Genomic DNA, 459,905 nt, shown 5'->3' with positions numbered 1-459,905 from the left:
CGTCGGCCCCGCGAGATGCTGCTCGTTGTCGCCTCGGTGCGTCAGCTGGCGACAACGAGCAGCATCTGGGTGGGGGCGTGGCCTGGGAGGTTCCGCGCGCTCGACCACGAGGTTGAGGTCGCGAACGGCGTCAGAACGACCACAACCTCGTGTTCGGCACCGGGGGGATGCCAGGCCGCCTTCCTGGGTGCGGGAGAATCTGAGCGTGCAGATCATCCACGTGACCGACCCCGCCGACCCGCGCCTCGCCGACTACACGAACCTCACGGACGTCGAGCTCCGCTCGAAGAACGAGCCGGAGAAGGGCATGTACATCGCGGAGAGCACCACGGTGATCCACCGGGCGCTCGCGGCAGGGCACCGGCCACGCTCCTTCCTCATGGCGGAGAAGTGGCTCCCCGGGCTCGAGGAGGCGATCTCCGCCGTCGGGCTGGACGACGGGCCGGGCGGGACCGGGGAACCCGTGCCCGTGTACATCGCCGAACCGGCCGTCCTGGAGTCGATCACCGGGTTCAACCTGCACCGCGGCGCGCTGTCCGCGATGCACCGGCCGGTCCTGCCGAGCGTGCACGAGCTGCTCACGACCGCTCGCGACGGACAGGGTGCGCGGCGCGTGGCGGTGCTGGAGGACATCGTCGACCACACGAACGTCGGCGCGATCTTCCGCGGGGCGGCCGGGCTCGGGGTGGACGCGGTGCTCGTGTCGCCGCGGTGCTCGGACCCGCTGTACCGGCGCAGCGTCCGCGTCTCGATGGGGACCGTTTTCCAGGTGCCGTGGACGCGGCTCGAGTCGTGGCCGGGCGGCGTCGAGGAGCTGCGCGAGCACGGGTTCACCGTCGCGGCGCTCGCGCTGTCGGACGACTCGCTGACCCTCGACGAGTACGTCGCGCGGGGCGACGAGAAGTCGGCCTTCGTGTTCGGGACCGAGGGGCACGGGCTGCACCGCTCGACGCTCGCGGCCGTCGACCACGTCGTGAAGATCCCGATGGCCGGGGGAGTGGACTCGCTCAACGTCGCGGCGAGCGCTGCGGTGGTGTTCTGGGCGACGCGGTGACGCTGCCGCGCCGGCAGGTCCAGGACGGGGCCGACGTGCCGGGACCCGCCTCGAGGATCGAGTCAGGACCGCGCGCCCTGTCGGTCGCTGAGGCGCTCACCGCAGTCCACAGCGCCGACTACACGGAGCGCGCGGCCGCCGGAGTCGTCCTGGCGGCCGTGCCCGACCTGGCGAGGCTCACGGAGACGTTGCACACGCTGCTGCTCGACCCCGAGGACACATGGGTCACGCTGACGACCGCCGAGGCGCTCGTAGCCCGTGGTGACACGAGTGGGATGCGCGTCGTGGCCGGTGCGATCGCCCGCGCCGACGCGTCGTGTGCGGACTGGATCGGCGACGTCGTGCTCTACCCGCAGCGCACGAACGAGCGGGACCGGCGGCGTTCAGCGCTCGAGGAACTGCGTCTGGACCCAGATCCGGACGTGGCAGCGGGGGCTGCACAACTGCTCGCCTAGACCAGGAAGCGGTGCCGAGGTGTGGTCCCGCACGCCCTCCTGACCTCGCAGGTCGTCGATTGTGATAGAAAGCACAAAGTCGGGAGGCGGGGCGCCTCGCGCACGATCGCCCCCCGTTCTTCGGGCGAAACGACCCGCACCCGCCGCCGCCCGCGCGCCTGGCGCGGCCCGCCGTCGGGCACCACGGGGCCACGGGGGGCGAGCTCGCCCGAGTTGATCCGAAACAACGCCTGCGGCCTGCAAAGCAGCAGGTCAACGGCCCTTCCCGGCCCGTGTCCCGGTTCGGGACCAACGACGCTGCGACGGGACCTAGGTCCCGGTACGCACGAGTGAACTCGTCCATATGTTGTGGGTGCCCCCCGCCCCCACCTCTCGGACGGAGACCCCCGGTGGTCACAGCCGACGTATCCCCCAGACCCGCACACCAGGTGAGCGCCGACGCCCGTCGCGACCTCCTCGACTGGGACCCCAACGACCCGCAGCGCTGGGACTCGAAGGTCGCCTGGCGCACGCTCTGGGTCACGACGTTCAACCTCATGCTCGCGTTCATCATCTGGTACCTGCCGGGCGCCCTCATCCCGACGCTCGGCACGATCACCGGGTGGGACCTCACCGAGAGCCAGTCGTACTGGCTGCTCGCGATGCCGGGCCTGACGGGCGGCCTGCTGCGCATCGTCTGGATGATGCTCCCGCCCATGCTCGGGACCCGGAAGATGCTCACGCTGTCCGCGCTCCTGATGATCATCCCGTTCGTCGGGTGGACCTGGGTCGTGATGCTCCCGACGCAGCCCTCGTACGCGCTGCTCGTCGCCCTGGCCCTCGCCGCCGGGCTCGGTGGTGGTGTCTTCTCGGGCTACATGCCCTCGACCTCGTACTTCTTCCCCAAGAGCAAGCAGGGCACGGCCCTGGGCCTGCAGGCCGGGATCGGGAACTTCGGCGTCTCGGTCGTCCAGTTCGTCGTGCCGTGGGCCATCGGGTTCGGGATGTTCGGCCTCGCGGGCCAGCTCGCGCACCCGCAGAACGCCGAGCCACGCCAGGTCTGGCTGCAGAACCCCGGGCTGATCTTCATCCCGTTCGCCGTGGTCGGCGTCGTGCTCGCCTGGACCCTGCTGAAGTCGGTGCCCGTCAAGGCCAACCTCAAGCAGCAGTTCGACATCTTCCAGAACAAGCACACGTGGCTCATGACCATGGAGTACGTCCTGACGTTCGGGATCTTCTCCGGGCTCGCCGGCACGTTCGGCATGCTGCTCAAGCAGCAGTTCGGGCCCGAGTACCTGACCTGGGTCTTCCTCGGCGCGCTCGTCGGCTCGCTCGCCCGCATGTGCTGGGGGCCGTTGTGCGACCGCTTCGGCGGCGGTGTCTGGACGGTGGTGTCCGGGGTGGGCGTCGCGGCCTCGGCCGCGCTCGTCCTGTTCGGTCAGGTCACCGCGACCGACGGTGAGACCCCGAGCCTGCCGATCTTCATGACCGGCATGGTCCTCATCTTCTTCTTCTGCGGGATCGGCAACGCTGCGACGTTCAAGCAGATGCCCATGATCTTCCCGGCCCGCCAGGCAGGCGGAGTGATCGGCTGGACCGCCGCGATCGCCGCGTTCGGACCGTTCCTGTTCTCGATGCTGTTCAACTACCTGCCGAGGACGGCCGTGTTCGGCGGGATCATCGCCTACGCCCTGCTGTGCGCAGGCGTCGCCTGGCACTTCTACGCACGGCCCGGCGCCGAGGCCAAGAGCTGACCGTGAGACCGCCCGCAGCACCCGCGGTCGCCTCGGTGCCCGCCGCCGGCTCCCGGGCCCGACGTTCAGCAGACGTCGGGCGCGGGACCCAGTGCCCCCGTGCCCGGCGCCCCGGACACGACGATCGGGATCGGGGCGGCCTCGTCGTGGCTTCCCCGGTCGACGGTCTCGAGCCGCGCGACGCAGTGGTGCTGACCGAAGTTCGGCACGAGCGCCGTGGCACGCAGGTCAGAGCCCAGCTCGGCCAGGGTGCCGTTGATGAAGCCCGCGTGCAGGGAGCACACGACCTGCGGGGTGCTGCGGGCGGTCGCCACGAACGGGCAGTTGTTGAGCACGAGCGCGTCCATGCCGTTGCCGGGTGCGGAGACGTGCGCGGACGGCTCGCCGCGCGGGGTCGGCGCGAACCACAGCGCGTCGAGCTTGGACACGAGCCGGGTCGAGACCTCGTCCTCGCTGAGGACCTCGCCCGGATCGGGGCACTCGGCGAGCTTGTGCCCCCACGTGCGCCCCACGGTGTACGTGAGGGTCGCGGCCTCGGGCACGTTGGCGGCGACCGCGGTCGTGAGCGCCTCGGCCAGGAGCCGGTAGGCCTGCGCGCGCTCGTGCGTCTGGTTGGGCAGGGTGCCGCGGTAGAGCACCTTGGGCCGGCCGGGCGTCGTCCGGGTCTGCTGGGTGCGCTCGGCGAGCCCGGCGTCGACGAGCGACTCCAGGTGGAAGCGCGCCGTGTTCTGGTGGATGCCGACCTCGTCGGCGATGTCCTGGACGGACACCGGCGCCTTGGAGTCGCGCAGCAGCTGGATGACGTGCGTGCGCCTGCCGCCGTGGTCGCTGCGACCCGTCGTGCCGTCGAAACCCCCGTAGACCTGCTGCCTGGGCACCTGCTCGCCCCACTTCTTCCCGCTCGTGGACCACTGACGTCGAGGCGTCCGGCTGCCCCCGGCCGACGTCCTCACCACGACAACCATCGCACGAACGCCCCCCACGCCGTTCCCGAGGAGCACTCGCCATGACCATCGACGACCAGGCGGCCATGTCGCCCCTGATGAAGAAGCTGCTCAGGACGCGCAGCCACTTCCCGCAGACGGAGGTGTTCGACTCGGCGCACGCCATGATCGAGACGGACCCCTCGGAGTGGGACCGGTTCTACCGCGACCGGTGGGCGCACGACAAGGTCGTGCGCTCGACGCACGGTGTGAACTGCACGGGGTCGTGCGCGTGGGACGTGTACGTCAAGGACGGCCTCATCACCTGGGAGCACCAGGGCACGGACTACCCGACGACGGGGCTCGACAGCCCCGAGTACGAGCCGCGCGGCTGCCCGCGCGGGGCCTCGTTCTCCTGGTACACGTACTCGCCGTCGCGCGTGCGGTATCCCTATGTGCGCGGCGTCCTGCTCGACATGTACCTCGACGCGCGCTGCCGGCTGGGCGACCCGGTGCTCGCATGGGCCGAGGTCGTCGAGAGCCCGCTCAAGGCGACGCTGTACAAGCGTGCCCGCGGCAAGGGTGGCCTGGTCCGCGCGGACTGGGAGCTCGCGACCGAGATCATGGCCGCGGCCCACGTCTACACGATCAAGGCGTACGGGCCGGACCGGTGCGTGGGCTTCACACCGATCCCGGCCATGTCGATGGCGAGCTTCGGCGTCGGGACGCGCTTCCTGTCGATGATCGGCGGGACGCTGCTGAGCTTCTACGACTGGTACGCGGACCTGCCGCCCGCGAGCCCGCAGATCTGGGGAGACCAGACCGATGTCCCCGAGTCGGGCGACTGGTGGAACTCGAGCTACATCATGATGTGGGGCTCGAACGTCCCCGTGACGCGCACGCCCGACGCCCACTTCCTGGCCGAGGCCCGCTACAAGGGGACCAAGGTCGTCGCGATCAGCCCCGACTACGCGGACAACGTGAAGTTCGCGGACGACTGGCTCGCGCCCGCCCCGGGCACGGACGGCGCGCTCGCGCAGGCCATGGGCCACGTGCTGCTCACCGAGTTCTACCGCGACCGTCAGGTGCCGTACTTCGAGGCGTACTCGCGCACGTACACGGACGCGCCGTTCCTGGTCACGCTCGACGAGGCTCCCGGCCAGGGCGCAGGCCAGGAGGGCACGCTGCCCGACGGCGGAGCCGCCCCGGTCTTCCGGCCCGCCAAGTTCCTCACGGCAGCCGACCTGGACGGGCTGCCCGTCGCGGGGGCGACGGGGCAGCGCCCCGAGTTCCGTCCGGTCTTCCTCGACACGGCGGCCGACGCGCTCACCGTGCCGAACGGCACGCTCGCGGACCGCTGGACCGAGGACGGCGTGGGCCGCTGGAACCTCGACCTCGAGGACCACGACCCCGCGCTGAGCCTTCTGGGCCTCACGCACGCGGGCGCGCAGGCCCAGGGCGTCGTCGTCGAGCTGCCGCGCTTCGACGTCGGCGCGACCGAGGGCGGCACGTCGGTCCTGCGCGGCGTCCCGGCGATCCGCGTGGGCGACCGCCTCGTGACGACCGTGTTCGACCTGCTCATGGCGCAGTACGGCGTGGGGCGCGACGGGCTGCCCGGCACGTGGCCCACGGGCTACGACGACGCCGAGTCTCCCGGGACCCCGGCCTGGCAGGAGGCCCTGACCGGGGTGCCGGCCGAGCAGTGCACCCGGATCGCGCGCGAGTTCACGCGCAACGCCGAGGTGAGCAAGGGCAGGTCCATGATCATCATGGGCGCGGGCACCAACCACTGGTACCACGCGGACACCATCTACCGGACGTTCATCGCGCTCCTGACCCTCACCGGGTGCCAGGGCGTCAACGGCGGCGGCTGGGCCCACTACGTCGGGCAGGAGAAGGCGCGGCCCGTGACGGGGCAGCAGCACATGGGCTTCGCGCTCGACTGGCAGCGGCCGACCCGCCACATGGCCGGCACGGCGTTCTGGTACACCGCGACGGACCAGTGGCGCTACGAGGGCTTCGGCGCGGACGAGCTCGCCTCGCCGACCGGTCCGGGCACCCTCAAGGACCGCAGCATGATGGACTGCCTGACCCAGGCCGCCCGCATGGGCTGGACACCCTCGCACCCCGGGTTCGACCGCAACCCGCTCGACCTGTGCGACGAGGCCGCGGCCGCCGGCGTGCCGGTCGCGGACCACGTCGTGTCCGAGCTGCGCAGCGGGAACCTCAAGTTCGCGGTCGAGGACCCCGACGACCCGCAGAACTTCCCGCGCGTCCTGACGGTCTGGCGCGCGAACCTCATCGGGAACTCGGCCAAGGGCAACGAGTACTTCCTCAAGCACCTGCTCGGCGCGGACTCGTCGCTGCGCGCGCACGAGACGCCGCCCGAGCGACGCCCGGAGGAGGTCGTCTGGCGCGACGAGGCCCCCGAGGGCAAGCTCGACCTGCTGACCAACATCGACTTCCGCATGACCTCGACCTCGCTGTTCGCCGACGTCGTGCTCCCGGCAGCGACCTGGTACGAGAAGCAGGACATCTCGACCACGGACATGCACCCGTTCGTGCACGCCCTCAACGCGGCGATCGCACCGCCGTGGCAGGCCCGGACCGACTACGACGCGTTCCTGGGGCTCGCCGACAAGGTCTCCGAGCTCGCCAAGATCCACCTGGGCACGCGCACCGACGTCATCGCGGCGCCGCTCACGCACGACACCCCGGACGAGATGGCCCAGCCCGGAGGCGTCGTCCTCGACTGGCGCAAGGGCGAGTGCGAGCCCGTCCCGGGCGTGACCATGCCGCGCCTCGTGGTGATCGAGCGCGACTACACCCAGATCGCCGAGAAGATGCGCGCCGTCGGGCCGCTGATCTCGACGGTCGGGACCACGACCAAGGGCGTCACGGTCGTGCCCGAGCAGGCCGTCGAGTTCCTCGCGAAGGCCAACGGCGTGCGCAAGGATGGCGTCGCGAAGGGCCGCCCCTCGCTCGAGACCGCGGCGCACATGTGCGAGGCGATCCTCGCGCTGTCCGGCACGACCAACGGCGCGGTCTCGGTCGCGGGCTTCACGGCCCTCGAGAAGCGGGTCGGCAAGCCGCTCGCGGACCTGGCCCAGGAGAACCACGACCGCCAGGTCACGTTCGCCCAGACCCTCACGGGCCCGCAGAACGTCTTCACGAGCTACGAGTGGTCGGGCTCCGAGCAGGGCGGCCGGCGGTACTCGCCCTTCGTGGTCAACGTCGAGCGGCTCAAGCCGTGGCACACGCTCACGGGGCGCCAGCACTTCTTCGTCGACCACGACTGGATGACCGAGCTCGGCGAGCAGCTCCCGGTCTACCGGCCGCCGCTCGACATGGCGCGCCACTTCGGCCACCAGGGATTCAGCGAGCCGGGCTCGACCGAGGTCACGGTGCGCTACCTGACGCCGCACTCCAAGTGGTCCATGCACTCGCAGTTCCAGGACAACCCGTACATGCTCGCGCTCTCGCGCGGGGGCCCCACGATCTGGATCTCGGAGGAGGACGCGCAGACCGCGGGGATCGCGGACAACGACTGGATCGAGGCGGTCAACCGCAACGGCGTGGTCGTGGCCCGCGCCGTGGTCTCGCACCGCATGCCCACGGGAACGGTCTACATGTACCACTCGAAGGACCGCAACATCGACGTGCCCAAGGCCGAGGCGTCGGGCAAGCGCGGGGGCATCCACAACGCGCTGACGATGATCATGATGAAGCCCACGCACCTCCTGGGCGGGTACGGCCAGCTCACCTACGCCTTCAACTACTACGGGCCGACCGGCAACCAGCGCGACGAGTACACGGTCATCCGTCGGCGCAACCAGGAAGTGGAGTACTGAGATGCGGGTCATGTCGCAGGTCGCGATGGTCATGAACCTCGACAAGTGCATCGGGTGCCACACGTGCTCGGTCACGTGCAAGCAGACGTGGACGAACCGCGACGGCGTCGAGTACGTCTGGTTCAACAACGTGGAGACCAAGCCGGGCACGGGGTACCCGCGCGGGTACGAGGACCAGGACCGGTGGCACGGCGGCTGGGAGCTCGACCGCAAGGGCCGGCTCCGGCTCCGCTCGGGCGGGCGGCTGAGGCGCCTCGCGTCGATCTTCGCGAACCCCGACCTGCCGGGGCTCGACGACTACTACGAGCCCGCGACGTACGACTTCGACCAGCTCATCTCCGCGCCGGCGAACTCGCCGCACATCCCCGTGGCCCGGCCCAAGAGCGCGATCACGGGCAAGAACATGAAGATCACCTGGGGCCCCAACTGGGACGACGACCTGGGCGGCTCGCCGCAGATCGCGTCGAAGGACCCCAACCTCGCGTCGATGGTCGACAAGGTCCAGCTCTCGTTCGAGCAGACGTTCATGTTCCACCTGCCCCGGATCTGCGAGCACTGCCTCAACCCGGCGTGCGTCTCGGCCTGCCCGTCGTCGGCCATGTACAAGCGCGTCGAGGACGGCATCGTGCTCGTCGACCAGGACGCGTGCCGCGGCTGGCGCATGTGCGTCTCGGCCTGCCCGTACAAGAAGGTCTACGTCAACCACCAGACGGGCAAGGCCGAGAAGTGCACGTTCTGCTTCCCGCGCATCGAGGCGGGGCAGCCGACCGTGTGCGCCGAGACGTGCGTGGGCCGGCTGCGGTACATCGGCCTCGTGCTCTACGACGCCGACGCGGTCGAGGCCGCGGCGTCCGTCGAGGACCCGAAGGACCTGCTCGACGCCCAGCGCGACGTCTTCCTCGACCCCACGGACCCCGAGGTGATCGCGGCGGCGCGGGCGGCCGGCATCGCCGAGGACTGGATCGGCGCGGCGCAGCGCTCGCCCATCTGGAAGCTCATCCAGAAGTTCAAGGTCGCGCTGCCGCTGCACCCCGAGTACCGGACCATGCCCATGGTCTGGTACGTGCCGCCGCTCTCGCCCGTCCTGGACGTCACGACCGAGCTCGGCAAGGACGACGCCGACGCCGACGACGTGTTCCACACCATCGCGTCGCTGCGCATCCCGCTCGAGTACCTCGCGAGCCTCTTCTCGGCCGGGGACGTCGACGTCGTCGCAGGGGTCCTCATGAAGCTCGCCGCGATGCGCAGCCACATGCGTCGGCGCACGCTCGACGGCGACGTCGACCAGGACCTGCTCGACCAGGTCGGGTACACGGCCGAGGACGTCGAGGAGCTCTACCGCCTGCTGGCCATCGCCAAGATGGAGGACCGCTACGTGATCCCCGCGGCGCACAAGGAGGACGCGGCCGAGATGGCCTCGTGGGCCTCGGGCTGCTCGCTCGACACCCCGGGCGGACCCGGCATGAGCGCGGCCTCCACGCGCGGCGGGCCCGTCTCGGTGCCCCTGCAGGTCCGGAGGCCGTCATGACGACCCAGGCTCCGCCGTCGGGCAGGAGGGCGATCGTCCCGCTCCTGCGGCGCTCGCGGCGCAAGGACCTCGTCGAGGTCCCCGCCCGGTCCGACGTCCTCGCGCTCGCCAGCCTCCTGCTGGCTTACCCCGACGACGCCTGGTACGCCGACGTGAACGAGCTCGCCGCGGCCGTCGCGGCCCTGCCCGACTCGGCCCCGGCCGCGCACCTGCGCGCGTTCTGGGACCAGCACGCGCGGATGGAACCGCGCGCCGCGCGGGCCCACTACGTCGAGACGTTCGACCTGCGCCGCAAGTCGTCGCTGTTCCTCAGCTACTACCTGCACGGCGACACGCGCCAGCGCGGCATGGCGCTCCTCGCGCTCAAGCAGCGCTACCGCGCGTGCGGGTTCGCGCCCGACGACGCCGAGCTGCCCGACTACCTGCCCATGGTGCTCGAGTTCGCCTCGCGCGCCGGGACCGGGGCGGGCGAGGCGCCGCTGCGCACCCACCGCGGCGGGATCGAGCTCATCCGCCGCTCGCTCGCGGACCGCGGCTCGCACTACCGCGAGATCCTCGAGGCGATCGGTGACCTGCTCGGCCCCGTGACGGACCGGCAGCGCGGCGAGGTCGACCAGCTCGCGCTCACCGGACCGCCCACCGACGACGCGGGGCTCGAGATCGCCTCGATGCCCTACGGCGGAGCGAGCTGGACCGACACGCCCGGCGCGCCCTTCGGCCCCCCGGAATTCACCTGCGCCCCGGAAGGACGCTGACTCATGTGGGACACCCTCCTCTTCGTGGTGCTGCCGTACGTCTGCCTCGCGATCTTCGTCGTGGGGCACGTGTGGAGGTACCGCAGCGACCAGTTCGGCTGGACGACCCGCACGAGCCAGGTGCTCGAGAAGCGCTGGCTCGCGTGGGGCTCGCCCCTGTTCCACTTCGGGGCGCTGTTCGCGATCCTCGGCCACGCCGCGGGGCTCCTGATCCCGACGTCGTGGACCCGGGCCCTCGGGATCTCCGACCACGCGTACCACGTCGTCGCGGTCGCGGCTGGGACCGTCGCGGGGGTCGTGCTGTGCGCGGGCCTCGTGATCCTGCTGCTGCGCCGGTTCTACGTCTCGGACCGCATCCGCGTCGTCACGACCCCCATGGACCGGGTCCTGTACCTCCTGCTCACGGTCGAGATCGGGGTCGGCATGTGGCAGACCGTCGCGATCAACGTGTTCGGCTCGGGCTACGAGTACCGGGGGACCGTCTCGGTCTGGTTCCGCCAGCTCTTCGTCCTGCAGCCCGACCCGTCGCTCATCACCGCGGCGCCCGCGGTCTACGGCTGGCACGCGGTGCTCGCGTGCCTGCTCCTCGCGATCTGGCCGTTCACGCGGCTCGTGCACGTGTGGTCCGTGCCCGTGGCGTACCTCGCCCGGCCGTACGTGGTCTACCGGCAGCGTTCCGCGTCGCCGGGGCGCGGCAAGGTGCGGGCATGAGTGCGGACCGTGCCGACGCCGTCCCGGTCGCACGGGTCGTCCTCGCGGGCGTGGGGGAGTCCGTCCTCGACGTGGCCGCGCACGAGCGCGCGGTGGCCTCGGCCTACGCCGGGGCGGTCGTGACGTTCGCGGGCGTCGTGCGCGACCACGACGGCGGGCGGTCCGTGGCCACCCTCACGTACGAGGCGCACCCCGACGCCGACCGGATCCTGGGCGAGATCGCGGAACGGGTCGCGGCCCGCTCGGGCGCGGTCCGGGTCGCGGTGTCCCACCGCGTCGGGGACCTCGCGATCGGGGACGTCGCGCTCGTCGCGGCCGTGTCCTCGGCGCACCGCGCCCTGGCCTTCGCGGCGTGCGCCGAGCTGGTCGAGGAGGTCAAGGCGTCGCTGCCCGTGTGGAAGCGGCAGGTCTTCGCCGACGGCACGCACGAGTGGGTCGGGGCGCTGTGAGCCTCGCGCCCGCGGTCGAGCGCAGGGTCGGGGACCTCCTGCCCGACGGCGCTGCACCCGCCGAGCACGTCACGTCCGGTCGTGCGGTCCCTGGGGGCGCGACGCCGTCGGGAGCCCTCGTGCCCGGGCCCGCGACGCCGTCGGACGCGGACCGACGGGACGCTCCCGGGCTCGTCGACCGGTTCGGGCGCCGCCACCGCGACCTGCGGATCTCCCTGACCGACCGCTGCTCCCTGAGGTGCACCTACTGCATGCCCGCCGAGGGCATGCCCTGGCTCGCGTCGGACGACCTCCTGACCCTCGCCGAGATGACGCGGGTCGCGGCCGTGGCGGTGCGCCACGGGGTCGAGGAGATCCGGCTCACGGGCGGCGAACCGCTCCTGCGGCCCGACATCGTCGAGATCGTCGCGGGGCTCGCCACGCTCCCTGGCGCCCCCGAGGTCTCCATGACCACCAACGGGCTGCGCCTGCCGGCGCTCGCGGGCCGCCTGCGCGACGCGGGCCTGCGTCGTCTCAACGTCTCGCTCGACACCCTGCAGCGCGAGCGGTATGCGCGGCTGACCCGGCGCGACCGGCTGGGGCAGGCCCTCGACGGGCTCGCGGCAGCCGACAGGGCCGGGTTCACCGGGACCAAGCTCAACGCCGTGCTCGTGCGAGGCGTCAACGACGACGAGCCCGCGGACCTCCTGCGCTTCGCGCTCGACCGCGGCTACGAGCTGAGGTTCATCGAGCAGATGCCGCTCGACGCGGGTCGGACCTGGACCCACGACGGCATGGTCACGGCCGACGAGGTGCTCGCCTCGCTCGGCGGTGAGTTCGACCTGGTCCCCGTGCCGACGCGCGGGGCCGCCCCCGCCGAGAGATGGACCGTGGACGGCACGAGCGCGGTCGTCGGGATCGTCGCGTCCGTGACCCGGCCCTTCTGCGGAGCGTGCGACCGGATCCGCCTCACGGCCGACGGTCAGCTCCGCAACTGCCTGTTCGCGCGCGAGGAGACCGACCTGCGCACGCTCCTGCGGACCGGGGCGGACGACGACCGGCTCGCCGCGGCCCTCGGACTCTCGGTCCAGGCCAAGGCCGCCGGGCACACCGTCGGGAGCCCTGAGTTCCGACAACCCGACCGCGGCATGTCCGCGATCGGGGGCTGACCCCACCCCCACGACCGAACCCCGCACGAGAAGGAGTGACGAGATGCCCGCCATCACCCTGCGCTACTACGCCGCGGCCCGTGCCGCGGCGAACGGCCTCGACGAGGAGGTGATCGAGACCGAGAGCCCCGCAGCCGCCCTCCGGGCCAGCGCCCGCCGTCACGGCGAACCCATGCGCCGCGTGCAGGTCGTCTGCTCCTACCTGCAGGACGGGCGCGCGCTGCGCCCCGAGGCCGCGGCGGCTCCCGTCGCCGGTCCGGTCACGATCGACGTGCTCCCACCCTTCGCGGGCGGGTGAACGTGATGGCACGGTCCCCGGCGCGTGAGGTCTACCCGCCCCTGGACGCGGACGAGCCGCCCCACGCCCCTGGTCGACGCCGCCGGGCCGGGCTCCACGGCCCCGTCACCAGCGGGTGGCTCCTGGTGGCGAGCGTGAGCCAGCTCGGGGCCTTCATCGTCGTCCTGTGGTCCGGGCTGCGAGCGTTCCCCGTCATGACGCTGCCCGTGGCCGCTCTGCTCGTCGGCGCAGTGCTCCTGGCCCACTGGTCGACCTCGCTCGCCGTGTTCGCGGTGGGACGCGCACGGTTCCGGTGCCTCGAACGGCGGTACGTCACGTGGCTCGACGGACTGTCCGCCGACCAGCGGGCCGAGCACTGCCGCCGCGCGCAGCACCGGCTCGAGGAGCACCGGACGGCGCCCCGGCACTGGGTCGTGCCGGCCGACTGGTAGCAGCGAGACCCGGTGCCGCAGCGCGGGCACCGTGTCGCGGGACGTCCTGGCGCTGCGGCGAGCAGAACCCCGGGCGACGCATCGGAGGGCCTACGAGCGGCCCCCGGTGAGCTCGACGACGAGCCGGGCCGTGAGCGGCACGGCCACGTGGTGCCGCTCGGCGGCCCGCACGACCGCGCCGCCGATCGCGTCGACCTCGAGCGGCCGGCCCGCCTGCGCATCACGCTCCATCGAGGAGCGGGCGTCCGCGGGGAACCGGTCGTACAGCGCGAGCGAGGTGGCCGGGTCCGCCGGCGCGCCCGACGCCGTGGCCACCGACGCGACCTCGGTCACGAGGGCCTCGAGCTCGGCCCTGTGCACCGTACGGACCTCGCCGATCGTCGCGCGGTGCCGCGTGGTGAGCAGGGCCAGCGGTGCGAGGAACGACAGCTTGGCCCACACGAGCGCGGCCTCGTCGGCCCGGACCGTCGTCGTGATACCGGCGTGCGCGAGGAGGTCGCGCACGGCGTCGACCCGACCTCGCGGCGCATCGCCCGCCGCGAGGTCGATCTCGACGAACGGGCTCCCGTGCACGATCTGCCCCGGCGCGACACGCGTCGACTCGACCCGGATCACCGCGGGGACGACCCGCTCGGACCCGAACCGGTCCCGCAGCACGTCCAGGTGCTCGACGCCGTTGAGCAGCGGCACGACCACCGCGTCCCCGACCGCCTCGGACGAGACGAGGTCGAGGGCGTCCGCCAGGCCGGTCGCCTTGACCGCGACGATCAGGACGTCGACGGGGGAGACGAGGTGCGTCGCCGACCGGGCCTCGACGTGGAAGTCGCCGAGCTGGACGCTGCGGACGAACAACCCGCCCTCGTGCATCGCCGCGGCCGTGGCATCGCGTGCCACGAACGACACCCTCACGTCTCCGGTGCGGGCGAGCATCGCGCCCACGAGCCCGCCGACCCCACCGGCGCCCAGGATCGCGATGCTCGGACTCCTGGGGGGCAATCCCACTTTGAACTGTGGCAATTTCTCTCCTCTTCGCTCCGTCTCCCGACACAGGATCGGTCGTGAGGGGCGGCGTGTTGCTTGTCTTCCGCATGCACCATGCATCATGCTTGTGTGCGTGGCCAACCTATCAGCTTGTAGACGAATCTCGCTTTCCATGGAGACGAAAAGACGCCTTTGGAGTGAGAGTGGCGGATTTTGTCAGAATCCAACTTGTCGCACTAGGCGGCTTTTTGCCGATGAGGGCGATACTGATTTCGCTGAAATGGCGCACATAATTGCCGCGTCGAGTGGCGGGCCGCGCGACGATGATATGCCCACAATGACGCCGGAAGAAAGGGCGCATCACTCGAACATCGCCGTGCTCTGTGCGAACTGCCATACAATCGTCGACAAGGATGAATCCGGTTACCCGGCCGAACTGCTGCGGGGTTGGAAGCGGCGTCATCGGGACGCGATCGAGACCGTGCTCGGTTCGCCTGAGTTTGATAGCCGGGATTTGTTGCGTGAGTACATCAGCTCGAAGTTGGAGCAGAACTTGGCAATTCACGAGACGTATGGACCGGACGGCAGTCGGCTCGACGAGGCGCGTGCAGCACAGTGGCGTCGCCACGTCGTTGCAACAATTGTTCCCAACAATGCAGATATTTGCCGTGTCCTCAGCGCTAATCGCAGACTCTTGACCGCGGCCGAGAGGGGCATTGTGAGCCGCTATAAGCTTCATGTGGACGAGTTTGAACGGCGACATGTGCTGGATGACTTTACCGCGGGAGGGATGCGCTTTCCAAAAGAAATGCACCTTCTGCTTGAGGGGGGCGCGTGAGCATTCGAGGCTGGATAGTTCGGAAGCTTGATTCGTACAGCATTGATCTGCATCAAGACCACGGCATCGTCGTTCGTCGAGATGGATCGCCGGATGCTTTCGCGTATTGTATTGAGCCGAGTCCTACGTCGGTGTTTGACGAGGCTGATTTTGCAAGTGCGCTCGATGAGATGCCAGAGTTGCAGTTCCTCATTCTCGTGCGGCGAGACGCGACCGATCGTGCATACGAACTTGCGGCCGAGACGGGTGTTTGCCTAGACGGTTTCGGAGAGTTTCAGACGGCGCTGCGACTTCTGGACGACGTTTCTGAACATCGAAGTCGCGAGATTGAATATTTGCTCAATCGCTTGGAGGGGAATCGTGCAACCGTCCGAGTTGTGCGACGAGGAAAAGCGATCTTTGAGATCCACCGAAGCGCTCCGGCTCGTCCTGTCATAATAGTTGCGATCGATCATTACGAGGTCACTTCCGACGGCGTTTATGCGCTCATCAATTCGCGAGACGGTCTCAAGATTGACGCGATTGTATCGACTAATCCGTATGCCCGCGGATTTGCCCCCGAGGCGGTTCGTGCGGCGAGCAATGCAGGGGTTGACATTCTCCCTTTGAACGAGTTTTTGAGTCTGCTGGGCTCCAGGTGGAATTGATCAACAAGTGGCCAGTCCTCGTGGATTTGTGCAATGCCGCCCGCGACGCGGGAAGGGTCGATGTTTGGATTTTCGGCTCTTCCCTCTACTCAGAGTTTCCTCGCGACCTGGATTTACTGCTCGTCTATGAAAGTCGCGACGCGCTCTGCTTCATCCGGAGTGCCAGAGCATGGCATCTTGAGGAGCCGCCTGTGGAGATCATCGCGATGACTCGGGGTGAGGTTCGACACTATGATTTTCTCGCTCGTACTGGGGCGGTGTGTCTTCTTGATTGCGGTGTTGCGCAATGATGGTTTGGTTTGACGGGAACGAACGCGGTAGGACGTTCGTTGGTGTTTCACGACAGCCCTTTGAGCGCGGGCCGGCGAACGACGCCGGTGCGCTGGGACGAACGAGGGTGCGCTCGGCGCACAGCAAGGACGACACGATGCCGACGCGGCTGACGGAGACCACCTGCCCCTGGGTGTTCGACACGAAAACCGGCGTCGTCTACGGCCTCACGACTGCCGCGTGGTACACGGTCCCGGACATCGTCCGCCGGAGGGGCACGAGGGCGCTGCTCAAGACCGCGTGCGGTGTCGCCGGACTGGCTGTGCTGCTACGGACCGACGAGGGGCGCCAGGCGATCGAGGCTGTACGCTCGCTGCGCGACGCGGTGCGGGACGCCACGTCAGAGATCGACGGCGCCGACCGTTCGCCCGTCTGGGACGACCCAGTTCGTGATGCCACCCAAGGTCTCGACATCGACGAGGTCCCCGACGACACCGTGCACAGCCTGACGTCCATCGAAATCTCTCCTGCGGGCAAGGCGGTGATCGTGAGCGGCGCGGCCGTCGTCCTCGGGGTCACGACCATGTTTGCCGTCTTCGGGGAAAAGGCCGCCTACCGGTGGGGCGAGCGCATGCGCGCCCGCGGGGTGCGCGCGCCCCACCTGCGCGTGGGGCTGACCATCGGTGCCGCGACGGTGCTTCTGGGCGGTTTGGACCTTTGGACAGACGACGAGGCGGACGCCCCGGCGCACTGAGCACCGCGGCCGACGGGCCGCCCGCTGGCCTGGTCTACGGAGTCCTGCGAGCCCGCGACCGCAGACCGGAGAGGTCCGCGGTCAGCCGAAGAGCGCCGCGAGCCGGGGGAGCCGACGGCGGTTCTCGTCCTCGTCGTCGAAGTCCCAGCTCTCGCCCGCCGGGTCGGTCGAGGCCCCGACCGACGTCTCGCCGTCGCCGGCGTCCGGGACCGCCCGTGCCGAGGCGGCGGTGTCTCGCGCCTCGTAGTACTCCTCGTCGCCGTGCCCGGTGGCCCGCGTCCAGGCGTCGCCCACGAGCGAGCTGAGCGACTCGTACCCGAACCAGCCCTTGTCGCTCGCCATGGCTGCGACGACGGGGTGCTCCGCGAGCGAGTCCGGGTCCGCGACCGTCCGGGTGAACACGTCACGCCCGGCGAGGACGAGCCCGTCGCGGAAGTCCATGAACCCGTCGTCGCTGCAGCCGCCCTCGATCAGGTACGCCGCGCCCCACACGGGCCAGGCGTAGGCCGTCGCGCTCACCTCGTCGGACACGGCGGCGAACGCGAGGATCTCGTCGGGGGACAGCCGCTCGACGAGCACGGCGGTCAGGGCGGCCGGGAGGGGGTCGTCCTCGGCGCCGCGGTCGTCGGCCCCTCGGCCTGCCCGGGTGCGTGCGTCGTCGAGGATCTGCCAGAAGGTGTCGTGGTCCATGCCGGGAAACCTAGGGACACCCACTGACACCCACTGACACCCACTGACACCTGCGCACCCGGGGCGCGGCCCGTCGAGGTCAGAGCGCTCCGCTCGCGGCGGTCTCGACCACGCCACCCACGCCGTCGAACGTCAGCAGACGGTCGGCGATCTTGTCGATGAAGTAGCGGTCGTGGCTCACGACGACCACGGCGCCGGGGAAGTGCGCGAGCGCGCGCTCCATGACCTGTGCGCTCGTGAGGTCGAGGTGGTTGGTCGGCTCGTCGAGCACGATGACCGAGGCGCCCGACAGCAGGCACTGCGCGATCGCGACGCGGGCGCGCTGACCGCCCGAGAGCGTGCCGATCTTCTGCTTGAGCTCCATCTCGGAGAACTGCAGCATCGTCAGGAATCGGTTGACGTTCTTCTTGGTCGCCGAGTAGGCGAGGGTCCCGGGGGCTGCGCTGACGGCGTGCGCGACCGTGTCGTCCAGGTCGAGGTCGGCCACGACCTGGTTGTAGGAGACGAACGTCGAGTTCTTCTTCCACGTGATCTGCCCGGCGTCGGGCGGCGTGATCTCGGTGAGCACGTCGAGGAGCGTCGACTTGCCGGACCCGTTCGCGCCGACGACGGCGACGCGGTCACCGCGGTGCAGCGCGAACGTCAGGTCGCTGAACAGCGGGTCGCCCCCGAACCCCTTGGTGAGCCCCTCGACCTCGACGAGGCGCTCGCTCACGTGCAGGTCCGCGTAGATGGTCGTGATGATCTGGTCGACGGGGCGCGGAGCCTGCCGCTTCTTGATGTCGGCGAGCTTGCGCTTGAGGCCACGGCTCTTGTCCTTCGCGGCCTGCTTGCGGGCGTCGCTGGCCTCGACCTCGTACGCGAGCAGCTCCTCCTCGTGCGCGAACTGACGCTCGATGGTCTTGATCCGCGACTGCTTGGCGTGCACGTAGTCGGAGTAGCCGCCCTCGTACTCGTGCAGGCGTCGGTTCTCGATCTCGACGATCCGGGTGACCGCGCCGTCGAGGAACTGACGGTCGTGCGAGACCACGAGCACCGCGCCCGGGTACGTCTGGAGCCAGTTCTCGATCCAGCGCACGCCGTCGAGGTCGAGGAAGTTCGTGGGCTCGTCGAGCAGCAGCACGTCGGGGCGCTGCACGAGGATCCGCGCGAGCGCCGCACGGTTGCGCCAACCGCCCGAGAGCTGGTCGACCGGGAGGTCGCGGCGTGCGGCGTCGAACCCGAGGCGCGTGAGGACCGTGTCGATCGTGTTCTCGTACGACCACCCGTCGAGCGCGTCCATGCGCTCGAAGAGGTCGGCCTGCTCGGTGAGAAGCCTGGTCATCTCGTCGCCCCCGTCGTCCATCAGGTCCGGCTCGGCGAGGCGCTCGCCGATCGCGTCGAGACGCGCCTGCGTCGAGTGGACGTCGGCGAACAGCTCGCTGAGCTCCTCGGCCGCGCTACGGTGCCCCGCGAGCTCGGAGAACTGCGAGAAGTACCCGATGCTCACGCCGAGGTTGACGTCGACCGTCCCCGACGTGGGTTCCTTGCGGCCCAGGATGAGCTCGAGGAACGTCGTCTTGCCCGTGCCGTTACGGCCCACGAGCCCGACGCGCTCGCCCTCGCGGAGCTTGAGGAAGGCGTCGCGCAGCACGACCTTGTCGTCGAACTGCATGCTCACGGCGTTCAGGCGGATCAGGCTCACAGGGGTCCTCTCGGGCACCGTGCCGGAGGTCGGCACGACGGGAGAACACTACGCGGAGCGCCCGTCCGGACGGTCGTCGGTCACCGTTCGACGACCGTTCGTCGCACGGCACCTACCGCTCGTCGCACACCTCGACCGTCCGTCGACGTGACCTGGATCACGGCACGTCGACGTCCCTAGCCTTTCCCGGTCGGACGCAACGACGCGACCTTGGGAGAGAGAACAGATGACGACAGACATCCGATCGACGGCGGACACCGCCCCGGACGACGGGCTCTCGCCCGACCCGACGCTCCCGCCGACCGCGGTCCCGGAGGCTGCCCTGAAGCCCCGCTGGACCTGGCAGAAGGTCGCGCTCTGGACCGGCATCGCGCTGCTCGGCGGCGTGGCCTGGGTCATGCTCGCGCTCGTGCGCGGCGAGACCGTCAACGCGATCTGGTTCGTGTTCGCCGCGGTCTGCAGCTACCTCATCGGGTACCGCTTCTACTCCAAGGTCATCGAGCGGTACATCACGCGCCCCGACGACCGCCGCGCGACCCCCGCCGAGGTGCGCTCGGACGGCAAGGACTACGTCCCGACCGACCGCCGCGTGCTGTTCGGGCACCACTTCGCCGCGATCGCGGGCGCCGGCCCGCTCGTCGGACCGGTCCTGGCCGCCCAGATGGGCTACCTGCCCGGCACGGTCTGGATCATCGTCGGCGTCATCTTCGCGGGCGCCGTGCAGGACTACGTCGTCCTGTTCTTCTCGATGCGCCGCGGCGGCCGCACGATCGGCCAGATGGCCCGCCAGGAGCTCGGCCGCATCGGCGGCACGGCCGCGATCGTCGCGTCCCTGCTCATCATGCTGATCATCGTCGCGATCCTCGCGCTCGTCGTCGTGAACTCCCTGGGCGAGAGCCCCTGGGGAGTCTTCAGCGTCGCGATGACCATCCCCATCGCACTCTTCATGGGCGTCTACCTGCGCTACCTGCGCCCCGGGCGCATCACCGAGGTCTCGATCATCGGCTTCGTGCTGCTCATGGCCGCGATCGTCGGTGGCGGCTGGGTCGCGAACACCTCGTGGGGTGCCGACCTGTTCCACCTCGACCGCACGACCATCGCGATCGGCATCATCGTCTACGGCTTCGTCGCGGCCGTCCTGCCCGTGTGGCTGCTCCTGGCCCCGCGCGACTACCTGTCGACCTTCATGAAGGTCGGCGTGATCGTGATGCTCGCGGGGGCCATCGTGATCGTGCGCCCCGAGATCTCTGTCCCCGCGGTCAGCGAGTTCGCGAGCGGCGAGACCGGACCGGTGTTCTCCGGGTCGCTCTTCCCGTTCCTCTTCGTGACGATCGCGTGCGGCGCCCTGTCCGGCTTCCACGCCCTCATCGCCTCGGGCACGACGCCCAAGCTGCTCGAGAAGGAGCGCCAGACGCGCTTCATCGGGTACGGCGGCATGCTCATGGAGTCCTTCGTCGCGATCATGGCGCTCGTCGCCGCGATCTCGCTCGACCGCGGCATCTACTTCGCCATGAACGCCTCCGCGGCCGCGACCGGCGGGACCATCGAGGGTGCGGTCGCGTTCGTCAACTCGCTCGGCCTGGCCGGCGTGAACCTCACGCCCGACATGCTGTCCTCGACCGCGGCGGCTGTCGGCGAGGAGTCGATCGTCTCGCGCACGGGTGGTGCCCCCACCCTGGCGCTGGGCCTGGCGCACATCATGCAGCAGCTCTTCGGCGGCGCCGCGATGATGGGCTTCTGGTACCACTTCGCGATCATGTTCGAGGCGCTGTTCATCCTCACGGCCGTCGACGCCGGGACGCGCGTCGCGCGCTTCATGCTCCAGGACTCGCTCGGCAACGTCGCCCCGAAGTTCCGGGACGTGACCTGGCGACCCGGGGTGTGGTTCTGCACCCTGGTCATGGTCGCCGGGTGGGGCAGCATCCTCTACCTCGGCGTGACCGACCCCCTCGGCGGGATCAACACGTTCTTCCCCCTGTTCGGCATCGCCAACCAGCTCCTGGCGGCCATCGCGCTCGCGGTCGTCCTGGCGATCGTGGCCAAGCGCGGTCGCTCGTACTTCCGCTGGCTGTGGATCGTGGCCGTGCCGCTGGCCTTCACCGCGGTCGTGACGATCACGGCGTCGTTCGAGAAGATCTTCTCGCCCGTCCCCGCCGTCGGGTACTGGGCCAACCACAACGCGTTCAAGGCCGCCCTGGCCGCCGGGGAGACCTCGTTCGGCACCGCGACGTCGGTCGAGGCCATGGAGGCGGTCGTGCGCAACACGTTCGTCCAGGGCACGCTGTCGATCATCTTCGTGGTCCTCGCGATCGTCGTGATGGTCGCGGCCCTCGTGACGACCGTGAAGGCGCTGCGTGCGGGGGGAGGCGAGAACCACGAGGACGAGCCCGTGGCCTCGCGCCGGTTCGCTCCCGCCGGGCTCCTGACGACCGCGACCGAGAAGGAGATCGAGGCCGAGTGGGCCCAGCTCCCGCCCGAGAAGCGGCCCGTGTCCTCGGGCGCGGGGCACTGACGTGGGGCCCGTGCGCGACGCGCTCGCCCGCGCGGCGAGGGGTACGGCCTGGTACGTCCGCCAGCTCATGGGCGACGACGCGTACCGGGTGTACGTGGAGCACCGCCGCGCCGCGCACGGGCCCGACGTCCCCGTCCTGACCGAGCGCCAGTTCTGGCGCCAGCGCATGGACGACCAGGACCGCAACCCGGGCGCCCGCTGCTGCTGAGCGCGGGGTGCCGCGGGGGACGCGCCGGGCGCGCGGCCCCCGCCGTCCGACGGCGTCAGCATCGGGTCGCTCGCGGCGCCAGTCCGTCACCCTCGGCGAATAGGATCGCGACATGTCCGGACCCGTGTTCACCGGGGCCGTCGTCGGCCTGGTCGTCGGCGTCCTGCTCACCGCCGCGCTGGTCCTCGCGTGGCGGCTGGCACGCGGCACGCGCGAGCTCGGCAGCGACTCCGAGCGTGCGACGTTCAGCACGCTGCACCTCGCGTCGCGCGCGGCTAAGCACCTGCGGGACGGCCTCGAGGGCGACGACGTCGGACGCGCCGCCCGTCACCTGCGCACCCTGCTCGGCTGCGAGGGGCTCGCGGTCGTGACGGCCGACGGCGTCGTGGCCCTCGACGGCCCGGCCGCCCTCCGGGCCGAGGCGCAGCGCGTGGGCGCCCGGACGATCGAGACCGGGAGGCGACAGGTCTACGCGGGCGGCGAGCCGTCGTCGGGCACGGTGGAAGCCGTGGGGGCGCCCGTGCTCGCGGGCGGTGCCGTGGCCGGGGCCGTCGTCGCGTTCGCGACGCGCGTACGCCCGCCGCTCGTGCGGGCCACGGGCGAGGTCGCGCAGTGGTGCTCGGCCCAGCTCGAGCTGGGCGAGCTCGAGACCTCGCGCACCGCGCTCGCCCAGGCCGAGCTGCGCGCCCTGCGCGCCCAGATCAGCCCGCACTTCATCTACAACTCGCTGGGCGCTATCGCGTCCTTCATCAGCACCGACCCCGAGCGGGCGCGCGACCTCGTGCTCGACTTCGCGGACTTCACGCGCTACTCGTTCCGGGGCCGTGGCGACTTCACGACGCTCGCCGACGAGCTGGGCAGCATCCACTCGTACGTCGAGCTCGAACGTGCGCGGTTCGGGGACCGCCTGACCGTGACGCTCCAGATCGCGCCCGAGTCCCTGTCGACCGTCATCCCGTTCCTGTCGGTCCAGCCGCTCGTCGAGAACGCGGTCCGGCACGGCCTCGAACCGCGCGAGCGGGGTGGGCGGATCGTCATCAGCGCGCGCGACGAGGGCACCCAGACCGAGATCACGGTCGAGGACGACGGCGTCGGCATGTCTCCCGAGACGCTGCGGACCCTGCTCGCGACGGGCTCTCGCGCGACGAACGTCGGGCTGCGCAACGTCGACACGCGCGTGCGCCAGCTCTACGGCGACCAGCACGCGCTCGAGATCGAGACGAACGAGGGCGCGGGTACCCTCGTGCGGATGCGCGTCCCGAAGTCCCAGCCCCAGCACGAGACCGAGGTGAGCAGGCCGTGAGCGACGACCCGCCCCGCCTCGCCCCGGCCGCCCCGCCCGTCGACAGCCCGGCGCAGGGCGCCACGCCCCGGCCCGACGGCGTCGACGTCCTCGTGGCCGACGACGAGCGCCCGGCCCTCGACGAGCTGACCGCGCTGCTGCGCCGCGACCCGCACGTGCGCTCGGTGCACGGTGTCGCGTCGGGCGCCGAGGCCCTGCGCTGGCTGTCCGAGCATCCCGTGCACGTCGCGTTCCTCGACATCCACATGCCGGGCCTGACGGGGCTCGACCTCGCCCGGGCGCTGTCGCGGTTCTCGGTCCGGCCCGCGGTGGTGTTCGTGACGGCCGACGAGGCCCGGGCCACCGAGGCGTTCGACGTCGAGGCCGTCGACTACGTGCTCAAGCCCGTGCGGCGTGAGCGGCTCGCCCGCGCGGTCGAGCGGGCCGTCGCGGTCCAGGCGGCCGCGTCCCGTGCCGTCGAGGGCGCGCCGCCCCGAGGCACGAGCGGCACGGGCGGCACCGGTGGCACGGTCGCCCGCGACGGCGAGCGGTCCGGCCCGACGACGCAGGTCCCCCCGGCCGACGAGACCATCGCCGTCACGGTCGGCACGACGACGCGCGTCGTGCTGCGCTCGGCCGTGCGCTGGGTCCAGGCCCAGGGCGACTACTCGCGCCTGGTCACGGACTCCGACAGCTATCTGGTGCGCGAGCCCCTCTCCGACCTCGAGGAGCGCTGGACCCCGGCGGGCTTCCTGCGCGTGCACCGCTCGTACCTCGTCGACCGTGCCGCCGTGACCGCGGTCCGCCTCGGTGGCGCGCACCCGGTCGTGGTCGTCGCCGGGCAGGAGGTTCCCGTGAGCCGGCGCATGGCGCCGTCCGTGCGCGACGCGCTCCTGCGCCGCCCAGGGGGTCGTCCGTGAGCTCGCAGGAGCCGCTGCCGCGGGTCGTCGTCCGCTCGACCGACCCCCTGCCGCCCAGCCCGCCGGACGCCCCACCGGCCGCGCCGGGCGCGGGGGAGGAGGCGCCGTCGGGCGGGGTGCCCGGGGGCCCTGGTGACACGCCCGGGCCCGACGGCGGGAGCGAACCCGCGGCCGTCTACGCCCGCAGCCTCGCGCGCACCCAGCTCCGGCTCGCGCTCGCGTGCGTCGTGTCGTTCCTGGTCGTGGTCGCGCTGCTCACGGTCGCGATGAGCGCGGTGCCGACGCTGGGCGACGTGCACGTGCTCGGCGTGCCCCTGCCGTGGCTGCTGCACGCGTACGGCTTCTACCCGGTCATCGGGGCGTTCGCGCTCGTGTTCGCGCTGGCCGCCGCCCGCAACGAGCGGCGCTTCCGCGCGCTGGTGGACGACGAGTGAGCTCGGCCCTGCCGCTCGTCGCGGTCGGTCTGCTGCTGCTCGCGACCGGGCTCATCGGCTTCTACGGGCTGCGGATCTCGCGGACCACGAGCGACTTCTTCGTCGCGTCCCGGACGGTGCAGCCCGTGTGGAACGCGTCGGCCATCAGCGGCGAGTACCTGTCGGCCGGGACGTTCCTGGGACTGTCGGGGCTCGTCCTGCTCTCGGGGGCAGAGGCATTCTGGTTCCCCGTCGGGTACGCCGCGGGCTACCTGCTCGTGCTGCTGTTCGTGGCCGGGCCCCTGCGGCGCAGCGGGGCCTACACGATCCCCGACTTCGTCCAGGCGCGGCTCGACTCGCTCGCGGCCCGGCGCGTCACGAGCGTCCTGGTGCTCGTCATCGGGTGGTTGTACGTCGTGCCGCAGCTCCACGGCGCGGCGCTCGTCATCACGACCGTGGCCCCCGTGCCGCCATGGGTCGGGTCGGTCGGGGTGGCCGCGGTCGTGAGCGCCGTGGTCGCCGCGGGCGGCATGCGCTCGGTCACGTTCGTCCAGGCGTTCCAGTTCTGGGTCAAGCTCACGGCGCTCGCGGTCCCCGTGGTCTTCCTGCTCGTCGTGCTCGGCGGGCAGGACCTGACGCTCGACCCGGCGCAGGTCTTCCCGCCCGAGGCCGGGCCGCGCGCGTACGACACCTACACGACGGCCTCGCTGCTGCTCGCACTGCTGCTCGGCACGATCGGCCTGCCGCACGTCCTCGTGCGCTTCTACACGAGCCCCGACGGCGTCTCGGCCCGGTGGACCACGGTCGTGGTGATCGGCATGATCAGCGTCTTCTACATGGTCTCGAGCACCATGGGACTGATCGCCCGCGTCGTCGCCCCCGACCTCGCCGAGCCCGGCGTCGCGGACACCGTGGCGCTCGTGCTGCCGTCGCGGCTCGTGCCGGGCCTGGGCGGCGAGCTGCTCTCGGCGCTCGTGATCGCCGGGGCGTTCGCGGCGTTCCTCGGGACGTCCTCAGGGCTCGTGGTCTCGCTCGCGGGCGTCGTGAGTCAGGACCTGTTCGGCGGCACGGTCCGCTCGTTCCGCTGGTCCGCGGTCGCGTGCACGATCGTGCCCCTCGCGTTCGCGCTCGTGACCATCCCGCAGGGGCTCGTGACGAGCGTCGGGACCGTGTTCGTGTTCGCGGCTTCCGCGCTGTCCCCGACGATCCTGCTGGGCGTGTGGTGGCGGCGCCTGACCGCGCGCGGGGCGATCGCGGGCATGGTCGTCGGCAGCGCGCTGTGCGCCGCGGCGCTCCTCGTCACCTCGGCGCTCGGGCCCGGCGACGGGCTCGCACGCAGCCTCCTGGCCCAGCCCGCGGCCTGGACGATCCCGCTCGCGACCGCCACGACCGTCGTCGTGTCCCTGCGCGACCGGCGCGGGCCGCAGCCCCGCACGGACCGTTTCCTGCGGCGGCTGCACGTGCCCGAGCGCGCTCCCGAGCGCTGAGTGCATGGTTCGGCGGCGACACGCCCGGCGAGTCGCCGCCGAACCACGCACTCAGCGCTCGGCTCCGGAAATCCCCGCGACGCCTTCGCCGTCCGTGGGTATCGTCGGAACCGGTGGACGTGAGGCGTGACGACCCTCGGCCCGGACCTCGTGGCCCGGGCACGCGACCCCCGCGCGTCCGGCGGACCGACGAGAGGCCGGGACCTCCCGGCGAAGGAGTGGTGGCACCGCGACCTAGCCCCCGCCCGCTCCTCCAGGGCCTTCGCCTGCTGGAGGAACCATGAGACCACCGACCCCGCCCGTCCCTCCGACGCCGACCCCGGCAGCCCCGTCCGCGGCGCACCGGACCCTCGCCGCCGACCTGCCCGCCCTCCCACCCGGCACGCCCGTCACGCTCCGTGGCTGGGTGCACCGGCGTCGCGCCCTCGCGACCGTCACCTTCCTCGTGCTGCGCGACCGGTCGGGGTCGGCCCAGGTCGTCGTGCGCGCGGGCGACGGGCAGGTCGTGCCGCCCGAGGAGACCGTGGTCGAGGTCACGGGCCTGACGACGGCGAACGTGCAGGCTCCGGGCGGGGTCGAGGTGACCTCGCCGGCCGTCGTGCTCCTCACCGACCCTGCCGTGACCCCGCCCGTCGAGCTGTGGCGTCCCTCGCTCGACGTGGGGCTCTCCACGATGCTCGACCATGCCGCGGTCGCCTGGCGGCACCCCGCGCAGCGCGCACGCTGGGAGGTAGCGGCCGCGTCCTTGCGCGGGTTCCGCGAGGCCCTCGACGCCCGGGGGTTCACCGAGGTGCAGTCGCCCAAGATCGTCGGGTCGGCGACCGAGTCGGGGGCCGAGGTGTTCGCGCTCGACTACTTCGGACGCCCGGCCTTCCTGGCGCAGAGCCCGCAGTTCTTCAAGCAGCAGCTCGTCGGGGTCTTCGAGCGCGTGTACGAGGTGGGGCCGGTCTTCCGGGCCGAGCCGCACGACACCGTGCGGCACCTCGCCGAGTACGTCTCGCTCGACGTCGAGCTCGGTTTCGTCCGCGACCACCGCGACGTGCTCGGAGTCCTGCGCGACGTCCTGGCCGGCATGGCAGCCGCGGTCCACGAGCACGCCGGGGCCGCCGTCGCGACGCAGGGCTTCGCCGTGCCGGTCGTCCCCGACGAGATCCCCGTGATCCACTTCGCCGAGGCGCTGGCCCTCGTCGGGGCCTCCGCCGACGAGCCCGACCTGGCGCCCGAGCACGAGCGCGCGCTGGGACGGTGGGCGCTCGCGGAGCACGGCAGCGACCTCCTCGCGGTCGAGGGCTACCCGATGGCCAAGCGCCCGTTCTACACGCACCCGCAGCCGGGCGACGCGCGGTGGAGCAACAGCTTCGACCTGCTCTTCCGAGGCGTCGAGCTCGTCACGGGTGGTCAACGCCTGCACCGGTACGCGGACTACGTCGCGGCGATCACGGCCCGTGGCGAGGACCCGGCCGCGTACGCGACGTACCTCGAGGCGTTCGAGCACGGGATGCCGCCCCACGGGGGATTCGCGATCGGGCTCGAACGGTGGACCGCGCGCCTGACGGGCGCGGCGAACGTCCGCGAGGTCACGCTGTTCCCGCGCGACCTGCACCGGCTCGCGCCCTAGCGGGCGGGAGCGGGGGCGGGAGCCGTGGCGACCGGTGCCCGCAACCCGGCACGGGGGACAACCCCACCCCGTTCGGGGGACTGGCCGGATGGTCCGGTTCGTCCCCCGCTCGTTACGTTCGAGGCTCGCACCACGACGGGGGTTTCGAGTTGAGGACGACGACGACCAGGCGGACCGCCGGGGCATCCACCGAGGATGCCCTGGCGGTCTCGCCGTTCGCCCTGCAGGTCGCAGGGATCACCAGGACGTACACGGTGGGCAAGCGGTCGGTGCACGCGCTGCGAGGGGTGTCCCTGGCTCTGCCCAGGGGCAGCTTCACGGCCGTGATGGGGCCGTCGGGCTCGGGCAAGAGCACGTTGCTGCACTGTGCCGCGGGCCTCGACCGACCGACGGGCGGCTCGGTCCACCTGGGCGGCGTGGACCTGTCCACGCTGACCGAGGACGAGCTCACGGCTCTGCGCCGGGGGCGCATCGGGTTCGTCTTCCAGGCCTACAACCTCCTGGGGTCGTTGACGGTCGCGGAGAACGTCGGGCTGCCGCTGCGGCTCGCGGGCGAACGGGCGGACCCGGCGTGGCTGCGTGAGATCGCGGCCCGGGTGGGGATCGAGGACCGCCTCGACCACCGTCCGAGCGAGCTCTCGGGCGGGCAGCAGCAGCGCGTGGCGATCGCGCGGGCGCTCGTGACGCGCCCCGACGTCGTGGTCGCGGACGAGCCGACCGGGGCGCTCGACACGCGGACGAGCAAGCAGGTCCTCGAGCTGCTGCGGTTCCTGGTCGACACGCTCGGCCAGAGCGTCTTCATGGTCACGCACGACCCGGTCGCGGCATCGTTCGCGGACCGCGTCGTGTTCCTGGCCGACGGGCAGGTCGCGGGCGAGCTCGAACGGCCCACCCCGGAGCAGGTCGCGGACCGCATGACGCACCTCGGGGAGTGGTGAGCGTGCTGGGTCTCGCGCTGAGCACGCTGCGCGCGCGCCGCAGGAGCTTCGTCGGCCCGTTCGTCGCGCTGTTCCTGAGCGCGATGCTCGTCGCGGCGTGCGGGCTGCTCATGGAGTCGGGCATCCGGCAGGGCATCGGCCCCGAGCGCTACGCGGGCGCGGACCTGGTCGTGACCGCGAAGCAGTCGCTCGCGGTCGACGTGGACTACGACGAGCCCTTCGGCGGGCGGGTCCCCCTGCCCGCGTCCGCGGTCGACGAGCTCGCCGCGATCCCAGGGGTCGAGCGCGCGGTGGGCGACGTCGGGGTCGCGCTGAGCGCCGTCGGGCCGTCGGGGGACCCGGCCGGGACGATCGACGGGCGCCCGCCCGTGGGTCACGCGTGGTCCACCGCGGACCTGGGGCCGTTCGTCCTCGCGCGAGGCGAGCGCCCGACGGCGCCGGGCCAGGTCGTGCTCGACGACGCGCTCGCCGGGCGGCTCGCCGTGGACGTGGGCGACGACGTCACCCTGGCCGTGGGCTCGACGCCGGGGGAGTACCGGGTGACCGGGATCGTCTCCCCGCCCGCGGGGGCCGGAGCCCTGCGCCAGGGCGTGGCGTTCCTCACCGACGAGCAGGTCGCGGACCTGGCCGCCGCGCGCTCGGCCCCCGGTGAGGCAGGCGCACGCGACGAGGTCGACGCCGTGGGGATCGTGGCCGCGGAGGGGACGGACGTGCGGGCGCTCGCCGCGGACGTCCGGGAGCGGACCGGGCTGACCGTGCGCACGGGCGCCGCCCGCGGCTCGGTCGAGTTCGCCGACGCCTCCGGGTCGGCGACCACGCTGATCGCGATCGCCGGGAGCTTCGGCGGGATCATGCTCCTGGTCGTCGTGTTCGTCGTCGCGAGCGCCCTGGGCCTCGTGGTGCAGCAGCGGCGGCGCGAGCTCGCGCTGCTGCGCGCGGTCGGCGCGACCCCGCGGCAGGTCCGTCGGATGATCTCGGCCGAGATGCTCGTCCTGTCGACGACGGCGGCCGTCCCGGGGGCGCTCCTGGGCATCGTCGCGGTCCGGGGCCTGCATGCCCTGTTCGTCCGCGCGGGGGTCGTCTCGGTGGACTACCCGGTCGCGGTGGGCCCGCTGCCGGTCGTGATCGCCGTGGTGCTCACGGTGGGCGTGGCCTGGGTCGCGGGGCGGATGTCCGCGCGTCGCGCGATCAGGGTCAAGCCGGTCGAGGCGCTGGGCGAGGCCGCCGTGGAGACCCCGCGGTTGGGCGTCACGCGTACCGTGATCGGCGTGGTCCTGCTCGCCGGCGGGGTGTTCCTGTCGATGCTGCCCGCGTTCGTCGCGGGCGAGGACACGCTCGCGGGAGCCGCGGTGTCGGGCATGGTGCTCGTGATCGCGGTCGCGCTCCTGGGCCCGCGGATCGTGCACGCCCTCGTGCTGCTCGTCGAGCCGTTCCTGCGGCGCAGCCCGCACGCGAGCACCTATCTCGCGGGCCGCAACACCCGCGCGAGCTCGCGGCGGCTCGCGGGGGCCGTCGTACCGCTCGTGCTCGCGATCACCATCACGGTCGTGCAGGTCTCGCTCGGGGCCGCGCAGGTGGCCGAGACCGAGCGTCAGGTGGCCGACGGGCTGCGCGCCGACCTCGTGCTCGCGAGCAGCGGCACGGGACTCTCTCCCGACCTCGCGGGCCAGGTCGCGGACGTCCCGGGCGTCGCCTCGGTGACCCCGACCGTGCGGAGCCAGGCCCTCGTGCGCTTCCCCGAGTCGGACGGGACGCTCACGGCCGAGGCCTTGAGCACGCAGGGGGTCGATCCGTCGGACCTGGCCGCCGCGATCGACCTGGACGTGCGCGAGGGGTCGACCGACGCCCTGCGCGGGCAGTCGGTCGCGCTCAGCGTCACGGGGGCGAGCAAGGCGCGGGCCGGGCTCGGGGACACGATCGAGCTCTACCTCGCGGACGGCACCCGGACCGAGCCCGTCGTCGTCGCGATCTACGGCCGGGGCCTGGGGTTCGGTGACGCCCTGCTCCCGCACGACCTGGTGCTGGGCAGCACGGGCGACGGGCTCGACGGCTCGCTGTTCGTGGTGGCCGAGGAGGGGGTCGACGTCGCCGGGCTCGCGGCCTCGCTCGACGACGTGGTGGACGCGCACGCGGGCGTCGTGCTCGCCGACCGGGCCTCGCTGGTCGCCGCCGAGAAGGCGGCGCTCGAGGCCAGCACGTGGACCTCGATGATCCTGCTCGTCGTGCTTTTCGGGTACGTCGCGCTCAACGTGGCGAACTCGCTCGTCATGTCGACGGCCGACCGGCGGCGCGAGCTCGCGCTGCTGCGCCTGGTCGGGACGCGGGACCGGCAGGTCCTGCGGATGATGCGGGTCGAGGCCGGCGTGGTGGTCGGCATCGCGGTGCTCGTCGCGACCGTGATCCTCCTGCCGCCGCTCACGGGCATCAGCCTCGGGCTGAGCGAGGGGCAGCGTGCGGTACCGGCGTTGTCACCCGTGGCGTACCTCGCGACGGTCGCGGGGGCGGCGCTCGTCGGCTACCTCTCGATGATCCTGCCGACCCGCGCCGCTCTGCGGGGCAGCCCGGTCGAGAGCATCGGGCTGCGGGAGTGACGTGAGGGCCTGGTCCGGCCGTGACGCGCGGGATCCCGGCCGCACCACGCGCCTGCGGCCGGGACCCCGCCCTCGCGCCGGACCGCCGACGGGGTGACGATGGACACATGTCCACCGTCGGACCGGTCGTTGTCGGGTATGACGGGTCGCCCTCGGCGACCTCCGCAGTGCGCTGGGCCGTGCGCGAGGCCCGACGCCGAGGTGCCCGCCTGGAGGTCGTCTACGCACGCGACGCGCACGACACTCACCTCGAGCCCTCGTTGCCCGGTGGCGGGGAGAACGCGCAGGCAGGCGCGCGGGCGCTCGCCGAGCGCGGCCGGGTCCAGGCGCTCGAGGTCGAGCCCGACGTCGAGGTCGAGGCGACCGTGGAGTACACGACCGCCGCGGCCACGCTCGTCGGCACCTCGCTCGACGCCTCGATGGTGGTCGTCGGGTCGGGGGACCACGGGCGGGTCCGCGGCGAGCTCGGCGGCTCGGTGGCGCTCGCGGTCGCCGCGCACGCGCACTGCCCGGTCGTCGTGGTCCACGGGGACGTCGAGGCTCTGCGAGACGTGAACCTGCCCGTGGTCGTGGGGGTCGACGGCTCGACGCACGCGACCGGCGCGCTCAGCCACGCGGCCGAGGTCGCGGTCTCGCGCGGTGCGTCCCTGCGGGTCGTGGTCGCGTGGTGGACGCGCGCCTCGGCGCACCTCGAGAGCTACATGGCCGCGGAGTTCCCGCGCGAGCGCGCCGAGAACGGGGCCGAGCGACTGCTCGCAGCGGCGCTCGCGCAGGTGCACGAGGAGTACCCGGACCTGGAGGTCGAGGGGTCGACCGTGGAGGCGCAGCCGGCTCCCGCGCTGGTCAGGGCCTCGGAGGGGGCCGAGCGGCTCGTGGTCGGCTCGCGCGGGCGGGGAGGGTTCGCGGCGCTCGTCCTGGGGTCGGTGAGCCACTCGCTCGTGCGTGACGCGCACTGTCCCGTGACGATCGTGCGCTGAGCGGCGTTCCCGGCGGTCGGCGTGATCCCGACCACATCTTCGGTTCTGAGGGTTTCACCCGGTCGGGATGTTTGGTTAGGCTCACCTGTGTGAGCCACACCTTATCGGGAGCCGACGACGCCACGGCCACCCAGGACGACGCCCGACCGGCCATTGCCGGGACCGGCCTGAGCCTCGGGTACGACGGGACCGCCGTCGTGCACGACGCCTCCCTGCGCCTGCTCCCCGGCCAGGTCACCGCGCTCATCGGGCCCAACGGGAGCGGCAAGTCGACGCTCCTGCGCTCGCTCGCCCGGCTCCACAAGCCCGTCCAGGGGACCGTGAGCCTGCCCGACGTCCCGGACGCCCTCGCGCTGCACCCCAAGGACTTCGCGCGCCGCGTGACCCTGCTCTCGCAGAGCCGGCCCACGCCCAACGGCGTGAGCGTGCGCGACGTCGTCGGGTACGGGCGCCACCCGCACCGGGCGCGCTTCCGCTCCACGGACCCCGACGGCGCCCGCGCGATCGCCTGGGCCATGGACGTCACCGGCGTCGCGGCGATGGCCGGGCGCGGCGTCGACGAGCTGTCGGGCGGCGAGCTCCAGCGCGTGTGGCTCGCGACCTGCCTCGCGCAGGACACGGGCGTGCTGCTGCTCGACGAGCCCACGACCTACCTGGACCTGCGCTACCAGGTCGAGATCCTCGACCTCATGCGCGACCTCGCGGACGACCACGGCGTGGCCGTGGGCGTCGTGCTGCACGACCTCAACCAGGCGGCCGCGGTCGCGGACCACGTCGTCCTGCTCCAGCGCGGCGTCGTCCGTGCCGCGGGCGAGGCCGCCGACGTCCTGACCGCCGACGCCCTGAGCGAGACCTACGGCATCCGCATCGAGGTCACGCACGACCCGCTGACGGGCACGGTGCAGACCGCGCCCGTCGGGCGGCACACGACCCGCAGGCTCGTCGCCGTCCCCTGACGCCCCGAGCCAACTCACCGTGCTGCCGCGCACCCCGGCGCGGCAGCCCACCGAGCCCCGCCTCCCGGCGCGGGCAGCACCCTGAAGGACACAGGACCCCCATGCGAAAGACCCTCCGGACCGGCCTGCCCGCCGTCCTGCTCGTGACAGCGCTCACCCTCACCGCGTGCGGCACCACGGAGGAGGCCGACGCCGGTGGCGCGTCCAAGGCCCCCGCCGCCGACGCGGGCCCCGTCACCTTCACCGACGAGCGCGGCGAGCAGACGCTCGACGCCCCCGCGACCGAGGTCGTCTCGCTCGAGTGGGGCCTGACCGAGAACCTGCTGGCGCTCGGCGTGGACGTCGTGGGCCAGGCCGACGTCGAGGGCTACAACACGTGGGACACCTCGGTCGCGCTCGATGCCTCGACGCCCGACGTCGGGATGCGCGGCGAGCCCAGCCTCGACGCCATCTCCGCGCTCGAGCCCGAGCTCATCGCCGTCACCACGGACACCCCCGACAACGTGATCGACCAGCTCGCGGACATCGCGCCCGTCGTGACCCTGCGCGGCTCCGACGGCACCGACCCGATCGGGTACATGCGCCAGACCGTCGAGACCCTCGCGACCGCCACGGGCACCGAGGACAAGGGCACCGAGCTGCTCGAAGGGTTCGACGCGAAGATCGCCGAGGGCAAGAAGGCCCTCGAGGAGGCCGGCGTCGCGGGCGCCTCGTACGTCATGGCCGACGGCTGGGTCAACAACGGCACCGTCTCGGTGCGCATGTACACGCCCGGCTCGTTCCTCGGCGCGGTCGGTGCCGAGCTCGGCCTGGCGAACGCGTGGACCGGCGAGGGCGACCCCGACTACGGGCTCGCACAGACCGACGTCGAGGGCCTGACGGCGCTGAGCGACGTCCAGTTCGTCTACGCCGCGAGCGACTCCGAGGCCGACCCGTTCGCCGACGGCCTGGCGGGCAACGCGATCTGGGAGCAGCTCCCGTTCGTCGTGGCCGGTGACGTGCACCGCATCCCCGACGGCATCTGGATGTTCGGCGGGCCCGCGTCCGCGAACGCCTACGTCGACGCGCTCGTCGCGGCACTGACCCAGTGAGCACGAGCGCCCCGGGGGGACTCTCGACGGCCCGGCACGAGGTCCCGGACGACAGCACCGGACTCCTCGCCCCGCCGGTCCCGCCGGTTCCCCCGGGGCGCTCGCGCCTCCGGTTCCGCCTGACGGTCGCCTCGGCGTTCGTCGTCGGGATCCTCGCGGTCCTGGTGCTGGCCGGGGTCCACCTCACGCAGGGGACGGCCGACGTCGGGCTCGGCGACCTGCTGCGTCTCGTGACCGGCGGCGACGCCGACGCCGACCGGACCGCCGCGGCCGTCCTGGTCGCCTCGCGCCTGCCGCGCCTGCTCGCGGGCCTCCTCGTGGGCGTCTCGCTCGGCGCGGCGGGCGCCGCGCTGCAGTCCGTGGCGCGCAACCCGCTCGCCTCGCCCGACACGCTCGCGGTCAACGCGGGCGCCTACGTCGCGGTCGTGGGCGCGGCCGTGATCGGCGTGACCCTGCCGTTCTACCTCTCCGGGACGCTCGCGCTGATCGGTGGGCTCGCGGCGTCCGGCCTCGTGCTGGTCCTGGCCCGCGGCGGCGCCGCCGGGCCGACCCGGCTCATCCTCGCGGGCTCGGCCATCACGCTCGCGCTGCACTCCCTGACGACCGTGCTGCTCGTGCTGTTCCAGCAGGAGACCATGGGGCTGTTCGCGTGGGGGAGCGGCTCGATCGTCCAGTCCGGCACGTCGCAGGTCGTGCTCGCGGCCCCGCTCGTGGTCGTCGGCCTCGGTGGCCTGATCCTCGTGGCCCACCGCCTGGACCTGCTGGCGCTCGGCGACGACACCGCGACGGTCCTCGGGATCGACGTGCGCGCGACGCGCGTCGTGACCATCCTGCTCGCGGTGCTGCTCTCGGCCACGGCCGTCACGGTCGCGGGCCCGGTCGGCTTCGTCGGCCTGTGCGCCCCCGTGGTCGTGCGCCTCGTGGCCCGCAGGGTCCCCGGGCTCAACCGGCACCGCGTGCTCATCCCGCTGGCGGGGATCGCGGGCGTGATCGTGGTCCTCGGTGCCGACGTCCTGCTGCGCCTCGTCCTGCCCGGCACGTACGGCGTGGCGGTCCCGACGGGCGTCATCACGACCGTGTTCGGTGCAGTGGTGCTCGTGTGGCTCGCGCGCCGGCTCAAGGACTCCGGTCCCGCCGCCGGGACCCGCGCCGCGCACGTCCGGCCGCGCGGCGCCCGCCGCGCCCTGGTCGTGATGACCGTCCTCGTCGCGCTCCTGGTCGCGGCGACGGTCGTCGCGCTCCTGCTGGGCGACCGGCTCCTGCTCACGGGGGACGTCCTCAACTGGGCTGCGGACCAGGCGGGCAAGCAGGTGAGCTTCGTGCTCGACCAGCGCGTCCCGCGCGTGCTCGCCGCGATCCTCGCGGGGGCGGCGCTGGGCCTGGCCGGGACGGTCGTGCAGGCCGTGTGCCGCAACCCGCTGGCCGAGCCCGGCCTGCTCGGCGTGACGGCGGGCGCGGGCCTGGGCGCCGTCGGGGTCGTGCTGCTGGTTCCCGGCGTCGGCATCATGGGCATGTCCCTCGCCGCGGTCGTCGGCGCGCTCGGCACGTTCGCGATCGTGTACCGCCTCGCGTACCGGGGAGGGTTGAGCTCGGACCGGCTCGTGCTCATCGGCATCGGCATGAGCACGGGCGCCACGGCCCTGACGACGCTCGTGATCGTGGTCGTCGCGCCCTGGAACCTCAACGTCGCGCTCACCTGGCTGTCCGGGTCGACGTACGGACGGACCTTCGACCATCTGATCCCCGTCGTCCTGGCGCTGCTCGTGGTCGTGCCCGTCGCGGTGCTCCACCGGCGCGAGATGGACGTCCTGGCTCTCGACGAGGACACCCCGCGCGTCCTGGGCCTGCGCCTGGACCGCACGCGCCTGCTGCTCCTGGGGGCCAGCGCGGTCCTGACCGCCGCCGCGGTGTGCGCGGTCGGGGTCGTGGGGTTCGTGGGGCTCGTCGCCCCGCACGCCGCGCGTGCCCTGGTCGGTTCGCGCAACGGCCGGGTGATCCCGGTCGCGATGCTGCTCGGGGCCGTCCTGGTGAGCGTGGCCGACACCGTGGGGCGGACGGTCATCGCGCCGGCCCAGATCCCCGCCGGACTGACGACCGCGCTCATCGGCGCCCCGTACTTCGTGTGGCTGCTGTGGCGCAGCCGCGGCCGCGAGGCGTGAGAGTGATCCCGACCACACGTTCGGCTTCAGGGGTTCACCCGGCCCCGATGTTTGGTTAGGCTCGCCTACGTGACCCAGACCAGTGTCGTGACCGCTCAGGAGATCTCCCCGTTCCGCATGTTCGACGTGCAGGTGCGACGGGTCGAGAAGCTCTCGCCGAGCTTCCTGCGCGTGACCTTCACGGGTCACGACCTCCACGAGTTTGCCGACAACGGCCTCGACCAGCGCATCAAGCTCGTCTTCCCCGCGCCCGACGGCGGCTACGAGCACCTCGTCCGCACGGGCGAGTGGTACGCGGCGTGGCGCGCGCAGCCCGAGGAGCGCCGCAACCCGCTGCGCACCTACACCGTGCGGGCCGTGCGCCCCGAGACCTCCGAGGTCGACATCGACCTCGTCCTGCACGGCGACGCGGGTCCCGCGTCCCGGTGGGCGCTGGCTGCGCGCCCCGGCAGCGAGATCGTGCTGCTCGGCCCCAACGGCCTGTGGACGGGCGCGCACGGCGGCGTCGAGTTCTCCCGCCCCGTGCGCAGCCACGCGCTGCTGCTCGCGGGCGACGAGACCGCGGTCCCCGCGATCGCCTCGATCCTGGGCTCCCTGCCCGCCGACGAGGTCGGCGAGGTCTTCCTCGAGGTCCCGTACGAGGGCGACGTCCTGCCCGTCACGGCTCCTGCGGGCGTCAACGTCACGTGGCTCGCCCGTGAGGGGCGCGCGCACGGCGACCTGCTGGTCCCCGCGGTCCGCGAGGCCGCCGACCGCCTGCTCGAGCGCAACGTCTGCGCCGCGACGCACTCGCTCACGTGCGCGGCCCGCGGGCTCGGCCCGCGCACCGGTGGGGCGGCCGAGCTCGAGGACGTCGACATCGACACGGACATCCTCTGGGAGGTCCCCGTGGACGAGGACGGCACGCCGCTCGTCGCGTGCGCCGAGCTCTACGCGTGGCTCGCGGGCGAGGCGTCGGTCATCAAGACCCTGCGCCGTCACCTCGTGTCCGAGCGTGGCGTCGACCGCCGGTCGGTCGCGTTCATGGGCTACTGGCGTGAGGGCCGCGCCGAGGGCTGAGGGCCGCGCGACGGGCTGACGCCCGCGAGGGCCACGCGGGTGGCCGTGCCGTTCGCGCTCACCCCACCGGCACGCCCAGCTCCTCGACCAGCTCGACCCCGGGCAGCCGCGCGAGCAGCGCGCCAGGCAGCAGCAGCTTGGACCGGCGCAGCCCGCTGCCGATGAGCGCGGGCTCGCCGTCGGTCGCGATGCGGGCGTCGAGCAGCACGCGCCACCCGTCGGGGAGCCCGATCGGGGTGATCCCGCCGTACTCCATGCCGGACTCGGCCACGGCCCGGTCCGTGGGCAGGAACGACGCCTTGCGCACGTCGAGCAGCGACCGGACGCGCGAGTTCACGTCGGCCCGGGTCGTGGCACGCACCACGGCCGCCGCGATGCGCTCGTCGCCGCCGCGCCGTCCGGCGACCAGGACGCAGTTCGCCGAGACGGCGGGCGGTAGGTCGTGGGCGGCGTTGAGCGTCGCGGTGTCCGCGAGGTCGGGGTCGATCTCGACGACCGCGACCTGGTCCACGACGCCCGGTTCTCGCGAGGCCCAGCGGGACAGGGCCTCGTCGACGGGTCGTGCGAGCAGGTCCGGTCTGCTCGTGGCCGGGACCCAGGCGAGGTCGCCGAGCGTCGGGAGGGTGAGGCGGCCGCTCCGCTCGTGGCTCATGCGGTGACCAGGGCCTGGTAGGTGGGCGTGAGGGTCGCCCGCGCGATCGTGTGGGACAGGGCGGCCATGGCGACCGCGGTCGGGGGCGTCTCGGGGGTCACGTCGAGCCGTTCGACGTCGAGCGCGTGCACCGCGAACACGTACCGGTGCGGCCGGTCCCCGGGCGGGGGCGCGGCGCCCAGGTAGCCGGGGCCTCCGCCGTCGTGCCGGGTCTGGAACGCGCCCGGCGGGAGGTTGCCGCCGCCGGGGGAGCCTGCGCCCTGCGCGAGGACCACGGTCGCCACGGGCACGTTCACCACGGTCCAGTGCCAGTACCCCGCCGGGGTCGGCGCGTCGGGGTCGAAGCAGTTCACGAGGAACGAGCGCGTGGCTGCGGGGAAGTGGTTCCAGGCGAGCTCGGGCGAGCGGTTGTCGCCGTCGGCCGCGTGCGCACGTGCCAGGGGCTCGCCGTGCCCGATGTCGTCGCTCGTCACCGTGAAGCGCGGCACCGGGGGGAGCAGCGAGTAGGGGTCGGGGGCGATCGGGCGGTCGGCGAGGTTCATCGGTCCATCGTGCCCGGTGCGTCCTGGAGGGGCCAGAGGAGACGGGGGAGCGGTGCTGGCAGCACCGCCGAAGGCCGTCAGACCGTGCGGGAGCGGCCTCGCACCAGCACACCCGCGACGCCGGCGCCCAGGACGAGGCCTCCGATGGCGAGCAGGGACGCCACCGACGCTCCCGTCGACGCCAGGCGGCCGAGCGAGGGGGCCGACGAGCCCGGGACGGCCTGGCGGTCGCTCGGGATCGCGCCCGGTTCGGCGCCCGGGTTCAGCGCGGTCAGGGTGAGGCCGGGGGACGCGTCGGTCGAAGGGGGCGCGGGGGGCGCGAGCTCGCCGTAGACGTCGATGGTCACCGACGCCTCGGCCGTGCGGCCCCAGGCGTCACGGGCACGGACCGTGAGCCGGTCCGGCCCCAGGTAGCCGAGGTCGGGGGAGTAGACGAGGGTGCTGTCCTCGCCCTGCGTGACGGTGCCGTGCTGGGGTTCGCCGACGGCGTCGAGCACCAGCTCCGGCTGGTAGGCGGCGTCGGAGACGGGGAGGAGCGGCTCGAAGACGACCGCCGTGTTGCGCGGAGTGCGGTGGTGCTGGTCCGCGATCGCCGGTGTACCGAGCACCTGGATCCGGACGGTGGCCCGCGCCGGCTGACCGTGGGCATCGACCCCCTCGTACGTGAACGAGTCCTCGCCCACGAAGCCCTCGTGCGGGTGGTAGGTGCCCGTGGCGCTGCTCAGGTCGGCTGCCCCGGCGAGGGGCGCACCTACCCCGGTGATCGTCAGGGTGTCGCCGAAGGAGCCGGCCAGCAGGTCGACCCCGACGGCGACCCCTGCGGGCGTCGTCAGTGCGTGGTCGGCCAGTGTGGGCAGGTTGCGGACGGTCACGGTGGCGCGCGCCGACGACTCCTGACCGAGGTCGTCGATCCAGGCGAAGGTGAAGGTGTCCGTCCCGGCGAAGGTCTCGGCGGCCGGGAAGCCGTCGTCGGGCGTGTAGCGGACCTGACCGTCACCGGTCACGGAGACCGTCCCGTGCTGGGGCCCCTCGCGCACCTCGAAGGTGGAGGCCGCCCAGGGCAGCGTGGCCGGGGCGCGCAGGTCCAGTGCCACCGCCTGCCCCGGGTTCGTCGACGCCGCGACGTCCGCGGCCTGCGGAGGCGCCTGGACGTCGATGTACATGGTGTTGTACCTGGCGTCGGTGGCAGGGCCCGTGGAGCCGCTGAACGTCCACGGGTTCACCAGGGTGTAGGCCCAGGTGAACCGTGTCCCCACGGAGTCGTTCGAGGTCCCGACGAAGCCCGCGTTCGGCATGACGACGATGTCCTGCGCGTGCGCACCGGTGGTGAAGGTGCCGCGCCACGTGTTGATCGTCGAGGAGAAGTAGCCGTTGGTGAAGTTCGCGAAGCTGGTGCCTGCCACGATCTCCCGGAGGTCGACACGGGCGCTCTGGCCGATGCCCACCTTGGTGCGCAGGCTGGAGACGGCGGCCCGCTCGACCCAGCTCACGCCGGCCTTGTGGTGCACGCTGCGGCCCCACGTGTCGGTGAGCTCCAGGGTGACGACGTCGTTGCCGACGTAGTCCCGCGGGCTCGCCTGCAGCTCGATGCCGCCGGCCGTCGGCACCGCCGTCGCGTGCTCCGCGTCGACCAGTCCGGTGACCCTGACCCCGTGGCCCGGGACGGCGCTCTTGGAGGTGGTGCTGGTCTGCGGGTAGGTGCGCAGGTCGAGCTGGGTGAGGTTCGTGACCGCCTTCACGCCCGTGCTGGGATCGTTGACGATCCACGAGCTGATCGTCGGGCTCACCGGCTTGCCGGCCACGGTGACCGTCAGCGTGGCGCCGGTGGTGCTGCCGTCCGTGTCCGTGACCGTGTACGGCACGGTGAACTCCGCGGTCTTGAAGACGCGCGCGGTGGACGAGTTCGGGTGGTCCGGGTTCTTGTTCGCGAAGGTGATGCGGAAGTCGTCTCCGACCTCGACGGTGCTGGCGTCGGTCCCGGTGACGGCCCCGACGTGCACGGAGGCCACCGTTCCGTCGACCTGGTCGTTGGCCAGGACGTCGACGGTGACCGGGACGCCAGAACCGGTGAGGGCGGTGTCGTCCGTCGCTGTGATCTCACCCGCCTGGGCGGGGGAGGCGCCTGCGCCCAGCACGGTGGCGGCCAGGGCGAGTGCGCCGCAGGCGGCGACCGCCTGGTGGCGCCGGTGTGCAGGCCGGGTCGTGGGTGCGGGGTGCAAGGTTCCTCCTTGGTCGGACCGACGGGACGTCGGAGCGTGGTGGGATGCTTCTCATCCTTCCTGCTTGTGAAGACTTTCACATGCACGGAGCAGGGAGGAGGAGTGCAGGGTTGAGGCGAGGGTGTGGGGTCCGGGCAATTGGGGTGCTCTCGTGGGGCGTCGGTCGCGTGTCGAGGGTTTGCGAGCCGCCCCTGCGGCCACTTCGAGGGGCATGATCGTTGACATTCCGCCCCTCCCGGCTCAAGCCTGAGGCGCTGCTTGAGGCTTCCGGAATGCCTGCACCCGAGGTTAATTGTTGCTCAGTCGCGCAACTCTCGACCGCGTATCGACCCCTTGGGTCGACCGGGTGAGACGAGTTGACACCTCCTCGGCGAGCGCGTGTACTGGAAGTGTTCGAACACCTGTTCGAAGAACTTTCGAGCGTGCAGGAGGTGTCATGACCCTGGTCGACGACACCCTCCGGGAGACCCTGGGCAGCCCTGCGGCCGCCGTCACGTCCGCCGAGTCCACGCACGCCCAGCGGGCGCTCCTGGCCCGGTCGGTGCTGCGCCGCGCGGAGCTCTCGGCCCGGCGCGCACCGGGGAGCACGGGGGAGGAGAAGCTCCTCCCGGTCCCCGACGAGCTGGCCGACCTGCTCCCGTTCGGCGGCCTTCAGCGAGGCACCGCCGTGGTGGTCGACGGCTCGACCTCGCTCCTGCTCGCGCTGCTGTCCGAGGCCTCACGCACGGGGGCCTGGACCGCGATGGTCGGCTTCCCACGCCTCGGGGTCCTCGCCGCCGCCGAGGCCGGGATCGACCTGGGCCGCGTCGCCCTGGTCCCGTCCCCCGGACCGGACGCCGCGGCCGCCGTCGCGGCCCTGCTCGACGGGATCGACGTCGTCGTGGTCGGGCCGCAGGCCGCGCTGACCGACGCCGACCGTCGCCGCCTGACCTCCCGGGCCCGCGAGCGCGGCAACCTCCTCGTCGCAGCGCAGCCCTGGGCCGGGGCGCACGTGGTCCTCACGGTCCGCGAGGGCACGTGGTCGGGCACCGACCACGGCGCCGGGTACCTGCGCAGGCGGCGGCTCACGGTCCAGCGCGGTGGGCGGGCCGGCGCCTCGCGCGGCATCGAGCGCCAGGTCGAGCTGCCGTTGCGCGGAGGCGTCGTGAAGAACCCGCGGCAGGTCGAGAAGACCCCGCCCGGCCTCCGGCTCGTCGGATGAGCATCGAGAGCACGGCCACCCGCACCGCGGTCCTGTGGGTGCCGGACTGGCCCGTCGTCGCCGCGATGGACGCGGCCCAGGTCCCCGCGCACGTGCCCGCGGCCACGCACGACGGTCGCCGCGTCCTCGCGGTCTCGGCCACCGCGCGGGCGCAGGGCGTGCGCCGGGGGATGCGACGTCGTCGGGCGCAGGAGTGCTGCCCCGAGCTCGCGCTGCTCGACGCCGACGACGCACGCGACGCGCGCGAGTTCGAGCCCGTCGCGCTCGCCGCCGAGACCGTGGTCGCGGGCATCGAGGTCGCGCGCCCGGGCCTGCTGCTCCTGCCCTCGGGCGGCCCCGCGCGCTACCACGGCACCGAGGAGCGCCTCGCACAGGTGCTCGTCGAACGCGTCGCCGCGGACACCGGCCACGAGAGCCAGGTCGGCGTCGCGGACGGGATCCTCGCCGCGGTGCTGGGCGCGCGGGCCTCGCTCGTCGTGCCCGCGGGCACCTCCCGGGCCTACCTCGCCCCGCGCTCGCTGGGCGAGCTCGCGCACGTCGTGGTGGGCGACGCCCAGCCCGTCGCGCAGCTCGTCGACCTCCTGGGCCGCCTGGGCGTGCGGACCTTCGCGGACCTCGCGGCGCTGCCCGCAGCGAGCGTCCTGTCCCGCTTCGGCGACCTGGGCGCATGGGCCCAGCGTCTTGCCCAGGGCGAGGACCTGCGCCCGCCCGCGAGGCGCCGCATCGAGGCCGACGTCGCCGTCGAGTGCGATCTCGACCCGCCCGCCGAGCGCGTCGACGTCGCGACCTTCGCGGCCCGCCGCCTCGCCGAGGACCTGCACGCCCAGCTCGTCGAGCGGTCGTCGTCGTGCGGGCGGCTGCGCATCACGGCCCGCACCGAGGACGGGCGCGAGCTCGAACGGACCTGGCGCTGCGACGACGGCGCCATGGGCGGGCTCACCGCGGCCCGGATCACCGACCGCGTGCGCTGGCAGCTCGAGGGGTGGCTCACGGCGTCGCGCGTCGCGCTGGGGCAGCGGCAGCGGCAGGGGCGTGGGACACGCCGGGACGAGCACGCACAGACCACCCACGACGACCTGCCGGACCTGCCCGAGGACCGGCCCTCGCCGCTCGTGCGGCTCGCGATCACCGCGGAGGAGGTCGTGGCCGCGGGCGCCGAGCAGCCGCGGCTGTGGGGCGCGTCGAGCGGCGAGGACGCCCGCGCCCAGCGCGCCCTGGGGCGTGTCCAGGGCCTCCTGGGCGGGGACGGCGTCCTGAGCGTCGTCACGCAGGGCGGGCGCGACGTCCACGACCAGGTGCACCTCGCGCCCTGGGGGGACGCGGCCCCCGCGCCGCGGCGCGCGGACCTGCCGTGGCCGGGGCGCCTGCCCGAGCCCGCGCCCGCCCTCGTGCTGGACGTCCCGGAGGACGTCGCCGTCCTGGACGACGCCGGCGCGCCCGTCCGCGTCGACGCGCGCCTCGCGATGAGCGCACCGCCCGCGACCGTGCGGTGGCTCGCGCCGCGAGCCGGGACGAGCAGACGCGTGCTGGGCTGGGCCGGGCCGTGGCCGCTCGCCGAACGCTGGTGGAGCGAGACGCCGCGCCGTCGGGCATACCTCCAGGTCCTGCTCGACGACGGGCGCGGCGTGCTGCTCGCGAGCGCCCAGGGGCGCTGGACCGTGGAGGCCGTCTATGACTAGGGCCGCCCCGCCGGGCACCGGGGCGCGCCGGACGCCCCGCTACGCCGAGCTGCACGCGCACTCCGCGTTCAGCTTCCTCGACGGCGCGAGCCACCCCGAGGAGCTCGCGGCCGAGGCCGCGCACCTGGGACTGTCCGCGCTCGCCGTGACGGATCACGACGGCCTGTACGGGGTCGTGCGCTTCGCGACCGCGGCGCGCGCGGTGTCCCTGCCGACCGTGTTCGGCGCCGAGCTGCACCTGCCCGTCGCGCCCGCCCCCGGCGCGGCCCCCGTCCTCGACGCGCCCACGGGCGTGCCGGACCCGCGCGCGTCCCACCTGCTCGTCCTGGCCCGCGGCCCGGACGGGTACCGCAACCTGTCGAGCGCGATCGCGACCGCGCACCTCGCGACGGGCACCAAGGGCGCGGCCGACTACCGGCTCGAACGGCTCGGTGAGCAGTCGGACGGCCAGTGGCTCGTCCTCACGGGCTGCCGCAAGGGGGCCGTGCGCTCGGCGCTGCTCACCGAGGGGCCGCGGGCCGCCCGGCGCGAGCTCGACCGGCTCGTGCAGGTCTTCGGCGCCGACAACGTGGCCGTGGAGATCACCGACGCGGGCGACCCCCGCGACAGCGACCTGTGCGACGCGCTCGCCGGGCTCGCCGCCGATGCGCACCTGCCGCTCGTCGCGACCGGCAACGTGCACTACGCGCGCCCCCGCGACGCGGCCCTCGCGGGGGCGCTCGCGGCCGTCCGTGCGCGCTCGTCGCTCGACGACATGGACGGCTGGCTGCCCGGCGCCCCCACCGCACACCTGCGCTCGGCGGCCGAGATGGCGGACCGGCACCGCCGCCACCCGCAGGCCGTGGCGACCGCGGCCGAGCTGGGTGCCGAGTGCCAGTTCGACCTGCGCCTCGTGGCCCCCGAGCTGCCGCCGTACCCGGTGCCCGCGGGGCACGACGAGAGGTCGTGGCTGCGCGTGCTCGTGGAGCGCGGCGGCACCGACCGCTACGGTCCCCGGGGGGCAGAGCGCGAGCCCGGGGCGTGGCGGCAGATCGACCACGAGCTCGCGATCATCGAGCAGCTCGGCTTCCCGGGGTACTTCCTCATCGTGTACGACCTCGTCGAGTTCTGCCGCGCGCGCGGCATCCTCGCGCAGGGGCGCGGCTCGGCCGCGAACTCGGCCGTCTGCTACGCGCTGGGCATCACGGCCGTGGACGCCGTCAAGCACGGTCTGCTGTTCGAGCGCTTCCTCGCGCCCGAGCGCGACGGCCCCCCGGACATCGACGTCGACATCGAGTCGGTGCGCCGCGAGGAGGTCATCCAGTACGTGTACGAGCGGTTCGGGCGCACGCACGCGGCGCAGGTCGCCAACGTCATCTCCTACCGGCCCAAGTCCGCGGTGCGCGACGCCGCACGGGCCCTCGGGCACGACGTCGGGCAGCAGGACGCGTGGAGCAAGTCGATCGAGCGGTGGGGGTCGCTGCGCGGGCCCGATCCGTCGTCGCCCGCGGCGGACCGGGCCGTCCGCGACCGGGCGATCGCCGCGCGCGGGGCGCACGGGTCGGCCCCTGGGGCTGTCGGGCCCGCGGTGGCAGGGGCGTCTGCGGCAGGGGGCACGGCGGGCGCCGACGCGCCGCCCGCCGTCGTGACCCGCACCGCGGCCAAGGACGCCCGCGCGGCCGAGGTCTGGGGGACCGGCGCACCGCGGCAGGGCAAGCAGGGCCGGCAGGGCCCGTCACAGCGACGCCCCGACCGCCCGCACACGGGCCACGCCGACTGGACCCCGGACCTGTCGGGTCGCGTCGTCGACCCGCTGGCCCACGACGACGCCGATCGGCGGGACGACCCCACGCTGCGCTCCGACGACCCGCACGACGTCGTGCCCGCGCGCCGCCCGCCGTCGGCCGCCGAGGAGGGGGAGATCCCGGCCCCCGTGCTCGAGCTGGCCGAGCGCCTCCTGAGGCTCCCGAGGCACCTCGGCATCCACTCGGGCGGCATGGTCATGTGCGACCGACCCGTGATCGAGGTGTGCCCGGTCGAGTGGGCGCGCATGGAGGGGCGCACGGTCCTGCAGTGGGACAAGGAGGACTGCGCGGACGCGGGGCTCGTGAAGTTCGACCTGCTGGGCCTGGGGATGCTCACGGCGATCCGGGTCGCGTTCGAGCTGATCGCCGAGCACGAGGGCCTGGGCCTCGAGCTGCACTCGCTGCCCGACGACGACCCGGCGGTGTACGACCTGCTGTGCGCGGCGGACACGGTCGGGGTGTTCCAGGTCGAGTCGCGCGCCCAGATGGCGACGCTGCCGTGCCTGCGGCCGCGCACGTTCTACGACATCGTGATCGAGGTCGCGCTCATCCGTCCCGGTCCCATCCAGGGCGGCTCGGTGCACCCGTACATCAACCGGGCGCGCGGCCGGGAGCCGGTCACGTTCCTGCACCCGTTGCTCGAGAAGTCGCTCGCCAAGACGCTGGGCGTGCCGCTCTTCCAGGAGCAGCTCATGCAGATGGCGATCGACGTCGCGGGGTTCAGCGCGGCCGAGGCGGACCAGCTGCGCCGTGCGATGGGGTCCAAGCGGTCGGTCGAGCGCATGGAGGCGCTGCACGGGCGGCTCCTGGACGGCATGGCGAAGAACGGCGTCGCGCCCGACGTCGCCGAGCAGATCTACGACAAGCTCAAGGCGTTCGCGGACTTCGGGTTCCCCGAGTCGCACGCCTACTCGTTCGCGTACCTCGTGTACGCGAGCGCGTGGCTCAAGGTGCACCACCCGGCCGCGTTCTACGCGGGCCTGCTCGCGGCCCAGCCCATGGGGTTCTACTCGCCGCAGTCGCTCGTCGCGGACGCGCGCCGGCACGGGGTCACGGCGTTGCGCCCGGACGTCAACGCGTCGGGCGTCAAGGCGGGGGTCGAGCGGCTGCCCGCCTCGGCGAGCCGGGGGGCGGGGGCGCCGTCGGGCAGGGACGTGCGGCCCGACGGCGCCGCGCCCCACCGCGGTCCCGTCACCCCGCGTTCTCCCGCCACGCCCGACGGCGCCGCGCACCCCGACCTGTCCCTCGCGGTGCGCATGGGGCTGGGCAGCGTGCGCGGGGTGGGGGACCCGGTCGCGGAGGCGGTCGTCGCGGCGCGTGCTGCCGGTCCGTTCACGGACCTGCGCGACCTGGTGCGACGCGTCGACCTGACCACGGCCCAGCTCGAGGCGCTCGCGACGGGCGGCGCGCTCGAGTCCCTGGGCGTGGCGCGGCGCGAGGCGCTGTGGGCCGCGGGGGCGCTCGCCCAGGAGGGTCCGGGCACCCTGCCGGGGGTCTCGGTCGGGGTCGAGGCGCCGACGTTGCCGGGCATGAGCGAGGTCGAGACCGCGGTCGCGGACGTGTGGGCCACGGGCGTCTCGACCGACTCCTACCCGACCCAGTACGTGCGTCCCGGGCTGACCGCGGCCGGAGTGCTCACCGTCGCCGGCGCGGTCGCGGTGTCCCAGGAGATCGAGCGCGCCCGGGAGGCCGAGCGTGCGGCGGGCGAGGCGCCAGGCTCCAGGTCGCACCCACCGTCGCGCGTGGCCGTGGGCGGCGTCGTCACGCACCGGCAGCGCCCCGGGACCGCCGGGGGTGTGACGTTCCTGTCGATCGAGGACGAGACGGGGCTGCTCAACGTCATCTGCACGCCCGGCCTGTGGCAACGGTTCCGGCGGGTCGCGCGGTCCTCGCCCGCGCTCGTGGTGCGGGGCCGTCTCGAACGCGCCGACGGCGCCACGAACCTGCTCGCGGAGCACCTCGCGCCGTTGTCGTTGCAGGTCGCGTCGCGATCGCGGGACTTCCAGTAGGGCTCCGCTGGCATACTCGGGCCGCCCGCCGAGATGCGGCCAGCTGGGGTCCTCTCGCCGGAGGAACCCCAGCTGGCCGCATCTCGCGCTGGCCGTGGGCCCGCCTATCCCTGCTTGGCGCCGATCTCCAGCGCCCGGCCGTGGATGCCGCCCAGGACGTCTGCCCCGGCGAAGCCCTCCCAGACGGAGGTCGACACCTCGAGCGAGACCGCGAGGCCGAGCACGTAGTCCACGCCCCAGCTCTCGTCGACCACCTCGAAGCGCCAGGGGCGCGGACGAGGCCCCGGCCACGGCGGCAGCTTGGGGCGGCGCGGGGGAGTGGGGCACCAGTCGTCGACGTCGATGTCGAACCCGACGTGCAGGTGGTGCGCCGTGAACGCGAGCTGGACGAGCGCGGCGCCCGCGTGGAACCCGGTGCGCATCCCGTCCGGAGGTCCGGGGGGCAGCGGCTGCGGGTTGAGGGAGGCCTCGGCCCCTCGGGAACCGGTGAAGGGGCCGTACGGGTTGCCCAGCAGGTCGAAGATCGCTGGGTGCCGTCGGCCGATGAGTGTCAGCGCGCTGGTCGTGAGTGCCATGGTGCCCCCTCCTTCGGTGGGCGGGCGCGGATGCACCCGCTACCTGGAAGGAGACCGCCCGGACCGACGGTGATGCATCGCGAGGCGGTCAGACGAGCGGCTTGCGCATGCTGAAGTTGGTCAGCGACACGCCCCGGAGCACGGGCTGGCGTTCCTCGACCACGACGAACCCGTGCTTCTCGAAGAAGGGGCGGGCCGTGAGGCTTGCGTACGTGGTGAGCTCGACGGCGCCGCGATCCCGGGCGGTGCGCGCCACGTGGGCGAGCAGTGCCGAGGCGACGCCGCGCCGGGTCACCGCGGGATCGACGAACATCATGTCGATGTACCCGCGCTCGTCGACGTCGCTGAACCCGAGGACCTCGTCGCCCTCGACCGCGACGACCGTGCCGGTCTGCAGCCGCTTGACCGCCCAGACGTCGAGCGGGATGTCGTCCGACCCCCAGGCCGCGATCTGCTCGGGCGAGTAGTCCTTGCTCGCCGTGACCCGCACGGCGCGCAGGAACACGCGGAGCGTCGCTTCCGCGTCGGACTCGTCGTAGGCACGCAAGATCATGCGGTCGAGCCTAGTCCGCGACGGGCGCGGCCCTGCGACGCCGCGGGTGCCGGGGCTCGTCGCCCGGGAGGTCGGGCAGGGGGCGACGCGGCCCGCGGACGGTCGCGACCGCGCGGTGGGCGTGCTCGCGCGCCTGCGCCACGGTCGGAGCGGGGACGAGGCCGAGCAGGCGTCGCCGGTGCGCCTCGCCGAGGAGGAGCGTGTACAGGGCCTCGGCGAGCGCGCGGGTGGCGTCGTCGACCGGGTCGCTCGGGGCGGCGCCGAGGTGCACGGCGAGGTGGTGGGCGAGCGCCTCGGTCGAGCTCGCGGGGCCGTGGGTGTAGAACGCCGCGGCCAGGTCGGGGAACTGCAGCGCCTCCGCGATGACGAGCCGGTGCAGGGTGACCGCCTGGTCGCCGTGCAGGGTGTGGACGATCCGGGTGGCGAGCGACTCGAGGTCCTCCCCGGCGATCGTGTGCTCGTGCGCGTGCTGGCTCTCGACCGCGGCGACGAAGAGCCCGGCCTTGTCCGTGAAGTGCTGGTAGATCGTGCGCTTGGTGACGCCCGCCTCGCTCGCGACGGCCTCGATCGTGGTCGCGCCGTACCCGCGCGCGCCGAAGATCCGGATCGCGACGTCGAGCAGCCCCGCCCGACGCGCCGCGCGCTCTGTGGTGCGTGGCCGCCCAGGGCGTCGCGCCGCCGTCGGGCCCGTCGATCCGTCTGCTGTCGTCGTCATGCATTAATGATACGGTCGCGTTTCATTTCCTGCGAACGAGGAGATCACCCGTGGGTGGACACAGAGTGCTGCACGTGGCCTTCAGTGACGACTGGGAGGCCTGCGAGCGGTTCGGCGAGTACGACGTCGCCACGCGCAACACGTTGTACGAGGTCGAAGGGTTCGTCCATGCGACGACCCTGGCGGGGCTGCCGTCGGTGCTCGACGGCCGGTACGCCGACGCCTCGATCCCGCTGGTCCTCGCCGTGATCGACGAGGACTCCCTCGCCGCCGAGGGCATCGAGGTCGCGTGGGAGCCGCACGACGGGGTCCCCGGTGGCCTGGCCCCGCGGATCCTGGGCGCGTTCCCCATGGACGGCCGGACGGTCGCGGCCGTCGTCGAGCTCGACCGCGTCGACGACCGCTGGGTGGTCCCGGACCTGTCGGGGCTCTCGGTCCGCCCCTGACCGTGCCCCCGACCGCCTCACGTCCGGGTGACGACGTTGACCACCCGCGGTGCCCGCACGACCACCCGGACCACCGGGCGCCCGGCGACGGCGCGCCGGACCGCCTCGCGCGCCAGCGCGGTCTCCCGGAGCTCGTCCTCGCCGACCGACGTGTCCACCGTGACCCGGTCCCGCACGCGGCCGTCGACCTGCACCACGGCCTCGACCGTCGACTCTGCCCGCAGGGCGGGGTCGACCCGCGGCCATCCGGCCACCGCGACCGAGGGGTCGTGCCCGAGCGCGGCCCACATCTCCTCGGCCGTGTACGGGGCGAACAGGCTCAGCAGGATCGCGAGGGACTCGGCGGCCTCCCGCACGGCGGGGTCGGCGGGCCCAGGCCCGGTGTCGATCGCCCGCCGTGCCGCGTTCGTGAGCTCCATGACGCGCGCCACCGCCACGTTGAACCGGGACGTGTCGAGCAACCCGGTGACGTCGTGGACGGTCCGGTGCGTCACCCGGCGCAGTGCGGCGTGGCCGCTCGCCGCCGCGGGGCTGGCCGTCGACCATGCGTGGGCGACGGCCGGGCTCGTCACGTCCTGGGCCACGCGCAGCACCCGGCCCAGGAACCGCTGCATGCTCCCGGGGGACAGGTCCGCCCAGTCGACGTCGTCCTCGGGCGGCCCGGCGAAGACCATCGTGAGCCGCACCGCGTCGACCCCGTACGCGTCGAGCTGGGCCCCGAGGTCCACGCCGTTGCCGAGCGACTTGCTCATGGCCCGGCCCTGGTTGATCACCTGCCCCTGGTTGAGCAGGGTGCGAACGGTTCGACGACGTCGACCAGGCCCATGTCGTGCAGCACCTTGGTCACGAAGCGGCTGTAGAGCAGGTGCAGGACGGCGTGCTCGACGCCCCCGACGTACTGCGCCACGGGCATCCATCGACGCACGGCCTCGGGGTCGAACGGCCCGTCGGTGTGTCCCGGGGAGCAGTAGCGCAGGAAGTACCAGGACGAGTCGACGAACGTGTCGAGCGTGTCGGTGTCCCGTCGGGCCTCGCGCCCGCAGCGCGGGCAGGTGGTCCGTACCCAGTCCTCGGCACCGGCCAGGGGCGAGACCCCGCGGGGGGCGAGGGCCTCGCCCCGCAGGTCGGGCAGACGGACGGGCAGCTCGTCGTCGGGCACGGGGACCTCCCCGCACGCGGCGCAGTGCACGATCGGGACGGGGGCTCCCCAGAAGCGCTGGCGCGAGACCAGCCAGTCGCGCAGGCGGTGCACGACCTGCGGCCCGCCGCGCCCCTGGGCCGACAGCCACGTCGTGGCGCGCGCGGCGGCCTCGGCGGGGGACAGGCCGTCGAGCGTCAGCCCACCTCCGTCCGAGTGCACGACGACGTCGCGCGCCGGCGAGGTCCCGTCGCCCGGCGCGGTGGTCAGGACCGGGCGCACGGCCAGGCCATGGCGGTCGGCGAACGCCTGGTCGCGCTCGTCGTGCGCGGGGACCCCCATGACGATCCCCGACGCGTACCCGGGCAGCACGTGGTCGGCGGCCCACACGGGCAGCGGTTCGCCTGTCGCCGGGTGCTCGACCCAGGCCCCCAGGAAGACGCCGGTCTTCTCTCGTGAGGTGGCCTGGCGGTCGATGTCGCTCAGGGTCAGGCTCGCGGCGCGGTACGCCTCGAGCGCCTCGGCGTGCTCGGGGGCGCAGAGCTCGCGGGCGACGTCGGCGTCGGGCGCCACGGCCAGGAACGTCACGCCGAACAGGGTCTCGGGCCGCGTGGTGAACGCCGACACGGTGCGCGGGCCCCCACGCGGCGGCGTCCGGGATCCGCGGGCGTCCGCCCCGTCGACGACCGCGAAGTCGACCTGCGCCCCCGCGCTGCGGCCGATCCAGTGGCGTTGCATGGCCAGGACCTTCTGGGGCCAGTGCCCTTCGAGCGCGTCCATGTCGTCGACGAGCCGGTCGGCGTAGTCGGTGATGCGCAGGAACCACTGGGTCAGGTCGCGCCGGACGACCGGTGTGCCGCACCGTTCGCACACCCCACCGACGACCTGCTCGTGCGCGAGCACGGTCCCGTCCTGCGGGCACCAGTTGACGGGGGCAGTGGCGCGGTACGCCAGCCCACGCTCGACCAGGCGCACGAACAGCCACTGCGGCCACCGCATGAACGCGGGGTCCGAGGTCTGCAGGCGGCGCGACCAGTCGAACGACACCCCGTAGCGCCGGATCGAGCGGGCCTGGGTCGCGATGTTGGTCTCGGTGAAGACCTCGGGGTGCTCGTCCCGGCGGATCGCGGCGTTCTCGGCGGGCAGCCCGAACGAGTCCCACCCGATGGGGTTCAGGACGTCGTGGCCGAGCTGGCGCCAGTAGCGCGCGACGACGTCCTCGAGCGCGAAGACCTCGGCGTGCCCCATGTGCAGGTCGCCCGACGGGTACGGGAACATCGTCAGCAGGTAGCGACGTTCGCCGGAGCCGTCGTCGCGGGCGCGGAAGACCCCGAGCGTCTCCCAGACCTCCTGCCAGTGCTCCTCGACCTCGGCGTGCCGGGCCCGGCCCGCAGTGGTCGGCGGGGCGGGCGCTGTCGTCCCGGTGGTGTCCTGCTCCTGCGTCATGGCGTCTCCTCGGCGGTGCTCCGTCCTGTGCGTGGGCACAAAAAAACCCCTCGGGGTACGAGGGGCTGCCGCGCTGATCGTGCCTTGTCAGCGCGGCGGTGTAAGCAGGAGCGAGGAACGCATGGCGGGGAGCCTAGCAGCCGCCCCGTCTCACGCCAACGGGTCGACGGGCACCACGACGCAGATCTGGAACGTGTCGCGCCCGCGCCGCAGCAGGTAGCGGAAGCTCTCGGTGTCGGCCTCGCCCGCCCACTCGTCGCGGTAGCTCCAGCGCACGTCGGCCCACACGAGGCCCGCGCTCGTGGTCCCGAGCGACCGGATCTGCGCGACGGCCCCGACGAGCCCGCGCTCGCGGTACGTCTCGGCCGCGCCCCGGAAGGACTCGCGCACGACGTCGGGGTCGCTGATGAGCAGCGAGGTCTCGTCGGTCACCACGAGCGCAGGGAAGGCGTACGTCTCGGCGATCGTGTCGAGGTCGCCCGCGGCGAGCGCCACGCCGTACGAGTTGAGGAACGTCTGGACGTCGTCGTGGTCGTAGGCGGTCGCGTCGGTGCCGGGGGTCGTCATCCGTTCACGCTAGGCCGAGCGCGCCGACCCTGCACGAGATGGAGCCTGGACTGCCGCCTGGACCGCGGCCAGGAGCGCGACCGGCCCCACGAGCTGGGCGCGCGTGTCGGCGGCGAGCGTCCCGGCGACCTGGTCGAGGAAGTGCGCCAGCACGGGCTCGAGGTAGTCCGGACCGACGTCGAGCGTCCCGTCGACGGTCCCGCCCGTGGTGGTCAGGGCTGCGTGGAAGGGGTGGGTGGGGTGCTGGGCGGGGTCCACGAGGCGCAGCCGCACGACGACGTCGCGTCCGCCCGTCGTCGCGGTCACGGTCGCTGTCACGGCGTCGTTCTCAGGCCCGACGGCGGGTTCCCCCCACGTGAGGTCGGCGTCGCCTCCGAGGAGCGAGCGGGCCGCCTCGACCAGGTGGATGCCGAGGAAGTGCAGGCCGTCGTGGGGCGAGCCCGGGTCGGCGGGCCCGGACAGGGTCAGCGTCGTGATCCGGCCGTGCGCGAGGGCCGTGGCCCGCAGCGGTGCGACGTCGGGCACGAAGCGCAGCGCCGAGCACGAGGTCAGCACGGACCCGCTCGCGCGGGCCGCGGTCACGAGGTCCTCGGCGTCGGCGACCGCTGCGGTGAACGGCTTGTCGACCAGCACGGGCAGCCCGGCCCGCACGAAGGGCAGGGCTGCCGCGTGGTGGAGGCGGCCAGCGCGGTGGGCGACGACGACCGCGTCGACGGACGCGACGTCGTCGGGCCCACCCGCCCGGACCGGGACGCCCGCCGCCGCGCTCCGGGCGGCGAGCTCCGCGACGCGCCCCGGGTCGCCGTCCGCGAGGACCGTGACCCGCACGCCCGGGAAGCGCTGCTCGACGTTCAGCAGGCGCACGTACTGGTCGGCGTGCGAGGAGTCGAGCCCCACGAGCGCGAGGCGGACGGTCCGGGTCATCCGGTCATTCTGCCGGACCGCACGACCTCACCACGCCTGCGCGATGAGCTCGGCGAACAGCTCGCCCTCGTCGACGTCGAGCCCCCGGGAGCGGAACCACGCGCACATGGTCCGGCAGTCGCGCATCAGCAGGTCGGTGCCGTGCGGGTTCGCGACGAGGTCGAGCACCTGCGGCAGGTCGATGATCACGATGCGCCCACCCTGGGCCAGCACGTTGTAGGGCGACAGGTCGCCGTGCGCGTACCCGTGCGCGGCGAGGATCCCCATCGCGTGCCGGAGCTGGTCCCAGTACGCCTCGACCGTGCCGGCGTCGGGTCGGACGCGGGCCAGGCGTGGGGCCGCGACGCGGCTCGCGGGCGACCCGTCGACCTCGCCGCTGCTCGCGTGCTCCCCGACGAACTCCATGAGGATCTCGGTCCCGTCGATCTGGACCGGGTACGGGACCGGGGCCCCGGCGGACCACAGCATCGTCAGCGCCGCGAACTCGGCGTTGGCCCACTGCGCGGCCGCGGCCTCGCGCCCGTACGAGGACTTGCGCTCGATCGCGCGCCGGTCGCGCGAGCGCCGCACCTGGCGACCCTCGACGTACGCCGAGTCACGGTGGAACGCGCGGTGCTGGGAGCTGCGGTAGCGCTTGGCGGCGAGCAGCGAGAACTGGTCGGGGTCGTCGGGCACGGCGCGTTCGAGCAGGAAGACGTCGGCCTCCTTGCCCGTCTTGAGGACGCCGAGGTCGGTGTCGATCGCGGCGTCGGCGGTCACGACCCAGCCGGGTCGGGGCTCGGGTCCGCGCATGCCCTTCTCGACGCTCGACCACGTGGACCAGCGCTGGTCGGGGTCGAGCCCGGGGTCGTCGTCCTCGACGGCATCGCCCGGGAAGGAGGTGCGTCCCAGGGCGCGGTCGGGCGAGCCGTCGTGGAAGGCGGCGAGAGCCTCGGCGTCGAACGTGCCGGACGCGGGGGTGGAGCGGGGGAGTGCGGGAAGGTCGATGTGCTCGTGCACGGGTGGGGCTCCTCGGGTGAGGTGAGGAGCCGGCGTCAGCGGCCGGGGCTCCTCGGGAAGGTGGAGGCGTGGGGAACGACGACGACGGTCATCACGACACCTCTCCTTCTCGCGGCCCCTGGCCGCGCGCTCGTGCCGGACCTTCTCCGGCGGACGTGCCCACCCTCGCACCTGGCGGCGGGGGTGGGCAACGGAATATCCGACTCTCAAGCAGACCCGCCCGGGCGTGTCAGAACGAGCGAGCACCCCGGTCCACGCTGGTTCTGACACGAACGTCGGATCTGCCCGTCAGCCTCCGAACGAGGACACGAGCAGCGTGTACGTGCCGCTCGTGTCGAGGCCCATCTGGGTCAGCAGCGACCACACCACGCCCGCGACGGCGTACGCGGTGACGGGGATCAGGAACAGCCACTCGCGCACCGAGCCGGCGTTGCCCAGGACGGGCAGCGCGAAGTTGCCGCCGGGGCGCCAGATGTCGTTGAGCACGTTGGTCCTGCGCACCCAGCGCGGCGCCTTGAACGTGATGGGCCACAGCAGCGGGCACCCGCCCGTGGTCATGACGTCGCCGATGATGTGGACCGTGACACCGAGCCCGACCGCCACGGGGAGCCAGTTCCACTCCTCGGGGGCCAGGAGAGCGATGAGGATCGCGATCGTGATCGACCCGATCCACGGTCCGAGCTTGCCCCCGCGCGTGAGCTTGAGGGCCTTGAGCGCGAACGCGACGAGCAGGATCGCGACGACGCCGGCCCCGACCGCGATGGTCCCGAACGTGTCCGACTCGTACGTCACGAGTCCCGCGAGCCACGCTAGCGCGGTGAAGACTGCGATCCCCAGGATCGAGTGCGTCCCGCGCCGGTGCCCGCCGGAGATGGTCTCGACGAGGTTCGCGACGCCTTCCGAGACGGGGGGCAGCGAGTGCGCGATCGTGCCCGAGTGGTGGTCGGCGTCGGGCAGCAGGGCCGCGCCCGCGCACACGATCGCGCCCGTGATGACGCCCACGTCCGAGACGGGGTAGATGCCGAGCGTGTACGGGGCGGTCGAGGTGACCGCCACCCATGCGGCCGCGCCGCAGGCGGCGTGGTGGCCACCCATCATGATGTGTTCGTCCCGTCGGTCGTGTTCGTCCAGCAAGTGTGGTTCGCGCGGTCTGTCCGACGCGACAGCACACCCTACCCGCGAGGGACCGACACCGGACCTCACGTCTTGTCGGACCCTGGCGTCTACAGTGCATGGGACACATCGACGACACGCAGCGCACGACCAGGACGGGAGACGTCACCGTGCTCGAGCCCCCCGATCGGCAGGACCTGCCGGCCCCGCCGCGCACCGTGCGCCACGCGCTGATCGCCTCGCCCGTGGGCGATCTCACGGCGGTCGGCACGAGCGACGGGCTGCGCGCGCTGTACTTCGACGCCCACCGGCGACGCCCCACGGGCGAGACCTTCGGCGAGCGGGACGACGACGCGTTCGAGGAGGTCCGCGTCCAGGTCGGGGAGTACTTCGCGGGGACGCGGCGCGACTTCGACCTCGACCTCGCGCCGGTCGGGGACGGCTTCCAGAAGAAGGTCTGGGCGTTGCTCGCCCAGATCCCGTACGGCGAGACGCGGTCCTACGGCGACCTCGCGCTCGCGCTCGGCGACCGGAACCTGGCGCGCGCGGTCGGGGCGGCCAACGGCCAGAACCCGCTGAGCATCGTCGTGCCGTGCCACCGCGTGGTCGGCGCCGACGGGTCCCTCACGGGGTACGCGGGCGGGCTCGAGCGCAAGCGGTTCCTGCTGGCCCTCGAGGAGTCCGACGAGACGCGCGCGACCAGGCTCTTCTGATGGTCACCGCCGTGCCGTGCCGTCGCCCGGCACCTCACGTTCTGCGCCCCGGCGGCGTCTACCCGACGTGAAGCCCTTCGAACGCGTCGTCGCCGAGCACGGTGCCACGGTCCTGCGGGTGTGCCGCGCGGTCCTCGGTCCCGTCGACGCCGAGGACGCCTGGTCCGAGACGTTCCTGTCGGCCCTCGTGGCGTACCCGCGCCTCGACGAGGGGGCCAACGTCGAGGCGTGGCTCGTGACGATCGCGCACCGCAAGGCGATCGACGTGACCCGCGTGCGCGCCCGGGCCCCGATCGCGGTGCCCGACGTCGCCGAGATCACCCACCGGCCCAGCCGCGACGGGCTTCCCGAACGGCGCATCGACCAGAGCGACGACGACCTGTGGCGGGCGCTCGCGGCCCTGCCGCCCAAGCAGCGCCAGGCCGTGGCCTACCACCACGTCGCGGGCCTGCCCTACCTGGAGGTGGCAGCGATCCTCGGTGGCAGCGCCGAGGCCGCGCGCCGCGCCGCGTCCGACGGCATGGCGGCGCTGCGGCGGACGTACCCACCCGCCCGCTCCTCGTCTTCTGCCCGGTCGGCGGCCCCCTCGCCCACTCCTCCCTCGAAGGGAAGTGCCTCATGAGTGACACCTCGTCCGACGACGTCGCCTTCCTCGCGGCCCTCGGGACCGCGCTCGACCGCGGCGCCGCGCCCGCCGACGACTCCCGGGCCACGCTCTCGCGGCTGCACGAGCGCCTCGCGGCGGGCGCTGCGTCGTCGGGCCTGCTCGACGTCGCCTACCGCACGCTCGACACCCCCGTGGGCACGCTGCTGCTCGCCGCGACCGACGTGGGCGTCGTGCGCATCGCGTTCGACGTCGAGGGGCACGACGCCGTGCTCGACCGCATCGCCCGCACCGTGAGCCCCCGTGTCCTGCGCTCCCCGGGGCGCCTCGATCGGCTCGCGACCGAGATCGACGAGTACTTCGCGGGCGAGCGCCGCGCGTTCGACCTGCCGCTCGACCTGACCATGGCCTCCGGCCCGTTCCGGCGCGAGGTGCTGACCCACCTGCGCGACATCGGGTACGGCCGCACCGCGTCCTACGCCCAGGTCGCGGTCGCCGCGGGCAGCCCGCGCGCCGTGCGGGCCGTGGGGACCGCGTGCGCCAAGAACCCGCTGCCGCTCGTCGTGCCGTGCCACCGCGTCGTGCGCTCGGACGGCACGAGCGGCAGCTACGCGGGCGGCCCGGAGGCCAAGCGCCTCCTGCTCGCCCTGGAGCACGCGGCATGACGCTGCCCGACGGCGCCGCGACCCTCCCGGGAGCCGGCGCGCCCGAGGCGGTGGCCTGGACGCGGCGCGTGGCCGTGGCCCAGCCCTTCGACGCGGCCTCGGCGCTCGCGACGCTCGTCGCGCACGCCGTGCCCGGCGTCGACCGGGTCGACCGCTCCGACGCCGCGCACGGCGAGGTGACGCGGCTCGTCGAGACGCGCTCGGGCACGGCGGCAGTGACCGTGCGGCTGACGCCCGAGGAGATCGAGGTCCGGGGGAGCGGGCCGGACGCCGACGAGGTCTGTGCCGTGGTCGCTCGTTGGTTCGACGCCGACGCCGACCTCGCGACCGTGCACACCGTCCTCGGCGCCGACCCCGTGCTCGCGCCCCTGCTCGCCGCACGTCCCGGTCTGCGCGTCGTCGGGCACCCCTCCGGGTTCGAGGCCGCGGTCACGACGGTCCTGGGTCAGCAGGTCTCGCTCGCCGCGTGCCGGACCTTCGCGGGACGGCTCGCGGCCGCGTACGGGCGCGACGCGGACGTCGCCGGTTCGGACGGCCTGCGGCTCTTCCCCGACCCGGACACGCTCGCCGGCGCGCAGGCCGCGGAGCTGCAGTCCGCCGTCGGGATCACGGGCGCCCGGACCCGGACGCTGCTCGCGCTCGCCACGGCCTGCGCGGACGGGCTGACGCTCGGGCCGGGCACGGCAGGCGACCCGGCGACGCTCGCGGACACGCGCGCCCGGCTGCTGGCCCTGCCGGGGATCGGGCCCTGGACCGTCGACTACCTGTCGGTCAAGGTGCTGGGGGACCGGGACGGGTTCGTGCCCGGGGACCTCGTGCTGCGCAAGGCCCTGGGCGGGATCGACGCCCGCGCCGCGGCGCGCGCGTCCGAGGTCTGGTCGCCCGTGCGGGCCTACGCGCTGTTCCACCTCTGGACGCACACGGCCTACTGACCCGCCCGGCCCCGAGCCATACTGGAAGAGGACCACCGACCGAGAGGCAGGACATGAGCATGTCGACGACCACGACCACGACCACCCGCACAGCGGGGTCCACCGGTGCGGTCGGGGTGGGGGACCCCGACGACGTCCGCGAACAGATCGAGGCAGGGGTCCTGTTCGCCAACGGGCGCCTCGCCGGACGCCGCTTCGCCTCGCTCGCCGAGGCGCAGGCGTGGGCCCACCCCGAGCTCGGCGACGAGGTCGTCCAGTTCAACCCGGTCTGCGACTGCTCGGTCTGACGCGCTGGGGCGTGCGTCGCCCGGGCGACGGCCCGGGCCCTCGCCCGGCCTGAACCCGCCGCGCGACCTAGGGTGGGAGCGTGACCCGCGAGAGCGCGCCCGACGCCGCCCGCAGCACCGCTGCGCGCGTCGACGTGCCCGCGGGCGGGCCCGCCGAGACCGTCGCCGCGCCAGCCGGCCTGTCTGCCGGCCCGTCTGCCGGCCCGTCTGCCGAGCCGACCCGGCGGGGCGGCCTGAGCCGCCGGCTCGTCGAGCTGGGCGACGGGTTCTTCTTCGTCTTCGCGGGTCTCGCGGCCGTGTGGCTCGCGTGGCTCGTGCTGAGCGAGTCGATCCACCTCGGCTGGTTCGCGATCCTCTACGTCGTCGCGGTGTGGCTCGTCATCGCCTATCTCGCGCTGCCGCGCCTGCACCGCATCCTCACGACGCTCTACGTGCCCGAGTACTTCATCGGCCGCACGCGCACCGCGAACGGACTGCTGGGCGACCCCGTCAACCTCGCGCTGCTGGGCGAGGAGGAACAGGTCCGCGCCGCGATGGCGGCCGCCGGATGGACGCTCGCCGACGACGTCACGCTCGCCTCGAGCGGACGCATCGTCGCCGCGACGCTCGGGCGCCGCAGCTACGACCAGGCGCCCGTGAGCCCGCTGTTCCTGTTCGGGCGCCAGCAGGACTTCGCGTACCAGCAGGAGGTCGAGGGCAACCCGTCACGTCGCCACCACATCCGGTTCTGGCGCTGCCCGCCGGGCTGGCCGCTGCCGGGCGGGCGCCGCGTCGACTGGCTCGCGGCCGGGACCTACGACCGGTCGGTGGGCATCTCCCTGTTCACGCTCCAGGTCACTCACAAGATCGAGGCCGACACCGACGAGGAGCGTGACCACGTCGTGGCCACCCTGCGCCGGGCGGACGTCGGCGTCGAGGTCGAGGTCATCGAGGACTTCTCGACGGGCTACCACGCGCGCAACGGCGGAGGTGACGCGATCCGGACCGACGGCGACCTCCCGATCGCGGACGTCCGAGGTGTCGCGGTCCCCGCGTCGAGCGCTGCCGTACCGGACGACACCGGGACCGCGACGCGGCCGGTGCACCGGCCCGCGGCCACCACGGTCGGGGCGCTGCTCGTCGTGCTGGGCGTCGTGGCCGACCTGGTCTGGCTCGCGAACCTCGCGCTGCACTGGGACCAGACGCTGCGCTCTCTCTTCCTGGGCGACGGTGTGACCCAGGCCGACATCGACGAGGCGTCGGGTCCGCTGCTGGTCCTCGTCGTGGTGCTGCTCTCGCTCGTCGCGCTCTTCCAGCTCTTCCTGGCCTGGCGCGTCCTCAGGGGCCGCAACTGGGCGCGGGACCTCGTCATGGTGCTCGCCGCGATCAGCACGACGTCGTCGTTCGTGGGGTGGGCCGTGTCCGGGAACCAGATCACGTTCCGCACGACCCTGCTCACCGTGGCGCTCGACATCCTGGTCCTGCTCACGCTGTCCAGCCGCGACGCCGCGGCGTACGCGCGGGACGAGCGTGCCGAGCGTCGGCTCCGGCACGCTCGGCGACGCGCCGCTCGTCGCGCCTCGTCGTAGCCGCTCAGTCGAAGTTCGGGTCGCCGTTGATGTTGAACGTGTCGGCGACCCACGGGAAGACCCAGGTGAACAGGACGGCCACGACCGCCGCCACCAGGACGAGCGACTGCAGCACCTGCCAGAAGCGGTTGCCCGGCAGGTGCCGGAAGATCCACCCGTACATCACTGCACTCCCGGGTCGTTGAGGACTTGCTCGGGCATACCGTCGGCGCGGTCCATCCAGCCGACGAACTTCGCGTAGGTGATCCACCGGTGGGAGTTGCCGAACTCCCCGAGCGTGGGGGAGTGGCACGTCGTGAGGGTCAGGATCCGCTCGGTCGGCTCGACGCCCGGCTGGTTGGGCACGGGGGCGAGGACCTCGACCTGGCTCGGCAGGACGATCTCGTGGCTCGTGACCTCGTACACGTACCAGGTCGTCGCGGTCTCGACGATGACCTGGTCACCCTCGACGAGCTCGTTGACGAACCGGAACGAGTTGCCGTACGTGCGCCGGTGCCCGGCGAGCGCGAAGTTGCCGACCTCACCGACCTGCTGCGTCTGGGTGTAGTGCCCCGCGACGGCCTTGTTCAGCAGCGCGGTCGTGGTGCCCTGGACGATCGGCATGGTGTTGTCGGTCTTGCCGTACCAGGTGGGGACGATGAGCGCGCCGATCGTCTCGCCCTCGGCGACCGCCTCGGGGACCGGCGGGGCGTCGGTGCGCAGCTCGGCGGCGACCTCCGGAGCCGGCGGAAGCGTCTCCTGGAACTCGGTCATAATGGTCGACGCCGCCTGGCTCGACTGGACCGTGGTCCACCACAGCTGCCACACCACGAACAGCCCGACGATGATGCCGAGCGTGATCAGCAGCTCGCCCAGCACGCCGAACGTCGTGGAGACGACGCCGCCGCCCGAGCGCTCCCGTCTCCGGTTGCTGGTGTGCCTCACGAGCCCCTCTTCTCCCGACCAAGCCCCTGGCGACCCGTGCCGGATCGACCTCACAAGCCTAGTCGGTCGGGCCGGGCCGGGTGGCGCAGGGAGGTGTGCGCACCCGCCACGGACCGCACGGCTCGCGCCGCCGTGCATAGGTGTGTCGACGCGCAGGGCGTCCTGTACCGAGGACCGCACCGGGACCGCACCGGCCGACGACAGCGACCCACGACGGAAGGACGGGCCACCCATGGACGCCATCACCGCGATCTCGCAGCGTGTGGCCGCTCTCGAGGCGAGCTTCCGCACTGCCGGTGCGTCGGCACCGGAGCCGGTCGTGGTCGGGGCCGGTGCGAGGTTCGACCAGGTCCTGAGCACCGTGGTCGCAGGAACGACGGACACGGGCCGGACCCGGACGGCCGACGGCGTCCCCGGCGACCTCGTCGTCTTCGGGAACGGCCAGATCCCGCGCACGGCCCTGCAGGAGGTCGGGACGACAGGTCACCGGCTCTGGGCGCCGGCCGGGCAGGCGCTCGAGTCCCTCCTGGCCGCCGCTGCCCGCGACGGGGTCCAGGTCGGTATCACCGACTCCTACCGGTCGTACGACGCGCAGGTGGACGTCGCCCAGCGCAAGGGCCTCTACTCCCAAGGCGGGCTCGCGGCCGAGCCGGGGACCAGCCCGCACGGCTGGGGCATCGCGGTCGACCTCGCCCTGGACGACCGGGCGCAGGGCTGGATGCGGGCGAACGCCGAGCGCTTCGGCTTCGTCGAGGACACTCCCCGCGAACCGTGGCACTGGGTCTACCGCGCCTGAACGCGCGAGGGGCTCGCGATCGACGCAGCGAGCGGCCGGGCAGACAGAAACGACGAAGCGGACCTGGTCTCCCTGGTCCGCTTCGCCGTTCGCTGTCTCAACGAGTGTCCGGAGGGGGACTTGAACCCCCACGCCCGATAAAGGGCACTAGCACCTCAAGCTAGCGCGTCTGCCATTCCGCCACCCGGACGGGTGTCCTGCTGCCGGTGTCGCCACCGGGTCTCGCACAACGAAGCGGACCTGGTTTCCCTGGTCCGCTTCGCGGTTCGCTGTCTCAACGAGTGTCCGGAGGGGGACTTGAACCCCCACGCCCGATAAAGGGCACTAGCACCTCAAGCTAGCGCGTCTGCCATTCCGCCACCCGGACAGGTGTCAGGTCCCGGCGTTCCCGCCGGGGGCCTTGCGGGGAAAAACATAACACGTTTCGGGCACCGAGCGTGCATCCGGCCCGTGGGGCAGACTGGGGAGCGTCCCTGGACCCGTCGCACCGGTCGGTGCAGGTCAGGGGCGGTTTCACCGTCGGACCGACAGCGGATGGGGTGCTCGTGGCTGAGGACAAGGACGCAGGACCGGACGGCGCCACGGCGTCGAGCTCAGGGGGCGGGGCCGACCGCCCGGCGGCGTCCGTCAAGCACCTGGCCGGGCTGAGCCCCGCGGCCAAGAAGGTCGCGGGAGCGCGCCGCAACCCGTCGGTCGTGGGCGTCGACGACTCGGTGCCGGCCTGGTTGCGGACGAGCGCGGGCTGGTCGTGGCGGATCCTGCTGCTGGTCGCGGCGGTCGGCCTGGTCTTCTTCGCGACGTCCCAGGTGCAGATCGTCTTCATCGCGGTCTTCCTGGCCCTCGTCATCACCTCGGTCCTCAATCCCGTGACCGACTGGTACGCCAAGATCATGCCCCGCGGCCTCGCGACGGGCCTCGCGCTCCTGTCGGCCTTCCTGGTGCTCGGCGGGCTGCTGACCTACGTCGTCACGTCGGTCGCGGGCCAGTGGGAGAGCCTCGCGGGGCAGTTCAACACCGGCATCGAGAAGATCTTCGACTTCCTGGAGAACGGGCCGCTGCCCGTGACGATCACCCCGCAGGACATCGAGACCTGGATCGAGAACGCCCGCACGTGGATCACCGAGCACGGCGGCGACATCGCGAGCCAGGCCGCGGCGAGCGCAGGCTCGGTCTTCGAGGCCTTCGCGGTCCTCGCCCTCGCGATCTTCTGCACGGTCTTCTTCCTGGCCCGTGGCAAGGACATGTGGACCTGGTTCCTCAACCAGCTCCCGGCCCGGTCCCGGGAGACCTGGACGTTCGCCGGGGGAGCGGGCTGGTACACGTTCTCCGGGTATGCCCGCGGCACCGTCATCATCGCCCTCGCGGACGGGATCCTCGCGGCGATCGTCCTGGTCGTCCTCGGGGTGCCGCTCGCGGCGCCGCTCGCGGTCCTGGTGTTCATCGGTGCGTTCATCCCACTCATCGGTGCCCCCGCCGCGATGGTCATCGCGATGGTCGTCGCGCTGGCGGCGAACGGCATCGTCAACGCGGCGCTGGTCGGCATCTTCATCGCCCTCATCGGCCAGTTCGAGGGACACATCCTGCAGCCCCTGGTCATGGGCAAGCAGGTCTCGCTGCACCCCGTGGTGGTCGCGCTTGCGGTCACGTCCGGGACGTTCATCGCGGGCATCCTCGGGGCCGTGGTGTCCGTGCCGCTCGTCGCGGTCGCATGGGCCGTGTTCAGCAGGCTGCGCCGCAAGGACCCGCCCATGGAGAAGGAGATCCCCACGGCCAAGGAGATCGCCCTGTCCGGCAAGGAACGCTCGTCGAACGGCGGCTCGAACGGCAAGGAGAGCGACAAGGCGGTCTCGGCGGAGGCCTGAGGCGAGCGCCGTCGTCGGGCAGGAGGACGGCCCGACGGCGCCGCTCGTCTCGCGCGGTCAGCACCCGCGCGACGGCACCCGGACGAGCGGCGCAAATCGCTCGCCGCCGACCCCGGTCACCTGCCACAGTTCTCGCCATGACCACGAACGACCGGGAGACCACGAACACCCCGGTGACCACGAACACCCGGGCGTCCAAGAACGCGGCGACCCGCCTGACCGCGACCCTGTGGAGCTGGGCCTCGATCCTCGACGACGGCGCCCGCGAGCAGGCCGAGCGCACGTCGACCATGCCCTTCGTCTACCCGCACCTGGCCCTCATGCCCGACGCCCACCGGGGCCTGGGTGCGACCGTGGGCTCCGTGATCCCCACGCTGCGCTCGATCATCCCCGCCGCGGTCGGCGTCGACATCGGCTGCGGCATGGTCGCGGTCCGGACCCAGTACACGGCCGGCGACGTCACCGGGCCCGCGCTGCGCGACCTGCGGCTCGCGATCGAGCGGGCCGTGCCCACGAGCGCCGGCTCCTACAACCAGCGCCTGACCGAGACGGCCGAGGCACGCGTGGCCGAGCTCGAGGCGCTCGCGGACACGGCTGGGTTCGACCCCGTGCGGTACGCCGGGAACTGGCGCCTGCAGCTCGGGTCGCTGGGGTCCGGGAACCACTTCATCGAGGTCAGCCTCGACGAGGAGGACCGGGTCTGGTTCTTCCTGCACTCGGGGTCTCGCGGCGTGGGCAACAAGATCGCGCAGCACCACATCGCGGTCGCGCGCGAGCTCATGGACCGGTACTGGATCGACCTGCCGGACAAGGATCTCGCGTACCTCGTCGAGGGCACCGACGAGTTCTGGGCGTACATCCGCGAGCTGCGGTGGGCCCAGCACTTCGCGCTGCTCAACCGCGAGGAGATGATGGACCGCGTCGTGGCCGCGTTCGACGCCTGGTCGGGGCTCGCCCCGGTCGAGGAGGCCGAGCGCATCAACTGCCACCACAACTTCACCGAGCAGGAGCATCACTTCTCCAAGGACGTGTGGGTCTCGCGCAAGGGCGCGATCCGTGCCCGTGAGGGCGACCCGGGGCTCATCCCGGGGTCCATGGGCACGGCGTCGTACGTCGTCGTGGGCAAGGGGCACCCGCTCGCGCTCGACTCCGCACCGCACGGCGCGGGCCGCGAGTACTCGCGGAGCAAGGCGCGAAAGACCTTCACGCACGACCAGCTCCGTGAGGCCATGGCCGGGATCGAGTACCGCGACACCGACGCGTTCATCGACGAGATCCCGGCGGCCTACAAGTCGATCGACCGGGTCATGCAGGACGCGGCGGACCTCGTCGAGGTCCGTCACACGCTGCGCCAGATCGTCAACGTCAAGGGCGACTGACCGGCCGCCGCGGGGTGCCGAGAACGGGATGGAGGTCGTCTTCCGAGCGGAGACGACCTCCATCCCGTTCTCGACGGCGGCCGGGGACGGCGCCGGGGACGGCCGGGGACAGTGCGAGACGTTCGGATGAGGGGGGTCGGTCCGAACGGGTGAGTCGGGGACCCCCTGGTGGGCGGGAACGTAGAGGGATCAGGGCGCGACCGGTGCCCACCTCACCTCAGGAGCTCGACGATCATGAAGGTTCTTCGTACCGTCACCACCACCGCAGTCTCCGCGGCGCTCGTGCTGGGCGGTGGAGCAGCGGCCTTCGCGGCCGAGGGAGCGGACGCCCCCGAGGCGGGCGCGCCCGCGGCTCCCGACGCCGGCACGTCCAGCGTCGGTGGCGAGCAGGCGGCCCCCGCCGCAGAGGCGCCGACTCCCGAGGCCCCGGCCGCTCCGGCCCCGGTCGTTCCTGCGGCGACGACGCACGCTGCGCCGGTGAACCCGGTCGTGGCACCTGCCCCCGAGGTGCCCGTCGTCGCACCTGCCGTCGAGGCGGCCGACACGCCGGCCCCCGAAGGCACGGCTCCCGAGGCTGACCCCGCCGAGGCTCCCGCAGGGGACCCCGCCGAGACCCCCGCAGCGGACCCGGCCGGGGAGACGGCTCCCGAGGCCGACGCCGTGACCGCAGAGACCGCAGAGACCCCTCCCGAGGCGCTGACCGACGCTCCGGCCGGTGCGTCGGCGTTCGGTGCCCTGCAGGCGACGCCCGTCTACCCCGACGCCGACTACCACCCGCACTGGGAGGACGGCGGCGAGGACGGGTTCGGATGCGACTACTGGTACTTCATGGAGCTCGGTGACGTGACGTCCGGCCGTGACTGGCAGGGCTGGTACGGGAGCCCGCAGCTGCACATCCTGCACCACACGCTCAAGGACGCCGACGGCACGGTCCACATGGTCTACGACCGTGACATCGCGAACTACTGGTACCACGTGTGGTCGGGCGACGAGACCGTGACCCCGGACGCCGAGGGCATCCACTGGGAGAACACGTCGGCCCAGCAGACCGTGCTCGTCAACGGCTACAAGGGCGGCGCGGACGAGGCGGCCCGGGGGATCGACGCGCAGGCGCTCTTCGCGCGGGCGGGTGTCGTGCAGAACTCCGTCACGATCGAGCAGTACCAGTCGTACATCGACAACGGCTGGTGGACCCAGGCCCAGGCCGAGGAGTACGTCGCGTCCGAGAACGCGCGTCGCGCGGACTACACGGCGTACGAGGCCACCCAGTTCGCGGTCTGGTATTTCTCGACCGGCCACGACGTCATGGGCCTGTTCTTCGACGTCGACGACGCCGGTCACGTGACCCTGAGCCAGAAGGCGCTCGACCAGTTCACCGCGCAGGTGGTCCCGGAGAACCCCGACGAGACCTTCCAGTACGACGGCACACGCAACTGGGACGACGCGTACAACCAGAGCGACCGCATGGCGACGATGCAGACCGCGGCCTGGCTCATCGAGCAGGCGCTGACCACGAACGTGGTCATGCCTCAGCCCGGCTTCGTCTCGCACGGGTACCTCAAGAACTCCGACGGTTCCACGGACTACGGCTTCACGGCCTCGCTCGTGGGCGGCACGGGGGACATCCACGTCGAGCTGCGCACCGCCGACGGCCAGGCCGTGCCGGCCGGAGTGACGCTGGTCGACGCGAACGGCGCCACGGTCACGTCGGTGACGCCCGGCCAGCAGGTGTTCGTGCGGGTCCCCGCGGGCCTGGACGTCGCGTCCCTGCCGCAGTTCCAGCTCTGGGGCTCGGCGCAGGGCACCGAGCAGGGCAGCCCGCACTTCTACACGGGCAACGACCACAACAACCACGGCGCGGGCACCTACGACGAGGACGGTCAGTGGAGCCCGACCCAGTTCCCGCACTGGCTCATCGGCCTGGGCGAGCTCGACCAGCCCTCGACCGCGTGGGACTGGGTCGGCATCAGCCTGGCCGACGAGCCCGAGGCGCCCGTGGTCCCCGAGGACCCCACGGAGCCCGAGAACCCGGTCGTGCCGGAGGACCCCGAGGCGCCCGTCGTCGAGACCGCCGCCGTGGACCCGATCTTCCTCGACACCGGGGTCACCGCCACGACCGTCGCCCCGGTGACCTCGAGCGACCCGACCAACCTCGGCCTGACGCGGACCGTCCCGGTCGCTGGCGTGGCACAGGCGGCACCGGCCGTGAACCTCGCCTCGACCGGTGCCGACGCCGGCGCCCTGGCCCTCGCCGGAGCCTTCATCGTCCTGACCGGCACCGGGCTCGTCCTGGCCGGACGCCGCAGGACCCGCACCACCGAGCGCTGAGCGACCCAGCCCCACGCGACGCACGACCAGCCGCCCCCTCCCACCACGGAGGGGGCGGCTCGCCGTCGCGCCCGCGAGGCGTGGGACCGGTCCGTCGCCCGACGCCGGAGCGCACCTGCCGCGCGAGGGTGCGCTCCGCCGTCGGGCGGGCGGGAAGGCGGGACCGAACGTGAGGGGCAGCGCTCTCGGCGCGCGCGATCGGCGCGCACACGACACGCTGGCGGCATGAGGATCGGGATACCTGCCGAGGTCAAGAACAACGAGTACCGGGTCGCGCTCACCCCCGCGGGCGCGCACCACCTGGTCGCCGCAGGGCACGAGGTGCTGGTCCAGGCAGGGGCCGGGACAGGCTCGGCGATCTCCGACGAGGACTTCGCGTTCGCGGGCGCGCGCGTCCTGGGTACTGCCGAGGAGGTCTGGGGGCAGGCAGAGCTCGTGTGCAAGGTCAAGGAGCCCGTGCCGAGCGAGTACCCCCTGCTGCGCGACGACCTCCTGCTCTTCGCGTACCTGCACCTGGCGGCCGACCCCCTCGGCACGGCCGCGCTGCTCGACGCCGGGACGACCGCGGTCGCCTACGAGACCGCCCAGGCCCCCGACGGCTCGCTCCCGCTGCTCGCACCCATGAGCGAGGTGGCCGGGCGCATGGCGACGCAGGTCGGGGCCTATCACCTGATGCGTCCCGCGGGCGGTGCGGGCGTGCTGCTCGGCGGCGTGCCCGGGAGCAGGCCGGGACGGGTCGTGATCCTCGGCGGCGGGACCGCCGGACGGCACGCGGCCGAGATCGCGGTGGGCATGCGCGCCGAGGTCACGATCCTCGACCTGTCGCTGCCCGTCCTGCGTGCGCTCGACCAGGAGTTCGCGGGCCACGTGCGGACCGTGGCGTCGAGCGCGTACGCGATCGAGCAGGAGGTGCTCGCAGCCGACCTGGTGATCGGCGCCGTCCTGGTCGCGGGAGCCAGGGCGCCGCGGCTCGTGACGAACGACCTCGTGTCCCGCATGAAGCCCGGCTCGGTGCTCGTCGACATCGCCGTGGACCAGGGCGGCTGCTTCGAGGACACCCGCCCCACGACGCACGACGAGCCCACCTTCGCGGTGCACCGCTCGACGTTCTACTGCGTCGCGAACATGCCCGGAGCGGTGCCCGTGACGAGCACGCACGCCCTGACGAGCGCGACCCTGCCCTACCTCGCGCAGCTCGCGGACGGCGGGACCCGCGCGCTGCGCACCGTGCCGCTGCTGCGCAACGGTCTGACGACCGTGGCGGGGACGCTCGTCAACGAGCAGGTCGGCGTCGCGCTCGGGCTGCCCTGGACGCCCGTCGAGGACACGTCGGGCCGGTAGCGGGGCACGGCGCGCGGGCGGACCGCCCGCACGGACGCCGTCGGTCCGCTTCCCGAAATGCCTGTCGGCCCCGCGCGAGGCGGTGGCATGCTGTCCGGATGGAGCCTTTCGTCCTCGCCAACGAACGTGTCCACCTCGCGATGCCCACCGCGGCCGACGTGGACCGCATCACCGAGCTCTGCCAGGGAGCGGAGGTCGCTGCCTGGACCACGGTGCCCAGCCCGTACACGCGCGCCGACGCGGCCACCTTCATCGAGGGCGTCGTGCCCGAGGCGTGGCGCACGGGCCGCGGGAACACGTGGGCGATCCGCCGCCCGGACGCCCCGCACGGACCCGTCCTCGGCATGGTCGGGATCACGCTCGACTCCTCGCCCACGCACGACACGTCGGCCGAGATCGGGTACTGGCTCGCGCCCGAGGCGCGCGGCGAGGGGCTCATGACGGAGGCCGCGCGCCTGGTGGTCGACTGGGCGTTCGACCCCGAGGGGCTGGGGCTGTCCCGCATGGTCTGGACCGCGTTCACGGGCAACTGGGCCTCGCGCCGCGTCGCCTGGCGACTCGGGTTCCGGGTCGAGGGCACGGTGCGGGGCCACGGCATCCAACGGGGCACGCGTCGGGACGCGTGGATCGGCACGCTCCTGGCCGACGACCCGCGCGAACCGGTCGAGCCCTGGCCGTCCGCCGAGGCGAAGGACCACGTGGGGCAGACGCGGGCGCGCTGACGCGGCCGGGAATGATGTCGTGGGCCGGGGGCGCGCCGGGTGAAGATAGGACGCATGACGAGCACCCTCGACCCGGCCAACCCGTTCGCCGCGGCGTCCACCCTCCCGTACCAGCTCCCCGACTTCACGACGATCCGCGAGGAGCACTACCTCCCCGCCCTCCGCGCCGGCATGGAGGCCGAGCGCGCGGAGGTCGAGCAGATCGTCACCAACCCCGAGGCGCCCACGGTCGCCAACACGCTCGAGGCCCTCGAGTCCGCGGGACAGCTCCTGACCCGCGCGGTCACGGTCTTCTACAACGTCGCGAGCGCCGACTCGACACCCGGCCTCGAGGACATCGAGGAGACCGTCGCGCCCGAGCTCTCGGCGCACCACGACGCGATCTACATGGACGCGCGCCTGTACGCGCGGGTCCGGGCGCTCCAGGACGCCGTCGACGCCGGTGACCTCACGCTCGAGGCCGACACCGCGTGGCTCCTGCACACCCTGCTGGTCGACTTCCGCCGATCGGGCATCGAGCTCGACGCCGCCGACCAGGACCGCCTGCGCGAGCTCAACGGGAAGCTGACCTCGCTCGAGGCCGCGTTCGGCCGCAAGCTGCTCGCGGGTGCCAACGCCGCGAGCGTCCTGGTCGACGACGCCGCCGACCTCGAGGGGCTGCCCGAGGACGCGATCGCCGCTGCCGCCGCGGCCGCCGCGACGCGCGGGCACGAAGGCAGGTACCTGCTCGAGATGCAGCTCCCCACGCAGCAGGGCGTCATCGCCTCGCTCGCGCGCCGCGAGACCCGTGAGCGCGTCCAGCAGGCGTCCGTGACGCGCGGCGCGACGGGCGACGACAACGACACGCGCCAGATCGTGCTCGACCTCGCGCGCCTGCGGGCCGAGCACGCCCGCCTCCTCGGGTACGACCACCACGCGGCGTACATCGCCGAGGACGCCACGGCCAAGACGACCGGAGCCGTCAACGCGATGCTCTCGCGCCTGGCCCCGGCGGCCGTCGCGAACGCCCGCCGCGAGGCCGGGGACCTCGAGGTCGCGCTCGCCCGCGAGGCCGGCGACGGCGCCGAGCTGCGCGCCTCGGACTGGGCGTACCTCGCCGAGCAGGTCCGCAAGGAGCGCTACTCGCTCGACGACGCCGCGCTGCGTCCCTACCTCGAGCTCGACCGCGTCGTGACCGACGGCGTCTTCAAGGCCGCGAACCTGCTCTACGGCATCTCGTTCGCCGAGCGCACCGACCTCGTGGGATACCACCCCGACGTCCGCGTGTTCGAGGTCTTCGACGGTCCGGTCGGTGAGCGGGACCAGGGCCTCGGGCTGTTCCTCGCGGACTTCTACACGCGCGAGTCCAAGCGTGGCGGCGCGTGGATGAACAACCTGGTCGACCAGAACCACCTGCTCGACCAGCCGCCCGTCGTCGTGAACAACCTCAACATCGTCAAGCCCCCGGCGGGCGAGCCCACGCTGCTCGTGTGGGACGAGGTCATCACGCTCTTCCACGAGTTCGGCCACGCGCTGCACGGGCTGTTCTCGGACGTGCGCTACCCGTCGCAGTCGGGTACCGAGGTGCCGCGCGACTTCGTCGAGTACCCCTCGCAGGTCAACGAGATGTGGGCCTGGGAGCCGACGATCCTCACGTCCTACGCGGTCCACCACGTCACGGGCGAGCCCCTGCCGACCGCGTGGGTCGAGACCATGCTCGCCTCGCGCCTGTTCAACGAGGGCTTCGGGACGACCGAGTACCTCGCGGCCGCGCTGCTCGACCAGGCCTGGCACCAGCTCGCCCCGGAGCAGGTCCCCACGAGCGTCGACGAGGTCCTGCCGTTCGAGGCCGCGGCCCTCGACGCGGCCGGGGTCGCCTTCGCGCCCGTGCCGCCGCGCTACCGCACGACGTACTTCAACCACGTGTTCGGCGGCGGCTACTCGGCCGGCTACTACTCCTACATCTGGTCCGAGGTCCTCGACGCGGACACCGTGACCTGGTTCGAGGAGAACGGTGGCCTCCACCGGGCCAACGGTGACGCGTTCCGCAAGAAGCTCCTCGCGCGCGGCGGCTCGGTCGACCCCATGGTCGCGTTCGCGGACCTGCGCGGCCGCGACCCGGAGATCGCGCCGTTGCTGACGCGTCGCGGGCTCGACGCGTAGGCGCCCCCTTCGCGCCTGGTGACCGTGGTGCGCGAGGTGGACCTCCCGGGTCCACCTCGCGCCGGCGGTCCCACCGGGCGCGTCGTCGGGCGTGCTCGGGCGCGGTCGGGGTCCGGTCAGGGCACGGGTGGGGGACACCCCTGATGTGCCCGACGGCGACCCCTCCCTAACCTGGAGGCGAGCCGCCACCGGTGGTTCCGAGGCAGCAGGAGCGTCCCGGCCCCGTCGTGACCCGAGGAGAACCCGCAGCGCATGACCGCCACGCCCGACGACGCCGTCGCCCCCGCACCGCCCGCCGACGGCCGTGCCGCGGCCCGGCCGGGGCCACGTCCCCGGCGGCGCTGGGTCGTGGTCGTGGCCGGGCTCCTGGCTCTCGCGGTCGTCGGGGTCCTCGCGGGTCTCGCGGTGGCCTTCACGCGCGGCGTGACCTCGACGGCCGGGGACGTCGAGTTCACGCGCCCGCTCGCGATCCCGCCGCTCGCGGCCTCGACGGTCGAGGACGGCGTCCGGGTGTTCGCGCTCGACCTGCAGGAGGGCGAGACGGACCTGGGGCAGGGCGGCCTCACGCCGACCCTCGGCGTCAACGGCTCGTTCCTCGGCCCGACGGTGCGGGCGACGCGTGGTGAGCAGGTACGCATCGACGTGACCAACTCGATGTCCGAGACGAGCACGTTGCACTGGCACGGCATGAGGCTGCCCGCGGTCATGGACGGCGGCCCGCACCAGCAGGTCGAGCCGGGGCAGACGTGGTCGCCGACCTGGACGATCGACCAGCCCGCGGCCACGCTCTGGTACCACCCCCACCTGCACGGGCGCACGGCCGACCACGTGTACCGCGGGCTGGCCGGGCTCTTCCTGCTCGACGAGCCCGCGGGGTCGCCCGAGGCCGCGGTCCAGGACGGCCTGCCGCACGAGTACGGCGTCGACGACGTCCCGCTGGTCGTGCAGGACAAGAAGTTCCACGCCGACGGCCGGCTCGACGACGCCGACCCGTTCCTGTCGACCACGGGGGTGCGCGGTGCGGTCGTCCTGGTGAACGGCACCGCGAACCCCTCTCTCGACGTCACGACCGAGCGGGTCCGGCTGCGGATCCTCAACGGATCGAACGCGCGGATCTACGACTTCGGGTTCGACGACGGTCGCGACTTCCAGGTCGTCGGCTCGGACGGTGGTCTCCTCGACGCCCCCGTCACGACCGACCGTCTCCAGCTCTCCCCGGGGGACCGGGCCGAGATCGTGGTCGGGGTCGTCCCGGGGGAGCGCACCGTGCTGCGCAGCTTCGCGCAGGACCTCGGTGCGAACCCCTTCACGGCGCGCTTCTCGGGCGGGGACGACACGCTCGACGTCCTCGAGCTGCGGGCTGCGGCCGAGCTCGCGCCCACGGCTCCCGTGCCCACGACGCTCGCGAGCGTCCCGGTGGCGGACGAGGGGGACGCGACCGTCACGCGCCGCTTCGAGCTGTCCGGCACGTCGATCAACGACCTGGACATGGACCTGCGCCGGATCGACGAGGTCGTCGACGCCGGGGCCACCGAGGTCTGGGAGGTCACGGGCATCGACGACACCCCGCACAACTTCCACGTCCACGACGCGCAGTTCCAGGTCCTCGACGTCTCGGGCGAACCGCCACCTCTCGATCTCCGAGGGTGGCAGGACACGGTCTACGTCCGCCCCGGCAAGGTCACCCGGCTCCTGGTCACGTTCGGCACGACGCCCGACGCCGACAGCCCCTACATGTTCCACTGCCACCTGCTCCGCCACGAGGACCAGGGGATGATGGGGCAGTTCGTGGTCGTCGACCCCTCGGCCGCCGCGGGTACGGCGGGGCGCCCCGCCCCGGGGGACCTGCTGCCGGGGGTGGGCGACGACGTCGGGCACGAAGACGCGCACACCGGTGCCGCGCCGCGCGGCGGGACCGGGCCGCGGCTCCCCGCCCAGGGCGCCCAGGAGCACACCGCGACCGGCGACCACGGCTGAGGTCCGACCACAGCCCTGCCGGACCGGTGCCCACGGGGCGAGACACTCCGGCAGAGCCCCGGAGCGTGCCGCGACAGCGGGTACCGTGTGGCCATGACGAGCCATGCCCACCCCGCGAACCCGCCGCAGACCCACCCGACCGCCGAGCAGGAGGTCGCGCGCATCTGCCAGGACCTGCTGCGCATCGACACCTCGAACTTCGGTGACGGGTCGGGACCCGGCGAGCGCGCGGCGGCCGAGTACGTGATGGCCTCGCTCCACGAGGTCGGTCTGAGCCCCGAGCTGTTCGAGTCCGCGCCGGGTCGCGCGAGCGTCGTCGTCCGGCTGCCGGGCCAGGACCCCACGCGCCCCGCACTGGTCCTGCACGGACACCTCGACGTCGTGCCCGCGCAGGCGTCGGACTGGTCCGTGGACCCGTTCGCGGGCGAGGAGAAGGACGGGCTGCTGTGGGGGCGCGGCGCGGTCGACATGAAGGACATGGACGCGATGATCCTCGCGGTCGTGCGCCAGATGGTCCGCGAGGGCCGCAAGCCCGCGCGCGACGTCGTCGTGGCCTTCTTCGCCGACGAGGAGGCCGGCGGCACGTACGGCGCGAGCTGGGCCGTGGACCACCGCCCCGAGATCTTCGAGGGCGCGACCGAGGCCATCAGCGAGGTCGGCGGGTTCTCCGTGGACATCGACGGCAAGCGTGCCTACCTGCTCCAGACCGCCGAGAAGGGCATCGCCTGGCTCAGGCTCGTCGCCGAGGGGCGCGCGGGGCACGGCTCGCAGGTCAACGCCGACAACGCCGTGACGCACCTCGCCGCCGCGGTCGCACGGATCGGCGCCTACCAGTGGCCGTACACCATCACGCCCACGGTCGACGCGCTGCTGCGCGGCGTGGCCGAGCTGACCGGCCTGCCCTACGACCCCCGCGACGAGGCGAGCATCGACGCGCTCGTCGCGGCCCTCGGCCCGGCGTCGCGATTCGTCGGAGCGACCGTGCGCCACACGTCCAACCCCACTCAGCTCGGTGCGGGCTACAAGGCCAACGTCATCCCCGGGCGCGCCGAGGCCGCGATCGACGCGCGCCTGCTGCCCGGCCACGAGGACGAGGGCTTCGCGGTCATCGAGGGGCTCGTGGGCGAGCACGTGCGGATCGAGCCCATCCACCGCGACATCTCGCTCGAGGTGCCCTTCGAGGGCGACCTGGTCGACGCCATGATCGCGTCGCTGCACGCCGAGGACCCGGGCGCCACGGTCCTGCCGTACACGCTCTCCGGTGGCACCGACAACAAGTCGCTCGCGCGGCTCGGCATCACGGGCTACGGGTTCGCCCCGCTCCAGCTCCCCGCGGACCTGGACTTCTCCGGGATGTTCCACGGGGTCGACGAGCGCGTGCCCGTCGAGTCGCTGAAGTTCGGGGTGCGCGTCCTGGACCGCCTGCTGCGGACCTGCTGAGCGTGCCGGGAGCCGTCGCCGGGCGTGAACACGCCCGGCAACGGCTCCCGTGCGCTGGTCAGAGCGTCGAACGCACCCGGATGATCCGCCGACGCAACCACACGCGGCGCTCGCCACCCACGTAGAGCCGGGTGCGGTCGAGCTCCCAGCGTCCGTACTCGGCCTCCTCCGTCAGGAGGCGGACGGCGTCGTGGCGGCTCACGGACCTGTCGATCGTGAGCACCCGGTACTCGTACTGGCTGCTGGGCTCCGTGCGGGCCACGCGCTGCGGGGGAGGAGTGCTCGCCATGTTCCACCGTCCTCGGGTCGGTCGTGAGCAGGGGAGTCGTGAGCCGTACCTCACTCTCCCGCGCCGGGATTCCGAGTGCCATTGTGCCTCTCCCAGGGCTACCGTCAGGGTATGACCGCTGACCCGCGTGCCGCCCTCGATCGATTCATCGCTGCCCTCGAAGCTCATTACACCGCCGTCGCCGCGCGCCGTGGCGAGGACGACCCTGCGGTCGACGACGCCTACTACGTGCTCGCGGACGCCTACGAGGTCTACGACGAGTCGCTCGCGCAGGTCCACGGCGAGGCCACGCCGTTCTACCTCGCGGAGGACGACGACGATGACGACCGAGACGACGACGAGGACGGCGACGACCGGGACGCGGACGACGGGTCGGACGAGGACGACCAGCTCGACGAGGAGTTCGACGAGGTCGACCTTCACGACGGCGCGAGCCGCTGACGGGCCCTGAGGGGACGGGCTACCAGCGCTCGGGGTAGCCGAACGAGAGGGCGCTGACGTCGTCTAGCGCGTGGTGGACGGCGTCGGGAAGCTCGAGGTCGCTCGCCGCGAGCGAGGCGCGCAGCTGTGACGGGGTGCGGGCGCCGACGATCGCGCTCGAGACGGCGGGGCGCTGCAGGAGCCAGGCCAGCGCGACGTCGAGAGGCGCCCGCCCCAGACCGTTCGCGGCCGTCACGACGGCCTCGACGATGCCCGACGACGGGCCGTCGAGGTACGGCTGGACGAACCCGGCCAGGTGCGACGACGCCCCGCGGGAGTCCGCGGGCAGCGAGCTGCGGTACTTGCCCGTCAGCACGCCGCGCCCCAGCGGTGACCACGCTAGGACGCCGAACCCCATCTCGGTCGCGGCCGGCACGACCTCCCGTTCGATCCCGCGCTGCAGCAGCGAGTACTCGAGCTCCACAGCACTGAGCCCGACGTCGCCGCGCGCCTCGAGCGTCGCCGCGGCGCGGGCCGCGGCCCACCCGGGGTGGTTGGACAGGCCCACGTAGCGGGCGCGGCCGGTCGTCACGGCCAGGCGCAGGGCCGAGAGCGTCTCGTCGAAGGGCGTCCGGGGGTCCGGGGTGTGCACCAGGAAGAGATCGACGTGATCCGTCCCCAGGCGCGCCAGCGAGGCGTCGAGCGAGTCGAGGAGCGCCCCACGGGACGCGTCGACGGTGTTGCCGTCGGCGGTCGTGCGGATCCCCGCCTTGGTGCACAGCAGCACGTCGCCCCGGTCGACCTTGCCCGCCGCGAGGAGCGAGCCGATCATGGCCTCGCTCGCGCCGCCACCGTAGGAGGCCGCGGTGTCCAGGAGGTTGCCCCCGGCGTCGACGAAGTCGCGGAGCTGCTCGGCCGCGTCGATCTCGTCGGTGTCCCGACCCCACGCCATGGTCCCCAGGCCCACGGGCGAGACGCGAAGGCCGGTGCGGCCGAGCTGACGAAGTTCCATGCGCGGCAGGTTACCGGCGAAAAGGGCGTGGTGCCCGGAGACGTGGCGCTCTCGGGAGGGTGAGGTCCGTCGCTTCCGCCTGCGCGGTCGGACGCGGGGGCACGGCTGGCTCGTCGCGAGGGCCGGCAGGTGTCCGGACGGTGACCGGTGGATGCCCGCGCGGTGGCCGTCGGTCGACGCCCCGATGACGCTTTCGACGATCCGGCCTGTCCGGCCATGGTCGGCCGTCACGCGCCGGTATCGTGCCCTTCGTGAATGCGTGGGAAGCAGTCCTCCTCGGCCTCGTCCAGGGCCTGACCGAGTTCTTGCCCGTCTCCTCGAGCGCGCACCTGCGCATCGTGGGTGAGCTGATCGGCTCGGCCGACCCGGGGGCGGCCTTCACCGCGATCACCCAGATCGGGACCGAGACCGCGGTCCTGCTGTACTTCCGCCGGGACATCGCCACGATCTGCGGCGCGTGGTGGCGGGCGATCCGGGGCGACAACGGCACCGACTGGCGCGCACGGACGGGCAAGGGCGACCACCACGCCGCCATGGCCTGGTTCATCGCACTCGGCTCGATCCCGATCGTGGTGCTCGGGCTCGCGTTCCAGGACGCGATCGAGGCGTCGCTGCGCAACCTGTACATCACGGCGTTCATGCTCGCCGCGTTCGGCTTCCTCCTCGGGCTCGCCGACCGGGTCGGGGCCAAGAGGCGCACGCTCGACGAGCTGACCCCGCGACAGGCCGTCGGCTTCGGGCTCGCGCAGGCCCTCGCCCTGGTTCCCGGCGTGTCCCGGTCCGGCGGCACGATCACGGCGGGCCTGCTCATGGGGTTCACGCGCGAGGCGGCCGCACGCTATTCGTTCCTGCTCGCGATCCCCGCGGTCCTCGGCTCGGGGTTCTACCAGCTCGCGAAGTCGATGTCGGCGGAGCCCGTGCCGGGCGCTCCCGGGTTCGGGGCGACCCTGATCGCGACGCTCGTCGCCTTCGTCGTCGGGTACCTGGTGATCATCGCGTTCCTGAAGATCGTCTCGACGTTCAGCTACACGCCGTTCGTGATCTACCGGCTCGTGCTCTCCGGGGTCGTGGTGCTGCTGCTCACGTTCGGGGTCCTGCAGCCGCTCGCCTGACGCACCTCGCGGCCGGGCGCACGTCGCGCGGCCCGCCGGCTACATCCACCCCACCTTCTTGAACGCCCCGTACAGGCCCACGCACCCGGCCACCATGATCGCGAGCGCCATCGGGTAGCCGAGCGACCAGTGCAGCTCGGGGATGTGGTCGAAGTTCATGCCGTAGACGCCGCCGACAATCGTGGGGAACACGAGGATCGCGGCCCAGGCGCTGATCGTGCGCATGTCCTCGTTCTGGCGCACCGAGACCTGCGACAGGTGCACCGAGAGCATGTCGGACAGCAGGTCGTCGTGCGCGTCGAGGTGGCGGTCGATGCGCTCGACCGTCGAGACGAGGCGGTCCATGAGCCGCTTGTCGAACGTGATGCGCGACCGGGCGCTTCCTGACACGAGCTCGGGCAGCTCGGCCGTGATGGGCAGCAGCGCCCGCCGGGCCTCGGTGATCTCGCGCTTGAGGTCGTAGATGGGCAGGACGGGGTCGGTGTTCCGTCGGGGCTCGAACACGATCTTCTCGACCTCGGCGACCGCGTCGCCCAGGGCCAGCTCGACGTCGGAGGCGGTCGCCACGAGCGCGAACAGGGCCTCGCCCGCCAGGTGCTGCACACCCTTGCCCCGCCCGTGCGACGGGCCGGTCAGGTGCTCGCGCATCCGGTCGTGGACGCCCCCGGCGCCCTTCTCGACCGTGACCACGACGTCCGGTCCGACGAGGATGCAGAAGCTGCCCGTGCTGACCTGCCGGTCGTCCTCGGAGAAGGCCACGGTCGGGGTCACGACGAGCAGCCAGTCCATGCCGATGTGCTCGACGTGCGCGAGGGGGTGCTTGACGTGCCGCACGTGCACGGGCAGGTGCCCGCGCCCCCACTGGGTGCTCAGGCCCACGCCGAGGGCTTCGGCGGCCTCCACGAAGTCGTCGAGCGTGCGGACCTCGTACCAGCGCGCCCCGCTCTCCTGGTCGGTCGCTCCCTGGTCGTCCGCTCCCGGGTCGACCGCGTCCGCGACGTCGCCCGGTCCGGTGCGCCCCTCAGCGGGCCGCACGCGCCCGTCGGACCCCTCGACCCACAGCTCCTTGTAGCGCGTGGGCGCCGAGCGCGGCTTCTCGGAGGCGTCGTGCTCGGGGGAACGGGGGTCGGGAGGACGTGTGGGTTCGCTCACCCCTGCATTCTTGCCCGACGCCGCAGGCACGCCACCCAGGACCGGGGGCGCGCCGTCGTCGGGCACCCGGCGTCGACGCGGAGTGTCCCGCGGCGAGGACGGTCGAGGACCCCGCGCCCGTTCGCGGCTAAGGTTGTCGCGTGCACAGCTGGCCCATGCCTCAGATTCCTTCCCTGCCCGGCCGAGGACTCCCGATCCGGGTGCACGACAGCACCACCGGGGAGCTCGTCGTCGCCGCGCAGGGGGACACCGCGACCATGTACGTCTGCGGGATCACCCCGTACGACGCGACCCACATCGGGCACGCCGCGACCTACGTCGCGTTCGACCTGCTCAACCGCGCCTGGCGCGACTCCGGGCACCAGGTCACGCACGCCTCGAACGTGACCGACGTCGACGACCCGCTGCTCGAGCGTGCGACCGCGACCGGCGTCGACTGGTGGGACCTCGCGGTCGAGCAGACGGCGCTGCTCGCCGAGGACATGACGGCCCTCGGCGTCGTGCCCCCCGACGTGTACCGCGGGGCGGTCGAGGCCATCCCGGACGTCGTGGCGGCCGTCGAAGCGCTCATCGAGGACGGCTTCGCGTACCGCGTGCCCGTCGAGCCCGGAGCGGGCGGTGACCGTCCAGATCTCGGGGACGTGTACGCCGACCTCAGCGCCGACGCGCGCTTCGGCGCCGTGTCGCGGCTCAGCCGCGAGGACATGCTCAAGCTCTTCGGCGAGCGCGGGGGAGACCCCGACCGCGACGGCAAGAAGGACCCCCTCGACCCGCTGCTGTGGCGGCGCGAACGCAGGGGCGAACCCACCTGGGACGGCGCGAGCCTCGGCACCGGGCGCCCTGGCTGGCACATCGAGTGCGCCGTCATCGCACGCGACGGCCTGGGCCTGCCCTTCGACATCCAGGGTGGCGGAGCGGACCTCCTCTTCCCGCACCACGAGATGTCGACCTCGCACGACCGCCTGCTCGACCACGGCTTCGGCGCACGCAACCACGTGCACGCGGGTCTCGTCGCCTACCAGGGCGAGAAGATGAGCAAGTCACGGGGGAACCTCGTGTTCGTCTCGCGGCTGCGCGCCACGGGCGTCGACCCCATGGCCATCCGCCTCGCGCTCCTCGCGCACCACTACCGCTCCGAGTGGGAATGGACCGACGCCGACCTCCCGGCGGGCGTCGAGCGACTCGAGCGGTGGCGCTCGGCCGTGTCCGGCAACGGCGGACCCGAGGCCGACGCGACCCTCGCAGCGGTGCGCGCGGCGCTCGCGGACGACCTCGACGCCCCCGCCGCGCTCGCCGCGGTCGACGCGTGGGCCGACGTCTCGCTCGCCGACGGGCGCGACACCTCGGCCGACACCGAGGGCGCGCCCGGCGTGATCTCGCGCGCGGTCAACGCGCTCCTCGGGGTGCGGCTCTGACCCCGTCGCCCACCCACCCCTGCCTGCGACGACGGCCCGTGGCTCCCTCGGTGGGGCCACGGGCCGTTCGTCGTGCGGGACCGGGCCCCACGGGAGGCGCCGACCCGGTGCTCAGGCGAGCGGGCCGCCCGTGCCGTCGTCCCGGCGCTTGAGATAGCGCTCGAACTCGCGGGCGATGGCCTCACCGCTCGCCTCGGGCAGCTCGGCCGTGTCCTTGGCCTCCTCGAGCTGGTGGACGTACTCCGCGATCTCCTCGTCCTCCGCGGCGAGCTCGTCGACGCCGTGCTGCCACGCCTCGGCCTCCTCGGGGAGGTCGCCCAGCGGGATCGGGTCGGACAGCAGCTCCTCGACCCGCGACAGGATCGCGATCGTGGCCTTGGGTGAGGGCGGGTTGGCGACGTAGTGCGGCACCGCGGCCCACAACGACACGGACCGCATCCCGCGCTCCGCGGCGGCGTGCTGGAGGACGCCCACGATCCCCGTCGGCCCCTCGTACGAGTTGGGCTCGACGTCGAGGACCGCACGCAGGCCAGCGCTCTCGGACGTGGCCGTCATGGGGATGGGCCGCGTGTGCGGGACGTCGGCGAGCAGCGCGCCGAGCGTGACGACCGTGGTCACCCCCTCGCGCTCGGCGAGGTCGAGCAGCTCGCGGCAGTACCGGCGCCACCGCATCGACGGCTCGATCCCGTGCACCAGCAGGACTCGCCTGCCGCTGCCCGGGGCCGTGGCCGCGACGATCCTGGTCGCCGGCCAGGTGATCTCGCGGCGGCCGTCCTCCCCGGTCGTGACGACCGGGCGGATGACCTGGAAGTCGTGGTACTCCTCGGGGTCCAGCTCCGCGAGGTCCTGGGCGTCCCACAGGTCGTGCAGGTGCAGGAGCGCCGCGGTCGCGGCACTGCCGGCGTCGTTCCATCCCTCGAAAGCGGCGAGCATGACCGTCTGGCGGTGCTCGGCCGGCTCGGCCGGGAGTGTCGGCTCGGGCAGGTCGGCCGGGTCGAGCGGTTCCCTGGTCTCGTTCATCGTCCCAGCCTAGGACGCCGAAGGTCCGGCGGCCGACGCGGAGTCCCGGTGCGGCCCTCGCCCGTCCCCGCCGGGAGGCGCGCGTGGGCCGTGGCAGGGTCGCCAGCTAGGGTGGCAGGACGGCCACGAACCGTTCCCCGAAGCATGGAGTACTCGTTGAACCCCCTGGAAACACCCGCTCTCGCACGCCCCGACACCGCCGCTCGTGAGGCGCTCGTCCTGCCGCAGGCCGTCCTGTGGGACATGGACGGCACGCTCGTCGACACCGAGCCCTACTGGATCGCCGCCGAGCACGAGCTCGTCGAGGCGCACGGCGGGACCTGGTCGCACGAGCAGGCGATGCAGATGGTCGGCAACCCGCTCGTCGAGTCGGCCAGGATCCTCCAGGCAGAGGGCGTCGACCTGCCCGCCGAGCAGATCATCGACTTCCTCATCTCGCGCGTGATCGCGCAGGTCGAGGTCGAGGTCCCGTGGCAGCCCGGCGCGCGAGAGCTCCTCGCCGAGCTGCGCGAGCGCGGGGTGCCGTGCGCGCTCGTCACCATGTCGTACCGCTCGCTCGCCGAGCCCGTCGTCGGGATGACCCCGCCCGGGTCGTTCGAGACGCTCGTGTGCGGGGACGAGGTCACGCACGGCAAGCCCCACCCCGAGCCGTACCTCGTGGCCGCAGAGCGCCTGGGGGTCGACGTGACGCGGTGCGTCGCGATCGAGGACTCGCCCACGGGCATCGGGTCTGCGCAGGCCGCCGGCGCGGCGACGCTCGGTGTCGAGGCCGTGGTCCCCGTGCCGGTCCTGCCCGGGCTGAGCCGGACGCCGTCGCTCGCGCTCGTGGACGTCGACATGCTCTCGCGCATCCTCGCGGGCGAAGTGATCGACCTGTTCGAGGGCTGACACACCCCACGGAGCCCTCGAGCGTGCCGGGTACCGCGGGCAGGACGTCCGTCCGCGGGGCCTTGTGGTCCCGCGCGGGTCGGTGCGCGCGTTCATCGTCGAGGCTCCCAGCGGAAGACCCGTACGGCGACGGCCACCGCCACGCCCACCCAGGCGAGCGTCGGGGTGAGCAGGAGGAGCGATTCGGAGACGGAGGTCCCTCCCTGCCAGGAGCTCACGACGAGCTCGGTGGCCGCGCCCCCGGGGAGGAGCCGCTTGAGCAGCGCGAGGCTGTCGGTTCCGGTGATGCCGACCCAGCTGGCGACCGCCACGACGCCCAGGCTCAGGGGCAGGCTGGTGACCTGGGCATGCTCGGGCGAGGTCGTGACCCCGGCCGTCGCGATCCCGAAGGCCAGCATCATCACGAACGTCGCGAGCACCGCGAGCACGAGCACTACCGGGGCGGCCGGACCGCCGCCCACGGCACCGAACACGCCCAGGATCACGCCCACCTGGACGAGGGCGATCACGGAGACGGGGAGCACGAGGCCCGTGAGGATGCTCGCGTCCCTCGCAGCCGTCGAGCGCAGCCGCTTGAGGAACAGGTCCTGGCGCCGGGCGGCGAGCGTGGTCACCGTGGTCGCGTAGAGGCTGAACGCGGCGATGGTGAACACGAGCACGGCCGCGACATAACCGACGCTGCCGATCCTGGCGAAGACGTCGCGGAAGCTGATGAAGAACACGGCCGCGGCGACGGGCATGACCAGGCTCGTGACGAGCACGGCACGGTTGCGGAAGAGCTGGACCAGCTCGCTGTGCGCGATGGGGAGCATGAGGGTTTCCTCTCGGGGGCGGGCTCTGCGGAAGGTCTAGTGGTGCGGGGACGGGTCGGGTCCGTCGTCGCTGCCTACGGCGCGGAACACGTCGTCCAGACGCGTCGGGGCCGCGGACAACCCCTGGAGCTCCACGACGTGGTCCTCGGCCCAGTCGAGGAGCTGCTTGAGGTCGCGCTGGAGCGTGAACGTCTCGATGAGCCAGGTCCGGTCGTCCTGCGGGAGAGATCGCTCGGGAGGGGCCGGTGCGCCGAGCGGGAGCGAGAAACGGATCGAGGCCGGCAGGGCCAGCGTGAGCTCGTCGACCGTGCCCTCCCGACGGAGCGTGCCGCGGTGCATCAGGCCGATGCGGTCGGCACGTTGCTGCGCCTCCTCCAGGTAGTGGGTGGTGAGGACGACGGTCGTCCCCTCGTCACGCAGGTCCTGGACGGTCTCCCACAGGGCGTCACGGGACGCGATGTCCAGACCGGTGGTGGGCTCGTCGAGGAAGACGAGGTCGGGCCTGCCGTACACCGCGGTAGCGAAGTCGAGTCGCCGCTTCTCACCTCCCGAGAGCTGGGTCACCCGCGTGTCCGCCTTGTGCCGAAGGTCGACGAGACCCAGCACGCGGTCCACCGAGTCCGTGCGCCCGGAGAGGCGGCCGAGGAGCCCGACCGTCTCTGCCACGGTGAGATCGGGAGAGAAGCCGCTCTCCTGGAGCATGATGCCGGTCCGGGCACGCACCGCACTGCGATTCTCCGGGCTCTCACCGAAGACGCGTACCGTTCCCGTAGTTGCTGCGCGGTGGCCCTCGACGACCTCCAGGGCCGACGTCTTGCCGGCGCCGTTGGTGCCGAGGAGTGCGTACAGCTCACCGCGTCCCACCCGCAACGACAGGTCCTTCACGGCATGGAAGCCGCCGTACACGACGCCGAGGTTCTCGACGTCGATCACTGGGTCTGAGGTCATGGCACCATCTCAGCCGCGCGCAGTCCGCGCTCCCAGTGCCGTGGCGTCAGGGGTCGGTATGACGTCTGCGGAGGACACGCATGACGTGGTGTCACTGGTCTCCGTCCTGCCCCGGCCGGATACTGACTCTGAGACCGTCGCCGAACCAGTGAGCTGCCCATGGACGCACGCCCCTCCGCGCCGGAGGTCCCGACGGCGCCCCGCGAGCGCGTCACGGCGCGTCCGTCGCCGTACAGGTCGCCGTGGGGCTCCCGCGCGACCCGCACGTCGGAGGCGTCGCGCCGCCGTTTCCGGCGGCTCAACCTCCTCGCCCTCCTGCCCGTGCTCGCGCTCGTCGGCGCCTATCTCGTCGCGGTGCAGGCGCAGGACGCGGTGCAGGCGGTCGTGCTGGCTCTCGGGACCGCAGCGGCCCTCCTGGCCTTCGAACGGTGGACGGCGGCCGACCTCGTGCGCGTGCAGGTGCCCTGCCTGGTCGTCGCCGCGGCGGTATGGCCCTACGGCGTCCTCGTGGTGGAACCCGGTCCCGAGGCCGCGTACTACGGTCTCGCGATCGTCGGGAGCCTGGTCGTCCCCGAGCTGTCCCGCCACCGGGCGGCGGCCGCTGTCGGCGTTGCCGGGTACGTCGCCGCGGTGGGCGTCTGGGGCCTGGTCGCGTCGGGGAAGGTCGACGCCGCGGGGCTCGTCGCGTACGTCCTCGTCCCGACCGGGATCACGGTGGTCCTGATCGGCATGCGCTACCCCCACAAGGGCTTCTACGACGTCATGACCGAGCTCGAGGAGGCACGGGAGCGCGAGGCCGAGCTCGCGGTCGTGAGGGAGCGCATGCGGTTCGCGAGCGACCTGCACGACATCCAGGGCCACACCCTGCACGTCGTGAAGCTCAAGATCGCGCTCGCGCAGAAGCTGGTCCGGACCGACACGTCGGCGGCTGAGCGGGAGCTGCGCGAGACGTACGCACTGGTCGGGGACACGATCGCGCAGGCGAAGGAGCTCGCGTACGGGCAGCGCCGTCCCAACCTCTCGGCAGAGCTGGAGAACGCGCGGCGCCTTCTGGAGGCCGCGGGTATCCGCGTGCGCGTCGACCGCCCGGCGGAGCTGGGCGCGCACTTCGGAGATCTCCTCGCGCAGGTGCTGCGTGAGACCACGACCAACGTCTTGCGTCACTCGCGCGCCACGTTCGTGCACGTCCTCCTCACGGCCGACGGCATCACCGTCGTCAACGACGGCGCTCCCGCCACCAGCCCGACGCTCCACGGCCTGGCCGTCCTCGCAAGGCGTGTGTCGGAGGCGGGCGGCGAGCTCACTGTCGAGGTCGCCGACGGGCTCTTCCGGACTGCGGCCACGTTCTCGGTTCCGGGACAGCGCACCGGTCCGAGGAGCGAGGGGCAGGGCCCGTGACCACGATCGTGCTGGCTGACGACGAGGTCCTCCTGCGCAGCGCCCTTGCTGCGCTGCTCCCGCTCGAGGGCGACGTCATCGTCGTGGCGGAGGCAGCCGACGGGGCGCAGGCGGTCGAGGCCACGCTCGCGCACCGCCCTGACGTGCTCGTCATCGACCTCGAGATGCCTGGCGTCGACGGGCTCGAGGCGGTCGCCCGGATCCGGCGGGTCGCGCCCGACCAGGTGATCCTCATGCTCACGCGCCACGCCCGTCCAGGCGTCCTGCGCAAGGCGCTGCGGCTCGGCGTGCAGGGCTTCGTGAGCAAGTCCGCCGAGCCGAGCCACATCACGACCGTCATCGCGGCGCTGCACCAGGGGCGGCGTTGGATCGACCACGACGTGTCCGCTGCCGCGCTCATGGACGACGTGCCACTGACGGACCGCGAGCTCGACGTGCTTCGCGTCACGCGCGACGGCTTCTCCGTCGCCGAGATCGCGGCCAGGCTGCACCTGGCGCAGGGTACGGTCCGCAACTATCTCTCGAGCGCGATGCAGAAGACCCAGACGCGCACGCGGCACGAGGCCGCGCGCTACGCGCGCGAGCACGACTGGCTCTGAGGCGGACCCCGGTCAGCGGCTCCGTGCACGCTTTCCGGAGCGACGTGATGGACCTCATCGAGCTCTGAGCCAGGCAGATCCCGGCATGACGCCGGGGATGTGGTCTTCGGCGGAGCGCCAACGATTGTTGGTGTTCCGCGGAACACACCACCTGGGGTGGGTGCTACGCAAGGCTCCGCTCGCGCGTCGTCGGGGCCGGGCGACGCGTCCTACGACGCCACGGCCTCCGGCGCGATGCCGAGCGCGAGCTCGACCGCGCCCTCGGGGATCTCAGGCGGCGTCCCGCCGAACTGCGGGCACACGGCCTGGTGCGCGCACCACCCGCACAGCGGGGTCCGGCGCGGGGTCCACTGCCCGGTGCGTGCGGCCTGCGTGATGGTCGACCAGAGCGTGCGCACCTGCTCCTCGACCGCGCGGAGGTCCGCCTCCTGCGGCTCGGCGCGCAGCACCTGGCCGTCACCCAGGTAGACGAGCTGGAGCATCTTGGGGATCTCGCCCCGCTCGCGCCACAGCACGAGGCCGTAGAAGCGCATCTGGAACAGCGCAGAGCCCTGGTACTGCGGGCGGGGAGACTTGCCCGTCTTGTAGTCCACGACCCGCATCGCACCGTTGGGGGCCACGTCGAGCCGGTCGACGATGCCGCGCAGCAGCGGACCGTCCTCGAGCTGGGTCTCGACGAACATCTCGCGCTCGGCGGGCTCGAGGCGGTTGGGGTCCTCGAGCGTGAAGTACGTGCCCAGGAGGTTCCCTGCGCCGTCGAGCCAGGCCTGCACCCCGCCGTCGGCCGGGTTGTCGGGGCCTGCACCCGCACCGGCCGAGCCCGCAGACCCCGCAGCGCCACCGGCGAACAGCTCCGCGTACCGCGGCTCGGCCTCCTGCAGCCGCTCCCACTCGCCGGGCAGCATGGCCTGGGCGGCCGCGAGGGTGCGCTCGCCCACGGGGGCGTCGTAGAGGCGTTCTAGCACCGAGTGGACCAGGGTGCCGCGCGCGGCCGCAGAGCTGGGGGGCTCGGGCAGCTTGTCGACCACGCGGAACCGGAACAGCAGCGGGCACTGCATGAAGTCGTTCGCCCGGGACGGCGACAACGCGGGCCGACGGCGCTCGCGAGGAGCGTGGCCCAGGAGCTCGGCCGTCTCGACGGACTCGAGCGGCTCGGCGGCGTCCGCGGGCGCGACGGACCCGGTGGGCGCGACGGGCCCGGTGGGCCGGCCAGAAGTGTGGCCGGAGCCTGCGAGGTCGGGGGCGAGGGACGTCATGCGTCGAGCCTACGTGGCCACTCCCACACGACCGCGACGTTCCACAGCACGGGTCAGGCGCAGGTGCCCGACATAGGGTGTCGACGTGGAGACCACCCCGGCACCGGCACGTCGCGCCCCCCGAGACCCGCAGCTCACGAAGGGCTGGATCATCGGTCGGGTGTCGGGTGCCCCCGTCATCCTGACCCCGTCCTGGTTCCTGGCCGCAGCCGTGCTGACGTTCCTGTTCGTCCCCACGGTGCGCAGCTTCGCGCCGCACCTCGGCAGCAGCGAGGTCTACCTGGTCTCGTTCGTCTTCGTGCTGCTGCTGTTCGTCTCGGTGTTCCTGCACGAGGTCGCGCACGCCGTGGTCGCGAAGGCTCGGGGGCACCAGGTCACGGAGCTCGCCGTGACCCTGTGGGGCGGCCACACCGCGTACTCGGGCGCGTCGAGGCGTCCGCTCGACGGCATCCTCGTCTCGGTCGTCGGCCCGCTCACCAACCTTCTCCTCGCGGCGGTGTGCTGGCTCGTCTTCCAGGTGCAGCCGACCATGACGATCCCCGCCCTGCTGCTGTACGCGGCGGCGTTCTCGAACGCGTTCGTCGGCATCTTCAACCTCCTGCCGGGTCTACCCCTCGACGGCGGCCAGATCCTCGAGTCCGCGGTCTGGGCCGCGACCGGTTCCCGCACCACGGGCACGATCGTCGCGGGCTGGGTCGGGCGGGTCGTGGCGATCGGGGTCGTCCTCTGGGCGCTCGTGTGGCCGCAGCTCAACGGCTACCAGGTGTCCTTGTTCACGGTCGCGTGGGCCGCGCTCATCGGCGCCTTCCTGTGGTCCGGCGCGGGGGCCGCGATCAAGAACGGCCGCACGCGCGAGGCCGTCGCGGGCCTGTCGGTCGCGGCGCTCGCGTACCCGGCCGTCGCGGTGCCCGTCTCCAGCACGGTGGCCGACGCCGTCGTGTCGGCCCAGCGCGCCGGTGCCGGTCACGTCGTGCTGGTCGAGGCGGACGGCCACCCCGTGGCCTTCGCGGACCCCGCGGCCGTCGCCGCGGTGCCCCCGGCGCAGGCGCCGCTGACCCCGGTCGGGGCCGTCGCCGTCGGGCTGCCTCCCACCGCGTGGGTCGACGTGCACCTGCGCGGCCAGGCCATGCTCGACGCCGTGGCCGCGGTGACGCGCGACGCCCCGGTGGTCGTCGTGACCGACGGCGGTCGCGTCGTCGGGCTCCTGGACGTCACGCGCGTCGTCGCGGCGCTCAAGGGGACCCGCGGGCGCTGACCCGTCACCGGGCCGCGTCCGAGGACCGGGCGGGAGACCCGTCCCGCCCGACTAGGATGGTCGCCCGTGACCCACGACCCCGCGCACGACGCCTCCGCCCTGCCCGCCCCGGCCGACGACGCCGCCACGCAGGCCCCCACGCCGACCGGCGCCGACGTGCGGCGTGGACCGCTGCGCCTGGGGGACAAGGTCCAGCTCACGGACCCCCGCGGCCGCCTGCACACCATCACGCTCGCGACGGGGGCGACGTTCCACACGCACCGCGGCTACCTCAGCCACGAGGACCTGGTGGGCCTGCCCGAGGGCTCGGTCGTGCGCAACACCGCAGGCATCGAGTACCTCGCGCTGCGCCCGCTGCTCGCCGACTACGTGCTCTCGATGCCGCGCGGCGCGGCCGTGGTCTACCCCAAGGACGCGGGTCAGATCGTCGCGATGGCCGACATCTACCCCGGTGCGCGCGTCGTCGAGGCGGGCGTGGGCTCGGGTGCGCTGACCATGTCGCTGCTGCGCGCCGTCGGTGACCAGGGCACCGTGCACTCGATCGAGCGCCGTGAGGACTTCGCGGCGATCGCGCGCGGGAACGTCGAGCTGTTCTTCGGTGGGGAGCACCCCGCGTGGGAGCTGTCGGTCGGCGACCTCTCGGACGTCCTGCCGCAGGTCGCGGAGAAGGGCTCGATCGACCGCGTCGTGCTCGACATGCTCGCGCCGTGGGAGAACCTCGACGCCGTGGCCGACGCGCTCGCGCCGGGCGGGGTCCTCATCTGCTACGTCGCGACCGCGACCCAGCTCTCGCGCCTCGCCGAGGACCTGCGCTCCGACGGCCGCTACGCCGAGCCCTCGGCGTGGGAGTCGCTCGTGCGCGGCTGGCACCTCGAGGGGCTCGCGGTGCGCCCGCAGCACCGCATGGTCGGGCACACGGGCTTCCTGCTCACGGCACGCCGGCTCGCGGACGGCACGGTCGCGCCCCTGCGCAAGCGTCGCCCCGCGAAGGGGTCCTACCCGGTGGCCGAGGAGTGGACGCCCGAGGACCTGGGCGAGCGGTCGGTCTCCGACAAGCGCGTGCGCCGCGTGCGCCGCGACGTCGGCCAGGGGGCCCAGCTCGACCCGCGTACGGGCCAGCCGCTCGAGCCGGTCGAGGCGACCACCGAGGACTCCGTGGCTCCGGACGGGCAGGCGCAGGACACGCAGGACGTTTCGGACGTGCTCGACAACGATTGAGGAGCGACCGTCTCAACCCGGGCGTTCCTGCAGCGCCCGGCGGACACTTGTGCGTAAGGTCGTGCCTCGATCACCGGGTTGCCGGGGATCGGTGACGCACCGGTGACGGGGTCGACCGCACGACCTCCTGACGGTGCCAGCGAGAGGGAGAAGGCCGGATGACCGACGCGCCTGGACTGACACCTGGACAGACCCCGAGCCGTGACGCGGAACGCCAGCAGGCGATCCTGTCCGCGAAGAACGAACGGCTCGCCGAGGCCCTGCGGGCCGCACGGGACCAGATCATCGACCTCAAGCGGCAGATCGACGAGCTCGCCAAGCCCCCGGGCACCTACGCGCTGTTCCTCGGCGCGCACCCCGACGGCACCGTGGACGTGTCCGCGGCGGGCCGCAAGATGCACGTCGGGGCGAGCCCGAGCCTCGACGTGTCGCGGTTGCAGCCGGGCCAGGAGGTCAAGCTCAACGAGGCCATGACGGTCGTGGCCGCCGGCGGGTACGAGCAGGTCGGCGAGCTCGTGACGGTCAAGGAGCTCCTGGGCTCCGACCGCGCGCTCGTCGTGGGGCGCTCGGACGAGGAGCGCGTGGTGCGGCTCGCAGGCTCGCTCGCCGACTCGCCCCTGCGCGTCGGGGACTCCCTGACGATCGACACGCGCAGCGGGTTCGTGTTCGAGATCGTGCCCAAGTCCGAGGTCGAGGAGCTCGTCCTCGAAGAGGTCCCCGACATCGACTACTCCGACATCGGTGGCCTGGGGCCGCAGATCGAGCAGATCCGCGACGCCGTCGAGCTGCCGTTCAGCCACCCGGACCTGTTCCGCGAGCACGGGCTGCGCCCGCCCAAGGGCGTCCTGCTGTACGGGCCCCCCGGGTGCGGCAAGACGCTCATCGCCAAGGCCGTCGCGAACTCCCTCGCGCACACGGTCGCCAAGGCGCGCGCCGCGGCGGGCGAGCTCGCGGGCGAGCCGGTCGTCTCGGACCCGGACGGCGCGAAGAGCTACTTCCTCAACGTCAAGGGGCCCGAGCTCCTCAACAAGTACGTGGGGGAGACCGAGCGCCACATCCGGCTCATCTTCGCCCGCGCCCGGGAGAAGGCCTCGCAGGGCACCCCCGTCGTGGTGTTCTTCGACGAGATGGAGTCGCTGTTCCGCACGCGCGGCACGGGCCTGTCGTCCGACGTCGAGACCACGATCGTGCCCCAGCTCCTGAGCGAGATCGACGGCGTCGAGCGCCTCGACAACGTCATCGTCATCGGTGCGTCCAACCGGGAGGACATGATCGACCCCGCGATCCTGCGCCCCGGGCGGCTCGACGTGAAGATCAAGATCGAGCGCCCGGACGCCGAGGGTGCCAAGGAGATCTTCGCGAAGTACCTGACGACGGACCTGCCGATCCACCCGGACGACCTGGCCGAGCACGGCGGGAGCCCGCAGGAGGCCCTCGACGCGATGATCACGAGCGTGGTCGAGCGCATGTACTCCGAGGGCGACGAGAACCAGTTCCTCGAGGTCACGTACGCGAGCGGCGACAAGGAGGTCCTGTTCTTCAAGGACTTCAACTCGGGCGCCATGATCCAGAACGTCGTGGACCGCGCCAAGAAGTCCGCGATCAAGGACCTCCTGGCGACCGGCCGGCGCGGCATCCGGGTCGAGCACCTGCTCGCGGCGTGCGTCGACGAGTTCAAGGAGAACGAGGACCTGCCCAACACGACCAACCCCGACGACTGGGCGCGGATCTCCGGCAAGAAGGGCGAGCGCATCGTCTTCATCCGCACGATCATCCAGAAGAAGGGCGACGGGGCGGGTGCCACGGCGCGCACCATCGACACCGTGACCAACACGGGTCAGTACCTGTAGCGCAGGTCCCGGCGCCTCGCGCCGCCGTGCACGACCAGGCCCGACGGCGCACCCCGCCGCCGGGCCTGGTCGTGCACGGGACGGGTCGGGCAGGTGCGTCGTGACGGTCCCCTCCGTGGACAGCCCGCCCCGCCGCGGCGGCCCCGGCATAGGGTGGTGCTCGTGACCGTGCGACGCGTGATGGGGATCGAGACCGAGTACGGCGTGCTGCAGCCCGGGAAGCCGCTCGCCAACCCGATGCTCATGTCGAGCCAGGTCGTGACGACCTACCGGGCGCTCGCGGCCCGTGCCGACGGCGCTCGCGGCAAGGCACGGTGGGACTACGACGACGAGGACCCGCTGCAGGACGCCCGGGGGTTCCACCTCCAGCGGGCCGCGGCCCACCCCTCGCTGCTGACGGACGACCCGAGCCGGCCCGCGCCGTCGGGCCCCGTGGCACAGCGCCCCGGTGCGGCGACCTCGCTCCAGGAGGTCGCGCGCCCCACGCACGAGGAGTACGACGACCCGAGCGCGGCGAACGTGATCCTGACCAACGGGGCGCGGCTCTACGTCGACCATGCGCACCCCGAGTACTCCTCGCCCGAGGTCACGAACCCCACCGACGCGGTGTGCTGGGACGTCGCGGGCGAGCGCATCATGCTCGCGGCCTCGCGCGAGCTCAGCGCCGTGCCGGGCTCGGAGGTCGTGCTGTACAAGAACAACGTCGACGGCAAGGGTGCGTCCTACGGCACGCACGAGAACTACCTCGTCGACCGCGAGGTACCGTTCACGACCATCGTCGAGCTGCTCACGCCGTTCCTCGTCACGCGCCAGGTCTTCACGGGCTCGGGGCGCGTGGGCCTCGGCGCCGTGGGGCAGGAGCCGGGCTTCCAGCTCTCGCAGCGCGCGGACTACATGGAGGCCGAGGTCGGCCTCGAGACGACGCTGCGCCGCCCCATCGTCAACACGCGCGACGAGCCGCACGCCGACCGTCAGCGCTGGCGCCGCCTGCACCTCATCATCGGGGACGCGAACCTGTTCGAGGTCGCGACCTACCTCAAGCTCGGCACCACCTCGCTCGTGCTTTTCGTGATCGAGCAGCTCGACGCGCTCGCGACCGTCGAGGGGGCCTCCGCGGCCTCCCTGCGCGCCGAGCTCGCGGCCCTGCGTCTGCACGACCCGGTGACCGACGTCCAGAAGGTCAGCCGCGACCTCGACCTGACCACGCCCCTCCTGCTCGCGGACGGCCGCCGGCTCACGGCCCTGCAGATCCAGCGTGTGTACGCCGACGTGGCGCGCCGCGCGGCCGAGCACCTGGGCACGCTCGACGACGAGACCCGAGCGGTCCTCGACCGGTGGGACTCGGTGCTCGAGCGCCTCGGGACGGACCCCGCGTCGTGCGCCACGGAGGTCGAGTGGGTCGCCAAGCTGCGGCTCCTGGACCGGTTGCGGCGGCGCGACCACCTCGACTGGGACCACCCGCGGCTGGCCGCGATGGACCTCCAGTGGTCGGACGTCCGCCCCGAGCGCAGCATCTACCACCGGTTGCTCGCGGCGGGGGCCGCCGAACGCCTGGTCGACGAGCGTGCGGTCTCCCAGGCCGTGCACCACGCGCCCGAGGACACGCGCGCGTACTTCCGGGGCGAGGTCATGGCCCGGTTCGGCGACCAGGTCTCGGCCGCGAGCTGGGACTCGGTGATCTTCGACGTCGTGGGCGCCCCGTCGCTCCAGCGCGTGCCCATGCTCGACCCGTTGCGCGGGACCAGGGCTCACATCGGCGCGCTGCTCGACGCGAGCACGGACGCGGGCGCGCTCCTCGAGGGTCTCGCGGGCAGCCGATGAGGTGCCCCGCCGTGCGCTCGCGGCTCGTCGCACCTCGCGAACTGCACGCAAGAGCCTAGGCTTCAAGAAGACGCGGGCCTCGCGCAGGGCCGCCCACGGATCAGCAGGACAGCACGCACACCCAGGAGGCGAAGATGGCCCAGGAACGCAGCAGCGCATCGCACGAGGATCGCCGTCCCGACGACGACGCGGCCACCCCCGCGCCGGTCGCACCCCAGGCGCAGGACCGGGACGCCGAGGTCGACTCGCTCCTGGAGGAGATCGACGAGGTGCTCGAGTCCAACGCCGAGTCGTTCGTCCGAGGGTTCGTCCAGAAGGGCGGCGAGTAGCCGGACCGGCCAGGAGCTGATGACCATGGACCACTCCGGGCGTCTGCCGCACGCCTTCACCACGCCGGGCTCGTCCTCCTTCGTGGAGTTCCTCGCGAGCCATGCCCCTGACCTGCTGCCCTCGGCGAGGGCCGTCGCGGGTCCCGCGGCCGCGGGCGGCCACGGCGCTGCGGGCGCCCAGCTCGCCCCGCACGCCACGACGATCGTCGCGCTGACCTTCGGGGCTCCTGGGACCCCCGGGGCGGGGGTCGTCATGGCGGGGGACCGCCGCGCCACGATGGGGTCGATGATCGCCAACCGGGAGATCGAGAAGGTCTTCCCCGCCGACGAGTTCTCCGCGGTGGGCATCGCGGGGACCGCGGGCATCGCGGTCGAGCTCGTGCGCCTCTTCCAGCTCGAGCTCGAGCACTACGAGAAGATCGAGGGCGCGCTCCTGTCGCTCGACGGCAAGGCGAACCGGCTCTCGACCATGATCCGGGCGAACCTCGGCCTGGCCATGCAGGGCCTCGCGGTCGTGCCCTTGTTCGCGGGCTACGACCTGGACCGAGGGCTCGGGCGCATCTTCTCGTACGACGTCACGGGCGGGCGCTACGAGGAGCGGGACCACCACAGCGTGGGGTCGGGCTCGGTCTTCGCGCGCGGGTCTCTCAAGAAGCGCTGGCACCCGGGCCTCGACACCGCAGACGCGGTCCATGTCGCCGTCGAGGCCCTGTACGACGCGGCCGACGACGACTCGGCGACCGGGGGGCCGGACGCGGTCCGCCAGATCTGGCCCGTCGTGGTCACGGTGACCGCCGAGGGGTACCGCCGGGTCCCCGACGACGAGCTCGCGACGGTCGCCGCGCGGATCGTCGCGGAGCGCACCGAGCAGGCCGACGGGAACCGCGCCGCACGCGTGCGGATCGCACGGCCCTCGGCGGGGCTCGCCCCGGAGCCGCCGGGGATCCCGCCCGACCAGCCGGACCCGACCGGCCGGGAGCACGGGGGAGGTGACGCACGATGAGCATGCCGTTCTACGTCTCGCCCGAGCAGCTCATGAAGGACCGGGCCGACTTCGCGCGCAAGGGCATCGGCCGGGGTCGCTCTGTCGTCGTGCTCGCCTACGACGAGGGCATCGCGTTCGCGACGCACAACCCGTCGCGGTCGCTGCACAAGATCTCGGAGATCTACGACCGCATCGCGTTCGCGGCGGTCGGCAAGTACAACGAGTTCGAGAACCTGCGGGTCGCGGGCGTGCGGTACGCGGACCTGCGTGGCTACTCGTACGACCGGTCCGACGTCAACGCGCGCGGCCTGGCGAACGCGTACGCGCAGACGCTCGGCACGGTCTTCACGACCGAGTCCAAGCCGCTCGAGGTCGAGCTGGTCGTGGCCGAGGTCGGGCCGAGCCCGGCCCAGGACCAGATCTACCGCCTGTCGTACGACGGGTCGGTCGCGGACGAGACCGGCTTCGTCGTCATGGGCGGGCAGGCCGAGCAGCTCGGCCGGGACCTGGGCGAGGCCTGGCACCCCGGCATGACGCTGCCGGAGGTGCTGCGCCTCGCGGTCTCGACGCTCGGCGGTGCGGGGGCGCACGACGCTCGCGACGCGCTCGAGGGGGCGCAGGCCATCCCCGCCAACCAGCTCGAGGTCGCGGTGCTCGACCGCACCCGCCCCCGGCGTGCGTTCCGCCGCCTGACCGGCGCGGTGCTGGCCGGGTTGCTCGAGGAGAAGCCCGAGGAGGCTCCGGATGGACCGTAGGATCTTCGGTCTCGAGACCGAGTACGGCGTGACGTGCGCCTCGGACGACGGCCGCGGCCTGTCCGCGGACGAGGTCGCGCGCTACCTGTTCCGCAAGGTCGTCGCGTGGGGCCGGTCGTCGAACGTGTTCCTGCGCAACGGGTCGCGACTGTATCTCGACGTCGGTTCGCACCCCGAGTACGCGACCGCCGAGTGCGACGACGTGCGCCAGCTCGTGGCGTACGACCGCGGCGGCGAGCGCATCCTGGAGGGCCTCGTGGCCGACGCCCAGGAGCGGCTCGAGCACGAGGGCCTGCCGGGGCGCATCCACCTGTTCAAGAACAACACCGACTCGGCCGGGAACTCCTACGGGTGCCACGAGAACTACCTGGTCCGCCGGCAGGGCGACTTCGCGCGCCTCTCGGACGTGCTGGTGCCGTTCCTCATCACGCGCCAGGTGCTCACGGGGGCCGGCAAGATCCTCGCGACGCCGCGGGGAGCGATCTACGCTCTCTCGCAGCGGGCCGACCACATCTGGGAGGCGGTCTCGAGCGCGACCACGCGGTCGCGCCCGATCATCAACACGCGTGACGAGCCGCACGCCGACGCCGAGCAGTACCGGCGCCTGCACGTGATCGTCGGCGACTCCTCGATGGCCGAGACCACGACGATGCTCAAGGTCGGGGCGACCGACCTGATCCTGCGCATGATCGAGGCAGGGGTGCCCTTGCGCGACATGGCCCTCGAGAACCCGATCCGGGCCATCCGCGAGATCAGCCACGACATGACCGGCAAGCACCCCGTGCAGATGGCGAACGGTCGCACCGTGACGGCCGTGGACCTGCAGGGCGAGTACCTCCAGCGGGTCAAGGAGTTCGTGGACGCGAACGAGACGCCCACTCCCGTCGTGAAGCAGGTCCTGGACCTGTGGGAGCGTGGGCTGCGTGCGCTCGAGACCGACGACCTGTCGCTCGTCGACCGCGAGCTCGACTGGGTCATCAAGCTCAAGATCCTGCGCCGCTACCAGGAGAAGCACGGCCTCGAGCTCGACGACCCGCGCATCGCCCGCCTGGACCTGGCGTACCACGACATCTCGCGGACCGACGGCCTGTACAACATGCTCGCGGCCCGCGGCATGGTCGAGCGGATCACGACGGACCTCGAGGTGTTCGAGTCGACGGCGATCCCGCCGCAGACCACCCGCGCCAAGCTGCGCGGGGACTTCGTGCGCAAGGCCCAGGAGGCCAGACGCGACTACACGGTCGACTGGGTGCACCTCAAGCTCAACGACCAGGCGCAGCGGACCGTGCTGTGCAAGGACCCGTTCCAGAACGTCGACGAGAGGGTCGAGCGGCTCATCGAGTCCATGTGACCGTGTCGGCGTGCGCCGAGCACGCAGCGTCCCCGGTCAGGACGGCGTCCCCGGCCAGGACCGGGCACGCGGACGGTTCGCGGACCGGACACGGACGGGGACGGGGTGCGGCCACCGATAAGGTGGTGGCGCCCCGTCCCGCCCGTCCTGAGGAGTTCCGTGCGTCGCCAGCACCACTGGTCGTCCGTCGTCGTCGCCGTGGTGCTCGCGCTGACCACCGCGGCCTGCTCGGAGCTGCCGGAGCGCGAGGACGGGTCCACGAACACCGAGGTCGCGGTCTCGGGCGTGATCGGGGCGCCGCCGGTCGTCGAGTTCGTGCAGCCGCTGAGCGTCCCCAAGGAGCGCGGCGAGGTCGTCGTCCCGGGCACGGGCGCGGAGCTGGTCGAGGGCCAGGACGTCCTCGTCAACATGTACGCGCTCGACGGGCGAGACGCCACCGTGCTCCAGAACACCTACACCGACGCCCCCACGTCCCTCGTGCTGACGGACGCGGAGGCGGGGTCCGAGATCGTCGACCTCCTGGTCGGACAGCGGGTCGGGGCGCGCGTGCTGTACCTCGAGGAGGCGAACGACGTCCCGCTGGTCCTGGTCATCGACGTGCTTCCCGTGCGTGCGTCGGGGGAGGCCATCGCCCCCGTCGAGGGGCTTCCCGGAGTGTCTCTCGCCGAGGACGGCGCGCCCACGGTGACGATCCCCCCGGACACGGCCCCTCCGGGAGACCTGGTCGTCCAGCCGCTCGTGCGGGGCAGCGGGATCCAGGTCGAGGCCGGTCAGGTCATCACGGTCCGCTTCACCGGGGTCGCGTGGGCCTCGGGCGAGGTCTTCGACTCGAACTGGCCGAAGGGCACCAAGCCGGCCTCGACCATGATCGGCATCGGGCAGATCATCGAGGGGTGGGAGCGCGGGCTCCTGGAGCAGAGCGTGGGCAGCCAGGTCCTGCTCGTCGTGCCCCCCGCCCTGGCCTACGCGGGGACGGGGCTGCCGTACGCGGACGAGACGCTCGTGTACGTGGTGGACATCCTGGACGCGCACTTCCCGGTCGTCGACGAGACGCCGGGCCAAGAATCGGAAGGTCAGTAGCTCAATGTCGGTCACGGTCCGTGTCATCCCCTGCCTCGACGTCGACGCGGGGCGCGTCGTCAAGGGCGTCAACTTCGAGAACCTGCGCGACGCGGGCGACCCCGTCGAGCTCGCGGCGCGCTACGACGCGGAGGGGGCCGACGAGATCACGTTCCTCGACGTCTCGGCCTCGTCGGGCAACCGGGAGACGACCTACGACGTGGTGCGTCGCACGGCGGAGCAGGTCTTCGTGCCGCTCACGGTCGGTGGTGGCGTGCGCACGACCGACGACGTCGACAAGCTGCTGCGTGCCGGGGCGGACAAGGTGGGGGTCAACACCGCGGCGATCGCTCGCCCCGAGCTGGTCGCGGAGATCGCCGACCGGTTCGGCAGCCAGGTCCTGGTCCTCTCGGTCGACGCACGGCGCGTGACCGGCGACGTGCGGACGCCGTCGGGCTTCGAGGTCACGACGCACGGTGGGCGCCGGGGGACCGGGATCGACGCGGTCGAGTGGGCCGTGCGCGCAGCGGAGCTGGGCGCGGGCGAGATCCTGCTGAACTCGATGGACGCCGACGGCACGACGAGCGGCTTCGACCTCGACATGTTCGGCGCGGTGCGCTCCGAGGTGAAGGTCCCGCTCATCGCGAGCGGGGGAGCGGGCTCCTCCGAGCACTTCGCCCAGGCCGCGCAGGCGGGAGCGGACGCGGTCCTGGCCGCGAGCGTGTTCCACTTCCGGACGCTGACGATCGGCGACGTCAAGCAGCACATGCGCGAGGCCGGCCTGCTGGTCCGTTGACGGTCCGGGGCAGGCGACGTACCGCCTGCCCCGACCATCCGTCCCCGGTCCCGGTACGGGTCCCCGGCCTCGGGCGCCGGGCCGGGCGTGGGGAGCCCGGGCGCGGCCCGACGACGGCGCGCGCCTCAGCGTGGGCCGGGCACCACCGCGTCGAGCGCCTCGCGGTCCGCGGCCTCGCCCTGGATCGTGACCCCGGCGTGCCGCCCCCGACCGAACGCGAGGAGCACGAGCTCACCCACCCCGCCCGTGACGACGACCGTGCCCCGAAGGCGTCCGTCCTCGGCCGGACGTGACGGGGGTGCCTTGACCGCCAGGCGCTGCCCGCCGGGGACGACGAGCACGACCCCCACGGGGGACCGGCGGAAGAACAGCGGCGCGGCGCGGCGCAGCTGGGCCCAGAGCGCGTCGCGCAGGCCGGGCGGCAGGTCGCGCGCGCGTGCGTCGGCGACCTGCGAGGCGTCGGCACCTTCGGCACCTTCGGCACTGTCGGCACCGTCGACGCCCCCGGTTGCGACGGGCCCCGCCGCCCACGTGCCCCGCCGCACGTCCTCGGTGTGCACGAAGTACTCGGCGAGGTTGACGAGGTCTCCGGCCCAGGACCACGGGCTCCAGGCGGCGGGCGGCTGTTCGACGCGGGCCAGGAGCGCGGCATAGCCGCCGGGCTCGAGCGCGGTCGCAGCGAGCTGCTGGAGGTGACCCTCGGACCAGCCGTGCAGGGGCCCGCCGTTGGCGCCGGCCTGCGTCCAGGGCTGGTGCTCGCGCAGGATGACGTGCGCCGCGAGGTGGCGCGAGCGCCACCCCTCGCAGAGGGTCGGGGCGTCGGGACCGGCCTGCGTGAGGGCGTGGACGAGGGCGGCGCGCTCGTGGGCGTGCCAGGCGGTGGGCTGCATCCGGCCATGCTCGCACGAGCACGCCATGTCCCGTGTGAGAAGATCGTGACAACCCCCAGGAAAGACGAGGATCGTCCGTGTCCGCGCGACGGAGCACCCCCACGAACACCACGCCCCGGCCCCAGGACGCGCGCACCGACGCTGCGCCCGGCCGGTCGGAGCCCACCCACCCGTACCCCGACGCACCCGCAGGATCTGCCGGGCGGACGGCACCACCAGCGCCCTCGTCGTCGGCGGCGAGCACGCGGCGCCACGCCCTGACCGGGTCGCGCACGCGACGCTCGCTCCAGCTCATGGGGCGCGGCATGCGCTCCGAGTGGCGCGTCTACGTCCTGGCGATCGGAGCCTCGGCGATGTTCGGCGCGACGACCGTGGGCATCAGCCTCGCGGTCGGACGGGTCACCGACGAGGTCGTGGTCCCGGCGCTCGCGGGTGACGCGGGCGCCCGGGAGGACCTGTGGGTCGCAGGGCTCGTGCTCGTGGGGATCGCCGTGACGTTGGCACTGACGGTCGCCGCGCGACGGATCTTCGCGGGCTACGGCTACGCGAACATCCAGGCCCGCCACCGCACGGCCGTCACGCACCAGTACCTGCGCCTGCCCATGTCGTGGCACCGGTCCCACCCGGCAGGTCAGCTCCTGTCGAACGCGAACTCGGACGTCGAGGCCGCGACGGGCGTCTTCAACCCGTTGCCCTTCGCCCTGGGCGTGGTCGTGATGATCGGCGTGTCCGCGGTCATGCTGTTCCGCATCGACGTGTGGCTCGCGTGCGCCGCGCTGATCGTCATCCCGCTCGCGGTCGCGGTGAACGTCGTCTTCCAGAAGTACATGTCGCCCGCGATCACGCACGCCCAGCAGCTGCGCGCCGAGGTCTCGGACGTCGCGCACGAGAGCTTCGAGGCCGCGCTGCTGGTCAAGTCGCTGGGCACCGAGGCACGTGAGGAGCGGCGCTTCGCGGCGCGCACCGACGAGCTGCGCGCGGCCAACGTCCGCGTGGGCGTGGTCCGCGCGTTCTTCGACCCGGTCATCGAGCTCCTGCCCTCGCTGGGCACGCTCCTGGTCCTCGGGGTGGGGGCCGCGCGGGTCTCGGCCGGTGCCGTCGACACGGGTGAGATCGTGACCGCGGCGTACCTGCTGACGATCATGGCCGTCCCGGTGCGGGCGTTCGGCTGGGTCCTGGGAGAGCTGCCGCGTGCGCTCGTGGGGTACGAGCGCATCGCGAGCGTGCTCGACGCCCCGGGCATCCCGGTCGCGGGCGAGCAGCGGCTGCCGGTCGCGACGCGGGGCGCGCACGTGCGCTTCGAGGACGTGGGCGTCGACGTCCGTGCGGGCGGTCGCGACGTGACCCTGCTCGACGGCATCGAGCTCGACCTGGCCCCCGGCCGCACGATCGCCGTCGTCGGACCCACCGGGGCGGGCAAGACCACGCTGGTGTCCCTGCTCGCGCGGCTCTCGGACCCCACGCGGGGCCGCGTCCTGATCGACGGCGTCGACGTGCGCGACGCGCTCGCGGCCGACCTCACGACGCAGGTCGCGCTCGTGGCTCAGTCCACGTTCATCTTCGAGGACACGGTCCGCTCGAACGTGACGCTCGCGGACGCCGGCGTCGGCCCGAGCGACGAGCAGGTCTGGGACGCGCTGCGCCTGGCCAAGGTCGACGACGTCGTCTCGCGGCTTCCCGGCGGCCTGGACTCGCCCCTGGGCGAGCGCGGCTCGAACCTGTCGGGCGGCCAGCGGCAGCGGCTCGCGATCGCGCGCGCCCTGGTGCGCGCCCCGCGCCTGCTGGTCCTCGACGACGCGACGTCGGCCGTGGACCCGCGGGTGGAGCAGCAGATCCTGGCGGGGCTGCGCGGCGACGGCCCCGTACCCGCCGCAAACCCTGGCCCGACGGCGGAGCACCCCACGGTCGTCATGGTCGCCTACCGCATGTCGAGCGTCGCGCTCGCGGACCAGGTGGTCCACGTCGAGTCCGGGCGGGTGGTCGACGTGGGGACGCACGAGGAGCTGCTCGCGCGCGACGCGGGCTACCGCGACCTCGCGATGGCCTACCAGCGCGAGGCCGAACGCCGCGCGGAGGCCGACGAGCTCGACGGCGACTCGCCGGACGCGCACGAGGAGCACGACCGGGGGGACGAGCAGCGCGCGGAGATCGAGCGCTGCGAGCAGGAGGAGACCGACGAGATCGTGCGTCATGCCGAGGAAGGGACGGTGACCGAGTGAGCACCACGACCACCACCCCACCCCGCGAGCGCCGCCGCCGGGGGCGCACCCCGAAGCCCGAGGTCGTCGTCGAGGACGCGACCGGCGCACGGATCGCCTCGGCGAGCGCCCTGGGCGTGTTCGCGACGCTGCGCAAGGGTGTCCAGATGTCCCCGGAGATCCTCCAGGGCGTGTGGATCACCCTGCTGCTGGCCGTCGCGGCCGCCCTGGGGCGCATCGTCGTACCGATCGCGGTCCAGCAGACCGTCGACAGCGGCATCATGGCGCCCGGAGGTCCCGACATGAGCCGCGTGACGCTGCTCGTGGGGGCCGCGGCCCTCGTCCTGGTCGTCGCGGGTCTGTGCTCGGCGCTCGTCAACGTGCGCCTGTTCCGCTCGACCGAGGCCGGGCTCGCGAGCCTCCGGGTGCGCGCGTTCCGGCACGTGCACGACCTGTCGGTCCTCACGCAGAGCACCGAGCGTCGCGGCGCCCTGGTCTCGCGCGTCACGAGCGACGTCGACACCATCTCGCTGTTCGTCCAGTGGGGTGGCATCATGCTGCTCGTCTCGGTCCTGCAGATCGGTGCCGCGACGATCCTCATGGCGTTCTACTCGTGGCAGCTCACGCTGCTCGTGTGGGCGTGCTTCGTGCCGCTCTTCCTGATCCTGCGCCCCGCCCAGAAGCACGTGAACGGCGCGTACACCGCGCTGCGCGAGCGGGTCGGCGCGATGCTCGGCGCCATCTCGGAGTCGGTCGTGGGCGCCGAGACGATCCGCGCGTACGGCGTGGGGGAGCGCACGGGTCGCCGGATCGACGCGGCCGTCGAGAGCACGCGCACCGGCATGGTCCGGGCGCAGAAGCTCGTCTCGACGGTCTTCTCGAGCGGTGTCCTCGTGGCCAACCTGGTCCTGGCGGTCGTCGTGGTCGTCGGCACGCTCCTGGGCATCGACGGGTCGATCACGGCCGGCAAGCTGCTCGCGTTCCTCTTCCTCGTGCAGCTCTTCACGGGGCCTGTGCAGATGGCGACCGAGATCCTCAACGAGCTCCAGAACGCCGTCGCGGGCTGGCGCCGGGTCCTCGCGGTCGTCGAGACCCCGATCCAGGTCGTCGACAAGGGCGAGGAGGGCGTGCGCTCGCCGCGCGGCCCCGCCCACGTGACCCTGGAGGACGTGCGCTTCGCGTACCCGGACGGCCCCGAGGTCCTGCACGGCGTGGACCTGGACTTCCCGGCGCGGACCTCGGTCGCGGTCGTCGGCGCCACGGGCTCGGGCAAGACGACGATCGCCAAGCTCGTCACCCGGCTCATGGACCCGACGTCGGGCGCGGTCCGCCTCGACGGCGTGGACCTGCGGGACCTGTCGGCCGAGAGCCTGCGCGAGCGCGTGGTCCTCGTGCCGCAGGAGGGCTTCCTGTTCGACGGCACGCTCGCCGAGAACATCGCGTACGGCGTGCGGGACGCGTCGGGCACCGCGGAGGAGACCTCCGCCCAGGCCGCCGCCCGGCATGCCGGGCGCATCGACGCGGCGGTCGCCGAGCTCGGCCTGACCGACTGGGTCGCGGACCTGCCGCACGGGCTGGGCTCCGCCGTCGGGCAGCGCGGTGAGGCCATGTCCGCAGGGGAGCGGCAGCTCGTCGCGATCACGCGCGCCTACCTGGCCGAGGCCGACCTCCTGGTGCTCGACGAGGCGACCTCGGCCGTGGACCCCGCGACCGAGGTACGCATCGCGCGCGCCCTCGACTCGCTCACCGCGGGCCGCAGCACCATCACGATCGCGCACCGGCTCTCCACGGCCGAGGCCGCCGACCTCGTGGTCGTGGTCGACGCGGGGCACGTGGTCGAGGTCGGCCCGCACGCCGAGCTCGCGGCCGCGGGCGGCGTCTACGCCTCGATGCACGCGTCCTGGGTCGCGCAGACGCGATGAGCGACGGCGGGGAGGTCGTCGAGCCCGGACGGGCCGAGGCGCGGACGACGGACGAGGGAACCCCGGGGATCTGGCAGGATTCTCGGGTGGCCCAGAACACCTCCCCGACCGCCGACCAGCCCGTCCGTGCGGACAAGATCTCCGACGGGGCGGCCGTCGCCGACGCGACCGCTCCTCCGGCCGAGCTGCCCGCGACCCTCGCCGCGCGGCTCAAGCGCGACGCCGACGGTCTCGTCGCCGCGATCGTCCAGCAGCACGACACGGGCGAGGTGCTCATGCTCGGCTGGATGGACGACGAGGCGCTGCGGCGCACCCTGACGTCGGGCCGCGTGACCTTCTGGTCACGCTCGCGGCAGGAGTACTGGCGCAAGGGCGACACGTCGGGCCACGCGCAGTGGGTCAGGTCCGTCGCGATCGACTGCGACGGCGACGCGCTGCTCGTGCGCGTCGACCAGGTGGGTGCGGCCTGCCACACCGGTGCCCGCACGTGCTTCGAGACGGGTGGCGACCTGGGCGCCGTCGTCGGGCACCGCCCCGAGACCGAGACCACCGAGGAGAAGACGCAGTGACCGGCTCGACCCCCGTGACCAGCCCGCCCGTCCCCGTCGTGCCCGCCGCGGGCCTCCCGTGGGGCGAGACCTGGCCCGCGGTCGAGGGCTTCCGCGCGCTCGCGACCTCGCGCCGCGTGATCCCGGTCGTCCGCCGCCTCCTCGCCGACGACGTCACGCCCGTCGGCCTGTACCGCACCCTCGCCCAGGGGCGACCGGGCACGTTCGTCCTGGAGTCCGCCGAGGTCGACGGCTCGTGGGCCCGCTACTCGTTCGTCGGCGTCTCCTCGCGGGCGACGCTCACCGCGCGCGACGGCCAGGCCGTGTGGACCGGAGACGTCCCCGCGGGGGTCCCCACCTCGGGGGACGTCGTGGACGTCCTCGAACGGACGCTGGACGCGCTGAGCACCCCGGCGATCGACGGCCTGCCGCCCCTCACGGGCGGGCTCGCCGGCGCTCTCGGGTGGGACGTCGTGCGTCACTGGGAGCCCACGCTGCCCGCGGACGCACCCGACGAGCTCGGGGTCCCCGAGGTCACGCTGTGCCTCGCGACCGACCTCGCGGTCGTCGACCACCGCGAGGGCAGCGTGTGGCTCGTGGCCAACGCGATCAACTTCGACGACACCGACGAGCGCGTCGACGAGGCCTACGCCGACGCCGTGGCGCGCCTCGACCGGATGCAGGGCGAGCTCGTGGCCGGGACGGGCCGAGGGTCGTCGACCGCGGTCGTGGCGGACGTCCCCGAGCCCGAGCTCGAGTTCCGCTCGACGCGCGAGGAGTTCGAGGACGCGGTGCTCGCCGGCAAGGAGGCGATCCGCGACGGCGAGGTCTTCCAGATCGTCATCTCCCAGCGGCTCGACCTCGACTGCCCGGCCCCGCCGCTCGACGTGTACCGGGCCCTGCGGACCATCAACCCGAGCCCGTACATGTACTACTTCCAGCTCACCGACGCGGACGGCGCGGACTTCGCGGTGGTCGGGTCGAGCCCCGAGACGCTCGTCAAGGTCGACGACGGGCACGTCGTCACGTTCCCGATCGCCGGGTCGCGCCCGCGCGGCGCGACGCCCGAGCAGGACGTCGCGCTGGGCGAGGAGCTGCTGGCCGACCCCAAGGAGCGGGCCGAGCACATCATGCTCGTCGACCTCTCGCGCAACGACCTCGTGAAGGTGTGCGAGCCCGCCTCGGTCGAGGTCGTCGAGTTCATGGCCACCAAGCGGTTCAGCCACATCATGCACCTGTGCTCGACCGTCGTCGGGACGCTCCGCGAGGGTGCTCGGGCGCTCGACGTGCTCCGCGCGACGTTCCCCGCGGGCACGCTGTCGGGCGCGCCCAAGCCCCGCGCGATCGCCCTGATCGACGAGCTCGAGCCTGCGTCGCGCGGGATCTACGGCGGCACCGTCGGGTACTTCGACTTCGACGGGAACATGGACATGGCCATCGCGATCCGTACGGCCCTCATCCGGGACGGGCGGGCGAGCGTGCAGGCGGGAGGCGGGATCGTGGCGGACTCGGTACCGGCCCTCGAGTACGAGGAGTCGCGCAACAAGGCGGCCGCCGCAGTGCGCGCCGTCCAGCTCGCCGCCCGCCTGCGGAGCCTGTCGTGACCGGGGCCACCGGTCCGTCCGGCGCTGCCGGCTCCGGGGCAGGGCACGCAGGGGCTGCTCCTGAGGCTGCCCGGTCGCCACGGTCGTGGCGTCTGGCGCGCCGCAGCTCGATCCTGCTGCTGCTCCTCCTCGGGGGCGGCGCCCTCGCGGCCGCGGCCCCCACCTGGCTGCGCACCTCGGGCGCCACGCCGCTCGACCCCGACGTCCTGGTCCAGGTCGCCGGCACCACCGCCGCACCGGGCGTCGGCGCCGGGGCGCTGGTCGTGGTGGCGAGCGCGCTGGCCCTCGGCCTGGTGGGGAGGATCGGTCGGTGGCTCGTGCTCCTGGTGACCGCAGCGAGCGGCGTCGTCGTCGCCGCCTCGGCGGCCGCGGTCCTGCGCGACCCCACGCAGGCCGCCCGGACCGCGGTCGCCGAGGCGACCGGCGTGACCGACATGACGAGCGACATCGTCCTCACCCCCTGGTCCTACGTCGCCTGCGCCGTGGGCGTGCTCGTGGTCCTGGTCGCCCTCTGGGCAGCCGTGTCCTCCCCGTCCTGGGTACGGGTCTCCACCCGCCACGAGATCGTCCGACCCGAGGCTGCGCCGTCCGCGGCCCCGCACGGCGGGTCGGCGAAGGTCCCGGCCGAGGCGACGAGCCCGGCCACCGGGACGTCGACGGCCACCGTCGCCGGGACGGACGCCGGGGTCGACCCCGGCGACGAGGGGCCGGACGAGCAGGAGACGTGGGACTCGTTGACCCGCGGCGAGGACCCCACCGACCGCTGAACATCACGTCCTGCCAGCAGGAACAGACCGACCTGCGTCCGATAGGCTGGACGCACATCTTGACGAAAGGCACACCCCCATGGCCGAGAAGCCGCAGACCACCGAGATCTCCTACCTGCCCCCGTCGGCGCCTCCCACGAACCACGGGCACACCGTCGCGGCCTGGTTCACCATGATCGGCATCATCGTGGGCGCGACCGTCGCGGGTGTCGCCGTCGCGATGGCGCTGGTGTGGCTCTTCTGGGTCGGCATGGGTGTCGTGGCCCTCGCCCTCGTCGGCGGTGGCGTGCTGCGCAACATGGGGTACGGCCAGCCGAAGCCCGGGGTCACGCCCCGGACGACGACGCAGCACTGACCCCTCCCGGGCGCGAGCCCGGACGTGCCTCCACGCGCCGCGCACCCCTCCGGTGCGTGGCGCGTGTCGTCTCACCGGCAGCAGGTCCCGCCTCACCGGGCCCTCGGTCGTCTCCCAGAGAGCAGGTCGCACCATGAGCTACCCACCCGTCCCGCCGAACGACCCCTACCGCCCCGAGGGCGAGCAGCCCGAGGGCGAGCCCGCACAGCCGATGCCCCCGGGCCCGGCCTACCCCGGGCAGCAGGCGCCGTCCGGCACGCCGTACCCGGCGCCGCCGGGACAGCCCGCTCCGGGTCCGGCCCCCTACGGTGCGGAGCAGGGCGGATACGCGCCGTACCCGCCGCCCGCGCAGCCGCCCTACGGTGCGCCGGCGCAGGCACCGTACGGAGCCTCCCCGTATCCCGCTCCGGGCGGCTACGGCTACTTCCCCCGCAACGACCTGGGCGTCTGGGCCCTCGTGCTGGGCATCGCGTCGTTCGTGCTGTCCTGCGGGTTCTTCACAGGCATCCCGGCCATCATCCTCGGGACCAAGGCCAAGCGTGCCGTCGAGGCGGGCGAGGCGAACAACGGCGGGCTCGCGCAGGCCGGTGTCATCCTCGGGTGGGTCGCGTCGGCGCTCATGCTGCTCGCGATCATCTTCTTCGTGGTCGTGGCGATCATCGGGTTCGCGTCGGACGACTTCCGCTCGAACTACTACTGAGGCCGGATCAGGGGCCGGCGGGAGGTGGACCGATGACCGGACGACCGGCAGCGCCACGGACGCAGACGTCGTCGACGCAGGACGTCGCGACCGCCGCACCGCGTCGGCGCGCCCTGCGCACGCCGCTCGCCATCGGCGCCGGAGTGGCGGGCGCGACGCTCGTGCTCGCGCTCGTCGACCCGCACGAGGGCGGTTACCCGCTGTGTCCGCTGCTCGCCTTCACGGGGTGGGCCTGCCCGGCGTGCGGCGGCCTGCGTGCGACGCACGACCTCGCGACGGGCGACCTCGCGGGGGCGTGGGCCATGAACCCGCTCTGGGTCCTGGTGGTGCCGTTCCTCGTCGTCGCGTGGGCGCTGTGGGTCCGGCGGGCCTGGCGCGGCACGACGGCGAGGGCTGTCCCACCGTGGACCGGGGTCGTCGGGCTCGTGGTCCTGGTCGGCTTCGGCATCGCCCGGAACGTCCCCGGGCTCGTGCCGTTCCTGGGGCCCGCCTGAGGTCGTGGCGAGGGCCCGGAGCACGTCTCGCGGGGTGACACGTGTCCCTGGTCACTCTCGGGCGGCTCTACGATGGCAGGTATCTCCCTGTCAATGGTTCGCGGAGAGATGCTGCGGGTGACCCGTCACGGTCCCGGTGGACGGAAGCGAACCTCTGGTGGCACGGAGTCGACGACGAGCACGGGGAGACAGCACATGACGGTTCTGGAGGACATCGTCGCGGGAGTCCGCGAGGACCTTGCGGAGCGCCAGGCGAAGACCACCCTGGACGAGCTGAAGGAACGCGCCTCGCGCGTCCACGGCGCACTCGACTGCATCAGCAGGCTCAAGGCCGAGGACGCCGTCGCCGTGATCGCCGAGGTCAAGCGCTCGAGCCCCAGCAAGGGGAACCTCGCGGCCATCGCGGACCCTGCGTCGCTCGCCTCGGAGTACGAGAAGGGCGGAGCAGCCGTCATCTCGGTCCTGACCGAGCAGCGGCGCTTCAACGGGAGCCTGGCCGACCTCGACGCCGTGCGGGGCAAGGTCGACATCCCGGTCCTGCGCAAGGACTTCGTCGTCACGCCGTACCAGGTGTGGGAGGCCCGCGCCCACGGCGCGGACCTCGTCCTGCTCATCGTCGCGGCGCTCGAGCAGACCGTCCTGACCTCGCTCGTCGAGCGCGTCCACTCGCTCGGCATGACGGCGCTCGTCGAGGTGCACACGCTCGACGAGGTCAGCCGGGCGATCGACGCCGGCGCCCGCGTCATCGGCGTCAACGCTCGCGACCTCAAGACCCTCGAGGTCGACCGCACGACGTTCGCGCGGCTGGCCCCGGCCATCCCCGACGAGTACGTCCGCATCGCGGAGTCCGGCGTCCGCGGCCCGCACGACGTCATGGACTACGCGCGCTCCGGCGCGCACGCCGTCCTCGTGGGAGAGGCCCTCGTCACGGACGCCGCGCCGCGCGCGTCGGTCGCCGACCTCGTCGCGGCGGGTTCGCACCCGTCCCTGTGGTCCGTCCGACACTGAGCAAGCCCCCGACACCCCCAGATCCCGTACCGAGGAGGTCAGGCCGCGTGCCCGACGCAACACGTTCCCTGCAGGACCAGCAGGGCCCCTACTTCGGGGACTTCGGCGGACGCTTCGTCCCGGAGGCCCTGATCGCCGCTCTCGACGAGCTCGAGGCCGAGTACCGCAAGGCCGTCGTCGACCCGACGTTCCAGGACGAGCTCGCCCGGCTGCACCGCGAGTACACCGGGCGCCCCAACCCCCTCACGGAGGTGCCGCGCTTCGCGGAGCACGCCGGGGGCGCGCGCGTCTTCCTCAAGCGCGAGGACCTCAACCACACCGGCTCGCACAAGATCAACAACGTGCTCGGCCAGGCGCTGCTCGTCAAGCGCATGGGCAAGAAGCGCGTCATCGCGGAGACCGGCGCGGGGCAGCACGGCGTGGCCACGGCGACGGCCGCGGCGCTCATGGACCTCGAGTGCGTCGTCTACATGGGCGAGGAGGACACCGAGCGCCAGGCGCTGAACGTCGCGCGCATGCGCCTGCTCGGTGCCACGGTCGTCCCGGTCACGATCGGCTCGCGCACCCTCAAGGACGCGATCAACGAGGCGCTGCGCGACTGGGTCGCCAACGTCGACACCACGCACTACCTGCTCGGCACGGTCACGGGGCCGCACCCGTTCCCCGAGATGGTCCGCGACTTCCACCGCATCATCGGTGAGGAGGCGCGCGCACAGATCCTCGACCGGATCGGCCGCCTGCCCGACGCCCTCGCGGCGTGCGTGGGCGGCGGGTCGAACGCGCTGGGCCTGTTCAACGCGTTCCTCGACGACGAGGACGTCGCGCTCTACGGCTTCGAGGCCGGGGGAGAGGGCGTCCCGACCGGCAAGCACGCGGCCCGGTTCAGCGGTGGCGCCCCGGGCGTGCTGCACGGCGCACGCTCCTACCTCATGCAGGACGAGGACGGGCAGACGCTTCCCAGCCACTCGATCTCCGCAGGGCTCGACTACCCGAGCGTCGGGCCGGCCCACTCGTGGCTCCACGACCTCGGCCGGGCGACGTACGAGCCCGTGACCGACGTCGAGGCCATGGAGGCCTTCCGCCTCCTGTGCCGCACCGAGGGCATCATCCCCGCGATCGAGTCGGCGCACGCGCTGGCCGGTGCGCTGCGGATCGGCCGCGAGGCGCAGGCCGCGGGCAAGGAGGACACCGTGATCCTGGTGAACCTCTCGGGCCGCGGGGACAAGGACGTCGCGACCGCGGCGCGGTGGTTCGACCTGATCGACGCGGACACCGTGGTCGACGGCGAAGGGAGCAGCCTGTGAGCGGGACCGTCGGGGGCGTGCGCGCCCCCCACGCGACGTCGGCGCGGATCGACGAGCTGGCGGCGGAGGGGCGCGCCGCGCTCATCGGCTACCTGCCCGTCGGCTACCCGAGCGTCGAGGGGACCGTCCAGGCCGCGACCGCGCTGGTCGAGTCCGGGGTCGACATCATCGAGCTCGGCCTGCCCTACACGGACCCGGTCATGGACGGGCCGGTCATCCAGCGTGCGGTCGAGCACGCGCTCGCGGCCGGCACGCGCGTGCGTGACGTGTTCACCGCGGTCGAAGCAGTCGCGTCGCTCGGCGTCCCCGTCCTGGTCATGACCTACTGGAACCCCGTGCTGCGCTACGGCGTCGAGGCCTTCGCCCGCGACCTTGCAGCGGCCGGGGGAGCCGGGCTCATCACGGCCGACCTCATCCCCGACGAGGCCCACGAGTGGATCGCTGCCGCCGACGCGCACGGTCTCGACAAGGTCTTCCTCGTCGCGCCGAGCTCGACGCCCGAGCGTCTGCGGCTGACGGCCGCCGCCTCGCGCGGCTTCGTCTACGCGGCCTCGACCATGGGCGTGACGGGAGTCCGCGCCGAGGTCGGCAGCAGGGCCGAGGAGCTGGTCGCCGCGACCCGCGCCGCCGGCGCCGAGCACGTGTGCGTGGGCCTGGGCGTCTCGACGAGGGTCCAGGCGGCCCAGGTCGGCCGCTACGCCGACGGCGTGATCGTCGGCTCGGCCTTCGTCCGTCCCCTCCTCGGCGACGAGCCCTGGGAGGATCGCCTCGAGAACCTGCGCGCGGTCACGCGCGACCTGGCGGAAGGCGTCCGTACGGCTCGCGCGAGCGACGCGACCACCGGGCAGGTGACGGCATGAACGGCCTGGTCTCCGCCGTCGGGCCGCTGGTCACCGCGATCCCCAGCCCCTCCGAGCACACGTGGTACCTCGGCCCCTTCCCGCTGCGCGCGTACGCGCTCGCGATCCTCGCGGGCATCGCGGTCGCGGTGTGGCTCACGCGCAAGCGCTGGGTCGAGCGTGGCGGCGACGCCGACGACGTCCTCGAGATCGCATTCTGGGCCGTGCCGTTCGGCATCGTCGGTGGACGCCTCTACCACGTCATCTCGTCGCCCGACGCCTACTGGGGCCCTGACGGCGACCCGATCAAGGCCCTGCGCATCTGGGACGGCGGCCTCGGGATCTGGGGCGCGATCGCCCTGGGTGCCGTGGGCGCCTACATCGGGTGCCGCCGGCAGAAGGTGAGCTTCCCGGCCTTCGCGGACGCGTTGGCCCCGGGTCTCCTGCTCGCCCAGGCGATCGGCCGGCTGGGCAACTGGTTCAACCAGGAGCTGTTCGGCAGCCCGACCACGCTCCCGTGGGGTCTCGAGGTCGACCCGGGCATCGCCGACTACGTGTGCAGCAACGCCGGCCTCACCTGTGGGGCCGGTACGTTGTTCCACCCGACGTTCCTCTACGAGATGCTGTGGAACGTCGCAGCGGCCTTCCTCCTCATCTACCTCGACCGTCGCTTCAGGTTGGGTCACGGTCGGGTATTCTGGCTGTACGTTCTCTTCTACACGCTTGGCCGGGTGTGGATCGAGATGCTGCGCATCGACGACGCCGAGCTGGTGCTCGGTCTCCGACTGAACGTCTGGACCTCCATCCTGGTCGGAGTCGGTGCGTTGATTGCGTTTATCGTTGTCGGGCGCCGAAACCCAGGGCGCGAAGAGACAGTATCGCTCGATGCTGCGGAGCCCGAGCAGGCAGATGCTGCCAGACCCGACCCAGGTCGTTGAGGCATCCGTCTTTTCATAGGCGAACCCGCTGGACAACCATCCAGCAGGTTCAGTCATGTCCGTTGGGCCGATGAAGTCCCACAATCCCCCAAGTTGGATCAAAGCCCGGCCCATGGCCGGGCGCCTGTGAGGACGGTGTTGATGACCACGCCGCTGCACCGGGCTGCTGCGCCTACGGCACAGGGCCTGTACGACCCTGTGGCCGAGCACGACGCGTGCGGTGTCGCCTTCGTGGCGACGCTCCGCGGCACACCCGGACGCGACATCGTTGACGCGGGGCTCACCGCCCTGCTCAACCTGGACCACCGCGGCGCCGTCGGCGCCGAGGAGAACAGCGGTGACGGGGCAGGCATCCTGACCCAGATCCCCGACGCCTTCGTGCGGGACGTCGTCGACGTCGACCTGCCGCCCGCGGGCCACTACGCCATCGGCATGGCCTTCCTGCCGCAGGACCCCGTGGCTGCGGCCGAGGCGGTCCGGCAGGTCGAGGCCATCGCCGCCGAGGAGAAGCTCGTCGTCCTCGCCTGGCGCGACGTCCCCGTGACCGCGGACCTCGTCGGGCCGAGCGCGCGTGCCTCGATGCCGACGTTCCGCCAGCTCGTCGTGGCGGACCTGACGCGTGAGCTGTCGGGCCTCGAGCTGGACCGCCGGACGTACCGGCTGCGCAAGCGCGCCGAGCACGAGCTCGGCCTGTTCTTCGCGTCGCTGTCCTCGCGCACCCTCACGTACAAGGGCATGCTGACCGTCGCGCAGCTCGAGCCGTTCTTCCCGGACCTCTCCGACCCGCGCTACGCGAGCGAGCTGGTCCTGGTGCACTCGCGCTTCTCGACGAACACGTTCCCGTCGTGGCCGCTCGCGCAGCCGTTCCGCATGATCGCGCACAACGGCGAGATCAACACGGTGCGGGGCAACCGCAACTGGATGGCCGCACGCCAGGGCATGCTCGCGAGCGACAAGCTCGGTGACCTCGGTCCGCTGCTGCCCGTCTGCTCGGAGGGTTCGAGCGACTCGGCCAGCTTCGACGAGGTGCTCGAGCTCCTGCACCTGTCGGGCCGCTCCCTGCCGCACGCCGTCCTCATGATGGCGCCGGAGGCGTGGGAGAACCACACCGAGATGGACCCGGACCGTCGGGCCTTCTACGAGTACCACTCGACGCTCATGGAGCCGTGGGACGGCCCCGCGTGCCTCAACTTCACCGACGGCACCCTCATCGGCGCCGTGCTGGACCGCAACGGGCTGCGCCCGGGCCGGTACTGGGTGACCGAGGACGGCCTCGTCGTCCTGGCCTCTGAGGCCGGGGTCCTGGACCTCGACCCCGCGACGATCGTGCGCAAGGGCCGGCTCGAGCCGGGCCGCATGTTCCTGGTCGACACGGGCCAGGGTCGCATCATCGAGGACGACGAGATCAAGGGGCAGCTCGCCGCGCAGCGTCCGTACGCGCAGTGGGTCGCCGAGAACTCGGTCTACCTCGACCGCATGCCCGAGCGCGAGCACGTCGCGCACAGCCCCGCCTCGGTCCAGCGGCGCCAGCGTGCGTTCGGCTACACCGAGGAGGAGCTCCGGATCCTGCTCACCCCCATGGCGAGCACGGGCGCCGAGCCGCTCGGGGCCATGGGGACGGACACGCCCATCGCGGTGCTGTCCAGCCGTCCGCGGCTGTTGTTCGACTACTTCACGCAGATGTTCGCCCAGGTGACCAACCCGCCCCTCGACGCGATCCGCGAGGAGCTGGTCACGTCGATCGGCGGGGCGATCGGCCCCGAGCCGAACCTCCTGGACGACAGCCCGCTGCACGCCCGCAAGCTGATCCTGCCGTTCCCGGTGCTCGACAACGACGAGCTCGCGAAGATCCTCCGCGTCGACCGCGACCCGGCCCTCGAGGGCATCTTCCGGGCGGTCACGGTCAAGGGGCTCTACCCCGTCAGCGGCGGTGGCCAGGCCCTGCAGGCACGTCTCGAGGAGATCTTCGCCGAGGTCGACGCGCACGTGGCCGACGGGGCGAGCTTCATCGTGCTCTCCGACCGCGACTCGAACCAGGAGCTCGCGCCGATCCCGTCGCTGCTGCTGTCGAGCGCGGTCCACCACCACCTGCTGCGCCGCCACACGCGTACCCAGGTCTCGCTCGTCGTGGAGGCCGGGGACGTCCGCGAGGTGCACCACGTGGCGCTCCTCATCGGTTACGGCGCGGCGGCGGTCAACCCGTACCTCGCGATGGAGACCGTCGAGGATCTCGCCAAGTCGGGCTTCGTCACGGTCAGTCCTGAGCTGGCGGTGAAGAACCTCATCAAGGCGCTCGGCAAGGGCGTCCTGAAGGTCATGAGCAAGATGGGCATCTCGACGATCTCGTCGTACCGCGGTGCACAGGTCTTCGAGGCGCTCGGGCTCTCGCACGAGCTCGTCGCCGACTACTTCGCGGGGACCACGAGCCGCCTCGGCGGGATCGGTCTCGACGTCCTCGCGGCCGAGGTCGCCGCGCGGCACGCCGAGGCGTACCCGGCCTCGGGCAACCACCAGGCGCACGTCCGTCTCACCACGGGCGGCGAGTACCAGTGGCGTCGCGACGGCGAGGAGCACCTCTTCGACCCGGAGACGGTCTTCCGCCTGCAGCACTCGACGCGTGAGCGCCGGTACGACGTCTTCCGCCAGTACACCCAGCGGGTCGACGACCAGTCGACACGGCTGATGACGCTGCGCGGGCTCCTGGAGTTCCAGGAGGGGCAGCGTCCCGCGCTGTCGATCGACGAGGTCGAGCCGGTCAGCGAGATCGTCAAGCGCTTCAACACGGGCGCGATGTCCTACGGCTCCATCTCGGCCGAGACGCACGAGACCCTCGCGATCGCGATGAACCGGCTCGGTGGACGGTCCAACACGGGCGAGGGCGGTGAGGACCCGGAGCGTCTGTACGACCCGGAGCGCCGCTCGAAGGTCAAGCAGATCGCGTCGGGCCGCTTCGGGGTCACCTCGGAGTACCTGACCAACGCCGACGACATCCAGATCAAGCTCGCCCAGGGCGCCAAGCCCGGCGAGGGTGGTCAGCTGCCGGGGCACAAGGTCTACCCGTGGGTCGCCAAGACGCGTCACTCGACGCCGGGCGTCGGGCTCATCTCCCCGCCGCCGCACCACGACATCTACTCGATCGAGGACCTGGCCCAGCTCATCCACGACGCCAAGAACGCGAACCCGTCGGCTCGCGTGCACGTCAAGCTCGTGAGCGAGTTCGGCGTGGGCACCGTGGCGACCGGTGTGTCCAAGGCGCATGCGGACGTCGTCCTCATCTCGGGGCACGACGGCGGCACGGGCGCGAGCCCGCTGACCTCGCTCAAGCACGCGGGCACCCCGTGGGAGCTCGGCCTGGCCGAGACCCAGCAGACGCTCGTGCTGAACAACCTGCGCGACCGCATCGTCGTCCAGGTCGACGGTCAGATGAAGACCGGTCGTGACGTCGTGATCGGCGCGCTGCTCGGCGCCGAGGAGTTCGGTTTCGCGACGGCCCCCATGGTGGTCTCGGGCTGCGTCATGATGCGCGTGTGCCACCTGGACACCTGTCCGGTCGGTGTCGCGACGCAGAACCCGGAGCTGCGTGCCCGGTTCACGGGCAAGCCCGAGTTCGTCGTGAACTTCTTCGAGTTCATCGCCGAGGAGGTGCGTGAGCACCTGGCCCGCCTCGGGTTCCGTTCGATCGAGGAGGCCGTCGGTCACGTCGAGGCCCTCGACACGCGCAAGGCGATCGACCACTGGAAGGCTCAGGGGCTCGACCTCGGGCCGGTTCTCGAGAAGCCGCAGCCGGTCGAGGGATCGTCGCTGCGCAACACGACGACGCAGGACCACGGTCTCGAGCGTGCGCTCGACAACCAGCTCATCGCACTGGCGACCGACGCGCTCGAGAACCGCGAGCCCGTGCGCATCGCCCTGCCGATCCGCAACGTCAACCGCACCGTGGGCACCATGCTCGGGCACGAGGTGACCAAGCGGTACCGCGGCGAGGGACTGGCCGACGACACGATCGACGTCTCCCTCACGGGGTCGGCCGGTCAGTCGATGGGCGCGTTCCTGCCGCGAGGCATCACGCTGCGCCTGTTCGGCGACGCGAACGACTACGTCGGCAAGGGCCTGTCGGGCGGACGCATCATCGTCCGGCCGGACCGTGCCGCGGTCCTCACGGGGTCGAGCAACGTCGTGGCGGGCAACGTCATCGGCTACGGCGCCACGTCGGGGCAGATCTTCCTGCGCGGCCTGGTGGGCGAGCGCTTCGCGGTCCGCAACTCGGGCGCCACGCTGGTCGTGGAGGGCGTGGGCGACCACGGTCTGGAGTACATGACCGGCGGGTCCGTCGTGATCCTCGGACCGACGGGCCGCAACCTCGGCGCGGGGATGTCGGGTGGCACGGCCTACGTGCTCGACCTGCGTCCCCGGGCGATGAACACGACCGGGGTCGCCTCGGGCGAGCTGCTGCTCGACCCGCTCGACGACGCGGACGCCGCGCTCGTCGAGGGCCTGGTCCGTACGCATCTCGAGGAGACGGGCTCGACCGTCGCGGCCGAGCTGCTCGAGGACTTCGACGCGGCCCGCGCTCGCTTCACGCGCATCCTGCCGGCCGAGTTCGCTCGCGTGCGCAAGGCGCTCGCGCAGGCCGAGCTCGACGGTCTCGATCCTGCCGCCCCCGGCGTGTGGGACCAGATCTTGGAGGTGGCCCGTGGCTGATCCCCGCGGATTCCTGAAGGTGCGGGAGCGTGAGCTCCCGCCCAACCGCCCGGTCGAGGTCCGTCTGCGTGACTGGCGCGACGTCCACGAGCACCGTGTCGAGGGACAGCCGTTCCTCAAGGAGCAGGCGGGGCGCTGCATGGACTGCGGCATCCCGTTCTGCCATCAGGGCTGCCCGCTCGGGAACCTCATCCCCGAGTGGAACGACCTGGTGTGGCGCGACCAGTGGGCAGAGGCCAGCGAGCGGCTGCACGAGACGAACAACTTCCCGGAGTTCACGGGTCGAGTGTGCCCGGCCCCGTGCGAGTCGAGCTGTGTGCTCGGCATCAACCAGCCGGCCGTGACGATCAAGAACGTCGAGGTCTCGATCATCGACGAGGCCTTCGCGCGGGGTCTGGTCACGCCGCACGTGCCGCAGCGGCTCACGGGTTCGACCGTCGCGGTCGTCGGTTCGGGTCCGGCGGGACTCGCCGCGGCACAGCAGCTCACGCGGGCCGGACACACGGTCGTCGTCTACGAGCGCGACGCCGCGATCGGCGGTCTGCTGCGGTTCGGCATCCCGGACTTCAAGCTCGAGAAGGTGCACATCGATCGCCGGCTCGCGCAGATGGAGGCCGAGGGCACGCGCTTCCGCGCGGGCGTGGAGATCGGCGTGGACATCACCTGGGACGAGCTGCGGCGCCGGTTCGACGCCGTCGTGCTCGCGACGGGGGCGACGATCCCGCGTGCGCTCCAGGTGCCGGGCAGCGACCTCGACGGCGTGCACTTCGCGATGGAGTTCCTGCACCAGGCCAACACGGTGGTCGCGGGCGGGACGGTCGAGGACCAGATCCTCGCGACGGGCAAGGACGTCATCATCATCGGTGGCGGCGACACCGGTTCGGACTGCCTGGGCACCTCGCTCCGTCAAGGGGCCGCGAGCGTCACGACGCTCGCGATCGGCAAGCAGCCGCCGCGCGAGCGGGCAGCGAGCCAGCCCTGGCCGACCGACCCGATCCTCTTCGAGGTCTCGTCCTCGCACGAGGAGGGCGGTGACCGTGCCTACCTGGCGTCGACCGTCGAGTTCCTCGCGGACGAGGACGGTCGGGTGCGGGCACTCGTCGTCGCCGAGACCGAGTACCTCCCGGACGGGCGACGCGTCCCGAAGGCCGGCACCGAGAAGGAGATCCCTGCCGATCTCGTCCTCGTGGCCATGGGCTTCACGGGGCCGGAGACGGCGACGCTCGCGGACCAGTCCGACATCGAGCTGACGACGCGCGGGCTCGTGGCGCGCGGCGACGACTTCGCGGCCACGGTGCCCGGCGTCTTCGTCGCGGGCGACGCCGGCCGGGGTCAGTCGCTCATCGTGTGGGCGATCGCCGAGGGGCGTGCCGCAGCGGCGTCGGTCGACGCGTACCTGCAGGGCAGCAGCGAGCTGCCCGCTCCGGTGCGCGCGTCGACCGTGTCGCTGAGAGCATGACAGGGGAGTGAGACGCGCCCCGGCGTCCGGTCAGGACGTCGGGGTGGAGACGGGGCCCAGGCAGGGGCCCGAAGCGGTCCGGTTCCGCCGGACACGAAGGAACAACGAGGCTGGAGAAATGCGCAGAGCAAAGATCGTTTGCACCATCGGACCCGCGACCGAGTCGAAGGAGCAGCTCCGGGCGCTCGTCGACGCCGGGATGGACGTGGCGCGGATCAACCGCAGCCACGGCAGCGCCGAGGAGCACGCAGCCGTCTACCAGGGCGTGCGCGATGCCGCCGAGGCGTCGGGCCGTTCCGTCGCGGTGCTCGTCGACCTCCAGGGGCCGAAGATCCGCCTGGGCCGCTTCGGCGGCGACGAGAAGCACTGGCTCAACGAGGGTGACGTCTTCACCATCACGACCGAGGACGTCGTCGGCACCAAGGAGCTCGTCTCCACGACGCACAAGGGCCTGCCGGGCGACGCGCGCGTCGGCGACCCCATCCTGATCGACGACGGCAAGGTGCTCGTCCGCGTCACCGCCGTCGAGGGCCCGCGCGTCGTGACGCGCGTCGAGGTCGCCGGCCCGGTGTCGAACAACAAGGGTCTGAACCTCCCGGGCGTCGCGGTCTCCGTGCCGGCGCTGTCCGAGAAGGACCGTGACGACCTGCGCTGGGCGCTCCGTCTGGGCGCGGACCTGATCGCGCTGTCGTTCGTCCGCTCCGCGGCGGACTTCGACGACGTCAAGACGATCATGGACGAGGAGGGCCGCACGGTCCCCGTCATCGCGAAGATCGAGAAGCCGCAGGCCGTCGAGAACCTCGCCGAGATCGTCGACGCGTTCGACGGTGTCATGGTCGCGCGTGGTGACCTCGCGGTCGAGCTCCCGCTGGAGCAGGTCCCGCTCGTGCAGAAGCGCATCGTCGAGATGGCTCGCCGCAACGCGAAGCCCGTCATCGTCGCGACGCAGGTGCTCGAGTCGATGACGAACTCGCCGCGCCCGACGCGCGCCGAGGCCTCCGACTGCGCGAACGCCGTCCTCGACGGTGCCGACGCGGTCATGCTCTCGGGCGAGACGAGCGTGGGCGAGTTCCCGATCCTGACGGTCGAGACGATGGCCCGCATCATCGTGGCGACCGAGGAGGCGGGCCGTGAGCGCATGGCTCCGCTCGGCTCGACGCCGCACACGCGGGGTGGCGCCATCACGCGTGCCGCTGCCGAGATCGGTGAGATCCTCGGGGCGAAGTACCTCGCGACGTTCACGCAGTCGGGGGACTCGGCTCGCCGCATGTCCCGTCTGCGTTCGTCGATCCCGCTGCTCGCGTTCACGCCGCGCGAGCACGTGCGCAACGTCCTGTCGCTGACGTGGGGCACCCAGACGTACCAGGTGCCCGAGGTGCACAACACCGACGCGATGGTCGGCCAGGTCGACACGACCCTGCAGGCCAACGGCCTCGCCGAGGTGGGCGACCTCGTGGTCGTCGTCTCGGGAGCGCCCGTGGGCCAGCCCGGCACGACGAACTCGATCCTCGTGCACCGGATCGGTGACAGCACGGACGTCTGATCCGCGCTGACCTCTGATCGACGCAAGGCCCCGGTGGCCGGCCGCGCTCCTCGCGCGACCGGCCACCGGGGCCTCGTCGTTCCTGCCCGACGACGGCGCTCACCCCGGAGAGGGGCCGCAGCAGGGGGTCGTGGCGGACCCGGGGCAAAGCACTGGCCCGCCGGGCGACCGCGTCGCTAGTCTCCTCGCATGCGCACCATCCCCTCGTCCCTGGACCCCGTCGTCGTCGCGACGATCGACGACCGGCTCGACGCGGTCTCGGACCGCGAACGCGTCGCGATCGTGTGGGCGGTCGAGAGCGGGAGCAGGGCATGGGGCTTTCCGTCACCCGACAGCGACTACGACTGCCGGTTCGTCTTCGTGCGCACCGCGGAGGACTACCTCGACCCGTGGCCGCGGCGCGATGTGATCGAGACGCCGCTCGACCCGGTGCTCGACGTCAACGGGTGGGACCTGGTCAAGGCGGTCCGGCTCCTCGTGAAAGGGAACGCGACGCTCGTCGAGTGGCTGGCTTCCCCGATCGTGTACCGGGGTGACGCCGAGCTCCGTGACGAGCTCCTGGCGCTCGCGCGGGACGTCGTCGACCGCGCCGCGCTGGTGCGCCACTACGCGCACGTCGGTGCGGGGCAGCATGCGCGCTGGGCCGACGGTGGACGTGGCCTGAAGAAGGCGTTCTACGCGCTGCGGCCGGCGGCCGTGCTGCGCTGGCTGAGGGTCCATCCCGGCTCGATGCCGCCCATGGACCTGCGGACGCTGCTCGCGCAGGGGGAGGCGCCGGTCGGGCTCCGGGACGCGGTCGAGGAGCTCGTGGCCCTCAAGGCGGTCACGCGCGAGATGGGTTCGGGTGCGGTCCCCGAGGTGATCTCGCGGTTCGTGGCGGACGAGCTCGAGCTCGCCCGGCAGGTCGGGGCGTGGTCGGGTGCCTCCGCCGGGACGGGTGAGCCCACGGTGACAGGGGACCGCACGGAGGCTCGGGAGCGCGCCGCGGAGTTCTTCCGGTCGGCGGTCGCGAGGTACGCCCCGGTGCGGCTCGGGGCCTGACGTCCCTGGACTGGTCAGGCCCCGAGCGCCAGGTGCACCGCGAGCCCCAGGATCACGAGCCCGCCGACGGCCGCCGTGACCCGCTGGCCCCTGTCGTCGGTCAGGGCACGCCCGAGCACCGCGCCGCCGCCCGCGACGACCATCTGCCAGCTCGCCGAGGCGACGAACGCCGCGGCGACGAACACCGCGCGCTCGGGTCCGGTCGCGTCGGGGCTCAGTGCCCCGCCCGCGACGAGCACCGCGAAGTAGATCACGGTCGCGGGGTTGACCAGGGTCAGCCCCAGCAGCGTCGCCCAGGCGCGCACGGGAGTGGTGTCGCTCGTCGCCGGGCGGGGCGTGGCGCCGTCGGGCAGGACGCGCTGGAGGGCCGGACGGAACGTGCGCCAGGCGAGGAACGCGAGGACCGCGACGGACGCCCACGTGAGGGGGGTGCGGACGGCCGCGACCAGCGGCGCGACGACGGCCCCCGCGACCACGGCGACCGTCGCGTAGATGCCGTCCGCGGTCGCCGTACCCAGACCCGCCGCGGCTCCCACGGCGAAGCGGGTGCGCGCGGTGAGCGTCACGAGGTAGACCGCGATGGCGCCCACGGGGATCGCGATCGCGTACCCGGCGACCAGGCCCGCGACGAGCGCGGCCGTCATCGGACCCGGTGAGGTCGCCGCGGGCGCAGGCCCTGCTGTCGGCCGGCAGGTCGCGCGGGAGCGGCGAGCGGGCGGAGGGCGGGCGTCGTCGACATGGGTCGAGGATCGCCCCGGGACGGCGGGGACGTCAAGCGTTCAGGACTCGCCCGCGCGCTCGCCCACCCGCCCAGCCCGGACCGACGGCGCCGCTCGCCCGGGAGCGGCTCCCAGGTCCGTCGTCAGCCGATCAGGAGCCTGGCCGCGACCGCACCGACGACCGCGCCGAGCACGAGGCCCGTGACGACCTCGGTCCGCGTGTGGTCGCGCACGCCGAGGCGGGCCAGGCCCACGACGACGGCCACGACGAGCAGCCCGGCCGTGAGCCACCACGACACCGTGGTCGCGACGCCTGCCGCGACCGAGAACACGCCCGTGTGCACCGAGGCGCGGACGAGGGGCGTGACGAGCGCGAGGGCCACGACGCCTGCGAGGTAGGCCGTGAGCAGCTGGGTGAGCAGCGGCGGCGCCCCCGTGAGGTGCAGGACGACGATCGCCACGACCTCGATCACGACGAGCCCCGCGAAGACGACCATGCGCTGTGCCCGGGGCCGCACGTGCCGGGACTCGAGCACCGCGAGGCGCGCCAGCCCGTGCACGAACAGGTAGGGCAGCCCTCCGCACAGGAGCACGGCGAGGGCGACGTGCCCGAGGCCGGAGGCGCCGGGCGAGGCGTACAGGGCGGTCGCCAGGACGAGGGCCGCGACCGTGTATCCGGGGGCGAGCACCTCCGTCACGAGGACGGCCCACCGGGGGACGGGAGCGTCGGACCGTGCGTCGGCGGGAGGGGCGGCAGCGGCGGGACGGGGCATGAGGCTCCGGGGTGTGCGAAGGGGGCGAGGTCAGGAGTTGTCGGCGCGGACGTCGACGGGTGGGTCCGGGTCGAGCGTGCCGTCGTGCCCGAGGACGGCCACGAGGACGTTCGCCCGCCGCTCGCTGGTCTGCTCACGGAACGCGCGGCCGAGGTCGCGCAGCGCCTGGTCGTCGGTGACCCAGTCGCTCCAGTCCGCCGGGACCGGTGGGCGCTCGTCCATCCCGCGACGGGTCGCCGCGACGTCGATCTGCAGGGCACGCAGCACCGGCTCGGGCGCTCGGCCGACCAGCGATCGGACCTGCTCCGCGTCGCGTGGCGCGGAGTAGCGGGCGAGGGTCGCGAGCGCGTCCATGATCTCGATGGTGCGGTGGTACTCCGCGACCTCGGGCCGGACGGCGGGCAGCCGCGACTCGGCCACCGCGTCCACGAGGTGGGCGTGCAGGGCGCCGAGGTCGGCGCGTCGTCGCCGTCGGGTCCGGGCTGCTGTGAGCAGGTGCCCCATGATCCCGATCGTGAGCAGGAGGCTCGACGCCGCGATGAGGTACCGGGTGCGCACGCCCAGGAGGCGGAACTGCTCGGTGGCCTCGGGGTCCTGCAGGACGATGTTGACGGCGCTGAGCAGCGCCCACAGGACGCCGACGAACGCTCCGGCCGCCGCCAGGTCCATGCCCCAGCGGGCGCCGCGGGGCCTCTCGTCGCGGGCCCGCAGGGTCGAGATGCCGAACGTCGCGGTGGCCCACCAGAACGCGCCGTAGTAGGTCGCCCAGTAGAGGGCCATCCAGGGCTTGCCCGCGGTCTGGAAGTCGAAGTCCCGCCGCTCCCACGGCCCGTTGAGGACGAAGACCACGACGAGAACGCTCACGACGCAGGCCACACCGACGACGACGTGCCGCGGCCGGGGGCGCCGCCCCTGGGTCCCCTGGACCCAGGCTGCGATGCACAGGCAGCCGGCGACGAGCAGGGCGTGCTTCGCGAGCTCGTGGACCCCGGCCGGGGCGCTGGTCAGCAGGAAGGACTCGACGGCGTCGATCCGCAGCGCGGAGGCCGCCGCCACGAGCCCGAGCCCCCAGGTGAGCCCGCGGTCGCCGTCGAGGTGCGACCGGTGCCGCAGCGCGGTCCACCCCGCAGCCCCGGCGAAGAGCAGGAAGGCGAGGTAGGTCACCGGTACCGCTCCATCCCGGCGAGCCGGTGCGCGACACCACCTGTCGCCTCGATCGACATCATGAGCTCGCTCGCGAGGGACTCGGCGCGGTGCTCGACCGGGTCCTCGTAGCGGTTGCGCAGCTGCGGACCGGGGGCGGGTGCCGTGGGGTCCTCGCACGCGTCGAGTATGTGGACGAGCTCGTGGGCGATGATGTGCCCGCGGTGGTGGGCGGAGAGGGCGGCCTCGGAGCTGACGAGGATCTTCTCGCTCTCCGGCAGGCTGAGCCACATCCCCGAGACGCCTTCGCCGAGCGGGCCGTCGACGACGTCGACGGGTCGCCCGCGCCGGGTGGCGACGATCGCCCGCGCCTCGTCGATGCTGCGTGCGCGGTCGAGTCCGGCGGCGCCCAGCCAGGCGCGATGGTCGGTCACGGCTCCTCGTCGGAGTCGACCGCAGGCAGTGACTGCATGCGTCGCATCTGGTCGAGGAGCTGGGTGACTGCACGCACGTTCTCCGCCGAGAGGCCCTCGGCGCGCATCGCGAAGGCCTCGACGCCGTGGTCCGACAGTGCGAGCCGCAGCTCCTTCTTGGGGTCCTCGCCGGTGTCGAGCAGGTCCTTGGGCTCGACCCCGAAGTACGCCGCGAGGCCTTCGATGATGCGCAGCGAGGGCGAGGTGCGGTGGCCGCCGCGCAGCGCGCTCAGGTATGCCTCCTTCACGGCGTAGCCGTGCTCGGTCATCCAGGTCGCGACCTCGCGGTTGGTCGCGCCGCGTCCGGCACGCTGCCTGTTCGCGAACAGCTCGTTCAGCCGGTGCTGGAACGCGCGGCTGAGCCGCTCGCCCGGGGGAGTCTCCTGTGTCGTCACTCGTCGATTGTCCCAGGACCAGAGGTGTGGTGGTAGCGATGGAGCACGGACGGCACGGATGGCCCCGCGCGTCGGTGCAATTCTCCCGGCGGCGGCCCGGGGGCGGGGTGGTGGGCCTGGTGGCGGGAGCGAGGGCGGGCGAGGATCCGCTTGTGGCGGCGTCGTGTGACCGGCGCGCACGTGTGGTGCAGTTCACATGAGAGCTCTCTCATCTACGGGAACTTCGCCGTCCCGGCCGCATTGCCCTCAGTAGAGTACGAGTGTCGTGCTCGTGACGGTCGAGGCCTTGGGGGTCGTGCGTCCCGTCCGAGCGCGATCGCCCGGCGCCTCCGGGGGAGCAGGGGGTCCCCGGAAGGCGCCGGTGCCATGCTCTCCCTGGCTACCCGCGTCCGGTGCCACCGTGAGCGGTCCGCTGCGCGGCCAGGGCCCGGTCGAGCTCGTCGAGCACCGCGCGTGCCTCCTCGACGTCCCACGCGGTTCCCTGCAGCTCGAACTCGAAGAGCACGGGGCGCCCCGAGGCGCGAGAGATCTGGCGGCACGCTGCCTGGTAGTACGCGCCGAAGTTCCTGTTGCCAGATCCCATGACCCCCACGAGGCGACGCCGGGTCGCAGGGTTCTTCAGGAAACGCCGTACCGGTTCGGGGATCGTGTCGTTGTCGACGTTGCCCGTCGTGTACGACGGCGTGAGCAGCACCCAGGGTCCGTCCGGTACCGAGCGGCGAACCTCACGGTCGCCCAGGTCGAACGCCTCGCGTCCCAGACGGTGCGCGAACGAGCGCACCATGCCCGACGCCGACGAGGAGAAGTAGACGACCGTCCGCACGGGGCTCACCGACCCGGGGGTTCCCGGCCCCCCGGGTGGGCCCCCTGCGACAGAAGGGGGAACGGTACGGGCGGCGTCGGGCACGGGGTGGCGCTCCTCAGGTCGGGGGACCCTCCAGTCCACACCGCTCCCGGTCGGGCGTGCCAGGGCACAAGGTCCCGTGCCGCAGTGGGGAGGTGTCGTCAGCGCGCGCTCGCGGCCAGCCTGATCCCGAACCCCACCAGGACGACACCCGTGACCCGGTCCGTGACGCGCGCGACCGAGGGTCCGCCGAGCCATCGGGTCGCCCGGCGGGTGCCCGCGATGACGGCGGCGAACCAGAGCAGGCCGATCACGTTGTGCACGACGGCGAGCAGCACCCCCATGAGCAGGTGGGGCGACCCGTCGGGGATGAACTGCGGGATGGTCGCGACGTAGAAGACCCCGATCTTGGGGTTGAGCAGGTTGGTGCCGGTGCCTGCGGCGAAGGTGGCCATCAGCGAGCGAGGTGACGAGTCCGAGCGGCGATCGTCGACCTGGAGCTGGGCGGCGGGCGCCCCTCGAAGGCTCGTCCAGAGCAGGCGTGCACCGAACGTCACGAGGTAGAGCGCCCCGGCGAGCGTGAGCGCGCGGTAGGCGGTGTGAGACGCGGCGAGGAGTGCCGACGCGCCGACCGCAGCGGCGACCCCCCACGCGAGACAGCCCGCCCCGATGCCGAACGCCGCGGCCCATGCGTGCCGTCTTCCGCGGACGATCGACGTCCGCAGCACCAGGGCGGTGTCGAGCCCGGGCATGATCGTCAGGAGCAGGGCGACGAGCGAGAAGGAGAGCAGCGCCTGCGTGGTCGACATGGCGGGAGTGTCGCAGCGGCGGGTGCGCCGTGGGGGCGGGGACCATCTGGTGATCACCGACCGTCGGGGCGCGCCGGCTCGTGGGTGCCGGACGGCGTGCGGCGCGGACGGTGCGCTCCCGGGCGGGACGGGAGCGCACCGGCTCGGCTCAGCGGACGGCGGTCACGACCGCGCGGGCCGCGGCGTGCCGGGCGCCGAGGTACCCGAACACGACGGCCGGCCCGATCGTCGAGCCGGGCCCCGGGTACGTGCGGCCCATCACGGCAGCCGACGAGTTCCCTGCGGCGTAGAGCCCGGGGACGGGGGTGAGGTCCTCGTGCAGGACGGCGCCGTGCTCGTCGGTGAGGAGGCCGCCCTTGGTCCCGAGGTCGCCCGGGACGATCCTCACGGCCGTGAACGGTCCCTTCTCGATCGGACCGAGGTTGGGGTTCGGCCCGACCCCGGGGTCGCCGTAGTAGCGGTCGTAGAGCGAGTCGCCGCGGTGGAAGTCCTCGTCGACGCCCGTGCGGGCGAACCCGTTGAACCGGTCGACGGTCGCCGCGAGGTCCGCAGGCTCGATGTGCAGCAGGCGGGCGAGGTCGTCGAGCGAGTCGGCGACGACGAGGGTCCCCGCCTTCTCGAGCTTCTTGGTGCCCGACGGCGCGATCGTGAACAGGTACCTGCGCCGCGCCCGCGCGTCCATGACGAGCCAGGACGGGATCGACGGCGCGGTGCGCTCGTGCTCGAGCATCGCGTGCCCGAAGTCGATGTAGCTCGCCGACTCGTTGGTGTACCGACGGCCCTTCTGGTCCACCAGGATGCTGTACGGCATGCTGCGTTCGCTCAGCACGAAGCCGTTCATGCCGCCCTCGATCGCGACCCCGGCTCCCCACCAGGCGTCGTCCATGAGGGCCACGGCTCCTCCGGCTGCGACCCCGGCCTCGATCCCGGTCCCGAGGTCTCCCTCGGCGGCCGCGCTCCACCCGGGCACCCCGTGGTACTTCTCGCGCCACGCGGTGCGGTGGGCGAAGCCCCCGGCGGCGATGACCACGCCGCCTCGGGTGCGAACCGTCCGCGGCCCGGTCGGCCCGCCGAGGACCGCTCCGACGACCACGTCGTCCTCGACCACGAGCTCGACGAGCGGTGTGCTCAGCAGCACGGGCGTGCCCTGGGTGCGCACGACCTGCATGAGCGAGCAGACGAGCGCGGCCCCGATGCCCGCGGGACGTTGGCCGCGCACCAGCGCCCCGAGCGTGCGACCCACGAAGCGCGCGCCGCGGACGAACCCGCTGGGGGAGGACCAGGCCCGGGCGAGGAGCCACACGTCGTCGGTGCGGAGCGGGAGGGGCATCCCTCCGTCGGTCATGCGCGAGTACTTGATCCAGGTGCCGAGCCGGCGGGTGTCGAAGGCCTGAGCCTCGATGCTGCGACCGACCATGCCGCCGGGCTGCTCGGGGTAGTAGTCGGGATAGTCCGTGGCCCGGACCCATCGCACCCCGTGTCTCTCGAGGCTCGTGACGACCTCCGGCACGGCCTCGACGAAGGCGCGCTTGCGCTCGGGCGACGTCGCGGGACCGGCGTCCTCCACGACCGCGTCCAGGTAGGTCAGCGCCTTCTCGACCGAGTCCTCGACGCCGTCGCGCGCCATGAGCGGGTTCGTGGGCATCCACAGACCACCGCCGCTGCGCATCGTCGTGCCGCCCCAGCGGTCCGTCCCCTCGACCAGCAGGACCTTCGCCCCCGCGTCGGCGGCGGCGATGGCCGCCGAGAGTCCTGCTGCGCCGGTCCCGACCACCAGGACATCGACCTCGTCGTCCCACGACCGCTCCATCGCGGCCTCCTCTCACGCGCGACCTGCACGCCCTCGGCGAAAGCGGAGGATAATCCTCCGTATTGAGAATGTAGCGGGCGATACGCTGCAGCGGAAGAGGCCGACCGAGGGGGAACCGATGACCGAACCCGTCCTGCGCGCCGACGCGCAGCGCAACCGCGACCAGATCGTCGCGGCGGCCACGTCGCTGTTCGTCGACGTCGGCCCGGACGTCGCGCTCGAGACCGTCGCGCGCGAGGCGGGCGTAGGGATCGGCACGCTCTACCGTCGGTTCGCCGACCGCGAGACCCTCCTGCACGCGGTCCTGCAGGACGCCCTCGACGGTCTCCTCGCCGACATGCGCGCGCGGGACCACGAGGCGACGGCATGGGACGCGCTCGTCGGAGCGCTCGGCTGGTCGCACAGGCTGCGCGTCGTGCTCGCGCTGGCCGGCACCGTCACGGTCGCGGAGTCCGCCGGCCTGGCGCGCGACGCCGGTCTCACCCGGGTCCGGGACGAGCTCGTCGAGCTGGTCGACGGACTCGTCGTCGCGGCGCAGCGCGAGGGGAGCCTGCGCACCGACGTCGCGACCGGCGACGTGATCCTGCTCATGGCGGCCGTGAGCCGCGGGCTGCCCAGCGGGACGGACAGGGCGGCCAACGCCTATGCCCGTGCGCACGCGCTCGTCCTCGACGGGCTGCGGGCACCGGCGACGACACGGCTGCCCGGGGTGCCCACCCGGGTCGACGACCTCCCGCTCTAGCTCGACCACCCTGCGCGGCCCGCTGGCTGCGGCCCGCCGGCTGCGGTCCGGGGGAGGTGGTCGGCCGGGCCGTGCCACCGGCTGCGGTCCGCCGGTCGGACGAGGACGCCCACCTCGCGCACGTCCCACCGCAGCGTGCTGGCCCCGGACGGCACCGGTCTCGCGGAGCGGTGACAGGTTGTGCGCCAGAACCGACAGGTTATGCAAACCGACCGCTCGCCTCGCCGGTGGTGCGCTGTGATGAGTTCGTTATCACACGGCGAGCGGCACCACTGCCACGGACCACCCGGGCGTCGCTGCCCTCCGCAGTCGCGGTCCTCGACCTCCGACGTCGCCCGAACCCACGAGGTCGACGGTGAGGCGGGGCGGCCCCGCGTCGGCGACAGCTCTTGGACAGTCGAAGGAGACACACACGTGGACCCACGCATGCATCCCGCCGCACCCGAGGCCGTGCGCAGCGATGGCGTGGCCGGCCCGCAGGCGGGCAGCGCGAGCCTCCGACGCTCCGGCACGACCTTCTCCGAGCCTGAAGGAGGCGCACGTGCGCACGGCCTGGGCTGACCTCTCCGCGCGGCGCCCCACGGTCGCGCAGTTCATCATGTTCTCGCTCCTGAGCACGGGGATGACCGTGCTCCAGCTCGCGCTGATGCCGCTGTTCAAGGGGATCTTCAACCTGACCCCGCTCGTGGACCAGACGTTCCAGGCGCTCGCGGTGAGCACGAACGCGGACGGCTCCCCGTTCTACCTCTTCGACTACGCGGCGGGTGCCCTGCCCACGGGGGGTGGGGGGCTGGCGTACTTCCTCGCGGTGCAGGTCACCCTCCTCATCGCTCAGGTCATCAACTTCTTCCTCCAGCGCAACGTCACGTTCAAGTCGGACACGAACATCTGGCGTGCCGCGGCCTGGTACTCCGTCGCGTACGTGCTGATCACCTTCGCGGCCGCGGCGTTGCAGGGGTTCTACAAGGAGCCGATCTACCAGTGGATGGTCGATCGCTGGGGCAGCACCGGGGAGGTCGGAGCCGACCTCGTCACGATGATCATCAACGCACTCATCTCGGTCGTCGTCTACTTCCCGATCCTCAAGATCATCTTCAAGCAGGTGCCCGGGCCCGACGGCGGCCAGGTCCCGGAACCGATCGTCCCCGAGCAGGTCACCGAGGCGGCGCGCTAGCCGCGACACCTGCCCCAGAGCAACGCAGCCCGTCGGACCGGTCGGGCAGGCAGATCCACACCAGTGCACCCACGTGAGAAGACCTCCGTGGGGGAACGGAAGCAGAACCATGACGGAAGAACTGACCACGCTCGAGAAGGCCGCGCTCCTCAGCGGGGAGAGCGTCTGGGAGACGCGCGCGGTACCTCGGCACGGGATCCGGACGCTGTGGCTGTCCGACGGCCCGCACGGGATCCGCAAGCAGACGGGTTCGGCCGACCACCTCGGCCTGGGGGCGTCGCAGCCCGCGACCTGCTTCCCGACGGCGGCCACGGTCGCGAACAGCTGGGACCCCGAGCTGGCGCTGTCGGTCGGGGAGGCGCTCGGCGCCGAGGCCGCGGACCAGGGCGTGGACGTGCTGCTCGGCCCGGGTCTCAACGTCAAGCGCAGCCCCCTGTGCGGCCGCAACTTCGAGTACTTCTCCGAGGACCCGCTGCTCTCCGGGCGCCTGGCCGCCGGTTACGTGCGGGGGATCCAGTCGCGCGGGGTCGCGGCCTGCCCCAAGCACTTCGCGGCCAACAGCCAGGAGCTGCGCCGCATGACGAGCGACTCCGTGGTGGACGAGCGGACGCTGCGCGAGATCTACCTGACGGGGTTCGAGGTCGTGGTCCGCGAGTCCTCGCCGTTCTCGATCATGTCGAGCTACAACCTGATCAACGGCACGTACGCCAACGAGAACCCGTTCCTGCTCCAGCAGGTGCTGCGGGACGAGTGGGGCTTCGACGGCGCGGTCGTGACGGACTGGGGCGGCGGCAACGACGCGGTCGAGGCGGTCCGCCGTGGCGGCACGCTCGAGATGCCCTCGCCCGGCCTCGACTCGGCCGCGCAGATCGTGGCCGCCGTGGAGCGGGGCGACCTGGACATGGCCGACCTGGACGCGCGGGTCGAGGAGATGAAGGTCCTCGGGAGCCGCATCGGTGGGGCGGGACGTGAGGTCGACCTCGAGGCGCACCACGAGCTGGCGCGCACCGTCGCCGAGCAGAGCGCGGTGCTGCTGCGCAACGAGGACCACCTCCTGCCGTTGGCGTCGGGGACCCGGGTCGCGGTCGTCGGCGACTTCGCCGCGACGCCCCGCTACCAGGGTGCCGGCTCCTCGGTCGTCAACCCGACCCGGCTCACGACGGCCCTGGATGCCCTGGGCGCCTCGGACCTGCAGGTCGTGGCGACCGCGCAGGGCTTCACGCGCGGCGGGTCCTCGGACCCCGCGCTCGTCGCGGAGGCCGTCGACGCGGCGCGCGCGGCGGACGTGGTGCTGCTGTACCTCGGCCTGGACGAGATCAGCGAGTCCGAGGGGCAGGACCGCAGCCACCTGCGACTTCCGCAGAGCCAGGTCGAGCTGCTGGCGCGGCTCTCCTCGGTCACGAGCCGGATCGTGGTCGTGCTGAGCGCGGGCTCGGTCGTGGAGGTGCCGTGGCTGTCGCAGTGCGGGGCGCTGGTCCACGGCTACCTGGGCGGCCAGGGCGGCGCCGAGGCCGTGGTGCGGGTCCTGACAGGTGCGGTGAACCCGTCGGGACGCCTCGCGGAGAGCTACCCGGTCCGGCTCGAGGACGTGCCCAACGTGCGGTACTACCCGGGCGAAGGGGTCGACGCCGAGTACCGCGAGGGCCCCTACGTGGGCTACCGCTACTACTCGACGGTCGGCGTCCCCGTCGCGTTCCCGTTCGGGTTCGGCCTGAGCTACACGACGTTCGCCTACACGGACCTCGCGGTCGACGCCGACGGCGTGACGTTCACCCTGACCAACACGGGTGACGTCGCGGGGGCCGAGGTCGCTCAGCTCTACGTAGGACGCGAGGGGACGGAGGGCGTGCACCGGCCGGTGCGTGAGCTCAAGGGCTTCGCGAAGGTGCACCTCGCTCCGGGGGAGTCCCGACGCGTGCACATCGGGTTCGACCGGTTCACCTTCCGGCACTTCTCGACGGCGACGGGCACGTGGGAGACCGAGGGGGGCGCGTGGACGCTCGCCGTGGGCTCCGACGTGGAGACCGTGCTGCTGACCGCCGAGCACGTCGTCGCGGGGACCGCCGCTGCCGGTCTCGACGCGGTGCCGGACGAGTACCGTACCGGCCACGTGACGGACGTCTCCGACGAGGCGTTCGCGGCGCTCCTGGGGCGCCCGCTGGCCCCGCGCGGCCGGGCGACCGGGCCACTCGGCGTCAACAGCCCGTTGTCGGACATGGAGCACGCCCGGAGCCCGCTGGCCCGGTTCGCGTACCGCGAGCTCGCTCGGCGGATCGCCCGGGCCGAGGCCAAGGGCACCCCTGACCTGAACCTGCTGTTCCTGCGCGGCATGCCCTTCCGGGCGATCGCCAAGATGACGAACGGCGCCATGAGCATGGACATGGCCGAGGGCCTCCTCACGATCGTCAACGGCCACTTCTTCCGTGGGACGGGGGCCCTGATCGCCGGATTCTTCCGCAACCGCCGCTCCACCCGTCGGATGCGGGCCGAGCTCGCGCGCTGAGGCGCGCGCCCGGTTCGTTCCTTCTTCCTGAGAGTGAGTGTGTGATGTTCGGTCGGATTGGTCAGGCGTGGTCGGGGTTTGCTGAGCGGCGTCCGGGGACGGCGCAGTTCTTGTTGTTCTTCTTGTTGAGCAATGGTGTGACGGTGCTGCAGCTGGCGTTGATGCCGGCGTTCAAGGCGGCGTTCGGGTTGACGGGGTTGGTGGACACGAGCTTTCAGGTGTTGCCGGTGGGGTCGAATCCGGATGGGTCGTCGTTCTTCGTGTTCGACTACGCGGCGGGGGCGTTGCCTGAGGGTGGGGGTGGGTTGGCGTACTTCTTGGCGGTGCAGATCACGTTGTTGATCGCGCAGGTGATCAACTTCTTCGCTCAGCGCAACGTGACGTTCAAGTCGAACACCTCGATCTGGCGGGCGGCGTTCTGGTACGTGGTGGCCTATGTGGTGATCACGTTCGCGGCGGCGGCGTTGCAGGGCGTGTACAAGGCGCCGATCTACGAACTGTTGATCGACACGTGGGGGTGGGGCAAGACGGGTGAGACCGCGGCCGACATGGTCACGATGATCATCAACAGTGCTCTATCGTTCTGGGTGTTCTTCCCGATCTTCAAGATCATCTTCAAGCGTGACCCCGAGGTCCAGGCCGAGCAGGCCGAGGCGCCCGGCCCTGCTCAGGTGGCGGGTGTGCCGGTGGCCGGGGGTGCGGGGGAGTCCTCGTCGTCGGCCCGTGCGGGCCAGGAAGTCTGAAGAGTGCGCTGATGTCCAAGCTGTTGACGATCGTGGTGCCGTGCTACAACTCCGCGGCGTACATGCACCGCAGCATCGACTCGTTGCTGCCCGGTGGTGCGCGGGTGGAGATCTTGATCGTGGACGACGGGTCCTGGGACGACACGGCCCAGATCGCTGACCGGTACGCCGCCGCCCACCCGGGGGTGGTGCGCGCGATCCATCAGCCCAACGGGGGCCACGGGGCCGCGATCAACACGGGCCTGGCCAACGCGCGCGGGCGGTTCATCAAGATCGTGGACTCCGACGACTGGCTCGAGGCCGGCGCCTACGCCAAGGTCCTGGACCTGCTGGAGTCCTTCGTCACCCACGAGACCGGCATCGACGTGCTGATCAGCAACTTCGTCTACGAGAAGGTCGACAAGCGCAACAAGAGGGCCGTGCGCTACACCAACGCCCTGCCCCAGGACCGGGTCCTGGGCTGGGACCAGGTCGGGCGACTGCGCAAGAACCAGTACATCCTCATGCACTCCCTGATCTACCGCACCGACCTGCTGCGCGAGGTCGCCTTGGTCCTGCCCGAGCACACCTTCTACGTCGACAACCTCTACGCCTACGCACCCCTGCCCGCGGTCCGGCGCCTGTACTACCTCAACGTCGACCTCTACCGGTACTACATCGGCCGCGCCGACCAGTCCGTCAACGAGACCGTGATGATCTCGCGCGTGGACCAACAGCTACGCATCAACCGCACCATGATGGAACACCTGTCCGCGGCCCGCGCGAACCCCGCCACCCCCCGCGCCCTCAAGCGCTACATGCTGCACTACCTCGACATCGTGTCCCTGGTCTCCTCGATGCTCCTGGTCCGCGCCGGCACCCACGACGCCCTGCGCAAGAGAGACGAGTTCTGGGCCGACGTCGCCGCCCACGACCCCGCCCTGTACCGGCGACTACGCCGCACCACCCTGCACCAGATCTCCCACCTCCCCGGCAGACCTGGACGCCACCTGTCCGTCCTGGCCTACAAGACCGCCCAACGCGTCATCGGCTTCAACTAGACCACAGCACCACCCCGGGAGGCCCGGCACCGCTACGGTGCCGGGCCTCTCGTGTGCGCACCGGCGCGCGAGCTCAGTGGCCTGGCCTGGCCTGGCCCGGCCTGGCCCGGCCCGGTCGTCGTGCGAGCGTCTGCGGCCACGTCTGCGCGACCGCCCGACATGGACGGCGACCGCATGCCGGACACCGTGGAGCGCCTGCGTGCCGGGAGCACCGGTGCTCCCGGGGGCGACCGCGGCGACAGTTTGTGCACTCAAATCGACAGGTTGTGCAGAACGGGCGGGAGCCCGTCGTGAAGCGCGCTGTGATGAGTCCGCTGGGCTTCGGTGATGGGACACCACGTGTACCACGGGCAGCACAGCCTTGCACGGACGAGGACCGACTCCGATGTCGGCCAGGTCCGCACGATCGATGGTGCCGCAAGGGGGCATCTGCAGCGCGGCAGCACTTGAAGAGTCGAAGGAGACACACACGTGTACACCCGCAAGCGCGACGAAATGGGATGTCGATGAAGACTACGGCTACGGCCCGACGAGGCCAGAGGATGACCAGAGGGGCCAAGGGAGCGGCAGCGCTCTCGGCGATCGCCCTGATCGCGGTTGCAGGGTGCACCAGCGGCACCGCTGACGAGGAGTCCGCGAACGACTCCAAGGCCTTCACGACCCGCGAGGTCACCGACGGCAAGACCGACTTCGTCGTCGTCACGAACCCCGGAGACGGCCCGGTCCTCTCGTACGGCGCCGACAGCGGGATCGAGCTGCTGACCGAGGAGGTCGACGGCAAGAAGTCCGCGTTCAAGGACATGAACGGCAACGGCACGCTGGACACGTGGGAGGACTGGCGCGTCCCGGCCAAGGACCGCGCGGCAGACCTCGCCCAGGAGATGTCGGTCGAGCAGATCGCCGGCCTGATGCTGTTCAGCTCGCACGAGCGCTCCCAGGTCGACGGGCTCACCGACGCGCAGAAGGAGTACCTGAAGGACTCCGACCTGCGCAACGTGCTGCACGCCGGCGCGAGCGACGCCGAGGCGACCGTCAAGTGGGCGAACGCGATGCAGGCGTACACGGAGACCCTCGCGGCCGAGGGCACCCCGTACGTCCCGGTGAACTTCGCCTCCGACCCGCGCTCGACCGCGGGATCCGGCGGCTACAACGCCGAGGGTGCGGACATCTCGCGCTGGCCGTCCAACCTCGGCCTCGCCGCGACGTTCAACCCCGAGCACACCAAGAACTTCGGCGAGATGTCCTCGGCGGAGTACCGGGCGCTCGGCCTGACGACGGCCCTGTCGCCGCAGATCGACCTCGCGACCGAGCCGCGCTGGCTGCGCGTCGGTGGCACGTTCGGCGAGGACGCGGACCAGAACACCGAGCTGGCCGCGGCCTACGTCGACGGCTACCAGGGCAGCGAGGGCACGGACCAGTGGGGTCCGGAGTCCGTCAACGCGATGATCAAGCACTGGTCCGGCGACGGTCCGGGCGAGGGCGGCCGCGAGGGTCACACCGACGCGGGCAAGTACGGCGTGTACCCCGGTGACAACATCGCGGCGCAGCAGCAGGCGTTCCTCGGGTCGCTCGACTCCGCGGCGGTCATGACCGCGTACTCGATCGCTCTCGACGCGAACGGTGACCCGATGTTCACCGACCGCACGGGCACGGCGTACGACCAGGACCGCATGGACCAGCTCCGCAAGGATGCCGGGTACGAGGGCGTCGTGGTCACCGACTGGGGCGTCATGAGCGGCGCCGACGACGAGGGCGAGATGTTCGGCATGGCGTGGGGGGCCGAGGACCTGACCCCGGCCGAGCGCTACCTCAAGGTGCTGGGTACCGGTCACGACATGTTCGGCGGCGTCAACGACGCGACCCACATCCTCGAGGCTGCCGACCTGTGGCAGCAGAAGTTCGAGGCCGGCGAGCTCGAGGAGGACGCGCAGACCCGCTTCCAGGAGTCGGGCGCACGCATCCTGACGATGTTCTTCAACCCGGGCCTGTACGAGAACCCGTTCCTCGACCTCGAGCAGTCCAAGTCGGTCCTCGCGAGCGACGACAAGGTCGAGGCGGGCTACGCGGCCCAGCTCGACTCCGTGGTCATGGTCAAGAACGACGGTGAGACCATCTCGGCCGCGGACGCCGCGGACTGGAAGGACAAGACCGCCTACATCCCTCGCAACTTCAACACCGGCTTCCCCGGCGCGTTCGGTCCCGGTGAGTACACCGAGGCACCGAGCATCGACGTCGAGACCGCCGAGAAGTACTTCGGCAAGGTCGTCACCGACGAGGCCGTGACCGACGCCGAGGGCGTCGTGACGAGCTACACCGCTCCCGACCTCGCCGACGTCGACGTCGTCCTCGTGGGCATGGACTCGCCGGACAACGGAGGCAACTTCTCCAACATCGGTCACAACCTGGAGAACGACACCTGGTACCCGCTGTCGCTGCAGTACCGCCCGTACACGGCGGACGGCGAGCACGTCCGCAAGGTCTCGCTCTCGGGCGACATCCTGGCCGACGGCACCAAGCAGAACCGCTCGTACTTCGGCAACACCTCGAAGATCGCGAACGAGTCCGACCTCGACGCGTTCGAGCGTGCCACGGCAGCCGTCGAGGCCACCGGCAAGGACATCCCCGTGATCACGGTCCTCAAGGCGATCAACCCGGTCGTCCCGTCCGAGTTCGAGGGCAAGTCCGACGCCATCGTCGTGGGCTTCGGTGTCAGCGACCAGGCGCTCATCGAGGTCGCGCTCGGCCTCTACGAGCCGCAGGGCCGCCTGCCGATCCAGTTCCCGAAGGACATGAACACGGTCGAGGCCCAGCTCGAGGACGTCTCGAAGGACATGACGCCCTACACGGACACCGCGGGCAGCTCGTACGACTACGGCTTCGGCCTGAACTACGCGGGGCCGATCACGGACTGACGGCAACGCACGGGTGACCGGCGGCGCGAGCCGGCGGTCACCCGGTACCGGGGCGTCCTGCGGACGCCCCGGTACTCCCGTAAGGCTGCGGGACGTGCTCGCAGCCAGAACTCATCAAGGAGCAGAAGTGAAGCAGAACAAGGTGCTGACCACCGGCCTCGGCGTCGTGCTGGGCCTGACGGGGCTCTTCGGCCTCACGGCCTGCGGCAGCGGCGACAGCGACTCCGGCGCGAACGCCTCCGCGGAGCAGGCAGCGGACGTCGACATCAAGGAAGACCTCGAGAACGCCAAGACGGCCGTGACGGACGCCCTGGCCGAGGACGACTCCTGGGCCCAGATTATGCTTGCCAGCGACGTCAAGGCCCCGACCGTCAAGTACGGCCTCCTCGTGGTGCCCTACACGGCCTCGGACGCCGCGTCGCGCGTGCAGGGCACGGTCGACATCAAGGACGGCAAGTTCACGATCGAGGGCGACTCGGCCGCTACCGGCCAGACCTGGCAGATCGACCAGGACGGAAAGATCTCCGAGGTGTCGGAGTAGCTCCACGGAGCACCGCCCGGTCCCTGGCCAGACGACGTCCGCGGGACCGGGCCGTCGACCAATCACGACGAGACGCTGGCAGTGCGTCACGTCCGCGGCACGTGCCGTCGGTCACCCCATGACCTGATCGCTGCCCGCACTCGAGGAGGAATGCAGTGAACGCCAAGGCGAACAACGCCGACCGGCAGAAGAAGCCGATGTCGAACAAGAAGTACCTGTGGATCTGGGCCCCCGCCCTCGCCACGGTGACGGTGGTGACGGTCGTCGCGAACGTCGCGCTCAACGTCGCAGGCGGCTGGGTCGCGTCCCAGTTCGGCTCCGGCACGTACGAGTTCACGAACGCGGCCGAGTCCGCCGGCTGGGACACCGAGTACTACACGTCCGACTTCGGCAGCATCGAGGAGGTCGACGAGGCAGCCAAGGCCCTCGTCGAGGAGATCGCCGCAGGCGGCATCGTCCTGGCCAAGAACGAGGCGGGCACGCTTCCCCTCGCGACGAGCTCGCGCGTGACGATGCTGGGTCGCTCGGCCGCGGACCCCGTGTTCGGTGGCTCGGGCTCCGGCTCGGTCGACACGAACTCGGCCGTCACGGCCCGCGCCGGGCTGGAGAACGCCGGCTTCGAGGTGAACGACCAGGTCTTCACCACGATCGAGGCGTTCGCTGCGGAGAACCCCCGGGGCTACATCGAGATGGACCGCCCCGACATCTCCACCTACTACATCGGTGAGCTGCCGGTCGGCGAGTACGAGGCGCAGTCCGCGTCGTTCGCCGACTACTCGGACGCTGCCGTGGTGTTCGTCGGACGCCCCGGCGGTGAGGGCGGTGACCTCACGCAGGACATGACCGGCTGGGACGAGAACGCCGCACCCGGGCAGCACCAGCTCGAGCTGAACCAGGACGAGAAGGACATGATCGAGCTCGCGAAGTCGAGCTTCGAGAACGTGGTCGTCGTGGTCAACTCCTCGACCACCATCGAGATGGGCGCCCTGCAGGACGACCCCGAGATCGACTCGATCCTGCTGGCCGGTTCGCCGGGCGCCACGGGCCTCAGCGCCCTGGGGCGCATCCTGGCGGGCGACGTGAACCCGTCGGGCCGTACCGCGGACCTCTGGGCGGCCGACTTCACGGCCGACCCGACCTTCGCCAACTTCGGCGGGTTCGTCTACGACAACATCGAGGCGTCCTTCCCGGTCCCCGCGATCGAGAAGGCAACCTCCAACGCCACGCTCACGTCCGACGCGCCGTTCGTGAACTACGCCGAGGGCATCTACTTCGGCTACCGCTACTACGAGACCGCGGCGGCCGAGGGCTTCATCGACTACGACCAGGCCGTCGTCTACCCGTTCGGGTACGGCCTGAGCTATTCCGACTTCGCCTGGAAGGTCGTCAGCACCGAGGCCGGTGAGGTCGACGGGAAGATCTCCGTCACGGTCGAGGTCTCGAACACGGGCGCCACCGCGGGCAAGGACGTCGTCGAGCTCTACTACTCCGCTCCCTACACGGCGGGCGGTATCGAGAAGTCCGAGGTCGTGCTCGGCGGATTCGCCAAGACCGGGCTGATCGAGCCCGGTGCGAGCGAGACCGTCACGATCGACCTCGCGGTCGAGGACATGGCGTCCTACGACCACCTGGGCAACAAGGCGTACGTCCTCGAGGCGGGCGCCTACGACATCACGCTGCGGACCGACTCCCACACCGTCGCCCCGGGCACCGAGCCCATCGTCTACACGGTGGACTCCGACATCGTGTACTCGGGTGACGACCACCGTGCGACGGACCTCGCCGAGGTCACCAACCAGTTCGACGACGTCTCGGCGCAGTTCAGCGCCGAGCCGACCGACGGCAAGATCCTGTCGATGTCCCGCGCGGACTTCGCCGGGACGTTCCCGAAGGCCCCGACCGCGGACCTGCTCGTCGCCGACGAGGCCGTCCAGAAGGGCTTCGAGCCCTGGGACCTCGAGGCAGCCGCTGCGGCGTTCGAGGGCGAGAAGCCCACGACGGGTGCGCCGACCGAGCTGACGCTCGTCGACATGCGTGGTCTGCCCAAGGACGACCCGAAGTGGGACGAGCTGCTCGACGCCGTCTCGGTCGGTGACATGACGTCCATGCTGCTCAACGGCGCCTACCAGACGGCCGCGATCGGCTCGATCGCCAAGCCGCAGACCGTCGAGCCCGACGGCCCCGCCGGGTTCTCGTCCTTCATCAACTCCTCCATCAACGGGGTGGCCTACCCCTCGGAGTTCCTCATCGCGCAGACGTGGGACGTCGAGCTCGGTGCGGCCATGGGAGAGATGCTCGGCAACGAGGCGATGTTCAAGGGCATCAACGGCTGGTACGCACCCGCGATGAACCTGCACCGTTCACCGTTCGGCGGGCGCAACTTCGAGTACTACTCGGAGGACCCGTTCCTCTCCGGCGCGATGGCGACCTCGGTGGCCAACGGTGCTGCGACCAAGGGCGTCTACACCGCGCTCAAGCACTTCGCGCTCAACGAGCAGGAGACCAACCGCGTCAACAACGGCATCGCCACCTGGGCGACCGAGCAGACGATCCGGGAGATCTACCTCAAGCCGTTCGAGATGGCCGTCAAGGGCATCACCATGGACGTGCAGTACGTGTCCGACGACGAGGGCACGATCTCGGAGACGACGATCGGTGCGGGCAGCATCATGAGCTCGTTCAACCGCATCGGCGCCACGTGGGCCGGCGGCTCCGAGGCGCTCATGACGAACGTCCTGCGCACCGAGTGGGGCTTCGAGGGCTTCGCGATCTCGGACTTCAACCTGTACCCCTACATGAACCCGAACCAGAGCATCAGCGCCGGTACGGACCTCACCCTGACCTTCCAGCCGTCGAAGTCCCTCGGGGACACCACGTCGGCCAAGGCGGTCAGCGACATCCGCGAGGCGACGCACAACATCCTGTTCACGGTGGCCAACTCCAACGCCATGAACGGGCTCGCGCCGGGGGCCACGGTCACCTACACGCCGCCGACCTGGGTCTACATCCAGATCGGTGCGACCGTGCTGATCGGTCTCCTGGTGCTGGCCGGCGGGTTCATGGTGACGCGTCGTGTGCTGCGCCACCGCAAGGCGGAGGCTCCCACCGCCACCCCGGAGCGGGTGGCCGTCGGCGCCGACTCCTGAGCCGCCTCGGTCCGTCGTGCGGGTGCCCCCGTCACCCGCACGACGGACCGAGGTGTCCAGCGGCCGGGTGGTCGACGGTGAGTGTTCCCACGCGTGCCGTCGGCTACCCGGCCGGCTTCGGCCTCTTCGTCCCTCTCGGGACACCGATGCCCTCGTGAGCACCTCTCCCTCCCCGACGGGGTGGGGGAGGCCTTCACGAGGGCATCGTCATGTCCCGACGACGGCGGCGGCACGTGCTCGGTCGGCCGCGCGGCGCGGCGACCCGTCGTCAGGCCGATCGGTCGAGCACGTCGACCGCAGGCCGGGGCTCGCGGGGTCGGTCCAGGAACTCGTTGACCGACCGACGCTGGTCGTCGGGGGCCGGGAGCTGTTCGGCCAGCTCCACGACCCACCCCGAGAGCCTGCGCAACGGCACGTTGTGGTCGTTCGACGCGGCACGCAGCACGGTGAAGGCGCGGCTGGCGCTCACGTCGCACGTGAGGGCCAGGATGCCCTTCGCCTGCTCGATCGTGGCGCGATGCTCGGCGGCGGCGCGGATCTGCTCGCCCGCGAGGATCTCGGCCCGCTGGGCGAGGGTGCTCGTGAGGTCGGTGAAGTACCCCATGACCTCGACGACCTCGTGCGTGTCGCGGTCGCGCCGACCCTGTCCGACGAGGCACAGGGTCCGTTCACGGCCTCGGGCCGTCTCGATGCGGTGGACGCTCGAGAAGGGCATCGCGTCCTCGCCTGCGCGGCGGAGGACCTCCTCGACGGCAGCGCGGTCCTCGGGGTGGCGCAGTGCCAGGAAGATCTCCGTCGTCGGCGCGATCTCGTCCTGGTCGTAGCCGTGCAGGGCGAAGGTCTCGGACGACCACCACCAGCGTCCGGTGGCCAGGTCGTGCCGGAACCGCCCGACCGGACGAGCCTGCCCCGGGCCGCCCGGAGACTTCGGGGGGACAGCGCGCGCCCGGCGGGCGGGGGTGATGGTCATGGTGCAGCGACTCCTCGGGGTGCGTGCTCGTGTCGGCGTCGGCACCCCTTCGTGTCGGCACCCTCCACGCTCTCGCGTCGCGTGCCTGTGCGCCTCGACCGAAAGTCGATCTCTCTGTCCACCGGAGGTCGAGAGAGGGGGTGGGCAGGGAGTCCGGCAGTGCCGGACTCCGGTGCTTCTCGAGCTCGTCTCGTGCGTGGCGCACCGGGGACGTCGAGAGCCCTGAGCGCGCGAGCGCGTTCTCGTCGTGCGCGGCCTCGGCCGACCGCGCTCCCGGATGCCCGGCGATCCTCGTCCGATGGGCGATGGGCGATGGGCGATGGGCGATGGGCGATGGTCAGCGGGACGAGCGACCGGGAGATCTCCCGTGCCCTGACCGGCGAGCCCGCCAAGCACCTGTCGCGGCGCCCACGGTCGCGTGCCAGCGCTACCGGTGTCGGCGCGTGGAGCGTGCTCCTGCCGGGCGTGGTGACGTGGGCATTCTCTGCCGTGGTGCCGGTGGCCCTGGCCATGCTCTACGTTTCATGGAGCGACCAACGACGCACTCACTCGGGGGAGTACTTCACGTGACATCACATCTCAGGCGCCCGGTGCTGGCGCTGTGCTGGATCGCCATCGTGTGCGGTGCGATCTTGTTCGTCGCAGGTGCGTACACCGGCTACGTCGAGGGCGTCGAGGCCGACGAGGCCGGGACCGCCGGGCGGTTGATGCCTGCGGAGTTCTTCTCGTTCGTCCTCGGGCCGGTGATCGCGGTCGCCGGAGCGGTCGTCGCGGTACTGGTGCCCAGGGCGTCCAAGGTGTCGGTCGCATCCCACTGACCGATCAGACCGCTCACCCCTCCTGAGGCGGCTCGTGATCGCCCGTGCAGCGCGCTTCCTCCGGCCTCGGCCCGAGAAACGACGATACAGGTCAGGCAAGAACTGACTGCTCGTCCACTGCGCCCGCCGCTCGGGATCTTCTCCTTCGGCGAATGCTGCTGCCGACGTGAACTCCGGAGCGTGCCCCCACGGTGTGGTCGGGGTCAGCTGCTACAGCCGACGTGATAGCGCACCGTCGCCGAGCACAGACAGATGGTCGCCGAGCACAGACAGATGGTGGGAGGACCGCGTTGACGCGCGGTCCTCCCACCATGGGGTCACATCGCGACGATGTTCGTCGCTTGCGGGCCCTTGGGGCCCTGGGCGACGTCGAACGAGACGCTCTGGTTCTCCTCCAGCGAGCGGAACCCGCTCGAGGTGATCTCGCTGTAGTGGGCGAACACATCGCTGGTTCCGTCGGAGGGGGCGATGAACCCGAACCCCTTCTCAGCGTTGAACCACTTCACGGTGCCTGTAGCCATGGTGTCTTCTTTCGTTGATACGACCGGCTCACGACAGTGGGCCTGGATGCCGCGCCCCGCAGGGCGCCGACGGTGAGGGGCCGGTCCGGTAGGAACCGGCCGAGGGATCATGCGGCGGCGAGGAGGTGTCGCCCCACGTGGTCGAGCGCAGCGACGACACCCACCGGCCGCGTGTAGCGGTCGTGGACGTGGAAGCCGTCGGGAAGTCGGGTCACGAGCCCGGCATACTCGCCGTCCGCCGTGGCGACCCAGAGGTCGTCGTCGGCGCGGCGCAGTACGAGGTCTTGTCCCGATCCGCCCATGACAGCGGACGCTGCCCCGGGGGTGTCACAAGACTCAGGGCGTTCAAGGGTGGAAGAAAGGATGTTCTCTGCTTTCGCTCCGCACACGCTGGGCGGAGATCGTCGACGGTAGTCTGGGCTACCTGGCGCGCACGGCCTAGCTCCGATGCCGAAGACCGAAGATCGTCGCGGGCTGAACCCTGCGACGTGGGCGCTACCAGACGACAGTACACCACAGCCCCACGCGGACTCGGCGATACCGGACGACGTCGCGAAGGTGCCCGAGCTCTCGTCGGTCTGGAGAGCCTCGTATGGGCAGCGACCGTCGCACGCGCCTACCGCGCGATCACGCCGACAGACGAGCGAGCTCGGGTAGGTCGCGATGTGAGGCGACCGGGTGAACTGAGTGGGGGTACCCGGCGCCGCACAGCTCTCAGCGGTACGCAGTGGTGGCCGGGGGCCACCAACCCTCGTAGATGGCGTTTCTGGTGTCTGCGTGGAGAGTGTCCCAACGGCGAGCCCATGCGGCACGGATCTGTGTGGGCACCCAGGCACGGCCGCGCAGCTCGGGCGGGAGGAGGGGGTCGTCTCGTATGGCCCGTTCGAGTGCGTCCGCGAGCTGGAGCTTGCGGACGACGGCGGTGGTGGTGGGGTCTTCGCCGTCCTGCTGGAGGGCTGCGTCGACGGCCGCGTAGGCGGAGACGGTCGGGCGGTGAGGCCAGAGGAGCTCGGCGATCGCAAGCGGGTCGGTGATCCCTCGTACGTCGAGGTCGTCCGTGGTGGCGGTCGACAGGTACGGGCTCGCGTCCATGTGCAGGACGTCGACGAGGTGGTGAGGGCTCACGTAGAGGCCCGTCGATATCGCGACGGCGCCGAGGTCGCGGAGCTCGCGGCGCAGCGTGTCCCGCACCGTGCGCTCGCGTTCAGGGACGCTGACGGCGATGATGCGCCAGCGACCGTCCCACGGGGCGTCCCCAGCGTCTTGAGCGAAGGCGAGAGCCAGGCTCTGCCGATCGCGCTGCATACGGAGATGGCCCGCGCTGGTGAGGCTGAGGGTGCCCGCTCGCCCCCGCCCGTGCTGTGTGACGTCGCCGCCGGCGATGAGGCGTCGGATTGCCAGGCGCACCGGCTGGTCGGGGAGCCCCGCGAGATTGGCGGTGTCGTAGATGTCGGCCAGCAGCACTTCGCCGGAGGCCGGCAGGAACGCCTCGACAACGGTCCGCGGAGCGATCTGATGCGTCACTGGTCGACCGTGCGTTCCATCGTCGTGTAGCCGTCGAAGCCGTACACGGGCGAGAGCAAGCCGAGAGTCCCGCGGTCCACCGGCACGAAGCCTTGTCGCTCATAGAGGGCGCGCGCTCGCGGGTTGCCGTCGATCACCGAGAGCCGCACGGTGCGCGCTCCGTCCCGCCGGGCGCCCTCGGAGGCTGCGCCGAGCAGTGCTGTCCCGACGCCCAGGCCACGCGCGGCGCGGTCGACGCAGATGCCGTCGAGCACGAACGAGCCCGGGTGGGGTGACCGCGAGAGCAAGGACAGGACGAGGCTCGCGCGCAAGGCTGCTGGAACCGAGAGTGCCTGTCGCAGGCGGGACCATCTGAGGTCTGCCGCCCCGGCGCCGGCGTCGTAGAAGCCGCAGACCCCGATGACATCGTCACCCTGGCGTGCGACGAGCATCTGGTCGCGGCGCAGCGCAGCCCGGACGACTGCGACCCCGGTCTGCTCGTCGACGAAACCGGGCCGGAGCTTGCGCCCGAAGGCCTCCCAGTACAAGGAGGCGACACGGCCGCGCTCGTCTTCGGTGAAGCCTCGGCTGATCGTCACGTCGTCCATGACTCGAACCTATCGCATACGATACGAACGTGCGGAATAAGAACCCGAGGCGGTCTGTGCTCGCCCTCGCCCTCGCTCTCGTCGGCGTCGTCGCGCTGGTGACCAGCATCGCTCTCGTCGGCAACAGCTTTCGCTTCACCCAGAGGGCCGTCACGATCCCAGGTCTCGACGGAGACCTTGCGGGAGTCCTGACGCTGCCGGACGACGGAACCGCGCGAGGCCTCGTGGTGATGGTCCACGGTGACGGGCCGGTGGAAGCGACGCAGAACGGTCTCTACGCCCCATGGTTCGAGGCCGCAGCCGACGTCGGCTTCGCCACACTCTCGTGGAGCAAGCCTGGGACCGGTGGTTCGGACGGGGACTGGCTGGCACAGTCGATGGACGATCGAGCAGCAGAGGTCTCTGCGGCCCTCGACTGGGCCCAGGGCGACGACGACGTTCCGACCGACACAGTCGTGCTGTGGGGCGCGAGCCAGGCCGGCTGGGTACTCCCCAAGATCACCAGCGCTCGTGAGGACATCGACGGTGTCGTCGCCGTCGGGACGGCGATCAACTGGCTCCGGCAAGGCCGGTTCAACCTCCTCGCTCAGCTCGAGCACGACGCCGCGGGCCCGCAGGAGCGAGAGCTCGCCATAGCGGAGAGCGACCAGACGCGGGGACTTCTCGAACGCGGGGGGTCCTACGAGGAGTACCTCGCATCGACGAGCAGCCTCGATCCGATGACCGAAGAGCGCTGGGGCTTCGTCCAGCGCAATTTCGACGCCGACGCAACGGAAGACCTGATCGCCTCAGCCGCGCGTGCGATCCCCGTGCACCTCATGGCAGGCACGCACGACCGCAACGTCGACGTCGCGGAGACCGAAAGCACCTACCGTTCGATCTTTGGATCGTCGCTCACCGTCACTCTCGTCGACGGTGCACACTCCCTGGCCCGCCCACTCATGGAGGACAACGATCTTGTCGGCGTCCTCACCGGCATCATCTGGCCCCGAGCACTTCTCGCGCCCGGGACCACCAGCGACTATGGGGCCTTTCTCTCTGGGGTCGGGCGCTGACCCAGACCTGTGAACGACCACTCCCTCCCCGTCCAGCGCGCCTCTGCTCCGCCACCAGGAAGTGCGATGACCGGTCGGGACCGTCGTCGGTCGCGCGGTGCCCGACTACGCATCCGCCGCGCGACGCAGATAGCCATGGATGGGTCGTCGCCTCGTCGCCTCGGGGGCTGGCCCGGTCCGCGTCTCCTGGTCGTCTGGGGAACCTGTGCACGCGGACCACGATGACTGGGAGGAGCTCGTTCAGGTCAGCGTCACGCCCGTCGGCGGAGTGCTCGCAGTGCGCGGCTTCACGGAGTCGGCGGGCGCCCGCTGCACCCAGGCGGCGAGCTCGGGGGATCCTGGGCGCTCGGCGACGCGGCCCGGCACGGGCTGGCGTGTCGGCTCCCAGCCCGGCCCCTCCGCCTCGCGCCGCCGCTCCACGGCGGCAGCCTGGCCGTCCCAGATCCGGGTCAGGACGTTCCCCGTGCGCCGGGCGAGGATGGTCGTCATGAGGTGCACCGGTGAGACCGGTATCGGGCTCCCGGTGTCGAACCGGACCACGGGTCGGCCGGTGTAGATGAACGTCGGGTCGTGGTCGATCGACCATCCGCCACCTGCGAGGCGCAGGTACGTCTCCCCGATGTACCGCGTCGCACCGTCGACGAAGTCCGTGTCGTTCTCGTCGATGAACGCCTTCTTGTCGGGCCACCTGTCGAGGATGTACTGCTCGAGCGAGACGAGTGACTCCCGGGTGTACCCGCCGCTCCACTCCCGCGGGGTGATGAAGTCCTCGACCCGCGCCAGGCGCGGGTGCATCGCCTCGAGCCAGGACGCGAACAGTTCGCGCCGTTCGGGCGTCATCGAGATGTCCAGGTGGAACGGCGCGGAAGGCATGCGATCGAACCTACGGCGGGGCACTGACGGTGCTGCCGCACAGGTGACCGGCGACTCACGACAGCACACGCATCCGACCCCGTGAGCCTGACGATCCCGTCCTTCGCCGTCGGGGTGCTACGCCGCCGGCGCGAGCAGCTGTGCGAGAACGAACTCGACGCGGTGTTCGTCACCCGTAACGGAAACGGGGGCTTCGCCCACAGTCTCCGCCGTGCCCGGCGCGACATTCGCTCCCAGGCCGACCGGGAGTGGGTCGGGCTGCACACGTTCCGCACGACGGTCGCGACGATGATCGAGCGTGAGTTCGGTGCCGCCCGCGCTGTCACCGGCGACTCCGGCCGCCGAGCAGGTGTCATCACCGACCTGGGAGACGAGCCTGATGACCACACCCGGGCTGCAGCGAAGGTAGCGCCAGCCCGGCAGAGGAAGACCATCGGCGAAGGAGCGCGCATCGTGCGCAGGGACCCGCCGGTGTCGGCGAGCACCTCCTCACCGGAACCCCCTGCTGGGTGAGGGTGTGCTTCACGTCCGCCTCGCAAGGTGGTTGCCAGGGTTGCCGGTGGGCCCACTGGCCTGCGGACAAGATCATCCACCGCCTGCGGATACCGGTGCGTGGAGCGGGATGGCTGAGCGGGGCGTCGAGCCCCGGGATGAGCGGAGCGGCAGCGCGTCGTCGCGCGTCGTCTGCGGAGGGTGTTCGTCGCTGTCGAGACGACAACGGTGAGTAGCTGACCCGAGCCTGTTCTCGGCCCCGGAAACGACGATGCAGGCCAGGCGACGACGCTCTGACCTGCATCTGTGGGTGCCCCGGGTGGGATTCGAACCCACACTGGATCGGGTTTGAGCCGAACGCCTCTGCCGGTTGGGCTACCGGGGCACTGGCCGTCAGGGGTTCACGAGGAAACCGCTGCGGTGCGTGGACCATCGAACCACAGAACCGGGACGAAACGAGAATCACACCCGTGGCGCGGGGCGATCGAGGTGTTCTCCCACTACGATGAGGGACGTGAGTGACGACAACGCGCAGCCCGATGCCACGGCACCGCTCGACCTGCCCCCCCTGATCCAGCCTGAACCGAGCGCCGAGCCCGAGGCCCCCGCTGCGCCGTCGGGCGGTCGCCCTGCCCGCCGTGCCGTCGTCGCGGAGGACGAGGCACTGATCCGCATGGACGTCGTCGAGACGCTCCGCGAGGCGGGCTTCGACGTCGTGGGCGAGGCGGGCGACGGCGAGACCGCGGTCAAGCTCGCGCTCGAGCTCAAGCCCGACGTCGTCGTGATGGACGTCAAGATGCCCGAGCTCGACGGCATCTCGGCGGCCGAGCGCATCGGCAAGGCGCACGTCGCCCCCGTGGTTCTCCTGACGGCGTTCTCGCAGACCGAGCTGGTCGAGCGGGCCCGCGACGCCGGCGCCATGGCGTACGTCGTCAAGCCGTTCAGCCCCGCGGACCTGCTGCCCGCCGTGGAGATCGCGATCTCCCGCTACTCGCAGATCAGCGCGCTCGAGGCCGAGGTCGCGGACCTGGCCGAGCGGTTCGAGACCCGCAAGCGCGTCGACCGTGCCAAGGGTCTCCTCATGACCAAGATGGGGCTGTCCGAGCCCGAGTCGTTCCGCTGGATCCAGAAGACCTCGATGGACCGTCGTCTGACGATGCGAGAGGTCGCGGACGCCGTCATCGAGCAGGTCGGCGGCGCCTGATCCGGTGCGGCACGGCGTGAATCGGGTCGTGAACAGCCTCTTTGTTCGGGACGCTCAGGAAGGCTATCGTCATGGACAGGTGTCCAGGTCGATGAGTTCGACGATCCGGACTCCCACGAAGCATCAGTCGATCGATGACCGGGGGCGCTCGTCGGTGGCAGAAGGCTCTGCTGCCGCCGGGGTGCTCCGTGGTCGGAGGATCCTACGAGGAGGTTCCACGTGCGTGCAGCAGTAGTGGTCAGGCCTGCGGTCGGCGACGACCTCCCTGGTGTCGCTGCACTCTGCGCCGAGGCCCGACGCGAGTCCGCGGCCGGACCTCAGGTCTGCCTCTCGGACGAGTCCAAGCTGGTCCGCCAGCTCCGGGTCCTGCTGTCGGTCCCCGGCGGTACGGCGCTCGTGGCGTTCCACGACGACGTCCCGGTCGGTTTCCTCCTCGCCCGCGTGCTCGACCCGCACCTCTTCAACGACGAGCCGAGCCTGTACATCGAGGCGCTGTACGTGTCGCAGGACGCGCGGCGCCGCGGGGTGGGGCACGCACTGCTCACGGCCACCGCCGACCTCGCGGCCGAGCACGGCGCGATCGACGTGTTCTCGGTGCCGATCCCGGGGTCGCGGGGCGTGCAGCGCTTCCTCGCGCGGCTCGGTTTCGCGCCGGCCGCGGGCCACCGCGTCGTCTCGACGTCGGTGCTCCAGCGCCGCCTGGCCGCCGACTCGGGCACCCTGCGCCGGGGCGCACGCAGCCTCGAGGACCTCATCGCGCGTCGGCGCAAGGCGCGGACCGACGGCCAGACGGGTCCTGTCGACCTCCGGGCCTTCCAGGACGACTACCGTCGTGAGGCTGCCGCAGGTCTCGACGCGCCGCTCGTGAGCGAGCCCGCGGTCCGCTGACCACGTCGCACGCGAAGGGCCCGGCTCGTTCCTCGAGCCGGGCCCTTCGTCGTCGGACCCTCGGGTCAGGTCAGGGCGCGACGGCGCCGCCTCCTGACGGGTGGACCGGGGGCACCAGGGCTCCCGGACCGCTGCGTGGGATCGTGCGGTGCGTCAGCGCCCGTCGAGCACCATGCAGGTCAGGCGTGCGGTGCACACGCGCCGCCTCTCGTCGTCGACCACGACGATCTCGTAGCTCGCGGTGGTCCGTCCCAGGTGCAGCGCCGTGGCGACACCGTGCACCGAGCCCGAGCGCACGCCGCGGTGGTGTGTGGCGTTGATCTCGATGCCCACGGCAGCGCGCCCCTCGCCCGCGTGGATCTGGGCCGCGATCGACCCCAGGGTCTCGGCGAGCACGACCGAGGCGCCGCCGTGCAGCAGGCCCGCCGGCTGGGTGTTGCCGACGACCGGCATGCTGCCGGCGACGCGGTCCGGGGCGACGTCGTCGAGCGTGATGCCCATGCGCTCGATGAGGGTGCCCACGGTGCTCGCGCGCAGCGCTGCGAGTGCTGAGTCGTCGGGGGAGGTGGTCGGGCTCTCGGCTCCGTGCGTGTCAGTCATAGCGGATAGGTTTGCACTCGTGACCACCACTGCGCGACCTCGCCTCCTGCTGATCGACGGACACTCGATGGCCTACCGGGCCTACTTCGCCCTGCCGGTCGAGAAGTTCTCGACGACCACCGGTCAGTCGACCAACGCCGTCTACGGGTTCGTCTCGATGCTGACGAACCTGCTGCGGGACGAGAAGCCGACGCACGTCGCGGTCGCGTTCGACGCGGGGCGCGCGTCGTTCCGCACCGAGGTCCTGCCGTCGTACAAGGGCACGCGCGACGCGAGCCCCGAGCCCTTCAAGGGCCAGGTCCCGCTCATCAAGGACATCCTCGCGACGCTCAACATCCCCGTCCTGCAGAAGGAGAACTTCGAGGCGGACGACATCTTCGCGACCCTCGCGACCCAGGCCGCGGCCGTGGGCATGGAGGTCCTGATCTGCTCGGGGGACCGCGACTCGTTCCAGCTCGTCCGCGAGGACGTGACGGTGCTCTACCCCAAGGTCGGGGTCTCGACGCTCGCGCGCATGACGCCGGACGCCGTGCTGGAGAAGTACGGCGTCCCGCCCGAGCGTTACCCGGACCTCGCGGCCCTGGTGGGGGAGACGAGCGACAACCTGCCGGGCATCCCGGGCGTGGGCCCCAAGACGGCCGCCAAGTGGATCAACGCGTACGACGGTCTGGACGGCGTGCTCGCCTCGGCCGACAAGATCACGGGCAAGGCGGGGGAGAACCTGCGGGCCAACCTCGACCAGGTCCGCCTCAACCGGCAGCTCAACGCGCTGCTCACGGACATGGAGCTCCCGCTCGGTCCGGACGACCTGCTGGCTCAGCCGTGGGACCGCGAGGCCATGCACCGCGTGTTCGACGCCCTGGAGTTCACGGCCCTGCGCGAGCGTCTGTTCGCGCTCGCCCCGGAGGGGGAGGAGGACGTCGAGGAGGGCTTCGACGTCTCGCTCGCGGAGCTCGGCCAGGGGGAGCTCGGCGCGTGGCTCACGGCGCGCAAGGAGCGCCCGGTGGGGCTCGTGGTCGCGGGCAAGGCCGCCCCGGTGGGCGGTGACGCGTGGTCGCTCGCGGTGGCGGACGACGGCGCCGCGGCCGTCGCCGTGGACCTCGCCGACGTCGCGGTCGTCGACGAGCAGGCCCTGTCGGCATGGCTCGCGGACGCCGACGCGCCCAAGGTGGTCCACGGCGCCAAGGCGACCTGGCACGAGCTCGCCGCCCGCGGTTTCGACCTGCAGGGCGTCGTGTTCGACACCGAGCTCGCGGCCTACCTGTGCCACCCCGACCAGCGGGGCTACGACCTGGGTGACCTCGCGATCCGGCACCTCAAGCGCGAGCTGCGCGTCGAGGAGGTCGACGAGCCCCAGGGTGCGCTCGACCTCTCGCTCGACGGCTCGGGCGAGGACAAGCGGGACGCCGTGCGGGCGACCGGCGTCCTCGACCTCTCGGAGGTCCTGGTGGGTGAGCTGCGCGATCGCGGCGCGGACCACCTGCTCAAGGACCTCGAGCTCCCGCTCGTCGACGTGCTCGCCCGCATGGAGGCGCGCGGCATCGCCGCCGACGTCGAGTACCTCACCGAGCTCGAGAAGCACTTCGGCGAGCTCGTGGCGACCGCCGCCTCCGAGGCCTACGACGTGATCGGTCGCGAGGTGAACCTGGGCTCGCCCAAGCAGCTCCAGGAGGTCCTGTTCGACCAGCTGGGCATGCCCAAGACCAAGAAGATCAAGACCGGCTACACCACGGACGCCGCGGCCCTCGCGGACCTGTTCGCCAAGACCGGCCACCCGTTCCTCGAGCACCTGCTCGCGCACCGCGACGCCACGCGCCTGCGCCAGACGGTCGAGGGCCTGCTCAAGTCGGTCGCCGCGGACGGTCGCATCCACACGACGTTCCAGCAGACCATCGCGGCGACCGGGCGACTGAGCTCGACGGACCCGAACCTGCAGAACATCCCCATCCGCACCGAGGCGGGCCGGCGGATCCGTCGCGCGTTCGTGGTCGGGGAGGGCTACGAGACGCTGCTGACCGCGGACTACAGCCAGATCGAGATGCGCATCATGGCGCACCTGTCGGGCGACGAGGGCCTCATCGCCGCGTTCCGGTCGGGCGAGGACCTGCACAGCTACGTCGGGTCGCGCGTGTTCGACGTCCCGACCGACGAGGTCACCCCGGCCATGCGCTCCAAGATCAAGGCGATGTCCTACGGCCTGGCCTACGGGCTGTCCTCGTTCGGCCTCTCGCAGCAGCTCAACATCTCGGTGGGTGAGGCCGCGGGCCTCATGGAGGACTACTTCCAGCGCTTCGGCGGCGTGCGCGACTACCTCACGGGAGTCGTCGACGAGGCGCGGGTCACGGGCTACACCGCCACGATCCTGGGGCGCCGTCGCTACCTGCCGGACCTCACGAGCGACAATCGTCAGCGCCGCGACATGGCCGAGCGCATGGCGCTCAACGCCCCCATCCAGGGCAGCGCCGCCGACATCATCAAGGTCGCGATGCTGGGCGTCCAGCGTGCGATCGACGCCCAGGACCTGCGTTCTCGCCTGCTGCTCCAGGTTCACGACGAGCTCGTGGTCGAGGTCGCACCGGGGGAGCGGGACACCGTCGAGGAGCTGCTGCGTCGGGAGATGGGTGCGGCTGCGGAGCTCTCGGTGCCGCTCGACGTCTCGGTGGGTGCAGGACGCACCTGGCACGACGCGGGCCACTGACGTCCGGTCGGCCGTCGGGAGGTGCGATCGCTCGCCCGACGGTCGACGAGGGGCTTGCGGCCGGGAGTCAGGACCGGGCGAACCGTGAGCCGCCGTACCTCTTGTGCACGGCTTGGCGGCTGACCCCGAGGATCGTCGCGATGGCCGCCCAGGAGATGCCCCGGGCCCGGGCCCGGCGGACCACGAGGGACTCGCGCCGGTCGGTCTCGTGCCGTAGCTCGCGGAGCGCCGCGAGAGCGCGCAGCGGGTCGTCGTCCTCGGCGGCGTGGACGAGAGTCGTCATGTCGGGCTCCTTCATCGGGTGTCCTCCGGTCGGATGGCGATGGCCACGGTGTCAACATAAGTTGACGGCGAGCATCTCGTCAACCCACGTTGACACCGGGGTTGCCCCGTCGTGTCTCGCCGGCACCCGGCACCCGGCATCCGGCTCCCGGCGCTCCGGCGCCCAGCCCTCGGCGCACGGCGCCTCGGCCCGGCGCCTCGCACCCTCCCTCCGGGCTCCGGGCTCCGGGCTCCGGGCTCCGGGCTCCGGGCTCCGGGCTCCGGGAGCCGGGCCGCTGACCGCTGCGTCCGCCTCGCCGCCCCGGCGCGAGTTCGTCGCCCTCAGCCTGTCCGGCGCGTCCGGAAGATCGCCGTGCCCGGCAGGTAGGCGCCACGGACCGGGCCCCAGCCGCCCCAGACCTCCTGGTTGTCGGCCGGCCACTCGGGTTCGATCACGTCCTCGATCACGAGCCCGGCGCCCACGACCTCGCGCACGTGGTCGCCGACCGTGCGGTGGTACTCGGCGTACGCGACCCGCCCCGCCGTGTCGGTCTCGACGTAGGGGCGGCGGTCGAAGTACGACCGGTTCGCCGTGAGGCCGTGCTCGCTCGGGTCGTCGGGGAAGGCCCAGCGCAACGGGTGGGTCACCGAGAACACCCACGAACCACCCGGGCGCAGGAGGCGAGCGATCTCGCGATGGATCGCGCCGGCGTCGGGCACGAAGGGGATGGCCCCGAACGACGTGAACGCGACGTCGAAGCTCGCGTCCGCGAACGGGAGCCTGCGTGCGTCGGCCTGCACGAGCGGCACGGCGACGCCCGTCGAGGCGTTGAGCCGTGCGCCCGTGGCGAGCATCCCGCCCGACACGTCGGTCGCGACGACCTCGACCCCTCGCGACGCGAGCCAGCGCGAGCACTGCGCGGCGCCCGCTCCCACCTCGAGCACGCGGCGGCCGTCGAGGTCGCCCAGCAGCCGCGCCTCGGACTCCCGCACCCCTTCGGGGCACCAGCAGAAGTCGACCGCGCCGAGGAAGTCCCCGTGCTCGTCGAGGTACTCCTCGGCGTTGGCGTCCCACCACGTGCGACCTGCGGCGCCGCCCTGGGCGGGCGGTACGTCGTGGTATCCGACCGAGCCGATCGTCTCATCCGTCATGCATCCATCGTCTCGCGACGAGGGTCGTTCCACGGCATCGCCCCTGGTGATCGATACGATGGGGGCTGGTCGGTCGAGCGAAGGCGCTGGTCCGCCTTCCGACGATCACTCATCACGAGACGAGGTTCGAGTTGCGCATCGGTCTGCTCACAGGTGGCGGGGACTGCCCCGGTTTGAACGCGGCCATCAGGGCTGTCGTCAAGCAGGGGATGGGCGAGTACGGACACACCATCATCGGGTTCCGCAACGGGTGGAAGGGCGTCGTCGACGGCGACATCGTCCCGCTCGGGCGCCAGGACATCCGTAACGTCCTGCCCGTGGGGGGAACCCTTCTCGGCACGGCGCGATTCCACCCGCACGCGTCCGACGGCGGGATCGACGCGGTCCTCGCGACCGTCGAGGCCGAGCGTCTCGATGCCATGATCTGCATCGGCGGCGACGGCACGCTGCACGCCGCGAGCAAGGTCGCGGACGCGGGCGTCAACATCGTCGCGATCCCCAAGACGATCGACAACGACGTGGAGGGCACCGACCTCTCGATCGGCTTCCACACCGCCGTCAACATCGCGACCGAGGCGATCGACCGGGTCCACACGACCGCGGAGAGCCACAACCGCGTCATGGTCGTCGAGGTCATGGGCCGCCACGCGGGCTGGATCGCCGTGAACGCCGGCATCGCCGGTGGCGCCGAGGTCGTCCTCGCCCCCGAGGACCCCTTCGACATGGACGCCATCGAGAAGTTCCTGCGCCACCGTCACCGTGCGCACGCCAACTTCTCGATCGTGGTCGTCGCCGAGGGTGCCGTGCCGCGTGAGGGCAGCAGCATGAACTTCACCCAGGAGCTCGGCAAGTACGGCGAGATCATCGCCGGCTCGATCGGCGAGCGGGTCTCGGCCGAGATCGCCCGTCGCACCGGGTTCGACACGCGCCTGACGGTCCTCGGGCACGTCCAGCGCGGCGGCGAGCCGACTCCGACCGACCGCATCCTCGGCAGCCGGTTCGGTGTGGCTGCGGTCGACGCGATCTCGCGCGGCGAGTCGAAGGTCATGACGGCGCTGCGCGGCGAGAGCGTCGTGCTCGTCCCGCTCGACGAGATCGCCGGCAAGGTCAAGCACGTCCCCGCCGAGCTGCTGAGGGTCGCGCACGCCCTGTCCTGACGCATGCCCTGCCTCACCGACTGCCGTTCGTGGATCCCACGAGCGGCAGTCGTGCGTCGGGCCGTCGGTCGATCGTCGGGCGCAACCGGTCGGTCGGGGGCGGGTCCCCACGGGCGGGAGGGTGAGAGCGCGTGCACCGCTCCGTTCTCCCTTTGACCGCTTCGCCTTTCCGTCGATAGGATGTCTGACGGTGCAGTGCGCCTACCGCCCTACCTCCTGCCTGAGACGTGACGCGTCCGTCGTTCTCGTCGTGGTGGGGCCGTTCCGTGCTCGGAGCGGAGGTCACCGGTGGCGACCACCACAGCAGCATCCCTATCCGAACTACTTCCTGTCCGCATCGGAGCATCGAACTCAATGACCATCTCCACCCCCGCGAAGTCCGCACCTCAGGTTGCCATCAACGACATCGGCACCGAAGAGGACTTCCTTGCCGCCATCGACGCCACCATCAAGTACTTCAATGACGGTGACATCGTCGAAGGCACGATCGTCAAGGTCGACCGTGACGAGGTTCTCCTCGACATCGGCTACAAGACCGAAGGCGTCATCCCCTCCCGCGAGCTGTCCATCAAGCACGACGTGGACCCCGGGGACGTCGTCAAGGTCGGTGACGCAGTCGAGGCCCTCGTCCTCCAGAAGGAGGACAAGGAAGGTCGCCTGATCCTCTCCAAGAAGCGCGCTCAGTACGAGCGTGCCTGGGGCACGATCGAGAAGATCAAGGAAGAGGACGGCGTCGTCACCGGCACCGTCATCGAGGTCGTCAAGGGCGGCCTCATCCTCGACATCGGCCTGCGCGGCTTCCTGCCCGCATCGCTGGTGGAGATGCGCCGCGTCCGCGACCTCCAGCCGTACGTCGGCAAGGAGATCGAGGCGAAGATCATCGAGCTCGACAAGAACCGCAACAACGTCGTCCTGTCGCGTCGTGCGTGGCTCGAGCAGACGCAGTCCGAGGTTCGCTCGACCTTCCTGCAGACCCTGCAGAAGGGCCAGGTGCGCCCCGGTGTCGTCTCCTCGATCGTCAACTTCGGTGCGTTCGTGGACCTCGGCGGCGTCGACGGTCTGGTGCACGTCTCGGAGCTGTCCTGGAAGCACATCGACCACCCCTCCGAGGTCGTCGAGGTGGGCCAGGAGGTCACGGTCGAGGTCCTGGACGTCGACTTCGACCGCGAGCGTGTCTCCCTGTCGCTGAAGGCGACGCAGGAGGACCCGTGGCAGACCTTCGCTCGTACGCACGCCATCGGTCAGGTCGTGCCGGGCAAGGTCACCAAGCTGGTTCCGTTCGGTGCGTTCGTGCGCGTCGAGGACGGCATCGAGGGCCTCGTGCACATCTCCGAGCTGGCCGTGCGTCACGTCGAGCTGCCTGAGCAGGTCGTCAACGTCGGTGACGAGGTCTTCGTCAAGGTCATCGACATCGACCTCGAGCGTCGCCGCATCTCGCTCTCGCTCAAGCAGGCCAACGAGGGCGTGGACCCGGAGTCGGACGACTTCGACCCCGCGCTGTACGGCATGGCTGCCGAGTACGACGAGCAGGGGAACTACAAGTACCCCGAGGGCTTCGACCCCGAGACCAACGAGTGGCTCGAGGGCTTCGAGTCGCAGCGCGAGACGTGGGAGTCGCAGTACGCGAAGGCTCACGAGCGCTGGGAGGCGCACCGCAAGCAGGTCGCCGAGGCTCTCAAGGCCGACGACGAGGCCGTGACCTCGGGCGAGTCCTCCGCCAGCTCCGCTGCCACCTACTCCTCGACCCCGGTCCAGGAAGAGGCTGCCGGCACGCTGGCTTCGGACGAGGCGCTCGCCGCTCTGCGCGAGAAGCTCACCGGTAACTGATCTCCTCCTGGCCTCGCGGCCGGGGTGATGTCATGACGAGGCCCGCCACCTTCGGGTGGCGGGCCTTCGTCGTGCCCGGGGTCGGCACCTCGGAGTCGACGTCGTGGACGCCCGCGTCGGGCCGGAGGTGCCCCTAGGCTGTGACGATGCCGTGGACCACCGAGAGCACCCGCACCGCCTACGAGAACTCCTGGATCAGGGTGCGGGAGGACCGCGTGATCCGTCCCGACGGCGCCCCGGGCATCTACGGGGTCGTCGAGCTGCGATGGCCCGCGGTCTTCGTCGTGGCACTCACGGACGCCGACGAGGTCGTGCTCGTGACGCAGCACCGCTACGCCACCGGTGCGCTCTCGATCGAGGTCCCCGCCGGGGCGAGCGACGGTGAGGACCCGCTCGTCGCGGCCCAGCGAGAACTTCTCGAGGAGACGGGGCTCCGTGCTCGGGAGTGGGTGCGGGTCGGTGGCATGGACGCTCTCAACGGGGTCGCGAAGGCCCCCGAGCACGTGTTCGTGGCGCGCGGGCTGACGGGGGCGCCGAGCCTGCGGGGGACCGGCGGGAGCGACGCACCGCACTCCGCGGGGACGGTGGGGGGTCGCTCGGCCAGCCAGGTCGAGGAGGGGATCTCGCGTGTCGAGGCCGTGCCGTTCGCGGAGGTGCTGGCGATGATCTCGGCGGGGACCATCCGTGACGGGGAGACGATCGCGGCCCTCGCCCTCGCGGGGCTGTGGCTGGGCCGGTTCGCCTGACCCGCCCCGGTCAGACCGCCAGGCTCTCCTCGTCGTCACGCGTCGTGAGGTCCTCGTCGCCCGCGGTCGCCTGGTCCGCCGCGTCCCCGGTCGCGAACTGCGTCCGGTAGAGCTCGGCGTAGAGACCGCCGTCGACCAGGAGGTCGGCGTGGGTACCGGTCGCCACGACGCGTCCCTGGTCGAGCACGACGATCATGTCGGCCTGGCGGATCGTGGACAGTCGGTGCGCGATGACGAGGGACGTCCTGCCGTCGAGAGCGGCGTCGAGCGCGAGCTGGACGGCGGCCTCCGACTCGGAGTCGAGATGGGCGGTCGCCTCGTCGAGCACGACGAGGGCCGGCGCCTTGAGGAACAGGCGCGCGATCGCGAGCCGCTGGCGTTCGCCGCCCGAGAGGCGGTAGCCGCGGTCGCCGACCACGGTCTCGAGCCCTGCCGGGAGGGACTCGACGAGCTCGGCGACGTGCGCCTGGCGCAGCGCGGTCCACAGCTCGGTGTCCGTCGCGTCCGGCTTGGCGTAGCGCAGGTTGCCCGCGATGGTGTCGTGGAACAGGTGCGCCTCCTGGGAGACGACGCCGACGGTGTCCTGGAGCGAGCGCTGGGTGACCTCGCGCAGGTCGCGACCGGCGATCCGGACCGCGCCGTCCGTGGGGTCGTACATCCGGGTGACGAGCTGGGAGATCGTGGTCTTGCCGGCACCCGAGGGGCCGACGATCGCGACCATCGCGCCTGCGGGGACCGCGAACGAGACGTCGGAGAGCGTGTCGCTCGTCGGGTCGGAGCTCACCGTGGCCACGGCCTCGAGCGACGCGAGCGAGACGTCGGCGGCGCCGGGGTAGCGGAAGGTGACGTGTTCCAGGGTGAGGGTCGCGCCGTGGCGAGCGACGTCGTCGGACAGGTCGCGGGCGTCCGGGGCGTCCGTGACGGACGGCTCGAGGTCGAGGACCTCCAGGACGCGCTCGAAGCTCACGAGGGCGGTCATGACGTCCACCTGGACGTTGGACAGCGCGGTGAGCGGCCCGTACAGGCGGGCGAGGTAGGCCGTGAGGGCGACGACGACGCCGACGGTGAGCGTGCCGCGGATGGCCATGACGCCACCCAGCCCGTAGACGATCGCGACGGCGACCGAGGCGACCGTCGTGAGGGCGACGCGGAACACGGTCGCGTACATGGCCGAGGTCACGCCGATGTCGCGTACGCGCCCGGCCTGCTCGGCGAACGTCGTGGACTCCCGCTCGGGCCGTCCGAAGATCTTGACCAGGTGGGCGCCCGCGACGTTGAAGCGCTCGTTCATCATCTGGGCGGCATCGGCGTTGAGGGTGTAGCTCTCGCGCGTGATGCCCGCGAGCCTGCGGCCCACCCAGCGCGCGGGCAGCACGAACACGGGGAGCAGCGCGAGCGCGATGAGCGTGAGCTCCCAGGACATCGAGAGCATCGCGGCGAGGACGAACACGACGGTGAGCAGGTTCGAGAAGACGTTGGAGAGCGTCGAGGTGAAGGCCTGCTGTGCGCCCAGCACGTCGCCGTTGAGTCGCTGGACGAGCGCCCCGGTGCGGGTGCGGCTGAAGAACGCGAGCGGCATGCGCTGCACGTGGTCGAAGACCGCGGTGCGCAGGTCGAAGATGAGTCCCTCGCCGACGCGGGCGGAGAACCAGCGTTCGCCGATGCTCAGCAGGCCGGACGCGAGCGCGATGCCGGCCACGACGAGCGAGATCTCGACGACCACGTCGACGCGACCGGCAGTGATGCCGTCGTCGATGAGGGACTTGAACAGCAGCGGGGTCACGGCACCTGCCGCGGCGTTGAGCGCGATGAGCACGAGGAACACCGCGAGCTGCGCCTTGTAGGGGCGCGCGAAGGCGAGGATGCGCCGGACGGTGCCGCGGCGGAGCCGCTGCTTGGCCACGGAGGAGTCCTGGCGGAAGGTGCGCATGCCGGAGCCGCCACCGAAGGACGAGGGGAAGGACACGAGGCCTCCTGGGGGGTCGGAGGGGGAGGGCGGCGGAGGAAGTGCCTCGACGCCGGTAGTGAGCCTACCTCACCATGAGTTGGTTCACAAGAGTCCTGGTGGCGACTATCCTCGTGCCTGTGACGACAGACTTCGACGCCGAGAACGCCGAGTTCCTCACCCTCCTGCACGCCGCGATGCGCGCGGTCCGTCGCGAGGCGGGGGAGCGGCTCGGGCGCGCACGGACCACGCCCGGCCAGTTCCGGATGCTGCGTGCGCTCGACCGCTGCGAGGGACCCCAGCGCCCCAGCGCGCTCGCCGGCATCCTGGACGTCGCTCCCCGGTCGGTCACCTCCAAGGTCGACGACGCCGAGGCCGCCGGCCTCGTGCGCAGGCTGCCCGACCCCACGGACCGTCGCGCGACCCTCGTCGAGCTGACCGAGGACGGACGACGCACGCTCGCCGCGGTCGCCGCCGAGCGCGAGACGAGCGCAGGGACCCTCCTGTCCCGGCTCGGAGAGGGCGACCGGCACGAGCTGTTGCGCCTGCTGCGCACGGTGGCGGGGGAGGGCGGCACCGCCTCGGGAGAGGCCCGCACTGCCCCGGAGCGTGCGCACGGGGCATGACTGGCAGGATGGACCCATGTTTCGCGTAGGTCTGACCGGCGGGATCGCAGCAGGAAAGTCCGTGGCCCTGGATCGGTTCGCCGAGCTCGGGGCCTGCGTCATCGACGCCGACGTGCTGGCGCGGGAGGCCGTCGCGCCCGGCACCGTGGGCCTCGAGGAGATCGTCGAGGTCTTCGGGGACGATGTCCTCGCGCCCGACGGGTCGCTCGACCGGGCGCGGCTCGGGACCGTCGTGTTCGGTGACGACGAGGCGCGCCGCCGGCTCAACGGGATCGTCCACCCCGAGGTCCGTCGCCTGTCGGCCGAGCGCGAGGCCCTCGTCGCCGCGCGAGACCCGCGCGCCGTCGTCGTGCACGACATCCCGCTGCTCGTCGAGACCGGTCAGTCCGAGTCGTTCCACCTCGTCGCGGTGGTCGTGGCCCCCGAGGACGTGCGCCTGCAGCGCCTGGTGGCCTCACGCGGCCTGAGCGAGGACGAGGCCCGGGCCCGGATCGCCGCACAGGCCACCGATGACGAGCGGCTCGCGGTCGCCGACGTGACGCTCGACGGCAGCGGCTCGCCCGACGCGCTGCGCGCCGAGGTCGACGCTCTGTGGGAGCGCATCGAGCGCGAGACCGCCGAGGAGCTGGTGTGACGGTCCTGCTCTCGGGCTTCGAGCCGTTCGACGGCGCTGCGACCAACGCCTCGTGGCGGGCCGTCAGTGCGCTGCGGGACGTGTGGGACGGAGCCGAACCGCTCGTCGCGGTCGAGCTGCCGTGCACGTTCGCCGGCGCGTGGCCCGTGCTGCGCTCGGCCATCGAGGAGCACCGGCCCCGGGTCGTGGTGGCCGTCGGTCTCGCGGGCGGGACGGCCGCGGTCCGCCTCGAACGTGTGGCGATCAACGTGATCGACGCTCGTATCCCCGACAACGCGGGCTCCGCGCCCGTCGACGTGCCCGTGGTCGAGGACGGGCCGGCGGCCTATTTCACGACCCTGCCGCTCAAGCCGGCGCTGGTCGCGGTGCGTGAGGCCGGTGTTCCCGTGGCGGTGTCGAGCACCGCGGGGACGTACGTGTGCAACGCGACGTTCTACGACCTCGCGCGCTGGGCGCACGGCCAGGACGACGTGCGGGCCGGGTTCGTGCACGTGCCCGCGGTGAGCGAGCCGGGGGCTCCCGCGCCCGACGGCGGGTCCCTGTCGCTCGCGGCCCTCGTCCGGGCGATGCGGGTCGTCGTGGAGACGGCCCTTTCGGATCTCGACGGCAGGCTCGGAGCCGATGCGGCCCGGCCGGTCCCGGCGGGCGCCGAGCACTGATCGGCACGTCGCCGATGCCGGGGCGCGAGGACCGGAGCTGCACGACCGACGGCCGAGGCCCCCGGGGAGTCGTCCCTGGGGGCCTCGGCCGTCGGTCGTTCCTCGGGTGGCGTCAGCGCGCGGCGCGCCTGCGTGCCGCCAGGACGAGCCAGGTGCCGCCCGCGAGGAGGGCTGCCGCGATCGCGACGATCATCGCGGTCTGCGCACCGGTGGCCGCGAGACCGCCCTCCTCCGGCGCGGGGGCCGGCCGAGCGGCCTGGGGCGTGGCCGGCGCGGTGGCGCTCGGTGCGGGCTTGGGGGCCGCGACCGGGGTGGCCTTGTCGACGGGGACCTGCGGCGTGGTGACCGGCGGCACCTGCGCGCCGGGCACCTCGGTGACCGGCGGGGTCGTCCCGGGCGTGAGGGGCGTGGGCGTCTCCGTGACCGGCGGGTTCACGGTCGCCGGAGGCACCTCGCACCCGAGCGTCGCCGACCCGATCCACGGGAAGTTGTGGTGCTCGAGGCCGCCGCTGGCGCCCGCGCCGCCGAACGTGAGGTCACCGCCGATGTACAGCCGGCCGTTGGTGTGGGTCTTCTGGGCGACGTCGGCCTGCGGTGCCAGGATCGAGCCGACCGTCTGGCTGCTGCTCGTCATGGTGAGGTGCGTGGCGTCGGGGAAGTTCCACAGGATGCGGGGGGCCCACTTGCCGAGGGCGGCACCGGCGTCGATCCGGTCGCTTCCCGCGGCGATGTAGTTGAGCGAGAGGTCCGGTGCCTTGCCCGAGACGTTGACGACGATCGGCGCGGTGGCGCCCACGTTCTCGAACGTGACCGCCCCACCGAGGCTCGCCACCTGCTCCGCAGAGATGTCGAAGACCTGCACCGCCGACGAACCGTCGCCTCGCAGGGTGCTGCCCGCGAGGCTGCCGGTCGCAGGCTTGTCCGCGAGGTCGGCGGAGACCTTGCCGAGCTCGGCGCGCAGCGCCTTGGCCTGCGGGGCCGGCACGGACGAGTGCGGGGTCTTCTTGCCGCCGTTGAGCTCGATGGTCCCCTCGATGGCGCCGCCTGCGACGACGTTGCCGCCCTTGTCGAGGCGGTGCGCGACCTCGACGCGTCCGGACTTGACCGTGACGGCGCCTGCGGCCAGGACCATGTCGCTGCCGCTCGCGGGCGTGAACTGCGAACCGGCCCCGACGACCCCGAGGTTCATCAGGTCGCCGGTGTCGATGGTCACGGAGCCCTGGGAGACCAGGACGCCCTCGGACTCCTTGGCGCCGCCCAGCGCCGTGTAGTCCCCGCCGACGAAGATCGCGACACCCTTGTCGGTGAAGAGCGGCGTGTTCGTGAGCCCACCCGAGAAGTCGGGGCACGAGTTCCCCAGCGCCGTGGTCGGCAGCGGCGTCGTGGCCAGGGCGGGTGCTGCGCCCAGGCCCACCAGGCCCACGGTGAGGGCTGCGGTGGTGAGCGTGCCGAGAAGGGTGCGCTGAGAGGTACTGCGCGTCGAGCTGAAGAACATCTATGTCTCCGAGGTGGGGGTCGAGGCCGAAAGTAAGGTCTGTGTACTAACCCGTGACGCGTGATGACCCCGACTTCTGGTTTTTCAGGGGATATCAACGGATGCGCGAGGATTACGGCGACAGTAGGGGTCCCCGTCGCGACACGCCAAATCGTCGACCGGGTGAATCTCACCGTTCGGCTCGCGTGATCGCCCGGCGTGGTCTAGCGGCCGTCCGAGGGTCCGATGTCGGTGGTTCGCCGTACCGTGGAACCATGCGTCCCGTCACCGATCTTCAGCGCACCGTCGCCCCGTTCGAGGTCATCTCCGACTACACGCCGTCCGGTGACCAGCCCACCGCGATCGCCGAGCTCTCGCAGCGGCTGAGGGCGGGGGAGAAGGACGTGGTGCTGCTCGGCGCGACGGGCACCGGGAAGTCCGCGACGACGGCCTGGCTCATCGAGGAGCTGCAACGCCCCACGCTGGTCATGGCGCCCAACAAGACGCTGGCGGCTCAGCTGGCCACGGAGTTCCGCGAGCTGCTCCCCAACAACGCGGTCGAGTACTTCGTGTCCTACTACGACTACTACCAGCCCGAGGCCTACATCGCGCAGACGGACACCTACATCGAGAAGGACTCGTCGATCAACGACGAGGTCGAGCGCCTGCGCCACTCCGCGACGTCCTCGCTCCTGACGCGCCGCGACGTCGTGGTGGTCGCCTCGGTGTCGTGCATCTACGGACTCGGGACGCCGCAGGAGTACGTGGACCGCATGGTCCGCCTCGACGTCGGTGACCAGGTCGAGCGTGACGTGCTGCTCCGCCAGTTCGTCACGATGCAGTACACGCGCAACGACCTGGCCTTCACGCGGGGGACGTTCCGCGTGCGCGGAGACACGGTCGAGATCATCCCGGTCTACGAGGAGCTCGCGATCCGGATCGAGTTCTTCGGGGACGAGATCGAGGCGATCCACCTGCTCCACCCGCTCACGGGGGACGTCGTGCGTTCGGAGACGAGCGTCAACCTCTTCCCCGCGACGCACTACGTCGCGGGCCCTGAGCGCATGGAGCGCGCGATCACCTCGATCGAGTCCGAGCTCGAGCAGCGGCTCGCGGAGCTCGAGCGTCAGAACAAGCTCCTCGAGGCGCAGCGGCTGCGCATGCGGACCACCTACGACATCGAGATGATGCGCCAGATCGGGTCGTGCTCGGGGATCGAGAACTACTCGCGGCACATCGACGGGCGTGAGCCGGGCACCGCCCCGCACACCCTCCTCGACTACTTCCCCGAGGACTTCCTCCTCGTGATCGACGAGTCCCACGTCACGGTCCCGCAGATCGGGGCGATGTTCGAGGGGGACATGTCGCGCAAGCGCAACCTGGTCGACCACGGTTTTCGCCTGCCCAGCGCCATGGACAACCGGCCGTTGCGCTGGGAGGAGTTCGTCGAGCGGATCGGGCAGACGGTCTATCTCTCGGCGACCCCGGGCAAGTACGAGCTCTCGATGTCGGACGGCGTCGTCGAGCAGATCATCCGGCCCACCGGTCTGGTCGACCCGGAGATCGTCGTCAAGCCGACCTCGGGGCAGATCGACGACCTGCTGCACGAGATCCGCGAGAGGGTCGAGCGCAACGAGCGCGTGCTGGTCACGACCCTGACCAAGAAGATGTCCGAGGACCTCACGGACTACTTCCTGGAGCGGGACGTGCGCGTGCGGTACCTGCACTCCGAGGTGGACACGCTGCGGCGCGTCGAGCTCCTGCGCGAGCTGCGCCTGGGTGAGTACGACGTCCTGGTGGGCATCAACCTGCTCCGCGAGGGGCTCGACCTGCCGGAGGTCTCGCTGGTCGCGATCCTCGACGCCGACAAGGAGGGCTTCCTCCGCTCGGGCACGTCCCTCATCCAGACGATCGGGCGTGCGGCGCGCAACGTGTCGGGCCAGGTCCACATGTACGCCGACAAGATCACCCCGGCCATGGCCCAGGCGATCGAGGAGACGACCAGGCGCCGGGAGAAGCAGGTCGCGTACAACCTCGAGCACGGCGTGGACCCCACGCCCCTGCGCAAGAAGATCGCCGACGTGACGGACATGCTCGCGCGCGAGGACATCGACACGCAGGAGCTTCTCGCGGGGGGCTATCGTCAGCCGGGCAAGGGGCGGGCCCCGGTCCCCGGTGGTCCCAAGGAGGGGGCGACGACCGCAAACCGTCTGGCGGGGGTCGCGGCGGGCGAGCTCGCGGACCTCATCCAGGAGCTCAGCGACCAGATGCACGCGGCAGCGGCCGAGCTCCAGTTCGAGCTCGCGGCGCGCCTGCGCGACGAGATCTCCGGGCTCAAGAAGGAGCTGCGGCAGATGCAGTCGGCCACTGCCTGAGCAGTGGACCCGCCCGGGCAGGTGCCGCCGGCCCGGCGATCGCGACAGAACGAGGGATGCCATGGCACGCACGGTCCAGATCACGTTCGACGCAGCGGACCCGCGGGGTCTGGGGGCGTTCTGGTGCGAGGCGTTGGGCTACGTCGAGCAGCCGCCGCCGGAGGGGTTCGCCGACTGGGAGGCTGCGATGGCGGCCTGGGGCATGAGCCCGGACCGCTACAACGCGTTCTATGCGGTGGTGGACCCGGACGGTGCGGGGCCACGGATCTTCATCCAGCAGGTCCCCGAGCCGAAGACCGCCAAGAACCGCATGCACATCGACGTGGGGGTCGAGGGGGACGGGGCCGAGCGGGTGGGCAACGTCCGGTCGCACGCGGCGCACCTCGTCTCGCTCGGGGCGTCCGTGCTCCAGGAGATGGACGAGAACGGAGAGTTCTGGATCGTCCTGCAGGACCCGGAGGGCAACGAGTTCTGCGTGCAGTGAGGGACGTGAGGGGACGGCGCGGGGAGAGGGCCCGGAGGGGCCCCCGGGAAGGATCCACGGCACGCCGCGGTTGTGGAAGGGTCGGGCAGGCGGCTCGTGCCATGCCCTATGCTTGCCCAGTTGAAGGGGAGTATTCCCAGAAACGGTGATGTCGTCATCACGGTCGGCGCAGTCGTCGGCCCGGTGTCACCGGTCCTGCTCGGTCACCTCTCGCGATCGCCTCCGGGTCGATCGGTGACCGCGAGGGCGGAAGAGACCTTCGGTACTCGACACTACGTACCGGAGGTATGTGTGATGGATGTTCCTGTCTGGATGTGGGTCGCGACGATCGGCATGATCCTCGCGATGCTGGCCTTCGACTTCGTGGGCCACGTCCGCACCCCGCACGCCCCCACGCTCAAGGAAGCGTCGTGGTGGTCCGCCGGCTACGTCGGCATCGCGATCCTCTTCGGGGTCGGGATCTGGGCGTATTTCGGCTCGGTCTACGGCGGTGAGTACTTCGCCGGGTACATCACCGAGAAGAGCCTGTCGGTCGACAACCTCTTCGTGTTCGTCCTCATCATGACGAGCTTCCGGGTGCCCAGGCTGTACCAGCAGAAGGTCCTGCTGATCGGTATCACGATCGCCCTGGTCCTGCGCACGATCTTCATCTTCCTGGGTGCCGCGCTGATCGAGAACTTCAGCTGGGTCTTCTACATCTTCGGGGCCTTCCTCATCTACACCGCCTACACGCAGGTCAAGAGCGCGCGGGAGCACGAGGACGAGGAGTACAAGGAGAACGGCGTCCTGCGCCTCACGCGTCGCTTCTTCCCGACGACGGACGCGTACGTCGAGGACAAGATGTTCACGAAGATCGACGGCAAGCGCTACATCACGCCGATGCTCATCGTGATGATCGCCATCGGCAGCGCCGACCTGCTGTTCGCGGTCGACTCGATCCCCGCGATCTTCGGTCTCACGCAGGAGACGTTCCTCGTCTTCGCGGCCAACGCGTTCTCGCTGCTCGGCCTGCGCCAGCTCTACTTCCTGATCGACGGCCTGCTCGACCGCCTGGTGTACCTCGCCTGGGGCCTGGCCGCGATCCTCGGCTTCATCGGGATCAAGCTCCTCATCCACGCGCTGCACAAGAACGAGATCCCGTTCATCAACGGCGGTGAGCACGTCACGGTCATCCCGGAGATCTCGACGGCCCTCTCGCTCAGCTTCATCCTGGTCACGCTGGCCATCACGACGATCGCGAGCCTCGCCAAGGACAAGAGCGACCGTCGTCGTCTGGAGAAGGAAACCTACTGATGCAGCACGAGCTGCCGTTCTGGTTCGAGGCGGCGTCCCTGACGGCCCTCGTCGTCCTCCTGCTCGTCGACCTGGTGGTCGTGGGCCGTCGGCCGCACGTGCCGTCGATGAAGGAGAGCGGCCTGTGGGTGGCGTTCTACGTCGCCCTGGCGCTGGTGTTCGGCGGCCTCGTCGCCCTGGTGGGCGGCAGTGCTCCCGCGGTCGAGTTCTACGCGGGCTGGCTCACCGAGTACAGCCTGTCGGTCGACAACCTCTTCGTGTTCGTCATCATCATGACGAGGTTCGCCGTGCCGCGGGAGCACCAGCAGAAGGTGCTCATGGTGGGGATCATCGTGGCACTCGTGCTGCGAGGGGCGTTCATCCTCGCGGGGGCCGCGATCATCGCCCAGTTCGTGTGGGTCTTCTACCTCTTCGGGGCCTTCCTGATCTACACCGCGATCAAGCTCGTCGCCGGCGGGGACGAGCCCGAGGAGTACCAGGAGAACCGGCTGATCCGGTCGTTGCGCCGGGTCCTGCCGCTGTCGCCGACGTACGACGGCGGCAAGCTGCGGACAGTGGTCGACGGCAAGCGGCTCTTCACGCCCATGCTGATCGTGTTCCTCGCGATCGGCAGCACGGACCTGCTGTTCGCGTTCGACTCGATCCCGGCGATCTTCGGGCTCACGCACGACCCGTTCATCGTCTTCACGACGAACGTGTTCGCGCTCATGGGGCTGCGCCAGCTGTACTTCCTGCTGGGTGGTCTGCTCGAGCGGCTCGTGTACCTGCCGATCGGGCTGGCGGTCATCCTGGGGTTCATCGGGATCAAGCTGATCCTCGAGGCCCTGCACGAGAACACGCTGCCGTTCATCAACGGAGGGCAGCACATCGAGGCCGTCCCGACGGTCCCGGTCTGGCTCTCGCTCGTGGTCATCCTGGGTGCGCTCGGGGTCACGACCGTGGCGAGCCTGCTGCGCACGCGCGGTCAGCAGAAGGACGAGTCCCTGCCCGACGACGTCGACGCGGCCTCGTAGGTCGCTCGCGGCGGGCGGTGCTCGCTCCGCGCGACGAACGGCCCGTCTCCCTCCGGGGAGACGGGCCGTTCGTGCGTTCTCGGACCTGGTCGGACGGCGTGCGTCGCGGGCTCGGCCAGGGGTCAGGCGCGGTCCGCCCACGGTCCGATCACGGGCGCCCACGGTCGGACGGTCCGACGCGTGATGACGCCCTCCCGGGCGAACGGGTCGGCGTCGAGCGTCCGCGCGGCCGACGCCTCGTCCGGTGCGTCGACGAGCAGGAGGGCGCCGGCAGGGTTCGCCGCGTCCTGGGCGAGGGGTCCGGAGGCGAGCAGCGTGCCCTCGTCGAGCAGGCCGCGCAGGAAGGCGCGGTGCTCGGGGCGGAACTCGTCCAGGACGGCGGGCTTGTCGGCGTAGGTGTAGGTCACGGCGAAGATCGGCATGGCGACATTGAAGCACCATCCGGCGGGGGTCCCGCAGAGGGTCCGCGCACGGCTCCGGGGCGGCCGGTGGGGGCGGCGCGGACGACGACCGCTACCAGCCGCGCTCGCGCCACTCGTCGAGGTGGGGTCGTTCCGCCCCGAGCGTCGTGTCGGCCCCGTGGCCCGGGTACACCCAGGTGGCGTCGTCGAACCGGTCGAAGAGCCTGGTCGTGACGTCCGCGTGGAGCAGGGCGAAACGGTCCGGGTCGTTCGACGTGCTCCCGACGCCACCGGGGAAGAGCGAGTCCCCGGTGAACAGGTGGGCGCGGCCGGGCACGGCGCCCGGTGCGCTCGCGTGCTCGGGCTCGCGGTAGACGAGCGTGACCGACCCGGGGGTGTGACCACGCAGGGCGACCACCTCGAACGTGAGGTGGCCGAGGACGAGGGTGTCGCCGTCGTGCAGGGAGCGCGTGATGGTCGCTCCGGTCGCCTCGGCGATGGCGTCCGCGTCGGGAGCACCGGCCGCGAGCTGCGCGCCGGTGGCCGCGCCGATCGACGCGAGCGCCCCGACGTGGTCGAGGTGCCGGTGCGTGGTGAGCACGAGGTCGAGGCGGGTGGTCGGGGAGCCCTCCCGGACGAGCTCGAGGAGCCGGTCGGGCTCGGCGGCCGCGTCGACGAGGAGCTGGGCGCCGCTCCCGCGGCAGGTGAGGAGGTAGGCGTTGTTCTCGGCAGGGCCGACGGCGAGCTTGCGGACCTCGACCTCGTCGAGGACCCGCAGGTCGCTCGGCCCCCCGGCCGTGACGTCTCCGGTGTATGCCACGCCGATCTCCTCGCTGTGCTGGGTGGCGTCCTCGCGGACGCTCGGCCGCCGGTGTGACGAGCCTCTCGTGCCGAGTCTGGCACGCCGGTGACGGACCCGAGGCGCCGTCCAGGAGCAGGTCAGGGGGCCGGCGGCGAGCCGTGCCGGGAACCGGGCAACAGTCCGTCCCACGGGCGACGGTCGAACAGGTGTGCGAATGTCAGGGGCGAGGCTTACGATGCTTCGGTGAGCAACCGCCTTGTCATCGCTGGTGCCCGGGAGCACAACCTCCGCAACGTCGACCTCGACCTGCCGAGGGACCAGCTCATCGTCTTCACAGGCCTCTCGGGGTCCGGAAAGTCCTCCCTCGCGTTCGACACGATCTTCGCCGAGGGGCAGCGCCGCTACGTCGAGTCGCTGTCCGCGTACGCCCGCCAGTTCCTCGGGCAGATGGACAAGCCGGACGTCGACTTCATCGAGGGTCTGTCGCCCGCGGTCTCGATCGACCAGAAGTCGACCAACCGCAACCCGCGCTCGACCGTGGGCACCATCACCGAGGTCTACGACTACCTCCGTCTGCTCTTCGCGCGGGCCGGGACCCAGCACTGCCCGGTCTGCGGCGAGAAGGTCCAGGCCCAGACCCCGCAGCAGATCGTCGACCGCCTGCTCGAGCTGCCCGAGGGCACGCGCTACCAGGTCCTCGCTCCTGTGGTGCGCGGTCGCAAGGGCGAGTACAGCGAGCTCTTCAAGGAGCTCCAGTCCAAGGGCTTCGCGCGTGCGCGGGTCGACGGCGAGGTCGTCCAGCTCACGGACCCGCCCGCGCTCGAGAAGAAGCTCAAGCACGACATCGAGGTCGTGATCGACCGCCTCGTCTCGCGCGAGGGCGTCCAGCGCAGGCTCACGGACTCCGTGGAGACGGCCCTCGGCCTCGCCGGCGGGCTCGTCGTGGTCGAGCTCGTCGACGCCGACGCGGACGACCCGCAGCGCGAGCGACGCTTCTCGGAGAAGCGCGCGTGCCCCAACGACCACGAGCTCACGCTCGACGAGATCGAGCCCCGCACCTTCTCGTTCAACGCCCCCTACGGCGCGTGCCCCGAGTGCACGGGCATCGGCTTCCGCCTCGAGGTCGACCCGGATCTCGTCGTCCCGGACGACGAGAAGTCCCTCGCCGAGGGAGCGGTCGCGCCGTGGGCGCAGATCTCCTCGGAGTACTTCAACCGCGTCCTGACGGCCCTGGCCTCGGACCTGGGCTTCTCGATGGACGTGCCGTGGCGTGCGCTGCCCCAGCGCGCGCAGCAGGCCGTGCTCTACGGGCAGAACCACGAGGTCCACGTCCGCTACAAGAACCGCTGGGGTCGTGAGCGCCAGTACTCGACCGGTTTCGAGGGCGTCGTGACCTTCCTGGAGCGCCGTCACGGTGAGACCGAGTCGGAGTGGTCCAAGGAGAAGTACGAGGCGTACATGCGCGAGACGCCGTGCCCGGTGTGCCAGGGCACGCGCCTCAAGCCCGAGGTCCTGGCGGTCAAGGTGGGCGACAAGTCGATCGCCGAGGTCTGCCGGCTCCCGCTGCGCGAGGCCGCGGCGTTCCTCGGCTCGCTCGAGCTCGGCACCCGCCAGAAGGCCATCGCGACCGAGGTCCTCAAGGAGATCGACGCCCGCCTGGGCTTCCTGCTCGACGTCGGCCTGGACTACCTGTCCCTCGAGCGTCCCGCGGGGACCCTCTCGGGTGGGGAGGCGCAGCGCATCCGGCTCGCGACGCAGATCGGCTCGGGACTCGTCGGTGTGCTCTACGTCCTCGACGAGCCCAGCATCGGACTGCACCAGCGGGACAACCGCCGGCTCATCGACACCCTGACCCGGCTGCGGGACCTCGGGAACACGCTCATCGTCGTCGAGCACGACGAGGACACCATCCGGGCAGCGGACTGGATCGTCGACATCGGTCCGGGCGCGGGCGAGCACGGCGGACGCGTGATCCACTCGGGCGACTACGCGGGCCTCCTGGAGGCCCCCGAGTCCGTCACGGGCGCCTACCTCTCGGGGCGCCGCAGCATCCCGCTGCCCGCCGCCCGTCGCCCCGTCGACAAGGACCGGCGGATCACCGTCATCGGCGCGCGCGAGCACAATCTCGAGGGCATCGACGTGAGCTTCCCGCTCGGCACGCTGACCGCGGTCACCGGGGTCTCGGGGTCGGGCAAGTCCACGCTGGTCAACTCGATCCTCTACACCGTGCTCGCCAACGAGCTCAACGGCGCACGCCAGGTCGCGGGTCGTCACCGCCGCATCACGGGGCTCGAGAACCTCGACAAGGTGGTTCACGTCGACCAGGGGCCCATCGGGCGCACCCCGCGGTCCAACCCCGCGACCTACACCGGGGTGTGGGACCACGTGCGCAAGCTCTTCGCCGAGACGAGCGAGGCCAAGGTCCGCGGCTACACGCCCGGCCGCTTCTCGTTCAACGTCAAGGGTGGCCGCTGCGAGGCGTGCTCGGGCGACGGCACCATCAAGATCGAGATGAACTTCCTGCCCGACGTCTACGTGCCGTGCGAGGTCTGCCACGGTGCGCGCTACAACCGCGAGACGCTCGAGGTGCACTTCAAGGGCAAGACCGTCGCGGACGTGCTCGACATGCCCATCGAGGAGGCCTCGGAGTTCTTCGCCGCGGTCCCCACGATCTCGCGGCACCTCAAGACCCTCTCCGAGGTCGGTCTCGGGTACGTGCGCCTGGGGCAGCCCGCGCCCACGCTCTCGGGAGGCGAGGCCCAGCGCGTCAAGCTCGCGAGCGAGCTGCAGAAGCGCTCGACGGGCCGGACCATCTACGTGCTGGACGAGCCCACGACGGGCCTGCACTTCGAGGACATCCGCAAGCTGCTCGCGGTGCTCCAGTCGCTCGTCGACAAGGGCAACTCGGTGCTCGTGATCGAGCACAACCTCGACGTCATCAAGAACGCCGACTGGGTCATCGACATGGGCCCGGAGGGCGGCTCGGGCGGCGGCAGGGTCGTCGCCGAGGGCACGCCCGAGCAGGTGGCCGCGGTTCCCGAGAGCCACACGGGTCGGTTCCTCGCCGAGGTCCTCACGGGTGACCCCATCCCGGTCGCGCCCCTGCCCAAGAAGTCACCCGCTGCCAAGGCCGGGACGGGCAAGGCGCCGGCAAAGGCTCCGCGCAAGACCGCTGCGCGCAAGTCGTCCACGACGGCTGCGGCGAAGGAGAGCGCCTCGTCGGTCACTTCAGCGGTCGACCCGAAGAAGGCTCCGGCCGCGGACGACTGAGGGCACCCCTCGCGTCGACGAGCGGTGGCCCGCCGTCTCGCCCACTCGACGTCGGCGTCGTGCAGCGAAGAGTCCCCGGACGCTGTGCGACGCCGGTGCGTGCCCGGGGGCACCCGGCGTCGCCTCAGGCCGCGTGGGTGCGCAACGGTGCGGGCTCCAGGAGGACCGGGAAGTTCACGGAGCGTGCGAGGAAGCAGTGGTCGTGCGCTCGCCGGTGGATCTCGACGACGGCGGACTCGGTGACCCCGGGACCGTCGTCGACCACCACGTGCGGGTGCAGCGTGACGTCCGTGAACTGGCCCGCCCCGGCGGACTCGACCCGCATGGTGCCGGTCACCTCGTCCGTGTAGTCGCGGACGACGATCCCCGCAGCCGACGCGAGGTGCAGGAACCACAGCATGTGGCACTGCGAGAGGCTCGCGACGAACAGCTCCTCGGGGCTGTAGCGGCTCGGGTCGCCGCGGAACGCCGGGTCGGCCGAGCCGAGGAGCGTCGGTCGGCCGGCGAGGTCGACGTCGTGGTCGCGGCTGTACGCGGTGTATGTGGTGGTTCCGGTCTCGCCTGCGCCGGTCCAGCGGACGGTCGCGGCGTACGAGTGAAGGGCGCCCATGCCGTCACCCTAGCGGTGACCGGGCTCCGGTGTGTGACCGGCATCACGTGTCGCAGGTCCGTCGCGGGTCGACGTGTGGGTGCACTGTCCTAGGCTGGCGAGCATGGCTGATCCGTCCTCGTACCGCCCCGCACCGGGGGAGATCCCCACGTCACCGGGCGTGTACCGCTTCCGTGACGAGCACGGTCGCGTCATCTACGTCGGCAAGGCGAAGAACCTGCGGGCCCGCCTCGGCAGCTACTTCCAGGACCTCACGAACCTCCACTACCGCACCCAGACCATGGTCACCACGGCCGCCTCGGTCGAGTGGACGGTCGTGGGCACCGAGGTCGAGGCCCTCGCGCTCGAGTACTCGTGGATCAAGGAGTTCGACCCGCGCTTCAACGTCAAGTACCGCGACGACAAGTCCTACCCCTATCTCGCCGTGACCCTGGGGGAGCAGTTCCCGCGTGCGCAGGTCATGCGTGGCGCCAAGCGCCCCGGGACCCGCTACTTCGGCCCCTACGGGCACGCGTGGGCCATCCGCGAGACGCTCGACCTGCTGCTACGGGTCTTCCCGGTCCGCACGTGCTCCGCGGGCGTGTTCAAGCGCGCCCAGCAGACCGGTCGGCCCTGCCTGCTCGGCTACATCGACAAGTGCTCCGCCCCCTGCGTGGGACGCATCACGCCCGAGGACCACCATGCGCTCGCGGAGGACTTCTGCGACTTCATGGCGGGGGACACCGCGAAGTTCATCCGCCGGGTCGAGGCCAAGATGAAGGAAGCCGCGGCAGCCATGGAGTACGAGCAGGCGGCCCGGTTGCGCGACGACATCCTCGCGCTCGAGCGCGCCATGGAGAAGAACGCGGTCGTCCTGGGCGACGCCACGGACGCCGACATCTTCGCGCTCGCGGGTGACGAGCTCGAGGCCGCGGTGCAGGTCTTCCACGTGCGTGGGGGACGCATCCGCGGGCAGCGCGGCTGGATCGTCGAGAAGGTCGAGGACGTGACCGACGCCGAGCTCGTCGAGCACCTCCTGCAGCAGGTCTACGGCTCGGTCGACGAGGCGCTCGGCGACTCCTCGACCCCCTCGTCGAGCGTCGTCCCGCGCGAGGTGCTCGTGCCCGTCCTGCCGCCCGACACCGACCAGGTCGTGGCCTGGCTCACGGGCCTGCGCGGCGCCAAGGTCGACGTCCGGGTGCCGCAGCGCGGCGACAAGCGCGAGCTGGCCGCGACGGTGCACAAGAACGCCGAGCACGCCCTCGCGCTGCACCGCACGAGGCGTGCGGGCGATCTCACGACCCGCAGCCAGGCGCTGCGCGAGATCCAGGAGGCGCTCGGCCTGGAGACCGCGCCGCTGCGCATCGAGTGCTACGACGTGTCGACGACGCAGGGGACCCACCAGGTCGCGTCGATGGTCGTGTTCGAGGACGGGCTCGCCCGCAAGAGCGAGTACCGCCACTTCGCGATCCGTGGACCCGAGGGCCTGGGGGCGCGCGACGACACCGCGGCCATGCACGAGGTCATCACGCGTCGGTTCAAGCGGTACCTCGCGGACCGGTCCCAGGCCACGGACGTCGAGATGGACCTGGGGGCCGACGACGACACCGCCCGCGACACGGACGCCGTCGCCGCGGGCTACGTGCCGCGCTCGGGCGAGGTGGGCGCGGACGCCCCTGCAGGCCGCGCCGCCCGTTTCGCCTACCCGCCCAACCTCGTCGTGGTCGACGGCGGGCCTCCCCAGGTCGCGGCAGCCGCCCGGGCCCTCGCGGAGCTCGGGATCGACGACGTCGCGCTCTGCGGGCTCGCGAAGCGGCTCGAGGAGGTCTGGTTGCCGGGGGAGGACTACCCGGTGATCCTGCAGCGCAGCTCCGAGGGGCTGTACCTGCTCCAGCGGGTCCGGGACGAGGCCCACCGGTTCGCGATCTCCTACCACCGCAAGAAGCGCGGCAAGGCCATGACCGTCTCGGTCCTCGACGACGTCCCGGGCCTCGGGCCCGCCCGCAAGAAGGCGCTCCTGACCCACTTCGGGTCGCTCAAGCGGTTGCGTGCCGCGTCCGCGGAAGAGATCGCGACGGTCCCCGGCATGGGCGCCGCGACCGCGGCCGCCGTCGTGGCCGCGCTGGGTCCGGGGACAGCGCGAGGCACGGGTGGCACAGGGGCCGGTGCCGAGCCCGACGCGACCGAGGAAGGGGCGCCGAGCACCTCTCCCGAGGCGGCCGTGCCCGCACCCGGGACGCCCGAGGGGGCTGCCCAGGCATGACCGTTCCCAGCGCACGTGCGTGGCCGGTGACGGCCGCGCCCGGGGTGCGCGGCGCCGTCGGGCAGGGGGCCAGGGGTGCTGGGCCGGACACGCCCGGGACACGCACCGAGAGGGCCCTGCCCGGGGCGGCGCGCCCGGCTGGCATGCTGGTGGCATGAGCACCGAACCCTCCCCGACGACCGTCCCTCAGGGCATCCCCGCGATCGAGGCGACCACCCACGCCCCCGAGCGGTCGGACGCAGAGGTCCTCGTGATCACCGGGCTCTCGGGCGCCGGGCGCTCGCGTGCGGCCGCGGTGCTCGAGGACCTGGACTGGTACGTCGTCGACAACATGCCCCCGCGCATGCTCGTGCCGCTCGTCGACATGATGACGCGTGCAGGGTCGAGCGTGCAGCGCATCGCGGCCGTCGTCGACGTGCGCGGAGGTGGCTTCTTCACCGACCTCCTCGACGTGCTCAAGCACCTGCGAGACGCCGGGGTCTTCTACCGGATCCTGTTCCTCGACGCGTCCGACGAGGTCCTCGTGCGCCGCTACGAGCAGGTCCGGCGCCCGCACCCCCTGCAGGGCAACGGGCGCATCCTGGACGGCATCGCCGAGGAGCGACGCCTGGTGGCGAGCGTCGAGGAGCGCGCCGACGTCGTGATCGACACCTCGGAGCTCAACGTCCACGACCTCGCGCGCGAGGTCCGCGCGGCCGTGGCCGAGGGAACCCCCGACACGCTGCGCATCAACGTGGTCTCGTTCGGCTTCAAGTACGGGATCCCGCTCGACGCGGACCACGTCGTCGACATGAGGTTCCTCGCGAACCCGTACTGGATCACCGAGCTCAGGCACCTCACCGGGCGCGACCAGCCCGTGCGCGACTACGTCCTGGCCCGTCCCGGGGCGCTCGAGTTCGTCGACCGGTACGTCAGCGCGCTCGAGCCCGTCCTGGCCGGCTACCTCGCGGAGGAGAAGCGGTACGTGACCATCGCCGTGGGCTGCACGGGCGGCAAGCACCGCTCGGTCGCCATCTCGGAGGTGCTCGCCCAACGGCTGCGCGCCGTCGGACAGCGCGTGACCGTGACGGCCCGCGACCTCGGCAAGGAGTAGCGGTGACCCTCGTCAACCCGGCAGTCGTGGCGCTCGGCGGCGGGCACGGCCTGTCCGCGACGCTCTCCGCGCTCCGTCTCATGTCTGACCGCATCACGGCCGTCGTGACCGTCGCCGACGACGGCGGGTCCTCCGGGCGCCTGCGGGCCGAGCTCGGCGTGCTCCCGCCCGGGGACCTGCGCATGGCGCTCGCGGCCCTGTGCGACGACTCCGAGTGGGGTCGGACGTGGAGCTCGGTGCTGCAGCACCGGTTCTCCTCGAGCGGCGACCTGGACCAGCACGCGGTCGGGAACCTCTTGATCGTCGCGCTGTGGGAGCTCCTCGACGACCCGGTCGCGGGCCTCGACTGGGTCGGCAAGCTGCTCGGTGCCAGGGGGCGGGTCCTGCCCATGGCGGCCGTCCCCCTCGGGATCGAGGCGGACGTGCGGACCGCCCAGGGGCTGACGACGATCGTGGGGCAGAGCCAGGTCGCCGTGACGCACGACCGCATCGAGCAGCTCCGGCTCGTCCCCCCCGACCCGCCCGCGTGCCCCGAGGCGGTCGACGCCGTCATGGCGGCCGACTGGGTGATCCTGGGACCGGGTTCCTGGTACTCCTCGGTCATGCCGCACCTGCTGGTCCCCGAGCTCGCGCACGCGCTGCACGAGACCACTGCCCGGCGCTGCGTCGTCCTCAACCTCTCGAACACGTCGGGCGAGACCTACGGCCTGACCGCGACCGACCACCTCGAGGCGCTGCACAAGCACGCACCCAGCCTGCGCATCGACGCGGTGATCGCCGACCCGAGCGCGGCCGAGGACGTCGGCCTGCTCGCGGACGAGTCGGCCCGGACGGGAGCGCGCCTGCTGCTGCGGCAGGTGGGGCGTTCGGACGGTACGCCGCAGCACGACGCGCTGCGGCTCGCGGCCGCGCTGCGCGACGTCTTCGACGGTTTCCTGGGGGACGTGGGGACCTCGACCCGCTGAGCAGGACCCGCCGCGGACGTCGCGTCGGAGCTGGTGCCGCGGTCGACGACCCGGCCGCGACCGACACGGGCCCCAGCCCCCTATGCAGGTAGCCGGCAGGTCTGCCGCGTGAGCGGTGCGAACTCTCGCCGCGGCTGGTCTGCTGGCAGAACGCGGTCACGATCGTTGCTCGTTGATGGGAGGATGTCGCCATGGCGTTGACGGCACAGGTGAAGGACGAGCTCGCGCGACTCAAGGTGGACAAGACCTCCTGCCGCAAGGCGGAGGTCTCTGCCACGCTGCGGTTCTCGGGAGGGCTGCACATCATCTCGGGGCGCATCGTGATCGAGGCGGAGCTCGACACGGCGATCGCTGCGCGCCGGCTCCGGCAGACGATCAGCGACGTGTACGGACATGCGAGCGAGCTGATCGTGGTCTCGGCCGGGGGGCTGCGCCGGGGGAGCCGGTACGTCGTGCGGGTCGTCAAGGACGGCGAGTCGCTCGCCCGGCAGACGGGCCTGCTCGACAACCGGGGCCGTCCGGTCCGCGGGCTGCCGCCGCAGGTGGTCTCGGCCGGGGTCGGGGAGGCCGAGGCGGCGTGGCGGGGCGCGTTCCTCGCGCACGGCTCGCTGACGGAGCCGGGGCGCTCGTCGGCGCTCGAGGTGACCTGCCCGGGACCCGAGGCGGCGCTCGCGCTCGTGGGTGCCGCTCGTCGGCTCGGGATCGCCGCGAAGGCGCGTGAGGTCCGCGGGGTCGACCGGGTCGTGATCCGGGACGGTGAGGCGATCAGCGCGATGCTGACCCGCCTCGGGGCGCACGAGACCGTGGTGGTCTGGGAGGAGCGGCGTCAACGCCGCGAGGTGCGCGGCACGGCGAACCGACTCGCGAACTTCGACGACGCCAACCTGCGCCGCTCGGCCCGTGCCGCGGTGGCTGCCGGCGCACGCGTCGAGCGCGCGTTCGAGATCCTGGGCCCGGACCTGCCGGACCACCTTCGGGAGGCCGGGGAGCTGCGACTCGCCCACAAGCAGGCGTCGCTCGAGGAGCTGGGGCAGCTCGCCGAGCCGCCGCTGACCAAGGACGCCGTGGCGGGTCGTATCCGCAGGCTCCTGTCCACCGCCGACAAGCGGGCGGCCGAGCTCGGGATTCCCGACACCGAGGCCGGCCTGAGCCCGGACCTGCTCGACGTCTGACCGGCACGCCCCGGGGGCGCGCCGGGAGCGGTCGGCCGTGCCGGGAGGGCGGGGGCGACCGGCCGACGAGGGGTGCGCGCCGCTCGGCGCGCACCCCTCGTCGGTGTCTGCGCGAGAAGGTCGACCGCCCTGCGCGCCCGTCCTCGGGCGACGCCCGGCACGACCGGCCGACGGGTCCGCCGCGCGGTGCTCGCGCGCGTCGCTCGGTGCGCCGTGCGCGTCTCGTCCGTGCGCCGCAGGCGCCGCCCACGGGCCTGCCACGGGCCAGCCACGGGCCTGCCACGCGTCTGGCACGCGTCTGGCACAGCGACGGCCGACACGCCCGGTGTGACGTCGGTCTCGGACCCTGGTCACATTCCCACGGTGCGTTCGTGGGCGTCTCAGATCCGCCCTCAGGTCACGAGATGGGGCGCTTCGGGTATAGGATCGGGGATGTCAGGTGACAAAGACGTGCTCCTTCACTGAGGTCTTCGGGACCCTGTTGAGTCGCAGCTGTCGCTGTGGCCCTGCGAGATTCCCGGAGTCCACGCCGCGAGGCATCCAGTGGGGGAGTACTTCGCCGTTACCACCTACGTACGCCGTAGTACGTGATCGTTCGGCATCAACCGTGTGCGTCGGAAACACCGGCGCGCCCTGAGGAGGGCATTGTGACCATCCGCGTCGGTATCAACGGCTTCGGTCGTATCGGACGTAACTTCTTCCGCGCAATCATCGCGTCGGGGGCGGACATCGAGATCGTGGGTGTCAACGACCTCACGGACAACAAGACGCTCGCGCACCTGCTGAAGTACGACACCGTCCTGGGTCGTTTCCCGCTGAGCGTCGACTTCGACGAGAACAACATCATCGTCGACGGCAAGGCCATCCGTGCCCTCGAGGAGCGCGACCCGGCGAACCTGCCCTGGGGCGAGCTCGGTGCTGACATCGTCATCGAGTCGACCGGCTTCTTCACCGACGCGACCAAGGCCAAGGCTCACATCGAGGCCGGCGCCAAGAAGGTCATCATCTCCGCTCCGGCGAAGAACGAGGACGGCACCTTCGTCGTCGGCGTGAACCACGAGCAGTACGACCCCGCGACGCAGCACATCATCTCCAACGCGTCGTGCACCACGAACTGCCTCGCCCCGATGGCCAAGGCCCTCAACGACGCGATCGGCATCGAGCGCGGTCTCATGACCACGATCCACGCGTACACGGGTGACCAGAACCTCCAGGACGGCCCCCACAAGGACCTGCGTCGTGCCCGTGCGGCCGCGCAGAACATCGTCCCCACCTCGACCGGTGCGGCCAAGGCCGTCGCCCTCGTGCTCCCCGAGCTCAAGGGCAAGCTCGACGGCTTCGCGATGCGCGTCCCCGTCATCACCGGTTCGGCCACGGACCTCACCTTCACCGCCTCGAAGACCGTCACGGTCGACGAGGTCAACGCTGCGGTCAAGGCCGCCGCGGAGGGCCCGCTCAAGGGCGTCCTGAAGTACGTCGACGACGACATCGTCTCCTCGGACATCGTCACGGACCCGCACACCTCGATCTTCGACTCGAAGCTCACCAAGGTGAGCGGCGACCTCGTCAAGGTCGTCGCCTGGTACGACAACGAGTGGGGCTACTCCAGCTCGCTCGTCTCGCTCACGCAGTACGTGGGTGCTCGTCTCTGATCTCCGTCCCTGCGACGTGAGGTGAATTCTGCGTCCGCGTGCGTGGCCGGCCCGGTTGGCCGCCCATGCACGCGGACGCAGTCATGTGTGACGTGACCTGTTTCGACCCTGTTCAGACCAGGAGTGTGCTCATGAAGACCATCGACTCCCTCGGCGACCTGCGCGGCAAGCGCGTGCTCGTCCGCTCGGACTTCAACGTCCCCCTCGACGGGACGACCATCACGGACGACGGCCGCATCCGCGCCGCGCTCCCCACGCTCAAGCGGCTGACCGACGCCGGCGCGAAGGTCGTCGTGACCGCGCACCTGGGGCGTCCCAAGGGTGAGCCCGACGCCAAGTACTCCCTCGCTCCCGTCGCCGCCCGCCTGGGCGAGCTGCTCGGCGCGCCCGTGACGCTCGCGGACGACACCGTCGGCGAGTCCGCCAAGGCCACGGTCGCCGCGCTCGGCGACGGCGAGGTCGCGCTGCTCGAGAACATCCGCTTCGACGCTCGCGAGACCTCGAAGGTCGACGCCGAGCGCGAGTCGCTCGCCGCGGACCTCGCCTCGCTCGCGGACGCGTACGTGTCCGACGGCTTCGGTGTCGTGCACCGCAAGCAGGCGTCGGTCTACGACATCGCCAAGGTGCTGCCGTCCGCGGTCGGCGAGCTGGTCCTCAAGGAGGTCGACTCCCTCAAGAAGGCGACCGAGGACCCCGCGCGTCCCTACGTCGTCGTGCTCGGTGGTTCGAAGGTCTCCGACAAGCTCGGGGTCATCGCCAACCTGCTGACCAAGGCGGACCGCCTGCTCATCGGTGGCGGCATGGTCTTCACGTTCCTCGCGGCCAAGGGCTACTCGGTGGGCAACTCGCTCCTCGAGACGGACCAGATCGAGACCGTCAAGGGCTACCTCGCGGACGCCGAGAAGGCCGGCGTCGAGATCGTCCTGCCGACCGACATCCTCGCTGCCGACTCGTTCGCCGCCGACTCGCCCTACGAGGTCGTGCCCGCGGACGCGATCCCGGACGGCAAGATCGGCCTGGACATCGGCCCCGAGTCGGCCAAGCTCTTCGCGAGCAAGATCGTCGACGCCAAGACGGTCGTCTGGAACGGCCCCGCGGGTGTCTTCGAGTTCGAGGCGTTCTCGGGTGGCACGCGTGCCGTCGCGCAGGCCCTGGTCGACGCGACCGCGAACGGCGCGTTCACGATCGTCGGCGGCGGCGACTCCGCCGCAGCCGTGCGCATCCTCGGCTTCGACGAGGCCGGCTTCAGCCACATCTCGACCGGTGGCGGCGCGAGCCTGGAGTTCCTCGAGGGCAAGTCCCTCCCGGGGCTCGCAGTCCTCGAGGCCTGACCCCCACCACCGCAGCCTCACGGCTCACAGAAGGTAGACACACCATGACTGATGCACGTACCCCGCTCATCGCGGGCAACTGGAAGATGAACCTGGACCACCAGGAGGCCATCCACACGGTCCAGAAGCTCGCCTGGGCCCTCAAGGACGCCAAGCACGACTTCTCGGCCGTCGAGGTCACCGTCCTGGTCCCGTTCACGGACCTGCGCAGCGTGCAGACGCTGGTCGACGCCGACAAGCTCGAGCTGACGTACGGCGCGCAGGACGTCTCGCAGCACGTCTCGGGCGCCTACACGGGAGAGATCTCGCCCGTGTTCCTGAGCAAGCTGGGCGTGACCTACGTCGCGATCGGCCACTCGGAGCGTCGCCAGTACCACGGCGAGGACGACGCGCTCGTCAACGCCAAGTCGAAGGCCGCGCTCGCGCAGGGCCTGGTCCCGATCATCTGCGTCGGCGAGGCGCTCGACATCCGCAAGGCCGGCGAGCAGGTCTCGTACACGCTCGCTCAGGTCGACGGCGCGCTCGAGGGGCTCTCGGCCGAGGACGCCGCCAAGGTCGTCATCGCCTACGAGCCCGTCTGGGCCATCGGCACCGGTGAGGTCGCCACGCCGCAGGACGCGCAGGAGGTCGCGGGCGCGATCCGTGCCCGTCTCGCCGAGCTCTACTCGGCCGAGGTGGCCGACGCCGTGCGCGTGCTCTACGGCGGCTCGGTCAAGTCCTCGTCGATCGCCGAGCTCATGAAGGAGCAGGACGTCGACGGCGCGCTGGTCGGTGGCGCGAGCCTCGACCCCGAGGAGTTCGCGAAGATCGCGCGCTTCCAGGCGCACCACGGGGCCTGAGGTCCTCTGCTGCCGGGTCGCGCCGCACGGCGCGGCCCGGCAGCCGGCCACCGCACGAGCGGTGGCCTTTTCTCGCGGTAGACCCTGGGGCGAGGTGTCCCGACCGGCAGCATCGACCACCGGGCGGAACGGTTCGTCGGATCGGGCCCGCGTCGCCTACCCTTGTCCTCGGTGCCGTACCTGTGCCTCGCAGGTCGGTCCAGGACACCCGTTGCGGTCCGCCCTCGACTTCTCGACGTGGACCCAGAGCCAAGGACGTACTCGTGGACGCGCTGCGCATCATTCTCCAGATCCTGCTGGTCATCACCAGCGGCTTCTTGACCCTCCTCGTGCTCATGCACAAGGGCAAGGGCGGCGGCCTGTCCGACATGTTCGGCGGCGGCATCTCGAGCAGCGCCGGCAGCTCCGGTGTGGCCGAGCGCAACCTGAACCGCATCACCATCACGTTCGCGATCACCTGGACCGTCGTGATCATCCTTCTGGGGCTCATCCAGAAGGTCAGCTGACCCGGCGCCGACGCCGTCGGCACAGGGTGGGAACCGTTCCGGTACCGGGGCGGTCGTTAGTCAGGGGAGTGAAGTCGTGGCTGGTGGTAGTGCTATCAAGGGGTCGCGCGTCGGTGCCGGCCCGCTCGGGGAGACGGAGCGGGGCGACGTCGCTCCGCGTACCTGGGTCTCCTACTGGTGTGCCAACGGGCACGAGACGCGCCCGAGCTTCTCGTCCGAGGTGGAGATCGTCACGCCCGAGACCTGGGACTGCCCCCGGTGCGGTCTTCCCGGTGGGCAGGACCCGGCGAACCCGCCCAGCGCTCTGCGCAACGAGCCCTACAAGACGCACCTCGCGTACGTGAAGGAGCGCCGCAGCGACGAGGACGGCGTGGCCCTTCTCGACGAGGCGCTCGCCGCGCTCCGGGCGCGCCGCCGCAGCCGGTAGGCACGTCCTCGCACGCACAGCTCGCACAGCACGACGGGGCCCGTCCGATCATCGGACGGGCCCCGTCGTGCGTCGAGGTCGAGGGTCCGGCCCGGCCGCGGGAGCCGGGCAGGACCCTCGTTCAGTCGGTCGTGCCGGCCGCGAGGTCGACGAGCCACAGCGTGCGCTGCGTGCCGAGCGCACCGGCTGCCGGGGTCGTCGTCACCGGGTCGCCCGCCAGGGCGGAGGCGACCGCGGGGGCCTTCTCCGCTCCCGCGGCCACGACCCAGACCTCCTGGGCCGCCTGGATCGCGGCGAACGTCAGCGAGACGCGCTCGGGCGGCGGCTTGGGGGAGTCGTGCACCCCGGTCGTCGCCCCGTCGGCGTCGAGCGCCGCGTTCCCGGGGAAGAGCGACGCGACGTGCCCGTCCGGGCCCATGCCGAGCAGGAGGACGTCGAACGCGAGGTGCGCACCGCCGTCGGGCGTGAAGCGCGAGAGCTCGTCCGCGTAGAGCGCGGCCGCCTCCTCCGGTGACCCGACGCCGTCTCCCGGCGCGGGCATCACGTGCACGTTCTGCGGGGGCAGGGTCGGCAGGTGGTCGAGGAGGGCCTCGCGCGCCTGCGTCTCGTTGCGCTCGGGGTCGCCCGTGGGCAGGAAGCGCTCGTCGCCCCACCACAGGTGCACCCCGGTCCAGTCGACCGCGTCGCGCACGGGGTGCGCGGCGACCGCCGCGAGGGACCTGATCCCGACGGTGCCACCCGTGAGGACCACGTGGACGGGCGACCGTACGGACTGGATGTCCAGGATGCGGGTCAGGAGCCGGGCCGCGACGGCCTCGGCGAGCACGCCCGCATCGGGGTGCACGACGACGAGGCGCGGCCCGTGCGCGCGGGCGCCGGTCCCCGCGTCGGCCGTCATTCGCCGATCCTCGCGAGGCCCTTGGTGAGGACCTCGCCGTAGACCTCGTCGGGGTCGAGGCGGCGCAGCTCCTCGGTCAGGCACTCCTCGAGCTGACGCAGCGGCAGCGAGATGCGACGGTCGGGCTGGCCCGGCTGGGTCAGCGTCACGATGCGGCCGTCCGGTCGGGACAGCACGATCGCGCCGCCCTTGCGGACGAGGGTCACCTTGGTGATCCCGGACACGCCCCGGCGACGGACCAGCTTGACCGAGCACCTGAGCTGCTGGGCGAGCCACGCCGCGAGCACGTCGACCGACGGGTGGTGCTCCTCGCCCTCGACCTCGACGGCCGTGACGGACTCGTACGGCGGCTGGTCGAGCGCCGCCGCGATGAGCCCGCGCCACAGGGTCACGCGGGTCCACGCGAGGTCCGTGTCGCCCGGGTGGTGGCTCTTGCTCAGGCGCTGGAGCGTCTGGAGCGACTTGCCCGCGTTGACCGCGTCCGTGATGCGGCGGTGGGCCATCTGGCCGACCGGGTCCGCGGACGGGTTGTCGGGCGTCTCCCGGGGCCACCAGGCAACGATCGGCGCGTCGGGCAGCAGGAGGGGCATCACGAGGGTGTCGGTGTGTGCGACGAGAGGGCCGGACGGGCGCAGGATGATGACCTCGCTGGCGCCCGCGTCCCCGCCGATGCGGATCTGGGCGTCGAGCCGGGCCGCCGTGCGCTTGTTCGCGGGAGCGACGACCACGACGCGGCACGGGTGCTCGCGCGAGGCGCCGTTGGCCGCTGCGACCGCGTCCTCGACGTCGGCCTCCTCGGCCAGGACGACCAGGGTCAGGACGCGGCCGAGGGCCACGGCGCCGCCCTCGTCGCGCAGCTTCACGAGGCGCTTGTTGACCGCATTGGTCGTCGTCTCGGGGAGATCGATGATCATGAGGTGAGGCTCCAGTTCGAGGTCCGGCCGGGGATCCGGGACAGGCGGGAGTTCGGTGCGGTCACGGTCACGGTCGCCGCCAGGTGCGCCCGTCGCGGGCCATCATCTCGTCGGCCGACTCGGGGCCCCACGTCCCGGAGCGGTACGCGTCCGGCGTGCCCTTGGACTCCCAGTACGACGTGATGGGGTCGAGGATCTTCCAGGAGAGCTCGACCTCCTCGTGGCTCGGGAAGAGCGGCGGGTCGCCCAGCAGGACGTCGAGGATGAGGCGCTCGTAGGCCTCGGGGGAGGACTCGGTGAACGCGTGCCCGTAGCCGAAGTCCATCGTGACGTCGCGGACCTCCATGGCGGTGCCGGGGACCTTCGCGCCGAAGCGGATCGTGACGCCCTCGTCGGGCTGGACGCGGATGACGAGCGCGTTCTTGCCGAGCTCGGACGTCGCGGAGGACTCGAACGGCAGGTGCGGGGCCGACTTGAAGACGACGGCGATCTCCGTCACGCGCCGGCCCAGGCGCTTGCCGGTGCGCAGGTAGAACGGGACCCCGGCCCAGCGGCGGTTGTCGATGTCGACGCGGATCGCGGCGAACGTCTCGGTCGTGGAGTCGGGCGAGATGCCGTCCTCCTCGAGGTACCCGACGACCTCCTCGCCGCCCTGCCACCCGGCCGAGTACTGGCCGCGCGAGGTGTGACGCCCCAGGTCGCGAGGCAGGCGCACGGCCGAGAGCACCTTGAGCTTCTCGGCGCGCAGCGACTCCGCGTCGAACGACACGGGCTCCTCCATCGCGGTGAGCGCGAGGAGCTGGACGAGGTGGTTCTGGATGACGTCGCGCGCGGCGCCGATCCCGTCGTAATAGCCCGCACGGCCCCCGATGCCGATGTCCTCGGCCATGGTGATCTGGACGTGGTCGACGTAGTTCGCGTTCCAGATGGGCTCGTAGAGCTGGTTGGCGAACCGCAGCGCCAGCATGTTCTGGACGGTCTCCTTGCCCAGGTAGTGGTCGATGCGGAAGACCGAGTCGGGGTCGAAGACCTTCGAGACCACGTCGTTGAGCTCGCGCGCGCTGTGCAGGTCGTGACCGAACGGCTTCTCGATGACCACGCGACGCCAGGCGTCCTCGCTCGACTTCGACAGGCCAGACCGTGAGAGCTGCTCGCAGACCAGCGGGAACGCGCTCGGGGGGACCGACAGGTAGAACGCGTGGTTGCCGCCCGTGCCGCGCTCCTTGTCGAGGTCCTCGACCGTGGCGCGCAGGCGCTCGAACGCCTGCTCGTCGTCGAACTCGCCCTGGACGAACCGGATGCCCTCGGCGAGCTGCTTCCACGTCGCCTCGCGGAACGGCGTGCGAGCGTACTGCTTGACGGCGTCGTGGACGACCTGGGCGAAGTCCTGGTCCTCCCAGTCGCGACGGGCGAAGCCCGTGAGCGCGAAGCCAGGCGGGAGGAGCCCGCGGTTGGCGAGGTCGTACACGGCGGGCATGAGCTTCTTGCGGGCGAGGTCGCCCGTGACGCCGAAGATGACCAGGCCGCAGGGCCCGGCGATGCGGGGGAGTCGAAGGTCACGCGGGTCGCGCAGCGGGTTGTGCTCTGCGCTGATCTTTGCCGGTCTCAACTGATGTCACCGTTCTCGTCGGCGTGGGCTGGAATGGTCGAAAGGTCCGTCCTGCGGACCGGGATAGAGCCTAGGCGGTGGCCGGGGCGCTCTCGGAGGGCGTCCACGTCCGAGTCGCCCGCCACGGCTCGCCGGGGGAGGGCGCGGGTCACGACGCGTCGCCGCCCGCGCGGGCCAGGCCGTCCGCGACGGTCGCGAGCAGGTCGGACCAGCTCGCCTCGAACTTCTCGACCCCCTCGACCTCGAGGTGCCGCGTGACCTCGTCGAGCGAGACCCCGAACGACTCGATGGTCGCCAGGACCGAGCGCGAGGCCGTGTACGTGCCCGCGACGGTGTTGCCCAGCACGACGCCGTGGTCGGCGAACGCGTCGAGCGTGGCCTGCGGCATGGTGTTCACGACGCCTGGCGCGACGAGCTCGTCGACGTACATGGTGTCGCGGTAGTCGGGGTTCTTGACCCCGGTCGAGGCCCACAGGGGGCGCTGCGGGTGGGCTCCCGCGGACTCGAGCGCACGCCAGCGGTCGGTCTGGACGACCTGCTCGTACGCCTCGTACGCGAGCCGCGCGTTGGCGATCGCGGCGCGCCCGCGCAGGTCGAGGGCCTCGGGGGTCCCGATCGCGGTCAGGGCGGAGTCGACGGCCGAGTCGACGCGCGAGACGAAGAAGGACGCGACCGACGCGACACGCGTCACGTCGTGCCCGGCGTCGCGCGCCTGCTCGAGGCCGGACAGGAACGCGTCCATGACCTGGCGGTAGCGGTCCAGGGAGAAGATGAGCGTCACGTTGACGCTGATGCCCTGGGCGAGGGTGCGCTCGATCGCGTCGAGACCCTCGACGGTCGCGGGGATCTTGATCAGGACGTTGGGGCGGTCGACCGTGCGCCAGAGGCGGACGGCGGTCGCGACCGTGCTGTCGGCGTCGCGCGCCAGGCGAGGGTCGACCTCGATCGACACGCGGCCGTCGACGCCGTCGGTCGCGTCGTACACGGGGCGCAGGACGTCGGCCGCTGCGCGCACGTCGTCCGTCGTGATCCGCTCGACCGCGGCCTCGACGTCGGTCCCGGCGGCGGCCAGCTCGGTCAGCTGGGCGTCGTAGGCGTCGCCCTTCGCGAGCGCACCCGCGAAGATCGTCGGGTTGGTCGTGACACCGACGACGGCGCGGGAGGTGGTGAGGTCGGCGAGCCCGCCGCTGCGCAGCCGTTCTCGGGAGAGGTCGTCCAGCCAGATGGAGACACCTGCCTCCGACAGCTCGCGGACGGGTGCTGGTGCTGCACTGTGGTGCACGGTCACGGTTCTCCCTCTCGTCGTCTGGCGGCCGTCCTCGCGGACGTCCCAGGTGTCCTCACGGACGTCCCGGGAGGGGGCGGGCAGAACCCGCCCCCTCCTGGAATCTACGGATGGTCAGAGCTGGTCGCCAGTGCCACCGACCGAGGGGATCGCCACGCCGCCGGGAGCGGCGCCGGTGCGAGCCGACTCGATCGAGTCCTTCGCGGCGGCCGCGACGGCCTCGGACGTGATCCCGAACTCGCGGTAGAGGATCTTGTAGTCCGCGGACGCGCCGTAGTGCTCGAGGCTCACGGAGCGGCCGGCGTCGCCGACCAGGTCGCGCCAGCCCTGGGCGATGCCCGCCTCGACCGAGACGCGTGCCTTGACGGCGGCCGGGAGCACGCTCTCGCGGTACTCGGGGCCCTGCGCGTCGAACCACTCGCGGCTCGGCAGCGACACGACGCGCGCCGCGATGCCCTCGGCCGCGAGCTGCTCGCGCGCCTCGACCGCGAGCTGGACCTCGGAGCCCGTGCCGATGAGGATCACGTCGGGCGTGCCCTCGGTGTCGAGCAGCACGTAGCCGCCCTTCGCGGTGCCCGAGGCGTCGGCGAAGCCGTCCGTGCCGCGGGGGAACGTCGGGACGTTCTGGCGGGTCAGGATGAGGCCGGCCGGGCGGTCGGTGTGCTCGAGGATCGTGCGCCAGGCCCACGCGGTCTCGTTGGCGTCGGCCGGGCGGACGACGTCGAGGCCGGGGATGGCGCGCAGCGCGGCGAAGTGCTCGATCGGCTGGTGCGTGGGTCCGTCCTCGCCCAGGCCGATCGAGTCGTGCGTCCAGACGAACGTCGACGGGATCTCCATGAGGGCCGCGAGGCGGACCGCGGGGCGCATGTAGTCGGAGAACGTGAGGAACGTGCCGCCGTAGGCGCGGGTTCCGCCGTGCAGGACGATGCCGTTGAGGATCGAGCCCATGGCGTGCTCACGGATGCCGAAGTGCAGCGTGCGGCCGTACTCGTGCCCCGGGAACTTCTTGGTCGCGTGCTCGGCGGGGACGAACGAGGGCTCGCCGTCCATGGTCGTGTTGTTCGAGCCCGCGAGGTCGGCCGAGCCGCCCCAGAGCTCGGGCAGCGTGTCGGCCAGGGCCGAGAGGACCTTGCCCGAGGCCGCGCGCGTCGCGACGTCCTTGCCGGCCTCGAACGTCGGCAGGGACTCGGTCCAGCCGGCCGGCAGCTCGCGGGCCTCGAGGCGCTGCAGCAGCGCGTGGCCCGCGGGGTTGGCGACCTTCCAGGCCTCGAACGCGGTGTCCCAGCGCTCGCGCAGCTCGGCGCCGCGCTCGCCCACGGCACGCGTGTAGGCCAGGACCTCGGCGGGCACGTCGAACGTCTTGTCGGGGTCGAGGCCGAGCTCGACCTTGAGGCCGCGGATCTCGTCGGCGCCCATGGCCGAGCCGTGGATCCCGCCGGTGTTCTGCTTGGTGGGCGAGGGCCAGCCGATGATCGTGCGCAGCGCGATGATCGAGGGCTTGCCGGTCTCGGCCTGCGCGGCGGCGACGGCCGCGGCGAGCTCGTCGACGTTCTCGGCGTAGCCCGTGCCGCCCTGGGTCCAGTCGACCTTCTGGGTGTGCCAGCCGTAGGCCGCGTAGCGCGCGAGGACGTCCTCGGTGAACGCGATGTCGGTGTCGTCCTCGATCGAGATCTTGTTGTCGTCCCAGATCACGATGAGGTTGCCGAGCTGCTGGTGGCCCGCGATCGAGGAGGCCTCGGAGGTCACGCCCTCCTGCAGGTCGCCGTCCGAGGCGATGACGTAGACGTGGTGGTCGAACGGGCTCTCGCCGGGAGCGGTCGACGGGTCGAGCAGGCCGCGCTCCCGGCGGGCGGCCATGGCCATGCCGACCGAGGACGCGAGCCCCTGGCCGAGGGGGCCCGTGGTGATCTCCACGCCGTTGGTGTGCTTGTACTCGGGGTGGCCGGGGGTCTTGGAGCCCCACGTGCGCAGCGCCTCGATGTCCTCGATCTCGAGGCCGTAGCCGGCGAGGAAGAGCTGGAGGTAGATCGTGAGCGAGGAGTGGCCCGCGGAGAGCACGAAGCGGTCGCGGCCGACCCAGTGCGAGTCGGCGGGGTCGTGGCGCATGACCTTCTGGAAGAGCAGGTACGCAGCGGGCGCGAGCGAGATCGCGGTCCCCGGGTGGCCGTTGCCGACCTTCTCGACCGCGTCGGCCGCGAGGGCCTTGATGGTCTTGACGGCCTGGTCGTCCAGGGGGGACCACTCGAGGGGCTGGTTGGCAGGAACGAACGCGTTCACCGGACCTCTTTCCCGTCCGGAGCCTGGCCCCGGATCATCGTCGGAACAACAAAGATCAACCGATGAACAATTCCGTCGCACGCACCCGGTCGCTCACAGGCGGAGCGGGGGGCCGGGCAGGCGACCGGCCGGTCGCGGCGGTGGGCGTCGGGGTCGGAGCCCTCGGGTGCCCACCGGGGCACCAGGCCGTCGGTTGCTCCACCCAGCCTATACGTGGACCCCGTGGCGGCGCCCTGCCCCGCCCACCACGTGGATTTCGGTCGGATCTCACACTTTTGTGCGTCGCGCAGGGCGGCGGTGACGGAGGGGCCGACGTAACATAGGACGGATGTCCAGCGGGTCGGCGCCGACGCGCACCGACCGCCGGACGACGCCCCCCAGCTTTCCTCGCCAGAACGGAACCCCGAAGCGCGTGCACACCACGAGCCAGGCACCGATCGACGAGACGGGTCTCCCGTCTCGTCCTGCCGCGACCGCGCAGGTCGCCGGACAGCCCCGGGTCGCCGCGGACGGCCATGCCGTCGCGGGGATCCGCGGCACGATCGGCGCGTACGTCGCCCTGACGAAGCCGCGCATCATCGAGCTCCTGCTCGTGACGACGCTGCCCACCATGATCCTCGCCCAGGGCGGGTTCCCGGACTTCTGGCTGGTCGTCAAGACGCTCGTCGGCGGCACGCTCGCCGCGGCGTCGGCCAACGTCTTCAACTGCTACATCGACCGCGACATCGACGAGCTCATGAACCGCACCAAGCGGCGCCCGCTCGTGACGGGCGAGATCTCGCCGCGTGCTGCGCTCGTGTTCGCAACGGCGCTCGGCGTGATCGCGCTGCTGTGGTTCGCGCTGCTGGTCAACGCCCCCTCGGCGTGGCTCACGTTCGCGGCCATCGCGATCTACGTCGTGGGCTACACCATGATCCTCAAGCGCCGTACCCCGCAGAACATCGTGTGGGGCGGCATCGCGGGCTGCATGCCGGTCTTCATCGGCTGGTCCGCGGTCACCGGGTCGCTCAGCTGGTCCGCGGTCGCGCTGTTCCTCGTGATCTTCTTCTGGACGCCGCCGCACTACTGGCCGCTGTCCATCAAGTTCAAGAAGGACTACGCCAACGCGGGCGTCCCGATGCTCCCCGTCGTCGCCGACAACCGCAAGGTCGCGCGCGAGATGATCGCCTACACGGTCGCGATGATCGCCTCGTCGCTCGCGCTGTGGTGGCTCGCACCCATGACCTGGGTCTACGGGGTGGTCGCGATCGGTCTGGGTGCCTGGTTCCTGGCGCTGTGCGTCATGATGCTGCGCCGGGCGAACGACCCGACCAAGGGCAAGCTCGGTGCGATGAAGGTGTTCCACGCCTCGATCACGTACCTGACCCTGCTGTTCGTCGCGGTCGCGGTCGACGTCTTCCTCCCCTTCTGACGGCCGGCCCGGGACCCACGGGATGACCGAACACCCAGCAGCCGGTGCGCGATGACGCGCGCCGCTGCGAGGGGGTCCGCGCCCGTCGTCGGGCCTGACGCCGTGGACGGGGCCGAAGCCCCGAAGCCCCCCGCACCACCGCCGCTGCCCGCGGCCCTCGACCGGGCCGTGCGCGAGTACCTCGCGCACCTGACGGTCGAGCGCGGGCTGTCGCAGAACACCGTCTCGGCGTACCGCCGCGACCTCGCCCGGTACGCCGCCTACCTCGCGGCCCGGGGTCGGACCGAGCCCGCGGACGTGACGCCGGTCGACGTCACGGAGTACGTCACCACGGTCCGTACGGGGTCCGACGGCGCCGCTCTCCTCTCGCCGTCGTCGACCGCCCGGTCGGTGGCAGCGGTGCGAGGCTGGCACCGCTTCTGCGCGCTCGAGGGGCACACCGCGTCCGACCCGTCGGCCGAGGTGCGCCCGCCCGCGCAGGGCAAGCGCCTGCCCAAGGCCATCTCGACCGACGAGGTCGAGGCCATCCTCGAGGCCGCCGGCGCGGGGGAGGGGCCGGGCCCCCTGCGCGACCGCGCGCTGCTCGAGCTCGTGTACTCCACGGGGGCCCGCATCTCCGAGGCCGTGAGCCTCGACGTCGACGACCTGGACCTGGGCTCGGGGGCCGTGCGGCTGTTCGGCAAGGGGGCCAAGGAGCGTGTCGTGCCCGTGGGATCGTACGCGGTCCGGGCGCTCGACGCCTACCTCGTGCGGGGGCGCCCGGCGCTGTCCGCCACGGGGCGCGGGACCCCTGCGGTCTTCCTCAACACGCGCGGCGCGCGTCTGAGCCGCCAGAGCGCGTGGGCGGTCCTGCGCACCGCGGCCGAGCGAGCAGGGCTCGACCGTCCCGAGCGGATCTCGCCGCACACCCTGCGGCACTCGTTCGCGACGCACCTGCTCGCGGGCGGCGCCGACGTGCGGGTGGTCCAGGAGCTCCTGGGGCACGCCTCGGTCACCACGACGCAGATCTACACGCTCGTGACGCGCGAGACGCTGCGCGAGGTCTACGCGTCGGCCCACCCGCGGGCGCTGGGCTGAGACAGGGTCGTGTGCGGGTTCGCGCCACTCCGGCGCGTGCACACGTCGCACGCGGACCCCTGAGGTAGCGTGGCGGACGTGAGCAGCCAGGCCCCGAGCGAGATCCAGGACGCCGCCGGACCGCACGACGCACGCGTCGCAGCGGCGGCAGGCGCCGTCGACGGCCGTGCGGGATCCGTACCCGACGGCCTCTTCAAGGTCGATCCGGTCGGCCGCGAGGTCCCCGAGTTCCCCGTCCCGGCCCTGCTGGCCACGCACGGCCCGGGACGCATCATCGCGATGTGCAACCAGAAGGGCGGGGTCGGCAAGACGACCACGACCATCAACCTGGGCGCGACGCTGGCCGAGTACGGGCGCAAGGTCCTGCTCGTCGACTTCGACCCCCAGGGCGCCGCGTCGGTGGGCCTGGGCGTCAACCCGCACGAGCTCGACCGCACGGTCTACAACCTCCTCATGGAGCGCGGTGCGGACATCCGCGAGGTCATCGTCCCCACGGCGGTCGAGAACCTCGACGTGCTGCCCGCGAACATCGACCTGTCCGCGGCCGAGGTCCAGCTCGTGGGCGAGGTCGCGCGCGAGTCCGTCCTGGCCCGGGTGCTGCGCCCCGTGCAGGACGAGTACGACGTGATCCTGGTCGACTGCCAGCCCTCCCTGGGGCTGCTGACCGTCAACGCGCTCACCGCGGCGCACGGGGTCCTCATCCCGCTCGAGTGCGAGTTCTTCGCACTGCGCGGCGTGGCGCTGCTCGTCGAGACCATCGAGAAGGTCCGCGACCGCCTCAACCCGCGCCTCGAGGTCGACGGGATCCTCGCGACCATGTTCGACTCGCGCACCCTGCACTCGCGCGAGGTCGTGGCCCGCGTGCACGAGGCCTTCGGCGACAAGCTCCTGCACACCGTGATCGGGCGCACCGTGAAGTTCCCCGACGCGTCGGTCGCGGCCGAGCCCATCACGGTCTACGCACCGTCCCACCCGGGTGCGGTGGCCTACCGACAGCTCGCCCGCGAGCTGGTCGCCCGTGGCGACGCTGCCTGACACCGCACCGGCGGCCGTCGCCGCCGCACCGCAGGACGAGCAGCCCTCCTCGCCGACCCACCTCCCGAGCGACGCCTCGGCCGACCGGCAGACCGACCGCTACGGGAACCCCGCGTTCGAGGTCCACCTCGAGAACTTCTCGGGTCCTTTCGACCTCCTGCTCTCGCTGATCGCCAAGCACAAGCTCGACATCACCGAGATCGCGCTCTCGCAGGTCACCGACGAGTTCATCGCGTACATCCGCGCGGCCGAACGCCTCGCGCGCGAGGCCGAGGACGCGGCGCGCGCTCAGGCCGTCGACGTCCAGCCCGACGGCGGAGCGCCCGCCGGTCGCGCACGTCGCCCCCGTCCGGGGCAGGGCGGGCACCCCGGCTGGGACCTGGGCACCGCGAGCGAGTTCCTGCTGGTCGCCGCGACGCTGCTCGACCTCAAGGCCGCCCGGCTGCTGCCCACGGGCGACGTCGAGAGCGCCGAGGACCTCGAGCTGCTCGAGGCCCGCGACCTCCTGTTCGCCCGGCTCCTGCAGTACCGCGCCTACAAGCAGGTGTCCGCGGTGATCGCGGACCGGCTCGCGACCGAGGGGCGCCGCTTCCCCCGCATCGTGCAGCTCGAGCCGCACCTCGCGGCCCTGCTGCCCGAGCTCGTGTGGAAGCTCGGCCCCGACCAGCTCGCGGCGCTCGCGGTCAAGGCCATGGAGCCCGCGCCGCCGCCGCCCGGGGTGTCCCTGACCCACCTGCACGCGCCCGCGGTGAGCGTGCGCGAGCAGGCGAGCATCGTCGTCGGGCTGCTGCGGCGCGAGGGGGTCGCCTCGTTCCGCGCGCTCGTCGCGGACGCCGGCGAGACGCTCGTCGTCGTCGCGCGCTTCCTCGCGCTGCTCGAGCTCTTCCGCGAGGGGCTCGTCGCGTTCGAGCAGGTCGAGGCCCTGGGCGAGCTCACGGTCCGCTGGACGGGTTCGGACGGCGTGGACGGCAGGGACGGCGCCGCGCTCGACGCCGTGGGCGGGGAGTTCGACGCCGACGACGACGCATCCCCCGGGCCGGACGACCTCCCGCCGGCGGAGGTCGTCGCGGACCCTCGAGCGGGCACCGGGGCGCACCCATGAACGAGGAGAACATGACGCACGACACCCAGGGCACGAGCTCCACGCCCGCCGCGCCGCCGGCCCCCGTCGGGGCGCTCCTCGAGGACGCCGGAGCGTTCAGCGCCGAGCACCTGCCGGGCGGGGCGCTCGCGGCCCTCGAGGCCGTCCTCATGGTCGCCGACGAGCCCATCCCTGCGGTCCAGCTCGCGACCGCGCTCGGGCTGCCGCAGCGCGAGGTCGAGGACCTGCTCGGCGAGCTGGCCGCGGAGTACCGCGGCGAGCTGGGCGGGCGGCCCCGCGGTTTCGAGCTGCGCCAGGCGGGTGGGGGGTGGCGCGTGTACTCGGCGCCCGTGTTCGCCGACGTCGTCGGGCGCTTCCTCCTGGAGGGTCAGAGCGCCCGGCTGACGCAGGCCGCTTTGGAGACCCTCGCTGTCGTCGCGTACCGTCAACCGGTCACGCGCGGCCAGATCTCGGCCGTGCGCGGCGTGAACGTGGACGGCGTCGTACGGACGCTCACGACCCGCGGGCTCGTCGCGGAGGTCGGCCAGGATCCCTCGACGGGTGCGGTCCTGTACGGAACCACGGGATACTTCTTGGAGCGCATGGGCTTCTCGTCGCTCGACGAGCTCCCCGCCCTCGCGCCGCACCTGCCGGACGTCGACAGCATCTTCGACGTCGCCGACAGCACACTCGGAGCGTCCGGGGGTGGGAGCGACCGCGCACAGCCGCGGTCGCCGGCCCTGCCCGACGGCGCTCGACCCAGCACGAACGACGAAGGAACATCATGAGCAGCGCACGCGAGGGTGGCCGTCCGGCCGCCCGAGGACAGCGGTCCGAGAACTCCTCGGGCACCGGTCGACCGGGCAGTGGTCACGCAGGCGGTGGCCGGCCGGCAGGTCAGCGCTCCTCGGCCCCCCGCTCCGGAGCGGGCCGCGGGTGGGCGGGCGACCCGCAGGCGGGCAAGAGCAAGCCGCCGCGTCGCCCGGCCGCTCCCAAGGGACCGCAGCGTGACGTGCACGTCGCCGACGGCGTGCGCCTCCAGAAGGTGCTCGCGACCGCGGGCCTGGGCTCGCGCCGCGCGTGCGAGGACCTGATCGCCGCGGGCCGCGTCGAGGTCGACGGCGTCGTGGTGCGCGAGCTCGGCGTCCGGGTGGACCCCGAGAAGGCCGTGATCCACGTCGACGGCATGCGCGTCCAGCTCGACCAGTCGCTCGTGACGATCGCCCTCAACAAGCCGCTCGGCGTCGTCTCCACGATGCACGACCCCGAGGGGCGCCCCGCGCTCACGCAGTTCGTCGCGACGCGCCCCGAGCGTCTCTTCCACGTCGGGCGCCTCGACGCCGACAGCGAGGGCCTGCTGCTCCTGACGAACGACGGCGAGCTCGCCAACCGGCTCTCGCACCCCAAGTACGAGGTCTCCAAGACCTACCTCGTCTCGGTCGAGGGCCGCGTCGCGGGCAACGTCGCGAACAAGCTGCTCCACGGCATCGAGCTCGAGGACGGCCCGGCCAAGGTCGACCGCTACCGCGTGGTCGACACGACCCCGCAGGCCAGCATGGTCGAGGTCGTGCTCCACGAGGGACGCCACCGCATCGTGCGCCGCATGTTCGAGGAGCTCGGCCACCCCGTGACCCGGCTCGTGCGCACGCGCATCGGGTCGATCCACCTGGGCAACCTGCGTCCCGGCGCGACCCGCGTCCTCGGACGCACCGAGCTCGGCACCCTCATGACCGAGGTCGGCCTCTAGCACGCCGCCCGCCCCGGGAGCCGCGACTTCACGCGCTCCCGGGGCGGCGCTACGCTCGACCCGACCCTCCCGTACGAAGGAGTACCCATGCCCGTCCGGGCCATCCGGGGCGCCACGCAGCTCGACGTCGACGAGCGCGAGCACCTCTTCGACCGCACGCGCGAGCTCGTCCAGGCAGTCCTCGACGCCAACGAGGCCGACACCGCGTCGCTCATCTCGATCTTCTTCACCTGCACCCCCGACCTCGTCGCCGACTTCCCGGCCGCCGCGGCCCGTGAGATGGGTCTCGGCGACGTGCCCCTCATGTGCGCCGTCGAGATCGGCGTGCCCGGCGCGCTGCCTCGCGTGGTGCGTCTCATGGCGCACGCCGAGCTCGACGTCCCGCGCGCCGACGTCCAGCACGTGTACCTGCACGGGGCGACGTCGCTGCGCAAGGACCTGGCCCAGTGAGCGGGGAGCCGCAGGCCGCCGCCGGCGCCCGCGGGCTGGTCGTCGCGATCGACGGTCCCTCGGGCTCGGGCAAGTCGAGCGTCTCGCGAGCCGTCGCGCGCCGCCTCGGCACGGCCTACCTGGACACGGGCGCGATGTACCGCGCCGCGACCTGGTGGTGCCTCGAGGAAGGGATCGACCTCGCCGACCAGGCCGCGGTCGCCGCGGCCGTCGACGTCATGCCGCTCGTCATGGGCATCGACCCGGCTGCGCCGTCGGTGCACGTCGGCGGGACCGACGTCGGCGAGGCGATCCGGACCACCGAGATCTCCACGGCCGTGAGCGCGGTCGCGACCAACCTCGCCGTGCGCGCCGAGCTGCGCCGCCTCCAGCGGGTCATCATCGCGGCAGAGTCGTCGGCGTCGTCGGCGTCGTCGGCCGAGGGCGGCGACACGTCGTTCTCCGGCGGGCGCGGCGTCGTCGCCGAGGGACGCGACATCACGACCGTCGTCGCCCCCGACGCCGACGTGCGCATCCTGCTCACCGCGAGCGAGGAGGCACGCCTGGCACGCCGTTCGCTCGAGGTGCACGGCGCGGCCGACGACGCCGCGGTCGAGGCCACCAAGGACCAGGTGCTGCGTCGCGACCGCGACGACTCGACCGTCTCGCAGTTCCACGTCGCGGCCGACGGCGTCGTGACGGTCGACTCGTCCGACCTCGACTTCGAGCAGACCGTCCAGGCCGTGCTCGACGTCGTCGACCGTGTCACGGCCACCGCCGCCGCAGGGGGCGAAGGAACCGCTCGGTGAGCACCCCGAACGTCCCCTCCCCGGCCGGACCCGCCTGGTCCCGCTGGGTGGGGCGCTTCCTCGCGCGCGTGATCTGGGACACCCGCGTGGTCGGGACCGAGCGCGTCCCCGTCACCGGGCCCGTCCTGCTGGCCGCCAACCACACGGGCCTCGTCGACGGCCCCCTCGTGCTGGGCGTCGCCCCCAGGCCGCTGCACGTCCTCGTCAAGGACGAGATGTTCGTCGGCCCGGTCGGGTGGATCCTGCGGGCGGCCGGGCAGATCCCCGTCGACCGGCGCGGCGGGCGCACGGCGCTCGTCACGGCGCTCGCGGTCCTGCGGCGCGGCGGGGGAGTCGGGGTCTTCCCCGAGGGGAACCGCGGACGCGGCGACGCCACGTCGGCGCGCGCAGGCGTGGCCTGGCTCGCGCTCAACGGTCCCGCCGTCGTGGTGCCCGTCGCCGTGCTGGGCACGCGCCGCACGGGCGACGGCCTCAACCGCATCCCGGGGTTCCGGCGCCGCCTCTACGTCGAGTTCGGCGCACCCCTGGCGATCGAGAGGTCCGACGGCGCACGCGGCAAGGCCGCCCTGGAGGCCGCGAACGAGCAGATCCGGGCAGCGCTCGCGACCCTCGTGACCGGTGCCGTGGGCCGCTCGGGCATCGCCCTGCCCGTCGACGGACCCGAGCGCCTCGTCGCCGGAGGACGTCCCGCCGAGTGACGTCGTGCACTCCGGGCGTGTCGCGCACGGTCCTCGTTCGGAGAACTGCCCGGTTGCTGGGAGAATGGTCACCATGACCACACCCGACCACGCACAGCCCGATGCCCAGGCATCCCTCGACGAGGTGTCGCAGACCCCCGGTGAGACGATCGACCAGGCGAGCGACGTCGTCGGGCAGCCCGAGGACACCACCGAACCACTGCTCGCCGCCGAAGGTGACGAGCAGGACGACGAGACCCGCGAGCGCGCCCTGCGCGCCGGCCTCGAGGAGTACGAGCTCGCCGACGAGGACATGGCGCTCCTGTCCGGCGAGTACGACGAGGACGGCAACCTCGAACCCGAGGCGCCGCTGCCGGTCCTTGCGATCGTCGGCCGCCCCAACGTGGGCAAGTCGACGCTCGTCAACCGCATCCTCGGACGCCGCGAGGCCGTGACCGAGGACAAGCCCGGCGTCACGCGCGACCGCGTCTCCTACCCGGCCGAGTGGGCCGGGCGCCAGTTCACGCTCGTCGACACGGGCGGCTGGGAGGTCGACGTCGCCGGCATCGAGGCGCGCGTCGCCGAGCAGGCCGAGGTCGCCATCGCGCTCTCCGACGCCGTCGTGTTCGTCGTCGACGCGACCGTGGGCCCCACGGCCACCGACGAGCGCGTCGTCAAGCTCCTCCGCAAGTCCGGCAAGCCCGTCGTGCTGTGCGCCAACAAGGTCGACGGCGCGCGCGGCGAGGCCGACGCGACCGAGCTCTGGAGCCTGGGCCTCGGCGAGCCGCACCCCGTCTCCGCCCTCCACGGGCGCGGCACGGGCGACCTGCTCGACGCCGCCATGAAGGCACTGCCGCTCGTGTCCGAGCACGCCGTCGTCCTGCCGTCCGGGCCGCGCCGCGTCGCGCTCGTCGGGCGCCCCAACGTCGGCAAGTCCTCGCTCCTGAACAAGGTCGCGGGCGCCGAGCGCGTCGTCGTCGACTCCGTCGCCGGCACCACGCGCGACCCCGTCGACGAGCTCGTGCTCCTCAAGGGCATCCCGTGGTGGTTCGTCGACACCGCCGGCATCCGCCGTCGCGTGCACCAGACCAAGGGCGCCGACTTCTACGCCTCGCTGCGCACCCAGGCCGCGATCGAGAAGGCCGAGGTCGCCGTCGTGCTCGTCGACGCGTCCGTCCCGCTCACCGAGCAGGACACGCGCGTCATCTCGCAGGTCGTCGACGCCGGGCGCGCCCTCGTCATCGCCTACAACAAGTGGGACCTCATGGACGAGGACCGTCGCCCCTTCCTGGAGCGCGAGATCGAGAAGGACCTCGTGCAGATCCAGTGGGCGCCGCGCGTCAACGTCTCGGCCCGCACCGGCTGGCACACCGACCGCCTCGTGCCCGCCCTCGAGCGCTCGCTCGAGTCCTGGGACAAGCGCATCCCCACCGGGCGCCTCAACGCGTTCCTGGGTGAGCTCGTCGCGGCCCACCCGCACCCGCTGCGCGGTGGCAAGCAGCCCCGCATCCTGTTCGCGACCCAGGCGTCCACGCGCCCGCCGCGCTTCGTGATCTTCGCGACCGGCTTCCTCGAGGCCGGCTACCGCCGCTTCATCGAGCGTCGCCTGCGCGAGACCTTCGGGTTCGAGGGCACGCCCATCGAGATCTCGGTGCGCGTGCGCGAGAAGCGCAAGCGCTGACGCACCTCCTGCCGGGGCCCGTGGGGCTCCAGCGGGGCGTGGGAGGCGTCGAGAGACCCACGGGAGGGCCGTGCGTGCCGGAAGGCGCGCGCGGCCCTCCTGGGCGTTTGTGGGGCGCGCTGGGGGAGTGCTGGGACCGGGTGGGGGCTGACGGCGTCCTGGTGGCGCGCTGGTGGCGCGCTGGGCATGGCCTCGACATGGCCTGTGACGCGGCCGAGGACTCCCCGGACGCGCGTGACCCGTGCCACTCACCAGCGGCGATGCACGGAGCACGCCCAAAGTGGGGTATTGTTTCTCTCGGCCCTGAAGGGCTGGTGAAGCCCTCCGGGGCTCACGGGCTGTGGCGCAGCTTGGTAGCGCACTTGACTGGGGGTCAAGGGGTCGCAGGTTCAAATCCTGTCAGCCCGACAGAAGCGAGAGGCTCGGAATCGTTCAGATTCCGGGCCTCTCGTCGTATCCGGAAGTGGTCGAGGTGCACACACACATCGTCGGGTGAAGGCGATCGCTCCGCGTGGGCGACGCGGGCCCGCAGCTCGTGAGCGAGCCCGGCCGAGGTTCTGGCTTGCGACCAGCGCGCGACGTCGAGGCAGTCCTCTGCGGCCCATGTCCCGTACGCCGGGCAGATCCACGGCGTGTGCCGACCTGGGGCGCAGGAGTACTCCATGTGCTTCTCGCGCGGGGGGAGCCTCGTCCGCAAACGGGCAGAACCGGGCGCACGACGGGCCAACGGTGGCCAGAGGAACGGCGGGTCGCGTACGCCGCGGTCCTGGCTGCTGCCGACCGGGACATCTCCGGGTTCGGCTATCTGCTCGTCGTTGCGCACCACGAGGATTGGGAGAATTTCGTTCTGCCGACCGAAGGCCCCGAAGCAGGGGAAGTGCCCGACGACACGCAGCACGACCTACAGACAGCGACGTCTGAACTGGAACTGATCGCTCCCAAGCCGATCCGTGAGCTCGCTGAAGAGTTCGAGTCTGGGATCCGTGAGTTCGATTGGATGCTCACTGTCGCGCGGATCACGAGCATCTCCCCGGAAGAGGGTGCGTACGTCTCAGAAGGCCAAGACGGGCTCAAGGAGATCCGCAGCAGGCTCGCTGACGCGATGCGGGCAGACGTCAACGGCATGAAGAACAGCCCCGCCCTCTGACGAGGAGGGGCATCCAATCGCGGGCAGGTTCTACGGCCAGATTCGAGTGGCCCGATGTGCCGGGCCACTAGCTCGCGCGAACCAACCTTCACCGAGGCGTACGCCGGGGCGCTCAGGCTTCACGTCGACCTCGTCACCGACGCACAGCGCCTCGATGCGATCCGCACGGTTCACCAGGAGAACCACGGTCGACGGGGTGGTGCCACAGGTTCGCGGGTATCGGCCCGCGAACCTGTGGCGTGCTGGCAACGGGCTGTCGCCCTCCACCTGCGCTCCGGTTGCCGGTGGAAAGGCGCGGTGCGGCCCGAAGTGGATGTCAGGAGGACAAGGCATCGAGCCTGCCCCGACGGTTCAGAAGGCTGGGCTAGCGGTACTGAATTGCGCCTTCCCAGCCTAGATGCGTCGAGCGACAGGGTGAGGTGCCGATGACGGTAATTTGCTTCAAGTGGAACTCGTACATCTTCCACTTCACCGCTTCATTGCACTGTGCCTGGGTAGGTTTCATAGTGACCCACTGCAACATACTTGCCTGGGCTGGCGCGGCGACGATGCCAGCACCGCCCAGTATTAGCGCGGTCGATAGCCCGATGCTCAGGAGTCTCTTGCCCATTTCTGCTCACCTCTTCGTAGTGGACTGCAGGTGCCCGAAATGTACTACACGCGACCGGGCTTCGCCGCTCAGTCTGGAACCTTGCTTGCTCTACCGACTGAGCGGTGTCGGCGCCAGAGAAGTTGGCGTGTCTCAGCACGCCCAGGTGGTCATCGCCTCAGTCATCTTCGGTGCCTGCGACATCCGCGCAGTTTCTGGCAGGCGGAGCGTGCGGAAGTGTTCCGGTGAGTACTCGTCCAGCAGGGCAACGTGCTGGACTTTGCGCCACGATCTCGTTCGGGCGGGCGCTTCCTGTGAGGGCGATGGGACGTGGTGCCCGGCTCGACAAGAATTCCCCCGTGATCGGGCACTGGTTGGTAGTGGCGAGCGTTCGCCGGGAAAGCCTCCACCCGCCCGTCGCGCCGGGTCGTCCGACGTCATGATCCGACGGGTCACCTGGGGCATGGCGGACGAACAGCGCGCGCCGTCGCGGCGACCGCCGCCTCCCGCGTACCCCAAGCCTCGTCGGTCCTCAGCGCCTGGGCCTCCTCATCCGCGGAAGTAGTCAAAGCCGGACGTGGCCACTCGATGCTCGCTGTCCACCATGACGGCGATGTTGTCCAGATCTGCCCAACGGGCAGCCCGGAACGCCTCCTGTACCTCGGATCGCAGGTCGAGCAGCCATGCGTAGTCGATGGTCGTCGGCCGTAGCGACTCGATCAACAACGGCGACACCCGCAGCCATGCCGGGATCGTTGCACTACGCGGAGGCCGTGGTTCGGGGCAGCGGTGTCCTCGGGGCGCTCAGAAGCCGGTGGTGACGCCAGGTTCGTGGGGTGGCGACGTCGGGCAGGCTCAGCGCGTCGTCTCGATCAAGGTGTCGGCGAGCGCGGTGAGGGCGCCCGGGACGAGCGAGTAGTAGGCCCAGCGGCCGCGCTGCTCGCGGGTGAGGAGGCCGGCGTCGACGAGGATCTTGAGGTGGTGGCTGACGGTCGGCTGGGAGAGGCCGACGGGCTCGGTGAGGTCGCACACGCAGGCCTCGCCGCCGTCGTGGGAGGCGACGATCGAGAGCAGCTGGACCCGGGTGGGGTCGGCCAGCGCCTTGAAGGAGCGCGCGAGGTCGCGCGCGGTCCGGGGGTCGGCGGCCTGGCGGACCAGCGGCGCGCAGCAGGTGGCGCCAGCCGTGCCGGCTGGTGCGAGGGGCAAGTCCGTCGTCGTGGTCATGGACTCCATCTTGCCACGTATCGAAGTTTATGGATACGTTGTCAGCATGCGAGTCATTGATGGTTGTCGATGCGAGGAGTGGTGATGAGCGAGGTCGTGCGTGCGGATCTTCCGGTCGTGGTGATCGGTGGGGGACCGGTGGGGCTGGCCGCGGCTGCCCATCTGCTGGAGCGGGGCCTGGAGCCGGTCGTGCTCGAGGCGGGCGACGGGCCGGGCGCGGCGGTTTCCTCCTGGGGTCACGTGCGCTTGTTCTCGCCGTGGCGCTACGACGTCGACGACGCCGCACGACGCCTGCTCGAGCCCACCGGATGGAGGGCCCCTGATCTGGACCGGCTGCCCACGGGCGGCGAGCTCGTGGACCAGTACCTGGTGCCGCTGGCCGCGACCGAGCAGATCGCGTCGCGGTTGCGGACCAGGACACGGGTGCTGGCCGTGGCTCGCGACGGTGCGGACAGGACCAGGTCCCTGGGCCGGGAGCGGCGCGCGTACCGGGTGCGGACCGTGGGGGCGGACGGGCGGGTCGAGGACGTCCTGGCCCGCGCGGTGATCGACGCGTCCGGGACGTTCACCACGTCCAACCCGCTGGGGACCAGCGGTCTTCCAGCCGTCGGCGAGGCGCAGGCGGAGGCCTTCGTCACGGGCCCGTTGCCCGACGTCCTGGGAACGGCCCGTGAGCGGTTCGCAGGCAAGCACACGCTCGTCGTCGGGATGGGGCACTCGGCCGCGAACACGTTGCTGTCCCTGGTCGAGCTCGCGGAGTCCGCGCCGGGCACCACGGTGACCTGGGCGATCCGCGGTGGGTCGGCGCGGCGCCTGTTCGGCGGCGGGGCCGACGACGAGCTGCCCGCGCGCGGGCTCCTGGGCACCCGCCTGCAGGCCGCGGTGGAGGCCAGCCGGTTGACGTTGGTGAGGTGGGTCTCGATCGAGCAGCTCGTCCCCGCCCAGGACACCGTGCGGGTCCTGGGCCGTTCGCGCGACGACGCGCTGGACCTGAAGGTCCACGCGATCGTGAACGCGACCGGGTTCCGCCCGGACCTGGACATGCTGCGCGAGGTGCGCCTGGACCTGGACCCGGTGGTCGAGTCCCCGCGCCGCCTGGCCGAGCTCATCGACCCGAACTTCCACTCGTGCGGCACGGTGCCCCCGCACGGGGAGACGCTGCTCCAGCACCCCGACGACGGGTTCTACCTCGCCGGGATGAAGTCCTACGGGCGGGCCCCGACGTTCCTGCTCGCCACCGGGTACGAGCAGGTCCGCTCGATCGCCGCCGCCCTCGCGGGCGACCGGGCCGCGGCGGACCTGGTCCAGCTGAACCTGCCCGCCACCGGTGTGTGCTCGACCGACCTGGCGCTGGAGGCCGAGGACGAGGACGGCGGCTCGTGCTGCGGGACAGCACCCGCCGAGCCCCAGCTGGTCACCCTCGGGATCGGGGCACCGCCCGGGTTCGCGACCGGCGTGGTGCACGGTCGCTCCGGGGACGAGCCGACGCCGTCGAGCACCTGCGGGTGAGCCTGCACCTGCGCGCAGCGAGCCCCGCCGACGCGGCGGGGCTCGCCCGCGTCGACGACCCTTACGTCACTACCTCCACCGTGACGTTCGAGCCGACCGCGCGCGGGCCGGACGCGTGGACGCAGAAGATCGAGACCCTGGATGCGTCGTGGCGAGCGAGCCTCCGCCACGGAAGGCGCACGAACGCCGCCGCACCCTGCGCGGCGGCGTTCGTGGCCTCGGTCAGGACTGGGTCTGCCCGCGGCGTCGGGCGAGGATCAGGCCGGTGCCGACCAGGGCGAGCAGCCCCGCGCCCACGACGAGCTCGGGCGTCCGCGTCCCGGTGGAGGCGAGCGCCCCTTCCGAAGGCTCGGTGGTCAAGGCTCCAGCATCGTCCGTGAGTGCCACGGTGGTCCCTCCGCTCGGCTCCACGGGCGCGGTGAGGGCCACGGGGGTCGTCAGGTCTGTGGGCTCCGGGGCCACGGACGTGGTGGTCGGGGCGGTGGGGTCCGTCGGGGTGGTCGGCCCGACAGGAGTCGTCGGGCCCGTCGGGACGACGGCGAGCTGGTCGTCCGCCGGGTCCGTCGGGTTGGTGCGGTCCTGGAGGACCTCGGTTCCGTCGTCGACTCCGCCGTCGTCCGTGTCCGTGTCGTTCGGGTCGGAGGGCGCGCTGTTGGTGCCGACGATCTCGACGTAGTCGCTGAGACGATCCCCGTCGGTGTCCCACTTCGTGGGGTCGGTGACGTAGCCCTCGAAGCCGCCGACCTCGTCCCCGTCCGCGATGTAGTCGTAGTCCGTGTCCCAGTTGAGCGGGTCGGTGCCGTACGCCGCCTCCTGGACGTCCGTGAGGCCGTCGTCGTCCGAGTCGACCGGGGTCGGTGAGACGACCGTGAGGGGTGCCGACGTGACGTACTCCGCCGTACCGTCGGCGTAGGTCCCGGTGACCGTGACGGAGATCGCATGGCCGGCATCGTCGGGGAGCGGGGTGTACTGCTGTCCGGTCGCCCCGGTGATCGCCGTGCCGTCCTTCGCCCACGCGTACTCGAAGGTCACGTTCGGCCACCACTCGTCCTCGTCCACGTGTGCGACGAGGGGCTCGCCGACACGGCCGGAGCCGCTCACCGACACGCTCTCGGCACCGGGCGCGGGTGGGGCGGCCATGACGTCGGCCACCTGGCTCTCGGGTGCCGGGGCGGGGGCAGCCTGCTGCTCGACGGGTGTCTCGGGGACGCTCGTCTGCTCGGCGAGCTCCTGCGGAGCCGCTCCCGGAGCGGTCGAGGGTTCGGCGACGGCCTCCGCGGCGGCCTGCTCGCCGGGACCCGACGCGGTCGTGTCCTCGCTGCTCTGCGCGAGTTCGAGAGTCGTGGTCGTCGCCTCCTCGCCCGGTGCGGGGGCCTCCGCGGCAGCGGCGATTCCGGTGCCACCGGCCAAGAGTGTCGCGGTGACGGTCGCGGTGATGATCGAGCGGTGGAGCCTCATCGTCATGTTCCAATCGATGGGGGAACGCCGTGCGCGTCCCCGATGACTCCACGTTCCCGCCGACCGCAGTGTCGGATCATCGTCCGATCGGATCCGCCCGCATCGTCTGATGGTCGTGCGTCACGGCGGATGCCTCAGGCATCGCCCCGAGCCCTAGGTGCAGTAGTGCGGGGCCTCGCCGCACACGACCCCTTGGACGACGTCGGCGAAGCCCGCGACCAGGACGACGACGGCGACGACCACGAGCACCATCGCCACCAGGAGCACGAGTGCGCCGACGACGATGAGTGCGATGGTGCCCCCGCTCATCGTCCGCGGCCGCGCGGGGCGCGCGACCGCGGCCTGCTGCGAGTGCTCGGTCCAACGGTTCCCGTCGAACCAGCGCACCCGCCGATGGTCCTGAGGGTCGGGATACCAACCCGGCTGGTACGTCATGCGTCTCCTCCTCGCCTCCACGTCAGGGACGTGCTCACGATCGTTCGCCGGTCGCGACGACGTCGTCGCGCCGCCGTCGGGCTCGACGCCGGTCCATGATCGCCGAGAGCGTGACGGCGACGGCGACGACGAGGGTCCACAGGGCGAGCATCTGGGCCTCGCCGACCGAGTCCGGCGCCTTGCCCGAGCCTGGGGAGACCAGGACCGCCGGAACCACGAGACCGAACACGACGACGCAGGCGAAGAACGCCACGATGCACGCCCGCCCGAGGAACTCCGCCACCCGGTACAGGCGCTCCCGGTGCGGCGAGGACAGCGTCAGGGCGACCGATCCGGTCGTCCCGACGAGGCAGAGTCCGAGGAGGAAGAGCACCGCGAAGTTGCCCGCCAGGATCTCGTCCCCGCCCCGCCAGACGACGAGCGCGCCCAGGCCCACGCAGACCGCGGCCATCAGCAGCCCCGCCCGGCGCGTCTGCGCCACGGGGGCGAGCGGCCGTCGACCGACCGTGCGTCCTCGTCTCGTTCCACGCCGGGGCGATCGTCCGTTCACCCGCACACGGTACCGCCCGCACCGAGAGCGTCCCGCTCCGCGCGCATTCCGCTCCGCGAGCATCCCGCGCCGTCGCGCCGTCGCCCAGCAGACCGGCAGCCCAGCAGACCGGCAGCCCCGCCGCCCAGCAGCCGGCCCAGCCCTCAGCCCGCCGTCAGCTCGCGACCCGCCTCCCACTCCCGGAACCCGGCCGCGATCTCCGGCGCGTGGGTGTGGTGGAGGTAGTGGTCGCCGGGCACGGGCACCACGGTGCCGTCCTCGACGCTCGCAGCCTGCTCCTCGTGCAGCGTCAGCCAGTCCGGGTTGGTCGCGTTGTCGGCCTCGACGAACAGCAGCAGCGGCAGGTCCGCCGGGAACGTCGTGCCGAGCGCGCGCTCGAAGTTCGCGGCGATGTGCGACATCTCGTCGAGGTACGTGGGTCGCAGCGAGTTCCGGTGGGCGAGCATCGTCATCTGCTCGCGCGCGTGGTCGGAGTACACGGATCCGTCGAGCCCGTCGCCGCCGACCGCGGTGAGGACGCGGGCCAGGCCGAGGTTCTTGGCCGCGGCCAGGAGGCCCGTGGGGAACTCCGTGTCCATGTTCGGCTGGCCGGGGACGCTCGTGTCGATCCCGACGAACGCCGTCACCTCGTCGGGGTAGCGCGCGGCGTACTCGATGCCGTAGATCCCGGCGATCGAGTGCCCCATGAGGACGTAGCGGTCGACGTCGAGTGCCTGGAGCGCCTCGTGGACCTCGGCCACGACGTTCTCCGTGGTCCGTTCGACGTCGGTGCCGTCGCTCAGGCCGTAGCCGAACGGTTCGACGACGAGGACCCGGTGATCCTGGGCGAGGTCCGTGACGAGGGGCTCGAAGTCGAGGACGGGCGACGCGGTCCCGAACCCCGGCAGCAGGACGACGTCCACGGGCCCGCTCCCGGTGACCAGGACGTTCATCTGCCGTCCGTCGACCGTCACGGTCTGGCCGTAGGACTCGATCCGGTCGCTCTCCTGGCTGGTCGCGACCGCGTTCACGACGCTCGTCGTGCCCAGGCCGAGCACCAGCACGACCCCGACGGCCGCCACGGCCACGAGGGCTCTCTTCGCAGGCTTCTTCACGCGTTCCTCTCCACGGAGCACCCGGTGCGCTCCGCCGTCGGTCCAGCATCCTGGCCCGGCCGACCGCGCGCGTCAGCCCTGCGCGGACACCTGCGTACCGCGATCGCGGTACGCGCACGTCACCTTCCGGGGCGATCCGCCGCCGCGGGCGGGCCGGGATACTGGGGGAGTGACGTCCCCCCGTGCTGCCGTGGCAGCGGTTCCCCTCAGCGACGTCGTCGCGATCGCCGTCGTCGTCCTGTTCGGCGTCCTGCCGTTCCCCGACGAGCTGTTCCGGACACGGGGGCTGCTCGTCGTCGTCGCGCTCCTGCCCGTCGTGGTGATCCCGTGGCGGCGTCGCCGACCGCTCGTGGCCCTCGGGGTGAGCCTCGCGTGCGCGGTCGTCGTGGCGTTCGCGGGCACGCTCTCCCCGAGCGCCCTCGTCGCGGTCGTGATCACCGCGTTCGCGGTCACCGACCGGACGCGCCGCACGGTCGGGACGGCGTGCGTGGGCGCCGCGGCCCTCGTCGTCTTCCTCGTGGCCGCCGTCCCGCTCGACGGCGAGCTCTTCGACTCGCGGGCGATGCAGTTCGTGACGTTCGTCGTCCTGGCCGGAGCCCTGGGCGACGCGACCAGGTCGCGACGCGAGGCGCTCGCGGCCGTCACGGAGCGCGCCGAACGCGCGGAGCAGGACCGCGACGAGGAGGCCCGACGGCGCGTGGCCGAGGAGCGGGTGCGCATCGCCCGCGACCTGCACGACGTCGTCGCGCACCAGATCTCGGTGATCAGCCTCAGCGCGGGCGTGGCGTCGTCGTCGCTCGCGACCCGGCCCGACCGTGCGCGCGAGGCGCTCACGACCATCCGCAGCGCCTCGCGCACGGTCCTCGCGGACATCGGCGGGCTCATGGCCCTCCTGCGCGCGGAGGGGGACGGCGAACGGCAGGACCTCCACCCGCAGGCAGGGCTCGACCAGCTCGACGCCCTGGTCGCACGGTTCGCCGACGTGGGCCTGCACGTCGACCTGCGGTGTGACCCGGGCGCCGTCGCCGTCTCGCCGGCGAGCGACCACGTCGCCTACCTCGCCCTGCAGGAGGGGCTCACGAACGCCCACAAGCACGGCGCGGGCGACCGGGCCGTCGTGGAGGTCCGTCACCGCGAGGGCGTGCTGGCCCTGACCGTCACGAGCCCCCTGCGCGCGGGGGACGCGGAGGCGCCCGCCAGCGGGCACGGGCTGCGCGGGCTGCGGGAGCGGGTCGCGTCAGTGCGGGGACGGGTCGAGACCTCGCGCGCGGACGGCGAGTTCCGGCTCGCCATCGAGCTGCCCGCCGAGCGCACCGCGGCCATCGCAGCGAGCGGGTCGCGGCGATGATCACCGTGCTCGTCGTCGACGACCAGCCGCTGGTGCGCCAGGCCGTGCGGGACATCCTCACCGACAGCGGCGGGATCCAGGTCGTCGGCGAGGCGTCGAACGGGCGCGAGGCGGTGCGCGAGGCCGCGGTGTCGGCCCCCGACGTCGTCCTGATGGACATCCGGATGCCCGAGCTCGACGGGATCGCGGCCACCGAGCAGATCTGCGCAGGCCCCACGGGGAGCACGACGCGGGTGCTCGTCCTGACGACCTTCGAGGAGGACGAGTACGTCGTCGCAGCCCTGCGGGCGGGGGCGAGCGGGTTCATCGGGAAGGGCGCCGAGCCCGAGGACATCGTGCGCGCGGTGCACACGATCCACCTGGGGGAGGCGCTGCTGTCGTCGGCCGCGACGCAGGCGCTCGTCCAGCGCTTCGTGCACCGGCAGACGCCGCGAGCGCACGCGTGGGAGGGCGAGGGGCTCGTCCGCCTCACCGAGCGCGAACGCGAGGTGTTCCTGCTCGTCGCCCGCGGGCTGACGAACCAGGAGATCGCGACAGAGCTCGTGATCTCGACCCACACCGCCAAGACGCACGTCAACCGCATCATGGCGAAGGTCCACGCGCGCGACCGCGCGCACCTGGTGATCCTCGCCTACGAGTCGGGGCTCGTCACCGCGAGGTCCTGAGGCCCGACGGCGTCGCGGGGGTCGAGCGCCCACGCCCGGCTCGCGTGGTGCTCGCCGTCGCGAAGGACGCCGCGACGCTACGGCGAGCGCTCCGCCCGGCGGCGCACGGCCAGCCCGAGCCCGAGCAGCACCGCCGCCAACCCGGCGAGTACCCAGGGGATGCCCGTCCCAGACGCCGCGAGCGCCGTCGGACCGCCAGACGCACCTGCGTCCGGGGCGACCGTCGGCGCGGACGTCGGCGCGAGCGGGGTGCTCGGCGCAGGCACCGGCTCCGCCGGGGTCGGGGCAGGACCGGTCGGCGTGGGGGTGGGAGTGGGCGCGGGCAGGACCACGATCGTGGCGTCGTCGCTCACGGCGACGCGTGCCGCGCCGAGCCGCGGCTCGAGGTAGTCGACCGTGACGACGTTGGTGACGCTCGACTCGGCCGCGGCGGGCAGCACGCGGGCGCGGAAGGTGAACCGGGCGGACCCGCCGGCGGGGATGGTGGTGGGGCCGCCCGTGGCGAGGTCGACGTTCAGCAGCCCCCCTGTGACGGTGAAGCCGTCGCCGTCGTCCGCGTCGGTGCGCGGGCCCGGTCGCGGGCCGTCGAGCAGCTCGATGCTGTCGGGCTCGTAGGCGAGCGCTGCCGGGATCGTGTCGCTCACCTGGGGGCCGGCGATCGCGGCGCCGCCCGGGTTGGCGATCTCGACCGTGTACTGGACGAGGTCCCCGACCTGCACCTGGTCGACGGGGTTGCCGTTCAGGTCGCTCGCCGTCTTGGCGACCGTGAGGCACCCGGCGGTGCCGAACTGGATCCCGTCGAGGAAGTTGCCCGTGGACGTGTCACCGTTGCCGGTCGAGACGGCCTCGAACCCGAACGTGGTGCGCGTCTGCCCCGGGGGGATGACGTAGGAGCCGACGTACAGCCCCCAGGCGTCGCGGCCGTCGGTCATCTCGACGACGTGGTTCGGTGCGCCGCCCGCGGGGCCGAAGGCCACGTTGCCGACGTCGGTGCCCGCCCTGCCGCGGTGGTGGACGACGTAGGTCATCTCGGTCCCCGGCACGGTGTCGAGGGTCTGGACGAGGGTCGAGGGGAAGTTCGCGTTCATCTCGGCGAACTGCACACCGCTGGCCGCCGGGACGTCGTTGTACCCGGAGGGCCAGATCTCGATGTCGTTGTCCGGCGCGGTCGTGAGCCAGCCGGGCACGTTCGAGGCGTCGGTCGTCGTCGGGAAGTCCGTGCGGACGACCGGCTCCTCGAAGTCCCCGTTGGCGATCTCGACGTACGACCCGGGGCACTCGGTCGCGGCTGCGGCGGCCGGGGTGGGGACGGCGAGCGCCGTCGCGGGGCACAGCGCGATCAGACCCACGACCCACCAGCTGCCTCGTCGCACGGGATCTCCCTCCGTCGGGCCCCTCGACGCCCCTCGACCATCGTGTCAGGTGGGGCAGGTGACGGCAGGTCGACCTCCTCGGCGCACGTCCCTGTGCTACGAGGAGCATATGTTACGGTGCTCGTACTAGTTGAGGAGGAGCGATGCACGCGTCACGAGGGACGGAGTCGTCCGAGCGTCTCCTGCGGCGGCTGCGCGAGGTCGGCACGGAGATCGCGCTCTTCAACCGGCGCGTCGCGGCGTCGATGGGGATCCGTGAGGCCGACCTCGTGGTGCTCGACGTCGTCCACCGGACGGGGCCCGCGTCGCCCAGCCAGCTCTCGGCGTGCACGGGCATCCATGCAGCGACGATGACCGGCATCCTGACCCGGCTCGAGGACGACGGCTGGATCGAGCGCCTGCCGGCCCCGGGCGACCGGCGGGGAGCGCGGATCCGCTCGCGGGACCCCGAACGGCTGGAAGCGGCCTACGCCGAGGTCAACCGCAGCCTCCTCGACGCGTTCTCCGACCTCGACGACCGGCGCGCGGACGAGCTGAGTGACGTCCTCGCGACCGTCGCCGCCCAGCTCCGAGACGTCGCCCGTGACCGGCCGCCCGTGACCGGACCGCCGCCGCGCAGCAGGGATCAAGCACCACAGGGATAGACGTCGGACCAGGGCTGCGGGATGCGGCTCCGGCGGCATCGTGACACGAGCAGGGGGCAGCATGAAGATCCTGGTTCCAGGGGCGACGGGTCTGGTCGGCGGGCACGTGGTCGAGCAGGCGCTCGCCAGAGGGCACGACGTCGTCGCGGTCGCGCGGGACGCGGCGCGGCTCGACGTCGACCATCCGCGCCTGCGGAAGCGCTCGGTCGACATCCTCGACGAGGCCGCGGTCGAACCCCTGCTGGCGGGGGTCGACGCCGTCGTGAGCACGGTGGGCATCGGCACGGCGAGGACTCCGACGACGCTGTACTCGGCGGGGACGCGCCATCTCGTCCAGGGCATGGCACGGCACGGTGTCGAGCGGATCGTGGTCATCTCCTCGGAGGTCGCCGAGCACTGGGCGCACCAGGGGCCGCTCAAGCTCTGGATCGTGCTCCCGCTCCTGCAGAGGGTGCTCGGCGCCACCTACGACGACATGCGGCGCATGGACGTCGTGCTCTGGGAGAGCCGGGCGCAGTGGACCGGTGTCCGGGCACCACGGATCCGGCGGGCGAAGGGGTCGGGCCGCTACCGGATCGGCGACGGCGCGCCGCTGCGGCGCGGATGGTCCATCGCTGCGGCCGACCTCGCGACCGCGCTCCTGGACGTCGCAGAACGCGACGACCTGGGGCGTCGGTACGTCCACGTCGCGAGCTAGGGCCGTGCCGCGCCTCCCGGGAACCCCGTCCAGCGCAGCTCGTCCGGCAGGTGGCTCAGGTCGTTGAACATCACGAGCGTCGGCGGCAGTCCGGGGCGGAGCTCGATCACCGTCAGCGCCGTGCTCGCGCTGTTCAGGCCGAGCCACCGCTCGGGCGGCGCGCCGAGCGCGTGGCGCACCAGCCAGGCGATCGGGTAGTCGTGCGTGACCAGGACCTCGTGGACGTCGTCGGTGCCCGCACCCGGGTCCGGCGGTGTCGCGAAGCGCGCGACCAGCGTGTCGGCGGTCCGGCGGCCCGCGGCCGCCTCGGCCTCGTCCCAGCCGTCGAAGAATCCTGCCCAGGACGCCGGGGTCTCGGAGCGCGCGGGCACGTACGGCACGTGGTCGACGAGCTCGGCCGCCTCGGCGACCCTCGCACCCCTCAGGTGCCGCGCGACGACGGCGGCGCTCGCGGCCGCCCGAGGGAGCGGCGAGTGCCAGACGGCGCTCACGGGCACTCGCGCGAGACGCTCGCCCAGGAGGTCCGACTGTCGGCGCCCCACGTCGGTCAGATCGCCGAAGGCGTCCGCCGCGCCGTGCCGAGCGAGGTAGAGGTGCCGGGCGCTCACCGGGAGCCTCCTGGTCTCGACCGGAGGTCGCCCTGGGGCGGTGCGGACTCGGTGGGTGGGGCCTCGACGGTCACGGTCCCGGCCTCGCCGTCGACGGTCACCAGGCTGCCCTCGGCGATCAGCCGGGTGGCCCCCGTGACTCCCAGGACGGCAGGGATGCGGCGCTCGCGGGCCACGATCGCCGCGTGGGACAACGCGCCTCCCGTCTCCGTGACGACTCCCGCGGCGATGCGCAGCAGGGGAGTCCAGGCGGGGTCGGTGAAGGGGCAGACCAGGACGTCGCCGGGGCTCACGTGCGAGAAGTCGGCCGGTCCGCGGACGATCCGGGCCGGTCCCGTCGCGACGCCGGAGCTGCCCGCGGCCCCGCGGAGCAGGCTCCCGTTGCCGAGCCGTGGTGCGTCTCCCGTGACGTCCGTCGAAGGGGCCGGGAGCGGCGCCGTGATCGGGCGGGCCTGCACGATCCAGAGCATGCCGTCCGCGAGCGCCCACTCGACGTCCTGCGGCCCGCCGAGGAGGTCCGCCGCACGCCACCCCAGCCGGGCGAGGCGCAGGACGGTCGCGTCGTCGAGCGTGGGCCGTCGCCGGTCGCCCGGGGGCACGTCGTGCGTGACCAGACGGGTGCCGTCCCGGTCGAGCCGGGTCTGCTTGTCGGCGACGACGCGCGAGGCCACGCGAACGGCCCTGCGGCCGAGGATCCCGTGCGCCACGACGCCGTAGGTGTCGGGTGTGACCGCGCCGCCCACGACCGAGGGTCCGAGCCCCCAGGATGCCTCGATCACGGTCGTGTCGCCCGGGTCGTCGGGCGCGAACATGACCCCGGAGACCTCGGCGTCGACGAGGCGTTGCACGAGCACGGCCATGGCGGGCTCGCCCGAGGCTGCCCCGTCGCCGTCGCCGTCGCCGCCACCTGCGTCGAGGCCCGCCCGGTAGTCGACCGCCCGGGGCGAGTGCAGCGAGGCCCAGCAGACGAGCACGGCGTGCGCGACGTCGTCGGGCGTCTGGACCGCGAGGACGCTCTCGTGCTGGCCGGCCGCCGAGGCCTGGGCCGTGTCCTCGCCCGCGGCCGAGGATCGGACCGCGACGGGCGGCGAGCCGAGGGCGCGCAGGGCGGGGGCGAGCGCGTCGCGCAGCACGTCGTGGGGGACCGCCGCCCGGTGGGCGTCGAACGGCACCACGACGCCGTCGGGGACGGGCAACCCGGCGTGCAGCAGCGCGCCGAGCGCCGTGGCCTTGCCGCCGCACGTGTCCCGCACGGCGTCCTCCAGAGGTACGAGCACGCGAACCGCCTTCAACAGATCGTTGACAACATTTCGTTGATTGTGCAGGATCGTCGCATGCCACGCAACGACGACATCGCGCAGACCGCACGGGCCGCGCCGTCGGTACGCGCCGACCACGACCAGGCCCGGCGCGAGGAGGGCGCGCGCGCCCGTCTGCTCGCCCAGGGCGCGGACGCGCTCGCACCCCGGCCGTGGCAGCCCGCGTCCGTGCCGCCGTCGGCCGTGGACCTCGCGCGCTTCGCGCTCTGGCGGTCCACCGACCTGCCGCCCGAGCACCTCCTCGACGCCCTCGCGCTGCTGCCCGCCGCGCGCGCCGAGGTCGACGGCCTGGAGAGCGGCCTGCTGTTCATGGCGCGCGGTGCGGGCCTGACCTGGGCCCAGATCGCCGACGCGATGGGTTTCAACTCCCCGCAGGCGTGCCAGCAGCACTTCCACCGTCTCTCGGCGCGGCAGGAGAGCCGCGCATGACCCAGGACTCCCCGGCCGACCTGCTCGTCCTGCACGCGGTCCGCGTCTGCGGGTTCGCCGACACCGCGACCCTCGCCCGCCGCTTCGACCTCGGCCCGGCCGAGACCGACGAGCTGCTCGGCGACTTCGAGGCGTACGGGTGGGTGCAGCGGTCCGCGTTCGCGGACCTGAGCGGCTGGTCGCTGACCGGGGCGGGACGGAGCGAGGACGAGCGCCGGCTCGCCGCGGAGCTCGCCGCCACGGGCCGGGCCGACGACGTCCGCGACGCGCATCAGGAGTTCCTGCCGCTCAACGCGCGCCTTCGCCAGGCGTGCACCGACTGGCAGCTGCGACCTGCGCCGGGAGCGCGACTGGCCACCAACGACCACGCCGACGCCGCCTGGGACGCCGCGGTCCTCGACGAGCTCTCCGCGATCGACGACGCCCTGGCCCCGCTCGCGCACCTGCTCGGCGACGTCCTGGCCCGGCTCGGCGGGTACGACGACCGCTTCTCCACAGCCGTGCGCCGGGCCCGCGCGGGGGAGGGCGGCTGGGTCGACGGCACCGACGTCGACTCGTGCCACCGCGTGTGGTTCGAGCTGCACGAGGACCTCGTCGCGACGCTCGGGATCGACCGCAGGTCCGAGCACTGAGCGTCGGGACGTCCCACGCGGCCACGGGCGTCGAGGGGTGAGCGTGACGGCGATCACGACGCCTCGACCTGCGAGCGCACGGCACCCGGGCCACGATGGAAGCAGCGCAAGGCGCTGATGGACCGAGCACCGAGGAGGAATTCATGGCTGTCCGCAAGGAGCTGCCCGAGTACACCGTCCCGTCGCTGACCCTGAAGGACGGGGGGAAGGTCGCCGAGATCCTGCAGAAGCGTCTGCACGCGCTCAACGACCTGGCGCTCACCCTCAAGCACATCCACTGGAACGTCGTGGGGCCGCACTTCATCGCGGTCCACGAGATGATCGACCCCCAGGTCGACGCCGTCCGGGCCATGGTGGACAGCACGGCCGAACGCATCGCGACCCTCGGCGTCCCGCCGCGCGGCACGCCGGGCGCGATCGTCGCCGAGCGCAGCTGGGAGGACTACAGCCTGGGCCGCGCGTCGACCATCGCCCACCTGGGCGCGCTCGACGAGGTCTACCAGGGCGTGATCTCCAACCACCGCAAGGCGGCCGCCGACACCGAAGAGCTCGACACCGTGACCAACGACCTGCTGGTCGGTCACCTGGGCGAGCTCGAGCTCTTCCACTGGTTCGTCCGGGCACACCTCGAGTCCTCCGGTGGTGAGCTCTCGACGTCCGGGGCCACGACCGAGACCGGCGCGGCCCGCAAGGCGGAGTCCGCGGCCAAGAAGGAAGCCTGACCGTCTGACCGGGCCCCTCTCCCCGCACGGGGGAGAGGGGCCCGGTGCTGTCCGCACCGCAGACGACAGAGGCCCGACGGCGCCGCTCGCCCCGCGCGACCGGGTGCCGGTCCGCCCGGGGCCGGGAGGCGCCGTCGGGCCGTCTTCCGGGCGCGTGGGCGCTCGCGGGCTCAGGCCGACAGCGACGCCGCCCCGGGAGCGAGGATCACGAGCTGCTGGGTCGCGCGGGTCATCGCGACGTAGCGGTCGACCGCGCCCGCGATGCTGTCGTCGCCCTCGCCGAACGACGCGGGGTCGACCAGGACCACGAGGTCGAACTCGAGCCCCTTCGCGAGCACCGGGGTCAGGGAGCGCACGCGCTCGGTCGCCCGGAACGCGGGGTCCCCGACCACGCACGCGACGCCCTGGTGCTCGGCGAGCCAGGTCTCGAGGACCCCGTCCAGGTCCTCGGGGACGCCGTGCAGGACCGGGGCGTGGCCGCTGCGGACCGAGGTCGGCACGTTGGCGTCCGGCAGTGCGGCCCGGATGACCGGCTCGGCCTCGGCCATGACCTCCTGCGGCGTCCGGTAGTTGATCGTCAGGGAGGCCACCTCGACGCGGGAGACTCCGACGCGCTCGAGGCGCTCGCGCCAGGACTCGGTGAACCCGTGCCGCGCCTGCGCGCGGTCGCCGACGACCGTGAGGCTGCGCGACGGGCAGCGCAGGAGCAGCATCTGCCACTCGGCGTCCGTGAGCTCCTGCGCCTCGTCCACCACGACGTGCGCGAAGGGCCCCGCGAGCGGGTCGGGCGTCACGTCCGGCAGGGCCGCGTCGTCGACCAGGGCGTCGCGCAGGTCCTGACCGCGCAGCATCGACATGACCTGCAGCTCGGAGTCGTCGGTCGCGATGAGGTGGTCGACGACGTTGCTCATCTCCTCGCGCTCCGCCGCGACCTGCGCCGCGTGCTGCCGCCGCCGGCGCGACGCCTCGGGGTCACCGAGCCGCTGCCGTGCTGCGTCCAGGAGGGGCAGGTCCGAGACCGTCCAGGCCTGCGGCTCGTCGCGCTGCAACGACCGGACCTCGTCCGGCGTGAGCCAGGGCGCGCACATCCTCAGGTAGGCGGGCACGTCCCACAGGTCCCCGACGAGGTCGGTCGGTTCGAGGAGCGGCCAGGCCGTGTTGAGGGTCCTCGCCAGGTCGCGGTGGGTCGCCAGGGAGCGGCGCACGAGGTCGAGCGGCAGCTCGCCCTCGTCCTCGCCGTCCCCGAGCCTGTCCATCAGGATCTCGATCAGCGCCTCCCAGACCACGTCGCGCGCCTCGTTGTGCGGCGTGCCGGGGTCGGGGGAGTCGAACGCCTCGGCCCAGTCGTCGGCGCTGAGCCAGAGGTCGAGCCACGGGGTCTCGACGGTCGTGCCCGTCCGGGGCGGACGCTCGTACAACCGCACCGCAGGCTCGATCGCCTCGACCATCCGGGCCGACGCCTTGAGGCGGGCCACGGCGGGGTCGGCCTCGACCGTGGCCTTCGCGCCCTCGGGGACGAGGTCGCGCAGGGTGCAGATCTGCACGCCCTCCTCGCCCAGGCTCGGCAGGACGTCCTCGACGTAGTCCAGGTAGGGCTGGTGCGGCCCGACGACCAGGACCCCACCGTGGTGGGCCCTCAGTCGCGGTTCCGAGTACAGCAGGTAGGCCGCACGGTGCAGCGCGACGACCGTCTTGCCCGTGCCCGGCCCGCCGTCGACCACGAGGGCGCTCTCCGAGCCCGCGCGGACGATCGCGTCCTGGTCGGCCTGGATCGTGCCCAGCACGTCGCGCATCCGCGGGGTCCGCTCGGCTCCCAGGCTCGCGATGAAGGCCGACTGGTCGTCGAGCGAGGCCGAGGACGCGAGCCCGCCGGCGCCCCCCGCTCCCCGCGATCCGGAGCCCGCTCCGGAACCCGGTCCGGAACCCTGGACCGTCAGGAAGACCTCGTCCCAGTAGTCGCTGATACGGCCCTGCGTCCAGCGGTAGCGACGACGGCTCGCGAGCCCCATCGGGTGGGCGTCGGTCGCGCGGAAGAAGGGCTCGGCCGTGGGGGAGCGCCAGTCGACCAGCAGTCGGCGTCCGCTGCGGTCGGTGAGTCCCAACCGGCCGATGTGCACGGGCTCGGAGCCGTCCGCGGGCACGACGCGGCCCAGGCACAGGTCCAGCCCGTGGGCTCGCAGGGTGCGCAGCCGTCCGGACAGCCGGTGGATCTCCTGGTCGCGCTCCAGGGCGAGCGTCCCGCTGCCGCCCGGCGATCTGCGGGCCGCGTCGAGGCGCGCGGACACGTCCGCGACCGCGTCGTCGAGACAGGCCGCGATCGCCGCGAAGTGCTGCTCGTCGTCGGCGACGAGGGCGGGGTCGGCCTTCGGGGCCAGGCGCGCAGGGAGGGCGAACACGCTCGCGTTCGCGGTCGACCGGGAGACGGGGGTGGGGGTGGGCGTGGAGGGTGGCATGAAGGCGCTCGTTCCGTCGTGCGGGGCTCGGGCCGACCATCGTGCGCCACCCCGGGGGCCTTGCCGCAAGCCCCCCGGTGCGCTATAGATTGAGAGTGGCGGGAGGTCCGAGGACCTGCCCGCCACTCTCGTGCTCACCGTGGGCGCTCACCCGGTGCGCTCACCCGTCGTGGGGGCGGTCAGCCCCCCCACGTACGCCGCGAGGTGCTCGCCCGTGAGGGTCGAGCGGGCCGCGACGAGCTCGGCCGGGGTACCCTCGAAGACGATCCGTCCGCCGTCGTGCCCTGCGCCGGGGCCCAGGTCGATGATCCAGTCCCCGTGCGCCATGACGGCCTGGTGGTGCTCGATCACGATGACCGACCGGCCTGCCTCGACGAGCCGGTCGAGGAGGCCGAGGAGCTGTTCGACGTCGGCCAGGTGCAGGCCCGTGGTCGGCTCGTCGAGGACGTAGACGTCGCCCTTGGCGCCCATCTGTGTCGCGAGCTTGATGCGCTGGCGCTCGCCGCCGGACAGGGTCGTGAGGGGCTGTCCCAGGCTCAGGTACCCGAGCCCGACGTCGACGAGCCTGCTGAGGATCGAGTGGGCCGCGGGGATGCGGCCGTCGCCCTCGGCGAAGAACCTCTCCGCGTCGGTCACCGACATCGCGAGGACCTCGGCGATGTCGCGCCCGCCGAGCGTGTACTCGAGCACGCTCGCCTGGAACCGCTTGCCGCCGCACTCCTCGCACGTGGTCTCGACGGTCGCCATGACGCCCAGGTCGGTGTAGATCACGCCCGCGCCGTTGCAGACCGGGCAGGCACCCTCGGAGTTGGCGCTGAACAGCGCGGGCTTGACCCCGTTGGCCTTGGCGAACGCCTTGCGGATCGGGTCGAGGAGCCCCGTGTAGGTGGCCGGGTTGCTGCGCCGGGAGCCGCGGATCGCGCTCTGGTCGATCACGACGACGCCCTCGCGCCCTGCGATCGAGCCGTGGACGAGCGAGCTCTTGCCCGACCCGGCGACGCCCGTCACGACGCACAGCACGCCGAGCGGCACGTCGACGTCGACCCCCTGGAGGTTGTGCTCGCTCGCGCCGCGGATCTCGAGCTGCCCGGTCGCGGTGCGGACCGACTCCTTGAGCGTCGCGCGGTCGTCGAGGTGGCGGCCCGTGGTCGTGTCGGAGGCTCGGAGGCCGTCGAGCGTGCCCTCGAAGACGATCTCGCCGCCCGCGGTGCCCGCGCCCGGGCCCAGGTCCACGACGTGGTCCGCGATCGCGATGGCCTCGGGCTTGTGCTCGACGACGAGGACCGTGTTGCCCTTGTCCCGGAGCTGGAGCAGCAGGGAGTTCATGCGCTCGATGTCGTGCGGGTGCAGGCCGATGGTCGGCTCGTCGAAGACGTACGTGACGTCGGTGAGCGAGGAGCCGAGGTGGCGGATCATCTTGGTGCGCTGGGCCTCGCCGCCCGACAGGGTCCCGGACGGCCGGTCGAGCGAGAGGTACCCCAGCCCGATCTCGGCGAACGAGTCGAGCAGGTGCTGCAGGCCCGTGAGCAGCGGGGCCATCGACGGCTCGTCGAGCCCGCGGACCCACTCCGCGAGGTCGGTGATCTGCATCTGGCACGCGTCGGCGATGCTCGTGCCCGCGATCTTCGACGACCGCGCCTCGGGGCTCAGGCGGGTCCCGTGGCACTCGGGGCACGTCTGGAACGTCACGGCCTTCTCGACGAACGCCCGGATGTGGGGCTGCATCGCGTCGACGTCCTTGGACAGGAAGGACTTCTGGATCTTGGGGATCAGGCCCTCGAACGTGACGTTGATGCCGTCGACCTTGATCTTGGTCGGCTCCTTGTAGAGCAGGTCGTGCAGCTCGCGCTTCGTGAACGTGCTGATCGGCTTGGTCGCGTCGAAGAACCCGGAGCCGCGGTAGATGCGCCCGTACCAGCCGTCCATCGAGTAGCCGGGGATCGTGAGCGCGCCCTCGTCGAGGGACAGGCTGTCGTCGTAGAGCGCGGTCAGGTCGAAGTCGTTGACGTTGCCCATGCCCTCGCAGCGCGGGCACATGCCGCCGAGCTGGTGGAACGTCGCCTTCTCGGCCTGCGTCTTGCCACCCCGCTCGATCGTGATCGCGCCGCTGCCGGACACCGACGGCACGTTGAACGAGTAGGCCTGGGGAGAGCCGATCTGCGGCTGCCCGAGGCGGCTGAACAGGATGCGCAGCATCGCGTTCGCGTCCGTGACGGTCCCGACCGTCGAGCGGGGGTTGGCCCCCATGCGCTCCTGGTCGACGATGATGGCCGTCGTCAGCCCTTCGAGGTGGTCGACCTCGGGCCGCGAGAGCGAGGGCATGAAGCCCTGCAGGAACGCGCTGTACGTCTCGTTGATCATGCGCTGCGACTCGGCCGCGATCGTGCCGAACACCAGGGAGCTCTTGCCCGAGCCCGAGACCCCGGTGAAAACCGTGAGCCGGCGCTTGGGGATCTCGACGCTGACGTCCTTGAGGTTGTTCTCGCGCGCGCCCTGCACGCGGATCATGTCGTGGCTGTCGGCAAGGGGCAGTGCGGACGACTCGTCCGTCCTCGTGACCGTGCTCATGGTCTCTCCATCTGTCGGGTCGGCAGGCACGCGAGAGCCTGCGGCCGGGCATGTCGTCTCTCGTCCGCCCCAGCCTAGGTCCCGGCACCGACGGGGCACGGGACGGGCGACCCGGGCGTCACGGGTCCGTCCCGGTCGTGCAGCACGGCTCAGCCCGACGGCGCCACGTCCGCGGGAGCATCGGCGGGCCCCGGCGCGGGCTCGGCCCGAGGGAGGCCGACGACGGCCCGTCGCGTGGGCCACCAGAACGCCCGCCCTTCGAGCGCGGCGAGCGCGGGCACGAGCAGCGGCGCCATGAGGAACGCGGCGGCGACGATCCCGACCGCGACGCCGAACCCGAGCTGTGCGAGGTTCGCGATGCCCGTGAGCATGAGCGAGGCGAACGTGCAGGCCAGGATGGCCCCGGCCGCGGCCGCGGTCGGTGCGTCCTGGGTGATCGCGACGCGCGCGGCCTCGCGCGAGGTCGCCCCCGCGCGGTACTCCTCGTGCATGCGCGCGGCGACGAGGATGTTGTAGTCGGTGCCGATCGCGACGACGAACAGGTACAGCACGACGGGGATCGAGAAGTCGATGCCGGCGTACCCGAGCGCGTGCAGGTAGAGCAGGACGACCGCGCCGAGGGTCGCGGTGAACGTGAGCGCGACGCACACGAGCAGGTTGACGGCGCCGAGCACGGCGGTCAGGAGCAGGCCGAGGATCACGACGATGATCACGGCGGCGATCGGGAACACGCGGCCGGTGTCGGCGCGGAGCTGGTCGCGCACGTCGACGAACGCCGAGGTCTGGCCACCGACGTAGACCTCGGCGCCCGGCACCGACCCGTGCGCGGCGTCGCGCAGGGGCCCCTCGACCGTGGCCATGGCGGCGTCGGAGTAGGGGTCGTCGGCGAGCACCACGGTGACGAGCGCGGCCGTCCCGTCGGTCGTGGTCGTGGGTGGCGCGACGGACGTGACGCCCGGGACCGCGGCGAGGTCCGTCGCGAGCGTGGACAGCGCGGCCGGGTCGAGCGGCGTGGTCCCCACGACGTAGACCTGCGTGGGGCTCAGCGCGCCCGCGGGGAACGACGCGTCGAGCGTCGTGAACGCCTGACGCGAGGCGGTGTCCGCGGGGAGCTCGTCGAGCGTGTCGTAGGTGGCCTTGTACCCCGACGCGAACAGCGTGAGGACCACGAGCACGGCCCCGACCGCGAGGGCCGGGACGACGGGACGGCGGGCCGTGAACGACCCGACGGCCGCGAACGGGCTGCGCCGGGCGTCGTGGCCCGGGCCGAGGGGCCAGAAGAGCACCCGGCCGAGGAGCACGAAGAGCGCGGGGATCAGGGTCAGCGCGGTCACGAGCATCACGGCGACCGCCACGATCAGGCCCGGCGCGAGGGTGCTGAGCGACTCGAGCTGCGCGAACAGCAGCGCCGCGAACGCGCCGATCACGGTGAGGGCCGAGGACGCGACGACCCGGCCCACGACCCCCACCGACGCCTCGAGCGCCTCGTGGTGGCTCTCGCCCCGGCGCAGGTGCTCGCGGTACCGGAACAGGACGAACACGATGTAGTCGGTGCCGATCCCGAACAGGACCACGACCAGGATGGGCTGCAGGGTGTCGCTCACCTGGAAGTCGAGCAGTTCCGCGAGCCATGCGGTCAGGCCCGTGACGACCGAGAGCACCACACCGATCACGACGATCGGGATCACCGCGATCACGGGGCTGCGGAACACGAGGCCCAGGAGCACCACGATGAGCAGCACGGTCGCGATCGTGATGGTCCGCTCGGCCGCGGAGTAGGCCGTGGTCGTGTCGACCTGGATCGCGGCGTTGCCCGTGAGCGCGCCGGTCAGGTCGGTGCCCTGCAGGGCCGCGTCGGTCGCGGTGCGCAGCGCGGGCACGGCGTCGTCGACCGCCTCGTCGCCGGGCTGGCCGTCGAACGCGACCGACAGCGCGGCGGTCTGGCCGTCCTGCGAGAGGGACTGCGGGGTCTCCTGCACGGAGACCACCCCGGGGATCGCGTCGTCCTGGAGCGTCGTCGCGAGCCCGGCGACGGCGGTCTGGTCGTCCGTGGTGAGCGCGGCGCCGTCGGACCGGACGACGACCAGGCTGCCCGTGGCCCCCGACTGTGCGGGGAAGTTCTCGTCGCCCGCGTCCTGCGCCTTCACCGACTCGAACGACGCGGGCAGGAACGACTGCTGGTTGCCCGTCGTGTAGTCGTCCAGGTTCGGTGAGAAGACGACGACCGCGGCCGCGAGGAGCACCCACACGCCGATCACGCGCCACGGGTGAGCGATCACCGTCCGAGCGATGCTGCCGAACATGGGTACGCCTTCCCTGGCGGTTCCCGGGTCCACGACCATTCCAGCGTGGCACCGGTGCCCGGGGGCGACAACCGGGAGCCCGGCCGGTGCACCGCCACCACCCGCCGGGCCGTGCCCCTCAGGCGCTCGCTGTCTCGTCGAGGAGGGCCGCGCGGATCGCCTCGACCCCGACCTGCACCTCGGCGAAGCTCGTCGACAGGGGCGAGAGCCCGAGCCGCAGGCCGTCGGGCCGGCGGAAGTCGGGGACGACCCCCTGCGCCCACAGGCGAGGGATCACGCGTTCGAACGCGGCGTGGTCGATCGTCACGTGGCCCCCGCGCCGGGCCGGGTCGCGGGGCGAGGCCACGCGCACCCCCAGGGGCACCAGGAGCTCGTCCACGAGGTCGAGCGCGAACGTGGTGAGCCGGACCGACTTGTCCCGCACGGCATCGGCCCCGGCGACGTTCCCCGCCTCGTCGAGCAGGTCGAGCATGTCCTGCATCGCGAGCATCCCGACGACCGCGGGCGTACCGCTCAGGAACCTCCGTACCCCGGTGTGGGGTGCGTACTCGGGCCCCATCTCGAACGGCGCGTCGCTGCCCATCCAGCCCTGGATCGGCTGGGTCAGCGCCGTCTGGAGGTCTGCGCGCACGTACCCGAACGCGGGCGACCCGGGCCCGCCGTTGAGGTACTTGTAGGTGCAGCCCGCCGCGAGGTCCACGTCCCAGGCGTCGAGCGCGACGGGCACGGCCCCCGCGGAGTGGCACAGGTCCCACAGCACGAGCGCCCCGGCGTCGTGGGCGACGCGCGTGATCGTGCCCGCGTCGGCGAGGAACCCGGACCGGTAGGCGACGTGGCTGAGGACCACGAGCGCGGTCTGCGGCCCGACGACGCCCGCGACCTCGTCCGGGGTCACGCCCGCGTCGGGGCCCGGGGCGAGCCAGCGCAGCGTCGCGCCCCGTTCGGCCGCGATGCCCTGGAGCACGAACCGGTCCGTGGGGAAGTTCCCGGTGTCCACCACGATCTCGGTGCGCCCCGGGCGGGCGTCGAGGGCCGCGCGCACGAGCTTGTAGAGGATCACGGTCGTCGAGTCGCCCACGAACGTCTGGCCCGGCGCCGCGCCGAGCACGGTCTGGCCGATCCGGTCGCCGATCGCGAGCGGCAGCTCGTACCAGGACTCGTCCCAGCCGCGGATGAGGCGCGAGGCCCACTGCTCGGTCGTGAAGCGGGCCAGGCGCTCGGCGCTCGCGCGCGTGGGACGGCCCAGAGAGTTGCCGTCGAGGTAGGCGACCACGTCGTCGGAGGGCATGAACTCGTCCCGGAACCGGGCGAGCGGGTCGGCGGCGTCGAGGGCCGCGGCGCGTCGCGCGGGAGTCCGGGTGCGGTCGGTCGGGGGACTGGCCTGGCTGCTGGTCACGGGTGGTGCTCCCTGGTCGGGTCGTCGAGGGACAGGTCGTGGGTGGTCACCGCACGGCCGGAGGCGTCGGCCGAGGGCGGGTCGGCCGTCGGTCCGTCACGTGCAGGTGGTTCCGGGCCGAGGAGGTCGCGTGGCCTGAGCACCGTCGCACGCGCGAGCCAGGCGGCGACCTCCTCGGGCGGGGCGCCCGGCGCGGGTCTCGGCCCGGGCAGGAACGTGCAGGCGACCGGGGTCGGTGCGGAGGTCAGGGCGAGCAGCAGCCCGCCCGTGGCGAGACCTGCGGACTGGAGCGCGACGAGCTCGCGCTCGTCGACCCCGCAGGGCAGCGGACCGTTGCCCTGGTCGGTGCCGTAGACCACGGTGCCGCGCGCCGCGACGAACCGCGTGAGGTTGTCGAGCGCGACGGCATGCTGGTCGGTCGGGGTGCCCCAGCCGTGGATGTCGAGCGTGCTGACCCATGACTGGGTGCGCGCCGCCACCGTCACGAGGCGGTCGGGCAGCCGCTCGCTGAACGGGCAGTGCGCGAGACGGTCCACGCCCGCCATGAGCGCCCGCTCGGCCTGGCCCACGCCCTCGGTGTGCGCGACCACGGGCCGGTCCCGGTCGTGCGCGCGCCCCACGAGCGCGCGGAGGGTCGCGTCGTCGGGCACGGGGCCCGCGCCCGTGTGCAGGGCGACCTTGACGAAGCTCGCCCCGGCCTCGACCTGCCGGTCGACCGCGGCCGCGGCCTGCTCAGGGCCGGCGACCTCCACGACCGACCCCGGCGGTGCCCACGACCGGTCCGACGGGTAGCCGCCGCGGGCAGTCAGGAACGCCCCGGCGAAGCGGACCTCGGGCAGTGGTGAGGTATCGGCAGGGCCGGACCGGGCCGATCGTGCGCCCCGGGCGGAGCGTGCGGCGAGGGCCGACACGACCGCCGGGTCGCCGCCCAGGTCGTCGACCGCGGCGAGGCCGCCCCGGAACAGGGCGGACGCATCGACCAGGGACAGGTGGACGTGCGCGTCGCGGAAGCCGGGCAGGAGGACGCCCGCGAGGTGACGGGTCGGCGCAGGGTCGGTACCCACACGCGAGCGGAACCCGTCCGGGGTGGCGACGACCGCCGTCGGGCCGGTCCATCCCGTACCCCGCTCCCAGCGGGCGTCGACCGTGAAGGTGACCGCAGGACGTCCGGGCGCTCCGTTCACGCCCGGCCGATCTCGGTGCGCACCGCGAACAGCTCGGGGAAGAACGTCAGGTCGAGGGCCTTCTCGAGGAAGCCCACGCCGCTCGAGCCGCCCGTGCCGCGCTTGGTCCCGATGATGCGCAGCACGGTCTTCATGTGACGAAAGCGCCAGAGCTGGAAGTTGTCCTCGAGGTCGACGAGCTCCTCGCAGCTCTCGTAGGCGAGCCAGTTGCCCTCCGGGTCGTCGTAGATCGCGCGGAAGGTCTCGACCAGGTCCTCGTCGAGCGTGTAGCCCTGCGTGACGTCGCGCTCGAGCACGCGGGCGGGCACGTCGTGGCCGTGCCGCGCGAGGTAGCGCAGGAACTCGTCGTAGACGCTCGGCTCGTGCAGCAGGCGCTCGAGCTCGGCGCGCGCCGCGGGCTCGGCGTCGAACACCGAGAGCATGCGCGCGTTCTTGTTGCCCAGCAGGAACTCGACCGCGCGGTACTGCCACGACTGGAACCCCGACGCGTGGCCCAGGAACCCGCGGAACTGCGCGTACTCGCTCGGCGTGAGGGTCGCCAGGACCGACCACTGCTCGGTCAGCGTGCGCTGGACGTGCTTGACCCGCGCGATGCGCTTGAGCGCCGACTGGAGGTCGTCGGCCGCGATGAGCGCGCGCGCCGAGACCAGCTCGTGCAGGACCAGCTTGAGCCACAGCTCGGTCGTCTGGTGCTGCACGATGAAGAGCATCTCGTCGTGGTGGGCGGGCTCGCTGACCGGGGCCTGCGCGTCCAGGAGCGTGTCCAGGTGCAGGTACGAGCCGTACGTCATCTGCTCGCGCAGGTCGGTCACGATGTCGGGCTCGAGCGGGCGCTCGCTGCCCGGTGACGGCGTTGTCATCCCCCGAGAGTAGGTGCCGTGGGCGACGGGTGCCACGAGTCACGTGCCGGACTGCGCGTGCTTGGGGGGTACCGTCGCCGGGTGGACACGGAGACCGGGCGGACCAGCAGCATCCTTCTCGCCGACCTCGCGCAGGACCCGGCGTCCCGCGAGGAGATGCTGGGCCGGTTGCGCGGAGTCACGGCCGCACCGGGCCAGGACCGGTTCGTCTCGTCGGCCGCCGAGATCGTGGCCCTCGCCGAGGCGGACCCTGGCCGTCACCTCCTGGTCGCCTCGCGCGGCGAGGAGGTCGCGGGGCTCGGCGTCCTGCACCCGGGCGGCGCGCCCACCGAGGTCGTCGCGCTGCTCGACGGGCCGGCGACCGGCGACGTCGTGCTGTTCCGCGGGTTCCTCGTCGACGCGGCGCACCAGGGGCAGGGCGTCGGGACCGCCGTGGCGGCCGCCCTGCCGGCGCTCGCGGCCCGGCTCGCGGAGCGCCTCGGACGAGGGCCTTTCGCGGCCGTCGTGCTGACCGTCAACGAGGAGAACGCCGCCGGGCTGCGCGCCTACGCGCGCGGCGGGTTCGTCGACCGCGGCCGGTACCTCGGGGGTGACGCGGGGCCGCAGCGCGTCATGGCGCACGCGCTGTAGCGGCGCGCACCCCGAGGCGCCCGGGGTGCCCGGGCGCACGGAGGCGGTGTTCGTGACCGCAGTTTCCACCGTGGATCTTCGATGATCGCGGTCCGTGGTCGCTGCGACTTCTCAGAGCCAGCGGCGCCACTTGAAGATGCCCCAGAGCCCGAAGCCGAAGCAGGCCATGAGGAGCAAGGCGTACGGGTAGCCCCAGGTCCAGTGGAGCTCGGGCATGAAGTCGAAGTTCATACCGTAGATGCCGGCGATGAGGGTCGGGGTGAACAGGATCGCGGCCCAGGAGGAGATCTTCTTGACCTGTTCGCCCTGGTCGATGGTCTCCTCCGCGAGGCGGCGGCTTTCCTCGCCCTGGGCGAGGCTCGCGCTGGACATGCGGCGCATGGCGTCGTTCTGCTCGAGCGAGACGAGCGTGGAGTGCACGGTCAGGGCGTTCTCGAGCAGGGACCGCGAACCGTCGACGCGGTCCGTCACGCGAAGCGTGTGGTCCAGGACGTTGCGCAACCGGTTCTGCACCTCGTCGCCTGTGCCGTAGCGGTCTGCCCCGCGCAGCAGTCCGTGCACCATGTCCGGGAGGGGGCCGATCGCCCGCTGGAGGGCGATGACCTGGGAGAGCAGGTTGTAGATCCGCTGGGACAACGTGGGATCCACGTTGCCCTGGCCGAAGAGGCTGTCCTCGACCTCGTCGATGTCGTTCACCAGGCCGGCCACGACGGGCGCATAGCCGTCGACGATGGCGTCGAGGAACGCCGTGAGCATTGCCTCGGGCCCTCGGCCGAGGAACTCGGGTTCGGCTTCGAGCGCGTCCCGAGCCGCTGTCAGGTCCAGTCGATCGCCGTGGCGGACGGTGACGACGAACCGGGGCCCGACGAACAGGTGCACCTCGCCGATGTCGACGCGCTCGGCCCGGTCGTCGTACCAGGCGGGGCGGATCACGACGAACACGGTCTCGCCGTACCGTTCGAGCTTCGCGCGCTGGTGCCCCTTGTGGGCGTCCTCGACGGCCAACGGGTGCAGACCGAACTTCGCAGCGACGGTCTCGAGATCGTCCTCGCTCGGGTCCAGCAGCCCGATCCATGCGACGCCTCCCGAGCGCTCCAGGTCGTCGGCGACGCCCTGGAGGTCAGGTGGGGACGCGGTGCGGTGTCCGCCGACGTAGATGCGGCTGTCGATCGTCGTCATCGGTTCATCCCCTTGTCGCACGGGTCATCGCCCTCGTCCTCTTCCTCGTCACCGAGGGCCGCAGGTGCCGGGGCGAGCACCGTCTGCACGGCGGGTCCGACGAGGGCGACCAGCGTCTCACGGTCCGCTTGCGCCAGCGTGGGGACGCCGACCACTTCCCGTCCCACCACGAGCCCGACCAGCATCGACGACACGAGCCCCGCGCGGAGCGTCGCGTCCTCGACGTCACGGGACGCGACGGCGTCGACGAGGAGGCGCTCCTGGAGGAACTCGCGCAGCTGGGTACTTGCCTGATCGTTGACGATGGCACCGCGCAGCATGGCCATCAGCGGGGCAGAGCTGTGGGCGTCCTCTTCCCAGATTCCGAGGAAGGCCCGAACCACCCGCTCCCCGAGGCCGTGGTCGGGCCCCTCGAACGCCGCGCTGAAGCGCGAGAGTGCGCCCGCCGGCACGGACATGACGGCCGCGAAGAGCTCGTCCTTGGACCGGAAGAACTGCATCACGAGCGAGGCGTCGACCCCGGCGTCGGCCGCGACGCGGCGGATCGTGGTCGCCGTGAAGCCGTCGGCCGCGAACCGGGCGCGGGCCGCGTCGAGGACGGCTTGCCTGGTCGAGGTTGCACCCGGTCGACGCCCGCGCCGCGCCGGGGAAGCCGGGCTCGTGTGTGTGGTCATGCTCCGAAGGTACCGTCCCTCGGATCGAATCTCAACAGATGTTGAGTTTTGCGTCGAGCGGTCGTACGGTCGAGGAGTTGACAGAGCCCGTCCCGGGCTCGACAGAGACGAGGAGCTCACGATGAGCGTCGACCAGAAGGTGTATGTGCCGTCCCAGCCGCTGGAGCCGGGTCCCCGGTACGGGATCCTGAGCGGCTACGAGCCGGGGACCCGGACGCTCGAGGCGGGGTTCCAGATCGCCCCGCCCTTCAAGCCTCTGCCGGTCGACGTCGTGCTCGACAAGGACGTGCCCGTCACGCTGCGCGACGGGGTGACGATCCACGTCGACGTCTTCCGGCCTGCCGGGACCGAGCAGGTGCCGGTCATCGTGGCGTGGAGCCCCTACGGCAAGGGCCAGGGGACCTCGGCAAGCGTCATGGGCATCTTCGGCATGGTCGGGCTCGACAACGGCACCGTGTCCGGGCTCGAGAAGTTCGAGGGGCCCGACCCCGCGTACTGGTGCGCGCGCGGCTACGCGATCTGCAACCCCGACATCCGGGGCGTGGCCGAGTCCGAGGGGGACAGCGTCATCTGGGATCGCCAAGAAGGCCGCGACGCCCACGACCTGGTCGAGTGGCTCGCCGAACAGGACTGGTGCTCGGGCAAGGTCGCGATGAGCGGAACGTCCTACCTCGCCGTCTCACAGTGGTTCACCGCAGCCGAGCAGCCCCCGCACCTCGCTGCGATCAACCCGTGGGAAGGCGTGAGCGACGTCTACCGTGACCTCGTGATGCGCGGCGGGATGCCCGACACCGGGTTCGCCGAACAGCTCCAGGACAACAGCTACTGGGGTAAGAGCCATCGCGAGGACATCCTCGCCGAGGCAGCCCAGTTCCCGCTCATGGGCGAGCTGTGGGAGGACAAGATCCCCGACTTCGACAAGATCACCGTGCCTGCGTACGTCGTGGCTAGCTACTCCAACACCCTGCACACCCAGGGCACGTTCCGCGCCTGGCGGCGCATGGCCTCGCAGGACAAGTGGCTGCGCATCCACAACAGCCAGGAGTGGCCCGACTACTACGACGAGGCCAACGTCGAGGACCTGCGCCGGTTCTTCGACCACGTCCTCAAGGGCCAGGACAACGGGTGGGAGCAGACGCCGCGCGTGCGCTACTCCGTGCTCGACCTGGAAGGCGGCGACCGGGTGAACGTCCCTGCCGACCAGTTCCCGCCCGCGGAGGTCACGTCCACGACCTACTACCTCGACGGCGCAGCTCGCACCCTGTCGACGACGCCGCCCGCCACGGAGAGCACGGCGGCCTACGCCGTGGGGGGCAACCCGGACGTGGTGTCGTTCGTGACGCGCTTCGAGACCGAGACCGTCCTCGTCGGGTACCCCAAGGCGCACCTGTGGGTCGAGGCGCAGGGCTCCGACGACATGGACCTGTTCGTCCTGGTCCAGAAGCTCGACGCGCACGGCACGCCGCTGCAGGAGTTCACCGTGCTCAACCACGGCGCGATCGTCCACGACGTCACCGAGCGAGGAGCCTCGATCCTGCGCTACAAGGGCTCCGACGGGCGCCTACGCGTCTCCCTGCGCCACCTGGACGAAGAGCTTTCCACCGACGACGTCCCCGCCCACACCTTTGACCGTGTCGCCAAGCTCGTGCCCGGCGAGGTCGTCGACGTCGAGATCGACCTGCTCCCCGTGGGCCTGGCGTTCCACCCCGGCGAACAGCTGCGTCTCGTCGTCAGCGGACGGTCGCTCCTGGGCACCATGATGCCCGGCAACCGCGAGTACGCCTCCACCGTCAACGCGGGCACGCACGTCGTCCACACCGGCGGCCACCGGCCCTCCTACCTCCAGCTCCCGGTCCTGACCGCGTGACTCCACGTCCGCCCTCCTCACCTTCGGGCGAGGTGGGCGGACGCACGGCGTGGTCGTGAGGCGTGACACCTACCGCCGGGTGGTGCGTCGATCGGCCGAGACTGCCGTCGTCGTCGGGCGAACCCGGTTGTCGTCGAGATCCGGCCGGACCCGAGCGGCAACCCACGCTCGGCACCTCTGGTACGTCTGTGGGCAGCGGAGTTGAGACGCGCGTCCTACAGTGCAGGCAGGCGCACGCGGGACCCCGACCGGGCACGTGTGCACGACCGGGGAGGCACCATGACACGAGCAGTGGTGACAGGTATCGGCGCGGTGACACCGCTGTCGTCGACGGCCCAGGGGACCTGGGAGGCCCTCGTGCGCGGGGACCACGGCGTCCGGGCGATCTCCGACGAGTGGGCGCACGACCTGCCCGTACGGATCGCTGCACGTGTCGACGACGCGTTCGCCGAGCCGCTCGGCGTGCGGCTGCTGCGCCGCACCGACCGCGCCGAACAGCTCGCGCTCGTCGCGGGCCGGGAGGCGTGGGCCGACGCCGGGAGCCCGGACGTCGACCCGGAACGACTGGCCGTGGTGGTCGGCTCCGCGAACGGAGGCATCGCCACCACCCTCGCTCAGAGCCGCCTCTTCGACACGCACGGTCACCGCCGGGTCTCCCCGCACGCCGTGACCATGCTCATGGCCAACGGCCCCGCCGCCTGGCTCTCGATCGACCTGGGCGCCCGGGCGGGAGCTCGGGCCCCGGTCAGCGCGTGCGCCGCCGGCAGCGAAGCCATCGCCACGGCGCGCGAGATGATCCTCGCCGGGACCGCGGACGTCGTCGTGTGCGGGGGAGTCGAGGCAGGGGTGCAGGCGTTCTCCCTCGCGGCCTTCGCCCAGGCGCGGGCCATGTCGACGCGCAACGACGAGCCCGAGCGGGCCTCGCGCCCGTTCGACGCCGCGCGCGACGGGTTCGTCATGGGCGAGGGGGCGACGATCGTCGTCCTGGAGTCCGAGGAGCACGCCCGGGCGCGCGGCGCCCGCGTCCTGGGCGTGGTCTCGGGGGCCGCGCTCACCTCGGACGCCTACGACATCGTGGGCGGCGACCCCCAGAACCAGGCCCGCACCGTGACGCTCGCGCTGCGCTCGGCCGGGCTGTCGCCCGGCGACCTGGGGCTCGTCCACGCCCACGCGACCTCGACCCCTGTGGGCGACCGCAACGAGGCCGACGCGCTGCGCTCGGCCCTGCCCGACCCGCCGCCCGTGACCTCGACCAAGGGTGCGACCGGCCACCTCCTGGGGGCCTCGGGATCGCTCGGCGTCGTCGTCGCGCTGCTCGCGCTGCGCGACGGCGTGGTGCCGCCCACGCTCAACGTCGACGACCTGGACCCCGCGATCGACCTCGACGTGGTGCACGGGACCGCCCGTCCGACGACGGCGCGGCACGCGCTGGTCGACGCGTTCGGGTTCGGCGGGCACAGCGCGAGCGTCGTGGTCTCGCGCGACTGAGGACATCGGGCGACCGATGAGTTCGTACGCCGGACTCGGTCCACCCGCCGGATAGATCGACACGAGCCACCAGGAGGTCGGCCATGGGCCGGGTAGTCGTCGTGAACTTTCTCAGCATCGACGGGGTCATCCAGGCGCCCCTGTCGCCCGACGAGGACCGTGACGGTGGCTTCGCGCACGGCGGCTGGGTCCCACCGTTGAGTGACGAGACGGTCGACGCGTTCATGCAGAGGGCGACGGTCGGCGCCGCGGGCCTGCTGCTGGGGCGCCGGTCGTACGAGATCCTCCGGGACGCCTGGGCGCAGGGGGACGACTCCGAGCCCGCGATCGCGGCCATGAACCGGATGCCGAAGTACGTCGTCTCCTCGACGACCTCGCTCGCCGACCTCACCTGGCAGGGCTCCCACCTGGTCGGCGGCGACCTGCCCCGCGCCGTCACGGACCTCACGGGCCGCACCGACGGCGACATCGTCGTGCTCGGGGCCGGAACCCTCGTCCGGGCGCTCGCCGAGCACGACCTCGTCGACGAGTACCGCCTGCTGCTCTTCCCGGTCGTCCTGGGGTCCGGGAAGCGCATGTTCGACGAGCGCGCCCACCTCGCCCGCTTCACGCTGACCGAGAGCATCGTCACCCCCCGTGGGGTCGTCATCGTCACCTACGTGCGCGACGCGACGGACTGAGCGGGGCGCCCGGCGCGGACCCGGGCCGGCATCAGCCCCGGCGTGCCTTCCTCGTCGTGCCGCGACGCGGCTGCGGTCGCTGCCCGCCGACGCGCGCGGCGACAGCGGGTCCGGTGGGCTCGCCGGCCGGGACCTCGGCCACCGCGGGACGGGACGCCCGCGCCACGTCCTGGTCGCCCGAGGGCACGAGGCGACCGATCACGAGCTGCTGCCCGAGCCCCCACAGCGACGACGTCGCCCAGTACAGGACCACGCCCACGGGGAAGCCCACCGCCACGACCGCGGAGACCGCAGGCAGCACGAACGCGAACGTGCCCTGCTGCCGCGCCAGCGGGCTCGTGGGGTCGACCGGGTTGGCGCGCGCGCTCAGCCGCTGGGTCAGGACCTGCGCGGCGTACATCACGACGATCAGCACGGCGGGCACCAGGACCCCGGCCAGGCCGCCCGTCGCGGCACCGCCCGTGAAGGCCCCGGTCAGCGTCCCCGACAGAGGCGCGCCGAGGAGCGTCGCGGCGTCGGCCTCACGGACCAGGTCGCCGGTCAGCGCCCCGACGGGCACCTGGCGGCCGATCCCCGAGAGCACCGAGAACAGCGCGAACAGGACCGGCGCCTGCACGAGCAGCGGCAGGCAGCCAGCGAGCGGGTTGGCGCCGGTGCGCGCCATGAGCTCCTGCTGCTCGCGGCGGGCCGCGTCCCGGCTCGCCGGGTCGCTCGTGCCCCGGTACTTCTCCTGGATCCGGCGGATCTCGGGCGAGGCCAGGCGCATCGCCCGCATGCCCCTGACCTGCACGACGACGAGCGGGACGAGCACGAGCCGGACGATCACGACCAGGCCGACGATCGCGAGGCTCCACGCGGTACCCCCGGCAGGGTCGAGGCCGAGCGCGGTCAGTGCCGAGTGGAGATGGACGAGGATCCAGGCGACCACCAGCTGGATCGGGTGGACGAGCGTGGAGAGGGCATGGGTGAGGGCATCGACGACGGGCACGGTGGACTCCTGCGGGTGGAGGGGAGGAAGAGCGCGGAGCTCCCGCGCCAGTTCCGCAGGGACCGGCACGGCACCGGGCCGACGACGGCTCGGGGGAGTGCTGGAGGTTCAGGCGGTGCGCGGGAGCGGGCTCGCTCCCGGCGCTCGCGGCCGGGGCCGTCCGGGGGTCGTGGGGCTGTGCTGGCGCACGGGGGCGGGCAGCGGCACGGGCTCGGGGCCGACGGGCACCGCGAGCAGCAGCAGGACCGCGACCGCGACGCACGCGAGTGCGACGCCGAGCGCCCCGGCGGTGGCCGCGAGGGTCGCGGCACCGAGCAGGGAGAGCACGCCGCCCAGCGACGACGAGCCGCCGAACGACTGCCCGACGGCGAGCACGAGCACCGCCAGCAGCGGCACCAGGGCCACGGCCCGGGCCGAGGACGTCGAGGTCAGCCGGTCGTAGCGCGCGCGCAGCGAGGCGGCTCCACGTACGACATGGTCTGCCCGCACGTCCCTCACCTCCTGCGCTCGTCGTCGGTCGCTCGTCGGTCGCTCGTCCCGCCCAGACTAGCGCGGCGTCCACCCGTTCCGGTGTCGCGCGCGCGGTGCTCGTGCGATGCTCGCAGGACCCGCAGCCCCGACACGACCGGGATCCTGCACGTCCCGGGTCCTCGTCCCACGGGGATCCGCACCGGCTGTCCTGCGCGTCGCCGCCCGTGCTGACCGACGCGCCCCTGCACCCCGGCGTGCCGACGCACCCGGGACGTCCTCGGGAGGTCTCATGTCCGAGCTGGTGGTCGACAGCGGCGACACGGTCTGGGTGCTCGTGTCCGCGGCCCTCGTCCTGTTCATGATGCCGGGGCTCGCGCTCTTCTACGCGGGACTGGTCCGACGCGGCAACGTGCTCGCGATCATGCAGCAGAACCTCGTCCCGATCGCCGTCATCACGCTGACGTGGGTCCTGGTGGGCTACAGCATCGCGTTCAGCGACGACATCGGGAACGGCTTCATGGGGGACCTGGGCCTGTTCGGGCTCACGGGCCTCGACTCGGCCCCGACCCCCGCTCTGCACGTCGTCGACGGCGACGTCGCCATCCCGACCCTCGCGTTCGTCGCCTTCCAGATGATGTTCGCGATCATCACGCCCGCGCTCCTCACGGGGGCGACGGTGGGGCGCCTGCGGACGGTCGGTTGGGTCGTGACGCTCGCCCTGTGGTCCGTGCTCGTCTACCCGTTCGTCGCGCACTGGCTGTTCAACCCGGACGGCTGGCTCGCGCAGCTCGGGGCGCAGGACTGGGCGGGCGGGATCGTCGTGCACGCCGCGGCCGGGGCAGCGGCGCTCGCGGTCCTCGTCGTCGTCGGGCGTCGGCAGGGGTGGCCCGAGGCGGGGTCGATCCCGCACTCCATCCCGCTCGCCGTGGCCGGAGCGGGCATCCTGTGGTTCGGCTGGTTCGGCTTCAACGGCGGCGGCTCGCTCCAGGGGAACGGGGTGGCGGCCCAGGCCGTCCTCAACACGCACGTCGCGGGGGCCGCGGCCATGGGGGCCTGGCTGCTCATGGAGCGCTGGCGCACGGGCAAGGGCACCGTGATCGGTGCCGTCACGGGCGGCGTCGCGGGGCTCGCGACCATCACCCCCTGCGCGGGGTACGTGAGCACGCTGTCCGCGCTCGTGATCGGGGTCGCGGCGGGCGTCGTGTGCACGTTCGCGCTCGGGCTCAAGAAGGTGTTCCGGTTCGACGACGCGCTCGACGTGATCGCGGTGCACTTCGTGGGCGGCCTCCTGGGCTCGCTCCTGCTCGGGTTCTTCGGGGAGCGCGCGATCAACGACGCCGGCGCCGACGGTCTCTTCTTCGGCGGGGGGCTCGACCTGCTGGGCGCCCAGGCGCTCGCCCTGGTCGTCGTGGTCGCGTTCTCGTTCGTGGTGACGCTGGTCATCGCGTTCGGGGTCGACAGGACGGTCGGCCTCAAGGTGCCGCCCGGCGAGGAGTTCGGCATGGACGAGGTCGAGCAGGGGGCGAACGCGTACACGCTGGGGCAGGTCTCGGGCCTGTCCGCGACGGGGGCGGCGTCGGCCCCGGTCGGGTCCAGCACGGTGGCTCACGGCGAGCGCCCGGCATCGGCCGCAGCGGCTGCCGCGACCGCCGTCGGCGGGACGTCCGTCCCCACGACGACCGACGCGGTCGTGCTGTCCGCGACGTTCGACTCGGCGGACCTCGACGCCCTCACGACGGCCCTCGAGGAGGCCGGGGCATGGGCCATCCAGGTCTGCGAGGTCAACGAGGTCGTGGCCGACGCCCCGACCCTGCGATTCCGCGAGTCGACCGAGCGCACCCGCTTCGCGCGCCGCCTGCGCGTCGACCTCTGCGCGGGCCGCGGTGACGTGCCGGCGGTCGTCGCGCTCCTCACCGAGCACGCCGTCGGGCTGCGTTCGCCCCTGCTGCTCCCGCTCGTGGCGGCCGCCGGGAGCTGACCGGGACCGGGGCGGGGGAGAATGACCCCGTGGACCCGGACCCGATCGCCCGCCTGCTCGCCTCGCCGCCCGATCTCCCGGTCCGCCACCACCTGGCCGAGCTCACCGACGCCGTCCGGGACCGGGGTGTCGCCGTGCTCCAGGCTCCTCCCGGCACGGGCAAGACGACCCTCGTCCCGCCGGCGCTCGCGGCCGTCCTGCCCGCGGGGCGCGTGATCGTGACCCAGCCGCGCCGGATCGCCGCGCGGGCTGCAGCCCGCCGGCTCGCGCACCTGCTCGGCGAGCCCGTCGGACGCACGGTGGGCTTCTCGGTGCGCGGGGAGTCCCGGACGGGTCCCGAGACGCGCGTCGAGGTCGTCACGACCGGCGTCCTGCTGCGCCGCCTCCAGCGCGACCCGGAGCTCGCGGGGGTCGGCGTCGTCGTGCTCGACGAGGTCCACGAGCGGCACCTCGACGCCGACCTCACGCTGGCCCTGCTGGTCGACGTCCGGGCGACCCTGCGGCCCGACCTGGCCCTGGTCGCGATGTCCGCGACGATCGAGGCCGAGCGCACCGCGCGCCTCCTGGGCGACGGGCTCCCCGCGCCGGTCGTGGTCGCGGACGGCAGCCTGTTCCCCGTCCAGGAGGTGTGGGCGCCGTCGCCCGGGCCGCGGCTCGACGAGCGCGGCGTGCCGCGCGCGTTCCTCGACCACGTCGCCGCGACCACGCGCCGGGCGCTGGTCGAGCAGTCCGGCGACGTGCTGGTCTTCGTGCCGGGCGCGGGCGAGGTCGACGGCGTCGCCCGCCGCCTGGCCGGCGTGGAGGCCGACGTCCGTCCGCTGCACGGGCGGCTGCCCGCGCGCGAGCAGGACCTGGCCCTGACGCCGGGGCCGCGTCGCCGGGTCGTGGTCTCCACGGCCGTCGCCGAGTCCTCGCTCACCGTGCCCGGGGTGCGGGTGGTCGTCGACGCCGGACTGTCCCGCGAGCCGCGCACCGACCACCGGCGCGGCCTCGCGGGTCTCGTGACGGTCCGCGTGAGCCGTGCGGCGGCCGAGCAGCGCGCCGGACGTGCCGGACGCGAGGGCCCGGGGGCCGTGTACCGCTGCTGGTCGCCCGGCGAGCACGCCCAGCTCGTCGCGCACCCGACGCCCGAGATCCTCACGGCCGACCTCGTCGCGTTCGCGCTCGAGCTCGCGTGCTGGGGGAGCCCGGACGGGTCGGGCCTCGCGCTCCTGGACGCCCCACCCGCGGCCGCGATGTCGGTCGCGCACACGACCCTCGAAGCCCTCGGCGCGGTCCACCCGGACGGGACGGTCACAGCCCGGGGACGTGAGATCGCGCGCGTCCCGGCCGACCCGCGGCTCGCGCGCGCCCTCCTGGACGCGAGCGACGTCGTCGGGCCGCGGCTCGCCGCCGAGGTGGTCGCCCTCCTGTCCGACGACGTGCGCGCGCCCGGGGCGGACCTCGTCGCGGCCCTGCGGGACGTCCGGCGGGGCGGCCCGGCGAGCGGGGCGTGGCGCGCGCAGGCCGAGCGGCTCCAGGGTCTCGCCCCCGCGCCGGGGCGGGGCCGCCGGGAGGACCTGAGCCTGGACCTCGCGGTCGGGCTCGTCGTCGCGCTCGCGCACCCGGACAGGGTCGCGCGCAGGCGGCCGAACGGGTCCACGTACCTCATGACGTCGGGCACGGGGGCCGCGCTGCCACCGGGCTCCCCGCTCGCGGGCTACGACTGGCTCGCGGTCGCGGACGCCGACCGCGGTGCGGGCAGGCGCGACGCGACGATCCGCTCGGCCGCACCCGTCGACGAGGACCTCGCGTACGAGGCCGCGTCCGCGGCCCTGCGCGAGGACGAGACCGTCACGTGGACGGGAGGGCGCATCCAGGCGCGGCGCACCACGCGGCTCGGCGCGATCGAGCTCGCCTCGCAGAAGGTCACCGACCCGCCCGCCGCCCAGGTCGTCGCGGCGCTGCGGACCGGGCTCGAGCGCGAGGGCCTCGACGTCCTGCCCTGGCGAGAGTCTGCGCGCGAGCTGAGGCACCGGCTCGCGTTCCTGCACCGCGCCCTGGGCGACCCGTGGCCCGACGTGTCCGACGAGGCCCTGCTCGCGGGGCTCGACTCGTGGCTCGGCCCCGACCTCGCCACGGTCCGCAAGGCCGCCGACCTCCATCGCCTCGACGTGACCAGCGCGTTGCGGCGCCTGCTGCCGTGGCCCGCCGCGGGCCGGCTCGACGAGCTCGCCCCCGTGCGCGTCGACCTGCCCGGGGGCCGCAGCGCCCGCCTCGACTACACGGGCGACCAGCCCGTGCTCGCGGTCAACGTCCAGGACGCGTTCGGGTGGCGCGCCACGCCCCGCGTCGCCGACGGACGCGTGCCCGTGCTGCTGCACCTGCTGTCCCCGGCCAGGCGCCCTGCCGCGATCACCGCGGACCTCGAGTCCTTCTGGGGCACGGGGTACGCGCAGGTGCGCGCCGAGCTGCGCCGCCGCTACCCCAAGCACGACTGGCCCGAGGACCCCACGGCCTGATCCCGGCCCCGGCAGGCCCGCCCGCCCGGAGTAGGCTGGGAGCGCGCCTGCCCGAGGAGGGGACCATGACCAGTCCCAGCGGACCCAGACCCGTCGGCAACGTGCTCTGGCTCGCGCTCGGCGCGTTCGTCCTCGCGGCCGTGCTGATCGCGACCGGTGCCCCCGTCCTGCCGTTCCTGCTGTTCGTGCTGGCCGTGACGTGGGGGGTGGTCGGGCTCACGCGCTACCTGCGTTCCCGGCACCACGGCCCGTCCGGCCACTCGCCGTCCGGCCGGGCGCAGCCCCGCTGACCTTCGCCGCTGACCCCGGCCGCCCCCGGCCGGCTCCCGCTGACCCCCGCCGACTCCCGCCGACTCCCCAGGAGCGCACCGTGGCACTGCTGACCTGCACCGGCATCATGTCCCTCGACGGCTACATCGCCGACGCCTCGGGCTCGTTCGAGTGGAGCGCCCCCGACGAGGAGGTGCACACGTTCGTCGACGACCTCGAGCGTCCCGTCGGGACCTTCCTCCTGGGGCGTCGCGTCTACGAGGTCATGCGCGTCTGGGACGACCCCGCGATGCTCGACGACGAGTCGCCCGCCATCCGCGACTACGCGCGCATCTGGCGTGACGTCGACAAGGTCGTGTACTCGACCACGCTCGACGACCCGGGCGTGGCGCGCACGCGCGTCGAGCGGTCGTTCGACCCGGTCACCGCCCGCGCCCTGGTCGACCGCGCCGAGCGCGAGGTCGGCATCGGCGGGCCGACCCTGGCGGCGCAGGCGCTCGCGGCGGGGATCGTCGACGAGCTGCGCGTCTTCGTGCACCCCGTGCTCGTGGGGGGCGGGACGTCCTTCTACCCCGCGGGCGTCCGGCTCGACCTCGAGCTGCTCGACGAGCGCCGCTTCACGGGCGGGGTGGTGTACACGAGGTACCGCGTCGCGCGCTGAGGCGTGGGCCGGGCCGGCGTGTCCGCGCGTCCGCGCGTCCGTGCGTCCGCGTGTGCGGCTCAGGGGCGCGCCGTGGTCCTCGTCACGTCGCGCCGCCTCCGCCGGGCCGCCTGCGGGCGGCCCTGAGAAGGTGGGGCCATGCGCGCACACTCCGAGCCCCGGACCGAGCGACCCCACGACCTGGAGGACCTGCAGCACCGCATCGCGAGCATGGACACCCAGGAGGTCGTCGACGAGCTCGGGCGCCTGGGCGACCAGCGGCGCGCGGTCGCGTTCCGCCTGCCGCCCAAGGGACGCGCGGTCGAGGTCTTCGAGGACCTCGACCCGGCGATCCAGGCCGAGCTCGTCGAGGCGCTGCGGTCCGAGGCGACCGCGGAGATCTTCGCGGCCCTCGACCCCGACGACCGGGCGTCGCTGCTCGACGAGCTGCCCGCGGGGGTCGCGGCCCGTCTCCTGGGCGGCCTGGGGCCCGACGAGCGGGCCCTGACGACCGCGCTGCTCGGGTACCCCGAGGACAGCGCGGGCCGGCGCATGTCCCCCCGGGTGGCCTCGGTGCGGCGCGGCACGAGCGTCGCGGGGGCCCTCGACGCGCTGCGCCGGGCGGGCGACGACGTCGAGACGATCTACACCGTGCCGGTCCTCGGTGTCGGACGGGTCGTCGAGGGGGTGGTGTCGCTGCGCCGGCTGCTCGTGAGCGACCCGGACACCCCGGTCGAGGACGTCATGTCCCCGGCCGTGACGGTCGAGGCGACCGACGACCAGGAGCACGCGGCCAACGTCGTGCGTGACGGCGGGTACGTCGCGGTGCCCGTGGTCGACCACGAGCGCCGCCTCCTCGGGGTCCTCACGGTCGACGACGCGATGCGCATCCTCGAGGCCGAGGACGACGAGGACTCAGCCCGGGTGGGTGGCTCGGAGCCGCTGCGCCGCCCGTACCTGACCGTCTCGATCCTCGGGCTGGTGCGGGCACGCGTGGTCTGGCTCCTGCTGCTGATCGTCGCGGCGAGCCTCACGGTCGGGGTGCAGAGCTACTTCGAGGCCGAGCTCGACGCGGTCGTGGCGCTCGCGCTGTTCATCCCGCTGCTCATCGGCACGGGCGGGAACGCCGGGTCGCAGGCCGCGACGACCGTGGTCCGTGCTCTGGCCGTGGGCGACATCCGCCGCGGTGACCTGCTGCGCGTCGTGGGGCGCGAGATGCTCACGGGGCTCCTGCTCGGGACGGTGCTCGCCGCGGTCGGCTTCGGTCCGGCCGCGTGGGTCGCGGGCGTGTCGATCGCACAGGTGCTCGCGATCACGGTCGTGGGCGTGTGCGTGCTCGCGACGACCGTCGGGTCGAGCATCCCGATCCTCGCGCGCCGCGTGGGCATCGACCCGGCGATCGTCGCCGCTCCCTTCATCTCGACGTTCGTCGACACCCTGGGGCTGGTCATCTACTTCTCGGTCGCGAAGGTGGTCCTGGGCATCTGAGGTCCCTCGGGGCGGTGCTCAGTCCTGCGGAGGTCGCGCGCCGCGGACCTGTGCCGAGCGGCGGCGCGCGCCCACGACGCTGAGCGACATCGCAGCCAGGACCGCGAGGGCCGCGATCACCCAGCCGTAGGCCGGGACGTCGGGCGTCGCGCCCGCGCCCGGCGGGGTCGGGCTCGCGGTGGGCGTCGCAGGGCCCGACGGCGTCGCCCCCGTCTCCCGCGCAGCCGCGGCTCGCGTGTCGGTCGCGTTCTTCGCCGGGTCGGTCCCGGGAGCCCCGGCGGTGCTGTCAGAGGCCGCGGGAGCCGCGGGTGCTGGTGCCGGGGCGGGCGGCGGGTCGAGGGCGAGCGCTGCCGTCGTCGCCGGTCCCACGACGCCGTCCGTCGCCAGACCCCGTGCGCCCTGGAACGCGACGACCGAGGCGGCGGTCGCAGGCCCGTACGCGCCGTCGACGGCGACGTCCTGGCCGTGGAGGCGCAGGCGTTCCTGGAGGGCCAGGACCTCGGGGCCCGACGCACCGAGCACGAGGCCGACGGGGGAACGTGGCCGCCCGGCGGCCGACCTGCCCGTCGCGTCCGGTGCGCCCGGAGTGTCCGAGGTGTCGGGCGAACGGGTCGACCGGCCGGGAGCTGCCGCGGCCGGTGCCTGCGCGGGAGCAGCCGGAGCCGCGCCGGGGTAGGCCGCGAACACCTGGGCGACGTACGCGCCCCCGGCGGCGTCGGTCGCGTACCCGACGCCCACCGACGTGAACGCCGAGGACAGGATGTTGGCCCGGTGCCCCGAGGACCCCATGAGGCTCGCGTGCAGCCCTGCCGGGGACGGGTCGGTGGACCAGGCGACGTTCTCGCCCCACGTGGACCACCCGCCAGGGATCTGTGCGCCGGTCGACGGGTTGTGGCTCATCGCGCCGTTCACCGCCATCCGTTCGGCCCAGGCCTGGGCGACGCCCGCGAGTCCGGGGTCGTGCGCCAGGGGCGCGAGACCGGCGGACGACCGCGCGCCGTTCACGAGTCCCGCCACGTCCCCGGCCCCCGAGGCGCGAGCCGGGGCGCTCGTGCTCAGTCCCACGGGCACCGTCAGCACGAGGGCCGTGAGCGCGACGAGGAGCGTGGTCAACCGGCGTGCGCGCACGGGACCTCCCGGGTGGTCGGGCAAGGACGGGTCGGGTCCACTGTGCCTTCACCCGGCTGTTCGTGCGCGCGGACGGCGCCTCGACGGTCTCCGGTGCCGTGCTCAGCCGGGCGGGTCCGTGCCCACCGGGGAGGCCTTCCACTCCCGGTACCTCTCCCGCAGGCACACCGCGCACGGCCGGTACCCGGCGGCGATCGCGGTCTCCTCGTCGGCGAAGAACACCCGCTGGGTCACGTAGCCCCCGCGAGCGATCGCACGGGCGGCGCCGGGGCAGTCGAGCCGGCCGTAGATCCGGGAGCGCCGGTGCCCGCCCAGGGTCCCGGGGACCGGGCTGAGCGTCGGGACACGGTCGGCCCCGAGCAGCCGGTAGAGCCTGGAGGGCGGTCCGGCCGGCGGGCTCTCCTCGACCGGGCCGGTGGTCGTCGGGGTGCGTGGCGTCGTGCTCACGAGGGTGCTCCTGGGGTGCGGGCGGGTGCGCTCACCTCGTAGACGTCCGTGCGCCGCGCGACGTGAGACGGCGCCCGACGTGCGGTGACGCACGCGGGGGAGCGCCGTCGTCGGGCCGGCGGCTCTTCCTGATGCCGACCGCCGCCCGCACGGATACGTTCGCCGGTGAGGCGCGCGCGGCGCCGCACGGGCGAGAGGCGGGCACATGCCGACGAGCACCAGGCCACCGACGAGGGCGCGGCGCCCCTGGTTCGTGTTCGCGTCGTTGCAGGGGTACCGCGGGGCGTGGCTGCGGGGCGACGTCGTCGCGGGACTGACGGTGTGGGCCGTGCTCGTGCCCGAGTCGCTCGCGTACGCGACCATCGCGGGCGTCTCGCCCGTCGTGGGCCTGTACGCCGCGGTGCCCTCGCTGGTCCTGTACGCGGCGTTCGGCAGCTCCCGCCACCTGGTCGTGGGGCCCATGTCCGCGACCGCGGCCCTGTCCGCGAGCGTGGTCGCGGCCTTCCGGCCCGGTGACGACGCGGCCTTCGTCGCACTGACCACGGCCGTCGCGCTCGTGACCGGCGTCCTGTGCCTGGTGGCGGGCATCGCACGCCTCGGGTTCCTGGCCTCGTTCATCTCCGAACCCGTGCTCAAGGGGTTCATCGTGGGCCTCGCGCTCACGATCGTCATCGGGCAGGTGCCCGCCCTGCTGGGCGTCGACAAGGGCGAGGGGAACTTCTTCGAGAAGCTCTGGGCCATCCTCACCGAGCTCGGCACCGCGCACTCCCTGACCGTGGTCCTGGGCCTGGGGTCCCTCGCGGCGGTCCTCGCGATCAGGCGCTGGTTGCCCCAGGTGCCCGGCTCGCTCGTCGTGGTCGGGATCGGGATCGCGCTCGTCCTGCTGCTCGGGCTCGACGACGACGGCGTCGAGATCGTCGGCCCCATCCAGGCCGGGCTGCCCGCGCTCGGGCTGCCCACGGGCATCGACTGGAACACCTACACCGACCTGATCGGCCCGGCCGCGGGCGTCATGCTCGTGGGCTTCGCCGAGGCCCTCGGGGCGGCCAAGACGTACGCCTCGCGCGAGGGCTACGACATCGACCCCGACCGCGAGCTCGTCGGCATGGGCGCCGCGAACCTCGGCTCGGGCCTCGCGTCCGGGATGGTCGTCAACGGCAGCCTGTCCAAGACCGCGGTCAACGGCGGAGCGGGGGCCAGGAGCCAGGTCTCGGGGCTCGTCGCCGCGGCGCTGACCCTCCTGACGCTGCTGTTCCTCACGCCCGTGTTCGAGTCCCTGCCCGAGGCCACGCTCGCCGCGGTCGTCATCGCCGCGGTGATCGAGCTCGTCGACGTCAAGGCCCTGCGTCGCCTGTTCCGCCTCGCGACCCCGCGCACCAAGGCGCTGTACGGGGGAGCGGCCCGGCACGACTTCTGGGCGGCGCTCGCGGCCATGGTCGGCGTCCTGGTGTTCGACACCCTGCCCGGCCTGGTGCTCGGGATCGTCCTGTCCCTCTTCCTGCTCCTGGACCGGGCCTCGCGCCCGCACGTGGCCGTGCTCGTGCGCAACACGCACGGCGTCTGGGTCGACAGGGCGCGTCGGGTGGCCACAGGCAAGGACGGGGGCCAGGGCGTCGAGGGCGCCCTCGTGGTGCGCGTCGAGTCGGGCCTGTTCTTCGCCAACGCCGACACCGTGCGAGCGGCCGTTCGTCGCCTCGCCGCCGACGCCTCGCCCCGCGTCGTGGTCCTGGACGCCGAGACCGTGCCGTTCGTCGACGTCGAGGCCGCCGAGATGCTCGTGACCCTGGCCCGTGACCTCGACCGGGGTGGTGCGCGCCTCGTCCTGGCCCGCGACGTGGGCCAGGTGCGGGACGTGCTGCGCGGCGCCGTCGGGCCCGACGAGCTGCCCCCCACCTACCCCGACGTCGACGGCGCGCTGGCCGCCGCGCTCGCGGGCGGGCCGGGGGCCACGGACGGCACGGCGGGCGACGCACCCGTGGGCGCACCCGGCCCCTGAGGCCCGACGGCGCGGCCCACCTCCCGCCCGACCGGTCTTCGCGCGCGGGACGGGGAGCGCGGCACTACGGTCGGGGTGACCGGTCCGGCGTGCCGGCGTCCCGGTCCCGGCCGGGTCGAGGGCCAGGAGTCCAGGACGACGGTCGCGGTGCGGCGCTCGGGTGCCCACCGCACGACGAGAGGAGGTGCCGTGGGTCCAGCCATCGGGCAGTCCCTACCCATCGCGGTAGGTGTCCTCATCAGCCCCATGCCCATCGTGGCGGTCGTGCTGATGCTCGTGAGCAAGAAGGCGAAGGCCAACGGCTTCTCGTTCCTGCTGGGGTGGATCGTGGGGATCGCGGCCCTCGGGTCGATCGTGCTGCTCGTGGCCGGGGCGGCCACGCCCGACGCGGCCGGGCCGCCCGCGTGGGCGAGCGTCGTCAAGATCGTCCTGGGTGTCCTGCTGCTGCTCCTCGCGTTCAGCCAGTGGCGCGGGCGTCCGCGCGAGGGCGTGAGCCCGCAGACACCGAGGTGGATGAGCGCGATCGACGCGTTCACCCCCGTCAAGGCGTTCGGCCTCGCGGTCCTGCTCGGGGCCGTCAACCCCAAGAACCTGCTGCTCGTGGTGTCCGGGGCCGCGGCCATCGCCGCAGCGACGTCCCAGACGTCCGAGCAGCTCGGGGCGCTCGCGGTGTTCGTCGTGGTGGCGAGCCTCGGCGTCGCGGCCCCCGTGGTGATCTACCTGTCCATGGGCGCCCGGGCCGCGCGGCTGCTCGACGAGCTCAAGGCCTGGATGATCCAGAACAACGCCGTCATCATGGCCGTGCTGCTCCTGGTCCTCGGGGCCAAGATGGTCGGCGACGGGATCGCGGCCCTGTGACGGACGAGACCGTCGACGAGCGCGTCGAGGAGGCCCTGGCCCGGCTGCGGGCCGGCGGGCACCGCGTGACCGAGGCGCGCCGCGCCGTCCTGGAGGTCCTCGCGACCGGCGAGGGGCACCCGAGCGCCGACGACCTCTGCGCGCGGGTCCACGACCGCCATCCGGGCATCCACCGGGCGACGGTGTACCGCACGGTCGACCGGCTCACGTTCCTGGGCGTGGTGACCCACGTCCACATCGGCGGCGGCGCGACCGCCTACCACCTGGCCCGCGGCGCACCGGTCCGGGAGCACCTGCACGCGATCTGCGACACGTGCGGGCGCATCATCGACCTGCCGGGCGACCTGCTCGACCCCGTGACGTCCTGGTTGGCGACCGAGGCGCGCTTCGTGCTCGCCCCCGCGCACGTCGCACTGTCCGGGACGTGCGCGGACTGCCGGGGGTGAGGCCGGCGCGGCGTCCGGGTGGCCGGTCGCCCGACCGGCCCACCACGAGACCCCCCGGGTGTCCTCGCGGTGGGGCGCGCGGGCACGGGTCCGACGCGTCGACGGGCCGCGTGCACGACGCCTGCAGGATCTCCCCAGAAAACCCCTTGCCCTGGCCCAGGGGCGGCCCGCTACTGTGGTGGTCGTCCGGTCAGGAGGCCGGTCGTCGTTCGGGGCAGCCCGAGCACCGTCCGCTCCTGACCCGTTCTCATGAGGTGCCGCTCCGGCGGCCCGCACGAGCTGACGCACACGAGACCGCGCCACAGTGGTAGCGCGGCGAGCCAGGCACATGAACCTGGCCACGACGGGGACCCGTGGTGTGCGTGGAGGTTCCAAGTCGCCCGGACTGCAGTCGGGCGGCACCCCTGGAGAGGCATGTGCCAAGGACGGCGACGGGGCGCACCAGCGCCTCGTGGGGCGGGTTCGATTCCCGCCCTCTCCGCAGACGACGTGGGTGGCCCGTGGTGCCGAGGATCTCGGCTCCGCGGGTCGCAGACAGGGAGTCGGTCGATGAGCGAGGTCCTCATCTACAACCTGGGTGGCGGGCAGGTGCTGGGCCGGGTCTCGCTCGGCCACGCGATCCGCATGCTGCACCGCCGGGTGGCGGCCGTGCGGGAGGCCGTCGAGGGCGAGAGCTTCGGCCCCTACCAGCGCCCTGTCTCGGTCGAGCTCGTCCGTTACGTCCACTCCCGCTGGGTCTACGACCGGACGGGCCGGGTCCCGTACTCGCGTGCCGCGCTGCTGCGTCGCGACAAGAACCGGTGCGGGTACTGCGGGGCTCCGGCCACGACCATGGATCACGTGGTGCCCAGGTGCCAGGGCGGGACCACGACCTGGCTCAACGCGGTGGCGGCCTGCGAGCCGTGCAACAGCGCCAAGGCCGGTCGCACGCCCCAGGAGGCCGGCATGTCGTTGCGATCGAGGCCGTTCGAGCCCGTGCTCGCCGACGTGTACCCGTACGGGAAGCGCTGAGGGTCCGCCGAGCCTCAGGGCCGCGGGCTGTTCTCGACCCGGATGGTGCCGTCGTCCTCGAGGACGAGCCGGTGCGGGTCGCCGTCGGCGAGGCGCAGGGCGTGCTCGAGCGCGAGCTGGGGCACGTCCAGGGCCCAGTCCGGCAGGTAGCGGTGGGTGCGCAGCGCCTGGAGGACGGGGCCGGGCGGGATGCGGCGGGACGTCAGGTCGGACACTCCACCAGGATCCCACGCCGGACGCCACGCCGGAGGCCACCGCGACGGGTTGCATAGTTGCATCATTACGCAAGTACGCGCCACCATGGTGTCATGCTCTCGGCCCTCGCCCACCCCGCCTACCGGCGCCTGTTCGCCGCGCAGGTCGTCGCCCTCGCGGGCACCGGGGTCGCGACCGTCGCGCTCGGACTGCTGGCCCACGACCTCGCCGGGCCGCGCGCAGGGGCCGTGCTCGGGACCGTGCTCACGGTCAAGATGGTCGCCTACGTCGTGCTCGCGCCCCTCGCGGCCGCCCTCGTCGCCCGCCTGCCACGGCGTCGGGTCCTGGTCGGCGCGGACCTGGTCCGCCTGGCCGCCGCGCTCGCCCTGCCGTTCGTGGGGGAGGTGTGGCAGGTCCTCGTGCTCGTCCTGCTCCTCCAGGGCGCGTCCGCGACGTTCACCCCCACGTTCCAGTCCGTCGTCCCCGACGTCCTGCCCGACGAGCGCGACTACACCGCCGCCCTGTCCCTGTCGCGGCTCGCCTACGACCTCGAGGCCGTCGTGTCCCCGGCGCTCGCGGCCCTGCTCCTGCTCGTCCTGACCCCGGCTCAGCTCTTCGGGGGGACGGCGGCGGGGTTCGGGGCCTCGGCCCTGCTCGTCGCCTCGGTCGCGCTCCCGCGGGGCCTGGGAGCCCTCGACGCGACGCCGGGGGGTGCCGCGACCCCGGGCGCGGGCGACCGTGAGCGATTCGGGGTCCGCCTGCGGCGCGGGGCGACCCTCGTCGTCCGCACGCCCGCGCTGCGGCCCGTGCTCGCGCTGAACCTCGCGGTGGCCGCTGCCGGGGCGTTCGTCCTGGTGCAGACGGTCGTGATCGCGCGCACCGTCCTGGGCCTCGGTCCCGACGGCGTCGCCCTCCTCCTGGCCGTGTGCGGCGGCGGGTCCGTGGTCGCCGCGCTCGTCCTGCCCCGGGTCCTGCGCTCCCGGTCCGAGCGTCGTGTGATGCTCGGGGGAGCGGTCCTGCTCACGGCGGGCTGCGCCGTCGTCCCCCTCGTGCTCGCCGCGCCCCCGGGCGCCGTGCCGGCCGTGGTGTGCGTGGCCTGGGTCGCGATCGGGGCGGGGTGGTCCGCGGTCGAGACGCCCGTCGGGCGCGTCGTGCGGCGCTCGGTGGACCGCCGCGACCTGCACGACGCGTTCGCGGCGCAGTTCTCGTCGTCCCACGCGTGCTGGCTCGTGACCTACCTCCTCGCCGGGTGGGTCGGTGTGCTGGGCGTGGCGCAGGCCGCGACGGTGCTCGCCCTGGTCGCCGCAGCGGCGACGTTCGTCGCGCACGTGCTGTGGCGCGGCACGGGAGGGGCACCCGGCGCGCTCCCGGTCTCGTCCGACGGCGCAGCAGGGGGTGCACGTCCCCCACGGACGACCGCGGGAGTGGGAGCATGAGGGGGATGGCCACCACAGATCGTGACTCGCGCCCCGTCGCGCCACCCGAGGTCGACCTCGAGCGGGCGGTCGAGGTGCTGCGCCTGCTCGCCGACCGCACGCGCCTGGCGGTGCTCCAGCTCCTGACGGGCACCGAGATGTCGGTGACCGCCATCGCCGACGCCCTCGACCGGCCCGTCCCCGCGATCTCGCAGCACCTCGCGAAGCTGCGCGCCGGGCACCTCGTGACGTCACGGCGCGAGGGCACGAGCGTCTACTACGCCCCCGCGACCGAGCACGTCGAGGCGCTCGTCACGAACGTGCTGCACCACACCGAGCACACCCTCTACCCGCGCCCGCCGCACCACGCGCACGGGGCGTGAGGCCAGAGCAGGGTTGGACCTGCGCGACCGGCGGTCTAGGCTAGGGCTTCCAGGAGTCAGGAAGCGGCCCCTCGACACGTACGTGCTGAGAGCGAGCCACCATGCCTACCGACCAGACCCCCCGCCGCCGTCGGCGCGACCCGCTCGCCGAGGCGTTGAGCATCGGGCGGGCCCATCCCACCGGCCAGTACCGCGTCGACCTGCGCACGGGCGAGTGGTGGTGGTCCGACGAGGTCTACCTGCTGCACGCCCTGACCCCCGACACCGTGACCCCGAGCGCGGCGCTCCTCGCTCAGCACAAGCATCCCGACGACCGCGACGCGGTCCTGCGCGACCTCGCGCTGCTGCGCACGACCGGGCGTCCCTTCAGCACCAGCCACCGCATCGTCGACGCGCGCGGACGGACCAAGACCGTCACGGTCACGGGCCAGGGACGCCGCGACGCCTCGGGGGCCGTGGTCGAGGTGATCGGCATGGTGATCGACACGTCGGCCGCGTACGAGGACGCGCTGCGTCGGGAGGTGACCCGTCAGGTCGCGGTCGGGCTCCAGGACCGTGCCGTGGTCGACCAGGCCAAGGGCGTCATCATGGCCTCGCACGGGGTCGACCCCGACGGCGCGCTGGACCTGCTCGTCGTGCACGCGAGCGAGAGCAGCCGGCGACTGCCCGACGTGGCGCGCGAGCTGATCGACGCGATCGCGGCCACCGGTGGCCTGGGGGACCGGGCCAAGGAGCGCGTCGACGCCTGCCTGGCGGCCCTCGAGCCGGGCAGCGTGAGCCGTCCGGGAGGAGCGCAGCTCTTCCGGCGCAAGGGCGTGGTCGCGGGCTGAGCCCGACCGGGTGTCCGGTGAGCGCCCTCGGGCCGCGCACCGGACACCCGCCTACTTCACAGGGAACTCGCGCGTCTCGACGATCTGGCGGGCCAGGTCGTAGAGCTTGACGTTCGAGTCCTGCGAGACCCTGCTCAGGACCGAGAACGCGCGCTGCGCCGAGAGCTGGTAGCGCTCCATGAGGATGCCCTGGGCCTGGCCGATCACGGTGCGGGTCTGCACGGCGCTCGTGAGCTGCTCCTCGGTGCGCGCGGCCGTCAGGGCCGCGGCGGCCACCGCGGCGAACGTCGAGACGATCGAGAGCGTCGTCGCGGGAAAGGCGCCCTCGGAGCGCGAGTACAGGTTCAGGGCGCCGTGCGACGTCTCGCTCGTGAACAGCTGGACGCACAGCATCGAGCGCACCCCGAGCTCGTCGTGGACGCGGTCTGCCCACCGCTGCCAACGGGGCTCCGCCCCCAGGTCGTTGGTGCGCACGAGGTCGGTCTCACGGATGGCGTCCAGGCACGGACCCTCGTTGAGCTCGTACTGGAGCTCGTCACCGCGCCGGGCGAGCTCGTGCGAGGCCGCCGGGGTCTCGATGGTTCCCTTGCGCGTGACGAGCGAGATGCCCGCGGCGTCGCACCCGTCGACCATCGCGACCGCGAGCTCCACGGTCCGGTCGAGGGTCTCCTGGAGGCTGGGCTCCTCGGCGAGCGCCCGGGCGGCGGCCGCGACCGAAGACTCGATGGTCGTGGCCGGGGTCGCCCCCGTGCCGTACTCGGCGCTCGTAGGGGTCGTGAGGGCGCTGTCCTGCGTCGACTGCTGCAGCTCCTGAGTCATCGTGCGTTTCCCGTTCGCGCTCGGGGGTGGCCGGTCGCCGACGCACGATCGCGCCGAGCCTCCACCTCTCGGGGGCAACGCTACGCGGTCCGGGGGTGCACGCGGGAGACACCCAGCCTCCCGGAGCACGGCCCGGGGGCCGGAGGGCCACGCACGGCGCGCCCCGGGGGTCGGTCGGACCGCCCCCGGGGCGCGCCGGCCTCAGAAGACCGGCTTGCCGCCCGTGACACCGAGCACGGTCCCCGACACGTAGCTCGCGTCGGCGGGGGAGGCGAGGAAGACGAACGCCGGCGCGACCTCGGCCGGCTGCCCGGCACGGCCCAGCGGGGTGTCGGCGCCGAACTGCTCGATCTTCTCGGGCGGCTGCGTCGCGGGCTGCAACGGCGTCCAGATCGGCCCCGGCGCCACGGCGTTGACCCGGATGCCCCGCTCGCCGACCTCCGCGGCCAGGTTGACCGTGAAGTTGTTGATCGCGGCCTTGGTCGACGCGTAGTCCAGGAGCGACGTGGACGGCTGGTACGCCTGGATCGAGGAGACGTTGATGATCGAACCCCCCTCGCCCAGGTGCCCGAGCGCCGCCTGGGTGACCCAGAACAGGGCGTACAGGTTGGTCTTGAGCACCCGGTCCAGGTCCTCGGTCGTGACGTCGGCGATCGAGGACCGCCGGGCCATCTGGAAGCCGGCGTTGTTCACCAGGACGTCCAGCCCGCCGAGCTGCGCGACGGCGTCGGTGACGAGCGCGCGGCACGCCGGCTCCTCGCGCAGGTCCCCGGGCAGCAGGACGGCCGTGCGGCCCGCCTCACGCACCCAGCGCGCGGTCTCCTCGGCGTCCTCCTGCTCCTCGGGCAGGTAGCCGATCGCGACGTCGGCCCCCTCCCGGGCGAACGCGATCGCCACCGCGCGCCCGATCCCCGAGTCGCCCCCCGTGACCAGGGCCCGCAGGCCCTCGAGCCTGCCCGACCCCCGGTAGGACGACTCGCCGTGGTCGGGGAGCGGGTCCATGGGGTTCGTCAGGCCCGGAGGCTCCTGCTGCTGGGCGGGGAAGGCTGGGGTCTGGTCCGACATGCGGTCCTCCTTCTGGGTCGCTCCACGCAGGCGCCGCCAGGGCGACGGGGAGGCCGCGGTCGCGGCCCACGTGCGAGCGAAGCGGTCTTCTTCGGGATGCTCCCCACGCTAGGTCGGCGCTCGCGGACTCGCAGGGTGAGGCGCAGAACAGGTCCCCCCGCGCCCCGGCGGTGGCGTCCTCCCCGGTGGCAGGATGGGCCTCTGCCGGGCGCGACGGTGCGCCCGGGTGACGGATCGAGGTGGCCACGACCATGACCCACGACGACCGCCCGGGTGACACCCCCGGCCACCACGGGCCGGCGGCGCCGCCCCGGAGCGTGCCGCCCCGGACCTCGCCCCCCCGGGGCGCCGGGGCCCGCGACGTCGACGTGCTCGTCGTCGGCTCGGGCTTCGGCGGGTCGGTCGCGGCCTTGCGCCTGACCGAGAAGGGCTACCGGGTCGCGGTCCTGGAGGCGGGCCGGCGCTTCGCCGACGAGGACTTCGCCGCGACGTCGTGGCACCTGCGCGACTTCCTGTGGGCCCCGCGGCTCGGCTGCCTCGGGATCCAGCGCGTCCACCGCCTGCGCGACGTCCTGGTCCTCGCGGGCGCCGGGGTGGGCGGCGGCTCGCTCGTGTACGCCAACACCCTGTACGAGCCCCTCGACGCGTTCTACACCGACCCCGCGTGGGGTCACCTGGCCGACTGGAAGACCGAGCTCGCCCCCTACTACGACCAGGCGCGTCGCATGCTGGGCGTCGTCACGTACGCGGGCCGCACCCCCGCCGACGACGCCATGTCCCGCGTCGCCCGCGAGATGGGGGTCGCGGACACCTTCACGCCCGCCCCCGTGGGCGTGCTGTTCGGGGAACCGGGCGTCCGCGTGCCCGACCCGTTCTTCGGCGGCGCCGGCCCCGAGCGCCGCGGCTGCCTCGAGTGCGGCCAGTGCATGACCGGGTGCCGCCACGGCGCCAAGAACACCCTCGTCAAGAACTACCTCCACCTCGCTGAGCGCGGCGGCGCCACGATCCACCCCCTGACGACCGTCACCCGCATCGCCCCGCTGCCCGGGGGCGGCTACGAGGTCACCTCCCGGCGCACGGACCGCCCCCTGGCCCGGCACGCACGCTGGACCGCGACGCACGTCGTCCTCGCCGCGGGCGCCCACGGCACCCAGGCCCTCCTGCACGCCCAGTTCGACGCCGGCACCCTCCCCGGGCTGTCACCGCGCCTCGGCATGCTCACCCGCACCAACTCCGAGGCGCTCCTGGGTGCGACCGCCGACCGGCCACGACCCGCAGACGCCCCCGTGCCCGACTACACGCGCGGCGTCGCCATCACCTCGTCCTTCCACCCCGACGCCCACACGCACGTCGAACCCGTGCGCTACGGCCGCGGATCGAACGCCATGGCGCTCCTGCAGACCGTCCTCGTCACGCCCCGCGGCGCTCGCGGCCTGTCCGGGCCCGGCAGCGAGCGGCCCGACGGCGGCGCTCACCCCGTCCCGTCGCCCTCGCCCCGCGGGTGGTTGCGTGAGCTGTGGACCCAGCGCCGCCGCCTGCCGGCCATGCTCGACCTGCGGGGCTGGTCCGAGCGCACCGTGATCGCCCTGGTCATGCAGAGCCACGACAACTCGTTGACGACGTACACGAGGCGCACCTGGACGGGCCGGCGCCGCATGACCTCGCGGCAGGGCCACGGCGCCCCGAACCCGGGGTGGATCCCCGCCGCGCACGAGGCCGCCCGGCGGCTGGCCCGGGTCATGGGTGGCACACCCGGCGGGAGCCTCGGGGAACCCTTCGGCATGCCGCTCACCGCGCACTTCCTGGGCGGGTGCGCGATCGGCTCCTCGCCGTCCACGGGGGTCGTCGACGCCTACCAGCGGGTGTTCGGGCACCCGGGGCTGCACGTCCTGGACGGTGCGGCCGTGAGCGCGAACCTGGGCGTCAACCCGTCGCTGACCATCACGGCGCAGGCCGAGCGCGCGGTGGCGCTGTGGCCCAACCATGGTGACCGGGACCCCCGGCCGCCGCTCGGGAGCGACTACCGGCGGGTGGACCCGGTCGTCCCGCGCGCGCCGCTCGTCCCGGCGCACGCCCCCGCAGCGCTGCGCCTGCCCGTGGTCCGGGTGACGCACGGCCCCACGGCCTGACGCGAGGACGGTGCGGGGGAGGAGTGCCCTCTCCCCACGGGCGGGCAAGCGATCGAACACCTGTTCGACGCGATTCCGAGCATCGGTTCGCACCGCATCGAACGGGTGTTCGAGTAAGTGGGGCGGGCCGAGCAATCAGACTCGAACAGACGTTCGACCCGAGTGGCTCCGAGTGCCGCCGAGCGGTGTCACGCGATGTCCGCGCCGCCGAGCTCGACGTCCACGACGACCGCCCGATGGTCCGACAACCCCGTGTCGACCGCCCGGCCCGGCGCGAGCGGACGCACCCCGCCGTCTGCCAGGACGTGATCGATCTGCAGCGTCGGGTGCGAGACCGGGTAGGACCGCGCGACCGCCAACGGGCTCCACCCGGTGACGGTCGCAGGGATCTCCGAGCGCAGGTTCAGGTCCCCCAGCAGGACGAGCGGACGCGGCGCCCCCGCCAGGCCCGCCACCAGCCGCTCGAGCTGGTGCTCGCCCCACCCGTCGAGAAAGCTCAGATGCGTCGCCGCGACCGTCAACGGCCCCTGCGGCGTCGCCACCACCGCGACCACTGCCGTGCGCGGCTCGTCCAGCCGCCACCGGCGCGCCCGCTGATCGTTCGCCCGGGGCAGGGGGCGCCACCACGGGCGGCGCGGCAGGGGCAGCACCCGCCACTCGAGCACGGGAAACCTCGACAGCAAGGCCACGCCGTACTGCGACCGCCCACCTGCCGCACGCCGGTCCAGCGTCGGCGCGAACCGGTGGTCCGCCGCCCCCATCGCCTCGGCCGCCACCTGTGCCAGGTCGGCCCGCCCCGAGCGGTGCTGGTTGCGGTCCACCTCCTGCAGCGCCAGGACGTCCGCGTCGAGATCGGCCACCGCACGAGCGAAGCGGTCGACGTCCACCAGGTCGTCGCTGGTCGACCGGCCGTGCAGGATGTTGAAGGTCACGAGTCGCATCGCACCGATTCTCCCCCCACCCGGGCCACCGTGCTCGCCGTCGGGCACACGCTCCCGCACCCCACGGGACCCGCCCGCCCCCGCCCCGCCCCACGCGGCGCCCGCCCCCCGGCGGGCCTAGGCTCACGCCATGGCCAAGTACTTCGACGTCCACCCCGTCGACCCCCAGCCCCGCGCGATCGACCAGATCGTCTCCCTCCTGCGCGACGACGCCCTCATCGCCTACCCCACCGACTCCTGCTACGCCCTCGGCGCCCGGATCGACTCCCACAGCGCCACCCAACGCATCCGCGACATCCGCCACCTCGGGGACAAGCACCACTTCACGCTCGTGTGCGCCGACTTCGCCCAGCTCGGCCAGCTCGTCAAGATCGACAACGCGGCCTTCCGCGCCATCAAGGCCTCCACGCCCGGCAGCTACACCTTCATCCTGCCCGCGACCGCCGAGGTGCCCCGCCGCCTCGCCCACCCCAAGAAGAAGACCGTCGGCGTCCGCATCCCCGACCACGCCGTCACCCAGGCCATCCTGCGCGCCCTCGGCGAACCCCTGCTCTCCAGCACGCTCCTCCTGCCCGGCGAGGACGAGCCCATGACCCACGGGTGGGAGATCAAGGAAGCCCTCGACCACCAGGTCGACGCCGTCGTCGACTCCGGAGAGTGCGGCACCGAGCCCACCACCGTCGTCGACCTCTCCTCCGGCGCCGCCGAGATCGTCCGCGTCGGCGCAGGCGACCCCTCACGCTTCGAGTGACCACCGACGTGACCGACGCCCCACCACCCCGCCCAGCACGAGAGAGCCCCCAGACCTAGCATCGACACCATGAGCAGCCAGGGCCTCACCCACTCCCAGCGCAAGATGGCCGACGCCGGCGTCCACCCCACCGCGATCGACGTCTTCAGCCGCTTCTACGAGCTCCTCGACGGCGGCGCCACCGGCACCGTCCCCGAGGCCGACGTCGAACCCCTCACCGACGTCACCCACCGCCGCGACCTCGACATCGCCCCCCACGACGCGGCAGCCGCCCTCGCCCGCACCGCACTCGTCAAGCTCAACGGCGGCCTCGGCACATCCATGGGCATGGACCGCGCCAAGTCCCTCCTCACCGTCCGCGACACCCACCACGGCCCCCTCACCTTCCTCGACATCATCGCCGGACAGGTCCGCGCCGCCCGCGCCGCCACCGGCGCTCCCCTCCCGCTGCTCTTCATGAACAGCTTCCGCACCCGCGACGACACGCTCGCGGCGCTCGCGGCCTACCCGGACCTCGCGGTCGACGGCCTGCCGCTCGACTTCCTGCAGAACCGCGAGCCCAAGCTGCGTGCCGACGACCTCGAGCCCGTCGAGTGGCCCGCGGACCCGGACCTCGAGTGGTGCCCGCCCGGGCACGGGGACCTGTACACGGCCCTCGTCACGTCGGGGGCGCTCCAGCAGCTCCTGGACGCGGGCTTGTACGCGAGCGTGTCGAACTCGGACAACCTCGGCGCGGCACCGGACGCGGCCATGGCAGGCTGGTTCGCGGCGTCGGGTGCGCCGTTCGCGGCCGAGGTGGCGCGCAGGACGCCCGCGGACCGCAAGGGCGGCCATCTCGTGGTGCGACGCTCCGACGGCCGCCTCGTGCTGCGCGAGACCGCGCAGACGCCCGCGGAGGACCTCGTCGCCGCGGGAGACATCGAGCGGCACCGGTACTTCAACACGAACAACCTGTGGCTCGATCTGCGCGCGCTGGCCGCCGAGCTCGACCGGACCGGGGGAGTCCTCGGGTTGCCGCTCATCCGCAACCCCAAGACGGTGGACCCGACCGACGCGTCCTCGACGCCCGTGATCCAGATCGAGTCGGCGATGGGTGCTGCGATCGAGGTCTTCGAGGGCTCGACCGTGATCGAGGTGGACCGCAGCCGTTTCCTGCCGGTCAAGGCCACGAGCGACCTGTTGCTGCTGCGCTCGGACGTGTACGAGCTCGGTGACGACTTCACGCTCGCGGCCCAGGTCGAGGCGCCGCTGATCGACCTCGACGGCGCGCACTACAAGCTCGTCGGTGACTTCGACCCGCGTTTCGGGCAGGGGGCGCCGTCGTTGCGGGGGGCGCGGAGCCTCACGGTGCGCGGTGACTGGACGTTCGGTCGGGGTGTCGTCGCCGCAGGGGACGCGGCCCTGGCGGACGCCGGCGAGCCCCGGACGGTCCCGGACGGGGCGCGCGTGGGACCCGAGGGGATCGTCGGGTCGGCCTGACGGTCGAGAGCGGCGTCGTCCGGCCGGCGGGGACGGACCCCACGAGGCCGCTGGCGGCCCGTGAGCGGCGCGGGACGCGCTCTGGCGGCCCCTGGGTGCCCGACGGCGTCGCGAGGCCGGGAGCGCACCGTGCCGTGCGCCTCCGGGGTGCTCAGGCGGGCACGTCGACGACCCGTCCGTCGCCGACCACGGGCGAGACCGCCCCGCTCGACGCCGACGCGAGGTCCGCCGTGAGCGGCGCGAGGAGCGCGGGCGGGACCAGGAGCCGGAACGTCGCCTCGGCCGCGTAGACGGCGCCCTCGAGCACCGCGCCGCGGGCCTGGCACCACTCGTGGAGCACGTTGCCGATCCGGCCCGCCTCGGCGTGCGGGACGTCGACCGTGACTTCGACCATGACCTCGCGCCGCAGCACGGGGGCGAGGTCGAGCGTCTCGCTCACGGCGTTCGAGTAGGCACGGACGAGCCCGCCCGCCCCGAGCAGCACCCCGCCGAAGTAGCGCGTGACGACCGCGACGAGGTCGGTCACGTGCCGGTGCCGCAGGACCTCGAGCATCGGGATGCCGGCCGTGCCCGAGGGCTCGCCGTCGTCGCTCGACCGTTGCTGGTCGGCGTGCGTCCCGACGACGAGCGCGGTGCAGTGGTGCCGGGCTTCCCAGTGCTCCTTGCGGACGCTCGCGATCACGGACTCCGCCTCGGCGACCGACGCGACGGGGTGCAGGAGCGTGAGGAAGCGGGACTTCTTGATCACGAGCTCGTGCTCGACCGGGGCGGCGATCGTCGACGGGAGCGGCGCGTTCTCGGGGGACTGCAGGAGGGAGGGCATCGGCGCCAGCCTAGCCAACCCGCCCGTCCCGCCCTCAGGAGGGGCGGGTCGAGGACGGGAGGGGCGGCACGGCGTGGGCCGGGCGTCCCTCGGTCGACCGCGACGACACGCTGCGACGACAGGAGTGAAATAGTGTGCCAAGCAGATAGGCTCCTGCCATGGTCACCGACACCCCCGACTCACCCGGGACAGCCTCGACGGACGAGGGGGCCTCGGGCGTCGAGGCCCCGCAGGCACTCGCCCCCCGCTACCCGCGTCCGCCGGTCACGCGCGACGAGGCCGAGTGGGTCTGGCGCGAGCTGTCGGTCGGAGCGATGTACGCGTCGACCAAGCCGGAGATGGTGCGCCTGGCCGTCATCGTCGGCCTGACCCGGGCCACGGGTGCCCGGTACTCCGACCTGTTGCGCTGCACGGTCGACTCTCTCGACCTGGGGCCGACGGGCGCTCAGGCGGGGGAGGGGAGCGTCGTCGTGCAGCACGGCAAGCACCGCATCGTGCGCGAGCACCGCCTCGAGCCGGGCGTGGTCATGGTCCTGCGTCGCTGGATGGACGTCCGTGAGGAGCTGTGCTCCGAGCTCGAGGGCTCCGTGCCGCGTGCGCTGCTCCTGACGGTCCACCACACGCACGACAACGGCATCACCGTCGCGAGCGGGCTGCCCATCACCAAGCAGGGCCTGGTGCTGTCCTGGCGTCGCTTCGTGCAGCGCACCAACGCGCGGTACGGCGGGGTGCGCCCGCCCCTGCCGACGCGCTTCGAGCAGGTCCGTCGCGCATGGCACGCGGAGGCCGCCGACGGTCCGGCCGAGCCTGCCGCGCAGGAGTAGCGGGTCGGCCGAGCGGTCCGGCCCGGCCCGGCCGTGAGGGTCACCCCTCGCGTGAACCGTCCGCGGGGGAGGGGGTGGCCGCCCCGCCGAGCTCCTGGAACACCGTGATCTGGAGGCCGGCGGGGGCGTCGAGACGTGCGTTCAGCGAGTCCCACGGGGTGCGGACGGGCGGTGCCACGAGCGACGCCCCCGCGTCGACCAGGTCGGCCGTGACGCCGGCCGCGTCGGTCACCTCGAACGCGACGCGCAACCGGGGAGCGACCTGCTTGCCGACCTCGACGTCGTCGATCAAGCGCTTCTGGGCGGGGTTGGCGATCTCGAGCGTGGCGCGTCCCGCGTCGAGGATCGCGACCCGTGCGTCCCCGTCCCCGGTGTACGCCTCGAGCTGGGGGAGGCCCAGGGCGTCGCGGTAGAAGGCGAGCGCCTGGTCGTAGTCCTGCGCCTCGACGACCAGGCGCAGCTGCAGGACGGGGCGGGCGGGGGTGTCGGTCATCCGGCCACGGTAGGTCAGTCGCTCGGATGCTGCGTGCCATTCTCTTCTCCGGCTAAAATAGTGTGCCAAGCGTACCGACCACACACATCACCCAGGAGATCGACTCACCGAGCAGCCCGGACAAGCCGGGGTCGAGCCCCACCGTTCGACCGGACGACGAGGCCCCCTGCTCCAGCGGGGGAGCAGGGGGCCTCGAGCCGGGTCGCGAGGTCGCGTCAGCGCCACCAGGTCCGGGGGGTGGCGAGGACGACGATCCCGATCAGCGCGACAGCGGCCACGACGACGAAGAGTCCGCTGCGGTCGAGCGTCGAGGCCGCTAACGCGACGAGCGCGAGCCCTTGGCACGCGAGCTGGACGAGCCCGGCTCGACGCAGCTCCGCACGCAGGACAGCACGCTCGACCCCGCCCTTCCTGGGGACCCGCGCGGCCCACCACGCCGCACGCAGCACCACCTGGGCGAGCGGGAGGAGCAGGAAGACGACCGGGTCGAACGACGTGTCGCCCGCGAGCAGCGCCAAGGCTCCGACGAAGAGCACCAGCTGCGGCACCGGGGTGTGCGGCCGTGCGCCCACGAGGGCCGCGAAGGCCACCCCGACGGCCACGCTCCCGAGCAGCGGGAAGAGCTGGTACCCGGCGAGGACGCCGAACAGGAACGTCGCACCGACCAGGATCGCCTGCAGGACGCTGCCCGCGACCGTGGGACCCGTGCTCACCTCGGTCGACGGCGGGCCTGCCTGGTCGTGCGGCGGGACGGTGGGGAGCGCGCTCATCGGGTCGTCCCTCGCTGGCTGTGACGTTGACGACGGGCTGCGAGCTCGAGCGCGGCCCGGGCCCCGCCCTTGCCGTTCACCGAGGCGGTCCAGGGCACCACGAGGACGCCCTCGCGTCGGATGGCCTCGAGGCGCTGCTCGCGCTCCAGACGCGTGATGCGCCACGCGAGCACGACGCCCGGCTCGTCCTGGGGGACGTCGACGGTCGGGAGGATGTCGACCGCGACCACGGGGTGTCCGGTCGCCCGCCACGTCTGGGCGATCATGGCGCTCTCGTCGTCGAGGAAGGTCGAGAACATGTAGACCAGGGCCGCCGCCGGGATCTGCGGCGGACGCATGCGTCGACGCGGCTCACCGATGGGGTGGGCGAGGGCGAGAGCGTGGACGATCCGCTGGAGCTGGCGCTTGCCCGCTGCCGGCGGGAGAGGGCGACGGATCCACCCGAGATCCTCGAACCCGACCCTGTCCCCTCCGTCCAGCGCGGTCTGGGCGACCGACGCCGCGGCATGGCGGGCGATGTCCAGGGACGTCGCCCGGTCCATCGGCAGCGGACCGCGCCCCCGCCACGTCGTGACGTCGGGCCCCACCTCGTCCCGCGAGTCCAGGACGAGGACGATCGTCGCCTCGGCCGTGGCCTGGGTGCGCCGGACGTACAGCGTCTCGAGCCCGGGGGACCGGCGTGCGGTCGCGCGCCAGTCGATGCGACGCAGACGGTCGCCCGGGGCGAAGGGGTGGACGTCTCGGAGCTCGGTGCCGTCGCCGAGGCGCCTGGTCGTGTGCGGACCCGTGAGCCCGGCGAGCTGGCGGGGCAGCGGGAGGAGACCGAGGGGCTGCGCGGTCGGCAGGACGAGCATCCCGGGGGACTGGGCCGCGTCCGGGACCGACTCGACGACCCCCTCGGTTCCTGACGCGACGTGGTCGACCCGGAACATGCGGTGCGGGCCGGTCCGCGCCGAGTGCGTCGTGAGGTCGAGCGTCCGGGTCCGGTCGACCAGCACCGTGACGTCCGCGTCCTCGTTCCCCGGGCTGGTGACGCGCAGGCGGACCGGTGTGGCGTCGTCGGGCACGTCGAGGCGGAGCCGGGACCGGAGCTCGCCAGGACGCAGGCCCGTGGTGTCCGCCGCCTCGAACGTGACGACCACGCCCTCGTTCCTGGGACGGACGCTCCATCCCCACGCCGCGCTGAGCAGCGCCGGCGCACCCAGGACGGCGACGTCGGCGTGGCCCGTGAGGAGACCTGTGACGAGGAGGGCCAGGCCGAGCACGACGCCCGCTGCGAGGCTCGTCGTCTGCTGCCAGCTCGTCAGGCGTGTCGTCGTGGCGAGCGAGGTCATCGCGTCGCGGAGGCGACCGCAGCAGGGCCGGGGACGCGGTCGAGGATGGCGCGGACGATGGTCTGCGGCTGGGCGTTCGAGGCCCAGGCCGTCGGCGTCAGGGTCAGGCGGTGCGCGAGCACCGGGACGGCGACCCGCTTGACGTCCTCGGGCAGCACGTAGTCCCGGCCGTCCAGCGCGGCGACGGCGCGGGCCAGCAGGACGAGGTTCTGCGAACCACGGGGCGACGCTCCCACCTCGAGCTGCGCGTCGGCGCGCGTGGCCGCGACGAGGTCCACGCAGTACGTGAGGACGTCGGGGTCGACGTCGGTCGCCTCGACCCCTGCCTGCATCGCGAGGACGGTCCGTGCGTCGACGACCTGGCGCACCTCCGCCTGCTCCTGACGTCGGTCGAGACGACGACGCAGGACCTCGCGCTCCTCGTCCCGGCCCGGGTAGCCGACGCCCAGCCGGACCATGAAGCGGTCGAGCTGCGCCTCGGGCAGCGGGTAGGTGCCCTCGTACTCGACGGGGTTCGACGTCGCGAGGACGTGGAACGGCCGCTGGAGCGGGTAGGTGCTGCCCTCGATCGAGACCTGCCGCTCGGCCATGGCCTCGAGGAGCGCGGACTGCGTCTTGGGTGCCGTCCGGTTGATCTCGTCCGCCAGGAAGATGCCCGTGAAGACCGGGCCGGGACGGAACACGAAGTCGGTCGTCGCCGGGTCGTACACCGAGGACCCCGTGATGTCCGCGGGCAGGAGGTCCGGGGTGCACTGGAGCCTCGCGAAGTCGAGCCCCAGGGCGGTCGCGAGGCTGCGAGCAGCGAGGGTCTTGCCGAGTCCCGGCACGTCCTCGAACAGGACGTGCCCGCCCGCGAGGATCGTGGCGAGCGCGAGCTCGAGCGAGTCCCGCATGCCGACGACGGCCGTACCGACCTCGTCGAGGATGCGGCGGCCGTGCGCGGCCACCTCGGGGATGCTGAGCGCGGGGGCAGGGGAGTCCGTCATCGGGTTCGCCTCTCGGTGCTGGTGACTGGTGGGTGACGTGCTGCGGCATCGGTGCCGACGGTCGTGCGGGTCAGGCGTCGGTACGGAGGTTCCGGTCGCCGGTGCCGTGCCCGGCGCTGCCCGCGTGGACGGCGCCGGGAGGCCCGTCGACGAGGTTCTCGACCGCGCTCACCCAGGAGCGCAGGACCTTCATGGTCGGCGGCCGGGGGTCGGAGGTCATCTGCCGGTGCACCTGCGGACCGAGCCTGTCCGCCGCCGCCCGGACCTGCTCGGGGTCGGTGCTGTGCAGGTCGATGCCCTCGTCGGCGAGAGCCGTGGCCGCGAGCGCCCGGACGCGTCGGTGGGCGCGTTCGCTGACTCGTCCGTGACTTCCGTGCATGGCCCAGGTGAGGTCGGAGAGGTCGCGGCGTGCGCCGTCGCGGTTGGTGTCGGGCAGTGCCCGGTGCTGGGGGTCGTGTCCGGGGTCGACGCGTCGGGAGACGACGAGGGCGACGAGGAGGGTGACGGTGAGGGCGATCGCGTGGGGGAGGTCGAGGCCGAGGAGGGCGAGGGCGATGCCGGTGGCGACGAGCAGGGCTGCGTGGGTGAGGAGCTTCTTGTCGGTGGTGAGCCGGAGCTTCATCGTGCCCCTCCCCGCTGGGTGCCGTGGGTGGTCTCGTGCTGGGGTGCGTCGCTGTCGTCCGTGTCGGGTGGTGTGAAGGCGATGGCGAGGCGTTCGAGGCAGTCGCGTGCGGTGTCGATGTCCTGGGGGGTGAGGGGGTGGGTGGTGAAGCGTGCCCGCTGGTAGAGCTTCAGGAGGGTGGTGACGGCGTCGGGGTCGGCGGGGGTGGCGTCGAGGACGGTCGTGGTGAACTCGGTGGGGGTCTGTGCGGGGTGGCGGCGGTGGCCGGTGTCGGCGGTGGCGTCCTCGAGCGCTATCCAGGCGGCGGTGACGGCGTCGCGGGGGGTGGCGGCGGTGTCGAGGAGGTGCCGGGCGTGCTGGACGCCGCGGCGTAGTGCGGGGAGCTGGACGGTGAGGGTGGGGGTGGCGATGCTGGCGCCGGCCGTGACGTGGTCGTGGGGGGCGGGGGCCTCGGGGGCGGGTTCGCGGGTGCGGCGGCGCAGGCGGACGATCGCGATGACGGTGAGCACGACGGCGACCAGGATCGCCAGGTACGTCATGTACTCGCCGATGCTGAGGCCGGCGGCGCGTTCGTCGAGCCCTTCGAGGAAGAGCGCGGTGTCCTCGGTGCGTTGCACGGGTGGCGGTGGCGCGACGGTGCTGGGTCTGGTGGTGACGGGCTCGAGCCGGAAGCTCCAGCGGTTCCCGGCGGCGGCGCCGACGAGGACGAGGGCGATCAGGACGACGACACCCCCCAGTCGCGTCCGGTTGCTCATGCTGGTCGGTTCCTCTCGGCGTACAGGCCGGCGGTGGCGGCGGCCAGGAAGGCGGCGGGGTCGTCGTCGAGGCCCCGGCCCATGGTGGACAGGCCGACGGGGGTGGCGCGCAGCGCTCCGAGGAGGGTCGCGTCGGCGTCGGCGTGGACGAGGCGGTGGCGCCCGTGGGGGGCGGCGAGGCGTGCGGCCTGCTCGGTGATGCGTGCGGTGAGTGCGGCTCCCCACCCGGGGAGGGCTTCGACGTCGGCGCTGGGGCGGGGGACGACGACGTCGCTGGCCGCGAGCGCCACCCGGCCGTAGGCGGTCTGGGAGTGGTGGGAGATGCCGAGGTGGCGTTCGCGGGGGTCTGCGCCGGAGACGCGCAGGGAGGCGACGGGGCGGCCGCCGAGGGTGGCGGCGGCGTTGAGGGCTTCGCCGGCGGCGACGCCGGAGAAGCCCCAGCGGGTGCCGGTGCCGAGGTTGCCGGGGCCTTGGGTGACGATGGCGAGGTCTGCGCCGGTGACGTGGCGCGCGGCGAGGAGTCCGGTGTGGACGGTGACGGCTTCGTGGTCGCCGCCGTAGGCCTGGCCGACGGTGAGGCAGGTGTGGAGCCAGTCGGCGTCGCGCAGCGCGGCGACGGTGCGGGAGAACGCGGCGGGCAGGGCGCCGCCGTCGGTCATGACGTAGGCGATGCGGGGGGCGGGGCGTCCGTCCTGGGCGGCGGCGAGGCGGGCGCCGGCGACGATGGCGGGCAGCGCGGAGTGGAGGTCGGCGACGACGACGGGCATGCCGGTCAGGTCGTCGGCGTCGCGCAGGGTGTCGTGGTGGGGGGACTCCTGCTCGTCGACGCCGAGGACGAGGGCCTGCAGGGGGGTGTAGCGGGCCTTGACGAGGTGTCCGGGGCCGGGGGCGGGGTCGGGGGGCAGGGCGCCGGGGAGGGCGACGACGAGGGCGTACCCGCCGGTGCCGAGGCCGCGGGCGAGGGCGGAGACGTTGAGGAGGACCTGGTCGCCGACCTGGGGCTCTCCGACGAGCTGCGGGTAGGCGAGGGCGCGCACGGTGCGGGGGCGTTCCTCGGTGCCTGGGGCGGTGGTGGCGGGCAGGGGTTCGTCGAGCTCGACGGTCACTTCTTGCGCGCCTTGCCAGGCCCGGCCGCGGGAGATCACCCTTGCACTACGCCACGTCATCACACGGGTGAGGATAGCGTTCGTTAGCGTGGGTGCCGATGCCTGATCAGACGAGTCAACCAGTCAACCCTGCCACGAGGCTCTTGAACCTCGTGATCGCCCTCGTGAACACGAGCGTGTCGATGACGAAGCAGCAGATCCGTACGAGCGTCGCGGGGTATGCCGACGCGCCCTCTCCTGAGGCGTTCGAGCGCATGTTCGAGCGTGACAAGGACTCGTTGCGCGATCTCGGGATACCGATCGTGACGGTCGACGCCGGGGGGCACAGCGACGACGTCGGGTACCGGATCGACCAGGACGCGTACGCGTTGCCCGCGGTGGACCTGACCCCGGCGGAGTTCGGGGTGCTGTCCCTGGCGGCGCAGTTCTGGCAGGACAAGACGCTGCGTACGGACATCTCGCGCGCGCTGACGAAGCTGCGGGCGGCGGGCGCGGGCGAGGTCGCGAACGACGCGGTCGCGGGGCTCGCCCCGCGGGTGCGGGCCGTGGGTGACGCGTACGGTCCGCTGCTCGACGCGATCGAGGCGCTGCGGGCGGTGTCGTTCACGTACCGGGCGGCGTCCACGGGGGAGGTGCTGGCTCGTACGGTCGAGCCGTGGCGCATCGCGGCCCGGCGCGGCGGCTGGTACCTCCTCGGGTTCGACCGCGAGCGCCAGGCGCCGCGGGCGTACCGCCTGAGCCGGATCGAGGGCCGGGTGCGTCTGCTGGGGCGTGCGGGGTCGTTCGTCATCCCGGACGGGGTGGACGTGGACGCGCTCCTGGGGGCGCGGGCCGGGCAGGAGCAGCTCGCGGCGCTGGCGATCGGGCCGGAGCGGGCCGAGGCGTTGCGGGCACGGGGGCACAGCGACGGGGACGGGCCGGGTGCGGGGCCGCGTGCGGACGGTCGTGACGTCGTGCACGTGCCGTTCACGAACCAGCACGCTTTCGCGGACGAGATCGCGGGGTACGGGGACGCGGTCGTGGTGCTGAGCCCTGCGGGGCTGCGGGACGCCGTCGTGCGACGCTTGAGCGCCGCGGCGCTCCTGGGACGTGGGCCGGGTGCGCCGACGCCGGGCCGGGCGGGGGATCAGGCGGGGGACGGGAACGGCACGACGAGCACGGAGGAGCAGCGTGGCTGAGCGCGCGGACGACCGGTTGGTGCGCCTGCTGGGCATCGTCAGCTATCTGGACGGCGCGGGCGGGGTCCCGGTCGAGGAGCTCGCGACCCGGTTCGGGGTGACGACCCGCCAGATCGTGGAGGACGTCGACGCCCTGTGGGTGTCCGGCACCCCGGGGTACTGGCCCGACGACCTGATCGACTTCGACGCGGACTCCCTCGAGCGGGGCGTCGTGCGGCTCACGGAGGCGCGCGGCATGACGCGGCCCCTGCGCCTGGGCACGCGCGAGGCCGTGGCGCTCATCGCGGCGCTGCGCGCCATGGGGGAGACCCCGGCGGTGCGTGCGGACCGGGCACGCTCCGACGTCGTCGCGTCCGTCCTGGACAAGCTCACCGGCGCGACGGGCGAGGCCGCCGCCGCCCTCGACGTGCGCCTGTCTCCCGACGGTGCCCCCGAGGTCGTCGCCGCGGTGTCCTCGGCGCTGGCGAACCGGCACCGGCTGCGCGTGCGGTACGTGACGAGCTCGGACGTCGTGTCCGAGCGTGAGATCGACCCCGTGGCCCTGCACACGCAGGACGCCTACTCCTACCTCCTCGCGTGGTGCCACCGCGCGCAGGGGCAGCGCACGTTCCGCCTCGACCGGCTCCTGGCCGCGACCGAGCTCGACGTGCCCGCGGGCGAGCACGACCTGCCGACCGAGGTCGACTTCACGCCCACGGGCGACGCGCCGCTCGCGACGATCACGTTCGCCAGCCCTGCGCGCTGGGTCGCGGAGCAGGTCCCGGTGGAGAAGGTCCGCAACCTGCCCGACGGCGCGTTCGAGGTCTCCCTGCGCGTCACGAACCCCGTGTGGTTGCGCCGCCTGCTCCTCGAGCACGCCCGTCACGTCCTGGCCGTCGCCCCCCAGGCCGTCGCCGACGACGTCGCGCAGGCCGCGAGCGCCGCCCTGGCCGCGTACGGGCACGGGGACGCCACGGACGCGGCCGACGCGGCAGCGCCCGAGGTGTCGGAGGGGACCGCGGGGTCCGCCGGCGCCCCGGCGAACTAGGCTGGACGACATGTGGTTCACCATCTGGTCGGTCCTGGTCGTCGGCACGCTCGTCGGCGCCTTCTTCCTGGGGCGTGACCTGTGGCGCAAGGCCAAGGCTCTGTTCGCGCAGATGTCGCAGTCGGCGGTCGTGATGGACCGGTTCGCGCAGCGCACGGACGAGGTCACCGCCTCGCTGGCGGCCTCCCAGCCCAGCACGGCGCCCACCCTGTTCGACGACCCGGCCCTCCTGCACGAGCGTGTGGAGGAGCTGCGCGCGCAGCGGGCCGAGCGCCGGGCGCTGCGCAGGACCCGCAACACGCAGACGTGGGACCGGTGGCGTCGATTCAACGCGTAGGATCTGCGACATCAAGACTTGCGTCCGACTCCAAGGAGCCATCTCATGGGCATGCTGAAGCCCTGGCACATCATCGTTCTTGTCGTCGTCGTCCTGCTCCTGTTCGGGGCGAAGCGACTTCCTGACCTGGCCCGCAGCGTGGGGCAGTCGCTCAAGATCTTCAAGAGCGAGGTCAAGGACCTGCGCGACGACGACAAGCCCGCGGAGCCTGCCGTCAAGGATGACGACGCCCCCAAGGCCTGACCCGTGGCCGGTTCGACGAAGACGGCCAGGTCCGCCGAGGGGCGCATGCCGCTGCGCGAGCACCTGCTCGAGATCCGCAAGCGACTCTTCCTGGTCTCGTGCGGGCTCGTCCTGGGTGCGATCGGTGGCTGGTTCCTCTACGAACCGCTGCTGGCCGCGCTCCAGGCGCCCCTCGAGGCGGCCGCGGCGGCGCAGAACAAGATCATCAACCTGAACTACTCGGGGCTGGCGACCGCCCTCGACATGAAGATCAAGGTGTCCCTGTTCCTCGGGGTGCTCGTGTCCTGCCCGTGGTGGCTCTACCAGTTCTGGGCGTTCATCACCCCGGGCCTGACGCGCAAGGAACGCCGCTACGCCATGGGCTTCCTCGGGGCGTCGGTGCCGCTGTTCCTGGGCGGGGTGTTCCTCGCCTGGTGGGTCCTGCCGCACGCGGTCGACATCCTCGCGACGTTCGTGCCCGACGGCGCGACGAACTTCACCGACGCACAGGGCTACCTGAGCTTCGTGATGCGCCTCGTCCTGGCGTTCGGGCTCGCGTTCGTCCTGCCCGTGGTCCTGGTCGCCCTGAACTTCGCGGGCCTGGTCCGCTCCTCGACCCTGCTCGCGGGGTGGCGGTGGGCCGTCCTGATCGCGTTCGTGTTCGCGGCCGTCATGACCCCCACGCCCGACGCGCTCACCATGATCTTCGTCGCCCTGCCCATCTGCTTCTTGTACTTCGCGGCCGTCGGGATCGCGATCCTGCGCGACCGCAGCACCGACAAGCGCCTCGCCGCCGCACTCCCCGGTGCCTGAGCAGCACACGTCCCGCCCCGCCCGCCTCGGAGTCGTCGTCAACCCGACGGCCGACCGCGGACGGGGCCGGGGCGACGGCGTGCGCACCCTCGCCCTCCTGCACGCGGCCGGGCACGACGTCCTGGACCTGAGCGCCCCGAACGCGCCCCTCGCGCTCGAGAACGCCCGCGACGCCGTCGCCGGAGGGATCGACGCCCTCGTCGTCGTCGGCGGGGACGGCATGGTCCACCTGGGGGTCAACGCGGTCGCGGGCACCGGGATCCCCCTCGGCATCGTCGCCGCCGGGACGGGCAACGACTTCGCGTCGGCCCTCGACCTGCCCGTGCACGACGTCCCTGCCGCCGTCACGCTCCTCCTCGACGCCCTCGCGGCCCGCAGCGCGGGCGAGGGCGGGGTGCGGGCCGTCGACGCCGCCCGGGCCGAACCCCTCGACACCGACCTCGAGCCCCGTCCCGGACGGGCCCGCTGGTTCTGCGGCGTGCTGTCCGCAGGGCTCGACGCCGCCGTCAACGCGAACGCCAACGCCCTGACGTGGCCGAGGGGCGGCGCCAAGTACGTGCGCGCGGTCGCGAGCGAGCTCGCCCGCTTCCGCCCCTACGGGTACCGCGTCACCGCGGTCCTCGCTCCCGGCGACCAGCCGGGCACGGTCCCGGGCACCGTGCCCGACGACGTGCCCGACGACGGCGCGCCCCCGTTCGTGTGGACCTCGCCCGGGACCCTGGTCGCCGTGGCCAACGGGCACCGCTTCGGCGGCGGCGTCCAGATCGCCCCCGACGCCCGGATCGACGACGGCCTCCTCGACCTCGTGACCGCCGGGCCCCTGACCCGCCTCGGTGCCGCTCGCATCTTCCCCGGCATGTACCAGGGCAGGCACGTGCACCACCCAGCGGTCGACCTGCGGCCCGTCACGTCCGTGCTCCTCGAGGCGACCGACGCGGGCCGCCCCCCGCCCCCGGCCTTCGCCGACGGGGAACGCATCGCCCACCTGCCCGTGCGCGTCACCGTCGTCCCCGGCGCCCTGCGCGTCCTCGACGGCCGCGTCACCGGGCCCCCGCCCGCCTGACGACGAAAAGCCCCACCGACCGACACCCCCGGACCGTAGGGTGGTGGCATGACCGCAGCACCCCGCACCGCCGGCAACGCAGGACACGACGACACAGCCGACACAGCCGGCCCGGCGAGCCCCGCGGAGCGGTACGCGTCCTCGCGCGCCCTCCAGGCCGCCTCCCGCACCCACCTCGCCGCGTTCCGCGAGATCGTCGGCTTCCCGTTCGACGACTTCCAGGTCCGCGCCTGCCAGGCCCTCGAGGAGGGACGTGGCGTCCTCGTCGCCGCCCCCACCGGCGCCGGCAAGACCGTCGTGGGGGAGTTCGCCGTCCACCTCGCGCTCGCCGGTGGCCGCAAGGCGTTCTACACGACCCCCATCAAGGCGCTGTCCAACCAGAAGTACGCCGACCTCGCGCGCCGCCACGGACCCGACCAGGTCGGCCTGCTCACGGGCGACACGTCCATCAACGGCGACGCCCCGATCGTCGTCATGACCACCGAGGTCCTGCGCAACATGCTCTACGCGGGCTCGCGCGCCCTCGACGGCCTCGCGTTCGTCGTCATGGACGAGGTCCACTACCTTGCCGACCGCTTCCGCGGACCCGTCTGGGAAGAGGTCATCATCCACCTCTCGGACGACGTCCAGCTCGTGTCGCTGTCCGCGACCGTGTCCAACGCCGAGGAGTTCGGCGACTGGCTCGAGATGGTCCGCGGCGACACCGCCGTCGTCGTCAGCGAGCGCCGACCCGTCCCGCTGTGGCAGCACGTCCTGGTGGGCTCGCGCCACCGCGGCCCCCGCACCCCCGGCGAGGTCGTGCGTCCGGGCACGGGCGCCGACCTGATCGACCTGTACGCGGGGCACGTCGACCCCACCGACCCGGGCGTCAACCCGCCCATCAACCCGGACCTGCTCGTGGCGTTCCGCGCCGGTGCCCGCGACGGCGGGTACCCCGGGCGCGGGCGCGGGGGAGACCGCGGCTACCGGGGGCGCGGGGGCCGTGGCGGGCCAGGCGGACACCGGGGTGGCGGATCGGGGGACGGGGGCGGACGCCGCACCCCGCCCCGCTTCGCCGTGGTCGACGCCCTGGACGCCGACGGGCTGCTGCCCGCGATCTTCTTCATCTTCTCCCGCGCCGGGTGCGAGGCCGCCGTGACCCAGTGCCTGGCCGCCGGGCTGCGCCTGACCACGCCCGCGCAGGAGGCCGAGATCCGCGCGACCGTCGAGGCGCGCAGCGCGACCCTGCCCGCCGAGGACCTCGACGTCCTGGGCTACTGGACGTGGAGCGAGTCCCTCGCGCGCGGCGTCGCGGCCCACCACGCGGGCATGCTGCCCATCTTCAAGGAGATCGTCGAGGACCTGTTCAGCCGGGGACTGGTCAAGGTCGTGTTCGCGACCGAGACCCTCGCCCTCGGGATCAACATGCCCGCCCGCTCGGTCGTCCTGGAGAAGCTCGTCAAGTGGGACGGGACCTCGCACGTCGACATGACCCCGGGGGAGTACACCCAGCTCACGGGTCGCGCCGGTCGCCGCGGCATCGACGTCGAGGGGCACGCCGTGGTCGTCGACCACCCCGGACTCGACCCGGTCACCCTCGCGGGACTCGCGTCCAAGCGTCTGTACCCGCTCAAGTCCTCGTTCCGCCCCACCTACAACATGGCCGTCAACCTCGTCGCGCAGGTGGGACGCGAGCGCGCGCGCGACGTCCTGGAGACGTCGTTCGCGCAGTTCCAGGCGGACCGGGGCGTCGTGGGCCTCGCCAAGCAGGCGCAGGCGCACGCCGAGGCCCTCGAGGGGTACGCGCAGGCCATGACGTGCGACCGGGGCGACTTCGGCGAGTACGCCCGGCTCCGGCGGGCGATCGCGACCCGCGAGGCCGACCTGTCGAAGTCGGCGCAGCGGGCCCGGCGCGCCCAGGTCGTCGCGGACTTCGAGAACCTGCGCGTCGGCGACGTCGTCGAGCTGCCCACGGGGCGCCGCGCCGGGTACGTCGTCGTGCTCGACCCCGGCAAGGACGGCGGCTTCGACGGCCCCCGCCCCACCGTCCTGACCGAGGACAAGCACGTCAAGAAGCTCACGGTCGCCGACGCCCCCTCCGGGATCCGCACGGTCGGCACGGTCCGCATCCCCAAGACGTTCAACCCGCGCGTGCCCGCAGCCCGCCGCGACCTGGCCTCGTCGCTGCGCAACGCGCTCGGCGCGTTCGTCGACACCCCGGGTGCGCCGTCGCGGGGCACGTCGCCCACCGTGCGGTCGTCCGCCGCCGACGACAAGGAGCTCAGCCGCCTGCGTGCGGCACTGCGGGCCCACCCGTGCCACGACTGCCCCGAGCGCGAGGACCACGCCCGGTGGGCCGAGCGGTGGGCCAAGCTCAAGAAGGAGCACGACGCCCTCGTGCGGCGCGTCGAAGGACGCACCGGCTCGATCGCGCGCGTCTTCGACCGCATCTGCGACATCCTCACGGGCCTCGGCTACCTCGAGATCGACCCCCACCCCGCAGGGGGCGGTGCGCTCGAGGACGGGCCCCGGGACGCGGACGCCCCGGGCACGCCCTCGTCGAGCACGGCCGGGGCCGGCCCCCGCAGCGCCCCCCGCCGCACGCCTGCCCCCGACGTCAGGATCACCGACGCCGGCCAGTGGTTGCGCCGGCTCTACGCCGAGAACGACCTCCTGCTCGCCGAGTGCCTGCGGCGCGGCGTGTGGGACGAGCTCGACCCGGCCGGGCTCGCCGCCGTCGTCTCGACCCTCGTCTTCTCGGCCCGCCGCGACGAGCCCGGCGAGCCGTACGTGCCCGGCGGACCCCAGGGGAAGCTCGCCCGCGCGCTCGACGCGACGGTCGTCGTGTGGTCCGAGGTCGACGACCTCGAGGAGGCCCACCACATCGACGCGACCGGCACCCTCGACCTGGGGATCGTGGCGGCCGTGCACCGGTGGGCCAACGGGCGCAGCCTCGACGCCGTCCTGCGCGGCTCCGAGCTCGCCGCGGGGGACTTCGTGCGCTGGTGCAAGCAGATCATCGACGTCCTCGACCAGCTCGCGACCGCGGCCCCCACCCCCGCGATGCGCAAGACCGCCGTGCGCGCCATCGAGGCCGTCCGGCGCGGGGTCGTGGCCTACTCGAGCGTGTGACCTTCGCGTCACGTGCGCCCGGCACGCCCCACGAGAGGGCCGTACCGGGCGCACGTGGCCTATCGTGTGATGTCGTGGCCTCCACCCTGTACCGCAACGGTGTCATTCACTCCTCGACCGACCCCTTCGCCGAGGCGATGCTCGTCGACGGCGGGGTGATCACCTGGATCGGCGCGAACGACACCGCCGCCGGGCTCGCCGCGCGCGCCGACCGCGTCGTCGACCTCGACGGAGCGCTCGTCGCCCCCGGGTTCGTCGACTCCCACGTCCACGTCCTCGAGACCGGGCTCGCCCTCGCAGGCGTCGACCTGTCCGCGAGCGCCGGCATCACCTCGCTCGCTGCCGCGCTCGACGCGCTGCACGCCGCGGTCGAGGCCCGCCCGGCCGCCGGCGCGGACGACGTGCTCCTCGCGTTCGGGTGGGACGAGCAGGGGTGGCCCGAGCACCGGGCCCCTACGCGGAGCGAGATCGACGCGGCGTGCGGGGGAGCGCTCGTGTACGCGGCGCGCGTCGACGTGCACTCCGCGGTCGTCTCGACGTCGCTCGCGCAGCGCGCCGGTCTGGAGGCGCAGCACGGGTGGACGGACAGCGGCTTGGTCACCCTGGACGCGCACCACGCGGCCCGGGACGCGGCCCGCGCCCTGAGCCCCGAGCGTCGTACCGCGCTCTACCGCACCGCGCTCGACGCGGCCGCCCGCCGCGGCATCGTGTCGGTGCACGAGAACAGCGCGCCCTCGATCGACACGCGCGACGGGCTGCGCGAGATCATGGCCCTCACGGGGGACCCGCAGGGCGCGCTGCCGCACCTGGTCGCCTACCGGGGCGAGCTGTGCGCCACCCCCGACGACGCGCACGCTCTCCTCGCCGACCTGCCCGGCCTGGCCGGCATCGCGGGCGACCTGAACGTCGACGGTTCGCTCGGCTCGCGCACCGCGGCGCTGCGCCACCCGTACTCCGACCTCACGGGCACCCCCGGTGAGGCGGGGCCCGACGGGCGCGGCAACCAGTACCTGACCGCCGAGCAGATCGCGGCCCACCTGTCCGCCGTCGCGGCGGCCGGGACCCAGGGCGGGTTCCACGTCATCGGCGACCGGGCCATGGACGAGTTCGTCGTGGGCCTGCGCGCTGCCGCGGAGGCCGACGGGGCCGCGGCCCACCGTCGCGCCGCGCACCGCGTGGAGCACGCGCTGTTCGTCGACACCCACGCCCTGTCGACCCTCCTGCTGTTCGGGGTGTCGCTGTCCATCCAGCCCGTGTTCGACGCGGCGTGGGGCGGCCCCGACGGCATGTACGCCTCGCGCCTGGGCCCGACGCGCGTCGCGGGGCTCTCGCCCTTCGCGGACCTCGCCGGGGCGGGCGTCCCGCTCGCGTTCGGCTCCGACTCTCCCGTGACCGCGATGGACCCCTGGTCCGCGGTCCGGGCCGCGATGTCGCACGCCGACCCCGACCAGCGCATCTCCGCGCGCGCCGCGTTCCGGGCGCACACGCGCGGGGGCTGGCGCATCGCGGGCCTCGACCACACGGGCGCCGGCCAGCTGCGCGTCGGCGCACCCGCCCACCTCGCGGTCTGGCGGGCCGAGCACCTCGCCGTGCAGGGGACGGGGACGTCCGTGTCCTCCTGGAGCACGGACGCCCGTTCCGGGACGCCCCTGCTGCCCGACCTCACCGACGACGCGCCCGACCCCACGTGCCTGCAGACGGTGCGCGACGGCGTCGTGCTGTACGACACGTTCGACTGAGCCCCGGTCCGACCCGGCCGGGCCACCTCCAGGTCGTCCGGCCCGCCCTCGTGCGGGTGAGGCCGGTCGCGCCCCGGTGGCCCGCCACGGTGCGACCGGGGTCGCCACGAGCCACGGCACGTGTTCGGATTGACACCACCGTGAGGGGCGGTAAGTTCGATGACGTGTTCCGGCCGTCTGTGCCGCAGGGGAACGAGCCACCATCTCACCGTCCTTCCTGCGAGCCCTGACGTGCATCGGCTCGACCCGCGCGTTCAGTAGACAACACGGCCTCACCGGTGGCGGTGCGACGTGGTCCGAAGGACGCGCGGGTCGGCCCACATCTCCCGGCCGACCTGCAGGTACGTGGCGTACCCTGCACTGGTGTCGACCCGTGAGCCGAGCCGCTGGCTGCTGATCCTTCTCGCCGCCGGTGGCGGCTTCCTGACGAACACCGCCTTCCCCGACCGCGGCTGGTGGCCCCTGGCGTTCGTGGGCGTCGCGGCACTGTTCCTGGCTCTGCGGCGCGACGGCGCGTGGTGGAACGCGCTCGTCGGGCTCGTGTGGGGCCTGGCGTTCTTCCTCCCGCACATCCAGTGGGCCCAGATCGCGACCGACACCGTGCCCTGGCTCGCCCTGAGCGTCCTCGAAGCGGTCTTCCTGGCGCTGTTCGGCGCGATGTGGACGTGGGTGCGGCGCATCGGGTTCGTGGGGCGCAACCTCGCGTGGCAGGTCGTGACGTTCTCCGTGCTGTGGGTCGCGGTCGAGCAGTGGCGCTCCGAGTTCCCCTTCGGGGGGTTCCCCTGGGGCCGGCTCGCGTTCTCCCAGGTCGACTCCCTCCTGGGGCGCACGGCCTGGCTCGGCGGGGGACTGCTCGTCTCGTTGCTGACCGCCGCGATCGGTGTCCTGCTCGCCGTCTTCCTGATCGAGGCCCGCCGGGTCCGGGCCCTGCCCGCCCTGTGCTCGCTCGGTACGGCTGCTGTGCTCCTGGGTGCGGGCCTGGTCGTCCCGCTCGACACCCGCGCCGAGACCGGGACCTTGAAGATCGGCGCGGTCCAGGGCAACGTGGGCGAGCCCGGCCTGGGGTCGTTCGCCAACCGGGGTGAGGTCCTGGCGAACCACGTGGACGGCACCGTCGCGCTGCTCGACGAGGTGGACCCCGGCGAGCTCGACGTCGTCCTGTGGCCCGAGAACGGCTCCGACCTCGACCCGCAGACCACGCCTGACGTCGCCGCCGACATCGACGCGGCCGCGAGCGCCGTCGGCGCACCCGTCCTGGTCGGGGCGCAGGAGTTCCCCGAGACGGGTGGGCGGTACAACGTGGCGCTGCTGTGGGCGCCGGGGCAGGGCGTCATCGACCGGTACGCCAAGCAGCACCCCGCGCCGTTCGGCGAGTACATCCCGATGCGCAGCTTCGTGCGGATCTTCTCCGACCAGGTGGACCGGGTGACCACGGACATGATCGCGGGCGACGAGGTCGCCGTGATCGACCTGCCGTCCGAGCGGCTCGGGCGTACGGTCCCGCTCGCGACCGTCATCTGCTTCGAGGTCGCGTACGAGGAGCTCATCAGGGACGCCGTGACCGCGGGTGCCGAGCTCCTCGTCGTCCCGACCAACAACGCGTCCTTCGGGTACAGCGCCGAGTCCACCCAGCAGCTCGCCATGTCACGCCTGCGGGCCATCGAGACCGGCCGGGCGACCGTGCAGATCTCGACCGTCGGCGTCAGCGGCATCATCGCCCCCAACGGCGCGCTCCTGCAGAGCACGGAGCTCTTCACGGCCGACCAGATGATCGCGACGCTGCCCCTGCGCGACTCCCTGACCCCGGCCGTACGGCTCGGGTACTGGCCCGGGTGGGTCGCCGGGGGGCTGACGGTCCTGCTCGTCGTCGCCGGGGTCGTGTCCCACGTCTCGCGGGCGGCCGCGAGCGCCACGGCGCCCGCACGCAAGCCCGCAGCCAAGCGCCCGGCACCGCGCAAGCCCGCGCGCCGCTAGTCGTCCGACCGCGAGGGGCACCCGCCCCAGGAGGCCCGTCCTGCCCGACGGCGAGGATCGCCCGGGTGCGACGGGTCCGGTGGGCGGGCGGCACCTGCGGGCACCCGCGAGCACCGTCGCCCGCGAGCACCGTCGCCTGCGAGGGGGGAGCGACCCCAGGAACGACGAAGGGCCCGGAACTCCGAGGAGTTCCGGGCCCTTCGCGTCGATCAGGTCAGGCGCTGCGACGCAGCTTGCCGGCACGCAGGAGGCCGAGGCGCTCGTCGAGCAACTCCTCGAGCTCCTTGATCGTGCGGCGCTCGAGCAGCATGTCCCAGTGCGTACGCGCGGGCTTGCCGGCCTTGGGCTCGGGGCGCTCCGCGTCACGCAGGAGGGCCTCCTCACCGCAGCGACACTCCCACACCGCAGGCACCTCGGCCTCGGTCGAGAAGGGCAGGATGATGGTGTGACCGTTGGGGCAGTCGTAGTGCGCCTGGAAACGAGGGGCGAAGTCGACGCCCGCGTCGGACTCCATGCTCTTCGCACCGATGCTCATTCCACGTAGGGACCGGTCTGGCATGTCGTCCTCCAAGGGGTAGCGGCAGGGGTTGTCTATGGGGGTCAACGTCCCACCGGATGCGCGTGTTCCGTGAGGGCGTGAAGGTCCGGTGAACGCAGGGGCGCACGCCGAACCCACCCGTCGAGGCTGCCCAGCAGACCGCACGCATCGGGGAGGACGCGCACACCCGCGAGACCACCGACCAGGTTTCCGGTTTTCGCAGGCCGGCGCAACTCCACACGCACGAACGGGGGTGTGATGTTGCCCGGGGCACACCTTCGGGGGCGCCGACCGAGGCGCGGACACCGCACCACGGAGCCCGGGCTCACCGGCTCCCGTCGAGCGGCGAGCTGTCCGGATCGTCGCCAATACGGTGAATCACGGTACCGTTCGTGCTGTGAGGACCCAGGCAGAGCGCGAGCGACGGACGGTCGACCGTGGCGACCGTTGAGGCGTACGAGACGACCGCGGGTCGGCGGTACATGGTTCGCTACCGCACCCCCGAGCGCAAGCAGACCAAGAAGCGTGGCTTCAAGACCAAGCGCAGCGCCGAGGCCTTCGCGTCCTCGCTCGAGGTGTCGATCCTGCGCGGGGAGTTCATCGACCCGACGGCGGCCCGCTCGACCGTGCGCGAGCTCGGGGGAGCGTGGCTCGGGCGGCAGACCCACCTCAAGCCCTCGACGGCCAGGGCGGTCGAGAGCTCGTGGCGGCTGCACGTGACGCCCCGGTGGGGGAGCGTGCCCGTCGCCGAGATCCGGCGCACCGCGGTGCAGGCCTGGGTCTCCGACCTGAGCGCCACCTACAGCGCGACCACCGTGGCCCGAGCGCACGGCGCCCTCGCGTCGCTGCTCGACGACGCCGTCGACGACCGGCGCATCCTCACGAACCCCGCCCGCGGGGTCAACCTTCCTCGCAAGGTCCGGCGCGAGCACACCTACCTTGACCACCAGCAGGTCGCGGCCCTGGCCGCCGCAGCCGGTCGGCACGAGACCCTCGTCCTGGTCCTCGCCTACTGCGGGCTGCGCTGGGGCGAGGCCGCAGGGCTGCGCGTCCGCGACCTCGACATGCTCCGCCAGCGGTTGCGCATCAACCAGAACGCGGTCGAGGTCGGCTCCGAGATCGTCGTCGGCACCCCCAAGACCCACGAGCGACGCTCGGTCCCGTTCCCCGCGTTCCTCGCGTTGCACCTCGCCGCGGCGTGCGAGGGCAAGGGGCGCGACGACGTCGTCTTCCACGGCGACCGCGGCACCTACCTCAAGCGCTCCAAGTCGGGCACGGGCTGGTTCTCCCGCGCGGCCCGCGACGCCGGGATCGACGACCACCTCACCCCGCACGACCTGCGCCACAGCGCCGCGAGCCTCGCGGTGTCCGCGGGGGCGAACGTCAAGGCCGTCCAGCGCATGCTGGGACATGCCTCCGCGAGCATGACGCTCGACGTCTACGCGGACCTCTTCGAAAAGGATCTCGACGGCGTCGCGGTCGCGCTCGAGACGGCTCGACTGCGCGCGGTCTCGCGCGGCTAGTGCCCAGGGTGTGCCCACGGGGTCTTTCCGAAGCAGGGGAGAGCGTCGTGAATCCCTGATGTGGCAACAGTTGATGGGGGAGTGGCGACCTCTGCCCCGTGGGTCTAGAACTCACGGGGCAGGGCGCGGCCGGGAACGAAACGGACACTGACTCCCCACCTCGCTCGTCGCGCGAGGTCCGCGTGGAGCGACAGGTGCGCGGAACGTGCCGACGCTCTCAGGGCTTCCTGGGGAAGTCTCTCGTGATCAAGATACTTTGCCCTGCGTCCCCGGAATCACGGACCCTCCCGCCGCACCGCGACGAGCGCCCACGGCGCGACGCAGGTCGAGCGACCGTCGGCGCCCCTCGATAGAGTCGGCCACTCAGGGCGACCGCTCGGAGCGGCGCCGACGATCGACGACGGGGGCACAGTGAGCACGAGTCCAGGTCCGATGGACGTTTCCTTCTCCGGTCCGATCGGGGTGGCGGTGCGCGGCGAGGTGTGGTCGTGCGTCGAGATCCCCGACTCGGTGGACCTGTTGGGAACAGGCAAGGCCGTACGGGTGGTCTCGACGGTGGACGGCGAGGCCCTGACGGCCGGGCTGATGCCCACCGGGTCCGGCGGTCACATGCTCTCGATCAGCGCGAAGCTGCGCAAGAAGCTGGGGAAGGACATCGGGGACACCGTCCTCGTCCACCTGTCCGAACGCCTCACCTGACGTCCCGGGCGAGGTCCTCGGCCACCTCGGACGCCGTGGGCGGCAGCGCGGACACCGCTGCCGCCCACGGCGTCGCCGAGACCTCGGGCCTCAGTGTCGGAACGCGACCAGCCGCTCGGCCCAGGCCACGCCGCGCGCGTGTCCTGCTCGAGCGGCCGCCGGGCGCAGGGACACGTCCATCGCGTCGGCCCCGAACAGGTGCTCGGAGCCGGAGTCCGGGAAGATCGTCTCGACCGTGCTGCCGTGCGCGCGCAGGTCGTCGACCTGCGCCGCGAGCTGCAGGCCCCACGCCGGCGGCGTGAGCGAGCGGCCGCCGAACGGCGACAGCACCAGCACCCGCTCGTACCCGGCCGCCAGGTCGGCGTTCTCGTTGCGCCGGAAACCTCCGTCGAGGTACCGGCGACCCGCGATCTCGTAGGGGAGCCCGCTCGAACAGCTCGCCGCGACGGCGTCCACCAGGTCCACCCCGCTGTCGCGGTCGAAGACCACCGGGTCGCCGGTAGCGGCATCGACGGCCGTGAGCAGGATCCTCCGCTCCGGCCAGCCCGGCCCGGGAAGTCGCGATGCCACCGTTGCTCGCCACCTTTCCTGCCAGGAACCGTCCGACGCCGCCCCCCGCTCGAGCGCTGCGGCCCCTACGCGTCTGCGCAGGTCAGCCGGGTCGTGGGCCGAGGTGATGAGGGCGCGCATCCGTTCCAGGTGGTCGACGACCGGCTTGTTCGAGGCGTGCTCACGGGCGCTTCCTGCCGGGGCTCGTCGCTCTGGACGAGGGGTGGCAAGGATGGAGGACAGCAGGTCGGCCGGGGACGCGCCCGCGAGCTGGCCCGCGGCGGTCGATCCGGCCGAGGTGCCGACGGTCAGGCCAGGGGCCGTCACGTCCACACCGCCCTCGAGGAGCCCGGCGACGACGCCGATCAGCCACGCGTTGCCGGTCGAACCGCCGCCGCCGAGGACCACGGCCCGGCCGCCGGCAGGGCGTCCCTGCAGGCCGTGGTCGGTCGATGCGGGGACGTGCGAGGGGGACGAAGGTGAGGTGTGCATGGGAGTCGCCTTTCGCGAAGTGTCTGGCGAGCGCTCCCGGTGGCGACTAGCGCCGTCGCGCGATCGTGGGCTGCGGGGGAGCACCCGGTACTGATGCTGCGTTCACGGGTCTCACCTCCTCGACGGTTCACGATCATCGTGACGCTAGCACGACCCGTGGGCAGGGGAAGAGGGGTTTTCGCCGATCGCAGCGCGTCGGCGTCACGTCCGCGGCGTGGTCGACCCGCTCGGCACGGAGTCCCCGGGAAGCCGGGTGCCGCCACGTCCACGGTGCCGGCGGCGGGATCGAGCAGATCTGGAGAAGCGCGCGCCGTCGTCCCTCAGTAGCGTCGAACCCGACGGCAGACACACCACGAAGGGGAACTGCGATGACCGGCACCACGAAGTCGACCTCGACCAGCAAGGCCTACGAGGGCTTCTCGGCCGAGGAGCGCGCGGCGATGAAGGAGCGGGCCAAGGAGCTCAAGGCGTCCACGAACCGGGCCGAGGCGGAGAAGGCCCAGCTCGAGAAGATCGCGGAGCTCTCGGAACCCGACCGCTCCATGGCCTCCCGGATCCATGAGCTCGTCGCCGAGCACGCACCCTCGCTCGCGCCGAAGACCTGGTACGGGATGCCCGGCTGGGCCAAGGACGGCAAGATCCTCTGCTTCTTCCAGCCTGCGGAGAAGTTCGGAGCGCGCTACCCGACGTTCGGTTTCAACGACGTGGCACAGCTCGACGACGGCACCCTGTGGCCCGTCGCGTTCGCGCTCACGGAGCTGACGCCGGAGAACGAGGCGACGATCGCGGACCTCGTGAAGCGGGCGGCGGGCTGACCCGCACGCGCAGGAGCGAGCACCACATCGACAGCGTCGTTGCCGGTCGGAGGGACCGAAACACCCTCTGACCTGCAACGATGCTGTCGACAGGCTGCAAGTCCGGGGGAGTGGCGAGCGGGGGCAGCCCGGGGTGTCCCGCGCACGCCGTACCCCTGGCAGGATGGCCTCCATGCCTCTGGACATCCTCCTGGTCGCCGTCTCCCAGCGCGGCACGAGCCCGCGCCACCGGACACGGACGACCCTGGCCGCTGCCTGTGACGACGACGGCGAGCTCGTCCGGTGGTGCGCCTCGAGCGGGCGACCGATGCTGGCGAAGATCGACCCGTACGGAGATCTCGTGCTGACGTCGTCGGAGATGGAGCAGCTGATCGACGAGCTACGTCCGTCGGACGCAGGACCGCACGGGGCCGCATGTCGCATCATCGACGAGACCCTCGAGCTCGCGTCGCGCTGCGCGGCAGATCCGACGACGGAGCTGTGGTTCGCGGGCGACTAACACGCAGCCGCTCGGGCGGCGGCCCGTTCCTGACCCCTCTCGCACCGTTCCGTGCAACGCCGATAATGTACATTATGTCATTACGGCGATCTGGCCACGCCCCTCTCGCCCGGATCCGCCCCGCCGAGAGCGGCTGATCTCGCGCCGATCGGCCCGCGTTCGCACCTCCCGGAGTCGCCCTGGCTCGACGGGGCCGCATCACGCGCGGCGGTCACGCGCTCCCTCCATCGCAAGGGCGCCAGTCAGGAGCGCCCGTCGAGACCTGGAGTCGAGCATGAGCTCAGGACCGTTCGCGGCCACGCAACCCGTGGATCCTGCAGGATCCTTCGGTTCGCCCAGACGTCCTGTACGCGACCGGCGCGCCTCGGTCGTCGTCCGTGCGGCACGCAGCGCCCTGGTGCTGACGCTCCTGGCGACCGTGCTCACCGTCACGGTGCTGACGGCCTCGCTCACGGCGGTCGTCGCCGTCGTGAGCGCGCCCTGGTGGGCCTACCGCTTGTGGCTGGCCCCGCTGCTCGACCGGTCCCCCTCAGGACCCGGCACCCTGCCGCCGGCCTCGGCGGGGCGCGACGAGCAGCGAGCCGTCGTGGCACCGTCGGGCACCTGAGGACACGCGGCGCGACCTCTTTCGCGACACCACGACGCTGCGGTACGCTCCTTCAATTGGGACATACACGACAAACCATTGTGTTTAGCACAACACCGTGGTGAGACCGTGCGAACGAACCGTCGATCGCTCCCTGTCCTGTCAGTGGCGCCCCCTATGCTCCGGATGTCCGGTCTCGTCCCGTCCTCAGGAGCTGTTCGGTGGTCGCCCCTCCTCGCCTTCGCCGCGTCACCGTCGCCGAGGCGGTCTCCACGTACCTCTCCTCCGTCTCGGCGGAGACGCTCCGTGGTGTCCTCTCCCCCACGACCCAGCGCAACTACGAGCGCGACCTGCGGGAGTTCTCCTCGCTCGCCGGCGCCGAGACCGTCCTCGACGACATCACCGGCGCCGACATCGACGACGTCCTCCTGCGGTACCAGATCACCCCGGACGGGCGGTACACCGACCCGCGGACCAAGCCCGACGGCCCGGGACGTTCGGCCGCGACCGTCAACAGGTTCCGCCAGTCGATCTCCCGGTTCTTCACGCACGCGGCCCGCGACGGATGGGTCCAGGCCGACCCGATGCAGTGGGCCGCTCCCCCGGCCCGGCTCCGCGGCGGCCTGCGCGTCGCCCGCACCGCGCTGTCGGCGACGGCCGCGCAGGCCCTCCTCGTGACCGCGAGCACCAAGCCGCGGCCGACGGAGGGCACGCCCACCGCCGTGACGAGCGGTGCAGGTCGACCTCGTCCCGACCACGACCTCGCCGTGCGGGACCGGCTCATCATCGCGCTCCTGCTGATCCTGGGCCCGCGGGTCTCGGAGGTCGCCCGCGCGGACGTCGACGACTTCGTCCGCGAACCCGACCAGACCCGCTGGCGCATCAAGGGAAAGGGCGGCGCGGTGCGCACCGTCAGCCTGTCCGAACCCCTTGCACGGGCGCTCGACGAGTACCTCGCCGCGCTCCGGCCCGCGCTGCTTGCGCGCAGATCGGGAGATGCCGATGCCGCCCGGGCTCTCCTGCTGACCTGGCGGGGCCGGCGCATCGACGCCCAGGCGATCCGCGCGCTGCTCAACCGGTGCGTGGCCCGCATGCCCGAGGAGTACCGCCGGGCCGCCACCCCCCACGCCCTGCGCCACACGACCGCCACGCTCCTGGTCGCGCAGGGCTGGGACGTCAAGGTCATCGCCGAGCTCCTGGGTCACGCGTCGATCGCCACGACGGGCGTCTACCTCGACCGGATCGAGGGTGAGCTCGCCGCCGCGATCCGCTCCCATCCCCTGTCGACCGGCCTGCCCGCGGAGATGGGCAGCGAAGGACTCCCCGAAACGGACATAGCCCAAGAAAACGCCGTGCCTGGGTCGTGACGTGCGGGCACTGTGGCGGCAACGACCAAAGTCACCCCATTTCTCCGGGTGCTCACGACACGCTGCGGCTACGGTGAGCAGGTGCGCCCCTCGAAGACGTCCCCCGTCCAGCTCGCCCGATCGGTGATGGCCCGCGCGGCAGTCCTCGCGGTGGCGGTCCCCATGACCGTCGCCACAGGGCTGGTGATCGCGGACGCCATCCGCAAGCGTCGCGTCACCGACCCCAGCAAGTTCCCCCGGTCGGCCCCGGCCGAGGGAAGCGTCGGCGAGACGTCCACGACGATCTTCACCTACGGTGACGACCTCTACCGTGAGATGCTCGCCGCGATCCGGGGCGCTGAGCGCCGCATCATGCTGGAGACCTACATCTGGAAGGGCGACGAGCTCGGCAAGGAGTTCAAGGACGCACTGGTCGAGGCCAGCGAGCGCGGCGTCGAGGTCTTCGTCATCTACGACGGGTTCGCGAACCTCGTGGTGCCCCGCGAGTTCCTGACCTTCCCCGAACCCATCCACGTGATCCGCTACCCGGTCTTCCGCCCGGGAGTCCTGGTCCTCAACGTCCGCAAGTCGGGCCGGGACCACCGCAAGATCCTGGTGGTCGACGACGAGATCGGGTTCGTCGGCGGGTACAACATCGGCTCCCTGTACGCGACGCAGTGGAGGGACACCCACATCCGGCTCGCGGGGCCGTCGACCTGGGAGCTGCGCAACGCGTTCGTCGACTTCTGGAACTCGAACCGCAAGCAGGGCCAGCCGCGCCTCGAGGACCCGGGGTCACGTCTGTGGCTCCCGGAGCTCCGCGCGGCCCGCAACGCGCCCGCCCACCTGGTCTTCCCCATCCGCGGCATCTACCTGGACGCGATCGACCGGGCTTCGGACCACATCTACATCACGCAGGCGTACTTCATCCCCGACCGCGAGATCCTCGACGCCCTGCTCATGGCGGCCCAGCGTGGCGTCGACGTCCGTGTCCTGGTGCCCGAGCGGTCCAACCACGTCGTGGCGGACTGGCTCTCCAAGGGGCTGTACACGACGCTGCTGCGCGGCGGGGTGACGATCTGGCTGTACAAGGACGCGATGGTCCACGCCAAGACGGCCACGATCGACGGTCGGTGGACCACGATCGGCACCGCGAACATCGACCGCCTCAGCCTCACGGGCAACTACGAGGTCAACCTCGAGATCGTCGATGCCGGCATCGCGGCGCAGATGGAGAAGGTGTACGACGTCGATCTCAGCAACTGCCGCGAGCTCACGCTCGAGGAGTGGTCGAGCCGCTCGCTCGCGGCGAAGCTCGGCGAGGTCGCGCTCACCCCGTTGCGCCCGCTGCTCTAGGGGCGCCTTCCACGCTCTGCGCTCCGTCGTGCAGGGTCGGTCGCCGGCCCCGCGATCGCCTCGGGGACCGGCAGCTCGCAGGCCGGGAGCTGCCTGAACCCGTGCTCGAGCTCGTAGACGCACTCCCCGCAGACCGTCGGGTCGGCGATCTCGTGGGGCGAGCCTGCGTGCTCGCCCCACGGGTGGGCGCACGACGTGCACACGACCATCAGAGCTCGGCGCAGGGCCCGGCGCGACGCGCGGCTCGCGGCGCGGACGTCCTCGTCAGGAGGGGACACGACGTCAGGCTAGCGTCCCCGCAGACCTTCCTGTTCCCTCGCCGCGTCCGCGATCTCCTCCTCGGGGCGGGGAGGGACGGTCTCGTCGATCTCGAGCACGGGTACCGCCTCGAACTCCGGGTGCTCGCGCAGGAGCTCGCGCGCGACGGCCTCCGGATCACGGTGCGACGCTTCGGTCATGTTCGTCTCCTGGGGGCTGTGCGGGGTGACGTCGAGGTGCCCGCCCACCTCGAGCGGGCGGTAGTCGTAGGTGCCGCCGGTTCGCGCCTCGCCGAACAGTCGGTGCACCAGGCCGAGCCCGGCCGGGGACAGGATCGCGTCGTGGATCGGGACCACGGTCCACGGGTCGAGCGCTCGGACGAAGTCGATGCCCTCGGCGACCTTCATCCAGGGCGCTGAGACCGGGGCGAGGAGCACGTCGAGGCGGTCGTCGGTCAGGGGTGGGCTGAACGAGTCCCCGGGGTGGTAGGCGCGGGCGCCGTCCGCGGCCACGAGATAGGTCACGTTCGCGGCGCGTGGCACGTCCGGGTGGATGAGGGCGTGCTGCCCTCCCCCGACCAGCACGGAGATCGACCCGATCGTCAGGACGTCACCCGGCTCGACCAGCCGGAGGCGTTCGCCGTCGGGCGTCTCCCCCAGTCGGTCGAACACCGCTTCCGGTCCGACGATCCGCAGCTGCGGATCGGTCGCCAGCGCCGTGCTCACGGCGTCGACGTCGAGGTGGTCCGGGTGGGCATGGGTCACGAGGATCGTCCCGGGGGCTACGAGCGCCGCCGAGGTGTCCGCGAAGGTCCCGGGATCGAGGGTGAGCGTGGTTCCTGCGTGCTCGATCGCGACGCAGGAGTGACCGTGGAACGTGATGCGCATCGGTTGCCTTCGGTGGGGCTGGGGGCTGGGGGCTGGGGGTGGTTCCAGTCTGCCGCGCGGCGACCCGGTCGGCGCGTCGGGACCTAGGGGGCGAGCAGGAGGTCGACGAGCCGCTGGGCCGCGGCGTCCGTCCGCGACAGGTCCCCCGTGACGAGACGGTCCAGCAGGAGCCCCTTGAAGCCCGACGTGAGGAGCGTGGCGTCCACGCGGGCGGCGTCGGGCGTGCGTCCGGTGCCGACGAGCAGCCGCTCGACGTGCACGACCCACGCCGTGACGGCGTCCTGGGCGATCTCGCGGTGCGGGCTCCCCTCCTCGAGGGACGTCGTGAGGACCTGGAGCATGAGCGTGAGGTGCCCGGTGTGGGCGGGGTCGGTCATGCCTGCCCAGGCCGACCGCGCGACGACCCGTGGGTCGGTGTCCGCGACCGCGTCGAGGGCCGCGATCGTGCGACGACGGTGCTCGACGAGGACGGCCTCGAGGAGCGCGTCCCGTGTCCCGAAGTAGTGCACGAGCATCCGGGCGCTCGTGCCGAGGTGGGGGGCGAGGGATCGCAGGGTGAAGCCGCTCAGGCCCGTGTTCTGGAGGTGGTCGAGCGCGCCGGCGACGAGCTGGGTACGGCGGTATTCGTCGGGGGTGCGCGACACGGGGCCTCCAGGTGGGGGTTGACTGCGGGGCGGCACGAGCCTACTTTGACGTCATGAGTGTAACGCGCGTTACAGATACGTCGCCCGGCATCACGACCCGCACGCGACGCACCTCCCCCGGCCCCCGCTGGACCGCAGCCCTCGTGACGGGCGGGAGCTCCGGCGTCGGGCTGGCGCTCGCCCGACGCCTCGTCGCGGACGGCACGACCGTGCTCGTGTGCGGGCGCGATCCCGGCCGTCTCGCGGCCGCCGCGACCCGGCTCCCCGGTCTGCGCACCCTGGTCGCAGATCTCTCGGACCCCGGCGACGTCGCCCGCCTCGCCCGCGCTGCGGCCGACCTGCCCGGTCTCGACCTCGTGGTGCACAACGCCGCGATCCAGCTCGACCGCGACTGGGTCGTCACGACCCGGCCCGGCGCGACCGCGGCCCTCGCGCACGACGCGGCCACCGAGCTCGCCACCGACCTGGGCGCTCCCCTGCACCTGACCGCCGAGCTCCTCCCGGTCCTCGCCGACGCCCCTCGGGCCGCGATCGTCTCCGTCACGTCGGCGCTCGGGACCGTCCCCAAGCGCTCGGCGCCGGTCTACTGCGCGGCCAAGGCGGGCCTGAGCGCCTTCACGACGTCGCTCAGATACCAGCTCCGCGCGGGCGCCCCGCACGTGCGTGCGGTCGAGGTCGTGCTCCCCCTCGTCGACACCGCGATGACGGCAGGACGCGGATCGCGCAAGATCACGCCCGACGCCGCCGCGACGGCCATCCTGTCCGCCCTCGACGGGCGCAGGGGCAGGGTCGACGTCGGCGCGGTCGGGCCGCTGCTCGCGATCCACCGGGTGGCGCCCCGCCTCGCGGCGCGGATCGTCGCCGACTGACGCCTCGCCCCACCGACGGCAGCGGGCCGGGCGGGAGGCTCTCCGCTTCCCACCCGGCCCGCTGACCGCCGTATCTCCCGGACGTCGCCCGGGCACGTCGTCACACGATGACGAGCACCAGGTCCCCGCCCTCGAGCTGCTGGACCGCCCCGATCGCGACGCGCTGCACGGTGCCCCCGACGGGCGTCGTGATCGCCGCCTCCATCTTCATGGCCTCGACCGTCGCGACGGTCTGCCCAGCCTCCACGACCTCGCCCTCGTGCACCACGGGCGTCACCGCACCCGCGAACGGAGCGGCGATCTGGCCCGGCGCGGCAGGGTCGGCCTTCTCGGCGAGCGACGCATCGACCTCGATCGAGCGGTCGCGCACCTGAAGAGGGCGCAGCTGGCCGTTGAGGGTGAACATGACGGTCCGCATGCCCCGCTCGTCCGGGACGCCCACGGCCTCGAGCCCCACGAGAAGCTTGACGCCGCGCTCGAGGGAGACCTCGACCTCCTGCCCGGGAGTGAGGCCGTACAGGTACTCCTGGGTGCCCAGCACCGACACGTCGCCGAACGCGGCCCGCGTGGTCTCGAACTCCTTGGTCGGTCCGGCGAACAGCAGGTGGTTGAGGCGGTTGCGTCGAGCGGCCGAGTCGCCGTCGAGGTCGGCCTGGTCCTCGACCGTCAGCGGCGTGACCGCCGTGCGCACGACGCGGCCGGCGAGTGCCTTGCTCCGGAACGGCTCCGGCCACCCGCCGGGCGGGTCACCCAGCTCGCCACCCAGGAACGCGATGACCGAGTCGGGGATGTCGTAGTCCTGAGGGTTCTCGGCGAAGTCCGCCGGGTCTGCGCCACGGGCGACGAGCTGCAGCGCGAGGTCGCCCACGACCTTCGAGGACGGGGTGACCTTCACGAGCCGCCCGAGGATGCGGTCGGCCGCGGCGTACGTGGACTCGATCTGCTCGAACTGGTCGCCGAGGCCGAGCGCGATGGCCTGCTGGCGCAGGTTGGACAGCTGACCGCCCGGGATCTCGTGCTCGTAGACACGGCCCGTGGGGCTCGAGAGCCCCGACTCGAACGGTGCGTAGAGGCGACGCACGGCCTCCCAGTACGGCTCGAGGTCGCACACCGCGCGCAGGGACAGCCCCGTGTCGCGCTCGGTGTGCTCGAGACCCGCGACGAGCGCGGACATCGAGGGTTGGCTCGTGGTGCCGGCCATCGCAGCGCTCGCGACGTCGACCGCGTCGACGCCTGCGGCCACGGCGGCCATGAGAGTGGCCATCTGCCCGCCCGAGGTGTCGTGGGTGTGCAGGTGGACGGGCAGGTCGAAGCGCTCGCGCAAGGCCGTGACCAGTCGCGCGGCGGCAGCGGGGCGCAGCAGACCGGCCATGTCCTTGATCGCCAGGACATGGGCGCCCGCGTCGACGATGCGGTCGGCGAGCTCGAGGTAGTAGTCCAGCGTGTACAGGGTCTCGGCCGGGTCGAGCAGGTTGCCCGTGTAGCACAGGGCGACCTCGGCGACCGCGGTTCCGGTCGCGCGCACGGCGTCGATCGCGGGCCGCATCTGCTCGACGTCGTTGAGCGCGTCGAAGATGCGGAAGATGTCGACGCCCGTGGCCGCGGCCTCGCGGACGAACGCCTCGGTGACCTCGGTCGGGTACGGCGTGTAGCCCACCGTGTTGCGTCCGCGCAGCAGCATCTGGAGGGCCACGTTCGGCATCGCTTCGCGCAGCGCCGCGAGGCGCGCCCACGGGTCCTCGCCGAGGAAGCGGAGCGCGACGTCGTAGGTCGCCCCGCCCCAGGCCTCGACGGAGAGCAGCTGCGGAGTCAGGCGCGCGACGTACGGAGCGACCTGGAGCAGGTCGTGCGTACGGACCCTGGTGGCCAGCAGGGACTGGTGGGCGTCACGGAACGTCGTGTCGGTGACCTTGACGGTGGTCTCGGACCGCAGGGCGCGGGCGAACCCCTCGGGGCCCAGCTCGAGGAGCTGCTGACGGCTGCCGGGCACGGGGGCCACCGACAGGTCGAGGGCCGGGAGCTTGGCGGTCGGGTCGATCGCGCCGGTGCCCGGCCCGTGGGGGCGGTTCACGGTCACGTCACCCAGGTAGCTCAGGAGCCTGGTGCCGCGGTCGGCGCTCTCGCGGGCGGCGAGCAGCTCGGGGCGCTCGTCGATGAACGACGTCGACAGGTTCCCTGCGATGAACTCGGCGTCCGAGAGGACCGCCTGCAGGAACGGGATGTTCGTGCGGATGCCACGGATGCGGAACTCCGCCAGAGCGCGACGGGCGCGCCGCACGGCCGTCGGGTAGTCACGGCCGCGGCACGTGAGCTTGACGAGCATCGAGTCGAAGTGACCCGAGATCTCCGAACCCGCGGTCGCGGTCGCGCCGTCGAGGCGGACCCCTGCGCCGCCCGGCGAGCGGTAGGCCACGATCCGGCCGGTGTCCGGGCGGAACCCGTTCGAGGGGTCCTCGGTCGTGATGCGGGACTGCAGGGCCGCGCCGTTGACGTGCACGTCCTCCTGGCGGATACCCAGGTCCGCCAGGGTCTCCCCCGCCGCGATACGCATCTGCGACGAGACGAGGTCGATGTCGGTGACCTCCTCGGTGACCGTGTGCTCGACCTGGATGCGCGGGTTCATCTCGATGAACACGTGCTGACCGGCCCGCTCCCCCACGGTGTCGAGCAGGAACTCGACCGTGCCCGCGTTCTGGTACCCGATGGACCGGGCGAACTTCACGGCGTCGGCGCACAGGGCGTCACGGATCGCCGGGTCCAGGTTCGGAGCCGGCGCGATCTCGATGACCTTCTGGTGCCGCCGCTGGACCGAGCAGTCGCGCTCGTACAGGTGGACGACGTCGCCCTGGCCGTCGGCGAGGATCTGCACCTCGATGTGGCGCGGGCGCAGGACCGCCTGCTCGAGGAACATGGTCGGGTCGCCGAACGCACCGTCGGCCTCGCGCATCGCGGCCGCGAGGGCCTCGGGCAGGTCCTCGCGCCGGTCCACACGGCGCATGCCGCGCCCGCCTCCCCCGGCGACGGCCTTCGCGAAGATCGGGAACCCGATCTCGTCCGCGGCCGCGATCAGCTCGTCGATGTCCGACGACGGCTCGCTCGACGCCAGGACCGGGATGCCGGCCTCCTTGGCCGCCTTGAGCGCACGTACCTTGTTGCCGGCGAGCTCGAGGACCTCGGGGGGCGGGCCGACGAACGCGATCCCCGCCTCCTGGCAGGCTCTCGCGAGGTCCGGGTTCTCCGACAGGAAGCCGTAGCCGGGGTAGATCGCGTCCGCTCCGGCGTCCTTGGCGACGCGCACGATCTCCTCGATGTCGAGGTATGCCCTGACCGGGTGCCCCTCCTCGCCGATCCGGTACGCCTCGTCCGCCTTCAGGCGGTGCTCGGAGTTCCGATCCTCGTAGGGGAACACGGCCACCGTCCGGGAACCGAGCTCGTACGCCGCGCGAAACGCCCGAACCGCGATCTCCGCGCGGTTGGCCACCAGAACCTTCGAGAACACCAAGTACCCCATCCGTCATCGTGGGTCGGGCACGGGACCGCCGCGAGAAGTGGTCCACGTACCCGCTCGTCACGGGCGCCGCTCCGGCGCGAGCCGGGGACGTCCAGAGGCGATCTTCGCACGGCCGCCGCCGCAGGACGGCACCGGAAGCGGAAGAACGGGCAAAAAGGTGCTCAGCGCCACGGGCGCGGTCGGTTGCGGGTCCACACACGAAAGGACCCCGCCCACGGGCGGGGTCCTTCGGCTCACGGTCGGCTCGGTGGGCCTCAGCCCGCGCTGCGTGCCCGACGACGGAGCTCGAGCTCGTCCTCGGTCGGCGCGTTCGGTGTCTCCTCGTCCCCCAGGGACTCCGCCGGCATGTCGCTCAACGTTCCCTCGACCTCGCGCCAGACACGTCCCACCGCGATGCCGAACACTCCCTGCCCCCCTTGGACCAGGTCGACGACCTCGTCCGCGGACGTGCACTCGTACACGCTCGCACCGTCGCTCATGAGCGTGATCTGCGCCAGGTCGTTGACACCGCGCTCGCGCAGGTGCTCGACCGCGGTGCGGATCTGCTGCAGCGAGACCCCGGTGTCGAGGAGTCTCTTGACGATCTTGAGGACGAGGATGTCGCGAAAGCCGTAGAGCCGGTGCGTCCCCGAGCCGGAGGCCGGGCGGACCGTCGGCTCGACCAGCCCCGTGCGGGCCCAGTAGTCCAGCTGCCGATAGGTGATGCCCGCGACGCGGCACGCCGTGGGGCCGCGGTATCCGGTGGTGGTGTCGTGCTCGGTGATGTCCTCGCCGAACAGCAGTCCCTGGGCCGCGTGGGAAACAGGAGCACCCGGCTCTGCTCCAGCTCTGCCGCTGCTGTTCACTGTGCCTCCAAGGATGATGTGGACTCCACGCTAGGCCCGGGGTCGGGGAGCGTCAACGACCGAGGCTCTGAGGACGGAGCGTGTCGCGCACCCTGCCTGCCGCGACGACCCCACCCGCCCCCTCGGGCTCAGGTGTGTGATGCTCAAGACTGCCTGTCCGACTTTAGCCGAAATACCCCTCTTGTCTCCGGGAAAATCTGAAGATATGTCCTGCTTTGAGCGGCAGACCGTTCTGGCTGGTCCCGCCGCCGCACGCCCTACCGCTCCCCCGACTCCTCACCACGTTCGGGGGGACCGAAGTCCTCGGGTGAAACGTGCTCGAGGAAGTCACGGAACTCGGCCATCTCCCGCTGCTGCTCCGGGTCGACGATCTCCACGCCGGCGAGGGCGACGATCTCGGCCGAGCACATGACGGGGCTCTCGGTGCGCACGGCCACGGCGATCGCGTCCGATGCCCTGGCGTCGACCCGGACCCCCGTGCTCAGCACCATCTCGGCGAAGAAGATGCCGTCGTCCAACGCCACGATCTCGACCCGCAGCAGGCCGACGTGCACGGCCTCGAGGACGTCGCGGAGCAGGTCGTGCGTCATGGGTCGAGGGGCGGTCAGGTGCGCCTGGGCCATGGCGATCGCACTCGCCTCACGCGGGCCGATGATGATCGGCACCACCAGCTCGGCCGCAGGATCCAGGAGCAGCACGACGATCTCCTGCCCGGCGCCCTGCTGCTGGCGCACGCCGAGAACCTCCACCGGGACCATCGGCACCTCGTTGCTCACCCGTCCACCGTACGACGACGCGCGCGGTCCTTCAGTGGGAGGCGCACACGTGGCCCGCACGGGACGCCGCAGCGCCCCGGCAACCGGGGCGACACGGGTCGACTCAGCTCGTGAGGTCTCCCACGCCCTGGCGGAGCCACACCGTGTGGAGCTTCGCGAAGAGCTCACCCACCTCGCCCGCGAGGGCTCCCGCGTGCGCGCGCGCCGACGAGGACTGCTGGCTGCGCCATGGGGCGACGACCTGCTCCACGAGTCCCACGTGACGGTCGGCCGACGTGCGCAGCAGCCGCAGGTGCCGCGGCTCGATCCCGTACTCCCCGAGCGCGGCCGCGAGCTGGACGACCTCGACCGACCACGCGTCGAGCTGGCCGCCCGGGGCCTGGCGCAGGACGCCTGCCGAGATCAGCCCCTCGACCAGGGAGACGTCCACCCCGACCGTGCTCGCGAGCGAGTCGACGCTGTATCTCTGCCGGACGGTCGTGGTCTCCGTCTCGCCGTCGCTCGCGGCCAGACGGAGGGCAGGGTTCTCCACCACCTCACCGGCGTCGAGCGCGGCAAGGTTCTCCTTGATGACCTTGAGGGGCAGGTACCTGTCCCGCTGCTCGAGCAGGACGTACCGCAGCCTCTCGACGTCGGCCGGACTGTACTGCCGGTAGCCCGACGGCGTCCTCTCCGGGTCGATGAGCCCCTGCTCCTCGAGGAACCGGAGCTTCGAGTGGCTCACGCTGGGAAACTCCGTGCGCAAGGCACGCAGCACGTCCGAGATGCGCATCGTGGAGCGTCGGGAGATGCCCTGAGGCCACGGTTCACCCGTCTGCTCGGCGTCGTCCTCGTCGGTCGGTCGGGAGGTCAGCGCACTGCTGCCGTCGAACCGGTTCTCGTGTCCCCACGGGGAGCGTGCCGGCCGGTTCACGGGTGCTCTGCCGCGCCTTCCGCCGAACCCACGGGCTGGCCGAGGACAGGGCTGGTGTAGAACGTGAGCCGGTACTTGCCGATCTGCACCTCGTCGCCGGTGACGAGCGCGACCGCGTCGACCCGGTTGCGGTTGACATAGGTCCCGTTGAGCGACCCGATGTCCCGCACCACGAACTGGTCGTCGTCCCGGACGAACTCCGCGTGCTTGCGCGAGACCGTGACGTCATCGAGGAAGATGTCCGCGTGCTCGCTGCGTCCTGCGACCGTCCGCTCGGCGTCGAGGAGGAAGCGTGACCCGACCGAGGGACCACGCTGCATGACCAGGAGTGCGGAATGTCGCGGCAACGCCGAGATCGCGGCCTGCTCCTCGGCGGACAGTCCACCGGGCTGCGCACCCTCTTCGATCGGCAGCTCGATCCGGCCGAACGTGACGGTCGTCTCGCTACCTCCCCGGCGTGGCTCCGCAGATTCACCTGGAGTGGTCATCTCGCCTCCTCGGGAGTTGTGACGCATTCAGCGCAAAATGCCTTGGGCGGAAAGGTACTACACGCTCCCACGCTCACTCCTGCGAGCACCGGGGATGCGGGCAATACCCGTCCAACCCGTCCAACCTACCCCGCCAGGTGGGTCCGAGAAAAGTATCCGCCCACGTCACGACCTCGGAGGGATCAGTTCCCGCCCTCAGCGGGCACGGGCGTCGCGAACTCCGGGGCCTCCGGCTCGCGCGTGGACGTGATGGTGATGAGGTCCTCCTGGGTGATCTTGGGATCCGCTCCCTCGTTGCGTACCGATGCCATCGCACCTCCGGGGATCTCGAGCGCGGTCTCGAGCGTCGACGGGTCGCCGATCGCCTTCCACCGGTAGGGCGAGGAGACCTTCTGGCCGTCGACCACCATCCCCCGGCTCGTCTCCTCGAAGTAGCTGCTCGTGACCAGGCGGATGCCGTTGACCTCGACGACCTCCACCCCTGCGTTGCGGAGCTCCTCGAGGATGTTGAAGAGCTTGTGAGCGGGGATCCGCTGATCGGTCTCGGTGATCGTCAACGTGATCCCGGGGCCTTCCGCGGGAAGCCGGCCCGAGAGGATTCCCTGCGTCTCCGACTGCCGCTGGGCCAGCTCGAGGGCAGCGCGCTGCTGCCCGGACCCGGAGCTCAGCTCGTCGCGGGTCTCCTGGAGGCCCTCGACGCGCGTCTCCAGCGCGTTCGCCCGCTGGGTCACGTCGTCCAGGAGACGGACCAGGTCGCTCTGGCGCAGGGACGAGAGCTGCTGCTCCTGCGTCTGGCTCACCTGGACGGCCAGCGCGAACCCGAGCAGCGCGCACAGGAGACCCGCGAGGAGCTGCGAGCGGGTGACCTGCGGTCGCATGGCTCGACCGAGCTTCGACCAGCCTCCGGCAGGCGCGCCGTTCGTCGACGCCGGGGCGGCAGGGGCTGTTTCCGGAGCCTCGTGGCGCCCGTGGTGGTGGTCCGGGGCGGGCGGCGGCGCGTCTGCGGACCACGACGCACCCGTGGCCGATGCTGCGGTCGTCGCCGCTGCGCCCGCCGTCGACCTGCCGCCCACCTCGGCTGCCACGCCGTCAGCGGGCTCGGCCTCGGTCGGCCGGGACGGGGGTGCCGTGACCGCCACGGGCGATCCTTCGGTGACGGCTCCTGGCAGGCGCGCGACGTCCCACGGGACGTCCGACGCGTCCCCCTCGTCACGGTGCTCCGGGGTCTCGGCCGCGCTACCGCTCGTCCCGGTCGACGGACGGTCCGAGACCGGGGCGTCGCTCGACGCGACGTCCTGGGTCCGCCCCTCGGGTCCGCCGCTCGCAGGAGAGGCGACCACCGTGTCGATCTCGGTGACCTCAGCCACCTCGGTGACCTCGGTCGCGTCAGGCACGGGCGGGAGGGCGGGGGCGTCGGGCGCCGGGCCGGTCGCGGCCCCGGTCGCGTCGTCGAGGAGCGCGGCCTCCCCGGCCGGGGTGGCCGCCGCCGGAGGCGTGGCGGGCTCGCGGTGCTCGCGGGCCACGGAGTCGTTGTCCTCGGGGGTGGGTGTCGTCGTCATCGCGTCACCTAGGCCTTGAACAGGTGCCGACGGATGGCGGCGGCGTTGGAGAAGATGCGGATCCCGAGGACGACGACGACGCCCGTCGAGAGCTGGGTCCCCACACCGAGCTGGTCGCCGAGGAAGACGATGAGGGCTGCGACGACGACGTTCGAGAGGAACGAGACGAGGAAGACCTTGTCGTTGAAGAGCCCGTCGAGCATGGCCCGCAGGCCACCGAAGAGCGCGTCGAGCGCCGCGACGACCGCGATGGGCAGGTAGGGCTGAAGGGCGACGGGGACGGTGGGTTGGAGCACGAGCCCCGCCACGACTCCGAGGACCAGTCCGACGACTGCGATCATTCCGTGCTCTCCTGCCCTGCGAGTGAACTGTCGGCTCCGGTAGGACCGGTCGACGACGCGGGGCTCTCCGTCTCCCCCGTCGACGCGCCGTCCTGCCCGGTCGGCGCCTCAGGCTCGTCACATGTGGCTGCCGTGGAGTCTACGGCGTGCGCGTAGAACAGACGTTGGATCCCGTTGCCGGGCAGCGAGAGCTTGCTCTGCGGGATCCGGCTGTACTGGATTCCCCACGTCGAGCTGATGGTGCTCAGGTAGCCGGGGGCCGACGAGCGGGCGAACTCGGTCTCGAGCGTCGCCGGGTCGCCGATCGCCTCGACCCGGTACGGGGCGATCAGGGGCTGGAGGTCCACGAGGATCGCCTCGCCCGCGCTCCGGACGGCGCTGAGCGGCGTGAGTCGCTGGCCGTTGATCGCGATGGCCTCCGCGCCCGAGGCCCAGAGCGAGTTGACCACGCGCTGGAGGTCGCCGTCCTGCACCTTCTTGTTGAGCGACTGGTCGTCGGCACCGACGCCCTCCGCGGCGTCGTTGAGGGTGATCACGAGCCCCGGCCCCGTGACCGCGATCGACCCGTTGGCGACGCCGTCGATCTGCAGGGTCTCCAGGAGCACCGGGTCGACGTCGGCCAGCGCCTCGGTCTGCAGGGTCTCGATCTCCTCGCTCAGCGCCGTGGCTTGCGCGGAGAGGGCGTCCACCTCCTCACGCCGGCTCACGATCTCCTTCTCGAGCACCCTGCGCGCGTCGATCGCCGCACCCTGGGGTGCGCGCAGGTCGATCGTCGCGGCGGCCGTCACGAAGCCCAGCAGGACGGCGAGCGCTGCGACGAGGACCCAGGTGCGGGTCTTGCGGGGCGGCTCGTCCCCGGCGGCGCGGCGCGCGGCGGCCTCGGCGTAGCCGGCGTCGAGGGGGCGGTCCATGACTTCGGTGAGGAGGGTCATGGAGGCGTCGAGGGCCGGCTTCCCGTGCCGGGAGGGGTGCGCGTCGTTGCGGGGGGTGGTGGTCATCCTGCGGCCGTCTCCTGGGGGTCGGTGCGGGGTGCGACGAGCTGGCGGGTCTGGCGGATGTACTGGATGCCGGCGAGCCAGTAGAGGCCGACGCCCCATCCGGTGAAGGCCCAGCCGATGATGGAGGCGGTCGCGCCGAGGGCGCCGGGGGCCTCGGCGAGCAGCAGCAGGGGGAAGGCGTACAGGAGGGCGAAGGTCGCTGCCTTGCCGACGAAGCTCACGGGCAGGGGGCCGTAGCCGTGGCGGGTGAGGACGGGCAGGAGGCACACGAGGGTGATGTCGCGGAGGAGGATGACGACCAGGACCCACAGGGGTACGACGTCTCTCCATGCGAGACCGACGAGCGTGACGAGGATGAAGAGCCGGTCGGCTGCGGGGTCGAGCATCTGTCCGAGCTTGGTGACCTGGTCGAGGCGTCGGGCGAGCACGCCGTCGAGCCAGTCGGAGGCTCCGGAGATCGCGAGGACCGCGAGCGCCCACTCGTCGTTGCCGCGAACGATGAGGACGGCGAAGACGGGGACGAGGGCGAGCCGGAGGAGGCTGATGGTGTTGGGGATCGTGAGGATGCGTGAGCTGACCTCTTGATCTGCTGTCACGCCCACCGTCCGTTGCTCCGTGCGTCCTGTGCCGTCTTCATCCTACGGTGGGTCATCCTAGGGCCGGGTGCGTGCGGGGCGCTGGCAGGTCGGGGCTTCTGGCGCGGATGGTGACCGGTTCTTCCGGTTCGTGTGGTTTCGTCGGGTCGTGGCACGTGTCCGTGGTCGCGCACGCGCGCCTGCGTGGCCCTGTGCTGGACGTCACCGGGGCTCGATTCCTCCCCGGGAGCGGGTGTCGCGTAGACTGGGTGCACAATCTGGAGTTCGTCGCTGTTCCCGCGTGTTCGTGTGAGTGTGGCCCGCCGCCTTTTCTGTGCGGGCGAGTCACCGGTGTGTGTTCGGGAGTGCGGCCAGTGGAGAGCCGACTTGGCAACCACGCGTAACTCCCACCCTCAGCGAAACGGTTGAACACATCTCTATGTCTCTTGACACCACTGCGCCCTCCTATGCCCTCGACCAGGTCGAGGACGCCCAGACGCCGGCTCCTGTCGAGCAGTCGGGCCCCACGTTCGCAGACCTGGGTCTGCCGACGAACATCCTCAAGGCCGTCACGGACCTGGGCTTCACGATTCCTTCCGCCATCCAGGAGCGTGCGATCCCCGCGCTGCTCTCGGGGCGTGACATCACGGGCGTCGCCCAGACCGGTACCGGCAAGACGGCTGCGTTCGGCCTGCCGATGCTCGCCGCGATCGACCCGAACCTGGGCCGTGTCCAGGGCCTGGTCCTGGCCCCGACCCGCGAGCTCGCGATGCAGGTCGCGGAGGCCATCGAGTCCTTCGCGAAGCACGTGCCGGGCGTCGAGGTCGTCGCGGTCTACGGCGGCTCGCCGTACCAGCCCCAGCAGCGTGCGCTGCAGCGTGGCGCCCAGATCGTCGTCGGTACCCCCGGCCGCGTGATGGACCACCTGGAGCGTCGCAGCCTCGTGCTGGACGACATCCGTTACCTGGTCCTGGACGAGGCCGACGAGATGCTGCGCATGGGCTTCGCGGAGGACGTCGAGAAGATCTTCGGCCAGGCTCCCAAGGAGCGTCAGGTCGCGCTGTTCTCGGCGACGATGCCGGCCCCGATCCGTCGCGTGGCCGCCCAGCACCTGAACGACCCGGTCGAGATCGCGGTCACCCGCCAGTCCTCGACGGTCACGTCGGTGCGCCAGACGTACTCGGTCGTGCCGTTCCGTCACAAGACCGGTGCCCTGGTGCGCGTGCTCGCGACGTCGGACGCCGACGCGGCGATCGTGTTCACCCGTACCCGTGGTGCGGCCGAGGAGGTCGGCTCGGCGCTCGTCGAGCGCGGCATCTCGGCGGCCACGATCTCGGGGGACGTGGCGCAGAAGGACCGCGAGAAGATCGTCGAGCGCCTGCGCTCGGGTGCCCTGGACGTCCTGGTCGCGACCGACGTCGCGGCCCGTGGCCTGGACGTGGACCGTATCGGCCTGGTCGTGAACTTCGACCTGCCGGGCGAGCCCGAGGCCTACGTGCACCGCATCGGCCGTACGGGTCGTGCGGGGCGTACCGGTGAGGCGCTGAGCTTCGTGACCCCGGGCGAGCGCAACCGTCTGAAGTTCATCGAGAAGACCATCCGCGCGAGCCTCGAAGAGGTCGACGTGCCCTCCCCCGCGGACGTCTCCGCGCACAAGGCACGCCGCATCCTCGGTCAGGTCGCCGAGCGCCAGGCCGCCGGCCGCCTGTCGATGTACCGCGACCTGGTCGCGGCGTACGTCGCCGAGTCGGACGTCGACCCGATCGACCTCGCGGCCGTGCTGGTCGCCCTGTCGGTCGGCGACGACGGCCCCAAGGCCCGCGAGGAGCAGGAGCTCTTCGAGGCTCAGCGTGCCGAGGCGAAGAACGCGCGCCGTGAGCGTGAGGCGCGCCCCTACGGCGAGCGCGACTCGCGCGGCCCCCGTGAGGGTGGGCGCGGCGGCGAGCGCGGCATCCGTCGCGACGCGGTCGGTACCCGCTACCGTCTGGCCGTCGGGCACACGCACGGCGCTCAGCCGTCGGGCATCGTCGGTGCGCTGACCAACGAGGGTGGCCTCAACGGCAAGGACCTCGGCAAGATCGACATCTTCCCGAGCTTCTCCCTCGTGGACATCGCGACGCCGCTCGACTCCGCCACGATCGACCGCATCTCGCGGGCTCGTGTCGCGGGCAAGTCGCTGCGCATCCAGGTCGACCAGGGTGCCCCGCAGGGCGCACGGGCACCCCGTGCCGGGGGCTCCGCGCCCCGTTCGGGCGGCTACTCCGGTGGTCACTCGGGCCACGGCCCGGCCGGCCGCTACGACGAGCGTGCTGAGCGCGGGGGCGAGCGCAAGGCTCCCCGGTACCGCACGGGTGAGCGCTGACCCCACCCCCGGCCTGGTCTCAGGCCGCTGAGCACGACGCGAGGGCCCCCGGAACCACCAGGTTCCGGGGGCCCTCGCGTCGTCGGGGGTCGTGCGCACCGGGGCGGGTGCCGGTCGGGGCCGGGTCGAGCACAGGGCCCGACGGCGCCGCGTCAGTCCTCGCGGCCCTCGCCGTGAGCGGCGACGAGGGCCGCCAGGCGCGCGGCTTCGTTCTCGCTGCGTCGTGCTCCGTCCGCGCGTTGGATGCCCATGACCGCGAGCGCCTTGCCGTCCGACAGGTCGAGGCGTACCCAGGGGTCGCCCGGGCCGAAGCGCACCGAGACGACCTGGGGCCAGTCCAGCCGGCGCGTGAAGACGATGTTGTGCACGGTCAGGTGCTGGGGGGTCACGGTGGCGCGTACCTGGCCCAGGCGCCACAGGATCAGTGCGCAGAAGGCGCCGACGCCGATCGTCGCCGCCTTGTTCCACCCGGAACCGCTCCCGGGGCCGGTCGCGACCAGGGCGACGAACGTGCAGCCGGCCAGGATGACGAGGGCGGCGGTGTAGGCCACTGCGGTGCCCCAGCGGGGGCGGAAGGTGGCGTAGGGGTTGCCGGGGGCCGGCTCGGGGGGTGGGGTGACGTTGCTGCTCACGTCCCCATCCTCTCTCTGTCTGCGTCGTCGGGGTGTCTCTGTCGTCGGGCGCGGCGTGTGCACGGTTCCGTGGTCGGCGGGGGGACGGGCGGGGCCTGCCCGGACGGCGGTCGCGGTGGCCGCGCGGGTGCCGGTGTGCGGGATCATGTGGCGTGCCCACCACCAGAGCCCTGCATCTCGACGACGCCGCCGCGCTGGCGTCCTTGCTGCGCGCCAACCGGGAGTTCCTGACCCCGTGGGAGCCCGAGCGTCCTGAGGAGTGGTTCACACGCGTGGGGCAGCGGGTGCTGATCGCGTCGGTTCTCCAGCAGGAGCAGGCTGGTACGGCCGCGGCACGTGCGGTGCTCGACGCCTCGGGGGAGGTCGCGGGGTGGATCGCGGCCACGGGGATCGTGCGGGGCGCGTTGCGTTCGTGCGCGCTGGGCTACTGGGTGGACGAGGCGCGCAACGGTCAGGGGCTGGCGACCGCGGCCGTGGGTGAGATGCTCGACCTCGCGTTCGGTCCCTGGGGGCTCCATCGTGTGCAGGCCGAGACGCTCGTGCACAACGTCGCCTCGCAGCGTGTGCTCGAACGCAACGGGTTCAGCCGGTACGGTCTGGCGCCGGGGTATCTGCAGATCGCGGGTCGTTGGCAGGACCATGTGATGTTCCAGGTCCTGGCGAGCGACGAGTGCCCGCCGCGCTGAGGTCGGGGGCGTGCCTGTCCCCCGTGCGCGCGGGCTTCCCCGGAGGGGTGGGAGACGACGCTGCCCGGGTGCCGGCGCGTGAGGCGCGGCACCCGGGCAGCGGGCGATCTCGGTCGGCTCCCTGGGGGCACGGACGACCTCGGGTCGGGTGCGGGCCCTGCGGGGAGCCGGGTCTCAGAGGCGGCAGGCGTGGATCGAGGTGACCAGGATCGCGCGGGCGCCGACCTCGTAGAGGGCGTCCATGAGCTTGTTGGTCTCGTCGCGGCGCACCATGGCGCGCACGGCCGCCCAGTCGCGGTCGTGCAGCGGGGAGACCGTCGGGGACTCGAGCCCGGGCGTGAGGGCCACGGCTGCCTCGACGAGGTGTGCGGGCACGTCGTAGTCCATCAGGACGTACTGGCGGGCCGTCAGGACGCCCAGCAGGCGGCGGGTGAGGGTCTCCAGGCCCGAGGACACCGCGTCGTCGGGCACGGAGGCCGGGCGGATCAGGACGGCCTCGGACTTGAGGATCGGGTCGCCGAAGACCTCCAGGCCGGCTCCGCGCAGGGTCGTGCCCGTGGACACGACGTCCGCGACGACGTCGGCGATGCCGAGCTGGACCGCGGACTCGACCGCGCCGTCCAGGTGCACCACGGAGGCCGTGACGCCGTGGGCGCGCAGGTGGTTCTCCACCAGGACCTCGTAGGACGTGGCCACGCGCAGACCCTCGACCTGCTCGAGGGACGCGACGGTGCCCACGGGGGCGGCGTAGCGGAACGTGGAGCCTGCGAAGCCGAGCTGCATGTGCTCGACGGCCGCGGCGCCCGAGTCGAGCAGCAGGTCGCGGCCCGTGATGCCGGCGTCGACCGTGCCGGTGCCGACGTACACGGCGATGTCGCGGGGTCGCAGGAAGAAGAACTCGACGTCGTTGTCCGGGTCCGCGAGCACGAGCTCACGGGTGTCGCGGCGCTGGCGGTAGCCGGCTTCGCGGAGCATGTCGACGGCGGGCTCGGACAGGGAGCCCTTGTTGGGGACGGCGATGCGGAGCACGAGATCCTCGCGTTTCTTGGGGAGTTCAGGGGAAAGGACGGGGGTGCCGGCCGTGATCGTCAGCAGCTGATCGGTGACCGGTGGGCGGGGAGGACGGACATGACGGAGGGAAGCGACCCTGGAACGTGAGCTCCTGGGTGCCTCCCCCTGGACCCGGACCTGGCCGGGTTCACAGATGCTTGTACACGTCCTGCAGGGTCAGGCCCTTGGCCAGGAGCAGCACCTGTACGTGGTACAGCAGCTGGGAGATCTCCTCGGCCGTCTTGTCGTCACCCTCGTACTCGGCCGCCATCCACACCTCGGCGGCCTCCTCGACGATCTTCTTCCCGATCGCATGGACACCGGCATCCAGCTCCGCAACCGTGCCGGAGCCGGCGGGTCGGGTGGTGGCCTTCTCGGTGAGCTCGGCGAACAGCCCTTCGAACGTCTTCACCCGACCAGGGTAGTCGCCCGGTGGTGGGCGGGCCGACCCGTCCCGCCCACCGGTCACCGCGCGACCGGACGCACCCCTCGGTGCGGGTGCGTCGAGGGGTGCGCGTCGCCGTCGGGCCGTCGGCGACCCCTCACAGGTCCCGCAGCGCCACGACCGTCGCGATGGCCGCCTCGACGGCCTCCGCGCCCTTGTCCTCGCGCGAACCGGGCAGGCCCGCACGGTCGAGGGCCTGCTGCTCGTCGTCGCACGTGAGCACCCCGAAGCCCACGGGGATCCCGGTGCGGACCGAGACGTCCGTCAGGCCCGTCGTGGCGGCCGAGCACACGTACTCGAAGTGCGGGGTCCCGCCGCGGATCACCACACCGAGCGCGACGACCGCGTCCGCACCGTGCTCGGCCGCACGCGCGGCCGCGACGGGGAGCTCGAACGACCCGGGGACCCGGATCTCCTTGACGTGCGTGACGTTCGCGGCCGCGAGCGCCCGTCGGGCCCCTGCGAGGAGGCCGTCCATGACCTCGGTGTGCCAGCTGGCGGCCACGACCGTGATCCGCAGGCCGGTGCCGTCGACGGTGATCTGGGGTGCTCCTGCGCCGCTCATCGGTCGCTCTCCTTCGTGGTGGGGGTGGTGTCCGGGCTGTGGTCCGGGGTGATCTCGAGGCTGTCCAGGAGGTGGCCCATGGCGACCTTCTTGGTCATGAGGTAGCCGTGGTTGTGCTCGCCGTGCCCGACCTCGAGCCGGTGGGCGTCGGCGACGTCGATGCCGTGCGCGGTCAGGCCGGTGACCTTGGCGGGGTTGTTCGTGAGCAGCGTGACGCGGTCGAGGCCGAGGTCGTGCAGGATCGCGGCGGCGGCCCCGTACTCGCGTCGGTCCACGGGCCAGCCGAGCTCGAGGTTGGCCTGGACGGTGTCGAACCCGGCGTCCTGCAGCTCGTAGGCGCCGATCTTGGCCAGCAGGCCGATGCCGCGGCCCTCGTGCCCGCGCAGGTACACCACGGCCCCGCCGAGGGCCGCGACGCGTTCCATGGAGGCTTGGAGCTGGGGGCCGCAGTCGCAGCGCAGCGAGCCGAACGCGTCCCCGGTCAGGCACTCGGAGTGCACGCGCACGAGGGGCGCCGCGCCCGCGGTCCCCTGGCCCGTGTCGACGGCTGCCCCTCCCCCCGCCGGCACGGCGACGGGCACGAGGGCGACGTGCTCGGCCCCGGTGCGCAGGTCGCGGTAGCCGTGGACGCGGAAGTGCCCGTGCGCGGTGGGCAGGTCGGCGACGCTCGTGGCCTGCACGCGGGGCACGAGCGCCGGTTGCGTGTCCTGCTCGGGGACCGCCGGGTCGTGCTCGTGGCGCCACGCGATGAGGTCCGCGATCGTGATGAGCACCAGTCCCGCCTCCTCGGCGGCGCGGGCGGCGTCGTCGAGCCGCATCATGGTGCCGTCGTCGTTGACGAGCTCGGCGATGCCACCGACCTCGCCGGCCCCCGCCAGGCGGACGAGGTCGACCGCGGCCTCGGTGTGCCCGGCACGGTGCAGCACCCCGCCCGGGACGGCGCGCAGGGGCAGGACGTGCCCGGGCCGGATGAGGTCGACGGCGCCCGCGGCCGGGTCCGCCAGCACGTGCAGGGTCCTGGCGCGGTCCACGGCGGAGATGCCGGTCGTGACCCCCGTGGCGGCGTCGACCGTGACCGTGTACGCCGTGCGCCTCGGGTCCTGGCTGTGGGGCACCATGAGCGGCAGGTCCAGGGCGTCGGCCCGCGCCGCGGGCATGGGCGCGCACAGGTAGCCCGAGGAGTGGCGGATGGTCCAGGCCACCCACTCGGGGCTCACGTCGCGGGCCGCGAAGACGACGTCGGCCTCGTTCTCGCGGTCCGGGGAGTCCGCGACCAGGACGGGGCGACCGGCGCGGATCGCGTCGAGGGCCTCCTCGATGGTGCCGGTGCGCACGTGCCCCGGGTGCTCGGGGAGCCCGGGGGTGGCGTCGGCGGGACGGTCGGCGCCGGGCAGGGGGTTCATGGTGGTACTCATTCCTGTGCTGCGCTGGGGCTGTGTGAGCTCGCCGGGCCGGTGGTGCTCGCCGACGCGTCCACGTCCGCGAGCGCCCGTTCGTCCGGGCCCGTCCGCCCGGTCGGGGCGCCGGCCGCGAGGAGTCTCTCGACGTACTTCGCGAGGACGTCGACCTCGAGGTTGACCCGGTCCCCGGGGGTCAGGGAACCGAGGATCGTGGCCTCGAGCGTCGTGGGGATCAGGGACACGCCGAACGAGGCGTCGTCCACGTGGGTCACCGTCAGGGACACCCCGCTGACGGTGATGGAGCCCTTCTCCGCGACGTAGCGCGTCAGCCCCGGTGGCGCGGACAGGACCAGGTCGTCCCACCGCTCCCCCGGTGCGCGGCTCACGAGGGCCCCGACGCCGTCGACGTGCCCCTGCACGATGTGTCCGCCCAGGCGTGTGTCGGCGCGCACGGCCCGCTCGAGGTTCACGCGCGACCCGGGACGCAGGTCGCCCAGGGCGGTGCGGCGCAGCGACTCGGGCATGACGTCGGCCGTGAAGGTGCCGTCCTGTCCGACGCCCGTCACGGTCAGGCACACGCCGTCGACGGCGATCGAGTCGCCCAGGTGGGCGTCCGAGGTGGCGAGGGGGCCGTGCACGGTCAGGACGGCGTCGGAGGTCTCACCCCCGGGGAACGCGATCTCGTGGACCGTGCCGATCTCTTCGACGATTCCGGTGAACATCACGTCTCCTGTTCGGGGGTGGTGCGGTGGGTGCTGGCGTGGGTGGAGGTCGGGGCACCGGGCACGGGCGATCCCGGCGCGGTGAGGTCCGAGGCAGTGAGGTCAGCGGCGGGACCAGCAGGCGCGTGGGGCACCGGCGACACGACGGGCAGGACGCGGGCCACGACCAGGACGTCCGGGCCGAGGCGCTGGACGTCGTGCGTGAGGAGACGGGGGGCGTCGGCGAGCGTGGCCACACCCAGGTCACCCACGGCCCCCAGGCCCGTGCCCAGGAGCACGGGAGCGAGGTAGGCGTGGACCTCGTCGACCACTCCCGCCGCGAGGAACGCCGTCGCGAGTCCCGGGCCGCCCTCGACCAGGACGTGACGCACCTCCCGCGCGGCCAGCTCGGCCAGGACCGCGCGGACGTCGTGCGTGCGCACGTGCAGCACGGGTCCGCCCCCGTCGGTGGTCCACGCCCCCTGCGGGGCGAGCCGCAGGTGCGGAGGCAGGTCACGGAGCCCGACGACGACGCGCAGGGGCTGATGCTCGGCAAGCCCGGCCCCCAGCCCGACCACCCCACCAGCGACACGCAGGGGCTGATGCTCGGCAAGCCCGGGCGCCGGCCCGACCACCCCACCAGCGACACGCAGGGGCTGATGCTCGGCGAGCCCAGGCGCCGGCTCCCCTGTGGCGCTCGCCGGAGAGGGCGTGCGCGCCGTGAGCGACGGGTCGTCCGCGACGACGGTCCCGGTGCCCACGAGGACCGCGTCGACCTGCGCCCGGACCCGGTGGGCGTGCGCGCGGGCAGCGGGACCGGTGATCCACTGCGAGGTGCCGTCGGCGGCCGCCACGCGCCCGTCGAGGGTCGAGGCGAGCTTGAGGGTCACGTACGGGCTCCCGCGGCGCACAGCGACCAGCCAGGGGCCCAGGAGGTGCTCCCCCTCGGCCTCGCGCAGCCCCGTGGCCACCCGGACCCCGGCCGCGCGCAGGTGATCGCCGCCCCCGGTCGCGACAGGGTTGGGGTCGGCCACGGCGTACACGACCTCGGCGACGCCCGCGTCCAGCAGCGCCTGCGCGCACGGCCCCGTGCGTCCGGTGTGGTTGCACGGTTCGAGCGTCACCACGGCCGTCGCGCCCCGCACGTCCACGCCGCGCCCCCGGGCGTCGGCCAGCGCGGCCGCCTCGGCGTGCGGTGTCCCGGCACCACGGTGGAAGCCCTCGGCGAGCACCACCCGGGACGCGTCGTCCACGGGGCCCCGGGCGGCGGCGTCGGGCAGGGAGTCGAGCGGGCGGGGCGCCGGGCCCAGCAGGACGGCGCCCACGCGGGGGTTGGGGCCGTGGGCGGGGCCGCGTGCGGCCAGCTCGAGCGCGCGCACCATCGCGGCGTCGATCGTCAGTGAGGGCCTGGCGCCCATGATCCTCCTCCCGGTGAGCACGATGCTCCGGGGTGAGGGGTCGTCGACGACGCCACGGGACCCGAGGGTCCACGGACGTCACGACACCACGGCACAGGGCTCCGCCCCGCGCCGCCACGTACTTCCTCCCATCCGGACTTTCACCGTCGGTCCTGGAGTTCCACCAGGTCAACCACGCCGAGGCGTGGGTCGCGGACTGTCACCGCCGGCTCGGAATTGCACCGACCCCGGAGCACGTGTGTGCGTACTGCTCGTTCTGCTGGCCGTCGAGACCCTGGCTCGCGCCCCCTGGGGGGGCACCGCGTCGGCGTCTCGCCTTCACCCAGCATGCCACACCGGCCTTCCACCGCAGGACCTCGATCCGCTCCGTCCCGGGGGCTGGGACGATGTGAACGACCGCAGGCGCGCGGACCGGACACGCTGGCGCAGCCAGCCTCGTCAGGCGCGCGGCGTGCGGAAGCAGTCCGACGCGAACTGTCCGACGATCCCCAGTCCCAGGACGACCAGAGCGGGCCACAGGAGGAACGGCTCCGCCTCCTCGCGAGGCGTCCACCACCCGAGCGACGCGCCGACGAAGGCCCACGCCCCCCGGCACCGGTGCGGCGGTCAGTGCGTGTGCTGGTCCGCGAGCGCCCGCAGGGCCGCGATCTCGTCGGGGACGTTCTCGGCCCCGTACACGGCCGAGCCCGCGACGAACACGTTGGCGCCGGCCTCGGCCGCGCGCTCGATGGTGGCGCGCGAGATGCCGCCGTCGACCTGGACCCACACGTCGAGGCCGGCCTCGGACACGGCGTCGCGGATGCGGCGGACCTTGGGCAGCACGCCCTCGATGAAGGACTGGCCGCCGAAGCCTGGTTCGACGGACATGACCAGGAGCATGTCGAACTCGGGCAGCAGGTCCAGGAACGGCTCGACCGCCGTCGCGGGGCGCAGCGCGAGGCCCGCCCGCGAGCCCAGGCGGCGCAGCTCGCGGGCCAGGCGCACGGGGGCCGTGGCGGCCTCGGCGTGGAAGGTGACGGACGCGGCGCCCGCCTCGGCGTAGCCGGGGGCCCAGCGGTCGGGGTCGGCGATCATGAGGTGCGCGTCGAGCGGCACCGGGGACACCTGGGCGAGGCGCTCGAAGATCGGCAGCCCCAGGGTCAGGTTGGGCACGAAGTGGTTGTCCATGACGTCGACGTGCGCGTAGTCGGCGGTCGCGATCGCGCCCAGGTCGCGCTCGAGGTTCGCGAAGTCGGCGGACAGGATGCTGGGGGCGATGAGTGCGGACATGGGCACCAGCCTAGAGGGCGCCCGCGCGCCCTGCGGGGAACCCGCGAGGGCCGGGCCGGGTGGCCTTCACCACCCGGCCCGGCCGTCGGCAGGGGCGTCTCAGGCCCGACGGCGCAGCAGCGTCAGGTGCATCGCGTCGGTCCCGTGGACGTGGGGCCACAGCTGCACGTCGGTGCGGTCCGCGAGGGGGATGTCGTCCCCGGCGACCTGACGCACCGCGGCGGCCGCGTCGAGGACCTCGACGTCGTCGCGCCCGGCCAGGACGTCCTTGACCACGAGCTGGGTCTCCGCGAGGTGCGGGGAGCACGTCACGTACCCGACGACGCCGCCCGGGCGCACGGCGTCCAGGGCCGAGCCGAGGAGCTCGCGCTGCAGGGTCGTGAGGGTCGCGATGTCCCCGGGGGTGCGGCGCCAGCGCGACTCGGGTCGACGACGCAGCGCGCCCAGGCCCGTGCACGGGGCGTCGACGAGCACGCGGTCGTACGCCCCGGGCTCCTCGACCCCCACCTGGCGTCCGTCACCGACCTGGACGCGTTCAACCGCGTCGGCGGGCACGGCCGCGAGCGCCTGCTCGACCAGGCGGGCCCGGTGGGGGGCGACCTCGTTCGCGACGATGCGTGCGCCCTGCTCGCCCGCGAGGGAGGCCAGGAGCGCGGCCTTGCCGCCCGGGCCCGCGCACAGGTCGAGCCAGCGCTCGTCGGGGTTCGCTGCGCCGTCGGACGGGTCACCCGCCGTCTCCCCGGTACCGACGCTGCCCGCAGGCGTTGCGGGCAGCGTGGGTGTGGCCGCGAACGCGAGCGTCACGAGCTGGGAGCCCTCGTCCTGGACCCCGGCGGCCCCGTACCGGACCGCGGGGATCGCCGCCGGGTCCGAGCCGGACAGGACCAGGGCCGTGGGCGTCCAGCGCCCGGGGGTGGTCGTGGCGTCCCCGCGCACGTCGTGCGTGACCTCGCCGGCGAGGCGCTCGCGGCTGACCAGGCCCGGGCGGGCGACGAGCGTGACGCGCGGCGCGGTGTTGTCGGCCTCGAGGAGCTCGGCCAGGTCGTCGGCGGAGCGTCCCGTCCCGACCAGGGCCTCGCGCATCGCCCGGGCGATCCACACCGGGTGGGACTGCGTGAGGGCGAGGCGCGTGACGTCGTCGGGCGCGTCGGCGGAGATGGCCTCGAGCCACTCCTCGAGGGTCGAGCGCGAGATCTTGCGCAGGACCGCGTTGACGAACTGTGCGCTGCCGGCCCCCGCGCGGGCGCGGGCCAGGCCCACGGTCTCCGAGACGGCCGCGTGCTGGGCCACGCGCATGCCCAGGAGCTGGTGGGCGCCCAGGCGCAGCAGGTCGAGCACGTTCGGGTCGACCTGGTCGAGGGGGCGGTCGACGCACTGGGCGATGATCGCGTCGTAGCGTCCGCGCAGGCGCAGGGTGCCGTAGGCGAGCTCGGTCGCGAACGCGGCGTCGCGGCCGCGGATGCCGCGCGAGCGCAGCAGCGGGGGCAGGACCAGGTTGGCGTACGCGTCGGAGGTCGCGACCTCCTGCAGGACGTCGAACGCGACGTTGCGCGCCGGGTCGGCGCCCTTGGCGCGCTGCGAGGGGGCCACCTCGGAACGCTGCCCGGCGCCCCGGGCGCGGGCCGCGCCGCGTTCGCGGCCGCGTGCGTCACGGCGGTCGGGGCCGCCGTGGCCGCCGTGGCCGCCACCCTGCCCGCCGCTCTGCCCGGGGGTCTGCCCGGGGGTGCCGCCGGTGCGTGCCTCGCCGCTCATGCGTGGTCCTTCGTCTCGTCAGGGGTGCCCAGGAGGACGTGCTCGCCCAGGCGGGCGCCGCGGGCCCAGTCGGTCGCGGCCATGTGCTTCTTGCCCACGGGCGCGACCTCACCGAGCGCGACGGCGTGCGTGCCGGTACCCACCAGGACCTCACGCTTCTCGGCGCGCAGCTCGCCGGGCGCCAGGTCGTGGACGTCGGGGCGGAGCGTCACGGGGCCCAGGCCCAGGCGGGCGCCGTCGGGCAGCGTGGTCCAGGCGCCGGGGGCGGGCGTGCAGCCGCGCACCTGGCGGTCGATCGCGAGCGCGGGGCGGGTCCAGTGCACGCGGGCGTCCTCGGGGGTCAGCTTCGCGGCCGTGCTGATGCCCTCGGCGGGCTGCACGACCGGGGAGGCCTGGCCGTCCTCGATCGCGTCCAGGGTCGCCACGAGCAGCCCGGACCCCGAGGTCGCGAGGCGCCCCAGGAGGTCGCCCGCGGTGTCGCGGGCACGGATGGTCTCGGTCATGGTGCCCAGCACGGGCCCCGAGTCCAGGCCCTCCTCGATGAGGAACGTCGTGGCTCCCGTGACCTCGTCGCCCGCGATGATCGCCCGCTGCACGGGGGCCGCACCGCGCCAGGCGGGCAGGACCGAGAAGTGCAGGTTGACCCACCCGAAGCGCGGCACGTCGAGGACCTCGCGGCGCAGGATCTCCCCGTACGCCACGACGGGCGCGCAGTCGATGTCCAGGGCCGCGAGGCGGGCCACGAACTCCTCGCCGCGGGGACGGTCGGTGATGACCGGGATCCCGGCCTCCTCGGCGCGCACCCGCACCGGGCTGGGTGTCAGCCTCCGGCCGCGGCCCGAGGGCGCGTCGGCGCGGGTGAGGACGGCGACCACCTCGTGCCGGGAGTCGATCAGGGCATCGAGGGCCGGGACGGCCACGTCCGGGGTTCCGGCGAAGAGCACACGCATGGGGCGAGTCTAGGCGGTGCACCCCTGGCGTCCCGCGCCGGGACCCGTCTGCGCGTGCTCCCACGACGGGCGCCCCGCGAGCAGGCGAGGGCGCGTGAGGGGTGCCCGGTCAGACCTCGCGGACCCCCACGCCGAGTCCCCGCAGCGCAGCGCGCAGCCCTGCGGCGTCCTCGAAGCGCAGCGTCCGGAAACCCAGCGCTGCGGCGGCCGTGACGTTCGCCACGGAGTCGTCGACGAACAGGGTGCGCGCGGGGTCCAGCGCGAAGCGCTCGGTCGCGACCTCGAAGATGCGCGGGTCCGGCTTGACGAGCCCCACCCGCCCCGAGACGAGCACGTCCTGCATGAGCCCGACCGCGGGGGCGGCGGGCTCGGCCGCGTGGAACATCTCCGCGGACCAGTTCGTCAGGCCGTACAGCCGCACACCGAGCGAGCGCAGCTCGTACACGACCTCCTCGACGCCGGGCACGGGGCCCACCAGGCTCGCCGCGAAGTTCTCGGTGTACACGTCGAGGGAGCTCACGTGCTCGGGGTGGTGCTCGGCGACCTCGCGGCGCGCGTCGGCCCAGGACCGGCCCGCGTCCTGACGCGCGTTGAACGTCGGGAAGTCGACGGCCTCGAAGAACGCCTCGACGTCGGCGCGGTCCATGCGCCCCGCATAGGCGGCGTAGGGGTCCCAGGCCACCAGGACGTTGCCGAAGTCGAACAGGACCGTGTCGATCCGGGCCTCGGGCGGGTTCTCGTGCGGGACGGTGCTCACAACATCTCCTTGGGGTCGAGCTGGACGCGTACGCTCCCACCCTCGCGCTTCGCGGAGCGGACCGCCAGGGAGGCCGAGAGCTCGCGCGCGAGCCCACGCCCCTCGCGCAGCGGGACGCGCACGATCGTCCGGACGGGAGGTTGCAGCGAGGCGTCGCGCGCGGTCGCCCCGCGCGCGGGGCGACCCGCGGTCTCGGGGACCTCGACGGGACCCAGGGTCGTGGAGGCGTCCGCGAGCCCCACCCGGGACACGACGGCGTCCACGGCCTGCCGGTCGCCCGTGACGGCGGCGACCCGCACCGCGGGCGGCAGGTCGAGCTCGCGGCGCTCGGCCAGCTCGCGGTCGGCGAAGCCTGCCGGGTCCCAGCGCACCAGGGCGTTGGTGGGCCCGGGGGCCGCGTCCCCCACGAGCAGCACCTGCCCGCCCTCGCGCGCCGAGCGTACGAGCCCTGCGGCCGCGAGCCAGCGGTGCAGGGCGTCCTGGGCGACCGCGAGGCCTACGTGCGCGGTGCTCAGGGCCGCGTCGAGCAGCAGCGCGGCGGCGTAGCCGCCCTCGGCGACGGGCTCTGCGCCCGGGGTCGCCACGATCACGGCGGGACGCGGCCCGACGGCGGAGATCACCCCGCCCGGCGCGCTCGCCCCCGAGACGCGCACCGCGACACCCGGGAAGGCCCGGCCCAGCTCCTCGGCCGTGCGGCCCGACCCGACCCGCACCGAGCGCAGGCCCGTCCAGTGGCACTCGTCGCACGACCACGCCCCGGCCAGGGCCCCGCACCACGCGCACTGCGGTGGTGCGCCCGGACCGGGCAGCATGAGGGGTCCGTGGCACGTGCCGCAGTGCGCGGCCGTGCGGCAGCGGGCGCACGCCACCACGAGCAGGTACCCGGCGCGCGGGACCTGGACCAGCACGGGCCCGGTGCCCAGGGCGTCCCGCACGGCCCGCCACGCCGCGCTCGGCAGGCGCGCGGCGGCTCCTGCGCCCTCGGCCGCGAGCTCGACCGACGTCAGCGCCCGCACCCGCGGGGCACGCGCGCGCAGGACCTCGCGGGGGGCAGCGACCTCCCGGGCCCAGCCCGACTCGAGCAGCGCCTGCGCCTGCACCGTGCGGCTGACCGAGCCGAGCAGGAACGCGGCCCCCTCCTGCTCGCTGCGCAGGGCGAGGACCTCCCGGGCGTGCGGGTAGGGCGAGCGCGGCTCGGCGAGCGTCTCCTCGCCGTCGTTCCAGCACGCCACGAGCCCCAGGTCGCGGACGGGCGCGAACGCCGCGGCGCGCGTCCCGATCACGATGGGCACCTCTCCCCGCAGCGCGGCGAGGAAGCTGCGGTACCGGGGCGAGGGGCCCTCGTCCGCGGTGAGCCGGACGAACTGCCCGTCCTGGCGCGCCGTGCGGGCCGTGTAGCCGGCGAGCTCGAGCGCACGGGACATCTGGTCGACGTCCCGTGCGTCGGGCAGCACGACGAGCGCACCGCGCCCGCCCGTCACGGTCGCCCGCACGGCCTCGGCCAGGGCCAGCGCCCAGTGCTGGACGGCCTGCGCAGGGTCCTCCTCGCCCGTGCCGCGCCCGCCCGGGGGACGATCGCGGGGGACGGGCACGCCGTCGGCCACGCGGCCCGGCAGGGCCGTCCAGACCGCGCGGGGCGCCGACCCGCCGACCAGGTGGTTCAGGAACGCGGCGCCCCCGCGGTAGGCGGCCCACTGGGACGGGCGCCCCGGGCCGACGGGCGGGGCCGGGTCCGCTGCGGATGCCGCGGACCCGGGGGCGGCCCTCGTCGGCGCGGCGGTCCCTGCGGGCGCGGCGGCCTCTGCGGGCGCGGACCCCGGGGCCGCGCGCACCTCGTCGGGGGTGGTCGGGTCCGCCGGGGTCCCCGTGGGGACCGGCCCGCTGCCCGACGGCGCCGCCTCGGCCCGCGCGTGACGCGGCGGGATCGCGAGGCGCAGCACGTCCGAGAGCGTGCCCGCGTAGTGGTCGGCGACCGTGCGGCACAGCTGTGCGACCTGAGGGGTGAGCACCCGCTCGGGGGACACGAGCCGCTTGAGCGGCACGAGGCGGCCGTCGTGGTCGCTGTGGTCCGCCCGGGCCAGGACGAACCCGTCGACCTCCTGCGGGCCGAACCGTGCCTTGACCCGGACGCCGGGCTGCGCGTCCGCGGCCATCGCGGCCGGCACCAGGTAGTCGAACGTGCGGTCGAGGTGGTGCGGGGACAGGTCCAGGACGACGCGGGCGACCGGCTGGTCGCCCGCGATCTCCAGCGCGCCGACCGGGCGGGCCGCCCTGCCCGCCCGGGCAGCAGGGGGCGCCGGCGGGGCGGGGAGCAGCGTGAGCTGCTCCCCCGCCTCCTCGTGCGCGGTGTCCTGGCTGGTCATCGCCCTATCTCAGCACGGGCCACCCACACCGGGCCACCGCGTGCGAAGCGTCTCAGACCGCAGCCTGCAGGGCCTTCACGCGGTCCGTGCGCTCCCAGGTGAAGTCGGGCAGCTCGCGCCCGAAGTGCCCGTACGCGGCGGTCTGCGAGTAGATGGGGCGCAGCAGGTCGAGGTCGGCGATGATCGCCGCGGGGCGCAGGTCGAAGACCTCGTCGATCGCGGCACGGATGCGCTCGACCGGGACGGTCTCGGTGCCGAACGTCTCGACGTACAGACCCACGGGGTGCGCCTTGCCGATCGCGTACGCGACCTGCACCTCGCAGCGGCGCGCGAGGCCCGCCGCGACGACGTTCTTGGCGACCCACCGCGTGGCGTAGGCGGCCGAACGGTCCACCTTGGACGGGTCCTTGCCGGAGAACGCGCCGCCACCGTGACGGGCCATGCCGCCGTACGTGTCGACGATGATCTTGCGGCCCGTGAGCCCGGCGTCGCCCTGGGGCCCGCCGATGACGAACTTGCCCGTGGGGTTGACCAGCAGGCGGAAGTCCGCGACGTCCAGGTCGAGGCCCTCGACGACCGGGGCCACGACGAGCTCGGCGACCTGGGCGCGCAGCGTCTCCTGCAGGACGTCTTCGTCGTGCTGCGTCGACAGGACCACGGTGTCGAGGCGGACCGCGCGGTCGCCGTCGTAGCCGATGGTCACCTGCGTCTTGCCGTCGGGACGCAGACCCGGCAGCGACCCGTCCTTGCGGACGAGGGCCAGGCGCTCGGCCAACCGGTGCGCGAGGAAGATCGGCAGCGGCAGCAACGTGGGGGTCTCGTCGCTCGCGTAGCCGAACATCAGGCCCTGGTCGCCGGCGCCCTGGGCGTCGAGCGGGTCACGCGAGATGCTCGGGCCGGAGGAGTCGTCTCGTTCCTCCAGGCTCTTGTCGACGCCCTGGGCGATGTCCGGGGACTGCTGGCCGATCGAGACCGAGACGCCGCACGAGTCGCCGTCGAAGCCGATCGCGGAGGACGTGTAGCCGATCCCCTTGACGACGTCGCGGATGATCTGCGGGATCTCGACGTAGGCGTTGGTGGTGACCTCGCCCGCGACGTGGACCAGCCCCGTGGTGACCATGGTCTCGACCGCGACGCGCGACGTCGGATCCTGGTCGAGCATCGCGTCGAGGATCGCGTCGGAGATCTGGTCACAGACCTTGTCCGGGTGTCCTTCCGTCACGGACTCGGACGTGAACAGGCGCAGGTCGTGAGTGCTCATGGGTAGAGCGTACTGTCCCGCTAGGTGATACCCGGCATCCGACCGCTGAGACGCGTGAGTGGTCTCAGTCCGTGGTCGCGGCGAGCGGCGGCGAGAGCTTGAGGACCGTGTCCCAGACCGCGTCCGCCACCTCGCGCTTGGTGCCCTCGGCCCGCGCGACCGTCTCGCCCTGAGCGTCGACGATCGTCACCTCGTTGGTGTCCGTCCCGAACCCCTTGCCGTGGCCCACGGGGTTGATCACCAGGAGGTCGGCGCCCTTGCGACGCGCCTTGGCCCGGCCGTGGTGCCAGACGTCGCCCGCCTCGTCGCCCGTCTCGGCCGCGAACCCCACGACGACCTGGCCGGGGCGCAGGCGCTCGCGAGCGAGCTCGGCGAGGATGTCGGGGTTCTCGACCAGCTCGATGGGAGCGGGCCCCTGGCCGGGGACCTTCTTGATCTTCGCGGCCGGTGTGCGGGCCGGGCGGAAGTCCGCCACGGCGGCCGTCATGACCACCACGTCGGCGCGCGGCGCCAGGGAGCGCATGGCCTCGCGCAGCTCGGCGGTCGAGCCGACCCGGACGACGTCGGCGATCTGGTCGAGGGGCTCCGTCAGGTTCGCCCCGACGAGCGTCACGTCGGCGCCCCGGTCCTGTGCGGCGCGAGCCAGGGCGATGCCCTGGCGTCCGCTCGACAGGTTCCCGATGAAGCGCACCGGGTCGATGGGTTCGCGCGTCCCGCCGGCCGAGACGACCACGCGCAGTCCCGAGAGGTCCTGGGCCGCGACGGGCGCGGCGCCCTGCGCGGCGACCTCGAGGGCGATCCGCGCGATGTCCTCGGGCTCGGGCAGGCGTCCCGGCCCCGAGTCCTTGCCCGTGAGGCGACCGCTCGCCGGTTCGATCACGTGCACCCCGCGCGAGCGCAGGGTCGCGACGTTGGCCACGGTCGCCGGGTGCTGCCACATCTCGGTGTGCATGGCCGGGGCCATCACGACCGGGCAGGACACGGTCAGCAGGGTCGAGGTGAGCAGGTCGTCCGCGCGGCCGACCGCCGCCCGTGCGAGGAGGTCCGCCGTGGCGGGCGCGACGATCACGAGGTCCGCGCCCTGGCCGAGCGCGACGTGCGCGACCTGCGGGACGTCGTCGAACACCTCGGTGCTGACCTTCTCGCCCGACAGGGCCTCGAACGTCGGCGCCCCGACGAAACGCAGGGCGGACGCGGTGGGCACGACCCGCACCTGGTGCCCCTGCTCGCGCAGGAGCCGCAGCAGGAGCACGGCCTTGTAGGCCGCCACTCCCCCGGAGACCCCGAGAAGGATCCTCATCGGCACGAGCCCTTCCTCTGTGTCACGCGCGCCGCGCCCACCCGGACCACGGGGCCGCCCGCAGGCGGCCCTGCGGTCAGGAGGCGGGAGCCTCCACGGTCTCGATCGTGAGCAGGCCCTCGTTGATCTCGCGCATCGCGATCGAGAGCGGCTTCTCCTGGTTGCGGGTCTCGACGAGCGGGCCCACGTTCTCCAGCAGGCCCTCGTTGAGCTGCGAGTAGTACGCGTTGATCTGACGGGCACGCTTGGCCGCGTAGATCACGAGCGCGTACTTGGAGTCGGCGCGCTCCAGCAGGTCGTCGATCGGCGGGTCGGTGATGCCCTCGGGGGCGGCGATGGTTCCAGACACAGTCTCACTCCGTGAGTCAGGGGGGCCTGCGGCGGCTCAGACGGTCGCCCGCAGGATGGATCAAAGAGGTTGCGCGCGCTCATGACGCACACGCCTGACGACCAGTCTACTGGGCAGGCACAAATCGTCGTGGTGACCGCGCCCGGGGCGCAGGCACCACGACGGTCACGCGACGGGCGTCAGGCCCATCGCCTCGACGAGCGCGTCGGTCGCCCGGTGCACCTCGTCGTTGACGATCACGACGTCGAACTCCGGTTCCGCGGCCAGCTCGACGCGGGCCGTGGCGAGGCGCCGTTCGCGCTCCTCCGGGCCCTCCGTCCCCCGCCCGACGAGCCTGCGCTCGAGCTCCTCCCAGCTGGGCGGGGCGAGGAACACGAACCGGGCCTCGGGCATGGACGCACGCACCTGGCGTGCGCCCTGCAGGTCGATCTCGAGCAGGGCGGGGACCCCCGCCGCGAGCTTCTCCTCGACGGGCCGGCGCGGTGTCCCGTACCGGTTGCGGCCGTGCACGACGGCCCACTCGAGCATCTCTCCCGTCTCGACCAGCCGGTCGAACTCCTCCGCGCTGATGAAGTGGTAGTGGACGCCGTCCACCTCGCCCGGCCGGGCGGCGCGGGTCGTCGCGGACACGGACAGCCACACCTGCGGGTACCGTGCGCGGATGTCCGCCGACACGGTCCCCTTCCCGACGGCGGTGGGTCCCGCCAGGACTGTCAGGCGGGCAGGGGTCGGTGGTGCGGCAGGCGCCGGGGCGGCCTGCTCGGCGGGCGAAGCGGAAATGTCAGCCAAACCTCTCGATGAGCGCCGCGGACTGGTGGGGTCCCAGCCCGCGGACACGACGTGTCTCGGCGATCCCGATCTCCTCCATGATCGCCCGGGCCTTCACCTTACCTACGCCGGGGAGCGACTCCAGCAGCGCGACGACGCGCAGCTTGCCGATCACGTCGTCGGTACGGCCCTGCTCGATGACCTCGGCGAGGGAGCCTTGGGAGTGCTTCAGACGGTTCTTGACCTCGGCACGCACTCGACGGGCCTCGGCCGCCTTCTCGAGTGCCGCCGAGCGCTGCTCGGGGGTCAGGGATGGTAGTGCCACGCAAGTCACCTACTTGTCCTCAGACGGATGGGCCCACACGTGCACCGGGGCCGCCGACCGGATCTGATGCCCCCGGTGGCGACCTCGACACCCTCGAAACTAGCCACACCTGGCAGGTCAGGCAACGTTCACACGCCCTGAGCAGCGAACTTCCTCGCGATCTTCGCCCTGGTCGCAGGCCCGGCGCCGCACGCGTCGAGGTAGCCGTCGATGCTCCCGAACTCCGTCTCGGCGAGCGTCCAGGCGCCCTGGAGGTACTCGGGCTCGACACCCAGCAGGGGCTTCAGGGCGTCCTTGTCGAGGCCAGGGATCGGGGGGATCACGGCCGCGAGCCCCTCGACGGCCGTGCCGCTCGCGAGGTACTCCGCGAGCCGGTCCTCCTCGCCCACACCGCACACGTGCTGGACGAGCGCGACGATCCACCCGGTCCGGTCCTTGCCCGCCGAGCAGTGCACGACGACCGTCCTGTCGGCCTCCGCGATGTCCTCCAGGGCCTCTCCGACCGTCCGGCGGATGGTCGGGTCCGTGACGAACGTCGCATAGACGCCGTGCATCATGGCCCGCGCGAGGGCCTGCGGGTCGTCCGCCCCGAGCAGGCGTCCGATCATCGCGGCGGTGTCCGCGGAGCGCTCCTCACCGCTCGCGCCGTCGGCCGGGAGGCTCGCGTCGTCGGTCGCCCCCAGCGCATGCCCGACGCCGGCGGCGGGGTCCAGCGGCCGCGGCACCACCCGGGTGGTCGCCGGGACGACGTCCTGGCCGTCCCGCTCGATCTCGTCCCCGCCGCGCAGGTCCACGTCGACCGTCACACCCAGCGCCTCGAGGGCGGCCACCCCCTCGGGAGTGAGCCGGGACAGGCTCGCGGTGCGTACGAGCACGCCCGTACGCAGGGGGGCGGTGGCACCGGCGGGCACGGCACGGCCACCGACGTCGCGCGCGTTCCAGGTGCCGGGGATGTCGAGGGCTTCGGGTGTCTGCCGGTCACCGGCAGCGAGGGAGGAGGTCATGGGACGAGTCTGTCAGGCCGTCGCGCCGACGGCCCCCTGTCGGTCCCTGTCGCCCTCGTCTGCGGGGCGCCGACCCCGGGGGCTCCCCCGGACGCCGGTGGGGCGCCCACCCGGTCGGTGGACGCCCCACGGCGCGTCGTGCGCACTGTCGGCCGGGTCGGTCAGCCGCGCAGCGCTTCGGCCGCCTCGCGCGAGGCGGCGCGGGCCGCCGTGAGCAGCGCCCCGGCGTCGGGTCCTGCCCCGAGCACGCCGCGCGAGGACGACGCGAGCACCTGACGACGAGCGTCGCCGAACACCGCGGCGAGCTCGGCCGCGCCCGCGCCCTGGGCCCCGACCCCGGGAGCCAGGAGCGGCCCGTTGACGGCGGGCAGGTCCACACCCGTGTTGCGCGCGGCGTCACCGATGGTCGCGCCCACGACCAGGCCGATCGAGCCGAGCGGGGCCACCCCCTCGTTGAGGGCCGCGGCCTCGGCCGCGATGCGCGCGGCGACCGAACGGACGTCGGCCCCCGCGCCCGTGCGGGCGTGCTGGACCTGCGCGCCTTCCGGGTTGGACGTCAGGCACAGCACGAACAGCCCACGCCCCGTCTCGAGCGCGGCCTCCACGGCCGGGGTCAGGGACCCGAAGCCCAGGTACGGCGAGACCGTCAGGGCGTCGCCCGCGAGCGGCGAGCCGTCCCGCAGGTAGGCGTCCGCGTACCCGGCCATGGTCGAGCCGATGTCCCCGCGCTTGGCGTCGACGATCGTCAGCGTCCCGGAAGGACCCGCCGCAGCGGCGGCCGCGAGCACCTCCTCGAGGGCCGCGACACCGCGCGACCCGTGCCGCTCGAACAGGGCCGACTGCGGCTTGAGCGCCGCGACCTGCCCGCCCACGGCGTCCACGACCCGCAGGCCGAACTCACGGAGCCCCGTGGCGTCGTCGGGCAGGCCCCAGGCCGCGAGCAGACCCGGGTGCGGGTCGATCCCCACGCACAGCGGACCGTGCTCGTCCATGGCCGCGGCGAGCCGCTCCCCGAAGGGGCGGCGCGCCGTGCCCGGCCCAGCGCTCACGCGCTCGCCCCGGCCTTGCGTGCGGCCGTGGCGGCCGTGTGCTCCTGCAGGCTCCACACGTCGAACGGACCCGCGAGGACCGCCTCGATGCCCTGGACGGCCGCCGCGAGCTGCTGCGTCGTGGTGACGATCGGCTTGTCGGCCGCGGTCGTGGCCGCACGGATCTCGTAGCCGTCCGCACGCGCACCCTGGCCCGAGGGCGTGTTGATGACCATGTCGACCTTGCCCTCGGTGATGAGGTCGACGATCGTCGGCTCACCGTCCGCGCCGCGACCCGAGGAGAACTTGCGCACGATCGTGGCCGGGATGCCGTTGCGGCGCAGGACACCCGCGGTGCCCTGGGTCGCGAGGATCTCGAAGCCCAGCTCCGTCAGGCGCTTGATCGGGAAGACGATCGAGCGCTTGTCGCGGTCCGCGACCGACACGAAGACCGAGCCCGAGGTCGGGAGGCCACCGAACGCGGCCGCCTGCGACTTCGCGAACGCGCGCGGGAAGTCGCGGTCGAAGCCCATGACCTCACCCGTCGAGCGCATCTCCGGGCCGAGCACCGTGTCCACCACGACGCCGTCCGTCGTGCGGAAGCGCTTGAACGGCAGCACGGCCTCCTTGACGGCGATCGGCGAGTCGAGGTCGAGGTGCCCGCCGTCGCCCTCCGCGGGCAGGACGCCGCTCGCGCGCAGGTCCGCGATGGTCTCGCCGACCATGACGCGCGCCGCGGCCTTGGCGAGCGAGACGCCCGTGGCCTTGGACACGAACGGGACCGTGCGCGACGCGCGCGGGTTGGCCTCCAGGACGTACAGGACGTCCGAGACGAGCGCGTACTGCACGTTGAGCAGACCACGCACGCCCACGCCCTTGGCGATGGCCTCGGTCGACCGACGGATGCGCTCGATCTCGGCCTCGCTCAGCGACACCGGGGGCAGCACGCACGCCGAGTCGCCCGAGTGGATGCCGGCCTCCTCGATGTGCTCCATGACGCCGCCCAGGTACAGCTCGGTGCCGTCGTAGAGCGCGTCGACGTCGATCTCCATGGCGTCGTCGAGGAAGCGGTCGATGAGCAGCGGCGCGGGCAGCGAGCCCGTCGTGGTGCGGTCGTCGGTCGCGGCGGCGTGCAGCGCGCGCTCGACGTAGCCCGTGAGCTGCTCGGCCGAGTACACGATCTCCATGCCGCGCCCACCGAGCACGTAGGAGGGGCGCACGAGCACCGGGTAGCCGATGCCCTCGGCGACCTCGCGCGCCTGGGCGAGCGACGTGGCCGTGCCGAACGCGGGTGCGGGCAGACCGGCCTCGGCGAGCACGCGGCCGAAGACCCCACGGTCCTCCGCGGCGTCGATCGCCTCGGGCGAGGTGCCCAGGATCGGCAGGCCTGCGTCGGCCAGGCGCTGCGCGAGGCCGAGCGGCGTCTGCCCGCCGAGCTGCACGATGACGCCCGCGACCGGACCCGCGGCGAGCTCGGCCTGGTAGACCTCGAGCACGTCCTCGAACGTGAGCGGCTCGAAGTACAGGCGGTCCGAGGTGTCGTAGTCGGTCGAGACCGTCTCCGGGTTGCAGTTGACCATCACGGTCTCGTACTCGCCCTTGAGGGCGAGCGTCGCGTGCACGCACGAGTAGTCGAACTCGATGCCCTGGCCGATGCGGTTCGGGCCCGAGCCCAGGATCAGGACGGCCGGACGCTCACGCGGCGAGACCTCGGTCTCGAGGTCGTACGTCGAGTAGTGGTACGGCGTCTTGGCCTCGAACTCGGCCGCGCACGTGTCGACCGTCTTGTAGACCGGGCGCACGTCCAAGGCGTAACGGACCTCGCGGACCGTCGACTCCCCCGCCGCGCCCATGCCGCGCAGCTTCGCGACCTGCGCGTCCGATAGGCCGTGCCGCTTGGCCTGGACCAGCACGTCGCGCGTCAGGGCGTCGGCACCCGCGACCTCGGCCGCGACCTCGTTGACGAGCTGGATCTGGTCGAGGTACCACGGGTCGATCTTGGTGGCCTCGAAGACCTGCTCGATGCTCGCCCCGGCGCGCAGCGCCTGCTGGGTCGCGACCAGGCGCCCCTCCGTGGGACGGGCGATCTCGACCAGCAGCGCGTCGAGCTCCTCGCCCGAGACCGGCTCGCCGTCCCAGTGGAACACCGCGCCGCCCTTGTCGATCGAGCGCAGCGCCTTGCCGAGCGCCTCGGTGAAGTTGCGGCCCATCGCCATGGCCTCGCCCACCGACTTCATGGTCGTCGTGAGCGTGTCGTCCGCGGCGGGGAACTTCTCGAACGCGAACCGCGGCACCTTGACCACGACGTAGTCGAGGGTGGGCTCGAACGACGCGGGCGTCGAGCCCGTGATGTCGTTGGGGATCTCGTCGAGCGTGTAGCCGATGGCGAGCTTCGCGGCGATCTTCGCGATCGGGAAGCCGGTGGCCTTGGAGGCCAGCGCCGACGAGCGCGACACGCGCGGGTTCATCTCGATGACGATGACGCGACCGGTCTCCGGGTGCACCGCGTACTGGATGTTGCAGCCGCCCGTGTCGACGCCGACCTCGCGGATGACCGCGATGCCGATGTCGCGCAGCTTCTGGAACTCGCGGTCCGTGAGCGTGAGCGCCGGGGCGACCGTGATCGAGTCGCCCGTGTGGACGCCCACCGGGTCGACGTTCTCGATCGAGCAGATCACGACGACGTTGTCCGCCGTGTCGCGCATGAGCTCGAGCTCGTACTCCTTCCACCCGAGGATCGACTCCTCCAGGAGGACCTCGGTCGTGGGCGAGTAGTGCAGGCCCTGGCCGACGATGCGGCGCAGGTCCTGCTCGTCGTACGCGATGCCGCTGCCGAGGCCGCCCATCGTGAAGGACGGGCGCACGACCATGGGGTAGCCCAGGGAGTCGGCGGCCGCGACGGCCTCCTCGACCGTGTGGATGATCTCGGAGCGCGCGGACTCACCGCCGCACTTCTCGACGACCTCCTTGAACTGCTGGCGGTCCTCGCCCTTCTCGATCGCGGCGATGTTCGCCCCGATGAGCTCGACGTCGTACTTCGCGAGCACGCCGGCCTCGTCGAGCGCGATCGCCGCGTTGAGCGCCGTCTGCCCGCCCAGGGTCGCGAGCACCGCGTCGGGGCGCTCCTTGGCGATGATCGTCGTCAGGACCTCGGTCGTGAGCGGCTCGACGTACGTCGCGTCCGCGAACTCGGGGTCCGTCATGATCGTGGCGGGGTTCGAGTTCACCAGGACGACCCGCAGGCCCTCCTCCTTGAGCGCCCGGATGGCCTGGGTGCCCGAGTAGTCGAACTCGCACGCCTGGCCGATGACGATCGGGCCGGACCCGATGACCAGGACGCTGTTGATGTCAGTTCTGCGAGGCACTGGTCAGTTCTCCTTTGCGGACGTCGACGGCGTGGCGGCCGAGAGGCCGGCGGCAGTGGCCGCGCCGGACGTCATGAGGTCGAGGAAGCGGTCGAAGAGGTAGGCGGCGTCGTGCGGGCCGGCGGCTGCCTCCGGGTGGTACTGGACCGAGAACGCGGGGATGTCGAGGCACTCGAGCCCCTCCACCACGTTGTCGTTGAGCCCGACGTGCGAGACGACGACGCGGCCGTAGCGCCCGCCGTCGTGCGGCGCGGTCGCCTGCTCCCCGATGGGGGCGTCGACCGCGAAGCCGTGGTTCTGGGATGTGATCTCGACCCTGCGGGTCGCGAGGTCCATCACGGGCTGGTTGATGCCGCGGTGGCCGTACGCGAGCTTGTACGTGCCGAAGCCCAGCGCGCGGCCCAGGATCTGGTTGCCGAAGCAGATGCCGAAGTACGGCAGCCGGCGGTCGAGGACCTCGCGGAGCAGCGCCACCTCGTGCGTCGCGGCGCTCGGGTCACCGGGGCCGTTCGAGAAGAACACGCCGTCGGGGTCGAGGGCCAGGACGTCGTCGATCGTCGAGGACGAGGGCACGACGTGCACACGGATGCCGCGCTCGGACAGGCGCTGCGGGGTCATCGACTTGATGCCGAGGTCCACCGCCACGACCGTCTTGAGCGGCTCCTTGCCGGCGAACTCCCCCGAGGGCTCGACCACGTAGGCCGTGGGGGTGCTGACCTCGCGGGCCAGGTCCGCACCGGCCATCGCGGGGGCGGAACGGACGAGCTCCACGAGCTCCTCGACCGGGCGCAGGTAACCGTCACGCACGAGCGCCTCGCCCGAGAACACCCCGGCCCGCATCACACCGCGGTCACGCAGGTGACGGGTCAGCGCGCGCGTGTCGATGTCGCTGATCCCGACGATCCCCTGCTCGACGAGCTCGTCGGTCAGGGAACCGGCCGAGCGCCAGTTCGACGGGCGTCGCGCGGGGTCGCGGACCACGAAGCCGCTGACCCAGATCTTGCGGGACTCGGGGTCGTCGTCGTTGACCCCGGTGTTCCCGATGTGGGGAGCCGTCATGACGACGATCTGGCGGTGGTAGGACGGGTCGGTCAGCGTCTCCTGGTACCCGGTCATGCCGGTGTTGAAGACGATCTCGCCGAACGTCGTGCCACGGGCCCCGAAGGCGCGGCCCGTCAGGGTCGTGCCGTCCTCGAGGACCAGGACCGCGGTCCGGTCGGTGTCCTGGGCGTCAGTGCTGGGGGTCGAGATGCTCACTGCTGCGGCTCCTTCGAGTCGTCGTTCGGTGCGCTGTCGGCGGCGGGCACAAGCTCGCGGACTGCGTTCAGGAGGGTGGCACGGTCCGGCGAGACCTGCGTCCGGAGTCCGGTGTCCAGACGGGTGGCCGGCGCGTCGCCGGCAGCGGGGACGGTCCAGGTCAGCACGACCAGACCGTCCTTGCCGACGTACTTGCCCGCCATGCCGGGGGCCAGCGAGACGGCCTCGAGGGCGCTCGCGGCCAGGAAGAGGTCCGGCGCGCCCTGGCGGGTGATGAGCACCCCGCCGCGGTGCACGGTCACGGTCGCGTTCGACCGGAAGCCGAGGCGGTGGGCCCCGACACGGGCGAGCCAGTCGCCCGCGAGCGTGCTGGACACGTAGACCGCGGTAAGCGGCCCGGCGAGGACCTCGCCGAGGTCGCCGTCCGGGACCGCCGGCGGGGCCGGGACGGTCTGGGCGGTGCGCGTCGTCAGGCGCTTGAGGCCCACGAAGACGACCGCGAGCAGGACGAGGCCGATCACGACCCAGATGCCGACCGCGACGGGCAGGGGGAGGTTCACGACCGCACCCCCGCGACCTGCTCGACGGGAGCGCCGTCCAGGACCGTCGCGCGACCGCGCAGGAACGTCGCGACGACGCGGCCCGGGAGCTCGTAGCCGTGGAAGGGGGTGTTGGTGCTGGCCGTGGCCTGCGTGCGGCCGTCGACCACGCGGCGGGCCGCCGGGTCCACGAGGACCACGTTGGCGGGCTCGCCGACCGCCAGGGGGCGCCCCTGCGCCGTCGGGCCCTCGTCGATGCGGCCGATGCGCGCGGGCGCCGCCGACAGGACGCGGGCCACGTCGGCCCAGGTCATGCGACCCGCGTCGACCATGGTCTGCTGCACGACGCTGAGCGCCGTCTCCAGGCCGGTCATCCCGAACGCGGCCGCGGCCCACTCGCAGTCCTTGTCCTCGCGCGTGTGCGGGGCGTGGTCGGTCGCGACGATGTCGATCGTGCCGTCCGCCAGTCCCTGGCGCACGGCCTCGACGTCCACCGCGGTGCGCAGCGGCGGGTTGACCTTGAACGTCGGGTCGTAGTCCCGGGCGAGCTCGTCCGTCAGGACGAGGTGGTGCGGCGTGACCTCGGCCGTGACGTCGATCCCGCGGCCCTTGGCCCAGCGGACGATCTCGACCGAGCCGGCCGTCGACAGGTGGCACACGTGCAGGCGCGAGCCCACGTGCTCGGCGAGCAGCACGTCGCGCGCGATGATCGCCTCCTCGGCGACCGCGGGCCAGCCCGCGAGGCCGAGCTCGGCCGAGACGACGCCCTCGTTCATCTGGGCGCCCTCCGTGAGGCGCGGCTCCTGCGCGTGCTGGGCCACGACGCCGTCGAACGCCTTGACGTACTCCAGGGCGCGGCGCATGAGGATGGGGTCCCAGACGCACTTTCCGTCGTCGGAGAAGACGCGCACGCGCGCGGCCGAGTCGGCCATGGCGCCGATCTCGGCGAGCTGGTGGCCCTCGAGGCCGACGCTGACCGCGCCGACCGGGTGGACGTCGACCCAGCCCGCGTCGCGCCCGATGCGCCACACCTGCTCGACGACGCCCGCGGTGTCCGCGACCGGGGTCGTGTTGGCCATGGCGTGCACGGCCGTGAAGCCGCCCACCGCTGCGGCGCGCGTGCCCGAGACGATGGTCTCGGCGTCCTCGCGGCCCGGCTCGCGCAGGTGCGTGTGCAGGTCGACGAGGCCGGGCAGGGCGACCAGGCCGGTCGCGTCGACGGCCGTCTCGTCGTCCGCGACGGGGCTGTGCGCCGCGCGGATCGCGGTGATCACGCCGTTCGACAGGACCAGGTCGACGGGGTCGGCGCCCAGCGGGGCCGCGCCCTGCAGGACGTAGGTGGGGTTCGTGGTCTGCTCGCTCATTCGAGTCCAGCCCTTTCCTTCGATGCGTCGCCCGCGAGGAGCAGGTAGAGGACGGCCATGCGGACCGCCACGCCGTTGGCGACCTGCTCGACGATCACCGCGCGCGGTGAGTCGGCGGCCTCGGCGGAGATCTCCAGGCCACGGTTCATGGGGCCGGGGTGCATGACGATCGTGTGGTCCGGCAGGAGCGCCAGGCGGCGCCCGTCGAGGCCGTAGTTGCGCGTGTACTCGAGCGGGTTGGGGAAGAACGCTCCCCCACCGGCGCCCGAGCCGCTCATGCGCTCGCGCTGGACGCGAAGCATCATCACGGCGTCGGGGGCGGTCTCGGCGAGGACCTCGTCGAGGTGGTACGACACGTCGCACGGCCACGTCTCGACGCCCACGGGCACGAGCGTGGGCGGCGCCACCAGGGTGACCTGCGCGCCGAGCGTGTGCAGCAGGTGGACGTTGGAGCGCGCGACGCGCGAGTGCAGCACGTCGCCCACGACCGCGATCTTGAGGCCCGCGAGGTCCTGACCGGTCGGGTCACCCACGATCGACGCCCCTGCGGCACCGCGCCCCACGAGGTGGCGACGCATCGTGAAGGCGTCGAGCAGGGCCTGCGTCGGGTGCTGGTGCATGCCGTCGCCCGCGTTGACGACGGCCGCCTCGACCCAGCCCGCGTGCGCGAGCGTGTGCGGCGCGCCCGAGGCCTGGTGACGGATCACGACCGCGTCCGCGCCCATGGCCTGGAGCGTGAGGGCCGTGTCCTTGAGGGACTCGCCCTTGGAGACGCTCGAGCCCTTGGCCGAGAAGTTGATGACGTCGGCCGACAGGCGCTTGGCCGCGGTCTCGAACGAGATCCGGGTGCGCGTCGAGTCCTCGAAGAACAGGTTCACGACCGTGCGCCCGCGCAGCGTGGGGAGCTTCTTGATCTCCCGCGACTGCGTGGCGGCCATCTGGGCGGCCGTGTCGAGGATGCGGATCGCGTCGGCGCGCGAGAGGTCCGCGGTGGACAGCAGGTGCTTCATCGGGTGCCCTCGCTGGAGGTGGTGGGCCGCTGGCTGATGAGGACCGCGTCGGTCACGGACCCGCCTGCGTCGGACGCGCCGTCGGACGCGCCGTCGGTCTCGACGAGGCGCACGCTCACGCGCTCGGAGAGCGACGTGGGCAGGTTCTTGCCCACGTAGTCGGGGCGGATCGGCAGCTCGCGGTGCCCACGGTCGACGAGCGCGGCGAGCTGGACCGCGCGGGGGCGACCGATGTCGCTGATCGCGTCGAGCGCGGCGCGGATGGTGCGCCCGGAGAACAGCACGTCGTCGACCAGGACGACGATCTTGCCGTCGATCCCGGACGCGGGCAGCCGCGTCGCACCGATGGTCCGCACGGGGTGCTTGTGGAGGTCGTCGCGGTACATCGTGACGTCGAGCTCACCGACGACGTCCGCGGGGACCAGGCCGGGCTCGATGGTCGCCAGGCGCTCGGCGAGCCGCTCGGCCAGGGGGACGCCACGCGTCGGGATGCCCAGGAGGACCACGTCGTGCGCGCCCTTGTTGCGCTCGACGACCTCGTGGGCGATGCGGGTCAGTGCCCGCGCGATCTCGGCTTCGCCGAGAACGGTGGTCACGCCGTCCGAGGGGTCCTCGGGGGTGACGGTCGGTTCGGAAGATGGCACAGCAGGCCCAGAACTCATTCTGGTGACCTCCTTCCCCGCCTCACTGGACGGGCCTTAAAGGAAATCTGACGCCTTCACCCTACCTCTCGTCCGGACAGGACCCGGGTGCTTCTCACGGGCTGGGCGGGCGTCGTTGATCACATCGGGGTCGCGGGCGCACCGCGCCACGCGGCCGGCCGTCGGCGGGCGCCGGCAGGGCCGTCCACGGGGCCGCACGCACGTGTGCCGGCCCCGTCACGAGGACGGGACCGGCACACGACGGCACGTGGCGTCACCTGGGCGCGGGCGACGAGGCCGCGCGTCCGGGGGACGCACGGAGAGGTCCGGGCCTCAGGCAAGGATCGTCGGCTTCATCTCCTCGATGCGAGCCAGCAGGCCGTTGACGAAGCTCGGCGAGTCGTCCGTGGACAGCTCGCGAGCCAGGTCGACGGCCTCGTCGATCGCGACGGCGTCGGGGACGTCGTCGTTGTAGAGGATCTCCCAGCTGCCGATGCGCAGGAGCGCACGATCGACCGCGGGCATGCGGTCGAGCGTCCACCCGTGCGAGTAGGTCTCGAGGAGCTCGTCGATCCGCTCGCGGTGCGCCAGGACGCCCTCGACGAGGTCCACGCTGTACTGCGGCAGGGGCGTCTGGGTGCCCGAGTCGACGACCCGGTCGGCGAGGAGGGTCTGCGGGTCCAGCTGGCGCTGCTCGGCCTCGAAGAGGACGTCGAGGGCGCGCTTGCGTGCCTTGGTTCGAGCACCCACGTCAGTCGTTCACGCGCCCCAGGTAGGAGCCGTCGCGGGTGTCGACCTTGACCTTGGTGCCCTGCTCGAGGAAGAGCGGGACCTGGATCTGCGCACCGGTCTCGAGGGTCGCGGGCTTGGTGCCACCGGTCGAGCGGTCGCCCTGCAGGCCCGGCTCGGTGTAGGTGATCTCGAGGACGACCGACGGAGGGAGCTCGACGTAGAGCGGGACGCCCTCGTTGGTCGCGACGAGCGCGTTCTGGCTCTCCAGCATGTAGTCGGCGGCGTCGCCCACGGTCGCGGCCGGGACCGTGATCTGGTCGTACGTCGAGGTGTCCATGAAGACGAAGTCGTCGCCGTCCTTGTACAGGTACTGCATGTCGCGCTTGTCGACGTTCGCGGTCTCGATCTTGAGGCCGGCATTGAAGGTCTTGTCGACGGTCTTGCCGGACAGGACGTTCTTCATCTTGGTGCGAACGAAGGCGCCACCCTTGCCGGGCTTGACGTGCTGGAACTCGATGATCGTCCACAGCTGGCCGTCGAGCTTGAGCACGGTGCCGTTCTTGATGTCGTTGGTCGTCGCCACGTTCGGTCTTCCTGTCGCGTTGTCATGGTGCTGCCGTCGGGGTGCCTCACCGCGCGATCCGCGTGCGAGCCACTGATGCGCACACGTTCGGGTGCGCGCCCTGGCGGTAGCCGGCCTTCCCTGGCGGGCTCCCCGGGCTTCGCTGGGCGCACGTCGGCGCTGCGAGTTCTCAGGGGCCGCGAAAGGCCCGGTCCAGTCTACCGGAGGAGTCCCAGGATCGCTGCGCCGAGCAGTCCGACCCCACCTGCCCAGATCATCGAGGTGAGCGTGCCGATCAGGAAGCGCTCGGCGCCGACCGGGTGCTCGCGCAGCTCGGGGTAGCGCCCGAGGCCCTTGATGGCCACCACGACGGCGATCCCGGCCGGGTATCCGGCGAGCAGGCAGCCCGTGATCGCGAGGCGTTCGAGGATCCCGATCCAGGTCCCGCCGCGCAGCGTCCGGACGGCTTCGACGCCCACGGGCCCGCCAGGGTCCGACGGCGTCGCACCGGTCGCCGGGGCGGGCGCAGCGGGCACGTGCGTCGCCGAGGGCCCTGTGGGCGCTGAGGCCGCGGGGGCCGGCGCGGGGGGCCCTGCCGCGGGCGGAGGGGGCACGGGAGCGCTCGCCGCCGTGGCGACCCCCGCGGCGGGGACGACGCGTCCGGGCGGCGGTGGGACGGGGCCGGGGTCCCGGGCGGGTGGGACCTCGCCCTCCGCCTCGGAGCGACGCGCGGCGGCCCGCAGGACCCACGGCGTCACGAGCATGCCGCCCAGCACGCTCAGCACGAGCGTCGCCAGCACGACCCCTGCGACGGCCAGACCGGTGGTGAAGCTCATGCGTCCGCCTCCTGGAGGAGCCTCGTTGCTACCGGCCGGACGGCCGATTCCTCGGACCACAGGCTCGCGCGCAGCCGTTGGCTCACGGCCTGCTCGCTGATCCCGAGGTCTCGGGCCACATCCTTCTGGGTGCCACCCACACGCGCCAGCGCGTCCACGACCTCCCACCCCGCCGGGGTGCGGCGGGCGCCGACGGCGAGCAGGAGCCGCAGGAGCGCCTCGACCTCTCCCGCCGCGGCAGGATCCGGCCCCTCGACCGCGAGCGGGATGTGTGTGCGGCGGGTCTTGGCCCGCTCGACCGCGGCCCGGGCGTGCACGAAAGCCGACCCGGACGCCTCGCGCGAGGCCGAGGGCAGGTGACCGTCCTGGCCGGGCAGCACGGTCCCGAGGCCGAGGCCCGTGCTCCACCCTCCCCACCTGCCCAGGGCGAGGACGATCTCCACGACGAGCGCGGCGTCGTCGAGCACGGCCTGGACCTCGTCGCCGACGGTGCGGTCGAAGCCGATGACGATCCCGTCCCGCGCGTCGAAGGGCGCGAGCGCGGCGAGCACCTCCGGCACGAGGTCTCCTCGGCGGGTGCTGGCCCTCTGGTCCACGGTCAGGACGAACATCCCTCCACGGTAGACGCTTGATCCCTCATGATCAATGGCTGGGGCTTGATGGGTGGGAATCAAGCCCCACCACTTGAGGAGTCCTAGACCGCGAGCTTCGACACGATCGCGAGGACCGCCAGGCGGTACGAGTCGAACCCGAACCCGGCCACCGTCCCCGTCGCCACCCCGCCGATGACCGAGTTGTGGCGGAACTCCTCGCGCGCGGCCGGGTTGCTCAGGTGCACCTCGACCAGCAGCAGGCCCGCCTTGGTCACCTGCGCCGCCGCGTCGCGCAGGGCGTACGAGTAGTGCGTGAACGCCGCGGGGTTGAGCACCACGTGCGCGCCGTCGTCGACCGCACCGTGCAGCCACCCGACCAGCTCCGACTCGTCGTCCGTCTGACGCACCTGGACCTCGAGGCCGTTCTCCGCCCCCCAGCGCTCCCCCGCCGCGACCAGGTCGGCGTAGGACGCCGCGCCGTAGACGTCGGGCTCGCGGACGCCCAGGCGACCGAGGTTGGGACCGTTGAGGATCAGGACACGAGTCATGCGCAGAGCCTAGCGGGGAGGGCGCGGCCGTGGCCGTGACCGTCCATGCCCGGCCGGCTCACGAACGAGCCAGGAACGTCCAGCGAACGTCGCGATGGCGCCAGATCTCGCGCCGAGCCAGCACCTCCACGGACAGCTCGACCCGGGGACGGGGGCCGAGCAGCATCTCGAGCTCGTCGACGATCTCCTCGAGATCTTCCTGAGCCTTCGCGGTTCGTCGCTCGAGCACGCCGAGGAGCGTGAGGTCGTACCCGTCGACCCGGACCCCCAGTGCGACCGCGTTGCGAGGAACCAGCCCGAGCGACGCCTGCGCCACCTGCGCGACGACGTAGTTCTCCCAGACCGGGGCTCGGCCCGGGTACTCGGGCGTCGGCATGGCCAGGGCACGTCCGCCGGGGCCGTCGCCCTCCGCTCGATCTCCCACGAACGCCACCCTTTCTGCACGGGGCACCGGCCGCCGCAGCGCGGCCGGGCAAGGTGCCCCGACCGTACAGCAGGCCCCGTCCCCTGGGCGTTCACCTCCACGCCCGCCGGACGGTCTACGATGCGCGCGTGCCTGATCACACGAACGTGACCCCCGCCACATCCGACGGCGACGCCCCCAGCGCCCCCGACGCAGGCCACGGCTCCCCCGCGCCCCGTCCTGCGGTCGGTCGCCGCCAGGTCCTCGCCTGGTCCCTGTGGGACTGGGGGTCGGCCGCGTTCAACGCCGTCGTCACGACCTTCGTCTTCACGCGCTGGATCACGAGCGACGCGTTCGTCGAGGCCGGCGCGGCCGACCCCCAGGCAGTCATGGCCGACCACACTGCCTGGCTCGGGTGGGGGCTCACCATCGCCGGGGCCCTCATCGCGCTGCTCGCGCCCGCGCTCGGGGCGCTCGCGGACGCCTCGGGCCGGCGCAAGGTGTGGCTCGGGGTCAACACCGCGGCGACCGTCGCGGCCATGGTCGCGATGTTCTTCGTGCAGCCGACCCCCGGGTCGCTGTCCGACGCCGTGATCCTGGGCATCGTGCTGCTCTCGGCGGGCAACGTCTTCTTCGAGCTGGCCTCGGTCGCGTACAACGCGCTGCTGCTCGACATCTCCACACCGCGCACGATCGGGCGCATCAGCGGCATCGGGTGGGGCGCCGGGTACGTCGGCGGGATCGTGCTGCTGCTCGTGCTGTTCGTCGGCTTCATCAACCCGGAGGTCGGCTGGTTCGGGATCACGGGCGCCGACGGCCTGGACATCCGCGTCAGCGTCCTGCTGTCCGCCGTGTGGTTCGCGGTGTTCGCGATCCCCGTGCTCCTCGCGGTCCCCGAGTCACCGCGCCGCGGCGGCTCGACCCCGATCGGCGTCGTCGGCGCCTACCGCAAGCTCGGCCGCGACCTGGTGCACCTGTGGCGCACCCGCCGCTCGACGCTCGGCTACCTCGTCGCGAGCGCCGTCTACCGCGACGGCCTCGCGGGCGTCTTCACGTTCGGTGCCGTGATCGCGTCGGGCACGTTCGGCTTCAGCGCGAGCGAGGTCATCGTGTTCGCGATCGCGGCGAACGTCGTCGCGGGACTGTCCACGATCGCGGCCGGCTGGCTCGACGACAGGATCGGACCGCGACGGGTGATCCTCGCCTCGCTCGTGGGCCTCGTCATCTCCGGCACCGCGGTCTTCGTCCAGCACGACGGCGGCGCGAGCGTCTTCTGGCTGTGGGGTCTGCTGCTGTGCGCGTTCGTCGGCCCGGCGCAGTCCGCGAGCCGCGGGCTCCTCGGACGGATCAGCGACGAGGGCCGCGAGGCCGAGGCGTTCGGCCTGTACGCGACCACGGGGCGCGCGGCGAGCTTCCTGGCCCCCATGGCCTTCGCGACGATGGTCGCCGTGTCCGGTCAGCAGTACTGGGGCATCCTGGGGATCGTCGCCGTGATCCTCGTGGGCCTCGTGCTCATGCTCTTCGTGCGCTTCCCCGCCGGGGACGGCGTGGACGGCGGCAAGGACCTCGCGACGACGCCCGCGGGGCCGGCAGGGTCGAGCACGGAGGTCTGAGGATGGTGGAGCCGGTCATGACAGGCACGGCGGGCAGGACCGGCACAGCAGGCGTGCCAGACACGAGGCTGCCGTGGGAGCCCGACCGGCTGCTCGACGGGTTCGAGGCCGCGACCCTGCCCACGGGCGGCCCTCCGCCCGCGGCGAGGAACGGCCTCTTCGCGCTCGTCCCTCCCCTGCCCCACCGGGCCGCGAGCGCCGCCCCGGACCGTGACGCGGACCCTGGCCCCGTGACGGTCCCCGAGCCCGCGCCGGCGCCCGTCGCGACGCTCGTGCGGAGAGCGCCGGGCCCAGACCCAGGCAGCGTCTCGGACGGCCCGCGTGGCGTCTTCCTGCACGTGCACGGGTACAACGACTACTTCTTCCAGGGGCACCTCGCGCGGGCGGTCGAGGACGCGGGCTACGCGTTCTTCGCGGTGGACCTGCGCGCGGCGGGTCGGTCGTGGCGCCCGGGGCAGGTGCCGCACTTCGTCGAGGACCTGCGGGAGCCCGCGACGGACCTGTCGGTCGCGGTCGCGGCCGTCCGGGGCCTGCACCCGGGGCTGCCGGTCGTGGTGCATGCGCACTCGACGGGAGGGCTCGTGGCGCCGTTGTGGGCGCACGCGCACCGTCACGGGCGCCTGATCGACGCGCTCGTGCTGGACTCGCCGTTCCTCGACCTCAACTCGAGCTGGCTGAACCGGACGATCGCCACCCGCGTGCTCGACGCCGTCGGGCCGTGGTCTCCGCTCGCCGTGCTGAGCGCAGCGCCCTCGGCGTACGCGGCGCACCTGCTCGCCGCGAACGGGGGCCGGTGGGACTTCGACCCGACGCTCAAGCGTCCCGAGGGTCTGCCCGTGCGGGCGGGGTGGTTGCGCGCAGTGCGGCAGGGACAGGCACGGCTGGCGCGGGGGCTCGACGTCTCGTGCCCCGTGCTGGTCGCGCACTCGGCGTCCTCGGGGCCCGACGACCTGGACAACCCGCTGCTCGACTCGCAGGACACGGTCCTGGACGTCGCCCAGATCGAGCGGCTCGCGCCGCGCATCGGGTCGGACGTGACGGTCCGGGCGATCGAGGGCGGGGTGCACGACCTCACGCTGTCCGCGCAGGGCCCGCGGCTCGCCTACCTGGACGCGGTGTTGGGCTGGCTCGGCGACCGGGTCGGGCAGGGCGACGTGCAGGGCGACGGGCGCGCAGCGGGCGCCGCCCGATGAGTGGTCCCGAGTCCCGGGGCGGCCGCCCGGGCGCCTGGCACCACCCCTACCTCGACTCCCCCATCGGTTTCGTGGCGCTCGCGCACCGGGGATTTTCCCGGGACGGGCTCGAGAACTCGCTCGCGGCGTTCGCCGCGGCCCGGGACCTGGGCTTCCGCTACGTCGAGACCGACGCGCACGCGACGTCCGACGGCGTCGCGGTCGCCCTGCACGACGCGAGCCTGGACCGGACGTCCGACGGCACGGGCCTGGTCGTGGACCTGCCCTGGGAGACCGTGCGACGCGCGCGGATCGGTGGGGTCGAGCCCGTCCCGCTCCTGGAGGACGTCCTGGGGACCTGGCCGGACCTGCGCGTGAACGTCGACGTCAAGGCGGACTCCGCCGTCGGGCCGGTCGCCCGTGCGATCGAACGCACCCGTGCGCACGAGCGGGTGTGCGTCACGTCGTTCTCTCCCGTCCGGCGTCGTCGGACGGTCGCTCTCCTGACCCGGCCGGTGGCCACCTCGACCGGGACGAGCGAGGTCGCCACGTTCCTGCTCGCCGCCCGGGCGGGGGCTCCCCGGTGGCCGTTCGGGGCCCTGGCCTCGTGGGCGCTGCGGGGCGCGGACTGCCTGCAGGTCCCCGTGGCCCACGGCCGAGTGAGCGTCGTGGACGCCCGGTCGGTGGCCGCCGCGCACGCCGCGGGGCGCCAGGTGCACGTGTGGACGATCAACGACCCCGTCGAGATGGTGCGCCTGCTGGACCTGGGCGTGGACGGCATCGTGACCGACCGGGCGGACCTGCTGCGCGACGTGCTGGCCGCGCGGGGCCGCTGGGGCTGACGCCGCTGCCTCGTCGCGCCCGGCGCCTCCGCGACGGGACGACGCACGGCCCGCCTCCCCGAACAGGGAGGCGGGCCGTGGTGGTGCCGTGCAGGGACCCGACGGCGGCGCGTCAGAGGGCGATCGGGCCGCCCCTCGGGGCGTCGATCGAGATCTCGGCGTACGCGGCCGCGAGGAGCGCAGGGTCCGGGCCCTCGAGGCGCCCGGGCTTGGCCAGGCCGTCGAGCACCACGAAACGCAGCATGTCGCCGCGCGACTTCTTGTCGCGGCGCATCGCGGACAGGAGCTGCTCCCACCGGTCGCCGCGGTAGGTCAGCGGCAGGCCCAGGCTGCCGAGGATCGCGCGGTGGCGGTCCACGGTCTCGTCGTCGAGGCGCCCCGCGAGGCGTGCGAGCTCGGCCGCGAAGACCATCCCGACCGACACGGCCGCGCCGTGACGCCACGCGTAGCGCTCGGTGAGCTCGACCGCGTGGCCCAGGGTGTGCCCGTAGTTGAGGATCTCGCGCAGGCCGGCCTCCTTGAGGTCCTCGCCCACGACCCGCGCCTTGACCGCGACGGAACGCTCGATGAGCTCGACGACCACGGCCCACGTCGAGGCAGGCACCTCGGCCCCGCCCCATGCCTTGAGCTCGTCGACGTTCTCCTCGACGAGCTCGAGGATGCGCGGGTCGGCGATGAAGCCGGTCTTGACGATCTCCGCGAGCCCGGCGACGAAGTCGAACTTGGGCAGCGACTCGAGGGCCGCGACGTCGCACAGGACCCCCGCGGGCGGGTGGAACGCGCCCACGAGGTTCTTGCCCTCGGCCGTGTTGATGCCCGTCTTGCCGCCTACCGCCGCGTCGACCATGGCGAGCAGCGTCGTCGGGACGTGCACGACCTTGATGCCGCGCAGCCAGGTCGCGGCGACGAAGCCCGCGAGGTCGGTCGTGGCGCCGCCGCCGACCGAGACGATCGCGTCGCTGCGCGTGAAGTCGGCCTGACCGAGCACCTGCCACAGGAACGCCGCGACCTGCGCGGTCTTGGCCTCCTCGGCGTCGGGGACCTCGGCGATGTACGCCTCGTAGCCGACCGCGAGCAGGTCCTCGCGGACCGTGTCCGCGGACGTCGCGAGCGCGGCCGGGTGGATCACGAGGACGCGCCGCACGTCCGGGCCCAGCATCGTGGGCAGCTCGCCCAGGAGGTGACGCCCGATGAGGACGTCGTAGGGCTGGGCGCCCTCGACGCGCACGCGGGCCGGGGTCGCCGGGGTGCCCTGCGGGACGTCGGTGGTCGCGGCTGCGCGGGACGGCCCGTCGGTCTCGGTCGTCTGCTGGTCGTTCACTGCTCGCTCCTCGTCTGGTCGGCCGCGACGTCCTGGGACGTGCCGCCGAGTGCTGCTTCGATCTCCCCGGCCACCTGGCGGGGGCTGCGCGCGTCCGTGACGACCCGCACCGTGGCGAGCCGCTCGTAGACGGGACGACGCTGCTCCATGAGCGCCTGCCACCTGGCCCGGGGGTTGCCGAGCAGCAGGGGGCGCGCCTGGTTGAACCCGACCCGCGGCCCGGCGTGGGCCAGGGACACGTCGAGGAAGACCACGACGCCCCCCGTGGCCGAGTAGGCCGCCAGGGCCGTCTGGGAGTGCTCGTCGAGGACGGCACCGCCCCCCAGGGCGAGGACGCCCTCGTGGACCGCGAGCGCCTGGGTCACGGCCTCGCGCTCGAGGTCGCGGAAGTGCGGCTCGCCGTCCTCGAGGAAGACGTCGGCGACGGTCTTGCCCGCGAGGACCTCGACGTCGGTGTCGGTGTCACGGGCCGCGAGACCCAGACGTTCGGCCAGGACGTTCGCGACCGTGGACTTGCCGCTGCCGGGAGGGCCGATGAGGACGACGCGCGGGCCGCTGGTCGTGGTCATCTCAGCGCAGCAGCTCGGGGACCGACGCGAGGTAGCCCTCGACGTTGCGGCGGACCTCGGAGACCGAGTCCCCGCCGAACTTCTCCAGGACGGCCTCGGCGAGGACGAGCGCGACCATGGCCTCCGCGACGACGGCCGCGGGCGGCACGGCGCACACGTCCGAGCGCTGGTGCTGGGCCTTGGCAGGTTCGCCCGTCGCGACGTCGACCGTCGCGAGGGCGCGCGGCACCGTGGAGATGGGCTTCATGGCCGCACGCACGCGCAGCACCTCGCCGTTGGACATGCCGCCCTCGACGCCGCCCGCACGGTTGCTGAGGCGGTGCAGGTGACCGTCCTCGCCGCGCACGATCTCGTCGTGCGCCTGCGAGCCGCGACGGCGTGCGGTGCGGAAGCCGTCGCCGACCTCGACGCCCTTGATGGCCTGGATCCCCATGAGCACGGCCGCGAGGCGAGCGTCGAGGCGGCGGTCCGACTGCACGTAGGTGCCCAGCCCCGACGGGACGCCGTACGCCAGGACCTCGACCACGCCGCCCAGGGTGTCGCCGTCCTTGTGGCACTCGTCGATCTCGGCGACCATCGCGGCGGAGCTCGCGGGGTCGAAGCAGCGGACCGGGTCGGCGTCGAGCCGCGCGACGTCGTCGGGGTGCGGGAGCGCCGCGTCCTGCGGCACGTCGACCGTGCCGATGCCCACGACGTGCGAGACGAGGCGGATCCCGGCGGCCTGCTCGAGGAACTTGGCCGCGGCCACCCCGAGCGCGACGCGGGTCGCGGTCTCGCGGGCCGAGGCGCGTTCCAGGACCGGACGGGCGTCGTCGAACGCGTACTTGCGCATGCCGATCAGGTCCGCGTGCCCGGGACGGGGGCGCGTCAGGGGACGGTTGCGGGCGATCTCCCGCACGTCACCCGTCCCGGCGTCGACCTGCAGCGCCTCGGCGGGCACGGGGTCCGCGCTCATGACGTCGATCCACTTGGGCCACTCGGTGTTGGCGATCTCGATCGCGAGCGGCCCGCCCTGCGTCAGCCCCAGGCGCAGGCCCGCGAGGATGCGGACCTCGTCCTGCTCGAACTTCATGCGCGCACCGCGCCCGTACCCGAGGCGGCGGCGCGCGAGCGCGTCCTGCACGTCCCTCGTCACGAGCTCGACCCCTGCGGGCAGCCCTTCCAGGATGCCGACCAGCGCCGGACCGTGCGACTCACCCGATGTCAACCAACGAAGCATGAGGAGAATCCTCCCACGTCACGCGGCGCGCCCCCGAACCCGCCCGCACTGCGGACCGGCGCCCCGGTCGCGTCCCGCCTGCCACGTCGGGCGGCGTGAGCGAGGCGGCGGGCCTGTGGACGACGCCTGCCCCGGCGCGGCGCGCTGCGCTAGGTTCGCCGGGTGACGAACGCAGGGGGCGGGGGCCCGGTCGACGCGCCGGGGCAGGACGGTTCCGTGACGACGAGCGCGGGCGAGGTCGGAGCGGCGGGCCCGTCCGCCGGGCACCTGCCGGCCCGGGCCTGGCGCCGGGCCGGCAGCGAGGTGCGCCCGCACCGGCGCGCCGCCCTCACGGTGGCGGCGGTGGCCGTGCCCGCGACCGTCGCGGGGATGGTGAGCGCGGGCCAGCCCGTCGCGCTGCTGCCCGCGGCCGGGTACCTCGCGCTCGTGGGGTCGGCGCTCGCCGTGATCGATGCCCGCACGCACCGTCTCCCGGACGCCCTGGTCCTGCCGTCGTACCCGCTCCTGGTAGCGCTGCTGGGCCTGGCGAGCGTCCTCGGGCCCGACGGCGGCGCGATCGCCCGCGCCCTGGCCGGCGGTCTGGGCCTCTACGGCGCGTACTTCCTGCTGGCCCTCGCCCCGTCGGGGCTGGGCTTCGGAGACGTCAAGCTCGCGGGGCTCGTCGGTGCGGTGCTCGCGGCGTGCGGGTGGGCCGAGCTCGCCGTGGGGGCGAGCTCGGCCTTCTTCCTCGGCGGCGCCTGGGCCGTCGTCCTGCTCGCCGCCGGGCGGGCAGGACGACGCACCGCGATCCCGTTCGGACCGTTCATGCTCGCGGGCGCGTTCGTCGGTCTGATCGGTGGTCCCGCAGTGCTCGATGAGGCGCTGCTGGTCGGTTGATCCGGGCTGGCGAACGCGACGCTCCGGGCGCACAGCGTGCGTCGGGTGGCGGGGGGAGTACGTACGCCGTCGTCGGCCAGGACCGGGCGGGACGCTTGCGGAGCCGCTCCGGGCCCCCTGGTCCTGGTCTCGTTGCGGATGACGCGCTGGTAGCAGGACCAGCAGATGCACCCGACTATCGGAGGCCAGCTGACGGCGCACTTGGACGCAGGGTGTCCCACTGCTTGTCGATGCGCTTCGCCGGGTACCTCGCCCGGGAGGGAATCGCGACCTCGATCGGCACCGTCGGCGACGACAACTACCTGATGGAGTCAATCATCGGGCTCTTCAAGAACTAATACACGAAGTTCGGTCCAATCGCCACCCGGCCGATAAAGAGCCTGGTTGACGTCATGATGGCAACCATGGCCTGGGTCGGCTGGTGGAGTCACCGCCGACTGCACACGACCATCGCGATACTCACCCCTGCCGAGGCCGAAATCACCTACTAAGCTACAACTCCCGCGTTCCAGCCGGAGCCGCAGCGAGCATATAGACGGCACGGAAAGCGTGACGGTTCAAGGCGTTACGCCCCTGCGAGGTTCCTGGCCGGCGTGGCACCAGCAGTGGTGCCACGCCGACTGGGGTTGATCAGAGCTTCCTGCAGAACTGCGTGCCACTGCCGTTCGCGTAGCCCGAGTGCGCGATCGCCTTGGCGGTCACGGGGCCGTAGACACCGTCGGCAGCGACTCCGACCCTCTTCTGCGCCGCGATGAGCGCCGATCGGGTCGCGGGCCCGAAGGAACCGTCGACTGCGATGTTCTGGCCATAGCAGAACCTGAGGCTCTCCTGCAGCAGGCTGACGGGGTACCCGGTACGCCCCTGGGAGAGGGTGCAGTTGTAAGTTGTCGTGCTGCCGCTCACAAATCCGGGCACGCCGGAGTTTCCGGCGGGCAGGTAGTGGTTGTTGCAGAACGGAATGGCCGCCGAGGCGGGAGCCGCGACTGCCGTTGCGACGGCGATGCCGCCGAGGGTGAGAGTGAGGGTGACAAGGGCGCTGACTGTGCGTCGCGAAATCTGCTGCATTTGGAAGACCTCCGAGTTATCCTTTTCGCGCCTGTTGACGGCCCGGGAACTGTAGCAGATCGTCGACGTGAGCACTCGAACATCAAGCAGTCGAGCGCGGCAGGGGCCGGAGGACGGTCACATTCTCCAATCCCTTCCGGTTGTGAGGTTTCCCGGGCTTTCGGGGCGTGGCCCCGAGCCACAGCCGACGCCGGAAGATCTGCATGGCCTGCCGCACGGCAATTCGGAGGGATCTTCTGCCAATGCCTGGCAATACCCGAACCCTTCCTGTGCGCACGGGTCGTGACGTCGAGCAGGTCCTGCTCCCTGTTCTGCCGCAAAGCTCGATCGCAACGCGATCCGTGGCCTGGGCGATCGGGCAGCCGCACTGAGAACACGACCCTTCGCCGGCTCGCACGTAGGCTGGGAGTGTCGTGGTGGGCGCTTTGGCGGGCGCTTTGGCGGGCGGTGAGCCCCGCAGCAGGCCCGCCTGGACGTGCGCGATCGGGTCGACCAACGACACTAGGAAGTGCGCGTCGACTAGCCGCGCGCTATCACTAGGAGACAACCCGCCTGGGCATCTCATCTAGCAGCCGAGGACCGGTCGGGCCGCAGGCCCGGCCCCGATCCCGGTCAGGACGCTGCGGCCTCTGGCACGAGGGCGACTTCCAGCGCCTCGGCCATGGCCGCCAGCGGGGCGACGTGCCCCGTCATGAGGCGTACCTGCTCGGCGGCCTGGTGCAGGAGCATGCGCTCACCGCCCACCACGGTCGCGCCCGCCTTCTCCCAGGCGCGGGAGAGCGCCGTCGGGCGTGGGTCGTAGACCACGTCGAGCAGCACCCCGCGCGGGGCCGCGCCGCCCGCGCCGACGCTCGCCGCGACGGCCTCGGCCACCGGGTCGGCGGCCAGGGAGGGCAGCGTCGAGACGACGACGTCAGCCTGCGCGACGAGTGGTGACGCGGGGTCGAGCACCGCGAACCGCGGGGCCACGCCCATGCGGTGCGCGGCCCGCTGCAGACCGCCCGTGCGCCCCAGGGAGCGCACCAGGACGGTCGGGGCCGTGCAGCCGAGCTCGGCGAGCGCGGCCAGCGTCGAGGCTGCGGTCGCGCCCGCCCCCAGCACGACGGCCGATCCGACCGGGCGGTCCCCCAGCCCCTCGCGCAGCGCGGCCACGAGGCCGTGGACGTCGGTGTTGGCCCCCACGAGCGTGCGCCCCGAGCCCGTGGGCTGGAACAGGACCGTGTTCACGGCACCGACGACGTCCGCGAGCGGCTCGACGTGGTCGAGGAGGGGCAGCACGACCTGCTTGAGCGGCATGGTCAGGCTCAGCCCGGCCCAGCGCTCGTCGAGCCCTTCCACGAACGACGCCAGCTCCTCCTCGGTCACGTCGACCGCGGAGTACTCCCACCCGTCCAGCCCGAGCGCGCGGTACGCGGCCGAGTGCAGGACGGGTGAGAGGGAGTGGGCGACGGGGTGGCCCAGGACGGCGGCGCAGCGAGACATCATCCGTTCTGCTGCGCTTCCCATTCCTTGTACTCCTTCTTGAACTTCTCGAACTCGCTGTACTTGTCGGTGAACTTGGTCTCACCCGTGTCGAGATTCACCGTGACGTACCACAGCCAGTCGCCTGCAGGGGCGTTGAGCACCGCTGTCAGGGCCTCAAGGCCAGGGTTCCCGATGGGCGTCGGCGGCAGCCCCTTGTGAACCCGCGATGCATACGGGTTGTTGGGATCCTTGAACTCGTCGACGGTGATCTCCGAGGACTTCTTGCCCAGCCCGTAGGAGTCGATTGCGTCGAGCCCCAGCGGCATCTCGATCGCAAGGCGATTCTCGATGACACGCGCCACCTTGCCGAACTGCTCGAGCGAGATCCCCTCGCGCTCGACCAGCGACGCCTTGATGATGACGGTCTGGCGGTCTGCAGGCTGGACACCCAGCGAGTCGAGGTTGCTGACCGTCGTGGCGACCATGTTGGCCACGATGGTCGAAGCCGTGTCGTCCGGCTCGAGGACATAGGTGCTCGGGAAGAACCATCCTTCGAAATTGCCGCCGGCCTCGGCAGGCAGTCCAACCGCAGCAGGGTCTGCCATCGCGGCGGCGAAGTCCTCCTGCGACTTGCCGGTCACCGAGACCGCCCGTTCGATGACCTGTGCGGCCGTAAAACCTTCGGGGACCGTCAGCTTCATCTCGTTCTTGCTCTCCTTCGAGAGCAGCAGCGTGATCGCGTCGGACGCCTTCATCTCGGTGAGCAGCGTGTAGTTGCCCGGCTGGATCTTGCCTGCGTCCGGGTTCGCCTCGAACGCCTTCACGAAGGCGTTGACCGACTTCACGACCCCCGCCTCGAGGAGCGCCTCCCCCATGGCCGTCCCGGACGACTGCGGCTCGATCGTCACGTCGACCGGGTCGACCCCCTGGCCCTCGTAGTCGGAGGCGCTGAAAGGGTTCTCGAAGCCCAGGAGGTTCGAGGCGTTGGTGGCCAGGTAGTACCCGGCCCCGCCCACGAGGACCAGCGCGAGCACCACGATCAGGCTGCGGCGTCGCCGTCGCTGCGCGCGCTTCTTGGCGGCGCGACGGTCTCGGCTCCCCGTACGGGTCGCCCGCGACGGTGGTTGTTGCTGCACCGGCGGGCGTTCGAATAGGTCGGTCACGGGAGGCTGCCTCCTGACGGGTGTGCGCGCGGCGGTCCTTGCCACGACGCAACGATCAACGTTCTACGTACTCTCCAGCGCGCGCCCCCGCGCTCCGCTCGCGGTCCAGAGCGGTCTGGAGGATGATAACCGCCGCGGCCTGATCGACGACAGAGCGCTGCTTGCGCCCGGCGCGTCCCGAGGCCCGCAGCGCCTGGTGGGCGCTCACGGTCGTCATGCGTTCGTCGACGAGGTGCACCGGGACCGGTGCGACGGCACGTGCCACCAGCCCAGCGTACGCACGTGCGGATGCTGTGGCGGCACCTTCCGCGCCGGAAAGGTGCCGAGGAAGCCCGATGTACACCACACGTGCACCCCGTTCCTCCACTTCCGTCGCGATCCGCGCGACGTCGCTCGGGAACGTGGCGACGGGGTCCTCGGGGGCCGACGGTGCGGTCTTCATGTCCCGTGGCAGGGTCTCGACGGGGGTCGCGATGAGGCCGTCGGGGTCGCTCGCGGCGAGCCCGACGCGCACGCTGCCCACGTCGACGCCCAGGCGGGCGCCCCTCGGTAGAGGGGTGCCCACCTGGTGGTCGTCGAACGTCACCCGGTCGCCGCTCAGAGCGCCGAGGCGACGTCGTCGCGGATGCCCGAGAGCGCCGCCGGGAGTGCGGACACGTCGGTGCCGCCGCCCTGGGCCATGTCGTCCTTGCCGCCACCGCCGCCGCCGAGCACGCCCGACGCCTTCTTCGCCAGCGCCCCGGCCCGCAGGCCCGCCTCACGGGCGGGTGCGTTGGTCACGATGACGACCTGCGGGCGCTCCTTGCTGACGCCACCGACCGCGACGACGCTGGGTGCGGAGTCCGCGAGGCGTCCGCGCACGTCGAGCGCGAGGGCCCGCAGGTCGTCCGCGGAGGCGACCTCACCGGCGTCGTGCACGACGACGCGCACGGTCCCGACGGTCTCCGCGCCCGCCGCGAGGTTCGCGGCGGCCGCGAGGAGCTGGGCCTGACGCAGCGCCGCGAGCTCCTTCTCGGCGTCACGCAGGCGCGCCACGAGCGAGCCGACCCGGTCCGGCAGCTCCTCGGTGCGCACGTTGAGCAGGCCCGTGAGCTGCCCCACCAGGGCGTGCTCCTTGGCCTGGAAGCCGTAGGCGCCGTCGCCGACGAGCGCGTCGACACGGCGCACGCCCGAGCCGATCGAGGACTCGCCGAGCAGCGTGACCAGGCCGAGCTGACCGGACTGCTTGACGTGCGTGCCCGCGCACAGCTCGCGCGACCAGTCGCCGCCGATCGAGACGACGCGCACCTGGTCGCCGTACTTCTCGCCGAACAGGGCCATGGCGCCGAGCGCCTTGGCCTCGGCGATGGGCATGACCTTGTCGGTGACCTCGAGGTTCTCGGCGAGCTGGGTGTTGACGCGCTCCTCGACCTCGGACAGCACCCCTGCGGGCACGGCGCTCGAGGCCCGGAAGTCGAAGCGGATGCGGCTCGGGGCGTTCTCCGAACCGGCCTGCGTCGCGTCCTTGCCCAAGGCTTCCTGGATGGACTTGTGGATCATGTGCGTCGCGGTGTGGGCGCGGCTGATGGCCTTGCGGCGCGCCGTGTCGATCTGCGCGGTGCCGGGGTCGCCCAGCGCCACGACGCCCTCGACGAGGCGCCCGCGGTGGACCGAGAAGCCCTTGATGGGGCGCTGCACGTCGTCGACCTCGATGGTCGCGCCGCCGTCGAGCACGATCGTGCCGTGGTCGGCGAGCTGGCCGCCGGCCTCGGCGTAGAAGGGCGTGCGGTCGAGGACGACCTCGACGTCGGCCGGGGCCGTCGCGGCCGGGGAGGGCACGCCGTCGACCAGGAGGCCCACGACGTTGACCGACGCCGTGGCGTCGGTGTAGCCCAGGAACTCCACGGGGCGCGCGAGCTCGCTCTGCAGGGCCTCGTAGGCCGCGGTGTCCACCCCGCCCGTGCGCTTGGCGAGCGCGTCGGCGCGTGCACGGGTGCGCTGCTCCTGCATGAGGGCGCGGAACGCCTTCTCGTCGACCTGGACGCCCTGCTCGGCGGCCATCTCGAGGGTCAGGTCGATCGGGAAGCCGTAGGTGTCGTGCAGGGCGAACGCCTGGTCGCCGGGCAGCACGGGCGTCGCGCCCGCCCCGGCCGTGGTCTTGGCGGCCGCGACCGCGGTGTCCAGGATCGTGGTGCCCGAGGTCAGGGTGCGGCGGAACGCCTCCTCCTCGGCGTACGCGATCTGCGAGATGCGCTCGAAGTCGGCGCCGACCTCCGGGTAGGAGGCCTGCATGGCGTCGCGCGAGACGGGGAACAGCTGCGGCAGCGAGGGGTCCTCGACGCCCAGCAGTCGCATGGCGCGCACCGAGCGGCGCAGCAGCCGGCGCAGGACGTAGCCGCGGCCCTCGTTCGAGGGGCGCACGCCGTCGCTGATGATCATGAGGGCCGAGCGGACGTGGTCGGCGACCACGCGCATGCGCACGTCGTCGTCGGTGTCCGCGCCGTAGCGCTTGCCGGACAGCTCCTGGGCCGCAGCGATGACGGGGAAGACCTCGTCGATCTCGTACATGTTGTCGACGCCCTGCAGGACGAACGCGACGCGCTCGAGCCCCATGCCGGTGTCGATGTTCTTCTTCGTGAGCTCGCCCAGGATGGGGAAGGACTCCTTGGTCCCACCGTCCCCGCGCTCGTACTGCATGAAGACGAGGTTCCAGATCTCCAGGAACCGGTCGCCCGCGAGGTCGATCGCGGGTCCGCCGTCGGGGCCGTAGGCCGGGCCACGGTCGTAGAAGATCTCCGAGCAGGGGCCGGCGGGGCCGCGGGCACCCGTGGACCAGTAGTTGGGACCCATGCCGAGGCCCTGGATGCGCTCGTCCGGCAGACCGGCGATCTTCTTCCAGAGCCGGCGCGCCTCGTCGTCCTCGTGGAAGACGGTCACCCAGATCTTGTCCTCGGGGATGCCGTACCCGCCCTCGTCCTGCGAGCGCGTGATGAGGTCCCAGGCGTAGGTGATCGCGCCTTCCTTGAAGTAGTCCCCGAACGAGAAGTTGCCGTTCATCTGGAAGAACGTGCCGTGGCGCGTGGTCTTGCCCACGTCGTCGATGTCGAGGGTGCGCACGCACTTCTGCACGCTCGTCGCGCGGGCCCACGGCGCCGTCTGCTCACCGGTCATGTACGGGATGAACGGCACCATGCCCGCGATGGTGAACAAGGTCGAGGGGTCCGGCGAGATGAGCGACGCCGAGGGCACGACGGTGTGGTCCTGGGCGGCGAAGTAGTCGAGCCAACGCTTGCGGATCTCGGCGGTACGCATGTTGTCCTTCGGAAGTCGGAGACGGAACGGGCCGGGGCGCGCCGCAGGGGCGTGCGACACCGGCTAGAACAAGTATGTTCCCGGCGCGCTTCCCTCCCGTGCGCGCGACGCACGTCGCGCGGGAGGCAGCGGGCCCGGTGGGTGGATCAGTAGAACGAGTACCCGAGCAGGTCCTCGTCGTCGTCGGCGCCGTCCCCCGCGCGCTCGCGGCGCGCCGCACGGGCCGCGCGCACGTCGTCGGGGTTCGGCTGGCCCTCGGCGAGCAGGGACGCGAGCAGCTCGGCCTCGCGCGCGTCGCGCGCGGTGCGGAACTCCTCGCGGAAGACGGACACGAAGCTCGTGGCCTTCTCGCCGAGCGAGTTGACCTGGTCGGTGGCCTGGTCGACGAGCGAGGCGGGCGCGTAGCGAGCGATCACCTGCCGCCCCTTGACGACCACCACGACCGTGATGGCGACGCCGACGCCGACCCAGAAGACCCGACGCATCAGCGGCCGGTCCGCGGTCCGGAGCCCGAGCGGCCCGAGGCCCGCGCGAACGCCTGGCGCACGCCGTACGTGAACGCCGCGACCTTGACGAGCGGGGCCCCGAAGGTCGCCGCGTACAGCCCCGTGAGGGCCGAGACGTTCTCGCTGACCTGTGCTGCGGACGTCGTGATCGTGTCGACCTTGACGAGCTGGCTGTTCGTCGTGGCCACGGTGGTCGCGGCCTCGTCGAGGATCGGCACCGAGTGGTCCGTGACCTCCTTGATGCTCACCCGTGCCTCGTCGAGCACCCGGCCGAGCTTGACCAGAGGAACCGCGAGGACCCCGACCAGCAGCACGAATGCGATGGCGGCGATCAGCCCGGCCACATCTCCTACGGACATCTCCTGCTCCTCCTTCGACGGCGCGACGTGACGTCCACGCCTCGCGAAACCTTACCCGGATGCACGAACGCCCCGCTCCCCGTCGAAGCGGTGAGCGAGGCGTTCGTGCGCGGCGCGCGGCAGCAGCCGCGCAGGAGGATCAGCGAGCGTAGTACTCGACGACGAGCTGGACCTCGCAGGTCACGGGGACCTCGACGCGCTTGGGGCGACGCACCAGGACGGCGCTCAGCTTCTCGAGCTGGACGTCGAGGTAGGCCGGGACGGCCGGCAGGACGTCGCGGTGCGCACCGGCGGCGGCGACCTGGAACGGCGTGGTGGCCTGGCTCTTCGGCTTGACCTGGATCGTCTGACCCGGCTTCACCTTGAACGAGGGGCGGTCGACGATCTTGCCGTCGACGAGGATGTGGCGGTGGCCGACGGCCTGGCGCGCCTGCAGGATGGTGCGGGCGAAGCCCGAACGCAGCACGAGCGCGTCGAGACGCATCTCGAGGTTCTCGACCATGGCCTCACCGGTCAGACCGGCGTCCTTGCGAGCGTCCTCGTAGGCGCGAGCCATCTGCTTCTCGCGGAGCGCGTACTGGGCGCGCAGACGCTGCTTCTCGCGAAGACGCACCGCGTAGTCCGATTCGGTGCGGCGACGGGCACGGCCGTGCTCACCGGGCGGGTAGGGACGCTTCTCGAAGTGCTTGACTGCCTTGGGCGTGAGCGCGAGGCCCAGCGCGCGGCTCAGGCGAACCTGGCGGCGCGAACGAGTCACTGAAGACACAGTGTGTTCCTGTCCTGTCGTGTGTACTGACGTCACACCCGTGCGGATTGCCGGGTGCGGGACCAGCCGATGAGCCACCGCCGTGATCCGTGAGGATGTCGACTCCCCTCGACCGGGGTCGGGGGGGCCTGCGGGGCTGCGGGGCCGAGGTCCCAGGTGGCCGTCCCTGCCCTGACGGGCGGAGACAACCTGAGAAGTCTACCGCACGGGCGCGGGGGCGAGCCCCACACGGTGGGACCGCGCGGGGTCAGTCCCCGAGGATCTGGCGGATCCGGTCGAGCCGCTCGGTCACCGACCGCTCGAACCCGCGGTCGGTGGGTGTGTAGTAGCGCGTGCCCTGCAGGACGTCGGGCAGGTACTGCTGGCGCGCGACCGCGTGCGGGGCGTCGTGCGCGTACTTGTACCCCTTGCCGTGCCCCAGCTCCTTGGCACCCGCGTAGTGCGCGTCGCGCAGGTGGGCGGGCACCGTGCCGACCTTCCCGGCCCGCACGTCCGCGAGCGCCGCGTCGATCCCGAGGTACGCCGCGTTGGACTTGGGGGCGGTCGCGAGGTGCACGACGGCCTCCGCGAGGATGATCCGGGCCTCGGGCATGCCGATGAGCGCGACGGCCTGGGCCGCGGCGACCGCGGTCTGCAGCGCGCTGGGGTCGGCCATGCCGACGTCCTCCGCGGCCGAGATGACGATGCGCCGGGCGATGAACCGCGGGTCCTCCCCCGCGGCGATCATGCGCGCGAGGTAGTGCAGCGAGGCGTCGACGTCGGAACCGCGCACGGACTTGATGAACGCGCTCGTGACGTCGTAGTGCTGGTCGCCGTCACGGTCGTAGCGCACCGCGGCGACGTCGATCGCACGTTCCATGGTCTCGAGGTCGACGACCACGACGTCGGGCGGCGCGTGCGGCGTGGGCTCGTCGGTCGAGGCGGCCTCGTCCGTCTCGTCGGGCGTGTCGGACGACGCGCCCTCCCCCGGTTCGTCGCCGGGCCCGACGGCGCCGCTCACGTCCGCGACGTCGGCGTCGGGCCGGTCCGTGGTGCGCACGGGGGCGTCCGGGACCTCGGACAGCGCGGCCCCCGCGGCGGCCTCGAGGATGGTCAGGGCCTTGCGGGCGTCGCCGCCCGCGAGGCGGACCAGGTGCTCCTCGGCCTCCTCGGCGAGCGCGACCGTGCCGCCGAGCCCACGCTCGTCGTCCAGTGCGCGACGCACCAGCGCGCGCACGTCGTCGGCAGTGAGGGGCTTGAGCGTGAGCAGGAGCGAGCGCGAGAGCAACGGGGAGTTGACCGAGAAGCTCGGGTTCTCGGTCGTGGCGGCCACGAGCGTGACCCAGCGGTTCTCGACGCTGGGCAGCAGCGCGTCCTGCTGGGACTTGGAGAAGCGGTGGACCTCGTCGATGAACAGGACCGTCTCCTCGCCGCCCGTCGCGAGGCGCCGGCGGGCGTCCTCGATGACCTGGCGCACGTCCTTGACGCCCGCGGTCACGGCCGAGAGCTCGACGAAGCGCCGACCCGAGGTCGTGGCGATGAGGTAGGCCAGGGTCGTCTTGCCCGTGCCCGGCGGGCCCCACAGGATGACGGAGCCCGGGGCGGCGCGCGAGGCGCCGGGCCCGTCCACCTCGATGAGTCGGCGCAGCGGCGACCCCGCGACGAGCAGGTGCTCCTGACCGGCGACCTCGTCGAGCGCGGCGGGGCGCATGCGCACCGCGAGCGGCGCACCCGGCCCCGGGCGAGGAGTCCCCTGGGTGCCTGAGGTCGCGGAGTCGAACAGGTCCATCCCGGGAAGCATGCTCCGAGCCTACGCACCGCCACCCACACCCCTCGACCACCCCGCCCTGGACCCCCTGATACGGCGCACGCCGCCCGGGTGGTCGCACCGGGCGAGAGCGTGCCGCCCACACTGTGCACACCCCGGCACGCAGGAGCCCGAGGTGCCATGCTGGCGGGGTGTTCGAGAGCCTTGGCCGCGCCGTCGCCCACCGTCCCCGTCTGACCGTCGCCGTGTGGGTGGTGCTGACCGTCGCCGGGTTCGCGCTCGCCGTCGTGGGGGTCCACGGCGAGAGCCTGTTCGACCGCCTGACCACGGGCGAGCCCTCGGTGCCGGGCTCGCAGAGCGAACGCGGCACGCAGATCCTGACCGACCAGGCGGAGACGGGCGAGACGATCTCGCTGCTGCTGAGCGGGGTCGATCCTGCGGACCCGGCCGTCGCCGAGGTCATGACCCCCGTGCACCAGGACCTCGCCGCGGTCGCCGGGGTCGAGACCGTCGTCGACCCGTTCGTGATCCCCGGCGGCGTCGAGACCGAGGCCGCGCAGTCGCTCGTCGCAGCCGACGGCGACGGGTTCGTGCTGTCGGTGACGCTCGAGCCGGGCCTCGACGAGGACGCCCAGTCGGCCGCGGCGACCGACGTCGTCGAGATCCTCGAGGCGGTCCCCGCGGACCTCGCCGACGTCGCGCCCGACGCGACCGGGCTCGTGTCGAGCAACGACCTGATCGTCGAGGCCATCACCTCGCAGGTCGAGAAGGACCTCACGACGGGCGAGATGATCGCCCTGCCCATCGCCCTGCTCGTCATGGTCCTGGTCTTCGGGGGGTTCCTCGCGGCCGCGATGCCCATGGCCGGGGCCATCGCCTCGATCGGGGCCGGGCTCGGGGTCCTCCTGGGCCTGTCCTACCCGTTGACCATCGACGCGTCGGTCGTCAACGTCGTGACCCTGCTGGGCCTGGGCCTGTCGATCGACTACGGGCTGCTCATCGTCTCGCGCTTCCGCGAGGAGCTGCACCTGCTCGACGACGCGTCGCCGGGGCGCGCGGCACCGGCAGTCGAGGCCGCGCCCGGGACGGCGCCGGGGTCCGGTGCGGCCGGTGGGGCCCGTTCCGGCCGCGCGACCCGCCGCTCACGCCGACGCGACGCCGACGTGACCACCGCCGTCGTGCGCACCATGGCCACCGCGGGCCGCACCGTGGCCTTCTCCGCGCTGACCGTCGCGATCTCGATCGCGGGCCTCATGGTCTTCGAGCCCGACATCCTGCGGGCCATCGGCGCCGCCGGGCTCGCCGTCATCCTCATCGCCGTGGCGACCGCGATGACGCTCGTGCCCGCCCTGCTCGCGCTCGCCGGTCACCGGCTCATCCGGCCCGGCGTCCTGAGCAAGGTCCCCGGGCTGCGCGCCGTCCTGGCCCGCACGGCCGACGTCCAGTCCGACGAGGGCTTCTTCTCCCGGCTCACGGGCCGCGTCCAACGCCACCCGGTGTGGGTCATGCTCGCGACCGTCGCCGTCCTGGTGGTGCTCGCGCTGCCCGTGCTCGGGCTGCAGATGCGCAACTCGGGCATCGAGCTCCTGCCCCAGAGCTCGCCCCAGCGCGAGTTCGTCGACGAGCTCTCCGCCCAGTTCCCCGCGTCCGCGAGCGCCGACGTCCGCGTCGTGACCGACTCCACGACCGAGGACGCCCAGGTCTGGGCCGACGAGATCGCGGGCCTCGACGGCGTCGAGCGGGTGGACCCCGTGGTCCCCGTCGGCGACGACCACGCGCTCGTCGGGGTCCACCTCGACGCCGCCGACGCGGGCGGCCCCGAGGCCGTGGCCGTCGTCGAGGAGCTGCGCGCCCAGGACCCCGGGTTCACGTACTACGTCACCGGGCAGGCCGCCGGGCAGGTCGACTTCCGGGCGGCGCTCGCGGACCGGGTGTGGTGGGCCGTGGGGATCGTGGTGGTCGCGACGTTCGTGCTGCTGTTCCTCATGACGGGCTCGGTCCTCATCCCGGTCAAGGCGCTCCTGACGAACGCTCTGTCGTTGGCCGCGTCGTTGGGCGTGCTGGTGTGGGTGTTCCAGGAGGGGCACCTGGAGGGCGTGCTCGACTTCGCGTCGGCGGGCGGCATCGAGACGTACGTCGTGGCCCTGGTCGTCGCGTTCGCGTTCGGGCTGGCGATGGACTACGAGGTGTTCCTGCTGTCCCGGATCAAGGAGCTGCACGACGCGGGCCTGTCGAACGACGAGGCGGTGCGTCTGGGGCTGCAGCGCTCGGGACGCATCATCACGTCGGCCGCGGCCATCATCATCGTGGTGTTCGCGGGCTTCGTGTTCGGCGAGCTGCTCGTCATCAAGGAGGTCGGCTTCGCGCTGGCCGTGGCGGTCTTCATCGACGCGACGATCGTGCGGATCCTGCTGGTGCCCGCGACCATGACGCTGCTGGGCCGGGCCAACTGGTGGGCGCCCAAGCACCTGAGGTGGCTGTACTCGAAGTTCTCGATCACCCACTGACCCGGGTGGCCGTGCCCGGTCGCCGAGTGCGGAGCAGCTGTCGAGAACGACGGGCGTTCGGCGACGGCTGCTCCGCACCCAGCGGGACACCAGGGGCGGGCGCGGCTCAGTGCCGGCTCTCGAACTCCTGCACGACGGCGTAGCCCAGCCGGGTGTAGACGCGCCGGGCGGCGTCGTTGTCGGCGTACATGCCCAGCGTGACCCAGTCCGACTCGGCGAGCCCGGCCCGGGTCACGACGGCCGTCGTGGCCGCAGCGATGCCGTGCCCGCGCCACGTGGGGTCGGTCGCGACGCTGCCCAGCGACCACGGGGCTCCGGGGACCGCCTGCCGGGCGCCGACGACGCCGCGCAGCACCCCGTCGGGGTCGCGCCAGCCCCACCAGCGCGTCAGCGGGTCCTCGGGGCTCATCTCCGCGAGCGGGTTCGCCACGTCCAGGCACTCCCGGACCTCGGCCGGCGCCGCGGGGCCGGTCAGGGCCTCGACGTGCTCCTCGCCCGGCTGGGCGGCGGGGGCCTCGCGGGTCGCGAAGAAGTCCCACGTCGAGACCGACTTCTCGCGGTCGGGCTCGCGCAGGATCGTCGGCAGGTCCTCGCTCGCGCACCGGTCCCCCAGGACCGTGAGGGTCCCGCGCGGCAGGCCCGCGCTCACGACGTGCTCCCCGAGCTCGCCGTCCTGGGCCACGCGTGCCAGCAGGGTCGCGGTCGCCTCGGGCGAGCCCATGCCCCACAGGCCGACACGCTCGTGGTGAGCGCCGCCGTCGGGCACCTCGCCCTCACCGAGAGGGACCCGTGCCGCCACGCTCAGCACGCACGCGTGCTCGTCCTGCCACACCCCGCGCACGTCCCACTCGGGGAGGTCCACCAGGACAAAGGGGTGGGAGGCCCACCGGTCCCTCAGACCGGTCGAGCCTCCCAGCGTCCTTGCCAGCGTGCGGGTGTCCGGGGCGCTCACGCCTTCCCGGTGACGGCAGCGTCCGCGGCGGCCGGCTCGTCGGCGGGCGCGGCCTTGGGCTTGGCGTCGACGCCCGCCTCCTTGCGCTGCTGCGCCGTGATGGGCGCGGGCGCCTGGGTCAGCGGGTCGTACCCGCCGCCCGACTTGGGGAACGCGATGACGTCGCGGATCGACTCCGACTTCGTCAGCAGCGCCACGATGCGGTCCCAGCCGAACGCGATGCCGCCGTGCGGCGGGGCGCCGAACGCGAAGGCGTCGAGCAGGAAGCCGAACTTCTCCTGCGCCTCCTCCTCGCCGATGCCCATGACCGCGAACACGCGCTCCTGGACGTCGCGGCGGTGGATACGGATCGAGCCGCCGCCGATCTCGTTGCCGTTGCACACGATGTCGTACGCGTACGCGAGCGCCTCGCCCGGGTTCTGCTCGAACGTGTCGATCCACTCGGGCGTGGGCGAGGTGAACGCGTGGTGCACCGCGGTCCAGGCCGAGTTGCCGAGGGCGACGTCGCCCTCGTCGGCGGCCTCACCCGTGGGCTTGAACAGCGGGGCGTCGACGATCCAGACGAACGCCCAGGCGTTCTCGTCGATCTGCCCGGTGCGCTTGGCGATCTCCTGACGGGCGGCGCCCAGCAGGGCGCGCGACTCGTTGGTCCGGCCCGCCGCGAAGAACACCGCGTCGCCCGGCTGGGCGCCGGTCGCGTCGCGCAGGCCCTCGCGCTCGGCGTCGGACAGGTTCTTGGCGACCGGGCCCGCGAGGGTCCCGTCCTCCTGGAACGTCACGTACGCCAGGCCCTTGGCCCCGCGCTGCTTGGCCCACTCCTGCCAGGCGTCGAACTGGCGGCGCGGCTGCGAGGCCCCGCCCGCCATGACGACGGCGCCCACGTACTCGGCCTGGAAGACGCGGAACGGCGTGTCCTTGAAGTAGTCCGTGAGCTCGACGAGCGGGTTGCCGAAGCGCAGGTCCGGCTTGTCCGACCCGTACAGGCGCATCGCGTCGTGGAACGTCATGCGCGGGATGGGCGTGGGGATCTTGTACCCGATGAGGTCCCACAGCGCGACGAGGATCTGCTCGCCGAGCGCGATCACGTCGTCCTGCTCGACGAAGCTCATCTCGACGTCGAGCTGCGTGAACTCGGGCTGGCGGTCCGCGCGGAAGTCCTCGTCGCGGTAGCAGCGGGCGATCTGGTAGTAGCGCTCCATGCCCGAGACCATGAGCAGCTGCTTGAAGAGCTGCGGGGACTGCGGCAGCGCGTACCAGGAGCCGGGGGCCAGGCGTGCGGGAACCAGGAAGTCGCGCGCGCCCTCCGGGGTCGAGCGCGTCAGGGTCGGGGTCTCGATCTCGACGAAGTCCTGCGCGTCGAGCACGCGGCGTGCAGCCTGGTTGGCCTTGGCGCGCAGGCGCAGGGCGTGGGCCGGGGTGGGGCGGCGCAGATCGAGGTAGCGGTGCTTGAGGCGCGCCTCCTCGCCGATGACCTCGGTGCCCTCGAGGGCCGTGGAGACCTGGAACGGCAGCGGTGCGGACTCGTTGAGCACGACGACGTCGCTCACCACGACCTCGACCTCACCCGTGGGGAGGTTCTTGTTCTCGTTGCCCTCGGGGCGCCGGGAGACGACACCGGTGACCTGGAGCACGAACTCGGCGCGCAGCGGGTGCGCGATCGACTCGTCACGGATGACGACCTGGGCGATGCCCGAGGCGTCGCGCAAGTCGATGAAGGCCACTCCACCGTGATCGCGGCGACGATCGACCCACCCGGTGAGGGTGACGGTCTGACCGATCTGCTCGGCCCGCAGGGAGCCGGCTGTGTGGGTGCGGAGCACGGAGTGAGTCCTTCCGGAACATGCCGGGGCGCGCAGTGGCGTCCCGGGATGGGAGTGGGGAGTGCGCAGACGACGCACTCGGACGAGTCTAGTCTCTGAGCGGACCACGTTCAGGAGAACTCCCCGGGAGGCACCCATGACCAGACGGATCGCGACCACCCAACGGCTCGGGCGCGCCGAGCTCGTCGAGTTCCTGCGCGCCGACCGGCGGGCCGTGCTGCTGACCCGGCGCGCGAGCGGCGCCCCGCAGATGAGCCCCGTCACGTACGGGGTCGACGGCGAGGGGCGCGTCGTGGTCTCGACCTACCCCGACCGCGCCAAGGCCGTGAACCTGCGGCGCGACCCCGCCGCGTCGCTGTGCGTCCTGGGCGAGGACTTCGACGACGCCTGGGTGCAGGTCGACGGCACGGCCGAGGTGATCGACCTGCCCGACTCGGTCGAGCCCCTCGTCGAGTACTACCGGTCGATCGCCGGGGAGCACCCCGACTGGGACGAGTACCGCCAGGCCATGGTCGCGCAGGGCAAGTCGCTGCTGCGCGTGACGATCACGGGCTGGGGGCCCGTGGCCACGGGCGGGTTCCCGGCGCGGCTCGCGCAGGACTGAGCGCGGGGGCAGTCGCCGACACGCTAGAAGAGCAGCTGCTCGGCGCTCGCGGCCGCGCTCGTGCCCGTACGTCCTGGCGGTCCGCCGCTGTCCCGGTGCTGCGTCACCAGACTCCCGGCCGGGTAGTCGCCCTCGTCGGGCCGCGCTCGCTCACCAGGGGTCTCGGGGTGCCAGGCGGTCCGGGCGTGGCCGGACGTGCGCGCCCGGGACCGGTGCCCTGCGCTCGCGAAGCCGCGCTCGACGAGCAGGGGGCGCACCCGGTCCCACAACCAGTCCCGGTACGCGCGGCTCGCGTACGACCCGCCCGCGTAGATGCGTTCGTACCCCGCGACCCGCTCGGGGTGGTCGCGGCGCAGCCAGGCCATGAACCACTCGCGGGTGCCGGGCTTGAGGAACAGCGGGAGCACCGTGGCGCCGGTCGCGCCGGCCTCGTGGACCGCGTCGAGCAGGCGCGTGAGGTGGTCGGTCGAGTCGGTGAGCCACGGCAGGACCGGGGCGATCATGACCCCGCACGGCAGCCCGGCGGCCCGGGCGGCACGGATCAGGTCAAGACGGGCGCGCGGCGTGGGGGTGCCGGGCTCGACGGCCTGCTGGAGGTCCTCGTCGACGAAGGCCAGGGAGACCCCGATGCCGACGTCCACGTGCTCGGCCGCCTGCGTCAGGCGCGGGAGGTCTCGGCGCAGGAGCGTGCCCTTGGTGAGGATCGAGAACGGTGTGCGCGCGGCCTCGAGGGCGTCGATGATCCCGGGCATGAGCCGGTAGCGCCCCTCGGCGCGCTGGTACGGGTCCGTGTTGGTGCCGAGCGCGACCGCGTCGCCCGCCCAGGACGGCTTGGCGAGCTCGGCACGCAGCACCTCGGCGACGTTCATCTTCACGACGATCTGGCTGTCGAAGTCCTCGCCGGGGTTCATGTCGAGGTAACGGTGCGAGGGGCGCGCGAAGCAGTACGAGCACGCATGGGAACACCCGCGGTACGGGTTGATGGTCCAGGTGAACGGCATCCGGGACTCCCCCGGCACCTTGGACAGCGCGCTCTTGGCGAGCACCTCGTGGAACGTGACCCCGGCGAACTCCGGGGTGCGCACCGTCCGCACGAGCCCCGCCATGCGCCCGAGCCCGGGCAGCGCCCCGTCGTCCGCCGTGATCGCCTGCCCGTCCCACCTCATCGCACCATTCGAACACACGTTCGAACCACTTGTCGACGCAGTCGCCGTCCGCATGACCTTCGGCCGCGAGACGTCCGGGGCCTGGATCGTCGCCCGCACCACCCGACATTCACGCGTGAGGCCCGGCAGGGACTCCCCCGCCGGGCCTCACGCACGTCCACCCGGGTCAGCGCCCGGGCACCGGTCTCACTCCTCCGCGGGCACGACCCGCGGCCACAGGTCCGCCTCGGACGGCACCCACACCGCCGGGTCCACGGCGACCTGCTCGCCCGAGCGGATGTCCTTGACCTGGTGCGGCACGACCTCGCCGTCCGCGCCGATCCCCGCGGGGAACCACACGAACGGGATGCCGCGACGGTCCGCGAACTTGATCTGCTTGCCGAACTTCGCCGCGCTCGGCGCGACCTCGACCGGGATGCCGCGCGAACGCAGCGCCACCGCGACCGCGTCCGACGCGGGCCGCGTCTCCTCGCTCGTGACCGCGACCACCACCGCGCTCGGCACCGACCGCGTCGAACGGACCAGGCCCGCGCTCAGCAGGCGCGAGACCAGGCGGGAGACCCCGATCGACAGCCCCACGCCCGGATAGGTGTTCGCGCCGTCCGAGGCAAGGGTGTCGTAGCGCCCGCCCGAGCAGATCGACCCGAGCTGCTCGTGCCCCACCAGGACGGTCTCGTAGACCGAGCCCGTGTAGTAGTCCAGGCCGCGCGCGATCTTCAGGTCCGCGACCACGACGCCCGGCGCCCGCACGGCCGCCGCGTCGATCAGCGCCGACAGCTCACGAAGCCCCTCCTCGAGCAGCTCGGACGTCACGGCGTGCTCTGCCGCGAGCGCCCGCACCCGCACCGCGACGGTCGCGTCCGATCCGGAGATCGCCGCGAGCGCCAGGCACGCGGCCGCCTGCTCGGACGTCGCGCCCGTCTCGGCGACCAGCAGCGCCGCGACCTTGTCCGGCCCGATCTTGTCGAGCTTGTCGATCGAGCGCAGCACGCCCTCGACGTCGTCCAGGCCCAGCCCGCGGTAGAAGCCCTCGGCGACCTTGCGGTTGTTCACCAGGATGCGGACCTCGGGGACACCGATCGAGCGCAGCTCGCCCAGCGCCTCGGCCATGACCAGCGGCAGCTCGACCTCGAAGTGGTAGGGCAGCTCGCCCGCACCCACGACGTCGATGTCCGCCTGCACGAACTCACGGAAGCGCCCGTCCTGCGGACGCTCACCGCGCCACACCTTCTGGATCTGGTGGCGCTTGAACGGGAACGCGAGGTGCCCGGCGTTCTCCAGCACGTACCGCGCGAACGGCACCGTCAGGTCGAAGTGCAGGCCGAGCTGCTTGTCCCCCTTGCCGCCCCGGTCCCGCGCGGCCCCCTCGGACGAGTCGGCCTCCTCCTGGAGCCGGCGCAGCACGTACACCTCCTTGGAGGTCTCGCCCTTGCGCAGCAGCTGGTCCAGGGGCTCGACGGCCCGCGTCTCGATCCCCGCGAAACCATGGAGCTCGAACGTGCGGCGCAGCGTGTCGAGCACGTGCTGCTCCACGACGCGTCCAGCAGGGAGCCATTCGGGGAAACCGGAGAGAGGTGTAGGTCGGGCCATGGGACCCGATCCTTCCAGACGTTCCGACCGAACGAGCAATCGATTCACAGGCCCCGCAGGTACGGGTTGGTGCGGCGCTCGCGGCCGATCGTCGTCAGGGGCCCGTGGCCGGGAACCACCTCGAGCCGGTCGTCGAGGCGCCCGACGACGTCGCGCAGGGTTCGCTGCATCGTCTCGCCGTCCCCTCCGGGCAGGTCGGTCCGCCCGACGGACCCGGCGAACAGGACGTCCCCGGCGAGCACGACCCCGGCCGCCTGTCCGTCGACGGCGCCGTCCTCGCGCCCCGGGGCGACCGGGAGGTAGAGCGTCGAGCCCTGGGTGTGGCCCGGCGCGTGCAGCGCGTCGACCAGGACGCCACCCAGGTCGAGCCGTACGCGCGGGTCGGCCACCGACGTGCCGCCAGGTCCGGGCACCAGCGAGGCGCCGGACCCACCGCCCGAGCCGAACGTCCGCACCTCGCCCGGTTCCCGGTAGTCCTCGGCCCGGGCGCCGCCTGCCGCGAGCGCGGCGGCCAGCGGCCCGCTCGTGAGAGGTCCGCCCGTCGAGGTCCCGTGCTCGATCGTGCCGAGCGGGTCGGCGAGCCGGTACGCGTCGGCCGCGTGGATCCACAGCGGGACCTCGTACTGGTCGCACAGCTCGGCGGCGTCCCACGTGTGGTCGGCGTGCCCGTGCGTGGCCAGGACCGCGGTGGGTGCCAGATCGTGCTCACGCACGAGCGCCGTGACGCCCGCGACGACCCCCGCCCCGGCGTCGACGATCACGCACGGGCGAGGCACGTCGTCGGGCAGGGTGCCCTGCGGGTCCGGCACGACGATCGTGCAGTTGGTCCCGAACACCGGGGCGACCACCAGAAAGATGTCCATGCAGGGACAGTACCGACCTCACAAACAGGACACCTGATACCGGACCGTGACCTGAAAGGCGATAAGACACGGCGCCAGAACGCTCCCGATGCCTAGACTGTCCTCTGAAACCGTGCATCACCCGTGCGATCACGCGCCTTCGCGCCGGCACGCGGACCTGCCCGTGGCGGGAGACGAAGGAGTTGGGGTGTCAACGAGCAAGCGCGAACGCGAGCGTGCCCGTCTGCGTGAGCAGAAGTGGACCCAGCGCCAGTCCGAGGCTCGCGCGCGCAGGCGTCGGGCATGGACGATCGCCGGCGCGCTCACCGGCGTCGCGGTCGTCGCGGTCGTGACCGTGCTCGCCGTCCGGGCGAACGCCCCCGACAAGACCTTCACCCTCCCGCCGGCCGCCGACGCCGAGGGCCGGGAGTGGACGGGCGACCTGCGCACCAGCGCGGGAGAGATCGCGTTCACCCTCGACGGGCAGGCAGCCCCCCAGGCCGTCGCGAACTTCGTCTCGCTCGCCCAGGGCGGGTTCTTCGACGGCACGGACTGCCACCGGCTGACCACCGAGGGCATCTTCATCCTGCAGTGCGGTGACCCGACGGGCACCGGCACCGGGGGCCCGGGGTACGAGTTCGGGCCGGTCGAGAACGCCCCCGAGGACGGTCTCTACCCGGCCGGCACCATCGCCATGGCGCGCACCGACGCCGGCACGGACACCATGGGCAGCCAGTTCTTCCTCGTCTACGAGGACACCACCTTGCCGACCACCACGGGCGGGTACACCGTCTTCGGCAAGATCACATCCGGCTTGGACGTCGTCCGAGCAGTCGCTGACGCGGGCACGGCGGACGGGTCCGGCAACGGGTCCCCCGCCAACCCGGTCACCATCGAAGGAGTTGAGACCCAGTGAGCGAGAGCACCGAGAACCACGCGAACTCTCCGGCGCAGGCATCCGAGGAGGCCACCGCAACGGAGCAGGTCGAGGTGCCGGCGGTCGCTGAACCGGCCGAGGCCGCGCCCGACGCAGCCGAGCAGGTCGAGTCCACGCCCCCCGCCGCCGCGAGCGACGAGGACAGCGCGCCCGTCACGGACGAGACTCCTTCCGAGCAGCCCGTCACCGAGGCCGAGGTGACCGAGCCCACCGCCGAGCCCAAGGCTGAGGTCGAGGTTGAGGTCGAGGCTCCAGCAGAGCCTGAGGTCGAAGCCACCGACGAGGCCGCACCGGCCCCCCGGCCGACCGCCACGCCCAAGCCCTCTGCAGCGCCCAAGCCGAGCGCGATCCCCGTGCCGCGTCCCCCCAAGCCGGGGATCCCGGCACCGGCCGCTCCGGCCGCCGCGACCATCGCCCCGGCCGCCGCCGCCGCGGTCATCCCCGACGACAGCGCGGCCGCCAAGGCCGCCGCGGGCTTCGGCCGCGTCGACGAGGACGGCACGGTCTACGTGACCGAGGCCGCGGGCGAGCGCAGCGTCGGGCAGTTCCCCGGGGTCACTCCCGAGGAGGCGCTCGCGCTCTACGTGCGCCGCTACCTCGACCTCCAGGCCAAGGTCGCGCTCTTCGAGGCGCGCCTGACCGGCACGGACCTGTCCGTCAAGGAGATCGACTCGACGCTCGCCAAGCTCACCGAGGAGACCGCCGAGCCGTCCGCCGTGGGCGACCTCGACGGCCTGCGCGCGCACGTCGAGTCGCTGCGCACGGTCGCGGCCGCCCGCCGCGCCGAGCTCGAGGCCGAGCGCAACGCGGCCAAGGAGGCGGCGCTCGCGGCGCGCACCGAGATCATCGAGGCTGCCGAGAAGATCGCCTCGACCGATCCGTCGCGCATCCAGTGGCGTCCGGCCGGCGAGGAGCTGCGCAAGCTCCTCGACCAGTGGAAGGACGCCCAGCGCAACGGGCCGAGGATCGACCGGACCAGCGAGGAGGCGCTCTGGAAGCGCTTCAGCCACGCCCGGACGGCGTTCGACCGCGAGCGCCGGCACTACTTCGCCGAGCTCGAGCAGCGCAACTCCTCGGCCAAGGACGTCAAGGAGAAGCTGGTCCAGCGCGCCGAGGCCCTGCAGAACAGCACGGACTGGGGCGCGACGGCGGGAGCCTTCCGCGACCTCATGACCGAGTGGAAGGCCGCCGGGCGGGCCAACCGTCGCGACGACGACGCCCTGTGGGCTCGTTTCCGCGCGGCGCAGGACGCGTTCTTCCAGGCTCGCGACGAGCTCAACGCCGCGACGGACGCCGAGTACGCGCAGAACCTCGTGGTCAAGGAGGCCCTCCTGGAGCAGGCCGAGAAGCTCGTGCCGGTCACGGACCTGGCCCAGGCGAAGGTCGCCCTGCGCGACATCCAGGAGAAGTGGGAGGACGCGGGCAAGGTGCCGCGTGCCGACGTCCAGCGCGTCGAGGCTCGCCTGCGCGCGGTCGAGACCGCTGTCCGTGACGCCGAGCAGTCGCAGTGGTCGCGCTCGAACCCCGAGACGCGTGCGCGCGCCGAGGGGGCTGCTGCCCAGCTCGAGTCCGCGATCGCGGGCCTCGAGGACGACCTGGCTGCCGCGACGGCCAAGGGTGACAAGCGCAAGATCGCCGAGATCGAGTCGGCGATCACGGCTCGTCGTGCGTGGCTCGAGCAGGTCGTCAAGGCCGCCGAGGACTCGCGCGGCTGATCCCGCACCGCACGAGGGGCCCGTGAGGGCCTGTGGACGAACGCCCTGTCCACAGGCTCGCGCGGGCCCCTCGCGCATGCCCCGGAAGCACGTCAGGCTGGGGTTCGTGACCACCCTGCTCCCGCTCCCTGCCGCGCCGCCGGCTCGCGTCCGCACGCCGGCGGACGTCGCGATGGACGTCCGGGTCGAGGAAGCACCGCTGCTGGTGCGCCCCGAGCACGTGGGTGGTCGGGTCGCCTGGACGGACCTGGTCCGGTGCGGGGCGCTCGTGCGGGTCCGGGAGGACGCCGCGGTGCGCCCGACGACGGATCTCACCCCCGCGGTCCGCGCACTCTCCCTCGCGCCCCTCGTGCCCCCACGCACCGTGGTCGGCGGCGTCAGTGCCGCGTGGGTGCACTGCGGGGTCGCGGCAGGCGCCGTGCTCGAGGTCGTCCACCCGTTGGGGGTCCACCGCCCGCCGCCGCGCCACGGCCGGGTGGCGCGCCAGAGCGCCCTGCTGCGACCCGAGACGATCGAGCTCGGGACGGTCCTCGTGACGACCGTCGAACGGACTGCGGTGGACATCGCCTGCCTCACCGACCCCCACGTCGCGGTGCCCGTGCTGCGGGCCCTGCTGGAGCAGGCCGGGCTGGACGTCGGGGCCGCCCTGCGGATCCTCGATCTGCGGCACCGCCGTACGGGCCGTCCGCAGGCGAGGGCGCTGCTCACCGACTTCCTGGCCCGGTCCACGCCGCAGGACGCCGGATCGTCGCCGGGCGCCGGGACGGCCCCACGTCTACCGTGAGGGGATGCCTCGTTCCACGACCCCGGCGGTCGAGCTCGACGTCGACGGGCGCACCGTGCGCGTCACGAGCCCCGACCGTGTCGTCTTCCCCAGCCGCGGGCTGACCAAGCTCGACGTCGTCACCTACTTCCGGTCCGTCGGGCCCGGCATCCTCGCGGCGCTGCGTGAGCGGCCCACGACGCTCGAACGCTGGCCCAAGGGAGTCTTCGAGGGCGCGCGGCTGAGCACCCGCACGGACAACAGCGGCGACGCGTTCTACCAGAAGCGCATCCCCCAGGGGGCCCCGGACTACGTCGAGACGGCCAGGATCGCATTCCCGAGCGGCCGTACCGCCGACGAGGTCCGACCGACCGAGCTGGCCGTGGTGCTGTGGGCGGCGAACCTCGGGACCCTGACCTTCCACCCGTGGCCCGTGACGGGCGCGGACGTGGAGTCCCCCGACCAGCTCCGTATCGACCTGGACCCGCAGCCCGGCACCGACTACTCGGACGCCGCACGTGTCGCCCCGCACCTGCGCGAGCTGCTGGGCGAGCTGGGCCTGGAGGGCTTCCCCAAGACCTCGGGCGGCCGCGGGCTGCACGTCTTCGTCCCGATCCAGCCGAGATGGACCTTCGTGCAGGCGCGCCGCGCGACGATCGCGATCGGTCGCGAGCTCGAACGGCGCCTGCCCGACCAGGTCACCACGAAGTGGTGGAAGGAGGAGCGCGGGGTCAAGATCTTCGTCGACTACAACCAGATGGCGCGCGACCGCACGATCGCCTCGGCGTACTCGATCCGTTCGAACGCCCGGGCCACGGTCTCGGCGCCGCTGCGCTGGGAGGAGGTGCCCGACGTCGGGCCGGACGACTTCGACGTGCTGACCATGCCCGCGCGCTTCGAGCAGGTGGGTGACCTGCACGCACGCCTCGACGCCGCGGCCCCCGAGCCACGGTTCTCGCTCGAGCAGACGCTCGAGCTCGCGGCGCGCGACGAGCGCGACCACGGCCTGGGCGACCTGCCCTACCCGCCCGAGCACCCCAAGATGCCCGGCGAGCCCAAGCGTGTGCAGCCCAGCAAGGACGCCTCGCGCCACGAGGAGACCGCACCGGGCGAGTGACCCTCCCCCGGTCCGCACGCGCCGAGAAGGAGCCCTGAGGCGCCCCCTGGGGGCATGGCAGCGCTGCCGTCACGGCCGGCGCTGCCCGTCCAGCCCTGCGCCGTGCGCTCACGCGACGCCCGGCGCCCCCGGCAGCAGCTCGTCGAGGCGGTAGCTCACGGGCTCCTCGAGCTGGTCGTACGTGCACGACGACGGCTCGCGGTCGGTGCGCCAGCGCCGGAGCTGGACGGTGTGCCGGAACCGGCTGCCCTCCATGTGGTCGTACGCGACCTCGAGCACCTTCTCGATCCGCAACGGCACGAACGACAGGTCCTTCGTGCCGCTCCAGCGTGACTGCGCGCCGGGCATGCGGCCCGTACCGGGGCTCTCCCACCCGGCCCAGGGGTGCTCGCCTGCGTCCCGGCCGTCCGGGTCGTCCGGGTCGAGCACGAGGGGAGCCAGCTCGGAGACGAGCTCGGCCCGGCGCGCCCGCGGGAACGACGCCGCGACACCGACGAACTGCAGCGACCCCGCGTCGTCGTACAGCCCCAGGAGCAGCGACCCCACGAGCGGCTCCTCGGGGGTCGAGGTCTTGTGCAGGCGGTACCCGGCGAGCACGACGTCGGCCGTGCGCTCGTGCTTGACCTTGAGCATGGCGCGCTTGTTCGGCTGGTAGGGCGCCGCGAGCGGCTTGGCGACGACCCCGTCCAGCCCGGCCCCCTCGAAGACGGCGAACCACTCCTGGGCCACCGCACGGTCGGTCGTGCGCGGGGTCAGGTGCACGTGCGGGCCGTCGAGGCCCAGACCCTCCAGCCGCTCCTGGCGTCGGCTCAGCGGCTCGGCCGTGACGTCGTCGTCGCCCAGGGCCAGCAGGTCGAACACCACGAGGCTCGCGGGGGTCTCCTCGGCCAGTCGCGCGACGCGCGAGGCCGCGGGGTGGATGCGCTGCTGGAGGGCCTCGAAGTCGAGACGGCCCCCTTGCGCGAGCACGATCTCGCCGTCGACCACGCACCGCTCGGGCAGGGCGTCGAGCACGGCCGCCACGACGTCCGGGAAGTAGCGCTCCATGGGTTTGGCGCTGCGGCTGTCGAGGCGGACCTCGTCGCCGTCGCGGTAGACGATCGCGCGAAACCCGTCCCACTTGGGCTCGAACACCAGGCCGCCCTCGACCGTGTCCGGGTCCGGGACGCCCGAGACCGACTTCGCGAGCATGGGCAGCGTGGGCGGGAGCACGGGCAGGTCCATGCCCCGATGCTGCCACCGGCCGCGCGCGGGCACCCGCCGAACGGGCGCTGGGGCCTGGGCACGCGGCCCCCGGGGGACGGCCGCTCACCGCGGGCCGGGCGGCCCCGTGGTGAGCGGCGTCGTGGTCAGCGGCGTCGTCGGGACGGGCCGGGCGGGGGGTACCCAGCCCGGCCCTACGCCGGGAGCGGCGGCTGCTCGGCGGCCTTGGAGCCCGTGATGCGGTAGACGTCGAACACGCCGTCGATCTTGCGGACCGCGGACAGGACCGTGGCCAGGTGCCCGGGCTCGGCCATCTCGAACACGAACCGGGACATCGCGACCCGGTCGTTCGACGTCGAGACCGTCGCGGACAGGATGTTGACGTGGTGGTCGGACAGGACCCGGGTCACGTCCGAGAGCAGGCGGGAACGGTCGAGCGCCTCGACCTGGATCTGCACGAGGAACAGGGCGTTGCTGCCCGTGGTCCAGTCGACCTCGACGATGCGCTCGGGCTGGTTGCGCAGGCCCACGACGTTGGCGCAGTCCGCACGGTGGACGCTGACGCCCTGACCGCGCGTGATGAAGCCGATGATCTCGTCGCCCGGCACCGGGGTGCAGCACTTGGCGAGCTTGACCCAGATGTCGTCCACGCCCTTGACGACCACACCCGGGTCGCCCGTGCGGGGTCGGCGGGACGTGTGCCCGGGACGGGCGACCTCGGCGAGGTCCTCGGACGCGCCGTCCTCGCCACCCATGGCGTGCACGAGCTTCTGCACGACGCTCGCGGCCGAGATCTGCCCCTCGCCGATCGCCGCGTACAGCGCCGAGACGTCGGGGTAGCGCATCTCGTTCGCGAGACCCACGAGGGACTCGTGGCTGAGCAGGCGCTGGATCGGCAGGTTCTGCTTGCGCATGGCCTTGGCGATCGCGGTCTTGCCGTGCTCGACGGCCTCCTCGCGGCGCTCCTTGGAGAACCACTGCCGGATCTTGTTGCGGGCACGCGGGCTGGAGACGAACGCGAGCCAGTCACGGCTGGGGCCCGCGGTCTCCGACTTGGACGTCAGGACGTCGACGACGTCGCCGTTCTCCAGCTTGGAGTCGAGCGGGACGAGGCGCCCGTTGACGCGCGCACCCATGGTGCGGTGGCCGACCTCGGTGTGCACCGCGTAGGAGAAGTCGACAGGGGTCGAGCCCGCGGGCAGCGCGATGACGTCGCCCTTGGGTGTGAAGACGTAGACCTCCGCGCCGCCGATCTCGAAGCGCAGCGAGTCGAGGAACTCCGAGGGGTCCGCGGTCTCGCGCTGCCAGTCGACGAGCTGGCGCAGCCACTGCATGTCGGTCGAGGCGGTGTCCGGAGCGCCGCTCGACTTGGCGACCTCCTTGTACTTCCAGTGCGCCGCGACCCCGTACTCGGCGCGGCGGTGCATGTCGTGCGTGCGGATCTGGATCTCGACGGGCTTGCCGCCGGGACCGATGACCGTGGTGTGCAACGACTGGTACATGTTGAACTTGGGCATCGCGATGTAGTCCTTGAACCGCCCGGGCACAGGGTTCCATCGTGCGTGCAGGGCGCCGAGCGCCGCGTAGCAGTCCCGCACGGTGTCCACGAGGACACGCGCGCCGACCAGGTCGTAGATCTCCGCGAAGTCGTGCCCGCGCACGATCATCTTCTGGTAGATCGAGTAGTAGTGCTTGGGGCGCCCCGTCACGGTCGCCTTGATCTTCGCGGTGCGCAGGTCTGCGGTCACCTGCTCGCGGACCACGGCGAGGTACTCCTCGCGCGCCGGCGCGCGCTCGGCGACCAGGTGCACGATCTCCTCGTACACCTTGGGGTAGAGCGTCGCGAACGACAGGTCCTCGAGCTCCCACTTGATGGTGTTCATGCCGAGGCGGTGCGCGAGCGGCGCGTAGATCTCGAGCGTCTCGCGTGCCTTGCGCTCGGCCGAGGACGACGGGACGAACTTCCAGGTCCGGGCGTTGTGCAGGCGGTCGGCGAGCTTGATGACGAGGACACGGATGTCACGGGCCATGGCCACGACCATCTTGCGCACGGTCTCGGCCTGCGCCGCGTCGCCGTACTTGACCTTGTCGAGCTTGGTGACGCCGTCGACGAGCATGGCGATCTCTTCGCCGTACTCCTCGGTGAGGCGTTCGAGCGAGTACTCGGTGTCCTCGACCGTGTCGTGCAGCAGGGCCGCGGCGAGCGTCGCGCCGTCGAAACCGAGGTCCGCGAGGATCGTCGCGACCGCGACCGGGTGGGTGATGTACGGGTCGCCGCTCTTGCGCAGCTGACCGCGGTGGGCCTTCTCCGCGGTCACGTACGCGCGCTCGATGACCGACAGGTCCGACTTGGGATGGTTCGTTCGAACAGCCTGGAGCACGGGCTCGAGCGCCGGGATACCCCCCTGGCTCCCCCGGACCCCGAACCGCACCAAGCGGGACCGCACCCGCGCTGCCGAGGACTGCCCGCTGTCGCTCGTGGACCGACCGGTCCGTGTCTCTTCGCTCATGCGTGCCTCCTCACCCTGATCGCCGGAGAATCTCGACGTCCGTCGGAGTGGCAATCCTACGACTCCACGCGCAGGAGCGTGTCGACCTGGCGGCCCGCGAGCCGCTCACGTCCGCCCAGGCCGTCGAGCTCGAGCAGGAACGCGACGCCCACGACGACGCCCCCGCAGCGCTCCACGAGCTCCGCACCGGCCGAGGCGGTCCCGCCCGTGGCCAGGACGTCGTCGACCACGAGGACCCGCGCGCCGGGGGTCAGCGTCCCGGTGCGCAGCTCGATCGAGGCCGTGCCGTACTCGAGGTCGTAGGTCACGGTCTCGGTGGGGGGCGGGAGCTTGCCGGCCTTGCGCAACGGCAGGAAGCCGACACCCAGGCGGGTCGCGAGCGGGGCGCCGATCAGGAAGCCACGGGCCTCGAGACCGGCGACGAGGTCGACGCCCCCCGCGGCGAAGGCCGCGAGGGAGTCGACCACGTCGCCGAGCGCCTTGCCGTCGGCGAGCAGGCCGGTGATGTCACGGAACGTGACGCCGGGCTGGGGGTAGTCCGGGACGTCGCGGATCAGGCCGAGGACCTCGGCCGCGCGCTCGTCCCCCAGGCCCGTGAGTCCGACGGGAAGGATGCTGCTGGTGCTCATCGGTGCTCAGTGCCCCCGCTTGCGTCGCGGCTGCGCCTTGACGCCCTGGTGGGAGCCCGGCTGGAGCTGGGCCCCGCCCTGGACCCCGGCCGCGGCCAGCGCCGCGTCGTCCGTCGCGCCGCCCGTCGACTCCGTGGCCTGTGCGACGAGCGCCGCACGCTTCTCGAGGACCTTCTTGGTGTGCTCCTTGATGGCGGGCTCGCGCTCGCGCAGCGTGACCTCCAGGGGCGTGGCCAGGAAGATCGAGGAGTAGGCACCGACGGCCATGCCGACGAACAGCGCGAGCGAGATGTCGCGCAGCGTGCCGGCTCCCAGGAGGAACGCGCCGATGAACAGGATGGCGCTCACGGGCAGCAGCGCCACGACCGAGGTGTTGATCGACCGGACGAGGGTCTGGTTGACCGCCAGGTTGGCACGCTCGGCGTAGGTGCTGCGGGTCTGGTCGAGCACGCCGTGCGTGTTCTCACGGACCTTGTCGAAGACCACGACGGTGTCGTAGATCGAGTACCCGAGGATCGTCAGGAAGCCGATCACGGTCGCGGGGGTGACCTCCCAGCCGATCGCCGCGTAGATCCCGACCGTGATGATGAGGTCGTGGAACAGCGCGATGAGCGCGGCCGCGGCCATGCGCCAGTTGCGGAAGTAGATCGTCATGACCAGGCCCACGAGGGCCAGGAAGACGATGAGTCCGGTGATGGCCTTCTGCGAGACGTCCTTGCCCCAGCTGGGGCCGATGAACGCGGTCGTGACGTCGTTCTCGGTCACGGAGTAGGCCCCCGCGAGCGCGTCGCGCACCTCGGTGACCTCGTCCGCGGTCAGGCGGTCGGTCTGGATGCGGACTGCGCTGCCGCCGACGGTCGTGACGCGCGGGACCTCGTCGGGTGCTACCTCGGCCACGGCGTCGATCGCGGGCTGCTGGCTGGTGTCGCTCACGTTGGAGACGACGAACTCCGAGCCGCCGCGGAAGTCGATGCCGAGGTTGAAGCCCTTGGTGAGCAGGACCCCGAACGACAGCACGACCATGACGATCGCGACGATGTAGAAGCGGCGGCGGTGGCCGACGATCTGGTAGGACTTGCGCCCCGTGTAGAGGTCGTTGCCCCACTGGGCGAATCCCTGCGCCATCAGAGGTTCTCCTCGTTCTTGTCGCCCTCGGTCGAGGAGCCGGTGGTGGTGGCGTCGGTCTCGGCAGCGCGGCGGGCCGCGGCGCGGCGCTCGGCGATCGTCATCCGGCCCCCCTCGCCCGTGCTCGTGCTCGTGCTGTGGAGGCTCGCTCCGGCGCCGACCTTCTCGCGTGCGGGGCTGCCGAAGGGCTCGTCGACGGGCGCGTCGGTGACCGGTGCGTCCTTCGCGTCGGCGGCACCGGGGCTCGTGACGCGTCCACGTCCGGCGTAGCGCGTGGTCGCGCCGAGCCGGCGCGGGTCCAGGCCCGAGGCCGGGTGCCCGTTCGCGAAGAACTTGGTCCGGGCGAGGAGCTGCATGACCGGGTGCGTGAACATGAAGACGACGACGAGGTCGATCAGGGTCGTCAGTCCGAGCGTGAACGCGAAGCCGCGCACGCCGCCCACGGCCAGGAAGTAGAGCACGACCGCGGCGAGGAAGTTGACCGCGTCGGAGGCCAGGATGGTGCGCCGGGCGCGGTCCCAGCCCTTCTCGACGGCCGAGTTCAGGGTGCGGCCGTCGCGCAGCTCGTCGCGGATGCGTTCGAAGTACACGATGAACGAGTCCGCGGTGATGCCGATCGCGACGATGATGCCCGCGACACCGGGCAGCGACAGGCGGTACCCGATCGTCCAGGACAGCAGCAGGATCACCCCGAAGGTGAGCACGGCGGCGATGCCGAGCGAGGCGACCGTCACCAGGCCCAGGGCCCGGTACTGGAAGAGCGAGTAGATCACGACGAGCAGGAGGCCGATCGCGCCCGCGATGAGGCCCTTCTCGAGCTGCTCGCTACCGAGGGTCGCGGAGATCTGCTGCTCGCTCTGGACCTCGAAGGTCAGCGGGAGCGAGCCGAAGTTGAGCTGGTTGGCCAGGAGCGCGGCGCTCTCGCGCGTGAAGCTGCCGGAGATCTCGGCCTTGCCGTCCCTGATGACGTCGTTCGCGGTCGGGGCGGAGATGACGAGCCCGTCGAGCACGAGCGCGAACGCGTTCTGCGGGGAGGGCAGGGACACGAGGCGGCTCGTGGTCTCCTCGAACTCCTTGGTGCCCTGGTTGTTGAACTCGAGGTTGACGACCCACTGGCCGGTGCTCACGCCCTGCGCCGTGGTGCCCATGCCCGAGCTCGCGTTGGAGATCTCGGTGCCCTCGATCTCGACCGGTCCCAGGATGTACTTGGCGCTGCCGTCGTCGGCGCACGTGACCAGGGGCGCGTCGGGCTCGTCGCCCAGTCCGCCCGTGAGGTTCTTGGGGTCGGTGCAGTCGAGCGCGTCGAACTCGGCGGTGATCGCGGGGGTGATCTGCGCGAGGTCGCTCGGGTTCGCGGGGACGACGGGGGTCTCCGGCTCCGCGGGGGCGTCGGTCGGGGTCTCGGAGACCACCGGGGCGGGGGCGCCGACGGTCAGGACCGGGCGGAACCGCATCTGCGCGGACTTGCGCACGAGGTCGAGCGTCTCGTCGCTCGGGGTGCCGGGCAGACCGACGACGATGTTCTTGCCCTGGCTCGTGATCTCCGCCTCGGTGACTCCTGAGGAGTCGACGCGCTGGCGGATCACGTTGATCGCCTGCGTGATCGTCTCGTCGGTGACCTCACCCTCGGAGGCGATCGGCGTCAGGATGATCTGCGTGCCGCCCTCCAGGTCGAGGGCGAGTCCGGGCGTGATGCTCGCGTCCGACCACTTGGTGCCGGCGAAGATCGACGCGAACAGCGCGAGGATCAGTACAGCGAGGGTCACCAGGGTGCGTACGGGCCTGGCGCGTCGTGTGTTGGAGGTGGCCAACTATCCGTCTCTTCTCGTGCGCGCGACATCGCGAGATGGCGCGGGTCGACGTCGCACCCCGGGATCGGGGTGCGACGTGGTGTCACTTGCTGTCGGTGCCGTCGTCCCGCTTGTCCCCCGGCTTGCCCGTGAGCCCGGACAGGTCGTCCGGGACGTCCAGGACGTCGTCGTTCGCCGAGGAGATCTGGTCCGCGTCGCCGTAGACCGCGTCCTTCTCGGTGCCTTCGACCAGCTCGTCGACGCCCTCTTCCTCGACGGGCGGGTCGACGAGCTTGGCGATCGCCGCACGCAGCCAGCGCGTCTGGGTGCCGGGGGTGGACTCGATGGTGATGATGTCCTTCTCCTCGTCGACGTCGACGATGGTGCCGAACAGGCCCGATCCGGTCATGACCTCCTGGCCGGGGGCCAGGTTGGTGCGGAAGGCGGCTGCTTCCTTCTGCGCCTTGCGCGACCGGTTGGTCATGAGGAACATCGCTCCGGCGGCGAGAGCGAGGATGAGAATGAGGCTGAAGTCCATGACGGGGTAACCGGTTCCTGTTCTGTGCTGGGATCTGCGCGGCAGTCTAGGCGCACGCGTACGGATCACCAACGAACCGTCCGGCCGTGAAGTTCCGCCGCTCAGATTCCCTCAGTCTAGGCCCCCGTGTCGAACAGGGTTCCGCCCGACCGCCCGGAGCCGGTCCGCGGCCCGAGGCCGGCGCCCGGTCCGCGGGGCGTGAGCGGGTCGGGCGGGGTCAGCCCGAGGTGGGCCCAGGCCGCGGGGGTGGCCACGCGCCCGCGCGGGGTGCGCCCGATCAGGCCCTCGCGCACGAGGAAGGGCTCGGCGACGGTCTCGACCGTCTCGGACTCCTCCCCCACGGTGACCGCGAGCGTGCTCAGGCCCACTGGTCCGCCGCCGAACCGGGTGCACAGCGCCCCCAGGACGGCCCGGTCGAGGCGGTCGAGGCCGAGCTCGTCGACCTCGTAGACCTCCAGGGCCGAGCGTGCCGCCCGCAGGTCCATGGTCCCGTCGCCGCGGACCTGCGCCCAGTCGCGCACGCGGCGCAGCAGCCGGTTGGCGATGCGGGGCGTGCCGCGCGAACGGCCCGAGATCTCGTGCGCGGCGGCGTGCTTGATCTCGACGCCGAGCAGCCCGGCCGAGCGGATGATGACGCGCTCGAGCTCTTCGGCGGAGTAGAAGTCGAGGTGGCCCGTGAAGCCGAAGCGGTCGCGCAGCGGTGCGGGCAGGAGTCCGGCGCGCGTGGTGGCGCCCACGACGGTGAACGGTGGCAGGGACAGCGGGATGGCGCTGGCCCCTGCCCCCTTGCCGACGATGACGTCGACCCGGAAGTCCTCCATCGCGACGTAGAGCAGCTCTTCGGCGGGGCGGGCGAGGCGGTGGATCTCGTCGATGAACAGGACCTCGCCCTCCTCGAGGGAGGACAGGACTGCGGCGAGGTCGCCCGCGTGCTGGATCGCGGGACCCGACGTGACGCGCAGGGAGGTGCCGAGCTCGGCCGCGATGATCATCGCGAGGGTCGTCTTGCCGAGGCCGGGCGGACCCGAGAGCAGGACGTGGTCGGGCGTCGCGCCGCGGGCGAGGGCGGCCTGGAGCACGAGGGAGAGCTGGTCGCGCACGACGAGCTGCCCGACGAACTCCTCGAGGCGACGTGGGCGCAGGGCGGCCTCGGCCGCGCGTTCGAGGTCGTCGGCCGTCGAGGTCACGATCCGTTCGGACGTGAACGGCTCGTGCCCCTCCTCGTACCCGACGCGGTCGAAGTCAGCCACGGGGGCCGCCCAGGACGCGCAGCGACGCGCGCAGTGCGCCCGCGATCTCGTCGGGGGCCACGGCGTCGGCCCCGGCCTGGGTCAGGACCGTGGCGAGGGCGTCCTCGGCGGCCTTGGGGTTCCACCCGAGGCCCACGAGGGCCTGGACGACCTGGTCGCGCTGGTCGTCGGCCACGGCGCCGCCGACGGCGGACGCGGCGTCCGGGTCGGTGCCTGTGGGGGCCCCGAGCTTGTCGCCGAGCTCGAGCGCGATGCGCTGGGCGCCCTTGCGCCCGATGCCGGGCACGCGCATGAGCGCGGCGATGTCCTCGCCCGCGACGGCGCGGCGCAGGCCGTCGGGGGTGTGGACCGCGAGCATCGCCAGGGCCAGGCGCGGCCCGACGCCGCTGACGGTCTGCACGGCCTCGAACACGGCGCGCTCGTCGTCGTCGGCGAACCCGAACAGCGTGAAGGAGTCCTCCCGGACGACCATGCTCGTGGCCAGCCGGGCGGGCTCGCCCACGCGCAGCGCGGACAGCGTCGCGGGGGTCGCGTGGACGAGGTAGCCCACGGCTCCCCCGGCGCCTCCGACGTCGATGACGGCTCGGTCCAGACGGACGTCCGCGACCGTGCCCGACAGCGAAGCGATCACTGTGCCTCCATGCTTGCTCGCGGGGCCGGGCCACGTGCGACCGGTCCCGAACACCTGTACGAATCCTGGGCCACTCTAGCAACGCGGGGTGGTCCGCCCGGGCGAGCCTCGCCGTCGGGCGCGGTACCCCGGCTCCTGTCCTGCCTCAGCACGCGGCGCGTGACCTCGTGCCCACGGGGGTGCGGCCGGTCAGCGGCGCGGGCCGCGCGAGGCCTGCTCGGCCGCGGCCCAGGCGCGCTGGGCGGGGGTGAGCTGGTGGCGGTCGCCGCCCTGCAGGGCGCCCGCGGGGCGCCACAGGTGGCAGATCGCGAGGGCGAGGGCGTCGGCGGCGTCGGCGGGCTTGGGCAGCTCGGCGAGCTCGAGGATGCGCGCGACCATGCGCTGGACCTGGATCTTGTCGGCGCGTCCGGTCCCGGTCACGGCGGCCTTGACCTCGCTCGGGGTGTGCATCGCGACGGGCACCCCGCGGCGGGCCGCGGCGACCATCGCCAGGCCCGCGACCTGGGCGGTGCCCATGACGGTGCTGACGTTGTGCTGGGCGAAGACGCGTTCGACGGCCACGACGTCCGGCACGTGCTCGTCCATCCACGCGTCCAGGCGCTGGGAGATGGTGAGCAGGCGCAGGTCCACCGACATGTCCGGGGGGCTCTGCAGGACCCCGACCGCGACCATGCGGGCGCGCCGGCCGGGCAGCGAGTCGACGACGCCGACACCGCAACGGGTCAGTCCTGGGTCCACTCCGAGCACGCGCACGCGCTCACCTTCTCACGGGCCGCCCACGGCGAAGGGCTCCCACGCGTGCGTGCACGCGGGAGCCCTTCGTCACACCAGGGGTGGGTCAGTCGTCGTTCTCGAGCTCGGCCATGACCTCGTCGCTCGCGGTGAAGTTGGCGTAGACGTTCTGCACGTCGTCGCTGTCCTCGAGGGCGTCGATGAGGCGCAGGATCTTGCGGGCGCCCTCGGCGTCGACCTCGACCTCCATGGAGGGGTGGAAGACGACGTCGGCGGAGTCGTACTCGATGCCGGCGTCCTGCAGCGCGGTGCGCACCGCGACGAGGTCCGTGGCCTCGGTGAGGATCTCGAACGTGTCGCCCTCGTCGGTGACCTCCTCGCCGCCCGCCTCCAGGACTGCCTCCATGACGTCGTCCTCGGTGGTGCCCTCCTTGGGGACCACGATGACGCCCTTGCGGGAGAACAGGTAGGACACCGAGCCCGGGTCGGCGAGCTGGCCGCCGTTGCGCGTGAACGCGATGCGGACCTCGGCGGCGGCACGGTTCTTGTTGTCCGTGAGGCACTCGACGAGGACGGCGATGCCGCCCGTGCCGTAGCCCTCGTACATGATCGTCTGGTAGTCGGCGCCGCCGGCTTCCTGGCCCGAGCCGCGCTTGAGGGCGCGGTCGATGTTGTCGTTGGGCACCGAGGACTTCTTGGCCTTCTGGACGGCGTCGAAGAGCGTGGGGTTACCGGCGAGGTCCCCGCCGCCCGTGCGGGCCGCGACCTCGATGTTCTTGATGAGCTTGGCGAACAGCTTGCCGCGCTTGGCGTCGATCACGGCCTTCTTGTGCTTGGTCGTAGCCCACTTGGAGTGTCCTGACATACCCCTGTTACTCCTTCACGATTGCGACGAAGAGCTCGTGCACCCGCGCATCGCCCGTGATCTCGGGGTGGAAGGAGGTGGCGAGCAACGTTCCCTGACGTACTGCGACGATTCTACCTGCGGCGTCACCCGTCCTGGCGGCACCGGCGCCCGGCTCGTCACCGGAGCGCGCGTGCGCGGCGGCGCCGCGGTGGCGGGTGCGGGCCAGGACCTGGACCCCGGGCCCGGTGTCCTCGACCCACGGTGCGCGGATGAACGCGGCGGGCACGGGCCCGCCCGGTACGCCCGTCATCTCGACGGACGACTCGAACGAGTCGACCTGTCGCCCGAACGCGTTGCGGCGCACCGTGACGTCCAGCCCCCCGAGGGTCTGCTGGTCGTGCGTGGCGCCCAGGACGCGGTCGGCGAGCAGGATCATGCCGGCGCACGACCCGTACACGGGCAGCCCGGCCCCGATCGCGGTGCGCAGCGGGTCGAACAGCTCGAAGATCCGCAGCAGCTTGTCGATCGTGGTCGACTCCCCGCCGGGGAGCACGAGGCCGTCGAGGCCGCCCAGCTCGGTGGGGCGTCGCACGGTGACGGGACGAGCGCCGGCCACCTCGAGGGCGGCCACGTGCTCGCGGACGTCGCCCTGCAGGGCGAGAACTCCAATGACCGGTTTCACGATCGCCCATCGTACGTGGCGCCCGCGGCCCGCCGCCCGGGCGTCCGCCCATCCGTGGGGCTGCGGGCGGCCCGACGGCGGCGCGTACGGCGTGCGAACGGGCCCGGGGGTGGCGTGGGGCGGGTCGCGCCCCGGGGCGGGTCGGTGGCGCTGCGCTGCGCTGCCGAGCGGCAGGGCGCGGGGGTTGCCGGGTGGTCTACTCGGTGGCCTCGCCGAGGTGGCGGGTGCGCCCGTCCCAGCCGTCGAGGAGCGGTGCGAGGAGGTCGGGCAGCCCGGCGGGGAACACCTCGATGGTCACGGTGCGCAGCTCGGGGAGTGTGAACCAGCGCATCTCGTCGACGACGTCGTGCTCGACCTCGGTCCAGCCGTCGCGGGTCAGGGCGGGCTCGCCCTGGGGGTGGGTGAGGCGGGCGAGGTAGAAGACCTCGTCCTGGCGGCAGCGTTCGCGGTAGAAGTCGAAGACGGCCGAGCGGGTCCACACGGGCCCCTCGAGCGTGTCGGGGTCCAGGTGCAGCCCGGTCTCCTCGCGGACCTCGCGCACCGCGGCGTCGAGGTCACTCTCGCCCGGTTCGATGCCGCCGCCGATGGTGAACCACCAGGAGCGTTCGGGCTGGTCGGTGTCGTGGCCGCGCGCGAGCAGGACCCGGTGCGCGGCGTCGAGGAGCAGGACCCGGGCGCCGCGGCGGTGGCGCAGGCCGTCGGGGCCCAGGACCCAGTCGGGGCCGAGCGTGCTGGGGGGCACCTGTTCGGCGGTGCCGGGCTCCGCGTCAGGGCCCGCCGGCGCCGGGGCGGGCGCAGCGGGTGCGTCCGCCCCGGTCGGGGCGTGGCCGACGGGCTGGTCGGGGGTGCTCGTCATGAGGAGGTCACGGGGGCGTGGCCCCGGGGCTCCGGGACTCCCCGACCGGCCCGCGAGGTCACCAGCCGCGCTCGGCGAGGCGGTGCGGGACGGGGATGTCGTCGACGTTGATGCCGACCATGGCCTCGCCCAGGCCGCGCGAGACGTCCGCGAGGACGGCCGGGTCGTCGTAGAACGTGGTGGCCTTGACGATGGCGGCGGCACGCTGGGCGGGGTTGCCCGACTTGAAGATGCCCGAGCCGACGAACACGCCCTCGGCGCCGAGCTGCATCATCATCGCGGCGTCGGCCGGGGTCGCGATGCCGCCCGCGGTGAACATGACCACGGGGAGCTTGCCCGTGGCGGCGATCTCCTTGACGAGCTCGTACGGGGCCTGGAGCTCCTTGGCCGCGACGAACAGCTCGTCCTCGGGCAGGGAGGTCAGGCGGCGGATCTCGCCGCGGATGGTGCGCATGTGCGTGGTCGCGTTGGACACGTCGCCCGTGCCTGCCTCGCCCTTGGAGCGGATCATGGCCGCGCCCTCGGTGATGCGGCGCAGGGCCTCGCCCAGGTTCGTCGCCCCGCACACGAACGGTGCGTCGAACGCCCACTTGTCGATGTGGTTGGCGTAGTCGGCCGGGGTCAGGACCTCGGACTCGTCGATGTAGTCGACACCCAGCGCCTGCAGCACCTGCGCCTCGACGAAGTGGCCGATGCGGGCCTTGGCCATGACGGGGATCGAGACGGCCGCGATGATGCCGTCGATCATGTCGGGGTCGCTCATGCGCGAGACCCCGCCCTGGGCGCGGATGTCGGCCGGGACACGCTCGAGGGCCATGACGGCCACCGCGCCGGCGTCCTCGGCGATCTTCGCCTGGTCGGGCGTGACGACGTCCATGATGACGCCGCCCTTGAGCATCTCGGCCATGCCGCGCTTGACCTTGGCCGAGCCGACGACGTCTGTCACCTGGGGGCTGTTCTCGCCGGAATTCTCCACGGACACCGCGAAACCTCGAATCTTCACGTTGGGACGCGCGAACAGGGGTCACGCTCGCGCCGCCGACATGCTTGCACGTCACCCCCCACTCTACGGAGGTCCGCCCACCCTTCGGGCACCCCGCCCGGCCTGGCCGGTCGGTCGCCCGCAGGTCACGGGCACGACGCCCAGCGGTCCCCGCAGGCGGTAGAGGCACCGGAGTCCCAGCGGCCCCAGCGGCCCCGTGGCCGCTGTGGGCGCTGTGGGCGCTGTGGGCACCGGCGGGTCAGGGGTTGCGGTCCAGCCCCGGCGGCCACGCGTCGTCCAGCTCGACCGTGACCGGCATGGGCGCGTGCCCCGCGAGCGAGAACGCCCGGGCGTACCAGGTGCGGCGCAGGCGCTGCGTCTGCGCCACGGCCTCGTTGTGGAAGCGGCGGGCGATCTGCGCCCGGTACCAGGCCCCCGCCAGCGCGCCCAGGAGCTGCGCCCCCAGGGGCGAGGCCCGGATCTCCGCGACCTCCTGCGGGTCCTCCAGCGCCGAGCGCAACGTCGCCGACAGGTCGCTCTCCGCCATCGCGCGCTGCATCCCGACCCCCGCCAGGAGGCGAGGAGCCTGCACCAGGGGCGCGCCGCCGTCGGGCCTGCGCACCCCCTCCGGCGCGGACACCAGCTCGGCCAGCCCCGGGACCGCGGCCGCCACCTCCCGCATGCGCAGGTCGTCGTCCAGGACCGCGTACGCGGCCTCCGCGACCAGGACCGAGCTCGCCGGGTCCAGCTCCCCCGCCCCCGCCAGGTCCAGCGCAGCCGACGCACGACGCTCGAGCTGCGCGTCCAGCGCCAGACGCGAGGCCATGACCTTGCGGTGCAACCGGTCCAGGCGCGACGCCGCGACCCACAGCGCCCACCCCGCCACCAAGAGCACGGCCACCACGATGATGGCGATCTCCGACCACGTCACGACGAGCTCCTCTCCTGCTCAGGGCGGGGCCACAACCCCAGACGGCGACCGCCGCGCAACGATGCCGGGTCCTCGTGCACCGGGATCACGGCGTCCGAGGCCGCCAACGCCATCTCGTACACCGCGAGCACCTCGGCCGTCACGGTCGACCAGTCGAACCGGCGCACGAACGAGATCGCCCGTCCGCAGTACACCTCCCGGCCCGCCGGGTCCGCCAACACCCTCACGACCGTCTCCGCGAGCGCGACGGAGTCCCCCACCGGGAACAACGCCCCCGCCTCCCCCTCGTCCAGGACCCGCCGGAACGCCCCCAGGTCCGAGGCCACCACGCACGCCCCCGCGCTCATCGCCTCCACCAGCACGATCCCGAAGGACTCCCCACCCGTCTGCGGCGCGATGTACACGTCCACCGACGACAGCAGCGACGCCTTCTCCTCGTCCGAGATCGACCCCAGGAACTCCACGGCGCTCGCGGCCTCGCCCAGGGCTTCCAGAGCGTCGGCCCGCCCCTGGTCCCCCCGGCCCGCGACCAGGAAGCGCGCCCCCGGGACCTGCTCGAGGATGCGCGGGATCGCGGCCGTCAGGACCGGCAGACCCTTGCGCGGCTCGTCCAGACGCCCCAGGAACGCGATCGTCGGCGCCTCCGCGGTGCCCTGCCACTTCGCCGACGGCTCGGCGTCGGCGAACGTGTCGACGTACACCCCGTTCGGGATCACGACCGCGTCACCACCCATGTGCTCCACCAGGGTGCGCCGCGCGTCCTCCGAGACCGCGATGCGCGCCGAGATCTTCTCCAGGCTCTGCCGCACCAACGGGTACACCACCTGCAGCGCCCGCGAACGGATCAAGGCCGTGTGGAACGTCGCCACGATCGGACCCTGCGCGATCCACAACGCCAGCATGCTCAGCGACGGCGTCACCGGCTCGTGCAGGTGCAGCACGTCGAACTGACCCGCGTCCAACCATCGGCGCACGCGCGCCGCCGTGACCGGACCGAACGTCATGCGCGCCACCGACCCGTTGTACTTCACCGGCACCGCACGACCCGCGGACGTGATGTAGTCCGGGATCGGGGTGTCCTCGTCCGCAGGAGCCAGCACCGACACCTCGTGCCCCTGGGCCATGAGCGCCTCCGCCAGGTCCCGGATGTGGAACTGCACACCCCCCGGGACGTCGAACGAGTACGGGCACACGATCCCGACCTTCAGGCTCATGCCGAGCCCACCGCCCCTCCACCAGTCGAACCCTGCGCGTCCTTCGCCCGTGTCCGGGCGTACCGGTCCGGGTCCAGGTCCGCCACGAACACCTTCTGCAGCATGTGCCAGTCCTCCGGGTCCGCGGCGACGCCCTCCGCCAGCTGGTCCACCCACGCCTGCGTCACCGCCGCCACCCGCTCGCTGCGCGGCACGCCGTCCGGCACCGTGACCGGCGGGAAGAACCGGATCACGATCCCCCACGGCGTCCCCGCCGCCCGCCGACGAGGCCCCGTCAACCGTTCGTACCGGATCGAGGCCGTCAACAACGGCGCCCCCGTCGAGACCGCCAGCGCCGCCGGTCCCGCCGCCACCCGGGCCCGCTCACCGAACAGGTCCACCTCCACGCCCCGCGACGTCAGGTCACGGTCCGCGAGCAACGGGATGAGCTTGCCCGGCCCCCGCGCACCGCGCATCAGCTCACGGAACACGTCCCCGTCACCCAGCGCCAGGATCTCGATCCCCAACGAGTTACGGAACGCCAGGAACTCCTGGAACAGCTCCTCGGGCTTGAGCCGCTCCGCGACCGTCAGCACCGGCGCGATGTGCGGCGTCGCGTACGCCCCCGCCAGGTCCCAGTTGCCCATGTGACCCAGCGCCAGCACCGGCGTCACCCCCTGCGACGTGAACCGCAGGCAGTTCTCGTACCCCTCCAGCCGCACCCGCGCCTCGATCTGCGCAGCCGACGCCGCCGGTAGCGTGAACGCCTCGCGGTAGTACCGCATGTACGAACGCATGCCCGCACGGCTCAACCGGCGCACCCCCCTCGCGTCCAGGTCAGGACGCACCCGCGCCAGATTCCTCTCCAGCTGCGGCACACCCCCCTTGCGAGCGGCCCACGCCACGTCCGCGATCGCGGTGAACACCCCACGCAGCAGCGGCTCCGGCACCTTGTGCGCGTTGCGCCACGCGAACGTGAACGCCTTGTCCGCACTCACCCCCACCTCAGGCACCACCCTCGGACGCCGCAGCGCCCCCCGCCGACGCACCCGAAGCAGCGACCGTCTGACGACGCACCGTCGCCATGCGCTGCACGACCGTCACGGCGCTCGCGGCCGCGAGCAGCCCCAGCACCACGACGAGCACCGTCACCGGGAGCCCCAGACCCACGAGCCCCGCCGCGACGAGCGTCACGACCAGGCGGTCGGCGCGCTCCGCGATCCCGACCGAGGCGGTCATGCCCAGGCCCTCGGCCCGAGCACGCGCGTACGGGACCACCGAACCCAGGACCAGGCACGCGAGCCCCACCGTGATGCCCCACGTGTTCTCGGTGCGCACGAACCACACGATCAGCCCCGTGAAGATCGCGGCGTCCGCCAGGCGGTCCAACGTCGAGTCCAGGAACGCACCCCACGGCCCCGAGCGCCCCGACAGCCGGGCCATCACACCGTCGAGCGCGTCCGAGAAGGCGAAGACCATGATCGCCATGGTGCCCGCGAACAGGTGCCCCGTGGGGAACAGCCACAGCGCGGACCCCACGACCCCGAGGGTCCCCACGATCGTGACCGCGTCCGGAGACACCCCGACACGCAGCAGGAACGCCGCGATCGGCGTGAACAACCTCGTCACGACGGCGCGCAGCCGACCGAACATCTAGCTCTCCTCGGAAGTGGGCGCCACCGGCGCCACGTCGTTCTCGTCGTTCTCGTCGTTCTCGTCGGCCACGTCGGCCACGTCAGCCACGTCACTGTCGGCGACGGGTACCTCGCCCCTCGCCGCCAGCCCTGCGCCGTCCCACGCCGCGGCCAACCGGGCCCGGGTGTCGCCCAGCAGCTCGGGCACGGCCTTGGTGTGCGCCACGATCGGCAGGAAGTTCGCGTCCCCCGACCAGCGCGGCACCACGTGCTGGTGCAGGTGCGCCGCGATCCCGGCCCCCGCGACCGCCCCCTGGTTCATGCCCAGGTTGAAGCCGTCAGGACCCGACACCGCACGCGTGACCCGCATGGCCTGCTGCGTCAGCCGCGCCAGCTCGTCGGTCTCCTCCGGCGTGAGCTCGGTGTAGTCCGACACGTGCCGGTACGGGCACACCATCAGGTGCCCCGGGTTGTACGGGTACAGGTTGAGCACCACGAAGCACCACGTGCCTCGCGCCACGACCAACCCCTCCTCGTCGGACAGCGCAGGGACCCGGCAGAACGGGCACGACGACGCCCGGTCGTCGACCGGCTTGTCCTGCCCACCGATGTAGACCATCCGGTGCGGCGTCCACAACCGGTCCATCCCGTCGTCGAACCGAGGATGCCCCTGCGGGCCCTCGACCGAGTACCCGGCCCCTGCGCCGTCCGACGTCACTGCGTCAGACCTGGCTGCGCTCGCGGACCGCAGACACGATCCGCTCGATGGCCTCGGCCACGGGCACGCCGTTGTCCTGGCGCCCGTCGCGGTACCGGAACGACACCGCGCCGGCCTCGACGTCCTCGCCACCGGCGATGAGCACGAACGGCACCTTCTGGGTGCTGGCCGTGCGGATCTTCTTGCCGAAGCGGTCGTCCGAGTAGTCGACCTCGGCGCGGATGCCCTGCGCCCGGAGCTGGGCGACGACGTCGGCCAGGTAGTCGTTGAAGGGCTCCGCGACGGGAACCGCGACGACCTGGACCGGCGCGAGCCACGCCGGGAAGGCGCCCGCGTAGTGCTCGGTGAGCACCGCGAAGAAGCGCTCGATCGACCCGAAGAGCGCACGGTGGATCATGACGGGGCGCTGGCGCGTGCCGTCCGAGGCCTGGTACTCGAGGTCGAACTTCTCCGGCAGGTTGAAGTCGAGCTGGATGGTCGACATCTGCCACGTACGACCGATCGCGTCCTTCGCCTGGACCGAGATCTTGGGGCCGTAGAACGCGGCGCCGCCCGGGTCCGGCACGAGCGCCAGACCGGACTCCTCGGCGACCTGACGCAGCGTCTCGGTCGCTTCCTCCCACGCGTCGTCGGTGCCGACCGACTTCTCGGGGTCGCGCGTCGAGAGCTCGAGGTAGAAGTCGTCGAGCCCGTAGTCCTTGAGCAGGTCGAGCACGAAGTTGAGCGCGTCGGTCAGCTCGGACTTCATCTGGTCGCGCGTGCAGTAGATGTGCGCGTCGTCCTGGGTGAAGCCACGGGCCCGGGTCAGGCCGTGCACGACGCCGGACTTCTCGTAGCGGTAGACCGTCCCGAACTCGAAGAGGCGCAGCGGGAGCTCACGGTACGAGCGGCCGCGCGCGTCGAAGATCAGGTTGTGCATGGGGCAGTTCATGGGCTTGAGGTAGTAGTTCTGCCCGGCGCGTCGCAGCGTGCCGTCGGCGTCGCGCTCCTCGTCGAGGTGCATGGGGGGGTACATGCCCTCGGCGTACCAGTCGAGGTGCCCGGAGACCTGGTACAGCTTCTCCTTGGTGATGTGCGGGGAGTTGACGAACGAGTAGCCCGCCTCGATGTGCCGCTTGCGCGAGTACTCCTCCATCTCGTTGCGGATGATCCCGCCCTTGGGGTGGAAGACCGCGAGCCCGGAGCCGATCTCGTCCGGGAACGAGAAGAGGTCGAGCTCGACGCCCAGGCGACGGTGGTCGCGACGCTCGGCCTCGGCCAGTCGCTCGGTGTAGGCGCGCAGCTCGTCCTTGGTGGGCCACGCCGTGCCGTAGACGCGCTGGAGCTGGGGGTTCTTCTCGCTGCCGCGCCAGTAGGCCGCGGCGCTGCGCATGAGCTGGAAGCCGTTGCCGATGAGGCGGGTGCTGGGCAGGTGCGGGCCGCGGCACAGGTCCTTCCAGGCCACGGAGCCGTCGCGACGCAGATTGTCGTAGATGGTGAGCTCGCCGGCGCCGACCTCGACCGACACGCCCTCCCCTGCCTCCTCGTCGGCCGACCCGGAGCCCTTGAGGCCGATCAGCTCGAGCTTGTAGGGCTCGTTCGCGAGCTCGGCGCGCGCCTCGTCCTCGGTCACGACACGACGCTTGAACGTCTGGCCGTCCTTGACGATGCGGGCCATGGCCTTGTCGAGCGCCTTGAGGTCGTCGGGCGTGAACGGGGTCTCGACGTCGAAGTCGTAGTAGAAGCCGTCACGGATGGGCGGCCCGATGCCGAGCTTCGCGTCGGGGTTCACCTGCTGCACGGCCTGGGCCAGGACGTGCGCGGCGGAGTGGCGCAGCACGTCGAGGCCGTCGGGCGAGTCGATGGTGACGCCCTCGACGTCGTCGCCCTCGGCGAGGGGGGTGTCGAGGTCCTTGAGCTGACCGTTGACGCGCAGGACGACGACGTCGCGGCGACCCTGGAAGAGGTCCACGCCGGTCGTCCCCGTCTCCACCGTGGTCCGTTCTCCGTCGAGAGTGATGGACAAGGGTGACGAGAGAACGTCTGACACGGTGCGCGCTCCTAGCGGCTCGACAGGGCAGTGGAAAGGGCGCCACCAGACGGCGGCGCCCCTCGATGTTACCGACCTCGGCCGGTCGCGTGCTTACCGCGACCGATCAGTCGTTCGCTTCCTTGGCCTTCTCGGCCAGGGTGTCGACGTGCCCGTCGACCGAGTCCGGCGCGATTCCCTTGATCTTCTCGGCGACCTCGTCGATCTTGTCGTCGGTCAGGAAGCCCTTGGCCTTGTCGACCAGTCCCCCCAGTCCCTCCTTGGCCTCGTTGCCGGCGGTCGCCGCCTTGTCCTTGGCGTCGTCGATTCCCATGCTCGTCTCCTTCGCACCGGGGTCCTTCGCGAGGCGTTCGCCCCACCCCAGCGAAACTACCGCCGTCCCGGGGCTCCTTCCACGGGAGGGCGGGCCCAGGCGCTGCGTGCTCGACGACACCCGCTCCTTCCCTGCTGGTCGGTGAGCCGGCGTCGTGAGGTCGGGTGGAGGCAGGTCTCCGCTTGGCACACTATTTTTCACCACGAACAGGTAAGCCCGAAAAGTGTGAGATGTCCGACGAAACCGCCGTGCGCCCGATTCCTGGGACCCTCTTCCCGCTCCTGGAGGGCGCTGCCATGCTGTGCCGCGTGCCCTACACGCCCGTCCACGCCCTGGTGTCCCTTCCCCTCGCCGGCCGCCGCGCACGCCGTGCCCTCCCCCCGAACCTGCTGCTCTGGGCGCTGCCCGCCTTCGCGGTCGGCGCGATGGTGCCGGACGCCCCGCTCTTCCTCGACGTCCTGGTCCCAGGGACCGACGAGCTGGCCCACCCCACGCACCGCCTGCTCGGGGTCGTGACCGTCGACCTCGCGCTCACGCTCGCGTTCACCGCGCTGTGGGTCCTGGTCGTCCGGACGCCGTTCCTGGCCGCGCTCCCCCGCCGGGCCACGCCGGTGCCCCACGTGTCGACGCGCGCGGCGCCCCCGCTCGCGGTCGCAGGGGCCGTCGTCGGGTTCGCCGTGGCAGGCACGCTCACGCACATCCTCTGGGACGACTTCACGCACCTGCGCGGGACCGCCGTCCAGACCTGGGACGCGCTGCGCACGCCCGTCGCAGGCGTGATGGCCTACAAGTACCTCCAGCACGGGAGCTCGTTCGTCGGGTTCGTGACGATCGCGGTCCTCACGGTGCGCTGGTGGCGCCGCGCCCTGCCCGTCCCCCACCCGCAGCACCTGCGCTCCGCGGTGCTCGCGGTGTGCACGGGCGCGACTGTCGGGATGGTGGGGGCGGTGGTGCGCCTCGTCGCGACGGACCACGCCGTGTCCGTGCTGTCCTTCGCACGCCTGGCCGCGACGTACCCCGTGCTCGGCGCGGGGATCGGCCTGGTCGCCTGGGCCGCCGTAGGCACGGCCTCCCGGCGAAGGGACGGCCGTTCCGCGGCCGCGGGCGTCGCAGCGGGCGCCCCGCCCCCGCGCTGACCGGGCCCGACGACGTCACGCCCCCGGCGTCGTCGGCTCCCTCCCCGCCGGGCAGGCCGGACCGTGCACCTGTGCGGGGTCGGTCAGGCGCGTGGCCTCGCGCCGTCCGAGCCGCGGGGGCCGCCGGGCGCTCCCGAGCGTCGCTGGGCCTCGTCCGCGACCGCGCGCAGCCGCTCGACGTGCCGCGACCGGTCGGCCGCCGAGCGGGCCGACAGGTTGTCGTCGTCGACCCTGAGCCCCGCGCTCCCGTCGGTCAGCTCGCGCAGCACGTCCGCGTGGCCGGCGTGGCGGGCCAGGTCGCCCGTGACGTGGACCATGACCTGGAGGAGCGTGACGTCGGCGCGCTCGGCCGGCCACCAGGGCACCCGCCCGGTCGCGTCGAGATCGCGCGACGCGATCGTCTCGTCGGCGAAGGCCCAGACGCGGCGGTAGAGGTCGACGACCGCGTCGACCGGCTCGTCCAGGGTGGCCCACATGTCGGCGTCGGCGTCGGCCTCGGCGTCGTCGGCGATCCAGGGCATCTCGTCAGGGCTCGGCCACTCGCGCCCGAACGTCTGGCCGAAGTAGCCGACCTCGACCCCGGCCGCGTGCTTGACCAGACCGAGCAGGTTGGTCCCCGTGGGGGTCCACGGCCAGCGGGCCGCGCGCTCGTCGAGCCCCTCGACCTTCCAGAGCAACGCGTCGCGCGCCGCCTGGAGATACCGGTGCAGGACCGCCTTGTCGTCGGTCGCCGTGGTGCGCGCGCTCGCCATCGACCGAGTCTCGCTCCGCGCCGCGCGGAGCGCAACGGGACCGACCGTGCGTGTGGGACCGGCACTCCACGTGAGGCCGGGCTGGTCCACCGGCGTCCGACGGCGGCACGCGCCGCGCGCCACGCGGGAGCGCTTCCACCTTCGGGGCCTCCCGTGGGAGGGTGTCGGCGTGACGAAGATCTCCCTCCCCCCGCTGCACTGGTTGTCCCACGAAGGTGCAGGTCAGGTCGACGACGACGCCGTGACCCTGACCGCCCCTGCCGGCACCGACTGGACGAACGACGCCCTGGGCACCCCTCCGCAGCATGCTGCCCCGGCGCTCGTGTTCGAGGCGCCGGCCGAGTTCGCTCTGTCCGCCCGGGTCCGGGTCACGACCGAGCGCACGACGTTCGACGCGGGCGCCCTGGTCCTGTGGGCCGACGACGCGCACTGGGCCAAGCTCTGCTTCGAGCAGGCGCCGAACGGTCGGGTCATGGTCGTCTCGACGGTCACGAACGACTACACCGACGACTGCAACTCGTGGGACGTCGACGACGAGACCGTGCACCTGCGGGTCGTGCGGACCGGCCCCGCCTGGGCGTTCCACGCCTCGCGCGACGGCGAGACCTGGGAGTTCGTCCGCCTCTTCCGCCTCTACTCCGACCTGCCGGTCCGGGTGGGCTTCCTCGCGCAGGCACCGCTGGGCGAGACGTGCACCGCGGTCTTCGACCGGATCGTGCTCGACGACACCGCTCCCGGCGACCTGCGCGACGGGAGCTGAGCTCAGCGTTCGCGCACCGGGTACACCGCGGGGACCCCCGGCGGGTCCTCGCCGACCAGGCCGTCGACCGACTCGCGGATCAGGTCGGCGTGCCCCACGTGCCGGGCGTACTCCTCGATCAGGTCCACCAGGACCCTGCGCAGGCTCGACCGTTCCCCGTCGGCCCCTGCCTCGGGCTGCCAGACGAGGCGGCGGTCCAGGCCGCCGTCCGCGAGCGCCTCGTCGACCGCCGCGCGGGACCGGACGACGGCGGCTCGCCACAGGTCGTACAGGTGTCCCGGCGAGTCCTGCGCGGCCGAGGTCCACGGCCACTGCGGGTCGCGGTCCCAGTCGACCGTGTCCCAGGGGGCCCGGGAGGGCGCCCGTGGAGCTTGGTCGAGAACCACAGCTCCTCGGTGAACGCGAGGTGCTTGAGGAGCCCGCCGAGCGTGATCGAGGACGCCGCGACGTGCACCGCGAGCCCGTCCGCGTCGAGCCCGCCGACCTTCCACGCGAACGTGGCGCGCTGACGCTCAAGGGATCCGAGGAGCGTCGCGACCTCGTCGCCCGCGGCGGGCGGCTCGATCAGGTCGTGCTCGTCCGCTGCCTCGCCCATGAGTTCCTCCCGCGGGGTGCCGACCGGTTGCCTCTCACTGTAGGCAGGCCCTCGAGTCGTCCGCAGCGCGTGCGGCCGGTCCGTCAGGTGGGCCAGTAGGCCGAGTCCGGGACCGTACGCGGCCCGAAGACGGCCTGACCGACGCGGACGCACGTGGCTCCCTCCGCGATCGCGAGCTCGTAGTCGCCGGACATGCCCATCGAGAGGTCGTCGAGCCCGACCCCGTCCGGCGCGGTGTCGCGGAGCCGGTCGCGCAGCGACCGCAGCCGGGCGAAGCACCCGCGGACGCGCTCGCTGTCCGTGGTGAGCTCGGCCAGGGTCATGAGTCCGCGGACCCGCAGGGCCGTGAACGTCGGCAGAGCCTGGACGAAGGCGGGCACCTCCTCGGGGGCGAGGCCGTACTTGCTGGGCTCGTCCGAGGTGTTGACCTGTACCAGGACGTCGAGGCCCCGCCCCAGCGCCTGGAGCCGGCGGTCGAGCGCCTGCGCGAGGCGGAGCGAGTCGAGGGCCTGGAACTCCGTCGCGAAGGTCGCGACGTCCTTGGCCTTGTTCGTCTGCAGGTGCCCGACGACCGCCCACTCGACGTCGAGGTCCGCCAGGTTCTCGGACTTGCGCCGGGCCTCCTGGACCTTGTTCTCACCCAGCCGGACGAGCCCTGCGGCGACGGCCTGACGGATCCGGTCCTCCGGCACGGTCTTGCTGACCGGCAGCAGCCGCACCGTGGCCGGGTCGCGTCCGGCCTCCGCGGCGGCGGCCGCGATCCGCGAGCGCACCGCGTCCAGCGCGCGGGTGAAGTCCGCGACGGTGCGTGCCGTCCGGTAGGGCTGGTCGAGCGGTCGAGCGGTCACGGGTGCTCCCACGGGTCGGAGACGGTCGGGGCGGGGTCCTCCAGGAGGAGCGTGCTCTGCGCGACCCAGGCGTCGAGGACACGCCGGGCCACGTCCGCGAGCACCGGTCCGTGCTCGACGGCCTGCGCACGGATCCGGCGAGGGTCGATCCCGGCGCCCGCGAGCTCGTGCGCGTGGCCCACGAGCCAGCTCTCGATCCGTGTGTGGTCGGCCTCGAGGTGGAACTGCAGTCCGAGCACCCCCGGGCCGGCCGAGAACGCCTGGTGCGGGAACCCGGGCGTCTCGGCGAGCCGCACGGCCCCCGGGGGGATCTCGAACTGGTCCCCGTGCCAGTGCAGGACGGGCACGCCGTCGAGCGGGGCGAGGACCGAGTCCCGCCCGGCGTCGGTGAGGGTCAGCGGTCCGTAGCCGATCTCCTGTCGGCCCGTCGGGGAGACGTCGGCCCCGAGCGCGTACGCCACGAGCTGGGCGCCGAGGCAGATGCCGAGCGTCGGGCGTCCCGCGCGCAGCCGACCCGAGATCGCCGCGAGCTCGGCGTCGAGGAACGGGTAGCGGTCGACGTCACCGACGCCGACCGGTCCGCCCAGCACGACCAGGAGCTCGGGGGCCAGGAACGCCTCCGGGGTGACGGGGTCCGTCCCGGCCTCCAGGTAGGTCACCTCGTAGCCGTACGCGTCGAGGACCGCCGCCGCGAGCCCGAGGTCCTCGAAGGCGACGTGCCTGACCGCGAGCGCCCGCCGGGTCATGAGCCCGCGCCCGGCACGTCGAGTCCGGAGGCACGACCACCGCCGGCGCGAGAGGCCGGGTGCTCGGCGACGCGCTGCTCCACGTAGCCCGCGGTCCTGGCGCGCGCCGGTGCATTCCTGCCGCGCACGCGTTCTCCCGAGGTGTCGTGGGGTCGCAGGATCGCGGCCAGGTCGGCCGCGAACGCGATCGCCTGCCGAGCGTCCAGGGTCGAGGTCGTCACGCGGACAGCGGGCGGGTGCCCCGCGCCGAGCGCGAAGTCGTCCCCGGCGCGCACGGCCCAGCCGCGGGCCGCGAGGTCGTCCACGACCTGCCGGGCGGAACCCGGCACGGGCAACGGCACCCACAGGTTGAGGCCGTCCCCCGGTCCGGGGACGGGCAGGCCACGCTCCCCGAGCGCTGTTGCGAGCCGCTCGCTCCGGCGGGCGTAGGTGGCGCGAGCCCGGTCCAGGAGGGCGTCCGTGCCGGGCTCGGCGAGCACGTGGGCGACGACACGCTGGAGGACGTGGCTGACCCACGTGGTGGACGAGCTCAGCCGGGTCTCGAGCCGTGCCGCGGTCGTGGTGTCGGCCAGCACGAAGGCCAGGCGCAGGTCGGGTCCGAGGAACTTCGACACCGACCGCACGAGCGCCCACCGGGGCGCCCCGGGCGGGGCGATCCGCAGGTAGGGACGGGTGGACACCGCCGAGAAGTGGTCGTCCTCGACGACGAGCACGTCCGGGTGCTCCGCCAGCACGTCGCGCAGCGCGGCGGCCCGCCCGGGCGTCAGGCTCACCCCGGTGGGGTTGTGCGCGCGGGGCGTGCACACGACCGCTCGCGCCCCCGCCCCGAGCGCGTCGCGCAGGGCGGGGACGCTCAGGCCCTCGTCGTCGACCGCGACGGGCGCGCCGCGGTACCCGCCGAGCCGGAGCGTGCCGATGCTCGACAGGAAGCACGGGTCCTCGACCGCGACCAGGTCGCCCCGCGTCAGGTGCGCGGCGAGCAGACGTTCGACCGCGTCGACGGCCCCGTGCGCGAGGACCACGCGGTGCTCGCCGGTGACGTCGGGCGCGAGGTGCTGCCCCGCCCACCGCGCGAGATCGGGGTCGACCGGTGACCCCCCGTACAACGAGGGCACGTAGCCCACGTCGAGGGCGCCCGCGAGACCCGGGAGCAGAGCCGGGTCGGGATTCCCGCTCGACAGGTCCACGAGCCCGGAGGGCGCCAGGCCCTCACGGACGAGGTCGGGGACACCGAGCACGACCGTGCCGCCGCGGCGCCGGCTCTCGACGACACCGGCGGCCGCCAGCTGGGCGTACGCGGCGGCAACGGTGTTGCGGTTGAGGCCCAGCGAGCCGGCGAGGTCGCGGATGGGCGGGAGGGACTCCCCTGCTGACAGAGCTCCCGTGTCCACGAGCGCACGGACGGACGAGACGACCTCGTCAGCGCTCGCACCGTTGATCCTGCCGACCACGACCGCGCCACCTCCACCGTCCCGGCTCCGCATCGAGCGGAGCGACCACGCCAAACATATGTCCTAGGACATATGTTTGGCCACCCCTTCGTACGGGACCGGCCGCACCTCCGTGAAACCGCGACCGGTCCGCGGCGCCACGCCGCACGACCGAGCCGCACGCTCCCAGGAACGTGTCGCGACACACCGGACCCAAAGGTCCGCCGAAGGAGTGACCAACGTCCCGACCTCAGGGAGGAAGGTCCCGCCGCGCCCGAGTTTGGCCACTACATGTGGGCTTACATGGGTGTAATTGCTACTACATCTAGTTTTCATCGATGCCCCGGGGTCCGCCCTTCCAGGCGGCCCGGGGCGTCACGCAGAGAGGTTGTGGTCGCATGGGTCCGGTCGGGGTCGAGCAGGACGACGTCACGTCAGGGGCGACGACGGCGCTCACGGCGCTCACGGCGCTCACGGTGCTCAAGCGTGACGGTCGAGCGCTCGCGTTCGACGACGCCCGGATCCGCGCGGCGCTCCGCAAGGCCTACGAGGAGGTCCACGGGGCCGCGACGCCCTTCCACGAGCGCGCCCTCGACGCGGTCCTCGACCGGGTGGTCGCCGAGATCTCGGTGCGCTTCACGGACGTGGTGCAGATCTACGAGATCCAGGCCGTGGTCGAGCACGAGCTGCTCGCCTCGCGCGAGTACGACGTGGCCCGCGCCTACATCGACTACCGGGTCCAGCGTGACTTCGCGCGCAGCCGCTCGACCGATCTCAACCACTCGATCGTGGGACTGATCGCCAAGGACTCGGCGGTCGTCAACGAGAACGCGAACAAGGACGCGGACGTCTTCAACACCCAGCGCGACCTGACGGCGGGCGCGGTGGGCAAGGCGGTCGGCCTGCGCATGCTGCCCCCGCACGTGGCGAACGCCCACCAGAAGGGCGACATCCACTACCACGACCTCGACTACCACCCCTACGCCCCCATGACGAACTGCTGCCTGATCGACTTCCGGACGATGCTGTCCGAGGGGTTCCGCATCGGCAACGCGCAGGTCGAGCCGCCCCGCTCGATCCAGACCGCGGCCGCGCAGATCACGCAGATCATCGCGAACGTCGCCTCGAGCCAGTACGGCGGCTGCTCGGTCAACCGGATCGACGAGCTCCTGGCCCCGTATGCCGGGCTCAACCACGCCAAGCACCTGGTCGAGGCAGAGCGGTGGCTGCCCGACCCCGCGACGCACGACGCGTACGCGCGGGCCAAGACCGCCAAGGACATCTACGACGCGATGCAGAGCCTCGAGTACGAGATCAACACGCTCTTCACGTCCAACGGTCAGACGCCGTTCACGTCGGTCGGGTTCGGCCTGGGCACGAGCTGGCTCGAGCGCGAGATCCAGCGCGCGATCCTGCAGATCCGCATCAAGGGGCTGGGGGCCGAGGGACGCACCGCGATCTTCCCCAAGCTCATCTACACGCTGCGCCGCGGGGTCAACCTGGAGCCGGGCGACGAGAACTACGACCTCAAGGAGCTCGCCGTGGAGTGCGCGACCAAGCGCATGTACCCCGACGTGCTGAGCTACGACAGGATCGTCGAGCTCACGGGCAGCTTCAAGATGCCGATGGGCTGCCGCTCGTTCCTCCAGGGCTGGAGCGACGAGGACGGCGACGACGTGGTCGAGGGCCGCATGAACCTCGGCGTGGTGACGCTCAACCTGCCGCGCATCGCCCTGGAGGCCCAGGGCAGCCAGGAGGCCTTCTGGGGGCTGCTGGAGGAGCGTCTGGCCACGGTTCACGACGCTCTGGTCTACCGCATCGAGAGGTGCAAGGAGGCCGTCCCGGGCAACGCCCCGATCCTGTACGTGCACGGCGCGTTCGGCGAGCGCCTGGCCCCCGACGACGACGTCGACCGGCTCTTCCGCGACGGGCGCGCGACGGTCTCGCTCGGGTACATCGGACTGTACGAGGTCGCTGCCGCGTTCTACGGCGGCGCGTGGGAGTCCGACCCGGAGGCCAAGGAGATGACGCTGCGCGTGCTGCGGACCCTCAAGGAGCACACGTCCGCGTGGACCGCCGAGCACGGCTACCAGTTCAGCGTCTACTCGACGCCGAGCGAGAGCCTCACGGACCGCTTTGCGCGGCTCGACCGGGAGAAGTTCGGGGTGGTCGCCGACATCACCGACAAGGAGTACTACACGAACAGCTTCCACTACGACGTGCGCAAGGACCCGACGCCGTTCGAGAAGCTCGACTTCGAGATGGACTACCCGCAGTACGCCTCGGGCGGGTTCATCCACTACTGCGAGTACCCCGTGCTCCAGCAGAACCCCAAGGCGCTCGAGGCCGTGTGGGACTACGCCTACGACCGCGTGGGGTACCTCGGCACGAACACCCCGATCGACCGCTGCTACGCGTGCGGGTACGCGGGCGACTTCACGCCGACGGCGCGCGGCTTCGCGTGCCCGGGCTGCGGCAACACGGACCCGCGCACGTGCGACGTCGTCAAGCGCACGTGCGGGTACCTCGGCAACCCGCAGCAGCGACCCATGGTGCACGGCCGGCACGTCGAGATCTCCTCGCGCGTCAAGCACATGGCCGGGGCCGTCAGCCTGGGCGCGCTGCGGGACGCCGGGCCCGCGAGCGCCACGTCCGACGCGAGCCCCGCGGAAGCCTGAGGTCGCGATGTCACGAGACCCGCAGCCCGACTGGCTCGCCGAGCGTCTCAGCCAGGGGCACGTCGCGGACTACAAGCCGTTCGTGTTCGTCGACGGCGAGGGCGTGCGCTGCAGCCTGTACGTGAGCGGGTGCCTGTTCGCGTGCGAGGGGTGCTTCAACGAGGCGACGTGGGGCTTTCGCTACGGCACGCCGTACTCGACCGAGCTCGAGGAGCGCATCCTGGCGGACCTCGCGCACGAGTCGGTCCAGGGTCTGTCGCTGCTCGGCGGCGAGCCGTTCCTCAACACGGGCGTGTGCCTGGGCGTCGTGCGACGCCTGCGGGAGACGTTCGGTCGCGCCAAGGACGTGTGGTGCTGGACCGGCTACACGTTCGAGGAGCTCTGCGCGGGGTCGGACGACAAGCGGGAGCTCCTCGCGGGGCTCGACGTCCTGGTCGACGGCCGGTTCGAGATCGCGCACCGGGACCTCACGCTGCCGTTCCGCGGGAGCACGAACCAGCGCGTGCTCTCGGTCCCGGCCTCGCTCGCCGCGGGCCGCGCCGTCCCGTGGACGGCGGCACGCGAGGCCCGGTCCGCCTGACCTGCCCGACGGCGGCGCGCACCGTCCGCGCGAAGGGGCGCGCCGCCGTCGGGCAGGGTGGGTGCGCTCGCGCCGTCGCGGAGGCTCCACGAGGCCGCGAGGACTCGCCGCTCGACGGAGCTTGGAACCGGCTCCCGACGAGGGTAGATCTAGGGGATGCGCACGAACCCCCACGAAATCACCCATCAGGTGCTCGCCGCCCGCGGCGTCGGCGGTCACCGTCAGTACCGCATCCCCGCCCTGGCCGTCTCGACGCGCGGCACGGTCCTCGCGGCCTACGACGGGCGTCCCAACCTCGACGACCTGCCGAACACGATCGACCTGCTCGTCCGTCGCAGCCTCGACCACGGCCGCACCTGGGGCCCGCAGCAGGACGTGCGCGTCGGGACGGGGCTCCAGGGATTCGGTGACCCGAGCCTGCTCGTCGACAAGGTGACCGGCAGGATCTTCTGCTTCCATGCCGCCGGGACCCACGCCGGGTTCTTCGAGGCGGCCCCGGGGCTCGAGCCCGAGGACGACGTCCAGCACGTCGACCTGTCGTTCTCCGACGACGACGGCCTCACCTGGTCGCACCGGCGCGTGACGGCCTCGCTCAAGCCTCGCGGCGTCACGGGGCTCTTCGCCGCGGCCGGCGCCGGGATCCAGCTCGAGACGGGTCCGCACGCGGGGCGCCTGCTCCAGCAGATGGTCCTGCTCCTGAGCGGGGAGATCCGCGCGGCGTCGGCGTACTCGGACGACCACGGCGACACGTGGACGCTGGGCGAGCCCACGGGGCCGGGCGCCAACGAGAACAAGGTCGTCGAGCTGCGCGACGGCCGCGTCCTGCTGAGCTCGCGCGCCAAGGGCTGCCGGGTGCAGGCCGTCTCGACCGACGGCGGCCACTCCTACGGGCCGCTGACGCCCGTGCCGGACCTGCCCGACCCGAGCGACAACGGCAGCATCCTGCGGCTCGGGGCCGTCACCGACGCGGCGGCTCCCCTGCTCGTGACCAACAACCGTGACGCCGACCTGCGCCGCAACACCGTGCTCAGCGTCTCGCACGACGAGGGCACGACGTGGCGGCCCGCGCTGACGGTCTGCGCGGGCTCGAGCGCGTACTCGACGGGAGCCGTGCTCGCCGACGGGTCGCTCGGGGTGCTCTACGAGCGCGACGGGTACCGCGAGATCGTCTTCGCACGCATCGAGGCCGAGGCGCTCTCGCCCGCGGCGCTCGGGGAGGCCATCGAGACGTTCGTCGACGACGACGGCGGCGCCTTCACCCTGGTGCTGCGCTCGATCACCCCCGGGCGCCCCGCGCAGTGGGTCAGCGTGGGCGCGTCGCACGTCATCTCGGCCGAGGGCGGCGACTGGGGCGTGCACACGTGGAAGGAGATCGGGCAGGGATACGACGGCGACCAGGTCCTCGGCACGCGCGAGGCGCAGGACGCCAACTACGGTCCGGTCGCACCGGGGCTGCGCGCGGGCGACATCCTGGCGTTCACCGGGCGCTTCCGGAACCGCGGCGCGGAGCCCGTCACGGCGGCCCTGAGCGGCAGCCTCGACGGCGACGTCGCGGCCGACTTCCCGGCCGTGCGCCTGGCGCCCGGCGAGGACGCCCTGTACTTCACGCCGACGTACACCGTGACGCCGGAGGACGTGGCTGCAGGCTTCGTGGTCGTGAGGTGCGCGGTCCAGGCCGGGACGGAGCGGTTCGAGCGGGCCTTCCGCGCGGACACCGTGACCGGGGAGGTCGTGCCGGTCGAGCGGTGACCGGGCGTGCCCCGGGTCGCGCCCGCGGCGGGCGTGCCCCGGGGACGCGGGGTGGGACAGCGAGCGCGGGGCAGCGCGTCAGGGCACGGCGCCAGGGAGGGCGGGCGCCGCGCCGTCAGGCAGGGTCTCCGGACCGGTGCCGGGCGTGCCGGTGACGCTCGTCGCGTCCTCGCCGCCGGCGTCGTCGTCGGGCGTGAGGTCGGTGCGGGTGTGGGCTCGTTCACCTTGCGGCCCGAACAGGCTGAGCACCTCGGCGCCCTCCTGACCGGTGCTGCCGAACCAGTGGGGGGTACGGGTGTCGAACTCCGCGACCTCCCCGGCGTCGAGCACGATGTCCCGGTCCCCCACGACGAGCCGCAGCCGGCCCGTGAGCACGTACAGCCACTCGTAGCCGTCGTGCGTCGTGAGCACGGGCTCGGCGGCCTTGTGCGGGACGAGGATCTTCCAGGCGTGCTGGCTCGCGGGCTGCCGGGTCAGGGGCACGACGACCCGGCCGTTGACCCTCCGTGGCACGAGCCGGATGCGGGGATCACCCGTCTCCGGGGCGCGCACGAGCTCGTCGAGCGGCACCCGGTAGGCATGGGCAAGGAGCAGGAGGAGCTCGAGGCTGGGCTTGCGGCCCCCGGTCTCGAGGCGCGACAGGGTGCTCTTGGAGATCCCGGTCGTGTCCGCGAGCGCCGCGAGGGTGATCCCGCGTCGCCGCCGGAGGGCGCCGAGCCGTGGCCCGACCTGGTCGAGTGCACGTCCGATGGCTGCCGTGGGGTCGTCCATCGTGCCATCCCATCACCCTGTCCCAGTTCCGGCAACACCCATTGCCGAGACCGGGTCGGAGCGGGCAGCCTCGACGGCATGAACCCCACCCCGCTCGCACCACGCTCCCGTGCTGCCCTCGTGGGCGCGCTCGCGCTCGCCACGCTCCTGGCCTCGCTCGGCACGAGCGTCGCCAACGTCGCGCTGCCCACGCTCGCGCACGAGCTCGACGCTCCCTTCGGCCGGGTGCAGTGGGTCGTCCTGTCGTACCTGCTGTCGATGACCGTGACCGCGGTCGCCGTGGGCAGGCTCGGTGACGTCCTCGGGCGACAGCGGGTGCTCCTCGGGGGCCTGGGTGTGTTCACGGTCGCGACGCTCGCCTGCGCCCTGGCCCCCACCCTCGCGGTGCTCGTCGCCTCCCGCTCGCTGCAGGGCGTCGGCGCGGCGGTCATGATCGCGCTCCCCCTCGCGCTCGTGCGCGACGTCGTGCCCGAGGAACGCACCGGAGCGGCCATGGGACTGCTGGGGACGACCTCGGCGGCGGGGACGGCGCTGGGGCCCGCCGGCGGCGGGCTGCTGATCGCTGCGTCGGGCTGGCAGGCGGGCTTCGTGGCCATGCTGCCGCTCGCGGGCGTCGCTCTCGTGCTGACCTGGCGCACCCTCGGTGACGCACCAGCCCCGGCACGCTCGGGCGCGAGGTTCGACGTCGCGGGCGCCCTCGTGCTCACGGCGGCCCTGGTGGCAGGCACCCTCGCGATCACCCCCGCCGCCGTCCCGCAGGTCGGCGCCGCACCCCTGTTCGTGATCGCGGTGGTCCTCGTCGCGCTGCTCGTCGTGGTCGAGCGCAGGGCGGCCGCCCCCCTCGTGCCGTGGGGGCTCCTGCGCACCCGTGCGCTGGGCGGCGGCCTGCTCATGAACCTGCTCGTGGCGACCGTCATGATGAGCACCCTGGTGGTGGGGCCCTTCTACCTCGCGGGAGGTCTGGGGCTCGGCGAGGCCGCGATCGGCCTCACGCTCGCGGTCGGGCCGGTCGTCTCGGCCCTGACCGGCGTCGTCGCAGGGAGGGTCGTCGACCGTGCCGGCGCGGGTGCCATGACGACCCTCGCGCTGCTGACCATGGTGACGGGGGCCGCGCTGCTCGTGGGGCTTCCCCGCGCCTGGGGACTGCCCGGCTACGTGCTCGCGCTCGTGGTCCTGACTCCCGGCTATCAGCTCTTCCTGGCCGCGAACAACACCGCCGTCATGACCACGGTCGACTCACGGCGACGTGGGGCGGTCTCGGGCGTCCTGAGCCTCTCGCGCAACCTCGGTCTCGTCGCGGGTGCCTCGGCCATGGGCGCGGTGTTCGCGGCCGTGACCGGTGCGGTCGAGGTGCGGGACGCCACGGCAGCCTCGATCGCGACCGGGATGCAGGCGACCTTCCTCGTCGCGACGGCCCTCCTGGCCCTCGCGGCCGGGGTCTCGCTCGCGGTGCGCAGGCGTGCCGACCGCCCCGTCCGCCCTGCCCGCACGTCGTGAGGCCGGTCTCGAACGTGGCGGCCGCGGGCGGAGGCCGCTACGGCTGCGCCTGGCGCCGGACGATCTCGGCGATCCAGGTCGGTGCGAAAGGCGACGTGCAGCCCGGGGGCGTCGGGTAGTCCTTGAGGACCTCGAGCCGCTCGCCGATCTCGACCGCGCGGTCGCGGAGCTCGGGGTGGTGGATGCCGATGTTCGCGAGGCACTCGTTCATGGCCCACTGGAGGCGCTCGGGCGCGTCCTTCATGTCGGCCTCGACGCGGTCGAGGAGACCGGGCAGCTCGAGACCCTCGGGGGACCTCGCCACGCGATCGGTCGTCAGCGCCCACCCCGCGCTCGCGACGACCGGGTCGGGGTCGGCGAACCACGCGACCCGCAGCTCCTCGACGTGCGGGCTCTTCTTGACGACGTAGCTCACGAGCCACCCGTGGACCTTGGGCACGCGGGCGTCGCGCAGCATGGCGTCGAGCTCGTCGGCCGACCAGGTCTTGGGGCGACAGATCAGGATCGCGACGAGACGTGCCGCGGTGTCGCCCGTCTCCCAGAGCTGACCCGCGAGGTCGTGCTGGGTCTTGAGGCCCTTGGCGACCGCGCGCAGCCTGGTGAGGTTGACGCCGTGGTCGTCCCCGTGGCGCTCGTTGACCGCACGGATCTTCGGTTCCTCCAGGGCGGCCAGCTCGGCCAGCACGTCGCTGACGGTTGCCTCGGTCACGGCAGTCGTCGCCACGTCGGTCTCCTCGGTCTGTTCGTCGGGGTCGCTCACACCCTACGTCGCCCGTCCCGTCCTCCGGCGAGCCCGGCGGCCGTCCTGTGGTGGAAGCACGGGCCGGACACTGCGAGAATCTGTGCGGGATTCCGGGAACGCATGGGCACGCTTCCGCGTTGACCTGACGGAATCTACCCGCGATCTGAGAGAGACATGGACGCAGACAGTACGAACCCCCTTGTGCCGGCCACCGATGCTGCGACGAGGGGGTGCAGGTTCTGATGTGGGTGCTGACACTGCTTCTCGGCGTGGTCGTGATCGTGGCGATCACCGCCGTGACCGGCTACTTCGTCGCCCAGGAGTTCGCGTACATGGCCGTGGACCGGTCGCGCCTGAGCGCGCGCGCCGGCTCGGGAGACGCCGGCGCCAAGCGCGCCCTGGCGGTCACCAAGCGCACGTCCTTCATGCTCTCGGGCGCCCAGCTCGGCATCACGGTGACGGGACTGCTCGTCGGCTACGTCGCCGAGCCGCTCGTCGGTGAGTCCCTCGGTGAGGCGCTGGGCGGGGTCGGGGTCCCGACCGGCGTGGGCATCGCGGTGGGCACCGTGCTCGCACTGGTGTTCTCGACGTTCGTCCAGATGATCTTCGGCGAGCTGTTCCCCAAGAACCTCGCGATCGCCCGGCCCGAGCCGGTCGCCCTGTGGCTCGCCCGCTCGACGACCATCTACCTGGCAGTCTTCGGCTGGCTCATCAAGATCTTCGACCAGGCGTCGAACCTTCTCCTCAAGGCGCTGAGGATCGAGCCGGTCCACGACGTCGAGCACTCGGCGACGGCACGCGACCTCGAGCACATCGTCGCGGACTCCCGTCAGAGCGGCGACCTCCCCGGCGAGCTCTCGGTGCTCCTCGACCGCATCCTCGACTTCCCCGAGCGCGACGTCGAGCACGCGATGATCCCTCGAGCCCGCGTGGACGTCGTGCACGTCGACGACACCCTCGCCGAGGTCCGGGCACGGATGGCGGCAGGCCACTCCCGGTACCCGGTGCTGGCGGACGACGACCAGGTCGTCGGCGTGGTGCACCTGGTCGACGTGCTCACGACCGCCCACCCGGACGAGGTGCGCGCCCAGGACTTCATGCGCCCCGTGGTCGTGATCCCGACCGCGATGAGCCTGCCCGACGCCCTGCTGGAGCTGACCGAGACCCACAACCAGCTCGCGTGCGTGATCGACGAGTACGGCGGGTTCGCGGGCGTCCTGACGGCCGAGGACCTCGCCGAGGAGCTCGTGGGCGAGATCACCGACGAGCACGACCCCGCCACGCCGACCATCGCCCCGCGCGACGACGACGGCATCTGGGTCATGCCCGGGGACACGCACATCGACGAGGTCGAGCGCGCGATCGGCCGCGACCTGCCCCGTGGTGACTACGAGACGATCGCCGGTCTCGTGATCGACCAGCACGGCTCCCTGCTCGAACCCGGTGAGGGGATCGTGGTCGAGCTGCCGCTCGACCCCGCCGACCTCGCCCTCGCGGCCGAGCCCGAGCCCGCGTGGATGCGCGTCGACGTGATCGAGGTCGAGCGCCACGTCCCGTCGCTGGTCCGCGTGACCTTCCCGACCGACGACCGACCGGTCCCCACCCCCGACACAGCGCCCACCGCGGCGCCCGAGACCGAGGAGGGCGACCGATGAGCAACCCCTGGGTCGTCGTGGCCATCACCGTCGTCATCATCGCGCTGAGCGCGTTCTTCGTCGCCGTCGAGTTCGCGCTGCTCGCGGCCAAGCGGCACCGCCTGGAGGACGCCGCGCCGAGCAGCCGGTCGGCCCGTGCCGCGCTGCGCAGCTCGACCGAGCTGACCGTGCTGCTCGCCGGTTCCCAGCTCGGGATCACGGCCTGCACCCTGGCGCTCGGCGCCCTCACCAAGCCGGCCGTCCACCACTGGCTCACGCCCGCGTTCGAGGCGTGGGGGGCACCGCTGTGGGTCGCGGACGCCGCCGGGTTCGTCCTCGCGCTGATCATCGTGACGTTCCTGCACCTGGTGGTCGGTGAGATGGCACCCAAGTCGTGGGCCATCGCCCACCCCGAGACGTCGGCCACCCTGCTGGCCATCCCCATGCGCGGCTTCATGTGGCTGACCCGCCCCCTGCTGACGGGGCTCAACAACATGGCCAACTGGTGCCTGGTCAAGGTCGGCGTCGAGCCGACGGGTCAGGTCGCCTCGGGCCAGAGCGCCGACGACCTGCGACACCTCGTCGAGCACTCGGCCAACGTGGGCGCCCTGGACCCGGCGTACTTCGCGCAGCTCTCCGGCGCGCTGGACCTGCAGACCCTCACCGTGGGCGACCTGCTCACCGGCCGGGAGAAGCCCACCATGGTCCCGCTGGAGGCGACCGTGCACGACGTGCAGGAAGCCACCCGCACGTCGGGCCACCTGCGGATCCTGCTCGGCGACGACACCGCCATCTCAGGAGTCGTGCACGTGCGCGACACCCTCGACGTGGACGGCGACCGGCCCGCGAGGGACCTCATGCGACCGCCCTTCACGCTCGAGTCGTCCGTCCCGGTCTACGCGGCCCTCGCGCAGATGCGCGAGACCCGCAACCACCTGGCGGTCGTGACCGAGGGGACCAGGGTCGCCGGGGTCATCGCCCTGTCGGACGTCATGGCTCGGCTCTTCCCCCGGGAGGTCGCTGCGGCGTGACCTGCGCGGGGCGGCAGCACGCGGGCCCGCTCCCGACGACGGCGCCCCACCTGGTCGAACGACCGGGTGGGGCGCCGTCGTTCGGAGCGGGGCCGTCGCTGCGCAGGCGCGGACCGGCGGCGGCGAGCGGGGCGAGGTGGTCAGCCGACCTCGGACGAGCCGTCCGACGCCTGGTCGAGCGACGCCTGCACCCTGCGCAGCCGCGCCCTCGTCCAGCGGAAGACCAGGTAGTCGGCGACGTTCGCGACGACGACGATGGCCAGCACCAGCCCGACGACGGGCCACCAGTCCTGTCCGTCCCCCTCGACCCCGATGCCCGTCCCGGCAGCGAGCGCCGCGAGGCCCGCCATGATCGCGGCCGTCGTCACGAGCGCGATGAGCCCGTTGAGGAGGAAGTAGGTGCGGGGGCGGGCGAGCCGGATCGGCAGCAGCGACGTGAGCCACTCGGTGACCAGGCCCACCAGGAGCCCGATGCCGCCGCTCGCCAGCACCGTCAGCGCCCACAACCCCGGGTCCCCCGCGCCGGCGTTCGCCAGGATCACGACGACGCCGATACCGAGGCCGAGGAAGAACGAGTTCACGACGTTCCGGAAGTTCATGCGTTCCTCCTCACATCTTCAGGGCGCTGCGCAGGCGCTTGGCGTAGGTCCTGGACACTTCCAGCTCGGCCCCACCGGTCAGCCGGAGCACGTAGCGCGAGTTGAACCAGGGCACGATCTCGCTCACGTGCAGGAGGTTCACGAGCTGCGACTTGTTCACGCGGAGGAAGCCGAGCCCCGCCCAGGCCGTCTCGTAGTGCGCCAGCGTCTCCCGCACGCGGTAGCGCCCGGTCGCGGTGCACGCGACGATCCCGTCGGCCACGGCCTCGAAGTAGCGCACCTCACGCGGGGCGATGACCGTGAACGACGTCCCGCTCTGGCCCGTGAGCATCCGGGGTGGGCCCGTGGTCCCCTCGCGCAGCCCGGTCGCGAGCATTCGTACGACCTCCACGTGGTCGAGAGGGTCGAAGAGGATGGCCGGGCGTCCGTCGGGGGCGTCGAAGCCGCGCTCGACGAGGGCCCACCCGTCGTCGTCCACCGGGATCCCGGCGGTGGCGAGCTCCCGACGGAGCCTCTCACCCACCGCCTGCGAGCAGACCAGCCGCACCATGGATCGTCCTCGCCCCGTCGTGGACCCACTAGTCCTTCAGCCGGTCGACCAGCAACCGGACCTGCACGAGCTCCTCGATCGCCTTCTGGCGGTAGTCGAGCGAGCCGAAGTTCGCGATGTAGTACGTGTCACCGCTCGGATCGTACAGCGCGTACGTCCCGGTGGCGCCGACCGCGCCCTGCAGGTCGGACATCGCGAACAGGAGCGGGGAGAGGTCCGAGAAACGGAACTGCATCATGCCCATGCCGTAGCCGATGCCCTTGTCGACGTCGTGCTCGAAGGCCGTCAGGGTGGCGAGCGTCTCCTCCGAGACGAGCTCGCCGCCCGTCAGAGCCCGCAGGAAGAGCAGCAGGTCGTCCATCGTGGTCACCACTCCCCCGCCCGCCCAGTCGACCGACAGCGCGTTCCGCTGACTGATGTCCTGGCCGTCGGCCGTCAGGGACAAGATCTCCGCGGCCTCGCCGAACTCGATCAGGAGGTGGCTGTCGGCCATGCCGAGCGGCACGAACAGGCGGTCGTCGAGGACCTGCGCGTAGGGCGCGCCCTCGATCTCCTCGAGCGCGAGCCCCAGCAGCACGTAGCCGGTGTCCGAGTAGGCGAAGGTCTCGCCCGGAGAGCCGACCGGTTCCTGGTGGTCGCGCGAGAACGCGACCAGCTCCTGCGGCGTGAAGAGGTGGTCGGGGTCGTGCGCGACCCGCTCGAGGATCGGGGTGCCCGAGGTCACCGGTCCTTCGAAGTAGTCGGCGACGCCAGAGGTGTGGGACAGGAGCTGTCCGATCGTCACCTCGGGTGCGTGATCGGTGCCGTCCACGACGAACAGCCCGGCGAGGGTCTCGGCGTCCAGCCAGGTCGCGACCGGGGCGTCGAACGTGAGCGTGCCCTCGTCGACGAGCTGCCCGTAGACGGTCGCGAGCATCGACTTGCCCACGCTCGCCGAGTGGTAGGTGCTGTCGGTGCGCGCGGGGACGTCACTGCCCGCGCGCTCGGTGCCGACCGCGTACTGCAGGAGGCGGTCCTCGGGACCTGAGTACACGGTGAGCAGCGCGGAGGACAGAGTCGGTTCGGCGTCGACCGCACTGCGCAGCCGCTCCTCGATCGCCTGGTCGACCTCGGACCGCGACAGCGGACGACTCAGATGGCTCAGGGTGCCCACCCCTGCCAGGAGCAACGCCGTGACGCCTCCCGTGATCCCCCAGGCGATCTTCCCGCGCCGTCTCATGTCCGTCTCCCCACGTGCTCGTCGAGCCTTCCCGCTGAAGCGCTCGGTGACACGGCGAACGTACGAAGGTGAGGGTCTCCGACGGAACGGGTCCCGGCTGACAGGCCGCGACGAGCCGCCGAGCGGTCCCCGGGGGCGGGTGAACGTCGTCCGTCGACTCCTCCGGCGGGAGGGGATCATCGCGTCCCGAGATCCCGCCAGGTTCGAGGATTGACAGTTAGAGATCGAACAGTTAGCGTTCTAACCATGAGCGAACAGGACATCAGATTCTCCAGCAGCCTCGAGCTGGTCCGCTGGATCGGATGGGCCCAGCGCAAGATCGGCGAGGACTGGATCCGGGAACGTGGCCTCAGCCACGAGCAGGCCTTCGTGCTCGGGTATCTCGTGCAGAACCCCGGTGCGATCCAGCGAGACATCGCCGAGGTCAGCCGGACGAGCGCCGCGAGCGTCTCGAGCCTCCTGCAGGGGCTCGAGCGTCGTGGGCTGATCGAGCGCCGCACGCAGAGCGGTGACGAACGGCGCAAGCGCGTCTTCGCCACCACGGCCGGTGCCGAGCTCATCGCAGGGTTCGACGTCGCGATGGCCGCGGCCGACGAGACGATTCTCGCCCCGTTGACCCCGGAGGAGCGCGCCACCCTGCTCACCCTGCTCACGAAGATCACCGCCGAGCTGCCGCGCCCCTCCCGCTCGTAGCCACGAGGGCACGGCCCTCACCGACCACCACTCTCCACCCCGCGCGTCGGCGTCCGCCGACGTGCGCTCCGACCTGCCCGAAAGGAGTCGTCATGAGCTCCAGCACTCTCGAGTCCCCGGTGACCACGGACGTCGCCGGCACCAATCACTGGTACCTCTCGTCCGCGCCGATCGTCCGAGCCCTGGTGCACCTGTGCGTGCCCATGGCGGCCGCGATGATCGTCGGCGCCGTCTACAACGTCATCAACGCCGGCTTCGTCGGCTCCCTGCACGACAGCGCGCTCCTGGCCGCCATCACGTTCGGGACGCCGCTGCTCGGGCTCGTCATGGCGATCGGCGGCGTGTTCGGCGTCGGGGGCGGCGCGCTCGTCTCCCGGATGCTCGGCTCGGCGGAGCACGACCCGGCGAAGGCCGGCGAGATCAAGCACGTCTCGTCCTTCGCCGTCTGGGGGTCCGTGATCGCGGGGGCGGCGTTCGGCGGCCTGGGGCTGCTCCTGCTGCAGCCCCTCGTCTCGCTGCTGGGCGCCCACACCGCCGCCCGACCAGCGACCACCGCGTACGTCGGCGTGATGCTGGCCTTCGTCCCTGTCCTCACGGCGGCGTTCTGCCTCGAACAGCTCGTGCGGGCCGAGGGAGCCGCGCGCCAGGTGATGATCGGGCTCGTCGGCTCCACGGTCGCCAACGTCGTGCTCGACGTCCTGTTCATCCTCGTGCTGCACCAGGGCGTCGCCGGCGCAGCCCTCGCGATGGGACTGTCCAACATCGCGCTCGTCGCCTACTTCGTGCGCTGGCTGCACCGCAACAGCGAGCACGTGAGCCTCGCGCCGCGGTGGTTCACGCTCTCGCCCGCCGTGCTCAGGCCGGTCTTCGGCGTCGGTGTGAGCGAGCTGCTCCAGGCGTCCTTCCTGATCGTCACGTCCCTGGTGCTCAACAACCTCGCCGTCGCCTACGGCGACAGCGCGCTCGGCGCCATGGGCGTCGCAGTCCGCATCGCACAGGTGCCCGAGTTCCTCGTGATGGGCGTCACGCTCGGCATCCTGCCCCTGCTCGCGTACGCCTACGGCAAGGGAGATCGCGATCGCCTCCGCTCGGCCCTGCGCGTCTCCGCGCTCACGGTGGGTGGTATCGCCGTGGTCTCGGCAGCAACCGTGCTCACCTTCCGCGAGCCGCTGTTCTCCGCCTTCTCGGCCGACTCCTCGATGCTCGCGATCGGCGTCACGATCCTCACGGCGCAGCTCGTCGCGATGGTCATGAACGGGTTCACCGGCCTTCTCACCTCGCTCTTCCAGGCGACAGGGCGCGCCACCCCGGCGATCGTGATCTCGATGACACAGGGCCTCGTGTTCCTCCCGATCGTGATCCTCGGAAACCTCTGGTTCGGGCTCTCGGGCATCGTGTGGTCCCTGACCGTGTCCGAGGCCGTCGTGTTCCTCGTCGCCGTCGTGATGTGGCTCGCCTCCCGCCGAGCGATCGATCGCGGGCTCGCCGAGGGCAGCGCAGAACGCGGTGAGCAGGCACTCCCACAGGCCGACGTCTGACAGCCCCTCTCCGGCCCGCCCCGCGACGGTCCGCGCACGGGCCCGGCCGCGGACGGGCCGCCCGGCATCGTGCGCGTCGGACGGAGCGCGCGTAGCGTCGTGCGCAGGGACCGTCGAACCGACACAGGAGGAGTGCGCATGGCACACAAGAAGTCGTGGAGCGACCTGAGCAGCGGCAAGAAGGCGTTGGTGGTGGTCGGCTCGCTCGTACAGATCTCGCTCACGGTCGCGGGCTATCGCGACCTGGCCAGACGATCGCCCGACGAGGTCGAGGGCCCGAAGATCGCGTGGGGCGTGGCGATGCTCGTGAACTGGGTGGGCCCGATCGCCTACTTCGCGAGGGGGCGCAAGGGGCTGGGCCTCAACACGTGAGTCGCCTGCGCGCGCCCGGTGCGGATCGCGCCACCCACGCAGAGGGCCCCTGACCAGCGTTTCCGCTGATCAGGGGCCCTCTGTTTCGGTGGGCGATACTGGGTTCGAACCAGTGACCTCTTCGGTGTGAACGAAGCGCGCTACCACTGCGCCAATCGCCCGCTGTGACTCGACCTTTCGGCCGGGCCGTGCGTCCTGGAAGATATTAGCCGTATTTCGACCCAGATCGCGAACTGGCCTCCGGACGGGCCTTCCGACCCGCCGCGAGCGGACTCCTCCAGCCTAGCGCTGCGGGCTCGGCAGCGGCCGGATTACGGGACTCGTCCACCCTTGCCACCCTCACCCCCCTGCCGGCTGCTGCCGGCGCCGCCAGCAGGCCGACCGCCAACCCGTCCGACCACCCGACGCGGGCCGCACCGACCCCCCTCAGGGGTCCATGCGCTCGCGCCGCCGACGGTCAAACAGCTCCCGCGCAGCGAGCGACAGAGGCCCCACCGCCACGTCGACGCCGTCGAGCGAGACCACCGGCTGGATGTTGCGCACGCTCCCCGCGAGGGCGAGGCCCACGCTCGAGGAGGCTCCGCCGTCGGGCCCGGAGACGACGACCCGGTCGAGGACCGAGAACGGGAGGGCGGCCTCCACGACCGGCAGGCCGTCCTCCGCGGCCCACTCCAGGAGCAGCTCGCGCGTGATGCCCGCGAGGCAGCCCGACGACAGCGGGGGCGTCAGGAGCTCGCCGCCGACCTCGACGAGCACGTTGGCCCCCGTGCCCTCGCACAGCTCACCGACCGTGTTGGCCAGGATCGCCTCGTCGCCTCCGCGCGCGACGGCGTCGGCGAGCGCGACGACGTTCTCGGCGTACGAGGTCGTCTTGAGCCCGGCCACGGCCGAGCGTTCGTTGCGCACCCAGGGTGAGCGCACGGCGCGTGACGTGGGCCCGGGCGCCGCGGGGCCCGCGGCGATCACGATCGTCTCCTCGCCGTCCTCGCGACCCGAGCCCATGGGTCCGAACCCGCCCGTGACCGTGATGCGCAGGCGTCCCGCGCTCTCGCCCGCTGCGGCGAGGACCTGCGCGACGCCGTCGCGGATGCGCGCCTCGTCCGGCGCGGGCAGGCCCATCCCGGCCGCGGACCGCGCAAGGCGCCGCAGGTGACGCGTCAGCGCGAACGCCTGCCCGCCGTACACGGCGCACGTCTCGAAGATCCCGTCCCCCACGGTCACGCCGTGGTCGAGCGCGCTCAGGGCACGCTCCCGCGGCTCGACGAAGGACCCATCCACCCACACGACGATCGACATGACCTCAGTCTGCCGCAGACCCGCCCGAGGCGAGCGCGACGAGCCGCGCGGCCTTGAGCTCGGTCTCCTCCCACTCCTCGACAGGGTCGCTCCCCCACGTGATGCCCGCGCCCGTCCCGAAGCGCAGCTCGTCGTCGGCCCACCAGAACGTCCGGATCCCGACGGCGAGCTCGGCCTCCCCCGTGTCGCCGTCGATCCAGCCGACGGCCCCGCAGTACGGGCCGCGCGGGCCGCGCTCGAGCTCGCGGATGATCCGCAGCGCCGACGACTTGGGCGCCCCGGAGACCGACGCGGGCGGGAACGTCGCGTCGAGCACCTGCCCCCACAGACCACCGGGGGCGTCCTGATCGACCTCCACCTGCCCCTGCACGCGCGAGACGAGGTGCACGAGGCCCGGGTGGGCCTCGACAGCCAGGAGGTCGGTGACCTCGACCGAGCCGGGCTCGCTCACCCGCTGCAGGTCGTTGCGCACGAGGTCGGTGATCATGACGTTCTCGGTACGGTCCTTCTCTCGCAGACCGTCCTCGGTGGCTGCCGTGCCCTTGATGGGCCCCGAGGACAGGACACCGCCCTCGAGCCGCAGGAACAGCTCGGGGGAAGCCGTCACGACCCACACGGGGTCGACACCGCTCGCCGCCGGGACGTGGATCGCGCCCGCGTAGGGGGCGGGGTTGCCCGCGGCGAGGACGCGCGCGAGCGCCCCGGCGTCGGGCTCTGCGTCTCCCGCGGGCAGGGGCGCGGCCAGCACGCGGCAGATGTTCGCCTGGTAGACGTCGCCTTCGTGCACGGCGTGCCGGACGGCCGCCACGGCGGCCTGGTACTCGTCGCGGGACAGCGAGCTGTGCCAGGCGTCGGGTGCGGGCCCGCGCCAGTCCCTCCCCCCGTCCGACGGCGTCGCGTCTGCGGGCAGGTCGGCCCCGGCCCTCCCGTGGTGGGCGAAGCGCCACGCACGGGCCCGCCCGCCGTGCGCGGGGTCCTCGTAGTCGGCGACCACGAACCAGAGCCCTTCGGCCAGGCGTGCGCAGTCCACGGCGAGGTCGATGCACTCGACGACGCCCGAGCCCTGACGGCCGGCGAAGGACGCGAACCCCGTCCTGGCCTCGCGAGGCGCCGCCGCAGGACCCGACGCCCGGCGGTCCCCCGGACCGCTCACGTGGTCCCCGTGCAGGTCAGAGCGCCAGGATTCGGGTTCGGTCAACGCCTCGTCGAGGGCGTCGGAGCGTGACCCGCGCCTCATTCGCCACCTCCGACCCGAGTCGACGGATCGTCAGGAAGCCGCGGAACTTCGCGGGTCCTGGGAGTTCTGCATCGCTGAGCTGGCACGTGCCAACGCTACCGATCCTCGGACGGCGGCTCGTCCGGTTGGACTCCCAGCGCTTCGGTCCACTAAAGTCTGTGACGCGCCGAAAAACGCCGGAGAGATCCGGACGAGGTCGGCAGCGCGGACGTGGCTCAGTGGTAGAGCATCACCTTGCCAAGGTGAGGGTCGCGGGTTCGAATCCCGTCGTCCGCTCGGAGAGGTCTTCGGACCTGTCGGGTTCGACCTGGTGGAGTGGCCGAGAGGCGAGGCAGCGGCCTGCAAAGCCGTGCACGTGGGTTCGAATCCCATCTCCACCTCTCAGCACAGCAACACCCCCTTGCGCGGTTCTCACCGAGAACAGCCCTGGGCGATTGGCGCAGCGGTAGCGCGCTTCCCTGACACGGAAGAGGTCACTGGTTCGATCCCAGTATCGCCCACCACAACGAAGGCCGTCCCCCACCGGGACGGCCTTTCGTCGTTCCCGGACCTCTGTCATCCCCGGACCGTCGCTGCATCCCGGACCCTTGCCGCTCCCGGACCTCCGCCGCCCGGGCCGGCGTCGCTGCACCCGTGCCCCTTTCGGCACGTGAGGCACCTGAGGCCCCGGCCGCCGCCGCGGCTCGCCTCGCGGCGCGAGATGGGTGGTCCCGTCCCAGACGGGCGTCTGCGACACAGTCCCTCGGACCCGTCTCGGACGCAAGCACCCGTCTCGCGAGCCCCGCATCATCAGCCGACGGCCACGCTCAGCAGGTCGGCTCCGCGTGAGCTCGTCCCAGCCCTACCAGACCCCTCGCGCGCACCCTCGACGGGGCCGGGTCGCGCGAGAACCACCCCCTCCACCCCTCCCACCTGGGGCTATTTGGACTCTTGCCCCATCTGTCGGCTAGAGTCTGTGACGCGCCGAAAAACGCCGGAGAGATCCGGACGAGGTCGGTAGCGCGGACGTGGCTCAGTGGTAGAGCATCACCTTGCCAAGGTGAGGGTCGCGGGTTCGAATCCCGTCGTCCGCTCGGAGAGGTCTTCGGATCTCTCGGGTTCGACCTGGTGGAGTGGCCGAGAGGCGAGGCAGCGGCCTGCAAAGCCGTGCACGTGGGTTCGAATCCCATCTCCACCTCTCAGCACAGCAACACCCCCTTGCGCGGTTCTCACCGAGAACAGCCCTGGGCGATTGGCGCAGCGGTAGCGCGCTTCCCTGACACGGAAGAGGTCACTGGTTCGATCCCAGTATCGCCCACCACAACGAAGGCCGTCCCCCACCGGGACGGCCTTTTCTCGTGCACGCGCCGACGAGAGCGCTCGGCCCCACCACGGTGCGCACCCCCGGTCGGAACCCGATCAGCGCTCCCCGCGCTCCCGACTCTCCAGCATCCGAGACTCGGCCCCTCTCCCCGCGCGCGGCGGGACCACCCGTGGGACGGTGTGACGCGGAGCACACCTGTCGACGACGCCAGGGAGCGGCTCCAGCACCGATGCACCGAGCGCGGGCCACCCACCGGGAAGGGCACGCTCGGTGATCCACGGCACGCACGTGGGGGCACTGCCTGAGGGATCGCCTTCCTCAGGTCCCGTCGGCAGGGCGCCGCCGGGACAGTCGAGCTACCGAGGAGAACGACGTGACGTCTGACCAGACCACGCCCGTACCACCTGGATGGGTCGGAGGGTTCGCCGAGTCGAACCCGGCCTTCGCCTATCCCGATCCCGATCTCACGTCGTTGCCGCTGTTGGAGAACATGGCCAACATCGACCTGCTCGACCGCCAGCAGGCCGTCCTGTGGCCCGAGTTCAGCTGGGAGACGGTCCTGGGCGTCGCGAGCTCGCGGGCGTACCAGATGTTCGCTCCGGACATCTCGCGGATCGGGTACAGCGACACCGGTCGGGTGTACTCGGTCATCTGCCCCCAGCAGGGGGCGTGCTCGCCGACGCTCGGGACGCTGAACATCGAGGTCTCGGTGACCGGGCAGCGCGGGTGGGTCGACGAGCCCACCAGGACGGTCGCGGCGGACCTGACGGTCGAGGGCAAGATCTGGTTCAGCCCGAGCGCGACGCAGAGCCCGCTCGTCAAGCTCCTGTGGGAGTTCTTCTCGACCACCGGACGTCCGTTCCCGTCCGACAAGGCGCACGCGATCCGGGTGCCCATCCACCGGCACGGCGAACCGACCGAGCCCGTCCTGCCGGGACGGACCGGGCAGACGGACTGGTTCCCGATCCCACCCTTCGCCCAGCACTACGACACGGCCTGGGCCGTCGCGAACCTCGCTGCGCAGATCGCCCCCGTCGCCCTCACGGGCGATCAGGTCGTCGACGACTTCAACGAGCTGATCATGACGGTGTTCAACCTGTCCTCGGGCAACCTGCTCGCCCCGGGGAACCTCCTGACCTGGAACGTCTGGTTCACCGAGCCCGCGATCGTGGACCGCGCGGAGTGGCTCGCGCACGCCGAGAAGTGGCGGACCTCGATCGACGCGTGCCACGGCCCGGAGGGCAGTCAGCCGCGCTACTTCGACGGCCGACCGTTCACGCCCGACCTGGCCGCGGTCGCGGCCGAGCAGACCGCGATCGTGGCCTTCATCGAGACGCACGTGCCGTCGACGTGACGGGTCGCGGCCTGGGTGCCGTCCCTCACCGGGTCTGCACCCAGGCCGCACGGGACCGGGCTCGACGGCGGCGCTCGACACCCCTTGTCGGCACGCCGGACGCCCCGTAGCGTCGGTCGCATGTGCCGAAACATCACCGCTCTGCGCGGGCTCGAGCCCCCGGCGACCGACGAGGAGATCCAGGCCGCTGCCCTCCAGTTCGTCCGCAAGGTCGCCGGCGTCCAGTCGGTGAGCGCGTCCACGCGCGGCCCCGTCGACGCTGCGGTCGCCGAGATCGCTGCGACCGTCACGCGCCTGCTGGCCGAGCTGCCCGAACGTCGTCAGCCACCGAGCACGGTCCCACCCTTGCGGCGCGCAGAGGTCCGCGCCCGGATCGCCACCCGCGAGGCGGCCGAGGCCGAGCACGCGCGGGCCCACGAGCTCGGCCTCGTCCACGAGCACTGAGGACCCGTCCTCCTGCACGCTCGATCAGGGCCGGCTCGGCGTCGGGCGGGACCACTGTGCCCGTCCGGGCTCGTCCGTGCCCGGCGTCGGGCACGGTCTAGGCTCGTGGGGTGGACTCCCGCGTCAACGACCCCGTCAGCACCGAACCCGTCAGCGCCTCGATGCGCCGCGCCAAGGCCGAGGCGCGCACGTCGCACGTGACCATCGGCCAGGTCCGGCGCGCCGCCGAGGGGCGCGTCTCGATCGACTGCTCGTGCGGCATGCAGCTCACGAACGGCCCGGACTGGTCTCTCGACGAGCACATCCGTCTGCACCGGGCCGAGGCTCGCTACGTCGCCTTGAGCAAGGTGGCACCGGCCGGCATGCCGCGGCTCGTCGAGGTCGACAGGGATCGCCTGCCCACCCTGGACTGATCGTCCGCTCCCCCGTCCTACCGGCCGACACCTCCGGCGTCGGCTCGCAGGACGACGACCGACGTCAGAGCTCGTCGGGGTCGTCCCAGGACCGTCCGCTCGACATGCCGTCGCTCGGCTGCCGCTCGGCCTCGGAGAGCGAGTGCGGGGCCTTCGAGGCGTCGCCTCCCTCACGGACGTCGGCGTCGGCCTCGTCCTCCAGCCGGATGCGGGTGCGCGGGGAGATGCGGGCGGACGAGACGTCGCTCTCGTTCAGGTCGACCGCTTCGGACGTGCGGTGCTCGCTCGTGCTGCTCATACCTCCGGTCTAGCAGGTCGGACGGGCCGTTGCACGATCCCGCGCCGACCTGGGGCCGTCCTGGGCTCGTCCGGGCCGTTGGTGGACCCCGCGTACCCGACGGGATCCAACGGCTCGTCCGCGCTTGGCACACTATTTCGAATCCTCGACCCCCGCGTACCGTGCCGGCCGCCGGCCGGACCGGTCGAGCTCCCGCCAGGCCCTGACCAGGCCGGACGCAGCCCGACCACGGTGAGCGCCGTCGTCGGGCAGGGCGCCGAGGCGCGCTCCCGCGCGCCGCGGGCGATACTCGGGCCATGACGGAGCCCGCACGGTCGCGCTCGTTCACCGGCCTCTTCCCCACGCTCCGCGGCTACCGCCCGGCCTCCCTGCGCACCGACGTCCTGGCCGGCCTGACCGCGGGGGCGGTGGTCGTGCCGCAGGCCATGGCGTACGCGACCATCGCGGACCTCCCCGTCCAGTACGGCCTCTACACGTGCATGCTGCCGATGGTCGTCTACGCAGCCCTCGGCGGGTCCCGCGCGCTGAGCATGTCGACGACCTCGACCATCGCGACCCTCGTCGCGACCTCCCTCGTCGGGATCTCGACCCTCAGCGGGGGCGGCGACTCCGAGGCACGGATCCGCGGGCTCGCCACCCTGACCGTCCTGGTCGGAGTGATCCTGCTCGTCGCGCGCCTCGTACGGCTCGGTTCCCTCGTCGAGAACATCAGCCACGCGACGCTCACGGGCATCAAGGCGAGCGTGGGCCTGACCGTGGCCGTGGGACAGGTCCCCAAGCTGCTCGGTGCCCGCGAGACGCTCCACGGGCACGGGTTCGTGCCCGAGCTGCGCGCCGCGGCCCGCGCACTGACGGATATCAACGGCACGACCGTGGCCCTCTCGCTCGTCTCGCTCGCCGCCCTCGTCGGCATCAGCCGGGCCTGGCCGAGACTGCCCGCTCCCCTGATCGTCGTGGCCGGCGGGATCCTCGCGTCCGCGTTCGGCGGCATCACCGAGCGCGGAGTCTCTCTCGTCTCCCCCATCCCCGCGGGACTTCCCGCGATCGTCCTGCCCCGCCTCGGTGACGTGCCCCACCTGCTGCCCGCGGCCGCGGCCATCGCGATCATGGCGTTCCTCGAGTCCGTCGCGGTCGCGCGCGAGGTCCGCGACCGCAAGGACGCCCGCATCGACCCCGACCAGGAGCTGCTCGCCGTCGGGGCCGCGAGCCTCGTGGGCGGCTTCACCGCGGTCATCCCCGCGGCGGGCGGCTTCAGCCAGTCCGCGGTCGCCCAGCGGGCCGGGGCGCGCAGCCAGCTCGTGAGCGTCGTGACCGCGCTCCTCGCGGTCCTCGTCGCGCTCTTCCTCGCCCCCGTGCTCGACCACATGCCCGAGGCCACGCTCGGCGCCGTCGTGCTCGTGGCCACGCTCGGCCTCGTGGACGTGCGAGAGTTCCGCAACCTCACCCGCTTCGACCTGTCCGAGCTCTGGATCGCGCTCGCGACCACGCTCGTCGGGCTCGTGTCCGGACTGCTGGCCGGCGTGGCCACCGGGGTCCTCCTGACGCTGTTCATCGTCCTGCGCGACCTCGACCGGCCCCAGGTCGAGGTCCTGGTGCGCGGCCCCGACGGGTGGGACGTCGCCGGGCAGACCCCGACGGGCGGGCCGACCAGGACGGGCGCCGGGCCGACCAGGACGAGCGGCACGAGCGGCACGAGCGTGACGCCCGACGAACCGCTCGTGCTGCGCCTGCGCTCGATGCTCTACACGGCAAACGTCCGCCCGACCCTCGAGCGGGTCCTCGAGCTCGTCCAGGCCGCGAGCGCCCGCACCGTGATCCTGGACACGAGCGCCATGGACTGGGTGTCCTCGACCGTGGTGGACGAGCTCGAGGGGCTCGACGACGAGCTCGCCGCGCACCGCTGCCGCCTGGTCCTCGCCGAGCTCGACCCGAGGCTCGGGCAGCGGCTGCGCAGGTCGGGGTGGTTCCGCGAGGTGGAGGCCGACGGTCGCGTGGTGCGCACGGTCGAGGAGGCCGTCGAGCCGTCGACCGCGCCTGGCGCGAGCAGCGGTCCGGCCGGCCCGGCGCCGGACCACCCGACGGACGCGCCGCCGTCGGGCCGGGGAACCCCGCCTGTTCCGCCCGGTTCGTCCGCCGGGACGTGAGCCCCCGCACACCCGCCGGGGCGTGCCGTGGGCGACAACACGCCCGCGGGATGAAAAGGTCGACCCATGCAGACCTGGCCTGGGCGACCGTATCCGTTGGGCGCGACCTTCGACGGGACGGGCACCAACTTCGCGCTCTTCTCCGAGGTCGCCGAGAAGGTCGAGCTGTGCCTGATCGGCGACGAGACCGACGCCGAGGGGCGCCCGCTGGAGACGCGCGTGGTCCTCGAGGACGTCGACGCGCACGTGTGGCACGTGTACCTGCCGGGGCTCGGCCCGGGCACGAGGTACGGCTACCGGGTCCACGGCCCGTACGACCCGGCCGCAGGTCACCGGTGCAACCCGGCGAAGCTCCTCGTCGACCCGTACGCCAAGGCGATCGACGGGCAGGTCGACGGCGACGAGTCGCTGTTCTCCTACCGCTTCGGCGAGACGCCCGACGGCGCCGCGGCCCCGGGCGGTCCGCTCGCCCCGGACGCGGCGACGGACGAGCAGGACGCCGCCCCGGACGGGGACGCGCCAGTCGCCCCGCCCGCGTCGTCGGGCCCTCCTGCTCCGACCAACACCGAGGACTCGCTGGGCCACACCATGCTCTCGGTCGTGGTCAACCCGTTCTTCGACTGGGGCCACGACCGCCCGCCCCAGCACGACTACCACGACTCGGTCATCTACGAGGCGCACGTGCGCGGCATGACGATGCGTCACCCCGACGTGCCCGACGAGCTGCGCGGCACGTACGCGGGCATGGCGCACCCGGCGGTGATCGAGCACCTCACGGCGCTCGGGGTCACGGCCGTCGAGCTCATGCCCGTGCACCAGTTCGTCAACGACCCCGGGCTCGTCGCCAAGGGGCTGTCGAACTACTGGGGCTACAACACCATCGGGTTCTTCGCGCCCCACAACGACTACACGGCCTACGGCACGCGCGGCCAGCAGGTCATGGAGTTCAAGGCCATGGTCAAGGCGCTGCACGAGGCCGACATCGAGGTCATCCTCGACGTCGTCTACAACCACACGGCCGAGGGCAACCACCTGGGACCCACGCTGTCCTTCCGCGGGATCGACAACGCGGCCTACTACCGGCTGGTCGACGGGGACGAGGCCCACTACTTCGACACGACCGGCACGGGCAACTCGCTGCTCATGCGCTCGCCCCACGTGCTCCAGCTCATCATGGACTCGCTGCGCTACTGGGTCACCGAGATGCACGTCGACGGGTTCCGCTTCGACCTCGCGGCGACGCTCGCCCGCCAGTTCCACGAGGTCGACCGCCTCTCGGCCTTCTTCGACATCGTGCAGCAGGACCCGGTCGTCTCCCAGGTCAAGCTCATCGCCGAGCCGTGGGACCTGGGCGACGGCGGCTACCAGGTGGGCGGCTTCCCTCCGCTGTGGACCGAGTGGAACGGCCGGTACCGCGACACCGTGCGCGACTTCTGGCGCGGCGAGCCCGCGATGCTGCCCGAGTTCGCGAGCCGCCTCACGGGTTCCTCGGACCTGTACGAGCACACGGGCCGCAAGCCCATCGCGTCGATCAACTTCGTCACGGCGCACGACGGCTTCACGCTCACCGACCTGGTGTCCTACGACGAGAAGCACAACGAGGCCAACGGCGAGGGCGGGGCCGACGGGGAGAACCACAACCGGTCCTGGAACTGCGGCGTCGAGGGTCCCACCGACGACCCGGCCGTCCGTGCCCTGCGCGCCCGCCAGCGCCGCAACTTCCTCGCGACCCTGCTCCTGTCCCAGGGCGTCCCGATGCTCTCGCACGGGGACGAGATCGGGCGCACGCAGCGCGGCAACAACAACGGCTACTGCCAGGACAACGAGATCACCTGGATGGACTGGGGCGGGGCGGACGGGCTCGACGACGAGCGCAGCGACCTCCTGGCGTTCGCCCGGCGCATGGTCGGGATCCGGCGGGCGCACCCCCTGCTGCACCGCCGCCGCTTCTTCCAGGGCCCGGCCGGCACGCCCGAGGGTGAGATCCCGGACATCGACTGGTTCGACATCTCGGGCAGCCGCATGGACACGACCGACTGGAACCAGGGCTACGCCCGGTCCGTCATGGTCTTCCTGGGCGGTGACGACCTGCCCGAGCGCGACCGGCGCGGTGAGCCCATCGTCGACGACTCGTTCCTGCTGCTGCTCAACGCCTCGGACTCCCCGCTCGACTTCACGCTGCCCGAGGCCGCCTACGGCGCGGCGTGGCGCACGCTCGTGCGCACCGAGTCCCCCGGCGAGCCCGAGCCGACCGTGCACGCCGCCCGCGAGCGCATCACGGTCGCCTCGTTCGCCACGGTCCTGCTGGTCCGGGAGGTCCAGGAGGTCGGCAAGGTGCACGCCGTATGACGTCGCGCTACCGCAACATCACCAAGCCGCCCGACCCGCCGCCCACGCTCGTGGTCCCCGGACCACGGCCCGTCGTCTGGGCCCCGCAGGCGCGCACGCTCGAGGTGGTCCTCCCGCGCGCTCCCGGGGTCACGCCCGACGACCACGTCCCGGCCGGGACGCGCACCGAACGCCGTCCCCTGCGCCTGGTCGGGATGGACCTGCCCGGCTGGTGGAGCGCCGACGACGACCTCGCCCCCGGCACCGACTACGCCTTCTCGGTCGACGGCGGACGTCCCCTCCCCGACCCGCGCAGCCCCCGTCAGCCGCACGGCCTGCTCGGCTGGAGTCGTTCGTTCGACCCCACGTTCGCCTGGACCGACGGCTCGTGGGCGGGCCCTCCCGCCCAGGGCGCCGTCCTCGAGATCGACGTCGGGACGTTCACCCCGGAGGGCACCCTGGACGCCGCGGCCCACCGGTTCGACGAGCTCGTCGACCTGGGCGTCGCCGTCGTCGAGCTGCACACGATCGGGTCGGTCGCGGGCGTCGTGTGCCCGCACCTGTACACGGTGTGCGAGGAGTTCGGCGGGCCCCGGGCCCTGCAGCGCTTCGTCGACGCGGCCCACTCCCGCGGGCTCGGCGTCTCGCTGGGCGTGGCCTACCACCGCGCGGCCCCGGCAGCGGCCTTCCTGCAGTCGTACGCGCCCTACCTCTCGCCCCAGCGCACACGACTGCGCCCGGTGCTGACCGGCTATCTCTCGGGCGGCCCGCTCCCTGACGAGCCCGTCCCGCAGCCGCCCGCCGAGCTGCCGAGCGGGCGCAGGGTCAACCTCGACCGCGCGGGCAGCCGCGAGGTCCACGACTGGATCACGTCGAGCGCGAGACGGTGGTTCGACGACTTCCACGTCGACGCGCTGCGCATCGCACGGGTCCAGGACCTGGCCGACGCCTCACCGGTCCACGTGCTCGTCGAGGTCGCACGCACCGCCGACGCCGCGACGACGACCCACCGACGGCCGGTCCGCCTCGTCGGGGAGTGCGACACGAGAGACCCTCGTCTCCTCGTCCCCGCCGAGCAGGGCGGTCGGGGCCTGAGCCAGGTGTGGGTCCACGAGGTCGAGGACGCGTTCCACGAGCTGCTGGACCGCTCCCGCGAGACGGACCCCGCCTGGTTCGGCTCCCTGAGCAGGCTCCTGACCGCCCCGGACGCCGAGCGCACCATGATCGGGCTCTCCCCACCGGTCTGCTCGGCCGGCGACCGCGGGGACCCCGAGAGCGCCGACGACGACGACGCCCACGCCCTGGCCGCGGCGCTCGCCCTCGCCTCGGCGTTCGTCCCGCGCCTGGTGCTCCCGGTCTCCGAACGGCTGCTCGCCTGGTGGAGCACCCTCCTGACGGTGCGGCGCTCGGTCCCCCACGACACGCCCCGCCTGGTGCACCGTGGCCCGAGCGGCGTCGTCCTGGTGCAGCGCGGCAGGCTCGTCACGGCCGTCAACATCGGCTCGCAACCTCGCACCACGCTGCTGCCGACCTCGCGCCGCGCCTGGCACGTGACCGCGCAGTGGCCGCCGCTCGACGTCGGCTCCGGACGTCCTGCTCGTTCCGACGCGGCACAGAGCCCTCCCTCGGCGACACCGAGCGGCTCCTCGGTGCGCGTCGGCGCCCGTTCCGCCGTCGTCCTCACGTCGCGCTGACGACCTCGACGGGCGCCGGGTCAGGCGACGGGTCAGGCGGCCGGGGGCCGGATGAGCGCGCGGCCGTCCTCGGCGAGCGACCCCAGACGCGACAGTGCCCGGTAGTACTTCTTGCGGTAGCCGCCGCGCAGCATGTCCTCGGTGAACAGCGACGAGACGGCGGCCCCGCGGGCTGCGCCACCGGTGGTGCCGGTGCCGTCGGCCTCGGCTGCGCCGGTGTCGTCCGCGAGGAGCACCGGGACGTCCCGGTCGTACAGGCGGTCGACCAGGACGACGAGCCGCAGCGCGGCCGACTGCTCCGTGACGGGGTGCACGCCCGTGAGCGCGACGAGCGAGACGTCGTCGAGCATCGCGCCGTACTTGCTCGGGTGGACCCCGCGCAGGTGGTCGAGGACCTCGTCGAGCGAGTCGAGCGTCGCGCCCGGGTGCGACGCCGCGACGCGCGCCACGACGTCCGCGGGCAGCGGCTGCGTCTCGGTCACGACCGCGCGGTGGCGGTAGTCCTCGCCGTCGACGCGCATGACCTCGAAGCGCGCGGCCATGGCCTGGATCTCCCGCAGGAAGTCCTCGGCCGCGAAGCGTCCCTCGCCGAGCGAGCCGGGCAGCGTGTTGGACGTCGCGGCGAGCGCGACGTCGCGGTCAGCGAGCTCGCGCAGCAGGCGGGACATGAGGACCGTGTCGCCCGGGTCGTCGAGCTCGAACTCGTCGATGCAGACCAGGCGCTTGGTCGCGAGGGCGTCGACCGTGGCCTGGAAGCCGAGTGCGCCCACGAGGTTGGTGTACTCGACGAACGTCCCGTAGGCCGCGTCGGGGCCCACCGCGTGGGCCAGGGAGGTCAGCAGGTGCGTCTTGCCGACGCCGAACCCGCCGTCCATGTAGATCGCGGGGGCCGCCTTGCGCCTGGCGAACAGACCGCGCCGCACCTTTCCGGGCGCGAGCTGCGCACCGACCTCCTCGAGACGCGCGACGGTCGAGCCCTGGCTCGGGTAGGCCGGGTTCGCCCGGTACGTCGAGAAGCGGGCGTCCGCGAAGTGGCGGGGCGGCACGAGGTCCGCGAGCAGGCGCGTGGGCGGCACGACGGGCCGGATGTCGGCGAGCGCGCGCACGCGCGGCGGGGTCGAGGAGTCGGACGGGTTCCCGGCGAGATCGGGAGGCGCAGCAGTCACGAGGATCCAGCCTACGCGCACTAGCCTGGCGGGATGAGTGCTGTGTCGGACGTCACCACACCCCCGCCCCCGCCCCCTTCGCAGGGCCCACGGCCCCCCGCGCTGCCCGCCCTGGACGTCCTGCTCGGCCCGGGAGGCTCGGGCCACCTCGCGGGGACCCGGCTCGAGCCCACGCCCGACGAGGAGGCGCTGGCCGCGTTCTACGCCTCGCCGCCCGGCCCGCACGTGCGCGCGAACATGGTCGCGAGCGTCGACGGCGGCGCCTGGGGCCCCGACCACCGCTCGGGCACCATCAACGACGCGGCCGACTGGCGCGTCTTTCGCGTCCTGCGGGCCCTCGCGGACGTCGTGCTCGTCGGCGCGGGGACCGCGCGCGCCGAGGGGTACACCGCGCTCGACGTGCCGCGCGGCCTCGAGCACCTGCGGGCGGGCCGCGGGCCCCTCGAGCTCGCGGTCGTCACGCGCAGCGGGCACCTGCCCGCCTCGCTCGCCGGGGGCGAGCGCCCACCGTTCGTCGTCACGGGCGAGCACGGGGCGAGCGTCGCACGGGCGAGCGTGCCGGCGGACCGGATCCTCGTCGTCGGGCCCGACGACGCCGCTCCCCCGGGTGCGCCGCGCACCCCGCGGGACCTCCCCTCGCCCACGCCCGGACCCGACCTGCGCGCCGGGCTCGCGGCCCTGGCCGACCGCGGCCTGGACCGGGTGCTGTGCGAGGGCGGACCGCACCTGCTCGCCGACCTCCTGGCCCGCGACCTGCTCGACGAGCTGTGCGTCACGACGACGCCCGTGCTCGTGGGTCCAGGGCCTGGACGCATCGTCGGCGGGCTCCCGCCGGTTCCCGCCGGAACCCGTGCCGAGCGCGAGACCGGGACCCCGGACGGCCCCGCCGCGAGCGCCCCGCTCGTGCACCCGCGCCTGGCCCACCTGCTCCACGCCGACGGCACGCTGGTCGCCCGGTGGGCGCTGCGGTGACGACGGTCGCTAGTCTGGTCCCGTGACCGACACCATCCTCGTCCTGACCGAAGACACCCTCGCCGCCGTGGACGTGGAGCACATCCTGTCCCTCCACCCCGACGAGACCCTCGCCTACCGGGTCCTCGTGCCCGCCGACACCGAGCGCAACGTGGTCTCCGCGATCATCGACCACCTCAGCGTGGGAGAGCTCAAGGAAGCCTGGGACGAGGTTCTCGGCAAGGAGCCCTCGCGCGCCCAGGCCACCGCCACCGCGCAGGAGCGCCTCGACGCGAGCGTCTCCGAGCTCCGCGCCGCGGGCCGCGAGGCCGAGGGCGCGGTGACCGAGGACGACCCGCTGCCCGCGCTGCGCGCCGCGGTCGCAGCCGGCGACGTCCGCGAGATCGCGATCGTCACCTACCCGCACGCGATCGAGGACACGTTCCACCAGGACTGGGCCTCGCGGGCCCGCGAGGAGCTGCACGTGCCCGTGCTGCACCTGTACTCGGGCACGAGCGAGCTGGGCTGACGCCACCGCGTCCCCGGGGCCGCACGAGCGCACACCCGCGACCAGCGTCCGGCTCCCCGGCGCATGCGGCACGTACGACGAGGGCCGTCACCACCTGGTGGTGACGGCCCTCGTCCCGTTCCGGCGTCCGATCACGGACGGCGCGGGGCGCGGTCAGGTCCTGTCGGATTTCTCAGCGCCTCGCGACCCCAGCGCGGTGAGCTCAGTTCCCCGTGCTCGTCGGCTCGGGGTAGTGCTTCTTGTACTTGCGGTAGAAGTTCTGGGTCATCGCCTCGACGACCAGCCGCCTCTTGATGCCGCCGTCCCGCGAGTACTTGAGCGGGTTGACCGCGGCACCCCGGTCCTTGACCGCCTGCAGACGCCGACGCAGGGCCGGGTCGAGGATGTACTTGAGCAGGAGCCGGAACGGGACGACCGAGTAGAGGACCTCCTGGGTGGCCCGCACCGGCTCGATCGAGTTCCCCAGCACGCGGTCCTCGACCAGGACCCGTGCGACGTTCGCCCCTGCCGCGGTCACGTAGTAGTTGTTGCGACCGATGCGCGGGTTCATCTCGAAGTACACGTGCCGGCCCGTGCGCGGGTCCAGCTTGTAGTCGAAGTTCGCGAACCCCGTGTACCCGACCGTGTCGAGGAACCGGCTCGCGGCCTCCATGGCGTCCTCGTAGGGCTCGGTGAGGATCGCCGCGGGGATGCCCAGCGTGCCCGGAGTGTGCTCCTCGAGCAGGACACGACCGGTCGCGAGCAGCGTGATCGCGCCGTGGGAGTCACGGTAGGCGGTCAGCGAACGCATCTGGGTCTCGTCGCCGGGGATGAACTCCTGGACGAGGAACGTCCCGGCGTACCCGGCCGTCACGAGGTGACCGAGGAGCTCGTCGAGCTCGGCCCGCGAGTCCACGTGGTGGATCTTGCGCTTGCCCGGGAACGACACGTAGTGGTAGTCCGCGCTCGACGAGGGCTTGGCGACCACGGGGAACTCCAGGTCGACGGGCAGCGACGCGATGGCCGAGAGGCCGCCGTCCGCGACGAGCTTGGGCACCGAGACCGCGACCGTGCGCGGCGTCGGGATGCCCAGGCGGTCGCACACCTCCGCGAAGCCCTCCTTGCTCGAGACCTGCTCGAGCACGTCGAGCGTGCAGTAGGACATGACGTACTTGTCCTCGAGCCGCGCCCTGTTCTCCACGAGGGACCGCACGAACCAGTCGGCGTTCGTGAGCAGCACGAGGGTCTTGCCCGGGTGCTGGGCCGCGACGCGCTCGAGCGCCGCGACGAGCACCTCGGGGTCGTCGATGCCGGGGGTCACGACGTTGGTGACGAAGGACGAGTCGGCCATGGCCCGCGTCGCGACGCTCGAGATCACGACGGCGTCCGTCCCGTACTGCTCGTGGAAGGCACGGACCATCGCGTAGACCCCGATGTCGCCGCCGACACCGACGGGCAGGAGCTCAGGAAGGGCGGTCCCCGTCATGCGTCGGTCTCGCTGCGGTCGCCGGACCACTCGGTGTGGAACACACCGGGCTTGTCGACGCGCTGGTACGTGTGCGCCCCGAAGAAGTCGCGCTGGGCCTGGATCAGGGCGGCGGGCAGACGCTCCGCACGGACGCCGTCGTAGTACGCGAGCGACGACGAGAACGCGGGCGTGGGGACGCCGTTGAGCGCGGCCTGCGACACGACACGACGCCACGACGAGACGCCCTCGCCGACGGTCCGCGTGAAGTACGGGTCGGCGAGCAGCAGCGGGAGGTTCTCGTCGCGCTCGTAGGCCTCGGTGATGCGGTTGAGGAAGCGGGCCCGGATGATGCAGCCGCCGCGCCAGATGCGCGCCATGGCCCCGCGGTCGATGCCCCAGCCGAACTCCTCGGAGGCCGCCGCGATCTGGTCGAAGCCCTGGGAGTACGCCACGACCTTCGAGGAGTACAGCGCGCGGCGCACGTCCTCGACGAACGCGTCCCGGTCGGTGACGTCCCACTGACCGGCCTCGGCCGGCAGCACGCCCACGGCCGCGGTGCGCTGCGGCACCGAGCCCGAGAGCGCGCGGGCGAACGTGGCCTCGGCGATGCCCGTGATCGGGACGCCCAGGTCGAGCGCGTTCTGGACCGTCCAGCGGCCCGTGCCCTTCTGCTCGGCGCGGTCGAGGATGACGTCGACGAACGCCTTGCCGGTCTCGGCGTCGACGTGCTGGAGCACGTCGGCCGTGATCTCGATGAGGAACGACTCGAGGTCGCCCTTGTTCCACTCGGCGAAGATCTCCCCGATCTCCTGCGCGGAGGCCCCGAGGCCCTGCTTGAGCAGGTCGTACGCCTCGGCGATGAGCTGCATGTCGGCGTACTCGATGCCGTTGTGCACCATCTTGACGAAGTGACCCGCACCGTCCGGGCCCACGTACGTGCAGCACGGCACGCCGTCGACCTTGGCCGAGATGTCCTCGAGGATGGGGCCGAGGGTCTCGTAGGACTCGGGGGCCCCGCCGGGCATGATGCTGGGGCCGTTGAGCGCACCCTCCTCGCCGCCCGACACTCCGGTGCCGACGTAGTGCAGGCCCTTCTCCTTGAGCTCGGCCTCGCGGCGACGCGTGTCGGGGAAGTGCGCGTTGCCGGCGTCGATGATGATGTCGCCCTGCTCGAGGAGCGGGACGAGCTCGGCGATCACGGCGTCGGTCGCTGCGCCGGCCTTGACCATGACGACGACCTTGCGGGGGCGCTCGAGCGACGCGACGAAGTCCGCCATCGACTCGGAGGGGATGAAATCGCCGTCGCTCCCGTGGTCCGCGATGAGCGACTGCGTCTTGGCGAAGGAGCGGTTGTGCACCGCGGTCGTGTAGCCGTGACGGGCGAAGTTGCGGGCCAGGTTGCGGCCCATGACCGCGAGTCCGGTGACGCCGATCTGTGCGCGGGCTGACATCTGCTGTGCTCCTCGGGGTAGGTGCGGGCACCGGCGAGCAGGAGTCCCGGTCGCCGGCGAGACGTGCCGGCGACGAGCGCCGGCGGACACTCAGGACAGCCTAGTCCGGCGATCACGATTCGATCTCCTCCGCGCGCCTTGCCTCCAGGATGTGGACATCTGCTCGTACTGTGCCGCTGTGATCAAGTCCGGAGAACCGCAAGCACCGCCGGACTTCCTGCATGCCCTGGAGTCGATCGGCCGCCGCCGGGTGCGCCCCGAGGTCCGGCTCCGTGAGGTCACCGCGCCGAGTCGTATCGCTCCGTTCGCCCTGGCGCTCACGGGCGAGGTCGACGGGACCGACGCCGCGGGCGAGGCTCTCGCGAGCGGGCGCTTCATCGTGCTGCACGACCCCGCGGGCCAGGAGTCGTGGCACGGGACGTTCCGGATCGTGACGCTCGTGCGCGCGACCCTCGACCCCGAGCAGGCCACCGACCCGCTCCTCGGCGAGGTCGCCTGGACCTGGCTCGAGGAGGCGCTCGAGGGCTCGGGCGTCGACGCGCTCGCCGAGGGCGGCACCGTGACCCGCGTCCTGTCCGAGAGCTTCGGTGCCCTCGCGGGCCAGGCGAACGGTGTCGACCTCGAGATCCGGGCCTCGTGGACCCCCACCTCGACCGACCTCGGACCGCACCTGGACGCCTGGTCCACGCTGCTGTGCACGGCCGCCGGTCTGCCGCCGCTCCCGGACGGCGTGACGCCGTTGCGCTCACGACGCAATACCGTGGGTCCATGAGCTCGGCCCACAACCCCTCGTTCTCGCACGCGTCCGACGGCCGCGGCGGCGCCCGCGCGGCGTCCGCCCCGCAGCCTGCCGGCGCGCCCGACGCGCCCTCGTCGCCTCCTGCACCGTCGGTGATCCCCCTCACCGAGCCCGCCGACGGCGTCGGCCCCGTGATCGACACCCCCGAGGCCTTCGCCGAGGTCGTCGCCGCCTTCGCCGCGGCCTCGGGCCCTGTCGCTGCCGACGCCGAGCGCGCCTCGGGCTACCGGTACGGCCAGCGCACGTACCTCGTCCAGGTGCGCCGCGAGGGTGCCGGGACGGCGCTCATCGACCCCATCGGGGTCCCGGACCTCTCTCCGCTGCGCGAGGCCGTGGGGGACGCCGAGTGGATCCTGCACGCGGCCTCGCAGGACCTGCCCGGCTTCGCCGAGCAGAACCTGCACCCGGCGCGCATCTTCGACACCGAGCTCGCGGCCCGCCTGCTCGGCATGGAGCGCGTGGGGCTGGCCGCGGTCATCGCGGAGGTGCTGGGCCTAGGCCTCGCCAAGGAGCACTCGGCCGCCGACTGGTCCACGCGCCCGCTGCCCCAGGACTGGCTGCGCTACGCGGCGCTCGACGTCGAGGTGCTCATCCCGCTGCGCAAGATCCTGGGCGAGCGGCTCGAGGAGCAGGGCAAGGCCGAGTGGGCCGCGCAGGAGTTCGAGGCCGTGCGCACCGCTCCCCCGGCGCCGCCTCGCGAGGAGCCGTGGCGTCGTACGTCGGGCGTGCACGCGCTGCGCAACCCGCGCAGCCTCGCGGTCGTGCGCAGCCTGTGGGAGGCGCGCGACGAGAACGCCCGTCGTCGGGACATCGCCCCGGGGCGCGTGCTGCCCGACCGCGCGATCGTCGCGGCGGCCCAGGCCATGCCGCGCTCGGTCCCCGAGCTCGTGAAGCTGCCCGCCTTCTCGGGGCGCAACACGGCCCGCCGCGCGGCGTCGTGGCAGCAGGCGATCGACAAGGCGCTCGCCCTTCCGCAGGATGCCCTGCCGAGCTCGCGCGGGCCCCGCAGCGACGCCCCGCCGCCCCCGCGCGCCTGGGCCGAGCGCGACCCCGAGGCCGCCCGTCGCCTGGACGCGGCGCGCGCCGTCGTGCAGCGTCTCTCGGACGAGCACGGCGTCCCGCTCGAGAACCTCCTGCAGCCCGACGCGCTGCGTCGCGTGTGCTGGACGCCGCCCGCACCGCTGGACACCGAGCACGTCGCGCAGTTCCTGCGCGGGCGCGGTGCCCGCGAGTGGCAGCTCGACCTCGTGGCCGCACCGATCGCGGCGGCTCTCGCGGACCCGGCGTCGGTCGCGGGTCCGAACGCTTCGCAGGAGGCCGCACCGGAGCCCGGCGCGGGACAGGCCACGGGCTCCGACGGCACCGCCTCCGAGTGACGCCGCAGCACCCGAGCACGTGAGGACGCCGTCGTGGGGGTCTTCCCCGCGCCGGTAAGGTCAGGGGCATGTTGTCCGAGTCCTCCTCCCTGACCGTCACGACGATCACCGACCGCACCGCCTGGGACGAGCAGGTGCTCGCGATGGGCGGTCACCCTCTCCAGCTCTGGGGGTGGGGTGAGGTCAAGGGGGCCGGGGCCTGGACGCCTCGCCGTCTGCAGGTCGCGGGACCCGACGGGACCGTGCTGGGCCTCGCCCAGGTGCTGGTCCGCTCGCTCCCCGCCCAGTTCAAGGCCCTGAGCTACGTCCCGCGCGGCCCGGTCGTCATGCCCGACGGCGTCGGCTACCCCGCGACGCGCTCGGCCGTGACCGAGGCCGTGGTGCAGTGGTGCCGCAAGAACGTGGGCGGCGTGGGCATCACGCTCGAGCCCGACTGGGACGCCGGGACGTCGCTCGAGCTCGAGGGCGCGGCGCCCGCGGTCAACCCCGTGCTCTACCCGACGACGCTGATCCTCGACCTGCGCAGGACGCCCGACGAGCTCATGGCCGACATGGCGAAGAAGACCCGCCAGTACATCCGCAAGTCCGAGCGCGAGGACCTCGAGTTCCGCCCCGTGACGACGCGCGCCGAGCTCGCGGCGTGCCTGCGCCTGTACCGCCAGACGGCCGAGCGGGCGGGCTTCGGCCTGCACGAGGACTCGTACTACGAGCGCGTGTTCGACGAGCTGGGCGAGCACTCCCCCGTGTTCGCGGCCTTCGCGCGCTCGTCGGAGGGCGGCCCCCACGACCGTCCGGTCTCGTTCGTGTGGTTCGCGGCCTCAGCCCGGACGTCGTTCGAGCTGTACGGCGGCATGGACGAGGAGGGGCAGCGACTGCGGGCCAACTACGGCCTCAAGTGGTTCGCGATCAACGCGATGCGCGAGCGCGGCGTGGTGCGCTACGACGTCAACGGCCTGCTCAACGACGGGATCTCGACGTTCAAGCGCGGCTTCGCGAGCCACGAGGACGAGCTCGTGGGGAGCATCGACGTGCCGTTCTCGATGTGGTACACCGCGTGGAACAAGGGCCTGCCGACCGCCAAGAAGGTCGTGCGCAAGCTGCGCGGCGGTAGCTGAGAACAGCCCCTGGCGAGCCTCGCACTCCTAAGGCTTCGCGAGACTGCGTATCTTCACACGGTCGCCCGACGAACCCCGACGGACCCGCTCAAACCCCTGTGGTTGAGCGGGTCCGTCGGTCGTTGTCGATACTCGGTCTCACACTTTCGTGCATTTTCCTGGTACCGCGGGTAGCCTGTACCAACGCTGAGCGGTGACGCTCAGGGACACCGCCGTCCAGATCAGGAGAAGCCATGACTGTGGCCAGCAAGGGTTCGGGCTCGCGCCGGACCGTCCGCGACGTCGTCTTCGTCGAGGGGGTGCGCACGCCTTTCGGCAAGGCCCGCCCTGACGGCATCTACGCGAACACCCGTGCCGACGACCTCGCCGTGAAGGCCGTGCGCGAGCTGCTGCGCCGCCGCCCCGAGCTCCCCGCCGAGCGGATCGACGAGGTCGCGCTCGCCGCGACGACCCAGACGGGCGACCAGGGCCTGACCCTCGGACGCAGCGTCGCCGTGCTGGCCGGCCTGCCGAAGTCCGTCCCGGGCTTCGCGATCGACCGCATGTGCGCGGGCGCCATGACCGCGGTCACCACGACCGCGTCGGCCATCGCGATCGGCGCCCAGGACGTGACGCTCGCGGGCGGCCTCGAGCACATGGGGCACCACCCCATGGGCGAGGGCGCGGACCCCAACCCGCGCTTCGTCGCCGAGCGGCTCGTCGACTCGACGGCCCTGGTCATGGGCGCGACGGCCGAGAACCTGCACGACCGCTTCCCCCACCTGACCAAGGAGCGCGCCGACGCGTACGGCGTCGCGAGCCAGACCAAGTACGCCAAGGCTCTCGCGGGCGGCGACGTGACCCCGGACCTCGTCCCGGTCGCGCTGCGCGACCCGCAGCAGGGCTGGGGCCTGGCCACGGCCGACGAGCTGCCCCGCCCGGGCACGACCGTCGAGGACATCGCCCACCTCAAGACGCCCTTCCGCCCCGGCGGCAAGGTCACCGCGGGCAACGCGTCCCCCCTGACCGACGGCGCCGCGGTCGCGCTCCTTGCGGCGGGCGACGTCGCTGCCGAGCTCGGACTGCCGGCCCGCATGCGCCTCGTGTCGTTCGCGTACGTGGGCGTGGACCCCGAGGTCATGGGCATCGGCCCCATCCCCTCGACCGAGAAGGCCCTGGCCCAGGCCGGGCTGAGCATCGAGGACATCGGCCTGTTCGAGATCAACGAGGCCTTCGCGGTGCAGGTCCTGGCGTTCCTGGACCACTTCGGCATGCCCGACGACGACGCGCGCGTCAACCAGTACGGCGGCGCGATCGCGGTGGGCCACCCCCTCGCGGCGTCGGGCGTGCGCCTCATGACGCAGCTCGCGCGCCAGTTCGAGCAGCACCCCGAGGTCCGCTACGGCCTGACCACGATGTGCGTGGGCCTGGGCATGGGCGGCACGGTCGTCTGGGAGAACCCGCACCACGCCGACTACTCGGGCCACACGACGACCGACGGGGAGAACTGACCCATGAGCACCCAGACCACCACGCCCCGTGCCGAGCGCGTGACCCACTCCCTCGTCCGTGACGTCGAGCTGCCGGGCGGTGCGGGCACGCTCGCGCTCCTCACGCTCGACAACGGCCTCGACCACACCAAGCCCACGACGCTCGGACCCGAGGGCATCGCCGAGCTCACGGCTGCGCTGACCGCGCTCCAGGCCCGCGCGGCGCGCGGCGAGATCGCGGCCGTCGCCGTCACGGGCAAGCCCTACTTCCTCGCGGCGGGTGCCGACCTCACGCAGGTCGCGACCGTCCGCACCCGCGACGAGGCCCTCGAGCTGGGCCGGGGCGGCCACGCGGCCTACCGCCTGCTCGGCGAGATGGGCGTCCCGACGTTCGCCTACATCAACGGCCTGGCCCTGGGCGGCGGCCTCGAGGTCGCGCTCAACTGCGACTACCGCACGGTCGCGACCGACGCCCCCGCGCTCGCGCTGCCCGAGGTCGGCCTGGGCCTCGTCCCGGGCTGGGGCGGCGCGTACATCGTGCCGCGCCTCGTGGGCATCGAGAAGGCCATGGACGTCATCCTCACGCGCCCGAGCGCCAACAAGCCGTTCAAGGCCAAGGAAGCCTTCGAGATCGGCCTGGCCGACGCGCTGTTCGAGGCGCCGGACTTCCTCGAGTCCTCGATCCGCTGGACGGCCGACGTCGTGCGCGGCACCACGGTCGTCGAGCGCCGCGAGCTCGACCCCGCCCCGGTGTGGGACGCGGTCGTGGCCGGTGCGCGCAAGCAGCTCGACGCCGTCGTGCACGGTTCCCGGCCCGCGCCCTACCGGGCGCTCGACCTCCTGGCCGCGGCCCGCACCGCGACCAAGGACGAGGCCTTCGCGGCCGAGGACGAGGCTCTCGCGGACCTCATCATGTCGGACGAGATGCGTGCGAGCGTCTACGCGTTCCAGCTCGTCTCGCACGGCAAGCGCCCCGCGGGCGCCCCGGACCCGAAGCTCGCCCGCCCGGTCACCTCGGTCGGGATCGTGGGCGCGGGCCTCATGGCCGCCCAGCTCGCGCTGCTGTTCGCGCAGCGCCTGGGCGTGCCCGTGACGATGCGCGACCTCGACGCCGAGCGCGTGCAGCACGGGCTCGACTACGTCCGCGCGACGGTCGAGAAGCTCGTGAGCACGGGCCGCATGACCAAGGACGTGGGCGCCAAGGTGCTGTCCTCGGTCCACGGGACCACGGACATCGGCGAGTTCTCGCGCTGCGACTTCGTGATCGAGGCCGTGACCGAGGTCCTGGGTCTCAAGAAGAAGGTCTTCGCCGAGCTCGAGGGCATCATCGGCCCCGACACGATCCTCGCGACCAACACCTCGGCCCTGTCCGTGACCGAGATGGCCGCGGACCTGATGCACCCCGAGCGCGTCGTCGGGCTGCACTTCTTCAACCCCGTCGCGCAGATGCCGCTCGTGGAGGTCGTCCGGGCCGAGAAGACCTCGGACGAGGCCCTCGCAACGGCCTTCGCGGTCTCCAAGGCCCTGCGCAAGACCGCGGTGGGCGTCGCCGACCGCCCGGGCTTCGTGGTCAACCGCCTGCTCGTGCTCCTGCTGGGCAAGATCGTGGAGGCCGTCGAGAACGGCACCTCGGTCGAGGTCGCCGACCGCGCGCTGCGCCCGCTCGGCCTGCCCATGGGTCCGTTCGCGCTGTTCGACCTCGTGGGCCCCGCCGTGGGCCTGCACGTCCTGACGTCGCTGCGCGAGGACCTGGGCGACCGCTTCCCGTCCTCCCCCGGGCTCGAGAAGCTCGTGGCCGAGGGCACCAAGGTCGTGCTGCCGGCCCCGGCGCGCGGCATCCCCGCGAGCGTCGACCCGGCGATCCAGGCGTACTTCGGCACGGGCGAGGCCGGTGGACCGGGCGCTCTCGACGAGGCGGGCGTGCTCGACGCGGTCCTGACCGCTCTCACCACCGAGATCGGCCACATGCTCGACGAGGGCGTCGTCCAGGGCCCCGAGCAGATCGACCTGTGCATGATCCTGGGTGCGGGCTGGCCGTTCCACGACGGCGGCATCACGCCGTACCTGGACCGCACGGGCTACGCGGAGAAGGTCCTGGGCCGTCGCCTCCTGCCCGACGGCGTCGCGAACGTCCCGGCGCAGGTCGCCTGACGCGTCGCTCGCCTCGCACGCCGAGCCCGAGGGGGCGGTCTGCTCCTCGGAGCGGACCGCCCCCTCGGGTTCGGCGTCTGCCCTCCCGCGCCGGCCGGCTCCCCACGTGCTGGCCGTGAGCATCCGTCTGAGCGCAGCCACCAACGCCTACCTCGAGCAGCACGACACGTCGCCGGCAACCGTCCGAGCCCGGCGATGGGCACCCCGCGTGGCGCGCCTGGGCGCCTGGCTCGAGATGCGCCGCTCGGTGACCGTCACCCTCCACGGCGCCGACCCCTCAGCCCCGTGGATCCGCATCCACCCCGGACGCAACCACCGCACCGCGCCCGTCGACGTTCGGCACATGAGAGAGCTCTTCGCAAAACATGCATGACCGTCAATCATGTCCGAAGCGCGCAAACGGCACTCTTTCGACACGAGATCTCCATCGCCCGCCGGGGGTCCAGCCCTAGTTTCGTTGTCACTGCGGCGCTGCACCACGGCTTCGCCGCAGCCCGCAACGAACGGAGCTCGCATGAGAATGCCCACCGGCCGCAGCAGGCGCTTTCTCACCGCCGCCACCGCACTCCTGGTGCTGACCCCCGCTGTCATAGCGGCGACCGCCGAGACGCCCACAGGCAGCACTGCCACCGTGGTCGATCGGGCCCCCGCCCTTGAGGCGCCCGTCGAGCCCCCGGTCGACGCTTCCACGCTGCTTCCGTGCGTGGAAGCGGGCACCCCCGAAGCAGTCGGCTACGCGGGCTGCGTCACCGTCGAGGAGTGGGTTGACGGCGCCGTGACCGAGCCTCCCGGCGGCTACTACCCCGACGTCCCGGCCGAGGAGAAGGCGCAGTGGCCGCGGACGAGCACGGGGGGAGAACCCCTGCACTGCACGAAGGGTCTCACCGCTGACGGGCGCACCACGTTCGCCTGCATGGAGCCCGGGCCCCCGCCGTCCGAGGAAGTCATCCAGTCCATGCTCGACGACGCCCCTGCGACCCCGACCGAGGAAGCGATAGCTCAGAACCTCGAGGCCGGCGCCGCCGCTGCGCGTGGTCAGGACGCGGGCTGAGTGCGCGGTCCGCAGCTGAGCCGAAACGCCCCGTCCCAGGTGCTGGCGAATCGTCGCGCCGCGCGCCCGGGAAGCCTCACCAGGCCACCGGGGAAGCAGTGCGATGACTGATCACCCCCTAGGAGCGACGATGAGCACCGAAGCGATCGTCCAGATGGCTGACTACGGCGCGTTCATGCTGGACAACCTGGATGCCCCCTTGGTGAGCACGCCACCAGCCCGGCCTTTTCCAACGGCCTCGTCTATGCCGATCCAAACGGGGGGCCTGGATGAGCACGGGCATCTACATGGGTCCGGTCCGCCTCTCGTGGTCGGCCGGAGAGCCCGCGCACCTGGCCCTTGGCGAGTGGGAGGACGTCGCTCAGGTTGTCATCACGCCTTCCGCCGGAATCCTCACAGCGCGCGGATTCATGGTCTCAGGCCCTGACGGCAACTCGCCGAACCTCGCCCTCGACCCTGAGGCGGAGCACATGCTGCGCTGCTACGCCCGAGGCCGGGACACCGCGCCCCACGACGCGCTGGGCGAAGAGGACGAGCCCGTCGAGGAGTACCACCTCGAGCTCTGGCTGCGACGCCCCGGCGACGAGACCGCCGTGCTCAAGCTCACGAGCGAGTTCGGCAAGCAGCTGGCGGCGGCCGAGTCGTCCTGACGCAGGACGAACCCGTAGGCGCTGTCATCGCTCGCAGGCATGCGATGGCTCCTGCTCGCTTGTCGTGGCTCGACCGCTCGACGTCCCTGCCCTCCTGGAGCGCCGGTGATAGCGTCACGGGGCCCCTCGAACCGTGGCGCCGCGACCGCCGGTCCTCGTCCAGGTCCGCGCTCCCCCGCCGACGCCCCAGGAGATCCCACCCGATGACCGCGCCCGACGCCCTCCGCCCCACCACGGAACAGGCGCGGGCCGTCGTCGCCCGGGCCGACGAGGTCGCCGCGCGCCTCTCGGCCCTCGCCGGGGCGCCGGCCCGGTTCCGCGAGCACGTGCGCACCGCGTTCGGGTCGAGCCAACAGGACAAGGTACTGGCCGAGCTCTCGGCCATCGGGGTCGAGCGGCTGCGCGAGGTCAGCGGCGAGCGGCTGCGCGTGGGCCGCCTCGTCGACGGCGGCATCACGACCGTCGGTGACGTGCTGCGCGCGGGACCCGCCGGGCTCGAACGGCTGCCCGGGATCGGGCCGCAGACCGCGACGCACTGCCTCGCGGCCGCGGCGCAGATCGCCCATGCCGTCCAGGAGACCCTGCGGTTCCGCATCGACGACGCCCCCGGCGACCCGTTCACGACCGCCCTCGTCCAGGCCCTCGCAGGGCTCGACGCCGCGCGCACGGCCGCCACGGTCCATCGACAGGTGGTCGTCACGTTCCTCGAGGGGCACACCGAGCACCGGGTCGCCGCCCAGGAGGCGACCCGCGCGGTCCGGACGTTCTTCTCGCTGCCCGCGCGGCGCCGTCGGGCAGCGGACGGCGTGCAGGCCCTGGCGCGGCTGGTCGCCGACGCCGAGCGGTCCGGGGCCGTCGCGGCCGCCGAGCGCGTCGCCGCCCTCGACACCGCGCCCGTCGACGCCTTCGAGGCGTGGACGGACTTCCGGGCGCGCTCGGCGACGTACTACGCGCTGCTCGACGACGTCGTGGACATCGGGCGCGACCTCCAGGCGACCGAGGGCCACCTGCCGCCCGAGCTCCTGGCCCGGGTGAACGAGCAGCCGCTCGACCAGTCCCTCCTGACCGCGTCCCTGCGCGGGTACCAGGTGTTCGGGGCGCGCTACGCCCTCGCCCAGCGACGCACGATCCTGGGCGACGAGATGGGCCTGGGCAAGACCGTCCAGGCCATCGCCGCGATGGCGCACCTCGCCGCGGGCGGTGCGACGCACTTCCTCGTGGTGTGCCCCGCGAGCGTCATGACGAGCTGGGTGCGCGAGGTCGCGCGGCATAGTACGCTGCGCTCGCTCGACGTCCACGGCCCCGAGCGCGCCGAGGAGGCCGCGCAGTGGGCGCGCGAGGGGGGTGTGGCCGTGACGACGTTCGAGCAGGTCGGGCTCCTGCCGGTCGACCTGCCCACGCCCGCGATGCTCGTGGTCGACGAGGCGCACTACGTCAAGAACCCCGAGGCCAAGAGGTCGCAGGCCGTGGCCGCCTGGGCCGGGCGCTCCGAGCACGTGCTGTTCCTGACCGGCACGGTGATGGAGAACCGCGTCGAGGAGTTCCGACGCCTCGTGGCCCACCTCCAGCCCGACGTCGCCGAGCAGGTGAACGCCGCGCACGGCGCCGCGGGGGCCGAGAGGTTCCGCCTCGCGGTGGCCCCCGTGTACCTGCGGCGCAACCAGGAGGACGTGCTCGAGGAGCTGCCCGAGCTCGTCCAGGTCGAGGAGTGGGAGACGTTCGGCCCGGCCGACGGCGCCGCCTACCGCGCCGCGGTGCGCGAGGGCAGCTTCATGGCCATGCGCCGGGCCGCGTACGCCGTCGACCACCCCGAGGACTCGGCCAAGGTGCGACGGCTCGTCGAGCTCGTCGAGGAGGCCACGGGGAACGGCCGCAAGGTCGTGGTGTTCACGTACTTCCGTGACGTCGTCGACCTCGTGGTGCGCGCGTTGGGCGACCTCGCGGCCGGACCGCTCACGGGGTCCGTGGGGGCGAGCGCCCGCCAGACCATCCTCGACGACTTCACGGCCTCGCCCGTGCCCCGCGCGCTCGTGAGCCAGATCGAGGTGGGCGGCGTCGGCGTCAACCTCCAGGCGGCCTCGGTCGTCATCCTGTGCGAGCCGCAGGTCAAGCCCACGACCGAGGCCCAGGCCGTCGCGCGCGCCCACCGCATGGGCCAGGTGCGCACCGTGCAGGTCCACCGGCTGCTCGTCGCCGACACGGTCGACGAGCGCATGGTCGAGATCCTCGGCACCAAGGCCCGGCTGTTCGACGCCTACGCGCGGCGCAGCGTCCTGGCCGACGCGCTGCCCGGCGCGATCGACGTGTCGGAGGCCCGGCTCGCGCAGACGATCGTCGCGGCCGAGCAGGCGCGCTGGCTGGGCGGGGAGCCGGTCGTGGCGGGTGGCGCCGGATCGTAGGACGCCGTCGTGCAGGACGCTCCGACCGACGACGAGCCGTGGGGCGCGCAGAGAGCCCGGCCCTAGACCGTTCCGCCCACGTCCGCCGAGGAGGGGTCCGCGGCCGGCGCGAGCGTGGCGGCCAGAACCCGCCAGCGCTCGTCCGTTCGCGCCCAGAGGCGGGTGTAGACCAACCGTGCGGAGACTGCGGCGCCGCCCTGGATCGCCTCCACGGCGGCGACCAGCCTGGTCACCCCGCACACGGCGTCCTCCCGGACGTCGAGGGACTCCTCCTCCAGGCGGGTGATCCGCAGGGCACCCGAGCGGTGGCTCTCCAGGTCGTCGTCCTTGGAGAACACCGACCCGTCGGGGCCGACGCCCACGCACCGAGGATGCAGCAGCGCGTCCAGCGCGTCGACGTCGCCCGCACGCTGGGCGGCCTGGAGCGCGTGCTCAGCAGCAAGAAGACTCATCGCCCGAGTGTAGGCACCTGGGCGCGCCACGGGTGGGACGCTGACGGGCCGCCTGTGCGACGAACCGACCGGGGCCCAGTCTGGGTGCACCCACCGGCTACGCTCGGCGCATGCCGCTCACAGACGACATCGCCCAGCTTCTGCGTGACCGGCTCTTCGCCCAGGAGGTCTGGCTGTCAGTCCTTCCGCCTGCGGCCGAGTTCGACGACGTCGCGCGCGCCACGGGCCTCACCCCGATCGGCAGAGGCTGGACGGAGGTCGGGGCCGACGGCGCACGCCAGCTGCTGACCACCCTGCTGCGGATCGGCATCGCGCATGCCGACGAGATCATGCCCGAGCATCGTGCACGACGGCTCGCCGAGGAGTTCATCGGCTCCTTCGGTGAGCGCGGGGCCCGGTACGCGACCAACTGCGCACCCTCGGAGGAGTTCCTCCAGTACTTCGGCGGCTCAGCGCTCGGGCACGCCCCCGACGACGCGACTCCTCCCACTGACCCCTGGTTCGGCTCGCTGTTCGAGTCCGACGGCTGGAACCCCGCGACGGAGTACACCTTCGACACGGGTCTCGTGGTGCTGGGCGAGTCGAGCTCGGGGTGCTACTGGGTAGCCGAGGAGGACTAGCCGAAGTGCGTGACCGCGCGGCGGTCTCGGCCCTACCCCGCCACGTCGGCGGTCTTGAGGTCGTCGACGAACGCCTGGAACTCGTCCAGCTCGTCAGGGCAGTAGATCTCGATGATGAGCAGCTGGCCCTGGACCACGCGGCTGTCGGCGATGACGGGCCGGGCGCCCGGTCCCGTCGCCCCGTTCGCGAGCTGCGCGAGCAGCGTCGCCCGGCTGAGCGCCTCGTTGGGGTTGGCGCACGTCGCGCCGCCGTCGTCGCCGAGGAGCCGCACGACCTGGTCCTTGTCGGGGGTGCGCACCCCTGCCTCCTCGATCGCCGCGATCAGCTCGTCCGCCTTCTCCGACGCACGTGCCGACTCCCTGACGGTCGTGAACGCGAGGACCCCCCACACGCCCATCGCGACGAGGATCACGCACGCGCCGATGTAGATCCACCGACGCTCGTGCCGCGGCTGGTTCTCCTCGGGCGTGCTCATGAGGCCACCTCCGTCGACTCGGCCTGCTTCCAGGCCGGCTTGCGGAACCGGTAGAACAGGAACGGCACGAACAGGCCCAGACCCAGGGCCCCGCCGCCCACGACGAGGAAGTAGACCAGCGGACTACCGGACGAGAACTGGGAGGGCGGGACGAACCCGACCAGCAGTGCCGCCAGAGAGGCCGCGAAGCCCACGCCGCACATGCTCACGAGCATCGGGGCCCGGAAGCCGCGCGGGTGGTCGGGCTGGCGGCGGCGCAGGTTGATCGCGGCCACGAACATCAGCAGGTACATGATCAGGTACACCTGCGTCGTGATGACCGAGAAGATCCAGTAGGCGCTCGAGACGTCGGGGATCAGCGCGTAGGCGAGGCCGATCACCGTGGTCACGATGCCCTGGACGACCAGGATGTTCTGCTGGACACCGTTCTTGTTGAGCCGCTGCAGGAACGGTGGGAGGTACCCCTCCTGCCGGGAGATGAGCAACAAGCCCTTGGACGGACCCGCGAGCCACGTGAGCATGCCACCGAGCGAGGCCGTGACGAGCATGATCCCCACGATCGGCGTCAGCCACTGCCACCCGAAGTTGGCGAAGACCGCGTCGAAGGCCTGCATCACGCCCGCCGTGAGCGAGAGCTCCTCGGCGGGCACGATCCAGCTGATGGCCAACGCGGGAAGGATGAAGATCGCCAGCACCATGCCCATCGCGAGGAACATCGACTTCGGGAACTGCTTCCCGGGGTTCTTCAGCGACGACACGTGGACCGCGTTCATCTCCATGCCGGAGTAGGACAGGAAGTTGTTGACGATGAGGACGAGGCTCGAGAGCCCGGCCCAGGCCGGCAGCAGGTTGTCGGCCGTCATGGGCGCCGCGGACTCGTTCCCCTGACCCAGGAAGACGACGCCGAGGGTCACGAGCACGACGCCGGGGATCAGGGTCCCGATGATGAGCCCGCCGCTCGCGAGGCCGGCGACGCCCTTGGTGCCGCGCGAGGAGACCCACACGCCGGACCAGTAGACGACGATGATCACGGCCGCCGTCCACACCCCGCTGCTGGCGAGCGCGGGGTTGATGACGTACGCGAGCGTGCTCGCGACGAACCCGAGCAGGCTCGGGTAGTAGAAGATCGTCATGGCGAACTGGCACCACACCGCGAGGAAGCCCATGGGCTTCGAGATGCCCTCGGAGACCCACTTGTAGATGCCGCCGGTCCAGCCCGAGGCGAGCTCGGCGGACACCAGCGAGGTCGGCAGCAGGAAGACGACCGCGGGCAGCAGGTAGAGGAACACGCAGGCCAGGCCGTAGACGGCCATGGTGGGCGCGGCCCGCAGGCTCGCGACCGAGCTGGTGGTCATCATGGCGAGCGCGACCCAGGAGATCCACTGGGTGTTGGTCGCGCGCGTGCGAGCGGCCGGGACTGCCGCCGCGCCGTCGACGGGAAGGTCGGCGGGGACGTCCGCGGCGCTCATCGCGCGTCCTGCGGGGGTGCTTGCATGGTCATCACTGCCTCCGTCGACGTCGTCGGTCGGGCCTTGGTTCGAGTGTGCCGCCCGGCGAACCGGACGCACCTCATGCAGATCGAGTGAACCGCACCGCCCTGCGAGGGAGCGATCAGCCCCGGTCCGAGCCGGCCTGTCCCGCCGTCGCCGAGGTCGGCAGCGTGAACGACACGGCCGCGGCCGCCGCGGCGGCGTCGTCGAGCGTCCCCTTCGCCGCACGGTGACGACCGATCACGACCGCCATGAGCACGCCCAGGAAGCTGAAGATCGCCATCATCCACGCGGCGGCCGCAAGCCCCGAGGCCAGGGCCTCGCTCTGCGCGGCCCCTGCGGCGGTCCGTTGGGCGATCACGTTGCCGTAGATGGTGGCTGCCAGCGCCGTCGCGACCGCAGCGCCGACGTACCGGGCCATGTTGGAGATCCCCGAGGCGCCTCCGACCTGGTTCTCGGGCACCGCGGCCGTGGCCGCCGCGGACGCCGGGCCGTTCGACAGGCCCATGCCGACCGCGATCGCGACCAGCGGCAGCAGGAACGCGGTGTACACCCAGGCCTCGTTCACGAGGCCCACGATCACGAAGCCGGCCGTGGTCAGGGCGAACCCGAGCCCGATCGTCTGCCGGCCACCGATCTTCGCCGCGAGCCGTGGCACGAGCGGGGCGATCACCACGAGCCCCACGGTCGCGGGGAGCGTCGCGAGCCCCGCCTGGAGCGGGCTGAAGCCCAGGGTGGCAGGGTCCTGGAAGTACAGGCTCAGGAGGTACATCAGGCCGTTGATCGTGCCCGCTCCGATGAGGATCGCGACGGTCGAGCCCACGAGGACGCGGTTGCGCAGCAGGGCGAGGTCCACGAGCGGGACGGCCACCCGTCCCTCGACGACGACGAACGCGACGGCAGCGGCGGCCGAGATCGCGAAGCACCCCAGGGTGGCCACGGAGACCCAGCCCCAGTCGCCGCTCTTGGTCACGCCCAGGATGAGCGGGGTCAGCGTCAGCGCGATGAGCACGGTGCCCGCGTAGTCGATCGTCCGGGGCCGGTCCGGGTCCCTCGACTCGGCGACCGTCAGCGCCGTCAGGACCATGCACAGCACCGCGATCACGGCGTCGATCCAGAACAGCCCCTGCCACCCCGTGACGTCGACGAGCACGCCGCCGACCAACGGACCGGCCGCGGCCCCCACGGCGGCCGCCGCGCCCCACAGCGAGACGGCCCGGAGCTGGGCGTCGCCCGCGTTCGCGACCGAGAGCAGACTGAGCCCGCACGCGAGGATGGTCGCCCCTGCCGCGCCCTGGATCACACGTCCTGCGATGACCATTCCCCCGGAGTCGGCGAGCGCGATCATCACGCAGGACAGCACGAAGAGCAGCAGCCCAAGCTGGAAGACCCGCCGCCGTCCGAAGACGTCCCCCAACGAGCCCGAGGTGACGATGACCGCCGCCCCGACGAGCGAGTAGCCCGTCACGGCCCACTGCAGCGTGGTCACGGACGTCCCGGTGTCCTCGGAGATCGCCGGGAGCAGGATGCTGACCGCCGACGTGTTCGCGTTCACCACCAGCGTGGAGATGCACGTGGCCGCGAGGACCCCGCCCGCCTTGGCTCCGACCTGTCCATCGACCTGCGCAGCGTCGCTCATCGCACTGCCCTTCCCGTGACGGGCTCGGGGGTGGGTACCCCTGACACACGGTAGGGCAGATGGCCGCGGCGCTCCTGTCGAAACCGTGCGCCGTCGCCGGAGCGTCCCAGGGGCGCCTCGCGGCGCTAGTCCTCCCAGCCCATCCTGAGCACCTCGAACGCCGTGGCGTGCTCGACACCCATGCGGGCCCCGCCCGCCCGGCTCATGGTCGCGAGGAACTCCGCGGGGGCGAAGTGCTCCCACCCGAGGCCGGCGATGTACGCGGCGTGCGCCTCGAGCGAGGCCACGCCTGCGTCGAACGTGGCGGTCACGTCGACGCCGTGGGCCGCGTCGGGAGAGCCCGCGACCCAGACCTGCCGTACGCCTCCCCACGGCTCCAGGCCGGCCTCGACCTGGTCGCGGAAGACCCAGCGGTTCCCGGCGTCACGTACCGCGTCCACGACGGCGCGGCCCGTGGCGATGTGGTCGGCCTGGTTGAGCATCCCGCCGGGGAAGGTCTCGCGGTAGTTGCCCGTGATGACGACCTCCGGGCGATGTCGTCGCACGGCTGCCGCGATGGCGGCCCGCAGCGGCAGGCCGTACTCGAGCACGCCGTCGGGCAGGCCCAGGAACTCGACCTCGTCGACGCCCACGATCGCGGCCGACGCGACCTGCTCGGCCTCGCGGACGCGGCGCGCCTCGTCGGGCGCGAGGCCGTCGATCCCGGCCTCGCCGCTCGTGACCATGGCGTAGACCACGGTCTTGCCCTGCCCTGTCCAGCGCGCGACGGCGGCGGCTGCGCCGAACTCCATGTCGTCCGGGTGGGCTACGACCGCGAGCGCCCGGGTCCAGTCCTCGGTCAGCGGGGTCAGGGGTGCCTGAGGTGGGAGGTCCATGCCTCCCACGGTATGCCAGCAGCGTCCTGGCTGGGCTGCCGAACCCGAGGTCGGTCAGACCAACCTCGGGTTCAGCGCCCTGCCGTCAGCGGATCGCCGCGACCGCCTCGACCTCGACGAGCTGGTCGTCGTAGCCGAGCGCGGCGACGCCGAGCAGCGTGCTCGGCGGGTCGTGCGGGGCCAGCGCGTCGCGCACGACCTCCCACGCGGCGACGAGGTCGTCCTGCGACGTCGAGGCGACGTAGACGGTCGTCTTGACGAGGTCCGCGAAGGTCGCGCCCGCGTCCTCGAGCGAGACCCGCAGGTTCGCCATGGTCTGCGCGGCCTGGGCGCGCACGTCCCCGACGCCCACGGTCGCCCCGTCGGCGTCGAGCGGGCACGCGCCTGCGGCGTAGACGAGACGGGCGCCGGAAGGGACGACGGTCGCGTAGGCGTACTCGGCGACGTCGGACAGGCGAGGGCTGCGCACGAGCCGTGCGACGGGGGCCGACGGATCGGTGGTCGACGGTGCAGCGGGGGCAGAAGGCACGGGTTCTCCTCGGGGTCGATGGGGTGTCCCCCGATCCTCCGTCATCCGGGCACGGGGATCCAGGCATTTCGGGCTCGGCGCGGGCCCGGGGGCGCGCGATAGCGTGGCCCTCATGACGTCGAACGGTTCTCCGGTCACGCACCACGCCACCGCGATCCTTCACGACGGGAGCACCCTCCTCGTCGAGGTCACGGGGACGGGCCCCGCCGTCGTGCTTCCGGTCAACCCGGTCCCCGCGACGGGGCCGCAGGCCGACGAGCTCCGGACGTGGGGCGTCGATCCCGCCCTCGGCCGGACCTTGGTCGACGCCCTCTCCCCCACGTTCCGCGTGGTCGCGGCCGACTACGAGGGCCACCGCATGGCTCACCCGGCACCGGGCTCGCTGACCCCGGAGAACGTCGCGGCCGACCTGCTCGCGATCGCCGACGCCGCGGGGGCCGAGACTTTCGCGTACTACGGCTACTCGTGGCTCGCCCTGAGCGGCCTCCAGCTCGCGCTGCGCACTCCGCGCCTGAGCGCTCTCGTCATGGGTGGCTTCCCGCCGCGGGGCGGCCCGTACGCGGGCATGCTCGCGGTCACGCGCGCGACGCACGCCATGACGGCCGCAGCCCCCGCGGCGCCTGGCGAGCCCACGGACGGCCCGACGGCGCAGCGCGAGGCGAGCGACGTCGTCGGGCGGGAGGAGCTCGCTCCGGCGACGGACGCCGCACCCGAGGAGACGGGCGCGGCCGGGGACCCCGAGGACTTCGACTGGGACGCGTTCGACATGACGCTCGGCGAGGACCAGACGCGCCAGTTCGTGACGCTGTACGAGGCGCTCGACGATTTCGACGACCAGGCTGCGCTGACCGAGGTGACCTGCCCGCGCCTCGCGTTCGCCGGGACCGCCGACGAGATCGAGTACGGCGAGAAGTGGGGCGGGGTGCACGTGAGCATCGGTGGCGCCCTGGCCGCACACGCCGACGAGCTCCGTGCCGCGGGCTGGGACGTGCGCCTGCTCGACGGGCTCGACCACACCCGGGCCATGCAGCCGGACGCGGTGCTGCCGGTGCTGGGCCCGTGGCTGGCCGCCGTACTCACCGGGGAATGAGCAGCGGCCCCCGGATCGGAGGATCCAGGGGCCGCGGCTCGTCGCTCAGGGGTCGGTCAGGTCAGTAGACCGTCAGGCCCTTCGCCCGGAACTGGTCGCGCACACGGTCGACCAGCTCGACGTCGGGCGCGGGGGTGTCGGTGAGCTCGTACTCGCGCCCGAGCGTCTCCCACTTGTCCCGGCCCATCTGATGGAAGGGCAGGACCTCGACTCGCGTGACCGTGCCGGGCCGGATCTCGTTGAGCGAGGCCGCGTAGTCCGCGACGACGTCGACGTGCTCGGCCTGGTCCGTCAGTCCCGGGACCAGCACGTACCGGATCCAGACCTCGACCGGGTGCTCGGCCGTGACCCCGCCGGGCAGGCCCGACTCGGCGAGCCGTCGCCCGAACCTCAGGGTGGGCTCGAGCGCACGGCCCGTGACCTTCTCGTACGTCGCGGGGTCGCCCGACTTGACGTCGAGCAGCACCAGGTCGGTGTTCGCCAGCATCTCGTCGCTCAGGTTCGCCCCGAGGAAGCCCGAGGTGTCGAGCGTGGTGTGCACGCCCATCTCCTTGGCGCCCGCCAGGATGCGCGCGGCGAACGCGGGCTGCATGAGCACCTCGCCGCCCGAGAGCGTCAGACCGCCCTTGGTGGCGCGGAAGACCGGCAGGTACCGCTTGACCCTGGCCAGCAGCTCGTCGGCCGTGACCGGCTCGCCGTCCTTCATCTGCAGCGTGTCGGGGTTGTGGCAGTACAGGCACCGCAGCGGGCACCCGTTGAGGAACACGGTCAGGCGCGTGCCCGGCCCGTCCACCGCGGTCACGAGCTCCCACGAGTGGACCGAGCCGAGCTCGCCCGAACGCATCATCGCGAGCTTGTCGTGCCGGTCGAGGTCCTCGGCCGTCGTGAGGCCGGAGACCCCGGCCCCCGTCCGGCGGCGGGGGGCCTCCGGTGCGTCCAGGTCGCTGTCGTGACCCAGGCCGTCACCGGAGGTCCGCCACGGCAGCGGAGCCGAGGCGACCCCGTCGACCCCGTAGCGGGCGGCGGCACGCGCGGGCACCTGGCCTGCTGCGGGCGTCGAGAGAGTCGTCATGATGGTTCCGCCGATCTGCGCTCAGAGAGCGCCGTGGAAGGTCCGCGAGAGGACGTCGAGCTGCTGCTCGCGGGTGAGCCGCACGAAGTTCACGGCGTACCCGGAGACGCGGATGGTGAGCTGAGGGTAGTTCTCGGGGTGCTCCATGGCGTCCTCGAGGGTCTCCTTCACCAGCACGTTGACGTTCATGTGGTAGCCGTCGCCACCGACCGACGCGTCGAGCAGACCCGCGAGGTTCGCGACCTGCTCGTCCCGGGTACGGCCGAGGCCGCTCGGCACGACCGTGTTGGTCAGCGAGATGCCGTCCTGCGCCTCGTTGTACGGCAGCTTCGCGACCGACAGGGCCGAGGCGAGCATGCCGTGCGTGTCGCGGCCGTTCATCGGGTTGGCCCCCGGCGAGAAGGGCTCGCCGGCGCGGCGACCGTCGGGCGTGTTGCCCGTGGCCTTGCCGTAGACGACGTTCGACGTGATGGTCAGGACGGACTGCGTGGGCAGCGCGTCGCGGTACATCTTGTGCGAGCGGATCTTCGCCATGAACGACTCGACGAGCTCGACCGCGATCGAGTCGACACGGTCGTCGTCGTTGCCGAACGCGGGGTACTCGCCCTCGGTCCGGTAGTCGACCACGATGCCGCGCTCGTCGAACACGGGCATGACCGTCGCGTACTTGATGGCCGACAGGGAGTCCGCCGCGACCGCGAGACCCGCGATGCCGCAGGCCATGGTCCGCAGGACCTCCTTGTCGTGGAGGGCCATCTCGAGACGCTCGTACGCGTACTTGTCGTGCGACCAGTGGATGCAGTTGAGCGCCTCGACGTAGGTCTCGGCGAGCCAGTCCATGGTCTTGTCGAAGCGGGCGCGGACGTCGTCGTAGTCGAGGGGCTGCCCCTCGGGCACGGGGGCCACGACCGGAGAGACCTGCTTGCCCGTGACCTCGTCCTTGCCGCCGTTGATCGCGTACAGGAGCGTCTTGGCCAGGTTCACGCGGGCCCCGAAGAACTGCATCTGCTTGCCGACCGCCATGGGCGAGACGCAGCAGGCGATCGCGGCGTCGTCGCCCCAGGCGGGACGGATCTGCTCGTCCGACTCGTACTGGACGGCCGAGGTGTCGATCGAGACCTTGGCGCAGAAGTCCTTGAAGCCCTGGGGCAGGCGCGGGCTCCAGAAGACGGTCATGTTGGGCTCGGGAGCCGGGCCCAGGTTGTAGAGCGTCTGCAGGAAGCGGAACGAGTTCTTGGTGACGAGCGGCCGACCGTCGTCGCCCATGCCGCCGATGGTCTCGGTGACCCACGTCGGGTCGCCCGAGAACAGGGAGTCGTACTCCGGGGTGCGCAGGAAGCGCACGATACGCAGCTTGATGACGAAGTCGTCGATGATCTCCTGCGCCTGCTCCTCGGTGATGACCCCGTTCGCCAGGTCGCGCTCGAGGTACACGTCGAGGAAGGTCGAGGTGCGGCCCAGCGACATCGCGGCGCCGTTCTGCTCCTTGACCGCGGCGAGGTAGCCGAAGTAGAGCCACTGGACGGCCTCGCGGGCGTTGGTGGCCGGGCCCGAGATGTCGTAGCCGTACGAGGCAGCCATCGCCTTGAGCTCGCCGAGCGCGCGGATCTGCTCCGCGTGCTCCTCGCGCTCGCGCACGATCTTCTCGCTGAACGGCTGGGTGTCGAGGTCCAGCTTGTCGAGCTTCTTGGCGGCGACGAGCTGGTCGACGCCGTAGAGGGCGACGCGGCGGTAGTCACCGATGATGCGGCCGCGGCCGTAGGCGTCGGGCAGGCCCGTGATGATGTGCGAGCTGCGCGCGGCGCGGACGTTGGGCGGGTAGATGTCGAACACGCCCTGGTTGTGGGTCTTGCGGTACTCGCTGAAGACCTTCTTGAGCTCCTGGTCGACCGGGTAGCCGTAGGTCTCGAGCGCGCCCTCGACCATGCGCCATCCGCCGTTCGGCATGATCGCGCGCTTGAGCGGGGCGTCGGTCTGGAGTCCGACGATGACCTCGGCGTCCTTGTCGATGTACCCGGGCGCGTGGGCCGTGATGCCGGCGGGCGTGTGCGGGTCGACGTCGTAGATCCCCTTCTCGCGCTCGACGGGGAACATCTCGGAGAGCTTGGCCCAGACGCCGGTCGTGCGCTCGGTGGGTCCGGCGAGGAAGGAGTCGTCACCCTCGTACGGGGTGTAGTTGCGCTGGATGAAGTCACGCACGTCGACCGTGTCCTGCCAGGGACCTGCGGTGAAGCCGGCCCAAGCGGGGACGGTCGCGTCGTCCTGGCCGCCAGTGGTGCTGCGAGCCTCGGAAATGCTGGTCATATCACTCTCCTCGACGTCCACGCCGCGCAGCCTGCGCGGCGGGGGTAAGACCTTGGTCGACGCGGGAAATCCGTGCCGTCCTGCCGTTCTCCTTCGCCCTTTCAGGCTACGACCTGCGAAGGGTGTCGGCGTGGCAAAGACGCTGTCACCTGGCTCACAGGTCGTGGCGTCGAATCGAGGTCCGACGCCGAGAGAACGGCGGATTTCCAACCCTTCTACGACCTAGAACATGCATCTAAGGGAGTTCATTCCACCTTGTGACGGTCTTCACATGACCTTTTCAAGAGAGTCCTTCGACCCTTCGTTCGGGACCAAGGTCCCTTGCGGAACGCCCCTCGACCCGCACATTTCTCGGATCTACCGAAAAGCCTCACCCTACGGTCGCCCGTGCACGTTCGCACCCACGCGCGGCGACGCGCGGTCGGGGGCCGAGGAGCACGTCGAGATGCCGCCCGTCGCCACCCGGCACCGGGCCCGGTCCGCGACGAGCGGCATCTCCAGGCGAGTTGTCCGACACGCCTCGACGTCCCTATGCACGGGCCGACCGCCCCACCGGTCGCCACCCCCGAGGCTGCGCAGCGCCGCGAGACCCGGGCGGACCCGGCGACCACCCAGGGGCACGACGCGTCCCCCTGCGTGCGAAGAGCCCCCCGTGCGTGTGAGACTGCCTCGATGCGAACCATGGGAGTCGAGGAGGAGTTCCTCCTCGTCGGGCCCGACGGCATCCCCACCGCCGTCGCGACCGAGGTCATCGAGTCGTCCAGCACCACCGAGGTCACCGAAGGAGGGCTCGGCGCGTCGGGCGGCTCACGCCCGGACGCCCCCGACGGCACGCCCGGCGGCGACCTCGAGCTCGAGCTGATGGAAGAACAGCTCGAGACCGGCACCCACCCCTGCGCAGACCTGTCGGAGCTCGCCCAGGAGATCCGCGACGGGCGTGCGCGGGCCAACAAGGCCGCCGAGCAGCGCGACGCGCGCATCGTCGCGCTCGGCACGTCCCCCGTGCCCGTCTCGCCCACCACGGTCGGCAGGCTCCGCTACCTCGCGGCACGCGCGGCGTTCGGGCTCACGGCACGCGAACAGCTCACGGGCGGCTGCCACGTGCACGTCGCGGTCTCCTCGGACGCCGAGGGGGTCGCGGTCCTCGACCGCATCGGCCCCTGGCTCGCCCCGCTGCTCGCGCTGAGCGCCAACTCGCCGTACTGGCAGGGCGAGGACAGCGGGTACGCGAGCTTCCGGTCCCAGGTGTGGTCACGGTGGCCGACGGCGGGCCCCGCCCCCTCGTTCGGCACGCCCGAGGCGTACCACGCCACGGTCGACGCGCTCGTCGCCACGGGCACGATCCTCGACACCGCGATGATCTACTTCGACGCCCGGCTCTCGGCGTCCTACCCGACCGTCGAGATCCGCGTCGCGGACGTGTGCCTCGACGCCGACACCGCGACCCTGCTCGCGGCCCTGGCCCGCGGCCTCGTCGAGACCGCGGCACGCGAGGCCGACGCGGGCGTCGCCGCGCCCATGCTGCACCCCGAGCTCCTGCGCACCGCGTCCTGGCGGGCCGGGCGCTCCGGGATCTCGGGCGACCTGGTCTCGCCGCTCACCTGGAAGCCCGCGACCGCGCACGACGTCGTGGGGCAGCTCGTCGCACACGTGCGCGAGGCGCTCGTCGACGCGGGCGACCTGGACGCCGTGACCGAGCTGCTGGGACGGCTGTGGTCGACCGGCGGCGGTGCCGGACGTCAGCGGACGTGGTTCGCCGGGTCGGGGGACCTGCGCGCCGTGGTCGAGCGCGCCGCCGAGGCGACCCTCGCCTGAGTCGGCGATCGCGCCCCGGGCGACGAAGACCCGGGCGAGGCGCCCTGACGGCCCGGGCGGCGCCGTCGGGCCCCGCCGTCCACCGCACACACCACGAGGGGCGCGGACCGTGCGGTCCGCGCCCCTCGTGGTGTCGTCCGGGCGAAGGTCCGCCCGCTGGGCGTTAGAGCAGCGCGAGCGCCGTGAGCGCGTCGCGCGTGACGTCCTGCGCCGTGAGGCGGTGCGTGGTCTTGATCTGGTCGATCGACATGTGGTCGAGGAAGACCGTCGGCAGCCCGAGGGGGACGACCGGGACGGTGACCCCGGCCTCGACCGACCGCTGCCCCAGGAGCGAGCCCACGCCGCCGTCGGCGAGGCCGTCCTCGATCGTGACCACGAGGTCGTGCTCGCCCGCGAGCTTCACGAGGGCGGACGGCATGGGCAGGACCCAGGTCGGGGACGCGACCGTGACGTCCACGCCGTGGGCCGCGAGCGCCTCGCCGGCCGCCATCGCGGTGCCCGTCATGGAACCGACACCCACCAGGAGCACCTTGCGGGGGGTCGCGGCCCTGCCCTTCTTCGCGGGCACCGCGTCGTGGCGTGCGACGACGTCGACGCCGTCGAGCGTCTCGATCGCGGGGATGGGCTCGACGACCGCACCCTTGGGGTACCGGACGACCGAGGGCGCGTCGTCGATGTCGACCGCGTGCCGCAGGGCCTCGCGCAGCGTCGCCTCGTCGCGCGGCGCGGCCAGGTGCAGGCCAGGCACGATGCGCAGCATCGCCATGTCCCACATGCCGTTGTGGCTCGCGCCGTCCTCGCCCGTGATGCCCGCCCGGTCGAGCACGAACGTGACCCCCGCCTTGTGCAGCGCCACGTCCATGAGGACCTGGTCGAAGGCACGGTTGAGGAAGGTCGCATAGACCGCGACGACGGGGTGCAGGCCCGCGAAGGCCATGCCCGCGGCCGAGGTCGCGGCGTGCTGCTCGGCGATGCCGACGTCGAACGTGCGCTCGGGGAACGCCTCGGCGAACGGCGCGAGCCCCACGGGGTGCAGCATGGCCGCGGTGATCGCGACGACGTCGGGGCGGCGGCGGCCGATCTTCACGATCTCGTCGGCGAAGACGGACGTCCAGCCGAAGCGCGAGGGCGCGACGGGCAGCCCCGTCTCGGGGTGGATCTGCCCGACCGCGTGGAAGCGGTCGGCGACGTCCTGCTCGGCCGGGGTGTAGCCGCGGCCCTTCTCGGTGATGACGTGCACGATCACGGGTGCCCCGTACGAGCGGGCCCGCACGAACGCGTGCTCGAGCGCCTCGATGTCGTGGCCGTCGACCGGGCCGACATACTTGATGCCCAGGTCCTCGAACATCCCCTGGGGTGCGACGACGTCCTTGAGGCCCTTCTTGAGCCCGTGCAGCCACTCGTACGCGAACCGGCCGGGAGCCCCCGAGCGCGAGAGCGTGCGCTTGCCCCAGTCGAGGAAGTTCTCGTAGCCGCGCGTGGTGCGCAGGGTCGACAGGTGGTGCGCCATGCCGCCGATGGTCGGCGAGTAGGAGCGACCGTTGTCGTTGACGACGATCACCAGGCGCCGGTCCTGGCTCTCGGCGATGTTGTTGAGCGCTTCCCAGGCCATGCCGCCCGTGAGGGCGCCGTCGCCGATGACCGACACGACGTGCCGGTCGCGCAGACCGCGCACCACGTTGGCCTTGGCGATCCCGTCGCCCCAGCTCAGCGCGGTCGACGCGTGCGAGTTCTCGACGATGTCGTGCGGCGACTCGGCGCGGCTCGGGTAGCCCGACATGCCGTCGCGCTTGCGCAGCGCCGAGAAGTCCTGGCGGCCCGTGAGCAGCTTGTGCACGTACGACTGGTGGCCCGTGTCGAACACGAACGAGTCCTTGGGCGAGTCGAAGACCCGGTGCATCGCGAGCGTCAGCTCGACCACGCCGAGGTTCGGTCCGAGGTGCCCGCCCGTGCGGGACACGGCGGAGACGAGGAACTCGCGGATCTCCGCTGCGAGGGTCTCCATCTGCTGGGGGGTCAGTCGCCGGAGGTCCTCCGGGGACGTGATGCTGCTCAACAGGGTCATAACCGCTCCGTTCCGCCCGCCATTCGACTAGCCCGACAACTCTAGGCCGTCAGGGAGGGTGCTCGCGCCCGGAAAGCGCTGGTCACGACGTCTGCACGCGGCGCGCACCCGATCCACCCTCCCACTCTCGCATCCCTCCGTAGACTGCTGGGGTGCGCTTCCTGCCGGGCCAGCGGCCCACCACAGACCTGACCTACGGTGACGTGTTCCTCGTCCCGTCCCGCTCCGAGATCACGTCGCGCTTCGACGTGGACCTGTCGTCCGACGACGGTACGGGCACCACGATCCCGCTCGTCGTGGCGAACATGACGGCCGTCGCCGGCCGGCGCATGGCCGAGACGGTCGCGCGGCGCGGCGGGATCGTCGTGATCCCCCAGGACGTGCCGACCGACGTCGTCGCGGACGTGATCGCCGACGTCAAGAGCAAGGACCCGGTCATCGAGACCCCGGTCGTGGTCTCCCCCACGGACACGGTCCACACGGCCCTGACGCTGATCGGGAAGCGGTCCCACGGCGCGGCCGTGGTCCTCGACGGTGACCGTCCGATCGGCGTCGTCACCGAGGCCGACTGCCTGGGCGTGGACCGCTTCACGCAGGTCCGCCAGGTCATGTCGGCGCAGCCGCAGGTGGTCGAAGCGTCGGTCGTCACCGGCCCCGGCGGCCTCGAGGCCGCGTTCGACGAGCTGCACCGCTCGCGTCGCAAGGTCGCGCCGGTCGTGCGCGACGGCCGCCTCGTGGGTGTCCTGACGCGACGCGGCGCGCTGCGCTCGAGCGTCTACTCCCCCGCACTGGACGGCGCGGGCCGCCTGCGCATCGCCGCAGCGGTCGGCATCAACGGCGACGTCAAGTCCAAGGCTGCCGAGCTCCTGGCCGCGGGCGCGGACGTCCTCGTGGTCGACACCGCCCACGGGCACCAGGTCAAGATGCTCCAGGCCCTGGAGGCCGTGCGCTCCCTCGACCCGCAGGTCCCGATCGTCGCGGGCAACGTCGTGACGGCCGAGGGCGTGCGCGACCTGGTGGCCGCGGGCGCCGACATCGTCAAGGTCGGGGTCGGGCCGGGCGCCATGTGCACCACGCGCATGATGACGGCCGTGGGCCGGCCCCAGTTCTCGGCGGTCCTCGAGTGCGCGCAGGCGGCGCGCGAGCTGGGCAAGCACGTGTGGGCCGACGGCGGCGTGCGCCACCCGCGCGACGTCGCCCTGGCCCTCGCGGCGGGCGCGTCCCAGGTCATGATCGGGTCGTGGTTCGCGGGGACGCACGAGTCGCCGGGCGACCTGCACGACGACGGCACGGGCCGCCTCTACAAGGAGTCGTTCGGCATGGCCTCGGCCCGCGCGGTCGCGGCGCGCACCGCGGGCGGCTCGCCGTTCCAGCAGGCCCGCAAGGGGCTGTACGAGGAGGGCATCTCGTCCTCGCGCATGTACCTCGACCCGGCCCGCCCGGGGGTCGAGGACCTGATCGACGAGATCACCTCGGGCCTGCGCAGCTCGTGCACCTACGCGGGTGCGGACTCGCTCACCGCGTTCGCCGAGCGCGCCGTGGTCGGCATCCAGTCGGCCGCCGGGTACGAGGAGGGGCGCCCGCTGCCCGCGGGCTGGTGACCGCGCCCCCGTCCGCGGGGTCGGCTCGTGCCGACCTCGCGGCCCTCGCCCAGGACACCACGCCGTGGCCGCGCCCGTGGCGCTACGCGATCGGCACGCTCGACGAGTCGCGCGTGCGGCAGGCCGCGGTGCTGGTCCTGTTCGGCGTGCTCGACGACGTCGCGGCGGACCGTGACGCTTCCCGGCCCGGCGCCGCGCCTCTCCCGGTCGCCGCCGACCTCGACGTGCTGCTGCTCGCCCGGGCCTCGACGCTCAGTCACCACCCGGGGCAGGTCTCGTTCCCCGGGGGACGGCTCGACGAGACGGACGCGGACCTGGTCGACGCGGCCCTGCGCGAGGCAGTCGAGGAGACCGGGCTCGACCGCGACGGGGTCGAGGTCCTGGGGACGCTGTCCCCGCTCCCCCTGCCCGTGAGCAACCACCTCGTGACGCCCGTCCTGGGGTGGTGGGCGCGGCCCACGCCCGTGGCCGTGGTCGACTCGGCCGAGTCCGCGCACGTCTTCCGGGTGCCGGTCGCGGACCTGACGGACCCCGCGAACCGGCGCACCGCCGTCGTGCGCCGTGGGCGGGACACGCACAAGAGCCCCGCGTTCCTGGTGTCCGCGGAGGGGCGCGAGCACCTCGTGTGGGGGTTCACGGGCGCGATCCTCGACGCACTCCTGGGCCGGCTGGGCTGGGCCGAGCCGTGGGACCGGAGCCGGACGGTCGAGGTGCCGGTCTGATCGTGGGCGTGGCCCGTCCCCGCCACATCGCCGCGTGGCGCGCGTCCCGGACCTGGACGCGTGCGACGCCGTCGCACCGTAGGGTTCCACCGTGCCTGACATGCCCTCCGCCGACATCGACGTGACCGTCGAGCTCGTGCGCAACCTGCTCGCCGCTCAGCACCCGGACCTGGCAGACCTGCCCCTCGAGGTCGTCGCGAACGGCTGGGACAACGTCGTGCTGCGCCTGGGCGACGACCTGGCCGTGCGGGTCCCGCGACGCGAGACCGCGGCCGAGCTGGTGCGCCACGAGCAGGAGTGGCTTCCGACGCTCGCGCCCCGCCTCACCGTCGCCGTGCCGGCCCCGGTGCGGGTCGGGCTCCCCTCCGACGGCTCCACGGGTCCCGCCTTCCCCTGGGCCTGGAGCGTCGTCCCGTGGTTCGACGGGCTGAGCGCCCTCGCGGTGGACCGGGCCCTTCGCCGCGCGTTCGCCCCCGACCTCGCCGCCTTCCTCGCAGCCCTGCACGTCCCCGCCCCGCCCGAGGCACCCCTCAACCCGTTCCGCGGCGTCCCCCTGGCCGCTCGCGACGCGTCGGTCCGGGAGCGCCTCCTGCTGGGCCACGTGCCCGACGACGGCGCCCTCCTCGACCTGTGGTCCCGCCTCGTCGAGGTTCCCCCGTGGGACGGGCCGGCGCTGTGGCTGCACGGCGACCTGCACCCGGCGAACCTGGTGCTCGCGCCCGGCGACCACCGGCTGGGGGCCGTGGTCGACTTCGGCGACATGACGAGCGGCGACCCTGCCACCGATCTCGCGACCGCCTGGCTCACGTTCGACGCCGCGGGACGCCGCGCGTTCCGCGACGCCGTGACCGCGCGGTGCGGAACGGACGACACGACGTGGGAGCGGGCCCGTGGGTGGGCGCTGGTCCTCGGCACGGCGTTCGCGGCCCACTCCGACGACAACCCGTCGTTCGCCGAGCTGGGCGCCCAGACGCTCGCGCAGGTGCTCGGGGACGACTGAGCCGCCCGTCCCGTACCGCGGCCGGGTCCACGTGCGAATGCGGTCGCGACTCGGGCCCCGGGCCGCATCGCGAGATGCTGCTCGTTGTCGGTCATCGGACACGGGACCCGACAACGAGCAGCATCTCGCCGACGAGCCATGCGTGCCACCTGCGCCCAGCGGCGAGATACTGGCACATGGCCACGGACAACAAGACCCGCCCGCACGACGGCGACGTGGACGCGTTCCTCGCGACCGTCACCCACACGGTCCGCCGTCGTGACGCGGACACGCTGCTCGCCCTCATGCAGCGGGTCACGGGGGAACCGCCCGTGATGTGGGGGCCGTCGATCATCGGGTTCGGCCAGTACCACTACGAGTACGCGAGCGGCCGCCAGGGCGACGCGGGGGCGGCCGGCTTCTCGCCGCGCAAGGCCGCGTCCACGGTCTACCTGCCCGACGGGACGGCCGCGCACCAGGATCTGCTGGACCGCCTCGGCCCGCACACCGCAAGCCTCGTGTGCGTGTACCTCAAGGACCTGTCGGCCAACGACCTCGACGTCCTGGAGGAGATCGTGCGCCGCTCCTACGCCGCCGTGACGGCGGGCACGTTCACGCAGCGAGCGAGCGACTCCTCGTCCTGACCCGGCACGACGACGGGGCGCCCCACCCGAAGGTGGGACGCCCCGTCGTCGTGCGTCCCGCGCGAGGTGCGCGGCGCCGTCGGGCCGCCGGGGAGATCCCAGGCCCGACGACGCCGCCTCCGCGGCCGACGCTCGTCAGTCGTTGACGAGCGAGCGCAGCACGTACTGCAGGATGCCGCCGTTGCGGTAGTAGTCGGCCTCACCCGGGGTGTCGATGCGCACCACGGCGTGGAACTCGACCGAGGTGCCGTCGGCCTTGGTCGCGGTGACCTTGACCGTCGAGGGCGTCGTGCCCTCGTTGAGCGCCGTGACACCCGAGATGTCGAACGTCTCGGTACCGTCCAGGCCCAGCGAGTCCGCGGACTCCCCGGCCGGGAACTGCAGCGGCAGGACGCCCATGCCGATCAGGTTCGAGCGGTGGATGCGCTCGAAGCTCTCGGTGATGACGGCCTTGACGCCCAGGAGCGCGGTGCCCTTGGCGGCCCAGTCACGCGACGAGCCGGAGCCGTACTCCTTGCCACCCAGGATGACGAGCGGCGTGCCGGCCGCGGCGTAGTCCTGCGCGGCGTCGTAGATCGTGTCCTGGGCGTTCTTCACGAAGTTGAACGTGAAGCCTCCCTCGACGTTCTCGAGGAGCTGGTTGCGCAGGCGGATGTTCGCGAACGTGCCGCGGATCATGACCTCGTGGTTCCCGCGGCGCGAGCCGTAGGAGTTGAAGTCGCGACGCTCGACGCCGTGCTCGGCGAGGTACACACCCGCGGGCGAGTCCGCCTTGATGGACCCGGCAGGGCTGATGTGGTCGGTCGTGACCGAGTCGCCCAGCTTGGCCAGCACGCGGGCACCCGAGATGTCGGTGACCGGGGACGGCTGCGCCGACATGCCCTCGAAGTACGGGGGCTTGCGCACGTAGGTGGACTGCTGGTCCCACTCGAACGTGTTGCCCTCGGGGGTCGACAGGGCGCGCCAGCGCTCGTCCCCCGTGAAGACGTCCGCGTAGTCCTTGGTGAACATCGCGCGGTCGATCGAGGAGTCGATCGTCGCCTGGACCTCTTCCGGCGTGGGCCAGATGTCGCGCAGGAAGATCGGCGAGCCGTCCTCGTTGCGTCCCAGCGGGTCGTGCTCGAAGTCGAACTCCATGGTGCCCGCGAGGGCGTACGCGATGACCAGCGGCGGGGAGGCCAGGTAGTTCATCTTGACGTCGGGGTTGATGCGACCCTCGAAGTTGCGGTTGCCCGAGAGCACCGAGACGACCGACAGGTCGTGCTCGTTGACGGCCTCGGAGACCTTCTCGTCGAGCGGGCCCGAGTTACCGATGCAGGTCGCGCAGCCGTAGCCCACGAGGTGGAAGCCGAGCTTCTCGAGGTAGGGCCACAGGCCCGCCTTCTCGTAGTAGTTCGTGACGACCTGCGAGCCCGGGGCCATGGAGGTCTTGACCCACGGCTTGGCCTCCAGGCCCTTCTCGACGGCCTTCTTCGCGAGCAGCGCCGCGGCGAGCATCACGGACGGGTTCGACGTGTTGGTGCACGACGTGATCGAGGCGATCGCGACCGCACCGTGGAACAGGTCGAACTGCTTGCCGTTGGTGTCCGTGACGGGCACCGTGCGGCGGCCGTTGGCGTGGATCGCGGGCGAGTCGGAGGCCGGGAAGGACTCCTTCTCGGCCTCGTCGACGACGTCGATGACCTCGGGCGCGTAGGTCGGCAGGTCGCGGGCGAAGGCCGACTTGGCGTTCGACAGCTCGATGCGGTCCTGCGGACGCTTGGGGCCGGCGATCGAGGGGACGACCGTCGAGAGGTCGAGCTCGAGGTACTCGGAGAAGGCCGGCTCGACGTAGCTCGGGTCGGTCGGGTCGAGCCAGAGGCCCTGCTCCTTCGCGTAGGCCTCGACGAGCGCGAGCTGCTCCTCGGACCGGCCGGTCAGGCGCAGGTAGTCGACCGTGACCGAGTCGATCGGGAAGATCGCGGCGGTCGAGCCGAACTCGGGGCTCATGTTGCCGATGGTGGCGCGGTTGGCCAGCGGCACGGCTGCGACGCCCGCGCCGTAGAACTCGACGAACTTGCCGACGACGCCGTGCTGGCGCAGCATCTGCGTGATCGTGAGGACGACGTCGGTCGCGGTCACGCCCGAGGGGATCTGGCCGCTGAGCTTGAAGCCGACGACGCGCGGGATGAGCATCGAGACGGGCTGTCCGAGCATCGCGGCCTCGGCCTCGATGCCGCCGACGCCCCAGCCGAGCACGCCCAGGCCGTTGACCATGGTGGTGTGCGAGTCGGTGCCGACGCAGGTGTCGGGGTACGCACGGAGCACACCGCCCACCTCGCGCGTCATGACGGTGCGGGCCAGGTACTCGATGTTGACCTGGTGGACGATGCCGGTGCCCGGGGGGACGACCTTGAAGTCGTCGAACGCCGTCTGGCCCCAGCGCAGGAACTGGTAGCGCTCGTGGTTGCGCTGGTACTCGAACTCGACGTTGCGCTCGAACGCGTCGCGGCGGCCCGCGACGTCGATCTGCACCGAGTGGTCGATGACCATCTCGGCGGGAGCCAGCGGGTTGATGCGCGTCGGGTCGCCACCGAGCTCCGCGACGGCCTCACGCATGGTCGCGAGGTCCACGACACAGGGCACGCCCGTGAAGTCCTGCATGATGACGCGACCCGGCGTGAACTGGATCTCGGTGTCGGGCTGCGCGTCGGGGTCCCAGGCGGCGATCGCGCGCACGTGGTCCGCCGTGATGTTGGCGCCGTCCTCGGTCCGCAGGAGGTTCTCCGCGAGGATCTTCAAGCTGTACGGGAGGCGCTCGGCGCCTTCTACCGCGGAGAGGCGGAAGATCTCGTACGAGTTCTCACCGACCTCCAGTGTTCCCTTCGACCCGAACGTGTCGACGCTGCTCACGGTTGCTCCTTCTCCCTGGCGAGGGTGGGTGACGACCACCGCGGCCGGGGCACCGCGCGGGCTCTACGTCCCGCGCCGCGCGCCCGGCACGGCAGGTCGTCGGATGACGATCAAGATGGTTCTGGGGGCTTTGCCCAGCGTACGCCGGGCGGGGCGACGCACCGAAATGTCGCCGACACACAGCATAGCGCATTTATCTTGACGTCAAGATATCGACTGGGGGGTGGACGTACCCGCGAGCCGCGGGGACAGCACCCTGTACACGCCCTCGATCGCGACCCAGCCCACGACCACGGCGACCGCGATGACGGCCGACTCCTGCGCCGTCGGGACCTGGAGCGCGAAGAAGTCGCGGACCCACGGGACCGCCACCGCGAGCACCGCGCAGGCCGCGAGCGCCACGATCAGCAGGACCTTCCACCCGTTGAGCGGCCGGGCCTGGATGCCCACGATCCACAGCGAGACCCCGATGAGGACCAGGGTCGCGGCCGAGCGGGCGTCGTCCGTGCCCACGAGCGGGCGCAGGTACCCGTAGACGGCCAGGATCACGGCGCCGATCACGACGCCCGCGGGGATCGCGAAGCTCAGCACCCGCCGCAGGAACCCCGCGAGGTAGCGGCGGTCGTTGGGCGGCAGCGCGAGGAAGAACGCGGGGACGCCGATCGTGAGGGTGCCCGCGAGCGTCATGTGCCGCGGCAGGAACGGGTACGGCCACACGAGCAGCACGACCGCCACGGCCAGGATTGCCGCGTACATCGTCTTGGCGAGGAAGAGGCTCGCGACGCGCTCCATGTTCGCCATGACCCGCCGCCCCTGCCCCAGGACCCCGGGCAGCGTCGCGAACCGCCCGTCGACCAGGACCACGCGCGCCACGGCCTTGGTCGCGGGCGCCCCGTTGCCCATCGCGATGCCCAGGTCCGCGTCCTTGAGCGCGAGGGCGTCGTTGACGCCGTCGCCCGTCATGCCCACGACGTGGCCGCGCGACTGGAGCGCGTGCACGATCGCGCGCTTCTGCTCCGGCGTCACGCGCCCGTACACGTCGTGCGCGTCGACGAC

At 72.5% G+C, this 459,905-nt stretch carries 410 protein-coding genes, 12 tRNA genes, 3 pseudogenes and 1 riboswitch (2 of these 426 cut by a window edge); of the genes and pseudogenes, 226 read left to right on the top strand and 199 right to left on the bottom strand.

What is annotated here, in order from left to right; all coding sequences use genetic code 11:
- From JOD49_RS19930 to JOD49_RS02610, 4 genes are all read left to right on the top strand, one after another.
- Positions 1-116: the end of a glycosyltransferase family 2 protein gene (locus tag JOD49_RS19930; protein WP_307822329.1), read on the top strand. 1,123 nt of this gene lie to the left of the window's left edge; the window shows 116 of its 1,239 coding nt (coding positions 1,124-1,239); its start codon lies off the left edge, out of view; its stop codon occupies positions 114-116.
- 89 nt (positions 117-205) lie between these two features.
- Positions 206-1,054: a TrmH family RNA methyltransferase gene (locus JOD49_RS02620; protein ID WP_205305857.1), complete on the top strand. Its 849-nt coding sequence runs from the start codon at positions 206-208 to the stop codon at positions 1,052-1,054.
- Positions 1,051-1,509, top strand: coding sequence for a hypothetical protein (locus JOD49_RS02615; RefSeq protein WP_205305856.1), 459 nt, complete (start codon positions 1,051-1,053; stop codon positions 1,507-1,509). The genes JOD49_RS02620 and JOD49_RS02615 overlap by 4 nt, the downstream gene beginning before the upstream one ends.
- Before the next feature lie 428 nt (positions 1,510-1,937).
- Positions 1,938-3,242 (top strand): MFS transporter, encoded by a 1,305-nt coding sequence (locus JOD49_RS02610; protein ID WP_307822328.1) that lies wholly within the window; start codon positions 1,938-1,940, stop codon positions 3,240-3,242.
- Positions 3,243-3,307: 65 nt separating this feature from the next.
- Here the strand turns inward: JOD49_RS02610 and JOD49_RS02605 are convergent, their stop codons facing one another.
- Positions 3,308-4,195 carry a helix-turn-helix transcriptional regulator gene (locus JOD49_RS02605; protein WP_205305854.1) on the bottom strand — a complete coding sequence of 296 codons (888 nt, stop codon included), beginning with the start codon at positions 4,193-4,195 and terminating at the stop codon, positions 3,308-3,310.
- A 53-nt stretch (positions 4,196-4,248) separates the two neighbouring features.
- Between JOD49_RS02605 and JOD49_RS02600 the strand changes: the two genes are divergently transcribed.
- The 8 genes from JOD49_RS02600 to JOD49_RS02565 all read left to right on the top strand — a co-directional run bounded on the left by JOD49_RS02600 (position 4,249) and on the right by JOD49_RS02565 (position 13,336).
- Positions 4,249-8,016 carry a nitrate reductase subunit alpha gene (locus tag JOD49_RS02600; protein WP_205305853.1) on the top strand — a complete coding sequence of 1,256 codons (3,768 nt, stop codon included), beginning with the start codon at positions 4,249-4,251 and terminating at the stop codon, positions 8,014-8,016.
- A gap of 1 nt (position 8,017) precedes the next feature.
- On the top strand, positions 8,018-9,544 hold the full coding sequence (narH, locus tag JOD49_RS02595) for a nitrate reductase subunit beta (RefSeq protein WP_205305852.1): 1,527 nt from the start codon (positions 8,018-8,020) through the stop codon (positions 9,542-9,544).
- Complete coding sequence (gene narJ / locus JOD49_RS02590) at positions 9,541-10,299, top strand: nitrate reductase molybdenum cofactor assembly chaperone (protein WP_205305851.1); 759 nt, start codon at positions 9,541-9,543, stop codon at positions 10,297-10,299. The genes narH and narJ overlap by 4 nt, the downstream gene beginning before the upstream one ends.
- Before the next feature lie 3 nt (positions 10,300-10,302).
- A complete protein-coding gene (gene narI / locus JOD49_RS02585; protein WP_205305850.1) occupies positions 10,303-11,010 on the top strand; it encodes a respiratory nitrate reductase subunit gamma in 708 nt (235 codons plus the stop codon).
- Positions 11,007-11,459: a molybdenum cofactor biosynthesis protein MoaE gene (locus tag JOD49_RS02580; RefSeq protein ID WP_205305849.1), complete on the top strand. Its 453-nt coding sequence runs from the start codon at positions 11,007-11,009 to the stop codon at positions 11,457-11,459. Before narI ends, JOD49_RS02580 begins: the two co-directional genes overlap by 4 nt.
- A 119-nt stretch (positions 11,460-11,578) precedes the next feature.
- Complete coding sequence (moaA, locus tag JOD49_RS02575; RefSeq protein ID WP_205308752.1) at positions 11,579-12,607, top strand: GTP 3',8-cyclase MoaA; 1,029 nt, start codon at positions 11,579-11,581, stop codon at positions 12,605-12,607.
- A 43-nt stretch (positions 12,608-12,650) separates the two neighbouring features.
- Positions 12,651-12,905 (top strand): MoaD/ThiS family protein, encoded by a 255-nt coding sequence (locus tag JOD49_RS02570; protein ID WP_239525124.1) that lies wholly within the window; start codon positions 12,651-12,653, stop codon positions 12,903-12,905.
- A gap of 5 nt (positions 12,906-12,910) precedes the next feature.
- Positions 12,911-13,336, top strand: a complete 426-nt coding sequence (locus JOD49_RS02565) for a hypothetical protein (protein ID WP_205305848.1) — start codon at positions 12,911-12,913, stop codon at positions 13,334-13,336.
- Between the two features lie 90 nt (positions 13,337-13,426).
- On the opposite strand, the gene JOD49_RS02560 is transcribed toward JOD49_RS02565, so the two are convergent.
- On the bottom strand, positions 13,427-14,338 hold the full coding sequence (locus JOD49_RS02560) for a ketopantoate reductase family protein (protein WP_205305847.1): 912 nt from the start codon (positions 14,336-14,338) through the stop codon (positions 13,427-13,429).
- 112 nt (positions 14,339-14,450) lie between these two features.
- Here JOD49_RS02560 and JOD49_RS02555 point away from each other — a divergent pair, with 112 nt between their 5' ends.
- The 3 genes from JOD49_RS02555 (at position 14,451) to JOD49_RS02545 (ending at position 16,826) form a co-directional block, all read left to right on the top strand.
- Positions 14,451-15,155, top strand: a complete 705-nt coding sequence (locus JOD49_RS02555) for a hypothetical protein (protein ID WP_205305846.1) — start codon at positions 14,451-14,453, stop codon at positions 15,153-15,155.
- The gene (locus tag JOD49_RS02550; RefSeq protein ID WP_205305845.1) at positions 15,152-15,802 is read left to right on the top strand and encodes a hypothetical protein; all 651 of its coding nucleotides are present in this window, start codon (positions 15,152-15,154) and stop codon (positions 15,800-15,802) included. Before JOD49_RS02555 ends, JOD49_RS02550 begins: the two co-directional genes overlap by 4 nt.
- Before the next feature lie 427 nt (positions 15,803-16,229).
- On the top strand, positions 16,230-16,826 hold the full coding sequence (locus JOD49_RS02545; protein WP_205305844.1) for a hypothetical protein: 597 nt from the start codon (positions 16,230-16,232) through the stop codon (positions 16,824-16,826).
- Between the two features lie 81 nt (positions 16,827-16,907).
- Here the strand turns inward: JOD49_RS02545 and JOD49_RS02540 are convergent, their stop codons facing one another.
- Together JOD49_RS02540 and JOD49_RS02535 are read right to left on the bottom strand one after the other, a co-directional pair.
- A complete protein-coding gene (locus tag JOD49_RS02540; protein WP_205305843.1) occupies positions 16,908-17,516 on the bottom strand; it encodes a DUF4240 domain-containing protein in 609 nt (202 codons plus the stop codon).
- 79 nt (positions 17,517-17,595) lie between these two features.
- Positions 17,596-19,200: an ABC-F family ATP-binding cassette domain-containing protein gene (locus JOD49_RS02535; RefSeq protein WP_205305842.1), complete on the bottom strand. Its 1,605-nt coding sequence runs from the start codon at positions 19,198-19,200 to the stop codon at positions 17,596-17,598.
- A 226-nt stretch (positions 19,201-19,426) separates the two neighbouring features.
- Between JOD49_RS02535 and JOD49_RS02530 the strand changes: the two genes are divergently transcribed.
- The 14 genes from JOD49_RS02530 (at position 19,427) to JOD49_RS02465 (ending at position 37,411) form a co-directional block, all read left to right on the top strand.
- Positions 19,427-21,712: a carbon starvation CstA family protein gene (locus tag JOD49_RS02530; protein ID WP_205305841.1), complete on the top strand. Its 2,286-nt coding sequence runs from the start codon at positions 19,427-19,429 to the stop codon at positions 21,710-21,712.
- A 10-nt stretch (positions 21,713-21,722) separates the two neighbouring features.
- Positions 21,723-21,920, top strand: a complete 198-nt coding sequence (locus tag JOD49_RS02525; protein ID WP_372441189.1) for a YbdD/YjiX family protein — start codon at positions 21,723-21,725, stop codon at positions 21,918-21,920.
- Positions 21,921-22,032: 112 nt separating this feature from the next.
- Positions 22,033-23,223 carry a sensor histidine kinase gene (locus JOD49_RS02520; RefSeq protein WP_205305839.1) on the top strand — a complete coding sequence of 397 codons (1,191 nt, stop codon included), beginning with the start codon at positions 22,033-22,035 and terminating at the stop codon, positions 23,221-23,223.
- Between the two features lie 92 nt (positions 23,224-23,315).
- The gene (locus tag JOD49_RS02515; protein WP_307822671.1) at positions 23,316-24,122 is read left to right on the top strand and encodes a LytR/AlgR family response regulator transcription factor; all 807 of its coding nucleotides are present in this window, start codon (positions 23,316-23,318) and stop codon (positions 24,120-24,122) included.
- A complete protein-coding gene (locus tag JOD49_RS02510; protein ID WP_307822327.1) occupies positions 24,119-24,556 on the top strand; it encodes a heavy metal transporter in 438 nt (145 codons plus the stop codon). Before JOD49_RS02515 ends, JOD49_RS02510 begins: the two co-directional genes overlap by 4 nt.
- Entirely contained in the window at positions 24,553-26,022 is a 1,470-nt protein-coding gene (locus JOD49_RS02505; protein WP_205305837.1) for a sodium/solute symporter, read from the top strand. Before JOD49_RS02510 ends, JOD49_RS02505 begins: the two co-directional genes overlap by 4 nt.
- Positions 26,023-26,302: 280 nt before the next feature.
- Complete coding sequence (aspS, locus tag JOD49_RS02500; protein ID WP_205305836.1) at positions 26,303-27,640, top strand: aspartate--tRNA(Asn) ligase; 1,338 nt, start codon at positions 26,303-26,305, stop codon at positions 27,638-27,640.
- 149 nt (positions 27,641-27,789) lie between these two features.
- Positions 27,790-28,578: an ABC transporter ATP-binding protein gene (locus tag JOD49_RS02495; RefSeq protein WP_205305835.1), complete on the top strand. Its 789-nt coding sequence runs from the start codon at positions 27,790-27,792 to the stop codon at positions 28,576-28,578.
- A complete protein-coding gene (locus tag JOD49_RS02490) occupies positions 28,575-31,169 on the top strand; it encodes an ABC transporter permease (protein ID WP_205305834.1) in 2,595 nt (864 codons plus the stop codon). Before JOD49_RS02495 ends, JOD49_RS02490 begins: the two co-directional genes overlap by 4 nt.
- Positions 31,170-31,276: 107 nt before the next feature.
- Positions 31,277-32,146, top strand: coding sequence for a universal stress protein (locus tag JOD49_RS02485; RefSeq protein ID WP_205305833.1), 870 nt, complete (start codon positions 31,277-31,279; stop codon positions 32,144-32,146).
- Positions 32,147-32,235: 89 nt separating this feature from the next.
- Positions 32,236-33,102: an ABC transporter ATP-binding protein gene (locus JOD49_RS02480; RefSeq protein WP_372441188.1), complete on the top strand. Its 867-nt coding sequence runs from the start codon at positions 32,236-32,238 to the stop codon at positions 33,100-33,102.
- Between the two features lie 101 nt (positions 33,103-33,203).
- Positions 33,204-34,193: an ABC transporter substrate-binding protein gene (locus tag JOD49_RS02475; RefSeq protein ID WP_205305832.1), complete on the top strand. Its 990-nt coding sequence runs from the start codon at positions 33,204-33,206 to the stop codon at positions 34,191-34,193.
- Positions 34,190-36,352: an iron ABC transporter permease gene (locus JOD49_RS02470; protein ID WP_307822326.1), complete on the top strand. Its 2,163-nt coding sequence runs from the start codon at positions 34,190-34,192 to the stop codon at positions 36,350-36,352. Before JOD49_RS02475 ends, JOD49_RS02470 begins: the two co-directional genes overlap by 4 nt.
- A 69-nt stretch (positions 36,353-36,421) precedes the next feature.
- Positions 36,422-37,411: a siderophore-interacting protein gene (locus tag JOD49_RS02465; protein ID WP_307822325.1), complete on the top strand. Its 990-nt coding sequence runs from the start codon at positions 36,422-36,424 to the stop codon at positions 37,409-37,411.
- A 58-nt stretch (positions 37,412-37,469) separates the two neighbouring features.
- Here the strand turns inward: JOD49_RS02465 and JOD49_RS02460 are convergent, their stop codons facing one another.
- The 3 genes from JOD49_RS02460 to JOD49_RS02450 all read right to left on the bottom strand — a co-directional run bounded on the left by JOD49_RS02460 (position 37,470) and on the right by JOD49_RS02450 (position 40,824).
- On the bottom strand, positions 37,470-38,063 hold the full coding sequence (locus JOD49_RS02460; RefSeq protein ID WP_205305831.1) for a YbaK/EbsC family protein: 594 nt from the start codon (positions 38,061-38,063) through the stop codon (positions 37,470-37,472).
- Positions 38,060-38,605, bottom strand: coding sequence for a YbhB/YbcL family Raf kinase inhibitor-like protein (locus JOD49_RS02455; RefSeq protein WP_205305830.1), 546 nt, complete (start codon positions 38,603-38,605; stop codon positions 38,060-38,062). The genes JOD49_RS02460 and JOD49_RS02455 overlap by 4 nt, the downstream gene beginning before the upstream one ends.
- Positions 38,606-38,682: 77 nt before the next feature.
- The gene (locus JOD49_RS02450; protein WP_205305829.1) at positions 38,683-40,824 is read right to left on the bottom strand and encodes an Ig-like domain-containing protein; all 2,142 of its coding nucleotides are present in this window, start codon (positions 40,822-40,824) and stop codon (positions 38,683-38,685) included.
- A 436-nt stretch (positions 40,825-41,260) separates the two neighbouring features.
- Between JOD49_RS02450 and imuA' the strand changes: the two genes are divergently transcribed.
- Genes imuA' through JOD49_RS02435 form a run of 3 tightly spaced genes read left to right on the top strand, consistent with a single transcriptional unit; the run spans position 41,261 to position 47,497 of the window.
- Positions 41,261-42,025: a DnaE2-dependent mutagenesis accessory factor ImuA' gene (imuA', locus tag JOD49_RS02445; protein ID WP_205305828.1), complete on the top strand. Its 765-nt coding sequence runs from the start codon at positions 41,261-41,263 to the stop codon at positions 42,023-42,025.
- Entirely contained in the window at positions 42,022-43,704 is a 1,683-nt protein-coding gene (locus tag JOD49_RS02440) for a DNA polymerase Y family protein (protein WP_205305827.1), read from the top strand. Before imuA' ends, JOD49_RS02440 begins: the two co-directional genes overlap by 4 nt.
- Positions 43,697-47,497: a PHP domain-containing protein gene (locus tag JOD49_RS02435; RefSeq protein ID WP_205305826.1), complete on the top strand. Its 3,801-nt coding sequence runs from the start codon at positions 43,697-43,699 to the stop codon at positions 47,495-47,497. Before JOD49_RS02440 ends, JOD49_RS02435 begins: the two co-directional genes overlap by 8 nt.
- Before the next feature lie 104 nt (positions 47,498-47,601).
- On the opposite strand, the gene JOD49_RS02430 is transcribed toward JOD49_RS02435, so the two are convergent.
- The 3 genes from JOD49_RS02430 to JOD49_RS02420 all read right to left on the bottom strand — a co-directional run bounded on the left by JOD49_RS02430 (position 47,602) and on the right by JOD49_RS02420 (position 49,340).
- Positions 47,602-48,072 carry a hypothetical protein gene (locus JOD49_RS02430; protein WP_205305825.1) on the bottom strand — a complete coding sequence of 157 codons (471 nt, stop codon included), beginning with the start codon at positions 48,070-48,072 and terminating at the stop codon, positions 47,602-47,604.
- An 88-nt stretch (positions 48,073-48,160) separates the two neighbouring features.
- The gene (locus JOD49_RS02425; protein WP_205305824.1) at positions 48,161-48,625 is read right to left on the bottom strand and encodes a GNAT family N-acetyltransferase; all 465 of its coding nucleotides are present in this window, start codon (positions 48,623-48,625) and stop codon (positions 48,161-48,163) included.
- 10 nt (positions 48,626-48,635) lie between these two features.
- Positions 48,636-49,340 carry a TetR/AcrR family transcriptional regulator gene (locus tag JOD49_RS02420; protein ID WP_205305823.1) on the bottom strand — a complete coding sequence of 235 codons (705 nt, stop codon included), beginning with the start codon at positions 49,338-49,340 and terminating at the stop codon, positions 48,636-48,638.
- A gap of 50 nt (positions 49,341-49,390) precedes the next feature.
- Here JOD49_RS02420 and JOD49_RS02415 point away from each other — a divergent pair, with 50 nt between their 5' ends.
- On the top strand, positions 49,391-49,786 hold the full coding sequence (locus tag JOD49_RS02415; protein WP_205305822.1) for a DUF952 domain-containing protein: 396 nt from the start codon (positions 49,391-49,393) through the stop codon (positions 49,784-49,786).
- A gap of 17 nt (positions 49,787-49,803) precedes the next feature.
- On the opposite strand, the pseudogene leuS reads toward JOD49_RS02415, so the two are convergent.
- The 5 genes and pseudogenes from leuS to JOD49_RS02390 all read right to left on the bottom strand — a co-directional run bounded on the left by leuS (position 49,804) and on the right by JOD49_RS02390 (position 55,958).
- Positions 49,804-52,370 (bottom strand): annotated as a pseudogene (gene leuS / locus JOD49_RS02410) (leucine--tRNA ligase).
- A 150-nt stretch (positions 52,371-52,520) separates the two neighbouring features.
- A complete protein-coding gene (locus JOD49_RS02405; RefSeq protein ID WP_205305821.1) occupies positions 52,521-52,937 on the bottom strand; it encodes a DUF6841 family protein in 417 nt (138 codons plus the stop codon).
- A gap of 9 nt (positions 52,938-52,946) precedes the next feature.
- Positions 52,947-53,861: a Gfo/Idh/MocA family oxidoreductase gene (locus JOD49_RS02400; protein ID WP_205305820.1), complete on the bottom strand. Its 915-nt coding sequence runs from the start codon at positions 53,859-53,861 to the stop codon at positions 52,947-52,949.
- 27 nt (positions 53,862-53,888) lie between these two features.
- Positions 53,889-54,860 carry a serine protein kinase RIO gene (locus tag JOD49_RS02395; RefSeq protein ID WP_307822324.1) on the bottom strand — a complete coding sequence of 324 codons (972 nt, stop codon included), beginning with the start codon at positions 54,858-54,860 and terminating at the stop codon, positions 53,889-53,891.
- Positions 54,861-55,148: 288 nt separating this feature from the next.
- The gene (locus JOD49_RS02390; RefSeq protein WP_205305819.1) at positions 55,149-55,958 is read right to left on the bottom strand and encodes a metal-dependent hydrolase; all 810 of its coding nucleotides are present in this window, start codon (positions 55,956-55,958) and stop codon (positions 55,149-55,151) included.
- 134 nt (positions 55,959-56,092) lie between these two features.
- On the opposite strand from JOD49_RS02390, the gene JOD49_RS02385 reads away from it, so the two are divergent.
- The 6 genes from JOD49_RS02385 (at position 56,093) to JOD49_RS02360 (ending at position 60,742) form a co-directional block, all read left to right on the top strand.
- Positions 56,093-56,686, top strand: coding sequence for a methylated-DNA--[protein]-cysteine S-methyltransferase (locus JOD49_RS02385; RefSeq protein ID WP_205305818.1), 594 nt, complete (start codon positions 56,093-56,095; stop codon positions 56,684-56,686).
- A 67-nt stretch (positions 56,687-56,753) separates the two neighbouring features.
- Positions 56,754-57,308: an RNA polymerase sigma factor gene (locus JOD49_RS02380; RefSeq protein ID WP_205305817.1), complete on the top strand. Its 555-nt coding sequence runs from the start codon at positions 56,754-56,756 to the stop codon at positions 57,306-57,308.
- Positions 57,305-57,955 (top strand): methylated-DNA--[protein]-cysteine S-methyltransferase, encoded by a 651-nt coding sequence (locus JOD49_RS02375; protein ID WP_205305816.1) that lies wholly within the window; start codon positions 57,305-57,307, stop codon positions 57,953-57,955. The genes JOD49_RS02380 and JOD49_RS02375 overlap by 4 nt, the downstream gene beginning before the upstream one ends.
- Positions 57,952-58,887 (top strand): DNA-3-methyladenine glycosylase family protein, encoded by a 936-nt coding sequence (locus JOD49_RS02370; RefSeq protein WP_205305815.1) that lies wholly within the window; start codon positions 57,952-57,954, stop codon positions 58,885-58,887. The genes JOD49_RS02375 and JOD49_RS02370 overlap by 4 nt, the downstream gene beginning before the upstream one ends.
- 53 nt (positions 58,888-58,940) lie before the next feature.
- Complete coding sequence (locus JOD49_RS02365) at positions 58,941-59,174, top strand: hypothetical protein (RefSeq protein ID WP_205309123.1); 234 nt, start codon at positions 58,941-58,943, stop codon at positions 59,172-59,174.
- 80 nt (positions 59,175-59,254) lie between these two features.
- Positions 59,255-60,742, top strand: a complete 1,488-nt coding sequence (locus JOD49_RS02360; protein ID WP_307822322.1) for an LssY C-terminal domain-containing protein — start codon at positions 59,255-59,257, stop codon at positions 60,740-60,742.
- Between the two features lie 4 nt (positions 60,743-60,746).
- On the opposite strand, the gene JOD49_RS02355 is transcribed toward JOD49_RS02360, so the two are convergent.
- Positions 60,747-60,905: a hypothetical protein gene (locus JOD49_RS02355; protein WP_191791314.1), complete on the bottom strand. Its 159-nt coding sequence runs from the start codon at positions 60,903-60,905 to the stop codon at positions 60,747-60,749.
- Positions 60,905-61,666, bottom strand: a complete 762-nt coding sequence (locus JOD49_RS02350; RefSeq protein ID WP_307822321.1) for a class E sortase — start codon at positions 61,664-61,666, stop codon at positions 60,905-60,907. The genes JOD49_RS02355 and JOD49_RS02350 overlap by 1 nt, the downstream gene beginning before the upstream one ends.
- Positions 61,667-61,898: 232 nt before the next feature.
- On the opposite strand from JOD49_RS02350, the gene JOD49_RS02345 reads away from it, so the two are divergent.
- Positions 61,899-62,462, top strand: a complete 564-nt coding sequence (locus tag JOD49_RS02345) for a M15 family metallopeptidase (protein WP_205305814.1) — start codon at positions 61,899-61,901, stop codon at positions 62,460-62,462.
- A gap of 105 nt (positions 62,463-62,567) precedes the next feature.
- Here the strand turns inward: JOD49_RS02345 and JOD49_RS02340 are convergent.
- Both JOD49_RS02340 and JOD49_RS02335 read right to left on the bottom strand, forming a co-directional pair.
- Positions 62,568-62,652: transfer RNA gene (locus tag JOD49_RS02340), tRNA-Leu, on the bottom strand.
- 92 nt (positions 62,653-62,744) lie between these two features.
- A tRNA-Leu gene (locus JOD49_RS02335) sits at positions 62,745-62,829 on the bottom strand.
- Between the two features lie 277 nt (positions 62,830-63,106).
- Here JOD49_RS02335 and JOD49_RS02330 point away from each other — a divergent pair.
- The 8 genes from JOD49_RS02330 (at position 63,107) to JOD49_RS02295 (ending at position 75,653) form a co-directional block, all read left to right on the top strand.
- Positions 63,107-64,324 carry an AI-2E family transporter gene (locus tag JOD49_RS02330; protein WP_239525488.1) on the top strand — a complete coding sequence of 406 codons (1,218 nt, stop codon included), beginning with the start codon at positions 63,107-63,109 and terminating at the stop codon, positions 64,322-64,324.
- Positions 64,325-64,461: 137 nt separating this feature from the next.
- Positions 64,462-65,703 carry an RtcB family protein gene (locus JOD49_RS02325; RefSeq protein ID WP_205305813.1) on the top strand — a complete coding sequence of 414 codons (1,242 nt, stop codon included), beginning with the start codon at positions 64,462-64,464 and terminating at the stop codon, positions 65,701-65,703.
- A gap of 234 nt (positions 65,704-65,937) precedes the next feature.
- On the top strand, positions 65,938-68,031 hold the full coding sequence (locus JOD49_RS02320; protein ID WP_205305812.1) for a hypothetical protein: 2,094 nt from the start codon (positions 65,938-65,940) through the stop codon (positions 68,029-68,031).
- Between the two features lie 225 nt (positions 68,032-68,256).
- Complete coding sequence (gene ald, locus JOD49_RS02315; RefSeq protein ID WP_205305811.1) at positions 68,257-69,372, top strand: alanine dehydrogenase; 1,116 nt, start codon at positions 68,257-68,259, stop codon at positions 69,370-69,372.
- Positions 69,373-69,470: 98 nt separating this feature from the next.
- The gene (locus JOD49_RS02310) at positions 69,471-70,094 is read left to right on the top strand and encodes a GNAT family N-acetyltransferase (protein ID WP_205305810.1); all 624 of its coding nucleotides are present in this window, start codon (positions 69,471-69,473) and stop codon (positions 70,092-70,094) included.
- Between the two features lie 54 nt (positions 70,095-70,148).
- A complete protein-coding gene (locus JOD49_RS02305) occupies positions 70,149-72,236 on the top strand; it encodes a M3 family metallopeptidase (RefSeq protein WP_205305809.1) in 2,088 nt (695 codons plus the stop codon).
- 252 nt (positions 72,237-72,488) lie between these two features.
- The gene (locus JOD49_RS02300) at positions 72,489-74,213 is read left to right on the top strand and encodes a multicopper oxidase family protein (protein WP_205305808.1); all 1,725 of its coding nucleotides are present in this window, start codon (positions 72,489-72,491) and stop codon (positions 74,211-74,213) included.
- Positions 74,214-74,306: 93 nt separating this feature from the next.
- The gene (locus JOD49_RS02295; protein ID WP_205305807.1) at positions 74,307-75,653 is read left to right on the top strand and encodes a M20/M25/M40 family metallo-hydrolase; all 1,347 of its coding nucleotides are present in this window, start codon (positions 74,307-74,309) and stop codon (positions 75,651-75,653) included.
- A 58-nt stretch (positions 75,654-75,711) separates the two neighbouring features.
- Here JOD49_RS02295 and JOD49_RS02290 read toward each other — a convergent pair whose 3' ends face one another.
- On the bottom strand, positions 75,712-75,942 hold the full coding sequence (locus JOD49_RS02290) for a DUF5703 family protein (RefSeq protein WP_205305806.1): 231 nt from the start codon (positions 75,940-75,942) through the stop codon (positions 75,712-75,714).
- A 111-nt stretch (positions 75,943-76,053) separates the two neighbouring features.
- Between JOD49_RS02290 and JOD49_RS02285 the strand changes: the two genes are divergently transcribed.
- On the top strand, positions 76,054-76,383 hold the full coding sequence (locus JOD49_RS02285) for a primosomal protein (RefSeq protein ID WP_205305805.1): 330 nt from the start codon (positions 76,054-76,056) through the stop codon (positions 76,381-76,383).
- A gap of 19 nt (positions 76,384-76,402) precedes the next feature.
- On the opposite strand, the gene JOD49_RS02280 is transcribed toward JOD49_RS02285, so the two are convergent.
- Positions 76,403-77,374, bottom strand: coding sequence for an aldo/keto reductase (locus JOD49_RS02280; protein ID WP_205305804.1), 972 nt, complete (start codon positions 77,372-77,374; stop codon positions 76,403-76,405).
- A gap of 251 nt (positions 77,375-77,625) precedes the next feature.
- Between JOD49_RS02280 and JOD49_RS02275 the strand changes: the two genes are divergently transcribed.
- Complete coding sequence (locus JOD49_RS02275) at positions 77,626-78,486, top strand: undecaprenyl-diphosphate phosphatase (RefSeq protein ID WP_205305803.1); 861 nt, start codon at positions 77,626-77,628, stop codon at positions 78,484-78,486.
- Between the two features lie 39 nt (positions 78,487-78,525).
- On the opposite strand, the gene JOD49_RS02270 is transcribed toward JOD49_RS02275, so the two are convergent.
- Positions 78,526-79,638, bottom strand: coding sequence for a CorA family divalent cation transporter (locus tag JOD49_RS02270; RefSeq protein WP_205305802.1), 1,113 nt, complete (start codon positions 79,636-79,638; stop codon positions 78,526-78,528).
- A 140-nt stretch (positions 79,639-79,778) separates the two neighbouring features.
- Here JOD49_RS02270 and mshC point away from each other — a divergent pair, with 140 nt between their 5' ends.
- Positions 79,779-81,053: a cysteine--1-D-myo-inosityl 2-amino-2-deoxy-alpha-D-glucopyranoside ligase gene (gene mshC / locus JOD49_RS02265; RefSeq protein ID WP_205305801.1), complete on the top strand. Its 1,275-nt coding sequence runs from the start codon at positions 79,779-79,781 to the stop codon at positions 81,051-81,053.
- A gap of 111 nt (positions 81,054-81,164) precedes the next feature.
- Here the strand turns inward: mshC and JOD49_RS02260 are convergent, their stop codons facing one another.
- On the bottom strand, positions 81,165-82,073 hold the full coding sequence (locus JOD49_RS02260; protein WP_205305800.1) for a PAC2 family protein: 909 nt from the start codon (positions 82,071-82,073) through the stop codon (positions 81,165-81,167).
- A gap of 144 nt (positions 82,074-82,217) precedes the next feature.
- Here JOD49_RS02260 and JOD49_RS02255 point away from each other — a divergent pair, with 144 nt between their 5' ends.
- The gene (locus JOD49_RS02255) at positions 82,218-82,961 is read left to right on the top strand and encodes an HAD family hydrolase (protein WP_205305799.1); all 744 of its coding nucleotides are present in this window, start codon (positions 82,218-82,220) and stop codon (positions 82,959-82,961) included.
- A 92-nt stretch (positions 82,962-83,053) separates the two neighbouring features.
- On the opposite strand, the gene JOD49_RS02250 is transcribed toward JOD49_RS02255, so the two are convergent.
- Both JOD49_RS02250 and JOD49_RS02245 read right to left on the bottom strand, forming a co-directional pair.
- A complete protein-coding gene (locus JOD49_RS02250; protein ID WP_205305798.1) occupies positions 83,054-83,773 on the bottom strand; it encodes an ABC transporter permease in 720 nt (239 codons plus the stop codon).
- Between the two features lie 36 nt (positions 83,774-83,809).
- The gene (locus JOD49_RS02245) at positions 83,810-84,721 is read right to left on the bottom strand and encodes an ABC transporter ATP-binding protein (RefSeq protein ID WP_205305797.1); all 912 of its coding nucleotides are present in this window, start codon (positions 84,719-84,721) and stop codon (positions 83,810-83,812) included.
- Between the two features lie 159 nt (positions 84,722-84,880).
- On the opposite strand from JOD49_RS02245, the gene JOD49_RS02240 reads away from it, so the two are divergent.
- Complete coding sequence (locus JOD49_RS02240) at positions 84,881-86,119, top strand: sensor histidine kinase (protein WP_205305796.1); 1,239 nt, start codon at positions 84,881-84,883, stop codon at positions 86,117-86,119.
- Complete coding sequence (locus tag JOD49_RS02235; RefSeq protein ID WP_205305795.1) at positions 86,116-86,718, top strand: response regulator transcription factor; 603 nt, start codon at positions 86,116-86,118, stop codon at positions 86,716-86,718. The genes JOD49_RS02240 and JOD49_RS02235 overlap by 4 nt, the downstream gene beginning before the upstream one ends.
- 209 nt (positions 86,719-86,927) lie before the next feature.
- Here JOD49_RS02235 and JOD49_RS02230 read toward each other — a convergent pair whose 3' ends face one another.
- Entirely contained in the window at positions 86,928-87,974 is a 1,047-nt protein-coding gene (locus JOD49_RS02230) for a RecB family exonuclease (protein ID WP_205305794.1), read from the bottom strand.
- An 85-nt stretch (positions 87,975-88,059) separates the two neighbouring features.
- On the opposite strand from JOD49_RS02230, the gene JOD49_RS02225 reads away from it, so the two are divergent.
- The 10 genes from JOD49_RS02225 to hisF all read left to right on the top strand — a co-directional run bounded on the left by JOD49_RS02225 (position 88,060) and on the right by hisF (position 99,393).
- Positions 88,060-89,229, top strand: a complete 1,170-nt coding sequence (locus JOD49_RS02225) for a site-2 protease family protein (protein WP_307822320.1) — start codon at positions 88,060-88,062, stop codon at positions 89,227-89,229.
- Between the two features lie 99 nt (positions 89,230-89,328).
- Positions 89,329-90,447 carry a tRNA (adenine-N1)-methyltransferase gene (locus tag JOD49_RS02220; RefSeq protein WP_239525474.1) on the top strand — a complete coding sequence of 373 codons (1,119 nt, stop codon included), beginning with the start codon at positions 89,329-89,331 and terminating at the stop codon, positions 90,445-90,447.
- Positions 90,448-90,605: 158 nt separating this feature from the next.
- Complete coding sequence (arc, locus tag JOD49_RS02215) at positions 90,606-92,297, top strand: proteasome ATPase (protein WP_205305793.1); 1,692 nt, start codon at positions 90,606-90,608, stop codon at positions 92,295-92,297.
- Positions 92,298-92,477: 180 nt separating this feature from the next.
- Entirely contained in the window at positions 92,478-94,118 is a 1,641-nt protein-coding gene (gene dop, locus JOD49_RS02210) for a depupylase/deamidase Dop (protein ID WP_239525472.1), read from the top strand.
- Positions 94,119-94,252: 134 nt separating this feature from the next.
- Positions 94,253-94,447 (top strand): ubiquitin-like protein Pup, encoded by a 195-nt coding sequence (locus JOD49_RS02205; protein WP_205305792.1) that lies wholly within the window; start codon positions 94,253-94,255, stop codon positions 94,445-94,447.
- A 19-nt stretch (positions 94,448-94,466) separates the two neighbouring features.
- The gene (gene prcB / locus JOD49_RS02200) at positions 94,467-95,450 is read left to right on the top strand and encodes a proteasome subunit beta (RefSeq protein ID WP_205305791.1); all 984 of its coding nucleotides are present in this window, start codon (positions 94,467-94,469) and stop codon (positions 95,448-95,450) included.
- Complete coding sequence (prcA, locus tag JOD49_RS02195; protein ID WP_205305790.1) at positions 95,447-96,187, top strand: proteasome subunit alpha; 741 nt, start codon at positions 95,447-95,449, stop codon at positions 96,185-96,187. The genes prcB and prcA overlap by 4 nt, the downstream gene beginning before the upstream one ends.
- Positions 96,177-97,538, top strand: coding sequence for a Pup--protein ligase (pafA, locus tag JOD49_RS02190; protein ID WP_205305789.1), 1,362 nt, complete (start codon positions 96,177-96,179; stop codon positions 97,536-97,538). Before prcA ends, pafA begins: the two co-directional genes overlap by 11 nt.
- Positions 97,539-97,697: 159 nt before the next feature.
- The gene (locus JOD49_RS02185) at positions 97,698-98,618 is read left to right on the top strand and encodes an FKBP-type peptidyl-prolyl cis-trans isomerase (RefSeq protein ID WP_205305788.1); all 921 of its coding nucleotides are present in this window, start codon (positions 97,698-97,700) and stop codon (positions 98,616-98,618) included.
- 4 nt (positions 98,619-98,622) lie between these two features.
- Positions 98,623-99,393, top strand: coding sequence for an imidazole glycerol phosphate synthase subunit HisF (gene hisF, locus JOD49_RS02180; protein ID WP_205305787.1), 771 nt, complete (start codon positions 98,623-98,625; stop codon positions 99,391-99,393).
- Positions 99,394-99,518: 125 nt separating this feature from the next.
- On the opposite strand, the gene JOD49_RS02175 is transcribed toward hisF, so the two are convergent.
- Positions 99,519-100,283, bottom strand: a complete 765-nt coding sequence (locus JOD49_RS02175; protein WP_205305786.1) for a TIGR03085 family metal-binding protein — start codon at positions 100,281-100,283, stop codon at positions 99,519-99,521.
- Positions 100,284-100,576: 293 nt separating this feature from the next.
- On the opposite strand from JOD49_RS02175, the gene JOD49_RS02170 reads away from it, so the two are divergent.
- From JOD49_RS02170 to JOD49_RS02095, 16 genes are all read left to right on the top strand, one after another.
- Positions 100,577-102,502 (top strand): ABC transporter ATP-binding protein, encoded by a 1,926-nt coding sequence (locus JOD49_RS02170; RefSeq protein ID WP_205308739.1) that lies wholly within the window; start codon positions 100,577-100,579, stop codon positions 102,500-102,502.
- 146 nt (positions 102,503-102,648) lie between these two features.
- Complete coding sequence (locus JOD49_RS02165; protein ID WP_205308738.1) at positions 102,649-104,403, top strand: ABC transporter ATP-binding protein; 1,755 nt, start codon at positions 102,649-102,651, stop codon at positions 104,401-104,403.
- 185 nt (positions 104,404-104,588) lie between these two features.
- Complete coding sequence (hisI, locus tag JOD49_RS02160; RefSeq protein ID WP_205308737.1) at positions 104,589-104,972, top strand: phosphoribosyl-AMP cyclohydrolase; 384 nt, start codon at positions 104,589-104,591, stop codon at positions 104,970-104,972.
- A 14-nt stretch (positions 104,973-104,986) separates the two neighbouring features.
- A complete protein-coding gene (locus JOD49_RS02155) occupies positions 104,987-106,555 on the top strand; it encodes an anthranilate synthase component I (protein WP_205308736.1) in 1,569 nt (522 codons plus the stop codon).
- Complete coding sequence (locus tag JOD49_RS02150; protein ID WP_205305785.1) at positions 106,552-107,322, top strand: Trp biosynthesis-associated membrane protein; 771 nt, start codon at positions 106,552-106,554, stop codon at positions 107,320-107,322. Before JOD49_RS02155 ends, JOD49_RS02150 begins: the two co-directional genes overlap by 4 nt.
- A gap of 79 nt (positions 107,323-107,401) precedes the next feature.
- Positions 107,402-107,677 (top strand): HGxxPAAW family protein, encoded by a 276-nt coding sequence (locus JOD49_RS02145; RefSeq protein ID WP_205305784.1) that lies wholly within the window; start codon positions 107,402-107,404, stop codon positions 107,675-107,677.
- Between the two features lie 133 nt (positions 107,678-107,810).
- Positions 107,811-108,377 carry a DUF4190 domain-containing protein gene (locus tag JOD49_RS20455; protein ID WP_205305783.1) on the top strand — a complete coding sequence of 189 codons (567 nt, stop codon included), beginning with the start codon at positions 107,811-107,813 and terminating at the stop codon, positions 108,375-108,377.
- Between the two features lie 32 nt (positions 108,378-108,409).
- Entirely contained in the window at positions 108,410-108,871 is a 462-nt protein-coding gene (locus JOD49_RS02135) for a DUF2752 domain-containing protein (RefSeq protein WP_205305782.1), read from the top strand.
- 195 nt (positions 108,872-109,066) lie between these two features.
- Positions 109,067-109,879, top strand: coding sequence for an indole-3-glycerol phosphate synthase TrpC (gene trpC, locus JOD49_RS02130; protein WP_205305781.1), 813 nt, complete (start codon positions 109,067-109,069; stop codon positions 109,877-109,879).
- Between the two features lie 47 nt (positions 109,880-109,926).
- Positions 109,927-111,183 carry a tryptophan synthase subunit beta gene (gene trpB / locus JOD49_RS02125; RefSeq protein WP_205305780.1) on the top strand — a complete coding sequence of 419 codons (1,257 nt, stop codon included), beginning with the start codon at positions 109,927-109,929 and terminating at the stop codon, positions 111,181-111,183.
- A gap of 17 nt (positions 111,184-111,200) precedes the next feature.
- The gene (trpA, locus tag JOD49_RS02120) at positions 111,201-112,043 is read left to right on the top strand and encodes a tryptophan synthase subunit alpha (RefSeq protein WP_205305779.1); all 843 of its coding nucleotides are present in this window, start codon (positions 111,201-111,203) and stop codon (positions 112,041-112,043) included.
- Positions 112,040-112,960, top strand: coding sequence for a prolipoprotein diacylglyceryl transferase (gene lgt, locus JOD49_RS02115; RefSeq protein ID WP_205305778.1), 921 nt, complete (start codon positions 112,040-112,042; stop codon positions 112,958-112,960). Before trpA ends, lgt begins: the two co-directional genes overlap by 4 nt.
- Before the next feature lie 141 nt (positions 112,961-113,101).
- Complete coding sequence (gene gltB / locus JOD49_RS02110; protein ID WP_205305777.1) at positions 113,102-117,661, top strand: glutamate synthase large subunit; 4,560 nt, start codon at positions 113,102-113,104, stop codon at positions 117,659-117,661.
- Positions 117,654-119,120, top strand: a complete 1,467-nt coding sequence (locus tag JOD49_RS02105; RefSeq protein ID WP_205305776.1) for a glutamate synthase subunit beta — start codon at positions 117,654-117,656, stop codon at positions 119,118-119,120. The genes gltB and JOD49_RS02105 overlap by 8 nt, the downstream gene beginning before the upstream one ends.
- 118 nt (positions 119,121-119,238) lie before the next feature.
- A complete protein-coding gene (pyk, locus tag JOD49_RS02100) occupies positions 119,239-120,663 on the top strand; it encodes a pyruvate kinase (protein WP_205305775.1) in 1,425 nt (474 codons plus the stop codon).
- A 189-nt stretch (positions 120,664-120,852) separates the two neighbouring features.
- Positions 120,853-121,704: a nucleotidyltransferase domain-containing protein gene (locus tag JOD49_RS02095; protein WP_205305774.1), complete on the top strand. Its 852-nt coding sequence runs from the start codon at positions 120,853-120,855 to the stop codon at positions 121,702-121,704.
- Between the two features lie 14 nt (positions 121,705-121,718).
- Here the strand turns inward: JOD49_RS02095 and JOD49_RS02090 are convergent, their stop codons facing one another.
- From JOD49_RS02090 to JOD49_RS02055, 8 genes are all read right to left on the bottom strand, one after another.
- On the bottom strand, positions 121,719-122,348 hold the full coding sequence (locus tag JOD49_RS02090) for a LysE family transporter (RefSeq protein ID WP_205305773.1): 630 nt from the start codon (positions 122,346-122,348) through the stop codon (positions 121,719-121,721).
- Positions 122,349-122,566: 218 nt separating this feature from the next.
- Entirely contained in the window at positions 122,567-123,196 is a 630-nt protein-coding gene (locus JOD49_RS02085; RefSeq protein ID WP_205305772.1) for a hypothetical protein, read from the bottom strand.
- Positions 123,197-123,226: 30 nt separating this feature from the next.
- Complete coding sequence (locus tag JOD49_RS02080) at positions 123,227-124,360, bottom strand: DUF6545 domain-containing protein (RefSeq protein ID WP_205305771.1); 1,134 nt, start codon at positions 124,358-124,360, stop codon at positions 123,227-123,229.
- Entirely contained in the window at positions 124,357-124,773 is a 417-nt protein-coding gene (locus JOD49_RS02075; RefSeq protein ID WP_205305770.1) for a hypothetical protein, read from the bottom strand. Before JOD49_RS02075 ends, JOD49_RS02080 begins: the two co-directional genes overlap by 4 nt.
- Positions 124,770-125,207 carry a hypothetical protein gene (locus JOD49_RS02070; RefSeq protein WP_205305769.1) on the bottom strand — a complete coding sequence of 146 codons (438 nt, stop codon included), beginning with the start codon at positions 125,205-125,207 and terminating at the stop codon, positions 124,770-124,772. The genes JOD49_RS02075 and JOD49_RS02070 overlap by 4 nt, the downstream gene beginning before the upstream one ends.
- A 379-nt stretch (positions 125,208-125,586) precedes the next feature.
- Entirely contained in the window at positions 125,587-126,039 is a 453-nt protein-coding gene (gene nrdI, locus JOD49_RS19915; protein ID WP_307822318.1) for a class Ib ribonucleoside-diphosphate reductase assembly flavoprotein NrdI, read from the bottom strand.
- A gap of 173 nt (positions 126,040-126,212) precedes the next feature.
- Complete coding sequence (locus JOD49_RS02060) at positions 126,213-126,860, bottom strand: LysE family translocator (protein WP_205305767.1); 648 nt, start codon at positions 126,858-126,860, stop codon at positions 126,213-126,215.
- 148 nt (positions 126,861-127,008) lie between these two features.
- Positions 127,009-128,670, bottom strand: a complete 1,662-nt coding sequence (locus tag JOD49_RS02055; protein WP_205305766.1) for an FAD-dependent oxidoreductase — start codon at positions 128,668-128,670, stop codon at positions 127,009-127,011.
- A 118-nt stretch (positions 128,671-128,788) separates the two neighbouring features.
- Here JOD49_RS02055 and JOD49_RS02050 point away from each other — a divergent pair, with 118 nt between their 5' ends.
- The 8 genes from JOD49_RS02050 (at position 128,789) to JOD49_RS02015 (ending at position 141,471) form a co-directional block, all read left to right on the top strand.
- Positions 128,789-129,412: a TetR/AcrR family transcriptional regulator gene (locus JOD49_RS02050; RefSeq protein ID WP_205305765.1), complete on the top strand. Its 624-nt coding sequence runs from the start codon at positions 128,789-128,791 to the stop codon at positions 129,410-129,412.
- 541 nt (positions 129,413-129,953) lie between these two features.
- Entirely contained in the window at positions 129,954-130,586 is a 633-nt protein-coding gene (locus JOD49_RS02045; RefSeq protein WP_205305764.1) for a hypothetical protein, read from the top strand.
- A gap of 109 nt (positions 130,587-130,695) precedes the next feature.
- Positions 130,696-133,089, top strand: a complete 2,394-nt coding sequence (locus JOD49_RS02040; protein WP_205305763.1) for a glycoside hydrolase family 3 C-terminal domain-containing protein — start codon at positions 130,696-130,698, stop codon at positions 133,087-133,089.
- 44 nt (positions 133,090-133,133) lie between these two features.
- On the top strand, positions 133,134-133,832 hold the full coding sequence (locus tag JOD49_RS02035; protein WP_239525441.1) for a GtrA family protein: 699 nt from the start codon (positions 133,134-133,136) through the stop codon (positions 133,830-133,832).
- Between the two features lie 11 nt (positions 133,833-133,843).
- The gene (locus JOD49_RS02030; protein WP_205305762.1) at positions 133,844-134,872 is read left to right on the top strand and encodes a glycosyltransferase family 2 protein; all 1,029 of its coding nucleotides are present in this window, start codon (positions 133,844-133,846) and stop codon (positions 134,870-134,872) included.
- 542 nt (positions 134,873-135,414) lie between these two features.
- Positions 135,415-137,784, top strand: coding sequence for a glycoside hydrolase family 3 N-terminal domain-containing protein (locus JOD49_RS02025; protein WP_239525122.1), 2,370 nt, complete (start codon positions 135,415-135,417; stop codon positions 137,782-137,784).
- Between the two features lie 127 nt (positions 137,785-137,911).
- A complete protein-coding gene (locus JOD49_RS02020; RefSeq protein WP_205305760.1) occupies positions 137,912-138,325 on the top strand; it encodes a hypothetical protein in 414 nt (137 codons plus the stop codon).
- Positions 138,326-138,480: 155 nt separating this feature from the next.
- The gene (locus JOD49_RS02015) at positions 138,481-141,471 is read left to right on the top strand and encodes a glycoside hydrolase family 3 C-terminal domain-containing protein (RefSeq protein ID WP_205305759.1); all 2,991 of its coding nucleotides are present in this window, start codon (positions 138,481-138,483) and stop codon (positions 141,469-141,471) included.
- Positions 141,472-141,739: 268 nt separating this feature from the next.
- Here JOD49_RS02015 and JOD49_RS02010 read toward each other — a convergent pair whose 3' ends face one another.
- On the bottom strand, positions 141,740-142,441 hold the full coding sequence (locus JOD49_RS02010) for a PAS and ANTAR domain-containing protein (RefSeq protein WP_205305758.1): 702 nt from the start codon (positions 142,439-142,441) through the stop codon (positions 141,740-141,742).
- A 333-nt stretch (positions 142,442-142,774) separates the two neighbouring features.
- On the opposite strand from JOD49_RS02010, the gene JOD49_RS02005 reads away from it, so the two are divergent.
- Positions 142,775-143,011, top strand: coding sequence for a hypothetical protein (locus JOD49_RS02005; protein WP_205305757.1), 237 nt, complete (start codon positions 142,775-142,777; stop codon positions 143,009-143,011).
- Positions 143,008-143,259 (top strand): hypothetical protein, encoded by a 252-nt coding sequence (locus tag JOD49_RS02000; protein WP_205305756.1) that lies wholly within the window; start codon positions 143,008-143,010, stop codon positions 143,257-143,259. Before JOD49_RS02005 ends, JOD49_RS02000 begins: the two co-directional genes overlap by 4 nt.
- 317 nt (positions 143,260-143,576) lie before the next feature.
- On the opposite strand, the gene JOD49_RS01995 is transcribed toward JOD49_RS02000, so the two are convergent.
- The 4 genes from JOD49_RS01995 to JOD49_RS01980 form a co-directional block, all read right to left on the bottom strand.
- Positions 143,577-143,780 (bottom strand): cold-shock protein, encoded by a 204-nt coding sequence (locus tag JOD49_RS01995; protein ID WP_205305755.1) that lies wholly within the window; start codon positions 143,778-143,780, stop codon positions 143,577-143,579.
- Between the two features lie 107 nt (positions 143,781-143,887).
- Positions 143,888-144,082, bottom strand: a complete 195-nt coding sequence (locus JOD49_RS01990) for a hypothetical protein (RefSeq protein WP_205305754.1) — start codon at positions 144,080-144,082, stop codon at positions 143,888-143,890.
- A 412-nt stretch (positions 144,083-144,494) separates the two neighbouring features.
- Complete coding sequence (locus tag JOD49_RS01985) at positions 144,495-145,304, bottom strand: PaaX family transcriptional regulator (protein WP_205305753.1); 810 nt, start codon at positions 145,302-145,304, stop codon at positions 144,495-144,497.
- The gene (locus tag JOD49_RS01980) at positions 145,301-145,891 is read right to left on the bottom strand and encodes a GNAT family N-acetyltransferase (protein WP_205305752.1); all 591 of its coding nucleotides are present in this window, start codon (positions 145,889-145,891) and stop codon (positions 145,301-145,303) included. Before JOD49_RS01980 ends, JOD49_RS01985 begins: the two co-directional genes overlap by 4 nt.
- Positions 145,892-145,920: 29 nt before the next feature.
- On the opposite strand from JOD49_RS01980, the gene JOD49_RS01975 reads away from it, so the two are divergent.
- Complete coding sequence (locus JOD49_RS01975) at positions 145,921-146,946, top strand: alpha/beta hydrolase family protein (RefSeq protein WP_307822317.1); 1,026 nt, start codon at positions 145,921-145,923, stop codon at positions 146,944-146,946.
- A 240-nt stretch (positions 146,947-147,186) separates the two neighbouring features.
- On the opposite strand, the gene JOD49_RS01970 is transcribed toward JOD49_RS01975, so the two are convergent.
- The gene (locus tag JOD49_RS01970) at positions 147,187-147,819 is read right to left on the bottom strand and encodes a hypothetical protein (protein ID WP_205305751.1); all 633 of its coding nucleotides are present in this window, start codon (positions 147,817-147,819) and stop codon (positions 147,187-147,189) included.
- Positions 147,820-147,900: 81 nt separating this feature from the next.
- On the opposite strand from JOD49_RS01970, the gene JOD49_RS01965 reads away from it, so the two are divergent.
- A complete protein-coding gene (locus JOD49_RS01965; protein ID WP_205305750.1) occupies positions 147,901-148,332 on the top strand; it encodes a site-specific integrase in 432 nt (143 codons plus the stop codon).
- A gap of 290 nt (positions 148,333-148,622) precedes the next feature.
- On the opposite strand, the gene JOD49_RS01960 is transcribed toward JOD49_RS01965, so the two are convergent.
- Positions 148,623-148,696, bottom strand: a tRNA-Leu gene (locus JOD49_RS01960).
- Positions 148,697-148,816: 120 nt separating this feature from the next.
- Here JOD49_RS01960 and JOD49_RS01955 point away from each other — a divergent pair.
- Together JOD49_RS01955 and JOD49_RS01950 are read left to right on the top strand one after the other, a co-directional pair.
- Positions 148,817-149,515 carry an ANTAR domain-containing response regulator gene (locus JOD49_RS01955; protein WP_205305749.1) on the top strand — a complete coding sequence of 233 codons (699 nt, stop codon included), beginning with the start codon at positions 148,817-148,819 and terminating at the stop codon, positions 149,513-149,515.
- Between the two features lie 219 nt (positions 149,516-149,734).
- Complete coding sequence (locus tag JOD49_RS01950; protein ID WP_138824537.1) at positions 149,735-150,403, top strand: GNAT family N-acetyltransferase; 669 nt, start codon at positions 149,735-149,737, stop codon at positions 150,401-150,403.
- 153 nt (positions 150,404-150,556) lie between these two features.
- On the opposite strand, the gene JOD49_RS01945 is transcribed toward JOD49_RS01950, so the two are convergent.
- On the bottom strand, positions 150,557-151,003 hold the full coding sequence (locus tag JOD49_RS01945; RefSeq protein ID WP_205305748.1) for a hotdog fold thioesterase: 447 nt from the start codon (positions 151,001-151,003) through the stop codon (positions 150,557-150,559).
- Here JOD49_RS01945 and polA point away from each other — a divergent pair.
- Positions 150,897-153,701: a DNA polymerase I gene (polA, locus tag JOD49_RS01940; RefSeq protein WP_372441186.1), complete on the top strand. Its 2,805-nt coding sequence runs from the start codon at positions 150,897-150,899 to the stop codon at positions 153,699-153,701. The genes JOD49_RS01945 and polA overlap by 107 nt on opposite strands.
- A 67-nt stretch (positions 153,702-153,768) precedes the next feature.
- On the opposite strand, the gene JOD49_RS01935 is transcribed toward polA, so the two are convergent.
- The gene (locus JOD49_RS01935) at positions 153,769-153,984 is read right to left on the bottom strand and encodes a hypothetical protein (protein WP_239525121.1); all 216 of its coding nucleotides are present in this window, start codon (positions 153,982-153,984) and stop codon (positions 153,769-153,771) included.
- A gap of 320 nt (positions 153,985-154,304) precedes the next feature.
- Positions 154,305-155,114, bottom strand: a complete 810-nt coding sequence (locus JOD49_RS01930; RefSeq protein ID WP_205305745.1) for a class I SAM-dependent methyltransferase — start codon at positions 155,112-155,114, stop codon at positions 154,305-154,307.
- A 131-nt stretch (positions 155,115-155,245) separates the two neighbouring features.
- Between JOD49_RS01930 and JOD49_RS01925 the strand changes: the two genes are divergently transcribed.
- From JOD49_RS01925 to JOD49_RS01915, 3 genes are all read left to right on the top strand, one after another.
- Positions 155,246-156,271 (top strand): 6-phosphofructokinase, encoded by a 1,026-nt coding sequence (locus JOD49_RS01925; protein WP_205305744.1) that lies wholly within the window; start codon positions 155,246-155,248, stop codon positions 156,269-156,271.
- Positions 156,272-156,625: 354 nt separating this feature from the next.
- Positions 156,626-158,098 (top strand): 30S ribosomal protein S1, encoded by a 1,473-nt coding sequence (gene rpsA, locus JOD49_RS01920; RefSeq protein WP_205305743.1) that lies wholly within the window; start codon positions 156,626-156,628, stop codon positions 158,096-158,098.
- Positions 158,099-158,244: 146 nt separating this feature from the next.
- Positions 158,245-158,844: an NUDIX domain-containing protein gene (locus tag JOD49_RS01915; protein WP_205305742.1), complete on the top strand. Its 600-nt coding sequence runs from the start codon at positions 158,245-158,247 to the stop codon at positions 158,842-158,844.
- Between the two features lie 10 nt (positions 158,845-158,854).
- Here JOD49_RS01915 and JOD49_RS01910 read toward each other — a convergent pair whose 3' ends face one another.
- Entirely contained in the window at positions 158,855-160,774 is a 1,920-nt protein-coding gene (locus JOD49_RS01910; RefSeq protein WP_205308734.1) for an ABC transporter ATP-binding protein, read from the bottom strand.
- A gap of 155 nt (positions 160,775-160,929) precedes the next feature.
- Here JOD49_RS01910 and JOD49_RS01905 point away from each other — a divergent pair, with 155 nt between their 5' ends.
- From JOD49_RS01905 to pcp, 3 genes are read left to right on the top strand one after another with little or no spacing between them, the layout of a single operon-like run.
- Positions 160,930-161,415, top strand: a complete 486-nt coding sequence (locus tag JOD49_RS01905) for a MarR family winged helix-turn-helix transcriptional regulator (RefSeq protein WP_307822315.1) — start codon at positions 160,930-160,932, stop codon at positions 161,413-161,415.
- Positions 161,416-161,431: 16 nt separating this feature from the next.
- Positions 161,432-162,049, top strand: coding sequence for a dephospho-CoA kinase (coaE, locus tag JOD49_RS01900; RefSeq protein ID WP_205305740.1), 618 nt, complete (start codon positions 161,432-161,434; stop codon positions 162,047-162,049).
- Positions 162,046-162,708 (top strand): pyroglutamyl-peptidase I, encoded by a 663-nt coding sequence (gene pcp / locus JOD49_RS01895; RefSeq protein ID WP_205305739.1) that lies wholly within the window; start codon positions 162,046-162,048, stop codon positions 162,706-162,708. Before coaE ends, pcp begins: the two co-directional genes overlap by 4 nt.
- Before the next feature lie 112 nt (positions 162,709-162,820).
- Here the strand turns inward: pcp and JOD49_RS01890 are convergent, their stop codons facing one another.
- Positions 162,821-164,203: a choice-of-anchor A family protein gene (locus JOD49_RS01890; protein ID WP_205305738.1), complete on the bottom strand. Its 1,383-nt coding sequence runs from the start codon at positions 164,201-164,203 to the stop codon at positions 162,821-162,823.
- A gap of 254 nt (positions 164,204-164,457) precedes the next feature.
- Between JOD49_RS01890 and uvrB the strand changes: the two genes are divergently transcribed.
- The 4 genes from uvrB to JOD49_RS01870 all read left to right on the top strand — a co-directional run bounded on the left by uvrB (position 164,458) and on the right by JOD49_RS01870 (position 169,347).
- The gene (gene uvrB / locus JOD49_RS01885; RefSeq protein ID WP_205305737.1) at positions 164,458-166,557 is read left to right on the top strand and encodes an excinuclease ABC subunit UvrB; all 2,100 of its coding nucleotides are present in this window, start codon (positions 164,458-164,460) and stop codon (positions 166,555-166,557) included.
- Between the two features lie 61 nt (positions 166,558-166,618).
- Positions 166,619-167,041, top strand: a complete 423-nt coding sequence (locus tag JOD49_RS01880) for a VOC family protein (protein WP_205305736.1) — start codon at positions 166,619-166,621, stop codon at positions 167,039-167,041.
- Between the two features lie 294 nt (positions 167,042-167,335).
- Complete coding sequence (locus JOD49_RS01875) at positions 167,336-168,334, top strand: TerC family protein (protein WP_205305735.1); 999 nt, start codon at positions 167,336-167,338, stop codon at positions 168,332-168,334.
- Positions 168,334-169,347 carry a TerC family protein gene (locus JOD49_RS01870; RefSeq protein ID WP_205305734.1) on the top strand — a complete coding sequence of 338 codons (1,014 nt, stop codon included), beginning with the start codon at positions 168,334-168,336 and terminating at the stop codon, positions 169,345-169,347. Before JOD49_RS01875 ends, JOD49_RS01870 begins: the two co-directional genes overlap by 1 nt.
- Before the next feature lie 122 nt (positions 169,348-169,469).
- Here JOD49_RS01870 and JOD49_RS01865 read toward each other — a convergent pair whose 3' ends face one another.
- Complete coding sequence (locus JOD49_RS01865) at positions 169,470-169,769, bottom strand: YciI family protein (protein WP_205305733.1); 300 nt, start codon at positions 169,767-169,769, stop codon at positions 169,470-169,472.
- A 91-nt stretch (positions 169,770-169,860) separates the two neighbouring features.
- Positions 169,861-170,568 (bottom strand): MBL fold metallo-hydrolase, encoded by a 708-nt coding sequence (locus JOD49_RS01860; RefSeq protein WP_307822314.1) that lies wholly within the window; start codon positions 170,566-170,568, stop codon positions 169,861-169,863.
- A gap of 225 nt (positions 170,569-170,793) precedes the next feature.
- On the opposite strand from JOD49_RS01860, the gene uvrA reads away from it, so the two are divergent.
- Positions 170,794-173,820: an excinuclease ABC subunit UvrA gene (gene uvrA / locus JOD49_RS01855; protein ID WP_205305732.1), complete on the top strand. Its 3,027-nt coding sequence runs from the start codon at positions 170,794-170,796 to the stop codon at positions 173,818-173,820.
- A 124-nt stretch (positions 173,821-173,944) separates the two neighbouring features.
- On the opposite strand, the gene JOD49_RS01850 is transcribed toward uvrA, so the two are convergent.
- Positions 173,945-174,430 (bottom strand): OsmC family protein, encoded by a 486-nt coding sequence (locus tag JOD49_RS01850; protein WP_205305731.1) that lies wholly within the window; start codon positions 174,428-174,430, stop codon positions 173,945-173,947.
- Between the two features lie 103 nt (positions 174,431-174,533).
- On the opposite strand from JOD49_RS01850, the gene uvrC reads away from it, so the two are divergent.
- The 9 genes from uvrC to JOD49_RS01805 all read left to right on the top strand — a co-directional run bounded on the left by uvrC (position 174,534) and on the right by JOD49_RS01805 (position 184,657).
- The gene (gene uvrC / locus JOD49_RS01845; RefSeq protein WP_205305730.1) at positions 174,534-176,672 is read left to right on the top strand and encodes an excinuclease ABC subunit UvrC; all 2,139 of its coding nucleotides are present in this window, start codon (positions 174,534-174,536) and stop codon (positions 176,670-176,672) included.
- 154 nt (positions 176,673-176,826) lie between these two features.
- Positions 176,827-177,765 (top strand): RNase adapter RapZ, encoded by a 939-nt coding sequence (rapZ, locus tag JOD49_RS01840; RefSeq protein ID WP_205305729.1) that lies wholly within the window; start codon positions 176,827-176,829, stop codon positions 177,763-177,765.
- A gap of 2 nt (positions 177,766-177,767) precedes the next feature.
- The gene (locus JOD49_RS01835) at positions 177,768-178,730 is read left to right on the top strand and encodes a gluconeogenesis factor YvcK family protein (protein WP_205305728.1); all 963 of its coding nucleotides are present in this window, start codon (positions 177,768-177,770) and stop codon (positions 178,728-178,730) included.
- A gap of 191 nt (positions 178,731-178,921) precedes the next feature.
- Positions 178,922-179,902 (top strand): DNA-binding protein WhiA, encoded by a 981-nt coding sequence (gene whiA / locus JOD49_RS01830; RefSeq protein ID WP_205305727.1) that lies wholly within the window; start codon positions 178,922-178,924, stop codon positions 179,900-179,902.
- A 647-nt stretch (positions 179,903-180,549) separates the two neighbouring features.
- Positions 180,550-181,554: a type I glyceraldehyde-3-phosphate dehydrogenase gene (gap, locus tag JOD49_RS01825; protein ID WP_205305726.1), complete on the top strand. Its 1,005-nt coding sequence runs from the start codon at positions 180,550-180,552 to the stop codon at positions 181,552-181,554.
- Positions 181,555-181,685: 131 nt separating this feature from the next.
- Positions 181,686-182,885, top strand: a complete 1,200-nt coding sequence (locus tag JOD49_RS01820) for a phosphoglycerate kinase (protein ID WP_239525120.1) — start codon at positions 181,686-181,688, stop codon at positions 182,883-182,885.
- Positions 182,886-182,929: 44 nt separating this feature from the next.
- Positions 182,930-183,724, top strand: a complete 795-nt coding sequence (gene tpiA, locus JOD49_RS01815; RefSeq protein ID WP_205305724.1) for a triose-phosphate isomerase — start codon at positions 182,930-182,932, stop codon at positions 183,722-183,724.
- A gap of 263 nt (positions 183,725-183,987) precedes the next feature.
- Complete coding sequence (gene secG, locus JOD49_RS01810) at positions 183,988-184,230, top strand: preprotein translocase subunit SecG (protein WP_056651589.1); 243 nt, start codon at positions 183,988-183,990, stop codon at positions 184,228-184,230.
- Between the two features lie 76 nt (positions 184,231-184,306).
- Positions 184,307-184,657 (top strand): RNA polymerase-binding protein RbpA, encoded by a 351-nt coding sequence (locus JOD49_RS01805; RefSeq protein WP_205305723.1) that lies wholly within the window; start codon positions 184,307-184,309, stop codon positions 184,655-184,657.
- A 121-nt stretch (positions 184,658-184,778) separates the two neighbouring features.
- Here the strand turns inward: JOD49_RS01805 and pgl are convergent, their stop codons facing one another.
- The 5 genes from pgl to tkt form a co-directional block, all read right to left on the bottom strand.
- A complete protein-coding gene (gene pgl, locus JOD49_RS01800) occupies positions 184,779-185,555 on the bottom strand; it encodes a 6-phosphogluconolactonase (protein WP_205305722.1) in 777 nt (258 codons plus the stop codon).
- Complete coding sequence (gene opcA / locus JOD49_RS01795; RefSeq protein ID WP_205305721.1) at positions 185,552-186,469, bottom strand: glucose-6-phosphate dehydrogenase assembly protein OpcA; 918 nt, start codon at positions 186,467-186,469, stop codon at positions 185,552-185,554. The genes pgl and opcA overlap by 4 nt, the downstream gene beginning before the upstream one ends.
- A 67-nt stretch (positions 186,470-186,536) precedes the next feature.
- The gene (zwf, locus tag JOD49_RS01790; protein ID WP_205305720.1) at positions 186,537-188,078 is read right to left on the bottom strand and encodes a glucose-6-phosphate dehydrogenase; all 1,542 of its coding nucleotides are present in this window, start codon (positions 188,076-188,078) and stop codon (positions 186,537-186,539) included.
- Positions 188,079-188,226: 148 nt separating this feature from the next.
- Positions 188,227-189,366 (bottom strand): transaldolase, encoded by a 1,140-nt coding sequence (tal, locus tag JOD49_RS01785; protein ID WP_307822312.1) that lies wholly within the window; start codon positions 189,364-189,366, stop codon positions 188,227-188,229.
- Between the two features lie 111 nt (positions 189,367-189,477).
- Positions 189,478-191,640, bottom strand: a complete 2,163-nt coding sequence (gene tkt, locus JOD49_RS01780) for a transketolase (RefSeq protein ID WP_205305719.1) — start codon at positions 191,638-191,640, stop codon at positions 189,478-189,480.
- Between the two features lie 328 nt (positions 191,641-191,968).
- Between tkt and JOD49_RS01775 the strand changes: the two genes are divergently transcribed.
- The 12 genes from JOD49_RS01775 to JOD49_RS01720 all read left to right on the top strand — a co-directional run bounded on the left by JOD49_RS01775 (position 191,969) and on the right by JOD49_RS01720 (position 202,734).
- Positions 191,969-193,051, top strand: coding sequence for a heme o synthase (locus JOD49_RS01775; RefSeq protein ID WP_239525119.1), 1,083 nt, complete (start codon positions 191,969-191,971; stop codon positions 193,049-193,051).
- Positions 193,052-193,102: 51 nt separating this feature from the next.
- A complete protein-coding gene (gene xerD / locus JOD49_RS01770) occupies positions 193,103-194,128 on the top strand; it encodes a site-specific tyrosine recombinase XerD (RefSeq protein WP_205305718.1) in 1,026 nt (341 codons plus the stop codon).
- 78 nt (positions 194,129-194,206) lie between these two features.
- Positions 194,207-195,163: a ParA family protein gene (locus JOD49_RS01765; RefSeq protein ID WP_307822311.1), complete on the top strand. Its 957-nt coding sequence runs from the start codon at positions 194,207-194,209 to the stop codon at positions 195,161-195,163.
- 157 nt (positions 195,164-195,320) lie between these two features.
- A complete protein-coding gene (locus JOD49_RS01760; RefSeq protein ID WP_239525404.1) occupies positions 195,321-196,265 on the top strand; it encodes a segregation and condensation protein A in 945 nt (314 codons plus the stop codon).
- Between the two features lie 11 nt (positions 196,266-196,276).
- Entirely contained in the window at positions 196,277-197,032 is a 756-nt protein-coding gene (gene scpB / locus JOD49_RS01755; RefSeq protein ID WP_205305716.1) for an SMC-Scp complex subunit ScpB, read from the top strand.
- Positions 197,029-197,991 carry a pseudouridine synthase gene (locus tag JOD49_RS01750; RefSeq protein ID WP_205305715.1) on the top strand — a complete coding sequence of 321 codons (963 nt, stop codon included), beginning with the start codon at positions 197,029-197,031 and terminating at the stop codon, positions 197,989-197,991. The genes scpB and JOD49_RS01750 overlap by 4 nt, the downstream gene beginning before the upstream one ends.
- 87 nt (positions 197,992-198,078) lie before the next feature.
- Complete coding sequence (aroH, locus tag JOD49_RS01745; RefSeq protein WP_205305714.1) at positions 198,079-198,441, top strand: chorismate mutase; 363 nt, start codon at positions 198,079-198,081, stop codon at positions 198,439-198,441.
- Positions 198,438-199,229, top strand: coding sequence for a (d)CMP kinase (gene cmk / locus JOD49_RS01740; RefSeq protein WP_307822310.1), 792 nt, complete (start codon positions 198,438-198,440; stop codon positions 199,227-199,229). Before aroH ends, cmk begins: the two co-directional genes overlap by 4 nt.
- On the top strand, positions 199,226-199,927 hold the full coding sequence (locus tag JOD49_RS01735) for a lysophospholipid acyltransferase family protein (RefSeq protein ID WP_205305713.1): 702 nt from the start codon (positions 199,226-199,228) through the stop codon (positions 199,925-199,927). The genes cmk and JOD49_RS01735 overlap by 4 nt, the downstream gene beginning before the upstream one ends.
- A gap of 73 nt (positions 199,928-200,000) precedes the next feature.
- On the top strand, positions 200,001-201,587 hold the full coding sequence (gene der / locus JOD49_RS01730) for a ribosome biogenesis GTPase Der (protein WP_205305712.1): 1,587 nt from the start codon (positions 200,001-200,003) through the stop codon (positions 201,585-201,587).
- 334 nt (positions 201,588-201,921) lie between these two features.
- Positions 201,922-201,995 (top strand) — tRNA-Pro (locus tag JOD49_RS01725).
- 256 nt (positions 201,996-202,251) lie between these two features.
- Positions 202,252-202,734 (top strand): hypothetical protein, encoded by a 483-nt coding sequence (locus JOD49_RS01720; RefSeq protein WP_205305711.1) that lies wholly within the window; start codon positions 202,252-202,254, stop codon positions 202,732-202,734.
- A gap of 364 nt (positions 202,735-203,098) precedes the next feature.
- On the opposite strand, the gene JOD49_RS01715 is transcribed toward JOD49_RS01720, so the two are convergent.
- Together JOD49_RS01715 and JOD49_RS01710 are read right to left on the bottom strand one after the other, a co-directional pair.
- Positions 203,099-203,344: a hypothetical protein gene (locus JOD49_RS01715; RefSeq protein WP_138824501.1), complete on the bottom strand. Its 246-nt coding sequence runs from the start codon at positions 203,342-203,344 to the stop codon at positions 203,099-203,101.
- A gap of 834 nt (positions 203,345-204,178) precedes the next feature.
- Entirely contained in the window at positions 204,179-204,547 is a 369-nt protein-coding gene (locus JOD49_RS01710) for an ArsR/SmtB family transcription factor (protein WP_205305710.1), read from the bottom strand.
- An 84-nt stretch (positions 204,548-204,631) separates the two neighbouring features.
- Here JOD49_RS01710 and JOD49_RS01705 point away from each other — a divergent pair, with 84 nt between their 5' ends.
- A complete protein-coding gene (locus tag JOD49_RS01705) occupies positions 204,632-206,056 on the top strand; it encodes an FAD-dependent oxidoreductase (RefSeq protein ID WP_205305709.1) in 1,425 nt (474 codons plus the stop codon).
- Positions 206,057-206,278: 222 nt separating this feature from the next.
- Here JOD49_RS01705 and JOD49_RS01700 read toward each other — a convergent pair whose 3' ends face one another.
- The 4 genes from JOD49_RS01700 to JOD49_RS01685 form a co-directional block, all read right to left on the bottom strand.
- Positions 206,279-207,520, bottom strand: coding sequence for a hypothetical protein (locus tag JOD49_RS01700; RefSeq protein WP_205305708.1), 1,242 nt, complete (start codon positions 207,518-207,520; stop codon positions 206,279-206,281).
- A 147-nt stretch (positions 207,521-207,667) separates the two neighbouring features.
- On the bottom strand, positions 207,668-207,949 hold the full coding sequence (locus JOD49_RS01695; RefSeq protein WP_205305707.1) for a DUF2510 domain-containing protein: 282 nt from the start codon (positions 207,947-207,949) through the stop codon (positions 207,668-207,670).
- Between the two features lie 34 nt (positions 207,950-207,983).
- Positions 207,984-208,430, bottom strand: a complete 447-nt coding sequence (locus tag JOD49_RS01690) for a hypothetical protein (protein WP_205305706.1) — start codon at positions 208,428-208,430, stop codon at positions 207,984-207,986.
- Between the two features lie 212 nt (positions 208,431-208,642).
- The gene (locus JOD49_RS01685; RefSeq protein WP_205305705.1) at positions 208,643-209,593 is read right to left on the bottom strand and encodes an alpha/beta fold hydrolase; all 951 of its coding nucleotides are present in this window, start codon (positions 209,591-209,593) and stop codon (positions 208,643-208,645) included.
- Between the two features lie 190 nt (positions 209,594-209,783).
- Between JOD49_RS01685 and JOD49_RS01680 the strand changes: the two genes are divergently transcribed.
- Both JOD49_RS01680 and JOD49_RS01675 read left to right on the top strand, forming a co-directional pair.
- Positions 209,784-210,941 carry a sensor histidine kinase gene (locus JOD49_RS01680; RefSeq protein WP_307822309.1) on the top strand — a complete coding sequence of 386 codons (1,158 nt, stop codon included), beginning with the start codon at positions 209,784-209,786 and terminating at the stop codon, positions 210,939-210,941.
- On the top strand, positions 210,938-211,606 hold the full coding sequence (locus JOD49_RS01675; RefSeq protein ID WP_205305703.1) for a response regulator transcription factor: 669 nt from the start codon (positions 210,938-210,940) through the stop codon (positions 211,604-211,606). Before JOD49_RS01680 ends, JOD49_RS01675 begins: the two co-directional genes overlap by 4 nt.
- Before the next feature lie 77 nt (positions 211,607-211,683).
- On the opposite strand, the gene JOD49_RS20450 is transcribed toward JOD49_RS01675, so the two are convergent.
- Positions 211,684-212,979: an isopeptide-forming domain-containing fimbrial protein gene (locus JOD49_RS20450; protein ID WP_205305702.1), complete on the bottom strand. Its 1,296-nt coding sequence runs from the start codon at positions 212,977-212,979 to the stop codon at positions 211,684-211,686.
- Between the two features lie 143 nt (positions 212,980-213,122).
- Between JOD49_RS20450 and JOD49_RS01665 the strand changes: the two genes are divergently transcribed.
- Both JOD49_RS01665 and JOD49_RS01660 read left to right on the top strand, forming a co-directional pair.
- Positions 213,123-213,623 carry a MarR family winged helix-turn-helix transcriptional regulator gene (locus JOD49_RS01665; RefSeq protein WP_205305701.1) on the top strand — a complete coding sequence of 167 codons (501 nt, stop codon included), beginning with the start codon at positions 213,123-213,125 and terminating at the stop codon, positions 213,621-213,623.
- 61 nt (positions 213,624-213,684) lie between these two features.
- The gene (locus tag JOD49_RS01660) at positions 213,685-214,320 is read left to right on the top strand and encodes an NAD(P)-dependent oxidoreductase (protein ID WP_205305700.1); all 636 of its coding nucleotides are present in this window, start codon (positions 213,685-213,687) and stop codon (positions 214,318-214,320) included.
- Here the strand turns inward: JOD49_RS01660 and JOD49_RS01655 are convergent.
- Entirely contained in the window at positions 214,317-214,928 is a 612-nt protein-coding gene (locus JOD49_RS01655; protein WP_205305699.1) for a histidine phosphatase family protein, read from the bottom strand. The genes JOD49_RS01660 and JOD49_RS01655 overlap by 4 nt on opposite strands.
- On the bottom strand, positions 214,925-216,205 hold the full coding sequence (locus JOD49_RS01650; RefSeq protein ID WP_205305698.1) for a PEP/pyruvate-binding domain-containing protein: 1,281 nt from the start codon (positions 216,203-216,205) through the stop codon (positions 214,925-214,927). Before JOD49_RS01650 ends, JOD49_RS01655 begins: the two co-directional genes overlap by 4 nt.
- Positions 216,206-216,262: 57 nt before the next feature.
- Between JOD49_RS01650 and JOD49_RS01645 the strand changes: the two genes are divergently transcribed.
- From JOD49_RS01645 to JOD49_RS01635, 3 genes are all read left to right on the top strand, one after another.
- A complete protein-coding gene (locus JOD49_RS01645) occupies positions 216,263-216,676 on the top strand; it encodes a DNA-binding protein (RefSeq protein ID WP_205305697.1) in 414 nt (137 codons plus the stop codon).
- Positions 216,673-217,308 carry a transcriptional regulator gene (locus JOD49_RS01640; protein WP_205305696.1) on the top strand — a complete coding sequence of 212 codons (636 nt, stop codon included), beginning with the start codon at positions 216,673-216,675 and terminating at the stop codon, positions 217,306-217,308. The genes JOD49_RS01645 and JOD49_RS01640 overlap by 4 nt, the downstream gene beginning before the upstream one ends.
- Positions 217,309-217,451: 143 nt before the next feature.
- On the top strand, positions 217,452-218,030 hold the full coding sequence (locus JOD49_RS01635) for a Dps family protein (protein WP_205305695.1): 579 nt from the start codon (positions 217,452-217,454) through the stop codon (positions 218,028-218,030).
- 170 nt (positions 218,031-218,200) lie between these two features.
- Here the strand turns inward: JOD49_RS01635 and helR are convergent, their stop codons facing one another.
- The 6 genes from helR to kynA all read right to left on the bottom strand — a co-directional run bounded on the left by helR (position 218,201) and on the right by kynA (position 228,794).
- A complete protein-coding gene (gene helR / locus JOD49_RS01630) occupies positions 218,201-220,483 on the bottom strand; it encodes an RNA polymerase recycling motor ATPase HelR (RefSeq protein WP_205305694.1) in 2,283 nt (760 codons plus the stop codon).
- A 147-nt stretch (positions 220,484-220,630) separates the two neighbouring features.
- Positions 220,631-223,051 carry an ATP-binding cassette domain-containing protein gene (locus JOD49_RS01625; protein WP_205305693.1) on the bottom strand — a complete coding sequence of 807 codons (2,421 nt, stop codon included), beginning with the start codon at positions 223,049-223,051 and terminating at the stop codon, positions 220,631-220,633.
- A 149-nt stretch (positions 223,052-223,200) separates the two neighbouring features.
- Positions 223,201-225,354, bottom strand: a complete 2,154-nt coding sequence (locus JOD49_RS01620; protein ID WP_205305692.1) for an MMPL family transporter — start codon at positions 225,352-225,354, stop codon at positions 223,201-223,203.
- 118 nt (positions 225,355-225,472) lie between these two features.
- Positions 225,473-226,750 carry a kynureninase gene (locus JOD49_RS01615; protein WP_307822308.1) on the bottom strand — a complete coding sequence of 426 codons (1,278 nt, stop codon included), beginning with the start codon at positions 226,748-226,750 and terminating at the stop codon, positions 225,473-225,475.
- The gene (locus tag JOD49_RS01610; protein ID WP_205305691.1) at positions 226,747-227,934 is read right to left on the bottom strand and encodes an amidohydrolase family protein; all 1,188 of its coding nucleotides are present in this window, start codon (positions 227,932-227,934) and stop codon (positions 226,747-226,749) included. The genes JOD49_RS01615 and JOD49_RS01610 overlap by 4 nt, the downstream gene beginning before the upstream one ends.
- A complete protein-coding gene (gene kynA, locus JOD49_RS01605) occupies positions 227,931-228,794 on the bottom strand; it encodes a tryptophan 2,3-dioxygenase (protein WP_191790379.1) in 864 nt (287 codons plus the stop codon). Before kynA ends, JOD49_RS01610 begins: the two co-directional genes overlap by 4 nt.
- 81 nt (positions 228,795-228,875) lie before the next feature.
- Here kynA and JOD49_RS01600 point away from each other — a divergent pair, with 81 nt between their 5' ends.
- Positions 228,876-229,424 (top strand): GNAT family N-acetyltransferase, encoded by a 549-nt coding sequence (locus JOD49_RS01600; protein WP_307822307.1) that lies wholly within the window; start codon positions 228,876-228,878, stop codon positions 229,422-229,424.
- Positions 229,425-229,535: 111 nt separating this feature from the next.
- Here the strand turns inward: JOD49_RS01600 and JOD49_RS01595 are convergent, their stop codons facing one another.
- Positions 229,536-230,603, bottom strand: coding sequence for a magnesium and cobalt transport protein CorA (locus JOD49_RS01595; protein WP_191790380.1), 1,068 nt, complete (start codon positions 230,601-230,603; stop codon positions 229,536-229,538).
- Positions 230,600-231,277, bottom strand: coding sequence for a TetR/AcrR family transcriptional regulator (locus JOD49_RS01590; protein ID WP_205305690.1), 678 nt, complete (start codon positions 231,275-231,277; stop codon positions 230,600-230,602). The genes JOD49_RS01595 and JOD49_RS01590 overlap by 4 nt, the downstream gene beginning before the upstream one ends.
- A 121-nt stretch (positions 231,278-231,398) precedes the next feature.
- Between JOD49_RS01590 and JOD49_RS01585 the strand changes: the two genes are divergently transcribed.
- The 3 genes from JOD49_RS01585 (at position 231,399) to JOD49_RS01575 (ending at position 235,312) form a co-directional block, all read left to right on the top strand.
- Positions 231,399-233,144: a CocE/NonD family hydrolase gene (locus JOD49_RS01585; RefSeq protein ID WP_205305689.1), complete on the top strand. Its 1,746-nt coding sequence runs from the start codon at positions 231,399-231,401 to the stop codon at positions 233,142-233,144.
- Between the two features lie 279 nt (positions 233,145-233,423).
- Complete coding sequence (locus JOD49_RS01580) at positions 233,424-234,632, top strand: beta-ketoacyl-[acyl-carrier-protein] synthase family protein (protein ID WP_205305688.1); 1,209 nt, start codon at positions 233,424-233,426, stop codon at positions 234,630-234,632.
- An 83-nt stretch (positions 234,633-234,715) separates the two neighbouring features.
- A complete protein-coding gene (locus JOD49_RS01575) occupies positions 234,716-235,312 on the top strand; it encodes a dihydrofolate reductase family protein (RefSeq protein WP_205305687.1) in 597 nt (198 codons plus the stop codon).
- Between the two features lie 31 nt (positions 235,313-235,343).
- Here the strand turns inward: JOD49_RS01575 and yidC are convergent, their stop codons facing one another.
- Together yidC and JOD49_RS01565 are read right to left on the bottom strand one after the other, a co-directional pair.
- Positions 235,344-236,300: a membrane protein insertase YidC gene (gene yidC / locus JOD49_RS01570; protein ID WP_205305686.1), complete on the bottom strand. Its 957-nt coding sequence runs from the start codon at positions 236,298-236,300 to the stop codon at positions 235,344-235,346.
- A 108-nt stretch (positions 236,301-236,408) separates the two neighbouring features.
- On the bottom strand, positions 236,409-236,789 hold the full coding sequence (locus tag JOD49_RS01565; protein WP_205305685.1) for a hypothetical protein: 381 nt from the start codon (positions 236,787-236,789) through the stop codon (positions 236,409-236,411).
- A gap of 271 nt (positions 236,790-237,060) precedes the next feature.
- Between JOD49_RS01565 and JOD49_RS01560 the strand changes: the two genes are divergently transcribed.
- The 5 genes from JOD49_RS01560 to mgtE all read left to right on the top strand — a co-directional run bounded on the left by JOD49_RS01560 (position 237,061) and on the right by mgtE (position 243,648).
- Complete coding sequence (locus JOD49_RS01560; protein ID WP_205305684.1) at positions 237,061-238,749, top strand: ammonium transporter; 1,689 nt, start codon at positions 237,061-237,063, stop codon at positions 238,747-238,749.
- Between the two features lie 29 nt (positions 238,750-238,778).
- Positions 238,779-241,250 carry an ATP-dependent helicase HrpB gene (gene hrpB / locus JOD49_RS01555; RefSeq protein WP_205305683.1) on the top strand — a complete coding sequence of 824 codons (2,472 nt, stop codon included), beginning with the start codon at positions 238,779-238,781 and terminating at the stop codon, positions 241,248-241,250.
- A gap of 65 nt (positions 241,251-241,315) precedes the next feature.
- Positions 241,316-241,540, top strand: coding sequence for a hypothetical protein (locus tag JOD49_RS01550; protein WP_205305682.1), 225 nt, complete (start codon positions 241,316-241,318; stop codon positions 241,538-241,540).
- An 80-nt stretch (positions 241,541-241,620) separates the two neighbouring features.
- Positions 241,621-242,181 carry a dihydrofolate reductase family protein gene (locus JOD49_RS01545; RefSeq protein WP_205305681.1) on the top strand — a complete coding sequence of 187 codons (561 nt, stop codon included), beginning with the start codon at positions 241,621-241,623 and terminating at the stop codon, positions 242,179-242,181.
- 138 nt (positions 242,182-242,319) lie between these two features.
- The gene (gene mgtE, locus JOD49_RS01540) at positions 242,320-243,648 is read left to right on the top strand and encodes a magnesium transporter (protein ID WP_205305680.1); all 1,329 of its coding nucleotides are present in this window, start codon (positions 242,320-242,322) and stop codon (positions 243,646-243,648) included.
- 18 nt (positions 243,649-243,666) lie between these two features.
- On the opposite strand, the gene JOD49_RS01535 is transcribed toward mgtE, so the two are convergent.
- Together JOD49_RS01535 and JOD49_RS19900 are read right to left on the bottom strand one after the other, a co-directional pair.
- Complete coding sequence (locus JOD49_RS01535) at positions 243,667-244,776, bottom strand: CAP domain-containing protein (RefSeq protein ID WP_205305679.1); 1,110 nt, start codon at positions 244,774-244,776, stop codon at positions 243,667-243,669.
- Between the two features lie 102 nt (positions 244,777-244,878).
- On the bottom strand, positions 244,879-245,223 hold the full coding sequence (locus JOD49_RS19900) for an Ada metal-binding domain-containing protein (RefSeq protein ID WP_307822306.1): 345 nt from the start codon (positions 245,221-245,223) through the stop codon (positions 244,879-244,881).
- 205 nt (positions 245,224-245,428) lie between these two features.
- On the opposite strand from JOD49_RS19900, the gene JOD49_RS01525 reads away from it, so the two are divergent.
- The 5 genes from JOD49_RS01525 to JOD49_RS01505 all read left to right on the top strand — a co-directional run bounded on the left by JOD49_RS01525 (position 245,429) and on the right by JOD49_RS01505 (position 249,534).
- Positions 245,429-247,219 (top strand): SulP family inorganic anion transporter, encoded by a 1,791-nt coding sequence (locus JOD49_RS01525; protein ID WP_205305677.1) that lies wholly within the window; start codon positions 245,429-245,431, stop codon positions 247,217-247,219.
- A gap of 189 nt (positions 247,220-247,408) precedes the next feature.
- The gene (locus tag JOD49_RS01520; protein WP_205305676.1) at positions 247,409-248,077 is read left to right on the top strand and encodes a GAP family protein; all 669 of its coding nucleotides are present in this window, start codon (positions 247,409-247,411) and stop codon (positions 248,075-248,077) included.
- A complete protein-coding gene (locus JOD49_RS01515; protein WP_205305675.1) occupies positions 248,074-248,523 on the top strand; it encodes a Fur family transcriptional regulator in 450 nt (149 codons plus the stop codon). The genes JOD49_RS01520 and JOD49_RS01515 overlap by 4 nt, the downstream gene beginning before the upstream one ends.
- 382 nt (positions 248,524-248,905) lie before the next feature.
- Positions 248,906-249,004 (top strand) — tRNA-OTHER (locus JOD49_RS01510).
- Positions 249,005-249,072: 68 nt separating this feature from the next.
- The gene (locus tag JOD49_RS01505; RefSeq protein WP_205305674.1) at positions 249,073-249,534 is read left to right on the top strand and encodes an HNH endonuclease; all 462 of its coding nucleotides are present in this window, start codon (positions 249,073-249,075) and stop codon (positions 249,532-249,534) included.
- Positions 249,535-249,548: 14 nt separating this feature from the next.
- Here the strand turns inward: JOD49_RS01505 and JOD49_RS01500 are convergent, their stop codons facing one another.
- Entirely contained in the window at positions 249,549-249,749 is a 201-nt protein-coding gene (locus JOD49_RS01500; protein WP_205305673.1) for a hypothetical protein, read from the bottom strand.
- A 93-nt stretch (positions 249,750-249,842) separates the two neighbouring features.
- Here JOD49_RS01500 and JOD49_RS01495 point away from each other — a divergent pair, with 93 nt between their 5' ends.
- From JOD49_RS01495 to JOD49_RS01485, 3 genes are all read left to right on the top strand, one after another.
- Positions 249,843-251,165 carry an MFS transporter gene (locus JOD49_RS01495; RefSeq protein WP_205305672.1) on the top strand — a complete coding sequence of 441 codons (1,323 nt, stop codon included), beginning with the start codon at positions 249,843-249,845 and terminating at the stop codon, positions 251,163-251,165.
- Positions 251,166-251,170: 5 nt separating this feature from the next.
- Complete coding sequence (locus JOD49_RS01490) at positions 251,171-251,527, top strand: ArsR/SmtB family transcription factor (RefSeq protein ID WP_205305671.1); 357 nt, start codon at positions 251,171-251,173, stop codon at positions 251,525-251,527.
- Positions 251,528-251,628: 101 nt separating this feature from the next.
- Entirely contained in the window at positions 251,629-252,357 is a 729-nt protein-coding gene (locus tag JOD49_RS01485; RefSeq protein ID WP_205305670.1) for a PAS and ANTAR domain-containing protein, read from the top strand.
- 51 nt (positions 252,358-252,408) lie between these two features.
- On the opposite strand, the gene JOD49_RS01480 is transcribed toward JOD49_RS01485, so the two are convergent.
- The gene (locus tag JOD49_RS01480; protein ID WP_205305669.1) at positions 252,409-253,176 is read right to left on the bottom strand and encodes a GAF and ANTAR domain-containing protein; all 768 of its coding nucleotides are present in this window, start codon (positions 253,174-253,176) and stop codon (positions 252,409-252,411) included.
- Positions 253,177-253,377: 201 nt separating this feature from the next.
- The gene (locus JOD49_RS01475; RefSeq protein ID WP_205305668.1) at positions 253,378-254,241 is read right to left on the bottom strand and encodes an SDR family oxidoreductase; all 864 of its coding nucleotides are present in this window, start codon (positions 254,239-254,241) and stop codon (positions 253,378-253,380) included.
- Between the two features lie 251 nt (positions 254,242-254,492).
- Here JOD49_RS01475 and JOD49_RS01470 point away from each other — a divergent pair, with 251 nt between their 5' ends.
- Positions 254,493-256,370: an FAD-dependent oxidoreductase gene (locus JOD49_RS01470; protein WP_205305667.1), complete on the top strand. Its 1,878-nt coding sequence runs from the start codon at positions 254,493-254,495 to the stop codon at positions 256,368-256,370.
- 188 nt (positions 256,371-256,558) lie between these two features.
- Here the strand turns inward: JOD49_RS01470 and JOD49_RS01465 are convergent, their stop codons facing one another.
- On the bottom strand, positions 256,559-257,311 hold the full coding sequence (locus JOD49_RS01465; protein ID WP_205305666.1) for an endonuclease/exonuclease/phosphatase family protein: 753 nt from the start codon (positions 257,309-257,311) through the stop codon (positions 256,559-256,561).
- 130 nt (positions 257,312-257,441) lie between these two features.
- On the opposite strand from JOD49_RS01465, the gene JOD49_RS01460 reads away from it, so the two are divergent.
- Positions 257,442-258,062: an L-threonylcarbamoyladenylate synthase gene (locus JOD49_RS01460; RefSeq protein WP_205305665.1), complete on the top strand. Its 621-nt coding sequence runs from the start codon at positions 257,442-257,444 to the stop codon at positions 258,060-258,062.
- 69 nt (positions 258,063-258,131) lie between these two features.
- Positions 258,132-259,541 carry a UTP--glucose-1-phosphate uridylyltransferase gene (locus tag JOD49_RS01455; protein ID WP_205305664.1) on the top strand — a complete coding sequence of 470 codons (1,410 nt, stop codon included), beginning with the start codon at positions 258,132-258,134 and terminating at the stop codon, positions 259,539-259,541.
- Positions 259,542-259,692: 151 nt separating this feature from the next.
- Here JOD49_RS01455 and JOD49_RS01450 read toward each other — a convergent pair whose 3' ends face one another.
- Positions 259,693-260,364 (bottom strand): YigZ family protein, encoded by a 672-nt coding sequence (locus JOD49_RS01450; protein ID WP_205305663.1) that lies wholly within the window; start codon positions 260,362-260,364, stop codon positions 259,693-259,695.
- Positions 260,365-260,522: 158 nt separating this feature from the next.
- Between JOD49_RS01450 and JOD49_RS01445 the strand changes: the two genes are divergently transcribed.
- Positions 260,523-261,188, top strand: coding sequence for a site-specific integrase (locus tag JOD49_RS01445; protein ID WP_239525118.1), 666 nt, complete (start codon positions 260,523-260,525; stop codon positions 261,186-261,188).
- Between the two features lie 40 nt (positions 261,189-261,228).
- On the opposite strand, the gene JOD49_RS01440 is transcribed toward JOD49_RS01445, so the two are convergent.
- The 7 genes from JOD49_RS01440 to JOD49_RS01410 form a co-directional block, all read right to left on the bottom strand.
- Positions 261,229-261,681 carry a VOC family protein gene (locus JOD49_RS01440; RefSeq protein ID WP_205305662.1) on the bottom strand — a complete coding sequence of 151 codons (453 nt, stop codon included), beginning with the start codon at positions 261,679-261,681 and terminating at the stop codon, positions 261,229-261,231.
- Positions 261,682-261,896: 215 nt separating this feature from the next.
- On the bottom strand, positions 261,897-262,451 hold the full coding sequence (locus tag JOD49_RS01435) for a hypothetical protein (protein ID WP_205305661.1): 555 nt from the start codon (positions 262,449-262,451) through the stop codon (positions 261,897-261,899).
- Positions 262,448-263,785: a DUF58 domain-containing protein gene (locus tag JOD49_RS01430; RefSeq protein ID WP_205305660.1), complete on the bottom strand. Its 1,338-nt coding sequence runs from the start codon at positions 263,783-263,785 to the stop codon at positions 262,448-262,450. The genes JOD49_RS01435 and JOD49_RS01430 overlap by 4 nt, the downstream gene beginning before the upstream one ends.
- Positions 263,782-264,771: an AAA family ATPase gene (locus tag JOD49_RS01425; RefSeq protein WP_205305659.1), complete on the bottom strand. Its 990-nt coding sequence runs from the start codon at positions 264,769-264,771 to the stop codon at positions 263,782-263,784. Before JOD49_RS01425 ends, JOD49_RS01430 begins: the two co-directional genes overlap by 4 nt.
- A gap of 70 nt (positions 264,772-264,841) precedes the next feature.
- A complete protein-coding gene (locus JOD49_RS01420; protein ID WP_205305658.1) occupies positions 264,842-265,393 on the bottom strand; it encodes a hypothetical protein in 552 nt (183 codons plus the stop codon).
- Entirely contained in the window at positions 265,390-266,148 is a 759-nt protein-coding gene (locus JOD49_RS01415; protein WP_205305657.1) for a DUF4129 domain-containing protein, read from the bottom strand. The genes JOD49_RS01420 and JOD49_RS01415 overlap by 4 nt, the downstream gene beginning before the upstream one ends.
- Complete coding sequence (locus tag JOD49_RS01410) at positions 266,145-267,317, bottom strand: DUF3866 family protein (RefSeq protein WP_205305656.1); 1,173 nt, start codon at positions 267,315-267,317, stop codon at positions 266,145-266,147. The genes JOD49_RS01415 and JOD49_RS01410 overlap by 4 nt, the downstream gene beginning before the upstream one ends.
- Positions 267,318-267,436: 119 nt before the next feature.
- Here JOD49_RS01410 and JOD49_RS01405 point away from each other — a divergent pair, with 119 nt between their 5' ends.
- The 9 genes from JOD49_RS01405 (at position 267,437) to lnt (ending at position 278,718) form a co-directional block, all read left to right on the top strand.
- A complete protein-coding gene (locus JOD49_RS01405; protein ID WP_239525116.1) occupies positions 267,437-268,432 on the top strand; it encodes a helix-turn-helix transcriptional regulator in 996 nt (331 codons plus the stop codon).
- Positions 268,425-269,459 (top strand): helix-turn-helix transcriptional regulator, encoded by a 1,035-nt coding sequence (locus tag JOD49_RS01400; protein WP_205305654.1) that lies wholly within the window; start codon positions 268,425-268,427, stop codon positions 269,457-269,459. The genes JOD49_RS01405 and JOD49_RS01400 overlap by 8 nt, the downstream gene beginning before the upstream one ends.
- A gap of 10 nt (positions 269,460-269,469) precedes the next feature.
- Positions 269,470-269,796: a hypothetical protein gene (locus JOD49_RS01395; RefSeq protein WP_205305653.1), complete on the top strand. Its 327-nt coding sequence runs from the start codon at positions 269,470-269,472 to the stop codon at positions 269,794-269,796.
- 45 nt (positions 269,797-269,841) lie between these two features.
- The gene (gene tatA, locus JOD49_RS01390) at positions 269,842-270,039 is read left to right on the top strand and encodes a Sec-independent protein translocase subunit TatA (protein WP_036571710.1); all 198 of its coding nucleotides are present in this window, start codon (positions 269,842-269,844) and stop codon (positions 270,037-270,039) included.
- Positions 270,040-270,042: 3 nt separating this feature from the next.
- Positions 270,043-270,831, top strand: coding sequence for a twin-arginine translocase subunit TatC (tatC, locus tag JOD49_RS01385; protein ID WP_486348501.1), 789 nt, complete (start codon positions 270,043-270,045; stop codon positions 270,829-270,831).
- Positions 270,824-271,894, top strand: coding sequence for a diacylglycerol/lipid kinase family protein (locus JOD49_RS01380; RefSeq protein ID WP_205305652.1), 1,071 nt, complete (start codon positions 270,824-270,826; stop codon positions 271,892-271,894). The genes tatC and JOD49_RS01380 overlap by 8 nt, the downstream gene beginning before the upstream one ends.
- Before the next feature lie 48 nt (positions 271,895-271,942).
- A complete protein-coding gene (locus JOD49_RS01375) occupies positions 271,943-275,005 on the top strand; it encodes a DEAD/DEAH box helicase (RefSeq protein WP_205305651.1) in 3,063 nt (1,020 codons plus the stop codon).
- Between the two features lie 74 nt (positions 275,006-275,079).
- The gene (locus JOD49_RS01370; RefSeq protein ID WP_205305650.1) at positions 275,080-276,744 is read left to right on the top strand and encodes an amidohydrolase; all 1,665 of its coding nucleotides are present in this window, start codon (positions 275,080-275,082) and stop codon (positions 276,742-276,744) included.
- A gap of 363 nt (positions 276,745-277,107) precedes the next feature.
- The gene (gene lnt / locus JOD49_RS01365) at positions 277,108-278,718 is read left to right on the top strand and encodes an apolipoprotein N-acyltransferase (RefSeq protein ID WP_205305649.1); all 1,611 of its coding nucleotides are present in this window, start codon (positions 277,108-277,110) and stop codon (positions 278,716-278,718) included.
- 214 nt (positions 278,719-278,932) lie between these two features.
- On the opposite strand, the gene JOD49_RS01360 is transcribed toward lnt, so the two are convergent.
- Positions 278,933-279,277 carry an RNA polymerase-binding protein RbpA gene (locus JOD49_RS01360; protein ID WP_138824427.1) on the bottom strand — a complete coding sequence of 115 codons (345 nt, stop codon included), beginning with the start codon at positions 279,275-279,277 and terminating at the stop codon, positions 278,933-278,935.
- 416 nt (positions 279,278-279,693) lie between these two features.
- On the opposite strand from JOD49_RS01360, the gene JOD49_RS01355 reads away from it, so the two are divergent.
- The gene (locus JOD49_RS01355) at positions 279,694-280,779 is read left to right on the top strand and encodes a site-specific integrase (RefSeq protein ID WP_205305648.1); all 1,086 of its coding nucleotides are present in this window, start codon (positions 279,694-279,696) and stop codon (positions 280,777-280,779) included.
- Between the two features lie 432 nt (positions 280,780-281,211).
- The gene (locus JOD49_RS01350; protein ID WP_205305647.1) at positions 281,212-281,478 is read left to right on the top strand and encodes a DUF1905 domain-containing protein; all 267 of its coding nucleotides are present in this window, start codon (positions 281,212-281,214) and stop codon (positions 281,476-281,478) included.
- Between the two features lie 90 nt (positions 281,479-281,568).
- Here JOD49_RS01350 and JOD49_RS01345 read toward each other — a convergent pair whose 3' ends face one another.
- Positions 281,569-282,519 (bottom strand): patatin-like phospholipase family protein, encoded by a 951-nt coding sequence (locus tag JOD49_RS01345; RefSeq protein ID WP_205305646.1) that lies wholly within the window; start codon positions 282,517-282,519, stop codon positions 281,569-281,571.
- Positions 282,520-282,887: 368 nt separating this feature from the next.
- On the opposite strand from JOD49_RS01345, the gene JOD49_RS01340 reads away from it, so the two are divergent.
- From JOD49_RS01340 to JOD49_RS01320, 5 genes are all read left to right on the top strand, one after another.
- Positions 282,888-283,334: an iron chaperone gene (locus JOD49_RS01340; RefSeq protein WP_205305645.1), complete on the top strand. Its 447-nt coding sequence runs from the start codon at positions 282,888-282,890 to the stop codon at positions 283,332-283,334.
- A gap of 172 nt (positions 283,335-283,506) precedes the next feature.
- Positions 283,507-283,833, top strand: a complete 327-nt coding sequence (locus JOD49_RS01335; RefSeq protein WP_205305644.1) for a hypothetical protein — start codon at positions 283,507-283,509, stop codon at positions 283,831-283,833.
- 274 nt (positions 283,834-284,107) lie between these two features.
- Positions 284,108-284,440 (top strand): hypothetical protein, encoded by a 333-nt coding sequence (locus JOD49_RS01330; RefSeq protein WP_205305643.1) that lies wholly within the window; start codon positions 284,108-284,110, stop codon positions 284,438-284,440.
- A 200-nt stretch (positions 284,441-284,640) separates the two neighbouring features.
- Positions 284,641-285,786: a tyrosine-type recombinase/integrase gene (locus JOD49_RS01325; RefSeq protein ID WP_205305642.1), complete on the top strand. Its 1,146-nt coding sequence runs from the start codon at positions 284,641-284,643 to the stop codon at positions 285,784-285,786.
- A gap of 81 nt (positions 285,787-285,867) precedes the next feature.
- The gene (locus JOD49_RS01320) at positions 285,868-287,121 is read left to right on the top strand and encodes a phospholipase D-like domain-containing protein (protein ID WP_307822305.1); all 1,254 of its coding nucleotides are present in this window, start codon (positions 285,868-285,870) and stop codon (positions 287,119-287,121) included.
- Here JOD49_RS01320 and JOD49_RS01315 read toward each other — a convergent pair.
- The 3 genes from JOD49_RS01315 to JOD49_RS01305 form a co-directional block, all read right to left on the bottom strand.
- Positions 287,118-287,399 (bottom strand): hypothetical protein, encoded by a 282-nt coding sequence (locus JOD49_RS01315; protein WP_205305638.1) that lies wholly within the window; start codon positions 287,397-287,399, stop codon positions 287,118-287,120. The two genes, JOD49_RS01320 and JOD49_RS01315, sit on opposite strands and share 4 nt — an antisense overlap.
- A 9-nt stretch (positions 287,400-287,408) precedes the next feature.
- Positions 287,409-288,266 (bottom strand): MBL fold metallo-hydrolase, encoded by an 858-nt coding sequence (locus JOD49_RS01310; protein ID WP_205305636.1) that lies wholly within the window; start codon positions 288,264-288,266, stop codon positions 287,409-287,411.
- A gap of 83 nt (positions 288,267-288,349) precedes the next feature.
- Positions 288,350-288,910: a TetR family transcriptional regulator gene (locus JOD49_RS01305; RefSeq protein WP_205305635.1), complete on the bottom strand. Its 561-nt coding sequence runs from the start codon at positions 288,908-288,910 to the stop codon at positions 288,350-288,352.
- A 53-nt stretch (positions 288,911-288,963) separates the two neighbouring features.
- Here JOD49_RS01305 and JOD49_RS01300 point away from each other — a divergent pair, with 53 nt between their 5' ends.
- Positions 288,964-289,779, top strand: coding sequence for an SDR family NAD(P)-dependent oxidoreductase (locus JOD49_RS01300; RefSeq protein ID WP_205305633.1), 816 nt, complete (start codon positions 288,964-288,966; stop codon positions 289,777-289,779).
- Between the two features lie 100 nt (positions 289,780-289,879).
- Here JOD49_RS01300 and JOD49_RS01295 read toward each other — a convergent pair whose 3' ends face one another.
- The 9 genes from JOD49_RS01295 to clsA all read right to left on the bottom strand — a co-directional run bounded on the left by JOD49_RS01295 (position 289,880) and on the right by clsA (position 299,806).
- Positions 289,880-293,278, bottom strand: a complete 3,399-nt coding sequence (locus JOD49_RS01295) for a pyruvate carboxylase (protein WP_205305629.1) — start codon at positions 293,276-293,278, stop codon at positions 289,880-289,882.
- Positions 293,279-293,544: 266 nt separating this feature from the next.
- The gene (locus JOD49_RS01290; protein WP_205305628.1) at positions 293,545-294,135 is read right to left on the bottom strand and encodes a MerR family transcriptional regulator; all 591 of its coding nucleotides are present in this window, start codon (positions 294,133-294,135) and stop codon (positions 293,545-293,547) included.
- A gap of 257 nt (positions 294,136-294,392) precedes the next feature.
- On the bottom strand, positions 294,393-294,911 hold the full coding sequence (locus JOD49_RS01285) for a bifunctional nuclease family protein (RefSeq protein WP_372441180.1): 519 nt from the start codon (positions 294,909-294,911) through the stop codon (positions 294,393-294,395).
- 103 nt (positions 294,912-295,014) lie between these two features.
- Positions 295,015-295,824 carry a transcriptional regulator FtsR gene (gene ftsR / locus JOD49_RS01280; RefSeq protein ID WP_443678541.1) on the bottom strand — a complete coding sequence of 270 codons (810 nt, stop codon included), beginning with the start codon at positions 295,822-295,824 and terminating at the stop codon, positions 295,015-295,017.
- Positions 295,821-296,312, bottom strand: coding sequence for an FHA domain-containing protein (locus tag JOD49_RS01275; protein WP_205305626.1), 492 nt, complete (start codon positions 296,310-296,312; stop codon positions 295,821-295,823). The genes ftsR and JOD49_RS01275 overlap by 4 nt, the downstream gene beginning before the upstream one ends.
- Before the next feature lie 182 nt (positions 296,313-296,494).
- Complete coding sequence (locus JOD49_RS01270; protein ID WP_205305625.1) at positions 296,495-297,871, bottom strand: DUF881 domain-containing protein; 1,377 nt, start codon at positions 297,869-297,871, stop codon at positions 296,495-296,497.
- An 8-nt stretch (positions 297,872-297,879) separates the two neighbouring features.
- Positions 297,880-298,212: a small basic family protein gene (locus JOD49_RS01265; protein WP_030151349.1), complete on the bottom strand. Its 333-nt coding sequence runs from the start codon at positions 298,210-298,212 to the stop codon at positions 297,880-297,882.
- Positions 298,209-299,210, bottom strand: coding sequence for a DUF881 domain-containing protein (locus JOD49_RS01260; RefSeq protein ID WP_205305624.1), 1,002 nt, complete (start codon positions 299,208-299,210; stop codon positions 298,209-298,211). The genes JOD49_RS01265 and JOD49_RS01260 overlap by 4 nt, the downstream gene beginning before the upstream one ends.
- Positions 299,207-299,806, bottom strand: a complete 600-nt coding sequence (gene clsA, locus JOD49_RS01255) for a cardiolipin synthase ClsA (protein ID WP_205305622.1) — start codon at positions 299,804-299,806, stop codon at positions 299,207-299,209. The genes JOD49_RS01260 and clsA overlap by 4 nt, the downstream gene beginning before the upstream one ends.
- 418 nt (positions 299,807-300,224) lie before the next feature.
- Between clsA and JOD49_RS01250 the strand changes: the two genes are divergently transcribed.
- Complete coding sequence (locus JOD49_RS01250) at positions 300,225-302,147, top strand: DEAD/DEAH box helicase (protein ID WP_205305621.1); 1,923 nt, start codon at positions 300,225-300,227, stop codon at positions 302,145-302,147.
- 152 nt (positions 302,148-302,299) lie between these two features.
- Here the strand turns inward: JOD49_RS01250 and JOD49_RS01245 are convergent, their stop codons facing one another.
- Positions 302,300-302,779 carry a PH domain-containing protein gene (locus JOD49_RS01245; protein WP_307822304.1) on the bottom strand — a complete coding sequence of 160 codons (480 nt, stop codon included), beginning with the start codon at positions 302,777-302,779 and terminating at the stop codon, positions 302,300-302,302.
- A gap of 152 nt (positions 302,780-302,931) precedes the next feature.
- Here JOD49_RS01245 and JOD49_RS01240 point away from each other — a divergent pair, with 152 nt between their 5' ends.
- Positions 302,932-303,465, top strand: coding sequence for a GNAT family N-acetyltransferase (locus JOD49_RS01240; protein ID WP_205305619.1), 534 nt, complete (start codon positions 302,932-302,934; stop codon positions 303,463-303,465).
- A gap of 174 nt (positions 303,466-303,639) precedes the next feature.
- Here JOD49_RS01240 and hisG read toward each other — a convergent pair whose 3' ends face one another.
- From hisG to JOD49_RS01090, 30 genes are all read right to left on the bottom strand, one after another.
- Positions 303,640-304,494: an ATP phosphoribosyltransferase gene (gene hisG / locus JOD49_RS01235; RefSeq protein WP_205305618.1), complete on the bottom strand. Its 855-nt coding sequence runs from the start codon at positions 304,492-304,494 to the stop codon at positions 303,640-303,642.
- Positions 304,495-304,663: 169 nt separating this feature from the next.
- Entirely contained in the window at positions 304,664-304,927 is a 264-nt protein-coding gene (locus JOD49_RS01230) for a phosphoribosyl-ATP diphosphatase (protein WP_030151355.1), read from the bottom strand.
- Between the two features lie 130 nt (positions 304,928-305,057).
- Positions 305,058-305,525: a 6,7-dimethyl-8-ribityllumazine synthase gene (gene ribH / locus JOD49_RS01225; RefSeq protein WP_205305617.1), complete on the bottom strand. Its 468-nt coding sequence runs from the start codon at positions 305,523-305,525 to the stop codon at positions 305,058-305,060.
- Entirely contained in the window at positions 305,522-306,928 is a 1,407-nt protein-coding gene (gene ribB / locus JOD49_RS01220) for a 3,4-dihydroxy-2-butanone-4-phosphate synthase (protein WP_205305616.1), read from the bottom strand. The genes ribH and ribB overlap by 4 nt, the downstream gene beginning before the upstream one ends.
- 8 nt (positions 306,929-306,936) lie before the next feature.
- On the bottom strand, positions 306,937-307,647 hold the full coding sequence (locus JOD49_RS01215) for a riboflavin synthase (RefSeq protein ID WP_205305615.1): 711 nt from the start codon (positions 307,645-307,647) through the stop codon (positions 306,937-306,939).
- The gene (ribD, locus tag JOD49_RS01210; protein ID WP_239525115.1) at positions 307,647-309,044 is read right to left on the bottom strand and encodes a bifunctional diaminohydroxyphosphoribosylaminopyrimidine deaminase/5-amino-6-(5-phosphoribosylamino)uracil reductase RibD; all 1,398 of its coding nucleotides are present in this window, start codon (positions 309,042-309,044) and stop codon (positions 307,647-307,649) included. The genes JOD49_RS01215 and ribD overlap by 1 nt, the downstream gene beginning before the upstream one ends.
- A 114-nt stretch (positions 309,045-309,158) precedes the next feature.
- Positions 309,159-309,284, bottom strand: a riboswitch (FMN riboswitch).
- Between the two features lie 366 nt (positions 309,285-309,650).
- On the bottom strand, positions 309,651-310,313 hold the full coding sequence (rpe, locus tag JOD49_RS01205; RefSeq protein ID WP_205305614.1) for a ribulose-phosphate 3-epimerase: 663 nt from the start codon (positions 310,311-310,313) through the stop codon (positions 309,651-309,653).
- Positions 310,314-310,412: 99 nt separating this feature from the next.
- The gene (locus JOD49_RS01200) at positions 310,413-312,065 is read right to left on the bottom strand and encodes an RsmB/NOP family class I SAM-dependent RNA methyltransferase (RefSeq protein WP_205305613.1); all 1,653 of its coding nucleotides are present in this window, start codon (positions 312,063-312,065) and stop codon (positions 310,413-310,415) included.
- Positions 312,062-313,015: a methionyl-tRNA formyltransferase gene (fmt, locus tag JOD49_RS01195; protein ID WP_205305612.1), complete on the bottom strand. Its 954-nt coding sequence runs from the start codon at positions 313,013-313,015 to the stop codon at positions 312,062-312,064. Before fmt ends, JOD49_RS01200 begins: the two co-directional genes overlap by 4 nt.
- 109 nt (positions 313,016-313,124) lie before the next feature.
- Positions 313,125-313,772, bottom strand: a complete 648-nt coding sequence (locus JOD49_RS01190) for an HAD family hydrolase (RefSeq protein WP_307822303.1) — start codon at positions 313,770-313,772, stop codon at positions 313,125-313,127.
- Complete coding sequence (locus tag JOD49_RS01185; RefSeq protein WP_205305611.1) at positions 313,769-316,135, bottom strand: primosomal protein N'; 2,367 nt, start codon at positions 316,133-316,135, stop codon at positions 313,769-313,771. The genes JOD49_RS01190 and JOD49_RS01185 overlap by 4 nt, the downstream gene beginning before the upstream one ends.
- A 52-nt stretch (positions 316,136-316,187) precedes the next feature.
- Positions 316,188-317,396, bottom strand: a complete 1,209-nt coding sequence (gene metK / locus JOD49_RS01180) for a methionine adenosyltransferase (RefSeq protein ID WP_205305610.1) — start codon at positions 317,394-317,396, stop codon at positions 316,188-316,190.
- Between the two features lie 64 nt (positions 317,397-317,460).
- Positions 317,461-318,696, bottom strand: coding sequence for a bifunctional phosphopantothenoylcysteine decarboxylase/phosphopantothenate--cysteine ligase CoaBC (gene coaBC / locus JOD49_RS01175; protein WP_205305609.1), 1,236 nt, complete (start codon positions 318,694-318,696; stop codon positions 317,461-317,463).
- A 76-nt stretch (positions 318,697-318,772) separates the two neighbouring features.
- Positions 318,773-319,045, bottom strand: coding sequence for a DNA-directed RNA polymerase subunit omega (gene rpoZ, locus JOD49_RS01170; protein ID WP_030151367.1), 273 nt, complete (start codon positions 319,043-319,045; stop codon positions 318,773-318,775).
- 165 nt (positions 319,046-319,210) lie between these two features.
- Entirely contained in the window at positions 319,211-319,825 is a 615-nt protein-coding gene (gene gmk, locus JOD49_RS01165) for a guanylate kinase (protein WP_205308720.1), read from the bottom strand.
- A gap of 1 nt (position 319,826) precedes the next feature.
- On the bottom strand, positions 319,827-320,138 hold the full coding sequence (gene mihF / locus JOD49_RS01160; RefSeq protein WP_205305608.1) for an integration host factor, actinobacterial type: 312 nt from the start codon (positions 320,136-320,138) through the stop codon (positions 319,827-319,829).
- Positions 320,139-320,266: 128 nt separating this feature from the next.
- Positions 320,267-321,142, bottom strand: coding sequence for a tyrosine-protein phosphatase (locus JOD49_RS01155; RefSeq protein WP_205305607.1), 876 nt, complete (start codon positions 321,140-321,142; stop codon positions 320,267-320,269).
- A 161-nt stretch (positions 321,143-321,303) separates the two neighbouring features.
- Positions 321,304-322,191 (bottom strand): orotidine-5'-phosphate decarboxylase, encoded by an 888-nt coding sequence (gene pyrF / locus JOD49_RS01150; protein ID WP_205305606.1) that lies wholly within the window; start codon positions 322,189-322,191, stop codon positions 321,304-321,306.
- Entirely contained in the window at positions 322,188-325,535 is a 3,348-nt protein-coding gene (carB, locus tag JOD49_RS01145) for a carbamoyl-phosphate synthase large subunit (protein WP_205305605.1), read from the bottom strand. Before carB ends, pyrF begins: the two co-directional genes overlap by 4 nt.
- 3 nt (positions 325,536-325,538) lie before the next feature.
- Complete coding sequence (gene carA, locus JOD49_RS01140; RefSeq protein ID WP_205305604.1) at positions 325,539-326,792, bottom strand: glutamine-hydrolyzing carbamoyl-phosphate synthase small subunit; 1,254 nt, start codon at positions 326,790-326,792, stop codon at positions 325,539-325,541.
- Positions 326,789-327,352, bottom strand: coding sequence for a PH-like domain-containing protein (locus tag JOD49_RS01135; RefSeq protein ID WP_307822302.1), 564 nt, complete (start codon positions 327,350-327,352; stop codon positions 326,789-326,791). Before JOD49_RS01135 ends, carA begins: the two co-directional genes overlap by 4 nt.
- Positions 327,349-328,695, bottom strand: a complete 1,347-nt coding sequence (locus tag JOD49_RS01130) for a dihydroorotase (RefSeq protein WP_205305603.1) — start codon at positions 328,693-328,695, stop codon at positions 327,349-327,351. Before JOD49_RS01130 ends, JOD49_RS01135 begins: the two co-directional genes overlap by 4 nt.
- On the bottom strand, positions 328,692-329,705 hold the full coding sequence (locus tag JOD49_RS01125; protein ID WP_205305602.1) for an aspartate carbamoyltransferase catalytic subunit: 1,014 nt from the start codon (positions 329,703-329,705) through the stop codon (positions 328,692-328,694). The genes JOD49_RS01130 and JOD49_RS01125 overlap by 4 nt, the downstream gene beginning before the upstream one ends.
- Positions 329,702-330,367 (bottom strand): bifunctional pyr operon transcriptional regulator/uracil phosphoribosyltransferase PyrR, encoded by a 666-nt coding sequence (pyrR, locus tag JOD49_RS01120; protein ID WP_205305601.1) that lies wholly within the window; start codon positions 330,365-330,367, stop codon positions 329,702-329,704. Before pyrR ends, JOD49_RS01125 begins: the two co-directional genes overlap by 4 nt.
- Positions 330,368-330,679: 312 nt before the next feature.
- Positions 330,680-331,096 carry a transcription antitermination factor NusB gene (gene nusB / locus JOD49_RS01115; RefSeq protein WP_138824391.1) on the bottom strand — a complete coding sequence of 139 codons (417 nt, stop codon included), beginning with the start codon at positions 331,094-331,096 and terminating at the stop codon, positions 330,680-330,682.
- A 1-nt stretch (position 331,097) separates the two neighbouring features.
- Entirely contained in the window at positions 331,098-331,661 is a 564-nt protein-coding gene (gene efp / locus JOD49_RS01110; RefSeq protein ID WP_205305600.1) for an elongation factor P, read from the bottom strand.
- A gap of 197 nt (positions 331,662-331,858) precedes the next feature.
- Positions 331,859-332,476, bottom strand: coding sequence for a hypothetical protein (locus tag JOD49_RS01105; RefSeq protein WP_205305599.1), 618 nt, complete (start codon positions 332,474-332,476; stop codon positions 331,859-331,861).
- Entirely contained in the window at positions 332,473-333,087 is a 615-nt protein-coding gene (locus tag JOD49_RS01100; RefSeq protein ID WP_205305598.1) for a hypothetical protein, read from the bottom strand. Before JOD49_RS01100 ends, JOD49_RS01105 begins: the two co-directional genes overlap by 4 nt.
- 83 nt (positions 333,088-333,170) lie before the next feature.
- Positions 333,171-333,617: a type II 3-dehydroquinate dehydratase gene (locus JOD49_RS01095; protein ID WP_204808982.1), complete on the bottom strand. Its 447-nt coding sequence runs from the start codon at positions 333,615-333,617 to the stop codon at positions 333,171-333,173.
- A gap of 58 nt (positions 333,618-333,675) precedes the next feature.
- A complete protein-coding gene (locus JOD49_RS01090) occupies positions 333,676-334,041 on the bottom strand; it encodes a hypothetical protein (RefSeq protein ID WP_205305597.1) in 366 nt (121 codons plus the stop codon).
- A gap of 128 nt (positions 334,042-334,169) precedes the next feature.
- On the opposite strand from JOD49_RS01090, the gene JOD49_RS01085 reads away from it, so the two are divergent.
- The 3 genes from JOD49_RS01085 to JOD49_RS01075 are packed head-to-tail and all read left to right on the top strand — an operon-like array spanning position 334,170 to position 337,647.
- Positions 334,170-335,633: an MFS transporter gene (locus tag JOD49_RS01085; RefSeq protein WP_307822301.1), complete on the top strand. Its 1,464-nt coding sequence runs from the start codon at positions 334,170-334,172 to the stop codon at positions 335,631-335,633.
- Positions 335,634-335,686: 53 nt separating this feature from the next.
- Positions 335,687-336,826 (top strand): alpha/beta fold hydrolase, encoded by a 1,140-nt coding sequence (locus tag JOD49_RS01080; RefSeq protein WP_307822300.1) that lies wholly within the window; start codon positions 335,687-335,689, stop codon positions 336,824-336,826.
- Complete coding sequence (locus JOD49_RS01075; RefSeq protein ID WP_205305595.1) at positions 336,823-337,647, top strand: glycerophosphodiester phosphodiesterase family protein; 825 nt, start codon at positions 336,823-336,825, stop codon at positions 337,645-337,647. The genes JOD49_RS01080 and JOD49_RS01075 overlap by 4 nt, the downstream gene beginning before the upstream one ends.
- Positions 337,648-337,759: 112 nt before the next feature.
- Here the strand turns inward: JOD49_RS01075 and aroB are convergent, their stop codons facing one another.
- The 3 genes from aroB to aroC are packed head-to-tail and all read right to left on the bottom strand — an operon-like array spanning position 337,760 to position 340,756.
- Positions 337,760-338,968: a 3-dehydroquinate synthase gene (aroB, locus tag JOD49_RS01070; RefSeq protein ID WP_372441179.1), complete on the bottom strand. Its 1,209-nt coding sequence runs from the start codon at positions 338,966-338,968 to the stop codon at positions 337,760-337,762.
- The gene (locus tag JOD49_RS01065) at positions 338,965-339,537 is read right to left on the bottom strand and encodes a shikimate kinase (RefSeq protein WP_205305594.1); all 573 of its coding nucleotides are present in this window, start codon (positions 339,535-339,537) and stop codon (positions 338,965-338,967) included. Before JOD49_RS01065 ends, aroB begins: the two co-directional genes overlap by 4 nt.
- 1 nt (position 339,538) lies before the next feature.
- A complete protein-coding gene (gene aroC, locus JOD49_RS01060; RefSeq protein ID WP_205305593.1) occupies positions 339,539-340,756 on the bottom strand; it encodes a chorismate synthase in 1,218 nt (405 codons plus the stop codon).
- 162 nt (positions 340,757-340,918) lie between these two features.
- Between aroC and JOD49_RS01055 the strand changes: the two genes are divergently transcribed.
- Positions 340,919-341,632: a prepilin peptidase gene (locus JOD49_RS01055; protein ID WP_307822299.1), complete on the top strand. Its 714-nt coding sequence runs from the start codon at positions 340,919-340,921 to the stop codon at positions 341,630-341,632.
- Between the two features lie 212 nt (positions 341,633-341,844).
- The gene (locus tag JOD49_RS20445) at positions 341,845-341,970 is read left to right on the top strand and encodes a hypothetical protein (protein ID WP_275588962.1); all 126 of its coding nucleotides are present in this window, start codon (positions 341,845-341,847) and stop codon (positions 341,968-341,970) included.
- A gap of 292 nt (positions 341,971-342,262) precedes the next feature.
- Here the strand turns inward: JOD49_RS20445 and JOD49_RS01050 are convergent, their stop codons facing one another.
- The 9 genes from JOD49_RS01050 to JOD49_RS01010 all read right to left on the bottom strand — a co-directional run bounded on the left by JOD49_RS01050 (position 342,263) and on the right by JOD49_RS01010 (position 352,014).
- Positions 342,263-342,697, bottom strand: a complete 435-nt coding sequence (locus JOD49_RS01050) for a peptidoglycan-binding domain-containing protein (protein WP_205305592.1) — start codon at positions 342,695-342,697, stop codon at positions 342,263-342,265.
- A 612-nt stretch (positions 342,698-343,309) separates the two neighbouring features.
- Positions 343,310-344,203: a shikimate dehydrogenase gene (locus JOD49_RS01045; RefSeq protein WP_239525114.1), complete on the bottom strand. Its 894-nt coding sequence runs from the start codon at positions 344,201-344,203 to the stop codon at positions 343,310-343,312.
- Positions 344,179-345,324 carry an endolytic transglycosylase MltG gene (gene mltG, locus JOD49_RS01040; protein WP_205305591.1) on the bottom strand — a complete coding sequence of 382 codons (1,146 nt, stop codon included), beginning with the start codon at positions 345,322-345,324 and terminating at the stop codon, positions 344,179-344,181. Before mltG ends, JOD49_RS01045 begins: the two co-directional genes overlap by 25 nt.
- 55 nt (positions 345,325-345,379) lie before the next feature.
- Positions 345,380-345,889, bottom strand: a complete 510-nt coding sequence (ruvX, locus tag JOD49_RS01035) for a Holliday junction resolvase RuvX (protein WP_205305590.1) — start codon at positions 345,887-345,889, stop codon at positions 345,380-345,382.
- Between the two features lie 32 nt (positions 345,890-345,921).
- Complete coding sequence (alaS, locus tag JOD49_RS01030) at positions 345,922-348,615, bottom strand: alanine--tRNA ligase (protein ID WP_205305589.1); 2,694 nt, start codon at positions 348,613-348,615, stop codon at positions 345,922-345,924.
- 146 nt (positions 348,616-348,761) lie between these two features.
- Positions 348,762-349,100, bottom strand: a complete 339-nt coding sequence (locus tag JOD49_RS01025; protein WP_205305588.1) for a hypothetical protein — start codon at positions 349,098-349,100, stop codon at positions 348,762-348,764.
- Positions 349,100-349,480 carry a DUF948 domain-containing protein gene (locus JOD49_RS01020; protein WP_191790463.1) on the bottom strand — a complete coding sequence of 127 codons (381 nt, stop codon included), beginning with the start codon at positions 349,478-349,480 and terminating at the stop codon, positions 349,100-349,102. The genes JOD49_RS01025 and JOD49_RS01020 overlap by 1 nt, the downstream gene beginning before the upstream one ends.
- A 139-nt stretch (positions 349,481-349,619) precedes the next feature.
- Positions 349,620-350,246, bottom strand: a complete 627-nt coding sequence (gene rpsD, locus JOD49_RS01015; RefSeq protein WP_030151397.1) for a 30S ribosomal protein S4 — start codon at positions 350,244-350,246, stop codon at positions 349,620-349,622.
- Positions 350,247-350,493: 247 nt separating this feature from the next.
- Complete coding sequence (locus tag JOD49_RS01010; protein WP_205308714.1) at positions 350,494-352,014, bottom strand: replication-associated recombination protein A; 1,521 nt, start codon at positions 352,012-352,014, stop codon at positions 350,494-350,496.
- A 170-nt stretch (positions 352,015-352,184) separates the two neighbouring features.
- On the opposite strand from JOD49_RS01010, the gene JOD49_RS01005 reads away from it, so the two are divergent.
- Entirely contained in the window at positions 352,185-354,500 is a 2,316-nt protein-coding gene (locus JOD49_RS01005) for an MMPL family transporter (RefSeq protein WP_205305587.1), read from the top strand.
- Positions 354,501-354,606: 106 nt separating this feature from the next.
- On the opposite strand, the gene JOD49_RS01000 is transcribed toward JOD49_RS01005, so the two are convergent.
- Positions 354,607-355,362, bottom strand: a complete 756-nt coding sequence (locus JOD49_RS01000) for a GNAT family N-acetyltransferase (protein WP_307822298.1) — start codon at positions 355,360-355,362, stop codon at positions 354,607-354,609.
- 86 nt (positions 355,363-355,448) lie between these two features.
- On the bottom strand, positions 355,449-357,272 hold the full coding sequence (aspS, locus tag JOD49_RS00995) for an aspartate--tRNA ligase (RefSeq protein WP_205305586.1): 1,824 nt from the start codon (positions 357,270-357,272) through the stop codon (positions 355,449-355,451).
- 136 nt (positions 357,273-357,408) lie between these two features.
- Here aspS (JOD49_RS00995) and JOD49_RS00990 point away from each other — a divergent pair, with 136 nt between their 5' ends.
- Positions 357,409-357,876 carry a PPOX class F420-dependent oxidoreductase gene (locus JOD49_RS00990; RefSeq protein WP_205305585.1) on the top strand — a complete coding sequence of 156 codons (468 nt, stop codon included), beginning with the start codon at positions 357,409-357,411 and terminating at the stop codon, positions 357,874-357,876.
- 23 nt (positions 357,877-357,899) lie between these two features.
- Here JOD49_RS00990 and JOD49_RS00985 read toward each other — a convergent pair whose 3' ends face one another.
- From JOD49_RS00985 to JOD49_RS00975, 3 genes are all read right to left on the bottom strand, one after another.
- The gene (locus JOD49_RS00985) at positions 357,900-359,042 is read right to left on the bottom strand and encodes an Rv2578c family radical SAM protein (protein WP_205305584.1); all 1,143 of its coding nucleotides are present in this window, start codon (positions 359,040-359,042) and stop codon (positions 357,900-357,902) included.
- Positions 359,043-359,228: 186 nt separating this feature from the next.
- Positions 359,229-360,632, bottom strand: coding sequence for a histidine--tRNA ligase (gene hisS, locus JOD49_RS00980; RefSeq protein ID WP_205305583.1), 1,404 nt, complete (start codon positions 360,630-360,632; stop codon positions 359,229-359,231).
- Between the two features lie 44 nt (positions 360,633-360,676).
- On the bottom strand, positions 360,677-361,495 hold the full coding sequence (locus tag JOD49_RS00975; protein WP_205305582.1) for an MBL fold metallo-hydrolase: 819 nt from the start codon (positions 361,493-361,495) through the stop codon (positions 360,677-360,679).
- A gap of 187 nt (positions 361,496-361,682) precedes the next feature.
- Here JOD49_RS00975 and JOD49_RS00970 point away from each other — a divergent pair, with 187 nt between their 5' ends.
- The 4 genes from JOD49_RS00970 (at position 361,683) to ligD (ending at position 366,006) form a co-directional block, all read left to right on the top strand.
- Positions 361,683-362,390: a peptidylprolyl isomerase gene (locus tag JOD49_RS00970; RefSeq protein ID WP_307822297.1), complete on the top strand. Its 708-nt coding sequence runs from the start codon at positions 361,683-361,685 to the stop codon at positions 362,388-362,390.
- On the top strand, positions 362,387-364,126 hold the full coding sequence (locus JOD49_RS00965; RefSeq protein WP_307822296.1) for a DUF349 domain-containing protein: 1,740 nt from the start codon (positions 362,387-362,389) through the stop codon (positions 364,124-364,126). Before JOD49_RS00970 ends, JOD49_RS00965 begins: the two co-directional genes overlap by 4 nt.
- Before the next feature lie 106 nt (positions 364,127-364,232).
- Entirely contained in the window at positions 364,233-364,910 is a 678-nt protein-coding gene (locus JOD49_RS00960) for a hypothetical protein (RefSeq protein WP_205305580.1), read from the top strand.
- Positions 364,911-364,914: 4 nt separating this feature from the next.
- Positions 364,915-366,006 carry a non-homologous end-joining DNA ligase gene (gene ligD / locus JOD49_RS00955; protein ID WP_205305579.1) on the top strand — a complete coding sequence of 364 codons (1,092 nt, stop codon included), beginning with the start codon at positions 364,915-364,917 and terminating at the stop codon, positions 366,004-366,006.
- 108 nt (positions 366,007-366,114) lie between these two features.
- Here the strand turns inward: ligD and JOD49_RS00950 are convergent, their stop codons facing one another.
- From JOD49_RS00950 to JOD49_RS00855, 20 genes and pseudogenes are all read right to left on the bottom strand, one after another.
- Complete coding sequence (locus JOD49_RS00950) at positions 366,115-367,230, bottom strand: ATP-dependent DNA ligase (RefSeq protein ID WP_205305578.1); 1,116 nt, start codon at positions 367,228-367,230, stop codon at positions 366,115-366,117.
- A 173-nt stretch (positions 367,231-367,403) separates the two neighbouring features.
- Positions 367,404-369,719, bottom strand: coding sequence for a RelA/SpoT family protein (locus tag JOD49_RS00945; RefSeq protein WP_205305577.1), 2,316 nt, complete (start codon positions 369,717-369,719; stop codon positions 367,404-367,406).
- A gap of 56 nt (positions 369,720-369,775) precedes the next feature.
- Positions 369,776-370,348: an adenine phosphoribosyltransferase gene (locus JOD49_RS00940; protein ID WP_205305576.1), complete on the bottom strand. Its 573-nt coding sequence runs from the start codon at positions 370,346-370,348 to the stop codon at positions 369,776-369,778.
- 6 nt (positions 370,349-370,354) lie between these two features.
- A complete protein-coding gene (gene secF / locus JOD49_RS00935; protein ID WP_205305575.1) occupies positions 370,355-371,473 on the bottom strand; it encodes a protein translocase subunit SecF in 1,119 nt (372 codons plus the stop codon).
- A complete protein-coding gene (secD, locus tag JOD49_RS00930; RefSeq protein WP_307822295.1) occupies positions 371,473-373,239 on the bottom strand; it encodes a protein translocase subunit SecD in 1,767 nt (588 codons plus the stop codon). Before secD ends, secF begins: the two co-directional genes overlap by 1 nt.
- Positions 373,240-373,366: 127 nt before the next feature.
- Entirely contained in the window at positions 373,367-373,801 is a 435-nt protein-coding gene (gene yajC, locus JOD49_RS00925; protein WP_205305573.1) for a preprotein translocase subunit YajC, read from the bottom strand.
- Between the two features lie 116 nt (positions 373,802-373,917).
- Positions 373,918-374,991, bottom strand: a complete 1,074-nt coding sequence (ruvB, locus tag JOD49_RS00920; RefSeq protein WP_372441349.1) for a Holliday junction branch migration DNA helicase RuvB — start codon at positions 374,989-374,991, stop codon at positions 373,918-373,920.
- Between the two features lie 52 nt (positions 374,992-375,043).
- Positions 375,044-375,682 carry a Holliday junction branch migration protein RuvA gene (gene ruvA / locus JOD49_RS00915; RefSeq protein ID WP_205305571.1) on the bottom strand — a complete coding sequence of 213 codons (639 nt, stop codon included), beginning with the start codon at positions 375,680-375,682 and terminating at the stop codon, positions 375,044-375,046.
- A 189-nt stretch (positions 375,683-375,871) separates the two neighbouring features.
- A complete protein-coding gene (ruvC, locus tag JOD49_RS00910; RefSeq protein ID WP_205305570.1) occupies positions 375,872-376,435 on the bottom strand; it encodes a crossover junction endodeoxyribonuclease RuvC in 564 nt (187 codons plus the stop codon).
- A gap of 85 nt (positions 376,436-376,520) precedes the next feature.
- On the bottom strand, positions 376,521-377,279 hold the full coding sequence (locus tag JOD49_RS00905) for a YebC/PmpR family DNA-binding transcriptional regulator (RefSeq protein ID WP_138824356.1): 759 nt from the start codon (positions 377,277-377,279) through the stop codon (positions 376,521-376,523).
- Positions 377,280-377,286: 7 nt separating this feature from the next.
- Entirely contained in the window at positions 377,287-377,946 is a 660-nt protein-coding gene (pdxT, locus tag JOD49_RS00900; protein ID WP_205308711.1) for a pyridoxal 5'-phosphate synthase glutaminase subunit PdxT, read from the bottom strand.
- Between the two features lie 193 nt (positions 377,947-378,139).
- The gene (locus JOD49_RS00895; RefSeq protein WP_205305569.1) at positions 378,140-378,799 is read right to left on the bottom strand and encodes an NUDIX hydrolase; all 660 of its coding nucleotides are present in this window, start codon (positions 378,797-378,799) and stop codon (positions 378,140-378,142) included.
- A gap of 58 nt (positions 378,800-378,857) precedes the next feature.
- On the bottom strand, positions 378,858-379,745 hold the full coding sequence (pdxS, locus tag JOD49_RS00890; protein WP_307822294.1) for a pyridoxal 5'-phosphate synthase lyase subunit PdxS: 888 nt from the start codon (positions 379,743-379,745) through the stop codon (positions 378,858-378,860).
- A gap of 295 nt (positions 379,746-380,040) precedes the next feature.
- Entirely contained in the window at positions 380,041-380,712 is a 672-nt protein-coding gene (locus tag JOD49_RS00885) for a hypothetical protein (RefSeq protein WP_205305567.1), read from the bottom strand.
- Positions 380,709-381,920 carry a glycosyltransferase family 4 protein gene (locus JOD49_RS00880; protein WP_205308710.1) on the bottom strand — a complete coding sequence of 404 codons (1,212 nt, stop codon included), beginning with the start codon at positions 381,918-381,920 and terminating at the stop codon, positions 380,709-380,711. Before JOD49_RS00880 ends, JOD49_RS00885 begins: the two co-directional genes overlap by 4 nt.
- 2 nt (positions 381,921-381,922) lie before the next feature.
- Positions 381,923-382,909: a phosphatidylinositol mannoside acyltransferase gene (locus JOD49_RS00875; protein ID WP_372441177.1), complete on the bottom strand. Its 987-nt coding sequence runs from the start codon at positions 382,907-382,909 to the stop codon at positions 381,923-381,925.
- A gap of 1 nt (position 382,910) precedes the next feature.
- Positions 382,911-383,558, bottom strand: coding sequence for a phosphatidylinositol phosphate synthase (gene pgsA, locus JOD49_RS00870; protein WP_205305565.1), 648 nt, complete (start codon positions 383,556-383,558; stop codon positions 382,911-382,913).
- A 132-nt stretch (positions 383,559-383,690) separates the two neighbouring features.
- Positions 383,691-384,185, bottom strand: a pseudogene (locus JOD49_RS00865) (HIT family protein); the annotation flags it as partial.
- Between the two features lie 76 nt (positions 384,186-384,261).
- On the bottom strand, positions 384,262-386,286 hold the full coding sequence (thrS, locus tag JOD49_RS00860) for a threonine--tRNA ligase (RefSeq protein WP_205305564.1): 2,025 nt from the start codon (positions 386,284-386,286) through the stop codon (positions 384,262-384,264).
- Positions 386,287-386,392: 106 nt separating this feature from the next.
- A complete protein-coding gene (locus tag JOD49_RS00855) occupies positions 386,393-386,599 on the bottom strand; it encodes a hypothetical protein (protein WP_205309122.1) in 207 nt (68 codons plus the stop codon).
- A 230-nt stretch (positions 386,600-386,829) separates the two neighbouring features.
- Between JOD49_RS00855 and JOD49_RS00850 the strand changes: the two genes are divergently transcribed.
- A complete protein-coding gene (locus tag JOD49_RS00850; RefSeq protein ID WP_205305563.1) occupies positions 386,830-387,735 on the top strand; it encodes a DUF4184 family protein in 906 nt (301 codons plus the stop codon).
- Positions 387,736-387,818: 83 nt separating this feature from the next.
- Here JOD49_RS00850 and JOD49_RS00845 read toward each other — a convergent pair whose 3' ends face one another.
- Positions 387,819-388,487 (bottom strand): DinB family protein, encoded by a 669-nt coding sequence (locus tag JOD49_RS00845; RefSeq protein ID WP_205305562.1) that lies wholly within the window; start codon positions 388,485-388,487, stop codon positions 387,819-387,821.
- Between the two features lie 169 nt (positions 388,488-388,656).
- Between JOD49_RS00845 and JOD49_RS00840 the strand changes: the two genes are divergently transcribed.
- Entirely contained in the window at positions 388,657-389,247 is a 591-nt protein-coding gene (locus JOD49_RS00840) for a DUF1349 domain-containing protein (protein ID WP_205305561.1), read from the top strand.
- A 2-nt stretch (positions 389,248-389,249) separates the two neighbouring features.
- On the opposite strand, the gene JOD49_RS20650 is transcribed toward JOD49_RS00840, so the two are convergent.
- The 5 genes and pseudogenes from JOD49_RS20650 to JOD49_RS00820 form a co-directional block, all read right to left on the bottom strand.
- Entirely contained in the window at positions 389,250-389,633 is a 384-nt protein-coding gene (locus tag JOD49_RS20650; protein ID WP_307822293.1) for a mycothiol transferase, read from the bottom strand.
- A 35-nt stretch (positions 389,634-389,668) separates the two neighbouring features.
- A pseudogene (locus JOD49_RS20645) lies at positions 389,669-389,842 on the bottom strand (DinB family protein); the annotation flags it as partial.
- An 83-nt stretch (positions 389,843-389,925) separates the two neighbouring features.
- Positions 389,926-390,690: a YggS family pyridoxal phosphate-dependent enzyme gene (locus tag JOD49_RS00830; RefSeq protein ID WP_205305560.1), complete on the bottom strand. Its 765-nt coding sequence runs from the start codon at positions 390,688-390,690 to the stop codon at positions 389,926-389,928.
- Positions 390,687-391,436, bottom strand: coding sequence for a glutamine amidotransferase (locus JOD49_RS00825; protein WP_205305559.1), 750 nt, complete (start codon positions 391,434-391,436; stop codon positions 390,687-390,689). The genes JOD49_RS00830 and JOD49_RS00825 overlap by 4 nt, the downstream gene beginning before the upstream one ends.
- Positions 391,433-392,887 (bottom strand): aminotransferase class I/II-fold pyridoxal phosphate-dependent enzyme, encoded by a 1,455-nt coding sequence (locus JOD49_RS00820; RefSeq protein ID WP_205305558.1) that lies wholly within the window; start codon positions 392,885-392,887, stop codon positions 391,433-391,435. The genes JOD49_RS00825 and JOD49_RS00820 overlap by 4 nt, the downstream gene beginning before the upstream one ends.
- A 377-nt stretch (positions 392,888-393,264) precedes the next feature.
- Here JOD49_RS00820 and nrdD point away from each other — a divergent pair, with 377 nt between their 5' ends.
- From nrdD to JOD49_RS00805, 3 genes are all read left to right on the top strand, one after another.
- Entirely contained in the window at positions 393,265-395,544 is a 2,280-nt protein-coding gene (nrdD, locus tag JOD49_RS00815) for an anaerobic ribonucleoside-triphosphate reductase (RefSeq protein ID WP_205305557.1), read from the top strand.
- Positions 395,545-395,551: 7 nt separating this feature from the next.
- Entirely contained in the window at positions 395,552-396,124 is a 573-nt protein-coding gene (nrdG, locus tag JOD49_RS00810; protein ID WP_205305556.1) for an anaerobic ribonucleoside-triphosphate reductase activating protein, read from the top strand.
- A 156-nt stretch (positions 396,125-396,280) separates the two neighbouring features.
- Entirely contained in the window at positions 396,281-397,873 is a 1,593-nt protein-coding gene (locus JOD49_RS00805; RefSeq protein WP_205305555.1) for a sialidase family protein, read from the top strand.
- Between the two features lie 78 nt (positions 397,874-397,951).
- Here the strand turns inward: JOD49_RS00805 and JOD49_RS00800 are convergent, their stop codons facing one another.
- Positions 397,952-398,644: a helix-turn-helix domain-containing protein gene (locus JOD49_RS00800; protein ID WP_205305554.1), complete on the bottom strand. Its 693-nt coding sequence runs from the start codon at positions 398,642-398,644 to the stop codon at positions 397,952-397,954.
- 78 nt (positions 398,645-398,722) lie between these two features.
- On the opposite strand from JOD49_RS00800, the gene JOD49_RS00795 reads away from it, so the two are divergent.
- Positions 398,723-400,141: an MFS transporter gene (locus JOD49_RS00795; protein WP_205305553.1), complete on the top strand. Its 1,419-nt coding sequence runs from the start codon at positions 398,723-398,725 to the stop codon at positions 400,139-400,141.
- 37 nt (positions 400,142-400,178) lie between these two features.
- On the opposite strand, the gene JOD49_RS00790 is transcribed toward JOD49_RS00795, so the two are convergent.
- A complete protein-coding gene (locus JOD49_RS00790) occupies positions 400,179-400,865 on the bottom strand; it encodes a DNA alkylation repair protein (RefSeq protein WP_307822292.1) in 687 nt (228 codons plus the stop codon).
- 260 nt (positions 400,866-401,125) lie between these two features.
- On the opposite strand from JOD49_RS00790, the gene JOD49_RS00785 reads away from it, so the two are divergent.
- Complete coding sequence (locus JOD49_RS00785; RefSeq protein WP_205305552.1) at positions 401,126-402,538, top strand: hemolysin family protein; 1,413 nt, start codon at positions 401,126-401,128, stop codon at positions 402,536-402,538.
- Complete coding sequence (locus JOD49_RS00780) at positions 402,535-403,548, top strand: hemolysin family protein (protein ID WP_205305551.1); 1,014 nt, start codon at positions 402,535-402,537, stop codon at positions 403,546-403,548. Before JOD49_RS00785 ends, JOD49_RS00780 begins: the two co-directional genes overlap by 4 nt.
- A gap of 140 nt (positions 403,549-403,688) precedes the next feature.
- Here the strand turns inward: JOD49_RS00780 and JOD49_RS00775 are convergent, their stop codons facing one another.
- The 3 genes from JOD49_RS00775 to JOD49_RS00765 are packed head-to-tail and all read right to left on the bottom strand — an operon-like array spanning position 403,689 to position 405,916.
- Positions 403,689-404,147 carry a hypothetical protein gene (locus tag JOD49_RS00775; RefSeq protein ID WP_205305550.1) on the bottom strand — a complete coding sequence of 153 codons (459 nt, stop codon included), beginning with the start codon at positions 404,145-404,147 and terminating at the stop codon, positions 403,689-403,691.
- A gap of 10 nt (positions 404,148-404,157) precedes the next feature.
- Positions 404,158-404,697, bottom strand: coding sequence for a LytTR family DNA-binding domain-containing protein (locus JOD49_RS00770; RefSeq protein WP_205305549.1), 540 nt, complete (start codon positions 404,695-404,697; stop codon positions 404,158-404,160).
- A gap of 28 nt (positions 404,698-404,725) precedes the next feature.
- The gene (locus tag JOD49_RS00765; RefSeq protein WP_205305548.1) at positions 404,726-405,916 is read right to left on the bottom strand and encodes a serine hydrolase domain-containing protein; all 1,191 of its coding nucleotides are present in this window, start codon (positions 405,914-405,916) and stop codon (positions 404,726-404,728) included.
- A 246-nt stretch (positions 405,917-406,162) separates the two neighbouring features.
- On the opposite strand from JOD49_RS00765, the gene JOD49_RS00760 reads away from it, so the two are divergent.
- From JOD49_RS00760 to JOD49_RS00750, 3 genes are all read left to right on the top strand, one after another.
- On the top strand, positions 406,163-406,609 hold the full coding sequence (locus tag JOD49_RS00760) for a MarR family winged helix-turn-helix transcriptional regulator (RefSeq protein WP_205305547.1): 447 nt from the start codon (positions 406,163-406,165) through the stop codon (positions 406,607-406,609).
- A 92-nt stretch (positions 406,610-406,701) separates the two neighbouring features.
- Complete coding sequence (locus JOD49_RS00755; protein WP_205305546.1) at positions 406,702-408,147, top strand: MATE family efflux transporter; 1,446 nt, start codon at positions 406,702-406,704, stop codon at positions 408,145-408,147.
- Positions 408,148-408,285: 138 nt separating this feature from the next.
- Positions 408,286-408,519, top strand: coding sequence for a PLDc N-terminal domain-containing protein (locus JOD49_RS00750; RefSeq protein WP_205305545.1), 234 nt, complete (start codon positions 408,286-408,288; stop codon positions 408,517-408,519).
- A gap of 89 nt (positions 408,520-408,608) precedes the next feature.
- Here JOD49_RS00750 and JOD49_RS00745 read toward each other — a convergent pair.
- The 3 genes from JOD49_RS00745 to JOD49_RS00735 form a co-directional block, all read right to left on the bottom strand.
- Positions 408,609-408,680, bottom strand: a tRNA-Val gene (locus JOD49_RS00745).
- A gap of 265 nt (positions 408,681-408,945) precedes the next feature.
- On the bottom strand, positions 408,946-409,815 hold the full coding sequence (locus JOD49_RS00740) for an aminotransferase class IV (RefSeq protein WP_205305544.1): 870 nt from the start codon (positions 409,813-409,815) through the stop codon (positions 408,946-408,948).
- 4 nt (positions 409,816-409,819) lie between these two features.
- Positions 409,820-411,052, bottom strand: coding sequence for a chorismate-binding protein (locus JOD49_RS00735; RefSeq protein ID WP_205305543.1), 1,233 nt, complete (start codon positions 411,050-411,052; stop codon positions 409,820-409,822).
- A gap of 204 nt (positions 411,053-411,256) precedes the next feature.
- Here JOD49_RS00735 and JOD49_RS00730 point away from each other — a divergent pair.
- From JOD49_RS00730 to JOD49_RS00690, 9 genes are all read left to right on the top strand, one after another.
- Positions 411,257-411,328, top strand: a tRNA-Gly gene (locus JOD49_RS00730).
- A 33-nt stretch (positions 411,329-411,361) separates the two neighbouring features.
- A tRNA-Cys gene (locus JOD49_RS00725) sits at positions 411,362-411,432 on the top strand.
- A gap of 48 nt (positions 411,433-411,480) precedes the next feature.
- Positions 411,481-411,555, top strand: a tRNA-Val gene (locus JOD49_RS00720).
- A gap of 498 nt (positions 411,556-412,053) precedes the next feature.
- Positions 412,054-412,125 (top strand) — tRNA-Gly (locus JOD49_RS00715).
- A 33-nt stretch (positions 412,126-412,158) separates the two neighbouring features.
- Positions 412,159-412,229 (top strand) — tRNA-Cys (locus JOD49_RS00710).
- Positions 412,230-412,277: 48 nt separating this feature from the next.
- Positions 412,278-412,352, top strand: a tRNA-Val gene (locus JOD49_RS00705).
- Between the two features lie 376 nt (positions 412,353-412,728).
- On the top strand, positions 412,729-413,709 hold the full coding sequence (locus JOD49_RS00700; RefSeq protein ID WP_205305542.1) for a hypothetical protein: 981 nt from the start codon (positions 412,729-412,731) through the stop codon (positions 413,707-413,709).
- Positions 413,710-413,829: 120 nt separating this feature from the next.
- Positions 413,830-414,153 (top strand): DUF2277 domain-containing protein, encoded by a 324-nt coding sequence (locus JOD49_RS00695; protein ID WP_205305541.1) that lies wholly within the window; start codon positions 413,830-413,832, stop codon positions 414,151-414,153.
- 110 nt (positions 414,154-414,263) lie between these two features.
- Complete coding sequence (locus JOD49_RS00690) at positions 414,264-414,566, top strand: hypothetical protein (RefSeq protein ID WP_307822290.1); 303 nt, start codon at positions 414,264-414,266, stop codon at positions 414,564-414,566.
- A gap of 64 nt (positions 414,567-414,630) precedes the next feature.
- Here the strand turns inward: JOD49_RS00690 and JOD49_RS00685 are convergent, their stop codons facing one another.
- Entirely contained in the window at positions 414,631-414,864 is a 234-nt protein-coding gene (locus JOD49_RS00685) for a hypothetical protein (protein ID WP_205305540.1), read from the bottom strand.
- A gap of 296 nt (positions 414,865-415,160) precedes the next feature.
- On the opposite strand from JOD49_RS00685, the gene JOD49_RS00680 reads away from it, so the two are divergent.
- The 3 genes from JOD49_RS00680 to JOD49_RS00670 all read left to right on the top strand — a co-directional run bounded on the left by JOD49_RS00680 (position 415,161) and on the right by JOD49_RS00670 (position 421,030).
- Positions 415,161-417,008, top strand: coding sequence for a SulP family inorganic anion transporter (locus JOD49_RS00680; RefSeq protein ID WP_205305539.1), 1,848 nt, complete (start codon positions 415,161-415,163; stop codon positions 417,006-417,008).
- A gap of 66 nt (positions 417,009-417,074) precedes the next feature.
- Positions 417,075-419,357, top strand: a complete 2,283-nt coding sequence (glgX, locus tag JOD49_RS00675) for a glycogen debranching protein GlgX (RefSeq protein WP_205305538.1) — start codon at positions 417,075-417,077, stop codon at positions 419,355-419,357.
- Positions 419,354-421,030, top strand: a complete 1,677-nt coding sequence (locus JOD49_RS00670; protein WP_205305537.1) for an alpha-amylase family protein — start codon at positions 419,354-419,356, stop codon at positions 421,028-421,030. The genes glgX and JOD49_RS00670 overlap by 4 nt, the downstream gene beginning before the upstream one ends.
- A 32-nt stretch (positions 421,031-421,062) precedes the next feature.
- On the opposite strand, the gene zapE is transcribed toward JOD49_RS00670, so the two are convergent.
- Positions 421,063-422,196, bottom strand: a complete 1,134-nt coding sequence (gene zapE, locus JOD49_RS00665; protein ID WP_205305536.1) for a cell division protein ZapE — start codon at positions 422,194-422,196, stop codon at positions 421,063-421,065.
- Positions 422,197-422,229: 33 nt separating this feature from the next.
- Between zapE and JOD49_RS00660 the strand changes: the two genes are divergently transcribed.
- Positions 422,230-423,168, top strand: coding sequence for a dihydrofolate reductase family protein (locus tag JOD49_RS00660; protein WP_205305535.1), 939 nt, complete (start codon positions 422,230-422,232; stop codon positions 423,166-423,168).
- A 22-nt stretch (positions 423,169-423,190) separates the two neighbouring features.
- A complete protein-coding gene (locus tag JOD49_RS00655) occupies positions 423,191-423,676 on the top strand; it encodes a hypothetical protein (protein ID WP_205305534.1) in 486 nt (161 codons plus the stop codon).
- A gap of 202 nt (positions 423,677-423,878) precedes the next feature.
- Here the strand turns inward: JOD49_RS00655 and JOD49_RS00650 are convergent, their stop codons facing one another.
- Both JOD49_RS00650 and gnd read right to left on the bottom strand, forming a co-directional pair.
- Complete coding sequence (locus JOD49_RS00650) at positions 423,879-425,141, bottom strand: carboxylate--amine ligase (RefSeq protein ID WP_205305533.1); 1,263 nt, start codon at positions 425,139-425,141, stop codon at positions 423,879-423,881.
- A complete protein-coding gene (gene gnd / locus JOD49_RS00645) occupies positions 425,138-426,574 on the bottom strand; it encodes an NADP-dependent phosphogluconate dehydrogenase (protein ID WP_205305532.1) in 1,437 nt (478 codons plus the stop codon). The genes JOD49_RS00650 and gnd overlap by 4 nt, the downstream gene beginning before the upstream one ends.
- Before the next feature lie 178 nt (positions 426,575-426,752).
- Between gnd and JOD49_RS00640 the strand changes: the two genes are divergently transcribed.
- The 8 genes from JOD49_RS00640 to JOD49_RS00605 all read left to right on the top strand — a co-directional run bounded on the left by JOD49_RS00640 (position 426,753) and on the right by JOD49_RS00605 (position 437,584).
- Positions 426,753-427,346: a DUF3000 domain-containing protein gene (locus JOD49_RS00640; protein ID WP_307822289.1), complete on the top strand. Its 594-nt coding sequence runs from the start codon at positions 426,753-426,755 to the stop codon at positions 427,344-427,346.
- Positions 427,343-428,749 carry an HRDC domain-containing protein gene (locus JOD49_RS00635; RefSeq protein ID WP_205305530.1) on the top strand — a complete coding sequence of 469 codons (1,407 nt, stop codon included), beginning with the start codon at positions 427,343-427,345 and terminating at the stop codon, positions 428,747-428,749. The genes JOD49_RS00640 and JOD49_RS00635 overlap by 4 nt, the downstream gene beginning before the upstream one ends.
- A 68-nt stretch (positions 428,750-428,817) precedes the next feature.
- Complete coding sequence (locus tag JOD49_RS00630) at positions 428,818-429,864, top strand: lipid II:glycine glycyltransferase FemX (RefSeq protein ID WP_205305529.1); 1,047 nt, start codon at positions 428,818-428,820, stop codon at positions 429,862-429,864.
- Between the two features lie 233 nt (positions 429,865-430,097).
- Positions 430,098-431,354, top strand: coding sequence for a thiolase family protein (locus JOD49_RS00625; protein WP_205305528.1), 1,257 nt, complete (start codon positions 430,098-430,100; stop codon positions 431,352-431,354).
- A gap of 3 nt (positions 431,355-431,357) precedes the next feature.
- On the top strand, positions 431,358-433,484 hold the full coding sequence (locus JOD49_RS00620; protein WP_205305527.1) for a 3-hydroxyacyl-CoA dehydrogenase NAD-binding domain-containing protein: 2,127 nt from the start codon (positions 431,358-431,360) through the stop codon (positions 433,482-433,484).
- 703 nt (positions 433,485-434,187) lie between these two features.
- Positions 434,188-434,535 (top strand): hypothetical protein, encoded by a 348-nt coding sequence (locus JOD49_RS00615; RefSeq protein WP_205305526.1) that lies wholly within the window; start codon positions 434,188-434,190, stop codon positions 434,533-434,535.
- Between the two features lie 410 nt (positions 434,536-434,945).
- Positions 434,946-435,185, top strand: a complete 240-nt coding sequence (locus JOD49_RS00610; RefSeq protein WP_205305525.1) for a hypothetical protein — start codon at positions 434,946-434,948, stop codon at positions 435,183-435,185.
- Positions 435,186-435,388: 203 nt separating this feature from the next.
- A complete protein-coding gene (locus JOD49_RS00605) occupies positions 435,389-437,584 on the top strand; it encodes a DEAD/DEAH box helicase (protein WP_205305524.1) in 2,196 nt (731 codons plus the stop codon).
- A gap of 62 nt (positions 437,585-437,646) precedes the next feature.
- On the opposite strand, the gene JOD49_RS00600 is transcribed toward JOD49_RS00605, so the two are convergent.
- Entirely contained in the window at positions 437,647-438,036 is a 390-nt protein-coding gene (locus JOD49_RS00600) for a nuclear transport factor 2 family protein (protein ID WP_205305523.1), read from the bottom strand.
- A gap of 110 nt (positions 438,037-438,146) precedes the next feature.
- On the opposite strand from JOD49_RS00600, the gene JOD49_RS00595 reads away from it, so the two are divergent.
- Positions 438,147-438,656 carry a hypothetical protein gene (locus tag JOD49_RS00595; protein WP_205305522.1) on the top strand — a complete coding sequence of 170 codons (510 nt, stop codon included), beginning with the start codon at positions 438,147-438,149 and terminating at the stop codon, positions 438,654-438,656.
- 32 nt (positions 438,657-438,688) lie between these two features.
- On the opposite strand, the gene JOD49_RS00590 is transcribed toward JOD49_RS00595, so the two are convergent.
- The 5 genes from JOD49_RS00590 to JOD49_RS00570 form a co-directional block, all read right to left on the bottom strand.
- Entirely contained in the window at positions 438,689-439,132 is a 444-nt protein-coding gene (locus JOD49_RS00590; protein ID WP_205305521.1) for a hypothetical protein, read from the bottom strand.
- Positions 439,129-440,601: a glutamate/gamma-aminobutyrate antiporter GadC gene (gene gadC / locus JOD49_RS00585; RefSeq protein ID WP_205305520.1), complete on the bottom strand. Its 1,473-nt coding sequence runs from the start codon at positions 440,599-440,601 to the stop codon at positions 439,129-439,131. Before gadC ends, JOD49_RS00590 begins: the two co-directional genes overlap by 4 nt.
- A 142-nt stretch (positions 440,602-440,743) precedes the next feature.
- Positions 440,744-442,261: an MFS transporter gene (locus JOD49_RS00580; protein ID WP_205305519.1), complete on the bottom strand. Its 1,518-nt coding sequence runs from the start codon at positions 442,259-442,261 to the stop codon at positions 440,744-440,746.
- 125 nt (positions 442,262-442,386) lie between these two features.
- Entirely contained in the window at positions 442,387-443,136 is a 750-nt protein-coding gene (locus JOD49_RS00575; RefSeq protein WP_205305518.1) for a PIG-L deacetylase family protein, read from the bottom strand.
- An 85-nt stretch (positions 443,137-443,221) separates the two neighbouring features.
- Entirely contained in the window at positions 443,222-443,665 is a 444-nt protein-coding gene (locus JOD49_RS00570; protein ID WP_307822287.1) for a RidA family protein, read from the bottom strand.
- A gap of 112 nt (positions 443,666-443,777) precedes the next feature.
- Between JOD49_RS00570 and JOD49_RS00565 the strand changes: the two genes are divergently transcribed.
- The gene (locus JOD49_RS00565) at positions 443,778-444,755 is read left to right on the top strand and encodes an alpha/beta hydrolase (protein WP_205305516.1); all 978 of its coding nucleotides are present in this window, start codon (positions 443,778-443,780) and stop codon (positions 444,753-444,755) included.
- A 61-nt stretch (positions 444,756-444,816) separates the two neighbouring features.
- Here JOD49_RS00565 and pflA read toward each other — a convergent pair whose 3' ends face one another.
- Entirely contained in the window at positions 444,817-445,827 is a 1,011-nt protein-coding gene (gene pflA, locus JOD49_RS00560) for a pyruvate formate-lyase-activating protein (protein ID WP_205305515.1), read from the bottom strand.
- A 21-nt stretch (positions 445,828-445,848) separates the two neighbouring features.
- Positions 445,849-448,131 (bottom strand): formate C-acetyltransferase, encoded by a 2,283-nt coding sequence (gene pflB, locus JOD49_RS00555; RefSeq protein ID WP_205305514.1) that lies wholly within the window; start codon positions 448,129-448,131, stop codon positions 445,849-445,851.
- 672 nt (positions 448,132-448,803) lie between these two features.
- Here pflB and JOD49_RS00550 point away from each other — a divergent pair.
- Positions 448,804-449,946 (top strand): carboxylate-amine ligase, encoded by a 1,143-nt coding sequence (locus tag JOD49_RS00550; RefSeq protein WP_239525113.1) that lies wholly within the window; start codon positions 448,804-448,806, stop codon positions 449,944-449,946.
- A 163-nt stretch (positions 449,947-450,109) separates the two neighbouring features.
- Here JOD49_RS00550 and dxs read toward each other — a convergent pair whose 3' ends face one another.
- Entirely contained in the window at positions 450,110-452,011 is a 1,902-nt protein-coding gene (dxs, locus tag JOD49_RS00545; protein WP_205305513.1) for a 1-deoxy-D-xylulose-5-phosphate synthase, read from the bottom strand.
- Positions 452,012-452,163: 152 nt separating this feature from the next.
- Between dxs and guaB1 the strand changes: the two genes are divergently transcribed.
- The 4 genes from guaB1 to JOD49_RS00525 all read left to right on the top strand — a co-directional run bounded on the left by guaB1 (position 452,164) and on the right by JOD49_RS00525 (position 455,957).
- Positions 452,164-453,612 (top strand): GMP reductase, encoded by a 1,449-nt coding sequence (gene guaB1, locus JOD49_RS00540; protein WP_205305512.1) that lies wholly within the window; start codon positions 452,164-452,166, stop codon positions 453,610-453,612.
- Positions 453,609-454,334, top strand: coding sequence for an NUDIX hydrolase (locus tag JOD49_RS00535; RefSeq protein ID WP_307822286.1), 726 nt, complete (start codon positions 453,609-453,611; stop codon positions 454,332-454,334). Before guaB1 ends, JOD49_RS00535 begins: the two co-directional genes overlap by 4 nt.
- Before the next feature lie 100 nt (positions 454,335-454,434).
- The gene (locus JOD49_RS00530; RefSeq protein ID WP_239525301.1) at positions 454,435-455,334 is read left to right on the top strand and encodes an aminoglycoside phosphotransferase family protein; all 900 of its coding nucleotides are present in this window, start codon (positions 454,435-454,437) and stop codon (positions 455,332-455,334) included.
- 176 nt (positions 455,335-455,510) lie between these two features.
- A complete protein-coding gene (locus tag JOD49_RS00525) occupies positions 455,511-455,957 on the top strand; it encodes a DUF1801 domain-containing protein (protein WP_205305510.1) in 447 nt (148 codons plus the stop codon).
- Between the two features lie 135 nt (positions 455,958-456,092).
- Here JOD49_RS00525 and acnA read toward each other — a convergent pair whose 3' ends face one another.
- Together acnA and JOD49_RS00515 are read right to left on the bottom strand one after the other, a co-directional pair.
- Positions 456,093-458,849 (bottom strand): aconitate hydratase AcnA, encoded by a 2,757-nt coding sequence (gene acnA, locus JOD49_RS00520; RefSeq protein ID WP_205305509.1) that lies wholly within the window; start codon positions 458,847-458,849, stop codon positions 456,093-456,095.
- A 204-nt stretch (positions 458,850-459,053) separates the two neighbouring features.
- On the bottom strand, positions 459,054-459,905 hold the 3' end of the coding sequence (locus JOD49_RS00515; protein ID WP_307822285.1) for an HAD-IC family P-type ATPase. It continues 1,650 nt past the right edge of the window; 852 of the gene's 2,502 nt are visible here — the last part of the coding sequence; the start codon falls outside the window, past its right edge; its stop codon occupies positions 459,054-459,056.

Source organism: Oerskovia jenensis, from assembly GCF_016907235.1.
GTDB lineage: Bacteria > Actinomycetota > Actinomycetes > Actinomycetales > Cellulomonadaceae > Oerskovia > Oerskovia jenensis.
This window is presented reverse-complemented; position numbering and strand designations above follow the sequence as displayed.

Coding starts and splice junctions, on each gene's coding strand:
- pgl (WP_205305722.1), bottom strand. CDS start 185,555: ATGACGGCCGACGCGGGGACCGGCGCCCGCGCGCACGGGCCGCGCCTC.
- JOD49_RS01075 (WP_205305595.1), top strand. CDS start 336,823: ATGAGTGGTCCCGAGTCCCGGGGCGGCCGCCCGGGCGCCTGGCACCAC.
- JOD49_RS01750 (WP_205305715.1), top strand. CDS start 197,029: ATGAGCAGCGCACGCGAGGGTGGCCGTCCGGCCGCCCGAGGACAGCGG.
- JOD49_RS02175 (WP_205305786.1), bottom strand. CDS start 100,283: ATGCAGCCCACCGCCTGGCACGCCCACGAGCGCGCCGCCCTCGTCCAC.
- JOD49_RS01875 (WP_205305735.1), top strand. CDS start 167,336: ATGGATGTTCCTGTCTGGATGTGGGTCGCGACGATCGGCATGATCCTC.
- JOD49_RS01045 (WP_239525114.1), bottom strand. CDS start 344,203: ATGGGAAGCGCAGCAGAACGGATGATGTCTCGCTGCGCCGCCGTCCTG.
- JOD49_RS00605 (WP_205305524.1), top strand. CDS start 435,389: ATGACCGCGCCCGACGCCCTCCGCCCCACCACGGAACAGGCGCGGGCC.
- JOD49_RS01980 (WP_205305752.1), bottom strand. CDS start 145,891: ATGGACGACGTGACGATCAGCCGAGGCTTCACCGAAGACGAGCGCGGC.
- JOD49_RS01460 (WP_205305665.1), top strand. CDS start 257,442: ATGGCCAAGTACTTCGACGTCCACCCCGTCGACCCCCAGCCCCGCGCG.
- JOD49_RS01710 (WP_205305710.1), bottom strand. CDS start 204,547: ATGACCACGACGACGGACTTGCCCCTCGCACCAGCCGGCACGGCTGGC.
- ribD (WP_239525115.1), bottom strand. CDS start 309,044: ATGGGCGCCAGGCCCTCACTGACGATCGACGCCGCGATGGTGCGCGCG.
- JOD49_RS02030 (WP_205305762.1), top strand. CDS start 133,844: ATGTCCAAGCTGTTGACGATCGTGGTGCCGTGCTACAACTCCGCGGCG.
- JOD49_RS00670 (WP_205305537.1), top strand. CDS start 419,354: ATGACGTCGCGCTACCGCAACATCACCAAGCCGCCCGACCCGCCGCCC.
- polA (WP_372441186.1), top strand. CDS start 150,897: ATGCCCATGCGCTCGATGAGGGTGCCCACGGTGCTCGCGCGCAGCGCT.
- JOD49_RS02325 (WP_205305813.1), top strand. CDS start 64,462: ATGACCACGAACGACCGGGAGACCACGAACACCCCGGTGACCACGAAC.
- tpiA (WP_205305724.1), top strand. CDS start 182,930: ATGACTGATGCACGTACCCCGCTCATCGCGGGCAACTGGAAGATGAAC.
- kynA (WP_191790379.1), bottom strand. CDS start 228,794: ATGACAACGCCGTCACCGGGCAGCGAGCGCCCGCTCGAGCCCGACATC.
- JOD49_RS02250 (WP_205305798.1), bottom strand. CDS start 83,773: ATGCTCCCCATCGCGCACAGCGAGCTGGTCCAGCTCTTCCGCAACCGT.
- JOD49_RS01640 (WP_205305696.1), top strand. CDS start 216,673: ATGACCCAGGACTCCCCGGCCGACCTGCTCGTCCTGCACGCGGTCCGC.
- JOD49_RS02565 (WP_205305848.1), top strand. CDS start 12,911: ATGGCACGGTCCCCGGCGCGTGAGGTCTACCCGCCCCTGGACGCGGAC.
- JOD49_RS01490 (WP_205305671.1), top strand. CDS start 251,171: ATGGCCACCACAGATCGTGACTCGCGCCCCGTCGCGCCACCCGAGGTC.
- rpe (WP_205305614.1), bottom strand. CDS start 310,313: ATGTCCGCACTCATCGCCCCCAGCATCCTGTCCGCCGACTTCGCGAAC.
- JOD49_RS01550 (WP_205305682.1), top strand. CDS start 241,316: ATGACCAGTCCCAGCGGACCCAGACCCGTCGGCAACGTGCTCTGGCTC.
- JOD49_RS01675 (WP_205305703.1), top strand. CDS start 210,938: ATGATCACCGTGCTCGTCGTCGACGACCAGCCGCTGGTGCGCCAGGCC.
- JOD49_RS00985 (WP_205305584.1), bottom strand. CDS start 359,042: ATGAGGTGGGACGGGCAGGCGATCACGGCGGACGACGGGGCGCTGCCC.
- JOD49_RS00685 (WP_205305540.1), bottom strand. CDS start 414,864: ATGAGCAGCACGAGCGAGCACCGCACGTCCGAAGCGGTCGACCTGAAC.
- JOD49_RS00620 (WP_205305527.1), top strand. CDS start 431,358: ATGAGCACCCAGACCACCACGCCCCGTGCCGAGCGCGTGACCCACTCC.
- JOD49_RS01660 (WP_205305700.1), top strand. CDS start 213,685: ATGAAGATCCTGGTTCCAGGGGCGACGGGTCTGGTCGGCGGGCACGTG.
- nrdD (WP_205305557.1), top strand. CDS start 393,265: ATGGGTCCGGTCGGGGTCGAGCAGGACGACGTCACGTCAGGGGCGACG.
- mgtE (WP_205305680.1), top strand. CDS start 242,320: ATGCGCGCACACTCCGAGCCCCGGACCGAGCGACCCCACGACCTGGAG.
- JOD49_RS02540 (WP_205305843.1), bottom strand. CDS start 17,516: ATGGACCACGACACCTTCTGGCAGATCCTCGACGACGCACGCACCCGG.
- trpC (WP_205305781.1), top strand. CDS start 109,067: ATGACGGTTCTGGAGGACATCGTCGCGGGAGTCCGCGAGGACCTTGCG.
- rpsA (WP_205305743.1), top strand. CDS start 156,626: ATGACCATCTCCACCCCCGCGAAGTCCGCACCTCAGGTTGCCATCAAC.
- JOD49_RS02260 (WP_205305800.1), bottom strand. CDS start 82,073: ATGAACGAGACCAGGGAACCGCTCGACCCGGCCGACCTGCCCGAGCCG.
- hisS (WP_205305583.1), bottom strand. CDS start 360,632: ATGGCCCGACCTACACCTCTCTCCGGTTTCCCCGAATGGCTCCCTGCT.
- pflA (WP_205305515.1), bottom strand. CDS start 445,827: ATGACGACTCTCTCGACGCCCGCAGCAGGCCAGGTGCCCGCGCGTGCC.
- JOD49_RS00805 (WP_205305555.1), top strand. CDS start 396,281: ATGCGCACGAACCCCCACGAAATCACCCATCAGGTGCTCGCCGCCCGC.
- JOD49_RS02245 (WP_205305797.1), bottom strand. CDS start 84,721: ATGACCTCAGACCCAGTGATCGACGTCGAGAACCTCGGCGTCGTGTAC.
- gadC (WP_205305520.1), bottom strand. CDS start 440,601: ATGAGCGCCGCGGACGTCCCCGCCGACCTTCCCGTCGACGGCGCGGCG.
- JOD49_RS00695 (WP_205305541.1), top strand. CDS start 413,830: ATGTGCCGAAACATCACCGCTCTGCGCGGGCTCGAGCCCCCGGCGACC.
- JOD49_RS02530 (WP_205305841.1), top strand. CDS start 19,427: ATGACGACAGACATCCGATCGACGGCGGACACCGCCCCGGACGACGGG.
- JOD49_RS20455 (WP_205305783.1), top strand. CDS start 107,811: ATGAGCTACCCACCCGTCCCGCCGAACGACCCCTACCGCCCCGAGGGC.
- JOD49_RS02300 (WP_205305808.1), top strand. CDS start 72,489: ATGACCGCCACGCCCGACGACGCCGTCGCCCCCGCACCGCCCGCCGAC.
- JOD49_RS01010 (WP_205308714.1), bottom strand. CDS start 352,014: ATGGACCTGTTCGACTCCGCGACCTCAGGCACCCAGGGGACTCCTCGC.
- JOD49_RS02060 (WP_205305767.1), bottom strand. CDS start 126,860: ATGTCGACCACGCAGGCGCTGCTCTCCTTCTCGCTCGTCGCCCTGCTC.
- JOD49_RS02455 (WP_205305830.1), bottom strand. CDS start 38,605: ATGAACCTCGCCGACCGCCCGATCGCCCCCGACCCCTACTCGCTGCTC.
- dop (WP_239525472.1), top strand. CDS start 92,478: ATGGGGATCGAGACCGAGTACGGCGTGCTGCAGCCCGGGAAGCCGCTC.
- JOD49_RS02430 (WP_205305825.1), bottom strand. CDS start 48,072: ATGGCACTCACGACCAGCGCGCTGACACTCATCGGCCGACGGCACCCA.
- JOD49_RS01890 (WP_205305738.1), bottom strand. CDS start 164,203: ATGTTCTTCAGCTCGACGCGCAGTACCTCTCAGCGCACCCTTCTCGGC.
- JOD49_RS00590 (WP_205305521.1), bottom strand. CDS start 439,132: ATGAGCACGCCCGAGGAGAACCAGCCGCGGCACGAGCGTCGGTGGATC.
- JOD49_RS00625 (WP_205305528.1), top strand. CDS start 430,098: ATGACTGTGGCCAGCAAGGGTTCGGGCTCGCGCCGGACCGTCCGCGAC.
- JOD49_RS01450 (WP_205305663.1), bottom strand. CDS start 260,364: ATGCCCTCCCTCCTGCAGTCCCCCGAGAACGCGCCGCTCCCGTCGACG.
- JOD49_RS02010 (WP_205305758.1), bottom strand. CDS start 142,441: ATGACCATCACCCCCGCCCGCCGGGCGCGCGCTGTCCCCCCGAAGTCT.
- JOD49_RS01395 (WP_205305653.1), top strand. CDS start 269,470: ATGTGGTTCACCATCTGGTCGGTCCTGGTCGTCGGCACGCTCGTCGGC.
- JOD49_RS02055 (WP_205305766.1), bottom strand. CDS start 128,670: ATGGAGCGGTCGTGGGACGACGAGGTCGATGTCCTGGTGGTCGGGACC.
- JOD49_RS01820 (WP_239525120.1), top strand. CDS start 181,686: ATGAAGACCATCGACTCCCTCGGCGACCTGCGCGGCAAGCGCGTGCTC.
- nrdG (WP_205305556.1), top strand. CDS start 395,552: ATGTCACGAGACCCGCAGCCCGACTGGCTCGCCGAGCGTCTCAGCCAG.
- JOD49_RS02145 (WP_205305784.1), top strand. CDS start 107,402: ATGGCCGAGAAGCCGCAGACCACCGAGATCTCCTACCTGCCCCCGTCG.
- JOD49_RS01970 (WP_205305751.1), bottom strand. CDS start 147,819: ATGCCTTCCGCGCCGTTCCACCTGGACATCTCGATGACGCCCGAACGG.
- pafA (WP_205305789.1), top strand. CDS start 96,177: ATGGACCGTAGGATCTTCGGTCTCGAGACCGAGTACGGCGTGACGTGC.
- JOD49_RS01585 (WP_205305689.1), top strand. CDS start 231,399: ATGAGCGTCGACCAGAAGGTGTATGTGCCGTCCCAGCCGCTGGAGCCG.
- JOD49_RS01480 (WP_205305669.1), bottom strand. CDS start 253,176: ATGACTCAGGAGCTGCAGCAGTCGACGCAGGACAGCGCCCTCACGACC.
- JOD49_RS02345 (WP_205305814.1), top strand. CDS start 61,899: ATGGACGCCATCACCGCGATCTCGCAGCGTGTGGCCGCTCTCGAGGCG.
- imuA' (WP_205305828.1), top strand. CDS start 41,261: ATGACCCTGGTCGACGACACCCTCCGGGAGACCCTGGGCAGCCCTGCG.
- JOD49_RS02025 (WP_239525122.1), top strand. CDS start 135,415: ATGACCAGAGGGGCCAAGGGAGCGGCAGCGCTCTCGGCGATCGCCCTG.
- JOD49_RS01270 (WP_205305625.1), bottom strand. CDS start 297,871: ATGACGACGACACCCACCCCCGAGGACAACGACTCCGTGGCCCGCGAG.
- JOD49_RS01340 (WP_205305645.1), top strand. CDS start 282,888: ATGACCGGCACCACGAAGTCGACCTCGACCAGCAAGGCCTACGAGGGC.
- JOD49_RS02005 (WP_205305757.1), top strand. CDS start 142,775: ATGGTCAGCGGGACGAGCGACCGGGAGATCTCCCGTGCCCTGACCGGC.
- narH (WP_205305852.1), top strand. CDS start 8,018: ATGCGGGTCATGTCGCAGGTCGCGATGGTCATGAACCTCGACAAGTGC.
- JOD49_RS00940 (WP_205305576.1), bottom strand. CDS start 370,348: ATGAGCACCAGCAGCATCCTTCCCGTCGGACTCACGGGCCTGGGGGAC.
- JOD49_RS01700 (WP_205305708.1), bottom strand. CDS start 207,520: ATGACGATGAGGCTCCACCGCTCGATCATCACCGCGACCGTCACCGCG.
- JOD49_RS01065 (WP_205305594.1), bottom strand. CDS start 339,537: ATGACCACGACCAGCGGCCCGCGCGTCGTCCTCATCGGCCCTCCCGGC.
- uvrB (WP_205305737.1), top strand. CDS start 164,458: ATGCGTCCCGTCACCGATCTTCAGCGCACCGTCGCCCCGTTCGAGGTC.
- pgsA (WP_205305565.1), bottom strand. CDS start 383,558: ATGTTCGGTCGGCTGCGCGCCGTCGTGACGAGGTTGTTCACGCCGATC.
- JOD49_RS02035 (WP_239525441.1), top strand. CDS start 133,134: ATGTTCGGTCGGATTGGTCAGGCGTGGTCGGGGTTTGCTGAGCGGCGT.
- JOD49_RS02095 (WP_205305774.1), top strand. CDS start 120,853: ATGCGCACCATCCCCTCGTCCCTGGACCCCGTCGTCGTCGCGACGATC.
- JOD49_RS02375 (WP_205305816.1), top strand. CDS start 57,305: ATGAGTGACACCTCGTCCGACGACGTCGCCTTCCTCGCGGCCCTCGGG.
- JOD49_RS01775 (WP_239525119.1), top strand. CDS start 191,969: ATGTCCAGCGGGTCGGCGCCGACGCGCACCGACCGCCGGACGACGCCC.
- JOD49_RS02205 (WP_205305792.1), top strand. CDS start 94,253: ATGGCCCAGGAACGCAGCAGCGCATCGCACGAGGATCGCCGTCCCGAC.
- JOD49_RS01345 (WP_205305646.1), bottom strand. CDS start 282,519: ATGCACACCTCACCTTCGTCCCCCTCGCACGTCCCCGCATCGACCGAC.
- JOD49_RS02240 (WP_205305796.1), top strand. CDS start 84,881: ATGGACGCACGCCCCTCCGCGCCGGAGGTCCCGACGGCGCCCCGCGAG.
- JOD49_RS02520 (WP_205305839.1), top strand. CDS start 22,033: ATGTCCGGACCCGTGTTCACCGGGGCCGTCGTCGGCCTGGTCGTCGGC.
- JOD49_RS01155 (WP_205305607.1), bottom strand. CDS start 321,142: ATGACCTCCTCCCTCGCTGCCGGTGACCGGCAGACACCCGAAGCCCTC.
- JOD49_RS00845 (WP_205305562.1), bottom strand. CDS start 388,487: ATGGCGAGCGCGCGCACCACGGCGACCGACGACAAGGCGGTCCTGCAC.
- JOD49_RS02290 (WP_205305806.1), bottom strand. CDS start 75,942: ATGGCGAGCACTCCTCCCCCGCAGCGCGTGGCCCGCACGGAGCCCAGC.
- JOD49_RS01715 (WP_138824501.1), bottom strand. CDS start 203,344: ATGGGCAAGAGACTCCTGAGCATCGGGCTATCGACCGCGCTAATACTG.
- JOD49_RS01560 (WP_205305684.1), top strand. CDS start 237,061: ATGTCCGAGCTGGTGGTCGACAGCGGCGACACGGTCTGGGTGCTCGTG.
- JOD49_RS00850 (WP_205305563.1), top strand. CDS start 386,830: ATGTCCGACGAAACCGCCGTGCGCCCGATTCCTGGGACCCTCTTCCCG.
- ald (WP_205305811.1), top strand. CDS start 68,257: ATGAGGATCGGGATACCTGCCGAGGTCAAGAACAACGAGTACCGGGTC.
- JOD49_RS00630 (WP_205305529.1), top strand. CDS start 428,818: ATGTTGTCCGAGTCCTCCTCCCTGACCGTCACGACGATCACCGACCGC.
- rapZ (WP_205305729.1), top strand. CDS start 176,827: ATGAGCACCGAACCCTCCCCGACGACCGTCCCTCAGGGCATCCCCGCG.
- JOD49_RS02420 (WP_205305823.1), bottom strand. CDS start 49,340: ATGACGACGACAGCAGACGGATCGACGGGCCCGACGGCGGCGCGACGC.
- JOD49_RS01910 (WP_205308734.1), bottom strand. CDS start 160,774: ATGCGCACCTTCCGCCAGGACTCCTCCGTGGCCAAGCAGCGGCTCCGC.
- scpB (WP_205305716.1), top strand. CDS start 196,277: ATGACGCACGACACCCAGGGCACGAGCTCCACGCCCGCCGCGCCGCCG.
- JOD49_RS02460 (WP_205305831.1), bottom strand. CDS start 38,063: ATGAGCCACGAGCGGAGCGGCCGCCTCACCCTCCCGACGCTCGGCGAC.
- JOD49_RS02580 (WP_205305849.1), top strand. CDS start 11,007: ATGAGTGCGGACCGTGCCGACGCCGTCCCGGTCGCACGGGTCGTCCTC.
- JOD49_RS01330 (WP_205305643.1), top strand. CDS start 284,108: ATGAGCTCAGGACCGTTCGCGGCCACGCAACCCGTGGATCCTGCAGGA.
- JOD49_RS01130 (WP_205305603.1), bottom strand. CDS start 328,695: ATGAGCGAGCAGACCACGAACCCCACCTACGTCCTGCAGGGCGCGGCC.
- JOD49_RS00895 (WP_205305569.1), bottom strand. CDS start 378,799: ATGACGAGCACCCCCGACCAGCCCGTCGGCCACGCCCCGACCGGGGCG.
- JOD49_RS01595 (WP_191790380.1), bottom strand. CDS start 230,603: ATGACGACGATCGACAGCCGCATCTACGTCGGCGGACACCGCACCGCG.
- JOD49_RS01935 (WP_239525121.1), bottom strand. CDS start 153,984: ATGACGACTCTCGTCCACGCCGCCGAGGACGACGACCCGCTGCGCGCT.
- JOD49_RS00755 (WP_205305546.1), top strand. CDS start 406,702: ATGAGCTCCAGCACTCTCGAGTCCCCGGTGACCACGGACGTCGCCGGC.
- arc (WP_205305793.1), top strand. CDS start 90,606: ATGACCGACGCGCCTGGACTGACACCTGGACAGACCCCGAGCCGTGAC.
- JOD49_RS02295 (WP_205305807.1), top strand. CDS start 74,307: ATGACGAGCCATGCCCACCCCGCGAACCCGCCGCAGACCCACCCGACC.
- JOD49_RS01100 (WP_205305598.1), bottom strand. CDS start 333,087: ATGTTCGTCCTGACCGTGGACCAGAGGGCCAGCACCCGCCGAGGAGAC.
- JOD49_RS01695 (WP_205305707.1), bottom strand. CDS start 207,949: ATGACGTACCAGCCGGGTTGGTATCCCGACCCTCAGGACCATCGGCGG.
- JOD49_RS02090 (WP_205305773.1), bottom strand. CDS start 122,348: ATGACGGCCGCGCTCGTCGCGGGCCTGGTCGCCGGGTACGCGATCGCG.
- JOD49_RS01665 (WP_205305701.1), top strand. CDS start 213,123: ATGCACGCGTCACGAGGGACGGAGTCGTCCGAGCGTCTCCTGCGGCGG.
- JOD49_RS02545 (WP_205305844.1), top strand. CDS start 16,230: ATGCCGACGCGGCTGACGGAGACCACCTGCCCCTGGGTGTTCGACACG.
- JOD49_RS01915 (WP_205305742.1), top strand. CDS start 158,245: ATGCCGTGGACCACCGAGAGCACCCGCACCGCCTACGAGAACTCCTGG.
- JOD49_RS02425 (WP_205305824.1), bottom strand. CDS start 48,625: ATGATCTTGCGTGCCTACGACGAGTCCGACGCGGAAGCGACGCTCCGC.
- yajC (WP_205305573.1), bottom strand. CDS start 373,801: ATGGACTTCAGCCTCATTCTCATCCTCGCTCTCGCCGCCGGAGCGATG.
- coaE (WP_205305740.1), top strand. CDS start 161,432: ATGTTTCGCGTAGGTCTGACCGGCGGGATCGCAGCAGGAAAGTCCGTG.
- JOD49_RS01095 (WP_204808982.1), bottom strand. CDS start 333,617: ATGACTCGTGTCCTGATCCTCAACGGTCCCAACCTCGGTCGCCTGGGC.
- JOD49_RS00760 (WP_205305547.1), top strand. CDS start 406,163: ATGAGCGAACAGGACATCAGATTCTCCAGCAGCCTCGAGCTGGTCCGC.
- gltB (WP_205305777.1), top strand. CDS start 113,102: ATGACCACGCCGCTGCACCGGGCTGCTGCGCCTACGGCACAGGGCCTG.
- JOD49_RS00550 (WP_239525113.1), top strand. CDS start 448,804: ATGCGAACCATGGGAGTCGAGGAGGAGTTCCTCCTCGTCGGGCCCGAC.
- JOD49_RS01050 (WP_205305592.1), bottom strand. CDS start 342,697: ATGCAGCAGATTTCGCGACGCACAGTCAGCGCCCTTGTCACCCTCACT.
- JOD49_RS00610 (WP_205305525.1), top strand. CDS start 434,946: ATGGTCTCAGGCCCTGACGGCAACTCGCCGAACCTCGCCCTCGACCCT.
- narI (WP_205305850.1), top strand. CDS start 10,303: ATGTGGGACACCCTCCTCTTCGTGGTGCTGCCGTACGTCTGCCTCGCG.
- JOD49_RS01955 (WP_205305749.1), top strand. CDS start 148,817: ATGAGGGACGTGAGTGACGACAACGCGCAGCCCGATGCCACGGCACCG.
- aroH (WP_205305714.1), top strand. CDS start 198,079: ATGCCCGTCCGGGCCATCCGGGGCGCCACGCAGCTCGACGTCGACGAG.
- JOD49_RS01375 (WP_205305651.1), top strand. CDS start 271,943: ATGACCGCAGCACCCCGCACCGCCGGCAACGCAGGACACGACGACACA.
- JOD49_RS00855 (WP_205309122.1), bottom strand. CDS start 386,599: ATGGGAATCGACGACGCCAAGGACAAGGCGGCGACCGCCGGCAACGAG.
- JOD49_RS00775 (WP_205305550.1), bottom strand. CDS start 404,147: ATGAACTTCCGGAACGTCGTGAACTCGTTCTTCCTCGGCCTCGGTATC.
- JOD49_RS00905 (WP_138824356.1), bottom strand. CDS start 377,279: ATGTCAGGACACTCCAAGTGGGCTACGACCAAGCACAAGAAGGCCGTG.
- JOD49_RS01590 (WP_205305690.1), bottom strand. CDS start 231,277: ATGACCACACACACGAGCCCGGCTTCCCCGGCGCGGCGCGGGCGTCGA.
- JOD49_RS01310 (WP_205305636.1), bottom strand. CDS start 288,266: ATGCGCATCACGTTCCACGGTCACTCCTGCGTCGCGATCGAGCACGCA.
- JOD49_RS01200 (WP_205305613.1), bottom strand. CDS start 312,065: ATGAGCGGCGAGGCACGCACCGGCGGCACCCCCGGGCAGACCCCCGGG.
- JOD49_RS02385 (WP_205305818.1), top strand. CDS start 56,093: ATGGGACACATCGACGACACGCAGCGCACGACCAGGACGGGAGACGTC.
- JOD49_RS01470 (WP_205305667.1), top strand. CDS start 254,493: ATGACCCACGACGACCGCCCGGGTGACACCCCCGGCCACCACGGGCCG.
- JOD49_RS01580 (WP_205305688.1), top strand. CDS start 233,424: ATGACACGAGCAGTGGTGACAGGTATCGGCGCGGTGACACCGCTGTCG.
- coaBC (WP_205305609.1), bottom strand. CDS start 318,696: ATGAGGATCCTTCTCGGGGTCTCCGGGGGAGTGGCGGCCTACAAGGCC.
- JOD49_RS02355 (WP_191791314.1), bottom strand. CDS start 60,905: ATGTACGGGTGGATCTTCCGGCACCTGCCGGGCAACCGCTTCTGGCAG.
- pyk (WP_205305775.1), top strand. CDS start 119,239: ATGCGCAGAGCAAAGATCGTTTGCACCATCGGACCCGCGACCGAGTCG.
- JOD49_RS02050 (WP_205305765.1), top strand. CDS start 128,789: ATGACCGAACCCGTCCTGCGCGCCGACGCGCAGCGCAACCGCGACCAG.
- JOD49_RS00785 (WP_205305552.1), top strand. CDS start 401,126: ATGTGGGTGCTGACACTGCTTCTCGGCGTGGTCGTGATCGTGGCGATC.
- JOD49_RS01645 (WP_205305697.1), top strand. CDS start 216,263: ATGCCACGCAACGACGACATCGCGCAGACCGCACGGGCCGCGCCGTCG.
- JOD49_RS02170 (WP_205308739.1), top strand. CDS start 100,577: ATGGGGCGCGGCATGCGCTCCGAGTGGCGCGTCTACGTCCTGGCGATC.
- JOD49_RS02405 (WP_205305821.1), bottom strand. CDS start 52,937: ATGACGACCCCCGGCACCGACGCGACCGCCTACGACCACGACGACGTC.
- JOD49_RS01635 (WP_205305695.1), top strand. CDS start 217,452: ATGGCTGTCCGCAAGGAGCTGCCCGAGTACACCGTCCCGTCGCTGACC.
- JOD49_RS00595 (WP_205305522.1), top strand. CDS start 438,147: ATGCCGCTCACAGACGACATCGCCCAGCTTCTGCGTGACCGGCTCTTC.
- JOD49_RS02305 (WP_205305809.1), top strand. CDS start 70,149: ATGACGAGCACCCTCGACCCGGCCAACCCGTTCGCCGCGGCGTCCACC.
- JOD49_RS01265 (WP_030151349.1), bottom strand. CDS start 298,212: ATGATCGCAGTCGTCGGACTGGTCCTCGGAGTCGTGGCGGGGCTCGTG.
- JOD49_RS02570 (WP_239525124.1), top strand. CDS start 12,651: ATGCCCGCCATCACCCTGCGCTACTACGCCGCGGCCCGTGCCGCGGCG.
- aspS (WP_205305836.1), top strand. CDS start 26,303: ATGAGACCACCGACCCCGCCCGTCCCTCCGACGCCGACCCCGGCAGCC.
- JOD49_RS02475 (WP_205305832.1), top strand. CDS start 33,204: ATGCGAAAGACCCTCCGGACCGGCCTGCCCGCCGTCCTGCTCGTGACA.
- JOD49_RS00735 (WP_205305543.1), bottom strand. CDS start 411,052: ATGAGGCGCGGGTCACGCTCCGACGCCCTCGACGAGGCGTTGACCGAA.
- JOD49_RS00780 (WP_205305551.1), top strand. CDS start 402,535: ATGAGCAACCCCTGGGTCGTCGTGGCCATCACCGTCGTCATCATCGCG.
- JOD49_RS00990 (WP_205305585.1), top strand. CDS start 357,409: ATGACCAGACGGATCGCGACCACCCAACGGCTCGGGCGCGCCGAGCTC.
- JOD49_RS00600 (WP_205305523.1), bottom strand. CDS start 438,036: ATGAGTCTTCTTGCTGCTGAGCACGCGCTCCAGGCCGCCCAGCGTGCG.
- JOD49_RS00945 (WP_205305577.1), bottom strand. CDS start 369,719: ATGAGCGAAGAGACACGGACCGGTCGGTCCACGAGCGACAGCGGGCAG.
- JOD49_RS02370 (WP_205305815.1), top strand. CDS start 57,952: ATGACGCTGCCCGACGGCGCCGCGACCCTCCCGGGAGCCGGCGCGCCC.
- lgt (WP_205305778.1), top strand. CDS start 112,040: ATGAACGGCCTGGTCTCCGCCGTCGGGCCGCTGGTCACCGCGATCCCC.
- prcA (WP_205305790.1), top strand. CDS start 95,447: ATGAGCATGCCGTTCTACGTCTCGCCCGAGCAGCTCATGAAGGACCGG.
- ribB (WP_205305616.1), bottom strand. CDS start 306,928: ATGAACCCCCTGCCCGGCGCCGACCGTCCCGCCGACGCCACCCCCGGG.
- JOD49_RS01025 (WP_205305588.1), bottom strand. CDS start 349,100: ATGCGTCGGGTCTTCTGGGTCGGCGTCGGCGTCGCCATCACGGTCGTG.
- JOD49_RS01250 (WP_205305621.1), top strand. CDS start 300,225: ATGTCTCTTGACACCACTGCGCCCTCCTATGCCCTCGACCAGGTCGAG.
- JOD49_RS00825 (WP_205305559.1), bottom strand. CDS start 391,436: ATGACCCGGCGGGCGCTCGCGGTCAGGCACGTCGCCTTCGAGGACCTC.
- JOD49_RS02365 (WP_205309123.1), top strand. CDS start 58,941: ATGAGCATGTCGACGACCACGACCACGACCACCCGCACAGCGGGGTCC.
- JOD49_RS02485 (WP_205305833.1), top strand. CDS start 31,277: ATGTCCACCGTCGGACCGGTCGTTGTCGGGTATGACGGGTCGCCCTCG.
- alaS (WP_205305589.1), bottom strand. CDS start 348,615: ATGCGTACCGCCGAGATCCGCAAGCGTTGGCTCGACTACTTCGCCGCC.
- JOD49_RS01620 (WP_205305692.1), bottom strand. CDS start 225,354: ATGTTCGGCAGCATCGCTCGGACGGTGATCGCTCACCCGTGGCGCGTG.
- whiA (WP_205305727.1), top strand. CDS start 178,922: ATGGCGTTGACGGCACAGGTGAAGGACGAGCTCGCGCGACTCAAGGTG.
- JOD49_RS00765 (WP_205305548.1), bottom strand. CDS start 405,916: ATGAGACGGCGCGGGAAGATCGCCTGGGGGATCACGGGAGGCGTCACG.
- JOD49_RS01300 (WP_205305633.1), top strand. CDS start 288,964: ATGAGTGTAACGCGCGTTACAGATACGTCGCCCGGCATCACGACCCGC.
- JOD49_RS01445 (WP_239525118.1), top strand. CDS start 260,523: ATGGTCACCGACACCCCCGACTCACCCGGGACAGCCTCGACGGACGAG.
- JOD49_RS01525 (WP_205305677.1), top strand. CDS start 245,429: ATGCCGACGAGCACCAGGCCACCGACGAGGGCGCGGCGCCCCTGGTTC.
- gnd (WP_205305532.1), bottom strand. CDS start 426,574: ATGTCAGCCCGCGCACAGATCGGCGTCACCGGACTCGCGGTCATGGGC.
- JOD49_RS01215 (WP_205305615.1), bottom strand. CDS start 307,647: ATGTTCACCGGAATCGTCGAAGAGATCGGCACGGTCCACGAGATCGCG.
- JOD49_RS01350 (WP_205305647.1), top strand. CDS start 281,212: ATGGACGTTTCCTTCTCCGGTCCGATCGGGGTGGCGGTGCGCGGCGAG.
- JOD49_RS01405 (WP_239525116.1), top strand. CDS start 267,437: ATGACGAAGCAGCAGATCCGTACGAGCGTCGCGGGGTATGCCGACGCG.
- JOD49_RS01625 (WP_205305693.1), bottom strand. CDS start 223,051: ATGAGCACGGTCACGAGGACGGACGAGTCGTCCGCACTGCCCCTTGCC.
- ligD (WP_205305579.1), top strand. CDS start 364,915: ATGCCTCGTTCCACGACCCCGGCGGTCGAGCTCGACGTCGACGGGCGC.
- JOD49_RS01430 (WP_205305660.1), bottom strand. CDS start 263,785: ATGACCTCGCTCGCCACGACGACACGCCTGACGAGCTGGCAGCAGACG.
- JOD49_RS01125 (WP_205305602.1), bottom strand. CDS start 329,705: ATGAAGCACCTGCTGTCCACCGCGGACCTCTCGCGCGCCGACGCGATC.
- JOD49_RS01880 (WP_205305736.1), top strand. CDS start 166,619: ATGGCACGCACGGTCCAGATCACGTTCGACGCAGCGGACCCGCGGGGT.
- JOD49_RS01850 (WP_205305731.1), bottom strand. CDS start 174,430: ATGGGCGCCCTTCACTCGTACGCCGCGACCGTCCGCTGGACCGGCGCA.
- JOD49_RS02320 (WP_205305812.1), top strand. CDS start 65,938: ATGAAGGTTCTTCGTACCGTCACCACCACCGCAGTCTCCGCGGCGCTC.
- helR (WP_205305694.1), bottom strand. CDS start 220,483: ATGCCACCCTCCACGCCCACCCCCACCCCCGTCTCCCGGTCGACCGCG.
- JOD49_RS01415 (WP_205305657.1), bottom strand. CDS start 266,148: ATGAGCAACCGGACGCGACTGGGGGGTGTCGTCGTCCTGATCGCCCTC.
- JOD49_RS01425 (WP_205305659.1), bottom strand. CDS start 264,771: ATGACGGACTCCCCTGCCCCCGCGCTCAGCATCCCCGAGGTGGCCGCG.
- JOD49_RS02435 (WP_205305826.1), top strand. CDS start 43,697: ATGACTAGGGCCGCCCCGCCGGGCACCGGGGCGCGCCGGACGCCCCGC.
- JOD49_RS02285 (WP_205305805.1), top strand. CDS start 76,054: ATGACCGCTGACCCGCGTGCCGCCCTCGATCGATTCATCGCTGCCCTC.
- hisF (WP_205305787.1), top strand. CDS start 98,623: ATGTCGGTCACGGTCCGTGTCATCCCCTGCCTCGACGTCGACGCGGGG.
- JOD49_RS01420 (WP_205305658.1), bottom strand. CDS start 265,393: ATGAAGCTCCGGCTCACCACCGACAAGAAGCTCCTCACCCACGCAGCC.
- xerD (WP_205305718.1), top strand. CDS start 193,103: ATGACGCGCGCCGCTGCGAGGGGGTCCGCGCCCGTCGTCGGGCCTGAC.
- secF (WP_205305575.1), bottom strand. CDS start 371,473: ATGGCGCAGGGATTCGCCCAGTGGGGCAACGACCTCTACACGGGGCGC.
- JOD49_RS01990 (WP_205305754.1), bottom strand. CDS start 144,082: ATGGGCGGATCGGGACAAGACCTCGTACTGCGCCGCGCCGACGACGAC.
- JOD49_RS01260 (WP_205305624.1), bottom strand. CDS start 299,210: ATGACCACCACCCCCCGCAACGACGCGCACCCCTCCCGGCACGGGAAG.
- JOD49_RS02280 (WP_205305804.1), bottom strand. CDS start 77,374: ATGGAACTTCGTCAGCTCGGCCGCACCGGCCTTCGCGTCTCGCCCGTG.
- JOD49_RS02600 (WP_205305853.1), top strand. CDS start 4,249: ATGACCATCGACGACCAGGCGGCCATGTCGCCCCTGATGAAGAAGCTG.
- der (WP_205305712.1), top strand. CDS start 200,001: ATGACCACACCCGACCACGCACAGCCCGATGCCCAGGCATCCCTCGAC.
- JOD49_RS01020 (WP_191790463.1), bottom strand. CDS start 349,480: ATGTCCGTAGGAGATGTGGCCGGGCTGATCGCCGCCATCGCATTCGTG.
- JOD49_RS00795 (WP_205305553.1), top strand. CDS start 398,723: ATGAACCCCACCCCGCTCGCACCACGCTCCCGTGCTGCCCTCGTGGGC.
- pyrR (WP_205305601.1), bottom strand. CDS start 330,367: ATGAGTTCTGGGCCTGCTGTGCCATCTTCCGAACCGACCGTCACCCCC.
- JOD49_RS02440 (WP_205305827.1), top strand. CDS start 42,022: ATGAGCATCGAGAGCACGGCCACCCGCACCGCGGTCCTGTGGGTGCCG.
- JOD49_RS01930 (WP_205305745.1), bottom strand. CDS start 155,114: ATGACGGATGAGACGATCGGCTCGGTCGGATACCACGACGTACCGCCC.
- JOD49_RS02085 (WP_205305772.1), bottom strand. CDS start 123,196: ATGCCCCGTCCCGCCGCTGCCGCCCCTCCCGCCGACGCACGGTCCGAC.
- JOD49_RS00660 (WP_205305535.1), top strand. CDS start 422,230: ATGAGTGCTGTGTCGGACGTCACCACACCCCCGCCCCCGCCCCCTTCG.
- JOD49_RS01435 (WP_205305661.1), bottom strand. CDS start 262,451: ATGAGCGCGCTCCCCACCGTCCCGCCGCACGACCAGGCAGGCCCGCCG.
- JOD49_RS00525 (WP_205305510.1), top strand. CDS start 455,511: ATGGCCACGGACAACAAGACCCGCCCGCACGACGGCGACGTGGACGCG.
- JOD49_RS01475 (WP_205305668.1), bottom strand. CDS start 254,241: ATGTCGGACCAGACCCCAGCCTTCCCCGCCCAGCAGCAGGAGCCTCCG.
- JOD49_RS01275 (WP_205305626.1), bottom strand. CDS start 296,312: ATGACCACTCCAGGTGAATCTGCGGAGCCACGCCGGGGAGGTAGCGAG.
- JOD49_RS00580 (WP_205305519.1), bottom strand. CDS start 442,261: ATGAGCGACGCTGCGCAGGTCGATGGACAGGTCGGAGCCAAGGCGGGC.
- JOD49_RS00740 (WP_205305544.1), bottom strand. CDS start 409,815: ATGTCGATCGTCGTGTGGGTGGATGGGTCCTTCGTCGAGCCGCGGGAG.
- JOD49_RS00950 (WP_205305578.1), bottom strand. CDS start 367,230: ATGGACCTGCCCGTGCTCCCGCCCACGCTGCCCATGCTCGCGAAGTCG.
- JOD49_RS01485 (WP_205305670.1), top strand. CDS start 251,629: ATGCCTACCGACCAGACCCCCCGCCGCCGTCGGCGCGACCCGCTCGCC.
- JOD49_RS00975 (WP_205305582.1), bottom strand. CDS start 361,495: ATGGACATCTTTCTGGTGGTCGCCCCGGTGTTCGGGACCAACTGCACG.
- JOD49_RS02310 (WP_205305810.1), top strand. CDS start 69,471: ATGGAGCCTTTCGTCCTCGCCAACGAACGTGTCCACCTCGCGATGCCC.
- JOD49_RS02255 (WP_205305799.1), top strand. CDS start 82,218: ATGGAGTACTCGTTGAACCCCCTGGAAACACCCGCTCTCGCACGCCCC.
- JOD49_RS01865 (WP_205305733.1), bottom strand. CDS start 169,769: ATGCCGATCTTCGCCGTGACCTACACCTACGCCGACAAGCCCGCCGTC.
- JOD49_RS02165 (WP_205308738.1), top strand. CDS start 102,649: ATGTCCCCGGAGATCCTCCAGGGCGTGTGGATCACCCTGCTGCTGGCC.
- JOD49_RS01440 (WP_205305662.1), bottom strand. CDS start 261,681: ATGACCGACACCCCCGCCCGCCCCGTCCTGCAGCTGCGCCTGGTCGTC.
- aroC (WP_205305593.1), bottom strand. CDS start 340,756: ATGCTTCGTTGGTTGACATCGGGTGAGTCGCACGGTCCGGCGCTGGTC.
- JOD49_RS01870 (WP_205305734.1), top strand. CDS start 168,334: ATGCAGCACGAGCTGCCGTTCTGGTTCGAGGCGGCGTCCCTGACGGCC.
- JOD49_RS01455 (WP_205305664.1), top strand. CDS start 258,132: ATGAGCAGCCAGGGCCTCACCCACTCCCAGCGCAAGATGGCCGACGCC.
- opcA (WP_205305721.1), bottom strand. CDS start 186,469: ATGATCATCGATCTCCCCGAGACGACGACCAATGCGGTCAACAAGCGC.
- dxs (WP_205305513.1), bottom strand. CDS start 452,011: ATGACCCTGTTGAGCAGCATCACGTCCCCGGAGGACCTCCGGCGACTG.
- JOD49_RS00650 (WP_205305533.1), bottom strand. CDS start 425,141: ATGACGGGGACCGCCCTTCCTGAGCTCCTGCCCGTCGGTGTCGGCGGC.
- ribH (WP_205305617.1), bottom strand. CDS start 305,525: ATGAGCGGCGCAGGAGCACCCCAGATCACCGTCGACGGCACCGGCCTG.
- JOD49_RS02400 (WP_205305820.1), bottom strand. CDS start 53,861: ATGACCCGGACCGTCCGCCTCGCGCTCGTGGGGCTCGACTCCTCGCAC.
- JOD49_RS00575 (WP_205305518.1), bottom strand. CDS start 443,136: ATGGACCTCCCACCTCAGGCACCCCTGACCCCGCTGACCGAGGACTGG.
- JOD49_RS01705 (WP_205305709.1), top strand. CDS start 204,632: ATGAGCGAGGTCGTGCGTGCGGATCTTCCGGTCGTGGTGATCGGTGGG.
- JOD49_RS01945 (WP_205305748.1), bottom strand. CDS start 151,003: ATGACTGACACGCACGGAGCCGAGAGCCCGACCACCTCCCCCGACGAC.
- uvrC (WP_205305730.1), top strand. CDS start 174,534: ATGGCTGATCCGTCCTCGTACCGCCCCGCACCGGGGGAGATCCCCACG.
- JOD49_RS01505 (WP_205305674.1), top strand. CDS start 249,073: ATGAGCGAGGTCCTCATCTACAACCTGGGTGGCGGGCAGGTGCTGGGC.
- metK (WP_205305610.1), bottom strand. CDS start 317,396: ATGAGCACTCACGACCTGCGCCTGTTCACGTCCGAGTCCGTGACGGAA.
- JOD49_RS00750 (WP_205305545.1), top strand. CDS start 408,286: ATGGCACACAAGAAGTCGTGGAGCGACCTGAGCAGCGGCAAGAAGGCG.
- fmt (WP_205305612.1), bottom strand. CDS start 313,015: ATGCGTGTGCTCTTCGCCGGAACCCCGGACGTGGCCGTCCCGGCCCTC.
- prcB (WP_205305791.1), top strand. CDS start 94,467: ATGACCATGGACCACTCCGGGCGTCTGCCGCACGCCTTCACCACGCCG.
- pflB (WP_205305514.1), bottom strand. CDS start 448,131: ATGACCAGCATTTCCGAGGCTCGCAGCACCACTGGCGGCCAGGACGAC.
- JOD49_RS01465 (WP_205305666.1), bottom strand. CDS start 257,311: ATGCGACTCGTGACCTTCAACATCCTGCACGGCCGGTCGACCAGCGAC.
- JOD49_RS01105 (WP_205305599.1), bottom strand. CDS start 332,476: ATGAGCTTCACCACCGGTCTGGCCGTCGCAGGGGTCGTGCTGGCGACG.
- tatA (WP_036571710.1), top strand. CDS start 269,842: ATGGGCATGCTGAAGCCCTGGCACATCATCGTTCTTGTCGTCGTCGTC.
- JOD49_RS01335 (WP_205305644.1), top strand. CDS start 283,507: ATGCCTCTGGACATCCTCCTGGTCGCCGTCTCCCAGCGCGGCACGAGC.
- JOD49_RS00530 (WP_239525301.1), top strand. CDS start 454,435: ATGCCCTCCGCCGACATCGACGTGACCGTCGAGCTCGTGCGCAACCTG.
- JOD49_RS00565 (WP_205305516.1), top strand. CDS start 443,778: ATGACGTCGAACGGTTCTCCGGTCACGCACCACGCCACCGCGATCCTT.
- JOD49_RS00770 (WP_205305549.1), bottom strand. CDS start 404,697: ATGGTGCGGCTGGTCTGCTCGCAGGCGGTGGGTGAGAGGCTCCGTCGG.
- JOD49_RS02390 (WP_205305819.1), bottom strand. CDS start 55,958: ATGATGGGTGGCCACCACGCCGCCTGCGGCGCGGCCGCATGGGTGGCG.
- JOD49_RS01995 (WP_205305755.1), bottom strand. CDS start 143,780: ATGGCTACAGGCACCGTGAAGTGGTTCAACGCTGAGAAGGGGTTCGGG.
- JOD49_RS00680 (WP_205305539.1), top strand. CDS start 415,161: ATGACGGAGCCCGCACGGTCGCGCTCGTTCACCGGCCTCTTCCCCACG.
- JOD49_RS02135 (WP_205305782.1), top strand. CDS start 108,410: ATGACCGGACGACCGGCAGCGCCACGGACGCAGACGTCGTCGACGCAG.
- JOD49_RS01575 (WP_205305687.1), top strand. CDS start 234,716: ATGGGCCGGGTAGTCGTCGTGAACTTTCTCAGCATCGACGGGGTCATC.
- JOD49_RS02040 (WP_205305763.1), top strand. CDS start 130,696: ATGACGGAAGAACTGACCACGCTCGAGAAGGCCGCGCTCCTCAGCGGG.
- JOD49_RS01495 (WP_205305672.1), top strand. CDS start 249,843: ATGCTCTCGGCCCTCGCCCACCCCGCCTACCGGCGCCTGTTCGCCGCG.
- narJ (WP_205305851.1), top strand. CDS start 9,541: ATGACGACCCAGGCTCCGCCGTCGGGCAGGAGGGCGATCGTCCCGCTC.
- JOD49_RS00635 (WP_205305530.1), top strand. CDS start 427,343: ATGAGCTCGGCCCACAACCCCTCGTTCTCGCACGCGTCCGACGGCCGC.
- glgX (WP_205305538.1), top strand. CDS start 417,075: ATGCAGACCTGGCCTGGGCGACCGTATCCGTTGGGCGCGACCTTCGAC.
- JOD49_RS01360 (WP_138824427.1), bottom strand. CDS start 279,277: ATGCCAGACCGGTCCCTACGTGGAATGAGCATCGGTGCGAAGAGCATG.
- JOD49_RS02230 (WP_205305794.1), bottom strand. CDS start 87,974: ATGACGTCCCTCGCCCCCGACCTCGCAGGCTCCGGCCACACTTCTGGC.
- JOD49_RS01185 (WP_205305611.1), bottom strand. CDS start 316,135: ATGACCAGCCAGGACACCGCGCACGAGGAGGCGGGGGAGCAGCTCACG.
- JOD49_RS00800 (WP_205305554.1), bottom strand. CDS start 398,644: ATGGACGACCCCACGGCAGCCATCGGACGTGCACTCGACCAGGTCGGG.